The 456,069-nt window shown below is 67.0% G+C and carries 414 protein-coding genes and 2 pseudogenes (2 of these 416 running past the window's edge); 219 read left to right on the top strand and 197 right to left on the bottom strand.

From position 1 onward, the window contains the following. From IB258_RS04135 to IB258_RS04085, 11 genes are all read left to right on the top strand, one after another. Positions 1-427, top strand: the 3' portion of a protein-coding gene (locus tag IB258_RS04135; RefSeq protein ID WP_054454028.1) for a TRAP transporter small permease subunit. The gene continues 194 nt to the left of window position 1, outside the view; only the last 427 of its 621 coding nucleotides appear in the window; the start codon falls outside the window, past its left edge; it ends in the stop codon at positions 425-427. Continuing rightward, positions 424-1,707 carry a TRAP transporter large permease gene (locus tag IB258_RS04130; protein ID WP_119449675.1) on the top strand — a complete coding sequence of 428 codons (1,284 nt, stop codon included), beginning with the start codon at positions 424-426 and terminating at the stop codon, positions 1,705-1,707. The genes IB258_RS04135 and IB258_RS04130 overlap by 4 nt, the downstream gene beginning before the upstream one ends. Before the next feature lie 74 nt (positions 1,708-1,781). Then, complete coding sequence (locus IB258_RS04125; protein WP_054454032.1) at positions 1,782-2,465, top strand: DUF2848 domain-containing protein; 684 nt, start codon at positions 1,782-1,784, stop codon at positions 2,463-2,465. 83 nt (positions 2,466-2,548) lie between these two features. After that, positions 2,549-3,898, top strand: a complete 1,350-nt coding sequence (locus tag IB258_RS04120; RefSeq protein WP_054454034.1) for an amidase — start codon at positions 2,549-2,551, stop codon at positions 3,896-3,898. A 79-nt stretch (positions 3,899-3,977) separates the two neighbouring features. Further along, entirely contained in the window at positions 3,978-4,883 is a 906-nt protein-coding gene (locus tag IB258_RS04115; RefSeq protein ID WP_054454037.1) for a LysR family transcriptional regulator, read from the top strand. Between the two features lie 107 nt (positions 4,884-4,990). Further along, complete coding sequence (locus tag IB258_RS04110) at positions 4,991-5,797, top strand: putative hydro-lyase (RefSeq protein WP_054454824.1); 807 nt, start codon at positions 4,991-4,993, stop codon at positions 5,795-5,797. Between the two features lie 228 nt (positions 5,798-6,025). Beyond that, the gene (locus tag IB258_RS04105; protein WP_054454039.1) at positions 6,026-7,273 is read left to right on the top strand and encodes an ABC transporter substrate-binding protein; all 1,248 of its coding nucleotides are present in this window, start codon (positions 6,026-6,028) and stop codon (positions 7,271-7,273) included. Positions 7,274-7,321: 48 nt separating this feature from the next. Further along, positions 7,322-8,173 carry a branched-chain amino acid ABC transporter permease gene (locus IB258_RS04100; protein WP_054454041.1) on the top strand — a complete coding sequence of 284 codons (852 nt, stop codon included), beginning with the start codon at positions 7,322-7,324 and terminating at the stop codon, positions 8,171-8,173. 1 nt (position 8,174) lies between these two features. Continuing rightward, a complete protein-coding gene (locus IB258_RS04095) occupies positions 8,175-9,164 on the top strand; it encodes a branched-chain amino acid ABC transporter permease (protein ID WP_192352179.1) in 990 nt (329 codons plus the stop codon). Then, the gene (locus IB258_RS04090) at positions 9,145-9,867 is read left to right on the top strand and encodes an ABC transporter ATP-binding protein (protein ID WP_054454046.1); all 723 of its coding nucleotides are present in this window, start codon (positions 9,145-9,147) and stop codon (positions 9,865-9,867) included. Before IB258_RS04095 ends, IB258_RS04090 begins: the two co-directional genes overlap by 20 nt. 4 nt (positions 9,868-9,871) lie before the next feature. After that, positions 9,872-10,579, top strand: a complete 708-nt coding sequence (locus IB258_RS04085) for an ABC transporter ATP-binding protein (RefSeq protein WP_175160565.1) — start codon at positions 9,872-9,874, stop codon at positions 10,577-10,579. 57 nt (positions 10,580-10,636) lie between these two features. Here IB258_RS04085 and IB258_RS04080 read toward each other — a convergent pair whose 3' ends face one another. The 4 genes from IB258_RS04080 to IB258_RS04065 form a co-directional block, all read right to left on the bottom strand. Continuing rightward, positions 10,637-11,707 carry a porin gene (locus tag IB258_RS04080; protein WP_054454050.1) on the bottom strand — a complete coding sequence of 357 codons (1,071 nt, stop codon included), beginning with the start codon at positions 11,705-11,707 and terminating at the stop codon, positions 10,637-10,639. A 334-nt stretch (positions 11,708-12,041) separates the two neighbouring features. Continuing rightward, positions 12,042-13,343, bottom strand: a complete 1,302-nt coding sequence (locus IB258_RS04075; RefSeq protein WP_119451596.1) for a TRAP transporter large permease — start codon at positions 13,341-13,343, stop codon at positions 12,042-12,044. Continuing rightward, positions 13,336-13,836: a TRAP transporter small permease gene (locus IB258_RS04070; RefSeq protein ID WP_042793698.1), complete on the bottom strand. Its 501-nt coding sequence runs from the start codon at positions 13,834-13,836 to the stop codon at positions 13,336-13,338. Before IB258_RS04070 ends, IB258_RS04075 begins: the two co-directional genes overlap by 8 nt. Before the next feature lie 7 nt (positions 13,837-13,843). Further along, positions 13,844-14,818 (bottom strand): TRAP transporter substrate-binding protein, encoded by a 975-nt coding sequence (locus tag IB258_RS04065; protein ID WP_054454053.1) that lies wholly within the window; start codon positions 14,816-14,818, stop codon positions 13,844-13,846. 271 nt (positions 14,819-15,089) lie between these two features. Between IB258_RS04065 and nudC the strand changes: the two genes are divergently transcribed. From nudC to IB258_RS04050, 3 genes are all read left to right on the top strand, one after another. Continuing rightward, positions 15,090-15,860 (top strand): NAD(+) diphosphatase, encoded by a 771-nt coding sequence (gene nudC / locus IB258_RS04060; RefSeq protein WP_192352178.1) that lies wholly within the window; start codon positions 15,090-15,092, stop codon positions 15,858-15,860. 139 nt (positions 15,861-15,999) lie between these two features. Further along, complete coding sequence (locus IB258_RS04055; protein ID WP_175181011.1) at positions 16,000-16,509, top strand: winged helix DNA-binding protein; 510 nt, start codon at positions 16,000-16,002, stop codon at positions 16,507-16,509. Positions 16,510-16,569: 60 nt separating this feature from the next. Further along, positions 16,570-20,193, top strand: a complete 3,624-nt coding sequence (locus IB258_RS04050; protein WP_192352177.1) for a hydantoinase B/oxoprolinase family protein — start codon at positions 16,570-16,572, stop codon at positions 20,191-20,193. Between the two features lie 73 nt (positions 20,194-20,266). Here IB258_RS04050 and IB258_RS04045 read toward each other — a convergent pair whose 3' ends face one another. After that, the gene (locus IB258_RS04045) at positions 20,267-21,301 is read right to left on the bottom strand and encodes a C45 family peptidase (RefSeq protein ID WP_175181009.1); all 1,035 of its coding nucleotides are present in this window, start codon (positions 21,299-21,301) and stop codon (positions 20,267-20,269) included. Between the two features lie 167 nt (positions 21,302-21,468). Here IB258_RS04045 and glnH point away from each other — a divergent pair, with 167 nt between their 5' ends. The 3 genes from glnH to glnQ all read left to right on the top strand — a co-directional run bounded on the left by glnH (position 21,469) and on the right by glnQ (position 23,746). After that, positions 21,469-22,221 (top strand): glutamine ABC transporter substrate-binding protein GlnH, encoded by a 753-nt coding sequence (gene glnH, locus IB258_RS04040; protein WP_054454063.1) that lies wholly within the window; start codon positions 21,469-21,471, stop codon positions 22,219-22,221. A 143-nt stretch (positions 22,222-22,364) separates the two neighbouring features. Further along, a complete protein-coding gene (glnP, locus tag IB258_RS04035; protein WP_054454065.1) occupies positions 22,365-23,021 on the top strand; it encodes a glutamine ABC transporter permease GlnP in 657 nt (218 codons plus the stop codon). Then, entirely contained in the window at positions 23,018-23,746 is a 729-nt protein-coding gene (glnQ, locus tag IB258_RS04030; protein ID WP_054454067.1) for a glutamine ABC transporter ATP-binding protein GlnQ, read from the top strand. The genes glnP and glnQ overlap by 4 nt, the downstream gene beginning before the upstream one ends. Before the next feature lie 47 nt (positions 23,747-23,793). Here glnQ and IB258_RS04025 read toward each other — a convergent pair whose 3' ends face one another. The 5 genes from IB258_RS04025 to IB258_RS04005 all read right to left on the bottom strand — a co-directional run bounded on the left by IB258_RS04025 (position 23,794) and on the right by IB258_RS04005 (position 28,714). Then, the gene (locus tag IB258_RS04025) at positions 23,794-26,091 is read right to left on the bottom strand and encodes a bifunctional (p)ppGpp synthetase/guanosine-3',5'-bis(diphosphate) 3'-pyrophosphohydrolase (RefSeq protein ID WP_054454071.1); all 2,298 of its coding nucleotides are present in this window, start codon (positions 26,089-26,091) and stop codon (positions 23,794-23,796) included. 21 nt (positions 26,092-26,112) lie between these two features. Further along, positions 26,113-26,316: a DNA-directed RNA polymerase subunit omega gene (gene rpoZ / locus IB258_RS04020; protein ID WP_006219679.1), complete on the bottom strand. Its 204-nt coding sequence runs from the start codon at positions 26,314-26,316 to the stop codon at positions 26,113-26,115. A 44-nt stretch (positions 26,317-26,360) separates the two neighbouring features. Then, the gene (gene gmk, locus IB258_RS04015) at positions 26,361-26,993 is read right to left on the bottom strand and encodes a guanylate kinase (RefSeq protein WP_082400970.1); all 633 of its coding nucleotides are present in this window, start codon (positions 26,991-26,993) and stop codon (positions 26,361-26,363) included. Positions 26,994-27,095: 102 nt separating this feature from the next. Next, a complete protein-coding gene (locus tag IB258_RS04010) occupies positions 27,096-28,013 on the bottom strand; it encodes a c-type cytochrome (protein WP_192352176.1) in 918 nt (305 codons plus the stop codon). Further along, on the bottom strand, positions 28,010-28,714 hold the full coding sequence (locus IB258_RS04005) for a c-type cytochrome (protein ID WP_192352175.1): 705 nt from the start codon (positions 28,712-28,714) through the stop codon (positions 28,010-28,012). The genes IB258_RS04010 and IB258_RS04005 overlap by 4 nt, the downstream gene beginning before the upstream one ends. A 332-nt stretch (positions 28,715-29,046) precedes the next feature. On the opposite strand from IB258_RS04005, the gene IB258_RS04000 reads away from it, so the two are divergent. Beyond that, a complete protein-coding gene (locus tag IB258_RS04000; RefSeq protein WP_054454077.1) occupies positions 29,047-29,817 on the top strand; it encodes an SDR family oxidoreductase in 771 nt (256 codons plus the stop codon). 100 nt (positions 29,818-29,917) lie between these two features. Here IB258_RS04000 and IB258_RS03995 read toward each other — a convergent pair whose 3' ends face one another. After that, positions 29,918-30,517 (bottom strand): C40 family peptidase, encoded by a 600-nt coding sequence (locus tag IB258_RS03995; protein WP_054454079.1) that lies wholly within the window; start codon positions 30,515-30,517, stop codon positions 29,918-29,920. 311 nt (positions 30,518-30,828) lie between these two features. Here IB258_RS03995 and IB258_RS03990 point away from each other — a divergent pair, with 311 nt between their 5' ends. Both IB258_RS03990 and IB258_RS03985 read left to right on the top strand, forming a co-directional pair. Then, a complete protein-coding gene (locus IB258_RS03990) occupies positions 30,829-32,328 on the top strand; it encodes an AMP nucleosidase (protein WP_370539806.1) in 1,500 nt (499 codons plus the stop codon). Between the two features lie 134 nt (positions 32,329-32,462). Continuing rightward, positions 32,463-34,022: an amino acid permease gene (locus IB258_RS03985; protein WP_054454080.1), complete on the top strand. Its 1,560-nt coding sequence runs from the start codon at positions 32,463-32,465 to the stop codon at positions 34,020-34,022. A gap of 7 nt (positions 34,023-34,029) precedes the next feature. Here IB258_RS03985 and IB258_RS03980 read toward each other — a convergent pair whose 3' ends face one another. The 3 genes from IB258_RS03980 to IB258_RS03970 all read right to left on the bottom strand — a co-directional run bounded on the left by IB258_RS03980 (position 34,030) and on the right by IB258_RS03970 (position 35,825). After that, the gene (locus IB258_RS03980) at positions 34,030-34,314 is read right to left on the bottom strand and encodes a DNA-binding transcriptional regulator (protein ID WP_082400972.1); all 285 of its coding nucleotides are present in this window, start codon (positions 34,312-34,314) and stop codon (positions 34,030-34,032) included. Next, entirely contained in the window at positions 34,311-34,655 is a 345-nt protein-coding gene (locus IB258_RS03975) for a type II toxin-antitoxin system RelE/ParE family toxin (RefSeq protein WP_119451589.1), read from the bottom strand. Before IB258_RS03975 ends, IB258_RS03980 begins: the two co-directional genes overlap by 4 nt. Positions 34,656-34,892: 237 nt before the next feature. Continuing rightward, positions 34,893-35,825 (bottom strand): YicC/YloC family endoribonuclease, encoded by a 933-nt coding sequence (locus tag IB258_RS03970; protein ID WP_119451588.1) that lies wholly within the window; start codon positions 35,823-35,825, stop codon positions 34,893-34,895. A 181-nt stretch (positions 35,826-36,006) separates the two neighbouring features. Between IB258_RS03970 and rph the strand changes: the two genes are divergently transcribed. Next, positions 36,007-36,741: a ribonuclease PH gene (gene rph, locus IB258_RS03965; RefSeq protein WP_054454085.1), complete on the top strand. Its 735-nt coding sequence runs from the start codon at positions 36,007-36,009 to the stop codon at positions 36,739-36,741. A gap of 58 nt (positions 36,742-36,799) precedes the next feature. Here rph and IB258_RS03960 read toward each other — a convergent pair whose 3' ends face one another. Then, entirely contained in the window at positions 36,800-38,176 is a 1,377-nt protein-coding gene (locus tag IB258_RS03960; RefSeq protein WP_192352174.1) for an MmgE/PrpD family protein, read from the bottom strand. A 16-nt stretch (positions 38,177-38,192) separates the two neighbouring features. Beyond that, the gene (locus IB258_RS03955; RefSeq protein WP_054454089.1) at positions 38,193-39,353 is read right to left on the bottom strand and encodes an acyl-CoA dehydrogenase family protein; all 1,161 of its coding nucleotides are present in this window, start codon (positions 39,351-39,353) and stop codon (positions 38,193-38,195) included. Between the two features lie 170 nt (positions 39,354-39,523). Between IB258_RS03955 and IB258_RS03950 the strand changes: the two are divergent. Next, positions 39,524-40,999, top strand: a pseudogene (locus IB258_RS03950) (methyl-accepting chemotaxis protein); the annotation flags it as partial. A gap of 150 nt (positions 41,000-41,149) precedes the next feature. Here IB258_RS03950 and IB258_RS03945 read toward each other — a convergent pair. After that, positions 41,150-43,003 carry an EAL domain-containing protein gene (locus IB258_RS03945; protein ID WP_225590251.1) on the bottom strand — a complete coding sequence of 618 codons (1,854 nt, stop codon included), beginning with the start codon at positions 43,001-43,003 and terminating at the stop codon, positions 41,150-41,152. A 206-nt stretch (positions 43,004-43,209) separates the two neighbouring features. On the opposite strand from IB258_RS03945, the gene rdgB reads away from it, so the two are divergent. The 5 genes from rdgB (at position 43,210) to ntrC (ending at position 49,429) form a co-directional block, all read left to right on the top strand. Then, complete coding sequence (gene rdgB, locus IB258_RS03940) at positions 43,210-43,833, top strand: RdgB/HAM1 family non-canonical purine NTP pyrophosphatase (protein WP_192352173.1); 624 nt, start codon at positions 43,210-43,212, stop codon at positions 43,831-43,833. Positions 43,834-43,870: 37 nt separating this feature from the next. Further along, positions 43,871-45,091 (top strand): radical SAM family heme chaperone HemW, encoded by a 1,221-nt coding sequence (hemW, locus tag IB258_RS03935; protein ID WP_175213448.1) that lies wholly within the window; start codon positions 43,871-43,873, stop codon positions 45,089-45,091. Positions 45,092-45,275: 184 nt separating this feature from the next. Further along, positions 45,276-46,688: a type I glutamate--ammonia ligase gene (gene glnA, locus IB258_RS03930; protein ID WP_054454097.1), complete on the top strand. Its 1,413-nt coding sequence runs from the start codon at positions 45,276-45,278 to the stop codon at positions 46,686-46,688. Positions 46,689-46,871: 183 nt separating this feature from the next. Continuing rightward, positions 46,872-47,936: a nitrogen regulation protein NR(II) gene (gene glnL / locus IB258_RS03925; protein WP_054454100.1), complete on the top strand. Its 1,065-nt coding sequence runs from the start codon at positions 46,872-46,874 to the stop codon at positions 47,934-47,936. Continuing rightward, on the top strand, positions 47,936-49,429 hold the full coding sequence (gene ntrC, locus IB258_RS03920) for a nitrogen regulation protein NR(I) (protein ID WP_054454102.1): 1,494 nt from the start codon (positions 47,936-47,938) through the stop codon (positions 49,427-49,429). The genes glnL and ntrC overlap by 1 nt, the downstream gene beginning before the upstream one ends. 18 nt (positions 49,430-49,447) lie before the next feature. Here ntrC and IB258_RS03915 read toward each other — a convergent pair whose 3' ends face one another. Continuing rightward, positions 49,448-50,362 carry a LysR family transcriptional regulator gene (locus IB258_RS03915; RefSeq protein WP_054454104.1) on the bottom strand — a complete coding sequence of 305 codons (915 nt, stop codon included), beginning with the start codon at positions 50,360-50,362 and terminating at the stop codon, positions 49,448-49,450. A 173-nt stretch (positions 50,363-50,535) separates the two neighbouring features. Between IB258_RS03915 and IB258_RS03910 the strand changes: the two genes are divergently transcribed. The 3 genes from IB258_RS03910 (at position 50,536) to IB258_RS03900 (ending at position 53,312) form a co-directional block, all read left to right on the top strand. Further along, positions 50,536-51,234, top strand: a complete 699-nt coding sequence (locus tag IB258_RS03910) for a pirin family protein (protein ID WP_054454106.1) — start codon at positions 50,536-50,538, stop codon at positions 51,232-51,234. A 104-nt stretch (positions 51,235-51,338) separates the two neighbouring features. Beyond that, positions 51,339-52,244 (top strand): pirin family protein, encoded by a 906-nt coding sequence (locus IB258_RS03905; protein WP_054454108.1) that lies wholly within the window; start codon positions 51,339-51,341, stop codon positions 52,242-52,244. A gap of 90 nt (positions 52,245-52,334) precedes the next feature. After that, a complete protein-coding gene (locus tag IB258_RS03900; RefSeq protein WP_119451583.1) occupies positions 52,335-53,312 on the top strand; it encodes a tripartite tricarboxylate transporter substrate binding protein in 978 nt (325 codons plus the stop codon). Between the two features lie 15 nt (positions 53,313-53,327). Here the strand turns inward: IB258_RS03900 and IB258_RS03895 are convergent, their stop codons facing one another. From IB258_RS03895 to IB258_RS03885, 3 genes are all read right to left on the bottom strand, one after another. After that, a complete protein-coding gene (locus IB258_RS03895) occupies positions 53,328-54,104 on the bottom strand; it encodes an ABC transporter ATP-binding protein (RefSeq protein ID WP_054454830.1) in 777 nt (258 codons plus the stop codon). Between the two features lie 5 nt (positions 54,105-54,109). After that, positions 54,110-55,780 (bottom strand): iron ABC transporter permease, encoded by a 1,671-nt coding sequence (locus IB258_RS03890; protein ID WP_054454113.1) that lies wholly within the window; start codon positions 55,778-55,780, stop codon positions 54,110-54,112. Between the two features lie 146 nt (positions 55,781-55,926). Beyond that, positions 55,927-56,970: a Fe(3+) ABC transporter substrate-binding protein gene (locus tag IB258_RS03885; RefSeq protein ID WP_054454115.1), complete on the bottom strand. Its 1,044-nt coding sequence runs from the start codon at positions 56,968-56,970 to the stop codon at positions 55,927-55,929. A 337-nt stretch (positions 56,971-57,307) separates the two neighbouring features. Here IB258_RS03885 and IB258_RS03880 point away from each other — a divergent pair, with 337 nt between their 5' ends. From IB258_RS03880 to IB258_RS03855, 6 genes are all read left to right on the top strand, one after another. After that, complete coding sequence (locus tag IB258_RS03880; protein ID WP_054454116.1) at positions 57,308-58,084, top strand: ferredoxin--NADP reductase; 777 nt, start codon at positions 57,308-57,310, stop codon at positions 58,082-58,084. Between the two features lie 186 nt (positions 58,085-58,270). Beyond that, the gene (locus IB258_RS03875) at positions 58,271-58,798 is read left to right on the top strand and encodes a 2,4'-dihydroxyacetophenone dioxygenase family protein (protein ID WP_192352172.1); all 528 of its coding nucleotides are present in this window, start codon (positions 58,271-58,273) and stop codon (positions 58,796-58,798) included. A 49-nt stretch (positions 58,799-58,847) separates the two neighbouring features. Next, positions 58,848-59,819 carry a tripartite tricarboxylate transporter substrate binding protein gene (locus IB258_RS03870; protein ID WP_054454119.1) on the top strand — a complete coding sequence of 324 codons (972 nt, stop codon included), beginning with the start codon at positions 58,848-58,850 and terminating at the stop codon, positions 59,817-59,819. Positions 59,820-59,846: 27 nt separating this feature from the next. Beyond that, complete coding sequence (locus IB258_RS03865) at positions 59,847-60,638, top strand: SDR family oxidoreductase (RefSeq protein ID WP_119451582.1); 792 nt, start codon at positions 59,847-59,849, stop codon at positions 60,636-60,638. A 10-nt stretch (positions 60,639-60,648) separates the two neighbouring features. Further along, complete coding sequence (locus IB258_RS03860; protein WP_054454123.1) at positions 60,649-61,368, top strand: SDR family NAD(P)-dependent oxidoreductase; 720 nt, start codon at positions 60,649-60,651, stop codon at positions 61,366-61,368. 101 nt (positions 61,369-61,469) lie between these two features. Beyond that, the gene (locus IB258_RS03855) at positions 61,470-62,300 is read left to right on the top strand and encodes an IclR family transcriptional regulator (RefSeq protein WP_054454832.1); all 831 of its coding nucleotides are present in this window, start codon (positions 61,470-61,472) and stop codon (positions 62,298-62,300) included. Positions 62,301-62,328: 28 nt separating this feature from the next. Here IB258_RS03855 and IB258_RS03850 read toward each other — a convergent pair whose 3' ends face one another. Genes IB258_RS03850 through IB258_RS03840 form a run of 3 tightly spaced genes read right to left on the bottom strand, consistent with a single transcriptional unit; the run spans position 62,329 to position 65,064 of the window. Then, positions 62,329-63,291, bottom strand: a complete 963-nt coding sequence (locus tag IB258_RS03850) for a tripartite tricarboxylate transporter substrate binding protein (protein ID WP_192352171.1) — start codon at positions 63,289-63,291, stop codon at positions 62,329-62,331. A 34-nt stretch (positions 63,292-63,325) separates the two neighbouring features. Then, complete coding sequence (locus IB258_RS03845; protein ID WP_192352170.1) at positions 63,326-63,709, bottom strand: hypothetical protein; 384 nt, start codon at positions 63,707-63,709, stop codon at positions 63,326-63,328. Next, positions 63,706-65,064, bottom strand: a complete 1,359-nt coding sequence (locus IB258_RS03840) for an acyclic terpene utilization AtuA family protein (protein ID WP_192352169.1) — start codon at positions 65,062-65,064, stop codon at positions 63,706-63,708. The genes IB258_RS03845 and IB258_RS03840 overlap by 4 nt, the downstream gene beginning before the upstream one ends. 99 nt (positions 65,065-65,163) lie before the next feature. Here IB258_RS03840 and IB258_RS03835 point away from each other — a divergent pair, with 99 nt between their 5' ends. Next, entirely contained in the window at positions 65,164-66,078 is a 915-nt protein-coding gene (locus IB258_RS03835; RefSeq protein WP_054454131.1) for a LysR family transcriptional regulator, read from the top strand. Here IB258_RS03835 and IB258_RS03830 read toward each other — a convergent pair. After that, a complete protein-coding gene (locus IB258_RS03830; RefSeq protein WP_255508483.1) occupies positions 66,075-66,524 on the bottom strand; it encodes a Fic family protein in 450 nt (149 codons plus the stop codon). The two genes, IB258_RS03835 and IB258_RS03830, sit on opposite strands and share 4 nt — an antisense overlap. A 149-nt stretch (positions 66,525-66,673) precedes the next feature. After that, positions 66,674-66,841: a YhfG family protein gene (locus IB258_RS03825; protein WP_125471830.1), complete on the bottom strand. Its 168-nt coding sequence runs from the start codon at positions 66,839-66,841 to the stop codon at positions 66,674-66,676. Between the two features lie 205 nt (positions 66,842-67,046). On the opposite strand from IB258_RS03825, the gene IB258_RS03820 reads away from it, so the two are divergent. The 4 genes from IB258_RS03820 to IB258_RS03805 all read left to right on the top strand — a co-directional run bounded on the left by IB258_RS03820 (position 67,047) and on the right by IB258_RS03805 (position 71,246). Further along, positions 67,047-67,433: a Rid family detoxifying hydrolase gene (locus IB258_RS03820; protein WP_013393965.1), complete on the top strand. Its 387-nt coding sequence runs from the start codon at positions 67,047-67,049 to the stop codon at positions 67,431-67,433. Between the two features lie 39 nt (positions 67,434-67,472). Then, positions 67,473-69,563, top strand: coding sequence for an ATP-dependent DNA helicase RecG (gene recG, locus IB258_RS03815; protein WP_175160458.1), 2,091 nt, complete (start codon positions 67,473-67,475; stop codon positions 69,561-69,563). An 80-nt stretch (positions 69,564-69,643) separates the two neighbouring features. Beyond that, positions 69,644-70,594 carry a LysR substrate-binding domain-containing protein gene (locus tag IB258_RS03810; RefSeq protein WP_054454135.1) on the top strand — a complete coding sequence of 317 codons (951 nt, stop codon included), beginning with the start codon at positions 69,644-69,646 and terminating at the stop codon, positions 70,592-70,594. A gap of 151 nt (positions 70,595-70,745) precedes the next feature. Then, a complete protein-coding gene (locus IB258_RS03805) occupies positions 70,746-71,246 on the top strand; it encodes a Dps family protein (protein ID WP_054454138.1) in 501 nt (166 codons plus the stop codon). Between the two features lie 65 nt (positions 71,247-71,311). Here IB258_RS03805 and IB258_RS03800 read toward each other — a convergent pair whose 3' ends face one another. Continuing rightward, entirely contained in the window at positions 71,312-71,917 is a 606-nt protein-coding gene (locus IB258_RS03800) for an alpha/beta hydrolase (RefSeq protein WP_054454834.1), read from the bottom strand. Between the two features lie 316 nt (positions 71,918-72,233). On the opposite strand from IB258_RS03800, the gene IB258_RS03795 reads away from it, so the two are divergent. The 5 genes from IB258_RS03795 to IB258_RS03775 all read left to right on the top strand — a co-directional run bounded on the left by IB258_RS03795 (position 72,234) and on the right by IB258_RS03775 (position 77,747). Beyond that, positions 72,234-73,361, top strand: a complete 1,128-nt coding sequence (locus IB258_RS03795; RefSeq protein WP_054454141.1) for a branched-chain amino acid ABC transporter substrate-binding protein — start codon at positions 72,234-72,236, stop codon at positions 73,359-73,361. Between the two features lie 207 nt (positions 73,362-73,568). Beyond that, a complete protein-coding gene (locus IB258_RS03790; RefSeq protein ID WP_082400978.1) occupies positions 73,569-74,270 on the top strand; it encodes a response regulator in 702 nt (233 codons plus the stop codon). Beyond that, positions 74,263-75,555 (top strand): ATP-binding protein, encoded by a 1,293-nt coding sequence (locus IB258_RS03785; protein ID WP_192352168.1) that lies wholly within the window; start codon positions 74,263-74,265, stop codon positions 75,553-75,555. The genes IB258_RS03790 and IB258_RS03785 overlap by 8 nt, the downstream gene beginning before the upstream one ends. Positions 75,556-75,704: 149 nt before the next feature. Beyond that, entirely contained in the window at positions 75,705-76,799 is a 1,095-nt protein-coding gene (locus IB258_RS03780) for a serine hydrolase (RefSeq protein WP_175160462.1), read from the top strand. A gap of 60 nt (positions 76,800-76,859) precedes the next feature. After that, positions 76,860-77,747 (top strand): MipA/OmpV family protein, encoded by an 888-nt coding sequence (locus IB258_RS03775; RefSeq protein ID WP_192352167.1) that lies wholly within the window; start codon positions 76,860-76,862, stop codon positions 77,745-77,747. A gap of 82 nt (positions 77,748-77,829) precedes the next feature. On the opposite strand, the gene IB258_RS03770 is transcribed toward IB258_RS03775, so the two are convergent. The 4 genes from IB258_RS03770 to ugpB all read right to left on the bottom strand — a co-directional run bounded on the left by IB258_RS03770 (position 77,830) and on the right by ugpB (position 82,235). Further along, on the bottom strand, positions 77,830-78,918 hold the full coding sequence (locus IB258_RS03770; RefSeq protein ID WP_192352166.1) for a sn-glycerol-3-phosphate import ATP-binding protein UgpC: 1,089 nt from the start codon (positions 78,916-78,918) through the stop codon (positions 77,830-77,832). Positions 78,919-78,968: 50 nt separating this feature from the next. Beyond that, positions 78,969-79,820 carry a sn-glycerol-3-phosphate ABC transporter permease UgpE gene (gene ugpE / locus IB258_RS03765; protein ID WP_013393954.1) on the bottom strand — a complete coding sequence of 284 codons (852 nt, stop codon included), beginning with the start codon at positions 79,818-79,820 and terminating at the stop codon, positions 78,969-78,971. Positions 79,821-79,841: 21 nt separating this feature from the next. Continuing rightward, positions 79,842-80,723 carry a sn-glycerol-3-phosphate ABC transporter permease UgpA gene (gene ugpA, locus IB258_RS03760; RefSeq protein WP_054454150.1) on the bottom strand — a complete coding sequence of 294 codons (882 nt, stop codon included), beginning with the start codon at positions 80,721-80,723 and terminating at the stop codon, positions 79,842-79,844. 198 nt (positions 80,724-80,921) lie between these two features. Then, positions 80,922-82,235 (bottom strand): sn-glycerol-3-phosphate ABC transporter substrate-binding protein UgpB, encoded by a 1,314-nt coding sequence (gene ugpB, locus IB258_RS03755; RefSeq protein ID WP_054454152.1) that lies wholly within the window; start codon positions 82,233-82,235, stop codon positions 80,922-80,924. Between the two features lie 193 nt (positions 82,236-82,428). Here ugpB and proC point away from each other — a divergent pair, with 193 nt between their 5' ends. From proC to IB258_RS03720, 7 genes are all read left to right on the top strand, one after another. Then, the gene (gene proC / locus IB258_RS03750) at positions 82,429-83,262 is read left to right on the top strand and encodes a pyrroline-5-carboxylate reductase (RefSeq protein ID WP_054454155.1); all 834 of its coding nucleotides are present in this window, start codon (positions 82,429-82,431) and stop codon (positions 83,260-83,262) included. Then, a complete protein-coding gene (locus IB258_RS03745; protein ID WP_370127624.1) occupies positions 83,259-83,828 on the top strand; it encodes a VUT family protein in 570 nt (189 codons plus the stop codon). The genes proC and IB258_RS03745 overlap by 4 nt, the downstream gene beginning before the upstream one ends. A 431-nt stretch (positions 83,829-84,259) precedes the next feature. After that, on the top strand, positions 84,260-85,375 hold the full coding sequence (locus IB258_RS03740; protein ID WP_054454159.1) for a high-affinity branched-chain amino acid ABC transporter substrate-binding protein: 1,116 nt from the start codon (positions 84,260-84,262) through the stop codon (positions 85,373-85,375). A gap of 189 nt (positions 85,376-85,564) precedes the next feature. Next, entirely contained in the window at positions 85,565-86,491 is a 927-nt protein-coding gene (gene livH, locus IB258_RS03735) for a high-affinity branched-chain amino acid ABC transporter permease LivH (protein WP_054454161.1), read from the top strand. Next, positions 86,491-87,726, top strand: coding sequence for a high-affinity branched-chain amino acid ABC transporter permease LivM (locus IB258_RS03730; RefSeq protein WP_054454162.1), 1,236 nt, complete (start codon positions 86,491-86,493; stop codon positions 87,724-87,726). Before livH ends, IB258_RS03730 begins: the two co-directional genes overlap by 1 nt. Further along, positions 87,723-88,490: a high-affinity branched-chain amino acid ABC transporter ATP-binding protein LivG gene (livG, locus tag IB258_RS03725; protein ID WP_013393946.1), complete on the top strand. Its 768-nt coding sequence runs from the start codon at positions 87,723-87,725 to the stop codon at positions 88,488-88,490. Before IB258_RS03730 ends, livG begins: the two co-directional genes overlap by 4 nt. Continuing rightward, the gene (locus IB258_RS03720) at positions 88,490-89,191 is read left to right on the top strand and encodes an ABC transporter ATP-binding protein (protein ID WP_054454165.1); all 702 of its coding nucleotides are present in this window, start codon (positions 88,490-88,492) and stop codon (positions 89,189-89,191) included. Before livG ends, IB258_RS03720 begins: the two co-directional genes overlap by 1 nt. Positions 89,192-89,278: 87 nt before the next feature. Here the strand turns inward: IB258_RS03720 and IB258_RS03715 are convergent, their stop codons facing one another. Genes IB258_RS03715 through IB258_RS03705 form a run of 3 tightly spaced genes read right to left on the bottom strand, consistent with a single transcriptional unit; the run spans position 89,279 to position 92,458 of the window. Next, positions 89,279-90,013 carry an aspartate/glutamate racemase family protein gene (locus IB258_RS03715; RefSeq protein WP_088140656.1) on the bottom strand — a complete coding sequence of 245 codons (735 nt, stop codon included), beginning with the start codon at positions 90,011-90,013 and terminating at the stop codon, positions 89,279-89,281. Position 90,014: 1 nt separating this feature from the next. Then, positions 90,015-91,481 (bottom strand): amidohydrolase family protein, encoded by a 1,467-nt coding sequence (locus tag IB258_RS03710; protein WP_192352165.1) that lies wholly within the window; start codon positions 91,479-91,481, stop codon positions 90,015-90,017. After that, positions 91,481-92,458 (bottom strand): tripartite tricarboxylate transporter substrate binding protein, encoded by a 978-nt coding sequence (locus IB258_RS03705; RefSeq protein WP_054454171.1) that lies wholly within the window; start codon positions 92,456-92,458, stop codon positions 91,481-91,483. Before IB258_RS03705 ends, IB258_RS03710 begins: the two co-directional genes overlap by 1 nt. A 133-nt stretch (positions 92,459-92,591) precedes the next feature. Between IB258_RS03705 and IB258_RS03700 the strand changes: the two genes are divergently transcribed. Beyond that, positions 92,592-93,557 carry a LysR family transcriptional regulator gene (locus IB258_RS03700; RefSeq protein ID WP_192352164.1) on the top strand — a complete coding sequence of 322 codons (966 nt, stop codon included), beginning with the start codon at positions 92,592-92,594 and terminating at the stop codon, positions 93,555-93,557. Between the two features lie 34 nt (positions 93,558-93,591). Here the strand turns inward: IB258_RS03700 and IB258_RS03695 are convergent, their stop codons facing one another. Continuing rightward, a complete protein-coding gene (locus IB258_RS03695; protein WP_054454174.1) occupies positions 93,592-94,203 on the bottom strand; it encodes a glutathione S-transferase family protein in 612 nt (203 codons plus the stop codon). Positions 94,204-94,283: 80 nt separating this feature from the next. Here IB258_RS03695 and IB258_RS03690 point away from each other — a divergent pair, with 80 nt between their 5' ends. Together IB258_RS03690 and IB258_RS03685 are read left to right on the top strand one after the other, a co-directional pair. After that, complete coding sequence (locus tag IB258_RS03690) at positions 94,284-95,438, top strand: PQQ-dependent sugar dehydrogenase (protein WP_119451567.1); 1,155 nt, start codon at positions 94,284-94,286, stop codon at positions 95,436-95,438. Between the two features lie 5 nt (positions 95,439-95,443). Next, positions 95,444-96,082: a glutathione S-transferase family protein gene (locus IB258_RS03685; protein ID WP_054454840.1), complete on the top strand. Its 639-nt coding sequence runs from the start codon at positions 95,444-95,446 to the stop codon at positions 96,080-96,082. Positions 96,083-96,089: 7 nt separating this feature from the next. Here the strand turns inward: IB258_RS03685 and IB258_RS03680 are convergent, their stop codons facing one another. Together IB258_RS03680 and IB258_RS03675 are read right to left on the bottom strand one after the other, a co-directional pair. Beyond that, the gene (locus IB258_RS03680) at positions 96,090-97,004 is read right to left on the bottom strand and encodes a DMT family transporter (RefSeq protein ID WP_119451566.1); all 915 of its coding nucleotides are present in this window, start codon (positions 97,002-97,004) and stop codon (positions 96,090-96,092) included. Positions 97,005-97,062: 58 nt separating this feature from the next. Then, positions 97,063-97,440: a DUF423 domain-containing protein gene (locus IB258_RS03675; RefSeq protein WP_054454180.1), complete on the bottom strand. Its 378-nt coding sequence runs from the start codon at positions 97,438-97,440 to the stop codon at positions 97,063-97,065. 194 nt (positions 97,441-97,634) lie between these two features. On the opposite strand from IB258_RS03675, the gene IB258_RS03670 reads away from it, so the two are divergent. Both IB258_RS03670 and IB258_RS03665 read left to right on the top strand, forming a co-directional pair. After that, a complete protein-coding gene (locus IB258_RS03670; protein ID WP_054454182.1) occupies positions 97,635-98,102 on the top strand; it encodes an antitoxin Xre/MbcA/ParS toxin-binding domain-containing protein in 468 nt (155 codons plus the stop codon). After that, positions 98,099-98,614 carry an RES family NAD+ phosphorylase gene (locus IB258_RS03665; protein ID WP_054454184.1) on the top strand — a complete coding sequence of 172 codons (516 nt, stop codon included), beginning with the start codon at positions 98,099-98,101 and terminating at the stop codon, positions 98,612-98,614. The genes IB258_RS03670 and IB258_RS03665 overlap by 4 nt, the downstream gene beginning before the upstream one ends. A gap of 1 nt (position 98,615) precedes the next feature. Here IB258_RS03665 and IB258_RS03660 read toward each other — a convergent pair whose 3' ends face one another. Next, positions 98,616-99,674, bottom strand: a complete 1,059-nt coding sequence (locus IB258_RS03660; RefSeq protein WP_054454185.1) for an alcohol dehydrogenase — start codon at positions 99,672-99,674, stop codon at positions 98,616-98,618. 61 nt (positions 99,675-99,735) lie between these two features. Next, positions 99,736-100,944, bottom strand: coding sequence for an ABC transporter substrate-binding protein (locus IB258_RS03655; protein WP_175160468.1), 1,209 nt, complete (start codon positions 100,942-100,944; stop codon positions 99,736-99,738). A 231-nt stretch (positions 100,945-101,175) separates the two neighbouring features. Between IB258_RS03655 and IB258_RS03650 the strand changes: the two genes are divergently transcribed. Next, complete coding sequence (locus IB258_RS03650) at positions 101,176-101,916, top strand: IclR family transcriptional regulator (protein WP_054454190.1); 741 nt, start codon at positions 101,176-101,178, stop codon at positions 101,914-101,916. Positions 101,917-101,932: 16 nt separating this feature from the next. On the opposite strand, the gene rocF is transcribed toward IB258_RS03650, so the two are convergent. Continuing rightward, positions 101,933-102,895, bottom strand: coding sequence for an arginase (gene rocF, locus IB258_RS03645; protein WP_054454192.1), 963 nt, complete (start codon positions 102,893-102,895; stop codon positions 101,933-101,935). Beyond that, on the bottom strand, positions 102,895-104,130 hold the full coding sequence (gene rocD / locus IB258_RS03640; RefSeq protein WP_175213438.1) for an ornithine--oxo-acid transaminase: 1,236 nt from the start codon (positions 104,128-104,130) through the stop codon (positions 102,895-102,897). The genes rocF and rocD overlap by 1 nt, the downstream gene beginning before the upstream one ends. Before the next feature lie 159 nt (positions 104,131-104,289). On the opposite strand from rocD, the gene IB258_RS03635 reads away from it, so the two are divergent. Together IB258_RS03635 and IB258_RS30285 are read left to right on the top strand one after the other, a co-directional pair. Next, positions 104,290-105,111 carry a MetQ/NlpA family ABC transporter substrate-binding protein gene (locus tag IB258_RS03635; RefSeq protein ID WP_192352163.1) on the top strand — a complete coding sequence of 274 codons (822 nt, stop codon included), beginning with the start codon at positions 104,290-104,292 and terminating at the stop codon, positions 105,109-105,111. A gap of 148 nt (positions 105,112-105,259) precedes the next feature. Continuing rightward, positions 105,260-106,663, top strand: coding sequence for a sensor domain-containing diguanylate cyclase (locus tag IB258_RS30285; protein WP_225590250.1), 1,404 nt, complete (start codon positions 105,260-105,262; stop codon positions 106,661-106,663). Between the two features lie 29 nt (positions 106,664-106,692). On the opposite strand, the gene IB258_RS03625 is transcribed toward IB258_RS30285, so the two are convergent. Continuing rightward, entirely contained in the window at positions 106,693-107,889 is a 1,197-nt protein-coding gene (locus IB258_RS03625) for an MFS transporter (RefSeq protein WP_192352162.1), read from the bottom strand. A 91-nt stretch (positions 107,890-107,980) separates the two neighbouring features. Here IB258_RS03625 and IB258_RS03620 point away from each other — a divergent pair, with 91 nt between their 5' ends. Beyond that, on the top strand, positions 107,981-108,436 hold the full coding sequence (locus tag IB258_RS03620) for an Lrp/AsnC family transcriptional regulator (protein WP_054454198.1): 456 nt from the start codon (positions 107,981-107,983) through the stop codon (positions 108,434-108,436). Between the two features lie 10 nt (positions 108,437-108,446). Here IB258_RS03620 and IB258_RS03615 read toward each other — a convergent pair whose 3' ends face one another. The 4 genes from IB258_RS03615 to IB258_RS03600 all read right to left on the bottom strand — a co-directional run bounded on the left by IB258_RS03615 (position 108,447) and on the right by IB258_RS03600 (position 114,449). Continuing rightward, positions 108,447-109,607 carry a metallophosphoesterase gene (locus IB258_RS03615; RefSeq protein ID WP_192352161.1) on the bottom strand — a complete coding sequence of 387 codons (1,161 nt, stop codon included), beginning with the start codon at positions 109,605-109,607 and terminating at the stop codon, positions 108,447-108,449. 60 nt (positions 109,608-109,667) lie between these two features. Continuing rightward, positions 109,668-110,894 carry an alpha-hydroxy acid oxidase gene (locus IB258_RS03610; protein ID WP_192327947.1) on the bottom strand — a complete coding sequence of 409 codons (1,227 nt, stop codon included), beginning with the start codon at positions 110,892-110,894 and terminating at the stop codon, positions 109,668-109,670. Positions 110,895-110,997: 103 nt separating this feature from the next. Continuing rightward, positions 110,998-111,861: an archaetidylserine decarboxylase gene (gene asd, locus IB258_RS03605; RefSeq protein WP_054454205.1), complete on the bottom strand. Its 864-nt coding sequence runs from the start codon at positions 111,859-111,861 to the stop codon at positions 110,998-111,000. 233 nt (positions 111,862-112,094) lie between these two features. After that, positions 112,095-114,449, bottom strand: a complete 2,355-nt coding sequence (locus IB258_RS03600) for a cytochrome P450/oxidoreductase (RefSeq protein ID WP_175160490.1) — start codon at positions 114,447-114,449, stop codon at positions 112,095-112,097. Between the two features lie 112 nt (positions 114,450-114,561). On the opposite strand from IB258_RS03600, the gene IB258_RS03595 reads away from it, so the two are divergent. Then, positions 114,562-115,413, top strand: a complete 852-nt coding sequence (locus IB258_RS03595; RefSeq protein ID WP_192352160.1) for an IclR family transcriptional regulator — start codon at positions 114,562-114,564, stop codon at positions 115,411-115,413. Here IB258_RS03595 and IB258_RS03590 read toward each other — a convergent pair. Beyond that, positions 115,386-116,336 carry a LysR substrate-binding domain-containing protein gene (locus IB258_RS03590; protein ID WP_192352159.1) on the bottom strand — a complete coding sequence of 317 codons (951 nt, stop codon included), beginning with the start codon at positions 116,334-116,336 and terminating at the stop codon, positions 115,386-115,388. The two genes, IB258_RS03595 and IB258_RS03590, sit on opposite strands and share 28 nt — an antisense overlap. Positions 116,337-116,479: 143 nt before the next feature. Here IB258_RS03590 and IB258_RS03585 point away from each other — a divergent pair, with 143 nt between their 5' ends. Both IB258_RS03585 and IB258_RS03580 read left to right on the top strand, forming a co-directional pair. Continuing rightward, a complete protein-coding gene (locus IB258_RS03585; RefSeq protein ID WP_192352158.1) occupies positions 116,480-117,442 on the top strand; it encodes a tripartite tricarboxylate transporter substrate binding protein in 963 nt (320 codons plus the stop codon). Continuing rightward, positions 117,439-119,031, top strand: coding sequence for a sulfatase (locus tag IB258_RS03580; protein ID WP_175213431.1), 1,593 nt, complete (start codon positions 117,439-117,441; stop codon positions 119,029-119,031). The genes IB258_RS03585 and IB258_RS03580 overlap by 4 nt, the downstream gene beginning before the upstream one ends. A gap of 31 nt (positions 119,032-119,062) precedes the next feature. On the opposite strand, the gene IB258_RS03575 is transcribed toward IB258_RS03580, so the two are convergent. The 6 genes from IB258_RS03575 to IB258_RS03550 form a co-directional block, all read right to left on the bottom strand. After that, positions 119,063-120,694 (bottom strand): ATP-binding cassette domain-containing protein, encoded by a 1,632-nt coding sequence (locus IB258_RS03575; protein ID WP_119451554.1) that lies wholly within the window; start codon positions 120,692-120,694, stop codon positions 119,063-119,065. Between the two features lie 162 nt (positions 120,695-120,856). Beyond that, positions 120,857-121,852: a serine hydrolase gene (locus IB258_RS03570; protein WP_082400980.1), complete on the bottom strand. Its 996-nt coding sequence runs from the start codon at positions 121,850-121,852 to the stop codon at positions 120,857-120,859. Between the two features lie 91 nt (positions 121,853-121,943). Beyond that, positions 121,944-122,816, bottom strand: coding sequence for a CoA ester lyase (locus IB258_RS03565; RefSeq protein WP_175160505.1), 873 nt, complete (start codon positions 122,814-122,816; stop codon positions 121,944-121,946). Positions 122,817-122,825: 9 nt separating this feature from the next. Further along, entirely contained in the window at positions 122,826-123,545 is a 720-nt protein-coding gene (locus IB258_RS03560; RefSeq protein ID WP_054454219.1) for a response regulator transcription factor, read from the bottom strand. Between the two features lie 320 nt (positions 123,546-123,865). Beyond that, the gene (locus IB258_RS03555) at positions 123,866-124,336 is read right to left on the bottom strand and encodes a hypothetical protein (RefSeq protein ID WP_054454221.1); all 471 of its coding nucleotides are present in this window, start codon (positions 124,334-124,336) and stop codon (positions 123,866-123,868) included. A gap of 69 nt (positions 124,337-124,405) precedes the next feature. Then, positions 124,406-125,005 carry a GNAT family N-acetyltransferase gene (locus IB258_RS03550; RefSeq protein WP_054454224.1) on the bottom strand — a complete coding sequence of 200 codons (600 nt, stop codon included), beginning with the start codon at positions 125,003-125,005 and terminating at the stop codon, positions 124,406-124,408. Positions 125,006-125,113: 108 nt separating this feature from the next. Here IB258_RS03550 and IB258_RS03545 point away from each other — a divergent pair, with 108 nt between their 5' ends. Then, positions 125,114-126,346, top strand: a complete 1,233-nt coding sequence (locus IB258_RS03545; protein ID WP_192352157.1) for an FAD-binding oxidoreductase — start codon at positions 125,114-125,116, stop codon at positions 126,344-126,346. A gap of 36 nt (positions 126,347-126,382) precedes the next feature. Here IB258_RS03545 and IB258_RS03540 read toward each other — a convergent pair whose 3' ends face one another. Beyond that, positions 126,383-127,516, bottom strand: coding sequence for a 3-deoxy-7-phosphoheptulonate synthase (locus tag IB258_RS03540; protein WP_054454226.1), 1,134 nt, complete (start codon positions 127,514-127,516; stop codon positions 126,383-126,385). Between the two features lie 241 nt (positions 127,517-127,757). Here IB258_RS03540 and IB258_RS03535 point away from each other — a divergent pair, with 241 nt between their 5' ends. Further along, positions 127,758-128,984 (top strand): EAL domain-containing protein, encoded by a 1,227-nt coding sequence (locus tag IB258_RS03535; RefSeq protein ID WP_119451551.1) that lies wholly within the window; start codon positions 127,758-127,760, stop codon positions 128,982-128,984. Positions 128,985-129,173: 189 nt separating this feature from the next. Continuing rightward, positions 129,174-130,484, top strand: coding sequence for a ferric reductase-like transmembrane domain-containing protein (locus IB258_RS03530; protein WP_175160516.1), 1,311 nt, complete (start codon positions 129,174-129,176; stop codon positions 130,482-130,484). Positions 130,485-130,489: 5 nt separating this feature from the next. On the opposite strand, the gene IB258_RS03525 is transcribed toward IB258_RS03530, so the two are convergent. Both IB258_RS03525 and IB258_RS03520 read right to left on the bottom strand, forming a co-directional pair. Beyond that, positions 130,490-132,145: a mucoidy inhibitor MuiA family protein gene (locus IB258_RS03525; RefSeq protein ID WP_254593298.1), complete on the bottom strand. Its 1,656-nt coding sequence runs from the start codon at positions 132,143-132,145 to the stop codon at positions 130,490-130,492. 145 nt (positions 132,146-132,290) lie between these two features. Then, positions 132,291-133,181, bottom strand: coding sequence for a LysR family transcriptional regulator (locus IB258_RS03520; protein WP_054454233.1), 891 nt, complete (start codon positions 133,179-133,181; stop codon positions 132,291-132,293). A 104-nt stretch (positions 133,182-133,285) separates the two neighbouring features. Here IB258_RS03520 and IB258_RS03515 point away from each other — a divergent pair, with 104 nt between their 5' ends. The 3 genes from IB258_RS03515 to IB258_RS03505 all read left to right on the top strand — a co-directional run bounded on the left by IB258_RS03515 (position 133,286) and on the right by IB258_RS03505 (position 138,493). Next, on the top strand, positions 133,286-134,593 hold the full coding sequence (locus IB258_RS03515; RefSeq protein ID WP_054454235.1) for an MFS transporter: 1,308 nt from the start codon (positions 133,286-133,288) through the stop codon (positions 134,591-134,593). An 82-nt stretch (positions 134,594-134,675) separates the two neighbouring features. Continuing rightward, positions 134,676-135,386: a DUF2325 domain-containing protein gene (locus IB258_RS03510; protein ID WP_192352156.1), complete on the top strand. Its 711-nt coding sequence runs from the start codon at positions 134,676-134,678 to the stop codon at positions 135,384-135,386. A gap of 98 nt (positions 135,387-135,484) precedes the next feature. Then, positions 135,485-138,493: a GAF domain-containing protein gene (locus tag IB258_RS03505; protein WP_192352155.1), complete on the top strand. Its 3,009-nt coding sequence runs from the start codon at positions 135,485-135,487 to the stop codon at positions 138,491-138,493. A gap of 27 nt (positions 138,494-138,520) precedes the next feature. Here the strand turns inward: IB258_RS03505 and IB258_RS03500 are convergent, their stop codons facing one another. Together IB258_RS03500 and IB258_RS03495 are read right to left on the bottom strand one after the other, a co-directional pair. Further along, positions 138,521-139,957 (bottom strand): RNA polymerase factor sigma-54, encoded by a 1,437-nt coding sequence (locus IB258_RS03500; RefSeq protein WP_054454241.1) that lies wholly within the window; start codon positions 139,955-139,957, stop codon positions 138,521-138,523. Positions 139,958-140,144: 187 nt separating this feature from the next. Beyond that, positions 140,145-141,068, bottom strand: coding sequence for a sigma-54-dependent Fis family transcriptional regulator (locus IB258_RS03495; RefSeq protein ID WP_192352241.1), 924 nt, complete (start codon positions 141,066-141,068; stop codon positions 140,145-140,147). 276 nt (positions 141,069-141,344) lie between these two features. On the opposite strand from IB258_RS03495, the gene IB258_RS03490 reads away from it, so the two are divergent. After that, on the top strand, positions 141,345-142,721 hold the full coding sequence (locus tag IB258_RS03490) for a sigma-54 dependent transcriptional regulator (protein WP_192352154.1): 1,377 nt from the start codon (positions 141,345-141,347) through the stop codon (positions 142,719-142,721). A 2-nt stretch (positions 142,722-142,723) separates the two neighbouring features. Here IB258_RS03490 and IB258_RS03485 read toward each other — a convergent pair whose 3' ends face one another. Further along, on the bottom strand, positions 142,724-143,107 hold the full coding sequence (locus tag IB258_RS03485) for a hypothetical protein (RefSeq protein WP_054454246.1): 384 nt from the start codon (positions 143,105-143,107) through the stop codon (positions 142,724-142,726). Between the two features lie 166 nt (positions 143,108-143,273). Between IB258_RS03485 and IB258_RS03480 the strand changes: the two genes are divergently transcribed. After that, a complete protein-coding gene (locus IB258_RS03480) occupies positions 143,274-143,507 on the top strand; it encodes a hypothetical protein (RefSeq protein WP_054454248.1) in 234 nt (77 codons plus the stop codon). Positions 143,508-143,522: 15 nt separating this feature from the next. Here IB258_RS03480 and IB258_RS03475 read toward each other — a convergent pair whose 3' ends face one another. Beyond that, positions 143,523-143,846 (bottom strand): DUF378 domain-containing protein, encoded by a 324-nt coding sequence (locus tag IB258_RS03475; protein WP_054454250.1) that lies wholly within the window; start codon positions 143,844-143,846, stop codon positions 143,523-143,525. A gap of 160 nt (positions 143,847-144,006) precedes the next feature. Between IB258_RS03475 and IB258_RS03470 the strand changes: the two genes are divergently transcribed. After that, a complete protein-coding gene (locus IB258_RS03470) occupies positions 144,007-144,597 on the top strand; it encodes a hypothetical protein (RefSeq protein ID WP_125472095.1) in 591 nt (196 codons plus the stop codon). Positions 144,598-144,615: 18 nt separating this feature from the next. Next, on the top strand, positions 144,616-145,236 hold the full coding sequence (locus tag IB258_RS03465) for a DUF4142 domain-containing protein (protein ID WP_192352153.1): 621 nt from the start codon (positions 144,616-144,618) through the stop codon (positions 145,234-145,236). A gap of 15 nt (positions 145,237-145,251) precedes the next feature. On the opposite strand, the gene IB258_RS03460 is transcribed toward IB258_RS03465, so the two are convergent. From IB258_RS03460 to IB258_RS03450, 3 genes are all read right to left on the bottom strand, one after another. Continuing rightward, on the bottom strand, positions 145,252-146,139 hold the full coding sequence (locus IB258_RS03460) for an SDR family oxidoreductase (RefSeq protein WP_054454255.1): 888 nt from the start codon (positions 146,137-146,139) through the stop codon (positions 145,252-145,254). 84 nt (positions 146,140-146,223) lie between these two features. Beyond that, complete coding sequence (locus tag IB258_RS03455; protein WP_054454257.1) at positions 146,224-146,565, bottom strand: YqjD family protein; 342 nt, start codon at positions 146,563-146,565, stop codon at positions 146,224-146,226. Between the two features lie 77 nt (positions 146,566-146,642). Continuing rightward, the gene (locus IB258_RS03450) at positions 146,643-146,972 is read right to left on the bottom strand and encodes a four-helix bundle copper-binding protein (RefSeq protein WP_125472091.1); all 330 of its coding nucleotides are present in this window, start codon (positions 146,970-146,972) and stop codon (positions 146,643-146,645) included. Positions 146,973-147,133: 161 nt separating this feature from the next. Between IB258_RS03450 and IB258_RS03445 the strand changes: the two genes are divergently transcribed. Beyond that, positions 147,134-147,385 (top strand): hypothetical protein, encoded by a 252-nt coding sequence (locus IB258_RS03445; protein WP_082401045.1) that lies wholly within the window; start codon positions 147,134-147,136, stop codon positions 147,383-147,385. On the opposite strand, the gene IB258_RS03440 is transcribed toward IB258_RS03445, so the two are convergent. Beyond that, positions 147,371-148,441, bottom strand: a complete 1,071-nt coding sequence (locus tag IB258_RS03440) for a DNA topoisomerase IB (RefSeq protein ID WP_175213421.1) — start codon at positions 148,439-148,441, stop codon at positions 147,371-147,373. The two genes, IB258_RS03445 and IB258_RS03440, sit on opposite strands and share 15 nt — an antisense overlap. Before the next feature lie 121 nt (positions 148,442-148,562). Between IB258_RS03440 and IB258_RS03435 the strand changes: the two genes are divergently transcribed. The 3 genes from IB258_RS03435 to IB258_RS03425 all read left to right on the top strand — a co-directional run bounded on the left by IB258_RS03435 (position 148,563) and on the right by IB258_RS03425 (position 150,037). Then, entirely contained in the window at positions 148,563-148,730 is a 168-nt protein-coding gene (locus tag IB258_RS03435) for a hypothetical protein (protein ID WP_013393888.1), read from the top strand. A 49-nt stretch (positions 148,731-148,779) separates the two neighbouring features. After that, positions 148,780-148,932, top strand: a complete 153-nt coding sequence (locus IB258_RS03430) for a DUF3309 family protein (RefSeq protein ID WP_082400986.1) — start codon at positions 148,780-148,782, stop codon at positions 148,930-148,932. A gap of 163 nt (positions 148,933-149,095) precedes the next feature. After that, positions 149,096-150,037: a 2-hydroxyacid dehydrogenase gene (locus IB258_RS03425; RefSeq protein WP_175213420.1), complete on the top strand. Its 942-nt coding sequence runs from the start codon at positions 149,096-149,098 to the stop codon at positions 150,035-150,037. 10 nt (positions 150,038-150,047) lie between these two features. On the opposite strand, the gene IB258_RS03420 is transcribed toward IB258_RS03425, so the two are convergent. Both IB258_RS03420 and IB258_RS03415 read right to left on the bottom strand, forming a co-directional pair. After that, a complete protein-coding gene (locus IB258_RS03420; protein WP_054454849.1) occupies positions 150,048-150,881 on the bottom strand; it encodes a universal stress protein in 834 nt (277 codons plus the stop codon). Positions 150,882-150,994: 113 nt separating this feature from the next. Then, a complete protein-coding gene (locus tag IB258_RS03415; RefSeq protein ID WP_175160530.1) occupies positions 150,995-153,121 on the bottom strand; it encodes an FUSC family protein in 2,127 nt (708 codons plus the stop codon). A 307-nt stretch (positions 153,122-153,428) separates the two neighbouring features. Here IB258_RS03415 and IB258_RS03410 point away from each other — a divergent pair, with 307 nt between their 5' ends. Next, complete coding sequence (locus IB258_RS03410; protein ID WP_054454265.1) at positions 153,429-154,343, top strand: EAL domain-containing protein; 915 nt, start codon at positions 153,429-153,431, stop codon at positions 154,341-154,343. 163 nt (positions 154,344-154,506) lie between these two features. After that, positions 154,507-154,683 carry a hypothetical protein gene (locus tag IB258_RS03405; RefSeq protein ID WP_166738370.1) on the top strand — a complete coding sequence of 59 codons (177 nt, stop codon included), beginning with the start codon at positions 154,507-154,509 and terminating at the stop codon, positions 154,681-154,683. A gap of 117 nt (positions 154,684-154,800) precedes the next feature. Here IB258_RS03405 and treY read toward each other — a convergent pair whose 3' ends face one another. The 8 genes from treY to glgA form a co-directional block, all read right to left on the bottom strand. Then, positions 154,801-157,473, bottom strand: a complete 2,673-nt coding sequence (treY, locus tag IB258_RS03400) for a malto-oligosyltrehalose synthase (protein ID WP_192352240.1) — start codon at positions 157,471-157,473, stop codon at positions 154,801-154,803. Positions 157,474-157,475: 2 nt separating this feature from the next. Further along, on the bottom strand, positions 157,476-159,563 hold the full coding sequence (gene malQ, locus IB258_RS03395; RefSeq protein ID WP_192352152.1) for a 4-alpha-glucanotransferase: 2,088 nt from the start codon (positions 159,561-159,563) through the stop codon (positions 157,476-157,478). Further along, positions 159,560-161,338, bottom strand: coding sequence for a malto-oligosyltrehalose trehalohydrolase (gene treZ / locus IB258_RS03390; protein ID WP_054454269.1), 1,779 nt, complete (start codon positions 161,336-161,338; stop codon positions 159,560-159,562). The genes malQ and treZ overlap by 4 nt, the downstream gene beginning before the upstream one ends. Further along, a complete protein-coding gene (gene glgX, locus IB258_RS03385; protein WP_192352151.1) occupies positions 161,335-163,443 on the bottom strand; it encodes a glycogen debranching protein GlgX in 2,109 nt (702 codons plus the stop codon). Before glgX ends, treZ begins: the two co-directional genes overlap by 4 nt. Before the next feature lie 6 nt (positions 163,444-163,449). Continuing rightward, on the bottom strand, positions 163,450-165,648 hold the full coding sequence (glgB, locus tag IB258_RS03380; RefSeq protein ID WP_192352150.1) for a 1,4-alpha-glucan branching protein GlgB: 2,199 nt from the start codon (positions 165,646-165,648) through the stop codon (positions 163,450-163,452). After that, on the bottom strand, positions 165,645-168,998 hold the full coding sequence (gene treS / locus IB258_RS03375; RefSeq protein WP_175160540.1) for a maltose alpha-D-glucosyltransferase: 3,354 nt from the start codon (positions 168,996-168,998) through the stop codon (positions 165,645-165,647). Before treS ends, glgB begins: the two co-directional genes overlap by 4 nt. Before the next feature lie 18 nt (positions 168,999-169,016). Further along, complete coding sequence (locus IB258_RS03370) at positions 169,017-172,049, bottom strand: alpha-1,4-glucan--maltose-1-phosphate maltosyltransferase (protein WP_225590279.1); 3,033 nt, start codon at positions 172,047-172,049, stop codon at positions 169,017-169,019. Positions 172,050-172,223: 174 nt separating this feature from the next. Beyond that, positions 172,224-173,780, bottom strand: a complete 1,557-nt coding sequence (gene glgA, locus IB258_RS03365; RefSeq protein WP_192352148.1) for a glycogen synthase GlgA — start codon at positions 173,778-173,780, stop codon at positions 172,224-172,226. A gap of 161 nt (positions 173,781-173,941) precedes the next feature. On the opposite strand from glgA, the gene IB258_RS03360 reads away from it, so the two are divergent. From IB258_RS03360 to IB258_RS03345, 4 genes are all read left to right on the top strand, one after another. Further along, positions 173,942-175,714 (top strand): thiamine pyrophosphate-requiring protein, encoded by a 1,773-nt coding sequence (locus tag IB258_RS03360; protein ID WP_192352147.1) that lies wholly within the window; start codon positions 173,942-173,944, stop codon positions 175,712-175,714. 44 nt (positions 175,715-175,758) lie between these two features. Then, on the top strand, positions 175,759-175,959 hold the full coding sequence (locus IB258_RS03355; protein WP_192352249.1) for a hypothetical protein: 201 nt from the start codon (positions 175,759-175,761) through the stop codon (positions 175,957-175,959). A gap of 46 nt (positions 175,960-176,005) precedes the next feature. Beyond that, the gene (locus tag IB258_RS03350; RefSeq protein ID WP_054454286.1) at positions 176,006-176,344 is read left to right on the top strand and encodes a YqjD family protein; all 339 of its coding nucleotides are present in this window, start codon (positions 176,006-176,008) and stop codon (positions 176,342-176,344) included. Between the two features lie 82 nt (positions 176,345-176,426). After that, complete coding sequence (locus IB258_RS03345; RefSeq protein ID WP_125472080.1) at positions 176,427-177,536, top strand: DUF748 domain-containing protein; 1,110 nt, start codon at positions 176,427-176,429, stop codon at positions 177,534-177,536. Here the strand turns inward: IB258_RS03345 and IB258_RS03340 are convergent. Genes IB258_RS03340 through IB258_RS03330 form a run of 3 tightly spaced genes read right to left on the bottom strand, consistent with a single transcriptional unit; the run spans position 177,526 to position 180,511 of the window. After that, positions 177,526-178,557, bottom strand: coding sequence for a lysylphosphatidylglycerol synthase domain-containing protein (locus tag IB258_RS03340; RefSeq protein WP_054454290.1), 1,032 nt, complete (start codon positions 178,555-178,557; stop codon positions 177,526-177,528). The two genes, IB258_RS03345 and IB258_RS03340, sit on opposite strands and share 11 nt — an antisense overlap. Next, the gene (gene clsB, locus IB258_RS03335; RefSeq protein WP_119449204.1) at positions 178,554-179,747 is read right to left on the bottom strand and encodes a cardiolipin synthase ClsB; all 1,194 of its coding nucleotides are present in this window, start codon (positions 179,745-179,747) and stop codon (positions 178,554-178,556) included. Before clsB ends, IB258_RS03340 begins: the two co-directional genes overlap by 4 nt. Next, positions 179,744-180,511 (bottom strand): endonuclease/exonuclease/phosphatase family protein, encoded by a 768-nt coding sequence (locus IB258_RS03330; protein ID WP_054454294.1) that lies wholly within the window; start codon positions 180,509-180,511, stop codon positions 179,744-179,746. The genes clsB and IB258_RS03330 overlap by 4 nt, the downstream gene beginning before the upstream one ends. Positions 180,512-180,696: 185 nt before the next feature. Here IB258_RS03330 and IB258_RS03325 point away from each other — a divergent pair, with 185 nt between their 5' ends. Continuing rightward, complete coding sequence (locus tag IB258_RS03325) at positions 180,697-182,334, top strand: ABC transporter ATP-binding protein (protein WP_192352146.1); 1,638 nt, start codon at positions 180,697-180,699, stop codon at positions 182,332-182,334. 11 nt (positions 182,335-182,345) lie between these two features. Here IB258_RS03325 and IB258_RS03320 read toward each other — a convergent pair whose 3' ends face one another. Both IB258_RS03320 and IB258_RS03315 read right to left on the bottom strand, forming a co-directional pair. Then, complete coding sequence (locus tag IB258_RS03320) at positions 182,346-183,059, bottom strand: MgtC/SapB family protein (RefSeq protein ID WP_119449206.1); 714 nt, start codon at positions 183,057-183,059, stop codon at positions 182,346-182,348. A gap of 180 nt (positions 183,060-183,239) precedes the next feature. After that, positions 183,240-183,602 (bottom strand): hypothetical protein, encoded by a 363-nt coding sequence (locus IB258_RS03315; RefSeq protein ID WP_054454299.1) that lies wholly within the window; start codon positions 183,600-183,602, stop codon positions 183,240-183,242. 737 nt (positions 183,603-184,339) lie between these two features. Here IB258_RS03315 and IB258_RS03310 point away from each other — a divergent pair. From IB258_RS03310 to IB258_RS03250, 13 genes are all read left to right on the top strand, one after another. Beyond that, a complete protein-coding gene (locus IB258_RS03310) occupies positions 184,340-185,917 on the top strand; it encodes a TerC family protein (RefSeq protein ID WP_192352145.1) in 1,578 nt (525 codons plus the stop codon). Between the two features lie 256 nt (positions 185,918-186,173). After that, on the top strand, positions 186,174-187,001 hold the full coding sequence (locus IB258_RS03305) for a hypothetical protein (RefSeq protein WP_225590249.1): 828 nt from the start codon (positions 186,174-186,176) through the stop codon (positions 186,999-187,001). Positions 187,002-187,038: 37 nt separating this feature from the next. Beyond that, positions 187,039-188,004, top strand: a complete 966-nt coding sequence (locus IB258_RS03300) for a transporter (RefSeq protein ID WP_119449209.1) — start codon at positions 187,039-187,041, stop codon at positions 188,002-188,004. 80 nt (positions 188,005-188,084) lie between these two features. Beyond that, positions 188,085-189,248 carry a formylglycine-generating enzyme family protein gene (locus tag IB258_RS03295; protein ID WP_054454307.1) on the top strand — a complete coding sequence of 388 codons (1,164 nt, stop codon included), beginning with the start codon at positions 188,085-188,087 and terminating at the stop codon, positions 189,246-189,248. A gap of 28 nt (positions 189,249-189,276) precedes the next feature. Continuing rightward, complete coding sequence (locus IB258_RS03290) at positions 189,277-190,248, top strand: MoxR family ATPase (RefSeq protein ID WP_054454308.1); 972 nt, start codon at positions 189,277-189,279, stop codon at positions 190,246-190,248. A gap of 7 nt (positions 190,249-190,255) precedes the next feature. After that, positions 190,256-191,215, top strand: a complete 960-nt coding sequence (locus tag IB258_RS03285; protein ID WP_192352144.1) for a DUF58 domain-containing protein — start codon at positions 190,256-190,258, stop codon at positions 191,213-191,215. Continuing rightward, a complete protein-coding gene (locus IB258_RS03280) occupies positions 191,212-191,712 on the top strand; it encodes a DUF4381 domain-containing protein (protein WP_192352143.1) in 501 nt (166 codons plus the stop codon). Before IB258_RS03285 ends, IB258_RS03280 begins: the two co-directional genes overlap by 4 nt. Further along, positions 191,699-192,721: a VWA domain-containing protein gene (locus tag IB258_RS03275; RefSeq protein ID WP_192352142.1), complete on the top strand. Its 1,023-nt coding sequence runs from the start codon at positions 191,699-191,701 to the stop codon at positions 192,719-192,721. Before IB258_RS03280 ends, IB258_RS03275 begins: the two co-directional genes overlap by 14 nt. Then, entirely contained in the window at positions 192,706-194,301 is a 1,596-nt protein-coding gene (locus IB258_RS03270; RefSeq protein WP_192352141.1) for a VWA domain-containing protein, read from the top strand. Before IB258_RS03275 ends, IB258_RS03270 begins: the two co-directional genes overlap by 16 nt. Further along, entirely contained in the window at positions 194,298-195,719 is a 1,422-nt protein-coding gene (locus tag IB258_RS03265) for a BatD family protein (RefSeq protein WP_192352140.1), read from the top strand. The genes IB258_RS03270 and IB258_RS03265 overlap by 4 nt, the downstream gene beginning before the upstream one ends. Beyond that, positions 195,716-196,714 (top strand): HAD family phosphatase, encoded by a 999-nt coding sequence (locus IB258_RS03260; RefSeq protein ID WP_054454320.1) that lies wholly within the window; start codon positions 195,716-195,718, stop codon positions 196,712-196,714. Before IB258_RS03265 ends, IB258_RS03260 begins: the two co-directional genes overlap by 4 nt. Before the next feature lie 46 nt (positions 196,715-196,760). Continuing rightward, positions 196,761-198,398 (top strand): arylsulfatase, encoded by a 1,638-nt coding sequence (locus IB258_RS03255; protein WP_192352139.1) that lies wholly within the window; start codon positions 196,761-196,763, stop codon positions 198,396-198,398. Positions 198,399-198,473: 75 nt separating this feature from the next. Then, a complete protein-coding gene (locus IB258_RS03250; RefSeq protein WP_192352238.1) occupies positions 198,474-201,029 on the top strand; it encodes a fused MFS/spermidine synthase in 2,556 nt (851 codons plus the stop codon). A 2-nt stretch (positions 201,030-201,031) separates the two neighbouring features. Here IB258_RS03250 and IB258_RS03245 read toward each other — a convergent pair whose 3' ends face one another. The 3 genes from IB258_RS03245 to IB258_RS03235 all read right to left on the bottom strand — a co-directional run bounded on the left by IB258_RS03245 (position 201,032) and on the right by IB258_RS03235 (position 202,767). Further along, a complete protein-coding gene (locus tag IB258_RS03245) occupies positions 201,032-201,466 on the bottom strand; it encodes a hypothetical protein (RefSeq protein ID WP_119449217.1) in 435 nt (144 codons plus the stop codon). Between the two features lie 219 nt (positions 201,467-201,685). After that, a complete protein-coding gene (locus tag IB258_RS03240; RefSeq protein ID WP_175213399.1) occupies positions 201,686-202,324 on the bottom strand; it encodes an FMN-dependent NADH-azoreductase in 639 nt (212 codons plus the stop codon). Beyond that, a complete protein-coding gene (locus tag IB258_RS03235) occupies positions 202,321-202,767 on the bottom strand; it encodes a GNAT family N-acetyltransferase (RefSeq protein WP_054454331.1) in 447 nt (148 codons plus the stop codon). The genes IB258_RS03240 and IB258_RS03235 overlap by 4 nt, the downstream gene beginning before the upstream one ends. Before the next feature lie 93 nt (positions 202,768-202,860). On the opposite strand from IB258_RS03235, the gene IB258_RS03230 reads away from it, so the two are divergent. After that, positions 202,861-204,291 carry a PLP-dependent aminotransferase family protein gene (locus IB258_RS03230; protein ID WP_192352138.1) on the top strand — a complete coding sequence of 477 codons (1,431 nt, stop codon included), beginning with the start codon at positions 202,861-202,863 and terminating at the stop codon, positions 204,289-204,291. Here the strand turns inward: IB258_RS03230 and IB258_RS03225 are convergent. Together IB258_RS03225 and IB258_RS03220 are read right to left on the bottom strand one after the other, a co-directional pair. Then, positions 204,288-204,767: a carboxymuconolactone decarboxylase family protein gene (locus tag IB258_RS03225; protein ID WP_192352137.1), complete on the bottom strand. Its 480-nt coding sequence runs from the start codon at positions 204,765-204,767 to the stop codon at positions 204,288-204,290. The genes IB258_RS03230 and IB258_RS03225 overlap by 4 nt on opposite strands. A 109-nt stretch (positions 204,768-204,876) precedes the next feature. Further along, complete coding sequence (locus IB258_RS03220) at positions 204,877-206,172, bottom strand: ATP-binding protein (protein WP_119449221.1); 1,296 nt, start codon at positions 206,170-206,172, stop codon at positions 204,877-204,879. A 196-nt stretch (positions 206,173-206,368) separates the two neighbouring features. On the opposite strand from IB258_RS03220, the gene chrA reads away from it, so the two are divergent. Then, positions 206,369-207,649 (top strand): chromate efflux transporter, encoded by a 1,281-nt coding sequence (gene chrA, locus IB258_RS03215; RefSeq protein ID WP_370539805.1) that lies wholly within the window; start codon positions 206,369-206,371, stop codon positions 207,647-207,649. 35 nt (positions 207,650-207,684) lie between these two features. On the opposite strand, the gene IB258_RS03210 is transcribed toward chrA, so the two are convergent. Both IB258_RS03210 and IB258_RS03205 read right to left on the bottom strand, forming a co-directional pair. Beyond that, positions 207,685-208,479, bottom strand: coding sequence for an enoyl-CoA hydratase (locus IB258_RS03210; protein WP_192352136.1), 795 nt, complete (start codon positions 208,477-208,479; stop codon positions 207,685-207,687). A gap of 53 nt (positions 208,480-208,532) precedes the next feature. Then, a complete protein-coding gene (locus IB258_RS03205; RefSeq protein ID WP_054454857.1) occupies positions 208,533-209,732 on the bottom strand; it encodes a multidrug effflux MFS transporter in 1,200 nt (399 codons plus the stop codon). Between the two features lie 73 nt (positions 209,733-209,805). Here IB258_RS03205 and IB258_RS03200 point away from each other — a divergent pair, with 73 nt between their 5' ends. Then, a complete protein-coding gene (locus IB258_RS03200; protein ID WP_054454343.1) occupies positions 209,806-210,126 on the top strand; it encodes a SelT/SelW/SelH family protein in 321 nt (106 codons plus the stop codon). Positions 210,127-210,181: 55 nt separating this feature from the next. Here IB258_RS03200 and IB258_RS03195 read toward each other — a convergent pair whose 3' ends face one another. The 3 genes from IB258_RS03195 to IB258_RS03185 all read right to left on the bottom strand — a co-directional run bounded on the left by IB258_RS03195 (position 210,182) and on the right by IB258_RS03185 (position 212,945). After that, positions 210,182-211,708, bottom strand: coding sequence for a tripartite tricarboxylate transporter permease (locus tag IB258_RS03195; RefSeq protein WP_054454346.1), 1,527 nt, complete (start codon positions 211,706-211,708; stop codon positions 210,182-210,184). A gap of 3 nt (positions 211,709-211,711) precedes the next feature. Next, complete coding sequence (locus IB258_RS03190) at positions 211,712-212,182, bottom strand: tripartite tricarboxylate transporter TctB family protein (protein WP_192352135.1); 471 nt, start codon at positions 212,180-212,182, stop codon at positions 211,712-211,714. Positions 212,183-212,432: 250 nt separating this feature from the next. Continuing rightward, complete coding sequence (locus tag IB258_RS03185; RefSeq protein ID WP_054454352.1) at positions 212,433-212,945, bottom strand: GFA family protein; 513 nt, start codon at positions 212,943-212,945, stop codon at positions 212,433-212,435. Positions 212,946-213,349: 404 nt separating this feature from the next. Here IB258_RS03185 and IB258_RS03180 point away from each other — a divergent pair, with 404 nt between their 5' ends. After that, positions 213,350-213,487: a hypothetical protein gene (locus tag IB258_RS03180; protein WP_192352134.1), complete on the top strand. Its 138-nt coding sequence runs from the start codon at positions 213,350-213,352 to the stop codon at positions 213,485-213,487. 47 nt (positions 213,488-213,534) lie between these two features. On the opposite strand, the gene IB258_RS03175 is transcribed toward IB258_RS03180, so the two are convergent. Both IB258_RS03175 and IB258_RS03170 read right to left on the bottom strand, forming a co-directional pair. Then, positions 213,535-215,085 carry a sensor domain-containing diguanylate cyclase gene (locus tag IB258_RS03175; RefSeq protein WP_192352133.1) on the bottom strand — a complete coding sequence of 517 codons (1,551 nt, stop codon included), beginning with the start codon at positions 215,083-215,085 and terminating at the stop codon, positions 213,535-213,537. Positions 215,086-215,132: 47 nt separating this feature from the next. Continuing rightward, positions 215,133-216,215, bottom strand: a complete 1,083-nt coding sequence (locus IB258_RS03170) for a site-specific integrase (RefSeq protein WP_192352132.1) — start codon at positions 216,213-216,215, stop codon at positions 215,133-215,135. A 146-nt stretch (positions 216,216-216,361) separates the two neighbouring features. Between IB258_RS03170 and IB258_RS03165 the strand changes: the two genes are divergently transcribed. The 8 genes from IB258_RS03165 (at position 216,362) to IB258_RS03130 (ending at position 224,222) form a co-directional block, all read left to right on the top strand. Continuing rightward, positions 216,362-217,396, top strand: coding sequence for a DNA-binding protein (locus IB258_RS03165; protein ID WP_192352131.1), 1,035 nt, complete (start codon positions 216,362-216,364; stop codon positions 217,394-217,396). Between the two features lie 160 nt (positions 217,397-217,556). After that, the gene (locus tag IB258_RS03160) at positions 217,557-219,005 is read left to right on the top strand and encodes a transporter substrate-binding domain-containing protein (RefSeq protein ID WP_192352130.1); all 1,449 of its coding nucleotides are present in this window, start codon (positions 217,557-217,559) and stop codon (positions 219,003-219,005) included. 156 nt (positions 219,006-219,161) lie between these two features. Continuing rightward, the gene (gene ydiK / locus IB258_RS03155; RefSeq protein WP_054454367.1) at positions 219,162-220,292 is read left to right on the top strand and encodes an AI-2E family transporter YdiK; all 1,131 of its coding nucleotides are present in this window, start codon (positions 219,162-219,164) and stop codon (positions 220,290-220,292) included. 121 nt (positions 220,293-220,413) lie between these two features. Then, a complete protein-coding gene (locus tag IB258_RS03150) occupies positions 220,414-220,563 on the top strand; it encodes a hypothetical protein (RefSeq protein ID WP_192352129.1) in 150 nt (49 codons plus the stop codon). After that, positions 220,560-221,285 (top strand): RNA pseudouridine synthase, encoded by a 726-nt coding sequence (locus IB258_RS03145; protein WP_054454369.1) that lies wholly within the window; start codon positions 220,560-220,562, stop codon positions 221,283-221,285. Before IB258_RS03150 ends, IB258_RS03145 begins: the two co-directional genes overlap by 4 nt. 212 nt (positions 221,286-221,497) lie before the next feature. Further along, positions 221,498-222,439 carry an LD-carboxypeptidase gene (locus IB258_RS03140; RefSeq protein ID WP_192352237.1) on the top strand — a complete coding sequence of 314 codons (942 nt, stop codon included), beginning with the start codon at positions 221,498-221,500 and terminating at the stop codon, positions 222,437-222,439. A gap of 120 nt (positions 222,440-222,559) precedes the next feature. Next, positions 222,560-222,904, top strand: coding sequence for a helix-turn-helix transcriptional regulator (locus tag IB258_RS03135; protein ID WP_175180953.1), 345 nt, complete (start codon positions 222,560-222,562; stop codon positions 222,902-222,904). A gap of 13 nt (positions 222,905-222,917) precedes the next feature. Continuing rightward, positions 222,918-224,222 (top strand): type II toxin-antitoxin system HipA family toxin, encoded by a 1,305-nt coding sequence (locus IB258_RS03130; RefSeq protein ID WP_370539804.1) that lies wholly within the window; start codon positions 222,918-222,920, stop codon positions 224,220-224,222. An 18-nt stretch (positions 224,223-224,240) separates the two neighbouring features. On the opposite strand, the gene IB258_RS03125 is transcribed toward IB258_RS03130, so the two are convergent. Then, positions 224,241-225,104 carry a cyclopropane-fatty-acyl-phospholipid synthase family protein gene (locus IB258_RS03125; RefSeq protein ID WP_225588732.1) on the bottom strand — a complete coding sequence of 288 codons (864 nt, stop codon included), beginning with the start codon at positions 225,102-225,104 and terminating at the stop codon, positions 224,241-224,243. A gap of 60 nt (positions 225,105-225,164) precedes the next feature. After that, positions 225,165-226,463, bottom strand: a complete 1,299-nt coding sequence (locus IB258_RS03120; protein WP_054454863.1) for an APC family permease — start codon at positions 226,461-226,463, stop codon at positions 225,165-225,167. A 450-nt stretch (positions 226,464-226,913) separates the two neighbouring features. On the opposite strand from IB258_RS03120, the gene IB258_RS03115 reads away from it, so the two are divergent. Then, positions 226,914-227,300 carry a DUF6152 family protein gene (locus IB258_RS03115; RefSeq protein WP_054454374.1) on the top strand — a complete coding sequence of 129 codons (387 nt, stop codon included), beginning with the start codon at positions 226,914-226,916 and terminating at the stop codon, positions 227,298-227,300. An 11-nt stretch (positions 227,301-227,311) separates the two neighbouring features. After that, positions 227,312-227,800, top strand: coding sequence for a DUF6644 family protein (locus IB258_RS03110; protein ID WP_054454377.1), 489 nt, complete (start codon positions 227,312-227,314; stop codon positions 227,798-227,800). Positions 227,801-227,843: 43 nt separating this feature from the next. Here the strand turns inward: IB258_RS03110 and IB258_RS03105 are convergent, their stop codons facing one another. Both IB258_RS03105 and IB258_RS03100 read right to left on the bottom strand, forming a co-directional pair. Continuing rightward, the gene (locus tag IB258_RS03105; RefSeq protein ID WP_054454380.1) at positions 227,844-228,434 is read right to left on the bottom strand and encodes a YceI family protein; all 591 of its coding nucleotides are present in this window, start codon (positions 228,432-228,434) and stop codon (positions 227,844-227,846) included. Positions 228,435-228,660: 226 nt separating this feature from the next. Next, positions 228,661-229,287 carry a glutathione S-transferase family protein gene (locus tag IB258_RS03100; RefSeq protein ID WP_054454865.1) on the bottom strand — a complete coding sequence of 209 codons (627 nt, stop codon included), beginning with the start codon at positions 229,285-229,287 and terminating at the stop codon, positions 228,661-228,663. Positions 229,288-229,515: 228 nt separating this feature from the next. Here IB258_RS03100 and IB258_RS03095 point away from each other — a divergent pair, with 228 nt between their 5' ends. Together IB258_RS03095 and IB258_RS03090 are read left to right on the top strand one after the other, a co-directional pair. Continuing rightward, positions 229,516-229,920, top strand: coding sequence for a DUF2946 family protein (locus IB258_RS03095; protein ID WP_054454382.1), 405 nt, complete (start codon positions 229,516-229,518; stop codon positions 229,918-229,920). A 243-nt stretch (positions 229,921-230,163) separates the two neighbouring features. Continuing rightward, positions 230,164-232,227 carry a TonB-dependent copper receptor gene (locus tag IB258_RS03090; RefSeq protein ID WP_192352128.1) on the top strand — a complete coding sequence of 688 codons (2,064 nt, stop codon included), beginning with the start codon at positions 230,164-230,166 and terminating at the stop codon, positions 232,225-232,227. 29 nt (positions 232,228-232,256) lie between these two features. On the opposite strand, the gene IB258_RS03085 is transcribed toward IB258_RS03090, so the two are convergent. The 6 genes from IB258_RS03085 to IB258_RS03060 are packed head-to-tail and all read right to left on the bottom strand — an operon-like array spanning position 232,257 to position 238,063. Then, a complete protein-coding gene (locus IB258_RS03085) occupies positions 232,257-233,624 on the bottom strand; it encodes an MmgE/PrpD family protein (protein ID WP_192352127.1) in 1,368 nt (455 codons plus the stop codon). Next, positions 233,621-234,523 (bottom strand): polysaccharide deacetylase family protein, encoded by a 903-nt coding sequence (locus tag IB258_RS03080; RefSeq protein ID WP_192352126.1) that lies wholly within the window; start codon positions 234,521-234,523, stop codon positions 233,621-233,623. The genes IB258_RS03085 and IB258_RS03080 overlap by 4 nt, the downstream gene beginning before the upstream one ends. Positions 234,524-234,551: 28 nt before the next feature. Beyond that, on the bottom strand, positions 234,552-235,337 hold the full coding sequence (locus tag IB258_RS03075; RefSeq protein WP_192352125.1) for an enoyl-CoA hydratase: 786 nt from the start codon (positions 235,335-235,337) through the stop codon (positions 234,552-234,554). Beyond that, a complete protein-coding gene (locus IB258_RS03070; RefSeq protein WP_054454392.1) occupies positions 235,334-236,530 on the bottom strand; it encodes a CaiB/BaiF CoA-transferase family protein in 1,197 nt (398 codons plus the stop codon). The genes IB258_RS03075 and IB258_RS03070 overlap by 4 nt, the downstream gene beginning before the upstream one ends. Before the next feature lie 14 nt (positions 236,531-236,544). Beyond that, positions 236,545-237,900, bottom strand: a complete 1,356-nt coding sequence (locus IB258_RS03065) for an amidase (protein ID WP_192352124.1) — start codon at positions 237,898-237,900, stop codon at positions 236,545-236,547. Further along, positions 237,893-238,063 (bottom strand): hypothetical protein, encoded by a 171-nt coding sequence (locus tag IB258_RS03060; RefSeq protein ID WP_156337376.1) that lies wholly within the window; start codon positions 238,061-238,063, stop codon positions 237,893-237,895. The genes IB258_RS03065 and IB258_RS03060 overlap by 8 nt, the downstream gene beginning before the upstream one ends. Before the next feature lie 119 nt (positions 238,064-238,182). Here IB258_RS03060 and IB258_RS03055 point away from each other — a divergent pair, with 119 nt between their 5' ends. The 9 genes from IB258_RS03055 to IB258_RS03015 all read left to right on the top strand — a co-directional run bounded on the left by IB258_RS03055 (position 238,183) and on the right by IB258_RS03015 (position 254,147). Further along, the gene (locus IB258_RS03055) at positions 238,183-238,842 is read left to right on the top strand and encodes a GntR family transcriptional regulator (protein WP_054454398.1); all 660 of its coding nucleotides are present in this window, start codon (positions 238,183-238,185) and stop codon (positions 238,840-238,842) included. Positions 238,843-239,017: 175 nt separating this feature from the next. Further along, on the top strand, positions 239,018-240,340 hold the full coding sequence (locus IB258_RS03050) for an MFS transporter (RefSeq protein ID WP_192327873.1): 1,323 nt from the start codon (positions 239,018-239,020) through the stop codon (positions 240,338-240,340). A gap of 286 nt (positions 240,341-240,626) precedes the next feature. After that, positions 240,627-241,703 (top strand): BamA/TamA family outer membrane protein, encoded by a 1,077-nt coding sequence (locus tag IB258_RS03045; RefSeq protein ID WP_054454867.1) that lies wholly within the window; start codon positions 240,627-240,629, stop codon positions 241,701-241,703. After that, on the top strand, positions 241,700-241,987 hold the full coding sequence (locus IB258_RS03040; RefSeq protein ID WP_225588731.1) for a hypothetical protein: 288 nt from the start codon (positions 241,700-241,702) through the stop codon (positions 241,985-241,987). Before IB258_RS03045 ends, IB258_RS03040 begins: the two co-directional genes overlap by 4 nt. A gap of 239 nt (positions 241,988-242,226) precedes the next feature. After that, positions 242,227-248,955 (top strand): autotransporter outer membrane beta-barrel domain-containing protein, encoded by a 6,729-nt coding sequence (locus IB258_RS03035; protein WP_192352123.1) that lies wholly within the window; start codon positions 242,227-242,229, stop codon positions 248,953-248,955. A 133-nt stretch (positions 248,956-249,088) separates the two neighbouring features. Beyond that, positions 249,089-249,589 carry a sigma-70 family RNA polymerase sigma factor gene (locus tag IB258_RS03030; RefSeq protein WP_054454404.1) on the top strand — a complete coding sequence of 167 codons (501 nt, stop codon included), beginning with the start codon at positions 249,089-249,091 and terminating at the stop codon, positions 249,587-249,589. 3 nt (positions 249,590-249,592) lie between these two features. After that, positions 249,593-250,558 (top strand): FecR domain-containing protein, encoded by a 966-nt coding sequence (locus IB258_RS03025; protein ID WP_192352122.1) that lies wholly within the window; start codon positions 249,593-249,595, stop codon positions 250,556-250,558. A 146-nt stretch (positions 250,559-250,704) separates the two neighbouring features. After that, positions 250,705-253,035 (top strand): TonB-dependent receptor, encoded by a 2,331-nt coding sequence (locus tag IB258_RS03020; protein WP_225590248.1) that lies wholly within the window; start codon positions 250,705-250,707, stop codon positions 253,033-253,035. Continuing rightward, a complete protein-coding gene (locus tag IB258_RS03015) occupies positions 253,035-254,147 on the top strand; it encodes a PepSY domain-containing protein (protein ID WP_192352120.1) in 1,113 nt (370 codons plus the stop codon). Before IB258_RS03020 ends, IB258_RS03015 begins: the two co-directional genes overlap by 1 nt. A 6-nt stretch (positions 254,148-254,153) precedes the next feature. Here the strand turns inward: IB258_RS03015 and arsH are convergent, their stop codons facing one another. From arsH to IB258_RS02985, 6 genes are all read right to left on the bottom strand, one after another. Then, on the bottom strand, positions 254,154-254,876 hold the full coding sequence (gene arsH, locus IB258_RS03010) for an arsenical resistance protein ArsH (RefSeq protein ID WP_175164046.1): 723 nt from the start codon (positions 254,874-254,876) through the stop codon (positions 254,154-254,156). 83 nt (positions 254,877-254,959) lie between these two features. Continuing rightward, positions 254,960-256,141, bottom strand: a complete 1,182-nt coding sequence (locus IB258_RS03005) for an MFS transporter (protein ID WP_192352119.1) — start codon at positions 256,139-256,141, stop codon at positions 254,960-254,962. Positions 256,142-256,144: 3 nt separating this feature from the next. Continuing rightward, positions 256,145-256,501 (bottom strand): helix-turn-helix transcriptional regulator, encoded by a 357-nt coding sequence (locus IB258_RS03000; protein ID WP_192352118.1) that lies wholly within the window; start codon positions 256,499-256,501, stop codon positions 256,145-256,147. A gap of 71 nt (positions 256,502-256,572) precedes the next feature. Then, a complete protein-coding gene (locus IB258_RS02995; RefSeq protein WP_192352117.1) occupies positions 256,573-257,241 on the bottom strand; it encodes an imm11 family protein in 669 nt (222 codons plus the stop codon). Between the two features lie 12 nt (positions 257,242-257,253). Continuing rightward, positions 257,254-258,585, bottom strand: a complete 1,332-nt coding sequence (locus IB258_RS02990; RefSeq protein WP_054454419.1) for an ATP-binding protein — start codon at positions 258,583-258,585, stop codon at positions 257,254-257,256. After that, positions 258,582-259,250 carry a response regulator gene (locus IB258_RS02985; protein ID WP_054454421.1) on the bottom strand — a complete coding sequence of 223 codons (669 nt, stop codon included), beginning with the start codon at positions 259,248-259,250 and terminating at the stop codon, positions 258,582-258,584. Before IB258_RS02985 ends, IB258_RS02990 begins: the two co-directional genes overlap by 4 nt. Before the next feature lie 208 nt (positions 259,251-259,458). Between IB258_RS02985 and dsbD the strand changes: the two genes are divergently transcribed. The 3 genes from dsbD to dsbG are packed head-to-tail and all read left to right on the top strand — an operon-like array spanning position 259,459 to position 262,907. Then, a complete protein-coding gene (dsbD, locus tag IB258_RS02980) occupies positions 259,459-261,291 on the top strand; it encodes a protein-disulfide reductase DsbD (RefSeq protein ID WP_192352116.1) in 1,833 nt (610 codons plus the stop codon). Next, positions 261,288-262,124, top strand: coding sequence for a TlpA disulfide reductase family protein (locus tag IB258_RS02975; RefSeq protein WP_192352115.1), 837 nt, complete (start codon positions 261,288-261,290; stop codon positions 262,122-262,124). The genes dsbD and IB258_RS02975 overlap by 4 nt, the downstream gene beginning before the upstream one ends. Before the next feature lie 9 nt (positions 262,125-262,133). Then, positions 262,134-262,907 carry a thiol:disulfide interchange protein DsbG gene (gene dsbG / locus IB258_RS02970; protein WP_125471299.1) on the top strand — a complete coding sequence of 258 codons (774 nt, stop codon included), beginning with the start codon at positions 262,134-262,136 and terminating at the stop codon, positions 262,905-262,907. A gap of 62 nt (positions 262,908-262,969) precedes the next feature. Here the strand turns inward: dsbG and IB258_RS02965 are convergent, their stop codons facing one another. The 7 genes from IB258_RS02965 to IB258_RS02935 all read right to left on the bottom strand — a co-directional run bounded on the left by IB258_RS02965 (position 262,970) and on the right by IB258_RS02935 (position 269,615). Then, positions 262,970-264,061 carry a DMT family transporter gene (locus IB258_RS02965; RefSeq protein ID WP_192352114.1) on the bottom strand — a complete coding sequence of 364 codons (1,092 nt, stop codon included), beginning with the start codon at positions 264,059-264,061 and terminating at the stop codon, positions 262,970-262,972. Positions 264,062-264,204: 143 nt separating this feature from the next. Beyond that, positions 264,205-264,897, bottom strand: coding sequence for a hypothetical protein (locus IB258_RS02960; RefSeq protein WP_192352113.1), 693 nt, complete (start codon positions 264,895-264,897; stop codon positions 264,205-264,207). 122 nt (positions 264,898-265,019) lie between these two features. Continuing rightward, the gene (locus IB258_RS02955; RefSeq protein WP_192352112.1) at positions 265,020-265,775 is read right to left on the bottom strand and encodes a hypothetical protein; all 756 of its coding nucleotides are present in this window, start codon (positions 265,773-265,775) and stop codon (positions 265,020-265,022) included. A gap of 217 nt (positions 265,776-265,992) precedes the next feature. Beyond that, complete coding sequence (locus tag IB258_RS02950) at positions 265,993-266,337, bottom strand: cytochrome c (RefSeq protein WP_192352111.1); 345 nt, start codon at positions 266,335-266,337, stop codon at positions 265,993-265,995. Further along, complete coding sequence (locus tag IB258_RS02945; protein WP_192352110.1) at positions 266,334-267,581, bottom strand: sulfite oxidase; 1,248 nt, start codon at positions 267,579-267,581, stop codon at positions 266,334-266,336. The genes IB258_RS02950 and IB258_RS02945 overlap by 4 nt, the downstream gene beginning before the upstream one ends. Before the next feature lie 212 nt (positions 267,582-267,793). Beyond that, entirely contained in the window at positions 267,794-268,426 is a 633-nt protein-coding gene (locus tag IB258_RS02940; protein WP_175162756.1) for a class I SAM-dependent methyltransferase, read from the bottom strand. Between the two features lie 184 nt (positions 268,427-268,610). Then, on the bottom strand, positions 268,611-269,615 hold the full coding sequence (locus IB258_RS02935) for a TRAP transporter substrate-binding protein (protein ID WP_192352109.1): 1,005 nt from the start codon (positions 269,613-269,615) through the stop codon (positions 268,611-268,613). Positions 269,616-269,656: 41 nt separating this feature from the next. Between IB258_RS02935 and IB258_RS02930 the strand changes: the two genes are divergently transcribed. Beyond that, the gene (locus IB258_RS02930) at positions 269,657-270,670 is read left to right on the top strand and encodes a LacI family DNA-binding transcriptional regulator (RefSeq protein ID WP_192352108.1); all 1,014 of its coding nucleotides are present in this window, start codon (positions 269,657-269,659) and stop codon (positions 270,668-270,670) included. Positions 270,671-270,732: 62 nt separating this feature from the next. Here IB258_RS02930 and IB258_RS02925 read toward each other — a convergent pair whose 3' ends face one another. The 8 genes from IB258_RS02925 to IB258_RS02890 all read right to left on the bottom strand — a co-directional run bounded on the left by IB258_RS02925 (position 270,733) and on the right by IB258_RS02890 (position 280,800). After that, positions 270,733-271,707, bottom strand: coding sequence for a tripartite tricarboxylate transporter substrate binding protein (locus tag IB258_RS02925; RefSeq protein ID WP_119451478.1), 975 nt, complete (start codon positions 271,705-271,707; stop codon positions 270,733-270,735). A 148-nt stretch (positions 271,708-271,855) separates the two neighbouring features. Next, on the bottom strand, positions 271,856-272,641 hold the full coding sequence (locus IB258_RS02920; protein ID WP_119451479.1) for a TetR/AcrR family transcriptional regulator: 786 nt from the start codon (positions 272,639-272,641) through the stop codon (positions 271,856-271,858). An 86-nt stretch (positions 272,642-272,727) separates the two neighbouring features. Beyond that, the gene (locus tag IB258_RS02915) at positions 272,728-273,177 is read right to left on the bottom strand and encodes a thioesterase family protein (protein ID WP_119451480.1); all 450 of its coding nucleotides are present in this window, start codon (positions 273,175-273,177) and stop codon (positions 272,728-272,730) included. Further along, positions 273,174-274,331: an FAD-dependent monooxygenase gene (locus IB258_RS02910; RefSeq protein ID WP_119451481.1), complete on the bottom strand. Its 1,158-nt coding sequence runs from the start codon at positions 274,329-274,331 to the stop codon at positions 273,174-273,176. The genes IB258_RS02915 and IB258_RS02910 overlap by 4 nt, the downstream gene beginning before the upstream one ends. Continuing rightward, complete coding sequence (locus IB258_RS02905) at positions 274,328-275,182, bottom strand: VOC family protein (protein WP_119451482.1); 855 nt, start codon at positions 275,180-275,182, stop codon at positions 274,328-274,330. The genes IB258_RS02910 and IB258_RS02905 overlap by 4 nt, the downstream gene beginning before the upstream one ends. Next, on the bottom strand, positions 275,179-276,882 hold the full coding sequence (locus IB258_RS02900; RefSeq protein WP_192352107.1) for an AMP-binding protein: 1,704 nt from the start codon (positions 276,880-276,882) through the stop codon (positions 275,179-275,181). Before IB258_RS02900 ends, IB258_RS02905 begins: the two co-directional genes overlap by 4 nt. Positions 276,883-276,930: 48 nt before the next feature. Next, positions 276,931-278,115, bottom strand: a complete 1,185-nt coding sequence (locus IB258_RS02895) for an alpha/beta hydrolase (RefSeq protein ID WP_119451542.1) — start codon at positions 278,113-278,115, stop codon at positions 276,931-276,933. Between the two features lie 222 nt (positions 278,116-278,337). After that, positions 278,338-280,800, bottom strand: coding sequence for a penicillin acylase family protein (locus IB258_RS02890; RefSeq protein WP_192352106.1), 2,463 nt, complete (start codon positions 280,798-280,800; stop codon positions 278,338-278,340). Positions 280,801-281,120: 320 nt separating this feature from the next. On the opposite strand from IB258_RS02890, the gene IB258_RS02885 reads away from it, so the two are divergent. Both IB258_RS02885 and IB258_RS02880 read left to right on the top strand, forming a co-directional pair. Further along, positions 281,121-281,528, top strand: a complete 408-nt coding sequence (locus IB258_RS02885) for a hypothetical protein (RefSeq protein WP_082401051.1) — start codon at positions 281,121-281,123, stop codon at positions 281,526-281,528. 9 nt (positions 281,529-281,537) lie between these two features. Further along, complete coding sequence (locus IB258_RS02880) at positions 281,538-281,759, top strand: YMGG-like glycine zipper-containing protein (RefSeq protein WP_013393765.1); 222 nt, start codon at positions 281,538-281,540, stop codon at positions 281,757-281,759. 51 nt (positions 281,760-281,810) lie between these two features. Here the strand turns inward: IB258_RS02880 and IB258_RS02875 are convergent, their stop codons facing one another. From IB258_RS02875 to IB258_RS02860, 4 genes are read right to left on the bottom strand one after another with little or no spacing between them, the layout of a single operon-like run. After that, on the bottom strand, positions 281,811-282,641 hold the full coding sequence (locus tag IB258_RS02875; protein ID WP_225588727.1) for an SDR family NAD(P)-dependent oxidoreductase: 831 nt from the start codon (positions 282,639-282,641) through the stop codon (positions 281,811-281,813). After that, complete coding sequence (locus IB258_RS02870; protein ID WP_225588726.1) at positions 282,638-283,378, bottom strand: SDR family NAD(P)-dependent oxidoreductase; 741 nt, start codon at positions 283,376-283,378, stop codon at positions 282,638-282,640. Before IB258_RS02870 ends, IB258_RS02875 begins: the two co-directional genes overlap by 4 nt. Positions 283,379-283,400: 22 nt before the next feature. Further along, on the bottom strand, positions 283,401-284,732 hold the full coding sequence (locus IB258_RS02865) for an MFS transporter (RefSeq protein WP_054454873.1): 1,332 nt from the start codon (positions 284,730-284,732) through the stop codon (positions 283,401-283,403). Between the two features lie 22 nt (positions 284,733-284,754). Beyond that, positions 284,755-285,687, bottom strand: a complete 933-nt coding sequence (locus tag IB258_RS02860) for an alpha/beta hydrolase (protein WP_370539811.1) — start codon at positions 285,685-285,687, stop codon at positions 284,755-284,757. Between the two features lie 173 nt (positions 285,688-285,860). Here IB258_RS02860 and IB258_RS02855 point away from each other — a divergent pair, with 173 nt between their 5' ends. After that, a complete protein-coding gene (locus IB258_RS02855) occupies positions 285,861-286,763 on the top strand; it encodes a LysR family transcriptional regulator (RefSeq protein ID WP_054454448.1) in 903 nt (300 codons plus the stop codon). A 42-nt stretch (positions 286,764-286,805) separates the two neighbouring features. On the opposite strand, the gene IB258_RS02850 is transcribed toward IB258_RS02855, so the two are convergent. Beyond that, positions 286,806-287,483 (bottom strand): hydrolase, encoded by a 678-nt coding sequence (locus IB258_RS02850; RefSeq protein WP_054454449.1) that lies wholly within the window; start codon positions 287,481-287,483, stop codon positions 286,806-286,808. 143 nt (positions 287,484-287,626) lie between these two features. On the opposite strand from IB258_RS02850, the gene IB258_RS02845 reads away from it, so the two are divergent. The 3 genes from IB258_RS02845 (at position 287,627) to IB258_RS02835 (ending at position 291,772) form a co-directional block, all read left to right on the top strand. Next, the gene (locus IB258_RS02845; RefSeq protein WP_054454875.1) at positions 287,627-288,532 is read left to right on the top strand and encodes a LysR family transcriptional regulator; all 906 of its coding nucleotides are present in this window, start codon (positions 287,627-287,629) and stop codon (positions 288,530-288,532) included. 133 nt (positions 288,533-288,665) lie between these two features. Continuing rightward, positions 288,666-290,057, top strand: coding sequence for an alginate export family protein (locus IB258_RS02840; protein WP_192352105.1), 1,392 nt, complete (start codon positions 288,666-288,668; stop codon positions 290,055-290,057). Positions 290,058-290,083: 26 nt separating this feature from the next. Beyond that, entirely contained in the window at positions 290,084-291,772 is a 1,689-nt protein-coding gene (locus tag IB258_RS02835) for an amidohydrolase (RefSeq protein ID WP_192352104.1), read from the top strand. Between the two features lie 43 nt (positions 291,773-291,815). Here IB258_RS02835 and IB258_RS02830 read toward each other — a convergent pair whose 3' ends face one another. The 6 genes from IB258_RS02830 to IB258_RS02805 all read right to left on the bottom strand — a co-directional run bounded on the left by IB258_RS02830 (position 291,816) and on the right by IB258_RS02805 (position 297,610). Further along, positions 291,816-292,838, bottom strand: coding sequence for a porin (locus tag IB258_RS02830; RefSeq protein ID WP_175180928.1), 1,023 nt, complete (start codon positions 292,836-292,838; stop codon positions 291,816-291,818). Positions 292,839-292,859: 21 nt separating this feature from the next. Beyond that, positions 292,860-293,846, bottom strand: a complete 987-nt coding sequence (locus IB258_RS02825) for a tripartite tricarboxylate transporter substrate binding protein (RefSeq protein WP_192352103.1) — start codon at positions 293,844-293,846, stop codon at positions 292,860-292,862. An 89-nt stretch (positions 293,847-293,935) separates the two neighbouring features. After that, positions 293,936-294,925 carry a zinc-binding alcohol dehydrogenase family protein gene (locus IB258_RS02820; RefSeq protein WP_192352102.1) on the bottom strand — a complete coding sequence of 330 codons (990 nt, stop codon included), beginning with the start codon at positions 294,923-294,925 and terminating at the stop codon, positions 293,936-293,938. A gap of 91 nt (positions 294,926-295,016) precedes the next feature. Beyond that, the gene (locus IB258_RS02815) at positions 295,017-295,931 is read right to left on the bottom strand and encodes a dioxygenase (RefSeq protein WP_119451492.1); all 915 of its coding nucleotides are present in this window, start codon (positions 295,929-295,931) and stop codon (positions 295,017-295,019) included. Between the two features lie 47 nt (positions 295,932-295,978). Further along, on the bottom strand, positions 295,979-297,007 hold the full coding sequence (locus tag IB258_RS02810; protein ID WP_175180926.1) for a tripartite tricarboxylate transporter substrate-binding protein: 1,029 nt from the start codon (positions 297,005-297,007) through the stop codon (positions 295,979-295,981). Between the two features lie 72 nt (positions 297,008-297,079). Next, positions 297,080-297,610: a cupin gene (locus tag IB258_RS02805; RefSeq protein ID WP_054454462.1), complete on the bottom strand. Its 531-nt coding sequence runs from the start codon at positions 297,608-297,610 to the stop codon at positions 297,080-297,082. 160 nt (positions 297,611-297,770) lie between these two features. Between IB258_RS02805 and IB258_RS02800 the strand changes: the two genes are divergently transcribed. Both IB258_RS02800 and IB258_RS02795 read left to right on the top strand, forming a co-directional pair. Further along, positions 297,771-298,697: a LysR family transcriptional regulator gene (locus IB258_RS02800; protein WP_054454464.1), complete on the top strand. Its 927-nt coding sequence runs from the start codon at positions 297,771-297,773 to the stop codon at positions 298,695-298,697. A 188-nt stretch (positions 298,698-298,885) separates the two neighbouring features. Next, positions 298,886-300,358, top strand: coding sequence for a hypothetical protein (locus tag IB258_RS02795; RefSeq protein WP_192352101.1), 1,473 nt, complete (start codon positions 298,886-298,888; stop codon positions 300,356-300,358). A gap of 42 nt (positions 300,359-300,400) precedes the next feature. On the opposite strand, the gene IB258_RS02790 is transcribed toward IB258_RS02795, so the two are convergent. Beyond that, entirely contained in the window at positions 300,401-301,639 is a 1,239-nt protein-coding gene (locus IB258_RS02790; RefSeq protein ID WP_175162780.1) for an EAL domain-containing protein, read from the bottom strand. 194 nt (positions 301,640-301,833) lie between these two features. On the opposite strand from IB258_RS02790, the gene IB258_RS02785 reads away from it, so the two are divergent. Beyond that, positions 301,834-304,875, top strand: coding sequence for a hybrid sensor histidine kinase/response regulator (locus IB258_RS02785; RefSeq protein WP_225590246.1), 3,042 nt, complete (start codon positions 301,834-301,836; stop codon positions 304,873-304,875). Positions 304,876-305,009: 134 nt separating this feature from the next. Continuing rightward, positions 305,010-305,708, top strand: a complete 699-nt coding sequence (locus IB258_RS02780; RefSeq protein ID WP_175162782.1) for a response regulator transcription factor — start codon at positions 305,010-305,012, stop codon at positions 305,706-305,708. 20 nt (positions 305,709-305,728) lie between these two features. Here the strand turns inward: IB258_RS02780 and IB258_RS02775 are convergent, their stop codons facing one another. Together IB258_RS02775 and IB258_RS02770 are read right to left on the bottom strand one after the other, a co-directional pair. Then, positions 305,729-306,439, bottom strand: a complete 711-nt coding sequence (locus IB258_RS02775; RefSeq protein WP_175162784.1) for a response regulator transcription factor — start codon at positions 306,437-306,439, stop codon at positions 305,729-305,731. A 117-nt stretch (positions 306,440-306,556) separates the two neighbouring features. Further along, the gene (locus tag IB258_RS02770; protein ID WP_192352100.1) at positions 306,557-306,913 is read right to left on the bottom strand and encodes a hypothetical protein; all 357 of its coding nucleotides are present in this window, start codon (positions 306,911-306,913) and stop codon (positions 306,557-306,559) included. Positions 306,914-307,438: 525 nt separating this feature from the next. Here IB258_RS02770 and IB258_RS02765 point away from each other — a divergent pair. The 18 genes from IB258_RS02765 (at position 307,439) to IB258_RS02680 (ending at position 329,229) form a co-directional block, all read left to right on the top strand. After that, positions 307,439-310,465, top strand: a complete 3,027-nt coding sequence (locus IB258_RS02765) for a sensor histidine kinase (protein WP_192352099.1) — start codon at positions 307,439-307,441, stop codon at positions 310,463-310,465. A 120-nt stretch (positions 310,466-310,585) separates the two neighbouring features. Then, entirely contained in the window at positions 310,586-311,605 is a 1,020-nt protein-coding gene (locus IB258_RS02760) for a histone deacetylase family protein (RefSeq protein WP_119451495.1), read from the top strand. 261 nt (positions 311,606-311,866) lie between these two features. Further along, positions 311,867-312,601: a FadR/GntR family transcriptional regulator gene (locus IB258_RS02755; RefSeq protein WP_054454472.1), complete on the top strand. Its 735-nt coding sequence runs from the start codon at positions 311,867-311,869 to the stop codon at positions 312,599-312,601. Positions 312,602-312,779: 178 nt separating this feature from the next. Next, positions 312,780-314,285, top strand: coding sequence for an ABC transporter substrate-binding protein (locus tag IB258_RS02750; RefSeq protein ID WP_192352098.1), 1,506 nt, complete (start codon positions 312,780-312,782; stop codon positions 314,283-314,285). Between the two features lie 85 nt (positions 314,286-314,370). Continuing rightward, on the top strand, positions 314,371-315,288 hold the full coding sequence (locus IB258_RS02745) for an ABC transporter permease (RefSeq protein WP_175213352.1): 918 nt from the start codon (positions 314,371-314,373) through the stop codon (positions 315,286-315,288). Further along, complete coding sequence (locus IB258_RS02740; RefSeq protein ID WP_054454479.1) at positions 315,285-316,154, top strand: ABC transporter permease; 870 nt, start codon at positions 315,285-315,287, stop codon at positions 316,152-316,154. Before IB258_RS02745 ends, IB258_RS02740 begins: the two co-directional genes overlap by 4 nt. Before the next feature lie 4 nt (positions 316,155-316,158). After that, positions 316,159-317,157, top strand: coding sequence for an ABC transporter ATP-binding protein (locus tag IB258_RS02735; RefSeq protein WP_175180920.1), 999 nt, complete (start codon positions 316,159-316,161; stop codon positions 317,155-317,157). Further along, entirely contained in the window at positions 317,154-317,966 is an 813-nt protein-coding gene (locus tag IB258_RS02730) for an ATP-binding cassette domain-containing protein (protein WP_054454483.1), read from the top strand. Before IB258_RS02735 ends, IB258_RS02730 begins: the two co-directional genes overlap by 4 nt. Next, positions 317,963-319,099 (top strand): YncE family protein, encoded by a 1,137-nt coding sequence (locus tag IB258_RS02725; protein ID WP_192352097.1) that lies wholly within the window; start codon positions 317,963-317,965, stop codon positions 319,097-319,099. The genes IB258_RS02730 and IB258_RS02725 overlap by 4 nt, the downstream gene beginning before the upstream one ends. Positions 319,100-319,133: 34 nt before the next feature. Next, positions 319,134-320,129 carry a DctP family TRAP transporter solute-binding subunit gene (locus IB258_RS02720; protein ID WP_054454487.1) on the top strand — a complete coding sequence of 332 codons (996 nt, stop codon included), beginning with the start codon at positions 319,134-319,136 and terminating at the stop codon, positions 320,127-320,129. After that, a complete protein-coding gene (locus IB258_RS02715) occupies positions 320,129-320,608 on the top strand; it encodes a TRAP transporter small permease (protein WP_054454489.1) in 480 nt (159 codons plus the stop codon). The genes IB258_RS02720 and IB258_RS02715 overlap by 1 nt, the downstream gene beginning before the upstream one ends. Positions 320,609-320,612: 4 nt before the next feature. After that, entirely contained in the window at positions 320,613-321,896 is a 1,284-nt protein-coding gene (locus IB258_RS02710; protein ID WP_088157399.1) for a TRAP transporter large permease, read from the top strand. Further along, positions 321,893-322,822: a CoA ester lyase gene (locus tag IB258_RS02705; RefSeq protein ID WP_054454493.1), complete on the top strand. Its 930-nt coding sequence runs from the start codon at positions 321,893-321,895 to the stop codon at positions 322,820-322,822. Before IB258_RS02710 ends, IB258_RS02705 begins: the two co-directional genes overlap by 4 nt. Further along, a complete protein-coding gene (locus IB258_RS02700; RefSeq protein WP_192352096.1) occupies positions 322,819-324,531 on the top strand; it encodes a thiamine pyrophosphate-binding protein in 1,713 nt (570 codons plus the stop codon). The genes IB258_RS02705 and IB258_RS02700 overlap by 4 nt, the downstream gene beginning before the upstream one ends. A gap of 17 nt (positions 324,532-324,548) precedes the next feature. Further along, on the top strand, positions 324,549-325,796 hold the full coding sequence (locus IB258_RS02695) for a Zn-dependent hydrolase (RefSeq protein WP_192352095.1): 1,248 nt from the start codon (positions 324,549-324,551) through the stop codon (positions 325,794-325,796). After that, complete coding sequence (locus IB258_RS02690; RefSeq protein WP_192352094.1) at positions 325,793-327,289, top strand: aldehyde dehydrogenase; 1,497 nt, start codon at positions 325,793-325,795, stop codon at positions 327,287-327,289. The genes IB258_RS02695 and IB258_RS02690 overlap by 4 nt, the downstream gene beginning before the upstream one ends. 187 nt (positions 327,290-327,476) lie before the next feature. After that, positions 327,477-328,469 (top strand): tripartite tricarboxylate transporter substrate binding protein, encoded by a 993-nt coding sequence (locus tag IB258_RS02685; RefSeq protein ID WP_119451503.1) that lies wholly within the window; start codon positions 327,477-327,479, stop codon positions 328,467-328,469. 16 nt (positions 328,470-328,485) lie between these two features. Further along, entirely contained in the window at positions 328,486-329,229 is a 744-nt protein-coding gene (locus IB258_RS02680; protein ID WP_054454502.1) for a class II aldolase/adducin family protein, read from the top strand. Here the strand turns inward: IB258_RS02680 and IB258_RS02675 are convergent. Continuing rightward, positions 329,217-330,923 carry a thiamine pyrophosphate-dependent enzyme gene (locus IB258_RS02675; protein ID WP_192352093.1) on the bottom strand — a complete coding sequence of 569 codons (1,707 nt, stop codon included), beginning with the start codon at positions 330,921-330,923 and terminating at the stop codon, positions 329,217-329,219. The genes IB258_RS02680 and IB258_RS02675 overlap by 13 nt on opposite strands. Before the next feature lie 161 nt (positions 330,924-331,084). Here IB258_RS02675 and IB258_RS02670 point away from each other — a divergent pair, with 161 nt between their 5' ends. Next, on the top strand, positions 331,085-332,044 hold the full coding sequence (locus IB258_RS02670) for a LysR family transcriptional regulator (protein WP_192352092.1): 960 nt from the start codon (positions 331,085-331,087) through the stop codon (positions 332,042-332,044). A gap of 27 nt (positions 332,045-332,071) precedes the next feature. Here IB258_RS02670 and IB258_RS02665 read toward each other — a convergent pair whose 3' ends face one another. Beyond that, complete coding sequence (locus IB258_RS02665) at positions 332,072-332,428, bottom strand: hypothetical protein (protein ID WP_082401004.1); 357 nt, start codon at positions 332,426-332,428, stop codon at positions 332,072-332,074. Positions 332,429-332,572: 144 nt separating this feature from the next. After that, positions 332,573-333,550 (bottom strand): tripartite tricarboxylate transporter substrate binding protein, encoded by a 978-nt coding sequence (locus IB258_RS02660; protein ID WP_192327755.1) that lies wholly within the window; start codon positions 333,548-333,550, stop codon positions 332,573-332,575. Positions 333,551-333,853: 303 nt separating this feature from the next. On the opposite strand from IB258_RS02660, the gene kdgD reads away from it, so the two are divergent. Together kdgD and IB258_RS02650 are read left to right on the top strand one after the other, a co-directional pair. Next, on the top strand, positions 333,854-334,768 hold the full coding sequence (gene kdgD / locus IB258_RS02655) for a 5-dehydro-4-deoxyglucarate dehydratase (RefSeq protein WP_054454508.1): 915 nt from the start codon (positions 333,854-333,856) through the stop codon (positions 334,766-334,768). Positions 334,769-334,827: 59 nt separating this feature from the next. Continuing rightward, a complete protein-coding gene (locus IB258_RS02650; RefSeq protein WP_192352091.1) occupies positions 334,828-335,763 on the top strand; it encodes a hypothetical protein in 936 nt (311 codons plus the stop codon). Positions 335,764-335,773: 10 nt separating this feature from the next. On the opposite strand, the gene ilvA is transcribed toward IB258_RS02650, so the two are convergent. Next, entirely contained in the window at positions 335,774-337,360 is a 1,587-nt protein-coding gene (gene ilvA / locus IB258_RS02645; protein WP_119451545.1) for a threonine ammonia-lyase, biosynthetic, read from the bottom strand. Positions 337,361-337,876: 516 nt separating this feature from the next. On the opposite strand from ilvA, the gene IB258_RS02640 reads away from it, so the two are divergent. Beyond that, entirely contained in the window at positions 337,877-340,105 is a 2,229-nt protein-coding gene (locus tag IB258_RS02640; protein ID WP_192352090.1) for an NADP-dependent isocitrate dehydrogenase, read from the top strand. 74 nt (positions 340,106-340,179) lie between these two features. On the opposite strand, the gene IB258_RS02635 is transcribed toward IB258_RS02640, so the two are convergent. The 4 genes from IB258_RS02635 to IB258_RS30570 all read right to left on the bottom strand — a co-directional run bounded on the left by IB258_RS02635 (position 340,180) and on the right by IB258_RS30570 (position 343,858). Further along, positions 340,180-341,790, bottom strand: a complete 1,611-nt coding sequence (locus IB258_RS02635) for a glycosyltransferase family 39 protein (protein ID WP_192352089.1) — start codon at positions 341,788-341,790, stop codon at positions 340,180-340,182. Positions 341,791-341,979: 189 nt separating this feature from the next. Continuing rightward, positions 341,980-342,777 (bottom strand): iron export ABC transporter permease subunit FetB, encoded by a 798-nt coding sequence (gene fetB, locus IB258_RS02630; RefSeq protein ID WP_192352088.1) that lies wholly within the window; start codon positions 342,775-342,777, stop codon positions 341,980-341,982. Beyond that, entirely contained in the window at positions 342,768-343,394 is a 627-nt protein-coding gene (locus tag IB258_RS02625; RefSeq protein ID WP_054454517.1) for an ATP-binding cassette domain-containing protein, read from the bottom strand. The genes fetB and IB258_RS02625 overlap by 10 nt, the downstream gene beginning before the upstream one ends. 11 nt (positions 343,395-343,405) lie before the next feature. Continuing rightward, on the bottom strand, positions 343,406-343,858 hold the full coding sequence (locus IB258_RS30570) for a LysR substrate-binding domain-containing protein (protein WP_370539810.1): 453 nt from the start codon (positions 343,856-343,858) through the stop codon (positions 343,406-343,408). Positions 343,859-344,086: 228 nt separating this feature from the next. On the opposite strand from IB258_RS30570, the gene IB258_RS02615 reads away from it, so the two are divergent. From IB258_RS02615 to IB258_RS02555, 13 genes are all read left to right on the top strand, one after another. After that, positions 344,087-345,454 (top strand): lysine N(6)-hydroxylase/L-ornithine N(5)-oxygenase family protein, encoded by a 1,368-nt coding sequence (locus IB258_RS02615; protein WP_192352086.1) that lies wholly within the window; start codon positions 344,087-344,089, stop codon positions 345,452-345,454. A gap of 17 nt (positions 345,455-345,471) precedes the next feature. Further along, positions 345,472-346,077 (top strand): GNAT family N-acetyltransferase, encoded by a 606-nt coding sequence (locus tag IB258_RS02610; RefSeq protein ID WP_054454520.1) that lies wholly within the window; start codon positions 345,472-345,474, stop codon positions 346,075-346,077. Then, positions 346,074-347,930 carry an IucA/IucC family siderophore biosynthesis protein gene (locus IB258_RS02605; RefSeq protein ID WP_192352085.1) on the top strand — a complete coding sequence of 619 codons (1,857 nt, stop codon included), beginning with the start codon at positions 346,074-346,076 and terminating at the stop codon, positions 347,928-347,930. Before IB258_RS02610 ends, IB258_RS02605 begins: the two co-directional genes overlap by 4 nt. Beyond that, positions 347,888-348,673: a siderophore ferric iron reductase gene (locus IB258_RS02600; protein ID WP_054454523.1), complete on the top strand. Its 786-nt coding sequence runs from the start codon at positions 347,888-347,890 to the stop codon at positions 348,671-348,673. Before IB258_RS02605 ends, IB258_RS02600 begins: the two co-directional genes overlap by 43 nt. Before the next feature lie 37 nt (positions 348,674-348,710). Beyond that, positions 348,711-349,877, top strand: a complete 1,167-nt coding sequence (locus tag IB258_RS02595; RefSeq protein ID WP_054454525.1) for an aromatic ring-hydroxylating dioxygenase subunit alpha — start codon at positions 348,711-348,713, stop codon at positions 349,875-349,877. A 103-nt stretch (positions 349,878-349,980) separates the two neighbouring features. Continuing rightward, positions 349,981-350,952 (top strand): helix-turn-helix transcriptional regulator, encoded by a 972-nt coding sequence (locus IB258_RS02590; RefSeq protein ID WP_054454527.1) that lies wholly within the window; start codon positions 349,981-349,983, stop codon positions 350,950-350,952. 177 nt (positions 350,953-351,129) lie between these two features. After that, positions 351,130-352,320: a multidrug effflux MFS transporter gene (locus tag IB258_RS02585; RefSeq protein WP_175181068.1), complete on the top strand. Its 1,191-nt coding sequence runs from the start codon at positions 351,130-351,132 to the stop codon at positions 352,318-352,320. Positions 352,321-352,424: 104 nt separating this feature from the next. After that, positions 352,425-354,641, top strand: coding sequence for a TonB-dependent siderophore receptor (locus IB258_RS02580; protein ID WP_192352084.1), 2,217 nt, complete (start codon positions 352,425-352,427; stop codon positions 354,639-354,641). 20 nt (positions 354,642-354,661) lie between these two features. Next, positions 354,662-355,732 (top strand): ABC transporter substrate-binding protein, encoded by a 1,071-nt coding sequence (locus tag IB258_RS02575; RefSeq protein ID WP_192352083.1) that lies wholly within the window; start codon positions 354,662-354,664, stop codon positions 355,730-355,732. Beyond that, complete coding sequence (locus IB258_RS02570) at positions 355,725-356,714, top strand: iron ABC transporter permease (RefSeq protein ID WP_054454533.1); 990 nt, start codon at positions 355,725-355,727, stop codon at positions 356,712-356,714. The genes IB258_RS02575 and IB258_RS02570 overlap by 8 nt, the downstream gene beginning before the upstream one ends. Continuing rightward, positions 356,711-357,745: an iron chelate uptake ABC transporter family permease subunit gene (locus IB258_RS02565; protein WP_175180903.1), complete on the top strand. Its 1,035-nt coding sequence runs from the start codon at positions 356,711-356,713 to the stop codon at positions 357,743-357,745. The genes IB258_RS02570 and IB258_RS02565 overlap by 4 nt, the downstream gene beginning before the upstream one ends. A gap of 8 nt (positions 357,746-357,753) precedes the next feature. Then, positions 357,754-358,539, top strand: coding sequence for an ABC transporter ATP-binding protein (locus IB258_RS02560; RefSeq protein WP_225590245.1), 786 nt, complete (start codon positions 357,754-357,756; stop codon positions 358,537-358,539). A 16-nt stretch (positions 358,540-358,555) separates the two neighbouring features. Further along, the gene (locus tag IB258_RS02555) at positions 358,556-358,966 is read left to right on the top strand and encodes a hypothetical protein (RefSeq protein WP_156337383.1); all 411 of its coding nucleotides are present in this window, start codon (positions 358,556-358,558) and stop codon (positions 358,964-358,966) included. A 62-nt stretch (positions 358,967-359,028) separates the two neighbouring features. Here the strand turns inward: IB258_RS02555 and IB258_RS02550 are convergent, their stop codons facing one another. The 4 genes from IB258_RS02550 to IB258_RS02535 form a co-directional block, all read right to left on the bottom strand. Beyond that, complete coding sequence (locus tag IB258_RS02550) at positions 359,029-359,781, bottom strand: amino acid ABC transporter ATP-binding protein (protein WP_175181067.1); 753 nt, start codon at positions 359,779-359,781, stop codon at positions 359,029-359,031. Between the two features lie 22 nt (positions 359,782-359,803). Then, the gene (locus tag IB258_RS02545; protein ID WP_054454544.1) at positions 359,804-360,457 is read right to left on the bottom strand and encodes an amino acid ABC transporter permease; all 654 of its coding nucleotides are present in this window, start codon (positions 360,455-360,457) and stop codon (positions 359,804-359,806) included. 143 nt (positions 360,458-360,600) lie between these two features. Beyond that, entirely contained in the window at positions 360,601-361,392 is a 792-nt protein-coding gene (locus IB258_RS02540) for an amino acid ABC transporter substrate-binding protein (RefSeq protein WP_054454547.1), read from the bottom strand. 116 nt (positions 361,393-361,508) lie between these two features. Further along, positions 361,509-362,381 (bottom strand): LysR family transcriptional regulator, encoded by an 873-nt coding sequence (locus IB258_RS02535; protein ID WP_192352082.1) that lies wholly within the window; start codon positions 362,379-362,381, stop codon positions 361,509-361,511. A 185-nt stretch (positions 362,382-362,566) separates the two neighbouring features. Between IB258_RS02535 and IB258_RS02530 the strand changes: the two genes are divergently transcribed. The 7 genes from IB258_RS02530 to argE are packed head-to-tail and all read left to right on the top strand — an operon-like array spanning position 362,567 to position 368,109. Beyond that, positions 362,567-363,418, top strand: a complete 852-nt coding sequence (locus IB258_RS02530; RefSeq protein ID WP_192352081.1) for a transporter substrate-binding domain-containing protein — start codon at positions 362,567-362,569, stop codon at positions 363,416-363,418. A gap of 11 nt (positions 363,419-363,429) precedes the next feature. Further along, positions 363,430-364,110, top strand: a complete 681-nt coding sequence (locus IB258_RS02525) for an amino acid ABC transporter permease (RefSeq protein ID WP_054454554.1) — start codon at positions 363,430-363,432, stop codon at positions 364,108-364,110. Then, complete coding sequence (locus IB258_RS02520; RefSeq protein ID WP_088140317.1) at positions 364,100-364,762, top strand: amino acid ABC transporter permease; 663 nt, start codon at positions 364,100-364,102, stop codon at positions 364,760-364,762. The genes IB258_RS02525 and IB258_RS02520 overlap by 11 nt, the downstream gene beginning before the upstream one ends. 27 nt (positions 364,763-364,789) lie before the next feature. Next, entirely contained in the window at positions 364,790-365,749 is a 960-nt protein-coding gene (locus IB258_RS02515; RefSeq protein ID WP_054454560.1) for an agmatinase, read from the top strand. Positions 365,750-365,763: 14 nt separating this feature from the next. Next, the gene (locus IB258_RS02510; RefSeq protein ID WP_054454887.1) at positions 365,764-366,489 is read left to right on the top strand and encodes an amino acid ABC transporter ATP-binding protein; all 726 of its coding nucleotides are present in this window, start codon (positions 365,764-365,766) and stop codon (positions 366,487-366,489) included. A 45-nt stretch (positions 366,490-366,534) separates the two neighbouring features. Then, positions 366,535-366,945: a RidA family protein gene (locus IB258_RS02505; protein ID WP_119451512.1), complete on the top strand. Its 411-nt coding sequence runs from the start codon at positions 366,535-366,537 to the stop codon at positions 366,943-366,945. Between the two features lie 12 nt (positions 366,946-366,957). Then, positions 366,958-368,109, top strand: a complete 1,152-nt coding sequence (argE, locus tag IB258_RS02500) for an acetylornithine deacetylase (RefSeq protein ID WP_192352080.1) — start codon at positions 366,958-366,960, stop codon at positions 368,107-368,109. Between the two features lie 60 nt (positions 368,110-368,169). Here the strand turns inward: argE and IB258_RS02495 are convergent, their stop codons facing one another. The 9 genes from IB258_RS02495 to IB258_RS02455 form a co-directional block, all read right to left on the bottom strand. Continuing rightward, a complete protein-coding gene (locus IB258_RS02495; RefSeq protein ID WP_225590244.1) occupies positions 368,170-369,132 on the bottom strand; it encodes a tripartite tricarboxylate transporter substrate binding protein in 963 nt (320 codons plus the stop codon). Positions 369,133-369,266: 134 nt separating this feature from the next. Beyond that, positions 369,267-370,862, bottom strand: coding sequence for a sulfatase-like hydrolase/transferase (locus IB258_RS02490; RefSeq protein ID WP_192327730.1), 1,596 nt, complete (start codon positions 370,860-370,862; stop codon positions 369,267-369,269). Then, positions 370,859-372,544: a bifunctional 3-(3-hydroxy-phenyl)propionate/3-hydroxycinnamic acid hydroxylase gene (locus tag IB258_RS02485; protein ID WP_192352079.1), complete on the bottom strand. Its 1,686-nt coding sequence runs from the start codon at positions 372,542-372,544 to the stop codon at positions 370,859-370,861. Before IB258_RS02485 ends, IB258_RS02490 begins: the two co-directional genes overlap by 4 nt. Before the next feature lie 54 nt (positions 372,545-372,598). Further along, positions 372,599-373,441 (bottom strand): alpha/beta fold hydrolase, encoded by an 843-nt coding sequence (locus tag IB258_RS02480; RefSeq protein ID WP_054454573.1) that lies wholly within the window; start codon positions 373,439-373,441, stop codon positions 372,599-372,601. A 12-nt stretch (positions 373,442-373,453) separates the two neighbouring features. Further along, complete coding sequence (locus IB258_RS02475; protein WP_192352078.1) at positions 373,454-374,056, bottom strand: amino acid synthesis family protein; 603 nt, start codon at positions 374,054-374,056, stop codon at positions 373,454-373,456. Between the two features lie 49 nt (positions 374,057-374,105). Continuing rightward, a complete protein-coding gene (locus IB258_RS02470) occupies positions 374,106-374,591 on the bottom strand; it encodes a VOC family protein (protein ID WP_054454578.1) in 486 nt (161 codons plus the stop codon). A 19-nt stretch (positions 374,592-374,610) separates the two neighbouring features. Then, positions 374,611-375,654, bottom strand: coding sequence for a glycosyl hydrolase (locus tag IB258_RS02465; protein ID WP_054454580.1), 1,044 nt, complete (start codon positions 375,652-375,654; stop codon positions 374,611-374,613). A gap of 30 nt (positions 375,655-375,684) precedes the next feature. Continuing rightward, entirely contained in the window at positions 375,685-376,479 is a 795-nt protein-coding gene (locus IB258_RS02460; protein ID WP_054454582.1) for an SDR family NAD(P)-dependent oxidoreductase, read from the bottom strand. A gap of 31 nt (positions 376,480-376,510) precedes the next feature. Next, positions 376,511-378,055, bottom strand: a complete 1,545-nt coding sequence (locus tag IB258_RS02455; protein ID WP_192352077.1) for an acetolactate synthase large subunit — start codon at positions 378,053-378,055, stop codon at positions 376,511-376,513. A 219-nt stretch (positions 378,056-378,274) separates the two neighbouring features. Here IB258_RS02455 and IB258_RS02450 point away from each other — a divergent pair, with 219 nt between their 5' ends. Both IB258_RS02450 and IB258_RS02445 read left to right on the top strand, forming a co-directional pair. After that, positions 378,275-379,039, top strand: a complete 765-nt coding sequence (locus IB258_RS02450; protein ID WP_054454586.1) for an IclR family transcriptional regulator — start codon at positions 378,275-378,277, stop codon at positions 379,037-379,039. A 29-nt stretch (positions 379,040-379,068) separates the two neighbouring features. Then, the gene (locus IB258_RS02445) at positions 379,069-379,899 is read left to right on the top strand and encodes a prolipoprotein diacylglyceryl transferase family protein (protein ID WP_192352076.1); all 831 of its coding nucleotides are present in this window, start codon (positions 379,069-379,071) and stop codon (positions 379,897-379,899) included. Between the two features lie 12 nt (positions 379,900-379,911). On the opposite strand, the gene IB258_RS02440 is transcribed toward IB258_RS02445, so the two are convergent. The 4 genes and pseudogenes from IB258_RS02440 to IB258_RS02425 all read right to left on the bottom strand — a co-directional run. Further along, the gene (locus IB258_RS02440) at positions 379,912-380,235 is read right to left on the bottom strand and encodes a hypothetical protein (RefSeq protein WP_192352075.1); all 324 of its coding nucleotides are present in this window, start codon (positions 380,233-380,235) and stop codon (positions 379,912-379,914) included. Then, positions 380,232-381,380: a thiolase family protein gene (locus IB258_RS02435; protein WP_192352074.1), complete on the bottom strand. Its 1,149-nt coding sequence runs from the start codon at positions 381,378-381,380 to the stop codon at positions 380,232-380,234. Before IB258_RS02435 ends, IB258_RS02440 begins: the two co-directional genes overlap by 4 nt. Continuing rightward, the gene (locus IB258_RS02430) at positions 381,377-382,690 is read right to left on the bottom strand and encodes an MFS transporter (RefSeq protein ID WP_192352073.1); all 1,314 of its coding nucleotides are present in this window, start codon (positions 382,688-382,690) and stop codon (positions 381,377-381,379) included. Before IB258_RS02430 ends, IB258_RS02435 begins: the two co-directional genes overlap by 4 nt. A 36-nt stretch (positions 382,691-382,726) precedes the next feature. Then, positions 382,727-384,307 (bottom strand): annotated as a pseudogene (locus IB258_RS02425) (ATP-dependent acyl-CoA ligase); the annotation flags it as partial. A 122-nt stretch (positions 384,308-384,429) separates the two neighbouring features. Between IB258_RS02425 and IB258_RS02420 the strand changes: the two are divergent. Next, entirely contained in the window at positions 384,430-385,335 is a 906-nt protein-coding gene (locus IB258_RS02420) for a LysR family transcriptional regulator (RefSeq protein ID WP_254593287.1), read from the top strand. 39 nt (positions 385,336-385,374) lie between these two features. Here the strand turns inward: IB258_RS02420 and argC are convergent, their stop codons facing one another. After that, on the bottom strand, positions 385,375-386,307 hold the full coding sequence (gene argC / locus IB258_RS02415; protein WP_192327711.1) for an N-acetyl-gamma-glutamyl-phosphate reductase: 933 nt from the start codon (positions 386,305-386,307) through the stop codon (positions 385,375-385,377). A gap of 132 nt (positions 386,308-386,439) precedes the next feature. Between argC and IB258_RS02410 the strand changes: the two genes are divergently transcribed. Next, positions 386,440-387,333: a LysR family transcriptional regulator gene (locus IB258_RS02410; protein WP_119451524.1), complete on the top strand. Its 894-nt coding sequence runs from the start codon at positions 386,440-386,442 to the stop codon at positions 387,331-387,333. Here the strand turns inward: IB258_RS02410 and IB258_RS02405 are convergent. Next, positions 387,319-389,106 carry a chloride channel protein gene (locus IB258_RS02405; RefSeq protein WP_192352071.1) on the bottom strand — a complete coding sequence of 596 codons (1,788 nt, stop codon included), beginning with the start codon at positions 389,104-389,106 and terminating at the stop codon, positions 387,319-387,321. The genes IB258_RS02410 and IB258_RS02405 overlap by 15 nt on opposite strands. 80 nt (positions 389,107-389,186) lie before the next feature. Here IB258_RS02405 and IB258_RS02400 point away from each other — a divergent pair, with 80 nt between their 5' ends. The 6 genes from IB258_RS02400 (at position 389,187) to IB258_RS02375 (ending at position 395,090) form a co-directional block, all read left to right on the top strand. Further along, entirely contained in the window at positions 389,187-389,639 is a 453-nt protein-coding gene (locus tag IB258_RS02400) for a MarR family winged helix-turn-helix transcriptional regulator (RefSeq protein WP_054454602.1), read from the top strand. 92 nt (positions 389,640-389,731) lie between these two features. Then, on the top strand, positions 389,732-390,892 hold the full coding sequence (locus IB258_RS02395; protein WP_370539803.1) for an HPP family protein: 1,161 nt from the start codon (positions 389,732-389,734) through the stop codon (positions 390,890-390,892). 63 nt (positions 390,893-390,955) lie between these two features. Then, the gene (locus IB258_RS02390) at positions 390,956-392,395 is read left to right on the top strand and encodes an ATP-binding protein (protein ID WP_192352070.1); all 1,440 of its coding nucleotides are present in this window, start codon (positions 390,956-390,958) and stop codon (positions 392,393-392,395) included. Positions 392,396-392,412: 17 nt separating this feature from the next. Further along, positions 392,413-393,021 carry a response regulator transcription factor gene (locus tag IB258_RS02385; RefSeq protein WP_119451527.1) on the top strand — a complete coding sequence of 203 codons (609 nt, stop codon included), beginning with the start codon at positions 392,413-392,415 and terminating at the stop codon, positions 393,019-393,021. A gap of 141 nt (positions 393,022-393,162) precedes the next feature. Then, on the top strand, positions 393,163-393,648 hold the full coding sequence (locus IB258_RS02380; RefSeq protein ID WP_054454605.1) for a heme-binding protein: 486 nt from the start codon (positions 393,163-393,165) through the stop codon (positions 393,646-393,648). 68 nt (positions 393,649-393,716) lie between these two features. After that, positions 393,717-395,090, top strand: coding sequence for a 3-deoxy-D-arabino-heptulosonate 7-phosphate synthase (locus tag IB258_RS02375; protein ID WP_192352069.1), 1,374 nt, complete (start codon positions 393,717-393,719; stop codon positions 395,088-395,090). A 25-nt stretch (positions 395,091-395,115) separates the two neighbouring features. Here IB258_RS02375 and IB258_RS02370 read toward each other — a convergent pair whose 3' ends face one another. The 8 genes from IB258_RS02370 to IB258_RS02335 all read right to left on the bottom strand — a co-directional run bounded on the left by IB258_RS02370 (position 395,116) and on the right by IB258_RS02335 (position 403,366). Beyond that, positions 395,116-397,320, bottom strand: a complete 2,205-nt coding sequence (locus tag IB258_RS02370) for a rhodanese-like domain-containing protein (RefSeq protein ID WP_192352068.1) — start codon at positions 397,318-397,320, stop codon at positions 395,116-395,118. 118 nt (positions 397,321-397,438) lie between these two features. Next, positions 397,439-398,368 carry a CysB family HTH-type transcriptional regulator gene (locus IB258_RS02365; protein WP_054454609.1) on the bottom strand — a complete coding sequence of 310 codons (930 nt, stop codon included), beginning with the start codon at positions 398,366-398,368 and terminating at the stop codon, positions 397,439-397,441. Between the two features lie 8 nt (positions 398,369-398,376). Then, on the bottom strand, positions 398,377-398,727 hold the full coding sequence (locus tag IB258_RS02360; protein WP_192352067.1) for a VOC family protein: 351 nt from the start codon (positions 398,725-398,727) through the stop codon (positions 398,377-398,379). A gap of 122 nt (positions 398,728-398,849) precedes the next feature. After that, on the bottom strand, positions 398,850-400,064 hold the full coding sequence (gene metC, locus IB258_RS02355) for a cystathionine beta-lyase (protein WP_175160724.1): 1,215 nt from the start codon (positions 400,062-400,064) through the stop codon (positions 398,850-398,852). A 62-nt stretch (positions 400,065-400,126) separates the two neighbouring features. Continuing rightward, positions 400,127-400,993, bottom strand: a complete 867-nt coding sequence (locus IB258_RS02350) for an amino acid ABC transporter ATP-binding protein (protein ID WP_175213314.1) — start codon at positions 400,991-400,993, stop codon at positions 400,127-400,129. Next, on the bottom strand, positions 400,980-401,789 hold the full coding sequence (locus tag IB258_RS02345; RefSeq protein WP_175160722.1) for an amino acid ABC transporter permease: 810 nt from the start codon (positions 401,787-401,789) through the stop codon (positions 400,980-400,982). Before IB258_RS02345 ends, IB258_RS02350 begins: the two co-directional genes overlap by 14 nt. After that, the gene (locus IB258_RS02340; protein ID WP_192352066.1) at positions 401,779-402,516 is read right to left on the bottom strand and encodes an amino acid ABC transporter permease; all 738 of its coding nucleotides are present in this window, start codon (positions 402,514-402,516) and stop codon (positions 401,779-401,781) included. The genes IB258_RS02345 and IB258_RS02340 overlap by 11 nt, the downstream gene beginning before the upstream one ends. A 13-nt stretch (positions 402,517-402,529) precedes the next feature. After that, the gene (locus IB258_RS02335) at positions 402,530-403,366 is read right to left on the bottom strand and encodes a transporter substrate-binding domain-containing protein (protein WP_175160718.1); all 837 of its coding nucleotides are present in this window, start codon (positions 403,364-403,366) and stop codon (positions 402,530-402,532) included. Between the two features lie 210 nt (positions 403,367-403,576). On the opposite strand from IB258_RS02335, the gene IB258_RS02330 reads away from it, so the two are divergent. The 11 genes from IB258_RS02330 to IB258_RS02280 all read left to right on the top strand — a co-directional run bounded on the left by IB258_RS02330 (position 403,577) and on the right by IB258_RS02280 (position 415,259). Beyond that, positions 403,577-404,446 (top strand): VOC family protein, encoded by an 870-nt coding sequence (locus IB258_RS02330; RefSeq protein ID WP_119451532.1) that lies wholly within the window; start codon positions 403,577-403,579, stop codon positions 404,444-404,446. Further along, the gene (locus tag IB258_RS02325; RefSeq protein WP_192352065.1) at positions 404,446-405,555 is read left to right on the top strand and encodes a DUF2817 domain-containing protein; all 1,110 of its coding nucleotides are present in this window, start codon (positions 404,446-404,448) and stop codon (positions 405,553-405,555) included. Before IB258_RS02330 ends, IB258_RS02325 begins: the two co-directional genes overlap by 1 nt. 30 nt (positions 405,556-405,585) lie before the next feature. Beyond that, on the top strand, positions 405,586-406,599 hold the full coding sequence (locus tag IB258_RS02320; RefSeq protein ID WP_192352064.1) for a zinc-binding dehydrogenase: 1,014 nt from the start codon (positions 405,586-405,588) through the stop codon (positions 406,597-406,599). Then, positions 406,596-407,045 (top strand): PaaI family thioesterase, encoded by a 450-nt coding sequence (locus IB258_RS02315; RefSeq protein ID WP_054454625.1) that lies wholly within the window; start codon positions 406,596-406,598, stop codon positions 407,043-407,045. Before IB258_RS02320 ends, IB258_RS02315 begins: the two co-directional genes overlap by 4 nt. 28 nt (positions 407,046-407,073) lie before the next feature. After that, complete coding sequence (locus IB258_RS02310; protein WP_175213310.1) at positions 407,074-408,717, top strand: ABC transporter substrate-binding protein; 1,644 nt, start codon at positions 407,074-407,076, stop codon at positions 408,715-408,717. A gap of 9 nt (positions 408,718-408,726) precedes the next feature. Beyond that, positions 408,727-409,698 carry an ABC transporter permease gene (locus IB258_RS02305; protein ID WP_192352063.1) on the top strand — a complete coding sequence of 324 codons (972 nt, stop codon included), beginning with the start codon at positions 408,727-408,729 and terminating at the stop codon, positions 409,696-409,698. 1 nt (position 409,699) lies between these two features. Next, entirely contained in the window at positions 409,700-410,587 is an 888-nt protein-coding gene (locus tag IB258_RS02300) for an ABC transporter permease (protein WP_192352062.1), read from the top strand. Between the two features lie 24 nt (positions 410,588-410,611). Next, positions 410,612-412,156: a class I adenylate-forming enzyme family protein gene (locus tag IB258_RS02295; RefSeq protein WP_175180882.1), complete on the top strand. Its 1,545-nt coding sequence runs from the start codon at positions 410,612-410,614 to the stop codon at positions 412,154-412,156. Next, positions 412,153-412,932, top strand: a complete 780-nt coding sequence (locus IB258_RS02290; protein WP_175160704.1) for an SDR family oxidoreductase — start codon at positions 412,153-412,155, stop codon at positions 412,930-412,932. The genes IB258_RS02295 and IB258_RS02290 overlap by 4 nt, the downstream gene beginning before the upstream one ends. A gap of 605 nt (positions 412,933-413,537) precedes the next feature. Then, a complete protein-coding gene (locus tag IB258_RS02285) occupies positions 413,538-413,792 on the top strand; it encodes a hypothetical protein (protein ID WP_175213306.1) in 255 nt (84 codons plus the stop codon). A 180-nt stretch (positions 413,793-413,972) separates the two neighbouring features. Then, entirely contained in the window at positions 413,973-415,259 is a 1,287-nt protein-coding gene (locus IB258_RS02280; protein ID WP_192352061.1) for a hypothetical protein, read from the top strand. A 44-nt stretch (positions 415,260-415,303) separates the two neighbouring features. On the opposite strand, the gene IB258_RS02275 is transcribed toward IB258_RS02280, so the two are convergent. Next, the gene (locus IB258_RS02275) at positions 415,304-415,822 is read right to left on the bottom strand and encodes an O-acetyl-ADP-ribose deacetylase (RefSeq protein WP_054454641.1); all 519 of its coding nucleotides are present in this window, start codon (positions 415,820-415,822) and stop codon (positions 415,304-415,306) included. Between the two features lie 179 nt (positions 415,823-416,001). Between IB258_RS02275 and IB258_RS02270 the strand changes: the two genes are divergently transcribed. Beyond that, positions 416,002-416,928, top strand: a complete 927-nt coding sequence (locus IB258_RS02270; protein WP_192352060.1) for an alpha/beta hydrolase — start codon at positions 416,002-416,004, stop codon at positions 416,926-416,928. A 30-nt stretch (positions 416,929-416,958) separates the two neighbouring features. On the opposite strand, the gene IB258_RS02265 is transcribed toward IB258_RS02270, so the two are convergent. After that, the gene (locus IB258_RS02265) at positions 416,959-417,369 is read right to left on the bottom strand and encodes a VOC family protein (protein WP_192352059.1); all 411 of its coding nucleotides are present in this window, start codon (positions 417,367-417,369) and stop codon (positions 416,959-416,961) included. A 110-nt stretch (positions 417,370-417,479) separates the two neighbouring features. Then, positions 417,480-418,373, bottom strand: a complete 894-nt coding sequence (locus IB258_RS02260) for a LysR family transcriptional regulator (RefSeq protein ID WP_054454645.1) — start codon at positions 418,371-418,373, stop codon at positions 417,480-417,482. Positions 418,374-418,482: 109 nt separating this feature from the next. On the opposite strand from IB258_RS02260, the gene IB258_RS02255 reads away from it, so the two are divergent. Next, the gene (locus IB258_RS02255; RefSeq protein ID WP_192352058.1) at positions 418,483-419,379 is read left to right on the top strand and encodes an NmrA/HSCARG family protein; all 897 of its coding nucleotides are present in this window, start codon (positions 418,483-418,485) and stop codon (positions 419,377-419,379) included. A gap of 1 nt (position 419,380) precedes the next feature. After that, positions 419,381-419,641 carry a DUF2798 domain-containing protein gene (locus IB258_RS02250; RefSeq protein ID WP_192327666.1) on the top strand — a complete coding sequence of 87 codons (261 nt, stop codon included), beginning with the start codon at positions 419,381-419,383 and terminating at the stop codon, positions 419,639-419,641. Between the two features lie 39 nt (positions 419,642-419,680). Here IB258_RS02250 and IB258_RS02245 read toward each other — a convergent pair whose 3' ends face one another. From IB258_RS02245 to IB258_RS02210, 8 genes are all read right to left on the bottom strand, one after another. Next, positions 419,681-420,310, bottom strand: a complete 630-nt coding sequence (locus IB258_RS02245) for a TetR/AcrR family transcriptional regulator (protein WP_175160693.1) — start codon at positions 420,308-420,310, stop codon at positions 419,681-419,683. Beyond that, positions 420,307-420,624, bottom strand: a complete 318-nt coding sequence (locus IB258_RS02240) for a multidrug efflux SMR transporter (RefSeq protein ID WP_054454653.1) — start codon at positions 420,622-420,624, stop codon at positions 420,307-420,309. The genes IB258_RS02245 and IB258_RS02240 overlap by 4 nt, the downstream gene beginning before the upstream one ends. 34 nt (positions 420,625-420,658) lie before the next feature. Next, positions 420,659-421,396: an SDR family oxidoreductase gene (locus tag IB258_RS02235; RefSeq protein WP_192352057.1), complete on the bottom strand. Its 738-nt coding sequence runs from the start codon at positions 421,394-421,396 to the stop codon at positions 420,659-420,661. Positions 421,397-421,462: 66 nt separating this feature from the next. After that, positions 421,463-422,668: a 3-sulfinopropanoyl-CoA desulfinase gene (acdA, locus tag IB258_RS02230; RefSeq protein ID WP_192352056.1), complete on the bottom strand. Its 1,206-nt coding sequence runs from the start codon at positions 422,666-422,668 to the stop codon at positions 421,463-421,465. 53 nt (positions 422,669-422,721) lie between these two features. After that, entirely contained in the window at positions 422,722-423,681 is a 960-nt protein-coding gene (locus tag IB258_RS02225; protein WP_125470389.1) for a tripartite tricarboxylate transporter substrate binding protein, read from the bottom strand. 57 nt (positions 423,682-423,738) lie between these two features. Next, positions 423,739-424,926, bottom strand: a complete 1,188-nt coding sequence (locus tag IB258_RS02220; RefSeq protein WP_192352055.1) for a CaiB/BaiF CoA-transferase family protein — start codon at positions 424,924-424,926, stop codon at positions 423,739-423,741. A gap of 120 nt (positions 424,927-425,046) precedes the next feature. Continuing rightward, complete coding sequence (locus tag IB258_RS02215; RefSeq protein ID WP_192352232.1) at positions 425,047-425,958, bottom strand: LysR family transcriptional regulator; 912 nt, start codon at positions 425,956-425,958, stop codon at positions 425,047-425,049. Positions 425,959-425,977: 19 nt separating this feature from the next. Next, complete coding sequence (locus tag IB258_RS02210; protein WP_059379704.1) at positions 425,978-426,859, bottom strand: LysR family transcriptional regulator; 882 nt, start codon at positions 426,857-426,859, stop codon at positions 425,978-425,980. 194 nt (positions 426,860-427,053) lie between these two features. Here IB258_RS02210 and IB258_RS02205 point away from each other — a divergent pair, with 194 nt between their 5' ends. The 6 genes from IB258_RS02205 (at position 427,054) to IB258_RS02180 (ending at position 430,611) form a co-directional block, all read left to right on the top strand. Continuing rightward, positions 427,054-428,040 (top strand): tripartite tricarboxylate transporter substrate binding protein, encoded by a 987-nt coding sequence (locus IB258_RS02205; RefSeq protein WP_192352054.1) that lies wholly within the window; start codon positions 427,054-427,056, stop codon positions 428,038-428,040. A gap of 96 nt (positions 428,041-428,136) precedes the next feature. Further along, positions 428,137-428,520: a PAAR domain-containing protein gene (locus IB258_RS02200; protein ID WP_054454672.1), complete on the top strand. Its 384-nt coding sequence runs from the start codon at positions 428,137-428,139 to the stop codon at positions 428,518-428,520. Then, positions 428,492-429,031, top strand: coding sequence for a DUF4123 domain-containing protein (locus IB258_RS02195; RefSeq protein WP_192327648.1), 540 nt, complete (start codon positions 428,492-428,494; stop codon positions 429,029-429,031). Before IB258_RS02200 ends, IB258_RS02195 begins: the two co-directional genes overlap by 29 nt. Then, positions 429,021-429,251, top strand: a complete 231-nt coding sequence (locus IB258_RS02190; RefSeq protein ID WP_192352053.1) for a hypothetical protein — start codon at positions 429,021-429,023, stop codon at positions 429,249-429,251. Before IB258_RS02195 ends, IB258_RS02190 begins: the two co-directional genes overlap by 11 nt. Before the next feature lie 6 nt (positions 429,252-429,257). Further along, positions 429,258-429,884, top strand: a complete 627-nt coding sequence (locus IB258_RS02185) for a restriction endonuclease fold toxin 5 domain-containing protein (protein WP_166738269.1) — start codon at positions 429,258-429,260, stop codon at positions 429,882-429,884. Positions 429,885-429,894: 10 nt separating this feature from the next. Continuing rightward, on the top strand, positions 429,895-430,611 hold the full coding sequence (locus IB258_RS02180) for an immunity 52 family protein (RefSeq protein WP_054454904.1): 717 nt from the start codon (positions 429,895-429,897) through the stop codon (positions 430,609-430,611). On the opposite strand, the gene IB258_RS02175 is transcribed toward IB258_RS02180, so the two are convergent. Continuing rightward, positions 430,608-431,555: a LysR family transcriptional regulator gene (locus IB258_RS02175; protein WP_166738268.1), complete on the bottom strand. Its 948-nt coding sequence runs from the start codon at positions 431,553-431,555 to the stop codon at positions 430,608-430,610. The genes IB258_RS02180 and IB258_RS02175 overlap by 4 nt on opposite strands. A 107-nt stretch (positions 431,556-431,662) precedes the next feature. Between IB258_RS02175 and IB258_RS02170 the strand changes: the two genes are divergently transcribed. The 3 genes from IB258_RS02170 to IB258_RS02160 are packed head-to-tail and all read left to right on the top strand — an operon-like array spanning position 431,663 to position 434,853. After that, positions 431,663-432,820 carry an ABC transporter substrate-binding protein gene (locus IB258_RS02170; RefSeq protein WP_225590243.1) on the top strand — a complete coding sequence of 386 codons (1,158 nt, stop codon included), beginning with the start codon at positions 431,663-431,665 and terminating at the stop codon, positions 432,818-432,820. A 16-nt stretch (positions 432,821-432,836) separates the two neighbouring features. Further along, positions 432,837-433,901 (top strand): aromatic ring-hydroxylating dioxygenase subunit alpha, encoded by a 1,065-nt coding sequence (locus tag IB258_RS02165; RefSeq protein ID WP_119451170.1) that lies wholly within the window; start codon positions 432,837-432,839, stop codon positions 433,899-433,901. A gap of 1 nt (position 433,902) precedes the next feature. Next, positions 433,903-434,853, top strand: a complete 951-nt coding sequence (locus IB258_RS02160) for a PDR/VanB family oxidoreductase (protein WP_175180867.1) — start codon at positions 433,903-433,905, stop codon at positions 434,851-434,853. Here the strand turns inward: IB258_RS02160 and IB258_RS02155 are convergent. Beyond that, positions 434,850-435,578, bottom strand: a complete 729-nt coding sequence (locus IB258_RS02155; RefSeq protein ID WP_225590242.1) for a GntR family transcriptional regulator — start codon at positions 435,576-435,578, stop codon at positions 434,850-434,852. The two genes, IB258_RS02160 and IB258_RS02155, sit on opposite strands and share 4 nt — an antisense overlap. A gap of 279 nt (positions 435,579-435,857) precedes the next feature. On the opposite strand from IB258_RS02155, the gene IB258_RS02150 reads away from it, so the two are divergent. Together IB258_RS02150 and IB258_RS02145 are read left to right on the top strand one after the other, a co-directional pair. Further along, on the top strand, positions 435,858-436,760 hold the full coding sequence (locus tag IB258_RS02150; RefSeq protein ID WP_054454681.1) for a dihydrodipicolinate synthase family protein: 903 nt from the start codon (positions 435,858-435,860) through the stop codon (positions 436,758-436,760). A 16-nt stretch (positions 436,761-436,776) separates the two neighbouring features. After that, entirely contained in the window at positions 436,777-437,742 is a 966-nt protein-coding gene (locus IB258_RS02145) for a tripartite tricarboxylate transporter substrate binding protein (protein ID WP_054454686.1), read from the top strand. Between the two features lie 64 nt (positions 437,743-437,806). Here the strand turns inward: IB258_RS02145 and IB258_RS02140 are convergent, their stop codons facing one another. Genes IB258_RS02140 through araD form a run of 3 tightly spaced genes read right to left on the bottom strand, consistent with a single transcriptional unit; the run spans position 437,807 to position 441,351 of the window. Next, entirely contained in the window at positions 437,807-438,796 is a 990-nt protein-coding gene (locus tag IB258_RS02140) for a tripartite tricarboxylate transporter substrate binding protein (protein WP_192352052.1), read from the bottom strand. A gap of 58 nt (positions 438,797-438,854) precedes the next feature. Then, complete coding sequence (locus IB258_RS02135) at positions 438,855-439,565, bottom strand: ribonuclease activity regulator RraA (RefSeq protein WP_192352231.1); 711 nt, start codon at positions 439,563-439,565, stop codon at positions 438,855-438,857. Between the two features lie 55 nt (positions 439,566-439,620). Beyond that, complete coding sequence (araD, locus tag IB258_RS02130; protein WP_175160679.1) at positions 439,621-441,351, bottom strand: L-arabinonate dehydratase; 1,731 nt, start codon at positions 441,349-441,351, stop codon at positions 439,621-439,623. A gap of 123 nt (positions 441,352-441,474) precedes the next feature. On the opposite strand from araD, the gene IB258_RS02125 reads away from it, so the two are divergent. Next, a complete protein-coding gene (locus IB258_RS02125; RefSeq protein WP_054454703.1) occupies positions 441,475-442,164 on the top strand; it encodes a GntR family transcriptional regulator in 690 nt (229 codons plus the stop codon). 119 nt (positions 442,165-442,283) lie between these two features. Then, on the top strand, positions 442,284-442,748 hold the full coding sequence (locus tag IB258_RS02120; protein ID WP_054454705.1) for a surface-adhesin E family protein: 465 nt from the start codon (positions 442,284-442,286) through the stop codon (positions 442,746-442,748). 29 nt (positions 442,749-442,777) lie between these two features. On the opposite strand, the gene IB258_RS02115 is transcribed toward IB258_RS02120, so the two are convergent. From IB258_RS02115 to IB258_RS02100, 4 genes are all read right to left on the bottom strand, one after another. Continuing rightward, the gene (locus tag IB258_RS02115; protein ID WP_192352051.1) at positions 442,778-443,890 is read right to left on the bottom strand and encodes an acyl-CoA dehydrogenase family protein; all 1,113 of its coding nucleotides are present in this window, start codon (positions 443,888-443,890) and stop codon (positions 442,778-442,780) included. Between the two features lie 123 nt (positions 443,891-444,013). Next, positions 444,014-444,841, bottom strand: a complete 828-nt coding sequence (locus IB258_RS02110; protein ID WP_225590241.1) for an alpha/beta fold hydrolase — start codon at positions 444,839-444,841, stop codon at positions 444,014-444,016. Between the two features lie 3 nt (positions 444,842-444,844). Then, complete coding sequence (locus IB258_RS02105; protein ID WP_119451164.1) at positions 444,845-446,140, bottom strand: O-acetylhomoserine aminocarboxypropyltransferase/cysteine synthase family protein; 1,296 nt, start codon at positions 446,138-446,140, stop codon at positions 444,845-444,847. A 37-nt stretch (positions 446,141-446,177) separates the two neighbouring features. Next, positions 446,178-447,317, bottom strand: a complete 1,140-nt coding sequence (locus tag IB258_RS02100) for an aminotransferase class V-fold PLP-dependent enzyme (protein WP_175180863.1) — start codon at positions 447,315-447,317, stop codon at positions 446,178-446,180. Positions 447,318-447,485: 168 nt separating this feature from the next. Between IB258_RS02100 and IB258_RS02095 the strand changes: the two genes are divergently transcribed. Together IB258_RS02095 and IB258_RS02090 are read left to right on the top strand one after the other, a co-directional pair. After that, a complete protein-coding gene (locus IB258_RS02095; RefSeq protein WP_119451162.1) occupies positions 447,486-448,508 on the top strand; it encodes an amino acid ABC transporter substrate-binding protein in 1,023 nt (340 codons plus the stop codon). A gap of 25 nt (positions 448,509-448,533) precedes the next feature. After that, a complete protein-coding gene (locus tag IB258_RS02090; RefSeq protein ID WP_192352050.1) occupies positions 448,534-450,696 on the top strand; it encodes an ABC transporter permease subunit in 2,163 nt (720 codons plus the stop codon). 35 nt (positions 450,697-450,731) lie between these two features. On the opposite strand, the gene IB258_RS02085 is transcribed toward IB258_RS02090, so the two are convergent. The 6 genes from IB258_RS02085 to IB258_RS02060 form a co-directional block, all read right to left on the bottom strand. Next, positions 450,732-451,448 carry an SDR family oxidoreductase gene (locus IB258_RS02085; protein ID WP_192352049.1) on the bottom strand — a complete coding sequence of 239 codons (717 nt, stop codon included), beginning with the start codon at positions 451,446-451,448 and terminating at the stop codon, positions 450,732-450,734. Between the two features lie 122 nt (positions 451,449-451,570). Further along, complete coding sequence (locus IB258_RS02080) at positions 451,571-451,993, bottom strand: SCP2 domain-containing protein (RefSeq protein ID WP_054454721.1); 423 nt, start codon at positions 451,991-451,993, stop codon at positions 451,571-451,573. Continuing rightward, positions 451,990-452,883 (bottom strand): U32 family peptidase, encoded by an 894-nt coding sequence (locus IB258_RS02075; protein WP_054454913.1) that lies wholly within the window; start codon positions 452,881-452,883, stop codon positions 451,990-451,992. The genes IB258_RS02080 and IB258_RS02075 overlap by 4 nt, the downstream gene beginning before the upstream one ends. Beyond that, complete coding sequence (locus IB258_RS02070) at positions 452,880-453,896, bottom strand: peptidase U32 family protein (RefSeq protein ID WP_192352048.1); 1,017 nt, start codon at positions 453,894-453,896, stop codon at positions 452,880-452,882. The genes IB258_RS02075 and IB258_RS02070 overlap by 4 nt, the downstream gene beginning before the upstream one ends. A 78-nt stretch (positions 453,897-453,974) precedes the next feature. Continuing rightward, complete coding sequence (locus IB258_RS02065; protein ID WP_054454724.1) at positions 453,975-454,646, bottom strand: response regulator transcription factor; 672 nt, start codon at positions 454,644-454,646, stop codon at positions 453,975-453,977. 11 nt (positions 454,647-454,657) lie between these two features. After that, on the bottom strand, positions 454,658-456,069 hold the 3' portion of the coding sequence (locus tag IB258_RS02060; RefSeq protein WP_054454726.1) for a type IV pili methyl-accepting chemotaxis transducer N-terminal domain-containing protein. It continues 526 nt past the right edge of the window; the window shows 1,412 of its 1,938 coding nt (coding positions 527-1,938); the start codon falls outside the window, past its right edge; the stop codon is at positions 454,658-454,660.

The following is a 456,069-nucleotide window of genomic DNA, read 5'->3' as shown; positions in this document are numbered from 1 at the left end:
CATCAGCACGTCCTGGGCGCTGGCGTTCGCCACGTTGCAGCGCGCCAATGTGCGCGTGGACGTGGTCTACCAGTACATGCCGGTGCGCGTTGCGGCCGTGCTGGACTGGATTTCCATGGTGGCCCTGGCGGTCTTCATGGTGTACCTGACTTACTACGCGTCGGAGGTGGTGCAGACCTCCTGGGCGCAGAAATCCGCGGCCAATACGCCGCTGGCCACGCCGTTGTGGATTCCGCAGGGCCTGTGGCTGCTCGGCCTGGGCTGGATGTGCATCACCGTCGCGCTGATGCTGGCGCGCGCTTCCGCCGCGCTGGTCACGGGCGACATCGAACTGGTCAGGAGCATTTGCGGCGTGCGTTCGGCGCAGGAAGAAGCCGACGAGGAAGCCGCCGCCGGCGAGCGCATGGTGAAGGGAGAGGCCGCATGATTTCCACCGCATTGATACTGCTTCTGGTGCTGATCGGCCTGTCCATTCCGGTGGGCGCGGCGCTGGGCGTGCTGGGCCTGATCCTGGACCCGCTGTTCTCCATGCTGCCGCTTACGCGCGCCATCGGCGAAGTTTCCTGGAGCACCAACAACGAATTCCTGCTGGTGGCGATCCCGCTGTTCATCATGCTGGGCGAGGTGCTGCTGCGTGCGGGCTTCGCCGAACGCATGTATGGCGCGATGAGCCTGTGGCTGTCGTGGCTGCCGGGCGGACTGATGCACGCCAACATCGGCGCGTCGACGCTGTTCTCGGCCACCTCGGGCTCCAGCGTGGCGACTGCCGCGACGGTCGGCACCGTGGCGATCCCGCAGATCCGCAAGTACGGCTACAACGAGCCGCTGTTCCTGGGCAGCCTGGCCGCCGGCGGCACGCTGGGCATCCTGATCCCGCCTTCGATCAACCTGGTCATCTATGGCGTGCTGACGAACTCCTCGGTGCCCAAGCTCTACCTGGCCGGCATCATCCCGGGTTTTGCGATGGCCGCGCTGTTCATGCTGACGGTGGTCATCGCCTGCGTCGCCAAGCCGTCCTGGGGCGGCAAGAAGATCCAGGCGAGCTGGGGCCAGCGCTTTGCCAGCCTGGTGCATCTGGCGCCGCCCATGGGGATCTTCTTCCTGGTGGTGGGTTCCATCTACGCCGGCCTGGCCACGCCGACCGAGGCGGCCGCGCTGGGCGTGCTGGGCGCGTTCATCCTGGCGGCCTGGTTCCGCCGTCTGTCGTGGTCGATGCTGCGCGAGGTCATGGAAGGCACCATGCGCTCCACGGCCATGATCATGCTGATCGTGGTGGCGGCCAGCTTCCTGAACTTCGTCATGTCCGCGACCGGGCTGACCGATGCGCTGACCAAGTCGATCACGGGCCTGGGCCTGTCGCCCGGCTGGATGCTGCTGATCGTGGTGATTTTCTACCTGGTGCTGGGCTGCTTCATGGAAACGCTGTCCATGATGATCACGACCATCCCCATCGTGGCGCCCATCATGATCGGCCTGGGTTTCGACCCCATCTGGCTGGGCATCGTCATCATCATCCTGGTCGAAGCCGCCTTGATCACGCCGCCCGTGGGCCTGAACCTGTTCGTGGTGCAGAGCCTGCGCAAGAGCGGTTCCATGAGCGCGGTCATCATGGGCAGCCTGCCGTTCGTGGCCGCCATGTTCGTGATGCTGGCGTTGCTGGCCTTCTGGCCGGACGTGGCGCTATGGCTGCCGCGCGTGTTCGGCTGACCTTCATTCCCTAGACATTCCGGGGCGCGGCGAGCCGCCGCGTCCTTCACCCCCTTATTCTCAGCAGGACAGATATGAAAGCCGTATTCCAGATCGAAGACTCGCAACCCCGCCAGGTGGAAGTGGAGTTCAACACCCTGATCGTCGCCGGCTGGGCCGGACGCGACATGGCCGCGATCGAGCACCACATCGAAGAACTCGCCGCTATCGGCGTGCCGCGCCCCAGCAGCGTGCCGCTGTACTACCGCATCGCCGACAACCAGCTGACCCAGAAGGAAACCGTGCAGGCGCTGGGCGAAGATTCGTCGGGAGAAGTCGAGACCTTCGTGTTCTCCGTGGACGGCGAAATGTACGTCAGCATCGCGTCCGACCATACCGACCGCAAGCTGGAAACCTACAGCGTGGCGATGTCCAAGCAGGTCTGCGTCAAGCCCGTGGCCACGAGCGCCTGGCGTCTGGCCGACGTGGCGGACTACTGGGACGAGCTCATCATCCGTTCCTACATCGTCGAGAACGGCGTGGAAGTGCTGTACCAGGAAGGCCCGCTGGCGTCGCTGCGCACGCCGCAGGACCTGATCGCAGGCTATACCGGCGGCGCCACGGTGCTGCCGGCCGGCGCGGGCATGACCTGCGGCACGGTGGGCGCGATCGGCGGCATCCGCGCCGCGGCCGACTTCACCATGGAGTTGCACGATCCGCGGCGCCAGCGCAGCCTGCGCCACCGCTATCATGTCGAGACGCTCCCCGTGGTGGCCTGATTCAGGCCCCAGGCGCTGATCGCGAGGCGCGCCCGCTGGCGCGCCCGTTTGCACTCAAGCCGCAAGACGGCACTAGGATGACTATGGTTCCGACTTTGAATGATCTGACCCAGGCCCTGCAAGAGGGCCGCAGCACCTCCGTGGAACTGACGCAGGCGGCGCTGGCCCGCGCGCAGGACGAAGCGGGCGAGGGCGCCCGCGCGTTCACCCGCCTGTACGCCGAATCGGCATTGGCGCAGGCGCAAGCCTCCGACACGCTGCGCGCCGCCGGCATCGTCCGCTCCGCGATCGAGGGCCTGCCCATCAGCATCAAGGATCTCTTCGACGTCGAAGGCGAAACGACGATGGCGGGCTCGGTGGCCCGCGAGGGCGAACCGGCGGCCGACGCCGACGCCGAAGTCGTGCGCCGCCTGATCGCCGCAGGCGCGGTCATCATCGGCCGCACCAACATGACCGAATTTGCCTATTCGGGCCTGGGCATCAATCCCCATTACGGCACGCCCCTGAACCCCTACGACCGCGCCACCGGCCGCATCCCGGGCGGCTCGTCCTCGGGCGCCGCGGTGTCGGTTGCCGACGGCATGTCGGCCGCGGCCATCGGCTCGGACACCGGCGGTTCCGTGCGCATTCCAGCCGCGCTGTGCGGCCTGACGGGCTTCAAGCCCAGCGCCTGGCGCGTGTCCATGGAAGGCGTGCTGCCGCTGTCGGCCAACCTGGACTCCATCGGCCCGATCGCCGCCAGCGTGCGTTGCTGCGCCGAGCTGGACGCGATCCTGTCCGGGGACGGCGGCCCGGTGCCGGAAGCGGCCGTGCTGCACGGCCTGCGCCTGGCCATCCCGACCACGCTGGCGCTGGACGCCATGGACAAGCATGTCGCCGACAGCTTTGCAGTCGCCGTCAGCCGCCTGAAGGCCGCCGGCGCCCTGGTCGAAGAGATTGCGATTCCGGAATTCGCCGAACTGGCCGCCATCAACGCCAAGGGCGGCTTCACCGCCGCCGAGGCCTGGGCCTGGCACCGCGACTTGATCGCCCGCGCCGGCAAGCGCTATGACCCGCGCGTGGTGTCGCGCATCATGCGTGGCAAGGACATGAGCGCGGCCGACTACCTGGACCTGCTGGATGCGCGGGAAGCCTGGGTCGCGGCAGTGGACCGGCGCATCGCCGGCTACGACGCCCTGATCATGCCGACCACGCCCATCGTGGCGCCGGCGGTGGCCGACCTGCAGGCCTCGGACGAGGCCTACTACGCCGCCAATGGCCTGATCCTGCGCAATCCGACGCTGATCAATTTCCTGGATGGCTGCGCGCTGTCGCTGCCTTGCCATGCCGCAGGCACGGCGCCGGTGGGCCTGATGATCGCGGGCAGCAACGGCGCCGACCGCCGCATCCTGAGCATCGGCCTGGCGGTGGAAGCGATCTACGCCGGCCAGTGACGCGCAGCGGGGGCGGGCGGCAGCCGCCGGGCCCGCCCCGGGCGCTAAGATGGCGGCTGCATAGCCGGATGCCGCCGCCATGATCGATCTGCGCAATATCGAAACGTTCTTCTGGGTCGCCACCCTGGGCGGTTTCCGGGCGGCCGCCGAAAAGCTGAACGCCACCCAGCCCGCCATTTCCCAGCGCATCGCGTCGCTGGAATCCGATCTGGGCGTGCGCCTGTTCGACCGCGATGCGCGCGGTATCAAGCTGACGGGCAAGGGACGCGAACTGCTGTCGCACGCCGAGCGCATGTTGCAGATGCGGCGCGACATGCAGGAGGCCGCGCGCGCCAAGAGCATCATGAGCGGCATGTTGCGGCTGGGGGTATCGGAAACCATCGTCCATACCTGGCTGCCGACCCTGATGGAGTATCTGCACGACGTCTATCCGGCGCTGATGGTCGAGATCCAGGTGGATACGACCACCGTGCTGAAGACGCAGCTCGCCTCGCGCCAGATCGACTTGGCGTTCCTGCTCGGGCCGATGGAAGAGCCGCGCATCGAAAACCTGTATCTCTGCAACTACCCGCTGAGCTGGGTGGCCAGTCCCAAGCTCAAGGTGGGGCGCCAGCCCATCCCCTTGAAGCGGCTGGCCGAATGGCCCGTCATCACGTATCCGTCCACCACCGACCCGCACCGCGCCGTGCGCCAGTTGTTGCAGCAGGCCGGCGTGGAGGCGCCGCGCATGTACGGCAGTTCGGCGCTCAGCGTCATCGTGCGGATGGCGCAGGACGGCATCGGCACCGCGGTCATCGCGCCCGTCATCCTGCACAAGGAGCTGGCGCAAGGCGAATTGCGCATCCTGGACGTGAAGGCGCCGGCCTTGCCGCCGCTGCACTACACCGCCTGCTGGATGCAGGGGCCGGACAGCCAGATTCCGCGCGCGGTGGCCGAAGCAGCGCAGCAGATTGCGCGCGAAGAGGCGCTGCGCCATCCGGCATAACCCTGATAAGTAATTTTGATCGGGGTCTATCGCAACTTGTGATTGGACGCTGCTGCGCGGTTCCTGTGCAATGTCCCCATACTTGAATCGTCATTGAAGGGATGGACATGCATACGAACCCTGCCGCGCGCACTAGCGTGGAATTGGCCCGCCAGGCGCGCCTGGATGCGCGCAGCGGCAAGCTCACCGGCCCCACCGCCAACCTGGCGCCCGGCCATGTACAGGCCAACCTGGCGATCCTGCCGCGCGCGCTGGCGGCGGATTTCCTGCATTTCTGTCAACGCAATCCCAAGCCCTGTCCCTTGCTCGCCATGTCCGAACCGGGCGATCCCGCTGTGCCGGAACTGGGCCAGGACATCGACATCCGTAGCGACATCCCGCGTTATCGCGTCTGGCAGAACGGCGAGCTGGTGGCCGAGCCCACCGACGTGCGCGACCTGTGGCGCGACGATCTGGTGTCGTTCCTGATCGGCTGCTCGTTCTCCTTCGAGGAAGCGATGCTGGACAACGGCCTGCCCGTGCGCCACATCGAGCAGGGCTGCAACGTGCCCATGTACCGCACCAGCATCCCGACCCATGCCGCGGGCGTGTTCGGCGGCCCCTTGGTCGTATCCATGCGTCCCCTGAAGGCCGCGGACGCCATCCGCGCCATCCAGGTCACTTCGCGTTTTCCCTCGGTCCACGGCGCGCCGGTGCATATCGGCGACCCCGCGTTGATCGGGATTGCCGACGTCAACCGCCCGGACTATGGTGATCCGGTGGAGATACGCGAAGGCGAGATGCCTGTGTTCTGGGCCTGCGGCGTGACGCCGCAGTCGGTGGTCGCAGCCGTGCGGCCGGAGTTCTGCATTACCCACGCGCCGGGCCACATGCTGGTCACGGACCTCATCAATAGCCGGATGGCGGTGTTCTGACCGCCTGCGATCCGCTTTCTCAGCAGCGCGTAAGCGGGTAGCGGTTAGAAGTCGTACTCGCGCTGCAATACCAGTTGTGCCACCAAAACGATCCATTAAAGGACAAGGGGAAATGGCGACAACCGCTTTGAATCTGGGGCCTTCCAGCTTGCCGGACGGTCTCCTGCCGCCGCGAACGCGGCCATGCATTGCTTTCATACCCAGCCGGTCCAATCCAGGAGTCCAGTTATGAAGATGAAGCTCATCGCGGGTGTCGCCGCGAGCCTGGCGCTGATGTGCGCCGTTCCCGCGCAGGCGCAACAGGCCGTGCGCATCGGCGCGATCTATCCGCTATCGGGCGCCTTGGCGTCAACGGGGTCTGAAATCAAGGCGGCCGTCGAACTGGCGGTCGAAATCATCAACAATCCGCATCCCGAACTGGAAGGCATACCGTTGGCCGCGGGCAGCGGGCTGCCGGCGCTGGGAGGCGCCAAGATCGAAGTGGTGTTCGGCGATTCCCAGGGCAAGCCCGAAGTGGGCCTGGCTGATGCCCAACGCCTGATAGACCAGGAAAAGGTCGTGGCCCTGACCGGCGCCTACCAGTCCGCCGTGACCAAGACCGCCAGCCGCATCGCCGAGCAGCGCGGCATTCCCTATGTAAACGGCGAATCCAGCAGCCCGGACCTGACCGAGCGCGGCTACAAGTGGTTCTTCCGCACCTCGCCCAATGACGATACCTTCGTCGAGAACATGATGCAGTTCCTGGACGGCGTGAAGGCCGTGCCGACCGCCAAGATCGCCGTGGTGTACGAGAACACCGACTTCGGCGTGAACACCTACAAGGCGGTCGAAAAGTTCGCCAAGCAGTACAAGCGCCAACTGGTCGCCAACATCGCCTATAGCGCGGGCTCGGCCTCGGTGACGGCGGAAGTGCAGAAACTCGCCGCCGCCAAGCCGGATGTGGCGATCTTCGCCAGCTATACCTCGGACGCCATGCTGTTCGTGCGCACCATGCGCGAAAGCAAGTACGCGCCGCCGGTGCTGCTGGCCAACGACGCGGGCTTCATCGATTCGCGCTTCGTGCAGGAAGTGGGGCCGCAGGTCCAGGGCGTGCTGACGCGCGACGTCTGGGGCAATGACGTGGCCGCATCCAAGGCCGGGCTGAAGAAGATCAACGACATGTACAAGGCCAAGACGGGCAAGGATCTGAACGGCAACAACGCGCGTTCGATGCAAGGGGTGCTGGTGCTGGCCGACGCGATCAACCGGGCCGGCTCGACGGACCCCGAGGCGATCCGCAAGGCGCTGGCCGCCACCGATCTGGGCGAGGCGCAGGTCGCGATGCCCTGGGCCGGCGTGCAGTTCGACGCCAAGGGCCAGAACACCAAGGGTTCGGGCCTGATCCTGGAGCTCAAGGGCGCCGCCTACCAGACCGTATGGCCGGAAAAATACCGTACGGACAAGAACCTGCCCACGCTGCCGTTCACCTGGAAGTAAACATAGTCTGACGCGGCGGGCCGCGGGGCCCGCCGCGAGGAGCACTCCATGTTCGAAGCTCTCTCGGCAGGCCTGTTCAACGGCCTGATCTATGCCGCGGTGGCGGTGGGGCTGGCGCTGATATGGGGCATCACCGACGTCATCAACTTCGCCCATGGCGAGTTCCTGATGCTGGGCATGTATGCCGCCTATTGGCTCTACACGCTGGGCCACATCGATCCCACGCTGTCGGCGCCGCTGGTGGCGGTCCTGCTCGCCTTCGTCGGCTTCCTGACCTATGCGCTCATCATCCGCCGCCTGCAAAAGGGGCCGGCGATGGCGGTCATCCTGGCCACCTTCGGTCTCGGGCTGGTGCTGCGCCAGATCGCCTTCATCGCCTTCAGTCCCGACTACCGCAGCCTGCCGGACACGCTGGTGTCGGGCAGCGTCACGGTTGCCGGCATCTCGCTGGGCAGGCCCCAGGTGGTCACGGGCCTGATCGCGCTGGTAGTGGTGGTGGCGTTGTTCATCCTGGTGTACCGCACGCGCTGGGGCCATGCCTTGCAGGCCGTGGCGGAAGACCGCCAGGTGGCGGCGCTGGTGGGCATTTCGCCGGACCGGGTCAACGCCCAGGTCTGGATGCTGGGCAGCGCGGCGGTGGGGCTGGCTGGCGCCTTGCTGACCACCTTCTTCTATGTGTTTCCTTCGGTGGGCACCGTGTTCGGCCTGCTGGCTTTCGTGGCCGTGTGCATGGGCGGCTTCGGCTCGCTGCCGGGCGCCTTCATCGCGGGCATCCTGATCGGGATCATCGAAGCCATGACGGGTTACTTCGTCGCGCCGGCCTTGAAGACGGTGAGCGTCTTCATCCTGTTCATCCTGGTTCTCTGGTATCGGCCGCGCGGCCTGTTCGGGCGGTGGTGAGATGAACAAGACAGACAACATCGATACCCCGTCCGCCGGCGTGCCCAAATGGCCGGTCCTGGCCGCGGCCGTGGCCGCCATCCTGATGGCCCTGGTGCCGCTGGTGGTAAAGGACGCCTTCACCCTGCAGGTGCTGCTGCTGGCAATCATGTTCGGCGCGCTGGGCGCGTGCTGGAACCTCGTGGGCGGCTTCCTTGGGCGGATCTCCTTCGGGCACAGTGTGTTCGTGGGGGTAGGGGGCTACACCACCTTGCTGCTCCTGCACCATCTGAAGCTCACGCCGCTCTTGGGCATCCCGCTGGGCGGGGTGATCAGCGCCGCGCTGGCCTGGCTGGTGGGCGGACCTACGCTGCGGCTGTCCGGCCACTACTTCGCCATGGCCACCATCGCGCTGCTGCAGATCGGCCTGCTGCTGATGATCAACTGGGAATGGGCGGGCGGCGCGGTCGGCCTGGAGGCGCCCATCGGCGACGCCGCCTGGATGCTGCTGTTCCGCAGCAAGGTGCCGTACTACTGGATCGCGGTGGGCCTGGCCTTCCTGACCTTCTGCGCCACGTTCTTCCTGGTGCATTCCAAGACCGGCTTCTATTGGCGCGCCATCAACGGCGACGAGGCGGCCTCGCGCAGCCTGGGCGTGCCTGCGGACCGCTACAAGATGCTGGCTTTCGTGATGTCGGCGGGCATGACGGGCGTATGGGGCGGCTTCTTCGCCATGTACGTGGGCTTCATCGATCCGGAATCCATGTTCAACCTGACGATGTCGGTGCAGGTCGTACTGGTGACCATCCTGGGCGGGGTCGGCACGTTGATCGGCCCGTGGCTGGGCGCGGCGGTGCTGCTGCCGCTATCCGAGGGCACGCGCGTGCTGTGGGGCAGTTCGGGCATGGGCCTGGACCTGCTGGTTTTCGGCCTGGCTATTTTGTTGGTCACCATGTTCCTGCCGGGCGGGCTGGTCACACTGAGGAGGCGCCGTGGCTCTGCTGGACGTTAAGAACCTGACCAAGCAATTCGGCGGTCTGGTCGCGAACAAGGACATCTCGTTGTCGGTCGAGGCGGGCGAGATCGTCGCCATCATCGGCCCGAACGGGGCGGGCAAGAGCACCTTGTTCAACGGCCTGGTGGGACATCACGAGCCCACCTCAGGCTCGGTGACCTTCGACGGCCAGTCGATGATAGGCCGGCGGCCCGAACAGGTGGCCGCCATGGGCCTGGTGCGCACTTATCAGATCCCGCGCAGCTTCGGACAGATGACGGTGTTGGAAAACGCCATGGTCGGCGCGCTGTTGCGCCATCCGCGCCTGCAGGACGCGCGCCGCGAATCGGCCCGTGTGCTGGAACTGGTGGGCCTGGCCGAGCGCGCCGACGTGAGGGCGTCCGAACTCAATGTGGCGGGACAGAAGCGGGTCGAACTGGCCCGGGCGCTGGCCACCGAGCCGCGCATGCTGCTGCTGGACGAAGTGGCGGGCGGCCTGAATCCGGCCGAGGCCATCGCCCTGTCCGAGATCCTGCGGGGCATCCACGCGTCGGGCGTTACGCTCATCATCGTGGAGCATGTGCTGGAGGTGGTCATGCGGCTGGCGCAGAGGGTGCTGGTGCTGAACTTTGGCCAGATGATCGCCGAGGGCGCGCCGCAGGAAATCGTGCGCGACCCGGCTGTGATCGAAGCCTATCTGGGGAGAAAGCACCGTGCCTGATGCGATGCTGAAAGTGGAAGACCTGAGCGTGGCCTACGGCGGCGTGCAGGCGGTGCGCGGCTTGTCGCTGGAGGTCAGGCCGGGCGAAATCGCTGCGCTGCTGGGCGCCAACGGCGCGGGCAAATCCAGCACCCTGATGGCGATCGTCGGGTCGGTCAGGCCCAAGGGCGGCCGGGTAATTTTCGAAGGCCGGGACATCACTGGCACCCCGCCGGACAGGCTGGTGACCCAGGGCATTTCCATGATCCCCGAAGGCGCCCGCGTCTTCGCGCGCCAACCCGTGGAACAGAACCTGCGCCTGGGCGCCTATACGGTGCGCGATGAGCGCGTGTACGGGGAACGCCTGGAGCGGGTCTATGCCTTGTTCCCGCGCCTGAAGGAGCGTCGCACGCAACTGGCCGGAACCATGTCGGGCGGCGAGCGGCAGATGCTGGCTATTGGCCGCGCGTTGATGAGCGGGCCGCGCCTGCTCCTGATCGACGAGCCCAGCCTGGGCCTGTCGCCCCTGCTGGTGGAACAGGTATTCGACGCGTTGGCCGCCTTGAACCGCGACGACGGCCTGTCGGTCTTGCTGGTGGAGCAGAACATGGCCCAGGCGCTGGAAGTCGCGGCGCGCGCCTACGTGATGCAGAGCGGCAGGGTGGCGCTGTCGGGCGAAGCGGCGGAACTGGCAGCCTCGGACGAGGTGCGCAAGGCGTATCTGGGGATGTGAGGATGGGGGCGTGACGAAACCGCGCCGGACGCACATGGCATCCGGCGCGGACTGCCATCAGAAGATGTGGCGGAAGCCCACTGCGGCGCCGAGCTGGCTGGTCTTGCCGGCGATTTCGCCGCTGGCGGCATCGTTGACCTTGTTCCAGTCGACGGTGCCGTAGATCTGCGAGCGCTTGGACAGCGAGTACTCGGCCACGGCGACCAGCGCGTAGCGCTTGCCCTTGTCGCCATCTTCGACCACGTTCTTGCTCTGGTCGTAGTAGGCGGCGCCGGTGATGGCCCAGCGCGGCGTGGCCTGCCAGGTGACGCCGGCGAAGTAGCCGTTGTCCTTGCGATTCAGGCCGGGCGCCTGTTCGCCGCCCATGACGGCGTTGACCCAGCCGGTTTCGTCGCGGCCGTTGTAGTAGCCGGCGAAGACCTTGGCGGCTTCGAACTGGTAGGAGGCGTTCAGGTTCCAGACGCGCTGGCGCAGATCGGAATCCGTGCCGTCGTAGGTCTGCTGATAGGCAGCGCCCAGGCCCAGCTTGCCGACCGTGTAGCGCAGGCTGGCGCCGTACTGCTGGCCGGCCTTGTGGTCGTTGTAGTCGTCGCCGTTGGCCCAGGACAGCACGAAAGCCAGGTCTCCGATGGTGTTGGAGTACTTGGTCATGTTGTTGGTGCGCACGCGCGACATGGCGGCGGGCAGCCAGGCGTTCTGGTCGTAATTGCCCACGGTCAGCGGGTCGAAGTAGTCAGCCAGCAGGTCGAACATCGGGGTGTTCTGCAAACCCAGGGTCAGCGCGCCGATGTTGCCGCCGTCCAGGCCGATGTAGGCCAGGCGGCTGAACGTCTTGGACGGATCCGAGCCGCGGCCGTTCTGCATGTTGAAGCCGTTTTCCAGGCGGAAGAAGGCGCGGTTGCCGTCGCCCAGGTCTTCGGAGCCGCGCAGGCCCCAACGGCTGTTGGAGATGGCGCCGTTCTCCATCGACACGCGGCTGCCGTCTTGGCCGACGCTGCCGGCGCTGGTGCTCAGGTAGCGGATGCTGACGTCGGCGATGCCGTACAGGGTGACGCTGGTTTCGGCTTGGGCCGCGCCGGCGGCCAGGCCCAGGCTTGCAAGGGCGAGGGATAGGGTAATGCGTTTCATGCTGGGGGCTCCTCCTGGGTAGCGCTATTTTTTAGTGGCGCCGGGCTTTTGGCCTGGCTGTTTACGCCTGGCGGATCGTCAGGCGCTGGGCCGTCGCACCGACGCTTACGGTAAGCGCGGGTCCGGGCGAAGGCCGCATATGCACATATACGCTGTAATGTTGCAACGTAGCAGCGCCTGGGAATTCTAGAAAAACTGGGGCACGAACAACACCTGTTGTTTTTTGGAGTTTTCCCTGGTTTACAGGACGGCAAAACAGGGGGAGCGGGTAGGGCGCCAGCCCTGGCGAAAAAAAACCCCGTTTTAGAAACGGGGTTTTCAGTGTGACGTCGTCCTACAGCGTCATGTGCAGCGGCAGCCATGTCGCTATGCCAGGCACGGCATAGAGCAGCAGCACGGCCAGGATCATCAGGAAGAACATAGGCAGCGAGGCGCGCGCGATGTAGGGCAGCTCTTTGCCGCTCATGCCGGAAAGCACGAACAGGTTGAACCCGACCGGCGGCGTGATCTGTGCCATTTCTACAACGAACACGATGAAGATGCCGAACCAGATCAGGTCGATGCCGGCGGCCTGCACCGTGGGCAGCAGCACGCCCATGGTCAGCACGACGATGGAGATGCCGTCCAGGAAGCAGCCCAGGACGATGAAGAACACCATCAAGGCCATGATCAGCCCGAACTGCGACAGGCCCAGGCCTCCGATCCATTCGGCCAGCGCGCGCGGCAGGCCGATATAGCCCATGGCCAGCGTCAGGAACTGCGCGCCCGCCAGGATCAGCGCAATCATGCAGTACAGCCGGGTGGCGCCCAGCAGCGACTGCATGAAGGTGGAGCGGTTCAGCGATCCCTGCAGCGCCGAGAGGATCAGCGCGCCCACCACGCCGACGGCCGCCGCTTCCGTGGCGGTGGCGATGCCGGTATAGATGGAGCCCAGCACTGCGCCGATCAGGAGCATCACGGGGATCAGATGGCGCGAGCGCGACAGCTTCTCCAGCAACGTCAGGCCGGGGTCGGCCGCGGGAACCTGGCCGGGATTGCGGATCGCCCACCAGGCGATGTAGCCCATGAACAGCAAGGCCAGCAAGATACCCGGCACGATGCCCGCGATGAACAGCTTGGCGATGGACACGTCCGCCGCCACGCCGTACACGATCATGATGATGGAAGGCGGGATCAGCAGGCCCAGCGTGCCGGCGCCCGACAGCGTGCCCAGGATCTTGTCCTCGGGGTAGCCGCGGCGCGTCAGTTCCGGGATGGTCATCTTGCCGACCGTGGCGCAGGTCGCCGCGGACGAGCCCGAGACCGCCGCGAAGATGGCGCAGCCGATCACGTTGGTGTGCAGCAGCCGCCCGGGCAGGCGGTTGAGCCAGGGGGCGAGCCCTTTGAACAGATCTTCGGACAGCCGCGTGCGGAACAGGATTTCGCCCATCCACAGGAAAAGCGGCAGGGCGGTCAGCGTCCAGCTGGAGGACGCGCCCCAGATGGTAACGGCCATGGCATCGCCCGCGGGCCGGCTGGAAAAGATCTCCATGCCGATCCAGGCGGTGCCCGCCAGGGTCAGGCCGACCCAGACTCCGCAGCCCAGCAGCGCGAAGATCGAGACGACCAATAGGGTTATGACGAGTAGTTCATTCATGGGTTTGCTGCGAAGTGGCGGCGGCCAGGCCGCGTGAGCGTCGGATCAGCTCGTCGATCAGGGCGACCAGGAACAGCACCGTGCCCACGGCCATGCTGAGCTGGGGGATCCAGAGCGGCGTGGCGTCGTTGGACGTGGAGATGTCGTTGAACTGCCAGGAGTCGTAGGTCAGCTTGATGCTGAAGAACGCGAAGGCGGACGCCAGCAGGCAGCCGACCGCCAGGGCGAAGATATCCAGCTTGCGACCCGCGGCGGGCTTGAGCGAATTGAGCAGCAGCGTCACGCGGATGTGTTCGCCGTGCTTGAACGTACTGGCAAGGGCGAGAAACCCGGCGGCGGCCATGAAATACCCGGCATAGGCGTCCGTGCCGGGTATGTTCATGCTGAGCTGGCGCGCGATGATCGCGGCCAGCACCGACACCAGGACGCCGATCGTGCACAGGCCGGCCAGCAGGCCGGCCGCGCCGTAAAGACCATCTAGAAAGCGGCGCATGGAAATATCACTGCTTCTTGTAGGCGTCGATCATGGCCTGGCCGTCGGCGCCAGCCTTCTTCAGCCAGTCGTCCAGCATGCGCTTGCCGATCACGGACAGGCCTTCCTTCAGCTCAACCGTGGGCTGGATGGTTTCCATGCCGTTCTTGGCCAGTTCCGCCTGATACCACTTGTTCTTTTCCTGCGACAGCTTCCAGCCGCGTTCCTCGGCTTGCGCGCCAGCCTTCTTCAAGGCGGCTTGGGCCGCGGGGTCGAGCGCGTCGAACGCCTTCTTGTTGACGATGATGGCGTTCTTCGGCAGCCAGGCCTGGGTGTCGTAGAACTTCTTGATGTACTCGTAGGTCTTGGTGTCGTAGCCGGTCGACGCCGAGGACATGTAAGAATCGATCACCCCGGTGGCCATGGCCTGGGCCAATTCAGCCTGCTGCACCGTGACAGGCTGCGCGCCGACCAGTTCGGCGATCTTGGCCGTCACCGGGCTGTAGGCGCGCCACTTCAGGCCTTTCATGTCGCTGATCTGCTTGATGTCCTTGTTGGCGAAGATGCCCTGGGGCGGCCAGGCCACCGCGTACAGCAGCGTCATGCCGTGCGCGTTCAGCTTCTTTTCGAGGAAGGGCTTCTGCGCCTGGTAGAGCTTGAACGACGCGTCATAGCCGGTGGCCAGGAAGGGCAGGCCGTCCAGTTCGTAGATCGGGTCTTCGTTCGCAAAGTTGGTCAGCAGGATCTCGCCGATCTGCGCCTGGTTGCCTTGCACGGCGCGCTTGATCTCGGGCGCCTTGTACAGCGAGGCGTTGTTGTGCAGCGTGATCTTCAGCTTGCCCTCGGACAGCGTGTCTACGTCCTTGACGAAGGTGGTCAGGTTCTCGACGTGGAAGTTGCTGGCCGGGTAGGCCGTGGGCAGATCCCATTTGGTTTGGGCCTGTGCGCCTGCGCTGAACGCCAGGACGATGCTGCCGGCGAGCAGGGAGATTTTCTTGTGCATGGGTGGGTCCTTCTTTGCGAATGGTGAAGCCGGGTTGTGCCCGATAGGCATTGCGAAAAAGAGAGCGCCGCGGCGATGACGCGCAGCTGAAAAGCCGTGCCATTCTATGTTGCTATGCGGCGGCGGGGCGCGCGAAATCGCGTCTTTACGGGTTATTCCTAACAGGCGTGCGCACTGCCGATCATTGAGGGTTCAATCTTTGCGCAAACGCATTGCGGCAGCCGTTTTTCTTCTAACATTGCGCTATCGAAAGCGTGATGCCGAGGCATGTGTGAACTTCGTTTTTCGTCGTGATGAGTTGTTGGTGGAAGAGACTTCGGCCGTCCTGCCGGACACTGCATTGTGTGTACGGATAGGCGTGGCGGCCACGGCCCTGCAGCCGATCTGGACGCTGCCCGGTTCGCCGTACCGCACCGTGCACGTGGATCCGGGCGTGGAGCCGCCGCAAGGCTATGCGTTCAGGAAGCTGCGTTCGCTCTTTGGCGTACTGGATGACGAGCGCATGGCGCTGGCCGGACGCGCCTACCAGATCGCCGAATGGGCGCGCACGCACCGGTTCTGCGGCGTCTGCGGTACGCTGGCGGAGCGGGTGCCCACCGAATTCTGTCTGCGTTGCCCGTCCTGCGGCTTTTCGGCCTATCCGCGCATTTCGCCCGCCATGATGGTGCTGATCCGCAAGGGCGACAGCATCCTGCTGGCACGCCATACCACCACCGCGACCTCGCGCTATACCGCGCTGGCCGGCTTCGTCGAACCCGGCGAAAGCATCGAGCAGACCATCCACCGCGAGGTCCACGAGGAAGTCGGCCTGAAGGTCGGCAACCTGCAGTATTTCGGCAGCCAGTCCTGGCCGTTCCCGCATTCGCTCATGGTCGCGTTCACAGCGGACTACGTGTCCGGCGACATACGCGTGCAGGAAGACGAGATCGCCGATGCGCGCTGGTTCGGTCCCGGCGACCCCATGCCCGATATCGCGCCGCGGATTTCCATCGCGGGGTGGTTGATCCGGGCGAACCTGCCCATGGGCTGGTCGGCGCCTTAAGACGGCCTGTTTCGGCTGTAGTCCTGTAGGGGTATTCCCTTGAAAGAGGGGATTTCCGGCGTCTTGTTCGTATTTTTTATTGATGAAATATAGATAAATTATTAGTATTTCGTTCAGATAAACTCGGCTTGCGTCTTCCATGCCCCCCACTTTGATTGCATCGTCGGCCCATTTGGCCGGCGGCAGCGCGCCCGACCTTTCCGAAGTGGAATTCGGTCTGATGATCGCCAGCCACGCCTTCGACCGCTGGACCGTGCGCTGCATGGCGGCGGCCGGGCTGCCCGACCTGACGCCCACCGACGTGATGGTCTTTCATCATGTCTATCACCGCGAGCGCCCCAAGAAGCTGGCCGACATCTGCTTCACGCTGAATGTCGAGGACACGCACATCGTCAGCTACGCGCTGAAGAAACTCGACCGCCTGGGCGTGGTCAAGGGCGAACGCAGCAGCAAGGAAGTGTTCTACAGCGTGACCCCGGAAGGCGCGGCCATACTCAAGCGCTATGCCGAGGTCCGCGAGCAATGCCTGACCGCCGGCCTGGACGCGCCGGGCGGGGGCGGGCTGGACTTCAGCCGCCAGCTGGCGCATACGCTGCGCGCGTTGTCCGGCCTGTACGACCAGGCGGCCCGCGCGGCGACCTCTCTCTGATTCCGTTTACCCGTGCGCGGCCGCAGGCGCCGCGGCGACCCTTTGTTTGCAAGGACAGCTATGAAGTGGCAATTCTGGATTGACCGTGGGGGTACCTTTACCGACATCGTGGCGCGTCGCCCCGACGGCACGACCACCACGGCCAAGATGCTCTCGGAAAACCCCGAGCAGTACCGCGACGCAGCCGTGGCCGGCATCCGCAAGTTGCTGGGTATCGCGCCCGGCCAGCCCGTGCCCGCCGACCAGGTCGAGTGCGTGAAGATGGGCACCACGGTGGCCACCAACGCCTTGCTGGAACGCAAGGGCGAGCGCACCTTGCTGGTCACGACGAAGGGGTTCCGCGACGGTCTGCGCATTGCCTACCAGAACCGTCCGCGCCTGTTCGACCGAAATGTCGTCCTGCCCGAGATGCTCTACGAGTCCGTGGTGGAAGCGGATGAGCGCGTGGCGGCCGACGGCGAGGTGATCCGCGAACTGGATCAGGAAGCGCTGCGCACAGCCATGCAGGCCGCCTACGACAGCGGCATCCGCGCCGTGGCCATCGTCTTCATGCACGCCTGGCATGCGCCCGAGCACGAACGCATCGCGGCCCGCATCGCGCGTGAAGTGGGCTTCCCGCAGGTGTCGGCCTCGCACGAGGTCAGCCCGCTGATCAAGTTCGTGTCGCGCGGCGACACCACGGTGGTGGACGCGTATCTGTCGCCCATCCTGAAGCGCTATGTGGACCAGGTGGCCGGCGAACTGCCGGGCATCCGCCTCATGTTCATGCAATCGAGCGGCGGCCTGACGGACGCGCATCGCTTCCGCGGCAAGGACGCCATTCTGTCGGGTCCTGCCGGCGGCATCGTCGGCATGGTGCGCACCAGCGAGATCGCGGGCTTTCCCAAGGTCATCGGCTTCGACATGGGCGGCACTTCCACCGACGTGTCGCATTACGCCGGCGAATTCGAACGCGAATTCGAGACCCAGGTGGCCGGCGTGCGCATGCGCGCACCCATGATGAGCATCCACACCGTGGCGGCGGGCGGCGGCTCGATCCTGCATTTCGACGGCGCGCGTCTGCGCGTGGGTCCGGATTCAGCCGGCGCCAACCCGGGGCCCGCCTGCTACCGCCGCGGCGGCCCGCTGGCGGTGACGGACTGCAACGTCCTCCTGGGCAAGATCCAGCCCGACTTTTTCCCCAAGGTCTTCGGCCCCGAGGCCAATGAACCTCTGGACCGCGATGCGGTCGTGGCGCGCTTTACGGCCATGTCCGACGAAGTGCGCGCCGCCACTGGCCGCGAAATGAGTCCCGAACAGCTGGCCGAAGGCTTCCTGGAAATCGCCGTGGGCAACATGGCCGAGGCCATCAAGCGCATCTCGGTCCAGCGCGGCCACGACGTGACCGAGTACGCGCTGACGGTGTTCGGCGGCGCGGGCGGCCAGCATGCCTGCCTGGTCGCCGACGCGCTGGGCATGACCACGGTGTTTGCGCACCCGCTGGGCGGCGTGCTGTCGGCCTACGGCATGGGCCTGGCCGACCAGACCGACATGCGCCAGAAGACGGTCGAGAAGGTTCTCGATGCCGAACTGATGCTGGCATTGAAGGTCGAATTCGACGAGCTGGCCGGCCAGGCGGTCGGCGAACTGCGCCGCCAGCACGTGGCGGAAAGCGACATCAGCGTGCAGCGCCGCCTGCATCTGAAGTACCGCGGCACGGACACCTCGCTGGAAGTGGCGTACACGGACCTGGAACAGGCGCGCAAGGAATTCGAAGCGGCCTACCGCTTGCGCTATTCCTTCCTGATGCCCAACCGCGAACTGGTGGTGGAAACCATCTCGGTCGAAGCCACGGGCGGCGGCGAGCGCGTCGGCGACGCGTCCGCGGCGCGCGTGCGCGACGGCGCGCTGGCTCCCAGCCGCGTCGTCAGCATGTACAGCGGCGGCGCCTGGCGCGACACGCCCTTGTACGTGCGCGAGGACATGGCGGGCGGCGACGTGGTGGCGGGACCCGCCATCATTTCCGAACCCAACCAGACCACGGTGGTCGAGGCCGGCTGGCAGGCGGAACTCACGGCGCAGGACCACTTCGTGATCCGCCGCGTGGAAGCGCGTCCGGAGCGCCGCGCCATCGGCACGCAGGCCGATCCGGTCATGCTGGAGGTCTTCAACAACCTCTTCATGTCGATCGCAGAGCAGATGGGCTACCGCCTGCAGAACACGGCGTACTCGGTCAACATCAAGGAACGCCTGGACTTCTCTTGCGCGATCTTCGATGCGCAGGCCCGCCTGATCGCCAATGCCCCGCACATGCCGGTGCATCTGGGGTCCATGGGCGAGTCCGTGCGCACGGTCATGAACGCCAACGCCGGCAACATGCAGCCTGGCGACGCCTACGTGGTGAACGATCCGTACCACGGCGGCACGCACTTGCCCGACGTCACGGTCATCACCCCGGTGTTCGACCGCGATGGGCGGGAGATCCTGTTCTACGTCGGTTCGCGCGGCCACCATGCCGACATCGGCGGTACCACGCCGGGCTCCATGCCGCCGGATTCCAAGACGGTGGAAGACGAGGGCGTGCTCTTCACCAACTTCCAGCTGGTGAAGAACGGTGAGTTCCGCGAAGCCGCGGCGCGCGGCATCCTGGGCTCGGGCCGCTGGCCGGCGCGCAATCCGGACCAGAACATCGCCGACATGCACGCGCAGATCGCCGCCAATGAAAAGGGCGTGCAGGAGCTGCTGCGCATGTGCGACCACTTCGGCCTGGACGTGGTCCGGGCCTACATGGGGCACGTGCAGGACAACGCCGAGGAAGCGGTGCGCCGCGTGATCTCGGTGCTGAAGGACGGCAGCTACGAGTACCCGCTGGACAACGGCGCGGTGATCCGCGTGGCCGTTAAGGTGGACACCGAGGCGCGCAGCGCCGTGGTGGACTTCACGGGCACGTCCAACCAGCTGGACAACAACTTCAACGCTCCGGGCGCCATCGCCGTTGCGGCGGTGCTGTACGTGTTCCGCACCTTGGTCAATGACGATATTCCGCTGAACGACGGCTGCCTCGTGCCGCTGTCCATCATCCTGCCGGAAGGCTCGATGCTGCGTCCGAATCCGCCGGCCTCGGTGGTGGCGGGCAACGTGGAAACGTCCATGTGCATCGTCAACGCGTTGTATGGCGCGCTGGGCGTGCTGGCCGCAAGCCAGGGCACGATGAACAACTTCACGTTCGGCAACGCGCGTCATCAGTACTACGAGACCATCTCGGGCGGCACGGGCGCGGGTCCTGTGCGCATCGACGCGGCGGGGCCTCGCGATGAAGGTTTCGCCGGGACCTCGCTGGTGCAGGCGCACATGACCAACTCGCGGCTGACGGACCCCGAAGTGCTGGAGTTCCGTTTCCCGGTGCGTCTGGAATCCTACGAAATCCGCAAGGGCTCGGGCGGCGCCGGCCGCTACCCGGGCGGTGACGGCGGTGTGCGCCGCATCCGTTTCCTGGAGGACATGACCGCCGCCATCCTGTCGAACAACCGCCTGTATGCGCCGTTCGGCCTGGCGGGAGGGCAACCCGGCGCCATGGGACGCAACTCGGTCGAACGCGCCGACGGTTCGGTCCAGGAACTGGGTCCGCAAGACAGCGCACAGCTGCGTCCGGGCGATATCTTCGTCGTCGAAACCCCGGGAGGCGGCGGGTACGGGGCGGTGTAATCCGTCTGCACCGAAAGACAACGGCCGCGTCAGTGATGACGCGGCCGTTGTGTTGATGGGTCAGGCGGCAATCTCACTCCGTATCTGACATCACATCCAGCACGATCTCCGCTCTCGCCTTCCGGTCATACACCCGCAAGGTCACTTCGCTTTCCCCAATTTCAAAGACCGCCGTCGCCAGCGTGTTCTCGTCATCGGGATCATCCGGCGAGGTCCGCAGGATAGGCAGTTCGCCTTCGGTGTCGTGCAGCGCGGCGAGCAGATCCGCGCTGGCGGTCGCGCTGGACCAGCCGTCCACGATGCCCTCGATGCGGTTCTGTCGCGCCCGCGACGAGTCGGTGACGATCTGCGCGATGCCGCCCATGTCGGCATGCACCATGTGATTGGCATGGCCGTAGCGCGTGCCGATCTCCAGGATGGAAACCTCGCCCGGCGCCACTTCCGCGCTGAGCAGGCGGGCGTCGCCGGCCGCGCCCAGGGTGTGGTGAAAGCCGCCGGAGTGCGGTAGGTGCCGCAACAGGCCGAGCGCCTCGTCCAGCGTCGTGCAATCCAGCACCGCGCGCGCCATCAGCATGCGCGGCACGCCGGGATGCCGCTGCCGGATGCGCAGGTTGTTGATGGTCTGCACCAGTCCGGCGCGGTTGGCGCCGAAGGTATGGCCGGGCAGCGAGCCCGGATAGTAGAAGCTGAGGTAGCCGGGCGCGTCTTCCAGCGCCACGTCGACCAGATGGCAGCGCCCGCGCAGATAGGGATCGCCGTCCTCGTTGTGTGCGATCCAGCGCGTGCCGTCGGCCGCTTTCAGCGCGACGGACGTGCAGCCGTCGGTGGTGCTGTGCAGCAGGTCGCCGCGGCAGTTCCACAGCAGCACGTCCTCGATCGGCATGTGCAGGCCCTCGGCCATGCCTTCCAGTTCTTCCCAGATTGCTGGCAGCGCAGCTTGCGCCTGTTGCGCCAGCTCGTCGAGGAAGGCGTGGCCGCGCCATGGCCGCAGCGCGTCCCAGGTGCGGCTTTGGTCCAGGTAGGTCGCCATCAGGGGCCGCGCCAGCTTGCCCAGCGCGAGGCCCGTCTGACGCCGGTTTCCGGCAATGCGTACATGTTTGTAGGCCATGGGAATCCTCCGGGTGTCATGCGGATTGTAAATTTTCCGGCCGCTGCCGGGTGGGGACGTATGCGTTAAGATCGGCGGTAAGCCGTGCCGGAGACCCCGGCGCAGCCCAGGAATCATGCCCCTACAACAACCCCGGGGTGCCGACTGGTCCCCAAGAGGAGAGTTTCATGATCAAACGCAAAGTCGCCGCCGCACTGGTCGGCCTGTCCGTGGCCATGTTCGGTGCCGTCTCAGGCGCGCATGCCCAAGGCAAGGAATTGGTGGTGGCCACCGATACCGCTTTCGTGCCGTTCGAGTTCAAGCAGGGTAATACCTACGTGGGCTTCGACGTGGATCTGTGGGCGGCCATCGCCAAGGAACTCAACCTCAAGTACAAGCTGCAGCCCATGGACTTCGCGGGCATCATCCCGGGCCTGCAAACCAAGAACATCGACGCGGCGCTGGCCGGCATCACGATCCGCGACGACCGCAAGAAGGTCATCGACTTCTCCGATCCCTACTACGAAAGCGGCCTGGCGATCCTGGTCGGCGAAAAGAACACGGACATCAAGGACGCCAAGTCCCTGGCCGGCAAGACCGTCGCGGTCAAGACCGGCACCGCCACCGTGGACTTCCTGAAGGCGCAGGTGCCGGATGCGAAGCTCAAGCTGTTCCCGAACATCGACAACGCCTATCTGGAACTGGCTACCGGCCGCGTCGACGCCGCGGTGCACGACACGCCCAATGTCCAGTACTACGCCAACACCGCCGGCAAGGGCCGCGTGAAGGTGGTCGGCTCGGTCAAGAGCGGCGACTTCTACGGCATCGCCTTCCCCAAGGGCAGCGATCTGGTGCCGCAGGTGAACAAGGCGCTGGCCACGCTGAAGGCCAACGGCCAGTACGACGCCATCTATACCAAGTGGTTCGGCAAGAAGCCCTGAGCATCCGGGTCCGCATTGCATTCCGGGACCGCCCGGCATCGGCCTGCGCCGGCTGATGCCGGCAGCTACGCCGCAGTCGGGCGTATGGTCCCGCGCCGCTCCCGCCGCGCTACGGCGCGGCGCCGCGCCATAGGGGGAATATCGTGGAGTTTGACTGGACTGTAATCAGGGACGCGCTACCCAATCTGCTCGAGGGTACGCTGATGACCATCAAGATCACGTTCTGGGGCTTGTTCGGCGGTTTTTTGCTGGGCGCGCTGTCCGGCGTGACAAGGGCTTACGGACATCCCATCCTGTCGGCCATCGCGCAGGTCTACGTCGCGGTCATCCGCGGCACGCCGATCGTGGTGCAGGTGATGTTCATCTATTTCGCCTTGCCCCTGCTGGCGAACATCCGGGTGGACGCGGAGTGGGCGGCCATCGTCACGCTCATCATCAATTCCGGGGCCTACATTTCCGAGATCGTGCGCGGCGCGCTGTTGTCCGTGCACAAGGGCCTGAAGGAAGCCGGCCAAGCCATGGGGCTGCCGTTCCACAAGATCCTCTTCCACATCATCGGGCCGGTGGCGTTCCGCCGCATGATTCCGCCGCTGGGCAACCAGTGCATCATCAGCCTGAAGGATTCTTCGCTCTTCATCGTGATCGGCGTGGCCGAACTGACCCGGCAGGGCCAGGAAATCATGGCCAGCAACTTTCGCGCCGTCGAGATCTGGTCGGCGGTGGCGATCGTCTACCTGATCCTGACCGGCCTGATGGCGTTGGGCCTGCATCTGATTGAAAGAAGGATGCGCATACTATGAGCATGGTTGAATTCCACAACGTCACCAAGACTTTCGGCGAGTCCGTGGTGCTCAACGGGATCTCGCTGAACATCGACGCGGGCGAGGTCGTGGTGGTGGTTGGGCCCTCGGGTTCGGGCAAGTCCACCTTCCTGCGTTGCATCAACGTGCTTGAAACCATCAACGATGGCGATTTGCTGGTCGATGGACTGAGCGTGAACGGCGGGGCCGCGCAAGTGCGCGAAATCCGGCGCGAGGCGGGCATGGTGTTTCAGCAGTTCAATCTGTTCCCGCAGATGACGGCGCTGGAAAACGTCATGTTCGGCCCGATCCATACCCGTGGGCAAAGCCGCGCCGAGGCGCGTGAGCTGGCCGAAAGCCTGCTGGCCAAGGTCGGCCTGGCCGAGCGCATGGACCACTATCCGTCCGAGCTTTCAGGCGGCCAGCAGCAGCGCGTGGCGATTGCGCGGGCGCTGGCCATCAAGCCCAAGCTGATGCTGTTCGACGAGCCCACGTCGGCGCTGGATCCGGAGCTGCGCCACGAGGTGCTCAAAGTCATGCGCGACCTGGCCGAGGAGGGCATGACCATGGTCGTGGTCACGCATGAGATGGAGTTCGCGCGCAAGGTGGGCAGCCGCCTGATCTTCATCGACGCGGGCAAGATCGCGCATGACGGGCCGCCTGGCGAATTGCTGAGCAATCCGCCCAGTCAGCGGCTCAAGGATTTTCTGCAGCACGTGACCTGAGCAGAGCAGTGCAGGGCTGGCGATTCAGCCCTGCACTGAAGAACTGCTCAACCCTTCACGCGCACGATCTTCTGCACTTGCGGCACGTGCCGGATGGCGCGGATCACCTGCGCCAGGTGCTTGCGGCTGTCGACCTGGATCGTCAGATGGAGCGACACCGTGGCGACCGCGTCGTCGTGCATGGTGACGTGCACGATGTTGGCGTCGGCCGCCGTGACTTCCGCCGCCAGCCGGCCCAGCACGCCGCGTTCGTTGCGCGTGACGATGTCCAGGCGCGTGGCCAGGTGCTTGGCGGTGTTGTTGGGGTCCCAGGCGACGTTGATCCAGCGTTCTGGTTCGCGCAGGCGCTGGCGCATGGCCACCGGGCAATCGGCGGTGTGCACCACCAGTCCGTGTCCCATGCGCATGCCGGCGATGATGGGGTCGCCCGGCAGCGGGCCGCAGCAAGGCGCCAATTGCACCGCCTGGCCCTCATTGCCCTGGATCAGGATGGGGGCGCTGCGCGCCGAGGTCAGCTCGTCCACGGCAGCGGCCGTGGTTGCGACCAACTGGTGTTCGGGCGCGAAGCGGCGCGCCACCACGGCGGCCAGGCGCTTGCCCAGGCCGATGTCGGCCAGGATTTCCTCGCGCGAGCTGGCGCCGGTGCTGCGCGCCAGCTTCTGCCAGGCCGGGTCGTCGGTGGCGGGCAGGGGCATGTGCAGCTCTTGCAGCGCCTGGCCCAGCAGGCGTTCGCCGAAGGCCACCGATTCTTCGTACTTGACTGTGCGCAGGTAGTGGCGGATTTCAGAGCGCGCGCGGCCGGTGCGCACGTAGTTCAGCCATTGCGCGTTCGGACGGGAGGCGGGGGATGTGACGATTTCCACCGTGTCGCCGCTGTTGAGTTCGGTGCGCAACGGCACGAACTCGCCGTTGACCTTGGCGGCCACCGCCTGGTTGCCGATGTCGGTGTGGATCGCGTAGGCGAAGTCCACCGGCGTCGCGCCGCGGGGCAGCGAAATGATCTTGCCGCGCGGCGTGAACACGTAGACCGCGTCGGGGAACAGATCGACCTTGACGTGCTCCAGGAATTCGCCGGAATCGCCGGTCTGGCTCTGGATGTCCAGCAGCGATTGCAGCCACTGGTGGGTGCGCTTCTGCAGGTCGTTGAGGGTCAGGTCCGCGCCCTTGTAGAGCCAGTGCGAGGCCACGCCTTCTTCCGCAACGTGATGCATGTCGCGGGTGCGGAACTGGAACTCTACCGGTGTGCCGTAGGGGCCGACGAGCGTCGTGTGCAGGGACTGGTAGCCGTTCACCTTGGGGATGGCGATGTAGTCCTTGAACTTGCCGGGCACGGGCCGGTAGAGCTGATGCAGCGTGCCCAGCGCCAGGTAGCACTCGGGCAGGGTGTGCACGATGACCCGGAAACCGTAGATGTCCAGGACGTCGGAGAACGACTTCTTCTGGTCGACCATCTTGCGGTAGATGCCGTAGAGCGTCTTCTCGCGGCCGGTGACCTCGGCTTCGATGCCGGCGGCGGGCAGCGAAGCCCGCACCGAATCGGCGATCTTGGTGATGACCTCGCGGCGGTTGCCGCGCGCGGCCAGCACGGCCTTGTACAGCACCTGATAGCGGTTCGGGTACATGGCCGCAAAGCACAGGTCCTGCAGTTCGCGGAACAGCAGGTTCAGGCCCAGGCGATGCGCGATAGGCGCGTAGATGTCCAGTGTTTCGCGCGCGATGCGGCGGCGCTTTTCCGGATTGACCGCGTCCAGCGTGCGCATATTGTGCAGGCGGTCGGCCAGCTTGATGAGGATGACGCGCACGTCGCGCGCCATCGCCAGCAGCATCTTGCGGAAGCTCTCGGCCTGTTGTTCGGCCTTGGTGGCGAAGTCCAGGCGGTCCAGCTTGGACAGGCCGTCGACCAGTTCTGCGACTTCAGGGCCGAATTTCTCGGCCAGCTCATGCTTGGCGATGCCCTGGTCTTCCATCACGTCGTGCAGCAGGGCGGCGGACAACGCGTTGACGTCGAGCTTCCAGCCTGCGCAGATTTCGGTGACGGCGATGGGGTGAGAGATGTAGGGCGAACCGCTGGCGCGGAACTGGCCCAGATGCGCCTGGTCCGCGAAGCGATAGGCTTCGCGCACGCGCTCTACGTCTTTCTTGTCGAGATAGCTGCCGATGATTTCGGTCAGCGGCGCCAGCGAAGCGACCGGCGAGGCGGTCGCGTCCGCCGCTTCTTGCGCGGCGACGGACGGTGGCGTGGGGGGAGTCTTGTCTTTCTTGCCGGTGCGGCGCCCGAGACGGGAGCCGGCACGCAGTGCGGCAAGCAGACCTGATGAAGCGTACTTCAGCCCGGGAAAAGCCATGCTTGCCGCCCCCGGAGATTATCAGGTGGGTACTTTACGCAGCATTTCCACGCCGGTGAGGCCGCCCGCGATTTCGCGCAGGGCAGTGACCGTGGGCTTGTCTTTGCTGTCCAGGCGCGGGGCATGGCCTTGCGCCAACTCGCGGGCGCGGTAGGTCGCGGCCAGCGTGAGCTTGAAACGATTGGGGATTTGATTCAGACAGTCTTCGACGGTAATGCGAGCCATTAGGACACCTGGTGCTGATGGAGGATAGGGAGAATGCGTTCGGCTCAGTGCTCGGCCGGGATGCCCAGCTGCGAGAACAACTGGCTGTGGCGGGCGGCCTGAGACGAAAAGCGCAGCCGTGCGGCGCTGACTATTTGAGTCAATTCCGACAAGGCCACGCTAAATTCTTGATTAATAATAACATATTCGCATTCAGGCGCGTGGGCGATTTCGCCGCCCGCGGCCATCAGGCGGCGCGCGATCACCTGGGGCGCGTCCTGGCCGCGCGCCTTGAGCCGGCTTTCGAGTTCATCGATGGACGGCGGCAGCACGAACACGCCGATCGCGCCGGGGAAGCGCTGCTTCACCTGGCGCGCGCCTTGCCAGTCGATCTCCAGCAGCACGTCGCGGCCGGCGCGCGTGGCTTCGTCGATGCGGTCTCGCGGCGTGCCGTAAAAGTTGCCATGCACTTCCGCCCATTCCAGCAGGTTGTTGCCCTCGCGCAGAAGCTTGAATTCGTCCGTGGACACGAAGCGGTATTCGCGGCCGTCTTCCTCGCCGGGGCGGGGCGCGCGGGTGGTGCAGGAAATGGAGAGCAGGATGGAGGGGTCTTGCTGGAGCAAGGCCTTGACCAGGCTGGACTTGCCGGCGCCGCTGGGCGCGACGACCATGAAGACGTTTCCGGGATTGGCGGACATGAATGTGGCAGGCGTGTGATGCTAAGACACGAAGAATAACAAATCACGCGGCCGGGCAGGGGGGAACCCGCAAGCCGGCCGCGTGATCTGCGCCTGCCGGACTCAGCCGCCAGCCTTGGCGGCGGCCTGGGTCAGCTTGCCGCCGGCTGGCGGCGAGTCGCTGCCCAGCAAATGGCCGTTGACCTCGATACCGTAAAGCGAGTCGTCGGAGTCGTGGTACTTGGCCCGGGTCGCGGCGACAGACTCTGTATAGCGCGGATCCTGCGGACGTTCGTGCGCATTCATGAAGTAGGCGACGTCCCAGGCTTCCTGGTCGCTCAGCATGCCGGCCTGTCCGAGCGGCATGTTGGCCTTGATGAAGCCGGCGGCATTGCCGATCTGGTGCATGCCCGCGCCCCAGTTGAAGGAGTCCGCGCCCCACAGGGCGGGGAACACCCAGTGCTTGCCGTTCTTTTGGCCTTGGCCCTCGGCCCCGTGGCAGACCGCGCAGTATTGCGCATAGACCTCGCTGCCGCGCAGGTAGTCGGCCTTCTTGGCTGGCGCGGGCAGCTTGCGGTAGCCCTGGCCCTCCAGCACCACGCCGGTGGGCGCCTTGCTGGCCAGCCAGAACATATAGGTCTGCAGCGCGGTCAGGGTGGGATCGTCCGCGGCGGGCGCCTTGCCATTCATGCTGAAGCGGAAACACCCTTGCAGGCGTTCGGCCAGGGTGTTGACGTGGCCGTTCTTGGCGCGATAGGCGGGGTAGAGCACGTAGGCAGCCCACATAGGCGCGGAGTCCGGCCGACGGCCGGCGTCCAGGTGGCAGCTGACGCAGTTCAGGTTGTTGCCGACAAACTTGGCGGCGTTCTGCGGGGTGTGCAGGAAGATCTGTTCGCCTTCGCGCACGGCTTTGCCGAAATCGTTGTCGGGGATGGACGCGGCCGACGGCGGCGTGAAGGACGGGCGGGGTTCGGCCGCAAACGTGGCGGCGGACGCGAACAGACAGGCGGCGAACAGCAGGCGCAGGCTGGTGGCGGTCATTGCTGGGCTCCCGCGGCGGTGTTGGCTTGCGCGGCAAGCTGGTCGGCGGCCTTGGGCAGGCCTGCATAGTAGGCGGAGACGGCGTCGATCTCGGCGCTGGACAGGCGCGTGGCCACGGCCGGCATCAGGCCCAGCGGACCCGGAGGGCGCTGGCCTTGCTGCCAGGCGCGCAGTTGGCCCGCGATGTAGGCAGCGGGCTGGCCCGCCAAGGCGGGGAAATTCGCGCCGACGCCGATGCCGCCCGGCCCGTGGCACTGGTTGCAGGCGGGCACGTTCTTGTCCCAGGCGCCGCGGGTGGCCAGCCAGGCGCCGGTGTCGGCCGGCTTGGCAGGATGCATGGCGGTGGCGGCCAGTTTGTCGATGTCCAGCGCGGAAGGCAGCGAGGCGTAGTACTGCGCCACAGCCTTGCGCTGCGCCGGGTCCAGCGCCTTGGCGGTGGCGGCCATGACCGGGCTGACGCGCGAGCCATTGGCCATGGCTTCGAGCTGTTCGTCCAGGTACGCACTGCCCATGCCGGCCAGTTGCGGAAAGCCGGCGGCGGGATTGCCCTCGCCACGGGCGCCGTGGCAGGTGATACAGGCGGGCGCGCCGTTGGCGCCCTGGGTGCTGATCTGCTTGCCGTCGGGCGCGCTTTGCGCACCGACCGAGGCGGCGTACAACGCGCTCAGGACCAGTGCGGCGGGTAGGGACCGTGGGGTCATAGAACCTGCTCCGTGGGTGTTATTGGATTTTTGGTAATAAGCTAATTTCCAGGAATTATATAAAGACTTGTGACGGATCAACACGGGATTGTCGACCCTGTGGCATGCGTTGCGCAGATTTTTCTGCGCGGAATAGCTGAGCGGGCGCGGATCCGTCGGTCGCGATCGGTGCAGGAAAAACGGGTCTTCCGGCGCATTCGGCAGCTTGTCCATGCCGGGTAATTTTTGCTTGCGTGTGACGAGTTCGAATGTGTCACGGCTGGAACCTTCGCTTGCAGCATGCCCAGAATGATTGGGGTAGCATTCCGCCGATCGATAACAAGGAGAATCCGATGCAAGCGAACGAGATCGAACACCCGCGCGTGGCGCTGGTCACCGGCGCCGGTACCGGCATAGGCCGCGCGGTGGCGCTGGAATTCCTGGCGCAAGGCTATCGGGTCGTGTTGGCCGGCCGTCGCCGCGAACCGCTGGAAGCCACCCGCACCGCGGCGGGCGAGGACGGCGTGAGGGCGCTGGTGGTGCCCACGGATGTATCCGACGAGCAGGCCGTGCGCGAACTATTCGATGCGGCGCAGCGCGAATATGGCCGGCTGGACGTGCTGTTCAACAATGCCGGCCGCGGCGCGCCCGCGATGCCGATCGAGGAGTTGCCCGTATCGCTGTGGCGCGAGGTGGTGGACACCAACCTGACCGGCATGTTCCTGTGCGCGCAAGCCGCCATTCGCGTGATGAAGGCGCAGAATCCGCGTGGCGGGCGCATCATCAACAACGGTTCGATCTCGGCGCATGCGCCGCGTCCGTTCTCCATCGCCTACACCGCCACCAAGCACGCGGTGACCGGGCTGACCAAGTCCATTTCGCTGGATTGCCGGCCCTACAACATCGCTTGCGGCCAGATCGACATCGGCAATGCCGCCACCGACATGACCGAACGCATGGCCGCAGGCATCCTGCAGGCGGACGGCAGCACCAAGGTGGAGCCGCGCATGGACGTGGCTCACGTGGCGCAGGCGGTGGCCGCCATGGCGCGCCTGCCGCTGGAGGCCAACGTGCAGTTCATGACCATCATGGCGACCAACATGCCCTTCGTGGGCCGGGGCTGAAACGCGGCAAGCCTGCGGCGGCGCGTCCTTGCTGGACTGGCCGCGGCAGGCTGTGGTGCCTCCCCCAGGGGCGTCGGCAGCGACGCCCCGATTTTTTCCGTCAGCGGGCGGAAGCCTGGGCCAGCATCTGGCCCGGTTGCATATCCAGATAGCGCCGGGCGCCGACGTAGCGCTTGGTCCAGTACGAATTCTTCATTTCGTCCACACGCACCTTGGTGCCGCGGCGCGGAGCGTGGACAAACTTGTTCTGGCCGATGTAGATGCCGACGTGCGAGGTCACGCCGCGGCCGCGCGTGGCGAAGAACACCAGGTCGCCGGGGCGCAGATCCTGCTTGTTGGCGACGGATTCGCCAGCGGTGCGTTGAGCGCGCGCCGTGCGAGGCAGCTCCAGGCCGGCGATTTCACGGAAGACGTGCAGGACCAGTCCGCTGCAATCGAAACCGTCGGCATCGTCGCCGCCCCAGCTATAGGGGGTGCCGATGGCATCCAGGCCGGCTTGCACGACACGGTCGCGCAGGGTGGGGACGGTGGGTTCCTGGGCCAGGCGCAGGCCGGTAAGCGAGGGGCGGGCCTGCTCGGAGCGGACGGACGCCTGAGCGGCGTCGGGAATCCAGGAAAGGGTCAGGGCGATGATGGGCGCTGACAGGAATACGGGAATGCGTAGTTGGGCAATTCGGGCTTTTCGCGTGGGCGGCGTCATTACGTCACTTCAAGAATCGGAGTGGGCGGCATGGCTTTGCCTGGACAGGCAAGCCGGCGGAAAGGGGGGCAACACCGGGACGTAAAACCCCGGACTGCCATGTGATTGTAATGGAATAATGTTTCATTACATTTGTAGTGCAATGCAGCATTCTTGTCGGTGGAAGTTACGGCGCGCGCAGCTTCCCGGGCCGTCGAATATGACACTTCATCTGGCGCGGGCTCGGGCATAATCGTCGCAATCGGCCCTGCGGCCCGGCAAGCCGGCAGCGGCCGCGGTTACAGATAAGATGAGAAGCGGAGTAAAGCTCGATGATGAACGCAGTGCACCCTTTGTCTTCCATGAGCCGGCCAGAAGCCTTGCCCTTCGAGCCGTTCCAGGATGCGGTGGCGGCAGTGGAGCGCCTGATCGAAATCTATGCGCGCAATACCGCATTCCTGCGCGCCGCCTTCCGTGAAGTGCTGAAAGGCTCGACCAACGGCCGCGAGCGCGCCCGAGCCTACTACCCGGCCATCCGCATCGTGGTGGAAACCTACGATCCGATCGATACCCGGCTGTCCTACGGCCATGTCGCCGAACCGGGCATTTACCAGACCACCATCACCCAGCCCGCGCTGTTTCGCGACTACCTGATAGAGCAGGTCAGCCAACTGCTGCAGAACCACCGCGTGGCGGTCGAAGTCGGCGAGTCCGATTCGCCCATTCCGCTGCATTTCGCCTTCCCCGAGGGCGCCTACGTCGAGGGCGAGCACCTGGAGGCACTCAAGCGGCCCCTGCGCGACCTGTTCGACGTGCCCGACCTGGCGGTGACGGACGATGCCATCGTCAACGGTTCCTGGCGCGGCAAGGAGGGCGAGCCCAAGCCGCTGGCGCCTTTTACGGCCCAGCGCGTGGACTATTCGCTGCACCGCTTGCAGCACTACACCTCGACCGCGCCCGCGCATTTCCAGAATTTCGTGCTGTTCACCAACTACCAGTTCTACGTGGACGAGTTCTGCTCCCGCGCCCGCGCGCTCATGGCCAGCGGCAACGAAGACTACGAAATGCTGGTGGAGCCGGGCAACCGCATCACGCGCCGGGGCGAAAGCGGCCCGGGCGACGAGGACCAGGCGGTCCGCCTGCCGCAGATGCCGGCCTACCACCTGGTGCGCGGCGACCATTCGGGCATCACGCTGGTGAACATCGGCGTGGGACCGTCCAACGCCAAGACCATTACCGACCACATCGCCGTACTGCGCCCGCACGCCTGGCTGATGCTGGGCCACTGCGCGGGCCTGCGCGATTCGCAGCGCCTGGGCGACTACGTCTTGGCTCATGGCTATGTGCGCGAGGACCACGTGCTGGACGCCGACCTGCCGACCTGGGTGCCGGTGCCCGCGCTGGCCGAGGTGCAGGTGGCGCTGGAGCAGGCGGTCGAAGAAGTGGCCGGGCTGTCGGGCTGGGATCTGAAGCGCATCATGCGCACGGGCACGGTCGCCACCATCGACAATCGCAATTGGGAACTGCGTGATCATCTGGAACTGGTGGAGCGTTTTGCGCAGTCCCGCGCGATTGCGCTGGACATGGAATCCGCCACCATCGCGGCCAACGGCTTCCGCTTCCGCGTGCCGTACGGCACCTTGCTGTGCGTGTCGGACAAGCCTTTGCATGGCGAACTGAAGCTGCCCGGCATGGCCAGCGCCTTCTACCGCCGCCAGGTGAATCAACATCTGGAAATCGGCATCCGCGCCCTGGAGCGGCTGCGCGACATGCCGCCGGAACGCCTGCATTCGCGCAAGCTGCGCACCTTCATGGAAACGGCGTTTCAATAGGTTCGTCGATCCGTCCCCGAGGCCGTCCGATTTCACCGGATGGGGCCTCTTGCGCTATTCTCGCCGGTTGCTTGGAAATTCCCAGGCACCTGGCGTTGCGCACAGGTGCCTTCATGACCTGAAGGAAATGCATTTTGGCACCATCGGAACACGATGAACGTCGCTCAGGCGGCACGCGCGAGGCGAAGGCGAACCCGCCTTCCGAACTGCGCCGCACGCTGTCCGCGCGCCACCTGACCATGATTGCGGTGGGCGGGTCCATCGGCACCGGCCTGTTCGTGGCTTCCGGCGCGACCATCGCCAAGGCCGGCCCCGGCGGGGCGCTGCTGGGCTACGTGCTGATCGGCATCATGGTCTATTTCCTGATGACCAGCCTGGGCGAACTGGCCGCCGCGATGCCGGTTTCCGGTTCATTTTCCACTTACGGCGCGCGCTATGTCGAGGACGGCTTCGGCTTCGCCCTGGGCTGGAACTATTGGTACAACTGGGCGGTGACCGTGGCGGTGGACCTGGTGGCGGCGCAACTGGTCATGGCCTACTGGTTTCCCGACGTGCCGGGTTTCTATTGGAGCGCCTTGTTCCTGGCGATCACCTTCGGCCTGAACGCCATGTCGGCGCGCGGCTTCGGCGAGGCAGAGTTCTGGTTCGCGCTGATCAAGGTGATCGCGGTGCTGGCGTTCGTGGCCATGGGCGTGATGATGCTGCTGGGCATCATCCGGGGCGGAGAAACGGGCGGCCTGGCCAACTGGACCGTGGGCGATGCGCCGTTCTCAGGCGGCTTCGCGGCGCTGATCGGCGTGGCCATGGTGGTGGGCTTTTCGTTCCAGGGTACCGAGCTCATCGGCATCGCCGCCGGCGAATCCAAGGACCCGGCGCGCAACCTGCCGCGCGCGGTGCGCCAGGTCTTCTGGCGCATCCTGCTGTTCTACGTGGCGGCCATCCTGGTCATCGGCCTCTTGATTCCCTATACCGACCCGCACCTGTTGCGCAACGAGGTCGAGGACATCAGCGTCAGTCCCTTCGCGCTGATCTTCGAACGGGCCGGCCTCCTGGGGGCGGCTTCGGTCATGAACGCGGTGGTGCTGACGTCGGTATTGTCGGCGGGCAATTCCGGCATGTACGCGGCTACACGCATGCTTTACAGCCTGGCCCGCGAAGGCAAGGCGCCGCGCATCTTCGGCCGCATCTCGCGCAGCGGCGTGCCGCTGTGGGCGCTGCTGGCGACGACGGTCGTGGCGGCGCTGTGTTTTTTCACCTTCATTTTCAGCCCCAACGCCGTCTACATCTGGCTGCTGAACACCTCCGGGATGACGGGCTTCATCGCCTGGCTGGGCATCGCCATCAGCCACTACCGGTTCCGCCGCGGCTACGTGAAGCAGGGCCATAACCTGGCCGATCTGCCGTATGTGTCGCCGTTCTTCCCGTTCGGGCCGATCTTCGCTTTCGTGCTCTGCCTGATCATCACCCTGGGGCAGAACTACCAGGCGTTCCTGCAGGACAAGATCGATTGGGGCGGCGTGGTCGCGACCTACATCGGGATTCCGCTGTTCCTGCTGATCTGGGCCGGCTACCGGCTGGCGCGCGGCTCGCGCTTCGTGAACTACCGGGACATGCATTTCCCGGATGCGCGGGCGCGTAGTGCTTATCTGGATTCAGCGCTGCGGGGCGAGCCTGCGGCGGGCGAGGCGAGGTGAGGGCTGGTCAAGCCAACGCTTCGATGACGGCCTCAGGGTTCCGTTCGATGACGTTAAGTAGTACCAGGGCAGGGCCGCGCGGTGAGCGATCACCGCGTTCCCAATGTCGCAGCGTGGCAGTCGAAAAGCCGAATCGGGCTGCGAATTGTTCCTGGGTCATTCCGACTTTGGCGCGTACGGCTTTGACGTCAACCTCGCGGGGGCGATGCAGGCGAACGCCGCGTGTATCTCCCTGCGCGTGGGCAATCGCTTCTTGCAAGCCTTGCTTGATGCCGTCGAATGCAGTGCTCATGATCTTGTTTGTCCTTTCCAGATATTCACCAGCAAAGTCACCATGCCGGCTAGCTCGTTGCGTTGGGCCTTAGTCAGATTGGCTTTATCGTTTTTCGCAAAAAGCGTCAGCAAATATAGCGGCATAAGATCATCGTGGTAGTAATAGATGATGCGCGCGCCGCCGCTCTTGCCTTGCCCGCTACGACGCCAGCGCAATTTGCGGACTCCACCGGTGCCCTCCATGATGTCTCCCGCCTTCGGATGCCCGGCCAGGTAGTCAACCAGGTCTTGACGCTCGTTTGGCAGCAATAGTCTGTCGGCAAGACGAATGTAATAGGGCAGTTCCGCAATGCCATGCATGGTTTGTCGCAAAGTTAATTCTAATCCATTGGATTAGTTCGGCAAGGTCAGACTTCCGGCATCGAGGCCAGGACGCAAGCACGTATATCAACAGCTACAGGCCAATGCGGGGCGGGCGAGCCCTTAAAACCAGACGAAAAGCAGCCCTTACGTACTGGATCATCCATCCAGCAGGTAAGGGCTGCTTTTTTTTACCCAGGATCCGGCGCCCATTCAGAGGCGCCATCGCGTATCCCGCTATTCGATGTTCTGCGCCTGTTCCCGCATCTGCTCGATCAGCAGCTTCAGGTCCATGGCGGCGCGGGTGACTTCCATGCTGCCGGCCTTGGAGCCCAAAGTGTTGGCTTCGCGGTTCATTTCCTGGAACAGGAAGTCCAGGCGCTTGCCCGCGCTGCCGGCGTTCTTTTTGCCGGAGGCGGGTTTGCCGCCGCCGTCGCCCAGCAGGTGGCGCAGTTCTTCCAGGTGCGAGCGCAGGCGGGAGAGTTCTTCGGCCACATCGATGCGCAGGGCGAACAGGTTGGCTTCCTGGGACAGGCGTTCGGACAGTTCCGCGCCGGAAATGTGGGTGAAGCCGCCGGGGAAGGCGGATTCCACGCTTTCGCGCAGCTTGGAAGCCAGCTTGTCGCGGTGGTCCGCCAGCAGTTGGGGCAGGTGCGCCTGCACCAGCTCGACGATGCGCGCGACGCCGTCGGCGCATTCGCGCATCATGCCGGCCAGGCGTTCGCCTTCGCGCGCGCGGCCTTCCTGCAGCTGGGTCAGGGCCTGCTGGGCGGCCTGCATGCAGGCGGCGCCCCAGACTTGCGGGTCGAGCGCGTCGTTGGCGCGCTGGCCCGGCCAGTTGAACAGTTCCACCAGGCGCGGGGCGGCGATGTCGGGGAGGATGCGGCGCGCGGCCTGCAGCTGTTCGGCCAGGCTTTCGAGCCAGGCCGGTTCCAGCTTGGACAGGTCGGTGCTGGCGTTGCGCGTGTAGGAGACGCGGATTTCGACCTTGCCGCGCGCCAGATTGGCGGTCAGCAATTCGCGCAGCGGCGTTTCCACGTGGCGCAATTCGTCGGGCAGGCGGAAGTAGAGGTCAAGGAAGCGGCTGTTGACGCTGCGGAATTCGAGCGCAAGCGTGCCTTGCTCGAGATCAGCGCGGGCGTTGCCGAAGGCGGTCATGCTGCGAATCATGATGTGCGTGTCCTGGTAATGCTTTTTATTGGGAACCGGCGGGTGTGCGCGCCAGCCGGTTTTTCGGCGCGGACCCTTTCATTTGTACCGGTTATATCGCGGCAGGATACTCCAAGCGGCGTTTTCCTGCGGCGCCACCCCGTACAATGCGGCGGATCTAAGCCACGTCTGGAGTTTGCCTGTGACCACTACCCCCGCCATCGCCCGTCCTTCGGGCCGCGCCGTCGACGAACTGCGGCCGTTCAGCCTGGAGCGCGGGTTCACGCGCTACGCCGAAGGTTCGGTGCTGGTGAAGGCCGGCAACACCCATGTGCTGTGCACGGCCAGCGTACTTGAGAAGGTACCGCCTTTTCTGAAGGGCAAGGGGGAAGGCTGGGTAACGGCTGAATACGGCATGTTGCCGCGCGCCACCCATACGCGCGGCGACCGCGAGGCCGCGCGCGGCAAGCAGAGCGGCCGCACCCAGGAAATCCAGCGCCTGATCGGCCGCAGCCTGCGGGCCGTGTTCGACATGAAGGCGCTGGGCGAACGCACGCTGCACCTGGACTGCGACGTGCTGCAGGCCGACGGTGGCACGCGCTGCGCCAGCATTACCGGCGCCTGGGTGGCCGCGGCCGACGCCGTCGCGTTGCTGATGCAGCGCGGCGACCTCGCCGCGAACCCGATCCGCGATGCGGTGGCAGCGGTGTCGGTCGGCTTGGTACAAGGTCGCGCGGTGCTGGACCTGGATTACGAGGAAGACTCGGCCTGCGACGCCGACGTAAACGTGATCATGACCGGCAGCGGCGCATTCGTGGAAGTGCAGGGCACGGGCGAGGGCGCCACCTTCACCCGCGCGGAACTGGACACGATGCTGGTGTTGGCCGAAAGCGGCATCGCCGGCCTGGTGCGGGCGCAGCGCGCGGCGCTGGCCTGATCGGCGCCAAAAGAAACGGGTTGGACGCGCACCCCGCGGCCAACCCGTAGATTCGGCTTTACTTCGACGCCAGCAGCATTCCCATTTTTTCCGCCTTTTCCAGATTCCAGATCGCGGCGATCAGCCCGCGCAGCTCTTGCTCGGTAGCGGCGTCCGCGTAGCGGCCCAGGCTTAGCGTCTTGTCCTCGATTTCCGCCCGGCTCAGGGTATTACCCGGATCGCCCTTGGGTTCATCCACGCGGCCATGCAGCTTGCGGCCGTCGCGGGTGTAGACCGTGACCTTGCCGATCCAGCGCTGAGGGTAGGCGCCGTCGACCTCCGGGTCGAGTTCCATTTCGACCTTGCCGCGGAACGTGGCGACGCCCGGATCGTCCAGGCCGGCATCGAATTCCGCCAGGCCTGCGCGGCCCTGGCGGGCGATCAGGGCCAGGACAGTGCCCATCGAGAACTTGGACTGGTGCACGGTCTGCGGATTGACTACCGGCCCCAGCACGTCGATGGCGCCCTGGTGCACGTGGGCCACGACGCGCTCGATGTCGGCTTCGGTCAGCTTGTTGTCGCGCAGCGCTTGCTGTAGCGCGTCGGCAGCGGGGTGGGTGTGGCGGCAGGAAGCGTGGAACTTGAACGAGGTCTCGGCCAGCGCCCAGCGTTCGCCCAAGCGGTCGCACAGGCGGCTCGGGTCGGCGTCGGTGGACATGCCGGCCGCCATGCCCTGCGGACCTTCCAGGATGTGGCGCGCGCCGGTGAAACCTTCGCGCGCGAGATAGGCGGCGGTGATGCCGTCGGCCGCGGCCTTGGCGGTGTGCAGTTGCTTGGAGTCGGCGGCGTCGCGCAGGAACTCCCAGAGGCCCGCAGCCTGCGTGCCGGCCGAGCCCAGCGCGTGCAGCATTTCCTCGGGGGACAGGTTCAGCAGCCGGCCGGTGGTGACGGCGGCGGCCAGCGTGCCTGCGGTGCCGGTGGTGTGGAAAATCTTGTAGTGCGAACGGCCCAGGAATTCGCCGACGCGGATTCCCACTTCGTAGCCCGCAACAGAGGCGACCAGCAGGTCTCGGCCCGAGCGGCCCAGCGCTTGCGCCACGGCCAGCGCAGGCGGGAACACCACGGCGGCGGGGTGGAACACGGAACCGTTGTGCACGTCGTCCTGCTCGACCACGTGGGCGGCCGCCGCGTTGACCATGGCGGCGAACAGCGGCGTGGTGCGGCGGCGGGTGATCAGGACTTCGCTGGAGCCGTCGGCCGGACCCATGGCGGCGGCGTAGCGGTCGATGGCCTGCACCGCGCGCGCCGAAGCGCCCGCCAGAATGGACGCCAGGCAGTCCAGCAACAGGTCCTCGGCGCGGCGCAGCACCGGCGCCGGGATGTCTTCATAGCGCAGGTTGGCGGCGAAGGCCGCGAGTTCGGCGCTCAGGTGCGGGATATCTTTGGCAGCGGTCATTGATGTCGGGGTCCGGTCAGAAGGAGCGGGGCAGGCCCAGGATGTGTTCGGCCACGTAGGACAGGATCAGGTTGGTCGAGATCGGCGCGACCTGATACAGGCGGGTTTCGCGGAACTTGCGCTCCACATCGTATTCCGTGGCGAAGCCGAAGCCGCCGTGGAATTGCAGGCAGGCATTGGCGGCTTCCCAGGACGCGTCGGCAGCCAGCAGCTTGGCCATGTTGGCTTGTGCGCCGCAGGGCTCGTGGGCGTCGAACAGGCGGCAGGCCTCGTAGCGCATCAGGCTGGCCGCTTCGACGTTGATGTGGGCGCGGGCGATGGGGAATTGCACGCCCTGGTTCTGGCCGATGGGGCGGCCGAACACCATGCGCTCCTTGGCGTAGGCAGTGACCTTGTCCACGAACCAGTAGCCGTCGCCAATGCATTCGGCGGCGATCAGGGTGCGTTCGGCGTTCAGGCCGTCCAGGATGTACTTGAAGCCCTTTCCTTCCTCGCCGATCAGGTTCTCCTCGGGGATTTCGAGGTTGTCGAAGAACAGCTCGTTGGTCTCGTGGTTGACCATGTTGGGGATCGGGCGGATCGACATGCCGTGCTTGACGGCATGATGCAGGTCCACCAGGAAGATGGACATGCCTTCGGATTTGCGCGTGACCTGGTCCAGCGGCGTGGTGCGCGCCAGCAGGATCATCAGGTCGGAGTGCTGCACGCGCGAGATCCAGACCTTCTGGCCGTTGATGACGTAGCGGTCGCCGCGCTTGACCGCGGTGGTCTTGATCTTGGTCGTGTCGGTGCCGGTGGTGGGTTCGGTGACGCCCATGGACTGCAGGCGCAGTTCGCCGGCGGCGATGCGCGGCAGGTACTCGCGCTTCTGGGCTTCGGAGCCGTGGCGCAGCAGCGTGCCCATGTTGTACATCTGGCCGTGGCAGGCGCCGGAATTGCCGCCGCTGCGGTTGATTTCTTCCATGATGACAGACGCTTCGGTCAGGCCCAGGCCGGAGCCGCCGTATTCCTGCGGGATCAGCGCGGCCAGCCAGCCGGCTTCGGTCAGCGCGCGGACGAAGGCTTCGGGATAGCCGCGTTCTTCATCGACCTTGCGGAAGTATTCGGAGGGGAACTGGGCGCAGAGATCGCGCACGGCTTCGCGGATGTCCTGATAGGCGTGGGAGGCGTTGGTCATGATGCTGTTTTCTGTATGAGTAATGGATCGGTACACCGTGGAATGTGCCGCATGCCGCCGCCCCTGCCAATTCACAATTGCTTAATACGGGGTTCGGTTTCATGACGGGAGTTTGTCATCCCGGCGCCGGGGTTGTGTCAAGAAATTGCCAAACTGGGTGTCCATAATCCATGCGAACGCCGCCGTTGGCGGCAGGTTTTGTATGGACTGATATGCGGAAAAACATCAGGGTCACGACGGCGTTGTCGGCCATTCTTGCGTTGTTCGTGGTGCTGTTCGCGCTGGCGGCGGCGGGGGCAATCACGGTGCTGCGGGAAAACCGGGCGGACATCGAAGCGCTGGGCCGGGGCAGCATCGAACGGGCTGGCGACCTGGCGGACATGACCAGCCGGCTGTTCCAGGCGCGCGCGGCGCTGACGGATGCCAAGACGGCGATGGAAGGCGGGCTGGAAGAGGCGCGCAACGAGTCGCTGGCGCACGCCGAGGCGCTGCTCAAGCAGGCCGGGGACAGCCTGGGACGCTTGCGCGCCAATCCCGACATCAGCGCCGAGGGCGCGCCGTTGTTCGATGGCGTATTGGCGGCCTACGCAGCCTTCGCGGACAAGACGCTGGCACCCATGCATGCGGCGATCAAGGGCTGGAACGGGATCGAGGTGAACCGCCTGGTGGACAAGGCGCTGCCGGCCAGCGGCGCTGCCTACGTCAAGCAGGCCGACGCCTACCAGACCTACGCCCGCGATCAGGGGCAGGCGGCCGTGGCCAGCGCCAGCCTCACGCTGCAGCGGGTGATCGCGGTGGCGGCCGGGGTGCTGGCGCTGGTGCTGCTGTTGGCTGTGCTGATCCGCCTGGCGTTCCGCCGCAGTATCCTGCGGCCGCTGAATGAAGCAGGGGCGCATTTCGACCGCATCGCCGACGGCGACCTCACGGGTGCGATCGCCATGCGTGGCGACAACGAGATCGGTGTCCTGTACAGCGCCATGCGGCGCATGCAGAAAGGGCTGTCGGCGGCAGTGGCCTCGGTGCGCCATGGCGTCGAGGAAATCCATACCGGTTCCGGCGAGATCGCCGCGGGCGGGGCGGACATGTCGGACCGTACCGCGCGTCAGGCGGGCTCGCTGCAGGAAGCGTCGGCCAACATGATGCAGCTGGCGCAAACGGTGCAGCTGACCGCCGGCAACGCCGACCTGGCCAGCCGCCAGGCGCTGGGCGCGACCCAGCTGGCGCAGCGCGGCGGCGCGGCGGTGGAGGAAGTGGTGCAGAGCATGCAGGGCATCGCCGAAAGCGCCCGCCGCATCGGCGAGATCGTGGGCGTGGTCGACAGCATCGCGTTCCAGACCAACATCCTGGCGCTCAATGCCGCGGTGGAAGCGGCGCGCGCGGGAGAGCAGGGAAAGGGCTTTGCCGTGGTGGCGGGCGAGGTGCGCTCGCTCGCCCAGCGCAGCGCGCAGGCCGCCAAGGAAATCAAGGGCCTGATCGAGGACTCCGCGGCGCGCGTGCAGGCGGGCGTGCGTCAGGTCAGCGTGGCCGGCGACACCATGCGCGACATGGTGCAATCGGTGGACCGGGTCACGCAGATCGTGGCCGAGATTTCCAGCGCGACGGCCGAGCAGGCGGCGGGCATCGCCTCGGTGAACCATGCGGTGGCGGACATCGAACGCTCGACGCAGGAGAATGCCGCCATGGTGGAGCAGACCGCGGCCGCTGCCGCCGCGCTGGAAGCCCAGGCGCAGGGTCTGCGCCGGGCCGTGGCGGTGTTCCAGATCGCCCAGCCGGCCGATGGCGCGGCCGGGCAGGGTTCAGCTATCCAGCTGCGGCAGGACGCCGCCGGTGTAGCGCTCGGCCACCAGCGACAGGTTCCCGTGCTTGACCTTGTGCTTGACGTGAGCGGCGGCCGACGCGATGTCCTCAGGGCGGATGCGCTCGCATAGCGATGGCGTGACGGTGAGGGCGCCCACGCCCAGCGTCACGAAGGGAAAGAAGCGCGGCACGCCGTAGCGGTCCTCGGCCTCGATCCCGCCGTTGCGGCGGCCCTCGTCGTCATACAGGTCCATGGCGCGGTCGTTGAATTCCGCGATGATGCGCTGGGCGCGCGCCATCCAGTCGGGGCTGCGCAACAGCACCACGAAGTCATCGCCGCCCACATGGCCGACGAAGTCGCGCTGCGGATCGCAGTGGCGCTTGATGACTTCGGCGGTCAACATGATCATGTCGTCGCCGCGCCAATAGCCATAGACGTCGTTGAAGGGCTTGAAGTTGTTCAGGTCGCCATAGCAGATGGTGAAGTCGTCGGCGTCTTCGAGCAGCGTGGCGATGTGGCGGCTGATGGGGATGTTGCCAGGCAGCGAGGTCAGCGGATTGGCGTAGCGCGCCGCCTCGATGCGCATCTCGGTGACCGAGCGCACCAAGGTTTCGCCGGTGGCCAGGCCGTCGTAGCGGCCTTCGCGCGTGATGATCAAGCCGTCCATCAGATAGCGCTGGTCTTCCGAGATCAGCACGTGGCTCAACTGGTCGATGGATACGTTCAGGTCCACCAGCACCGGTTCGGCATTCATGAAGGTGGAGCAGGCGTCCCGCCCGAACAGCTCGCGCGTGTAGCGCTGGGCGTAATGTTCCGAGAAATCGCGCCGGTTGATGATGCCGACCGGCCGGTTGTCGTCGTCGATCACCGCCACCGCGTGCATTTCCTTGTGTTCGATGAACAGCCGGTGCACGTCGTCATTGGTGTGTCCGGTCAGCCGTACCGCCGGCGCTTCGACGCGCAGGCTGGCCGCCGTGCCGCCGACGCCGCGGGCGGGCGTTGCGGCCGGCGCGCGTTGGCGCAGCGAATCGCGCAGCGGCGGCGCCAGCTCGGTCAGCAGCATTTCCTCCGGCCGGCCCAGCAGCCAGCCTTGCGCGTAGCGGATGTCCAGCTCGCGCACCACAGCCAGGTCCTCGGCGGTCTCGATGCCTTCGGCAACGATGGTGGTGCCCAGGTGCTGCGCCACTTTCAGGATGGCGCGCACCATGTTCTGCTTGCGCTCGTCCTGGCCGATGCCGTCGAAGAAATAGCGGTCGATCTTGACCAGGTCCGGCTGCATCTCGGCCCAGAGCTGCAGATTGGAGTTGCCCACGCCGTAGTCGTCCAGCGCAACACGCATGCCATGCGCCCGCAGGCAGGCAAATGCGCTGGACAGCTCCGCCATGTGCTCGGACAGCGGATCCTGCTCGGTGAGTTCGACGATGATGCTGGAAGGCGCGAGCGAGCAATTCTTAAGCAGGCGCTCGGGCATTTCCTCGCCCCACAGGGTCCAGTAGTGCAGCAGCGCCGAACCGGACAGGTTCAGGAACAGCATGCCGGAGGCGTCGTGCTGGTGAAAGCCCTGCGCGCCGGCGCGGAAGCTCGCCAGCTCCAGCTGCGGATGCAGGCCCTGGCGGCGGGCCTCGGCGAACAAGGCGTCGGGAAAGTGCAGGGCGGTGTCGACGGGGCCGCGGATCAGGCTTTCATGGCCGTAGATGCGGCTGTGCGAAAGATCGACCACGGGCTGGAAGCGTGGGCGCAGCAGCCGTTCCCGCAGGATGCCGGCCAGGCTCACGTGCGCTGACGCGCTGTCCAGGGGGGATGAGGGCGCGCGGGCCGCTACCGGCCGGGGCAAAGCGTGAATGGGGTCCATCGCCGGTGCGTTCAGATACTATCAGTGACAAGTTTGATCATGTTGACAACAAAATATGTCCGCGTTGTTTCGTCGATGGCAGGCGCGCCATATTCAATTAGGGTCAGTATCACTGTCAACCCTGGAGCGAGGTATATCCTTTCGCCTCGCGGGGGCATGCCGCCCGCAGGCGGCGGATAGGGCCCGCGCCCTATACAATTTGCCCCATGACTGCTCCCAAGATTCCCGATTCCCTGCGCCGCGTGGTGCTCGCCTCCAACAATGCCGGCAAGCTGCGCGAGTTTTCCGCGCTGTTCGCGCCCCTGGGCATCGAGCTTGTGCCCCAGGGCGAACTGGGCGTGCCCGAGGCCGAAGAGCCGCACGTGACGTTCGTCGAGAACGCGCTGGCCAAGGCTCGCCATGCCAGCCGCCTGACGGGACTGCCGGCCCTGGCCGACGATTCCGGCCTGTGCGTCGCGGCGCTGGATGGCGCGCCTGGCGTGTATTCGGCGCGCTATGCCAAGATGCTGGGCGGCGAAAAATCCGATCAGGCCAACAACGAACTGCTGGTGCGCAATCTGGCCGGCGTGGCCGACCGCAGCGCCTGGTACGTGGCGGTGCTGGTGCTGGTGCGTTCCGAGAACGATCCGCGGCCGCTGATAGGCGAAGGCCTGTGGCATGGCGAGATCATCGATCAGCCCGAAGGCGCCAACGGCTTTGGCTACGATCCGCATTTCTACCTGCCCGACCAGGCCCTGACCGCCGCCGCCCTGGAGCCCGAGGAAAAGAACCGGCTGAGCCATCGCGCCCGCGCCCTGCGCGAACTGTTGAGCAAGCTGAGCCAGGCTTGACTAGGGCGCCGCGTGGCGCCCGGTTCAGGAATTACGCATGTCCATCATCATTCCCATCCGCAACGACATGGGCGCGCAACCGTCGCGCCTGAAGCTGCCGGCCGGCGCCACGCTGACCAGCCTGCCGCCGCTGTCCGTCTATGTGCACGTGCCGTGGTGCGTGCGAAAATGTCCCTATTGCGACTTCAATTCCCACGCGGCGCCGGGCGAAATCCCGGAACGCGCCTATCTGGATGCCCTGCGCAGCGATCTGGAGCAGGCGCTGCCTTCGATCTGGGGGCGGCAGGTGGTATCCGTCTTCATCGGCGGAGGCACGCCCAGCCTGCTGTCGTCCGAAGGACTGGACGAACTGCTGGCGATGCTGCGCGCCTGTCTGAACCTGTGGCCCGACGCCGAAATCACCATGGAAGCCAATCCCGGCACGGCCGAGGCCGGGCGTTTCCGCGACTATGCCGCCAGCGGCGTAACGCGGTTTTCGCTGGGGATCCAGAGTTTCGACGATGCGCAGCTGAAGAAGCTGGGCCGCATCCATGACAGCGCGCAGGCGAGGGCGGCGATCGAGATGGCGCAGCGTGCGGTCTCGCGCGTCAACCTGGACATGATGTTCGCCTTGCCCGGCCAGACCCTGGAGGCCTGTGCGGCCGATCTGCGGCAGGCCGTGGCTTTTGGCACCGAGCACCTGTCGCTCTATCACCTGACGATGGAGCCCAATACCGTCTTCGCCAAGTTCCCCCCGCAGGACCTGCCCGACGACGACACCAGCGCCGCCATGCAGGACGCGGTGGAGGCCGAGCTGGCGGCGGCCGGCCTTGCCCGCTATGAGGTTTCCGCCTACGCGAAGCCCGGCGCGCGCTGCCGCCACAATCTGAATTACTGGGAATTTGGCGATTACCTGGGCCTGGGCCCGGGGGCGCACGGCAAGCTGTCCTTCCATGACCGCATCGTGCGCGAAGCGCGGCTGCGCGGGCCCGACTCGTGGATGCAGGCCGCCATGGCCCGCGACGGCAGCCACATCGCCGAAAGCCGCCAGGTCGGGCCGGACGAACTGCCGTTCGAGTTCATGCTGAACGCCCTGCGCCTGAAGGAGGGCGTAGCCGCCACCGCGTTCAACGAGCGTACCGGCCTGTCGCTGGCCGCCATTGCGCACCAATTGGAGGCGGCCTCCAAGCGCGGGCTGTTGGACGCCGATCCGACCCGGCTGCGCGCGACTCCATTGGGCTGGAGATTCCTCAACGACCTGCAGGAAATGTTCCTGTAGCGTTCATGCACCATAGTGGGGCAATCATGCCCCACTATTTGCACCATGATGGTGCTACATTTTCCCATGATCGAGCCGATTTCCCCGGGGAATCCCGGAGAGGAAACCTGGCACGCTTATTGCTTCCCTCTTTTATGCCAGTCGACGGGCAAAGCCCTCGACCTTTTTATCTAATGGAGATGACATGGCAAGCCCGAAAGATGTCCTGAAACAGATCGCCGACAACGAAGTCAAATTCGTGGATTTCCGCTTTACCGATACGATTGGCCGTGAGCACCACATTTCGGTGCCGATCAGCCAGATCGACGAAGACAAGCTGGAAAGCGGGCAGGCCTTCGACGGTTCGTCGATCCCGGGCTGGAAGGGCATCGAAGCCTCCGACATGCTGCTCATCCCCGACCTGTCCACCGCCAACCTGGATCCGTTCCGCGAAGAGCCGACCATGATCCTGTCGTGCGACGTGGTCGAACCTTCCGACCTGAAGGGCTACGACCGCGACCCGCGCTCGCTGGCCAAGCGCGCCGAAGCCTACCTCAAGTCCTCCGGCCTGGGCGACACCGCCTACTTTGGTCCGGAACCCGAATTCTTCGTCTTCGACGGCGTGACCTGGAACAGCGACATGTCCGGCACGTTCGTCAAGATCAAGTCCGAAGAAGCCCCCTGGTCCTCGGGCCTGGAATTCGAAGGCGGCAACACCGGCCACCGTCCCACCGTCAAGGGCGGCTACTTCCCCGTGCCCCCGGTCGACTCGTTCCAGGACATGCGTTCGGAAATGTGCCTGCTGATGGAACAGATGGGCGTGCCGGTCGAAGTGCACCACCATGAAGTGGCCGGCGCCGGCCAGCTCGAAATCGGCACCAAGTTCAGCACGCTGGTGCAGCGCGCCGACTGGACGCAGATCGTCAAGTACGTGATCCACAACGTGGCCCACGCCTACGGCAAGACCGCCACGTTCATGCCCAAGCCCATCGTCGGCGACAACGGCTCCGGCATGCACGTCCACCAGTCCATCTGGAAGGACGGCCAGAACCTGTTCGCGGGCAACGGCTACGCCGGCCTGTCGGAATTCGCGCTGTACTACATCGGCGGCATCATCAAGCACGCCCGCGCGCTGAACGCCATCACCAACCCCGGTACCAACTCGTACAAGCGCCTGGTTCCGCACTACGAAGCGCCCGTGAAGCTGGCTTACTCGGCCCGCAACCGTTCGGCCTCGATCCGTATTCCGTACGTCGGCAACCCGAAGGGCCGCCGCGTCGAAGCGCGCTTCCCGGACCCCCTGGCCAACCCGTACCTGGCTTTCTCGGCGCTGATGATGGCCGGCCTGGACGGCGTGCAGAACAAGATTCACCCCGGCGATCCCGCCGACAAGAACCTGTACGACCTGCCGCCGGAAGAAGACGCCAAGATCCCGACGGTCTGCGCCTCGCTGGAACAGGCTCTGGAAGCGCTGGACAACGACCGCGAGTTCCTGACCCGCGGCGGCGTGTTCAGCAACGACATGCTCACGGCCTACATCGACCTGAAGATGGCCGATGTGAACCGTCTGCGCATGACGCCGCACCCGGTCGAGTTCGACATGTACTACAGCCTCTAATGTCCTGAGGCAGTAGCTGGAGGTGGCGCGATGATGCAGGCAGAAACCAGGGCCCGCAGCACGCGCACCGCCAGATCGCGGTTCGACGTGCTGTCTGCCAGGCCTTACGCCTGGTGGACAGGGCGCCGGCTTCCGGCGCGGCCGTCGCGTTCCGCCGTCCCCTCACATTCGGGTATGTAGAAAATGAATGTAGAAGCTCTCGATTTGCTAGCCACGTCCGTTTTCCTGGTCAACGAGCGCGGTCATATCGAATACGCCAATGCGGCCGCTGAAGATCTGTTCGGCCGCTCGCGCAAGCAACTGGGCGGGCAATCCGCCGCCACGCTGTTCGACAGTCCGGAAAACATCCAATCCTCCATCGACCGCGCAGCCGCAGGGCGCTATGCCGACGTCAGGCAACTGGCCTCGTTGCGCCGCGCCGCGGAATCCGTGGAAGTCTCCGTGACGACGGTCGGACTGACGGGCCAGCGCTGGCCCGTGCTGATAGAAACCCGCGAGATCGAGCAGCGCGTGCTGGCCGACCGCAACCACCGCCTGGTTGACGAGATCGAAGCCCACCGCGAACTGCTGCGCAATCTGGCGCATGAAGTCAAGAATCCCCTGGGCGGCCTGCGCGGCGCCGCGCAATTGCTCGAAGCCGAACTGCCCAGCGCGGCACTGGCCGAGTACACCCAAGTCATCATTTCCGAAGCCGACCGCCTGCAGGCGCTGGTGGACCGCCTGAGTGGCCCGCAACGTGTGCCGCTGAACGCGCGGCCGGTGAACATCCATGAGATCTGCGAACGCGTCTGCGCGCTGATCCAGGCCGAATTCCGCAATGACGTCACGCTGCTGCGCGACTACGACGCCTCGGTGCCGGACCTGAAGGGCGACGCCGCCCGTCTGATGCAGGCCGTCCTGAATGTGGCGCGCAACGCCGCGCAGGAACTGGTGGCGCGGCCCCAGGGACCGCAGACCGAACCCGGCGTGGTCACGCTGCGCACGCGCGTCGCGCGGCAGGTGATGCTGGCCCACCGCCAGCATCGTCTGGCGCTGGTGCTGTCCATTACTGACAACGGTCCCGGCGTGCCGGATCAGATCCGCGACCGCATCTTCCATCCGCTGGTCACGGCGCGGGCGGGAGGCACCGGCCTGGGCTTGAGCCTGGCGCAGGACTTCGTGCAGCAGCACGGCGGCATCATCGAATTTGAATCCCGGCCCGGCCGCACCGAATTCCGCCTGGTCCTACCGATGGAGCCTGCACACTGATGAAACCCGTATGGATCGTCGATGATGACCAGGCCATCCGCTGGGTCCTGGAAAAAGCCCTGGCGCGCGCCGGTGTGCCCACCCGCAGTTTTTCGCAATCGGCCGACGTGCTGGAAGCGCTGTCGCACGAAGCGCCCGCCGCGCTGGTGTCCGACATCCGCATGCCAGGCGGCAACGGCCTGGAGCTGCTGCGCCAGTTGAAGGAACGCAACCCCGGCCTGCCGGTCATCGTCATGACCGCGTTCGCCGACCTGGACAGCACCGTTTCCGCCTTTCAGGGCGGGGCGTTCGACTACCTGGCCAAGCCGTTCGATGTGAACGAGGCGGTGGCGCTGATCCAGCGCGCCATGCAGGAATCCGCCGAGCCTGAAAGCCCCGAAGGGCAGGGCGAATCGGCGCAGAACAACGAGCGGTGGATGATGACGCAGTCCTCGTCCACCGCCATGCAGGAAGTGTTCCGCGCGATCGGCCGGCTGGCGCAGTCCAAGGTCACCGTGCTGATCACCGGCGAATCCGGCACCGGCAAGGAGCTGGTGGCGCGCGCCTTGCACGGCCATGGCGTGCGCGCCGGCGGACCCTTCGTGGCGCTGAACGCGGCGGCCATTCCGCGCGATCTGCTGGAGGCCGAGCTGTTCGGCCACGAACGTGGCGCGTTCACGGGCGCCAACAACCTGCGTCGCGGCCGCTTCGAGGAAGCGCATGGCGGCACGCTGTTCCTGGACGAAATCGGCGACATGCCGATCGAGTTGCAGACGCGCCTGTTGCGCGTGCTGGCAGAAGGCAGCTTCTACCGCGTCGGCGGCGCGCAGCCGGTGCGCGTCGACGTACGCATCGTCGCCGCCACCCATCAACCGCTGGAACAGCGCGTGGAACAGGGCCTGTTCCGCGAGGACTTGTTCCACCGCCTGAACGTGATCCGTCTGCGCCTGCCGCCGTTGCGCGAACGGGTGGAGGACATTCCGGCGCTGGCCGGCCACTTCCTGACCGCCAGCGCCCGTGCGCTGGGAGTGCCGGTCAAGCGCCTGACGCCGGAAGCGCTTGCCGTGCTGTCCAAGTTCGATTTTCCGGGCAACGTGCGCCAGCTGGAGAACTTCTGCCATTGGCTGACCGTGATGGCGCCCGGCCAGACGGTCGAGCCGGCGGACCTGCCGCCGGAAATCCGCGCCATGGAGCACCAGCCGCAGCCGAGTCCCGCGCCGTTGCGTCCGGCCGTGTCCATGGCCGGCGTGGGCACCGTGGTTCCGACCTCGGCGCCCATGGAAGCGGGCTCTCCACGCAACTGGCAGGACTCCCTGCTGCGCGACGCGCAGTACCGGCTGGAACGTGGCGAACCGGCGGTCATGGCCACGCTCACGCGCCAGTTCGAGAAGATCCTGCTGCAAAGCGCGCTGGATGCCAGCCGCGGCCGCCGGGTCGAGGCCGCCAGCCGCCTGGGCATCGGCCGCAACACCATCACGCGCAAGCTGCGCGAGTTGGGCATCGAGGACGAATAAGGCGCGCGGCCGCGCGCCTTATCCCATCCCCAACAGGCTCTCGCAGAGGCGCGGCGATTTCAGCTTCTGCAGCCACCATTTCAGGGCTTCGCCCGGCGGCTCCGAGCGCCAGGCGTATGTCAGGTGTTCCGTCAGGGACATGCCTTCGTCCGTTTCGCACACCACCAGCAAGCCTTGCGCCAGATACGGCGCGGCCAGGGTCAGCGGCAAGTAGCCGCAGCCCAGGCCGCGCACCTGGGCGTCTATCTTGGCCTGCATGGTAGGCATGACCAGGGTGGGCTGTTCGGCCAGGATGCCGCGCGTCTGCGGCGCCAGGTTACGCGACGTGTCCGCCACCACCACCGCGCAATAACGCGTGATGTCGGCGCGGCTCAAGGGCTGCGGCAGCGAAGCAAGCGGATGGTGCGAGGCCACGCAGAAGCCGAATTGGGATTGGCCCATGGCTTGCGAGCGATAGGGGCCGGTCGGCTCGCCCGCCGCGCCCGCGCCGATGACCAGGTCGGCCCGTCCTGAGGTCAGGGCGTCCCAGTTGCCGCTCAATACCTCGCTGGAAAAGCGCAGCGTGGTGGCGCTACCCAGCGCCTGGAACTCCTCGATCAGGTCGTACAGCGGCCGCCACGGCAGCACCGCGCTGACCGCGATGCGCAACTCCACCTCCCAGCCCGTGGCAATGCGCTTGACGCGGCAGGCCAGGTCGTCCAGCGATTGCAAGACGTGGCGGCCTTCCTTCAGCAGCGTTTCGCCCGCTGGCGTCAGCAGCGCGCGGTGTCCGGATCGGTCGAACAACAGCACGTCCAAGCCGTCTTCCAGCTTGCGGATGGAGTAGGTGACGGCCGAAGGCACCTTGCCCAGTTCGCGGGCGGCCTTGGCAAAGCTGCCGTGGCGGGCGATGGCGTCCACCAGGATCAGAAGTTCGGGGGTGATGGCTTGCATGGTCGGGGGCTTGGCACCAATGTTCAAAAAATTTGAATGGTTTCGTCAAAATATAGCGCCAAACAGGCCAGGCTGCACGCGCACAATATCACTCATGCCGGTGGTGCAGCGGGTTCTCGGGAAATGAGGTCCAGGCTGCACAACCATTCACATTATTGAAACAGGAGTCCGCAATGCTTACCACTCGCCGCGCTGCTGAACGGGGTCACGCCAACCACGGATGGCTGGACTCGTTCCACACGTTTTCCTTCGCCAATTACTACGACCCGGCCCACATGGGCTTTGGCGCCCTGCGCGTGATCAATGACGACCGCATCGCGGCCGGCCGCGGCTTCGGCACGCATGGCCATCGCGACATGGAAATCATCACCTACGTGCTGGACGGCGCGATCGCCCACAAGGACAGCATGGGCAGCGGCTCGACCATCCAGCCCGGCAACGTGCAGCGCATGAGCGCCGGCCGCGGGGTCATGCACTCGGAGTTCAACCCGCTGGCGGACCGCGAAACGCACATGCTGCAGATCTGGATCGAGCCCGACGTCACTGGCATTGCGCCCGAGTACGAAGAGCGCAGCTTCAGCGACGAGCAGAAGCGCGGCCGGCTGCAAGCGCTGGTGTCGCCGGATGGCGCTGACGGTTCGATGAAGATCCATCAGGATGCGCGCCTGTATGGCGGGCTGTTCGACGGCGACGAGTCCGCCGCGCTGGAACTGGCCGCCGGCCGCCGCGCCTGGGTGCACGTGGCCCGCGGCAGCCTGACAGTCAACGGCGTTGAGCTGTCGGCTGGCGACGCGCTCGCCATCACCGGCGAGCCTCGCGTCGAGCTGTCGGGCGGCAAGCAGGCCGAAGTCCTGGTGTTCGACCTGGCGTGATGCGTCAAGGCGGGCGGGCTGGATCAGTCCGCCCGCCGCTGTTTTTTCCATGCAGGCGGCAGGCCTTAAGATGGTCCTAGTCCCCACAACCCGGAGAGTCCGATATGTCCACCTTGTCCGAAGCCGGCGAAAGCCAGATTGAAGCCGTCGTCGTGCCGCGCACCAGCGACCTGGGCGGCTTTTCCGTGCGCCGCGCCATCCCGTCCGCACAGCGCCGCACTGTCGGGCCGTTCGTGTTCCTGGACCACATGGGTCCGGTCGAGTTTGCCGCCGGTACGGGCATAGACGTGCGCCCGCATCCGCATATCGGCCTGTCCACGGTGACCTATCTGTACGAAGGCTCCATGGTGCATCGCGATGGCGCGGGCCACACCCAGACCATTTTGCCGGGCGAGGTCAACTGGATGACGGCGGGCCGCGGCATCGTGCATTCGGAACGCTCCTCGCCCGAAAGCCGCCAGGCCGCGCAGCGTCTCTGTGGCCTGCAGATCTGGGTGGGGCTGCCCAAGGAACACGAGGAAACCGATCCGGGCTTCACCCACTACGGCCTGGACGCGCAACCGGTCATCGAAGGCGAGGGCGTGCGCGCCCAGGTGGTGGCGGGTTCGTTGTTCGGCAAGACGTCCTCGGTGAAGACGCTGTCGCCGCTGTTCTATGGCGATCTGCAATTGCAGGCGGGCGCGACCACGGTGCTGCCGGCCGAGCATGAAGAGCGCGCCGCCTATCTGGCGCAGGGCACGGTCGAGATCGACGGGCAGGAGTTCGAAAGCGGCCGCCTGGTCGTGTTTGCGCCGGGCCGCCCCGTGCAGATCCGCGCCAAGACTGCGGCGCGCTTTGCGGTGATCGGCGGAGAGCCGCTGGACGGGCCGCGCTTCGTGTGGTGGAACTTCGTCTCCAGCAGCAAGGACCGCATCGAACAGGCCAAGCAGGATTGGCAGCGCAGCCGCTTCGACCAGATCGTGCCGGGCGACGAGACCGAGTACATCCCGCTGCCCGAGCCGCGCGCCTGAGTCAGCGCTCGAACCGGCCGCACGCAATCGCCACGCGGCCGGCGGTATGATGCGCCTCCGACCCTCACAACAAAACGGGATGGAGACATCATGCATCGCTACACATTCAACGCGCTGCGCGGCCTGGCCGCGCTGGCGCTGATCCAGGGCGCTTCGGCGGCGCTCGCTGCCGGCTATCCGGCCAAGCCCATCACCTTCATCGTGCCTTACACCGCAGGCGGCACCACCGACCTGGTGGCGCGCACCGCGGGCCAGAAGGTCGCGGAAAAATTGGGCCAGCCCGTCATAGTCGAAAACCGTCCCGGCGCGGGCGGCAATATCGGCATGGACGCCGTGGCCAAGGCCGCGCCCGACGGCTACACCATCGGCTTCGGCGCTATCTCCACCAACGCGCTGAATCCTTTCGTCTACCCCTCCATGCCTTTCGATCCCACCAAGGATTTCACGGGCGTCAGCATGCTGGGCGCTTCCACCGTGGTGCTGGAAGTCGGTCCTGCGCTGAAGGTCGACAGCGTCAAGGACCTGGTCGCTTATGCCAAGCAGCATCCGGGCACCTCGTTCGGCACGCCGGGCACTGGCACGTCCATGCATCTGGCTGGCGTGATGTTCGACCAGCTGACCGGCGCCGGCATGCAGCACATTCCTTACAAGGGCAGCGCGCAGGGGCTGAACGACCTGCTGGGAGGGCACTTGCCGGTGATGTTCGACAATCTGCCGGCGTCGCTGCCGCACATCAAGGCGGGCAAAGTGCATGCGCTGGCCGTGACGGGCAGCAAGCGGGCGCCCGCCTTGCCGGACGTGCCGACGCTGGCCGAGCTGGGCTATGAAGCAGCCGTGGTCGATCCGTGGTTCGCGGTCTATGGGCCTGCGAAGATGTCGCCTGAAGCGACCAAGGCGCTGAGCGAAGCCTTCCAATGGGCGCTGGCCTTGCCGGAAGTGAAAGGCAAGCTGGAGCAGGCCGGTTTCATGCCCTACGGCTCCACGCCGCAGGAAGTGGAACGCCTGACCCAGAGCCAGCACGAGGCCTTCAAGGCCTTGTCGCAGAAAGTGAAGCTGTCGGCCGACTGAGCGGCCGGGACGACTTCAGCGGCCGCGCGCGTAGGCTTGCTCGCGCCGCTCTTCCAGCGCTTCGCGGCGGATGAAGTCGCGCACGAAGTCGCTGGCGGGATGATGGTGCAGGTTGTAGGGCGTGTCCCACTGCGCGATGCTGCCCTTGGACATGACGCCGATGCGGTCGGCGATGGCGAAGGCTTCGGCCTGGTTGTGCGTGACCAGGATGGCCGTGTGGCCGGTGGTCTTGAGGATGTCGCGCACTTCAAAGGCCAGGCGTTCGCGCGTGTCCACGTCCAGGTTCGAGAACGGCTCGTCCAGCAGCAGCAGGTCGGGCGAGGGCGCCAGCGCGCGAGCCAGCGCCACGCGCTGCTGCTGGCCGCCGGAGATCTCGTGCGGATAGCTGTTGGCGGCATGCGCCAGGCCCACCAGTTCCAGCATCTCTTCGACGCGGCGCGCGCGTTCCGGGCGCGCCATCTTGCGCAGGCCGAAGGCCACGTTCAGCGCCACCGTCAGGTGCGGGAACAGCGCGTAGTCCTGGAACATCATGCCCACCCGGCGATGTTCGGGCGCCACCTGCACGGTGGGCGAGGAAATGACGGCGCCATCCAGCAGGATGCGTCCGGCCCGCACTGGCTCAAAACCGGCGATGGCCCGGAGCACCGTGGTCTTGCCGCAGCCGGATTCGCCCAGCAGGCAACCGATATGGCCCACGGGCAGGCCCAGCGTCAGGTCCTGCACCACGGGCTTGAGTCCCGCCGGGGTCTCGTAGGCGAGGGAAAGGTGATCGAGTTCTAACAGATCGGGCACGATGATCAATGTCCCATTTTCAGATTGGTGCGCGCCAGCAGGATGACGGGGAACAGGCCGGCCAGCACGATGGCCAGCGCGGCGACGGCGCCTTCTTCATAGGTGCCGCGGGCCGCTTCGGCGTATAGCCAGGTTGCCAGCGTGTCGAAATTCATGGGCCGCAGCAGCAGTGTCGCGGGCAGTTCCTTCATGGCGTCCACGAACACCAGCAGGGCGCTGGCGGCCAGCGCCGGGCGCAAGAGCGGCAGGTGTACGCGGCGCAGGGTGCCGGCCGAGCTTTCGCCCAGCAGGCGCGAGGCTTGCTCCAGCGACGGCGGAATGCGGGCCAGGCCGGCTTCCAGTGCGCCAGTGGAAATCGCCAGGAAACGGATCGCATAGGCGCAGACCAGCGCGCCCATCGAGCCCATCAGGAACAGGCCCGTGCCGCCGAAGACCTTGGCGACCGCGGTATCTATCCAGACGAAGGGCGTCAGCAGGCCGATGGCCAGCACCGTGCCGGGCACGGCATAGCCCAGGCTGGCGATGCGCGCGCAGGCGCGGCCCGGGTTGAAGCCCGAGCTTTCGCGCAGCGTGCGTCCGGCCCAGGCCACGATCAGCCCGCAAAGCAGGGTGACGATGGTGGCGCTGAAGGCGACGATCAGGGTGTTGCTCAAGCCGTTCAACAGCTGGTGGGAAACGCCGCCAACCAGATGCAGGCGCTTGTAGGTCTCCACGACCAGATAGAGCGCCGGCGCGACAAATCCGATCAGTACCGGTATCCAGCCCAGCGCCGCGGCAACGGCCGCCGCCGGACCGCGCAGGCGGCGCGGCTGCATCGGGCGCATGCGCTGCGTGTTGGCGTAGCGCTGGCGCTTGCGGCCATGGCGTTCCAGCAGGATCAGCCCGATCACGATGGCCAGCATGGTCAGCGCGATCTGCGCCGCGCCCGCCAGGTCCGAACGCGTGACCCAGGTGGTGTAGACCGACACGGTCAGCGTCTGCACGCCCAGGAATTCGGAGGCGCCGATATCGTTCAGCGTTTCCAGCAACGCCAGGCTCACGCCCACCACGATGGCGGGCCGGGCCAGGGGCAGGGCGACCCGGAAGAACACGGCGATGCGGCCGGCGCCCAGCGTGCGGGCCGCTTCCAGGAGACTTGCCGCCTGCGTCATGAACATGACGCGGGTGCTCAGGTACACATAGGGATAGAGCACAAAGCCCAGCACGAAGATGGCGCCGTAGATCGAGCGCAGATCCGGCAGGCGGAACTGGCGCGGACTGTCATAGCCCAGCAGCGCGCGGATCGCCGACTGTATCGGACCGATGGGATGCAGCAGGTCCAGATAGGCGAAGGCGATGATGTAGGTCGGCACCGCCAGCGGCAGCAGCAGCGCCCAGGTCAGCACGCGGCGCGTAGGGAAGTCGTAAGCGGTCACCAGCCATGCCGCGCCGGTACCCAGCAGCGTCACCAGCACGCCCACGCCGGCCAGCAGCATGGCGGTATTGGCCAGCGCCTGGGGCAATACGTAATTGGCCAGATGCTGCCAATGCGAGAGTTCGCCGCCCAGCGCCCACCAGCCCAGCGTCAGGACGGGCGCCAATACGGCCAGCGCGATCAGGGCGGCGCCGGCCAGCCAGCCGGCCCCGCGTTCAGTCCAGCGCAGACGCAGCGGCCGGGGCAAAGAATCTGTGTGCATGCTTCAAAGTCGATTGCATCAATGGCAAGGCCTGCTCCCCCGAAAAGAAGGGAGCAGGCCCTACGCGTGAGCTTATGCGCAGCCCGCGCGTTTGTCACTGCCGCATGGTTTCGCCAAGCCGGCGGGCGTGGCGGTCCACAGGCCTATCAGTTGTCGAAACCGACTTTGTCCACCAGTTCGCTGGCTTGCTTGCGATGCTTGGCGATCTCGGTCAGCGGCAGCGGGTCCACCTTCAGTTCGCCAAAGCTGGCGATCACGGGGTCCAGCTTCACGCCCTTGCGGACGGGGTATTCATAGTTGGCCTGGGCGTACAGGGCCTGGGCGGGCTCGGACACCAGGAAGTCCAGCAGCTTGACCGCGTTGGCCTTGTTCGGCGCATGGGCGGCAACGGCGGCGCCGCTGACGTTCACGTGCGTGCCGCCGCTCTTGGCGTTGGCGAAGGTCGGGCGGATCACCTTGATGGCGTCGCCCCACTTGCGGGCGTCGGTGCCGGGTTCGGCGTTCTTCATGTGGCCGACGTAATAAGCATTGGCCAGGCCGATGTCGCAGATGCCGCCCAGGATGTCGCGGGCCACGTCGCGGTCGCCGCCGGCTGCCTTGCGGGCCAGGTTGGCCTTGACGCCGCGCAGCCATTTTTCGGTGGCTTCGGCGCCGTCATGCGCGATCATGGAGGCGACCAGCGCGGTGTTGTAGGGGTGTTGGCCCGAACGGATGCAGACCTTGCCCTTCCACTTCGGATCGGCCAGGTCTTCGTAGCGGAAGGCTTCCAGCTTCAGGTCCTTTTCCACGTACAGCACGCGGTCGCGCAGCGACAGGGCGTACCACTTGCCGTCGGCGCCGCGCAGGTTGGCGGGAATGACGGATTCCAGCGTTTGCGACTTGATCGACTGGGTCACGCCGCCGTCGACCAGATCCAGCAGGTTGCCGATGTCCACGGTCATCAGCACGTCGGCGGGCGACTTGGCGCCTTCGGCCTTGACGCGCTCCAGCAGGCCGTCCTTGACGAAGACCGTATTGACCTTGATGCCGCTTTCCTTGGTGAAGGCGTCCAGCAGCGGCTGGATCAGCTTGGGTTCCCGGGTGGTGTAGAGGCTGACTTCCTCGGCGGCGTTGGCCGACACGGTGAAGGCGGCGGCGCCGGCCAGCGCCAGGGCGCGCAGCAGCGAATTCAATTGGGGACGCTTGGTCATGACGAGGTGCTCCGGCTAGGGCTGCAGAGGAATTCCCGAGGCTTCAGGCCTTTCCGCTGCTCAAAACAGTCTGCTAACGAAAATGATTATCAAATGAGAACGCGACGATAACAGGAAGCAAAGCGGCGTTCAACTAGTCGTAAGTCAGGCAGGCTTCAGGCTTGATCCCCATCAATACGGCATAAGGGTATTACGGAATAATGAGAGCAGTTATCATCAAGACCCTGTAGAATAGGGTCAACCCTAATGCCGGCCGCGTCTTTTGTGCGGCACGGAATGACCCAGCGGCACAAGCCGGGCTCATGGCCCGGGGCGGTCGCCCCTAATTTGATACGACATGGCTGCTTTCAACACTGAGCGCGTACTAAGCGTGCACCACTGGAACGACACCCTGTTTTCCTTTACCACGACGCGTGACTCGGCCTTGCGGTTCCACAATGGCCACTTCGTGATGATCGGACTGGAAGTTGAAGGCAAGCCTCTGTTGCGAGCCTACAGCATCGCCAGCGCCAACTATGAAGAGAACCTCGAGTTCCTCAGCATCAAGGTGCAGAACGGCCCGCTCACGTCGCGCCTGCAGCATCTGAAAGAAGGCGACACCATCCTGGTCAGCCGCAAGCCCGTGGGCACGCTGGTCGTGGACGACCTGAAGCCGGGCAAGCACCTGTTCCTGTTCGGCACGGGCACGGGCCTGGCGCCGTTCATGAGCATCATCAAGGATCCGGACGTCTACGAACGCTTCGACAAGGTCATCCTGGTGCATGGCGTGCGTTGGGTCAGCGAACTGGCCTACGCCGACTTCATCGAAAAGGAACTGCCGAACAACGAATTCTTCGGCGACGTCGTGCGCGACAAACTCGTGTACTACCCGACGGTCACGCGCGAACCGTTCCGCAACCAAGGCCGCATCACCGAGCTGATGGAAAACGGCAAGCTGTGCGCCGACATCGGCATTCCGCAGATCAATCCGGAAACCGACCGCGCCATGATCTGCGGCAGCCCGCATATGCTGGCCGATATCAGCGCCATGCTGGACAAGCGCGGCTTCACGGTGTCGCCGGGCGTGGGCCAGCCGGGCGACTACGTGGTCGAGCGGGCATTCGTGGACAAATAAGTCCCGGCGCCGGCGCCAAGCCAAAAACCCATCGCAGCGATGCGATGGGTTTTTTGTTTTTTGGCGCGCCGCGGCCTGATGCTGCGGCGCCCCTAAGGGTTAGCCCGCTGTAGCCGCGGGCAGGGCAGTTCTTATAATTCGTCCATAAAGTAAACATATTGTCCATAATATGGAAGGATTAAAGAAATGCCATTGGACCAGAGTGACACCGAGCCCCTGACCCCATACCAGTACCCGAATCCGCCCGAGGCCCTGCCAGAAATCGTGATTCCGCACGCGATCCCGACCGACGAGAGGCTGTGGGTACCGCAGGCCGAGAACGTCTGGTTCCGCCCGCTCTGTCTGAATGCCAGCCAGGGCTACTGGATGAACCTGCTGCGCGTGCGCAAGTCAGGCGTGCTCAGCCGCCATCGCCATCCGCAGGCCGTGCATGGCTTCGTCCTGAAGGGCCGCTGGCGCTATCTGGAACACGACTGGGAGGCGACTGAAGGCAGCTACGTGTTCGAGCCGCCAGGGGAGACGCACACGCTCTACGTGCCGCCCGACGTCGAGGAAATGATCACGTACTTCCAGGTCAACGGCGTCATGTACTACACCGACCCCTGGGGCAAGGGCATGGGTTACGAAGACGTGTTCACCAAGATCGACATGTGCCGCAAGCACTTCGCGGACGTCGGCCTGGGCGAAGACTACGTAAAGCAGTTCATACGCTGAAATTCCGCATTCCCACCCGCAGCACATAAACATAATCCGGAGACACACCATGAAACGTCGTGCGTTCAATCGCTGCATTCTTTCCGCGCTGCTGGGCAGCGCCGCGCTGGCCGCGGGGCCAGTGGCGCTGGCGCAGAATTTCCCCAACCGGGCCATCGAGATCGTGGTGCCGTTTGCCGCGGGAGGCGGCACGGACGCCATGGCGCGGGCCATGGGCGACGCCTCGCGCACCCATCTGACGCAGCCCATCGTGGTGCTGAACAAGCCGGGCGCGGCGGGCGGGATCGGCCTGACGGAAGTGGCCAACGCCAAGCCCGACGGCTACAAGCTGGCGCTGGTGACGGCCGACATGGTGATCATTCCCCACCTGGGCCTGACCAAGACCACCTACGAGAAGTTCACGCCCATCATCCAGCTCAATGCCGATCCTTCGGCCATCACGGTGGCCGCCGATTCGCCGTACAACACCATCGAAGCGTTCCTGGAGGCGGCCCGCGCCAAGCCTGAGAGCATGCAGGTGGGGAACGCGGGCATCGGCTCGATCTGGCATCTGGCAGCCGCCGCGCTGGAGGACAAGACGGGCGCCAAGTTCAACCACATCCCCTTCAATGGCGGCAATCCGGCAGTGCTGGCCTTGCTGGGCGGACACATCGATGCGGTGGCGGTGAGCCCGGCAGAGGTCATGCAGTACGTCAAGGCCGGCAAGCTCAAGCCGCTGGCGGTCATGGCCGACGCGCGCGTGCCCGGTTTCGAGAACGTGCCCACGCTGAAGGAGCGCAACATCGATCTGTCGATCGGCACCTGGCGCGGCATCGCCGCGCCCAAGGGCACGCCGCAGCCGGTACTGGACGTGCTGGGCGCCGCGTTCCGGCAGGCAGCCGCCGAAAACAGCCTGAAGCGCTTCATGGCGGAGCAGAACCTGGGCTATGCGGTCGCGGATCAACAGACGTTCACGGCGCTGATGGAGCGCGACAATACGACGTTCAAGGCGCTGATCGAAAAGTTCGGCATGCGCCAATAGACTGCAGGCAACGACAAGGAGCAGGACATGGATCTGGGCATTACCGGCAGGACCGCGCTGGTGGGCGGCGCAAGCAAAGGCCTGGGCTACGGCTGCGCGCTGGCCCTGGTGCGCGAAGGCGTCAACGTGGTGATCGTGGCGCGCGGGGCAGAGGCTCTCGAGACCGCGCGGCAGCAACTGCTGCAGGCGCGGACGGACGACAAGTCTTTCGTCAAGGCCGTGGCGGCCGACATTACGACCGCGCAGGGCCGCGAGGCCGTGTTCGCCGCGCATCGCGACTACGACATCGTGGTCACGAACGCGGGCGGGCCGCCGCCCGGGGATTTCCGCGATTGGGGCAGGGAACAGTGGTTGAATGCAGTCGACGCCAACATGCTCACGCCGATCGAGTTGATCAAGGCCACGGTGGACGGCATGGCTGAACGCGGCTTCGGGCGCATCGTCAACATCACGTCCAGCGCGGTCAAGGCGCCGATCGACATCCTTGGCCTTTCCAACGGCGCGCGCAGCGGCCTGACCGGTTTCGTGGCGGGCGTGGCGCGCAGCGACATCGCGGCGCGCGGCGTCACGATCAACAACCTGCTGCCCGGCGCGTTCGCCACGGACCGGCTGAGCTCGGCGCTGGCGGCTTCCGCGGCCAAGACCGGCCAGGACGCGCAAGCCGTGCGCGCCCAACGCCAGGCGGCGATACCGGCAGGACGCTTCGGCAACGCCGAGGAGTTCGGCGCCATCTGCGCTTTCCTGTGCAGCGTCCATGCGGGCTACGTCACCGGCCAGAACGTGCTGGCTGACGGCGGCGCCTATCCCGGCACTTTCTGAGCGGACGGCAATGACGTATCAAGCGGATCTGTTTGCAGGCAAGACGGCGCTGGTGACTGGCGCCACGCAAGGCATCGGGGCGGCGGTTGCCAACCGGCTGGCGTCGCTGGGCGCGCGGACCATAGCAGCCGGGTTGCAATCCGACGCCGGCGAACTGGCGCCGGGTATCGAGGTGCGCCTGGGCGACGTCAGCGACGCGGGCGACGTCGAACGCCTGCTGCAAGGGTTGGACGAACTGGACATCGTGGTCAACTGCGCCGGCATCATCCGCCGCGGCGCGGAGCATGATCCCGCCGTGTTCGAGCAGGTGCTGGCGATCAACCTGACCGGCACCATGCGCGTATGCGGCGCCGCGCGCGAGAAGCTTGCGCGGCGCGGCGGCTGCATCGTGAACACCGCGTCCATGCTCAGTTTCTTCGGCGGGGCGCTGGTGCCGGCGTATGCGGCGAGCAAGGGCGGGGTGGCGCAGCTGACGAAGTCGCTGGCGCTGGCCTACGCAGCGGACGGCATCCGCGTCAACGCCGTCGCGCCGGGCTGGATCGCCACGCCGCTGACCCGCGCCTTGCAGGACGACCCCGAGCGCTCGGGGCCTATTCTGCAGCGTACCCCGCTGGGGCGCTGGGGCAAGCCGGAAGACGTGGCCGAGGGCGTGACGTTTCTTTGCACGCCGGCGGCCTCGTTCATGACGGGCGTGATCCTGCCCGTGGACGGCGGCTACCTCGTGGCTTGAGCGTTGGCCGCCACCGTGTACGCGCGCAGGCGTTTGCAGGGATAATGGCGGGGCCGCGCCGCAGGGGCGGCCTCGTTACCGTCAACGCCACGTTTTCCGCCATGCCAGAACTGCCGCAAGTCGCCAACCCTCCCGCCGCACAGGTGGCGGGCACAGCCGCCTTCTCGAAGTTCATGCATGTGCTGCAAGTCGTGGCCGATACGCCGGAATCCATGACGGTGGCCGAACTCAGCAAGCGCAGCGGCTATCCGCGGCCGACCGTATACCGTACGGTGGCCGCGCTGGTGGCCGAACGCCTGCTGGCCGAACATCCGGTCACCGGCAAGCTGAGCCTGGGGCCGCGCCTGATCCAGCTGGCCAGCCGCAGCTGGGGCCGTTCGGAAATGCGGCTGGCCGCCGTCGAGAACCTGAAGCAGTTGCGTGACGTCACCGGCGAGACCGTGCACCTGGCCGTGCCCAACGGTCAGCACATGGTCTACATCGAGAAGCTGGAAAGCCCCAGCGTGGTGCAGATGAATTCGCGCATCGGCACCAACGTCTCCATGTATTCGACGGCGGTGGGCAAGGCGTATCTGGCGATGTTGGACGAGGCGGCTCTGCAGGCCGCGCTGGACATGCTGCCGCAGCCGTTCGCCTGCCATACGCCCAATACCGTCAAGGATACGGCCGCGCTGCGGCGGCAGCTCGAACAGGTGCGCCAGCGCGGCTGGGCCGTGGATGATGAAGAGAACGAGGCCGGCATTTATTGCTTCGGCGCGCCGATTTTCGGGCAGAACGGCGTGCCGGTGGCGGCCATCAGCGTGAGCACGCTGCGATTCCGCCAGAAACCAGATCCGGAAGCGGCCTATGTGGCGCCGCTGCTGGAGGCATGCCGTGCGATCAGCCAGCGCATTGCCGGCACGCCGATGCTGGCGAGCAGCGATCTGCTCTGACGGGCGGCGCGCCACCGCCCGGGGCGGTCTACTCGGGCTGGATGCCGGCCTTCTTGATGATCTCGCCCCACTTCTTCGACTCGGCTTGCTGGAACTGCGCCAGTTCTGCCGGCGTGGAGCTTGCCGCGTCCGTGCCCGTTTGCGCATAGAACTGCTTGGCAGGCGTGCTTGAAGTGGCCTTGACCAGCAATTCGTTCAAGCGCTTGACCACATCAGGCGGCGTGCCGGCGGGCGCATACGCGGCAAACCAGTAGCCCATTTCATAGCCTGGCACGCCAGCCTCGGCGATGGTGGGTACGTCCGGCGCCAGCGGCGAGCGTGCCTGGCCGGTCACGCCCAACGCGCGCAGCTTGCCCGACTTGACTTGCGGCAGGCCGGTGGCGGTGTCGGTGATCATCATGTCGATCTGGCCGCCCAGCAGGTCCGTGACCGCCAGCGGATTGCTCTTATATGGCACGTGCAGCAGTTGCACGCCCGCCATCTGTTGCAGCAGTTCGCCGGCGATGCGGCTGCTGGAGCTGCCGCTGCCGAAGCTCAGCTTGCCGGGCGCTTGCTTGGCCTGGGCCAGGAAGTCGCCAACCGTCTTGGCCGGCGAATTGGGATTGACCACCATGATCTGGCCGCCTTTGCCCAGCAGGGTCAGCGGCGCGTAGTCCTTGACCGGATCGTATGTCAGCGTCTTGTAGAGGTGCTCGTTGGCGGCATGCGTGGTGTTTGTGGTGATCAGCACGGTGTAGCCGTCGGGGGCCGCGCGGGCGCCGGCCGCGGCGCCTATCATCGCGCTGGCGCCGGGCTTGTTTTCGATCACCACGGCCTGGCCGGTCTGTTCGGTGACGCCCTGGCCGATGGCGCGGCCGATCTGGTCGGTGGCGCTGCCGGCGGCGAACGGCACGATGAAGGTGATGGGCTTGGCGGGGAACTGGGCCATGGCGCTCAAGGGCAGGGCGGCGGCCAGCAGCAAGGCCAGCCGGCCTTTGGAAGCAATGCGCATGTGTGTCTCCTGTGGATTTTTATAGGAATCGAAATCAGGCGTCCGCGGGACGGTCGCCGGGTATGTCGGGCAGACGGCTGGCCAGCGCAGGGCTGACTTCGACCGTCATGTCCAGCAATCTGAAAGAGAGGCTCTTGCCGTGCGTGTCCAGGTTGAGGGCATCGTTGACGCCGCCGTCCAGCACGCCTTCAAGCACAAAGTTCATCGCATGCAGCGTGGGCAGCGCGTAGCGGGTGACGCGTCTGGGGCGGCGGTACGCGAACCAGTCGGCGACGCGGGCCTCGGTGACCTGTGCATCCAGCACGTCGTAGCATTCCGGATCCCAGGCGATCAGGCTCAGGTTGGAGATGTCGCCCTTGTCGCCGGAACGGCTGTGCGCCAGGCGGTACAGGGGGACCGAGATCAGCGGCGGATTCATTGCGGGGCTTCCTCCAGGAAGGTCCAGCCGCTGGGCACGGCGTCGCGCGGCAGGGTGCAGGACAGCATGTTCAGGCGCGGGCGCAACGCGGTGCGCACGCCGCCGCCGCCGGCCGGGCCGCAGGTATACAGGGCAGTCACTTCGCGCAGCACGCTTTCGGCAAGCTTGCGGTCCATGTGTTCGGCCGCGACGCGCAGGCGCACGTCGCGCGCATGGCCGTCGGGCAGGGCGGACAGCATGTTGCCGGCGTCATCGCCCAGGATGCTGATGGCGCCGATGAGGTCGGCGCGCAGGCGCAGAGCCGGGTCCAGGCGCTTGCGCACGATATCGGCGGCCAGACGGGCGCGTGCTTCGGCCTGCACCCCGGCATAGGAGATCTCGGCTTCGGCCAGCCAGCCGCCGCGGTAGCAGACGTTGACCTTGAGTTCGGCGGGACGCGCGTGGCCGGTGATGCCGCGCACCGCCACCCGATCGCCGCCCAGTTCGGCCACCTCGGCGCGGCTCAGGTCGGCGACGACGTCCGGCGTCAGGTAGCGCGCGGGATCGTGCACTTCGTACAGCAGCTGTTCCTTGACGGTGCGCGCATCGACCATGCCGCCGGTGCCGTCGGCCTTGCCGATCACGAATTCGCCATCCGCATCGATCTCGGCGATGGGAAAGCCGGCGGCGTGCACGTCTGGCACATCCTTCAAGCTGGGCACGCAGAAGTAGCCGCCGGTGACTTGCAGGCCGCACTCCAGCATATGGCCGGCCATGGTGGCACGGCCCAGGCGCTGCCAATCGTCCATGGCCCAGCCGAAATGGGCCAGCGCCGGACCCAGCGTGAGCGATGGGTCCGACACGCGGCCCGCGACCACGATCTGCGCGCCGGCCCGCAGCGCCTCTGCGATCTCGGCGGCGCCGAGGTAGGCGGTGGCGCTGACCACGTCCCGCCCATCCAGCGCGCCGCCAAGGCGCTGGCGCAGCAGTTCGCGTTGCGCATCGCTGGAGAGCGCGTCGCCCTGTACCACTGCGATGCGCGGCGCGGGCAGGCCTTGCTGCTGGGCCAGCGCGGCAATGCGCCGGGCTGCGGCGGCAGGGTTGGCCGCGCCGAAGTTGCCGACGATGCGGATCCCGTGGCGCAGACAGTCGGCCAGCACCGGGCCGACCAGTTCGTCCAGCAAGGGCTCGTAGCCGCGCTCCGGGTCTTCGTTGCGGGCCAACTGGGCCAACGCCAGCGTGCGCTCGGCCAGCGTTTCGTAAATCAGCACGCCGCCGCCGCGGGCGATCAGCGTGCGCACCACGGCGGCGGCGCCGTCGCTGCGGTCGCCGGAGAACCCGGAGGCGCAGCCTATGTGGAGGGGGGCTAGGGACATACGGAGTCAGGGCAGGGGTCTAGGTGTCTGAGGCCCACTATAGGCACGCTCGGCTCATCAGTAAAATAGAAAGATCGGATCAATTCATAAAGAAAAACCATGAATCTGTCTGCCCGGCAATTGCGCGCGTTCGTGGCCCTGGCCGACGAAAAACACTTCACCCGGGCGGCCCAACGCTGCCACCTGACGCAGCCGGCCTTCAGCGCCCTGATCCGCCAACTGGAGGACAGCGCGGGCATGCGCCTGTTCGACCGCAACACGCGCCATGTGGAGCTGACGGTCGAGGGGCAAGTGCTGGACGCGACGGCGCGCAGGCTGCTGGCCGACATGGACCTGGTCATGGAGGATCTGCGCGACCACGCCGCCAGGCGTCGCGGACGGGTGGCGCTCGCGGCTTTGCCCTCGCTTGCCGCGGGCTGGCTGCCGGGGCTGCTGGCGCGCTTTCGCGAGTCCTATCCAGGCATCACGGTGGACCTGCGCGATGCCTTGCTGGATCCCTGCCTGGACCTGGTGCAGGCAGGGCAGGTGGATTTCGCGGTGGCCTCGCGACGGCCGGACATGAACGACCTGGACAGCGAGTTCCTGCATGCGGACCGTTATTTTCTGGTCTGTCGCGCCGATCATCCGCTGGCAGGGGCGGGCCGCGCCCGGCTGCGCGACATCCTGCGCTATCCCATGATCCAGCTTGCGCGCGGCAGCAGCGTGCGCAAGCATCTGGACGCGGCCTTGGGGGCCGACGCACCGGCGCCGGTGTTCGAGGTCGAGCACCTGGCCACGGCAACGGGGTTGGTGCGCGCGGGGCTGGGCATCTCGGTGGTGCCGGCGATGACGCTGTTCCATTTCGGCGGCGCCGACCTGCGCATCGTGCCGCTGGCCGGCAAGGCCCTGACCCGTCCGCTCTACCTGGTGCGGCGCAAGGGCCGCACGCTATCGGTCGCAGCGCAGGCGTTGTATGACCTGCTGCGGGAGCATCGGGGGGATATCGATAGCCCGGGATTGCCTGGTTTGGATTAGCCGGCTATCGGCTGGCCGACGCAGCGTTGGAACACCGCCTCCAGCGGCGCGTAGTCGCAGATCACGGCGGCGACGTTGGCGTCGACCCATTCCCGTTGCACCACTGACCACCAACTGATCTCGTAGCCGGCATTGATGATGAGGTGTTCGAACAGGAGACGTTGAGCGCGCCCGTTGCCTTCACGGAAGGGGTGGATCATGTTCAAGTCGCCGTAGGCGACGGCTGCCTCGGCGATCAGCGCGGAGCGCGGCAGCTCCTTGAACCAGTTGGCCCGCGCCAGGGCCGCGAAAATCTTGTCGGCCTCGGGTTCGATCCTGCTTGTATTGCAGAAGCGCGTGCCGCCTTTTGAGATATCGATGGTGCGCAACTCGCCCGCCCGGTCGTAGAGATCCTGAAAGAGCGTGCGATGGAGTCGCTTCAGGTACGCAAGGTCGTAGGGAGGCAGGAAAAGATCGATCTGGCTGGCGGCGATCTCGGAAAGCTCTTGCTCAGCCTGCGCGAGCAGCGAATCGTCCCAGATGTTCAGTCAGTTGCGCAGCGTGAGACTGCCTGGGTAGCAGTACGGATCCTGTCCGGCGCCGTACTTGTCCAATGTCAGGCAGGCTTGCGATAGGCGCGCAACACGGCTTCGCGGGAGGGCAGTTCGCGCTGCGCGTGGGCGGGCGTGGCTGGGTAACCTTCGAGGCGCAGGCTAGCTGCGTAGTTGGAGCGGCGCACCTTTGCCCAATAATCCAACTTGGCTTGGAGGCTGGTGTTTTTCAAGGGAAACGCCTCATTTGAGAAGCTGCGGAGGTATAAGCGTGATTACACCGAAGCGCACATAGGACTTGGCCGGCTCAGCATTGCGGGAAGCCCTTATATTCCGTCGTGCGCCCATCCTACGGCATTCAGCCACTTTCGCAAATGTCTATTGCTGGATAAACTTCGATAGTTGTAGTTTCTATCCGACTTTCGAAGGATTCCGCCCATGAGCAAGCAAATCATCCATACCGACACCGCGCCCGCCGCGGTAGGCCCTTACTCGCAAGCGGTTGCCGTAAGCGGCACCAAGACTGTCTACCTCTCGGGCCAGATCGGCCTGGAGCCGGGCACTGGCGACCTGGTCTCCGAGAACTTCGATGCGCAGGTGCGTCAGGCTTTCGCCAACATGCAGGAAGTCATCAAGGCTGCCGGCGGCACGTTGGACAATGTGGTCAAGCTGACACTGTTCCTGACCGACCTGGGCAAGTTCACGGCCGCCAACGCCATCATGGCCGAGATCATTCCCCAGCCGTTCCCGGCGCGCTCGACCATCGGCGTGGCCAGCCTGCCCAAGGGCGCGCAGTTCGAAGTCGAAGCCATCCTGGTCCTGTAAGGCCCGTCCGGACTTTTCGATCCAGGGGTTCGTTTCTTCATGCCGGCCGCAGCCGCGGCTTCCAAGCGATCCGGCGCCGACAACAAAGGCGCCGGCCGTGCAATGACGGATACGGAGCGCAAGCTCCGTAACCTGGGTCTGGTGCTGCCCGAGGACTTCGTGCTGCACCTGCCGCTGCGCTACGAGGACGAAACCCGCATCATGCCGATCAGCGCCCTGCGGCCCGGTTTTGCCGGGCAGGTCGAGGGCGAGATCACCAAATCCGAGGTCCTCTACCGGCCCCGGCGCCAGCTGACCGCCACGCTGGCGGACGACAGCGGCGAACTGCAATTGCGCTGGCTGAACTTCTACCCCAGCCAGCAGAAGCAAGTCACCGTGGGCAAGCGCCTGCGTGCGCGCGGCGAGGTCCGCGGCGGCCTGTTCGGGCGCGAGATGGTGCATCCGCGCATGACCAATGCCGATGCGCCGCTGCCCACGGCGCTCACGCCGGTCTATCCCAGTACCGAAGGGCTGCCGCAACTGACGTTGCGCCGCGCCATTGCGCAGGCGCTGGACCGCGCCGACCTGTCCGACACCTTGCCCGACGAGGCGCGGGCGCGCTATGACCTGCCGCCGTTCGAGCCAGCCATCCGCGCGCTGCATACGCCTGCGCAGGGCGAGTCCGAGCAGGCCTTGCTGGACCGCGTGCATCCCGCCTGGCGGCGCATCAAGTTCGATGAACTGCTCGCGCAGCAATTGTCGCTGGCGGCCGCGCGGGCCGCGCGCCGGATAAAGGAAGCCGAGTCGCTGCCCGTGCGCAACGAGGCCGGCGGCCTGGTCGCCAGGCTGTACGAAACCTTGCCGTTCAAACTGACTGGCGCGCAGGAGCGCGTGGTTCAGGAAATCTCCGCCGATCTGGCCAAGCCGTATCCCATGCACCGCTTGTTGCAGGGCGATGTGGGCAGCGGCAAGACGGTCGTGGCGGCCATCGCCGCCGCCCAGGCCATCGCCAGCGGCGCGCAGGTGGCGCTGATGGCGCCCACCGAAATTCTGGCCGAGCAACACTTCCGCAAACTGGTGTCGTGGCTGCAGCCATTGGGCGTGAATGTGGCCTGGCTGAGCGGCAGCCTGTCCGCCAAGGCGCGCCGTGAAGCGGCGGCCGCCGCCGCTGACGGCAGCGTGCAGTTGGTCGTGGGCACGCAGGCGCTGATCCAGGATCACGTCGAATTCCACCGCCTGGGCTTGTCCATCGTGGACGAGCAGCACCGCTTCGGCGTCGGACAGCGCCTGGCGCTGACGCGCAAGGGCGAAACCGTGCGCGGGCGCAACGTGCCGCACCAGCTCAACATGAGCGCGACGCCGATCCCGCGCACGCTGGCCATGACCTTCTTCGCCGATCTGGACGTGTCCGTCATCGACGAGCTGCCGCCGGGGCGCAGTCCCGTGCTGACCAAGCTGGTGTCGGACGCAAGGCGCGAGGAAGTCATCGCCCACATTGCCCAGGCCGCGCGCGGCGGGCAGCAGGCCTACTGGGTCTGTCCGCTGGTCGAGGAAAGCGAGGCCCTGGAACTCCAGACCGCCGTGGACACCTACGAAGGCATGCGGGTCGACCTGCCGGACCTGCGCATCGGGCTGGTGCACGGCCGGCTGCCGCAAGCCGAAAAGGCCGCCGTGATGCAGGCCTTCCGCGATGGCGAAGTCGACCTGCTGGTCGCCACCACTGTGATCGAAGTGGGCGTGGACGTGCCGAACGCCTCGCTCATGGTGATCGAACACGCCGAGCGTTTCGGGCTGGCGCAACTGCATCAGCTGCGCGGCCGGGTAGGGCGCGGCACCGCCGAATCGGTCTGCGTGCTGCTCTATCAGACGCCGCTGTCGCAAGTGGCGCGCGAACGCCTGCGGGCCATGTTCGAGACCTCGGACGGTTTTGAAATCGCCCGCCGTGACCTGGAACAGCGCGGTCCGGGAGAGTTCCTGGGTACGCGCCAGTCCGGCATGGCGCTGCTGCGCTTCGCCGACCTGGAAACGGACGCGGCCATTGCCGAAGACGCGCGCGATGCCGCGGTCTGGCTGCGCGCCGAACATCCGGCCGCGGTCGAGGCGCACCTGGCGCGCTGGATGCGCGGGCGCGAGGATTTCCTGCGCACCTGACCATGCAGCCAGCCGCCAACCTTAATCTAGCAAGCGCCAGCCGCAAGGCTGGGGCATAACCCCCGGGGGCGTAGTCCACCATGACTCTCACCGAACTCAAGTACATCGTCGCCGTTGCGCGCGAACGGCATTTCGGCCGGGCGGCCGAGGCCTGTTTCGTCAGCCAGCCCACGCTCTCGGTAGCGATACGCAAGCTCGAGGACGAATTGGGCGTGACGCTGTTCGAGCGTGGCGGCGCCGAGGTCGGCGTCACCCCCATCGGCCAGCGCATCGTGGCGCAGGCGCAGAAGGTGCTGGAAGAAAGCGCCAGCATCAAGGAGATCGCGCGCCAGGGGCACGACCCGTTGGCCGGCCCCTTGCGCGTCGGCGTCATCCACACCATAGGTCCGTACCTGTTGCCGCGGCTGGTGCCGGAGCAGATCCGCCGCACCCCGCAGATGCCGCTGCTGCTGCAGGAGAATTTCACGGTGCGCCTGGTCGAGCTGCTGCGCCAGGGCGAGATCGATTGCGCCATCATGGCTTTGCCGCTGCCGGAGGCCGGCCTGGTCATGCAACCCTTGTACGACGAGCCCTTTGTGGTGGCCGTGCCCAATGACCACGAGCTCGCCCGGCGCCAGGCGATCGACGCGCAGGACCTGAAGCAGCAGACCATGCTGCTGCTGGGCAGCGGCCACTGCTTCCGCGATCAGGTGCTCGAAGTCTGTCCCGAGCTGTCGCGCTTTTCGGCGGCCAGCGACGGCATCCAGCGCACCTTCGAAGGCTCCTCGCTCGAGACCATCCGCCACATGGTCGCGGCCGGCATCGGCGTGACCGTGCTGCCCGTGACCGCGGTGCCGGAGCAGCCGCCTTCCAACAGCCTGCTGCGCTATCTGCCATTTGACGGCCACGTGCCGGAGCGCCGCGTGGTGTTGGCCTGGCGCCGCAGTTTCCCGCGGCTGGCCGCCATCGAGGCGCTGGCGCAAGCGGTCTATGCCTGCGAGCTGCCCGGCGTGAAGATGCTGACCGACGAGGTCGCGGCAGTGCAGGATTGATTCCCGGGCCGCTTTCAGGCGGCTTCGCGCGCGCGGTTTGCGCCGCGTCAAAAGGTCGCAGGACTGATTGATAAAAGCGGCGGATATTGCGGCATTTCGCCGTATTTGCAGTGTTATCCTTGTTTCGCACATTCATCCCTAGGAGCTAGCAATGGCCAAGTCCCCCAAGAAGACCTCCAGCGTTCCGCGCATCAACATCGGTATCTCGGACAAGGACCGCGCCGCAGTCGCCGGCGAACTGTCCAAGCTGCTGGCCGACTCGTACACGCTGTACCTGATGACGCACAATTTCCACTGGAACGTCACGGGGCCGATGTTCAACACGCTGCACCTGATGTTCATGACCCAGTACACGGAAGAGTGGAACGCGCTGGACAGCATCGCCGAGCGCATCCGCGCGCTGGGCCACTACGCGCCGGGCACCTACCGCGAATTCAGCAAGCTGTCCTCCATCGCCGAGCCGGACTCGGTGCCGGAAGCCCTGGAAATGGTGCGTCTGCTGGTGACCGCCAACGAATCCGTCGCCAAGACGGCGCGCGCCGCTTTCGAGAAGGCCGATGCCGCCAACGACCAGCCCACGGCCGACCTGCTGACGCAGCGCCTGGACGTGCACGAAAAGAATGCCTGGATGCTGCGCAGCCTGCTGCAGTGATAGCGGCCGACGCCACATGAAAAACGGAGCCTCGCGGCTCCGTTTTTTTCAGCATCGGAAATGAGTCAGGCCTGATGCGACAGCGGCCGTGCCGGTATGGGCGCGATCCGCTCGGGCGGCGGCGTCACCCGCCACACCGCGCGCCGGCGCAGCGCGCCCAGGAGCTTCAGGCCCTGCGGCCAGTCGTCCAGGCCGCTCTCGGCGTTGATGTGGCCAGCGCCCGGCACGACCACCAGCCGGCTGCCCCAATCGCGCGCAAACGCGCGGGCGCGTTCCAGCTGGCAATAGGGATCGTCGTCGCTCGCCACCACCACGCTTTGGAAGGGCAGGGAATGCCGTGGCACAGGTCCGAAGCTTCTCAAACAGGCGGGAGCGTTTTCGCGTTCCACATCGGCAGGCGCCACCAGCAGCGCGCCCGCGACCTTGGCGCGCAGCGGCACCGGCAGGGCGGCGCTGATCAGGCAACCCAGGCTGTGCGCGATCAGGAGCACGGGGCTGCGGGCCTCGTTCACCTCGGTCGCCAGCGCCGCGATCCATTCGCCGGGAGCCGGATGTTCCCAGTCGCGTTGCTCGACGCGGCGCGCATGCGGCAGCAGGGCCATCCAGCGCGATTGCCAGTGTTGCGGTCCGGAGTTTTTCCATCCGGGGACGATGATCGGTTGGAGTCTCATGGCGGCCATGATGCCGCGCGGCCTTAGTAACGCAAACGAATAAATCGTCTTTTGCATATACGCCAGCGGGCATAAGGGCGCACCCCGAACAATGCCGCAGCGCAATAATCGGACGGGTATCAAAGTGGTCGAAAACTGGCCTGAGAAGGGCAATTTTTCAGTGTATGCTTGCCGTGCAATCGCAATGCAACCGGGCGTGACCAGGGCCGAAACCCCTGCAAAGGGCAGTCCAGCAGGCATGCTTGGCCTGGAGATGATCCGGCGTCCGACCCGGTGCAAAAAACTAACGATTACAAATCATTAGAGGAGTCCACACATGAAGCCAGTATTTCGTCTGACCCCGGTCATTGCAGCGCTGGGCGTCGCAGCCGGTCTGGCGTTTGCCTCGGGAGCGCAAGCGCAAACCATCAAGATCGGCGTCGTCGGCCCCACCACCGGCGCGGTCACGCAGTATGGCGATATGGTCCGTGAAGGGGTCGATACCGCAGTCGAGCGCATCAACGCCGCCGGCGGCATCAACGGCAAGAAGCTGGAAACCGTCGTGATCGACGACGGCTGCGAACCCAAGCAAGGCCCGGTCGCCGCCAACCGCGTGGTCAACAGCAAGATCGGTTTCGTCGTGGGCCACGTCTGCTCGGGCGCCACCATCGCCGCCGCCGACGTCTACAACAATGAAGGCGTGGTCATGGTCACGCCGTCCGCCACGTCGCCGGCCCTGACCGACGGCAAGAACTACGAGTTCATCTTCCGCACCATCGGCCGCGACGACCAGCAAGGTCCTGCCGCCGCCAAGTTCATCCTGGACAAGATCAAGCCCAAGAAGGTCGCCGTGCTGCATGACAAGCAGTCCTACGGCCAGGGCATCGCCACCGCGGTCAAGAACGACCTGGAGAAGGGCGGCGTGGCCGTCGCCGTGTTCGAAGGCATCAACGCCGGCGACAGCGACTACTCGGCCGTCATCACCAAGCTGAAGAGCCAGGGCGTGGACTTCGTCTATTACGGCGGCTACCACCCTGAAATGGGCCTGCTGCTGCGCCAGGCGGCCGAACAGGGCGTGAAGGCCAAGTGGATGGGCCCGGAAGGCACGGGCAACCCCGACATCAACGCCATCGCCGGCGACGCCGTCGAAGGCATGCTGTTGACGCTGCCGGCCGACTTCACCCAGAACGCCGCCAACGCCGACATCGTCAAGGCCTTCGAAGCCAAGAAGCGCAACGCCAGCGGCGCCTTCCAGATGACCGCCTACACGGCCACCCAGGTCATCGCGGACGGCATCAAGGGCGCTGGCAGCGACGACCCGACCAAGGTCGCCAAGTACCTGCACGCCAATTCCTTCGATACGCCGATCGGCAAGGTGTCCTGGAACAAGCAGGGTGACCTGACGAACTTCCAGTTCGACGTGTTCACCTGGCACAAGGACGGTTCCAAGACCGTCTACAAGTAAGTCCAGGCGCGGGCCGCCGGCCCGCGAGACCGGCGGACCCCCTGGCGGTTCCGCAGGAAACCGGGCCGGAAGCGACAGTCTTCCGGCCCGGTTTTTTTGTTCTTCCGACGGCCCGGGAACCGGCTCGGCGCGTTCCGGTCGAACGCGCGCCCGCCGCATTTGCGTAGAATGCGGCGCCATCGACCTCACTTTTTCTGTCTGGACACCATGACCAAGGCCTTGTTAGTCGAAGACGATCCGAAACTATCGCGCCTGATCGCGCAGTTCCTGGAGCAGCACGGTTTCCATGTTGCCCAGGCCTACCGCGGCGATCACGCGGTGGAGGCATTCCGCAGGCATGACCCGGCCATTACCATTCTGGACCTGATGCTGCCCGGCCGTGACGGCCTGCAGGTCTGCCGTGATCTGCGCGCGTTTTCATCAGCCCCCATCCTCATGCTGACGGCCCGCGAGGACGACCTGGACCAGATCCTGGGCCTGGAGTCGGGCGCGGACGACTACGTCATCAAGCCCGTGGAGCCGCGCGTGCTGCTGGCGCGGGTACGGGCGCTGCTGCGCCGGCACAGCCAGCTGGACGAGCCGCCGGAGCGCCTGGAGTTCGGTCCGCTGGTCATAGACCGGCGTACGCGCGCCGTGGTGCATGCCGGTTCCGAAGTGGACCTGACCACAATGGAGTTCGAGATGCTCTGGGCGCTGGCCAGCCAGGCCGGCCAGGTGCTGACCCGCGACGACTTGCTCAATGCGGTGCGCGGCATCGAATTCAACGGACTGGACCGCAGCGTCGACGTCTGCGTCAGCAAGCTGCGGCGCAAGCTGGATGACGACCCGCGCGATCCGGCGCGCATCAAGACCGTGTGGGGCAAGGGCTATCTGTTCTCGCCCAAGGCGCACGAGGGCGGTGATGCTTAAGTTTGTCCTGCGGCTGTTCGTGGTGCTGGCGGTGGGCTTCGTCATTTCCAACGAAGTCGTGGACCGATCCGCCAACTACTTCTTCGAACCCGTCAGCGACGCCTACGCGCGCGAAGCGGTGCGGGGCCAGATCCACAGCCTGGTGCAGGAACTGAGCCGCGTGCCGCCATCCGAGCGCGAGGCGCACGTGCGCGACGCGCTGGCGCCGTACTACGGCCTGGCGCTCAAGGTGGTCGACGCCGAAAGCTACGGCGCCACCGAGGACGAGCGCGCCATGGTGGAGTCCGGCAGTTTCTTCGTGCGCGACAAGCAGCAGACCTTTGTGGCGGCGATTCCCGGTCCGGGCAGGCAATGGCTGGAGGTCAAGCTGCCGCCCGAGCCGGACATCGGCCCCTGGCTGATGGCCGCGGTGTATTCCGCCCTGGGCTTGTTGCTGTGCGCCTTCATGCTGGTGTGGGCGTTGCCCATCTGGCGCGACCTGGAGGCCCTGAAGACCGCCGCCCTGCGCATGGGCCAGGGCGACCTGCAAGCCCGGGCGCGCCTGTCGCGCCATTCCAGCATCCGCAACCTGGGCGACACCTTCAACCAGATGTCAGACCGCATCAGCGCGCTGGTGGGCAACCAGCGCGACCTGACCAATGCCGTGTCGCACGAGCTGCGCACGCCGATCGCGCGCCTGTCGTTCGAACTGGACATGATGGACCGCGAGGACGACCCGGCCGCGCGCAAGCGCCTGGTCGAGGAAATGAAGAGCGACGTGGCCGAACTGGACGCCATGGCCTCGGAATTGCTGATGTACGCGCGCCTGGAACACAAGGGCGACGGCGTGGCGCTGCAGCCGCAGGACGCGCGCGGCTGGCTGGATTCGGTGGTGCAGCATGCCGGCTTCGAGGCCGGCGTGTCGGGCGTGCGCTGCGAAGTGGCACTGTGCCAGGTGCCCGTGGTGCACTTGCACCAGCGCTACATGACGCGCGCCTTGCTCAACCTGCTGCAGAACGCCATCCGGCATGCCGGCCGGCAGGTCCAGGTCAGCTTGATCAGTCCGGGCGCGCGCGAGTACGTGCTGATCGTGGACGACGACGGCCCCGGCATCCCGCCTGCCGACCGCGAGCGGATCTTCGAACCTTTCATCCGCCTGGACGAAAGCCGCGACCGCGGGACGGGCGGGGTGGGGTTGGGCCTGGCCATCGTGAGCCGGGTGGCTCGCTGGCACAACGGGACCGTGCAGGCAAGCGACAGCCCCTTGGGCGGCGCGCGTTTCGTGGTTGCCTGGAAGACCGCCTGAAGCCTGGCGGGGTGCGGCGCGGCACAACGTAAACAAACTTCACAATCCGCCGCCGCAATCTTCACAAACTCCATACAAAGCGGGAAAGATCGCGGGCAGGCGCCTGGATAGCATGACGGCAGTTCTCTTCAGAGGTCTTGCCGCAAGCCATGTTTTCCCTCAGCCGCCTGGTTGCCGTAGGTATGTTGCTGGTCGCCGCGGGCGGTTGCCAGGGCGTTCCTCCCGACGCGCCGCCGCCGATCGCCCAGGGCGACTACAAGGCGGTGGTGGGTTACCTGGCCCAGCGCATCCCCTATGACATGGACGCTTCCGACGTGCCGGGCCTGTCGATCGCAATCGTCGACGACCAGCGCGTGGTGTGGAGCACGGGCTTCGGCTACGCGGACCCGCTGCGCCACCGCAGCGCCACCAGCGACACGCTGTACCGCGTAGGGACCATCACCAAAATCGTCACGGCCGCGGGCGTGCTGCGCGCCGCCGACGACGGGCGTCTGGCGCTGGACCAGCCGGCCTCGCAGGCGCTGCCCGATTGGGACATCCAGCCGCGCCGCGGCGCCATGCAATGGCTGGGCACGCATCCCTTCACCGCCCGCAATCTGCTGGCCGTGCACCCAGGATCGTTGGAAGACACCATGGGACGCGCGCGCGCTGACATGGCCTACGCCCTGCTGGGGGACATGGTTGCGCATGTGGCGAGCGAACCGTTCGACACCTACGTGCGCCGCACCATCCTGCAGCCGCTGAACATGCCGCGCGCCGGGTTCCATCCCGATCCGCGCATGCTCGAACTGCGCGCCTCGGGCTACCGTCGCGGCGCGCCCTGGACCGAAGCGCCTCAGCCCAACGAAGCGGCCGACGGCCTTTGGCTCAGCACTTCGGAGATGGCGCGCTTCTCCAGCATGCTTTTTGCCGACGGTCTTTACCAAGGCCGACGCGTGCTGAATGCCGACTCGGCCCGCGCCGTGCTCGACATGGAAACGGTGGAAGGCGGGTTGGCGCTGGAATGCCGCCTGGCCTTGTCCTGGCTCGCTGCGCCCTGTGGCGACGATATCGCCGGCACGCCATTGCGCCTGCATAGCGGCGCCACTGAAGCCTTCCATTCGCGTCTGGTGCTGGCGCCGCGCGACAAGCTGGCGGTGCTGGTCATGAGCAATTCCGACACCAGCGAGTCCTTGGTGGCCTCGGTGTCGACGATGGCGATGGCGCTGATGCGCCAGGCCAAGCAGGGCGCAATCACCCAATAGATGGGGCCGTTCCCGGCTCCACGGTTTTACCCCCCTCAACCTCGTTTCTTGGAAGCTGTTATGAAGCGAAAAATCCGTTCCACCCTGCTTACGCGCGGCGCCGGCGCTGCTTGCCTGCTGGCTTTAGTCCCGGGACTGTCCCTGGCCGATGACGCTGCGAACAGTTCCGTCTACGGCCAGCGCGGGGCCAGCTCGCGCGGGTTGACGGTGGCGACGGGGGAGGGGCCGGCCGACGAATGGCTGTTCTACGGCACGCTGGGCGCGGGCTACGCGCCGCGCTACAGCGGCAGCGACGAGTATTCCGCCGTGCCGATCATCGGCCTGGGCGTGCGCAGCCCCGGTGGCTTCTTCCTCAGCACCGACCACGGCCTGGGCTGGGAAACCCAGGCGCTGGACAGCACGTTCCGCTTTTATCTTGCGCCCAGCGCTTCGCGCAAGGACCACAAGAAGGGGTTCGAGGGCTCGGACAAGCTGCGCGGCATGGGCGACATCGAAAGCCGCGCGCAGATCGGTATGGACGCTGAAACGACGATAGGCCCAGTGACCCTGTCGGCAACGGTGGCGCATGCATTCAAGAAGGGCGACAACCGCGACGTAGGCAGCGCTTACACCATGTTCAACCTGGGAGCCAGCACCACCGTGTACGAGGGTAGCGCCGGGGCGATTTCGCTGGCGCTGTCCGGCACTTTCGGCGACGGCAATTACATGCGCACCTGGTATGGCGTCAGCGGCAACCAGTCGGCAAAGTCCGGCTATCGCAAGTACACGCCCAAGGGCGGTCTGGAAAGCGTGGGCCTGGGCGCGACCTGGGCCGTGCCGCTCTCCAAGTCCTGGTCGTGGACCACGTCGGCGGAAGCGCGGCGCCTGTACGGCGACGCGGCGGACAGTCCCATCGTGCGGGATCGCGCGCAGTACACCATCGGCACCATGATGACGTACACGTATTGATCGGGGGGAAGCCCGTTCCCGGCCGGGAGCGGGTGAGACGGAAGCGGGCGGGCGCAGCCGCCGCTTCCGTCCAGCGATGGCTTTACAGGCCTTGCACGCGGCGGCCGCTGTCGGCCTCGAACCAGTGCAGCGGATGGCGGCCGTCCGGGCCCAGGCTGACGCGGTCGCCGACCTTGGCCGACGACTCGGACAGCTGGCGCGTGGTGCAACGCACGACCAGCATGTTCTTGCCGCAGCGGCTGTGGACCAGCTGTTCGGAACCCAGCGTTTCGACCATTTCGACTTCGGCCGGCACGCCCTGGGTGTTCAGCAGCATGTGCTCGGGACGCATGCCCATGATGATCTTGCGGCCGCGCACTTGCGAGGGCACCTGCAGCGGCGAGATGTCCAGCGCGATGCCGTCCAGCGTCTGCACCGTGCCGTCGCCCGCGACGTTGACTTCCATCAGGTTCATCGGCGGCGAACCGATGAAGCCGGCGACGAAGGTCGAGGCGGGCTTTTCGAACACTTCCATCGGCGTGCCGATCTGCTCGGGCACGCCCTGGTACATGACGATCATGCGGTGGGCCAGCGTCATGGCCTCGACCTGGTCGTGGGTCACGTACAGGCTGGTGGTGCCCAGGCGGCGATGCAGCTTCATGATTTCCAGGCGCATCGCCACGCGCAGCTTGGCGTCCAGGTTCGACAGCGGTTCGTCGAACAGGAACACCTTGGGTTCGCGCACGATGGCGCGGCCCATGGCCACGCGCTGGCGCTGGCCGCCGGACAGGGCGCGCGGGCGGCGGTCCAGCAGGTGACCGAGTTCCAGGATCTGCGCGGCCGCGTCCACGCGCTTCTTGATCTCGTCCTTGGAGAACTTGCGGATCTTCAAGCCGTAGGCCATGTTCTCGAACACGGTCATGTGCGGGTAGAGCGCGTAGTTCTGGAACACCATCGCGATGTCGCGCTCGGCCGGTTCCAGGTTGTTTACGATCTTGTCGTCGATGACGATTTCGCCGCCGGTGACGGTTTCCAGGCCGGCGACCATGCGCATCAGCGTGGATTTGCCGCAGCCCGAGGGGCCGACGATGACGATGAATTCACCGTCCTTGACGTCCATGTCGATGCCATGGATGACCGGCACATTGCCGGCATAGGTTTTCTTGACGTTGCGAAAGCTGAGAGTAGCCATGAGTTATTCGTGTTCGGAGTCGTGTTCGGGTGGGCGAGGGCGGGTGACCGTCACTTTTCAGTGTCGACCAGACCCTTGACGAACCATTTCTGCATCAGGATGACGACCAGCGCCGGCGGGATCATCGCAAGCATGGCGGTGGCCATGGTGATGTTCCATTCGGTCACGCTGTCGCCGCCGCTGATCATCCGCTTGATGCCGATGACGACGGGGTACATGTCTTCCTGCGTGGTCACGAGCAGCGGCCACAGGTATTGGTTCCAGCCGTAGATGAACTGGATCACGAACAGCGCGGCGATGCTGGTCTTGGACAAGGGCAGCAGCACGTCGCGGAAGAAGCGCACCGGACCCGCGCCGTCGATGCGCGCGGCCTCGATCAGCTCGTCCGGCACCGTCAGGAAGAACTGGCGGAACAGGAAGGTGGCGGTTGCCGAGGCGATCAGCGGCAAGGTCAACCCGGCGTAGCTGTTGAGCAGGCCGAGGTCGGCCACCACCTTGTAGGTGGGCGCGATACGGACTTCGACCGGCAACATCAGGGTGACGAAGATCATCCAGAAGAAGAACATGCGGCCGGGGAAGCGGAAATACACCACCGCGAAAGCCGACAGCAGCGAGATGGCGATCTTGCCGATGGAAATCGCCAGCGCCATGATCAGGCTGACGTACATCATGCGGCCCACGGGCGCGCCCGACGAACCGCCGGAAGAGCCGCCGAACAGCGCCTGCATGTAGTTGTCGACGAAATGCTTGCCGGGGATGAGGGACATCGGCGCGGACGCCACTTCCTGCGCGGTCTGGGTGGACGCGACGAAAGTGACGTAGAGCGGAAATGCCACCATCGCCACGCCGCAGAGCAGAATGACGTGGGCCAGAATATCCAGCCAGGGACGGCGTTCAACCATTGTTTATAGCCTCGGACAAAATCAATACTGCACTTTGCGGTCGACGTAGCGGAACTGCACGACCGTCAAGGCAATCACAATGAACATCAGCACCACCGACTGCGCCGCGGACGAACCGAGGTCCAGGCCGCGGAAGCCGTCGCTGTACACCTTGTAGACCAGGATGGAGGTCGACGTGCCCGGACCGCCCTGCGTGGTCGTGTCCACCACGGCAAAGGTGTCGAAGAAGGCGTAGATGATGTTGACCACCAGCAGGAAGAACGTGGTGGGCGAGAGCAACGGGAACACGATGCTCCAGAAGCGGCGCGACGGGCTTGCGCCGTCGATCGCGGCGGCTTCGATGAGCGAGCGCGGAATCGATTGCAGGCCGGCCAGGAAGAACAGGAAGTTGTACGACACCTGCTTCCACACGGCGGCGATCAGCACCAGGGTCATGGCCTGGTTGCCGTCCAGGCGCGGGTTCCAGTCGACGCCGGCATGGCGCAGGGCCACGGCCAGGATGCCGACGGAAGGCGAAAACAGGAACAGCCACAGCACGCCGACCACGGCGGGCGCCACGGCGTAGGGCCAGATCAGCAGCGTCTTGTAGAGGCCGGCGCCGCGGATGACGCGATCTGCCATGACGGCCAGCAGCAAGGACACGCCCAACCCGACCACTGCCACGAGGATCGAGAATACGGCGGTGACGCGGAAGGAATCCAGGTAGGCCTGTTGCGAAAACAGGTCCATGAAGTTGTCCAGTCCGACGAACTCGGAGGACAGTCCGAATGCATCTTCCAGCCTCAGCGATTGCCACATGGCCTGGCCGGCCGGCAGGAAGAAGAAGACCACGGTAATGATGATCTGCGGCAGGAGCAGCAGATAGGGCAAGGTCTTGTGCCCGAATACAACGCGTTTTTCCATAGGGGGAACCCAAGGTACAGAAAAGCGGCGGTTGGAGTAACCGCCGCCTGAAACCGCCTTCGTAAAATACGAGAGGCTTAAAGCCCTAAAAACCGCAGGGCCTTAAGCCTTGTACTGCCTGGCGCAAAACAGCCCAAGTCCTTGTCACGGCATGGAAAATACCGATTGACAGGACCGGGCCGGTATCGCGGAAGGGCGTTACTTTACACTCTTCTCGAACTTTTCCAGAAGCTCGTTGCCGCGCTTGACGATGTTGTCGGCGCCGTCCTTGGCGCTGACCTTGCCCGAAACGACGCGTTCGATTTCGGCGTCTTCGATTTCACGGATCTGCGGCAGGAAGCCCAGGCGCAGGCCGCGCGATTGCGCGGTGGTTTCGACGTTCAGCTGCTTGACGCCGACTTCGGTGCCCGGGTTCTTGTCGTAGAAGCCGTCCTTCTTGGTCAGCTCGTAGGCAGCCTTGGTGACGGGCACGTAGCCGGTCTGCTGGTGCCAGCGGGCGGCGATTTCCGGGCTGGCCAGGAACTTGAAGAACGCGGTCACGCCCTTGTAGGTTTCCGGCTTCTTGTTGGCGAAGACCCACAGCGAAGCGCCGCCGATGATGGTGTTCTGCGGCGCGCCTTGCACGTCGGCGTAGTAGGGCAGGGTCGAGGTGCCGAATTCGAACTTGGCGTTCTTGGCGATGTTGGCGCGCAGGCCGGACGAACCGGTGATCATGGCGCACTTGCCGCTGATGAACAGCGAGTTCGGCTCGTCGCCGCGGCCGCCGTACATGAAGATGCCTTCCTTGCCCAGCTTGGCCAGGTTTTCCAGGTGGCGCACGTGCAGCGGGGTGTTGATGGCGATGCGGGCGTCCAGGCCGCCGAAACCGTTGTCCTTGGTGGCGTACGGCACGTTATGCCAGGCCGAGAACGTTTCCAGCTGGACCCACGACGGCCAGGAGGTGGTGTAGCCGCATTCCTGACCTGCGGCCTTCAGCTTCTGGCCGGCGGCGGCCAGCTCTTCCCAGGTCTTGGGCGGCTTGTCGGCGTCCAGGCCGGCCTTCTTGAAGGCGTCCTTGTTGTAGTAGAACACCACGGTCGAGCTGTTGAAGGGCATCGACACCAGCTTGCCGTCGGCCGACGAGTAGTAGCCGGCCACGGCGCCGATGAATTCCTTCGGATCGATCGGGTTGCCGACTTCTTCCGACATCTGCTGCACCGGCTTGATGGCGCCCTTGGCGTACATCATGGTGGCGGTGCCGACTTCGAACACCTGGAGGATGTCCGGGGCGTTGCCGGCGCGGAACGCGGCGATGCCGGCGTTCATGGATTCACCGTAGTTGCCCTTGTAGACTGCCTTGACTTGGTAGTCGGGGTTCTTTTTGTTGAATTCGTCGACCAGGCCGTTCACGCGATCGCCCAGCGCGCCTTCCATCGAGTGCCAGAATTGGATCTCGGTGGCGGCATGCGCGGAGGCGCCTGCAAAAGCCGTCATGATGGCGGCAAAGGTTAAGGCAATACGGTGGGATCGCATAGAGAGGTTCCTCCAGTTGGGCGTGACGCGACCGGGTTGTCCGGGCGCAGAAAACACGACACCTTATGAATTGTTTGTGACAAAACCGTGACTTTCACATCACTCCAAACGCCTGTCAAATTGCGCGTTTTAGGCGCGAACGAACATTTTTCTTTTTTTTCCCAACGAGAACTCCCGTTTACAATCGGCTCCTATGAAAAACGAACTTTCGATTGCGTTCATCGGCGGCGGCAATATGGCCGCTGCCCTGGCCTCGGGCCTGGCCGGCAAAGTATGCGCCGCCGGCAACATACATGTCATTGACATAAACCAGGATTCGCATGCCGCCTGGCAGGCCCGCGGCATGACCACCGCGACGGCTCCGGGCGAGGCCCTGGCGCGGTGCCGCGTCTGGGTGTTCGCTGTCAAGCCACAGAACATGAAGGACGTTGTGGCTTCCACGCGTCAATGGTTGCGCGAAGACACTTTGGTGGTAAGCGTGGCGGCCGGTATCCGCGCCGATACGCTGGCGGCCTGGCTCGGTACGCCCGAGGCGCCGTTCAAGCGCCTGGTGCGCTGCATGCCGAACACGCCGGCCCTGGTGGGCGCCGGCATTACCGGCCTGGCGGCGCTGGACGGGGTGGACGCTGCCGACCGCGACCTGGCGGCGCGATTGCTGTCCAGCGTGGGTGAAGTGGTGTGGGTCGCCGATGACGCCGCGCTTGATGGCGTGACGGCCTTGTCGGGCAGCGGCCCGGCTTATGTATTCCTGTTCCTGGAAGCGCTGGTGGCGGGCGGCCAGAAGGTCGGCCTGACGGCAGAACAGGCCAAGCAACTGGCATTGGGCACGCTGGCCGGGGCGACGCGCCTTGCCGCCGAGTCCTCTGAACCGCTGGCCACCCTGCGTGAACGTGTCACCTCCAAGGGCGGCACCACGGCGGCGGCGCTCAATGCGTTCGGCGCGGCCGGGTTTGCCGCCATCGTCGAAGACGCCATGGCGGCCGCCGCCCGACGCTCGCGCGAGCTGGCGGAGGAGTTCGGCAAATGACGGCCACGGACGGGGGCACAGGCTCCCGGCGCTTTGCGCTCATGAGCCGGCCGCAGTTCGCCATTGCCGTGTTGTGCATGCTGGTGGTGGTGGTCGGCTCGAACATCCTGGTGCAGGTGCCGCTGAACGACTGGCTGACCTGGGGCGGGTTGTCCTATCCGGTCGCCTTCCTGGTCACAGACGTGCTGAACCGCCGGTTCGGCCCGGCGGCCGCGCGCAGGGTGGTCTGGTTCGGCTTTGCCGCCGCCCTGGTGGTGTCGGTATGGGTGGCCTCGCCGCGCATCGCGCTGGCTTCGGGTCTGGCCTATATCTGCGCGCAACTGGTGGACATCCAGGTGTTCGACCGATTGCGCGACCAGCGCTGGTGGCGCGCGCCCCTGGTGTCGGGCGTGCTCGGCGCCATCCTGGATACGGCCGTGTTCTTCAGCGTTGCATTCGCGGCCACCGGCGCGCCCTGGATGACATGGATGATGGGCGACCTGGCGATCAAGCTCGCGGTCAATATCAGCATGCTGGCGCCGTTCCGCGCGCTGATGTGGAATCTGGCCAAGCCGGCCAATGCCTGACCAGGCGGCGGGGCGCCTGCGGTTTTCGGGCCGCCCCGCGCTTGAATTCAGTGAATAACTACGCACGTTAATTATTATTCGTAAGTCCTGCGTAAGCACTGTATTTAAATGCGTCTTTAAACGGCGTATTAATCGCCCGCGATATATATCTCGATGCACAATTTCGCGTGGCGCGCCAGATGATAAATACGATTTTCTTGCGGATTCTCCAACGATTTCAGAGGTTTGCCCCGGCTATCCGTCACGATTAAAGGCGCGCGCCTAAATATTGGGGATTACACGCAGTGACAGTATGACGGCTTGCTTTCAGAATACCGGCCACACCGTGTTTTTGCCCAAGAAGCCGGCGACGGGCGACGAGGATTAACGGATTACCCAACCGATAAACCGCGTCGGACAGAGCCGCTCAAAACCTCGCTGGAGAACTCCGCATGAAGTTTCTGAATCGCCTTACCCCGGTAGCCATGGCGCTTGGGGCACTTGCCTTGGCTGGCGCCGCGCACGCCGCCGACACGATCAAGATCGGCATTCCCCAGCCCATGACCGGCCCCAATACGCAATACGGCGACCAGATCCAGGCCGGCGCATTGACCGCGATCGAGACCATCAACGCCAAGGGCGGCGTCAAGGGCAAGAAGCTCGAACCCATCCTCATCGACGACGGCTGCGAACCCAAGCAGGCCGTGCCGGCCGCCAACCGCGTGGTCAATTCCGGCGCCAAGTTCGCCGTGGCCCATGCGTGCTCGGGCGTGACCGTGGCCGCCGTGAAGGTCTACGAGGAAGAGGGCATCGTCGGCATCACCCCGGGCGCGACCTCGCCGCTGGTCACCGACACGATCAAGCCGCATTTCTTCTTCCGCACCATCGGCCGCGACGACCAGCAAGGCCCGTACGCCGCCAACTACATCGCCAAGACCCTGAAGCCCAAGAAGGTCGCCGTGCTGCATGACAAGCAGACCTACGGTTCGGGCGTGGCCACCCAGGTCCGCGATTCGCTGGGCAAGGAAGGCGTGAACGTCGCCATGTTCGAAGGCATCAACGTCGGCGACAGCGACTACTCGGCCATCATCACCAAGCTCAAGTCGGCTGGCGTGGATCTGGTCTATTTCGGCGGCTACCACCCCGAACTGGGTCTGTTGCTGCGCCAGTCGCGTGAACAGGGCCTGAAGGTCCAGTTCATGGGTCCGGAAGGCACCGCCAACCAGGATCTGGTGGCGATCGCCGGCCCGGCCATCGACGGCCTGCTGGTCACGCTGCCGGCCGACTTCACCAAGCTGCCCGGCAACGAGAGCATCGTGAAGGCCTTCAAGGACGCCAAGCGCGATCCGGACGGCGCCTTCCAGATGCCGGCGTACGCCGCCGTGCAGATCCTGGCCGACAGCATCAACGCGGTGGGCGAAGACCCCGCCAAGGTGGCTGACTACATGCACAAGACCAAGTTCTCCACCGGCATCGGCCCGGTCGAGTACGACGCCAAGGGCGACCTGAAGAACTTCGAGTTCGCCGTCTACAAATGGGATAAGGACGGCAAGAAGACCCAGCTGTAAACTCGCGATCCCGCCGGCGTCGCCGGCGTGTAGGGCCTGTCGTCCTCGTTCTGCCGTAATCCGCGTAGCGAAGCGCCAAAAGCGCTGTGCGGCCGGCGGGCGCAGATGCCAGGCCCTTATAAAATACGCCCAGGTTTCCGGCTCCGGGTCTCTCCACCGGGGCCGGAACCATTTGGAGCAAGAGAAATAATGTCTGACCTCATACCCCAACTTACCCAGCAATTCTTCAACGGATTGTCTCTGGGCGCGATCTATGCGTTGATTGCCATCGGCTACACAATGGTCTACGGCATCATCGGTATGATCAACTTCGCTCACGGCGAAATCTACATGATCGGCGCCTATGTCGGCCTGGTCACCCTGACGGCCATCGGCACCAATAGCGGCTTGCCGATACCGTTCATCATCGCGGCCATGCTGGTCGTGGCCATCGTGGTCACGGGCATCTACGGTTTCAGCGTCGAGCGCGTCGCCTACCGGCCCGTGCGCGGCAGCCCCCGTCTGGTGGCGCTGATCTCGGCCATCGGCATGTCGATCTTCCTGCAGAACTGGGTGGCCCTGGGCCAGGGCGCGCGCGACATGGCCGTGCCATCGCTGGTGTCCGGCGCCGTGCAGTTCCACATGGGCTCCGACTTCGACGTCACCGTGCCGTATTCGCGCATCATGATCATCGTGGTCACTGTGGTGCTGATGATCGGGCTGACGCTGTTCATCAAGTATTCCCGCATGGGTCGCGCCTCGCGCGCCTGCTCGCAGGACATGCACATGGCGAACCTGCTGGGCATCGACACCAACCGCGTGATCTCGTTCACCTTCGTGATGGGCGCGATCCTGGCAGCGGTGGGCGGCGTGCTGATCGCCATCACCATCGGCAAGCTCAACCCCTTCATCGGCTTTCTTGCCGGCATCAAGGCCTTTACCGCGGCGGTGCTGGGCGGCATCGGCAGCATCCCCGGCGCCATGCTGGGCGGCGTGCTGCTCGGGCTGGCCGAGACCTTCGCGGCTGCCTACATCTCCTCACAGTACAAGGACATCGTGGCGTTCTCGCTGCTGATCCTGATCCTGCTGTTCCGTCCCACCGGGCTGTTGGGCAAACCTGAGGTGGAAAAAGTCTGATGTCGAACAACAATCTGAAAAACGCCACGATGGCGGCTGTGCTGACGGCTGTCATCGTCACCCCCGTCTTCGGCCTGCAGCTGATCCGGCAGGGCGCCCGCACCACGATGGAATCGAACTGGTCGCTGGTGGCGATTGCCGCCGCCATCGTGTTCGTGTTCCAGTTGCTGCGCCCCTGGATCGCCAAGCCGTTCCAGAAGCTGAAGACGGGCCTGCCGACCTTGCCGGCCGCGCCGGCCAAGAGCCACAAGCCGCTCGCCATTCTGCTGTTGGCCATCGCGGTCATCTGGCCGTTCTTCGCCGGGCGCAGCTCGGTGGACATCGCCACGCTGGTGCTGATCTACGTGATGCTGGGCCTGGGCCTGAACATCGTGGTGGGTTTTGCCGGCCTGCTGGACCTGGGCTTCGTGGGCTTTTACGCCGTCGGCGCCTATACCTACGCCTTGCTGTACCACTGGGGCGGCTGGAGCTTCTGGGAAGCGCTGCCGTTCTCGGGCGCCATGGCCGCGCTGTTCGGTTTCATCCTGGGCTTTCCGGTATTGCGGTTGCGCGGCGACTACCTCGCCATCGTGACGCTGGGCTTTGGTGAAATGATCCGCCTCTTGCTGATCAACCTGAACACGCTGACCGGCGGTCCGGACGGCATCTCGGGCATTCCCAAGCCGACGGTGTTCGGCCTGGAAATGACGCGTCGCGCCAGCACCGAAGGCGGCACCACTTTCCATGAATTCATGGGCTGGAATTTCCAGAACCAGGACATGGTGGTGTACCTGTACCTCATGGCGCTGCTGCTGGCGCTGGTGACGCTGTTCGTCTCCACCCGGCTGATCCGCATGCCGGTTGGACGCGCATGGGAAGCGCTGCGCGAGGACGAGATCGCCTGCCGTTCGCTGGGGCTGAATCCCACGCGGATCAAGCTGTCGGCGTTCACGCTGGGCGCCATGTTCGCCGGTTTTGGCGGCGCGTTCTTCGCGGCGCGCCAGGGCATGGTGAATCCGGAGTCCTTCACCTTCATCGAATCGGCGCTGATCCTGGCCATCGTGGTGCTGGGCGGCATGGGCTCGCAGGTGGGCGTGATCCTGGCGGCCGTGCTGCTGACGGTGCTGCCGGAAGTGGCGCGCGAATTCGCCGAATACCGGATGCTGATGTTCGGCCTGGTGATGGTATTGATGATGATGTGGCGTCCGCAGGGGTTGTTGCCCATGAAGCGTCCCCATGTGGAGTTGGCTAAATGAGCGAGGCATTGCTGAAAGTATCCGGGCTCACCATGCGGTTCGGCGGCCTGTTGGCCGTGGACAGCGTGGCGTTCGAAGTCAAATCCGACGAGGTGTTCGCCATCATCGGCCCCAACGGGGCAGGCAAGACCACGGTGTTCAACTGCGTGGGCGGCTTCTATGCGCCGACGGCGGGCGACATCACCATGGACGGCAAGGCCATCACCGGTCTGCCCAGCCACAAGGTGGCGCGCCATGGGCTGGTGCGCACGTTCCAGAACGTGCGCCTGTTCAAGCAGCTGACCGTGCTGGAGAACCTGCTGGTGGCGCAGCACACCCAGGTGGAGTCGCGGCTTTTGCCGGGCCTGCTCAAGCTCAAGTCCTATCGCCAGTCCGAGACCGACGCGCTGGCGCGCGCCGCGCAATGGCTGGATTTCATGGGCTTGCGCGAGTTCGCCAACCGCGAGGCGGGCAACCTGGCCTACGGCCACCAGCGCCGCCTGGAGATCGCGCGCTGCATGATCACCAAGCCGCGTCTGCTGATGCTGGACGAACCGGCGGCGGGCCTGAACCCTCAGGAAAAGCGCGATCTGCAGTCGCTGATCGACCAGTTGCGGCGCGAATTCGGCGTCGCGGTGCTGCTGATCGAGCACGACATGAGCCTGATCATGGGCATTTCCGACCGCATCCTGGTCATGGAGCACGGCAAGCCCATCACTACCGGCACCCCCGAGCAGGTGCGCAACGACGAGCGCGTCATCAAGGCGTACCTGGGGGAAGAGTAATGCTTAAGCTGGATAACATTCATACCTACTACGGCGCCATCCAGGCGTTGAACGGGGTGTCGGTGGAGGTCAACAAGGGCGAGATCGTCACGCTGATCGGCGCCAACGGCGCGGGCAAGACGACGCTGCTGATGACCGTCTGCGGCAACCCGCGGGCACGCGAAGGCACGATCACGTTCGAGGGCGAGGACATCACCCACAAGGACACGCACCACATCATGCGCAATGGCATCGCCATTTCGCCGGAAGGGCGGCGGGTCTTCAAGGACCTGACCGTTGCCGAGAACCTGATGATGGGCGGCTTCTTCGCCAAGCGCGATGAGATCCAGGCGGGCATCGACCACGTGTACGGGCTGTTTCCGCGCTTGAAAGAACGCGCCAGCCAACGCGCTGGCCTGATGTCGGGCGGCGAGCAGCAGATGCTGGCCATCGGCCGCGCGCTGATGACGCGTCCGCGCCTGTTGCTGCTGGACGAACCGACGCTGGGCCTGGCCCCGCTGGTGATCGCCCAGATTTTCGACATCATCCGCGAGATCCGCGAACAGGGCGTGACGGTGTTCCTGGTCGAACAGAACGCCAACAAGGCGCTGGGCGTGGCCGACCGCGGCTATGTGCTGGAAAACGGGCGCGTGGTGTTGCAGGACACCGGCGCCAACCTGCTGGTCAACGACCAGGTGCGCAAGGCGTATCTGGGCGGTTGATTGCTGTTCCCCGCGAAGGGAAATTGGGGCGCATTGGAAAATGCGCCTTTTTTTTCGCCTGTTTGGCGCGGGGAAGGGGCCGCGGGCTCAGGCCGCCAGCAGCTGTTCGGCCTGGTAATGCGCGATCGCGGCTCGCGCCAGCGCGTCGATGGAGTCGGTCAGCGTCACGCCCAGGCTTGGGCGCAGCGCGTGCGGCACTGCGAGGGGCAGTTCGGTGCAGCCCAGCACCACGGCGTCCGCGCCGCGCGCCTTGAGGCGGGCGATGCATTCGGCGGCTGGCGCGTAGGCGTCTTCCAGGCGATTGGCCTTGACCGCGCGGATCGAGCCCATGCAATAGCGTTCGACTTCGTCGTCGTCGGGCACGATGCACTCATAGCCTTGCGCTTCCAGATGCTGCTGATAGAGGCCCAGCTTGAGCGTGGCGGCGGTGCCCATCAGGCCGATGCGGCCGGCGGGCAGGCCCAGGCGGCGCAGGTCGTCGATGACGGCCTGGATGATGTGCAGCACGGGCAGGTCGGTGGACGCAGCGATCTGGTCGTACCAGAGGTGGGCCGTGTTGCACGGGATGGCGATGAGCTGCGCGCCGGCGTTCTGCAGAAAGCGCACGCCTTCCTGCATGTAGGGCAGAGGATTTTCGCCGCCCGCCATGTAGGCGCTGGACCGGTCGGGAATGCGGGGGTCGTTGCGCAGCAGCGTAGGGATGTGCTGCTGGTCGATCGCGGCGGGCGTCAATGCCGCCAGGCGCAGGGCAAAGGCGGCGCCCGCCATGGGGCCCATGCCGCCCAATACACCCAGGTAACAACCCTGGGAATAGCTGTTCACGTTATTTACTCCGAGCTAATGCCGTCCCGGGCGTCAAGACCTGGCCCGGGCGTTCGGCGCTGGTCCGTTCCCCGTCCCAGACCTGCCTGCCGTTGACCCAAACCGCTTGGATGCCCTGGCTTGCCTGAATGGGAGCTGAAAAAGTGGCCACATCTGTCACGGTGGCGGGATCGAACAGCACCAGATCAGCATGATACCCCTCCCGCAACAGGCCGCGCTCGGCGATGCCGTATTGGTCCGCGGCGAGGCCGGTCATTTTGTGGATGGCGGTTTCCAGCGTCAGCAGGCGCTGTTCACGCACCATGGCGCGCAGCACGTTGGTGAAGGTGCCCCATTGGCGGGGGTGCGGATGCGGATCGAAGGGCAGGCCGTCCGAGCCCACCATGGTCAGTGGATGCGAGAAGATGCGGCCGACATCGGCCGGATCCATCAGGAAATAGATGGCGCCGGCGGGCGCGAGCCGTGCGATGGCCGCTTCGTCGTCCAGGCCCAGTTCGGCCATGACTTCGCTGAAGTCGCGGCCGGTGGCTTCGGGGTAGCCCTTGGACCAGGTGATCATGGTGCGGCTGGCCAGGCGCGCGCGGTCCAGCCGCAACATGGTGGAGGTGGCGGGGTAGGGATGGCAATCCAGGCACACCGCCTGGGTGGCGGCGGCGCGGTTGATCAGGTCCAGGGTTTCGCGGCTGCGGCCGTGGTTGCGCTCGCCGGCCAGCTTGTGGTGCGAGAACACCACGCGGCAGTCGAGTTCGCGGCCGATCAGCAGCGCTTCTTCCATGGCCGCAACGATCTGGTCGGCCTCGTCGCGCAGATGCGTGGCGTAGACGCCGGGACGGCCGCGCAACGGCGCGCAGACCTCGATGATCTCGTCGGTGGGCGCCGCGCTGGCCGGCGGATAGAAGGTGCCGGTGGAAACGCCGAAGGCGCCCGCGTCCAGTGCCTCTTGCAGCAGCGCGCGCATGGCGGCGCGTTCGTCCGCGTCGGCGGCGCGCGAGGTGTCGTCCATGACCGCCACGCGCAGCGTGGTGTGGCCGACCAGCGGCGCCACGTTGACGGCGGCGGGCGTGGCGCGCAGTGCGTCCATCCAGGCGCGGAAGGTGCTGAAACGGAACAGTTCGGCCGGACCCAGCAGGTCCAGCGGCTGCGGGATGGCAGTGCCATCCAACGGGGCCAGGCTGATGCCGCAATTGCCGGTGACCACGGTGGTGATGCCCTGCGAGACCTTGGGCAGCATGTCCGGGTGCGCCAGCAGGTAGCCGTCGTCGTGGGTATGGGAGTCGATGAAGCCGGGCGCCAGTGTCAGGCCGCTGGCGTCGATGACGGGCACGCCGGCCGGGCGGGCGAATTCGCCCACCGCGGCGATGCGGCCGTCATGCACGGCCAGGTCGCCCTGGCGGGCAGGGCCGCCGGTGCCGTCGACGAGCGTGGCGCCCGCCACGATGAAGTCTGCTTGCAGCATGCGCGCGCTCATCAGTCGAGTTTCTCGATGCCGGCGCCGTCGATGATCTGTTGCCATTTGGCGGTTTCGCGGTCGATCAGCTGCTTGAAGTCGGCGGGCGAGCCGCTGGCCGGTTCGGCGCCCAGCGTGGCCAGGCCGGTGCGGACTTCAGGCGCCTGCAGCGCCTTCTGGATGGCGGCGTTCAGCGTGGCGACCACTTCCGGCGGAGTGCCCTTGGGCGCGACCACGCCGCCCCAGGCCACGGTTTCGTAGCCCTTCAGGCCGGCTTCGTCCAGCGTGGGCACGTCGGGCATCAGCGCCAGGCGTTTCAGGCTGCTTACGCCGATGGCGCGGACCTTGCCGCTCTTGACCAGCGGGGTCGCTTCCGAGGTGTTGACGAACAGGTAGTCCAGGCGGCCGCCCAGCAGGTCCTGGATGGCGGCGGGACCGCCGTTGTAGGGAATGAACATGACGTTGATCTTGGCCATGCTCTTGAAGAGTTCGCCGCCCATGTGGCCGGTCGTGCCCACGCCCGAGGCGCCATAGGACAGGCGGCCGGGTTCCTTGCGGGCGCGGTCGATCAGGTCCTGCACGCTCTTGACGGGGGAGTCGGCCGGTACGATCAGCGCGTTGTACAGGTCGAACAGATGGGCTACGGGCGTCAGGTCCGCGTCCACGTCGTAGGGCAGGCGCTTGAACAACGAACGGTTCACGGCCAGCGTGTTGATGTTGCCGTAGCCGACCGTGTAGCCGTCGGGCGCGGCGCGCTTGACCAGGGCGATGCCGATGTTGCCGGCGGCGCCGGGGCGGTTCTCGACCACCACCGTGGCGCCGGTGTCGCGCGCCAGCTGGGTCGTGATCAGGCGCGACAGCACGTCGGGCGAACCGCCGGCGGCCGAGGGCACCACGAAGGTGATGGGCTTGTCGGGATACGCGCCGGCGGTGGCGGCGGCCGACATGGCGGCGCCGAGCGCCAACGCGGAAAGGCCGCGGAAGAGTTTGCTACGCATGGTGGATTCCCCTCGGTTTTGTGGTGTTGAGGCGGGCAGGTTACACCCCGCGTCTCTGCGCGCCCTCATCGAAAAATGTCGAAAACCTATAATCGGGCGTTATCGGTTTGGCGCTGATTTGCCAGGGGAAAAAATGGATGAGCATGCCTATGCGGACGAGGTCGGACCCACTGCCGGACGGCCTTTGAACCTGCGCCAGATCGAGGTGTTCCGCGCCATCATGATGGCCGGATCGATCAGCGGCGCGGGCCGCATGCTGCACGTATCGCAACCCGCGGTCAGCCGCGTGCTGGCGCTGACCGAGAGCCGGTTGGGCTACAAGCTGTTCGAGCGCGTGAAGAGCCGGCTCTCGCCGACGGCCGAGGCGCGGCGGCTGTACGCGGAAGTGGAGCAGGTCTATGGCGGCATCCAGCGCGTGAACGACCTGGCTGCCAGCCTGGGCCAGTCGGGCGCGGGCATGCTGAAGATCGTCGCCAGCGCCAGTTTCGGGCAGCGCCTCATTCCGATGGCGCTGGATCGCTTCCGCGGCCGCAATGCGGACGCGCGCGTCGATTACCGCAGCGTGACCTTCGATGAGCTGGCTGCGTATTTTCTATCGGGCCAGGCGGACATAGGCGTCTCCATGCAGCCGCCCGATCATCCCAATCTGCGGTCCGTGCGCCTGGCGCGGGTGCCCATCGTCTGCGCGCTGCCTGCCGGGCATCCGCTGGCGGCGCGCGAGGTGGTGCGGCCGGAGGATTTCTCCACCGCGGCCTGGATCGGCTATCCGCGCGATACGCCGCTGGCGCGCGCGCTCAAGCCCTTCTTCGGCGAAGGGCCCGCTTGCGCGGCGGCGGTGGAAGTGCATTCGCCCGTGACCGCCTGTTCTTTCGTGCAGCAGGGATTGGGGCCGGCGCTGGTCGATGCCTGGTGCGTGACGCCGGACCAGGCCGCGCACATGGTCTTGCGCCCGATATCGCCGGCGGCCAGCGTGGATATCTGGGCCACGCATTCGAATCTGAGCGCGCCGCCCTTGCTGGCGCGGCGCTTTCTGGCGGCGGTGAAGAAAACGCTGGAAGAGGGGGAGCCGTGCGAACTGGCGCCCGGCGCTTCCAGCTGAGGGCTTGCGCCGGAGGGGCAAGCCCGGCCGGACCTTACAGGCCTTCGGCCTTGAGCGCGGCCTGCACGCCCTTGTCGGCTTCCATGCGCTTGAAGAACGCGGCCAGATTGTCCAGGCCCGACAGGTTCACTTCCTTGGCGTGCGCCCAGCGCAGCACCACGTACAGGTAGGCGTCGGCGATGGAGGGCTTGTCGCCCGTCAGGTAGGACTTGCCGGCGAGCTGTGCGTTCAGCTGCGCGAAGAGCTTGGTCAGCAGCGCGGAAGCCGAGCCGGCCAGCTCCTTCTGTGCGCCTTCGTCGCCGACGAAACGCGACGCACCGAAGATCATCGAGAAAGTCTTGTGGATGTCCGAGTTGATGAAGCCGAGCCAGCGGCGCACTTCGGCGCGCGAGCGCGGCGAACCGTCGCCCAGCAACTGCAGTTCAGGCGCGTGTTCAGCCAGGTACTCGAGGATCGCCGCGTTCTGCGTGACGGTCCAGCCGTCGTGCGCCAGGGCGGGCACGGCGCCCAGCGGGTTGACCTTCAGGAACTCCGGGCCCTTGAGTTCGTCGCGGCTCAGCTTGTGCGTTTCGTAGGGTTTGCCGATCCATTCCAGAACGATATGGGAAGCGAGCGAGCACGCGCCGGGCATGTAGTACAGTTTCATCAGATGGGGTCTCCTGAGAGCAAGGACGGGGATCTCCGTTCCTGGCCGATATGGTACGCCACCCGTTGCCGGAGATGCCCATGCCGTCACGTCCCGCCGCGATCACGCGCGCGCTGTTCCTGTCGTTCTCTTTGTGGCTGGCGCTGCCCGCGTCCGCGCAGCCGGGGCCCGAACCCGCATCGGTCCCGGCCCGCGTCACGGCCGTGGTGGGCGGACTCAATCATCCCTGGGCAATGGCCTTTCTGCCCGAGGGCGGCGTGCTCATTACCGAGCGTCCCGGCAACCTCAGGCTGCTGCGCATCCCGGGCGGCTTGTCCAAGCCGCTGGCCGGCGTGCCCAAGGTCGCGGCGCAGGGCCAGGGCGGCCTGCTGGACGTGGCGCTCTCGCCCGACTTCGCGCAGGACCGGTATGTCTATCTGTCCTATGCCGAGGCAGATGGTTCGAAGAGCGGCACCGCCGTGGGCCGCGGCAAGCTGTCCGCCGATGGTTCGGCGCTGGAGGATTTCCGCGTGCTGTTCCGGCAGCAACCGAAGCTGTCGTCGGGCCTGCACTACGGATCGCGCCTGGTGTTCGACGGCAAGGGCTATCTGTACATCTCGCTGGGCGAGAACAACCAGCGGCCCACCGCGCAGGATCTGGACAAGCTGCAGGGCAAGGTGGTGCGGCTGAAGGCCGACGGGTCGGTGCCGACCGACAATCCCTTCGTGGGCCAGGCCGGCGCGCGGCCCGAGATCTGGTCCTACGGGCATCGCAATCCCCAGGGCATGGCGCTCAACCCCTGGAGCGGCCAGCTCTGGGAAAACGAGCACGGACCGCGCGGCGGCGACGAAATCAACCTGGTCGAGCGCGGCAAGAACTACGGCTGGCCGCTGGCCACCCACGGCATCAACTACTCGGGCCAGCCCATCCCCGAAGCCAAGGCAGCGGAGCTGCCCGGCATGGAGCCGCCGCTCTACTGGTGGCCGAAGTCGCCGGCCATCAGCGGCATGGCTTTCTACAACGCGGACCGGTTCCCCGCCTGGCGCAATTCCGTGTTCATCGGCGCACTGGCCAACCAGAATCTCATCCGCCTGACCTTGGACGGCGACCGCGTGGTGGCGCAGGAGTGGCTGCTGACGGACCGCAAGCAGCGGATACGCGACGTGCGGCAAGGGCCGGACGGTTATGTGTACGTGTTGACGGACGCCTCGCCAGGCGAGTTGCTGCGCCTGGCGCCGGCCGAACAGGGAGAGTGAATGCCATGAAACCGTATGAGCTGATCGGGTCCGCCGGCTGCGGGTCCGCCATCGTCGAGATGGCGCTGGTACTGGCCAACGTGCCGCACACCTTGACGGACCTGCCGTACCTCAAGCCCGGCGCTGAGCGCGACAGGCTGCTGCAACTGAACCCGTTGGGGCAGGTGCCTACCCTGGTCCTGCCGGACGGCGAGATCATGACCGAGAGCGCGGCCATGATCCTGCATCTGAATGATGTGGCGCCCCAGGCCGGCCTGGCGCCCGCGCCCGACAAGCCTGAGCGGGCCCGGTTTCTGAATCTGCTGATCCGGCTGGTGGCGGCTATCTATCCCACGTTCACCTATGGCGACGACCCGCCGCAATGGACCACCGCAGGCCCCGCGGCCGAGCTGCTGAGGCAGCGCGTGCATACGCGGCGGACGGATATCTGGCAGGAGCTGGAACGCCAGGCTGGCGCTCCGCACATGCTGGGCCGGCGCTTTTCTGCGCTGGATCTGTACGTCACGGTGATGACGCATTGGCGTCCCGGGCCGGCGTGGTTCGCGTCCGAGTGCCCGGCGCTGACCGCTGTGGCGCGCGAGGCGGCGCAGGAGCCCAATGTGGCGCGCGTGCTGCAACGGCATTTTCCGCCGCCTACGGAGTAGCCGGGCGTCAAGCCTTGGTTGGTTTGCGGGTCCTGGACTTGGCCCGTGCTTCACGCAGGGCGATGTAGACGCCGCTGCCGGCGATGAAGAGCGCGCCCAGATAGGCATAGGCGTCCGGGGTCTCATGCCAGAAGACCCAGCCCAGGATGGTGGCCCAGATCAGCCCGGTATAGTCGAAGGGCGCAACCACCGAGGCGGGACCGATGCGGAATCCCTGGGTGATCAACGCCAGGCCCAGGGTGCTGAACAGGGCGACGGCGCCGAAGTACGGCAGATCCTCCATCGCGGGCTGCTCCCAGACCAAAGGCAGGGCGACCGCGCTACAGACCAGCTGGCCCAGCACGATGTAGAGCGTGGTCGTCAGCATGCCTTCGTTGCGGTTGATGCCGCGCGCCGTGATCATCATCACCCCATAAAGCAAGGCGGTGACCAGCGGAAGCAGGGTGGCCGCCTGGAACGTTGCGGCCCCGGGCCGCACCACGATCAGCACGCCGGCGAACCCGGCCAGCACGGCCAGCCAGCGCTTGCCGTCCACGCGTTCTTTCAGGACCAGCACCGATAGCGCCGTCACGAACAGCGGCGCGGCGAAGGCGATGGCGGTGGCTTCGGCCAGCGGCAGCGTGCGCAGGCCCAGATAAAAGCAATAGGCCGACACGACGTTGATGGCGCCGCGCGTCAGGTGCAGGCCAGGGTGCGCGGTGCGCAATACTCGCCGTCCGCCCAGCCACAGCGCCAGCGTGGCGACGAAAGGCAGGGCGATGAGCGCCCGCAGGAACAGGATCTGCAGCGGGTTGTAGTTGGCGCCAAGCCATTTGGCGTTGGCGTCGCTCAAGGTCAGGAAGAAAATGCCGCCCACCACGCAGGCGATGCCTGCTGCGGCGGATTGGGCCTGGGCGGCGGGAAGTACGGAAGAGGTGGACATCTACAGCCTGGGAGGGCGGCGGTTCGGGCCGCCCGAAAGGAAAGGAAGGGGGGAGGATTCAGCCTTGGGCGCGATAGGCCGCCAGGGCGACCATGCCCCAAGACGCCAGGAAGGCGACGCCGCCGAAGGGGGTAACGGCGCCCAGCCAATGCGTGCCCGTCAGGGACAGCACATACAGGCTGCCGCTGAACAGCACGATGCCGACGAACATCACGACGCCGGCCGCGGAAAGCAGGGACGAACCGTAGCGGGCGCCCAGCAGCGCGACGACGAACAGGCCCAGCGCGTGGATCAGGTGGTACAGCACGCCGGTCTGCCAGACGGACAGCAGTTCCGGCGTCAGCATGCGCTTGAGGCCGTGGGCGCCAAAGGCCCCCGCGCCCACCGCCACCATGAGATTCAACGCCGCAAGTATCGTCAGCTGCCGGTCCGTCATCGCCAGTCCTTATAAGTGTCTGATCAATCGTGTTACAGCCGCCTATGATATGCCCAAATCCCGCGCCTATCCGGAGGCATGGCATTGTTGGGGACGGATCTTGTGATGGTCTTTCCAAATGGGATATCATGAATTCAATTTGGAATTTCTGGTGCGTCCGCAGTCGTGGCGCCCAGACTTGCAGGAGTCAGGCCATGAGCGTAGCCGCCCTCGAAAAAAGTCCCGCCAAGCGTCCGTCCCGCCATGCGGCGGCGCGCGCCAAGCAGTTGTTCCGCAGCCTGGTCGACAGCCCCCTGGTCGACATGGCGCGCGACGTGCGCCGCGGCCTGCCTGCGCAGATGGTCGACGACGCGGCCGACTACCTGCAAGTGCCCAAGTCGGAAATCATGGCCATCACCGAGGTCAAGGCGGCCTCGCTGTCGCGCTGGAGCCGCGAAGGCCTGATGCTGCCGCTGGGCGAATCCGACCGCCTGGCCCGCGTCGCGCGGGTGGCGCGGGTGGCGCGCCAGGTTCTGGGCAGCGACGAAGAAGCCGTCGCCTGGCTGAACACGCCAGTGCCCGCCCTGGGCAACGTCAAGCCGCTGTCGCTGCTGACCTCCGACGCCAGCAGCCGCATTGTCGAGGACACGCTGGCGCGCGCCGCGGCGGGCGTCTACGCATGACGGACGACAGCGTTTCGATCTGGCGCATCGGGACTACCGCAGGCAAATACCGCGCCGACGACCTGAGCGGGGCGGGCGCCGCGGCCGTGGGCGGGCGCTACAACAGCCCGGGCACGGCGGTGGTCTATGCCTCGGCCAGCGTGGCGCTGGCGGCGCTGGAAACGGTGGTGCATTTTGCGGCCCGCGCGTCCGAACAGGCCAACCGCTATCTGATCGAACTGGCGGTGCCGCGCGCCGTACACGAAGCCCGCCAGGCGCTGAGCCTGACGCAGTTGCACGAGGACTACCCGTTCTGGGATGCCGTGCCCTTCGCGGAAGCGTCGCAGGCGGTGGGCGACAACTGGGTGCAGTCCGGCGTGTCGGCGCTGCTTGAACTGCCCAGCGCCATCGTGCCTTACCGGGGCGTGCCGGACTGCAATTTCCTGATCAATCCGGCGCACCCCGACGCCGAGCACATCGTAGTGGTGCGGCGCGAACGCTTCATCTACGATCCGCGCCTGCGCCCCGTCTAGTTCAGTCCGTCAGTACCGCGCGGCCCACGACCTTGCCGGCCCGCAGCGATGCCAGCACGCTGTCGGCCTCGGCCAACGCATGGCGGTGCACGGGCATGGGCGGCACCTTGCCGGCCCGCACCAGCTCCATCAGTTCCTGCAGTTCGGTCAGGTTGCCGACGTAGCTGCCGATGATGGACAGGGCTTTCATGGGAATCAGCGCGATGGGCCACGACGATGCGCCGCCGAACAGGCCCACGATGATCAGCTTGCCGCCCTTGGTCAGGAAGTCAAAGGCGAGCGAGGTAGTCGCGGGCGCGCCGACCAGGTCGATGGCGGCCTGCGCGGGTTTGCCGCCGGCCGCCTTGATGATCTGCTGCGCGGCGTCCGGCGCGGCGCCGTCGATGGCGGCGAGCGCGCCGGCTTCCAGCGCGGCCTGGCGCTTGGCGGGGTCGATGTCGACGACGATGGCGCCGGCGCCGCCCAGGGCCTTGATCAGCGTCAGGCTCATGAGGCCCAGGCCGCCCGCGCCGAAGATGACAACGGGGTGCGAACGGTAGATGTCCGGGCCAATTTTCTTCAGCGCGGAGTAGGTGGTGAGCCCCGAGCAGGCATAGGGCGCGATCTGCGCGGGATCGAGGTCGCCGATGTCGATCAGGTAGCGCGGGTGCGGCACCAGGATGTGGTCGGCGTAACCGCCAGCGCGGTGCACGCCCAGGCAGGCGGGCGCGGAGCAATGGTTTTCCATGCCGGCCAGGCAAGGCGGGCAGTTGCCGCAGCCGATCCAGGGGTACACCAGGTAGTTGCGGTCGGCCGACAGTCCCTGGGCATCGGGACCGGCGGAGACGACGGCGCCCACGGTTTCATGGCCCATGGTGAGCGGTAGCGAGACGCCACGGTCCTTCAACGACAGCGTGCGGCCCTGGCCCAGGTCGTAGCCGCCTTCCCACAAGTGGATATCGCTGTGGCAAACGCCAGCCGCGCGCACCTTCAGCAGCACCTGCGACCCTTGCGGCGTGGGCGTGGGCTGGTTCATTTCCTGCAAGGGCTCGCGGAAGTTCACGACGCAATAGCACTTCATGGGATGTCTCCTCCTGGGTGGTTTTACGGCCGGCCCGCGAGGCGGGCGCGGCGTGGCAAGGCTATTTCTTCACGGTCGGGCATTCACTGTCCGCCAGGGACACGAAGACCTTTTCGCCCGGCACCGTGGACAGGATGCGGTAGAAGTCGCCGGGGTACTTGGATTCGGCGGGCTTCTTCACTTCGACCAGATACAGATCCATGATGACGCGGCCGTCTTCGGGGCGCACCCGGGCATTCTTGATCAGTTTGGTGGTGATGGGCAACTCGCGCATCTTCTGGTTGACTGTCGCGCCGTCGAAGGTGCCGGCGGCCTGGGCGGCTTGCAGGTAATGGGTGGTGGCGACGTAGCTCAGGGCCTGCACGATGGAAGGCGCGCGCGTCACGCCCATCTTTTTCTGCCAGCGCTGGGTCCAGGCCCGGGTGTCTTCGTCCGCGTCCCAATAGAAACCGGTGGGGAAGGTCAGCCCTTGGGCCACGGGCAGGCCCATCGCCTGCACGTCGTTGATGAAGGTCAGGAAGGTCAGCATGCGCTGCTTGCCCCCGGTCAACCCGAACTCCTGGGCCTGCTTGATCAGGTTGACCAGGTCGCCGCCGGCGCTGGCCAGGCCCACCACGTCGGCCTTGGACGATTGCGCCTGCACCAGGAACGAAGCGAAATCCAGCGCGCCCAGGGGATGGCGCGTGCTGCCCAGCACCTTGCCGCCGGCCTTGTCCACGAAGCGCGAGGCGTTGGCTTCCAGCGATTTGCCGAAGACATAATCGGTGGTGATGAAGTACCAGGACTTGCCGCCGCTTTCGACCACGCTCTTGACCACGGCATTGGCCAGGGCATAGGTGTCGGGCGCCCATTGCGTGCTGAGATTGCTGCACTGCTTGCCGCTGAAGTCGCCGGCGAAGCCGCCGCTGATGAGGGCGGTTCCGCCTTTTTCGCGCGCCACGCCCTGGGCGGCCAGGCCCGCGGAGCTGGCGCCGCCGTCCACCACGGCCACCAGGCCTTGCGTGTCGAACCAGCGGCGGACCAGGGCCGAGGCCACGTCCGCCTTGTTCTGGTTGTCCGCGCCTATGACTTCGACGGTCTTGCCGGCGACCTTGCCGCCGAAGTCCTCGACCGCCATGCGCACGGCCATCTCGGAGCCCAGCCCGCCCAGGTCGGAATAGATGCCGGAGCGGTCGTTGGATACGCCCAGGCGAACCACGTCGGTTTGGGCTTGGGCCGCGCAGGCGGCCAGCGAGGCGGCCAGCGCCGCCAACAGGGGTTTGATACGCATCTGCTTGCCTCCCGGCCCGATGAGGGCCGAATTATTGGTGTCTCGTTGGGATGCTGTGTATCTGCTTGCGGGGCGCCAGTTCTCCATCTGGCCGAAAATTATTTCACATTGGTGAAAGAAAATTCTTGTGCAAGAATTTAGGTTCGCACATATGAAAAGTCAACATGGTGGATTTCCCAAGTCGAAGCGCGCTTGCGCCGGCTGGAGGAATGCCGCGCGAGGGGTAGACGCATGGAAGTGAAGCTCGTCGCAAGAACGCTGGAACTGATCGAACTGTTCGCCCAGGAGCGGCGGCCGATGCCGCTGACCGAACTGGCGCAAGGCCTGGGCGCGCCCATGTCCAGCTGCCTGGCGCTGGTGCGTACGCTGGTGGCGCGGGGCTATCTGTACGAGGTCCGGCGGCGCGCCGGTTACTACCCCACGCCCAAGCTGCACGCCTTGTGCGGGCTGATCCAATCGGGCGACCCCTGGATGGAACGGGTGCGTCCGCAGCTTGCCGCGCTGCGCGATGCGGCCAATGAAACGGTGATGCTGGGCAAGATCCAGGACGGCGCGGTGCTATTTCTGGACATGGCGGAATCCACGCACCCGGTGCACTACGCGACCCGACCCGGGGTGCGGCGGCCTTTGCATACCAGCGCCGTGGCCAAGGCGATTCTTGCGCGGCTGGGGTCGGCCGAGCGCGAGAGCATCCTGGAGGATGTCGGGTACGAACGCTATACGGATCGCACGCTGCTCACGCGCCAGGCGCTGCTGGATGAAATCGAGCGGACGGCGGCCAGGGGCTGGGCCGAGAACGCCGGCGAAAGCGTGGCGGACCTGACCGGGCTGGCGGTGGCGCTGGATCTGGGCGGCGAATGGTACGCGCTGTGCATGGCGGGACCCACGTCGCGCGTTGCCGAGAGGCGCGCAGAGAACCTGCGCTTGTTGAGCGAGACGGCGGAAGCGATCCGTCTCGGCCGGGAAGCTTAGGGGCCGCGCAAGCGGCTCAGGAACCGCGGCGCATCAGGGTCGACTTGCCGAACAGGCTTTCAATGAGGTCCACCGCCAGTTCCGCGGTCTTGTTGCGCACATCGAAGGCCGGGTTCAGTTCCACCACGTCCAGCGAGCGCATGAGGCCGGTATCGGCGATCATTTCCATGCATAGCTGGGCCTCGCGGTAGGTGGGGCCGCCGGGGACGGTGGTGCCCACGCCGGGCGCGATCTCCGGGTCCAGGAAGTCCACGTCGAAGCTCACGTGCAGGTGCGTGTCGGCGTCCAGCCCGGCCAAGGCCGCTTCCATGGTGGCGCGCATGCCCATTTCGTCGAGGTAGCGCATGTCGAAGACTTCCAGGCCGGCCTCATGCACCAGGCGTTTTTCGCCCTGGTCCACGCTACGGATGCCGATCTGCCGCACCCAGCCCGGCTCGATGTCGGGAGTCTGGCCGGACAGGCCCGTGATCTGCGCCGGGCCGTAACCGCACAGGCAGGCCACCGGCATGCCGTGGATGTTGCCCGTGGGGGTGAGCGCGTTGGTATTGAAGTCGGCATGGGCGTCCAGCCACAGCACGCGCAGCTTCTTGCCCGCTGCGCGGCAGTGGCGCGCGACCGCGCTGATCGAGCCTATGCCCAGGCAGTGGTCGCCGCCCAGCAGGATGGGCAAGCGGCCCTGGCTCAATTCCTCGTAGACGGCATCGTGCACCGCACGGTTCCATGCCGCGACTTCGTCCAGGTGGCGGTAGCCGTCCGTAGGCGGCAGCCAGGGATTGGCGGGGCCGTAGAGGTTGCCGCGGTCGGTCACCTGGAAGCCCTGGGCCTCGATGACCGGGCCCAGGTCCGCCACGCGCAGGGCTTCTGGCCCCATGGACGCGCCGCGCGCGCCGGCGCCGATGTCGGTGGGCGCGCCGATCAGGGTGATGTGGTGGGGCAGGTTGGCGGTGTTCTGCAAGTCGCGGACTCCGGTAGGGTGCATCAAGTGGCGGATAGTACCGCGCTCAATTGATCGCAGGCCCAGTCGATCTGCTCGCGCGTCACGATCAGGGGCGGCGACAGGCGCAGCGTGTGGCCGTGCGTGTCCTTGACCAGCATCCCGCGTGCCTGCAGGCGTTCGCACCACAGGCGCGCGCCGCCGGCATCGGCCTCCAGCTCCACGGCCAGCATCAGGCCGCGACCGCGCACTTCGCGCACGGGGCCGGGCAGGGTGCGCAGGCGGTCCAGGAAGTAGGCGCCCATGGCGGCCGCGTTTTCGATCATGCCTTCCTCGGTCAGCACGCGCAGCGCGGCGCGCGCGATGGCGCAGGCCAACGGGTTGCCGCCGAAGGTGCTGCCGTGCTGGCCGGGCTGGAACACGCCCAGCACGTCGGCGTTGGACAGCACCGCCGACACGGGGTAGAAGCCGCCCGACAGCGCCTTGCCGATCAGGGTGACGTCGGCTTCGATGCCTTCGTGCTCTTCGGCCAGCAGCTTGCCGGTGCGGCCCAGGCCGGTCTGGATCTCGTCCAGGATCAGCGTGATGCCGCGTTCGGTGCAGCGCTGGCGGACCCGAGCGAAATAGCCCGCAGGCGGCAGGACCACGCCGGCTTCGCCCTGTATCGGTTCCACCAGGAATGCCACGGTGTTGGGCGTGATGGCGGCGTCGAAGGCGTCGTAATCGCCGAAGGGAACGATCTTGAACCCCGGCGCGAACGGCCCATAGTGGCCGTAGGCGTCGGGATCGGTAGAGAAGCCCACGATGCCCAGCGTGCGGCCATGGAAGTTGTTGGCGCAGACGATGATCTCGGCCTGGTTTTCCGGCACGCCGCGCACTTCGTAGCCCCATTTGCGCACGGCCTTGATGGCGGTTTCCACGGCTTCCGCGCCGCTGTTCATGGGCAGGATCTTGTGCGCTCCGGTCAGGCGCGCCAGGTCTTCATAGAACGGCGCCATCTGGTCGTGGCGGAAGGCGCGCGAGGTCAGCGTGAGCTTCTGCGCCTGCTCGGCCATCGCGGCCAGGATGGCGGGATGGCAGTGCCCCTGGTTGACGGCGGAATAGGCCGACAGGCAATCCAGGTACTTGCGGCCGTCCACGTCGTAAAGCCAGACGCCGCTGCCGCGCGCGATGACCACATCCAGTGGGTGGTAGTTGTGCGCGCCGAGCTGGTCTTCGACGCGGTCGCGGTGGCTGGCGGCGGAAGGTGCGCCGGGCTGATTGTTCAATACCGCGCTCATGAGCGTCTCCCGAGGAGGTATTGCAGCCATCTTAGCGCCGCAATCCGGTCCGCGGCATTGCCATTGCGTGACAAAGGCCATTGCCGGGCGACGCCGCGGGCTGCTGCACAATAGAGGCTGCGCGGGGCGATGCCCTGTTTTCCTACCTGGATGGTTCTCATGTTGTTGCACAAACTGCTACTGAAATTCACCCGCTGCGCGGCCGCGGCCGGGTTGGCGCTGGCCTGCGCCTCCGCCGCCATGGCGCAGGACAAGCCGCTGCGCATCGGCGTGATCCCCAGCGTGGCCAATGCCGCCACCGAGATCGCCATCGCCCAGGCCAGGAAAGAGGGCCTGGAGGTCAAGCTGGTGGAGTTCAACGATTGGGTGCTGCCCAACATCGCGGTCGCCGATGGCTCGGTGGACGCGAACTTCTTCCAGCATGAACCCTTCCTGGAACTCTTCAACCAGCGCCGCGGCGCGGACTTGAAGCCCATCGCCTACGGCTATTCCACCACCATCGGCCTGTTTTCCAAAAAGCTGAAGAAGGGCGACGCCGTGCCTGACGGCGCGACCATCGCGGTGCCGAACGACCCGGTCAACACGGGCCGGGCGCTGTTGCTGCTGGAATCCATCGGCCTGATCAAACTCAAGCCCGGCGTGGCGCACCAGGCCGCGCTGGAAGACGTGGTGTCCAATCCCAGGAAACTGAAGTTCGTGCAGATCGAAGGCTCGCAGTCGGCGCGCACGTTCGACGACGTGACCGCGTCCGTCACGTACACCACCTTCGCCAAGCAGGCCGGCTTGAACGAGAAGGACGGCCTGGCCTTTGACAACACCGATCCGGCCAATGTGCGGCGCTATGCCATCCGCTGGGTGGCCACGCCGGCCGGCGCGCAGGACCCGCGCCTGTTGAAGTTCATCTCGATCTACCAGAACTCGGCCGAAGTGAAGGCCAAGCTGCGCAGCTTTTATGGCGATCTGATCGACTTTCCCTGGTAACGGGGCGCGGGGGCCTGGGCATTGACGATTCTTGGCAGTTCGGCTCAGGGATAGCTCGTATACTGGCCCCAATTTTCCTCCCGCCCGGAGATGAGGCGCCGTCTTGGCTGCGCCGCAGGGCGCGCCCTCTACTCTCGAGCCCCACGCCATGCGTATTCCATCGCCCGACGATGCCGCCCATGCCCAGGTCCTGCCCGTCGATGACGGCCGCATCCTGGCCGCGGCCAGCGCGATTCTGGCGGCGGGGCCGCAGGCCGGCTTTTTCGAAACGCTGGTCAGCCGCGCGGCCGCGGACATGGGCGTGGACTACGCCTGGGTGCGGCTGCAGGACGCCAGCGGCGGGACGGACCTGATCGCCAGCGCCAGTTGCGGCGCTGGCCTGGCGGCTGGTCCCGCGGGCGCGGGTGACGCCTTGCACGCACGGCTGGCGGATCAGACCTCGCATGTCTGCCTGCATGACACGCCGCAAGACAATCCCTGGCTGGCCGAAGCCCGCGTGCGGGCCTGGGTGGCGCGTACGCTTTTCGACGCGAACGGGGTCGCCTGCGGTCACATCGCTTTCCTCTTCAGGCGCGAACTGGCCGATGCGTCAGCCTACGTCAGCGCGCAAGCGATACTCGCCAGCTTCGCGCAGCACGCTGTGCTGGACGCCGCCGCCCGCGAGCGCGAGCTGGCGCGGCTCAACGAAGTCATCGCGCAGTTCGGGGCGCTGTTCCGGTCGGCGCCGGTGCTGATCAACGCCTTCGACCAGGACGGCCGCTGCACCTTGTGGAACGACGCCTGTGCGCGGCGCTTCGGCTGGTCCGAAGCCGAGATCAAGCTGAGCCTGAACCCTTTTGCGCTGTTCTACCCCGATCCGGCCGTACGGGATCGTGCGATGGACAGCGTCGTCGCGCGGCCCGACCGCTCGTTCCGCGAATGGCAGCCGCGCACGCGCGACGGCGAGCAATTGTCGGTGCTTTGGTCCAACGTCAAGCTGCCCGACGGCAAGGTTGTGAACCTGGGCATGGACGTCACCGAAAGCCGGCGTGCGGAAGCCGCCCTGGAGCGCATGGCCCGGGTGGATAGCCTGACCGACTGCTGGAATCGCGCCGAAATCCTCAAGCGGATGGAAGAGCGCCTGGCCGACGTCCGCCGTGGCGCGGGCGGTCCGACCACCGCGCTGATGCTGGACCTGGACTACTTCAAGCAGGTCAACGACCGCTATGGACATCTGGGGGGCGACATCGCTTTGCGGCATTTCTGCGATCAACTGCGCGCCTGTCTGCGCGAGGGCGATTCCGTGGGTCGGCTGGGCGGCGAGGAGTTCCTGGTGCTGCTGGCGGACGCCGATGCGGCGGTGGCGCGCGCGATCTGCGAGCGCCTGCGCACCAGCCTGCGGCAGCATCCGGCGGATATCGATGGGGCGGTGGTGACGCTGTCGGTCAGCGGCGGCATTGCGGGCTTTCTGCCCGGCGATGCCACCGCCTCGGACGTGCTGCGCCGTGCGGATTTCGCGCTTTATCAAGCCAAGCGGTCGGGCAGGGATTGCGCGGTGGAGTATCGGAACTGATCGACGTTGCTGCCGCCAGCCTATGGCATTCAGGCAGCCGCCCGGCCGCGCGCCGAGCGCCGGCCATTGAGCCGCCAATGCAGGCCCACCGCCGCGGCAGCCAGGGCGCAGGCCGCGGCCAGGCCCAGCGCTTCGAATCCCGCGTGGGTGTAGATGGTGCCGGCGATCGCGGTACCGACGCTTGCGCCCAGGTAGGTGGTGCAGGTGTTCAGCCCCAGCACCGCGCCGCGCTCTTCGGGCCGGGCGCGCGACAGCAGCAGCACCAGCAGGTTTAGGCTCAGCTGCGAGGCCGCGCCCCATAGCGTGGCGATGGCCAGCACCGCGCTCAATGCATGCGCGGCCGGCAGCAGCCCCAGATACACCAGCGCGATCACGCCCAGCGCCAACGGCAGGGCGCGGCGCGGCCCCAGCCGCTCGATCAGCGGCGCGCCAGCCACCCCCGCCAGCAGGAACCCCGCTCCGTAGGCGAAAGCGATGAAGCCCACCTGTCCTGCAGACAGCGCGAGCAGGCCGCGCACGTGGTCCGCCAGGAAGGCGTAGACGCCATAGAAGGCCGACGAGAACGCCAGGCAGCCCAACAGCAGGGCGGGCACGTCGCGGTAGGACAGCGGCGCCAGCAGGCGCGACAGGCGCAGCGGCGCGGGATTCCCGGCGCGGCGTTCCGGCAGCTTGCGTAGCCCGAGCACGGCAATGGCGGCGCAGAGCGCCAGCGTGGCGTAGGTGGCGCGCCAGCCCACCGCGTCGGAGATGAGCGCGGACAGCGGTACGCCCGCCACCAGCGACACCGACCAGCCCGCGATGACGCGTCCCAGGGTGCGCGCCTCCTGGCCAGGCGGTGCGATCAGCGCGGCAGATCCATAGGCGGCGGGCAGGATGACGCCCGCCGCGGCGCCCGCCAAGGCTTGCGCCAGCGTCAGCACAAGCCAGTGCGGCGCGCAGGCGGACAGGATCAACGCGGCGATCAGGACCGCCATCGCGCCCAGCAGCGAGCGGCGTACGCCGATGCGGTCGATGCGCGCGGCCAGGAAGAAAGCGCTGGCGGCCGTGGCCGCGCCATAGGCGGAAATGGCGGTGCTGATGGTCAGCGGCGAGGTGGAAAAGGAGCGCGCCACGTCGCTCAGGATGGGACTGAGCGCCAGGCCGTTGGAGCCTACGACGCTGACGGCGAACATCAGGGCGGGGACGGAAGAGGCGGGGCGGGCGCTGCGGGTGCTACGGTTCTGCATCGCGAAATTTTATTGGAATAAAATAAGGGTTAACGCTTATATTTCCTTATTCCGTAAAAGTTCGAATGCCGTTCGGCAGAACCTGATTCCAATGCCTGATCTTGATGACCGCGACCGAAAGCTGTTAACGCTGCTGGCCGACGATGCCTCCCCCAGCTACGCCGAATTGGGCAAAATGCTGAACCTCTCCGCCCCGGCCGTGCATGAACGGGTCAAGCGCCTCAAGCGCGATGGTCTGATCAAGGGCATTGCCGCCAAGCTGGACGGCGCGCGCATCGGCCGGCCGCTGCTGGCCTTCGTGCACGTGGACACCAACAACTGGACCATTACGCAGCAGGTGCTGGGGCTGGCCGAGCTGACCGAGGTGGAAGAGATCCACACCATCACCGGCAAGAGCGCCATGCTGCTGAAAGTGCGCGTGCGTGATACGCAGGCGCTGGAGGCGCTGCTGGCCCGCATCCATCAGATCGACGGCATCACCAACACCACCAGCGACATCGCCCTGACCAGCTATCTGGAACGCGGGCCCTTGCCGGACAACGGCTGAGCCGCGCCGTTCAGGCCGCGCGCAGCCGCAGGCGCGTGATCTCGGAGGGTGCGCCCAGGCGCTTGGGCGGTCCCCAGTAGCCCGTGCCGCGGCTGATGTAGATCCACATCTTGCCCAGGCGATGCAGGCCGGCCGTATAGGGCTGCTGGAAGCGCACGAAGAAACCCCATGGGAAGAACTGTCCGCCATGCGTATGGCCGGACAGTTGCAGGGTATAGCCGAGTGGCTCGGCCGCCGCCGCGCTGCGCGGCTGGTGCGCCAGCAGTATCCGGGGCATGGCGTCGGCGGGCGCGCCCGCCAGCGCCGCTTTTGGATTGCTGCGATGCTGCGGATCGAACGAGCCGGCGCTGTAGTCGGTGATGCCCGCCACCACCACGGGCAGGCCGGCGGGGTGGATGACCACGTGCTCGTTCATCAGCACGCGCAGCCCCATGCGGCGGAACTCGGCGATCCAGGGCGTGGCGCCCGAATAGTATTCATGGTTGCCGGTCACCAGATAGACCCCATGGGGCGCGCGCAGCTGGCCCAGCGGGCTGGCCTGTGCGGAAAGCTGCTCGACGCTGCCGTCGACCACGTCGCCGGTGATCGCAATCATGTCCGGCAGCTGTTCATTGACGGCGTCGACGATGGCCTGCACGTAGCGCTTCTTGATGGTCGGGCCAACGTGGATGTCGCTGATCTGCACGATGGTGAAGCCGTCCAGGTCGGGCGCGAGGCCGGCGATGGGCACGTCCACATCGACCACGCGCGCCCGCCTGCGGGCGTTGTACAGGCCGACCAATGTTCCGGCGAGGGCCAATATGGGCACAGCCCAGGCGCTGACCCGGCGCAACGTGATCCAGGGCAGATCGGCGCCGATGAGCAGATCCGCCAGCCACGCGGCCAGCAGCAGGGCGTCGCGCAGCACCGTCAGCACGAACAGCGACGAAAACAGGCCCATGGCGAACAGCCCGACCCAGGCGATGCGGTCGCCCCAGGGCGGGTGCACGGACGAACGCCCCAGCATCCCCAGCGGGATCAGGATGCAGGACAGCAGCAAGGCAAGAATGGCGGCGGCGGAACCCGCTCCGCCCAATTGGGCGTCGGGGATCAGGCGGGCGCCCACGTAGACGTGAGCCAGGGCGCCCAGGGTCAGGAAGCGCAGGAAGAATGAGGATTGGCGTAGGGACACGGCGGCTCTGGGGCGCGCCAGGCCGGGAGCAGCGGCGCGCGGGGCAAGGGAACCGCCATTCTATGCCGGGTGCGGATACTCCCGCACGAGCAAATCCGGTCCCATCTCCTGTACATGGTTGATGCCCAGCATCGCCATGTTGCGGTCGACCTCGGCGCGCAGCAGGCCGATGGCGTGCGATACGCCGGCCTCGCCGCCGACTGCGGCCGCATAGTTGAAGGGCCGGCCGACGAAGACGAAGCTCGCGCCCAGCGCCAGGGCTTTGAGCACGTCGCTGCCGCGGCGCACGCCGCTGTCCATCATCACGGTCATGTTGCCGGCGGCCTCGGCGACGGCGGGCAGGGCGCGCAGCGGCGAGACCGCGCCGTCCAATTGCCGGCCCCCATGGTTGGACACGATGATGCCGTCGGCGCCGTGCTGGCGCGCCAGCGCCGCGTCCTGCGGATGCAGGATGCCCTTGATGATCAGCGTGCCTGGCCATTGGCGGCGGATGCGCGCCACATGTTCCCAGCTGAGGTGATCGCGCGCGCTGAAGTCGCGCAGCACCGACGACGACACGATCGGCGCGCCGCGCGTGGCAAAGGAGTTCTCGAAATGCGGCATGCCATGGGCCAACAGCGTGCGCATGAACGTGCCGGCCAGCCAGCGCGGCCGCGTCAAGCCATCCCAGGCCAGGCGCAGGCTGGGCTTGAGCGGGGTGGAGAAGCCGGTGCGCACGTTGTTCTCGCGGTTGGCCGACACGGGAATGTCCACCGTCAGCACCAGGGTTTCGTAGCCGGCGCGGCGGGCGCGTTCGACCAGTGCGTCGATGCGCTGCGGATCGCCAGGCAGATAGGCCTGGAACCAGGTGCCGGGCGCTGCGCGGATGACGTCTTCCAGCGGGATCAGCGAGGTGCCGCTGAGGATGGCGGGTATGCCTTGCTCACGCGCGGCGCGGGCCAGCACGATGTCGCCGCGGTAGGCCGACAGCGCGCTGATGCCCATCGGAGCAATGCCGAAGGGCGAGGCATAGCGGCGGCCGAAGAGTTCGGTTTGCTGCGTGCGGCGCGACACGTCCACCAGCACGCGCGGCGAAAACGCGTACTGCGCAAAGGCGCTGCGGTTGCCGCGCAGGGACTGGTTGTCTTCGGCCGCGCCTGCGACGTAGCCGAAGATCGGCCGCGGCAGGCGGCGTTTCGCCGCCGCCTCGAAGTCGTCCAGCGACAGCATGCGCGCCAGCGCGCGCGGCAAGGGGCGGTCGGCCGAGGCGGCGCGGGGACTGGCGGAGGACGAGAGCAGGGATGTCATGGCGGGCCGGCAAAAGCCCGTAATCTAGCAACGCCGATTCATCGCATAAAGCGAATAAAACCAGACATCCAATTTCGAATAAATCGAATATTTGCGGAGAAAACTACGCAGGCAGCGCCATCAGTTCGCCCATGCGCACCGGACCCAGCACGGCAGGCGTGTCGGCCCAGCGGATCTGGTTGGGACCGAACAGCACGATGGCGGTGGAGCCCAGCTTGAAGCGGCCCATTTCCGCGCCCTTGGCCAGGTGGATCGGGGCGCGCGCCGCGTCGTCGTAGCGGGTGGCTTTCACGCGGCGCTTGTGCGGCGTGACCAGGCCGGCCCACACCGTCTCGATGGACGCGACGATCATGGCGCCCACCAGCACCAGGGCCATCGGTCCGTGCTCGGTGTCGAAGATGCAGACCACGCGTTCGTTCCGCGCGAACAGGCGCGGCACGTTGCGGGCGGTCAGCGGGTTGACCGAGAACAGGCGGCCGGGTACGTGGATCATTTCGCGCAGGGTACCGGCGACCGGCATGTGCACGCGGTGGTAATCCTTGGGCGACAGATAGACGGTGGCGAATTCGCCGCCCTGGAACGGGGCCGCGCGTTCGGCGTCGCCGCCCAGCAGGTCGGCCAGGCCGTAGCTATGGCCCTTGGCCTGGAAGATGCGGCCATGTTCGATAGCGCCCATCTGGCTGATGGCGCCGTCGGCCGGACACACCACCGAGCCCGGCTCGTCGTCCAGGGGCCGCGCGTCTTCTTTCAATGCCCGCGTGAAGAAGTCGTTGAAGCAGTCATAGGCCAGCGGGTCTTCCTGCAGCGCCTCGCGCATGTCCACGCCATAGCGGCGGACGAAGCGCGAAATCATCCAGTTCTTGACCGCGGGTTCCCGGCAGTCGGATGCGTACCCGAAGAGCCGCGACACCAGGTGGTGAGGGGCAAGATACTGGCTGGCGAGGAATAGTTGGTCTTTGATCGGCATCTAGGAGCGCTGAGAAATTACCCCGCGGCCGGCCGCGGCACGGGCCGGCCCGCAAGGGGCCCGCCTTCAGGCCCGGGACTGGCCGCGTCAAAAAACGTCGTCCCGCGTTGCAGCGGGACGATGTGGTGATGAGCAGAGGGGTGAATTCTACCGCTTTCAGGCGCACTTCAGGCATATGAATGCGCGCATGCGCCGCCGGGCGCAAGGGCGCGACATTGCAGGCACGCCAGCCGCTACAGCTCCAGCACGATGCGCTTGCCCTGGGCGCGGGAGCAGCAAGCCATCATGCGGGTGCCGGCCTCGCGTTCGGCGCGGGTCAGCACCACGTCGCGGTGATCGACCGCGCCGCCCAGCACGCGCACCTCGCAGGAGCCGCAGAGACCTTCCTCGCAATCGCTCTGCACGTCGATGTTGGCGCTGCGCAGCGCGCTCAGCAGCGTCTGGTCGGCAGGCACTTGCACGACGATGCCGGAGTCCTTCAGCTCGGCCTCGAAGGCGTGTTCCTTGGACGGGTCCAGCGTGGCGAGCGTGGAATGGAAGTGCTCCACGCGCAGGCTGTCCTCGGGCCAGGCGGCGCAGGCGGCTTGCAGGGCATCCAGCATGCGCTCGGGGCCGCAGGCGTAGATCTGGACGCCGGCCTCGGGACGGGACAGCAGGGCGGCGAAGTCGTTGCGGCTGCCTTCCTCGCTGACATGCAGATGCAGGCGCGCGCCATGCAGCTGCAGCAGTTCGTCCAGCATGGCCATGCAGGCGCGCGAGCGTCCGCTGTAGTGCAGTTCGTAATCCAGGCCCAGCTCGCGCGCGCGGCGCGCCATGGCGCTGATGGGCGTGATGCCGATGCCGCCGGCGATGAGGATCAGACGTTTGGCGCTTTCGTCCATGCGGAAATGGTTGCGCGGGCCGCGTGCGCGCACGATGCTGCCCGCGCGCAGGTGCTGGTGGATCCAGGCGGAACCGCCGCGGCCTGCCGTTTCCTTGAGCACGGCGATCTCCAATGCATTCGCGGCGGCCGGATCGCCGCAGAGCGAGTACTGGCGCGACAGGCCAGTGTCGCCGCATTCGACGTCGATGTGCGAGCCGGGCGTCCAGCGCGGCAGCGGCTTGCCGTCAGGCGATTCGAGCCTGATGCGCGCAATGCCGTCGGCCGCGGCCGTGACCTGCGTCACCACCAGCTTGCGGCTGATCGCGTGGGTCGAGGGCTCGCCGATGCGCACCGGCTGCACCTGATCCAGCAGGGCGGCGTCGCGGCGCTCGGGGTTGTCGGCCGGGTTCCATTCCACCCACAGATGCTCGGGGCCGCGGAACGAGGTGTTCGGCACGTAGGTGAACTGCTGTTCGGCCAGGCGCATATGCGGCAGGCGGCGGGTCAGCTCTTCCAGGAAGATCTGCATTTCCATGCGCGCCAGGTTCTTGCCCATGCACTGGTGCGCGCCATAGCCGAAGGTCAGCTGGTCGCTGGCGTTGTCGCGGCGGATGTCGAAGAAGTCGGCGTCGGCGAAATGGCGTTCGTCGTGGTTGGCCGACGAGGACACGATCAGCAGCTTGGCGCCCGCGGGAATCGCCACGCCGGCGATCTCGGTGTCGCGCGTGGCCAGGCGGCGCCAGGCCGCGACCGAGCCGTTGTGGCGCAGGCATTCCTCGACCGCGTTGGGCAGCAGGCCGGGGTCCTCGCACAGTTCGCGCCAGGCGTCGGGATGCTGCAGCAGCAGCTTGATGGCGTTGGCCGAGGCGTTGGCGGTGGTCTCATGCGCCGCGACGATGCCGGCCATCATCATCGAATGCAGGTACGAGTCGGTGACGACTTCGGGATGGTCCTTCTGCTTGCGGATGCCGTACTGCATCCAGCCCGGGGCATCGGGATCCTGGCGCATCTTGTCCAGAATCTTGCCCGCCAGTTGCCAGAAATTACCTACCGCATGCGCCACCGCCACCTGTTCTTCCGGCTTGGGCCGGCCCCAGGTATTGACGGTGTGGGCGATGGAGTACTGGCGCAGCAGATCCATGTCCTCCTCGGGCACGCCCAGGAAGTGCAGGGCGACGGTCAAGGGCACTTCCCACAGCATCTGGTCGACCAGGTCGGCGCGGCCGTCGTTGATGAAACGGTCCACATACTCGCGCGTCAGGCGCCGCACCATGGGTTCGTGGTGCTTGAGTTCGTCCGGCGTGAACGGATCCATCAGCACGCGGCGGCGCGGCATGTGGGCCGGTTCGTCCTCGTTGACCAGGGTGCGGTTCATCGCGTAGCCGTAGCTGGCCAGCACTGCGTTGGCCTCGGGGCCGGTCGGCGTGATCTTTTCCAGCGCGATGGAGGGGCTGTAGGTGTGGTTGTCGCGGAACACGGCCTTGATGTCGTCGTAGCGCGTGACCACCCAATAGCCCAGCTTGGGGCTGTAGAACACGGGTTCCTGTTCGCGCGCCCAGCGCACGTACTCGGGCGGGTCCTGCTGGTAGCCGTCGCCGAACGGATCGAATTCCGCGGCGCGCGGGCTGACCGGACAGCCTTGGGCACGCGCCAGCGCGGCATGGTCGATGGGACAGCCGCCAGTACTGGCGGGCGCGGGGGTTGCAGGGGTGGTTGGGTGGCCCATGTCGTCGCTCCGGATTACAATTGCGTAAATCATATACGCATTGCGTAATTATTCAATTGGGGTAATCTCCGGGCTGCATCCGCAGCCGCCTGGCAGCTCCCAACCCGCGTCCATGACCCAGACTCCCGCACCTTCGTCCGTCCCCGCCCAGACTACCGACGCGCCCCGGCCGCGCGAACGGCGCCAGCGCGTGCAGGCCGCTGAAACCGGCATGGCGGTGCTGAAGGGGTTGGGCCGGCTGGGCGGCCGTGCCAGCCTCACGCTGCTGGCCGCGCAGGTGGACGAAAGCCCCGCCAAAGTGCACCGCTACCTGGTCAGCCTGATGGAAGAGGGCCTGGTGGCGCAGGATGCCGCCACTCAACAGTACTACCTGGGACTGGAAGCGATGCTGCTGGGCCTGGCCGCGCTGCGCCAGGCCGATCCCATCCGCCTGGCCGAGCCCAGCCTGGTGCGCCTGCGCGAAGGCCTGGAAGTGACCTGCTTCATCGCGGTCATGGGCAACAAGGGGCCGACCATCGTGCGCTTCGAAGAACCGGGCCTGCCGGTGACGGTCAACGTGCGCATGGGCTCGGTGCTGTCCATGCTGTGGTCCGCCACCGGGCGGGTGTTCCTGGCCTTGCAGGACGATGCGCGGGTGCGGGCACTGGCCGAGGCCGAACTGGCTCGTGCGCCCGCCGACATGCGGGCGTTGCTGGACGCCCCCGACCCCATCGGCCGCCTGCGCCGCCAGGTGCTGGCCGAGGGCTGCGCCACGGTGCGCGACACCAATCTAAAGGGCATCAGCGCGGTGTCGGCGCCGCTCCTGGACCACAACGGCCGCCCCTGCGCCGCGCTGACTGCGCTGGGCGCGACGGGCGGATTCGACGCCTCGGCGGACGGCCCGATCGCGCAGGCGGTACGGCGCGAGGCCGAAGCCGCCAGCGTGCTGCTGGGATATCAGGCGCCTGGGGTCGGCGCGGTCTGAATCGCGCCTGCCGACAAGCCGCGCAGCCACGCCATCGCCGCCTGTACCACGGGCATGCCGGCCGTGTTGCGGTTGACCACGGCGCCGATGGCGCCGAAGTTGGCGTCCAGCCGCAGCGGCAGCACGATCACGCTGCCTTGGCGTTCGCAGTAGCGCGCAATCGCCTGGGGCAAGGCAGCCAGGCGATCGTCCTGGGCCAGCAGGGCCAGGGTGGCCAGCAGCGAATTGGACTGGATACTGGAAACTGGTGCGTGCGCGCCGGCATGCACGAAAGCCTCGTCCAGACGCTCGCGCATCATGGTGGCTTCCAGCGGCAGCACCCAGGGCCAGCGCGCCAGTTCGGCGGCCGCGAGCGCCTCGCTTGCCGCCAGCGGATGGCCGGGGCGCGCCACCACCAGGATAGGTTCTTCGTGCAGGCGGATCACCTCGCAGTCCGCGGGCAGCAGGCGGCTGCCCAGGCGGCCCAGCACGATGTCCAGCTCGTCGCGCGCCAGCTTGTCCATGAGTTCGCCGAGCGCGCCTTCCACCAGTTTCACTTCCAGCCGCGGCGCCAGGCCCAGCAGATGGGCGATCAGTTGCGGCGCCAGATGGGGCGCGGCCGAGGGCAGGGTGCCCAGGCGCAGCAGGCTGGCGCCGCGTTCTTCGGCGGCCCGCAGTTCGGCCGCCACGCGCTGGGCTGCGCCCAGGCTGTGCCGGGCGTGGCGGATCATAACCATTCCGGCATTTGTCGGCAGGGTGCCCCGGGTCCCGCGCTCGAATAGCGCGTAGCCCACCTGTTCCTCCAGCTGCGCCAGCGCCTTGGAGGCGGCGGGCTGGGACATATGCAGGCGTTCGGCCGCGCGGCCCAGGTGGCGTTCGTCGTCCAGTGCGACCAGCAGTTCGGCATGACGCCGCTTGAGGTGGGTGCCGGCGCGGTCAGGCATGGGCGATACATATTCAAATGGTTATGAATCGTTCAGTTTATTTCATTTCACGCCGACACCGGGCGCTAGGCATACTTGCCGCTCTACGAAAGACAGGCGTTGCCCAGGCTGGGCCGGGAAGGACGCCGGGATGGAGACGATTCATGAAGAAGTTCTGGATGGCCCTGGCCGCGAGCTGGGCCTGTGGCATTGCGAGTGCGGCGGCGGCTGCGGATACCTACCCGGCGCGGCCGGTGCAGATCGTGGTGCCGTTCTCGCCCGGCGGTGCGGTGGACGTGCTGGCGCGCCAACTGGCGCAGCGCCTGGAGCCGCGCGGCTACACGCTGGTAGTGGAGAACAAGCCGGGCGCGGGCGGCAACATCGCCGCGTCCATGGTGGCGCGCGCCGCGCCCGACGGCTATACGCTGCTGATGGGCACCACCAACACGCACGGCATTAACAGCGCGCTGTATTCCAGCCTGCCGTACGACCCGGTGCGCGATTTCGCGCCGGTCGGCCTGGTGGCGGACAACGTGGTGGTGCTGCTGGCCAATGCCGAGTTTCCAGCGTCGACGCTGGCGGATGCCGTCAAACTGATCAAGGCCAATCCCGGCAAGTACACCTATGGCTCGCCCGGCCTGGGCACGGTGCACCAGCTGGCAATGGAGCAGTTGAAGCACGCCGCCGGCCTGGACGTGGTGCACGCGCCTTATAAGGGCGCCGCGCCAGCGATGGCCGATCTGGTCGCGGGCCACGTGCCGCTGATGATAGGCGGCATCGCGCCGGCCATTCCGTTCCTCGCATCCGGCAAGGTCAAGGTGCTGGGCGTGGCCAATACTGAAAAGTATGCAGCGCTGCCCGATGTGCCGCTGTTCTCGGACGTGGCCGCCGGAGTCGCCGTGCGGTCGTGGATCGGCCTGTTCGCGCCCGCCGGCACGCCGCCCGCAGTGGTGAAGAAACTGAACGCGGACCTGGAGGCGGTACTGACCGACAGCGCATTCGCGCAGGCCTTGCAGCCGCTGGGCATGGTGCCGATCTACATGACGCCCGATGCCTTCGGCGACATGGTCAAGCGCGACATGCCGGCCTGGCGTTCCGCCGTGGAGATGTCGGGAGCGAAGCAATGACGTCCGCTGCGAAGCCCGTCAACTTCCTGCTGTTCATTACCGACCAGCACCGCGCCGACCATTTGGGGTCCTACGGCAACCGCGTGGTCCACACGCCCAACCTGGACCGTCTGGCCGAGTCGGGGTGGCGCGCCGACAACATGCACGTGGCCACGCCCATCTGCATGCCGAACCGCGCCAGTTTGATGACCGGCCGCTATCCGTCCGCGCATGGCGCGCGCCACAACGGCATCGCGCTGTCGCTCCGCAGCCGCACCTTCGTCGAGGCCATGCGCGAAGCCGGCTACGGCACGTCGCTGGTCGGCAAGGTGCACCTGCAGAACATGACGGACATACCTCCATCGTGGCCGGTGCGCGCCGAAGACAGATTGCCGCGCGAGGCGGTCGAGCCCGACCCCGGCCGCTACGACCAGGAGCAGCGCAAGCTGTGGCTCGAACGCCCCGACCACGATCTGAGCTATCCGTACTACGGCTTCGAGCAGGTGGACCTGGTCGACGATCATAGCGACGACGTGCACGGTCACTACCGACATTGGCTGCGGCGCGAGCATCCCGAGGTCGAGGCGCTGATCGGCCCGGCTCACGCCATTCCCGCGCCGGAATACGAGCTGACGCGCATCCGCCAGGCCTGGCGCACGCGCGTGCCGGAAGAACTCTATCCCACTGCCTACATCGCCGACCGCGGCATCGAGGCGTTGCGCGGCTATGCGGCTTCCGGGCAGCCATTCTTCCTGCAATGCTCGTTTCCGGATCCGCACCATCCTTTCACGCCGCCGGGGCGGTTCTGGGACCTGCACAAGCCAGAGGACATGGAGCTGCCCGCGTCGTTCCACGGCCAGGGTACGCCGCCGCCGCACGTGGCCTGGCTGCGCGCGCAGCGCGACGCGGGCACGGCCGTCAAGCACACGCCCGCGATCTTTTCCTGCAACGAGCGCGAGGCTCGCGAAGCGCTGGCGCTGAACTATGGGTCGATCGCCAACATCGACAACCAGATCGGCCGCGTGCTGGCCGAACTCGACGCGCTGGGGCTGGCCGACAATACGGTGGTGATCTTCACCAGCGACCATGGGGATTACCTGGGCGACCATCAGTTGATGCTGAAGGGGCCCATCCATTACCGCGGCCTGACCCGCGTGCCGTTCATCTGGCGCGACCCCGCCGCGGCGCGAACGGCGGGCGCGGCCAGCGACGCCTTGCTCAGCACCATCGACGTCGCGCCCACGGTGCTGGCGCGCGCTGGCGTGCAGCCCTATAACGGCATCCAGGGGCGCGACATGGCAGGCCTCATCGGAGGAAGCGAGGCTGCCGTGCGCGACGCGCTGATGATCGAGGAAGAAGGGCAGCGCGTGATACTGGGCTTCAACAGCCGCATCCGCTGCCGCACGCTGCTGGCTGACGGATTTCGCGTCACGGTCTACGACGGCGCGCGCTGGGGCGAGCTCTATGACCTGAATCAGGACCCGCACGAGCTGCGCAACCTGTGGGAAGACCCCGCGCATGCCGCCGACCGCGCGCGGCTGCTGGAACGGCTGGCCTACGGCATGCTGGAACACATCGACACCAGCCCCTATCCCAGCGCGCTGGCGTGAGGTGGCGCGGGCAGGCCGCCCGCGCCCGGCTTCAAGCGGCCTTGGCAGCCAGCTTGGTCTTGTAGAGCCAGTCCTTGTAGTCGTCCAGGTCGCCGTCAAACGGGCTGACTTCGCCGTCGGCCACGATGATGAATTCATCGGTGGTGGCGCGCAGCAGATGGCGGTCGTGCGACACCAGCATCAGCGTGCCTTCGAACTGCGCCAGCGCGGTGGTCAGCGCTTCGCGGGTTTCCAGGTCCAGGTGGTTGGTGGGCTCGTCCAGCAGCAGCAGATTGGGACGCTGCCACACGATCAGGGCCAGCGCCAGCCGCGCCTTTTCGCCGCCGGAGAACGGCGCGATGGAGCTGGTGGCCATGTTGCCGTTGAAGTTGAAGCTGCCCAGGAAGTTGCGCAGCTCCTGCTCGCGCACGGTCGGCGCGATCTTCGTCATGTGCCATAGCGGCGATTCGTCATGGCGCAGCATCTCCACCTGGTGCTGGGCGAAGTAGCCGATGGACAGCCCCTTGTTGAACTGCGCTTCGCCGGCCAGCGTTGCAAGTTCGCCCGCGATGGTCTTGATGAAGGTGGACTTGCCCGCGCCGTTGATGCCCAACAGGCCGATGCGCTGTCCCGCCTGCAGTGAAAAATTGATGCCCGACACGATGATCTTGTCGGACTCGACTTCCGTTTCCTCGTCCGCGACGCGATACCCGGCGCTGACCGCGTCCATGGTCAGGAGCGGGTTGGGCGCGCGCAAGGGCTCGCGGAATTCGAACGAGAACTCGGCGGCCGCGCGCAGCGGCGCCACTTCCTCCATGCGGGCCAGCGCCTTGATACGGCTCTGCGCCTGGCGCGCCTTGCTGGCCTGGGCCTTGAAGCGGTCGATGAAGGATTGCAGGTGCGAGCGTTGGCGCATCTGCTTTTCCAGCATGCCTTGCGCCAGCTCCAGCTGCGCGGCGCGCTGGCGCTCGAAGGACGAATAGTTGCCCGAATAGCGCTTGAGCTTGCGCTCGTCGATATGGACGATGACGTTGACCACGCCGTCCAGGAAGTCGCGGTCATGCGAGATGACGATGAGCGTGCCCGGATAGCGCTTGAGCCAGTCTTCCAGCCAGATGATGGCGTCCAGATCCAGGTGGTTGGTGGGCTCGTCCAGCAGCAGCAGGTCGGACGGGCACATCAGCGCCTGCGCCAGGTTCAGGCGCATGCGCCAGCCGCCGGAAAAGCTCGTCAACGGCAGGTGCATCTGCGCCTGCGTGAAGCCCAGGCCAGTCAGCAGCTGTTCGGCGCGCGAATGCACGGTGTACGCGTCGGCATCGGCCAGCGCGGCGTAGATGTCGGCCATGCGCAGGCCGTTCTCCGTGCTTTCCGGTTCGGCTTCCAGCTGCGCCAGTTCCGCCTCCAGCTTGCGCAGCGTCACGTCGCCGTCGATGGCGTATTCGATGGCCGGGCGGTCGAGCGCGGGTGTTTCCTGCGCCACATAGGCCATGCGCCAGCTGGCCGGATAGTCCAGGTCGCCCTGGTCCGCGTGCAGCGTGCCGCGCAAGAGACCGAACAGGCTGGACTTGCCGGCGCCGTTGGCGCCGATCAGGCCGATCTTGTCGCCGGGGTTGAGCAGCAGGTCGACCTTGTCGAGCAAGGGCTTGACGCCGCGCATGAGTGAAACTTGTTGGAAGCGGATCATGGATGGTGCAACAGGGGACGCGGCAGGATTCCCGCCGGCCAGGCGCAATGAAAAATAATCGGGGAAGTAGGGCGCTCAGGCGGCGCGGCGGGCGGACGGAACGGGCGTTCGTTCCGCGTCAAAGGCCGGTATTGTACCGGGCTTGGCGCGCGATGCCGTCAATCAGCGTGAGGCGTACCGGCTGTCGAGCACCCGGCGCAGGCGAACCGCGTCGCCGAAGCGCGAGCCGTTGATGCCCTGCGCGTTGAGCAGCACCATGGCCAGGTTGCGCTTGCCGACCTTGACCGCCATCACCAGGCAATCGCCGGCTTCGCGGGTGGTGCCGGTCTTGGACACGAGGATGTCCCATTGCGGGCGGCCCACCAGGATGTTGGTGTTGCGGAAGGTCTGGCCGGCGGCCTGGTAGCTGGTCTCGCCGGTGTATTGCCGCAAGAGCGGCTGCGCGGAAATCGCCTGCAGCAACTTGACCAGATCCTTGGCCGAAGACTGGTTTTCGTTGGACAGGCCGCTGGGTTCGGCGAAGCTGGAGTCGGTCATGCCCAGCGCGCGGGCTTCGGCGTTCATTGCCGCGACGAAGGCGGCGGTGCCGCCGGTATAGGTGCGGCCCAGGGCCTGCGCGGCGCTGTTCTCGGACGGGACCAGCGCCAGGCGCAGCAGATCGGCGCGGCTCAGCTTGGTGCCGGCGGTCAGGCGCGAAGGCAGCTCGCTGGTGGAGCGGGTGTCGCTGGCGTCGATGGTGATGAGTTCGTCCATGGGCAGGCCGGCCTTGACCAGCGTCAGCGCCGCCATGAGCTTGGTGATGGAGGCGATGGGCCGCACGGCGTCCTCGTTGCGCGCGAACAGGACTTCGGAGGTGTCCATGTCCTGCACCAGGATCGTGCTGGATTTGAGCTTGCCGATTTCCTTGGCCGGGTCGCGCGTGACCAGCGAGGCGTTGACGGCCGCGTCCGGGTCCAGCGGGTCGGGCTGCGCGCCCCAGCGCTGCACTGCTATGCGCTTGCCATAGCCATGCAGGCACATCGGCAGGGAAGGCTGGGAATTGCAGGGATGGAAATTGGCGGCCTGGGCCCGCGCCGGCGCCGGCAAGCCCGCCGCCGTGGCGGCCCACAACGCCGCCACGCAGAATGAGATCGACATTTGGCGCAAGATCAACGTCACGACCGCTCCCCGATACGCCGATCACGCGCCTGGCCCGGCGTTACCGACAATATGCATTTGAAAGCCGATATTACTGCTGTCGCCGCTGTTGTCACCAGGCTTGTGCGATGGCCTCGGCCAGCGCCAGCACGCGTTCCGCTTCGCGCGCATGCAGGTTTTCCACCAGCGCGCCGTCGACCACGGCCACGCCCAGGCCGGCGGCCTGCGCGGCGCGCCAGGCGTCCAGGCGCTTGCGCGCGGCGGCAAGTTCTTCCGCCGAGGGCGCGAAGGCGGCGTTGGCTGCCGCTATCTGCCTGGGATGGATGAGCGTCTTGCCATCGAAGCCCTGGTCGCGTCCCTGTTTGCAGGCGGCCTCCAGGCCCGTGTCGTCGTGCAGGTCCAGGTGCACGCCGTCCAGCGCCGCCAGGCCGTGGGCCCGCGCCGCCATCACCGCCATCGAGCGCGCCAGCAAGGTTTCTTCGCGTGACGGCGTGTGGCGCGCATGCAGATCCTTTACCAGGTCCGAGGTGCCCACGACGATGGCCGCCAGCCGCGCGTGGCCGGAAGCGATGGCGTCCAGACGCAGAAATCCCAAAGGCGTTTCGGCCATGGCCCACAAGGGCAGGCTGGCTGGCGCGCCCGCCGCGTCCAGCGCCCGCGCGAGCGCGTCGAGCTCGGCGGCGGACTGCACCTTGGGCAGCAGCACGGCGTCCGCGCCCGCCTGGGCGATGGCCCTGACGTCGTCCAGGCCCCAGGCCGTGTCCAGCGCATTGATACGTACCACGCATTCGCGGCGCCCATAGCCGCCGGCGCGCAAGGCCGCGGCGACTTGCTCGCGGGCTTGTGCCTTGGCGTCCGGCGCGACGGCATCCTCCAGGTCGAGGATCAGGACGTCGGCGTCCAGGCTGCGCGCCTTGTCCAGTGCGCGCGGGTTGGCGCCAGGCATATAGAGTACGGAACGGCGAGGGCGGATAGGTAGCGTCATGAGGCGGTTTCAGTTCTTGGTATTGCCGACGATCTGCACAGGCGTGGTGCACACATAGCCCACGCCGTACACCGTGCGTATGCCCATGTCGCCGCCGGCCTGCGCGCGCAGCTTGCGGCGCAGGCGGTGCATGTGGGCGTCCAGCCTGTGCGTGTCGTAGGCCTCCACGCTGGCGCCCAGCGCCTCGATCAGGCGTGCGCGCGACAGGGGTAGCGGCGCGGCCTGGATCAGCGCGCCGATCAGCCGGCTTTCGGTATCGGTGATGTCCACGCAGACCTGCTTGGGCGATACCAGCATGCGCCGCGACGGATCGAAACGCCAGGCATCCGATTCCGCGGCGTCGGCTTCGCCCGCCGGCACCACCCGCAGTCGGCGCGACAGCGACACAAGCGTGGCGCCAAGCTCGGCCAGATTGACGGGCTTGGTCAGGTAGTGGTCCGCGCCCAGACTCAGGCCCGAGACCTTGTCTTCGCTCAAGAGGCGGCCGGTGAGCATGATGATGCCCATCGACGGGAAGGAGGTCCGCAGGTGCGAGACGCGGGTCAGCGCATCGCCGTCGGGCAGCATGGCGTCCAGCACCAGGATGCCTGGCGTCACGGTGAGCAGCAGTTGGTCCAGCTCCGCGAGGGAACCGGCGGTGAGGATGCTGCGGCCCAGGCCCAGATCCTCGATGTATTCAGCGATGGTGTCGCGCCAGTCTCCGTGGTCGTCGACGATGATGATGGTCACGGCGAATCCGGCGTCAGCGGTTGCGCGCAGGGACCTTCGAATGCAAACACGCTATCCGCTCCTTGTATGTGGGTCTTCTTGTATAGGGGGAGTCCGCGAGCGCGATATTTTTCGTATCGCGCGCTTGCGGAGAATATCATCATCGCCCCTGCGGCGCCGCGTCAAGAATCAAGGATGGCAGCCGCGCGCCGCCCATTCTTTTAGTGGTCAAAAAATGAGCAGCCCGTTGCGCATCGGTCGAACGGCCATCAGCCGTGGGTTCGAGGCTTTTTTATCCACAGAAATTGTGGATAAGGCCGGCCCTGTGGATACTGTGCTTTTTATGTAGGCAGGTGTTCGACGGCAACGCCCGGCGGTACCTTGCGCATGCGGTCGCGCTCGATGCGGGGCGGGGCGAAGCGGGTCTTGCGGGCAGCGGCGTTCTGCAGCAGCACGGACAGCACCGCGCCCTTGTCCTGTATCCACTGGTTTTTGCCACGCAGCAATTTCATCGCGTTCTCGGCCGTGCCGAGGCGATAGGTCATCGAGTTGATCTGGACCGAGGTCTTGCCATTGAAAAGGGACGCGTCCTGTTCGGTGATTGCCGCGGCGTCCAGATTGCTGCTGTCGTGATCGATGCGATAGACGAACTTCAGGCTGCTGTGCGGATCCTGCACCACCACGAGTTTGTCGGACCCCGATATGTCGGAGAGCATGCCGAGCACCAGCGACTCGACCAGCTGGTTGCCGCGCTGTTCCTCGGTGTAGATGTATATCGTGTGGCGCGCGGGCGCGGCGTAGGTCTGTTGCATAACTGGCTTCAATAGTGCGGGGCAGGCCTCGCGGCCCGGACAAGCTGCGAAATGAGCGGGAGGCGCGCGCTAACCGGCGCGGCGCATGCGCATCAGCAAGCGCGCTTTGACGGCCGGCCAGTCCTCGTCGAGGATCGCGAAGTAGACCATGTCGCGCGCGCGCCCCGATTGCGCGATCAGGTGCTTGCGGAACACGCCTTCCTCCACGCCGCCGATCCGCAGGATGGCCTGGCGCGATTGCATATTGCTCAGTTCAGTCTTGAATACAACCCGCATGATACCAATTGTTTCAAAGGCGTGCTGCAACAACAAGAACTTGGCCTCGGTATTGGCGCCGGAACGCTGGCTTGCTGGCGTGAGCCATGTGCCGCCGATCTCCAGGCGTTTGTGCGCCAGCGCGATGTCCATGTAGCGGGTCGCGCCGATGATCTGATCGTTGTCCTGCCGCACGATGACGAATGGCAGGCAGTTGCCGTCGCGTTGGCCAGCCAGCGCACGGTCGACATAGCGCTGCATATCGTCCAGCGTCTGCACGGGCTCGGGTTGCAGACGCCACAGTTCGGGGTGCAGGCCCACCTGCGCAAGCGGCGCGGCATGGCTGGCGGTCAGCGGTTCCAGGCGTACGACCTCGCCGGCGAGCGTGACGGGTTGCAGGCGGGGGCTGGTCATGACGTATTCCTCGATTGGAGCGTGGGCGCGAAGGGCAGGGCGTGCAGCCGGGGATTCTACGCGCGCGCGCCCTTGCCGAACACCGCACGCAAGCGCAGAATGCGCCGCATGAAAACAGACGCCTTGGTCCTGGGTGCGGGCATCGTCGGGGTGAGCACCGCCCTGCATCTGGCGGCGCGCGGCCGTACAGTGGTGCTGCTGGACCGGCGCGGCCCTGGCGAGGAAACCAGCTACGGCAACGCGGGCCTGATCGAACGGGCCAGCGTGATTCCCTATGCCTTCCCGCGCGACTGGCGCAGCCTGTGGCGCTATGCCAGGAACAACACGCCTGACGTGAGCTATCACCCGCGCTTTTTGCCGCGCATCGCGCCATGGCTGCTGCGCTACTGGTGGCATTCGGCGCCGTCGCGGCTGGCGCGCGCGGCCGAGGCCATGCTGCCGTTGATCGAGCGCTGCGTCGCCGAACATGACGCGCTCAAGGACGAGGCCGGCATCTCCCACCTGTTCCGGCGCAGCGGCTGGATCGACGGCATGCGCAGCGAGGCCGGCCTGGCCCGGGCCGTGGCCGAGGCCCAAGCGCTCGCGCCTTACGGGCTGAACCACCGCGTGCTGGACCGCAAGGCGCTGGCGGCGCTGGAACCTTCGCTGTCGCGCATGGCGGGCGCGGTGCACTGGCTGGATCCGGTCAATGTGTCGGACCCGGGCGCGGTGACGCGCGGCTACGCGGCCTTGTTCGAGCGGCGCGGCGGCGTGCTGGCGCGCGGCGACGCGCGCAGCCTCAAGCCGTCAGGCAAGGGTTGGCAGGTGCAGGGAGAACAAGGGCCGATCGAGGCCCGCGACGTGGTGGTGGCGCTGGGCCCGTGGTCGCCGGACGTCCTGCGCCCGCTGGGCTATCGCATCCCCATGGCGGTCAAGCGCGGCTATCACCAGCATTACGCGTTGGAAGAGGGGGCGACCTTGTCGCACCCGGTGGCGGACATCGAAAGCGGTTTCGTCGTGACGCCCATGACCCTGGGCGTGCGCCTGACCACGGGCGCGGAATTCGCGGCGCGCGATGCGCCGCCTTCACCGATCCAGATCGAGCGCACGCGGACGCTGGCGCGGCAACTGCTGCCGCTGGGCGAGGCCGTGGAGCGCGAACCGTGGATGGGTTGCCGGCCTTGCATGCCGGACATGCGGCCGGTCATCGGACCGGCGCCGCGCCATCCCGGCTTGTGGCTGGCGTTCGGCCATGCGCATCATGGCTTCACGCTGGGTCCGGTGACGGGCAAGCTGCTGGCAAGCATGATCACCGGCCAGGCGCCGGACATGGATCCGGCGCCTTACCGCGTCGGCCGCTGAGGCCGTACGCGGCAAGAGACCCGAGAGCCGCGGTTCTCAGGCCGGTTTTGCGGCCTTTTCGCGGCGCTGGCGCACGGCCAGGGCCAGCGTTTCCAGCACCGGCGCGGTCTGCGACCAGCCCAGGCAGGCGTCCGTGATGGACACGCCGCGGCGCAGCGGCAGGCCGGGCTTCAGGTCCTGGCGGCCTTCTTCGAGATGGCTTTCGATCATCACGCCGGTGATGCGGCCGTCGCCCTGGGCGATCTGGGCGGCGATATCGTTGGCCACGTCGACCTGGCGCAGATGCGACTTGTTGGAGTTGGCGTGCGAGCAGTCGATCATGACCTGTTCGCGCTGGCCGGCGGCGCGCAGGGCGGCGCAGCAGGCGTCGACGCTGGCCGCGTCGTAGTTCGGGCCTTGCTTGCCGCCGCGCAGGATGACGTGGGTGTCCTGGTTGCCGCGGGTCTCGAAGATGGCGGCCATGCCCATCTTGGTCATGCCCATGAAAGCGTGCTTGGCGCTGGCCGCGACCATGGCGTCGGCGGCGATCTGCACGCCGCCGTCGGTGCCGTTCTTGAAGCCCAGCGGACAGCTCAGGCCGGAACTCAGCTGTCGGTGGCTGGGGCTTTCGGTGGTGCGCGCGCCAATGGCGCCCCAGGCGATCAGGTCGGCAATGTATTGCGGGCTGAGCAGGTCCAGGAATTCGGTGGCGATCGGCAGGCCCAGGCCGCTGATGTCCAGCAGCAGTTCGCGCGCGCGGCGCAGGCCTTCATTGATGCGGAAGCTGCCGTCCAGGCGCGGGTCGTTGATATAGCCCTTCCAGCCCACGGTGGTGCGCGGCTTCTCGAAGTACACGCGCATGACGATGAGCAAGTCTTTCTGGTGCTGTTCGGCGGCGGTGCGCAGCAGGCGCGCGTATTCCATGGCCTGGCCATGGTCGTGGATGGAACAGGGGCCCACCACCAGCACCAGGCGGTCGTCGCGGCCGTGCAGCACGTCGGCGATCTGGACGCGGCTTTGCTCGACCAGCGTCTGGATCTCGGCCGACACCGGCAGTTCATCCTGCAGCAGGGCGGGCGAGATCAAGGGGCGCACCGCGCTGATGCGGGTGTCGTCGGTGCGCGTGTTGTCCTGGGTGGAGTCGGCCGCGCCGACCTCGCGGTCGTGCAGGGGGTCGTCAATGCGGGTCAAGGGTAGCTCCGTGCCGTAGATGCGGAAAGAAAGACATCTATTATGGCACCGGCCGCGCCGTGGGGCGACGGAAGGCTGCCTCCGTCTGGCTGATGCCGCGAATACTACGACTATCGGCGATGGGGCTGCATTAACCCGTTAGCGATAACGACAGGGCGCGCGCAGATGCCTTAGCATGGTGTACACAGTTTTCCAGCGGCCGCCTGCGGGGGCCCGCCCTATATGAGTAGGACGGTAGACCATGCCTAAAACGGAACCCGGCGGGACCCGACGGATACTTCTCGTCGAAGACCATCCGGTTGAACGCGCCTATCTGCAGAACGTGTTGCTGGCGCTGGGTTTCCGCCGGGTCGCCGGCCTGGGCAGCAGCATAGAAGCGGTCAGCGCGCTGGCGCGCCAGTTCTACGACGTGGTCATCAGCGATATCGTCACGGGCGAGGGCGACGGCACGCGGCTGCCGAACGAACTGCGGCGCCTGGTGGACGCCGGGCGGCTCAAGAGCATGCCGCCCATCATCTGGATCAGCAGCCTCAGCGATGAACTGTTGCAGTCGCATGTGCGGCTGGCCTTGCAGGCCGGCTGTCCGTCCGCGCAGGCGCTGTCCAAGCCGGTGTCCCGCACGGCCATGCAGCAGGCCATCAAGACGGCGCTGCGCAGCATCGATGAGGACGATGCCGCCTCGCCCCGGCCGCGCTCGCTTCGGCGCGACGTCATCGAGGCGGCGCTGGGCCATGCGCTGATCACGGGGCAGGGCATGAGCGTGGTGCTGCAGCCGCAGATGAGCTTGTCGACAGGGCGCGTGCTGGCCGCCGAGGCGCTGTCGCGCTGGGACCACCCCGAACTGGGCGCGATTCCGGCGGCGGACTTCGTGCCTGCGGCGCATCGGCTGGGACTGGACCGGACCTTGTTCTGCCGGGTGACCGACACGGTGCTGGAGCTGCAGCAGCGCATGCATGCCGAGGACATCGCCGTGCCCATCGCGATCAACGCCTCGGCCTCCACATTGTGTTCGCGCGACCTGCCGGGCCTGCTGGAGCAGCGCGTGGCGCAGGCCGGCCTGCCGGCCCGGCTGATCAAGGTCGAGCTGACCGAGGACGAGCCGGTGACCGATTGGCTGGCCTTGTCTTCGGCGCTGAACCTGCTGCGCGTGCGCGGCTTTGAATTGGCGATGGATGACTTCGGCGCGGGCATCGCTTCCATGCGCCTGTTCTCGGCCATGCCCTTCACCGAACTGAAGATAGACCGCGACTTCATCGTCCATATGCATCGCGAGCCCGCGTCGCGCGCGGTGGTCGCCGCCGCCATCGAGATGGGCCGCGTGCTGGGCCGGCGCGTGATCGCCGAAGGGGTGGAGCACGAGCGCGACGTGGAGCTGCTGCGCGAACTGGGCTGCGACGTGGCGCAAGGCTACGGCATTTCCGTGCCGCTGGAACCCGACGCCTTCTTCGAATTCTGCCGCAGCCATTGAGTCATCCGCGCGGCGCAATGGGGTATCCTGGCGCAGGCCGGGCTCCTGCGGGCCCTCCCGATTGTCGGCGGACTTGACCCCGATCAAGACTGCGCCCGCGCATGGAAAATTGCCCCCACGGGCGGATTTACCATGGCTTCATGCGGGCTGCGCACGGTGGCGCGGTCCCCAAGATGGAGCGATGAACCGATGCGACGCATACTGGCCGCTGTTCTGCTGATTTCCCTGCTGGCCTGGGCCGGCGCCTATTGGGCGCAACCGCCGGCCGAACTCAACGTCTGGACCGCGCGCGATCAGCTCATCCTGCTGACGGGCCTGGGCGCCTACGCGGTCATGGCCCTGATCATGCTGCTGGCGGTGCGCCCCATGTGGCTGGAAACGCGGATGGGCGGGCTGGACAAGATGTACCGGCTGCACAAATGGAGCGGCATCCTGGCTGCCGCGCTGGCGGCGGCGCATTACCTGATCAAGCTGGGCAAGCCGCTGCTGCTGGCGTTGTTCGACCCCGTGCCCAAGACGCCGCGCGCGGCCGCTTTGCTGGACGTGTTCCGCGGATCCGCCAAGGACATCGGCGAATGGGCCGTGTGGATCCTGGCCGCGATGGTGTTGCTCACCTTGTGGCGGCGCTTTCCGTATCACATCTGGCGCCAGGTCCACCGCATCGCCGCGGTGATCTTCCTGGTGGTCGCCTTCCATGGCGTGGTCCTGACGCCGGCCGCCTGGTGGTGGCAGCCCGCCGGCTGGCTGGTGGCGCTGTGCACGGCGGTGGGGACGGTTTGCGCCGTCATGGCGCTGACCGGCAATATCGGACGCGGGCGCCGCTACAGGGGGCAGGTGCTGGCCATCGACCATCTTTCGGACGACATCCTGGCGCTGACCTGTAGGGTGGAGGGCAACTGGCACCATCGCGCCGGGCAGTTCGCTTTCCTGACCGCGGACCGGCGCGAGGGCGCGCATCCCTTTACGGTGTCCGGCGCGGACGACGGCACCGGCCGGGTGCAGTTCTCGATCAAGGCGCTGGGCGATTACACGCGGCGTCTGCAGCGCAGCCTGCAAGTGGGGCAGGACGTCATCATCGAAGGCCCTTACGGCTGCTTCGACTTCCAGCGCGACGATGGGCGGCCGCAGATCTGGGTGGCCGCGGGCATCGGCGTCACGCCGTTCATTTCATGGATGGAATCCTTGCAGACGGACCCGGATACCGCACCGGTCGCGACCCTGTACTACTGCGCCCGCAACGCCGACGACGCGCCGTTCGCGGATCACCTGAAAGCGCTATGCGCGCGCGTGCCGAACGTGACCCTGCATGTGCGCTACAGCGATACCCAGCGGCCGCTGACGGCCGCCGAGCTGGCCGCGGACCACAAGCCGGGCGCGGCATGGCCCAGCGTGTGGTTCTGCGGCCCGGCGGGATTCGCCGATGCCTTGAAGGACGGGCTGCACCGGCGCGGCATGCCGGTGAGCGAGCTGTTTCACCAAGAGGCGTTCCAGATGCGCTGAGCGCGTCAGATGCCGGACACCTCGATGTCGCCCGGATAGTCGACCGAGAACTTCAGCACCGTCTCGCGCGACTTGCCGGGCTCCATTTCCCAGTCCCATACCAGCTTGCCGTCTTCCTCGCGCTTGATCTCGCGGTCTGCCGGCGACAACAGCTTGACCACGATCTTCTCGTTGCGCGAGATGGGCAGGCGGTCCTTGAACGACACTTGCTCCTTGGTGGCCTTGTTGTTCTTGACCGTGATCTTGTACTCGTAGGTCACGCGCTTGCCGCTGCCCGAAAAGCCGGTGCTTTCGGTATAGCGGTTGACCAGCTGGCGCTTGATCGAGATGCCTTCGTCGGCGCCCAGCGCCAATTCGAGCTTCTCGCCGGGCATCACCGCCTTCATGGAGCTGGCCGCGACGAAGGCGTCGTCCAGGAAGGTGTTCAGCGAACCGGCCAGGAAGGGGAATTCCGTGTTGTTGCTGGCGTGCGCGGTCAGGAACATGGCTTCGCGCAGCGCCGGCGTGGACTGGTATTGCAGCGTGGCGGGCAGCTTGGCCGTGGCGATGGCCACGCGCTGCGAGGAATTGTCGGACGGCAGGGTGGCCGGACTCTTGATCTGGAACGATGCGCTGGTCGCTTCGGCCTGCACCTGGGCGGTCGCCTGCTCCAGCGGCTCGGGAATCATCTCGGCGACCGGCGCGCCGGCGTCCTCGAAGGACTGGACGCGCTGGCGCGACATCTTGGCTTCGGCTTCTTGCCTGGCTGCCGCGACCGGCGCGGGGCTGGGGCGCGGGCGGGGCGGAGGCGGCGGGGCGGCCACGTCGACGATCCACGGCTGCAGCGCGGGCGCGCCGCCGCCCAGCGAGGGCCTTGCGGTGGACAGCGTGAGCTTGACGTTGTTCCAGTCTTCACCGGTGTCCTGGCGGATGACGCCGAAATAACCCAGGTCCACGCTGCGATCGGCCGGGCGCAGGCGCGCATCGTATGCGGGCGTCCAGCGGGCCCCGGCCACGGCGTAGGAAACGTTCAGGTCCAGCTTGCCCGCGCGGGCCAGGTTGACGCGCAGGGTGACGGTCTTGGTGCGGCGGTTGAGCGAGCTTTGCAGCTGATCCAGCTGGTTCTGCAAGGCGGTCAGCTCGCGCTCCAGCACCTCTTTCTGTTCGGCCACCCGGCGCAGTCCGGCCAGCGACTTGGCCAGGGAGTCCGCGCTCAGCGATTGGATCGCCTTCAGTTCGTCCAGCGTCAGGCGCGCGCCGTCCTTCGACGGTTCGGTGGCGCCCCGCTGCATCATCAGCACCAGCTCGCGCTGGTTGTCCAGCACCGCGGCCTCGTCGTCCAGCAGCGCCTGCTGGCCTTGCAGCTTGCGTACCTGTTCCTCCAGCAGCTTGACGCGCTCGTTGGCGGTGTCTGCCTGATAGGCGTCGCGCACCTTCACGTCCAGCAATGTCGCCTGGCCGGTGCTCTTGGCCGAGACTTGCAGCGAATTTTCCTGCAGGCTGGCCGGCAGCTTCTCCAGCACCAGCTCGTGTTCGCCGGCGGCCAGCTCGCTGCTGGCGGCGCGCGTCACGACGGCGCGGTCCTGGTAGACGGTCACGGAACCGATGGAGGAAGGCAGTCCGGCGGCTGCGGCCAGGCCGGGGATCGTCGCGATGGCCAAGGCCAGAAGGGTACGTCGCACTATTTCACCTTTGTACAGGTTGGAATCGCGCGACGCCGTGTCCTTGGACAGGGACGGACCGCCGCGCGCGCCAAATTTACATTGCGGCCCGGACGCTGATCTTACAGAAAATGACAAACGCGACAGGGCGATACCGTAGCGCGGCCTAGGGGTGGGCCAGCGCGCGCAGCATGTCCACGGCGTTGCCCGCCGCGGTCGAGCGGTCGTGGCGGCGGTAGGCCATGTCCAGCAGGGCGTGCGGCGCGTCGCCCTTGATGGGCCGGTACTCGATGCCTTGCGCGCCCATGTGCCGCATCGCCGCAGGCACGACCGAAATGCCCACGCCGGCAGCCACCAGACTCACGATGGAGGCCATCTGCGGCGCTTCCTGGATGACCCGCGGCACGAAGCCGGCGCGCTGGCACGCCGACATGATGGCGTCGTACAGGCCCGCGCCGATGGGGCGCGGATACAGCACGAAGTCCTCGTCCGCCAACGCGGCGATGGGCACGCTGCGCTTGCGGCTCAGCGCATGGTCTGGCGGCAGGGCCACCAGCATGGGTTCGTCCAGCACGCGCTCGGACTCGAACTCCGGGTCCAGCACATAGGGAGGCCGCACGAAGGCCACGTCGACGTCGCCGGCGCGCAGGCCGCGCAGCAGCGTGACCGTATTGCTCTCGGTGAGCGTGACGCGCACGTCGGGATACCGGTCCCGGTACGCCCGGATGGCGCGGGGCAGGTAGGGGTGGAACACCGCGGACGCCGTGAATCCCACGGTGATTGCTCCGCGTTCCCCGCGGCCCAGCCGGCGGGCCGTGTCGATGGCGCGGTCGGCGCTGGCGAGGATGGCGCGGGCGTCTTCCAGGAACTGGGCGCCGGCCTCGGTCAGCGCGATGCCTCGCGGCAGGCGCAGGAACAGCGGGGTGCCGATCTCGCGTTCCAGCTGCTGGATCTGCTGGCTCAACGGCGGCTGGCCTATGCCCAGCCTGGCGGCGGCGCGCGTGAAGTGCAGCTCTTCGGCGACGGCGGTGAAATACCGCAGGTGGCGCAATTCCATCGTTATTAAATATGGTCGGGATGACTTTCATATATTGGACATATGCAGGGGAAAAGTCTACCTTGGTGGCGTGGGCTGCATGCCCGCTGTTCTCGAGAATCCCGATGTCTGCCCCATTAGCCAGTCCCTCATCCCCAACCGCCGCGTCCGCGCCGGCGGAGCCTGTCTCTGCTTCCACCGATCATCTCGCCCGCGGCACGCCCGGTTTGCGGCGCGCCCAGTGGGCCTTGTTCGCGGCCGGTTTCTCCACTTTTTCCCTGCTGTATTGCGTGCAGCCGCTGATGCCGCTGTTCACCCATGCGTTCGGCGTGTCACCCGCGCAGAGCAGCCTGGTGCTGTCCCTGTGCACCGCTTTCCTGGCCGTCGCCATCTTCTTCGTGGGCTTGTTTTCACAAGCCGTGCCGCGCAAACGCGCCATGGCGCTGTCGCTGTTCGCGTCCGCCGTGCTCGGCACCATCGCCGCCGCCGCGCCCGACTGGCACAGCCTGCTGGCGCTGCGCGCGCTGCAAGGGCTGGCCATGGGCGGCGTGCCGGCGCTGGCCATGGCCTACCTGGCCGAAGAGGTCGAGCCAGGAACGCTGGGTTTCGCCATGGGCCTGTACATCGGCGGCAGCGCGTTCGGCGGCTTGTCCGGCCGCGTCATCACCGGCCTGGTGTCGGATCATTTCGGCTGGCGCGCCGCGCTGGGCACGCTGGGCCTCCTGGGTATCGTGGCGGCGGTGCTGTTCGTCTGGCTGCTGCCTGCGTCGCGCAGGTTCGCGCCCCAGCGAGGCCGGGGCTGGGCTGGCGTGTGGGGCGATGTGCGCGCAGGCGCAGCCTCGCACCTGAAAAATGGCCCCCTGTGCGGGCTGTTCGCGCTGGGCGGCCTGCTGATGGGCGCGTTCGTCACGGTGTACAACTACGTGGGCTTTCGCCTGCTGCTGCCGCCGTTTTCGCTGAGCCAGACCTTCATTGGCTTCATCTTCGTGGTCTATCTGGTCGGCATCTTCGCCTCGACCTGGTTCGGCCGCCTGGCCGACCGCCATGGACGCGGCGCGATGCTGTCGGCCGCCACCGGCTTGGCGCTGGCGGGGTTGCTGCTGACGCTGTCCAACTGGCTGCCTCTGCTGATCGCCGGGATCGTGGTGTTCACCTTCGGCTTTTTCGCGGCCCACGCCGTCGCCAGCGGCTGGGTCGGACAGATGGCGCGCGGCTACAAGGCGCTGGCGGCGTCGCTATATCTGCTGGTGTACTACGTGGGATCGAGCGTGCTCGGATCGCTGGGCGGACACTTCTGGACCACGGGCCAGTGGCCCGGCGTGGCCGCGATGGCCGGCGGGCTGCTCGCGTTGGCGCTGGCGATCAGCGCCGGCCTGTACAAGCGCACGGGCCGCGTGCCGGCATCCGCCGCGGTGGGGCGGGGCATATCCTAGGATAGCCTAAAAGCTAGTAATTCTCATTTATAATTTGCGGCACGCTCGGTGAGCGCCATCCCATCCAGTTCCGAGGGCCGCGATGAATCCTACCTCTCCCGACAGCCAGAACCTGCAACGCGAACATGCCGCGCTGCTCGCCGCCTACGGGCAGGCGCAAGCGCATTGCAGCCGGCTCCTGGCAGCGCAGGCCGCGCGCATCCTGTATCTGGAGAGCGAGGCCATGTGCCTGCGCGCAGCCGTCATCGTGCGCGACACGGCGCTGGCTTGGGCGCGTGAAGACCGCAAGACGCTGGAGACTTCCATTCCAGGCCTGCCCAAGCGCGTGGCGCTGGCGCGCAGCGTCGCCCAGCTGATGGAGCGCGTGCAGACGCTCATGCGTGAACGCCTGGCCTGGCAAGGGCGGACCGGCGCTGCCGCACGTGAACTCGAAACACTCGCGGAACCTCCTGCCTGGCGTCCCGCGCCGTCAGCCGTGGTGCTGCGCGAGAAGGCGGTGCTGTGCGTGGGCGAGGACGCGGTGGCCCTGGCGCTGACGCGCAAGGCGGTCGAACTGGCCGGCGGGCGCTATCTCGGCCATGATGGCGGCGCGGATGCCGATGACGACACGCTGGAAGCCAGCCTGGTGGCCGCGGACCTGGTGATCTGCCAGACCGGTTGCGTAAGCCACGGCGCCTACTGGCGCGTGAAGGACCATTGCACCCGCACCGGTAAACAATGCGTGCTGGTCGACAAGCCCGAAGCCTTGCAGGCGCTGCGGCTGGAGCGTGCACCGCTGAAGACGGACGCTTGATTCGTCCGTCTCCCGCGCGCTAACCGTAGCGTCGCGTTACCTAGCGTTTCGGCTGCGCGGCCATTGCCGCAATACAGTCTAGGGGCAAGGGGGCCGACATGCTGACCAAGCGGGACCGAGTGGCGCTACCCTGGACGGACACGCTTGCCCGCCTGGAAGACGAGCGCATCATGTTGCAGCGCATAGCCGCCGGCATGCCGCTGGCCGAGGTGCTGGAGCACGTGCTGCATGCCATCGAGGCGCAGTCCAGCGTGGAACTGCGCACTTCCATCGCGCTGGTGGATGAAAGCGGCGGCTTTCTGGTGCATGGCGCCGCGCCCAGCCTGCCGGCCGCCTACAACAGCGCGGTGCACAAGGCCGTTATCGGCCCGGACAGCGCGTCCTGGGGCGAGGCCGCATACACCGGCAGCCCGGTCTACGTCGAAGATATCGCCTTGAACCCCGGTTGGGCGCGCTGGCGCGACCTGGCCTTGTCCCACGGCCTGCGGGCCTGCTGGTCCACCCCGATCAAGGCGCCTGACGGCCGTCTGCTGGGCGTCTTCTCCAATTACTACGGCGTGGTGCGTTCGCCCTCCGCCCACGATATCGACGCGATCGCGCTGGTCACGCGTAGCGCCGCCCTGGCAATAGAACGCCATCTGACGGAGTTGGCGCTGCGCCAGAGCGGCGAACGCTGGCGCGCCATGTTTGCCGGCATGCAGGAAGCGTTTTTTCTCAGTGAGGCATTGCGCGACGACGCCGGCCGCATCGTCGATTTCCGCTTCCTGGAGGTGAACCCCGCCTTCGAGCGCCAGACAGGCATGAAGGAAGGCGATACCCTGGGCCATACACTGCGCGAGATGATTCCCGGCGTGCCCGGCCAGATCATGGATACGTTCGCCCAGGTCATCGAGACCGGCGAGCCGGCCCAGTTCGAGTTCATGGTGCCCGCGCCCACGGAGGCCTGGTACGAGGCCCGCGCGCGCAAGGACGGAACCGACAGGATGATGGCGTTGTTCCTGGACGTGACGGCGCGCAAGAGGGCCGAGGCCGAGCTGTGGGAAGGGCAGCACCGCAAGAATTACCTCGGCGCGCTGGGCGACCGCATGCGCGAGCTGCATCGCCAGGAGGACATAGAGCAGGCCGCGTGCGAAGGGCTGTGCCTGCATCTGGCGCTTGGCCAGATGGCGGTGCTGGATACGCAGGGCGAAGACCAGGCTCCCGCCATATCTTCGGTCTGGCCCCCGGGGTCCACGCTGCTTGGCCAGCCGCCGCACACGCTCGATGCCTTGGGCGATGACTATCACGCGGCCTTGCGGCTGGGGCGCACCACATACCTGGCGCCGCTGCTGGGAGAAGCCGGCGGCGAGATCCGACCGTGGGCCATCGTCGTGCCGCTGCGGCGCTGGGGCCGGCATACCGGCGCGATGTTGGCGTGTCCCGCATCGGGCAGCAGGCTCAAGAACAGCGATATCGCCTTCCTCGAGGAAGTGGCCGAGCGCATGTGCGGCGCGGTCGAGCGTTCACAGTATTCGCGCATGCTGGAACAGCGCGTGGAAGACGCGATCGCGGAGCGCGACCGGATCTGGCGCCTTTCGCCGGAACTGCTTGCGGTGGTCGACCGCCAAGGGCGCTTCGTCAGCGTCAACCCTGCGGTGCGGCCCATTCTAGGCTGGACCCCTGAGCAGTTCATGTCGTTGGCGCTGGCCGACCTGATCCATCCGGACGATCTGGCGGCGACGCTGGCGGCCTGGGGCTGGTCTTCGGGCGACGCGGGTCCGCGTCCCGGCGCAAGGCATCTGGAAAACCGCCTGCTCAAGCGCGAGGGCGGCTATTGCTGGATTACATGGAGCATGTCCTGGACCCAGGACAGCCTGTACATGACGGGGCGGGACGACACCGACCTGAAGCAGCAGGCCGAGGCCTTGCGCGACACCGAGAACGCGCTGCGGCAGTCTCAGAAGATGGAAGCGGTGGGACGCCTGACCGGCGGCATCGCCCACGATTTCAACAATATGCTGCAGGGGATCTCGGGCGCGCTCTACCTGGTGCAACGCAAGATCACGGCCGGCGCGCCGGAACAGGCGCTGCGTTTCGTGGACGTCGCCATGGATTCGGCGAACCGGGCGGCGCACCTGACCCAGCGGCTACTGACTTTTTCGCGCCGCCAGCCCATTGACCCCAAGCCGTTCTGCGTGGCCTCCGCGCTGCAGTCCATGGTGGCGCTGTTCCACCGCTACACCGGCGAACGCGTGGCCCTGCGGCTGGACCTGCCGCAGGAATTGTGGGCGGTCTGCTGCGACAAGAACCAGTTCGAGAATGCCATGCTGAACCTGGTGATCAACGCCTGCGACGCCATGCCGAACGGCGGCGCGCTGACGGTTGCCGCGCGTAATGTGGAGCCGCACGATCCGCTCCTGTCGCTCTGCGCCGGAGAGCATGCGGGACGCTACGTGGAAGTATCGGTGACGGACGTGGGTTGCGGCATGCCGCCAGACGTGCTGGCGCACGCCTTCGACCCGTTCTTCACCACCAAGCCCTTGGGCCAGGGCACCGGGCTGGGCTTGTCCATGATTTACGGCTTCGCCAGGCAGGCTGGCGGCGCGGCCAGCCTGGAGAGCACGGTGGACGTGGGCACCACGGTCAGGCTATTCCTGCCGCGCTACGACGGCGCGCCCGAAAGCGTGCAGGATGGCGAACGCCCGGCGGCCGCTACGCCCGGCGCAGCGCGCAAGGAAGTCGTGCTGGTGGTGGAAGACGATGCGAACGTGCGGGAAATGGTGCGCGAATGCCTGGCCGAACTCGGCCTGGAGGTGCTGACGGCGGTGGACGGCGAGGCCGGCCTGGACCTGCTGCAATCCGCGCGCGGCATCGACCTGCTGGTAACCGATGTGGGGCTGCCGGGGCTCAATGGCCGGCAACTGGCCGACGCCGCCCGCGTGGCGCGTCCCGGCCTGCGCGTGCTGCTGATGACGGGATATGCCGAAAGCGCGGCGCGCGGCCAGGGCTTTCTTGAACAGGGGCTGGAGCTGATCGTCAAACCCTTCCAGCTGGACAAGCTGACCGAGCGCGTGCAGGGCATGCTGGACAGCGCGCCCGGCAGGCCGGGGCAGGAGTCCCGCCACTAGTCCGCGCAAGCCCTGGCCGGCGCCGGCCTAGTGACGGCGGCGCAGTTCCGCGGGAGGCATGCGCAATTGCCCGCGGTACTTGGATACCGTGCGCCGCGCCAGCAGTATGCCGCTGGCCGCCAGTTGCTGGGTCAAGGCCACGTCCGAGAGCGGCATGGCCGGATCCTCGGCCTCGACCATCTCCTTGATCAGGGCCCGCACCGCCGTGGCGGAGCAGGACCCGCCGGTGTCGGTGGCCAGTTCGCGCGAAAAGAAGTGGCGGAACTCGAACACCCCGCGCGGCGTCACCATGTACTTGCCGACGGTGGCGCGCGACACCGTGGATTCGTGCATGTCCAGGTCATCCGCGACCTCGCGCAGCATCAGCGGCCGCAAGGCCACGTCGCCATATTCGAAGAAGGTCTGCTGGCGCTTGACGATGGCTTCGGCCACGCGCTGGATCGTGATGTAGCGCTGTTCGACGTTGCGCACCAGCCAGCGGGCTTCCTGCAGCTCCTGGGCCATGGGGCTGCGGTCGTCCAGGCGAGCGCGCCGGAACAATTCGGCATAGGTCTGGTGCAGCCGCGCCTGGGGCATGGCGTTGCGGTTGGGCAGCACGCGCCAGCGCGATTGCCATTTGTCGACGAATACGTCGGGTACGACGTAGACAGGCGCTTCGGCGCTATAGCGGCCGCCGGGCTTCGGGTCCAGGCTGCGGATCAGCGCGCAGGCCTCGCGCAAGGCGTCCTCGGAGCAGCCCAGCTGCTGGCGCAAGCCGACGCAGTCGTTGCGGGCCAGCCGCTCGAGTTGCTCGTGCACGATGCGCAGGGCGAGCGTCCGCAACTCGTCGCTGATGCCGGTTGCCGCCGCCAGCTGCAGCGTCAGGCACTCGGCCAGATCGCGCGCGGCCAGGCCCGGTGCATCCAATTGCTGGACCAGGCGCAGCGCAGTCATCCATTCGCATTCATCCGGAACGGGCTCGGCGCCGCGCGGCGCGTCTTCCCACAGATTGGACAGCGGCGTGCGCAGATAGCCGTCGTCATCCAGCGCGTCGATGATGTACTCGGCAAGCAGGCGGTCGCGCGCCTGCAATTGATAGTTGCCCAGTTCCTGGGACAAGCGCTGGCTCATCGATATGGGTGCGCTGACCCACAATCCCTGGTCCCGGTCCGGGCCGTCGCCCTGCGCGCGCGTGGGGTAGTCGCCGGAATAGGCGGGAGCATCAGGCGGGGGCAGATCATCCTGGGGCGCAGGCTCCAGCGGCGCGGGCTGGGGCGGGTCAGCAGGAGGAAAGCCCTCCGCGGCGGCCGGCAGGTCGTCCTCCAGCTCGTCGGGATCCTCCAGGAATGGATTGCTGGCCAAGGCCTGTTCCACTGCCGTGGTGAATTCCAGCGCGGTCATCTGCAGCAGCTTGACGGATTGCTGCAGGCGAGGCGCCAGCGCCATCTGCTGGCGCAGGCGCAGTTCTTGCGTGGGGTAGACCAATCGAGCCTCCTGGGGACTGGCTGCCGGCGGCAGTCCATCCTTGTACTGAAGCAAAGACCATGCCAGGCGTCTCGGCGGGCGAGGCGGGTTGATTGCGCGCGCGGCGCTGCCCCAGTATTACAAGCCAGTGGTAAGAAATGCCTCTCGCGCCTCTCGCGCGCGGTGGCCGCAAGATCGGCCCTGGCGCTCAAGCCCCGGCGTCGTCCTGCCCGTTCTGGTCGTAGTCTTCGAGGCGGTTATAGAGCGTCTTCAGGCTCAGGCCCAGCATCTCCGCGGCGATGCGCTTGTCGCCCGCATGGTGCGCCAGCGTCGCAAGAATGAATGCGCGCTGCGCCTCGCCCAACGACATGCCGATGGGCAGGGTCAGCGCTCCGTTACGCAGCATCGGCCGCTGCGCCTCGCGCGACCGGGGCAATAGCTCGGTTTCGAGTTCACCGTCTGCCAGAATGAACGCCCGCTGCACCGCGTTGCGCAGTTCACGGACATTGCCCGGCCAATCATGCAGGGAGATCGCTTCCAGCATGCGGGGGGAGAACGACTTCCGCGTGCCGTTTGCAGCATTCAAGGTGTCGAGGAACCAGTGCGCCAGCACCAGGGCGTCTTCGCCCCGCTCACGCAGCGGCGGCACGCGTAACGGAATCACCAGGAGCCGGTGCAGGAAGTCCTGGCGCAGGCGGCCTTCAGCGACCGAGGCGAAGGGATCGCGGTTGCTGGCGCAGATGATGCGGACATTGGCGCGCAACAAGTCCGAGCCGCCTACGCGCTGATACGTACCGGCCTCGAGCACGCGCAGGAAATTCACCTGAAGGTCGGGCGGCATTTCGGTGACTTCATCCAGGAACAGCGTGCCGCCGCTGGCGTATTCGAAGTAGCCGGCGTTCTGGGCGACCGCGCCGGTAAAGCTGCCTTTTTCATGCCCGAACAATTCGGCATGCGCCAGGCTGCCGCTGATGGCGCCGCAATTGACTGCCACGAAAGGCTGTTCGCGGCGTTCGCTGGCGTCATGGATGGCGCGCGCGACGATTTCCTTGCCGGTCCCGCTTTCTCCCACGATGAAGACGCTGGCATCGGTGGCTGCGGCCAATTGGAGTTGCGCGCCGAGTTTCTGCATCACGGGGGACAGGGCTGATGGGTCCAGCAGCGCGTCGGACTTCGCGGACGCCGCTGCACGCGGGGCAGTAGTAGTGCTGCGATTGGGCATGCTGATTCCTGAGGGCCCGCGCGGGCCGTGAGTCTGTTTCCATGCTAGAGAATCGACGCAGTACGGTATGCGACGATTTGCAAGCATTCGAAAATGTTGATGGAAAGTGTCGAACATTTGCCACCGGGCCGGCGGTTATCGCTATGCTGAATCACTGACCCTCAACATCCGCGACACGGAGCAAGCATGCCTCATCTGTTGATCGTTGATGACGACCCGGCGATACGCGAAACCCTGGCCGAAATCGGGCGCGAAAGCGGCTTTTCAGTAGCCCTGGCCGCCAGCGTCAAGGATGCGCTGATCCAGCTGGAGCGGCACGCGCCCGATCTGGTGCTGACCGACATCCGCTTGCCTGAAGGCAGCGGGATGGAAATTTTCAAGAGCGACGCCGCCGCCAGCGCAGAGGTGGTGGTAATGACCGGCCACGGCACCGTCGATAACGCCGTGCAGGCCCTGCGCCTCGGGGCCACCGATTACCTGGTCAAGCCGATCTGCATGGAACGCCTGAACGGAATCTTCGCGCGCGTGAATGCGAATTCGAGCGGCGATCTGCGGGGGGCTCCGTTCGAAGAACCGGGGCGCTACGGAAAGATGTACGGCGCGTCGGCCTGCATGCAGGAACTCTACCGTCAGATCGGCCGCGTGGCCACCACCAATGTGACGACCTTGCTGATCGGCGAAAGCGGCACCGGCAAGGAACTGGCCGCGCGTGCCATCCATGAACTCAGCGCGCGCCGCCAGCGTCCCCTGATCGCGGTGAATTGCGGCGCGATCTCGCCCAACCTGATCGAAAGCGAAATGTTCGGGCACGAGCGCGGCAGCTTCACCGGCGCGGACCGCCAGCACAAGGGCTATTTCGAGCGCGCTGACGGCGGTACCCTGTTCCTGGACGAAGTCACCGAAATGCCGCTGGACCTGCAAGTCAAGCTCTTGCGGGTCCTGGAGACCGGGCAGTTCATGCGCGTGGGCACCAATCGGGAGATCGCCTGCGATATCCGGATCGTCGCCGCGACCAACCGCGATCCCGAGCAGGCGGTGAAGGATGGCAAGCTGCGCGAGGACCTCTATTACCGGCTGAGCGTCTTCCCCATCAAGCTGCCGGCGCTGCGTGAACGCGGCGACGACATCCTGTTCCTTGCGAATCGCTTCCTGCAAGGCTTGAACCAGGAATCCGGCAAGAACAAGGAATTCTCGCCGCGCGCGCTGGCCGCGCTGCAGCAATACGCATGGCCGGGCAATGTGCGGGAGCTCAAGAACTACGTGCGCCGCGCCTTCATCATGGCGGATGGCGATACGCTGGAAGTGGATATGCTGACGCCCCGGGTGTCGCCGGCGGGCGAGGGCGCGGGCGGCCAGGTCAGCGTACCCGTGGGAGAAACCTTGGCGGAAGCGGACCGGCGCCTGATCCTGGCGACGCTGGAGCGTTGCAACGGCGTGAAAAAGCAGGCCGCGGCAGTGCTCGGCATCAGCCCCAAGACGTTGTACAACCGGCTTGAGGAATACGCCGCTGCGGACGCGGAAGGCGCCGCAGCGGCGCCTGGCCGGAAACAGGACCGGTCCTGACCTCATTTGCCGTACCGCGTTTTCAGGTCCGCCATGCAGGCGTCCTTGGCATTGCCGGACATGGCGTCGCATTTTTCCTTGCCGACCTTGTAGTCGGCATCGTTGCGCACCTTGGCCGCGTCATGCGAGGCCTCGGCCTTTTCCTTGCCTGCCTTGGCGTCGGCCCGGGCCTTGTCGCGCGTGGCTTCGGCCTGCTGCTGGCAGACGTCCTTCTGGTTGCCTTTCATGCCGTCGCAACGTTTCTTGTCCAGCTTGTACTGGTCATCGATCTGCGCGTTGCTGCGCACGGCGCCGCCGCTGGTCTGCGCGGTTTGGGCTTGCGCCTGAAAAGCCAGGGCGGAAAGGCTCAGGGCGACGGCGGGGAGAACGACTCGGGACAGATTCATGGCTGACTCCTAGGATGGGGACCCGGCATCGCCCGGGCCTGGCCGCATGTGCAAGCAAGCGGCGTTCCCGGGCCGGCCGGGCACGCCGCTTGCTCCGGCACCTTGCCGCAGGCGGTGCCCATGCGCACACTGCAAGCATCCATTGAACGAGCCCGGGGATACGAACATGCAAACCAAGCGCGCAGACCATGAAAAGGCGGACACCGAGCAAGGCAAGGCCAATGCGCCGCGCACGCAAACTGAGGCGGCGCATCGCAGCGGCCAGTTCGGAACCGACAAGCCGGGCTTCGGCAAGCCGGCCGCGGCGCCCAAACGCGAGTCGGACAAGAAGCCCAACGACAAGGGCGCGGAGTACGAGGAAGGCGGCCAGTATCCGGGCAAACGGCCCGGCTCAAAATAGCCGCTGGCGGCGGGTTCAATCCGCCGCTTGTTCCGTCTTTTCGGCGGGGATTGCGTCCGCCTCTTGCTCGCCCAGCCGGAACAGCAGCACCACGCTGTATAGCGCGGCCAGTCCGATCAGGCCGTAGACGCTGCGCGTCGCGGCGGCCGACGGCAGCACCTTCGCGAAGACATCCAGGCCTACCGCCGCGATCAGGCCGCAGTTCAGGCCGCCCGCAACCACCGCGATCAAGGCGGACCAGTCAAGCAAGGAAAGGCCGCGGGCCTCGGGAGGGACCGGGGGAGGAGCAGAATCCTCTTCCAATTCTGAAAGATCTTCTTGGTTGCCGGGCATGTCCATGTGGAAGTCCTTTGCGCAGAATGCGGGTAGGCGGGACTGCGGGCGGACTGCCTCTGAACCTGCCGGTCCAGGCCGCTCGCCAGCGCTACAGCAATTCCCATGCCTGGAACGGGCACGGCAGTTGCTGACCACAAGGGAATGATTCCCGATGGAGAGCACAATGTCCCTGATCGTTGCCGCCCGATTCGACACTTTCGACCACGCCGCCGAGGCGGCGCGCAAGCTGTGCGCCGAAGGATTCACCGAAGACGATATCCATACCTTCTACATCAACACGGCGGGCGAACACGCGCGCTTTCCGATAGGCGGCGACCGCGTGGCCGATCCCGATGCCCGGGGCGGCCATTTCGGCGCGGTGGCGGGCGCCTCCGCGCTGGGCCTGGTGTTTGCGCTGCTGGGCGGGCTGATCGCCGCCCGGGTGGGGGCTTCGGTCTTGATCGTCATTGCCGCTGCGGGCGTAGGCGCCTATCTGGGCGCGCTGGCCGGGGCGCTATGGGTGATCGGGCGCGGACGCCGCAGGCATCCGGCGGCCACCGTCGCCCGTGACGCGCATCCTGCCGTACGCCAGGCGGGCGTGATGCTGGCGCTGCACGTGTCGCCGGACCGCGATGCGCTGGCAAGAACCGTGCTGACGCAGGCCGGCGGCACGGACGTCGAGCGCGCGCAAGGCCGCTGGTTGAATGGCAAATGGGAAGACTTCGACCCCTTGACGCCGCCGCGGCATGTGGACGCGTCGACGATGGCGAACTAGGCCGAGGGAGACACGGAGATGAAAAAGACCTTATGGCTCTGCGGTGTCGTCGCGCTATGCCTGCTGGCCGCGCCCGGTGTGCTGGGCGGCGTGCAGGCGCAGGAACTGGCGGAGCCGGAAGCGCGCTTCCTGCAGGCGGCGGCCGGCTCCGGCATGTTCGAGGTAGAGGCGGCGGAGCTGGCGAAGAAGCGAGCAGGGGACCGCGACGTGAAGGCATACGCCGCACGGATGCAGGAGCAGCATGGCGCCATGAACGCCGAATTGAAGACCCTGGCCGGGCGCAAGCAGGTGAAGCTGCCAGCTGAACCGTCCGAACCCGACCGGGGCACCCTGCAACAGCTGGGCAACAGGACCGGCCCGGACTTCGACGCGCTCTACATCGAAAAGGCAGCCGTGGACGCGCACGTCACCGCAAACCGCCTGTTCGAGACGGCGGCACGCGAGTCCAAGGATCCGCAGGTGCGCGATTTCGCGGTGCGTGCGATGCCCATGGTGGCCGAACATCTGGCAATGGGCCGCAAGCTGCAAAGCACGCCGCCCGCCGACCCGGACAAGATCCAGCCGGCGACGAAGGGCGAAGCGCCGGCCGTGTCGCCAGCGTCGCGCGAGGCGCCGGCCTCGATCGCGCCGGCCAAGTAGCGGGACGCGCGGGCCTCAGTCGCCGGCGCTGCCGGTAATGGGCAGCACGATGCCGGTGATGTAGCTGGCGCACACGGGCGAGGCCAGGAAGACGTAGGCCGGAGAGATTTCCTCGGGCTGCGCCGGACGCCCCAAGTCCGTGTGCTTGCCGAATTCCTTGATCTTCTCCGGACTTTGGTCCGCAGGATTCAGCGGCGTCCATACGGGTCCCGGCGCCACTGCGTTCACACGCACGCCCTTGCCCGCGAGATTGGCGGCCAGCGAACGTGTGAAAGCATGGATCGCGCCCTTGGTGGTGGAGTAGTCCAACAGTTTGGCGCTGCCGCGCAGGCCCGTGACCGACCCGGTATTGATAATGGAAGCGCCAGCGTGCAGATGCGGCAGCGCCGCGCGCGCCATCTGGAAGTAGGCGGTGATGTTGGTGCGCAGCGTCTTGTCCCATTTCTCGTCGCTGATCTCGGGCAGCGTGTCGGTGTGCTGCTGATAGGCAGCGTTGTTCACCAGCACATCGAGCTTGCCGTATTCCCGGATCGTCTGTTCCACCGCCTGTTCGCAGAACGCGGGTTCCTGTACGTCGCCTGCGATCAGCAGGCAACGGCGGCCTTCGCTTTCCACGGCGCGCCGGGTGTCTTCGGCATCCTCTTGCTCGTTGAGATAGACGACCGCCACGTCGGCGCCTTCGCGCGCATACAGCAGGCAGACCGCGCGGCCTATGCCGGAATCGCCGCCTGTCACCAGCGCAACCATGCCCTCGAGCTTGCCGCTGCCCTTGTACTGGGGCGCCTGATACTGTGGCTTGAGAACCATGTCGGCTTCCTGCCCCGGCTTTTCCAGGTGCTGGGCCGGCATGGGCGGTGTGGGATGCGGGCGGGCGCCGGTGTCGGCTTGATCGGGCTTGCTCATGAGGGTCTCCTGGTGGGCAGGCGCGACAGGCGCCTCGCCCATTGCCGAGCAAATGCCATGCCCGGCCCGCCGCGCGCGCCGGAGCTACTGCCGTCCCACCACCACGCCGAAAAGGAAAGCCGCGCCGGCCACCAGGCCGATGGCCTGCCATGGCCGGGCGTGGATGTACTCCTCGGTGCAGTCTATGGTCTCCCGCATCAGGTCGCCGGCATGGTCTGAAGCGTCGCGCAGGCTGCGCCGCGTGGCGTGCAGCTGTTCGGACAGGCGCGCCTTGAGCGCCTCCAGATCGGTCGCCGAGGCGTCGCTGAGCGTGGCTTCCAGATCGTCGATCCAGGCCTCCGGGTGCCGTGCACGCCTGTGCGCGCCGCGGTTGTCCGGGCCGTTTTCCGGAAAGTCGGAGGGCAGGGGGGTGTTGGTAGAGGCCATCGGTAGCTCCTGGCTGTCGGGCGGGAAATACGCCTGCGCGGACCGGCCCGGGCGGCCGCGCTGCGGATCCGAAGGCTTCAGGCCTCCAGCATGTCGCGGCAGGCCAGGGTGCAGCTCAGGCAAGCGCCTGCGCAGACCTGGCAATGCTCTGCCTCGTGCGATGAACATTCGCGCGCGCAGGCATCGCAGATCAGCGCGCACAGCGTGCAAAGCGCATTGGCGAACTCGCCGTCGCGCGCCAGCATGGCCGCGCACAGCCGGCAAACCGCGGCGCAATCGGTGCAGAGTGCAATGCATCGCTGCATGTGGGACGGATTTTCCCGCAGGCACGCGGATGCGCAAATATCGCAGGCGACGGCGCATTCATAGCAGGCTTGCACACATTGCTCGAAATTTTGGTCTCGCATTGCATCTCCTTGTGTGTGCCGGGTACGCGCGGCAACCGGCGTGCCCGGCGACCGGGCCACATCCGCTTGCAATTTGATGCCGCACGGCGATGACCCGGGCGGCCTGGAGCCGTAGCATGGAAGTTCGAATCCCCGTCGGGGAGTCACTGCAGGAGCCACGCATGAAGCCAGCATCCGTACCCGGATCCGCGAAACCGGCGCAAGCCGGCAAGCGGGCGGAAGACAACGCTAAGATACTGCCGCCGCGCTCTCCCGTCGATGTTCCGCGCAGACCGGATAAACCAGACGCCTCTACCCCGAACGAGGCCGCGCGCGACAAGCGCATCGTGGCCGATACGCGCACCGAGTCGAACTGGGCGGACGGTTCCGCGCCGCAACCTCGGGCCAAGAACGCGCGCTCATCGATCCTTTGACGCCTGCCTGGCGTTCGCTGCCGCAGCGGCCTCTCCGCCCAGGAAGGCAAGCAGGCGCCGTTCGTCCGCATTCAGTCCGCGGGGACCCCGTGGCGCTGCCGAGCGCGCGGGCAGCGTGCCGTCCAGATAGGCGGACAGAATAGCCGGATGCACATAGCAGGCGCGGCACACGGCTGGCGTATTGGCCAGCCGCCGCGAGACCTGCTTGATCACTTCCACCACCGTCTTCTGCGCCTGGCTGGCGCTCTCGCTGGGGCATGCCTGCAGCGCGGCATAGGCCATGACGGAGCCTGCCCAGGTCCGGTAGTGCTTCGCCGTGAAATCGCCGGCGCCGGCTACACGCAGATAGGCGTTGACCGCGCCCGAATCGACCGGATGGCTGCCGCCGTCCTCGTCGAGATACTGGAACAGTTGCTGGCCGGGTATGTCCAGGCAGCGCTTGATGATGCGCGCCACGCGCCGGTCCGCAGCGCTGACGTCATGGGTCACGCCGCTCTTGCCCTGGAAGCGGAAACGGAACTTGTCGCCCGTCACGCTGGCGTGCCGCCGCTTGAGCGTGGTCAGGCCATAGGACTTGTTGGTTCTGGCGTACTCGCGAGCGCCGATGCGCACCAGCGTCGTCTCCAGCAAACGTACCAGTACGGCTATCACCTTGTTCTGGGACAACCCGGCGGTACGCAGATCGCGCTCGACCTGCCGCCGTATGCGCGGCAGCGTCTGGCCGAAGGCTGCAAGGCTCTGGTACTTGCTCGCGTCGCGCACCGCGGTCCAGTCCGGGTGATAACGGTATTGTTTGCGTCCCCGGGCATCGCGCCCGGTGGCTTGCAGATGCCCGAGCGGGGAAGGGCAGATCCACACATCTTCGTAAGCCGGCGGTATCGCCAGGGCGTCGATCCGCTCGATTTCGCGCGCGCTGCGTATGCGCCTGCCTTGCGCGTCCAGGTAGTGGAAGGCGCTGCCGTTGACGCGGATCCGGGTATAGCCTGCCAGGCTGTCGTCGTAGTAGACCAGCGCTGCGCCGCCGCGGGCGGGCGCCGTTCGGGGACTTGGGTTCATGTCGTCTGCGGCTAACAGGGGCGGGGGCGCTGTCCTCAGCATGCGGCGTGCCCGCCACCCCTTGTGCGTAGCCAGGCACGCGGCTTGCTGATGCAGGAATGGACTTTCTCCGGAGACAGCCATGCACATCGCGTACTCGTACTACCTGCACGTTCCGCCCAAGCCAGATCCGATACCGCCAGGTTCGCCGCCCGGCGACCTGCCTGTGGATCCGGATACCGATGAACCGGACGTGGACCTGCCGCCCTTGTCGCCGCCCGGCAAGGAAATCACGCCGCCCAGCCCCTGACGCGGGCTTGTGGTTTTTCCCTGATCCCAACAAGAACTGAGGAGTCGCCATGTCGACCATCCTGCTGATTATTCTCATCCTGCTCCTGATCGGCGCCGTGCCCGCCTGGCCCCACAGCCGCGGCTGGGGCTATTACCCCAGCGGCATACTGGGCATATTGCTGATTGTGCTGATCGTGATGCTGTTGACCGGCCGGCTCTAGCAGGTCCCATGCGGTCATGGACGCGCGGGCCGTGTCGGACGGCTCGCGCGCCACCGGTCCGCCAGGCGGCCGTCTGGCGGACCGGCGGGTGGCGCGGGTTTGCGCCCAGGCGTAAGATCGCCGGGTTTTTGTGCAGCCCTCCGCCATCCGCGGCATTCCCGACATGACCATCCCCTTGCTTGTCTTGATAGAAAGCGTGCAGGACTACCTGCCCGAAATCGAAGCGCGCGGCTTTCGCGCGATTTTTGCGCCCACCGCCGAAGCGCGCGCGCAGGCGATCCGCGACCACGGGCCCGAGATCCGCATCGTGCTCACGCGCGGCGCCACCGGCCTGTACGCGCAGGAAATGGCGGCAATGCCCAAGCTGGAAATTGCCTGCTCGCTGGGGGTGGGGTACGAAAACATCGACCTGGCCGCCGCGGCGGAACGCGGGATCGTCGTGACCCACGGTCCGGGTGCGAACGCGGTGTCGGTGGCGGACCACGCCATGGCGCTGCTGCTGGGCGCGGCGCGGCGCCTGCCGCAAGCCGATGCGTCGGTGCGCCAGGGCCATTGGGGCGGCTTCATGGGACCGCAGGTCACCGGCAAGCGGCTGGGCATCCTGGGCCTGGGCACCATCGGACTGGAAATCGCGCGGCGCGGCGCCAACGGCTTCGGCATGAGCGTGGGGTATTACAGCCGCAGCGTCCGCCCGGAATCGGGCTATGCCTACTTCGACAGCCCGCGCGCGCTGGCCGCGGCATCGGATTTCCTGGTGGTGGCGACGCCGGGCGGAGCGGACACGCGCCACCTGGTGGACGCGCAGGTACTGGAAGCGCTGGGGCCGGAAGGCTATCTGGTGAACATTGCGCGCGGCAGCGTGGTCGACACGCAGGCGCTGATCGCGGCGCTGGCCGAACGCCGCATTGCGGGCGCTGGCCTGGACGTGGTGGATGGCGAACCCGACGTGCCCAATGCCCTCATTGAGCTCGACAACGTGGTGTTGACCCCGCATAGCGCGGGGCGCTCGCCGGAAGCGGTGCATGCCACCGTGGCGCTGTTCCTGGACAACGCCACGGCGCACTTCGGCGGCAAGCCGGTGCTGACCCCGGTGCGCCGAGGCTAGCAGGCCAAGGCTAGTGCGAGAACATGACCGGCACGGTCATGCTCTTCAGGATGGATGCCGTCGCCCCGCCCAGCGCCCACTGGCGCAGCTTGCTGTGGCCGTAGGCGCCCATGACGATCAGGTCCGCGCTGTGGTCGGCGGCGGCATTCAGGATGGTGCTGCCCACGCCTACGCCCTTGATGTCGCGGCGCACGTGCTCCGGCGCCGGCATGCCCTGCGCCACGCAGTAGGTGGCCAGGTCTTCGAACGGCGCTTCATGCTTGGGGCTGGCGGCGCCTTCGTTCATGCTCAGCACGGTCATGTGCGAAGCCAGGCGCAATATCGGCGCGGCATCGGCCAACGCGCGGGCGGCCTCGCGGCTGCCGTCCCAGCAGCACAGCACGCGGTCGCCGATCACCGGAAACTCACCGCTGGACGGAATCGCCAGCACCGGCCGGCCCGCCGTCAGCAGGGTCTGCTCGACGAACTCGATCTCGTGGGCGGCTTCGACGTCCTCGCGGTTTTCCTGGCTGACCACGATCAGGTCGGTGGTGCGGCCCAGCAGCGCCACGGTCTCGCTGGGCGAGGATGTGCCCGCGCGCATGAAGGCGGGCACGTCGGCTTCGGCCGCGGCTTCCAGAAACGCGGTTTCCACCGCGTCGCGGCTTTGCGCCTGCAATTCCTTGATGATGCCCAGCGAACGCGACATGAGCACGGACTCGCCGTAGTAATACTGCGGCGGCGCGGCGTTGGCGTAGATGCCGACCAGCTCGGCCTTGTGGCGCTTGGCCAGGGCCAGGGCAGCTTCAATGCGGCGTTTGCAGTCGAATCCGTGGTCCAGGTGGACGGAAATGCGGCGGTACATGAAGGCCTCCTTGTTTAAGCGTGCCATGTGCATATGGTTACGCTTTCCGGCCTTTTCGCCCTTGATGCGCGTCAAGCCCGCGGCAGTTCGCCGGTGTGCGCGCAAACCGCAGGCTATGGCGCGGCGGGAGCCCGTTCCACGCGTTCGCGCAATTGGCGCAATTGGCGCGCCTGTTGCGCGATGCGGTCCAGCGGACCGGCCAGTTCCGGATAGCCCGCGGCCACCGCTGGCGGCACGGCCAACTGGCGGTCGTTGGCGCCTGGCGCGGGTTGCTGCGGATGCAGCGCATGCGCCAGCGCCGGACCGTACTCGGAGAGCGCCTGGGCGGCAGGCGTTCCGGCTGGCAGGGCCGGCTGCATCTCCAGCACAGTGCCCGCCGCCGTCACGCGCCGCATGGCGTTGAGCAGGTTTTCGGCGGTACCGACATTGCGGTCGCGATGCACCGGATTCTGCTGCAGCCGTTGCAAGGACGCCTGCGCATTGTCGGCGGAAAGGCAGGCCATGCGGCGCAACGCCACCAGGTCCTGTCCGTCGCCGGCATCGCCGCTCTTGGCCCGCAACAGGGCGCGCGCATAGGCGGCGTGGCGCTCCAGCGCCAGGCTGAGGGCCCCGGCCAATTGCCGCGGCTCCTTTTCGGGCCAGACCAGAAAGCCGACCAGCAGCGCCAGGACGCCGCCCAGCACGCTATTGAACGCGCGCAGGGCCGCGAGCATCGGCTCCTGGATCTCAGGCTGCTGGATGTGGGTGACCAGCACGAATTGCGAAGTCAGGAAGAACGTGAACAGCGCGTAATGAATCGTGCGCGCGGCGAACGTGCCCAGCGCGATGGGCAGCACCGCCAGGGCCACGGACAAGGGGGTGCTCAGGAACAGGCCCAGCAGCGAGGCGCCGATGGCGCCAGCCACGCTGCCGGCCACGCGTTCCAGCGTGCGCTGCCAGGTGGTCGCGAAGTAAGGTTGCAGGATGAAGACCAGCGTCAGCGACATCCAGTAGCCATGGTTGACGGCGAAGGTCTTGGACAGCGCCACCGCGATGGTGGCGCCCACGCCCACCCGCAGCGCGTGGCGGAACGCGTCGGATTCGAAGCTCAGGTTCTGCCGCAACGCGCGCCACGCGTCTTGCGCAGGGTTGGCTGCGCGGCGATCGCGCGTGGGCGCCGCCGGGGTCTGTCCCTGGTCGAACAGGGACTGGGTGACGGCCTGCGCCGTGTGCAGCAGGCGGTCCAGCACCGGCGCCATGGTGGCCAGTTCGGGCGCGTGGGCCAGGGCGCTGCCGCGCAGTTCATGCAGGCCGGCGCTGTAATGGGCCAGGCGTTCGCGCAGGCACTGCGCCTGCTTGGCGTCGTTGACGTCGGAGGTGCTGGCGATGGCATTGCACAGGCTGGCGTAGCGGTGCAGCGCGTGCGACAGATGGGCGCCGGCGCCGCGTCCGAGCCAGCGCGGCGCATTCGATTCCATCAGGTCGGCTGCGGCCACCAGCGCAATGAAGCTGTCCTCGGCATTGTCCAGCAGGTACAGCAGTTGATGCGCGCGGGCGCGGCGCGATGGGCGCGCGTCCTGCACTTCGCGGATGCGCGTGCGGGCGGCTTCGAGCGCGGCGCGCTGGGCGCTGCGCTGCGGCCGCGTGACGGCGCTCCAGGCCTGGGGGCTGGCCGCGGGCGTCAATCCGGAATACATGCGGGCCAGCGCGTCGGCGAAATCCGCCAGGCCGCGGTAGCAGTGCGCCACCGCGTGAGTGGCGTCCTTCCAGGGACGTCGACGCCATACCAGCGCCGTCATCAGGATGGCCCAGGCCGCGCCGGCCAGGAAAAACAAGGTGTAGGACAGGCTTTCCGTCCAGGTCGGGGCGGGTAGTTCCGCTGCCACCACGAAGCCTGCGGACAGCAGGGTGCCGACGATTGCCGCGGCCGGCCCCAACACGCGCAACAGGCCGCCGAATGTGCAGCACACGAAGGTCAGGGGCAGCAGCAGCCACAGATGAGCCGCGCTGACGCTGGCCAGAAAGCAGAACAGCGCGCCTATCAGCCCCAGCGCGAGCATTGCCCCCGCGCGCTGGCGCAGGGGACCCCCCGGATCGCCGAAGCAGGCCCAGAAAGCCGCGATGGCGCTCCAGCCCAAACGCGGCTCGTGCGCCAGCACGGCCAGGATGACAGGCGCGGCGCTGATGGCCGCGGCTTGGAGGGCGTCCAGCCACAGAACGTTGCGCAGGGAGGCGCGCCAACGGGAATAAAGATTCTTCACGCTAGGAATACAGCAGCGGCGGTGGGCCCGGCAGGGCGAAAGACGCAAACCCTACCATGTCGACAAGGCATTTCGGCGGGGGTGAAGGCCAGGGCCGGAAAGCCGGTTTCATTCATGAATCCGAGCAGCTTAATACGTATGGATACATATATGTGACTTTGCCGCCGCAGCGGCGCAAAATTGCCTGGAAGAAAGTCTGGAAATCGCATACAAAAAGCGCTGTAGCTGGGAATACTCAGTCCAATGTGCCTCTTTCTGCGCCCGGACAGCGCAGGTTTTGACCCAGGGGCGCGCAAGGAGTATCGACATGATGTCGAATCACGAGGCTTCCACAGACTCGGTGGCGAGCGACGACGAGATCGCCGCCATGATCACCGGCAAGGATGGCCTGCGCATGCTGTTGCAGCCGCAGGTGGATTTGCTGACAGGCCGGATCGTGTCGGCCGAAGCGCTGGCTCGCTGGCGGCATCGCCGCCTGGGCATCATCATGCCTTCCGACTTCATCCCCGCCGTCAACCGCCTGGGCCTGGACAAGGTGCTGTTCGAGCGCGTCTGCCTGCGTGTCATAGACATGCTGTTGACGATGCGGCGCGCCGGCATCGCCATTCCGGTGGCCATCAATGCGCCTGCCTCCACCTTGTCGGACGAGGCCGCGGTCGATTTCCTGCTGGACCGCATCTACGCGGCGGAGCTGCCCGCGTCGCTGGTGCGCGTGGAACTGACGGAAGACCAGCCCATCCGCGAACTCGACGTGCTGCGCGCCACGCTGCTCAAGCTCGAGAATGCCGGCTGCGAGGTCAGCCTGGACGATTTCGGCACCGGCCATGCTTCGTTGAAGCTGCTATCGGCGTTGCCGCTGTCCGAGGTCAAGATCGACCAATATTTCGTGACGCGCATGCGCCGCAGCGCAGTCGCCTTCGAAGTGTTGCGCACCGCCGCGGAACTGGCGAACCGGCTGGGCCGCCGGGTGGTGGCCGAGGGCGTCGAAAACGTGGCGGACATTCCTGCCCTGCGCGCGGCCGGCTGCCGCTACGGCCAGGGCTTCGCGCTGGGCCGCCCCATGCCGCTGGACGAATTGACGGTGCGCCTGCGCACGCAACGCGACCAGGGCGAACCGCTGGCCGCGCCTGCCGCCTACGCGTCGTCCTGGCTCGATGCCTACGACGCGTCCGCCCAGGAGCCGCAGTCAACGCGCGGCAAGCGCCACGCCACCACGCAATAAGGCTGGTCGCGCAGCGTATTTTTTACCAAGCAGGCCGGACTTTACCCGCAGTCCTTGCGTCCCCGTGTCCGCGGGCTGCGGGGGCTGACTGCGGCGCGATTTGGGCACGCGGGTTGCTGTATGGAAGATGGCGGAGCTTTTTCCGTCTTCCAGGAGACTTGCAATGCCCAATCAGAACCAGCCCGACCAGCAAAAGCAGCAACAGAAGCAACAGGCCCAGGAAAACCCCAGGGACCGCAATCAGCCCGGGCAGCAGCCCGGCCAATCCGGCCAGCATGCCGATAAGGATCGGCAGCAACCTGGCCAGAATCAGGGCCAGCAAGGCAAGATGCCGCGCTGACTCGTAGACCGCGTGTTCCGGGCCCTCTAGTCGGGCGGGTATCGCGGTAAGAACGGCCTTGTCCCGCTGTGGGCGGACAAGGCCGTTTGTGCTTCATCATGGCTTCGGATTTCGGCATCAAGCCGCCGCTGGCAGCCACAGCGCAACCGGCAGTTCATGCAACAGTTCCGACAAGGGCAGCGCGCCACCGGAGCCGGATCTCGCCTTTTCGCCGCCCATTGCATCGCGCCAAGACAGACCCTTGATGGCATCGGGCAGGCACAGCGCGGTGTCGGCCCAGAATTCCCGCGCCGCCCGCGGCTCGCCGCGAGCGTAGCCAGACAGACGCAGCGCGCACAGCCGCGGCGCGACGATCAGGGCGTGCTCGTCTTCATGACGCCGCAGCCAGGCTACGACGTGCTGTGCATGCGTCCCGGTTACAGCCAGGGGGACGCACTCGCCCTGGCCGAACAATGCCCGGTGACGCTGCCGCGCCGCCAGCAGGCGCTGGGTCAGGGCCTGCTTCACCGCGCCGCTGCGCCAATCCGTTGCGCTGGCTCGCACGGCGGCGCTGGCGCGCGTGCGGGCCAGCATGGCGATCCGCGGCGGGTAGTCCACCGCGCGCCGGTTGTCGGGGTCGACCAGGCTGTAGTCCCAGAGCTCCGTGCCTTGGTAGAGATCCGGCACGCCGGGCAGCGTGTTGCGCAACAGCGTCTGGGCCAGGCTGTTGATCATGCCGGCAGGGGCCAGTTCCAGGGCGTATGCGGCGATTTCGGCCAGCAGGCGGCGCCCGGGCGCCGCGTCCCGCAGAAATTCCAGCGCGCCAAGCCCGGCGGCTTCGTAAGCGGGGTCAGGATCCGTCCAACTGGTATGCAGCTTGGCTTCGCGCAACGCCTTGAGCTGCCATTGCGCCACGCGCTCGATCCATGCGGCCACGCTTTCTGGCCGCTGTTCGATGATGTCGGCATCCCAGTCGGCGGGCCACGCCCCGATCAGCGTCTGCACGAGCAGGTAGCGGTCCGCCAAGGTAAGCAGCCCGGCGTCCGGCAGGGCGTGGGTCCAGCGATACGCGGTCTTGCGCCAGGCTTGCGGCATTTCCGAAACCACCGCCAGCCGCGCGCGCGCGTCCTCGCCGCGCTTGTGGTCATGCGTGGCCGTCGCCAACATGGCGTGCGGAAAGTCGCGCGCCCGCGCCTCGACCAGGGCATGAAATGCCCCGGGCGACAGCGCAAATCGCTGCGGCGATGCGCCGACTTCATTGCGCGACAGCAGCGGGCCGTAGCGGTAGAACAGCGTATCTTCCAGCGCCTTGGCTGCCAAAGGCGGCGTCAGCTGCTGGAACCGCCGCAGGGCCTGGGCAGCGTTTGGCTCAGATTGCGGGAGCGGCGCGGTTGCCGGATCGGCGGGGCCGCCGCCCAGCCACCGGTCCATCTGCGCCAACAAGGCAGCGTCCGCTGTGCCGGGCAACGCGTGCAGCAGGGCGGCGGCGCGTTGCGCTGCCGCCTCGCAGTGATGGCGGTCCGCATCGCTGCGGCCGCCGTCCTCCGCGTAGGTCCGGTACACCGGAAAGGCCGCCAGCCACGCGGACAACACGCGGTCCATGGCCGGCGCGGACCAGTCGCGGGTCCGGCGGTCCTGCCGCGCCAAACGTTCCAGGCAGCGGACCAGCGCCAGGCGTTCCGCGGGAAAGTGCCGCTGCAGCATGCGGGTGCGCGCCGCTTCCAGCTGCCGCGGCGGCGTGCGCAGATCGCCCGTGAGCATCTGCCAGAACGCCCGCAGCGGCGCCTCGGCCCGCGGGTCGTGCAGCAATGCGCCGACCTGATCCATGAAGTCATAGCCGGTGGTGCCATGCAGCTGCCAGCGCGCATCGGGCGCTTCGTCCGGCGCCAGGATCTTCTCCGCCACCAGGTAGGCTTGCGATTGGGCGCAAGAAGGTGGACGGCGGGCTCCGGCTTCGGCCAGGCGTCGATTCAGCCTGCGCAGATAGGCGCCCGGCGCGGCCAGCCCGTCGATGTGGTCGATGCGCAGTCCGTCGAGCAAGCCTTCCGCATACAGGCGCAGCGGCAGCGCATGCACGGCATTGAAAACGGCTTCGTCCTCGACCCGTACGCCCACGAGCTCGCTGATCTCGAAGAAGCGCCGCCAGTTGATCTGATCGGCAGCGCAACGCCACCAGGCCAGCCGGTAATGCTGGCTCTCCAGCAGCCGGTGCAGGCGCTCGCGGCCGGCTGCGCGCGCCGGGTCGCAGCGGCGCAGCAGGGCCTGCGGATCCTGCCCGCGCGCAAGCGACTCCGGGGCCAGGGGATAACGCTGCCCGGAGACCTCCAGTTCGATGCGTCCGGCATCGGCGTCATAGCGCAGCGCCATTGCGCCTTGAGCCAGCGACACACCGTAGGAGTCGGGCAGGATGGGCAGCAGGACCTTGCCGCGCAGGGCGGGATCAGGCGCGTCCCAGTCGATGTCGAAGCAGCGCGCATGCGCGCTTGCGGCGCCGTGTTCGAGCACATCGCGCCACCAGGCATTGGCGGGGTGGGCCGCCATGTGATTGGGCACGATGTCCGCGATGAGACCCAGCCCGCGCCGACGGGCCGCCCGGGCCAGATCCCTCAGCGCGGATTCCCCGCCCAGCTCCGGATTGACCGCGCCATGGTCGATGACGTCATAGCCATGCGTGGACCCGGGGCGGGCGCAGGTGATGGGCGACAGGTAGAGGTGGCTGACCCCCAGGTCCGCGTAGTAGTCCACGCAGGCTCGGGCGTCCTCAAATGTGTAGCCGGCATGCAATTGCAGGCGGGCCGTGGCGCGCGGCATGGTCATGGCCGGCCCCGTCCGGTGCGCAGGGCTTGCAGCCGGGCCTGCACGGCAGGGTCGGCGAAGCACGTCGCGCTGCTTGCGGCCAGGCGTTGACGCCAGTTGGGATGCTGGTCCACGGTGCCGGGCAGGTTGGGCTGTTCCAGTTCGCCCGCCAGGTCTTCCATGGGCACCAACAGCAGGGGACAAGGGCTGGAAGACACGAAGCGCAGCATGTCCTCCAGGGGCGCGCGCGCGGGCTCGGCGGCGCAGCCCAGGGCTTGCGCGAGCAAGCTGCGGTCCATGCGGCGGTTGCGCCGCAGCGTGGCTTCATCGTCGCCGCCGCCCAGCAAGTCCAGTTCGGCGCGCAGGTCGATGTCGCGCTCGGCCCACCAGCCGCGCAAGGTCGGCAGGTCGTGGGTCGAGGTCATGGCCACGGCCTGGCCGGGCCAGTCGCCGGCTGCAAGAAAGGGCGCCGGCGTGGACGGCGCAGATGGCGGCGCGTCAGGTTCCTGCCGCATGAACCACAGCACATTCATGCCCAGGATGCCGTGATCCGCCAGCTCGCGGTTGAAACCTTCAGGCACCGTGCCCAGGTTTTCGCCGATGGCAAGCGCGCGATGGCGCCAGGCTTCCAGCGCCGTGAGCGCCAGCAGTTCGCGCAGTGGATAGCGCAGATAGGCGCCCGCATCGGCCGTCAGTCCATCGGGCACCAGCCACAGCCGCGCCATGCCCAGGATGTGATCGATGCGCAGGCCGCCGGCGTGAGCCAGCGCGGCGCGCAACATGTCGATGTAGGCCGCGTAGCCCTGGGCATGCATTGCGCGCGGCGAGAACGCGGCCAGGTTCCAGTTCTGTCCTTGCGGATTGTGGATGTCGGGCGGCGCGCCTATGGACAGGCCGGGCATCAGGTCGGTCTGGCGGCTCCAGGCGTGGCTGCCGTCCGGGCTGTCGCCCACGGCCAGGTCGGCGATCAGCCCCACGCGCATGCCGGCGCGTCGCGCCGCCCTCTGCGCGTGGTCCAGGCTTTCGGCGGCCAGCCATTGGGCGTAGCGATGGAAGTCGACCTCGACCGGATGCTGCCGCGCATATCGTTCGACTTCCGGCGAGTCCGGATCGCGCAGGCCGGCGGCCCATTGCGTCCAGGGCTGGTGGTCTGCGCCATGCGCTGCCTGGGCGGCATGCAGGGCTTCGAACACGGCGTGGTCGCGCAGCGCCTTGCCGCGCCGGGCGCAGTACGCCTCGTAGCGCAGGCGGGCATCCGCCGGTCCGCTTGTGCGGAACTGGCGGTGCAGCGCGCGCAGCAGGCGCTGCCGCCATATCCCGGCCGATGGCCAATCTATCAATTCCGTTGGGCGCGGCTGGGCGGCCAATTCGGCCAGCGCCCGGCGCAAGACATCGTCACCGACGATGGCGGCGGGATCTGCGTACAGGGTGTTCAGGAACAGGCGGCTGGATGGGGCGTAAGGACTGCAACGCTGCGGTTGCGCGGCGAACATGGCGTGCACCGGGCTGATGGCGAGCGCGTCCGCGCCCTGGGCCGCGGCGGCGACAGCCAGTTCGCGCACGGCGCCAAAGTCGCCGTAGCCGCCGTCGCCAGGTTGGTCGGCATCGCGCCTGAGACTGTAGACCTGCGCGCATAGTCCCCAGGCGCGCGGCCGCACGCCGTCGGTCAGATCATCAAGGCCAGGCGCTTGGCGGGGCGCCACCGCAAGCACGGTCTGGCCGCATGCCAGGTGCAGCGTGTGGTATCCGGGCTCCTGCGGTGCGATCAGGCTGCCGTCGTCCGCGACCTCGCCGTCGCTGGTCTGGCCTGACTCGCACACGATGCGGTAGCGGCCGCGCGCGCAAGCGGGCAGAAACGCGGCCATGCCGCTGCGCGCGACCAGCAGGGGCGGCAGCCGGGCCCCAAGCTCCACGCCCAGGCGATGGTCGCTGCCGCGGATGTCATGGGCGTTGCCCGCCGGCAAGCCCATGCCCTCCAGCAGCAGCCGTAAAGTATCCGGCGACACTTGCTGCGGACGCTGGCGCGCGTCGGTCCAGTGTTCGGCGATGCCGGCTTTGGCGGCCAGCGCGGACAAGGCCGGATCGCCGGCGGACGTTGCGGTCATGCCGGTTCCTCCAGCAGCCACACGGTGCTGTCGCCGCACACCTCGCCGTGGACCAGGGCGTCGCGGGCGCCGGCCACGGATTCAAAGAGCAGCGTGGCATAGGCCTCGGCGCCCGCCTGCAAGGCCTCGGGCAGCGCCACGCGATCGGGGCCGAAGTTCGCATAGACCGTCAGGCGCGCGCCGCCTGCCAGTTCCCAGCGCGCGAACACGCCGCGTTCGCCGATCGCGGCCGCACCCAGGCTGACCGCGCCGGCCAGCCGGGGCGCGATCAGGCGGGCGCGCAGATGCAGCAGGACCGCGTAGTCCCGCATCCAGGCATGCGCGTCGGCGGCGCTGGCCCGTGGTTTGCTGGCCACGTAGGTTGCGGGATCGTTCGGGTCGGACAACGCGCCCGCGCCCTGGAATTCGGGAAAGCGCGAGAACTCGCGCCGCCGGCCGTCGCGCACCGCTTGCGCCAAAGCCGGGTCGGCATGGCTGGTGAAGTAGTGGAACGGCGTGCGCGCGCCGCGTTCCTCGCCCATGAAGATCAGCGGGATCTGCGGCGCCAGCAGCTGCAACGCGACCGCGGCGCGCAGCCGGGCGGGACTGTCCACCAGGCTGGCCAGGCGTTCGCCGCCCGCACGGTTGCCGGTCTGGTCATGGTTCTGCAGGAACAGCACGAAGGCGCTTGGCGGCAGTTCCGCGCTGGGTTCGCCCCGCGGTTGTCCGCCGCGGTAGGGCGAACGCTGCCCCTGGTACAGCCAGCCTTCGGCCAGGCAGCGCGCCAGCGCCTGGGCCGGCTGAGCGCTGTAATCGGCGTAGTAGCCGTGGCTCTCGCCGGTCAGAAGGCAATGCAAGGCATGATGCGCGTCGTCATTCCATTGCGCATCGAAGTCACCTTGCAGCAGGCTGGCGCGGTTGTCGTCGTTCTCCAGCACCAGATGCACATGGCGTTCGGCAGGAATATGCTGCCGCAGGTACTGGGCCAATTCATGCAGCCATTCATGGCCCGCAATCGCGTGCACGGCGTCCAGACGCAGCCCGTCGAAGCGGTACTCGGTCAGCCAGTACAGCGCGTTGTCCTTGAAGAACTGGCTGACCGCCGGCTGGCGGAAGTCGATGGCGTCGCCCCAAGGCGTGGCGACGTCTTTCCTGAAGAACGGCGCGGCATAGCGCGGCAGGTAATTGCCGTCGGGGCCGAAATGGTTGTAGACCACGTCCAGCATCACGCCCATTTCCAGCCCATGGGCCTCGTCGATCAGGCGCTTGAGCTCATCGGGCGTGCCGTAGGCCGTGTCGGGCGCGTAGGGCAGCACGCCGTCATAGCCCCAGTTGCGTGGCCCGGGGAAGTCGGCAATGGGCATCAGCTCCAGCAAGGTCACGCCCAGCGCCGCCAGCTCCGGCAGCCGCGCCAGCAGGCCCGCATAGCCGCCCTCCAGGCCGGCATGGGTTTCGTACAGCACGGCGTCTTCCCAAGGCCGTCCGCGCCAGGTGCCGTAGCGCCAGGGGTAGGAGTCCGGCGCGACCACGACGCTGTCGTCGTGCACGTCTCCGTGCTGCAGGCGCGAGGCTGGATCGGGCGCGACCGTGTCCGCGTCCAGGCGGTAGTGATAGCGGGCGCCGATGGGGCAGTCCACGTCTGCCTGCACGTAGCCGTCCGGGCCGGGGCTCAGGGCGATGGGAGGATGGCCTTCGACCTCGAGGGCGAAGCCCGCCGGCGCGGTCGGCGCCCACAGGCGAAAGCGCGTGACGCCGCTCTCCAGCGGGATTGCGCCTGAAGCATAGTCATGTGTCATGGCGGATCTCCCGGCACGTAGGTCGCCGCCAGCAGCGCCACGCTGCGCGCCGCCACCGTGACGGCGGCATCCGCCAGTGGCGCGGCAGGCGCCTGCGTGGCGGAATCCAGCTCGCGAATCCACGCCAGCGCGGGCGACGGCATCTGGAAAACCGTGTCCTCCGCGCCGGGATTCAATAGCAGCAGCGTCACATCGACGCTGCCGTCTTCGCGGCAGGCGGCGCGGCGCAGGACCATGGCATTGGCCTCCGACTCCCAGGCCGCCGCGTCCAGTTCAGCGCCCGCCGGATCGAACCAGGAGATGGCTTGTACGCCAGGCGCGAGCTCCTGCCCCGCATCGCCGTAGCGCGCGGCGCGCGTGCTGGGGTGGGCGCGGCGCAGTGCGATCAGGCGCGCCGCGTAGCGGGATAGCTCACGGCCGTCATCGGACTGCGCCTGCGTCCAGTCCAGCCACGACAGGGCGTTGTCCTGGCAATAGGCATTGTTATTGCCTTCCTGGCTATTGCCGAATTCGTCTCCGGCCAGCAGCATCGGCGTGCCATCCGCCAGGAACACGCAGGCGAGCTGGGCCCGTTGCACCCGTTTCCGGGTGTCCAGGATGGCGGCGTCCTCGGTCGGGCCTTCGGCGCCCCAGTTGTGGCTGTAGTTCTCGCCGTGGCCGTCGTTGCCGCCTTCGCCGTTGGCCTCGTTGTGGCTGGCGTCGTAGCTGACGATGTCGGCCAGCGTGAAACCGTCGTGCGAGGCCACGTAGTTGACGCTGCTCCAGGGCCGACGGTGGCGGCGGTCGAACAGGTCGCGCGATCCGCACAAGCGCGCCGCCATCTCGCCGCGCATGGCGGGATCCCCGCGCCAATAGCGGCGGGTCGCGTCGCGGAATTTGTCGTTCCACTCGGCGAAGCCCGGTGGATGGTTGCCCAGCTGGTAGCCATCCGGCCCCACGTCCCAGGGTTCGGAAATCAGTTTCAGGCGGGCAAGGGCAGGGTCCTGCAGCACGGCGTCGAAAAAGCCCGAACCCGGGTCATAGCCGGTGCCTTCGCGTCCCAGGGTCACGCCCAGGTCGAAGCGGAAGCCGTCGACGCCATAGGATTGCGCCCAATAGCGCAGCGAATCCGTGACCATTTGCAGGACGCGCGGATGTGACAGATTGACCGTGTTGCCGCAGCCGGTGTCGTTGATGTAATAGCGTTCGTCGCCCGGCACCAGGCGGTAGTAGCTGGCGTTGTCCAGTCCGCGCCAGGACAGCGTGGGTCCCAATTCGCTGCCCTCGCAAGTGTGGTTGTAGACCACGTCCAGAATCACTTCGATGCCGGCGGCATGCAGCCGGCGTATGGCCTGGCGCATTTCGTTCGGATTGTGCTGCAGGTAGGAGGGCTCCGGCGCAAAGTACGACAACGTGCTGTAGCCCCAGTAGTTGCGCAGGCCGCGTTCGGTCAGGAAGCGGTCCTGCAGGAACGCATGCACCGGCAGCAACTCCACGGCGGTGACGCCCAGCCGCTGCAGGTGTTCGATGAAACGCGGGTCGGCCAGCGCGGAGCAGGTGCCGCGCAGGGGCTGGCGCAGGTCTTCGCGCAGCATGGAGGCGCCGCGCACGTGCACCTCGTAGATCACCGTATCGTTCCACGCCGTGGCCGGCGGCCGGCTGTTGCCCCAGGTGAAAGGCGCTTCTTCGGCCACGATGGCCTTGGGCATGGCGGGCGCGCTGTCGCGCCGGTCGATGCTGAGGTCGGCGCGCGCATGCTTCATGCGATAGCCGAACAGCGCGTCGCTCCAATGCAGCGGTCCGGTCAACTGCCGCGCGTAGGGATCGAGCAACAGCTTATGGGGATTGAAACGGTGCCCATTGCGCGGATCGTGCGGGCCGTGGGCGCGATAGCCGTACACCAGTCCGGGATGCGCGTCCGGCAGGTAGCCGTGCCAGATCTCGTCGGTGCATTCGGGCAGGTCGAAGCGGCGCAGTTCCTTGCGGCCCTTGGGATCGAACAGGCACAGCTCGATGCGCGTGGCGTTGGCCGAGAACACGGCGAAGTTCACGCCCAGGCCATCGCTGACCGCGCCCAGCGGATGGGGCTGGCCCCCGGCGATGCGCGTGAATTGGGAGGGATCCATATGGGTTCAGCCTTCGTAGAGCAGGAAGAGGGTGGACAGCGGCGGCAAAGTCAGGGACAAGGCCTGGGGCTGGCCATGGGACGCGCTGACGCCGGTGCTGGCGCCGCCCTGGTTGCCCTGGCCGGATCCGCCATAGTGCGTGGCGTCGGTATTCAGCTTTTCCGCCCAGCGGCCAGCCTGCGGCACGCCGATGCGGTAGTCGTGCCGCGCCACCGGCGTGAAATTGGCGACCGCGAGCACGTGATGGACGCCGTCGCTGCGGATGAATGCGACCACGCTGTTGTCGCGGTCGTCCAGGATCGTCCAGGCGAAGCCCGCCGGGTCGGCGTCCAGCGCATGCAGCGCCGGCACCCCGCGGTACAGGCCATTCAAGTCTGCAACCAGCCGCTGTATGCCCAGATGGCCGGGACGGTCCAGCAGGTCCCAATCCAGAGGTACGTCGTGGTTCCATTCCCTGGGCTGGGCCATTTCCCCGCCCATGAAGAGCAGCTTCTTGCCCGGATGAGCCCACATGAAGCCGAGGTAGGCGCGCAGGTTGGCGAGCCTGGCGGCCGCGTCGCCCGGCATCTTGGCCAGCAGCGATCCTTTGCCGTGCACCACTTCGTCGTGCGATAGAGGCAGGATGAAGCGCTCGCTGTACGCATACACCATGCTGAAGGTGATGTCGTGGTGGTGATGCTTGCGGTGCACGGGGTCCTCGGACAGGTAGCGCAAGGTGTCGTGCATCCAGCCCATGTTCCATTTGTAGTGAAAGCCCAGCCCGCCGTCGGCGATCGGCGCGGTGACGCCGGGCCAGGCCGTCGATTCCTCGGCGACCATGATGGCGTCCGGCACTTCGTGGCGCACGGTGCCGTTGAGCGCCTGCAGGAACTGCACCGCCTCCAGGTTTTCCCGGCCGCCGTAGCGGTTGGGGATCCATTGGCCGGGCTGGCGGCTGTAGTCGCGATAGAGCATGGACGCGACCGCGTCCACCCTCAGGCCGTCGACATGGAAGCGCTGCAGCCAATGCAGCGCGCTGGCGATCATGAAGGCCTGCACCTCCGTGCGGCCCAGGTTGTAGACCATGGTGTGCCAGTCCGGGTGATAGCCTTCGCGCGGATCCTCGTACTCGTAGAGCGCCGTGCCGTCAAAGCGGGCCAGGCCGTGCGCATCGTCCGGGAAGTGCGCAGGCACCCAGTCCAGGATGACGCCGATGCCTGCGTGGTGGCAGCGGTCGACGAAACGGGCGAATGCGGCGGGCGGACCATAGCGGGCCGCGGGCGCGAACATGCCCAGCGGCTGATAACCCCAGGACCCGCCGAAAGGATGCTCCATGACGGGCAGCAGCTCCACATGGCTGAACCCCATGGCGCGGGCATAGGCCGGCAGCTTGTCGGCCAGCCGGTCCCAGATGCAGGCGTGCGATTCCGGTTCGTCAGGCAGCCAGGACCCGGCGTGCACTTCGTAGATGGACAGCGGCGCGTCCGTGGACTGGCGCGTGCGCCGCTGCGCCATCCAGGCCTGGTCTTGCCACGGATAGTCGGCGCCGTCTTCCACCACCGAGGCGGTGGCAGGCGGCGCTTCGCTGCGTCGCGCCAGCGGATCGGCCTTGAGCCGTAGGTTGCCGGCGCGGTCGGTGATTGCGAACTTGTAGCGTTCGCCGGCCTGCACGTCCGGGATGAAGATCTCCCAGACGCCGGCGCGGTGCCGCAGCCGCATGCCGTGCCGGCGGCTGTCCCAGGCGTTGAAATCGCCCACCACCGCCACGCGTTGCGCGTTCGGCGCCCATACCGCGCAGCGCAGGCCGGCCACGCCGTCGACTTCCATCAGGCGCGCGCCCAGGGCCGTTCCCACGCTGCGCCATGCGCCTTGCGCCAGCTCCTCCAGCGTGCCGTCTTCCAGCAGGGTGCCGAAGGCATAGGGGTCGGCGGTGATCTGTTCGGCGTCGGGCCATTGGATCGCCAGACGGTACGAGGCGCCGTCGCCGGGGCGGGCGTAAGGAACGCGTCCAAGAAACAGTCCCTGGCCCTGTTCGCGCAAGGGGATGCGCGCGCCGTCGCCGTCCAGCGCCGCCACGGCCCGCGCGCCCGGGGCATACACCCGCACTTCGCCGTCGTGCGGCCCCAGGAAGGCATAGGGGTCGCTGTGCAGGCCGCTGGCCAAGGCGGCCAGTTCGACGGGCGCTATGGGGCTGATGCTGCCGCCTGCGGGCATGTCCTGGCTCATGATCGTGCATCCTCTTCGTCCACGGCGGCCGACAGCAGCAGGCTGCGCGCCAGTTCCGCCAGGGCGCACAGCGGTATCGAAATCCAGTCTGGGCGATGCGCGGCTTCATAGCTCACTTCATAGGCGGCCTTCTCCAGTTGGGCCAGGGCCAGCAGCGCGTCTTCATCCGCGGGCGGGATAAGCGCCGAGGCGCGCGCATCGCGGTAGCCTTGCAGGAAGGCCTGGCTGGCGGTCTGGCGAAAGCGCGCCAACAGCAGGTCGCGCAGTTCTGCTGGCGCGACAGGCGCGCCCGGCGTTTCGCCCGCGCCGGCATTGGCGTCGGTCGGCGCGCCGCCGATGATGTCGGTGCGGGCGATCGAGGCGGCGGCATAGTCGAACGAACGCAGCATGCCCGCCACATCCTTGTAGGGCGAGGCGAGGGCGCGGCGCGCGTCCACGCTGCTGACCGGTTCGCCTTCGAAGTCGATCAGATAGGCGTCCGCCTGCGCCACCAGCACCTGCCCAAGATGGAAGTCGCCGTGCACGCGCAGGCAAAGGACGCCGGTCTCGGCCTGCGCCATCGCCGCCACGCGCGCCGCCAGCCGGGCGCGGTGCTCGAAATACCATTCGGCGCAGGCGCGCGAAGGGGCTTCCAGTTCACCGAGCTGCGCGCGCAAGTCCTTTTCCGCGCGTTCGAGCAGGTCCTGGACGCGGCGCGTGCGCGCATCGGCGTCCGCCTGGCTGGCGGCGCGCGGCTGGAACGCGGGGTCGTCGGTGGCCTGCGAAAGCAGGTTGTGCATCTGCGCCAGACGTTCGCCCATGGTGGCGGCCATTGCGGCGTAGCCCTGCAGGTCCTGGGCGAATTCGTCCGGGCTCTGGTTCACCAGCAGCGCGTTGTCCAGCGTGCGCTTGAGCAGATCCAGCGTCCAGTTCCAGGCGTCGCCTTCGTTGGCGACGTAGCGGTGCGCCACCGCCAGCGTATGGACCACGCCGTCGGCATCCTCACGTTGGACCTCGCCCAGCAGCGCCGGCATGTTGGCGTAGCCGGCGCGCGTCAGATAGCGGGTCATTTCCAACTCGGGCGATCCGCCGGGCTGGACGGCGCGGATCAGCTTCAGTATCAGCTTGCCATCGACGACGACCGAGCTGTTGGATTGCTCGCCCGTCAGCCACTGCAGTTCGCCGTCCCCGGCGACCTCCAGGGCGGCCAGGCCAGCTTCGGGCAGGAAGCGGATCACGCCCGGCTTGTCGCCAGGCTTGCCGCCGCTGCGGCCGTCGAGCTCGCGGCCCTCTTGCATGGCCTGGACGATGCCGCGCACGAAGCCGGGCTGCAGAAAGGCGTCCGCCAGAATGCCGACCTCGGCCCCGCGCCGCACCCGCGCGATCGCATAATGCACCGCTGCCGTCTCGTCCCACACCAGCACGAAGGGCGCTTGCGCGCGCAGGCCCGTGACGCCGTCCTCGGGCTCGACCTCGGCCCAGTAATACTCGCCATCGGCCGCCGTGAACGGCGTGGCGTACGCCAGGCGCGCGCGGGCGGGCGGCTGTTTGGCCGGATACCAGCGCTGGCGTGCCAGGTACTGGGGCAGGACCTCGCGCTCCAGCGTAGCGCGGGAGACGTCGGTCAGCGCGGCGCCGCCGTGGGCGCGCAGCACCAGCGTGGTGAGTTCCGGCATCTGCGCGGGAGCGCTGGCATGCCAGTCTGGCGGCGCGGCTTCGTTGCTCAGGTCCAGCCAGTAAAACGCGTAGGGCGGCAGGGTCAGCAGATACGGCAGTTCACCCACGGCCGGGAAGGGCGTACCGCCCAGCATTTCGACTGGCACGCGGCCATTGAATTCCTGCAGCTGCAGTTCCACGGGCTGGGCGGCGTTGGACAGGTTGGCCACGCACAGGATGGTGGTGTCCTGCCATTGGCGCAGATAAGCCAGGATCTTCCGGTTGCCTGCGAAGATGAAGCGCAGCGTGCCGCGCCCGAATGCATGGCTTTGCCGGCGCTGCGCCAACAGGCGTCGGGTCCAGTTCAGGAGGGAATGCGGATCGCGCTGCTGCGCCTCCACGTTCACCGCTTCATAGCCGTACAAGGGGCCCATGAGCACCGGCAGCGGCAGCTGTTCGGGGTCGGCGCGCGAAAAGCCGCCATTGCGGTCGGGCGACCACTGCATCGGCGTGCGCACGCCGTCGCGGTCGCCCAGGTGCACGTTGTCGCCCATGCCGAGCTCGTCGCCGTAGTACAGGACGGGCGTGCCCGGCATGGACAGGAGCAGGCTGTTCATCAGCTCGACCCTGCGCCGGTCGCGCTCCAGCAGCGGCGCCAGACGGCGCCGGATGCCCAGGTTGATGCGGGCGCGCGGGTCCGCCGCGTACACGTTCCAGAGATAGTCGCGTTCGCGGCTGGTGACCATTTCCAGCGTCAGTTCATCATGGTTGCGCAGGAAGATCGCCCATTGGCAGGACGCGGGAATGTCCGGCGTCTGGCGCATGATGTCGATAATCGGGAAACGGTCCTCCTGCGCGATCGCCATGTACATGCGCGGCATCAGCGGGAAATGGAAGGACATATGGCATTCGTCGCCCGCGCCGAAGTATTCCTGCGCATCCTCCGGCCACTGGTTGGCCTCGGCCAGCAGCAAGCGGTTGGGATACTCGGCGTCGATCACGGCCCGGATGCGCTTGAGCACCTCGTGCGTCTCGGGCAGGTTTTCGTTGTTGGTGCCTTCGCGCTCGACCAGGTACGGCACCGCGTCCAGGCGCAGGCCGTCCACGCCCATGTCCAGCCAATAGCGCATCACGGCCAGCACTTCCTTGAGCACCTGCGGATTGTCGTAGTTCAGGTCGGGCTGGTGCGAATAGAAGCGGTGCCAGAAGTAGGCGCCGGCCTCGGGGTCCCAGGTCCAATTGGATTTCTCGGTATCGCAGAAGATGACGCGCGTGCCGGCGTAGGCCTTGTCGTTGTCCGACCAGACGTAGAAGTTGCGCGCGGCCGATCCGGGTTTGGCCGCGCGCGCGCGGCGGAACCAGGGATGCTGGTCCGAGGTATGGTTGACCACCAGCTCGGTGATGACGCGCAGGCCGCGGGCGTGGGCCGCGCGGATCAGCTTCCTCACGTCGGCCACGGTGCCGTAGTCCGCGTGCACCCCGCGGTAGTCGGCGATGTCATAGCCGTCGTCGCGGCGCGGCGAGGGATAGAAGGGCAGCAGCCAGATCGTGTTGACCCCCAGGCTGGAGATGTAATCCAGCTTGGAGATCAGGCCTGGCAGATCGCCCACGCCGTCGCCATTCGAGTCGAAGAATGACTTGACGTGCAGCTGATAGACGACCGCATCCTTGTACCAAAGGCCATCGTCCTGGAGAGGTTGGGTTTCACTGATCATGGCAATGGGCGTGCGGGGTCATCCATGCAGCGACAAGCGCCACACGCGATAGGGTTGATCGGGATGCAGGGTCAGTTCGCGGATCTGCCCCTGCCATGGCTCGCTGCGCTCGGCCAGCAGGTCCTCGGCGATCAGCCGGCCCGTGTCGGCCTCGCCGAACAGCCAGAAGGGCGCCTCGATGCGCGCCGCCTGCTGCTGGAAAGGATCCAGGCTGATGGCCGCGAGGATGAAATTGCCGCGGCCAGGCGTGGACTTGCAGAACGCCAGCACGCGGTCGTTGCCGCTATGCACCAAGGTCAGGCCCCGATGGCTCTGCAGCGCCGGGTTGGTCCGCCGGATCTGGTTCAGGCGGGTGATCTCCGCGCGGATGTTGCCCGGCGCAAACCAGTCGCGCTGGCGCAATTCGTACTTTTCGGAGTCCAGGTATTCCTCCTTGCCCGGCAAGGCCGCCGACTCGCACAGCTCGAAGCCGCTGTACATGCCCCACAGGCCGGATCCCAGCGCCGCCAGCGCGGCGCGTATCAGAAAGCCCGGGCGGCCCGAGGACTGCAGGAAGTAGGGATTGATGTCCGGCGTGTTGACGAAGAAGTGCGGGCGGAAGAAATCGGCGGCGGGCGGCGTGGAGACTTCCTCCAGGTAGGATTCCAGTTCCGCCTTGTCATTGCGCCAGGTGAAGTAGGTGTAGGACTGGGTAAAGCCGATCTTCGCCAGCCGGTACATCATCTTGGGCCGGGTGAAAGCTTCCGACAGGAAAATCACGTCGGGATGCTGGGCATGGACCTCGGCGATCAGCCACTGCCAGAATGGCAGCGGCTTGGTATGCGGGTTGTCGACCCTGAAGGTGCGCACGCCATGCTGCACCCAGAACAGCACCACGTCGCGCAGCGCGCGCCACAGGGTCAGCTTGCGCGCGCGGCGCGCGGCGGCGCCGTAGAAGGCGACATTGACGATGTCCTGGTACTTCTTCGGCGGATTTTCCGCATAGCGCAGCGAACCATCCGGACGCCAGGAGAACCAGTCCGTGTGCCGCGCCAGCCACGGGTGGTCCGGCGAGCACTGGATTGCGAAGTCCAGCGCCACTTCCATGCCGTGGGCGCGGGCGGCATCGACCAGCCGAAGGAACCCGTCCAGTCCGCCCAGCAGCGGTTCAACCGCGTCGTGCCCGCCGTCGGCCGAACCGATGGCATAGGGACTGCCCACGTCGCCGGGCTCGGCGCGCAGGCTGTTGTTGCGCCCCTTGCGGTTGCGTTGCCCGATGGGGTGTATGGGCGGGAGATACAGCACGTCGAATCCCATCTCGCGCACATCTGGCAGCCGTGCGATCACATCGTCGAAGGTGCCGTGCTGGCCGGGCAGCATGGATTGCGAGCGCGGAAACAGCTCATACCAGCTGGCGTGGCAGGCCTGGCTGCGATCCACCCAGACCGGATAGGGCGCGGGGCTGACGTATTCGAAAGGGCGGTCGTCCAGTTCGCGCATGGTGCCGGCCAGGTCTTCGTCCAGCAGTGCATCGATCTGTTGCGGTGTGGGCGCAGCCAACTCGCCTTCGGTGGCCTTGGCGAACTTTTGCAGGGTCTCGCGCAACCTCATGGCGCCGGGGTGCGACGCGTTGCGGGCGCGCGCCAGCGCTGCGCGCAGCATCAGCAGGCCTTCCTCCACTTCCAGGCGCAGGTCCACGCCGGCCTGGTGTTTCACCTCCAGGTCATGGCGGAAAGTCTGCCAGGCGTCGAGCCAGGCGTGCACCACGAACTCGTGCGGCCCGATGCGGCGCGGACGGAACGAGGCTTCCCAGCGGTCGTTCAAGCCGCGCGTGAAGGGCGCGGCGCGCCACGAACTTTCATCCGCCGCCCGCCAGCGCAGTTCTGCGGCCAGCAGTTCATGGCCGTCCATGTAGATGTCGGCGCTGACGGGAATCCGCTCATGCGGGATGCTCTTGATGGGGAAGGCGCCACTATCCACGGTCGGACTGACCTGCTCGACCACGATGCGCTGGCTGATGGCGCCATCCATGCGGCGCGCCACGTGGCGCGAGGCTTCGCGCACCGGATGCGTGGGTTCGAGCAGATACATGGCGCAACCCGCGGGCGCAATGGCATTGCCTTGCAGCGCCAGGCCGTCCGGCACGCCTTCGGACAGGAAATCGGCCGGTGGCAGCAGCGGCGCCAACGCGTCCCAATCCACGCTTGCCTCCTCCGTATCCGAAGGATTGAGCGCCAGTACGGCCGTGCCGGCCGCGCAGTCGCGCAGCAGCAGGGTGCAGTGGCCGTCGCGCCCGCCGGCCAGACGCAGCGGGCCGCGCAATCCGGCTTGTTCAAACCAGCGATTGGCCTCGGCTACGTCGGGCAACCGGGCATCGTCCTCGTCGTCGAACATGAGGACATCCGCGGATAGCGCCGCGGCCCAGGCGCCGCGCTTGTCCGGGGCCACACGCGGCGGCGAAGCGATGACGGGTGCGATGGCGCGCAGCCTGCCATCTTCCTCCGCCAGCCAGCCGGACTTGTAGTCCCACCAGGGCAAGGACGAGCACAGGCCGTCCAGACCCGCGCCGCGCAGGGCCGCCAGCGACTCGGGCGTCAGTCCCTGCGCCCAGGCAAAAAATTGCGCGGTGCGATCCGGGCCGCCCACTGCCGCTGCCAATGCCGCCCAATCCTGGGCCGGCAGGCATTGCGGCGCGTGAAAGACGTAGCCTGCGGCGCCGCGTTCGGTCCAGCGCTTCAGCCGCGTGCTCCAGGCCTGCACAAAGCCGGGCGGTGGCGGCCCCGGGCGCAAGTGCAGTGCCTCGCGCACGTCGATGCTCATGCGCGGATCGCGCGCGGGGTTTTCGGCGGGCGGTTGGTACCAGCCGGGGCCCGCCGTGTCGGCTACGGCGCCAATGGCGCAGCGGTCCATGACGATATCGAGGTACAGGGCCAGGCCATGTTCGGCAAGCTGCCCGGCTGCGTGCGCGATCCAGTCGGCCATGGCCACGCGCTTGCCTGCCAAAAGCGCGCTGTCGGCATCCAGCGGGGCGGGCGAAGCGCCTTCCGGCCCCGACAGCCAGGGCGCCGGCATCAGCAAGGCATTGAATCCGCGTTGCCGCAGGCGTGAATAAAGGGCCGGCCCCAGCTCGCCGCCACGGGCGCGGACGTCCCCGGTTGCGCCGCCACGGGCGTGGTAGAGGCGCAGGGGAGCGTGGGGATGGATAGGCGGGGCTGTGGGCACCTGCGGTTCCTCCTGTGGGCGAGCCTAGACTGCGGGCGCGGGCAACGGTCCGCCAGAACGCTGGCCAGCGCGCAGGGCGGCCACCTCGGCCACGGTTGGCACGCGAGGCCTCCTGCCGGTATCGGCCAGCGCGCGATAGAGCTCGGCGTAGGGCGCCACGGCGGCGCGCCAGCTGAAATCCGCGCTCATGGCGTTGCGCTGCATGGTGCGCCAGAGCATGGCGTCCTCGCGCAAGCTCAGGGCGCGGGCGATGGCCGCGGCCATGGCCGCAGGGTCGTCGCCGTCGAACAGCAAGCCGTTGGACCCGGCCATTGCCGAGAGCGGCGCGCGCGGCCCGGGATCGTCGATCGTGTCGGCCATGCCGCCCACCCGCGAGCCTATCGGGATGGAGCCGTAGCGCATCGCGTACAGAGGCGTCAGGCCGAACGGCTCGAAGCGGCTGCCGTGCAGCAGCATGTCGGAGCCCGCGTGCAGCCGGTGCGCCACTGCCTCGTCATAGCCGATGCGGGTGGCGCAGCGCCCGGGAAAGCGCGCGCACAGCAGTTTCAGGGCCTCTTCCAGGCGACGGTCGCCCTGGCCAAGAATCGCGACCTGCAGGCGCGGGTGGCGTTCCAGCGCCTGCGGCAAGGCCTGCGCGGCGACGTCCGCCATCTTCTGTTCCGTCAGCCGGCTGCCCATCGCCAGGAGCACGGCTTCGGCGTCCTCATGCAACTCGAACTCGCGCTGCAGGGCCGCCTTGCAGCGAGCCTTGCGGCCCAGGTCGCGCGCCGAGAACCGCAATGAGCCCAGATGCGGATCGCGCACCGGATTCCACACCATGTTGTCGATGCCGTTGGGGATGGCCACCAGATCGGCGGCGCGCCGCCGCAGCAGTCCCTCCAGCCCGCAGCCGAAGGCGGGCGTCAGGATTTCCCGGGCGTAGGTATGGCTGACGGTGGTGACGCGGTCGGCGTAGCGGATACCGGTCTTGAGAAAATTCAAGCGGCCCCAGGCGCCGGCGGCTTCGTCGTTGCGGTAGCGTTCAGGGATGCCCAGGGCGGCGGCGCATTCCATCGGGAACTGTCCCTGGAACGCCAGGTTGTGGATGGTCATGATGCTTTTGACGTCGCCCGGGCCATATTCCCGCAGCAACAGCGGCACGAGTCCGGCGTGCCAGTCGTGCGCATGCAGCAGTTGCGGCCGCGCGATGCCGGGCAGGCCGCCCGCCACGCGCACCGCCGCATGGGCCAGCGCCGCGTAGCGCAGCGCATTGTCGGCGTGCTCGCGGTTGTCTTCGTCCAGATAGATGCCAGGCCGGTCATAAAGCGCGTCGTTTTCCAGCAGCAGGAAGTCCAACCCCGACTGCGGGCAATGCCCCGCCAGGAGCTGCGCTTCGCCGCCCGGCAGGTTGTGCAGCGGCGCCACTACCCGCAAGCGCTCCAGCCGCTGGCGCACGCCGCGGTAGGCCGGAAGCAGCACCGTCACGGGCACGCCGGCTTCGCACAGCCCGCGCGCCATGCCCGTTATGGCGTCCCCCAGGCCGCCCGTCTTCGCCAGGGGAAACGCTTCACCCGCCACTACCAGGGTTCGAATCTTTGTCATGCCAACTCCCTTTTAGGCGGATCGTCGAGCGCGTCCGCCGCAGGGATTTCATCCGCAAGCGCCGTGCCCGCGCCGGCACCGTCGCAGGCGTTAGAACGCCGGGAACGGCAATTGCTGATTCAGGCGTTCTGTCGGAATGCAGGCAAACGCGGGAGCATCGAATGAAGACTGTGGCGGACTTTGTGCTGGAACGGCTGTCGCAATGGGGGGTCAGGAGGATCTACGGCTACCCAGGGGACGGCATCAATGGCCTGATTGGCGCATTCGGCCGCACGCAGGAGCCGTTGGAGTTCGTCCAGGCCCGCCACGAAGAAGCCGCCGCGTTCATGGCCTGCGCCCACGCCAAGTTCACCGGCCAGGCCGGGGTCTGCCTGGCGACCTCCGGTCCAGGCGCCATTCATTTATTGAACGGCCTGTACGACGCCAAGCTGGACCATCAGCCTGTCGTGGCCCTGGTCGGCCAGCAAGCCCGCAGCGCCCTGGGCGGCGACTACCAGCAGGAGGTCGACCTGATCAGCCTGTTCAAGGACGTGGCGCACGATTACGTGCAGATGGCCGCGACCGCCGAACAGGCGCGCCACATGATCGACCGCGCCATGCGCATCGCCCTGGAGCGGCGCAGCGTGACCTGCGTCATTTTTCCAAACGATGTGCAGGATTTGCCGGCGGTGGAAAAGCCCGCCCGCGAACATGGCACCGTGCCGACGGGCATAGGCTTGACCTCGCATGCCGGCGTACCCGGCGAGGCTGCGTTGCGCAATGCCGCCGACATCCTCAACCGCGGCGAACGGGTCGCCATGCTGGTCGGGGCGGGCGCGCTGCAGGCTGGCGCGGAAGTGCGCCAGACCGCTGAACTGCTGGGCGCTGGCGTGGCCAAGGCACTGCTGGGCAAGGCGGCGGTGCCCGACAGCCTGCCGTACGTCACGGGCTGCATCGGATTGCTGGGCACGCAGCCCAGCTGGGACATGATGAACGAGTGCGACACCTTGCTGATGGTGGGCACGTCGTTCCCGTATTCGGAATTCCTGCCGCCGCCGGGACAGGCGAGGGCGGTGCAGATCGATCTGGACGGCCGCAAGCTCAGCCTGCGCTATCCCGTGGAACTTGGCCTGGTCGGCGACAGCCGGCTGACCCTGCAGGCGCTGATTCCCTTATTGCAGCCCAAGACCGCGCGCCGCTGGCGCGAACGCATCGAGGCCAAGGTCGCGCGCTGGCACGAAACCGTGGAGGCCCGCGCAATGGTGCAGGCCAAGCCGCTGAATCCGCAACGACCCTTCCTGGAACTGTCGAAACGGCTGCCGCCGCGCAGCATTCTGACCTGCGACTCGGGCTCGGCGGCGAACTGGTACGCGCGCGACATCGCGCTGCGCGAAGGGATGATGGGCTCGGTATCGGGCGGCCTGGCCACCATGGGCTGCGGCGTGCCTTATGCGCTTGCCGCCAAGCTGGCGCATCCGGATCGGCCCGTCATTGCGCTGGTCGGAGATGGCGCCATGCAGATGCTGGGCATGAACGAGCTGATCACCATCGCCCACCGCTGGAAGGACTGGGCCAACCCGACCTTGATCGTCATGGTCCTGAACAACGGCGACCTGAATCTGGTCACCTGGGAGCAGCGCGTCATGGGCGGCGACCCCAGGTTCGCGGATTCGCAATGGCTGCCCCAGCTTTCCTATGCGGAGTACGGCCGCCTGTTAGGCCTGGAGGGCATACGGGTGGACAGCCCGGACGCCGTGGGAGACGCCTGGGATCAAGCCCTGGCGGCAACCCGTCCGGTCGTGCTGGAAATGGTGACCGACCCCGAGGTGCCGCCCTTGCCGCCGCACATCCCGGCCAGGCAGGTGGCCGCGTACTTCCAGGCGCTGCGCAAGGAAGAGGGCGGCGCGGCGGGCGCGGCCTTGCGCGCGACCATCAAGCAATGGTGGGCCGGTTGAGGCCGCGGCCGCATCGATCGCATTCCGTCGTTCAGGAGCATGCCATGACCAAGTCCAAACCTTCCGGGCCCGCCCGGCCCGCGGACCCCAAGCAACCGGGTCCGCAGCAGCATCCCGCCGAACAGTCCAACCCCGACCCTGGCGGGCATGAGACCGACCGGCACGGCCGTTGGCCGCCCGACAGCCTGCCCAACCCCATGCCGGGACTGGATCCCCAGCAGACGCCGGGAATCGACAGGCTTTGACGGACCGCGGCCTTCCGCGGCACAGTTTTTTTCACGAGGAGCACGTATGAACAAGCACCATGGATTGCGGGACATGTTTCAACCGGCCGACAACGCCACGCGCACGATGCGCGAGCTGATCTCCGGCACCGAGGCGCTCTTGCGCAGCACGGCTAGCTACGGCGGATCCGAGATCGAATCGGCGCGCGACAGCCTCAAGCACCAACTGGAGGCTGCCCGCGAACACGCCAAGGGCTGGGAACGGGCGGCCTGGGACCGCGCCAGGCATGCCTCCCATGCCGCCGACGAGTACGTCCACGAAAACGCCTGGAAGAGCCTGGCGGGCGCGGCGCTGATCGGCGTGCTGGCGGGCGTGTGCCTCATGTCCGACCATAAACGCCGCTGAGCGCCTAATCCTTTTTGCCCATTGATGGGGCGGGGCGTTTCCAGGACCATGCTCGGATTGCGCCGCAACACCGGAATCCACGATGAACCTCGACCCAGCCGCGCCACGCCGCAGATCGCTATGGGGGAAAGCCTTCGCGGTCGTAACCCTGATCGCGGCCGTGGCCGTCGTGCTGGCGTTCGCCGCCCTGCGCATCGCCGAGCAGCGCATCGCCAACATGCTGGGGCCGCGCGGCGAGGTGGGACAGGTGGACATCGGCTACCGGCAGGTGATCCTGAAGGACGTGACGATATCGGGCGGCACGGGGCAGGCCGGCGCCCGCGCGCGGCACGTGATCCTGGAGCCGGAGTGGTCTGCCTTTCTGCGGCACGAGACCGTCTTCAAGACCGTCATCATCGAAGGCTTCGACTTCACCGTGGTGCGCAGGGCGAATGGCGACATGGACATCGCGCCCGCCTTGCAGTCTTCCTTGCGGGCCGGCGCAGGCAATGACGGCCAATCCCGGCGCAATACTCCGATCCGCATCGCGCAACTGATCCTGCGCGACGGCCGGCTGGATTTCGAGGACGCGGCGGTCTCCCGGCCCGCGCATCGGATCCCGTTTTCTGGCGTCCAGGCGAGCCTGCGTCCGCTGACCCTCCCCGGCGACGGCGCGCGCAGCGAGATGGAATTCTCCGGCAATGTCGAAGGCAACCGCAACGGCGCGGCCACGGTACGGGCGCAAGGTTGGCTGGTGCTGGGCAGCACGGATGCCGACATCAAGGTGGCGGTGCGCAACATGGACATCCAGCATGCCGCGCCGTACCTTGCGGACAACGGCGCCACGTCCTTGGCTGCGGGCGCCATGGACCTGGACATGCGTACCGCCATCGCCAAGCGGCAACTGCAGGCCACGGGTACCGTGGCCCTGCGCGGCTTGCGCTTTGGCGGCAACGGCGACCTGTTTTCCTTGCCGCGCAAGGCGGTGCTGGCGGCGCTGAAGGACCAAAGCGGCACGCTGCGCTTCGACTTTGCCCTGGCGGGCGACCTGGACAATCCCAAGTTTTCCGTCACGCGCGGCTTTGCCGCCCAGGTGGCTCAGGGCTTCAGCCATGCGATCGGGGTGGGCGCCGAGGGCGCGGCCGAAGGCGTCACCGGCGCGGTGAAGGAATTGGGCAATGCCTTGTCGGACCTGCTCACGCCTAAACCTTGAACGACTGGCCCGTGTTGTTGCCGCGGCCGCCGTCCGCGGCGGGCTGAGCGTGGCCCCCCGCGTGCGCGCGCCGGCGCCTGAGCTTCACCTCCATCACGCCAAAGGCTGCCAGCGCCAGGAACAAAGGCGCGAACGCATATAGCGCGCGGTAGGCCAATACCGCGCCCAGCACCTCGGGGGCCGGGATTCCTGGCGCGAGCGTGGCCACGAAGATGGCTTCTGTCGTGCCCAGCCCGCCCGGCACGCGGATGATCAAGGCCGCGAAGCTGGCGCACAGCAGGATGCCGAGCACCGCGGGATAACTGGCCTTGCCCTGCAGCAGCAGGTGGATGATGGCGCCCATGATCACCCACGACAATGCCGCAACCGCGCTCTGCGCCGCCGCCATGCCGGCGCGGGGCAACACGGCGTGCTGTCCCATCAAGGTCCAGGACCGCCGCGTGGCCCGCGCACATACCGCCACGTAGCCGGCCGCCAGCAACAACAGCGCCGCACCCAGCACGCGTAGCAGATTCGAACCGATGGCCCAGCCCTGCGGCACGGGCACGGCGCCCGCGACGAACAGCGCGCCAGCAACCCACGCGTAACCTACCCAGTTGGAGACCGCGGAAAACAGGGCCACCCGGGTCGCCACCGACTTGCGGCAGCCCAGCCGGGCGTACAGCCTGAGGCGCGCGCCCAGGCCTCCGAGCAGGACGCCCAGGCTCAGGTTCAGGGCGTAGCTCATCATGGCCACCCCCAGGGCCTTGGCCCAGGGCAGGGTATGGCGGGTGTAGCGCTTGCCCAGCAGGTCCAGGGCGCCATACGCCAGGTAGCCCGCCACGACCAGCGCGGCGGCGATGGCTATCGTCCCCGGCGGTATCCTGCGCATGGCGACCCAGACCTGGGCCCAGTCGATCGAACGGCCAAAGTAGTACAGCAGCGCCGCCACCAACGCCAATACGATCACAGGCAAGGCACGCTTGACTCGCGGCCAGCGGTGGCGCCAGGCGCGCGTCAGCGTGGAGCGGAACACTCTCATGCCGACTCCTCTTGCGCCGCGATGGGCAGCGACTTCAGGCGGGGCTTGTGCGCGGGCAGGCTGCCGGCCCAGGCGGGAAAGCGCCGCAGGAAATGGAATACCACCACGCCGATCCACAGCCGCCGCAAGCGCCGCCTGGATCCCTCGGGCAGCTCGATGCGCCGGCAATCCTGTTCGATGAGCCGGTCCAGGCTGCGGCGCAGCGCGGCGTTCAAACCGGCGTCGCGCGCCACCACGTTGGCCTCCAGGTTCAGCGCCAGGCTGAGCGGGTCCAGGTTGCTGGATCCGATGGTGCTCCAGTCGCGGTCCACGCAGGCCACCTTGCCGTGCAGCGGACGCTTGCAGTACTCATAGATCTCGACGCCTGCATCGATCAGATAGTCATACAGCATGGACGCCGCCAGCCGCGCGACCAGCACGTCGGGTTCGCCTTGCAGCAGCAACCGTACGCGCACGCCGCGGCGAGCGGCGTTGGCCAGATCGTGCAGCAACTGATAACCAGGGAAAAAGTAGGCGTTGGCGATCAGCACGTCTTCGCGCGCGGCGCGCACGCCTGCACGGTAATAACGTTCGATGTCCGTCTGGTGCTCGATGTTGTCGCGCACCACCAGACGGCCGCCGCCGTCGCCCTCCGGCATGGGATCCAGACGCGCCGGCCGCCGCCGCTTGCGGGTCCACGCATCCACCGCGAGCGCCTCGCGCGCGTAGTCCGCGATGTCCGCGGCCAGCGGTCCCTCCACCAGCACCGCATAGTCCTGCTTGGCTTGCGGCCCGTAGTCCGGCAGGTGGTCAGCGGAAAAATTGATGCCGCCGACAAAGGCCATCTGGCGATCCACCGCCACGATCTTGCGGTGCATGCGCCTGAACACATTGGTGCGCACGCCGAGAAAGCGCGGGCGGGGATCGAATACGTGGACGCGGATGCCGCTTTCGGTCATGGCGCCGACGAAGGCGCCGTCCAGCTCGTCCGAGCCATAGCCGTCCACCGTCAGGTCCACGCTGACGCCGCGGCGGGCCGCGGCGATCAGGGCGCGCTGGAATTCCTGCCCCACGGCGTCGTCGAACAGGATGAAGGTTTCCACCAGCACTTCGCCGCGCGCCGCGGCGATCGCATCGAGCACGGCCGGAAAGTAGCCCGTGCCATTCTCCAGCAGGGTATAGCGGTTGTTCTCGCGCCAGCGCAGGTTCATAGCGAGATCTCCGCGCAGATCGGCACATGGTCGGACAGGCGCGACCAGACCCGCGAGGCCAGCGGCACTGGTTGCCAATCCCGGACGTTGCGCACGTAGATGCGGTCCAGCCGCAACAGGGGCCAGCGCGCCGGAAACGTGCGGGCGGGGCGGCCCAGGCGCGACGTGAAGACCTCGCGTGTGCCGCAATCCCGCATCAGCGCGTCGGCGCGCAGGCGCCAGTCGTTGAAGTCGCCCGCGATCAGCAGCGGTTCGCCAGCGGGCACGCCTTGCGCCACCAGCTCGCACAGGCGACGCAGCTGCTTGCCCCGGTGGCCTTCCAGCAGGCCCAGGTGCACGCATATGGCATGGACGGGCATGTCCAGCGAGGGCACCCGCAGCACACAGTGCAATAGTCCGCGGCCTTCGTGTCCATGCACCGTCACGTCATGGTTCTCGTGCTGTTCAATGGGATACCTCGACAGCAGCGCATTGCCATGATGTCCCGCCGGGTAGACCGCGTTGCGGCCGTAGGCAAAATCCGTCCACAGCGAGTCAGCCAGGAATTCGTACTGGGACAAGGCGGGCCAGCCCTGGTGCCTTTCCGCGTGCCCCTGGTGTTCTCCCAGCACTTCCTGCAGGAAAACGATGTCGGGGCTCGCCATCCTCAGCGCCTCGCGCAGTTCGTGCAGCATGAAGCGGCGGTTGAAGCTGGTGAAGCCCTTGTGCGTGTTCACGGTCAACACGGTCAGCGTGGTGGCATCGATGTAGCGGGAGGAGGGCATGGATGCTCCGGATGGGTCGATCCGCACAGCGGAGCAATCCGCGTTCCCAAAACGTAAAGAGGCGTAACCGCCGGGGTGGCGCAAGGCTTGTTGCGTCACAAACCGAATGAGCAAATGCGAAATGCGCAGTTCTCATCCGTGCAGGCCAGGCCTACGATCCGAAGCTTCTTCCTGGTGGACGACCCATGACTGAACTGCTGCGCATCCAGAACCTGACCGTGGACCTGCCGCCCGGCGCCGACCGGCCGCATGCGCTGCAGGACTTGTCGCTGAACATCAGCGCGGGCGAAATCGTCTGTGTGGTGGGTGAAAGCGGCTCCGGCAAATCGCTGACGGCCGGCGCGGTCCTGGGGCTGCTGCCCCAGGACGTGCGCGCCAGCGCCGGCCAGGTGCTGTGGGAAGGGCAGGATCTGCTGCGGCTGGCGCCCGAGGCCTTGCGCCGGCTGCGCGGCCAGCGCATCGGCATGATCTTCCAGGAACCGATGACGGCGCTCAATCCGCTGCGGACCATCGGCGACCAGATCGCGGAAGTGTTCCGTACCCATACCCGCCTGGGACGCGCCGAGATCCGGCGCCGCACGCTGGACCTGCTGGAGTCCGTGCGGCTGCCGGACCCGCAACGGGCGCTGGGCGCGTATCCGCATGAATTGTCAGGCGGCCAGCGCCAACGCGCCATGATCGCCATGGCGCTGGCCCTGGAACCCGCCTTGCTGATCGCCGATGAACCGACCACCGCGCTGGACGTCACCACGCAGGCGCAGATCCTGCATCTGATCCACGACCTGCAGCGCCGCAAGGGCACGGCCGTGCTGTTCATTACGCACGACTTCGGCGTGGTCGCCGAGATTGCCGACCGCGTCGCGGTGATGCAGCGCGGCGTGCTGGTGGAAAGCGGCGCGGCGCGGCAGGTGCTGGAGCATCCGCGGCATCCCTACACGCGCGCCTTGATCGCAGCGGTGCCGCCGCTGGCGCCGGCCGCGGTCCGGCCGGAACTGCGGGGCGATGCGCCCATCATCCTGAGCGCGCAAGCCGTCTCCAAGACCTACCGCAAGCGCGGCTGGTTCGGCCGCCCGGGGCGCGAAACGCGGGCGCTGGACGACGTGACGCTGGCACTGAAGGAGGGCGGCACGCTGGGCATCGTGGGCGAAAGCGGGTCGGGCAAATCCACGCTGGCGCGCGCCTTGCTGGGCCTGGCGCCGCCGGACGCAGGCCGCATCACGCTGGCCGGCGCGCCCCTGGCGCTCCATGGCGGCGCAGCACGGCGCGAGCATGCGCGGCGGGTGCAGATGGTGTTCCAGGATCCCTATGGTTCATTGAATCCGCGCCAGCGCGTCGGCGAAATCGTGGCGCGCGGCCCGATTGTGCACGGCACGCCCAGGCGGGAAGCGCTGGCGCGCGCACAGGAGCTGTTTGAACTAGTGGGCTTGTCGCCGGACGCCGTGCGGCGCTATCCGCATGAGTTCTCGGGCGGGCAGCGTCAGCGCATCGGACTGGCGCGCGCGCTGGCCATGCGGCCGCGCGTGCTGATTGCGGACGAGCCCGTATCGGCGCTGGACGTGTCGGTGCAGGCGCAGGTGCTGGCGCTGCTGGCGCGGCTGCGCGAGCAATTGGGCCTGTCCGTCCTCTTCATCACGCACGATCTGCGCGTGGCCGCGCAGGTCTGCGACGATATCGCGGTGATGCAGAATGGACGGGTGGTGGAAGCGGGGGCCTGCGCCCAGGTCTTCGGCCAGCCCGCGCATCCCTACACGCAGGCGCTGCTTGCCGCCGTGCCGGGTCGGCGCTGGGATCCAGCCTCGGCGGCGTTGCGTCAGGCGGCCTGAGCCGCTCAACGCTATACCGTGCGGGCGGCCCAGAAGGCGGTGCGCACGGCGGGCGAGGCCGCGATGCTGGCGGTCACGCGGTCCAGGTCCAGCTCGTCGACCGAGGCTTCGCTCAATGCCGCTTCGATTTCGACTTCGTTCTCGCCGAACTGGTCTATCTTCAGTTCGGACAGGGGCAGCTGTTCGGTTTCGAGCACGTCCTCCAGCACTGTCATGGCCGCCTGCCGCTGTTCCACGTTCGCAATTACATGTATCACGGTCGTGACTTCCGTGGTCTGCGAGTCGACCGGCTGGCGGTTGACGTAGCTGACGACCGGGCGCAGCAAGGTGTTCGCCGCCAGCACGAAGGCGGTAGCGGCGACCGCTTCCAGGATCAACGATGCCCCCGCGCAGGCGCCGATGGCGGCGGAGCCCCACAGCGTGGCGGCGGTGTTCAGGCCGCGGATGCTGCCGCCTTCGCGCATGATGGCGCCGGCGCCCAGGAACCCCACGCCCGAGACCACGTAGGAAATGACGCGCGAGCCGCCATCGGCGCCGCCCACGCGAAACGCCAGGTCCACGAAGATGGCGGCGCCCACCGCCACCAGCACATTGGTGCGCAGGCCGGCCGTGCGCTGGCGGAACTGGCGCTCAAAGCCCACCACGGAGCCCAGCACGAACGCGGTCAACAGGCTGACCAGGGTATTGGCCAGCGTGATGAATTGGATGTTTTCGAAGTTCTTCATTTTCTTCTCTCTTCTTCTACAGCATGTTATGGATGGCCGCGGACGGGCTCAGGGCAGGCGCCAGACCGACGCCAGGACCAGCAGCAGTCCGGTCAGCCAGATCAGCGCCAGCAGAACGACGCGCGCAATCATCAGGGTTTTGTACGGATCTTTCATGACAGCCTCCCGGCCGCGTTGGCGTCAGGCGGGCAGCACGGCGATGGCCGCGCCGGACTCGCATTCCCAGTGCACCCGGCGCACGTCCGGGCTCTGGCCCAGCCGCAAGGCGACCGCGCCCAGCAGGTTGCGCAGATGCGGCGGGCATTGCAGCGTGACGACGGTGGACGCCAACTGACCCGATTCGGCGCGCGAGATCCGCACCGCCTGCACGCGCAGGTCCAGGTCGCGCAGTTCGTAATAGAGCTGCTTGCGCAGCGCGTTGAGCGTGTCGCCCAGGCTCACGATGGTGAATTGGTAAGTGGAAGAGGCCGTCTTGGGCGCTGCCGCCATGGGCGCGGCCGCGCCGGTCCGGTCCGGGAAGGGCAGGAATTGCTTGATACGCATGATCGTCTCCTTAGCGGGGAGTACGGTGGAAGGTCCACATGCATGCGCCGCGTGGCCGATGCGCAGGCGCGCGCAACAAGGCGCAACGCATCGCGTCGGCAAGCAGTAGGGGAGAGGGCTGGCGGTCCCGCGTCGGGGACCGAAGAGCCGGGTCCTGGCTTTCAGGCAGGACCGGCGCGGACTATTTCCGCGGATCCTGCGTCAAGCGGCGCTTGCAGTCGTGTTCCGACTACATCCGTCGTTGTCCACATTGATCTCTGGTGAGTTGAAGGTGCCCGCAGTATATCGTCGACCTAGGGTAAACACCAGTAAAAATGCCGCAAAGAAGCGAGTCCGCAGCATGGCATTGCCTGGGGATCCTCGGATGCGGGAGAGACCGGATTCATGTAGTATTCAGTTTCCCGTAAGAAAGAGAGCAAGGCGGGCGCTCTATCCGTTTGCTGCCCCGGCAGCCTGAGCCGTCCGCCATCTATGACTGAAGACCCACCCTCTAGCAGGGCGCCGCAAGCAAGCCGGCGCCCGGTGCCCCATCTTCCCGCCACGGCCCGGGCGCGCAGCCCGCAAGCCGATTCCATGTTCGCCGCCGCGGCCACGCCGCGCCTGGGCGGCCGCGCTCCGCCGGCCGTCCCTGGGGCCGTTCGCGCCCGCACTGAGTCTCGTGTCCGCATCCGCGGCGCATTCCCCTTGATCCTGTCCGGCGCCGCGCGGCGCACGGTCCCGATTTGCATGGAATCTCGATGATTTTCGATTGGATGTCCGACCCCACCGCCTGGCTGGGCCTGGCGACCCTGGTCGTGCTTGAAATTGTGCTGGGTATCGACAACCTGGTGTTCATCGCCATCCTGGCCGACAAGCTGCCGCCCGAACAGCGCAACCGCGCGCGGCTGATCGGCCTGACGCTGGCGATGGTGATGCGCCTGGGCCTGTTGGCGAGCATCGCATGGGTGGTCACGCTGACCGAACCCATGTTCACGCTGCTGGGCGCTGAGATCTCCGGACGCGACCTGATCCTGATACTGGGCGGCCTGTTCCTGCTCTTCAAGGGCACCATGGAGCTGCATGAACGCGTGGAAGGCAGCGCCAGCCACGAGCAAGGCCAGAAGCCGCAGCATGCCGTGTTCTGGCAGGTGATCCTGCAGATCGTGGTGCTGGATGCGGTGTTCTCGCTGGACTCGGTGATTACCGCCGTGGGCATGGTGCAGGACCTCAGCATCATGATGATCGCGGTGATCGTGGCCATGGCCGTGATGATGCTGGCCAGCCGCCCGCTGATGGCTTTCGTGGGCCGCCACCCGACCGTGGTGATCCTGTGCCTGGGCCTCTTGCTGATGATCGGCTTCAGCCTGGTGGCCGAAGGCCTGGGCTTCCACGTGCCCAAGGGCTATCTGTATGCCGCGATCGGCTTCTCGATCCTGATCGAGCTGTGCAATCAGCTGGCGCGCCGCAATCGCGTCAAAGGCACGCACGCCCTGGGCCGCCGCCAACGCACCGCGCAGGCTGTGTTGCGCCTGCTGCGCGCCGGCCGCGCCGGGCAGTCCGCCGGCCAGGCCGACGAAGTGGCCGCGCTGGTCGACGGCGCGGACGGCGAACCCGCCTTCGCGCCCGAGGAAAGCACCATGATCGAGCGCGTGCTGTCGATCGGCGGGCGGGACGTGCGTTCCATTATGGTGGCGCGCGGCGACATGGTCTGGCTGGACGTGGCCGATACGCCGGAGATCATCGTGCGCAAGTTCGGCAGCGGCCACTCGCGCCTGCCGCTGTGCGCCGGCGATCCGTCCAATGTGCTGGGCGTGCTGCACTTCAAGGACCTGCTGCCGCTGCTGCAGAACCCTGGCCCGATCGACCTGGTCGAGTTGGCGCGTGAACCGCGCTATGTGATGGAAACCATGCCGGTGCTCAAGGTGCTGGACGAGCTGCGCGGTTCGCGCGAGCACATGCTGATCGTGGTCGACGAGCACGGCGTGTGCGAGGGCCTGATCACGCCCATGGACGTGCTGACCGCCGTTGCGGGCGACCTGCCCGAGCATCAGGAAGACCAGCCCGAAGCCTTGCAGCTGGCGGACGGAACCTGGCTGCTGGAAGGCCGCCTGGCGGTCGCGGAAGCCGCGCGCCTGCTGGACGCGCCGGACCTGGCCGAGGAGTATCCGGACGCGACGCTGGCGGGCTGCCTGTTGCGCGCCGGCGGGCGGATCCCTGACACCGGGGACGCGATCGAGTGGCGCGATTGGCGCTTCGAGGTCACCCGGCGCGACGGCCTGCGCATCGACCAGGTGCGCGCCAGCCTGATGCGCGCGGAGGCGCCGCAAGCCGGCTGACATCGCCGGGCCGGCGCCTGCACCACGATGGGGATGCCTGAGGGCATCCCCATTTTTTTGTCTGCATATCGCGCACTAACCTTTCTTCGCCCTGAAAGCAATAGGACGCCTCCTATGGCCAGTATTGGTGAAAGTAAAACTCTGTGCGAAGATTGCGACAGATTTCACGACTTTGGATCTCGGCACGGCTTGCCGAAATCAGCATTTCCGTACGGCGCGTCTTTGCATTTTGTTATCTCTTTCCGGGGTACATCGCATGGGCAGTACGCAGTCTGCATTCAAGGAAATCGGTGGAAGAGGAATCGCGGCGTGGCTGATGGTGGCTGCGCCGCTATGCTTTGCGCAGCTTGCGCAGGCCCAGTCGCAGTCGGCGGATGACGCCAACAAAAGCAACAACCCGCTGAACCTGGCGGCGTCGTTGAATTTCCAGAATTACTACACGCCGAAGTTGTTCGGCAGCAACGCCCATACCAACGATTTCCTGATCCGGCCGACCATCCCTGTCGCACCCGGCGAGCTTGTCGGCGTGCCGCAGATATTCCGCATCACGGCGCCCGTCAGTACGCGCCCCGAGGCCGACGGCAGCTACAAGAAGGGCCTGGGCGACATCAATGTGTTCGACATCTTCTTGTTGCAGCAGGGCGCGGTGGACCTGGGCGTAGGGCCGATGCTGACCATGCCCAGCGCAACCGGCAGCGAGCTGGGGGCGGGCAAATGGTCCGCCGGGCTGGCCGGCGTGGCGGTGCACGCCAGCAAGGAAGGGCTGCTGGGCGCGCTGGTGCAGTGGCAGCATTCCTTCGCCGGCCAGGCCGCGCGCGACACGGTCCACACCGCCACCTTCCAGCCGTTCCTGATACGCAACCTGCCGCAAGGCTGGTACTTGAGGTCCACCGCAACCTGGACCTTCGACCTGCAGAAGAACGACTACTACATTCCCGTGGGGCTGGGCGCGGGCAAGGCCTGGCGCGTCGGCAAGAACATCTTCAACGTGTTCGCGGAACCGCAATGGACGGTTGCGCACAAGGGGGAGGGCGTGCCTCAGTTCACCCTGTTCGCCGGCTTGAACATCACCTTCGGGAATTGATCCCGTCAGCATTTTTCTGGTCTTTCGGAGTGTAGGGATGCGGAGCGCGATTGCGGCAGTTGCAGGGTTGTTGGCGGTTCTGGCCGGATTGGTCCTGCCGTCTGCCGCCTGGGCCACTGAAGGGGCGCTGGGCCGCCAGATCACCGGCACCAACGTGCAGCCCAACGCCGGCATCGTGTCTCCCGAGCCTATCTGGGCCGTCAACCTGTCGCAGATCTACCTGGACGGCACCGTGGGCGGCAGCCGCGAAGTGCCGGTAGGAGGCCGTACCTCGCTGGGCCTGGACGCGAAAGTCGCGTTCACCCTGGCCACGGTCCTCAAGACCTGGGACACCGGGCCGGGGCGCTGGAACTTCGCGTCCAGCTTCACCTTGCCCTACGTCTGGACCAAGGTGAATTCCACCGTGACGGGACCAGGCGGGCGCAGCATAGACCAAAGCGATACCGCCTCGAACCTGTTCGACCTGTACTTCTCGCCCATCATCGCGGGCTATCACTTTTCCGAAACCTCGCACATGGCGCTCAGCCTGAACATCTGGGCGCCCACCGGCAAGTACAACGCCGACGACATGGCCAACCCCAGCCTGAACAACTGGACCTTCATTCCTCAGGTGGCCTACACCAAGATATTTCCGGAATCCGGTTTTCAACTGGACACCGTGGCCGGCGTCCAGTTCTACACCCGCAACAACGCCACGGACTATCGCAACGCGCCGCTGTTCAGCATGGACGTGATGGGCCGCAAGATCTTCAGCAACGGGGTGAGTGCGGGCCTGATCCTGGGCACCATCCAGCAACTGGGCAGCGATTCGGGACCGACGGCCGACCGGCTCAACGGCTTCAAGGGGCGCGACTGGGCGCTGGGCCCGATCCTGACCTATGACACGAAGCTGGCGGACAAGCGCTCCTTGTCCCTCAGCCTGCGCTGGGTACCCACGATCAGCAGCACGAAGCGTCTGGACAGCAACGATACGGTCATGGCGACCGCGACGCTGGTGTTCTGAACGTCAGCACGATTTCAAGGGGCTGCCAGCCCCGGGCGCGGCACCGCCACGCCTGAACCATCAGCTTTCGGGTGATTGAAATGGCAAAGCAGACAACAGGAAAGACACGCTACGCCAGCGCATTGCTGCTGGCCGGCGTGGTGCTGGGCGCGGGCGCCAGCACCGCCTATGTGGTCATGGGCAAGGACGGGCCGCCCGAAGCGGTGAAGGTGGTGCTGGGCGACGGCAAGAGCGGCCCGGCGGGCATGGCCTGGGTACCCGGGCGCGAGTTCCTGATGGGCAGCAGCCACAAACTGGCCCAGCCCAATGAAATGCCGGCGCACAAGGTATCCGTCAGCGGCTTCTGGATGGACGTGAACGACGTGACCAACGCGCAGTTCCGCCGCTTCGTCGAGGCCACCGGCTACGTCACGACGGCCGAGCAGAAGCCGCGGTGGGAAGACTTGAAGGTGCAGTTGCCGCCTGGCACGCCGCGCCCGGACGACAGCCTGCTGGTGCCCGGCGCCATGGTGTTCGTCGGCACCGAGAGCGAGGTCTCGCTGCGCGACTATTCGCGCTGGTGGCGCTATGTGCCCGGCGCGAACTGGCGCCATCCGCAAGGACCGGGCAGCTCCATCGCCGGCAAGGACGACCACCCGGTGGTGCAGGTGTCGTACCAGGACGCCATGGCCTATGCCAAATGGGCGGGCAAGCGCCTGCCGACGGAATCCGAATGGGAAATGGCCGCGCGCGGCGGGCTGGAGCAGGCCACCTATGCCTGGGGCGAGGAGCTGCTGCCGCAGGGCAAGGCCATGGCCAATATCTGGGACACGCAGCAACAGCAGCCGTTTCCGGTGGTGAAGGATGAAAAGGTACAGGTCGGCACCATGCCGGTGGGCAGCTTCTCGCCCAATGGCTATGGGCTGTACGACATGGCCGGCAACGTCTGGCAATGGACCGCCGACTGGTACCGCGCCGACGCCTTCAAGATCCAGGCGCAGTACCGCCAGCCGCCCGCGGATCCGGCGGGGCCGGCCGACAGCTACGACCCCGACGACGGCATCGTGCCGCCGGCCGCGCCCAAGCGCGTGACGCGCGGCGGCTCGTTCCTGTGCAGCGACACCTATTGCATCAGCTACCGCACCAGCGCCCGGCGCGGCACGGATCCGATGAACGGCATGTCGCACCTGGGATTCCGCACCGTCATGACGCCCGCGCAATGGAAACTGGCCCAGACCGCCAGGAACGGCATCGCCAGCCGCTAGCCGGCATCACGCAGGAGAGGAAATGCCGATGAGCAAGCGCGACAGCATTCTGGAACTGGAGCGCGCCATGGCGCGCGCGGTGCTGGGGCAGGCCGCCGTCATCCGCGAGGTGCTGCTGGGCCTGTTGGCCGACGGCCACCTGCTGCTGGAAAGCCTGCCGGGGCTGGCCAAGACGCGCACCGTCAAGACGCTGGCGCAGCATCTGGCCGCGGCAATGAGCCGCATCCAGTTCACGCCCGACCTGCTGCCTTCGGACATCACGGGCGCAGAGGTGCTGCAGCAGGACGCGCAGGGCGCCAGCCGCATCCAGTTCCAGCAGGGGCCGCTGTTCGGCAACCTGATCCTGGCCGACGAGATCAACCGCGCGCCCGCCAAGGTGCAGGCCGCGCTGCTGGAAGCCATGGAGGAACGCCAGATCACCGTGGCTGGCACGACCCACCGCATGCCGCAGCTGTTCATGGTGCTGGCCACCCAGAACCCGATAGAGCAGGAGGGCACCTATCCCTTGCCCGAAGCGCAGATGGACCGCTTCATCATGAAGATCGTGCTGGACTACCCCGACCCCGCCAGCGAAAGGCAGATGCTGGCCATGCTGCGCGGCGAGTCGCGCCAGGACGCGGAACCCGCCGGCGCGCCGCTGAGCCAGGAGGACCTGTTCGCCTGCCGCGCCGAGGTCGACCGGGTGCACGTGTCCGAAGCGCTGGACCAGTACCTGGTGGACCTGGTCAACGCCACCCGCCACCCGGGCGGGCATGACGCCGACCTGGCGCGCTGGATCCAGGTCGGCGCCAGCCCGCGCGGCGCGATCGCGTTGGACAAGGTGGCGCGCGCCCACGCCTGGCTGGCGGGGCAGGACTATGTCTCGCCCGATGATGTGCGCAGCGTGGCCCGGCCGGTGCTGCGGCATCGCCTGCACCTGTCGTATGACGCGGTCGCCGACGGCGTCTCGGCGGACCAGGTGATAGACAAGCTGCTGGACACGGTCGCCGTGCCGGTCTGAGCCCGCCATGCCTTCCGCCGCTCCTTCCCCGGAAGTCCAGGTCCACATCAAGGACCTGATGGCGCTGGAACCTGCCGCGCGCGGCCTGGGGTTCTTCAGCCGCCAGCCGGTGCGCAGCATTCTGGCCGGCCAGCATGGCTCGCGCCTGCGCGGGCGCGGCCTGGACTTCGAGGAGCTGCGCCGCTATCTGCCCGGAGACGATCTGCGCCAGCTGGACTGGCGCGCCTCGCAGCGGTTGGGCAAGCCCTATGTGCGCACCTACAGCGAGGAGCGCGACCGTCCGGCGCTGGTGGTGGTGGATCAGCGCATGGGCATGTATTTCGGTTCGGTGCGCAGCTTCAAGTCTGTCGTGGCCGCGCGCATCGCGGCGCTGTCGGCCTGGATGGCCTATCTGGCGGGGGACCGCGTGGGCGGCCTGGTGTTCAGCGATGCGGGCGTCGACAACGTGCGTCCGCTGCGCAGCCGCGAACGCATCCAGGCCCTGTTCGCCGCCATTGCGCGGCGCAGCCAGTCCATGGGCGCGGACCAACCCGATGTGGACGCGTCCGGACGGCTGAACGAAGCGCTGCAAGGGGCGCTGGCGCACGCGCCGCACGATTGCCTGGTCTGCCTGATCAGCGATTTTGCCGGCGCCGATGACGCTACCTTGCGCCTCTTGCGCACGCTGGCCGCGCATAACGATGTGGTCGCAACGCTGGTGTATGACCCGCTGGCGTTGCGCATTCCCCTGAGCGGCCGGCTGGTGGTGACGCAGGGCGAGCTGCAGGTGGAGGTCGCCGCGGATCGCAAGCAGGTGCGCGAGCCGCTGTCGGACTTCTTTTCAGGACGCCTGCACGACGTGGCCGAGCTGCTGCGCCGCAGCCGCGTGCCGCTCTTGTCCATCGATACGGCGGACGACACCGTGGCGCAGTTGCGCCGCGAGCTCGGCCGCCAGGCCGGTCTTGCTCAAGCCAGGGGCCGGGCATGAACGCCGACGCCGCTCCGTCCATCGAACAGCTGCGTCAGCTGCCGCTGCCCGAGCCGGTCAGCTACTGGCCGCAGACCTGGGGCTGGCTGGTCGTGCTGGCCGTGGCGCTGGCGCTGGCCACATGGGCCGCGTGGCGGATGGCGCGCCGCCACCGACGCAATGGCTACCGCCGCGCAGGACTGCGCATGCTGGAAGCGCTGCGGCGCGAAACACAGGCGGATCCCCTGGCCGCACGCGCCTTGCCGGATCTGCTCAAGCGCGTCGGCCTGTCGTCGGTGGCGGCAGCGGACCGCGACCGGGTCGGCGCGCTGCAAGGCGCGGAGTGGGTCGCCTTCATGGATGCCGGCGTGGCCGTGTTTCCGCCCGACGCGGCCGTGCTGCTGCGCGCGCTGGCGTATGCGCCGCCCGAGACCTTGCGGGCCATCGACCCCGCGCGCGTGCGGACCTTGTTCGCCGCCAGCCGGCAATGGATGGAGCGTCACCATGTGGCGGCTTGAATATCCCTGGCTGCTGGCGCTGCTGCCGCTGGGCTGGCTGGCGTACCGCTATCTGCCGCCGTATGTGCAGCGGCGCAGCGCCGTACGCATTCCATTCTTCGAATCGGTGGCGCGCAGCACCGGCCAGACGCCGCAGCGCCCCGGCGTGCGCGGCGACCGCTGGCAACTGGCCTTGAACGCGCTGGTGTGGCTGCTGCTGGTCCTGGCGCTGGCGCGGCCCGAACGGGTCGAGCCGCCGCTGGAGCATCGCCAGCCGGTGCGCGACCTGCTGCTGGCCATCGATATCTCGCAATCCATGGAGACCGAGGACTTCGTGGCGCCGGACGGCCGCCGCGAGGACCGCTTGAGCGGCGTCAAGGCCGTGGTGGCCGATTTCATCGACCGCCGCAAGGACGACCGGCTTGGACTGATCGTGTTCGGCACCGCCGCCTATCCCCAGGCGCCGCTGACCCAGGACCATGCCACGCTCAAGCTGCTGCTCGGCCAGGTAAGCACGCGCATGGCCGGGCCCAATACCGCCATCGGCGATGCCATCGGCGTGGCGATCAAGCAGTTCGAGCATGCCGGCGAACACGACCAGGTCCTGATCCTGCTGACGGACGGCAACGATACCGGCAGCGCCGTGCCGCCGGACCGCGCCGCGGCCATGGCGGCCGCGCGCCATATCGTCGTGCATACCGTGGGCATAGGCGATCCGCAGGCGCAGGGCGAGGAGAAGGTCGATTTCGACGCCTTGCGCGCGATCGCAGCCAAGACCGGGGGCCGTTTTTTCCAGGCGCAAGACCAGACGTCGCTACGGCAGGTCTACGCCGAACTGGATCGCATCACGCCGCACGAAGTGCGCGAATTGCGCCACCAGCCGAAGCAGGATTTCTTCTGGGTGCCGCTGGGCCTGGCGCTGTTGCTGCTGGCTGGCTGGCACTTGGCCGCGGCGCTGCGCGGCCGGCGGCGCGACGCCCGGCCGCAAGGGGATGCGCGCGTGGAGGAGGGCGGATGGAAATCGACCTGAGCGCCTTCCATTTCCTGCGCCCCTGGTGGCTGCTGGCGGTCGCGGCCGCGGCCTTTGTGCTTTGGCGGCGGCGCGACGAGGACGGCCGGCTCGGCTGGCGCAGCAACATCGCGCCGGCGCTGCTGCCATACCTGACGGTGCGCACGCAGGGCAGCCGCGGGCCGCGGCCCGCGCAACTGCTGGCCGCCTTGCTGGCGCTGGGCGGCATCGCCGCTGCCGGGCCGACGTGGCAGCAGGACCGCCCAGCCTTCCTGGACAATCTGGCGCCCCTGATCGCGGCGGTCGACCTGTCGCCCTCGATGGATGCGGCGGATCTTCCGCCCAGCCGGTTGGAAGCCGCCAAACGCAAGCTGCGCGATCTGCTGAAACGGCGCGCAGGCGCCAAGACGGGCCTGATCGCCTATGCCGGCTCGGCGCATCTGGTGTTGCCGCCGACCGACGACCCTGCCTTGCCCGACATGTTCGTGCAGGCCCTGTCCACCGGGCTCATCGCCGCGCCCGGCAAGGATGCAGCGGGCGCGATCTCGCTGGCCGCGAGCCTGCTGCAATCGGGCGAGGCGGGCGGCACCCTGCTGCTGGTGACGGACGGTGCGGACACCGGCCAGCTGGCCGAAGTCGAGCGCCTGGCGCGGGCCAATTCCTTCCAGATCCTGGTGTGGGCGGCAGGCACGCGCGATGGCGGCGTGGTGCGCGACGCCCGCGGCCAGCCGCGCCTCGACGCGCAGGGCCGGCCCTTGCTGGGCAGTTTCGACGAGGATGCGCTGAAACAGCTGGCGCAAGCCGCCCGCGCGCCGCTGGGCAGCCTGACCCTGAACGACGACGACCTGGACTGGGTGACGCTGCATGCCGAACGGCACTTCCAGGAGGTGCAGGACGCGGACAAGCCGCTGCACTGGAAGGACGCCGGCTATTGGCTGTGCTGGCCGCTGGCGCTGCTGGCATTGCTGGCGCTGCGGCGCGGCTGGAACATCAACTGGACGGCCTGCCTGCTGCTCGCCGCCACGGCTACGCTGCATACCCCGCGCGCGGAAGCAGGCGCGCTGGCCGACGCCTTTTTCACGCCCGACCAGCAGGGCCGCTGGGCCTATGAACACAAGCGCTATGCCGAGGCTGCCGCCTTGTATGCCGATCCTTACTGGAAGGGTCGCGCCGCCTATGACGCCGGCGACTATCAGGCGGCGCTGGCCGCATTCGCCAAACTGGACACGCCCGAGGGCGACTTCTATCTGGGCAATACCCAGGTCCGTCTGCGCAGCTACGACGCCGCGCTGGCGGCGTACGACCAGGCGCTGCGCCTGCGGCCGGATTTTCCCGAGGCGCGCGAAAACCGCGAACTGGTCGCCAGATTGATCGCCGCCGCCGAAAGCGAGCAACAGGACGACGACTCGGAGAAACCGGACGAGACCCGCGTGGACAGCAACAAGGGCGCGGGCAAGATGATCCGCACGCAGGCGCCGCAAGCCGCGTCCGACGAGGTCTGGCTGCGCAACCTGAGCCTGTCGCCGGCCGGCTTCCTGAAGCAGAAATTCGCGATCGAAGACGCACGCAAGGCCGCGCCGGCGCAGGGGAGGCAGCCATGATGCACCGCCATGCCGCGCTGCTGCGTTGCCTGGGCCTGCTGCTGTTGCTGCAACTGGGCCTGTGCGTCGGCGTGGCGCGAGCCCAGCAGGCGGATGGCGGGCCGCAGCTGCACGCCGAGGCGCGCATGGCGGCATCGGACGACCTGATGGCTGGCGCCACCGCCATCCTGCAGGTGGACGTGTTGACGTCGACCTGGTTCACCCAGCCCCCGCAGATGCCGGCCCTGGACATCCCTGGCGCGCTGGTGTCGGGGCCGTCAGGGCAGGCCACCATCATCCGCGCCACCATCGGCGGCGTGGCCTACAGCGGATTGCGCTACGCCTATCTGGTCAGTCCCGAGGCGGCGGGCGACCTGCGCGTGCCGGCCATCCGGGTCAGCGCGCAGGTGGGACAGGCGACTGCGCCCCTGGTTGCGCAGACGCGCCCGTTCGAGGCGCGCGCCGCCGGACCGCCAGGCGGGGCAGCCGGTCATGTCCTGGCGGCAAACTCGGTCCAGGCGACCCAGCAGATCCGCTATTCGGCCGAGCCTCCCGCCGTCGGCGACCACGTCAGCCGCGTCATCACCGTGCAGGCCCAGGGCGCCCAGGCCATGCTGATCCCGCCGCCTGCCGCGGCCGCCGTGCAGGGCCTCAAGCTGTACCCGTCCGAACCCGAATTGACGCAGATGTCCGACAGCCGCGGCGGTTTCCTCGGCGGACAGCGCATCGACCGCCTGGACTATGTGATCGAAAGCGGCGGCGCCCATGAACTGCCGGCGGTGGAAATCCGCTGGTGGAACGTCGCGGCCAACAAGGAAGAGCGCGTCACGCTGCCCGCGCAACGCTTCGAAGCGCGGGCGGGCGCCGCCTACCAGGCGCCATTCTCGGTCGAACAGGACCTGCGCGACATGGGCCGGCAAGTGCAGGTGCGCGTTCCGGGAGGATGGCTGGCGCTGGCCGCGGGCGCGGCGCTGGCGGCGTTGGCCTGGTGGCTGGGTGCGCCCTGGTTGCGGCGGACATTGGCCCGCCTGCGGGCCGGACTGCGGGCGCGGCGCGAACAATGGCATGCCTCCGAACCCTATGCGGCAATGACCTTGCGACGCTTGTTGGCGCAGCCCCAGCCGCGCATGGACGCGCTATACGCATGGCTGCGCCGAGCTTGCGGCGCAGCCACGATCGCGCAGGGGACGGCCGGCCTGGACCCGGCGCTACGCCAATCCGCCGACGATGCGCTGCGAGCCTGCTATGGCCGGGAGCCGGACGCGGCGCGCGGCTGGCGCGGATTGCGCGGGATGTTCCCGCGTTGGCGCCGAGCCTTGCGCGCACCGGTACGAGAGGGCGGCGCGCAAGACCTGCCTACGCTGAATCCCCGTCCGGCCGCAACATCGCGCGGACTTGCGGGCATGCCGCCCGCCGAAATTCCAGGAGATCTCCCATGACGACGCCTTTGCTTGCCCGCCGCTGGTTCGCGCTGCTGCTCCTGTTGTTCCTGGCCGGGCTGGCGCGCGCGCAGACGCCGCTGCCTTCCTGGAATGAGGGGCCTTCGCGCCAGGCCATTCTTGGATTCGTGCAAGCCGTCACGACGGAGGGCAGCCCGGACTATGTGGCGCCGGCCGACCGCATCGCGGTGTTCGACAACGACGGCACGCTATGGAGCGAGCAACCTCTGTACTTCCAGCTGATCTTCGCGCTGGACCAGGTCAAGGCCATGGCGCCGCAGCATCCCGAATGGTCGACCGAGCAACCCTACAAGGCCGCGATCGAAGGCGACCGCCAGGCGCTTGCCGCCTCGGGCACCGAAGGACTGCTGAAGATCGTGGGCGCCACCCATACCAACATGACGACGCAGGCCTTCGGCGCGGAGGTCCGGCAATGGATCAAGACCGCGCGCCATCCGCGCTTCAAGCAGCCTTACACCAGCATGATCTATGCGCCGATGCTGGAGTTGCTGGACTATCTGCGCGGCAACGGCTTCAAGACTTACATCGTGTCGGGCGGCGAAGTGGAATTCATGCGGGCCTGGGCGCAGGACGTCTACGGCATTCCGCCCGAACAGGTGATAGGCACCACGTTCGTCACCGAGTTCCAGATGCAGGACGGCAAGCCCGTGCTGATGCGCACGCCCAAGCTCGACTTCAACGACGACGGCCCGGGCAAGCCCGTGGCCATCAACAAGTTCATCGGCCGCCAGCCCATATTCGCCTTCGGCAATTCGGACGGCGACCTGCAGATGCTGCAGTGGACGGCGGCCGGCAGCGGCAAGCGCTTCGCGGGCCTGGTGCATCACACCGACGCCCGGCGCGAATGGGCCTATGACCGGGATTCCAAGATCGGCAGGCTGGACCGCGCGCTGGATGAAGCGCAGCAAAAGGGTTGGGTAATCGTAGACATGGCAAAGGAGTGGAGAAGGGTATACGCATTTGAAACACAGTGATTCGTTTACGTGACTGGGAACCGCCCGCGAGGGTCAGGAGAAAGCGATGAACGCAAGAAAACTGTTGAGCGCGGCGCTCTTCGCCGCAACAGGCCTCATGGCACTGGCAAGCGCGCAGGCGCAGACCCAGGCGCCTGCGGCCAATCAGGGCCAGGCGGCGGCATCGGGCAAGAAGCCGAACATCCTGGTGATCTTCGGCGACGACATCGGGCAGGCGAATATCAGCGCCTACACGCATGGCGTGGTCGGATACACCACGCCGAACATCGACCGGATCGCCAAGGAGGGCATCCTGTTCACGGACTACTACGCCGAGAACAGCTGCACGGCGGGCCGCTCGTCCTTCATCACGGGGCAGTCGCCGCTGCGCACGGGCTTGTCCAAAGTCGGCATGCCCGGTGCAACCGTGGGGCTGCAAAAGGGCGACATCACCCTCGCCGAGGCCTTGAAGGCGCAGGGCTACACCACGGCCCAATTCGGCAAGAATCACCTGGGCGACCGGGACGAGTACCTGCCCACCCGCCACGGCTTCGACGAGTTCTTCGGCAATCTCTACCACCTGAATGCCGAAGAGGAACCCGAACGCCCGTACTGGCCCAAGGATCCCAACGATCCCTACGTCAAGAACTTTTCGCCGCGCGGCGTGATCAAGGCCACGGCCGATGGCAAGGTGCAGGACACCGGCGCCCTGACCACCAAGCGCATGGAGACCATCGACGACGAAACCGTGGGCGCGGCGATCGACTACATCGACAAGCACGGCAAGGACGACAAGCCGTTCTTCGTGTGGATGAACACCACGCGCATGCATATCTATACGCACATCCGGCCGGAGCACAAGGGCAAGAGCGGCATGCCCGGCAATGACTACGCCGATGGCATGTGGGAGCATGACCAGGACGTGGGCAAGCTCTTGAAGAAGCTGGACGACATGGGCATCGCCGACAACACCATCGTCGTCTACACCACCGACAACGGGCCCAACGCCTTCACCTGGCCGGATGCCGCCACCACGCCATTCCGCAGCGAAAAGGACTCCAACTGGGAAGGCGCGTTCCGCGTGCCGGCCATGGTGCGCTGGCCGGGCAAGATCCCTGCCGGGGAAATCAAGCGCGGCATCGTGTCCGGCATGGACTGGTTCCCGACGCTGATGGCGGCCACGGGTGACACCACCATCAAGGAACGGCTGCTGGATGGCTGGGCGCCGCAAGCTGGCGGCACCAAGTTCAAGGTGCACCTGGACGGCTACGACCAGTTGGGCTACCTGACCGGCAAGCAGGACAAGAGCGCCCGCGACGAGTTCTTCTACTTCAACGACGACGGCGTGCTGGTCGGAGCGCGGTTTGGCGACTGGAAGGCAGTGTTCTGCGAGCAGCGGGCTCCCGGCAATCTCAACATCTGGCAGGACCCGTTCGTCTGCCTGCGCTTGCCGAAGATCTTCAACCTGCGCATGGACCCGTACGAGCGCGCCGACATCACGTCGGACCAGTACAACGATTGGCTGGCCAAGAATGCCTATCTGACCGCCATCGCCACGATGAAGGCCACCGCGTTCCTGGACACGTTCCTCAAGTATCCGCCGAGCCAGCGTCCCGCTACGTTCAGCGTGGATCAGGTGCAGGAGAAGGTCAACAAGGCCATGGAAGAACACTTCCAGCAGCTTGACAAGCAGAAGGCGAAGTAACTGCGCCCGGCGCAAGCCGGGACAGTACCGGGCGGCGCCTGTCGCGCCGCCCGGCAACGCAGCAGGAGCAGCATGATGGGCATGGGGGCAAGCGAGGCAGCGATGCAGGGACATGATGTGGACGACAAGGCGGCGCAAGGGCGCGCCCTGACGGCGGTCCGGCCGGCCGCGTTGCTGTTCCTGTCCGGAACGGCGGCCCTGGTGTTCCAGGTGCTGTGGATCAAGCAGTTGTCGCTGGTGGTGGGCGTGGAGGTCAGCGCCATCGCCGGCGCTGTCAGCGCATTCTTCCTGGGCCTGGCGCTGGGCGGCTGGCTGTTGGGCCGCAAGGCGGACCAGTTGCGGCGCCCGGTACGCTTCTACGCCATGCTGGAAGCGGGCGTGGCGCTGTCCTGCATCGCGGTGACGTGGCTGCTGGCGCGCAGCGCCGCCGCCTTTGTCGCGGTCGAGGTCCATAGCAGCCTGGCGGCCTGGCTGGCGGTAGGGCTGCTGCTGGCCGTCCCCGCATTCTTGATGGGCGGCACCTTGCCGGTGCTGCTGCGCGCCGTGAGCCGGCAGCAGGGCGCGGACGTGAGCCGCTCTGGCGGGGCGATGTATGCCGCGAATACCTGCGGCGCGATCCTGGGCGCATTGCTGCCCGCGTTCTTCCTGATTCCGCGCTTCGGCGTGCAAGGTGCGGCGCTGGCCGCGGCCTCGCTCAACGTGCTGGCGGCGCTGGGCGCCTGGATGCTGGACCGCAGGGCAGGCGACAGCGCGGCGCCCGCCGACAATCCGCAGGCCGCTGCGGCGCCCTTGTCGGGTGAGGCGCGCCTGGCCGTGGCGCTGTACGCGGTGGCTGGCGCGGTGGCGCTGGGCTACGAAGTGATCTGGTCGCAGATGATCGTGCCCTTCATGAGCACACGCGCCTTCGCCTTCGCCATCGTGCTGGCCACCTATCTGGCCGGGCTGGCCATCGGCGCGGCGCTCTATGCGCGCTGGGCCCATCGCGTGCGCAATCCCTGGCCGGTGTTCGGCTTCCTGATCGCTGGCGCAGGCCTGATCGCGGTGCTAGAGGTGGCCTTGCTGGGCAAATGGCTGATCGTGGCCCAGACGCAGGCGGAAGCGGCGGTCTACCAATGGACGGGCAGCGGCTTTGCCGGCATGTGCGCGCGCTTCGCGGTGGCGGCGGCCAGCCTGGTGTTGGCGCCCACGCTGCTGCTGGGCGCGGCGTTTCCCGCCGTGCTGCGTATCGCGGTGGGCGACCGGCAGGTGGGGCGGGAAGCCGGGGCCGTGCTCGCCTGCAACACGCTGGGCGGCATCGCGGGCACCTTGTTGACGGGATTCCTGCTGTTGCCCGCCCTGGGGCTGGTACGCACGCTGAGCGTGCTGGCGGCCATCGCCGCGGCGGTGGGCGCCGTTGCCGCCTGGCGCGGGCGTGCGGACGGCCGCGCCGCCACCGGGTGGGCCACCGGCATCGCGGGCCTCGCCACGCTGGCGCTGATCGCCACGCTGCCGGCAGACCAGTTTGCGCGGCTACTGCCTGGGGCGAGCGGCGCGGGCCTGGTGTTCTACGAGGAAAGCCATGGCGGCACCGTGGCCGTGGTCGAACGCGCCGGCAACGGCAACCGCTTCCACCGCCTCTACATCCAGGGCGTATCGAATTCGGGCGACGCCATGCCTTCGCTGCGCTACATGCGGCTGCAGGCGCTGCTGCCCTTGATCGTGCATGCGGGCGAACCCAAGTCCGCGCTGGTCGTGGGCTATGGCACCGGCATCACGGCGGGCGCCTTGTCGCAATACCGCGGGCTGGAAAAGCGGGCGGTCGCCGAGCTGCTGCCAGCCGTGCTGCGCGCCGCGCCGCACTTCCAGGGTACGTTCCAGGCCGCCACCGATCCTGGCCTGGACAAGCGGCTGCGCGACGGACGCCGCGAGCTGCAGGCCAGCGCCGAACGCTGGGACCTGATCACGCTGGAGCCGCCGCCGCCTTCCGCCGCGGGCGTGGTGAATCTGTATTCCCGCGACTTCTACCAACTGGCCGCAAGCCGGCTGGCGCCGCAAGGCATCGTGGCGCAATGGCTGCCGCTGCCCACGCAGAACGAAGACGACACCCGCGCGCTCATCGCCAGCTTCATCGAGGTGTTTCCGCATGCCCAGCTCTGGACCAGCGAACTGCATGAAATGCTGCTGCTAGGTTCCATGCAGCCGCTGACGCTGGACGCGGCCCGCATCCAGGCGCGCTACGGCCAGCCCGATACCGCTGCCGCGTTGCAGGCTGTGGGCGTGCCATCCGCCGCCGCCTTGTTGTCCACCTGGGTCACGGACCGGGAAGGCCTGGCGCGCTTTGCCGGCGATACCCCGGCCGTGACCGACGACCGCCCGGGCATCGAGTACACGACCTGGGTCCGCCCGCGCGAAGTGGCGCGCGTCCTGCCCGCGCTGCTGGCCCTGCGCAGCGAACCGCCGCTGACCGGCGCGTCCGACGCGCTGCGCGCCGACATGGAACTGGAGCGGGCGCGGCTCGACACGTTCTACCGAGCGTCGCTGGCGGCCTATGTGGGGGATCGTGAAACCTGGGGCAGGGAAATGAACAAGCTGGCGCGCGATGATGGCGACAACGCCTACTACCGCTGGTTCATGCCCAGCGCCAGGCAGTAGGGCTAACTACATATGCGCCGCCATGGCGCGACCCCGTGGGGCGAGCAATAGCCCGCGCAGGGCGTCGCCATCGACATGCCGCTCTGGCAGCGCAGGTCCGGCGCCCGTTCGCCATAGGGCACCATGCCCTGGCAATCGCATGAGGCAAGGCCGGCGCCGGACGGCAGTTTCTTGGGCAGCTCCGGCACAGCGGCGCGTTCGGCCTTGGCCTTGGGCGCGGGCGGCGGCGCTTCGTCGTTCGCATCGGCGCGCTCGATCACGCCCCGGACCTTGGCCGTCGGCATGCTGCAGGCTTTGGCAATGGCGTTGACCGTGCGGCCGTCGTTGGCCATCGCCACGATCTTCTTGTCGCTGCAGGCCGCCTCGGCGCGCGGCGCGGCGAGGACCCACAGCGCAAGCGCGGCCGCCAGGAAAATACCAGGACTGGTCAGTGTCATTGCACGCCTCCTGCACCCATGCCCGAATGAGGAAGTACGGCGTAGTCTGGTCAGGCGAGAGGGTTCTGGCCAAGAGCGTAGTGCCGGCTATTTGGGGGTGTCAACGCAGCCCGATTGCCTAATACTTCTTGCGTAAGCGGGCTCGGCGCCGGCGCTATTCCTAAGAATGAGGCGGCTTGGTGCGCGCGCCATGATGCGCGGGCACCAGCCCCGGCGCGATCAAGCTGCCGCGAACTCCGGATGCAGACCCGCCGCGAACGGATGCGCGACGATCTCCGATTGCGCCTGCGCGCGGGCCGCCTGCAACGCCTCCGCGCCCCGCGCCGTGCCCTGCACCGAAAAGAACGTCACGTTCTTCAGGCCCATCGTGCCCAGCACGTGCCTAAGATAAGGCGTGAGAAAGTCCGGCTGGCTTTGCCCGTCGCAGCCGAAGTCGCCGCCGGACGAGATCGCCACGTATACCGGACGGTCCTCCAGGCTGCCTTCCTTGCCGCGCGCCGTGATCTGGAAGGTGCTGCGCACCCGCACCACGTGGTCGATCCAGGTTTTCAACGATGCCGGCACGGTGAAGTTGTGCATCGGAGTCGCGATGACGACGTGGGTCGCGGCCTGCAGGGACTGGATCAGTTCGGTTGAGCGGCCCAGCGCGCCCCGATTCTCGCGTCCGTCCGTGGGATCCTGGCGCGCGCTCAGCGTGGCGGCGTAGTCGGAGTCGACCAGGGACAGGGCGGTCGCGTCGACGTCGACCACGGCCGCGTCGGGCGCGGCGGCGGTGAGTTGGTCGACGATGGCTTGCGACAGGCGATAGCTTTCGGAGGCGCGGCCACGCGGGCTGCAGATGATGCGCAGGATATTCATGAGGCGGAGGTTTCCAGGGATTTGCTGAATCGGATGGCGCTGGTCAACAGACCGGCGCGGAAATAGAAGCGTTGGGCCAGGGCGTTGCCCAGGCCGGTGTCGAGCACCAGGCGGGCGCAGCCGTGGCCGCGCGCGGCGGCGTCCAGGGCTTGCAGGAGCCGGGCGCCCCAGCGTTCGCCGCGGCGGCCGTCCGCCACCACCAGGTCGTCCACGTACAGAAAGCGGCCGTAGATCAGGTTTTCCTGCACGCGGTAGCCGGCCAGCGCGACGGCTTGGCCGTGGTCCATGGCGGCCAGCAGCCGGTAGCCGTCGGCGCGCATGCGGCTCACGCGTTCGACGAAATCGGCTTCGTTTTTCAGATGGGGCCTGAGTTCCCGCATGAGCGGCAGGCAGGCCCTCAGGTCCTGCGGGCTTTCGAGGTGTTGCATAGTGGCGTCGGTCATGGATGCACTGGCGGTGTCAGGGTTCAAGTGCAGTCATCTTAGGAGCCGCATGCCATAATTAGAAGGGCCATAAATTGAATTCTGGACTATGCCATGATCAGCCCGCAGCCCCAGGACCCGCCCGTGCCGCCGGACGGCGCCGAGCCTCTGTACCGCCAGGTCTACGAGCGCTTTCGCGGCGCCATCGCGCAGGGCACGCTCAAGCCAGGCGACCGCATTCCATCGGCGCGGGCGCTGGCCAAGGAGATGGGCGTGGCGCGCGGCACGGTGGAGGTCGCGTATTCACTGCTGGCATCGGAAGGCTATATCCAGGCGCGCGGCCAGGCCGGTACGGTGGTGGCGCCCGACCTGCAGCCCCAGCACGCGCCACCGCCCGCCGTGGCCATTCCTGCCGAGACGCCCGGCGACGGCCCGGGCTGGCGCGAACCCTCGGGCCTGCGGCCGTTCCAGATGGGCTTGCCGGCGCTGGATGAATTTCCCCGCAAGCTCTGGGCCCGCCTGGGCGCGCGGCAACTGCGCGGCCTGCAGGCCGGGGACCTGGCCTATCCGCCCAGCGGCGGCCTGCCAGCCCTGCGCAGCGCGACCGCCGCCTATCTGCAGGTGGCGCGCGGCATCCATTGCCAGCCCTCGCAGGTGTTCATCACCGCCGGCTACAACAGCACGATGGCGCTGATCCTGCAGACGCTGTTCGAAGCCGGCGACCAGGTCTGGATGGAAGATCCAGGCTATCCGCCAACCCGCGCGCTGCTGGAGCAGGCGCGCTTGAAGCCCGTGCCCGTGCCGGTGGACCAGGACGGCATCATGGTCGGCGCCGGCATCGAGCGGGCGGGGCGGGCGCGCGGCGCGGTGGTGACGCCTGCCCATCAAAGCCCCTTGAGCATGTCCTTGTCATTGCCGCGCCGGCAGGCCTTGCTGGACTGGGCCGAACGCTGCGGGACCTGGATCGTGGAAGACGATTACGACGGCGAATACCGCTACGTCGGCCGTCCGCTGCCGGCCTTGAAGAGCCTGGATACGCAGGGGCGGGTGCTGTACGCGGGCACCTTCAGCAAGGTGTTGTTCCCCGGCCTGCGGCTGGCCTATCTGGTGGTGCCCGAGGCGCAGGCTGGACGCTTCGCGCAGTCCGCGCGCTTGCAGGCGGGCGCTGCGCCTGGCCTGACCCAGGCCATATTGAGCGCTTTCATGGCCGAAGGCCATTTCGGCCGCCACATCCAGCGCATGCGCAAGCTGTACGCGGAACGGCGCGCCGCGACCGTGGCGGGCCTGAATGATGCGCTGGGGCAGCGCCTGCGGATCGAGCCGCAGCCCGGCGGCATGCATCTGGTGGCGCGCCTGGAAGACGGCCAGAGCGACGTGGGGTTGGCCGGGCGGATGGAAGAGCAGGGCATGTATGCGGGCGTATTGTCGCGCTGGCACGCCGCCCCGCAGGGGCAATCGGCGCTGCTGCTCAGCTTCACCAATATCGCCACGCAGGCGCAGGCCCGTGAACTGGGTCTGCGCATACTGCAGCTGATGCAGTCCTAGTTCAGCCCGGCCTTGTCCAGGCCGTAGGCCGCGTCGGCCGAACCCGGCACGGTGCGCAATGCCACGTTCAGCCGGTTCCAGCCGTTGATCCCGACCACCAGCAGGGTCAGGTCGGAAATTTCCTTTTCGGACAGCTGCGCGCGCACGTCCTCATAGACCGCATCCGATACGCCCTGCGGCGACAGGGTGGTGACCGCCTCGGTCCAGGCCAGCGCGGCGCGCTCGCGCGGCGAGAACAGTGTGGACTCGCGCCAGATGGCGATGTGATGCAGGCGCAGTTCGCGCTCGCCGGCGATGCGGGCCTGCTTGACGTGCATGTCCAGGCAAAAGCCGCAGCCGTTGATTTGCGACGCGCGGATATCCACCAGTTCGCCGACCTCCTGCACGATGGGGGTCTTCTTCAGCGACATGCTGAATTCCAGGTACTTCCTGGACTGTTCCTCGGATACCTGGAAATAATTCAAACGCTGGGTCATGTTCCTACCTTTTCGATGCGTGTTGCCGAGCGGAATCTCGTGTCCACAGGATGCCGCGGCTTGGACCAGGAAGGTAGTGCCATAAATGGAGTTTTCGCCTGGGCCATGCTCAGGCCGGCCAGCGCAACACGAAGCGTGCGCCGCCCAGGGGGCTGTCGTGGATTTCGATACCGCCGCCGTGGCTGGCGGCCACTCGCCAGACGATGGCCAGGCCCAGGCCGGCGCCGCCGGTGCCGCGGTCGCGGCTTTCATCCAGGCGGATGAAGGGTTCGAACACGCGTGTCCGGTCGGCGGGCGCGATGCCGCCGCCGTCGTCGTCCACGATCAGCTCGAAGCCGCCCGACGGGCACTGGGTGAGCTTGACCTCCACGTGGCGGCTGGCGTAGCGCACCGCGTTCTGCACCAGGTTCAGCAAGGCCCGGCTCATGTAGCGCGGATGCAGCCGCACGCGCGGCGGGTAGTCGCGATGCACATGGCACTGGATCGCACGCGCCTCGGCCTGGTGCGCCACCTGCGCCAGCGCTTCGCCCAGCCAGTCGCAGGTGTCCACGGTTTCCAGCCGGACGGTGTCGTCGGTGGGGCGTTCCAGCCGCGCATAGACCAGCAATTCGGCCACCAGCGTTTCCAGTTCGCAGATGTCGGCCTGCATGTCGCGCAGTATCTGGTGCCGCTTGGGCAGGTGCTGGTCCTGGCCCAGCATGGCGACCTCGAAGGACAGTCGCGCCAGCGGCGTGCGCAATTCGTGGGAGACCGCGTTGGTCAGGCTGCGCTGGTTTTCGACCAGCGCCGAAATGCGTTCGGCCATCTGGTTGAAGCTTTCGCCCACGTGCCGCATGCCGGCCAGGCGCGACAGCCGCACCCGCGCGCCCAGGTCTCCCTGGCCCATGCGCAGCGTGGCGTTGCGCAGCCGGTCCAGGTCGCGCCACAGGGGCAGGGCCCACAGCAGCAGCAGGATGATGCCCACGATCAGGCTCAACGCAGTCCAGACGCCAACGGTGACCCATCGCTCCAGCACCGGCGCGCGCGGCAGGCGGACTTCCAGCCACTGCCGGGGCTGGCCCGCCAAGGGCGCGAGATAGACGTTGTAATCGTCGCGCATGATGATGCCCAGCGTGGCCAATTGCCGCTGTTCCTCTGTGCTGGGCGTGACGTCGGCATCGGCCAGCAGACCCAGGCCCAGGCCGTAAAGCGGCTGGATGTCGTCGCGCAGGCGCTCGGCGCGAGCGGCCGGCGCAATGCTGTCGAGTTCCGTGCGCAGCACATGCATCTGTCCCCGGACAGCCTGGTACGACAGATCCGCGCTGACCGAATCCAGCAGATACATCAAGCTGCGTTCCACCAGCTGCGACCCCGCGACATAACCGATGGCGGCGACGACGAAGATGCGGATCGCGAACTTGAACATGGGGGATACGGCCGGATGAGGACTCGCGATGCTAGGCGCATGCCGCCGGGCAGTCCGCCGATATTTGTAGGGTATTTGTAAAGTTGTTTGTAGCGGCCAAGCGGGCGAGGTAAACCCGCCATATGGCCCGGCCCGTTCAGGCGGTTGAATCCGCCGCGGCGCCCGGCTATAAGCATGGGGCGGGGGCAGGACCCTCATGCCCCGCCTGCCGATGAAGCCTAATCCCATGCCGCCGCTGCCTCCCCACCAAGACGAACACGTCGCCAGCAAGCCCGCCACTGCCACGCGCGAGCAGCCCGGTCGGGGGTCCTGTCTGGAAGTCTTCCTGGTATTCCTGCGCCTCGGGCTGACGTCCTTCGGCGGGCCGGTGGCGCACCTGGCGTATTTCCGCACGGAATTCGTGGAGCGCAGGCGCTGGCTGGACGACTATGCGTATTCCGACCTGGTGGCGCTGTGCCAGTTCCTGCCGGGGCCGGCCAGCAGCCAGGTCGGCATGGCGATAGGCCTGAAACGCGCCGGATGGGCCGGCATGCTGGCGGCCTGGGTGGCGTTCACGCTGCCCACGGCCGTGGCGCTGATCCTCTTCGCGCTGGGGCTGGCGCAGTTCGGCTGGCTGTCCGCGTCGGGCGCCATCCATGGACTGAAGATCGCGGCGGTGGCCATCATTGCGCAAGCGGTCTGGGGCATGGGCCGCTCGCTCTGTCCTGACCGCGAACGGGCGGGACTGGCGGTGGCGGCGGCGCTCATCACCATCCTCATGCCGACGACCCTGGGGCAATTGAGCGCGATCCTGCTGGGCGCCATCGCCGGCCTGGCCGCGCTGCAGGTGCCGCCGCGACCTGCGCTGGCGGTGCCGCCGTTGAATGTGTCGCGCCGCGCGGGATACATGGCCCTGGCGCTGTTCGTGCTGCTGCTGGCGGTCTTGCCGGCCTGGGCGGCGATCAGCGGCATGCCGCTGGCGCAGCAGCTCTCAGGCTTCTACCGCGCGGGCGCGCTGGTGTTCGGCGGCGGCCACGTGGTGCTGCCCTTGCTGGAATCCGCCTCGGTGGCGGGAGGCATGGTTTCCAACGCCGATTTCCTGGCAGGCTATGGCGCGGCGCAGGCCATGCCGGGGCCGCTGTTCGCCTTTGCCGCCTTCCTGGGCGCGATGTCGTCGGGCCCCTTGTCGGGCTGGGCCGGCGGACTGGTGTTGCTGGCGGCGATCTTCCTGCCGGGCGCCTTGCTGGTGGCGGCGGCGCTGCCGTTCTGGGAAAGCCTGCGGCGGCGGCCCGGCGTGCGCAACCTGATCGCGGGCGTGAACGCGAGCGTCGTGGGCATCCTGCTGTCGGCCCTGTACGACCCGGTCTGGACCAGCGCCATCCGCGATCGGGTGGATTTCGGCCTGGCCTTGCTGCTGTTCGGCCTGCTGGTCTATGCGCGCTGGTCGCCCGTCTGGGTGGTGCTGCTGGCCGCGGCCGGCGGCTGGGCCTTGGCCTAGCGGAGCCGCGGGCGGCGCGGCCCCGCGGCGTCGAATCAGGACTGCCAGCGCGGCGGACGTTTTTGCAGGAAGGCGTCTATGCCTTCGCAGGCGTCGGCTTCCATCATGTTGCGCGCCATCACGTCGCCCGCATAGTCGTAGGCATCCGCCAGCGCCATCTGCCGCTGCTTGTAGAACATGCGCTTGCCGTAGCGGATGGCCGTGGGGCTCTTGGCCAGGATGTCATCCACCAGTACGCGCACGCGCTGGTCCAGTTGCGCCTCGGGCACAGCGTCGTTGATGAGGCCCCAATCCCTGGCCTGGCCGGCATCGATGAAGCGCGCCGTCACCAGCATTTCGAAGGCGCGCTTGGCCGATACGTTACGACTGAGGGCGACGGCGGGCGTGGAGCAGAACAGGCCGACGTTGATGCCCGACACCGCGAACTTCGCCGTGTCGGCCGCCACGGCCAGGTCGCAGCTGGCCACCAGTTGGCAGCCCGCCGCGGTGGCGATGCCGTGCACCTTGGCGATCACCGGCACCGGCAATGCCTGCAAACCTTGCATCACGGCGCTGCATTTCCTGAAAAGGTCGCGGTAATAATCCAGCGAGGGCTGGCTGCGCATTTCGCGCAGGTCGTGGCCGGCGCAGAACGCCCGGCCGCTGGATTCAAGCACCACGCAGCGCACGCCGGCATCGCGCGACAAAGCGTCGATCTCCGCCTGCAGCGCGGCCAGCATGCCTTCGGACAGCGCGTTGAACTGGCCCGGGCGGTTCAGGCGCAGCGTCACCACGCCGCCTTCGGCGTGGCGCGCCAGGATCGGCTCTTGCGCCGCTTGTTCGTTATTCATGTCGTCTCCAGGGTGGGCTATCCCTGGATAGTAGAGGGTTACGCGGCTCGGCGTCAGCCCGCAGCCAGGCGCCGCGCCATGCCCGGCGACAGGCACAGCAGCGGCCCGACGATGACCGCGCCGATCAGCGCCATCGCCGCTTGGGGCGCCATGCCGCTGTCCAGCAAAAGGGTGGCGATGACGGCCGATCCGCTCATCTGGAACAAGCCATACACCGCGGCCGCGGTGCCGGCGCGCTCGGCGAAGGGCTCCAGCGCCAGGCTCAGCCCGGATCCCAGCGCGAGCGAAAAGCCCACGGTCAACACCGCCACCGGCAACATGAAGATCCAGGCCGACAAGGGCAGCCACAGCCAAGCGGCCAGGTGCATGGCGGCGGCCGCGAGCAGGGCGGCCATGCCCACGCGCACCATGGTGTGGCGGCCATAGCGCGCGATGAAGGCGGGAGCCAGGAAGAAGGCGCCGATGTTGATCGCCGCGTTGCCGCCGAACCAGGCGGAGAAGCCCAGTTCGGAATAGCCCAGCTGCTGCACCAGCACCACGGGCGCGGCGGATACGAACACCAGGATCATCGCCATGCCGGCCATGCCGAACGCCGCGAAGTACAGAAAGCGTCCGCTGGCCGCGATCGGCGCATAGCGGCGCAGGCTGTAGAGCGGGCCTTGCTGTCTGGGAGGCGCGGCGCGCGTTTCCTCGAAGCGGATCGCCAGAAAACCTGCCAGCGTCAGGGCGAACAGCACCATGAAGACGAAGGTGCTGCGCCAGCCCGCATGCACGGCCAGCGCGCCGCCCACCATGGGCGCCAGCGCGGGCACGGTGCACAAGGCGCCGTTCAAATAGCTGTAGACGCGCGCGCCCACCGCGGGACTGAAGCAGTCGCGCACCGCGGCAAAGGCCACCAGCGAGGCCGAGCACGCGCCCAGCCCCTGGATCACGCGCGCGGCATAGAACACGTCCAGCGACGTGGCCGCGGCGCCCAGCGCCGAGCCCAGCAGATACGCCAGCGCGCCGCCCAGCGCAACTGGCCGCCGGCCATAGCGGTCGGCCAGCGGGCCGATCAGGATCTGGCCCACGCCGACGGCGAAGATGAAGAGGGTGATGCTGGCTTGCAGCGCGGTGACGGGCTGGCCGTAATCCTGCGCCATGACGGGCAGGGAGGGCAGATAGATGTCGATGCCCATGGGCGTGAGCGTGACCAGCCCCATCAGGAGGCCGATCAGCCAGCGTTGGCCGCGGGGTGATAATGCAGACTTCATGGCAGGCTCGGGGTCCATCGCAGACCCGGGAAAACCCGATATTATCCATGAACCGGCGTAGAATCTTCCAGCTATGAACACACCCGCCCTGCGCCCCCGCATCGTCATCCATTACTGCACGCAGTGCCAGTGGCTGCTGCGCGCCGGCTGGATGGCCCAGGAACTCTTGTCCACCTTTTCCATCGATCTGGGCGAGGTCGTGCTGCAGCCCGGCACCGGCGGGATCTTCCAGGTCACCTACAACGGCGACCTGATCTGGGACCGCAAGAGCGATGGCGGCTTCCCCTCGGCCAAGGAACTGAAGCAGCGCGTGCGCGATCGTCTGGATCCCGGGCGCACGCTGGGCCATATCGACGGCCACACCGCCGGCCCGCTGGCCGCGCCCGACGCCTGAAGCGCATACGGACCGGCCCCGCAGGAGCCGGCCCGTCGCCACGCAGCGGCAGTCGTCAGGCGGAAGACTCCGCTTGCGCCAGGCCCACACGCTGCTTGCGTTGGCGCATGGCCGACACCACCAGCAGCGCAATCAACCCCACGCACGCCACCACGAAGCCCAGGCTGATGGGCCGCGAGACGAAGATCGTCAGGTCGCCGCGCGACAGCAGCAGGGCGCGGCGGAAGTTCTCTTCCACCATGGGGCCAAGCACGAAGCCCAGCAACAGCGGCGCGGGTTCGAAGCGCATGCGGATCAGCGCGTAGCCCGCCGCGCCGAACAAGGTCACCATGGCCACGTCGAACAGATTGTTGTTGGTGCTGTAGACACCCACGCAAACAAAGAACAGCGCCGCCGGGAACAGGTAGCGGAACGGCACCGTCAGCAGCCGCACCCACATGCCGATCAGCGGCAGGTTCAACAGCAGCAACAGCACGTTGCCGACCCAGAAGCTGGCGATCAGCCCCCAGAACATGTCGGCGTGCTCCACCATCATCTGCGGTCCCGGCTGGATGCCGTGGATGATCAGCGCGCCCAGCATCAGCGCCATCACCGGATCGCCAGGGATGCCCAGGCTCATGGTGGGAATGAAGCTGGTCTGGGTCGAGGCGCTGGTGGCCGCTTCCGGTCCGGCGATGCCCTCGATGGCGCCGCGGCCGAAGCGGCGCGGCTCGCGCGCCACCTTCTTTTCCGTCGCATACGAAATGAACGAGGCGATGGTAGGGCCGGTGCCGGGCAGGATGCCGAAGGCCGCGCCGATTGCCGTGCCGCGCACCAGCGCGCCGCGCGACTGCTTGATGTCGCCGGCTTCGGGGCGCATCGACTTCATGCTGATCTTGGCGGTGGTCACCTTGGCGTCGCCGCCGATGCGGTTGATGTTCTTCAGGAAGTCCGCCACGCCGAAGAGACCCATGGCCAGCGCCACGATCTGCAGGCCGTCGGACAGTTCCAGGATGCCGAAGTGAAAACGCATCGTGCCGGTGTTGACGTCGGTGCCCACCACGCCCAGCAGCAGGCCCACCACCACCATCGCCACGCCCTTGATCGCCGACCCCTTGGCCAAGGTGGCGCCGGCCAGCAGGCCCAGCATCATCATGGAGAAGTACTCGGCGGGGCCGAACTTGAAGGCCACGTCAACCAGCATGGGCGAGAACAGAATCATCGCCAGGATGCCGACCGACGCGCCGCAGAACGACGAGAACATCAGCATGAACAGCGCCGAGCCAGCCTTGCCGTTGCGCGCCAGCGGATTGCCGTCCAGGCAGGCCACCGCGTGTGATGCGGTGCCAGGCAGGTTCAGCATGATGGAGGTAATGCCGCCGCCGTACTGCGAACCGTAGTAGATGCCTGACAGCATCACCAGCGCCGCCGTGGGCGTCATGGTGTAGGTCAGCGGCAGCAGGATGGAGATCGCGGCCAGCACGCCCATGCCCGGCAGCACGCCGATAAGGTTGCCCATGAACACGCCGAACACGGCCCACATGAGGTTGTCCAGCGCGAAGGCGACGGAGAACCCGTGCATCAGGTTGTTGAAGATTTCCATCGATCAGCCCCAGCGGAACAGCGGAAACTGCAGTTGCAGCGCCCAGGAGAAAACGGCCACGCCCAGCACGGTCACACCGGCGGCCAGCAGCGCCGCGCTGCGCGGCGTGTGCTGGCGGTCGCCCATCGCGGAAATGAAGACCAGCGCGAAGGTCGCGGGCACCAGGCCGCCGTATTTGCCCACCAGGATGAAGGCCATGAGTCCGCCGATGATGCAGCCCCAGCCGCGCCAGTCGGGCGGAGGCTCGTCCTCGGCGTCGTCATCGGCTGCCGCGGGCGCCGCGGCCATGCGCGCGATCATCAGGCCCAACAGCACCAGCAGCACGCCCAGGATCGCCGGGAACATCCCTGGCCCCATGCGCGCCAGGCTGCCGATGTTGTAGGTGGATGCCTGCGCGATGGCGCCCAGGCCCAGCACGATCATCGTGCCGGCGGCCCAGACTTCGCGCCGCGCGGCGCTGCGTTTGGATTGCATCTGTAGTCCTCCCGTTGTTGTGCTTTTGCCTGACTACGTTCTGAACAAAAGCTGACTTTTGAATGAACGCGGAAGTCTAGGAATTCAAACTTCCGTTCACCTTTCAGGGACACGGGATATGCGCCAAACAGGCTTTTCTTCCGCAAAAACGGGGGAAATCCCTAAGCGCGCGAGGATTGCGGGCAGGGTCGATGCGCGGCGCTCAGACGGGTGTTGCGGCGTTGCGCCGCGCGTTGTTGCGGCGGGGTATTCAGCCCTTGGGCGTCCAGGGCTTGCGCGGGCTGCCGGCCAGCGCGGCGTCAAGGCGCTGCCTGGCGGCCTGGGGCCAGCAGGCGTCCATGTCGTAGAACGCTTCGGCCGCCGGCACGTCGTCCGGTATGCCCACCCACGGGTGCTTGGAGCGCACGAAGCAATGCGCGCCTGGCGGGAAGTCGGCGGCGCGGTCCAGCGTGCCCGCATAGATCAGCGCCACCGTTTCGCCGAACCCCGGGTGATGGCTCCACAACAGGCCCAGGCAGGCCGCGCAGCGCACGACCACGACCGTCTCGCCATCATTGGCGTTCTTGTCTGCGGGATGGCGGCGCAGCTCGCCCCGCAACTGGTGCACGCGGTCGGATTCGATCACCGCGTTCATCGCAAAGGCGGTGCCGGCGTGCCGTTGGCACACGGTGCAATGGCAGCAATGCACGAACATGGGCGGGCTGGCGAGGCGGTAGCGGACCGCGCCGCAATCGCAGCCGCCCTCGATGGGAGCGTGGGTCACGATCAGTCTCCGGACAATGGGCGCATCCAGTGTATGGAGGCCCGTCCGGCAGCGGGAGTGGCGATCGCGTCATGTTGCGGGGGCATTTGCGTCATTGGCCATTGCCGGCGTCGACGCGTCAGGGGCAGGGCGCCGGCCTTTGTGGTCCACGCCAGAATCGCTTGCTATTTCAGGCAATTTAATGCTAAAATTCAGCATCTTTCGGCAAAATCACAACAAAACCAAGTGCCAGAAGATTTGTAAGTCGCTGGCGGCCGCGGCCGCCATTTTCGTTTGCGTTGCCTGCGCGCATGCCCCCCGCGCTCCGATGGCATCCATTGGAAACAGCATCCATGGCACGCACGAATCTCATGCATTGCGCTTTGCGCGGGGGAAAGCCATGCGTCCTGAACAGGAGAACGTTCATGTCTCATCAACTCGTTGGCAAGAAGTGGCAATTCGAGATTCCTCCCCTGGACTGGAAGGCGCCCGAGACCAATAAGGAAGCGGACATCAAGACCGTTGCCGCGGACGCCGATGCCACCGACGACCAGGACGCCTGACCTGGCGTTGCCGCAACCCTGAAATAGCCGCCGGGCGGGCAGGGGCGTCAGCCCGCGTGCGTCACCACGCGGTTGCGCCCCTGCTGCTTGGCCGCGTACAGCGCGGCATCGGCAGCTCGAAAGACCTCATCCACGTCCGCGCTGCCCGCCGGCCAGTGCGCCACGCCGGCCGATACCGTGATATCCGGTAAGCCGCTCGCACGGCGCATCTCAGTGGTCTTGCGCAGGCGCTCAGCCATGCCCGTCGCTTCCCTGGGGCCGGCGCCGGGCAGCAGGATCAGGAATTCCTCGCCGCCATTGCGGCAGAGTATGTCGGTCGGGCGCGAACAATCACGCATCAACTGCGCCATTCCCTGTATCGCCTCATCGCCCACCGTGTGGCCGTAGGTGTCGTTGACCTGCTTGAAATGGTCAATGTCCAGCGCGATCACGGCAAAGGGCGTATCCGCCGCCTGCAGCGCATCCACCGCCTGGCGCGTGCCGCGGCGGTTACGCAGCCCGGTCAGCGGATCGGTGATGCTGGCCTGATTGAGCTTGCCGATCTTGTCCTGCAGGCTGGAATAGCTGCGGATCACCGCGCGCTTGAGGCGCTGGGCCTCGAAATACCAGGCCTTCACCGAGCGCACCCGCTGCATGGCCACCGCCATGTCATGGTGCTCGACATTGGTGGCCAGTTGCGACAGCGGCTGCGAAATCTTGCGCGCACACCACCAGATCGCCAACAGGAACAGCAGGGCGAAGGGCGCCGCGTAGCGGATCAGCGCCCAGATGAGATCGTGCAAGGGTTCCAGCGTGGCCAACGCCGGGCGCTGCGCGATTACTCCCCAGCCGCTGCGCGAGACGTGGGCATAGCCGGCCAGCATGTCCACCCCGCGCGTGTTGATCAGGCGCTGCGCGCCATCCTCCCCGCGCATCACCGCCGCCACGGCGGGATTGCTGGTGACGTCCTCGCCGACGCGGTCGTTCTCGGCGTGATAGATCAGCCGCCCCTCGTTATCCACCACGTACAGATAAGACCCGTCCTGATAGGGATGCTTGCCCAGCAGGTTGTGCAGCGCGCCTTCGTTGCGCAGGTAGATCGTACCCGACACGTAGCCCAGGTAGATGCCGCCCTCGGAATGAATGGGATACGAGACGTTGATCAGCAGGTTGCCGGCAACGGACACATAGGGCTTGCTGATCAGGGGCTTGCGCGTCTGCAGCGCCATGCGGCTGGCGGCGTTGTCGACCCGCGTTCCCTGGAAGCTGCGGATGGCCTGGCTGGCCGCCACCATGACGCCGTCGGCGCGGATGATGGCGACCGTGTTGAAGCTGTCCGTCTGCTCCCGCAGGCGCGCGACTTCCGCGTTCAAGACTTCCGGCGCATCGAAGCGCCAGGCGACATGGCGGGCGCTGTACTCCAGTTGCTGCAGGGCCGAGTCCAGGAAGGTGCCCGCGCTCTCCGCCAGCTTGGCGGCGTACACCCGGTTGGATTCCAGCGTATTGGCGATGAGCTGTTCACGCTGCACCCGGTAACTGGCGTACAGGGCGTTGGCGGTGGCGGCGAGGGCGCTGCATACGGTAAGCGCAAGCACCAGCCCGCGTAGGTTGATTCGCATGAAGATCGTGTCGGGCAGGATTCGGGTTGCGGCGAGTGCGCGGGATTTTACCCGCGCGGGGCGTCCGGCTCGTCCAGCAGCCGGGCCGCGGGCGATTCGGCCGCCGCCCCGGCGCGGAAGTAGCCCATGACGGTGGCCACGCTGGCATGTCCGGTCATGGCCATGGTGTCGCCCAGCGGCACGTTGCGCCGTCCCGCCTCGGTCACGAATCCCGAGCGCAGGCTGTGCGCCGAAAACTCGCCTTCCAGGCCGGCCAGCTTGCAGCGTTCCTGCACGATGTCCCGTACCGCGGCCGCGGCCAGCGGCTCGCCCAGCACGTCGCCGCGCCGCACGCGCCGGAACAGCGGACCTTGCGTGATGCCGCTGGCGCGCAGCCAGGCGTCAAGCGCCTGGGCAGCCACGCCGACGATGGGCTTCTGGTCATTGGCGCGGACGGCGCCCGCCTGGTTGGTCTTGGAATACGCCAGCGCGTACAGAAACCCCTCGGCCGTGCGCCGCGTGTTTTCCATCGTGGCATGAACGACTTCGGAGCGCCTGCGCCCGCCGCTGGCCCAGGCGAACAGCAGCAGGGCGCGGTCACGCATGCCACGCAGGGAATCGTCACAGGTGGCCAGCATGGCCTCCAGCGGTTCGCGCGTGAGCGCCACCTTCTTGGCCGGAGCCACGCCGCGCCGGGCATAGGCGCGCCGCGTCCTGGCAAGCAGCTCGCGCACCGCGGCCGCGCGGCAGGGGTTGGGGTGGCCTTGAAGTTCGTGCGCCTTGGACAGCACGGAAATGCGCTGCAGCAGCGTGTTGAGGCTGGGCGCGCCCAGCCTGCCTTTGGCTTTGAGCCGGACCAGTTCCTGATCCAACGCCAGCGGCAATTCCCATTTCAGGCCTTGCTCGGTGGAGCGCTGAGCATGGTCGACCACGAACTGGATCACGGCGGCTTCCGGCATGGGCAGGGCAAAGGGGCGCGCATAGCGCAGCTCGAACCAGGCGCTCCAGTAGCGGATGGCGGCGCGGTAGCTGGCGACCGTATTGGCCGAACTGCCTTCGCGCAACAGCGCGCTGGCGGCGGCATCGGCCTGGGCGTCCAGGGTGAGCGGGTCCAGAACGGGCAGCGGTGCCTGCGTTTTCAGCTGTGTCATGGTTGAAGAGGGTGGGAAATCGCATTTCATACATATTATTATGTATGCTGTATGATATCTAACATAAATATTGAATTACTCTCGATAAGGTTCCATTATCGTGGGTAATTATCCCGCAAATGCCGAATTCGGCACGGAGCAAGCGCATGGCCACCGGAATTACCGAAACTGACGTCTGGACCGCCGCCGACGCCTTGCTGCTGGAGGGCGCGCGGCCCACCATCGAACGGGTGCGACAGAAGATCGGCCGGGGCTCGCCGAATACCGTCAGCCCCTATCTGGAAACCTGGTTCCGGGCCTTGGGCGCGCGCATCAAGGACCCGGGCGCGTTTGCAGCGCCGGCTGCCGTCCCGGATCCCGTGGCGCAGGCCGCCTCGCACTTCTGGGAAGCCGCCTTGTCCGAGGCCCGCGCCCAACAGGAACAGGCCTATCGCGGGCGCTGGGAAGAACTGGCGCGGGAAGGGGAGCAATTGGCCTCGGACGCCGAACAGCTGCAGCAACGCGAAGCCCAGCTAGCGCACCGCGAACAGGATCTGCAGGAAGCCCTCAGGGTGGCGACCTCCCAATTGGCGGCCGCCGAAGACCGGCTGCAGTCGGCCGAACAGCAACTGCGCCAACGCGACGAACTGCTCAGGCGCAACCAGCTGCAGCTGGAAGACGCCCGCAGCGCCACGCAGGCGGCGCTGGCGGAGAACGAGAAGATCCGCGCCCAGCATGCGCAAGCGCTCGATACGCTGGAAACCCGTCATACCGCCCACGAACGCCGCTGGCTCAATGAGCTGGACAGCGAACGCGGCACGGTCAAGCGCTTGCAGGCACGGCTGGACGACGCGCAGGCAGCCAGCCAACAGCAGGCGGCGCAGGCGCGCAAGGGGCTGGAACAGGAACAGCATCAGCGCCGCCAGGCGGAACAAGAGGCGCAAGCCCTGCGCACCGAAGTCCAGGCTATGCAAGTGCGCCAGCAAGCCGATCAGGCCGCGGCCGATACGGCCTTGACGGCGGCGCGCGATCGCGAAAGGACGCTGGAATCCCGGCTGGCGGCTGCCGAGCAACGCTCATCCGACTGCCTCGCGCAGTTGAAAGGGAAGGACGAACAACTGGGCGAGCTGACCCGGCATCTGATGGCGCAGGCCCAGCGGCAGGACGCCGGTCATGCGCCGCCGAAACCCGCGCAGCCCTAGAGGCCCGTTGGATGCCGTCCGCATTGCACGCCGCAGCGGAAAGAATCCGTTGCATGAACCCCGGCCGCCCGATATTGTTGTAGCCACGGCCCGGCGCGCAACGCGCCTTGCCGCGCGGCATACCTGACTTGCCGCAGTAACCGGGCCGGCCGGAGGAACTATGTCATTTCGCGTGATTGCCTCGATGCTTTGCGCGCTGTTGCTGTGGTTGCCTCCATCGCCTGGATACGCCCAGACGGCGAAGGCCAAAGGCGACCCGCTGGCGCTGGCCTACAACATGAAGCCCTGGACCGGGGACTTCGACGGCATGGTCAAGCGCCGGCAAGTCCGGGTGCTGGTGCCCTACAACAAGACCCTGTACTTCCTGGACAAAGGCGGCACGCAGCGCGGCATCATCGCGGACATGATGACCGAGTTCGAGAACGACCTGAACCGGCAGCTCAAGACCAAGAACATCCGCGTGTACGTGGTGTTCCTGCCGACCTCGCGCGAACGCCTGATTCCCGATCTGCTGGCGGGCAAGGGCGACATCATCGCCGCCAATCTGACGGTCACTGAAGAACGCCAGAAGCTGGTGGACTTTTCCACCCCGCTGGCGTCGGGCGTGCGGGAGCTGGTCGTGGCCGCGCCAGGCGCGCCCGAACTCAAGTCGCTGGACGACCTTTCCGGGCAGGAGCTCTTCATCAGCCCCGTCAGCAGCTACTACGGCAGCGTCAAGAAGCTGAACGCGGATCTGGCGGCCAGGGGCCTGAAGCCCGCCATCATCCGTGACGCGCCGGGCACTTTCGAGACCGACGACATCCTGGAGATGGCCAGCGCGGACCTGGTCAAGTACACGGTCGCCGACCGCTACCTGGCGAATTTCTGGAAACAGATCTTCCCGCAGATCCGGGTCTACGAAAATCTGGAGGTCGACAGCGGCAGCGATATTGCCTTCGCCTTCCGCAAGAACTCGCCCAAGCTCGCGGCGGCGCTCAACCCCTTCATGGAGAAGAACCGCGTCGGCACCTCTTTCGGCAACCAGCAGCTGACCAAGTACCTGAAATCCGTGAAGTGGGTAAAGGCCGCCACCGATCCGGAGGAAATCGAAAAATTCCACCGCCTCGCTGACTTCTTCCGCAAGTACGGCGACCAATACAACATAGACTGGCTGCTGATGATGGCGCAGGGCTACCAGGAGTCCCGGCTGGACCAGGGCGCCAAAAGCTCGGTCGGGGCGATAGGCGTCATGCAGATCATGCCGGCCACCGGCAAGGAACTGAAAGTAGGTGACATCCGGCGCGAGGAATACAACATCCATGGCGGCGTCAAATACATCCGTTTCATGATCGACCAGTACTACGCGAAAGAGCCCATGACGGACCTGGACAAGGGGCTGTTCGCCTTCGCGGCCTACAACGCCGGCCCCGGCCGGATCAACCAATTGCGCAAGGACGCCGCCGCCCGCGGACTGGACCCGAACGTCTGGTTCGACAATGTGGAACGGGTGGCAGCCGAGCGCATCGGGCGTGAAACGGTGCAGTACGTGAGCAACATCTACAAGTACTACATCGCCTACACGTTGATCCGCGCGCAGGGCGCGGGCGACGGCGCGGGCGCCCCGCGTTAGCCGCAGGCGGCGCCGCTTGCGGGCGGCCGGTATATATACGCGCCGGATTTTCGGATAAATTCGCCAAAGACGCATTCAGGTGTACCAACCGGGCATATGCCCAACCGGCATCGATGCGCCACAAACCAGGGCTGCCGGCCCTGTCAGGAGCAGCGGTTGAATCCTCTTCCACGCCAGACGGTCGATCTCGCCCGCATCATCCTCGTCATCGTGATCCTGGCCGGCCTGATGGCAGGCAGCCTCTACATCCTGCGCCCGTTCCTGCCCGGCCTGGTCTGGGCAACCACGATCGTCGTGGCGACCTGGCCGGTCATGCTGGCGATCCAGCGCTATTGCGGCGGGCGGCGCTGGATGGGCACCCTGACGATGCTGGTCATCCTGCTGTTCGTCATCGTGCTGCCGCTTTACGAGGTGATCTCGACGCTGGCCTTGCACAGCAGCTCGATCATGGCGGCGGTCAAGAGCCTGCCCGACTACGCGCTGCTGGCGCCGCCCGCCTGGGTCCACGGCATTCCGCTGGTCGGCCCCAAGATTGCGCAGGAATGGCAGACCCTGTCGGACGCCGGCGCCGGCGGCCTGCTGGCCAAACTGGAACCGTACCTGACCAGCGCCGCGGCCTGGCTGCTCGGGCATGCCGCCATCGTCGGCGCCTTCATGATGCACATGCTGATCACGGTGGTCGTGGCCGGCATCCTCTACACCAAGGGCGAAGTGGCGGTCGATTTCGTGCGGCGCTTCTTCAACCGGCTGGCGGGCCAGCGCGGCCTGGCGGCCGTCAAGCTTGCCGGGCAGGCGATACGCGCCGTGGCCCTGGGCATCGTCGTGACCGCAGTCGTGCAGTCCGGGCTGGGCGGGATCGGCTTGTGGATCGCGGGCGTGCCGGCTGCCGGCATCCTTACCGCGCTGATGGTGATGCTGTGCCTGGCGCAACTGGGGCCTTTCCTGCCCATGCTGGCCGGCGTGGTCTGGCTGTTCCAGAACGACATGAAGCTGGCGGCCGCGGTGCTGCTGGTCTGGTCGGTGCTGGTGGCGATGCTGGACAACCTGCTGCGGCCGCTGCTCATCAAGCGCGGGGTCAACCTGTCCTTGCTGCTGATCCTGGTGGGCGTGCTGGGCGGCTTGTTTGCCTTCGGCATCGTGGGCCTGTTCATCGGCCCGGTGATCCTGGCGGTGACCCATACGCTGCTCAAGGCCTGGATCGACGAAGTGCCGCCGCCCGCCGCGCTGGACGCGGAAACGCAACCGGCGGCAACGCCCGCGGGACACGCCGAATTCCCGCCGGTCTGAACGCCGCCCGCATCGGCTGCCAGCCAGGCCGCGGCCGGCAGCCTGCCGGGGAAGGGCGTAACATCTGCCTCACGTCGCGGGCGCAAGGCCCGCTTTTCTGGCAACACCCCGGCAATACCTCATGACGATGCACCCACTGGCGCCGCTGCAAGGCGGCTATTCTTTCCGGTCCGAACTGCGGTCCGAATCACGGTCCGAACTGCGGCTCGATTCATGGCCGGACTCCACGCCCGGCCCCGCGGCTTCCCAGCACAAGGCGGTGGTGCGATGAGCGAAAGCGTACGCCTGGCCAAGCGCTTGGCCACCGAACTGTCCTGCTCGCGCGGCGACGCAGAACGCTACATAGAAGGCGGCTGGGTCGCCGTGGATGGCAAGCAGGTCGAGGAGCCGGGCTATCGGGTGGCGCCCGGCCAGTCCGTGGGCCTGCTGCCAGGCGCGCGCCTGGAAGACGCGCGTCCCGTGACCATCCTGCTGCACAAGCCCGCCGGCCTCTACGCCAATGACGAGCCCGGCTCTGCGCGCGACCTGATCCTGCCCGAAAACCTGATGCCCGGCGACCGTTCCGGGCAGCGCTACCTGAAGCGCATGCTTAATGGCCTGAAGCTGGTCACGCCGCTGGAACGCGCAGCCAGCGGCCTGGTCGTCTACACGCAGGAATACCCGATCGCGCGCAAGCTGGTGGAAGAAGGGCGCTACGTGGAGCAGGAGTACGTGGCCCAGGTGTCCGGCCAGCTCAGCGCCGCCGACCTGGCGCGCCTGCAGCGCGGCATGGCTTATGACGGCCGCGCCGCCACGCCCATGAAGGTCAGCTGGCAGAACGAAACCCATCTGCGCTTCGCCCTGAAGACGCCTGCGCCCGGCTTCATTGAATACGTGTGCGACGCGGCGGGATTGCGCCTGCAGGCCCTGCGCCGCATCCGCATCGGCCGCCTGCCGATGGCGGGCCTGGCCCTCGGCCAGTGGCGCTACCGCCTGGATTACGAACGTTTCTGACGGCAGCAGGGATGACCATGGAACAAGCGCCGCAAGGCCAGCGACCGCAGCGAAATACCGGACGCAGGAGTTTTCTGATCAACACCGGGGCCCTGTGCCTGTCCGCGGCCTTGGCCGGCTGCGCGGCGCCCAAGCCGCCGCCGCGCCGCGCGCCGCAATCGGCCAAGCCCGGTTCCGCGGCGCCCCCGGTTGCCAGCGGCGCAGCAACGCCAGTGCCCGCGCTCAAGCCCGGTGCGCGCGTCGCCATCGTGGCGCCCGCGTCCGCCGCGCTGGATGCCGCGGATGACGCAGCCGAATGGTTGCTGGCGCGTGGCTACGTGCCGCAGGTCATGCCGGCCTCGCGTTCGCGGCTGGACGCCCCCTATGACTATCTGGCGGGTTCGGACGCCGACCGCTTGGCCGACCTGCATGCGGCCTTCGCCGCGCCGGATATCGGCGCCGTCTGGTGCCTGCAGGGCGGCTTCGGTTCGTGGCGCCTACTGGATCAGCTGGACTTCGATCTGCTGCGCCGCCACCCCAAGCCGTTCATCGGCTACAGCGACATCACGGCGCTGCACCTGGCCATGCAGCGCCGCGCCGGCTTCGTCACGTTCCACGGGCCGATGCTGGCGCAGGACCTGCTGGCCGGCAAGCGTGAACCCACCGAATCGCATTTGCTGTCCATGGTCAGCGGCCAGGTGGGGCAGGGGGCGTGGATCACGCCGCCGCCCTATGCCACCGCCACGGAACTGATACCGGGCACGGCGACCGGGCGGCTGATCGGGGGCAATCTGGCGCTGATCGGCGCACTGATCGGGTCCGATAGCGAAATCGACACCAGCGGCGGAATTCTTTTCATCGAGGACGTCAACGAAGCCTTGCCCCGCATCGACCGCTTGTTGAGCCAACTGGCCGCCGCTGGCAAGTTCGACGACCTCAAAGGCGTGCTGGTTGGCAACTTCACCCGCATCCTCGGCGTGCCGGGCGACGATGCCCAGGCGCAGGGGCTGCTGTATCCGCTGGTACTCGACCAGTTCCGCTCGCGCGGCATTCCGGTGCTGGCCGGATGGCCCAGCGGCCATGGCGATCCGAACCTGACCTTGCCGCTGGGCGCACAGGTCACGCTGGACACGGCGCGTGGCGGATTGCGGCTGGAGCAGGCGGTTGTAGTTTGACCTGTGTTGCTCATTTAATGAGTCATAAACTATACTAATGCCACATTAATAGAGCATACTTAATTCCTAATATGCCTCATTAATAGTGCAAACCAACAAACAAAGCACTATTATTGACTCATGAAAAAGAAGATCGAACCCAGCTTCGATGCCGCCAGTGCGCTTGCGCGCCTTGGCGCCAACATCCGCACCGCCCGGCTGCGCCGCGCCGAAACCGAATCCACGCTGGCCGCCCGCATGGGCGTGTCGCGCGCCACCATCACGCGCCTGGAACGCGGCGACGGCGGCGTGTCCCTGGCGCTGGCCATTGAAGCCTTGCTGCAGTACGGCTATGCGGACCAGGTCTACGCCCTGGGCGATCCCGACCTGGACGGCGTAGGCAAACGCCTGGACGCGGTGCGCCGGCCCAGCCGGGGCAGCGGCAAGACGCCCAACACGCACCGCGCCGATCCTACCCAGCTGTAGCGCCACGCAAATCGTGAAAGCAAGAAAGCACAAATCGGTGGAAAGCGAGCTGTATGTCTACGTCGACATCCGCGGCGAGGCCGTGCTCGCCGGCCTGCTGACGCTGGACGATTCGGATGAAAGCCGCTTCTACGCCGAGTTCACCTATGTGCAGTCCTATGTGAACGATCAGCGCGCCTTTGCGCTGGATCCGCTGAACCTGCCGCTGGTGGACGCGCGCACCACCTTCCGCACCGAAAGCCGCTACGAAACGCTGGGCGCGGTCTTTGACGCCGCCCCCGACGCATGGGGCCGCAACGTCATGCGCGTGGACAACGCCGGCGCCCGCGTGACCGAGGACGAAGTCCTGCTCAAGGGACGCGGGATGGGCGTGGGGGCGTTGTTCTTCAGCGCCCGCCAGCTTACGCCGAACATGCGCAAGACCTATCGCCTGCCGGAACTCAGCCAGGTGGAATCGCTTGCGGACCTGCTCACCGATATCGATCAGGGCGTCAAGCCCAAGGGCCTGTACCGCGACATCCTGGGCAGCTCCTGGGACATCGGCGGCGCGCGTCCCAAGACCATCGTGCGCGACGAGCGCGGCGAAATGTGGATCGCCAAGTTTCCGCGCAAGGGGGATTCCTACGACCGCCAGCGCGTCGAATACGCCAATCTGCAGATGGCGCGCGCCATCGGCCTGACGGTGCCCGAGATCCGCCTGGCTGAAACGCATCTGGGCGCAGTGCTGCTGACGCACCGCTTCGACCGCGAGTTGCTGCCGGCCGGGCAGGGCGCGACTCCCATCGTCGCGCGCCGCCATTTCCTCAGCGGCGCCTCCCTGATCAGCCCCTCGGCGCAGATCGGCAAACGCGAACTCGACGAGGCGCGCGGCAAGGCCACGTATTCCTACGCGCGGCTGGCGGACGTCACGCGCCGGATTTCGTCCAACCCGGTGCGGGACTTGAAGGAACTGTACGCGCGCATGATCCTGAACGTCGCCGTCCACAACACCGACGACCACTTGAAGAACGTCGGCTTCCTGAAGGACGAGGGCGCGCAGACCTACCGGCTGTCGCCCCTGTTCGACGTGGTCACGCAGGAAGGCTCCGCCAGGCACTACCTGCACATCGGCGCAGCCGGCCGGGAAAGCTCATTCCAGAACTGCCTGAGCGAATACCGGCGCTTCGGCCTGCGGTCTGAAGCCGTCGCTCGCGGCATCCTTGAGCACGTGCGCGAGGTGGTGGAGCAACGCCAGCGCTACTACGCCATGGCCGGGATGACGGCGCAGGAAATCGGGCATGTGGAAGCATCCTTGACGGCCTGGCGCCACGCGGCATAACCCGTCCGCGTCGCGGCCCTACACCCGCTTGGCCGACCAGTTCCCCCGGCCGGCGGCGCTGCCGCTCATCTGCTTGCCATTCACCGTCCCGGTGTAGCGCACGCCGTTGGCGACAAAGGAGATCTCGGCGCCATTCAGCCGCGCCTCCGAAATCGGCGCGCCGCCCAGCTTGCCCGACAGGCGCTGGTAGCGCTGCTCCAGCTGCAGGGGCTGGCCGTCCACCTCCCAGTTGCCCGCCACCTTGGCGGGCACGATCCACAAGAGCGCCGTGCAGTAGGTGTTGCAGTCCTGCCGGATGGTTTCCTCGGCGTCCGGCTCCCAATCGCCCATGCGGAAGGAGTTCGACACGATGCGGGTGCCGGGCGCCAATTCCAGCAGCTTGGGCCGCAGTTTTTCGTTGATGGTAGACAGCAGGAACATGGTGATCACGTCCGCCTGCGACAGATCGGTGGCGAACAGGTCCGCCGTCACGAAGGTGGCGCGGTCGGCAACGCCGGCGCGCTGCGCGTTGCGGCGCGACAGTTCGACCAGGTCCGGGTTGTACTCGATGCCCTGGGCCGTCAGGCCGCGCTGGGCCGCGGTGATGACGGTGCGCCCGTCGCCCGAGCCCAGGTCCATCAATTTGTCCTTGGGCGTGACCTTGGCCATGTCCAGCATGGTATCGACCAGGGCCTGCGGCGTAGGCACCCAGATGACGTCCTTGCCGTCCTGGCCCACGTCCGGCACGTACTCTTTCTGTTCCGAGGGCTGCGCGGCGGCGGCCAGCGACGGCAGCGGGACGCATGCCAGGGCCAGCGCGGCCGCCGACGCGAGCACGGCGCCGCGCAGGGGCGGCATGGCGCTACGGGCGACGGATCTGAAGGACTGAATCGCGATGTGCATGATGTGGACTCCTTGCAGGTAAGGCATGCGGACGGGATCGCCGCCCCGGGGAAACCTTGGTCAGGCCCGCGGCGGCGCGGGCCCCAGCAGGCGCAGCAGCGGCAGGCCCGCCGCCAGCACCGCCAGCCCGATCAGCGCGCCGGCGCCGGCGTACATGGCGCTGGAAACCACCAGGCCGGCGCAGGTCAGCGCCAGCAGCAGCGGGGGCAAGGGATAGAGCGGCACGCGGAACGGGCGCGGCCGATCCGGATCGATGCGCCGCAGGCGCCACACCGAGGCCGCAACCAGCAGCATGAAGATCCAGAACACCGGTGCGGTATAGGCCACCAGGGTCTGCACGCTGTTCTGGCTGAAGGCGCCCAGCGCGATCAGCGCAAGCGTGATCGCGCCCTGGACCAGCAGTGCGGATGCGGGCGTCTCGCCTTGCGCGTTCCACGCCGCCAGCGCGCGCAGCCGCGGCACGTCGCGGCCCAGGGCGCAATACACCCGCGCGCCGGTGATGATGGTGCCGTTGATGGTGCTGAGCGCCGTGGCGCAGATCGTCAGGCTGAGCAGGGCTGCAGCGTAGGGGCCGGCCGCCAGCTGCATCACGTCCGCCCCCAGCGCCGGCGTATCGCGCAGCCCCTGCAGGCCGAAGATCTCCAGCAGCGCCAGGTTGGTCAGCACGTACGCGCCCGTCACCAGCAGCGTGCCGATCAGCAGCACCCGGCTCATGTTGCGGCCCGGGTCGCGCAGCTCGCCGCTGAGATAGGCGGCTTCGTTCCAGCCGCCATAAGTCAGCAGCACGAACACCATGCCCATGCCCAGCAGGCCCGCGGTATTGCCGGTCAAAGGCCCCGGTTCGGCAGCGCTGCGCAGCGGGCTGTCTCCCGCGGCGGCCAGGCTGGCGATCAGCACCGCCGCCAAGGCCGCCACCGTCAGCGCAGTGAACACCCATTGCAACCGCTTGGAATAGCGCGTGCCCGCCACGTTCAAGGCGGTCAGCGCCACCACCGATATCGCCGCGTGCAGGGCGGGGCCGTACGGACCAAGGGGCGCGAGCCGTTGCGCGTAATCGCCATAGATATAGGCGACCACGGCGATGGCGCCCGTCTGGATGACAGAGCAACGCGCCCAGGCGAACATCAGTCCCACCTGCCGGCCCCAGGCCCGTGTCAGGTACAGGTATTCGCCGCCCGCGCCGGGATAGGCCGAGCCCAGCTCGCCGTAGCAAAGCGCGCCGACCAGCATCACCAGGCCGCCCGCGCACCACAAGGCGATGTACATCGCCTCGGAACTCGCGTGCTGCGCCACCAGCGGCGGAAAGCCGAATATGCCGATTCCGATCACCACGCCCACCAGCACCATGGTGGCATCCATCACCGACAAGCCGGCCGGCGCGCGCGGCTGGAGCAACAGGGCCGGATTCGCGGGCGAACGCAGGGTGGGCTGTGTCATCGGATGCTCTCGGTTGGGCGCGGCGGGCGCGTGCAGACGGCGCCATTTGGGGACGGTGCCTGACAATCACCTGAACAATTTGCGACCGCATTCCGTGCGGGAAAGTTTCTCCGGGTTTTCCCGTGAGAATCGATGATTTCTCTAATTCAGCATAGATTCAGCATAATCTAAGTTCTTAGAATAATTGACTAACTAATTGATTAATATGATTTTAATGTCATATTTAATGTCCTTTATTTAAAGTAATTTCTCATCAATGAATCAAGCTCGATATGCAACGCCTCCCGCGCTATGCTGATTGCGGCGGACGCGCGCCACACGAGCGGCCGCCGCAAAGGAAGGGGAGCCAAACCGCAATTCAGGAGCAGCGACATGAAGCTATCCATACGCGTGGCCACGGCAGCGCTGGCGCTTTCCGGACTGATGGGCCTGGCGCCCGCCGCGATGGCCCACCACGGCTGGTCGTGGGCCGAATCCGAACAGATGACGTTGCAAGGCACGGTCCAGCAAGTGCAGATCGCGCCCCCGCATCCCTGGCTGGACGTACGCGCCGACGACGGCGTCTGGCGCGTGGAGCTGGGCAATCCCACCCAGACCAAGGACGCCGGATTCGTCGAAGGTTCGGCCAAACCGGGCGATGCCATCGTCGCCGTCGGCAACCGCGACCGCGAGTCGGACGCCAAGCGCATGAAAGCCGTCCAGATCAAGGTAGGCGGCAAGACCTACGACATCTATCCCAGCCGCATCAAGAAGCCCTGACCGGCCGGGCCATGCCTGAGCTGCTGCGTCTTGCGCTGGAACAGCTTCAGACCCTGCCGCCGTCGATCTGGCTGCGGCGGTGGAGCACGCTGTATCTGCTGGTGAACGCCGCCCATATCGGCGCCATCGGCCTGCTCATAGGCTCCATCGTTCCGCTGGACCTGCGCCTCCTGGGGTGGCTCAAGCCCGGACCGCTGGCTGTGCTGGCGCCGGTGTTGGCGCGGACTGCGGCAGCGGGCCTGGCGCTGGCGGCGTTGACGGGCGCCATGCTTTTCAGCGTCCAGCCGCTGGAGTACCTGGCGAATCCCGCGTTCGGGATCAAGATGGGCCTGCTGGCCGCGGGTGCGATCAATGCCGTGCTTGCACGGCGCAGCCTGGCCTGGCAGACGGTGCGGGATCAGGGCAGTGCGACGGGCGCCATGCGCGTGCGCGCAGGCGCTTCGCTGTTTTTATGGCTGGCTTGCCTGGTGGCGGGGCGCTGGATCGGGTTCCTGTCTTAGGAGCCAGGGCCTTGCGCGTGCGGCGATCGCAGCGCCCGGAAAATCAACGTGCGGCGTCAGCCACGGCCTCGACCGTGATGCGCAGTTGCACTTCGTCGCTCACGCCGGGCGCAAACGCGTCCACGCCGAAATCGCTGCGCTTGACCACCGTCATGGCGTCAAAGCCGATGGCCGGACGCTGCGCCATGGGATGGATGCCTTGCTTGTTCTGGCGCGCCTGCAGCACCACCGGTTTTTCGATGTTCTTGATGCGCAGGACGCCACTGATGCTGAGATTGCCGTTGCCGTGGTCGGTGACCGAGGTGCTCTTGAACTGGATGTCCGGGTACTTGGCCGCCTGGAAGAACTCGGCGCCTTGCAGCATTTCGTCCAGCTTGGGTACGTGCGACGTCAGGCGCGCCACCGGCACGCGCAGGTCGACGGCCGACTTTGCGGGCTGCGCGGCGTCGTAGCGGATCACGCCCGTCACGGCCCCGGCATGCGCGGTGGGCTTGGAGAAACCCAGGTGGTCCCAGGTCACCACGACTTCCGTGTGTTCCGGGTCGATCTGGTAATCCACGGGCGCGGCGTGCGCCGGCAGGCTGCCCAAGGCCAGCAGCGAGGCGGCCAGAAATGCTGCGTAGGTGTGCTTCATTCGATTCTCGGTATGTTCGGCGTCCGGAGGAGCCGGGACGCGCATTCCGTCAGCCCGTCAGCTTAAAACGCGCTGACAGCAACGGCACGGAAGAAGGATAGGAAAGGATGCAATACCGCGCTAGTCCGCCGGAACTGACTGCAGCGTTCCAGTTTTGATGCCAATCAAACCGATACGATCGGCGGCATTGCTGGCCGGGCGCCGCGCGCCGGCCAGCCCGCCGCCGTCAGGAAGCCTGCGCTTCGGCCAGTGCGCGCTGCACGGCAGGTCTTGCCGCAACCCGGGCCAGATAGGCCGCAAGCTTGGGGAACTGCGCGAGGTCGACGCCGTCGCCCTCCAACCAGCTGCCGATGGTGTAGAGATAACCGTCGACCACGCTGTAGCGCTCGCCCGCCGCCCAGGGACCGGCGATCTGCGATTCCAGGTAGGCGGCGCAGGCGGTCATGGTCTGCGGTACCTTGGCCTGCATGGCGGCATGCGCGGCCGGATCGTCGGCCCAGCGCGCGCCGCGGCGCTTGTGCGCGTGCGCCACGTGTGCGGTGGACGCCAGATAGCTGGCCAGCTCCTGCATGCGCGCGAAGGCGAAAGGATCGTCGACCGGCGCCAGCTGCGCGGCCGGAAAGCTTTGCGCCACGAAGGCGAGCAGGGCGGGCGTCTCGGTCAGCACGCCGTGCTCGGTCGCCAGCGCCGGCACGCGGCCCTTGGGGTTGACGCGCAGGTACTCGGGGCTCTGTTGCTGCGCAGCGCCCATGTCCAGCTTGACCAGGTCGAAGTCGGCGCCTGCTTCATGAAGCGCGATATGCGTCGCCAGCGCACAGGTGCCAGGGGCTGTGTAAAAAGTCCAACGGGACATCCGCATCCTCTACTTTCTATGGTTGAAAAGCCAAGTCGCCACTACGGGCTGCCGGCTACAGGGTAGCCCGATCACCTGCCTGCGCCAAGCTTGGCGGCGACGCGCACGAAGCGGCGGCATTGTCTGATCTACATCAGACGGCAATCCGAATTGGCTGCGCGTTGCCATTCGTGCGCGGGATCTGCTCTGCCTTGCGTGATAGCATCTGCGCCGATAAGGAACCGCCGAATGCATGCATCTGCCTATGCCCGTAGACGTTGGGTCGCGCTGGTCGCGATGGCCCTGTTCGTCTTCCAGGCGCTGATCGCGTCTTCGGCGCTGGCGGCCTCGGGCATCGGAACGGGCAAGCCCGGTGTCACCACCATCGTCTGCACGGCCAGCGGCCCACGCGTGGTGACGCTGGATGCCGATGGGCAAAAGCAGGGCGCGCAGCAGCACAGCGGCGCCTTGCCGCACTGCTGCAGCGCAGGCTGCGCCATGCTGAGCGACGCGCTGCCGCCCGAAATCGTGCTGCTGGCCTGGCTCCTGCCAGCCGCAGCTCCCGCGGTCCATCCCCCCGCCGCCGAACCCCACGTTGCAAGCGCCTTGACCCGGCTGCCGCAACGGTCGCGCGCGCCGCCGCCATCCGCCTGACCCTCTCCCCAGACTTCCACGACACGCCATCCGCGCAGCCCGCCAACCCGCGGGCCTGAGCGGTTGCGCCAGCGTCGTCCGCACGCAGCGGGCCAAGGTCCTTTTGCGCCGCGCGGGGAGGGCCCCCACTTCGTCACGCCCATGCGCAGACAGCGCGCTCCTGCCACGCCTTTCTTGAAGGCAGGCGGCCGCGCCGCCCGTCCGCGCCTGCCACCGCAGGTTCCCGATCGACAGACACCAGACATGACCACAAACCAAGAATTCCTGCGCGCGAGTTGCCTGGCCGCCGCAGTGGCCGCCTCATCTCCCGCCTGGCCCCAAGCCGCCGACACGCCCGACGTCTACACCACCGATCCCGTGGTCATCACGGGCGTGGAACCCAGCGCGCCCTTGACCTTCACCACGGATCCCAAAATCCCGCGCCAGCCGCTGCCGGCCAGCGACGGGACCGACTATCTGAAGACGATTCCCGGCTTCTCGGCCATCCGCAATGGCGGCACCAACGGCGATCCCGTGCTGCGCGGCATGTTCGGCTCGCGCCTGAATCTGCTGACCAATGGCACCTCCATGCCGGGCGCGTGCCCTGCGCGCATGGACGCGCCCAGTTCCTATATCTCGCCCGAGAACTTCGACCAGCTCACGGTCATCAAGGGACCGCAGACCGTGCTGTGGGGACCCGGCGCGTCGGCCGGGACGGTCAAGTTCGACCGCGACACGCCCCGTTTCACCGGAGCCGGCGTGCGATTCGACGGCAGCCTGACGGGCGGCTCGTTCGGTCGCAACGACCAGGCCGCCGACCTGACCGTGGGCAACGACAAGGTCTACACGCGCATCACCGCCAACCATTCCCACTCCCAGGACTACAAGGACGGCGACGGCAACACCGTGCCTTCGCGCTGGGACAAGTGGAACGCCGACCTGACCCTGGGTTTCACGCCCGACGCCGACACGCTGTACGAACTGACCGCGGGCACGGGCGATGGCGAAGCGCGCTATGCCGGCCGCGGCATGGACGGCTCCCAGTTCAAGCGCGAGAGCTTCGGCCTGCGCTTCGAGAAGCGCAACCTGGGACCCGTGCTGAGCAAGGTCGAGGCGCAGCTGTACTACAACTACGCCGACCACGTGATGGATAACTACACGCTGCGCGCGCCGGACCCCATGAGCGCCATGCCCATGGCCATGGCGGCCGACGTGGACCGCGCGACCTGGGGCGGCCGCTACGCCGGCACCTGGGAACTGACGCCGGATATCAGTCTGGTCACCGGCCTGGATTTCCAGCAGAGCCGCCATCGCTCCCGCAGCGGCACCGATACCGTGCCGTACAGCAGCCAGAGCTGGGTCAAGGACGCCGACTTTTCCAACACCGGACTGTTCGGCGAACTGACCTGGCGCGTCGCGCCGGACAGCCGCGTCATCGGCGGCGCACGGGTCGACTGGGCTTCGGCCAAGGACTTCCGCCAGGACACGGGCTCGATGATGATGCCCATGCCCAATCCCACAGCGGATGAGCGCCGCAAGGACACGCTGCCCAGCGGCTTCCTGCGCTATGAGCAGGATCTGGCCTCGCTGCCGGCCACGGTCTATGTGGGCCTGGGCCACGTCGAGCGCTTCCCCGATTACTGGGAGCTGTTCTCTCCGGACCAGGGGCCTGCCGGGTCCGTCAACGCCTTCCAGGGCGTGAAGCCCGAGAAAACCACCCAGCTGGATTTCGGCGCCCAGTACAAAACCGAAGCGCTGGACGCCTGGTTCTCAGGCTACGCCGGTTACGTCAATGACTTCATCCTGTTCAGCTACACCTCGGGCGGCATGATGGGTCTGGCGTCGCAGGCCAGCAATGTCGACGCACGCATTGCAGGCGGCGAACTCGGCGTCTCATACAAGCCCGCGTCCGCGTGGAAACTGGGCGCGACGCTCGCGTATGCCTGGGGCGAGAACCGCAGCGACGGCAGGGCGCTGCCGCAAATGCCGCCGCTGGAGGCCAGGCTCAGTGCCGCCTACGATGACGGCACCTGGTCGGCCGGGGCGCTGTGGCGCATCGTGGCCGCGCAAAAACGCTACGCCTTGAATGAGGGCAACGTAGTCGGCAAGGACTTCGGCCCGAGCGCGGGCTTCGGCGTTTTCTCCGTCAACGGCGGCTATGCGGTCAACAAGCAGGTCCGCCTGTCGCTGGGCGTGGACAATCTGTTCAACAAGACCTACAGCGAACACTTGAACCTGGCGGGGAATGCGGGTTTCGGCTATGCCGCCAACACCGCAGTCAATGAGCCGGGCCGCACGGTCTGGGCGCGCGTGAGCTTCAAGTACTGACGCGCCCAGTCCGGAACACTCGATCAGGACTAACGCCCGGTTGTCAGCAGACGGATGATGCCGCGCAGGTCCTGTTCGGCCTCCAGTCCGCGCAGCCGTCGCGCCAGCTCCCGTGTCTGGCCGGCGGGCAGCGGCGGCTGCGCGGACGCGCAGCAGGCTTCGAACTTGGCGTCCTGTTCCGCCACGCCCAAGGGGCGTTCCGGACTGCCGGGAAAGGCCGGCATGTCGACCGCGAATTCGCGGCCGTCCTTCAGCCGCAATTCCACGCGCTGGGGGCTCATGGCGTTGGGGTCCGGATTGCCGTCATCCAGCACCTGGACACGGGCGGCCAGTTCGAAAGTCCTGGCCTCGGCCAGCGCGTCGGGATCGAAGTCGGGTATGCCGACCCGGCCGCGCAGCAGGGCAGTAGCGATGGCATAGCCCATGCAGAGCCGGGCCGTGGCGGAATCCATGCCCGGATGGGCCGGCCGTCCCACCAGGCGCACGATCAGCGACGACGCGCGGACCGTGATCCGGTCCACGTCCCCGGGCTGCAACGAATGGGCCCTCATGAGGTCCAGCACGGCGCCGATGCCGCTATGGGTGGCCCGGCCGGTCGGGTAGGGCTTGTGGCTCATGCGGGTGATCTGGAACACCCGGCCCACGTCCGCGCGAACCGCGTCCCAGTCGGCCTGGCCGGCGTCATACAGCGCGAAGTAGCCATAAGGGCCTTCCAGGATGTCGCGCGGACCGGGAAAGCCCGCGCGCGCCAGCTCGAAGGCCGTAACCGCCGCCCTGGCGTTCAGGCCGACCTGCAGGCCGACCGCGGGCGAGCCTTCGATATGCGCCTGCATGGTGCCGGAGAGATGGCTGTACGCCAGCCCCAGCGCATCGCGCGTGGCGCTCTCATCCAACCCGCCAAGCTTGCACAGCGTGGCCGTGGCGCCCAGGCCGCCGCACATGGCCGGCCGGAAAAAACGCATGGGCGCGCGCTGGGCCAGCGCGACATAGATGGCGAAGTCCAATCCGGCGGCGACCGCGGTGATCAATCGGGGACCATCGACGCCGCCTTCGCGTTCGGCATAGCCCAGCGCCGCCGGCACGATGCAGGCAAACGCGTGCACCACGGCCCGGTCGTGGATCGCGTCGAACTCCTGGTTGAACACTTGATATGCGTTCAGCATGACCGCGCTGGCCAGCGGCAGCCGCTCGCCGCTGCCCCAGACGGTCGCTTCCGCGCCTTGGCCCAGGGCCTGGGCCGCCTGGCGCAACGAGGGCATGCGGGGATGGCGCGAGCCGGATAGCCCGACGCCAACCGCATCCAGGATGAAGGTCTTGGCCGCTTCCACCGCCGCTGCGGGCAGGTGCTCGTATTGGGTGCGCAGCAAATGCGCGACCAGGGTATCGATGGCGTTCATGCGGCGGCTCCGTCGGGCTGGACGGGAACCTGGGCGGCGTACCAGTCATACATCGCGGCGCCGGTGACGAAAGTGGTCATCGGGTGCTTTTGCAGCAGGTCCAGCATGGTGAGCAGGTCGGCGTAGCGGTGCGGCACGCCCATCAGATGGGGATGCAGTCCCAGCGTGAGGACGCGCGGACGGCCCGCGGTCCGGGCCTCGTCGGCATACAGGTCCAGCGTCCGCTCCAGGCGCCGGCTGAATTCCCCGGTGGCATGCTTTTCCACGGCGTGGATGACCGAGTCGTTCAGTTCCAACGCGTACGGCAAGGCCAGCAAGGGCCTGCCGGCGGTCCGCATCCAGTTGGGCAGATCGTCCAGGCACCAGTCGAACAGGTAGTCGATGCCGGCCTGGGCGAGGAGATCCGGCGTGTCCAGCGTTTCGCGCAGGCCCGGCGAGAGCCAGCCGCGCGGCCGGCGGCCGCTGAAGCGCTCGATCCGGTCCAGCGCCGCGGCGATGGTGCGGGCCTGGCCGTCGCCGTCCTCTTGCGACACAGCGCGCTGGTGGATGCCGTGGCCGATGAATTCCCAGCCGGCCTCCAGCAGCGCCTGGGCCGCCTCGGGGTAGGCATCGATGACGGAGGCGTTCAGGCTGGCCGAGGCAGGCAGGCCGCGGCCGCGGATGGCGTCGATGATGCGCGGCAGCCCGCAGCGCAGGCCATATTCGGCCCAGCTGTAGTTGGGCACGTCCGGCACCGTCTCGCGCCCGTGCGGCGCGGTCAGCAGGGTGCGGGGCATGGGCTGATCGAACGGCCAGTGCTCCACATTGACGACCAGGTGCACCAGGATGGCCCGGCCGTCCAGCGCCGCCAGGGGCGGGCGCTGGCTGGAAAGCATGAAAGGAATGCGTGGATTGTTCATGGCATCTTGCTCATGGTTCAAAGACGGCTCAGCGGCCAAGGAAGACCGGGTCGCGTTTTTCGGCGAATGCCCGCCGGCCTTCGGCGTAGTCCTCGCTGGCGAAGCACCGGGCCACCAGGGCGTCGATCGCATCGAGCTGCGCGGGCGCGGGCGGATTCATGGTCGCCAGTATGGCTGCCTTTGCCGCGCGCAGGGAGAGGGGCGCATTGGCGGCGATGGCGCGCACCCGGGCCTGCGACTGGCGGACGAAATCGTCGTCGGCGTACCGTTCGTGGACCAGGCCGCGGCGTTCGGCCTGCTCGGCGTCAAGGATGCGGGCGGTATAGAACAGGTCGAAGGCGGACGCCGCGCCCACCACGCCCGCCAGCCTGCGCATGTCGGCATAGGAGTAGCCCAGCCCCAATCTTGCGGCCGGCATGCGGAAGCGGGCGCTGGCGCTGGCATAGCGCAGGTCGCAGGCCAGCGCCAAGCCGATGCCGCCGCCCATGCAGGCGCCTTGTATCAGCGCAACGGTAGGCGCGGCGAAGTCCGCCAGCAATTGCTGCGCATCCGCCACCGCCTGGTTGTACCGGGCGACCGCGGCCGCGCCGTCGCGGGCCTGGTCGAACTCGCTGATGTCGGCCCCGGACACGAAGGCCCGGGTACCCGCGCCGGTCAGCGCCAGCACCCGGACCTCGGCGCCGTCGAGTTCACGCAGCGCTGCAGCCAACTGCAGCCACATGTCCAGCGTCATTGCGTTGCGCCGTTCGGGATGGCAGACCGTCAGGGTTGCAATGCCGTCCTGGAAATCCACCTGGATCTGGCCGCCGCTCATACCACGCCCTCTTCATACAGGCGCTCGATGTCGTCCGCGGCATAGCCCATCTCCGCGAGCATTTCGCGGGTGTGCTCGCCCCAGCCTGGCGCGGGCCGTCTGATCTGGGCGGGCGTGCGCGTCAAGGCCACGGGCTGCGAGATCAGCCGGTACTGGTGTCCGGCATCGTCGGCAACCGGCTGCGCCACGCCCAGGTGGCGCACCTGTTCGTCCTCGAACACCTGCGGAATGCTGTAGACCGGGCCTGCAGGCACCCCGGCGCGGTTCAGCAGGCCAACCCAGTGCGCGACGCTCTGTTGGCTAAAGCGCTGCGCCAGGGATTCATTGAGCGCACCGCGGTTCGCCACGCGCAACTTCTCGGTCGCGTAGCGCGGGTCTTCCAGCCATTGCGGCGCATCCAGGCACTCGCACAGGCGGCGCCAGTTGCCTTCGCCGGACGCGCCCAGGTTGAACGCGCCGTCGCTGGCCTCGAACAGCCCCATCGGGCTGCTGGTCGGATGGTCATTGCCTGCCTGCACCGGCGTGTCGCCGTCGTTCAGATAGCGCGCAGCCTGGAAGTCCATCAGCGCGATCTGCGTGTGCAGCAGGGAACTGTGGACCCATTGGCCCACGCCGGAGTGTTCGCGCTCCAGCAGGGCCAGCAGGACGCCGACCGCGGCATAGATGCCGGTGCCGCAATCTGCGACCGCGAGTCCCGCGCGCAGCGGACCGCCGCCGGCAAAGCCCGTGACCGACATGAGCCCGCCCATGCCCTGGATGATCTGGTCAAAACCCGGTCGGTCCGCATAGGGACCGTCCTGGCCAAAGCCGGAGATGCTGGCCAGGATGATGCGGGGATTGATGGCGCGCAGGGCGTCGTAGTCCACCCCAAGGCGCGCCTTGACGTCGGGCCGCCAGTTTTCCACCACCACGTCGGCAGTGGCCACCAACTGCTTGAAGACGGCCAGGCCTTCGGGCTTCTTCAGGTTCAGCGTCATCGACCGCTTGTTGCGGTTCAGGTTCTGGAAGTCGCCGCCAGTACGGTCCGCGGCGAACATGGCTTCATTGGGATCGATCCCGGCCGGCGGTTCGATGCGGATCACGTCCGCGCCGAAGTCGGCCAGGATGCGCACGCAGGTCGGGCCTGCGCGCACGCGCGAGAGGTCCAGCACGCGAAAGCGCGCCAGGGTGGGGGAGGCATTGATTCTGGCCATGATGAGTCCGTGGATTAGCGTTGCAGAATGGCGGAAAAGGGCAGGGCGTACTGATGCGCGAAGGCCAGCAGCAGGGCTTCGCTGCCGGGCGCGCCGACCGCTTGCACGCAGACAGGGCGGCCTTGCGCATCGATGCCGACGGGCAGGACCAGCGCCGGCAGCCCCAGGTAGTTGAGGTAGGCGTGATGGCGGTGCAGCGCGCCGAGGGCGCGGGGATCGAAATCGGGGCTGCTGGTGGTGACCGCGGCGCGGTCCGGCACGCCTTGCGGCAGGCAGGGCGTCAGTAATAGATCGGCGTCGGCCAGACAGGTGGCAAGGAAGGCCGCGCGCAGTGGCGCGATCTGCGACAAGGCATGGCGATACCAGACCGCCGGCATGGCCCAGCCCGGCAGCGCGATGGCCTGGGTGGCCGGCGCCAGCGAGGCCAAATCACGGCGCACGCTGCCCGCGAGCGTGGCGGCGGCTTCGGCATGAAGCACGATCTGCGCCAGACGGTTCAAGCGGTCCAGGTCGGGCGCGGGGCGCAAGCCGATGCGTTGCGGATCGGGCAGGCCGCGTTCGAATCGCGCCATCGTCTCGGCCACGTCGGCGCGCGCTCCGGCAGTCGCCAGCGTCGAGGCCAGCCTCCAACGCCGCGGCCTGGATAGTTCCCGTTCGATCAGCGCCATGTCCGCGGGCAACGCGGACGCGGTTGGCGGCGTTGGCAGCAACGCGGCGTAGACGCAGGCCGCATCCAGCGCGCTGCGGCCCATCACGCCCACCGTGTCCAAGGTAGGCGCCAAGGCCGCCACGCCGTCCGCCGGGATCGCCCCCGGAGTCGGCTTGAGTCCCACCAGGCCGCAGGTCGCGGCCGGCATGCGCACAGAGCCGGCCGTATCGGTGCCCAGCGTCGCGGGGACCAGGCCTGCCGCCACCGCGACCGCACAACCGCTGGACGATCCGCCCACCGCGGCGGCGGCGTCCAGCGGATTGGCCAGCGGCGCGCCGTGGGGGTTCTCGGCCGTCGCACCGCAGGCATGCTCGGCCATCGCCAGCGCGCCCAGATTCAGCGCGCCGTGTTCCTGCAAGCGGCGCAGCGCCGTGGCCATCGGCCCTGGGGCTTCGTCGCGCAACGGCCGCCCGCGCCCCGGGGCGTGCATGCCGGTCTGGAAGGCATCCTTGTGCGCCAAGGCCACGCCTTCAAGCAGGCCGCCAGGACGCACGGTCAGCCCAGAGGGTTGATAGGTGCGCGTGGCGCAGAGCAGGTCGGCCGCCCGGCGCTGGAACGCCGCAGCCTGGGTCGAGACCAATGCCACGCGTGCGCCGGGCGCGGCCTGGGCGTAGTTTCGACGCATGTCGGCCACGGAAAGATGCAGCAGAGAATCAGGCATCGTCGTCCCCGCAGCCGTCGATCTCGGCCTGCACGGCGGCAAGGCGCAAAAGCGTGCGTGCGACCGCCGCTTGCGTCTCCACTGGTACCGCCAGGCCATGCGTCTTGCAGGCCAGGGCGACCCAGGCCTGCCATTCCTGCTTGGGCGAGTCTTCCATGCTCATTACCTCCTGCCGCGTTTTGCTCGTTAAAATAAAAGTCTAGTCTCATAAATATATTTATAGAAGTCAAGAAAATACTATGCCTAGCGTGAATTTTCTTACCCCCTACACCGGAGTCCGCCATGAAAGCCGCTGAGCGCATCCGCCTGTCAGTCGAAGAGTCCATCCGCGATGGCAGCCTGCTGCCGGGAGATCCGGTCGATGAACAGATGCTGATGCAGACCTACGACGTCTCCCGCACGCCGGTGCGCGAGGCGCTGCTGCAGTTGCAGGCGCAAGGGCTGGTGGCCAGCCTGCCGCGTGGCGGCATGGTGGTGGCGAAGATGGACGTGGCCCAGTTGCTGGCGATGTGGGAGCTGTTGGCGGAGCTGGAAGGCATAGGCGCGCGCCTGGCCTGCGAACGCATGACGCCCGCCGAACGCGACGAGCTGGCAGCCATCCATGAACGCGCCGCGGCCGTGGTGCGGCGCGAGGACACCGACGCCTGGCAGGAACACAACCGGCGCTTCCACGATGCCCTGTACCTGGGCGCCCGCAATCCCTATCTGCGCCAGGAGATCCTGCGCATGCGGTCGCGCACCGGCGCCTACCGGCTGCACGCCTTTTCCGCTTTCGGCCGCCTGGCCTCGTCATGGGAACAGCATGGCCAACTGCTCGAAGCCATCCAGGCGCAGGACCCGGCGCGCGCGGCCGCGGTCATGACGCAGCACATGAGCCCCGGGCAGGGCGCCACCAGCTTCGCGTCCTTCATCGCCGCGCTGCCCAAGAACCTGTTGGCCTGAAGACGCGGCGGCGGACCTCGCCCCGCGGCGGCCACCGCGGGTTAATCCTGATTATTGTATTTTTTCATAATGGCAAAATATATTTATAGCAGACAAAAACATCTGCTCGCGTAACCTTGCCCCGGTATCGGCGGGCTAGGGCGCTCCCCTGATCCGCTCCACCGAGGAACCCGCTATGGATGCTGTTTCACCGCAACCCCTGTCCGCGCCGGCACACGACGCCGCGCCGGCCGCCGATCCTGGCCAGATGCACCGCAAGGTCGCCTGGCGCCTCATTCCCTTCCTGATCTTCCTGTTCCTGCTGGCGTGGATCGACCGCGTCAACGTGGGCTTCGCCAAGCTGCAGATGCTGCAGGACCTGCGCTTCAGCGAAGCGGTGTACGGCCTGGGGGCGGGCATCTTCTTCATCGGCTACTTCATCTTCGAAGTGCCCAGCAACCTGCTGCTGCAACGCATCGGCGCGCGCAAGACGCTGGCCCGCATCACGATCCTGTGGGGCCTGACCTCGATGGCGATGGCGTTCGTGACCACGCCCACCTCCTTCTATGTCCTGCGCTTTCTGCTGGGCGCCTTCGAAGCGGGCTTCTTCCCCGGCGTCATGCTTTATTTGACGTACTGGATACCGGCAGGCAGGCGAGGGCGCATCAATGGCTGGTTCATGACGTCGTTCGGCATCGCCGGCATCGTCGGCGGGCCGATAGCCGGACTCATCATGAGCGGCATGGACGGGGTGGCGCCGCTGCGCAACTGGCAATGGCTGTTCGTGCTGGAAGGCATTCCTTCGGTGATCGCCGGACTGGTGGTGCTGGCCTATCTGCCGGACCGCCCCCAGCAGGCGCGCTGGCTCAGCGCGGCGGAAAAGGCCGCGCTGACGGCCGAGCTGGACAGTGAACGCCTGGACCCCGGCAAACACGCCAGCTTCGCCCAGGCCCTGCGCCTGCCTGCCTTGTGGCTGTGCACCGCGGCGTACTTCTGCATCGTCGGCGGCAATGCGACGCTGGCGTTCTGGATGCCTTCCATCGTGCGCGAGCTGGGCGTGCAAGGCGCGCTGAACATAGGCCTGTTGTCGGCCATCCCGTTCATCCTGGGCACGGCCGCGATGGTGATCAACGGCGCCCATTCCGACTCCACCCGCGAACGCCGCTTGCATTGCGCCGGCGCCACCCTGGTCGGCGCGGTCGGCCTGTCCTTGACCGGCGCCTACATCGGCAGCCCCGTGCTGGCGATGGGCGCCTTGAGCATCGCCGCCATCGGCGTGCTGGGGGCGTTCCCCGTCTTCTGGGCCATCCCGGCGGCATTCCTGACCGGCACCGCCGCGGCGGGCGGCATCGCCTTCATCAATTCGGTCGGCAACCTGGCCGGCTTCGCCACGCCGTTCATGATGGGCTGGCTCAAGGAATGGACGGGCGGCGTGGCCGCCGGCCTGTACGTCGTGGCCGGCATGCAGCTAGTCGCCACGGCGGTCGTCGCGCTGACGATGCGCAGGCTCGCGGTCTAGGCAGCGGTGGCGGAAGTAGTGCGCAAGATCCGGCGCCGTGTCATCATCGGCGGTGCACGACTGAACGCGCGGCTCCAGTCTCATTCTTGCGAGCCGCCCGACATCGCCGGACTGCGGCACTACAACGGGGAAGGACTCCGTGCGCCAGGAATGCAGACACGCCCGAGACAGCGCCTCCAGCGGGGCCTTGCCCGCCAAGGGCGGCGCGGCACCCCGGGGCCATCCGGTCACCTGGCCGCGACTGGCCAGGCAGATCCTGATCCTGCTGTGCACGGGCCCGGCTTTCATGGGCGCGGCGTTGGCGCAAGCGGACGCCGACGTGGACGCGGACGGCGGCGGCCTGGACATGGGCGACTTCCTGTTGCGCCAGAACGGCGCGCTACCGGTACCCGTGATCATCACCGAGCCCGCCGTGGGCTATGGCGGCGGCGTGATGCTGCTGTACTTCTCCGAACCGGCGGGTGAGGCCGCCTCCCAGGGCCAGCCGGAAGGCAAAAGCAAGGCGCCGCCCAATGTCACCGGCATTGGCGCCATGGCCACCGAAAACGGCACGCGCGGCGGCGCGCTGTTCCATTTCCGCAGCTGGGACGCCGACCGCTACCGCTACCTGGGCGCGCTGGCCCAGGGACGCGCAAACCTGGAGTACTACGGCGCCTCCAGCCACGGACGCAGCTACGAGGTGAAGGGCACCTTCCTGATGCAGCAGGTCCTGGCCCGGGTGGGCGACACGCCCTGGTACGTCGGTCCGCGCTATACCTATTTCCGCTCGAACACCCGGTTCACCGGCAGCCAGGCTGGCGAACTGTCCAAGGCCGAATTGGCGGGCCGCATCGGCAAGGCCGGCGTGGTGGTGGACTATGACACGCGCGACAATATGTTCTATCCCAACAGGGGCAGCTATGCCGAGTTGGAGGCCCAGTTTTCGCGCAGCTGGCTGGGCAGCGACCAGGCCTTCGAAAGCTACCGCACGCGCGGCTACACCTGGCTGCCGCTGGCCCCGCGCTGGACCCTGGGCCTGCGGGGCGACGGCCAGTTCACGCGCGGCACGGTGCCGTTCTACGCCCAGCCTTACGTCGACCTGCGCGGCGTGGCGCGGGGCCGCTACCAGGACCGCGACGCGCTGACCTTCGAAACAGAATTGCGCTGGGACGCCACCCCGCGCTGGTCCATACTGGGGTTCAGCGGCGTGGGCAAGGCCTACGGAAACTGGAAATCCTTTGCCGATTCCACCAATGTCGTCAGCATCGGCACAGGCTTCCGGTATCTGATAGCCGCCAAGCTGGGATTGGCGGTGGGGATAGACATCGCCCACAGCAAGGACCAGAACGCCTTTTACATCCAGGTTGGGAGTGCATGGCGATGAAGACAGATGACGATAGTTCCATGTTGCAGGCCGGCACGTCCCAGCTCGGCAACCTGCTGCAATTCCTGGCCTGGATCGCCGAACGGCCGCGCACCTATGCGCAGACCATGGACGCCTGGCGCAGTTCGTGTCCGCGCCTGTCCGCCTGGGAAGACGCGACCGCCAATGGGCTGGTGGACGTTCCCCGCCGCGCGGATGTCGAACCGGTGGTTGTCCTAACACCCAAAGGGCAGATGCTGCTGGCATCTTCGGACGGCGCCAGGCGGACGCCAGCGCGCCCCTGACACGGCCGGCCGAAGGCTCTACGCCGCATTCAATCTTTACTTACATTTGTGGCCGCGCATGCGGTAACAGTGTGGTTTTCTTTGCGGATTTCGTCGAAAAAAAGCACTGATTCGTCGAAAAAAAGTTGCGCGAGGTGCGCTGCCTGCGGATTCTAGTGGCGAAACTTTGCCAGTTACTACTGAGCGCGCGCCCGCCGACCCGGGTAAACCGCGCTCGGGTCACAAGAATCCGCTCATCCATGAAGCCCTCATCACGCCCGGCGCACAGCCCCAGTCTGCCTTTTCCCCTGCTGCGGCAGAACACGTTGCGGCTGGCCATCGCGTCCGCGCTGGGCGCCTGCGCCTGGAGCGTAGCGGGCGGCGCACAGGCCGGCTATGCATGCGCAGGCGGCCCCACCCTGAACGTGCCGTCCGGCAACTACCCAAGCGCCCAGGCCATCTGCGAGGGCGACAGCGGCGTAGACCATGACAACGAAAAGAACGGCCAGAACGGACCGGACGTGTCGGTCACGTCCTCGGGCAACTACAACGCCGACGAGAACCAGACCCGGCTGAACCCGGTGGGCGTGGTCACGGCCATATCGCGCGGCGGCGACGGCGTGGACGAAGGCACGGCAGGAGACGGCGGCCACATTACCGTATCCAGCACGGGCGACATCGCGCTCAACGGCACGGCGCTCAGCAATTTCAACAGCCTGATCATGGCAGTCTCGTCCGGCGGCATCGGCGACCCCGCCAACGACAACAACGACTCGAACGGCGGACACGGCGGACTGGGCCAGAACGTGACCGTAACCAATTCCGGCAACCTGACGATGTCCGGTTCCCTGCCCACGCCGCGCCAAGGCCTGTACGGCATCAACGCGCGGGCCCTGGGCGGGGCCGGCGGCGACCAGAACGATCCGACGCTGGAATACGGCGACCAGGTGGGCGGCAATGGCGGCAACGCCAGCACGGTCACGGTCAGCAACACCGGCGCCATCAACCTGGGCAGCAGCGCCACGCGGCTGCGCACCTATGCCAACGGAGCTGCCATCTACGCGAATTCCGTGGGCGGCATGGGCGGCTACAACAACGGCAATGCCGGCACCGGCGGCACTGTGCAAGTGACGCACCAGGGCCAGGCCAACAGCTACTGGCAGGTCTTCGACAGCGCCACGGTCTTTGGCATCTACGCGCAAAGCATAGGCGGCGACGGCACCGCGTCGACCGACAACAGCGATAACGGCGGCAATGGCGGCGGCAACTCCGACACCTGGACCCAGAAGGTGACGGTGGACGTGAACGGCTCGGTGCTGCTGGACGTGGCCGGTTCGGCGGCCGGCGCGACCGTGCAGGGCGCCGGCGTCGCCGCCCGCGCCATCGGCGGCAAGGGCGGCAAAGGCCCGGACAAGGACCATTCCGGCGGCAATGGCGGCGCGGGTGGCGCCGTGGCGATCAATCTCTATCAGGGCGGCAGCGTCGCGACCCGCGGCGACAACCTGCCCGGCCTGGCGGCGCAAAGCCTGGGCGGGCAGGGCGGCGACGGCACCGACAGCACCAAGCTGGCCGGGCAGGGCGGGGGCGGCGGGTTTGGCGGCAACGCCAGCGCCGTCAACATTTCCACCGCCAGCGGCAGCGCCATCAGCACGACGGGCAATTTTTCCACCGGCATCGTGGCGCAGTCGGTCGGCGGCGGCGGCGGCACGGGCAGCGACTTCGTGTCGGTGTTGGGCGGCCAGGGCGGCAACGGCGGCAATGGCGGCAACGCTGGCGCGGTCAATGTCACGACCGCCGGCACGGTCACGACCGGCGGTGACCATGCCTACGGCGTGCTGGCCCAGTCCATTGCCGGCAGCGGCGGGGCGGGCGGCGCGGACACGGCCGAACTGGTTTCCTTGGGCGGGGACGGCGCGGGCGGCGGGGCGGCCGGCCAGGTCACCCTGAGCAACAGCGGGTCCATCGCCACCTCGGGCTACAACTCGCACGGCATGATAGGCCAATCCATTGGCGGCGGCGGCGGGGCCTCGGGCAGCGCCACTGGCCTGCTCAGCGTAGGCGGCAGCTCGGCCGGGGCCACCGGCTCGTCGGGCAGCACGGTTGTGATCGGCAATACCGGCTCCATCACGACGGCCGGCAACGCCGCCATCGGCATGGTGGCCCAGTCCATCGGCGGCGGCGGCGGCAGCGGCGGCGACAGCATCGGCGTGCTGGGCGTGGGCGGCGGCGGCGCCGGGGGCGGTGCGGGCGGCAACGTCATCATCCAGGACCTGGGCTCGATCCAGACCGCGGGCCAATTCGGCGCGGGCGTGCTAGCCCAGTCCGTGGGCGGCGGCGGCGGCAACGGCGGCGATACCTTCACCGCATCGGTGGGCGTATCGGTGGCGATCGGCGGCAGCGCCAGCGGCGGCGGCAACGGCGGCACGGTCTGCATGAGCAACCAGGGCGGCTGCGACGGCACATTGACGTACTCGACCGCGAACCTCACCACCCACGGCAACTACGCACCCGGCATCATCGCGCAAAGCATCGGCGGCGGCGGCGGCACGGGCGGCAGCGTCAAGAACGCCAGCGTGGCATCCTTCGCGGCGCTGCAATTGGGCGGTAGCGGCGGCGCCGGCGGCAATGCCGCCGAGGTCAAGGTGGGCTACAGCAACCTCAACATCAGCACCGGCGGCGCCCACTCGGCCGGCATCCTGGCCCAATCCATAGGCGGAGGCGGCGGCAACGGCGGCGACGCCAGCTATTACGACGTCACGGTGGGCTTCAATGCCGCGGTGGTGTTGGGCGGCAGCGGCGGCTCGGGCGGCACCGGCTATTCCTCCATCGTGAACCTGAGCGGCTCCCACGTCGCCACCGGCATGGATTACGCCAGCCCGAACATCGATCCCTCGACTTACGCGCCCAACGATTCCTTCGGCATCCTGGCGCAGACCATAGGCGGAGGCGGCGGTAATGGCGGCAGCTCCAGCGCCAGCGACCTGGTGGTGGCGGTACCCACCGGCGAGGGCGCGTCCCTGGCGTTCAATTTCGAAGCCGCGGTGGGCGGCAGCGGCGGGGCGGGCGGCAGCGCCTGCCCGCCGGGGGATGGCGCGTGCGTCACCCAGGTCAACCTCAGCAACGGTTCCACGGTCGCCACCTTGGGCGACGGCTCCCACGCCGTGATGGCGCAGTCCATCGGCGGCGGGGGCGGCAATGGCGGCGATTCGTCCGTGCTGTCCACCGTGCTCGGCGATGCGACCACGATCTCGCTGTCGGCTGGCATGACGCTGGGCGGTTCCGGCTCGGCAGGCGGCAACGGCGGCGCGGTGGCCGTGAGCCTAGGCGATGCCAACGGCGCCTATGTCGGCATGCCGCCGTCGTTGCTGACCCCGCCTGGCGTGCGCGTCCCCCCGGCATCCACCATCGTGACCTATGGCGACTACGCCAATGGCGTGCTGGCGCAATCCATAGGCGGAGGCGGCGGCAACGGCGGGGTCGGCAGCAGCAACGCCTACACCCACGGCGGGCCCACCAACGTCAAGCTGACCCTGGCCCTGGGCGGTACCGGCGGCTCGGGCGGCACCGGCGGCAATGTGGACGTGACGCTGAATCCCAACTTCGCCATCCGCACGCTGGGCTCGGGTTCGCGCGGCATCGTGGCGCAGTCCATCGGCGGCGGCGGCGGGGCCTCGCAGGGCGGCACGCTGAATGTGGCTGGCAGCGCCGAAGAGCGTCCGTCAGCCCGTCTGCAGGTGGGCCTGGGCGCGACCGGCGGTTCCGGCGCCACTGGCGGCAGCATCAATGCGACATTGCAAGGCGCCATCCGCACCGAAGGCGGCGACGCCGATGGCGTGCTGCTGCAATCGATCGGCGGCGGCGGCGGGCTGGGCGGATCGCTGGGCGCCGACGCCTCGTCCTATCCCATCCTGGACCGCATCGGCAATCACAGCGACAACAAGGAACGGCTCGACGACGAAAACAGCACTTACCAATTCGGCGTGGACGTGGGCGGCACCGGCGGCACGGGCGGCCATGGCGGCAACGTCACCGTGAACTACGCGGGCAAGATCGCCACCGCCGGCGACTGGGCCGACGGCCTGGTGGCCCAATCCATAGGCGGGGGCGGCGGCGTGGGCGGATCGTCCAGCGCCTCGGGCAGCAAGATCAAGGCCAACGCGATCATCGGCGTGGGCGGCAGCGGCGGCGCCGGCGGCAATGGCGGCGTCCTGAGCTTCTTCTTCGACGACGACCATGGCAACAGCATCGCCACCAACGGCTACAACGCCTACGGCGTGCTGCTGCAATCGATCGGCGGAGGCGGCGGGCAGGGCGGCGATGGCTCGGACCAGGCCCAAGGCACCATCACCGTCGGCGCCTCGTTTGGCGGCACAGGCGGCGTGGCCGGCAATGGCGGCAACATCCTGACCTCTGGCGGCGGAAGCTGGCTGAATGTCCAGACCGCGGGCGACGACTCCCCGGCGCTGGCGATGCAATCTATCGGCGGAGGCGGCGGCACGGCCGGCGCGGGCAACAGCAGCTCCAAGCTGCAGCAGGACAGCCATTCCATGAGCGTCGCAGTGGGCGGCAACGGCGGCTTGTCCGGCTCGGGCGGCGCCATCGACGTCGCCACCGGCATCGCCGGCACCACGCAAGGCGCGCGCGCCTATGGCGTGCTGGCCCAATCGATCGGCGGCGGCGGCGGGCTGGGCGGCGCGGGCGACGCCAGCAACCTGTCTGGCGTGTCGCTGGGCGGGCGCGGCGGCGCGGCCGGCGACGGCGGCGCCGTGACCCTGACCTTGAATGCCGGCAGCCACATCAGCACCAGCGGCGCGGGCTCCCATGGCCTGATCGCCCAGTCCATCGGCGGCGGCGGAGGCATCGCGGGCGACACCAGCAAGGGCTTGCAGCTGGACTCGGGCGGCTGGACCCCAGGCAGCGGCCAGACGGGTGGCAACGGCAACGGCGGCGCGGTTAACCTCAATGTCGCCAGCAACATCACGACCCAGGGGGCCTACGCCTTCGGCGTGATCGCCCAATCCATCGGCGGCGGGGGCGGGCTGGGCGGCAATGCCGCCGGCGGCTTCGCCGGCAGCACGGCAGGCGCGGGCAGCACGGGATCCGGCGGGAACGTCACGCTGACGCAGAGCGGCAGCATCGCCGCCACCGGCGCCGGCGCCACCGGCATCTTTGCGCAAAGCGCCGGTCCGCAAGGTTCGGGCCAGGTCGCGGTCACCGTCGACGGTTCGGTCAGCGGCGGCACCGGCGCGGGCGCATATGGCGTCTGGATCGTGGGCGACAAGCAGAACACGCTGACCGTGGGCTCGGCGGGCATGATCATCGCCGGCGCAGGCGGCAGCGCCGTACGCTACGACGGCGCCGCCCTGCAGCAGGCCAAGACCGTGAGCTTCCTGGCCAGCGCCCCCGGCGCCAGCCTGTCCGTCAACAATGCGGGGACCGTGCTGGGCAACATCGAATGCGGCGGCGGCGCGGGCGGCATCGCCTGCAACGTCTGGAACGCCGCCAGCGGCACCCTGAGCGACGCCACGCTTTATCAGGCCAACATCGACAACGCGGGGCTGGTCGCCATAGGCAGGTCCGGCGCCTTCGACACGCTCACGGTTACGGGGAATTTCAACCTGCAGGCCGGCGGCCTGCTGCAGGCGGACGTGGACTTCGCCAACCTCAAATCGCCAAGCATGGTGGTGCAGGGCGATACCCGCCTGAACGGCCAGGTCAATGTCCAGCCCATCACCTTGCTGCCCGATCACGAAGTCACCGTGGCGACGCTGCAAGGCGATGTGCAAGGCAGCCCCGTTGCCAAGGACAGCCCGGTGATCGACTACGACGCCAGGCTGGACGGCAAGAACGTGCGCGTGCGCGCAGCGCAGGCCGACTTCGCCGCGCCGTCCATGCAATTGGCCGCCAATCAGCGCTCGGTTGCGAATCATCTGCAGGGCGCCTGGAACCTGGGTGGCAACGCCGCCATGGCGTCCTTGTTCGCGGCGCTGGACATGGCCTCCCGCGAAAGCGCCGACACCTATTCGAACCGGCTGTCCGACCTGTCGGCCGGCGTCACCGTGGCGCCTGCCGCGCAGATGCAGGCCAGCATGGCGCGCTTTACCGGCGCCATGATGTCGTGCCCGGCATTCCAGGGCGGCGACGCGCTGACCGGCGAGCAGGATTGCCTGTGGGGCCAGGTGTCCGGCATCAATACCAACCAGGACGGCGACGGCGGGGTCTCCGGATTTTCGTTCGATGGCGTCACCTACCAGTTCGGCGGCCAGCGCCAGGTCAGTCCGGGCTGGTTCCTGGGCGGGTCCGTTGCCTACCAAAACAGCCATCTGAGCGGCGACGACGGACGGGTCAGCGGCAAGGGCGACAGCGGTTATGCCGGCGTGGTGGTCAAGCGCGAAACCGGACCCTGGACCCTGTCCGCGGCCCTGGGCGGCGGCTACGGCCAGTACGACATCAACCGCAGCATCCGCATCCCCGGCATGCAAAGCACGGCCGACTCGGACCTGGACGTCTACGGCGCGGCCTTGCGCCTGCGTATCGCGCGCACCTACGCCGGGGAACACGTTTACCTGAAACCCTATGTGGACGTGGACGCGTCCTACACCCACATGCCCGGCTACAGCGAATCCCGCGACGCCCTGCATCTGGACGTGGAAAGCAGCAACGAATTCGTCATGGCCCTGTCGCCGACGCTGGAACTGGGCGGCAAGGTGGCGCTGAAGAACGGCGCAACCATGCGCCCCTACATGTATGGCGGCGTGTCGTTCCTGTCCAAGGACGAGTACACGGTCAAGTCGCGCTTGCAGGGCGCGCCGGCAGGCTCGGGCGCCTTCGAGACCTCGGTGCCCATGGACGACGTCATCGGCCGCATCGGCGCGGGCCTGCAGGTATCCAACGCGGGCGGCCTGGACTTCCGGTTGCAGTACGACGGGGATTTTTCGTCCCACATACAAAGCCATCGCGGCACGTTGAAGGTGATGGTGCCGTTCTGAACGCCCCGCAGGGCTCCGCGCGATTCGATACTGCGAACGGTTCTTGGTATCATTTAGCCCCGCTGGCCGCCGGGCTGAATCCGGCCAGGCCGCCATTCCGTGTCATCGCGCTGCCTATCGGGGGCGTTCGAGCATGTCCAAGCCCCTACAGCCGCTCCAGCTACTCTGCGAAAACCACTACGACTGGCTCTGCCAATGGTGGCGGCATCGCCTCGGCCATGGCGATGAGGCCGCGGACTTCGCGCACGACACCTTTCTGCGCGTGCTGCGCCATCCCGAGGAAGTCCGCACGCTGCGCCAGCCCAGGGCCTATCTGACCACCATCGCGCGGGGGCTGCTCAACGATCACTGGCGCCGCCGCTCGCTGGAACGCGCCTGGCTCGAGGCCTTGGCCGCGCTGCCACCCGAATTGGAAGCCTCGCCCGAGATGCTGCTGGGCGTGCAGCAAGCGCTGCAACAGTTGGACCGCATGCTCGGCAATCTGGCGCCGCAGGCGCGCGAGGTGTTCGTCCTGTCGCAACTGGAAGGGCTCACCTACGTCGAAATCGCCGCCCGCACCGGCTTGAGCGACCGCACGGTGAAGCGCTACATGGCCCAGGGCTTCGAAATCTGCCTGACCATGCTGGATTCCTGACCCATGGCCGCCGCCGAATCCAAACCGCTAGACGCCTCCGTCATACGGGAAGCCGCCCGCTGGCTCGTGCGCCTGCATTCCGGCGAGGCCGGACCGGCGGATCACGCCGCCTTCGAACGCTGGCGTCACGGTCATCCTGAACGCGAGCTTGCCTGGCAACGCGCCCAGCGCCTGATGCAGCAGTTCGACACGGTGCCGGCCTCCGTGGGCGTGCCGCTCTTGACGCGCCCGTCGCAGGTCAGCCGGCGCGCCGTGCTGCGTACGCTGGCGGTCCTGGGGGTTGCCGCGCCCGCCGCCTTGCTGACCTACCGCCTGTATGCGGAGCCGGCAGGCGCCTATCGCACGGCGGTGGGCGAAAACCAGGACCTGCGGCTGGCCGACGGCAGCCAGGTCCATCTGAATACCGATACGGCCATGGAGGTGGGCTACTCCGACGAAATGCGCCTGCTGCACCTGCGCGGCGGCGAAATCTATGTGCGCACGGCCGCCGACCCAGCGGGCAGGGCGCGGCCCTTCATCGTGGAGACTCCCCAGGGCCGCTTGCGCGCCTTGGGCACCCGGTTTGTCGTCCGGCAACTGGACGATGGCGACGTCCAGACCGAGCTGACCGTGCTGGAACATCGCGTCGCCGTCACCCTCGGGAATGGCAGTCCGGAGCGGATCTTCAATGCCGGCGAGTCGGTGCGCTTCACCGCCAATGCCTTTCTGCCGAACGCACAGGCCAGGTCAGACGCGCCCGGATGGACGCGCGGCGTCCTCGAAGCCGACAACATGCGCCTGGACGCCTTGCTGGCCGAGGTCTCGCGCTACCGGCGCGGCGTATTGCGCTGCGACCCGGCGGTGGGCGGCCTGCGGGTATCTGGCGTATTCCGCCTGCAAGACACCGACGCGCTGCTTGCCGTCGTGGCCAAGACCCTGGATCTGCGCGTCGTCACGCGTACCGCCTACTGGGTCACCCTGACGCGCTGAAAGCCGCCTGGTTTCACTTGCTTACAACTTTGCCGCTACGCCCTTGTCCCTTTTCGCCGCGCTCATCCGGCATACCGCGCATTGATGACCTGTAGGGATGTGACCAAGTGGCAGTCGTAGACAAAACCCAACCCCGCGTCCTGCGCTTGGCCGGATTGACACTGAGCCTGGCCGCCGCCTTCGCCGCCTCGCCGCCCGCCGCGGCCCAAAGCTCGGCCCCGGCCGCGACGCACGACTATCGCATTCCGGCAGGTCCCCTGGACCAGGCGCTTTCCGCCTTCGCCAAGGCGGGCGGCATCACCGTTTCCTTCCGGCCCGAGGACACGCGCGGACTGAGGACGCAGGGCCTGGACGGCAGCTATGGCGTGGAATCGGGGCTGGCCAGGCTGCTGGCCGGCACCGGCCTCGCCGCGGAGGAGCAGGGCGGCCAGGGATACGTGGTGCGCGCGCCAGCCCCTGCGGCCAAGGCCGTGCCTGCCGGCAACGCCAACACGCTGGAATCGATCCAGGTCAGCGGCGACTGGCTGGGCACCGGCCTGGAAAACAGCGTGCAGACCTTTGGCGGCGCCCGCACGCTGGTCAAGCGCGACGAGATCCAGAACAGTGGCGCCACCAGCGTGGCCGACGTGCTGCGGCGCGTACCCGGTGTGCAGATCAGCGGCAGCACCAGCGCCAGCGGCAGCTCGGTCGGCCTGCACGTCGGCATCCGCGGCCTGAACCCGCGCAATTCATTTCGCACCACCATGCTGCTGGACGGCATCCCCATGGCCATGGCCCCTTATGGCCAGCCGAACCTGGTGATGTCGCCGACCAGCCTGGGCAACATCGAAGCCATCGACGTGGTGCGGGGCGGCGGGGCGGTGCGCTATGGCCCGCAGAACGTGGGCGGCGTAATCAACTTCAAGACCCGCTCGATTCCGACTGGCAGCGGACTCACCGCCGAGGCCTCCGCCCGCTACAACATCTTCAGCCAGGGCGGCACCAATACCCAGTACACCGGCTTCCTGGGCACGCAGTTCGAAAACGGGCTGGGCGTGGCGCTGATGTACTCCGGCATGGACGGCGAACAATGGCGCGATGCCAGCCATGACCGCTACAACGACGTGGCGCTGAAATGGCGCTTCGAGCTGACCCCGACGTCGGAAATCTACGGCAAGTTCGCCCATTACGACGTCAAATCGATGACGCCGGGCGGCCTGACGGTGGCGCAGTACCGCGACGATCCATTCCAGAACACCCATCCCACCGATTACTGGAAAGGGCAGCGCGATCAGGTCGACATCGGATACCTCAATTCGATCTCGGACACCCAGGAATTCGAGGCCCGGGTCTATCACTACGACAGCTCGCGCCAGAGTTCGCTCATCAATACCGCGACGGGCCGCAACGATTATCAGCCGCGCAACAACCAGGTACTGGGCATAGAGCCGCGTTACACGCAGCGCCTGGAATGGGGGCCGACCACGCACGACGTGACCATCGGCTACCGCTACATCCACGAAACCGGCCAGGACCGGCGCTATTCGGAATCCCTGGCCACGGGCCAACGCATCGGCGCCGCACAGGTCTTCGACAACAAGACCGAAGCGCACTCCATCTATCTGGACGACCGCATCGCCTACGGCAAATGGCGCGTCACGCCCGGCGTGCGCTATGAACACATCCGCACCAACCGCCAGCCCAGCGGCACCGCCAACGACACGCCGTTCGACCTGCGCAACAGCCGCGGCCTGCCTTCGCTGAACATCGCCTATCTGGTCGACGATGCGTTGACGCTCTATACCAACTACAACACGTCGTTCGGCGCGGTGCAGTACACACAGCTGAACTCGATGTCGGCCTCCAATCCGCTCAGCCCGGAAGTCGCCAAGACCCTGGAAGCCGGCCTGCGCTACTCGGGCGAACAGACCCACACCGAGTTCACGGTCTTCAACCTGAAGTTCGACAACCAGATCCTGTCGATACCCGGCACCAACCCGGCCGTCTTCCGCAACCTGGGCGCCACTACCCACAACGGCGTCGAATTCGCCATCGACTACGACTTCGACAGGTCCGGGCCGCTCGCCGGCCTGAACCTCTACGCCAACTACACCTACGTGCGCGCCATCCAGAAATCCGGCGAATTCGAAGGCAAGGATGTGCCGTTCTATTCGCGCCAGACCGGTACGCTGGGCGGGCGCTACACCCGCAGCAACTGGACCTTCAACCTGTACACCACGGCGCAGAGCGGCCAGTACTCGGACACGGCCAACACTGAAGAAGAGAACGCCGCCGCCACCAACGGCCGCGTGCCCGGCTTCAGCGTCTGGAACACCCAGCTCAGCTACAAGCTGCCGCAATGGAAGGGCAGCGAACTGGCCGTGGGCGTGAACAACCTGTTCGACCGCCGCTACTACACCCGCAACGTCGACACCAACGGCGGCCGCATGGTCGGCGCGCCGCGCATGGTCTACGTGCAGGCGCGCCTGGCCTACTGATGCCCCGGCGTATCTGGCTGCTCTGCCACCGCTGGGTGGCGCTGGGCCTGGGCGGGATCCTGATCCTGTCCGGCCTGACCGGCGCCTTCCTCGTGGCCGCGCGGCCGCTGGACAAGCTGCTGCATCCGGAGCTCTTCCGGGCCGGCAACGCAGGCGGCGGCCAGCCCGCATCGTTCGAATCCATGCGCCGCAACCTGGCCGCCGAGTTCGGCCCGCAAGCCTCCTACACCTTCCGCCCGCCGCGCGAATCCGGCGAAACCATGCAGGTCAGGGTGAGGGCGCCCGACGCCTGGGACGGCACGGTCTATCTCGATCCAGCCAGCGGCCGGGAGCAGGGCAGAAGGGGAGAAGACGAGGGACTTGTCGCCATCGTCTACAAGCTGCACAGCGCCCTGATGCTGGATCGCACCGGCAAGGCCGTGCTGGCCTGGACCGCGCTGGCCTATCTGGTCCTGACGGTGTCAGGCCTGATCGCATGGTGGCCGCGCAAATGGCCGCCGTCCTTGCGCATGGTGTTCAACAAGGGCGCGCTGCGCGCCTTGTTCGACGTGCACCGCAACGGCGGCGCCATCCTCGCGCTGCTGCTGGCGGCGTGCATGGCCAGCGGCGCCTATCTGGCATGGCGTCCGATAGGCGGCTGGATCACGCTGGCCAGCGGCCAGCCCCCGGTCGTGGCGCCCAAGCTGCCGGCGCGGCCAGCGGGCGCCATCCCGCCGCGCTCCCTGGACGAATTGGCCGCAACCGCACAAGCGGCATTTCCGGACGGCGCGATCGGCTACCTGCTGTACACGCCGCGCATCGACCGCCCCTTGGCCATACGCATGCGCGTGCCCGACGATCCGCATCCCAATGGCAGATCCACCGTCTGGCTCGACCCGCGCGACGGCACAGTGCTGGCGGCGCAGCGCTGGAATCAGCTGGATCCGGGCGCCCGGATCAACTCGGTGCTTTATCCGCTGCACACGGGAGAGTTGGGCGGGGTGGCCGGCGAAGCCATCGTGGCCTTGCTCGGCCTGGGCCTGGGCGTGCTGGGCATCAGCGGCATCTGGCTGTGGTGGCGCAGGCGCGCATGGAAAGCCCAGTTGAAAATCCAGGCCCGCGCGCCGCGATGAGTCCATCTAGATGGACGCCTGCTTCATCCGGCGCGACAGATCGGCGGCCGCCTCCTTGCGCTCGCTATAGCGATCCACCAAATAGGGCGAGGCATCCCGCGTAAGCAGGGTGAACTTCATCAGTTCCTCGACGACGTCGACCACGCGATCGTAGTAGGGCGATGGCTTCATGCGTCCCGCCTCGTCGAATTCCTGATAGGCCTTGGCCACCGACGATTGATTGGGAATGGTCAACATGCGCATCCAGCGCCCCAGCACCCGCATCTGGTTCACGGCGTTGAAGGACTGCGATCCGCCCGACACCTGCATCACCGCCAGCGTCTTGCCCTGGGTCGGGCGCACCGCGCCCACCGACAGCGGAATCCAGTCGATCTGCGTCTTCATCAATCCCGTCATTGCGCCGTGACGCTCGGGCGAACTCCAGACCATGCCTTCGGCCCATTGGACCAACTCATGCAGCTCGCGCACCTTGGGATGGTCATCGCTGGCGTCATCGACCAGCGGCAGTCCCGAAGGATTGAACAGCCGGGTCTCGCCCCCCAGCGCCTGCAACAAGCGCGCGGCTTCCTCGGCCACCAGGCGGCTATAGGAGCGTTCGCGCAACGAACCGTACAGCAGCAGGAACCGCGGCGCGTGCGCGGCCCGCACGGCAGGAAACAGCCCGGCCTCGCCGGGTCGATGGAACAACGACGAATCAATGTTGGGCAAATCGGCCAGGGTTTCAGACACGGACCACCTCCGCGCCGATGCGGGTCTCAATGGTTTTCTGGATCAACTTCATGCAACACCTCTATACATACGACACTCAGATTTCAATCGGCCGACGCCCGCGCACGCAGCAGCAATAGCGCGGCAAAGGGGCCAAGCCCTATGCCCCCGGACAGCCACAGCGCGTTGACCCCCCAGCGGTCCAGCGCCACCCCGAAAAGAAATGGCGCTAGCGCCTGCGCCACCCGCGCCGGCATCATCAGCCAGCCCTGGCGCGCGCCATAGCCCTGGGGGCCGAACAGCACCAGCGGCAAGGTCCCCTTGGCAATGGTCAGGATGCCGTTGCCCGCCCCATGCAGGACGGCGAACACCGGCGCCATTACCGGACCGCCGCCCAGCAGCAAGGCAACGCCCGCCGGATGCGCCAGCGCAGCCAGGCGCGCGGACAACAAGGGATGAACCCGCCGCAAGAAACCGAATTCCAGCAGGCGGCCCGCCACCTGCGCCGGACCGATGAGCGCACCCACGGCCACGGCGGCTGCGAGCGTGGCGCCCGTGGCTTCCAGCATGCGCGGCAAATGCGTGGCCATCGCGGTGCTGATGAACCAGGTCGCCGCAAACACGAAGGCGAGGAGGGCAGTGGCATACCTCTTCTGCCGCGGCTGGGGGGCTGAGGAGGGGACATCCTGCGCATTGTCCGCAGGCTCTTGCGTTCGTCCCGCGCCCGGCGCTTTCGGAAACCATGCGTTCAACGGCAGGCCGACCAGCAGGTGCAATCCTGCCCACCCCAGGCACGCGCCGCGCCAACCGAATTGGGTTTCCATCCAGGCCGAAAGCGGCCATCCCACCGTGCTCGCAAAACCGGCAATCAGCGTGATCCCCGTAATGGCGCCGCGGGCGTGATGGCCATACAGCCGCACCAGGCTGGAGAAGGCTGCCTCGTAGAGTCCGGCCCCCATCGCCACGCCGATAACCAGCCAGGCGGCGACCATCGTCCAGAGGCCCTGGGCGGCGCCCAGCAAGCCCAGCCCCAGCGCAAACAGCAGGCTCGTGCCGGCCAATACGACGCGCCCGCCATGGCGGTCGATCGCTAGTCCCGCCCAGGGACCGACCACGGCCGAAGCCACCATCGCAGCGGAAAACGCAGCATACACCGCCGGCGCCGACACCCCCAGGTCGCGGGCCATCGGATCCGCCAGCATCGCCGGCAGGTAATAGGAGGACGCCCAGGCGAGCGTCTGAGCCGTGCCCAGGGAGCCAACGACGCGTACGGGAGCGTCGAGCATGTATCAATGCCGCTGGAGGAGGCGGGATGGCGGGCTGCATGCCGCGCTGGCGCCGGTCTCGGCTCCCTCACCAGCCCCGCCCGCGCAGCAATGCTCGGTAAGGTATCCGAGCAAGCCATTCATCTGGGAGAAATCCGCGCGGTAGATCAGATTCCGGCCTTGCTGCTCGACGCTGACCAGGGCTGCGTGCGCAAGCTCCTTCAAGTGGAAAGACAACGCGTTGCGGGCAACGCCAAGCCCCTCCGCCATGACACTAGGTGTAAGGCCGTCGGGCCCCGCGACGACAAGCGCACGAAACACGCGCAGGCGTTGGGCATGGGCCAGGGCATTCAGGGCAGTAACGGCTTGATCTTCATTCATTGATCAATGATACAACAATTATTGAACTATTTATGCATGCAGGCCCGCCGCGGGCCTAAGTAAACGTGCCTCTAGATATCGGCTACATCGCGCAGCCGTACGCCGGAGAAGTTGGCCGCACTCAATGCATCAAACATCGCGCGGTCGCAGATGGGAGGCGCTCCCATGCGATCCTGGCGGAAGATATGGGCATCTCCCACCACATCCTGTTTGAACACCAGGCTGGCTCCGCCGACGAGGCTATAAAGTTTCTCGTCCTCGCCGGTCTGATAGTTGCGGTCGAACTTGATCCTCACGCGGGAAGAGGCTTCATCCAGGGCGTCGAGTCTGCGCAGCACATTGCCTAGGTAATACTGAGGGGCGGGGCTGCCGTCAGCCAGGCTGAAGTCGCACGCCACAAATGCAAACGCCTCGGCGTCCAACTGCTCAAACAGTTGCTTCAATGGCTCCGACACAATCCATATGCCAGCAAGCACCTCCAGATCGCGTGGCATTCCGCCTTTCTCCGGTACATGAATCAGGTGGGGACGCTCCGGATACTGATCTGGCATTCCATTAGGACGCGAGACGACATTCATCCCCGGATCGATCAGCTTCTCTTCGTTGGCGATTTCGATGCCGGGAATCCTGCCGTTTCCCAAGAAGCTGGCGTCGATCAGGAAAAATTCGCCCTTATGAGATGCGGCTTCGGCTGAAACTTCAATGGCGGTCGGTTCGGTCACGGTCGCTCCAAAGTTCATAACACGCTCCAATTACGGACAGCACGGAAACACAAGTTCCGCGACCAAACCGCCACCCTCCCGGGGCTTGAGATGCAATGCTCCCCCGAACCGCTTGGCAATGGCATGCACGATCGAGATGCCAAGACCCGCGCCGTCGTTGCGGCTTCGGCCTTGGTCCCCGCGCCAGAAGCGTTGGCCAATCTTGGCTGCTTGATCCGCACTGAGCCCCGGCCCCCGGTCCGCCACGACGATGCGGCATTGTCGGGTTGGAGAATCGAAGCGGGCAACGACTTCGACAGGCATGTCATAGGGGGAGTAGCGAATCGCATTGTCCACCAGGTTGCGGATGGCAGCCTCCAGCATTTCGCGTGGAATGGCGCAGCAAGCATCAGCGCCGTCGACGGATACCGCCAGGCGCAGCCGCGCTTCGACAGTTGTCGCATCGATGACGCTGGCGATGACCTCCTGGATGGACGTACACCCGTTTTCCGAATTGGGCGATGCTTCGGCACGCGCCAGAATCATCATCTGGTCGAGCGTACCCCGCAGGCGCTTCACGCCTTCCTCGGCACTGCAGAGTGACGATTCGGCTTCTTCCCCTTCGGTCAGCCTGGCCACTTGCAGGTGGGTATCGATCACGGTCAGCGGTGTCCGCAACTCGTGTGCCGCGGCGTCGGTAAACGCCCGCTGGCTGGAGAGTGCCAGGGATAAGCGTCCCAACAATCCGTTCATGGCATCCAGCACAGGACGAAGCTCGGTGGGCGGCTTTGCGACAGCGATAGGGGTGGTATCGTCCGTTTGCTTGGCCCGCAACTGCATGCGCAGGGCTTGCAGCGGCGCAAGGCCTTGCCCGATACCGATCCACAGGGCAGCCAGCCCGCCAAGAAGCGCGATCAGGAAGGGCACGCCAGCCGCAAACAGCAGCTCATTGATCAGCGTGTTCCTTTGCTCGACGCGATCCGCTGTCGTTATTTGATAACTGTCATCGCGAAGCACATAAATCCGCCACTCGTGTCCGGCGACCATGCGCGTGCTGTAACCGGCGGGCAGGCTGTCGAAATCCGAGGCCGGACTGCCGCTGGTGCGCGCCAGGACCTCGCCGCGCAGCGCGCGAATCTCGCAAGCGATTCCTTCGCTGCCGTTGACGCGGATGGCTTGCGTGAAATCCGTAGTCTTGGCGTTGGGATCTATGACAGACCCGGCAAGCAAGCCCGAGACCATGCGAGCCGACATGGCCAGGCGACCATCAAGCGTGCGGGCAAGGTCGGCGCGCACGCCCAGCATCATCCAGGCCGCCGCCGCCGCCCACAAGACCATGAGAGAAAGTCCTGCAATCAGGACTGCACGAAGACGCAAACTCATGCGTCGAGCCTCCAACCCAGCCGGAATCCCAATCCACGCGACGTTTCAATCACGTCAGCGCCAAGCTTGCGGCGCAGGTTGTGGATATGAACGTTGAGCGCGTTGCTGCTCACTTCCTCGCCCAGCCCGTACAGGCGTTCATTGAGTAGATCAGGAGGGATCCACCGCGCATTGGCCGCGGCCAGATGCGCCAGCAGATCCACCTCGCGACGCGATAGCGAAATGGCTTGGCCTCCCAACCAAGCCAGGCCGCTTTCGGGCTCCAGACGCAAAGGTCCCGCCACAATGATCTGGGCTGCGCGCCCCTGTGTGCGCCTGACCAGCGCATGCAATCGCGCTGCCAGTTCGCGCAAGTCAAACGGTTTGGTCATGTAGTCGTCGGCGCCTTGTTGCAGGCCCGCGATCCTGTGGTCGATGGCATCCCGGGCGGACAGTATCAGCACGGGCAAACACGGTTCAATGCTACGCACGGCAGAGAGCAATTCCATTCCGTCACGGTCCGGAAGTCCCAGGTCGAGCACCAAGGCATTGAAGGAGTTTTCCGTTTGGGCAGCTTCAGCGTCAACGGCAGTGCAAACGTGATGCACCGTGATGCCATGCGCGCGCAAGCCAGCCACGATTCCTTTGCCGATCAGTTCATCGTCTTCTACCAGCAATACCCGCATTTGAATCCCGATTCGTTGCAACCCAGGGCCCATATGTTAGGCCAGAACTTTTCAGCCAAGAATGGCCGGCGCCTTGATTTCCGTTCGTTCCACGCCTGCTTTCCCTTCTTTAGTTTCGGTTAATCGATCTCCTCCATCATGGCTGGATAAGCTCCCCTGCGCCTCAACATGAGGGCGGTTGGGGAAGGCCGACTATTGCCCCGGAGGAATGAGGTTGTTTGTATATCGACGAGTACTGGCCGTTGTGTTTCTGTTTTTTTTCGCCATCGGCAGTGCATGGGGGAGTGCAGGCCTGTTTTCCTGGCAGGAGGAGGCTGAGTTTCTGGATCCTGTCGATGTATTCAAACTGGCGCAGGTTCAGCAGCAGGGGACGGAACTGGCGGCGCAAGGACACATTGCCGAGAACTACTATGTCTATCGCCACTCATTGAAGCTGGTTTCGGGGAAGGGCGAGGAAGTCCGCCTGGATCTTCCCCCTGGTACGCCCAAGAATGACGAGTTCTTTGGCGATACGGAAATCTATCTTGGAGATGCGCTGCGACTGCGTTTTCCCGCCTCCGTCACAGGTCCGTTGACACTGCATTGGCAAGGCTGTGCGGAAGGGGGCATCTGCTACCCTCCGCAGACCATGGCATTGAACTTGCCCGCGACGGCGGCGGGGGCAGGTAGCGCTGCCGAGCCTCCTGCCACCACCAGTCAGCCGGAGGCGGGCGCCGGCGGCGCAGCCAACGTCGCCGAGGACCAGGCTGCTGCCCAACGCCTGGCGACGCTGGGGCCGATCGCAGGCACATTGCTGTTCTTCGGCTTCGGCCTGCTCCTGGCTTTCACGCCTTGCACCTTGCCGATGATCCCCATCATCTCCAGCATGGTCGTGGGCGCTCAGGCCAGTCCGCGGCGCGCTTTCGTCACGTCCCTGTCCTATGTGCTGGCAATGGCCGCCACCTATGCCGCCGTGGGCGTGGCAGCCGGCTTGGCAGGCGCGAATCTCCAGGCGACCCTGCAATCCCCCTGGCTGCTGGGAGCGTTCGCAGCCTTGTTCCTGATTCTCGCCAGTTCCTTGTTCGGAATGTTCGAACTGCGCCTGCCGTCCGCCTTGTTGAACCGGGTCGGATCCGCCAACCAGGGGCGCGCGGGCGGAAACGTGGTCGGCGCTGCGGCGCTGGGCTTCTTGTCGGCATTGCTGGTCGGGCCATGCATGACCGCGCCCTTGGCGGGAGCGCTGCTCTACATCAGCCAGACCGGCAGCGCGCTGTATGGCGGCTTGGCATTGTTTGCCCTGGGCCTGGGCATGGGCCTGCCGCTGCTGGTGATCGCCATATTCGGCGCCCGCGTACTGCCCAAGCCGGGCGCGTGGATGGATCGCGTGCGCATCGCGTTCGGCTACGTGATGGTCGGGATGGCAGTGATGATGCTCGACCGCTTCCTGCCAGCCACCTTGAGCCTGGCGCTCTGGGGGGCCTGGATACTGTCCATCGCCATCGGCCTGCAGGCCTGGGCGCAAGCGGTCGCGCAAAAGCTGCGTCTGATGTGGGCCTTGCGCACACTGGGAGCCATCGCAGGCCTGTGGTCCATTCTCATGCTGGTGGGCGCCGCGTCGGGCGGTGATTCACTGTCACAGCCGCTGGCGCACCTGCGCGCCGCCTCGTCGGCCGCCGTGCCAGCCATCGCCAACAAGCCAGCCTACGTCGAGGCCAAGTCGGTCGAGGACGTGGACAGGCGTCTGGCGGACGCGGCCGCGCGCGGCCAATGGACCTTGATCGACTTCTACGCCGACTGGTGCATCAGTTGCCACGTGATCGAACGCAATGTGTTCGGCGACCCCGCTGTGGCGCAGCGGCTGGCGCGCATGCAGGTGCTGCGGCCGGACGTGACACGCAACGACGCAACGGATCAGGCCCTGCTCAAGCGTTGGGGCGTCATGGGGCCGCCCACGCTCATCCTGGTGGGACCCGACGGCACGGAGCGCCGAGACCTCCGCGTGGTGGGGGAGGTCAGCGCCGCTGATTTCCTGGGGCGACTGAACAAGGCGGGAACGCCATGATAGGCATCGGTCCCTTCTCCATTCAAAGCATGGGCGTCTTCGCGGCTGTACTGTTTTCCTGGCTGGTGACGCGCGCGCTGGCCAAACGCCTGCCGGACGCTTCTCATCGGCTTGCCGGCGCCGTGCTGCTCGACGGCGTGTTTTGGGGCATTGTCGCGGCGCGCCTGGGATACATCGCCTTCTGGTGGGAAGACTACTTCGCAGCTCCCATGGCGCTGATCGCAATCGGCGATGGCGGATACTACTGGTGGGTTGGGGTGCCGGCCACGCTGGCCTTCGTCTGGTGGCGGACCCGTACCATGCCGGCGCCGCGCCGTCCCATATACGCGGGCATATTGGTCGGGGTCGTGGCCTGGTTCGCAGGCGGCGCGCTGCTGCCGCTGCTGCTCGAGCCGCCGCGTCTGCCGGACTTGCAGTTGCAAACGCTGGATGGGAGCCCCATCGCGCTGAGGTCATACGAGGGCAAACCGCTAGTCGTCAACCTCTGGGCGAGCTGGTGCCCGCCTTGCCGCCGTGAGATGCCCGCCCTGGAACAGGCGCAGTCCGAGTTCCCGGGCGTCAGCATCGTCCTGGTCAATCAGGGGGAGGGCGCGCAACAGGCGCATGACTTCATCCAGAGCGAAGGCCTGGCATTGCGCAACGTCTTGCTCGACCCTGCGTCCGCGTCCATGCGGGCGGTGAATTCACGCGGCCTGCCCACGACCTTGTTCTATGACGCGCAGGGACGCCTGGTGGACACGCATCTGGGCGAGATCACCATGGCAGCCCTCAAGGACAAGATGTCGCGGCGTTTCGATATGCCCCGAGACGGCATCCAAGATTTACCCAAGTAAGGAATGACCATGTTTGCATTGCGTATGCGTATTTCATCCATCGCAGCCATCCCGCTCGTGCTGGCAGCCGGCTACAGCCAGGCCCAGACCGGAGCCCGACCGCCGGCCATCCAGGCACTGGAAGCGCAAGGCCTCACCATCGTGGGAGAGTTCGATGTGGAAGGCGGCCTGCGCGCTTTCGCCGGCACGGCAGAAGACCGCCCCATCGCCGTCTACCTCACCAGCGATGGCAACGCCATCGTGGGCACGCGCCTGGACGCCAATGGCAAGCCCATCGACCGAATGAAACTGCGGGACCTGGTTGAAAAGCCGCTGGGCGAAAAGACGTGGAGTCAATTGGAATCCGCGACCTGGGTACAGGACGGCAAACCCGACGCGCCCCGCATTATCTACACTTTCTCCGATGCAAACTGTCCCTACTGCCACCAGTTCTGGGAAGCAGCGCGCCCCTGGGTGGACGCCGGAAAGGTGCAGCTTCGCCATCTGCTCGTGGGCGTGATCCGGGCAGACAGTCCGGCAAAGGCCGCGGCTATCCTTGGCGCTCCCGACCCAACGGCCGCACTGATCGAAAACGAACACAAGTTTGATCAGGGCGGCATCAAGCCTGCCGACAGCATTCCCGACGCTGTACTCCAGACCCTCGAAGACAACCACATGCTGATGCTGTCGAGCGGGTTCCGAGGCACGCCCGGCATCGTGGTGCGGGAGAGCGACGGCTCGGTCAAGAAATTCAGAGGCATGCCCCAGGGTGCGCAATTGGCCGAGGTGTTGGGGCCGCGTTGAATCCAAGACGGGATCCGCCTTGGACGCCCAGACACGCAGGCGAGGAGGGCGGTGGCGAAAACCTATGCCTTCCGCGCTCGGATTCCATGCCCTGGCCCATGACGATGCCGGTGATGAATATCCGGATAGTGGGGATGCGTGTGCGTCAGCGCTTCATGACGGTGCGGATGCGTATGCGGCTCCGCGCCATCCCAGGCAAAGGGATGCGCGTGCTGGTGGTGCTCGTCGTGCACGTGACGGTGGCTATGTTCCATGGCTTCGTGGGTATGTTCGTGCGCATGCCGTTCGCGCAGGTGCAACCACACGCCCAGCGCCATCAGGGCGGCCGCCGGCCAGAATAGAAGGCCCGGATTCTCGGGCCACAAGATGAAGGAAATGATCACCCCGACTAGCGGCGCCACTGAAAAATAGGCCCCAGTCCTGGCGGTTCCCAGCGTTCTTAGCGCCAGGACGAATAGCGTCAGGCTCAGGCCGTACCCCAGAAATCCCACGACAAGACTGGCCCCCACCATGGTGACGGGCGGAAGTTCGGCGCCACCAAGCAGCGCCAGGATCGTACTGACCGCTCCGGCAGACAAGCCTTTCAGACCGGCGATCAGCATGGCGTCATTGGTGGCGACCCGACGCGTCAGGTTGTTGTCTATGGCCCAGCAGAGACAGGCCCCAACAATGAGCAGCGCCCCGGGTGACGGCGCCATGCCGCCCGGCTCCCAAGACAGCAGTGCGCCGCCGAGCACGATCGCGACCATGCCGAGCACGATCTGGCGGTCGGCGTTTTCCTTGAACACGCACCACGCGATGATGGCCGTGAGCACCCCTTCGATATTCAGCAAGAGCGAGGCCGAGGCGCCGCTCGTCTGGGTCAGCCCGAGCATCAGCAGCGCCGGGCCGAGCACGCCGCCTGTCGCAATCGCACCCGCCAGCCAGGGCAGGTCTGCGCGCGGAATCCGCAAGCCAGGCGCATCCCCCGGGCTGTGGCCGCGGCCGATGTGACGTAGCGCCAGCAGGATGCCGAGACCCAGCCCGCTGCCCAGATAGAGAAGTCCAGCCACCAGCAACGGTGCGACGCCTTCGACCAAGGTTTTGGCGAATGGCGTGCTCGCGCCGAACAGGAGCGCCGCGGCCAGCGCGGGGGATGCTGAGCGGATCGACATGTGGACGTGTAGACGGCGGGAATGGCTTGGAGGACAAGCGTACGCCCATTTACTTGCGATTGAACGTGGAAGGCCAATCTCGCTAGATCCATTACTTTACATAATACACATTATGCGTATTAAGCCCGTAGCGCAACTGAACCTTACTTCTGCACAATGGATTCCGATGCCAGGCGGCCGGTTTCGATGCACGAAACAAGGTTGGCCCTTACCAACGTGTCCACAGCGGCGTCTTCACGCTGACTCGCTATTTTCGCGAGCGCACCGCGAGCACTATCGAAGGCCTGCGCCAGATCACTTGCGCTGGGCCATTTGGGCTGCAACGCCGACAAGCTCGACTGGACATTGCCCAAGATGCGATTACTGGCATTTTTCAGCTCTGGGACCAGTCGGCTGGAACCCAGAACCGGACTTGCCGCAGCCACGACACAAGTCAATTGAGCCGCTGCCGCCGAAAAAATGGCGTCCTGCGCCGTCAGGGAATACTGCGCCATTAACAATGCGGAGCCCGTCGCGATGCCCGCTCCCACTGCGGTCGTAGCAACATTGCCGATAATCGCGCCTACGGCTCCCGTCACAGCGCCGCCAATCGCGCCCGTACGCAGCTCAAGCCCCCCGGTCCGCGCCCTTTCCGAACGGTAGCGGTAGTATTCGGTCTGAACTTGCAGCTTCGCAACGACGTCGTCAACGGTGGTTTCGGACGACAGGTCGAATGCCTTTTGCGCATTGGTTTTTTCTCCTGTGTTCGTCTTGCTGGGATCGCTCCAGACGTCCAGAACCGGATAGGCATTTGGCGGTGTCCAGGCGCATCCGGATATACCACCCGCGAAGCTCACCAACGCCAATCTGACGGCTGTTCGGACGATGCAACGAGATGTTGGGTATGACACGCGCCCTCCTCTGTCGAACTCGATGGTCGCGACACCGCCGAGACAACTGAATCACTGATACGCCTTTTTCATTTTCCGAGTTGACCGATGCCTTGTTCGATGACACTGGTACGCACTCGGACGCCCTGCTCCTGCAATGCCAGATTCCGAAGCACAATTGTCAGATTGGGCAGAGGCATACCGGCGGCATCGAACAATTTTAAGTCCGCATTGATATCGAGGTTCAAGTCGCGCACCAACACGCTCGCGATTTCAGGCGGGCAATTGCAGCCCGCAGCGCAATCGGCCGTCCCGGGCGCCGCTTTCTTTGGCGCTTCGCACCACGGGCCCGCGAAGGTCGCAGCCGGCTTTGCCCGTCCATCCTTGCAGGTCCTGCCATGCCCGTTGACGACAGCTTTTGAGCCCAGCGTGTCGCACCATGGCGAATGCGCTGCGGCAATATCCACGGCAGACACCAGGCCCCGCCGGTACTTGGACCGAAGGTCCATCGCAATCGCGCGGGCCGACCAGGCCGGCGAATCGAAGATCGCATGCCCGTCCACGTCGCGGTTGCCGTCGTTGCCCTGCGCGTCGGTCGTTCCCCGCCAATAGCTGGCCCCATGTTTCTGGCACCAGTAGTTATTCATTTTGATGCAGCGCTTCGCAACCGCGGCGCACTCGACCGCGTTGCCATTGGCATCTGTCAGCGCTTTCCTGGCTTCTTCGCACCAATTCGAGGCCTCGGCCTGGGGGGGGGGCATCGACTGTGCGCCCACGGAAAAGGACAACACTGCCGCCATCGTGGCAGGCGCAACGAGCAGTGACCAGGATACGAGTTGTCGCATGGCAGGCACCTGAAGAGACGGCATACCCGGCAGCCAGACTTCAGCACCGTTGCGCTTCAGAGAGCGCGGAAAGCTACTGGGAGCATGGATCGTGGGAGCGTTGCTCTCGAATTTTTACCACGCGTGGATTCGTTCAAACACCACCACAACATCCTCCAAATTGAGTATGACGCAGCCCGGTTTTTTCCGGAGGAACGTCACCGCAACTGGAGTCCGCTCAGGGCTGCCCCCCAGTCGCCTTGGCCACATATGCCGCCAATACCTCGATTTCCTGATCCGACAGGCTGGTATAGGCCGGCATTTGGCCGATGCCATTGCGGATGGCCGTCGCCACGCGCGCCGCATCGGGCTTGAGCTCATCGAGCTTGGGACCGATGGCGCCGCTGGACTGCGCGTCGTTCAGGGTATGGCAGATCGCGCAGGCTGGCGTTGCGCCAACGAACAAGGCGCGGCCAGCCTCCATGTCGGGTTCGGCTGCCGACACGCCGGCATGGAGGCTGGCGATCAGCAATCCGGCGCCTAATGCGCGCTTCCTGGGTAACGCCAGTGCAGCTTCCCTCATGCCTTGGCCACCACCGTCACGGCGTGATCGCGCCAACTGCTATTGATGTAGCCGCCGGAATTCTGCGGACGCTCTTCTTCCTGCACGCGGCCCTCGGTATCCGTGGCCCGGCTGACCAGCACGTGTTCGCCCGCCGCCAATTCCACCGGCAACGCGAACTGGCGCCAGGCATAGCGCCCGAGGTCCGGGCCGACCAGCTCCGCCTTCTGCCAGTTCTTGCCGCCGTCTATCGAGACCTCGACCTGCTTGATGCCGTTGGTGCCGCCAAACGCCACGCCCTGCACCACCACGCGCCCGGCCTTCAGGGTGGACGCAGCCGGATTGGGCGTATTGATCCACGACTTCACGCCCATGGCCCAGACAGAGGGCTGGCTCGGATTCCCTTTCTGCCCAGGTGGCGCCAGGCGATAGCCGGTCTGCTGGATCGCGGCCGGGCTTTCCTTTTCAGTGAAGGCCAGCCGCTTGATGTATTTGACGCTGTTCACGCCTGTGTAGCCCGGCACGATCAGGCGCAAGGGGCCGCCATGAGCCAGCGGGATCGGTTCGCCGTTGAGCTCCCAAGCCAGGAGCGCATCCCGCATCGCTTCCTTGGGCACCGAACGCTCGACCATGACCATGTTCGGATCCAGGCCGTCAGGCAGTTTTTCGCCGCCGGTGCCGGTCATGTACACGGCGGCCGCCTCCAGTCCGCCGCAATACTCGACCAGGACGCTGACCGGCAAGCCGCTCCAGATCACGCAACCGGCCGCGCCGACCTGCCAGGGCGTGCCGCTGGGTTTGTTGGGGAAATAGCCGCGGCCATTGCCCGAGCACTGCAAGACCATCGCCAGCGTCTGCAGGCCCATGCTCTTCAGCTGCCCCACGCTCAGCGACATGGGTTTTGCCACGCCGGCAATTTCAAGGACCCATGCGTCGCGGTCGGCCACGATGGACTCGTCGGGCGGCGGCAGGTTGTTGCGCACGTAGAGTTGACGCAGCGGCGTGACCACCCCGCTGCCGAATGCCTCGCGCCGCGTTTCTATGGTGTTGGCGCTGTGCACGATCATCGCATCGGGCTGCTTCCAGGCCGCGTAGGCCGGCAGCGGCTTGGCGGCGGATGCCGGGGCCGGTGGCGCGGCCGCGGCTGGCGCGGCTTTCTGTTCCGCGGCCAAGGCCGCGCGTCCCAGGCCCGCTGCGGCCAGCGCGCTGGCGCCGCCAGCCAACAGGCGCCGCCGCGCCGCGCTCTCGATCAGGGATGAACGCATTGCAGTCTCCTCGTTGGGTTCCGGAATCGTTGGTGTTCCAGAACCCTGCCGGCCTGCTACGACGTGGCTGTCTACCCCGCACGCACGTGTCCCAGGCCGCCAATAGTTATGACTGCGATGTTGGTTGAGCGATCTTTTCGTGTCAATTAGTTATTTGCAATACCCTGCCCTAGCCCATTTGGATAGGACGAGCCCATGCCAGCCAGCGCGGCCTAGGCCCGCCGGGCCAGGCTGTACACCGACGCCGGCGGCAGGTTCAGCGGCACGAACCCGACCTTGCTGGCCTGCAAGCCGCAAGCCTCCAGCACACTGGCGGATATCGGACAACGCACGCCATAGGTGAATAGCGCCATCGAGCCCTCTGCCGGCAGCGCGTCGAACACGGCGGCCAGCAGTTGCTGGTGATGCGCATGGCTCATGTTGCGCAACGGCAGGCCGCAGATGGCGGCGCCGATGCCATCCATCTCGGGATGGCGCTTGCGGCAGAGTTCCTGCGCCGGCACCTGCAGGACCGCCGCTTGCGGAAACTGCGCCCGCAAGCTGGAACTCATGGCCTGGTCCTGCTCGACCAGCACCAAACTGGACGGATCTACTCCGCGGCGCAGCATTTCGCGCGTGAACACGCCCGTGCCGCAGCCCAGTTCCAGGACTTTGCCCGCGCCGGGCGGTATGCAGGCGGTGATGGCCGCTGCCAGTGCCGGGCCGGACGGCGCCACAGCGCCTATGGCCGCGGGATTGGACAGCAGCGCCCGGACGAACTGCGTACGCTCCTGCAGCCAGCCCAACGGCGAGCGGCTCGCGGACTGGCGCGGGATAACGGTCTTGTAGGATTGCGTGGAATGCATGGGGGCCTCAGTCTCCTGGATCGGGAATGCCGTGCGACCCCAAAACCTTAACTGCGCAAGGCCCGCCGCACCCGCAACCGTCGGTAAGCACCCTTGTCAATTCGGACATCGACGGAGTGCCTGCCCCATCCGCGCCCGCACGCGGACGGACAGCTTAAGTTGCATGACTCTCCCCTGCGCGGCGCTACTGAGCCTTACCGCCGGCCGGAACTTCAGCCAGATCGTGTTTGGCCGCCGCCAGCACCGCCGGATCCAGCTTCTCGGAATACTTGCGTACGACCGGCAGCGTCTTCTGTCTGATCAATGCCAATTCGGAGGCTGGAATCTCGTTGATCACCATGCCGTCCTGTTTCAGCTGGTCCAGCACTTTGGCAGCCTCCTCGCGGACCAGCCGCCGCTGGAACGTGGCAACCTCGCGCGCCGCGCCGCGTACGATGCCGCGGTCGGCTTCGGAAAGCCCATCCCACCATTTCTTGCTGGCCATGACCACGCTCGGGTTGTAGACATGGTTGGTCAGGGACAGATACTTTTGCACCTCGTTGATCTTGGCGCTCTGAATGATTCCCACCGGGTTCTCCTGCGCGTCGATGGCGCGGGTTTCCAGCGCCGTGTAGACCTCGGTGAACGGCATCGGAACCGCATTGGCTCCCAGCGCCTTGAAACTTTCGAGGAACACCGGACTTTGCATGGTACGTATCTTCAGGCCCGCCAGGTCTTCGGCCCTGACGATGGGACGCTTGGAATTGGTGACTTCGCGAAAGCCGGTTTCCCAGTACGCCAGGCCGACCAATCCCGCACCTTCGAGCTTCTGGAACAACAGCGCGCCGGTGCGGCCGTCGAGCAGCGCATCGGCCTCCTGGTAGTTCGTGATCGTGAAAGGCAGATCGAAGACGGCGAAATCGCGCACCACGCCCACCAGGTTCGATGGCGGGCCGAGCATCATCTGCTGCACGCCCGCCTGCAGCGCCTGCTGCATCTGCGGATCGGATCCAAGCCGGTTGCTGCTGTAGGTCGCAATGGTCAGCCGCCCGGCGCTGCGCTCTTTCACCAGGTCGGCGAATTTCCGGGCGCCTACGGCCAAGGGGTGGTCATCGGCAATGCCCAACCCGAACTTCAGCTCGGCGGCATGCGTAACCGCGGGCAACAGCCCTGCCAGCGCCAGGCACACGGAAGCAATTCTGGTTTTCATGGTTTTTCTCCAGGGTAGATCCTCAAGGTACCCGCACCCCCATGACCACATTGAAAGACGTAGCCCGCGTCGCGGGCGTGTCCCGCGCCACCGTATCGCTCGTCTGCCGCAACAGCCCCCTGGTCGCCGCGAAAACGCGCGCGCGCGTCGAACAGGCCATGGCCGAAGTCGGCTACGTCTACAACCGCAGTGCCGCCAACCTGCGCTCTTCGCGCACCGACACCATCGGCCTGGTCATCCCCGAAATCGCCAATCCGGTCTACGCGGAGATACTTCAGGGAATCGAGGAGTGCATGGCGCCGCTGGGCAAGCAGGTCGTCATGGCCAGCACCAGCGAATCGCTGGAGGTGCAGGACCGCATCCTGCAACGGATGCTCGAAATGCGCGTCGATGGACTGATCATCAGCGCGGCAACCGGCTCCGCCCCCTCGACCTTCGATGCCTGCATCCGCGCCGGCGTACCTGTGGTGCAGGTATTGCGCTCGGTCGATTCCGCGCGCCTGGATTACGCGGGTACGGACAACCGCGCCGGCGCGGGCCGCGCAACGCGGCACCTGCTATCGCTGGGGCATACCCGCCTGGCCTTCCTGGGCAGTTCCGTGGCCACGTCCGTAAGCCATGACCGCTATCTCGGCTATTGCGACGCGTTGCAGGCAAAGGGGCTGTCCGTGGATCAGGAACTGGTGGCCAGTTGCCTGCCCAAGATCGGCGATGCGGCAGCCGCGGCGCATCGCCTGCTCTCTTCCGCGAATCCGCCCACCGCGCTGGTTTGCTTCAATGACATCGTTGCTTTCGGCGTGACGATGGCCCTGTACGAACGCGGTCAGGAGCCCGGCAGGGATGTCAGCGTGATCGGCTTCGACAACATCGAATGGGCGGAAAACTGGCGCCCCGCGCTCAGCACGATGTCCATCAGCGCACTCGAAATCGGCCGGCATGCCGGCGAACTTCTCAGCCGGCGCCTGCAGGACAAAGAGGAAGCGCCGCAACGCATGATCAGCGAGGCCACGCTGATCGAACGGCGCTCCACGGGCGGCCTGGCCGGGCCGCGATAGCGCGCAGGCTCACCGTATAAGGGCAGCAGAGCACGCGTCTAGCGCCCTCAAGGCGTCTGCCTCTACTCCGCTTTGACCTGCGCGGTGGCGATGACGCCGCCCCATTTCCCCTTTTCGTCATGCACGAACGCGCTGGCCTGGGTTCGGCTTAGCGGCATGACGAAGGTTCCCAGGTCCGCCAGACGGCTCTGCACCTCCGATTCCTGCAGGGCTTTGTTGATGGCCGCGTTCAGGGTGTCCAGAACCAGCGCCGGCGTCCCCTTCGGCGCAAAGACCGCGAACCAGCCCAAGGTCACCATGCCGGGCAAGGTGTCCTTGACCAAGGGAATGCCTTCGAAGCCCGGCAGCGTCCGATCCGCGCTCATCGCAACCGGCACCAGCTTGCCCGCGCGCACCAGAGGCACAAGCGGCGCGACGCCGTCTATGTAGACAGGTATGTCGCCCTTGATCAGGGCTTGCAAAGCTTGCGAGGTGCCGCTGAAGCTGACCTGCCGGAACTCGCGGCCGCCAAGTTGGCCGATCAGGTAGACCGACAGGTTGGGTATCGAACCGCGGGTCGGACTGCCTATCACCAGGTCCGAAGCCTCTCCCCCTTTGGCGGCCGCGATCAGGTCGGCGACCGAACGGTAAGGCGTGCCGGGAGTCGTGACCAGCATCATGGGCGTATAGGCCAGCGTGGCAACCACTTCGGTATCGCGTTCGATGTCGAACTTGGCGGCTTGGTACAGGAACGGCGTGGTGACGGCCGCGGCTGCGTGGAACATGGCCAGTGTGTAGCCGTCCGGGTCGGCGCGGGTCAGCGCGTTCATGCCGATGATGCCATTCCCCCCGGGGCGGTTCTCGACGATGACCTGGTGCCCCCATTGGCGGCCCAGCCTGTCGGCGATCAGGCGCGTGATGATGTCCGGCGCGCTGCCCGCGGCCGTGGGTGCAATGATCCTGACCGGCTTGTCGGGGTACTGCTGCGCGCCTGCAGCGCTGTAAGTCGCGCAACCCAGAACAATAGCCAACCCCGTCAGCCAGCGTGCTGCTTTCATGATGTCTCCTTATGGGCGCGTGCCGGAAAAGGTCCACGGCCGCTTATTAATTGCCACTATATCAATTAAATATAAATTTAATTGATATAGTGTTAAATAAGGGTTTACACCACGCGCTCGCGCACTTGCGCGCCGGAATCGGGGAGGACTATCGGGTGGCCGTCTTGCGTTTGGGCTTGGCCTGCACGCCAGGCTCCCGGGCCCATTGCGCGATGCCGTCGAGCAGGATCCGCAGGCCGGCTTCAAATGCCAATTCGGTACTTAGTCCTGAGAACGCCTCTGCGACGTAGCGGGCTCCGGGATAGCGGTCCGCCGGCATGGCATCCAGCCGTCCGCGGATGAAATCGCGATGGTAGACAGGCAACTGCTTGGACGCTTCGGCACGGCTGCTTGCGACCAGGAATTGCGCCAGCAGGTGGTAGGCCAGGGCCACCTGCTCAGCCGAAAAGCCACCTTGCATGAAGGCCGTGGTCACGTGGTTGAAGAACACCGCGCCAAAATCGGTTTCACCTGAATCCACGTCCTGGAACAGGCGGAAGCGGTTATGGGAGGCGACATAGGTGCTGACGCCGGGATTCTCCACCGCAAAGGCCAGGCTGACTCGCGCGATGGTTTCGATGTCGGCGCGCCAGTCGCCGGTCAGCGCCGGCATCCGTGCCAGCCGCTCCCGGTAGTAGTTGTTGAGCACGCCCGATATCAATTTGTCGCGCCCGCCCAAGTAGTAATGGATCAGGCCGGGCGCGACGCCGAAGTCGCGCGCCAGTTGCACCATGGAGATCTGATCCAGCGAGGTTTCGCGTGCCAGCGCGATCGCGCGTTCGATGATGGCAGCCCGGCTGAGCGTGGCTTCACCGTTGATCGGCGACTCGACCCGGGGTGGACGGCCACGCTTGCGCGGTGCGGCATCGGTGGCGGGCTTTTTTGCGGTGGGCATATCGGCACACTCTGGGAAATCCGGATGACCGGGGCATCCTAAGGTTTTATTGCCTCCCTGGCAAATATCCCGCCCGTCCCGCCTCTTCAGCCATCATGCGTCGTGGCGCCGTGCCGCAACAGCACCTCACGCAAGGAGGCGGGAATGGGCGTGCCCACCCTTGCGTCCTGCCGTACGCAGATGGGGGAAAACACCGCCGCAAATACCGGGCTTCCGTCAGGCCGGGTGGCGTGCGCCCGGATATCGAATGAACGCGTGCGCAGCGCTCCTAGACTACATGCGATATGGACTACGTCTCCCGGCCAGAGCGTACCGGTAAAGTCTAAGGACATGCCCCGGCACGGCGTGCCGACCTCATGCGCCTCGCCCAAGCGCTTCCCTTCCCCGAGATGCTCTGTATACAGCCCCACCGCGCCCAACAGGTAGTCGGTAAAGCGCCCGGTATAGACCACCCCCGCCGGATCGCAATCCCCCCATCGCACCTCGCGCCGGACCACGAAGGGGTCGAGGCTCAGGACCATCTCGGTGGCTTTCATGGTTGTCCCTCGCACTCGGCAGGCATCAGCCCGGCCGCTTCGAATTCCCGCACCAGGGCCGGATATTGCTCACGCAGCCGGCCGACGTCGACGCGCCCGGTGCGCGTCATGAAACGCAGCACGAACTCCCGCGGTCCATACTGATCCATCCAGTCCCGCATGCGCTCGTACCAGTTGAAGGAAGCTTCCGACGCGCCTATCAGCTTTTGCTTTTGCGGCTGGCGCGTGGCGCAATATGAAGCCAGCGCACCAGGAATATCGCCGGGCGAACCATTCAATGCATCGGCCAGCGCGATGGCGTCCTCCATGGCGATACGCGTGCCCGACCCGATGGAAAAATGTGCGCTGCTGAGCGCGTCGCCTATCAGCACCCGGTTGCCCACGCACCAGTTGCGCGCGCGTATGACCGGGAACTGGCGCCAACTGGAATGGTTCGAGACCAATGCGTGTCCGTCCAGTTCGGGCGCGAATACCTGTTCGAACAGCTGCTGCCGCGCCTCGGCACTCATCGCCTCCATGCCCAGGTCCTGCCAACTGCGGTGATCGCATTCCGCGACGAAGGTGCTCATGGATGCCGAATAGGGGTAGTAGTGCGCCACAAAGTAACCAGCGCCGTGCTTGCGGAACACCAGGCTTGGGGATGGGAAGGCCTTTGCGACGCCATACCAGGCGAAATGGTTTGTGAGGCTGTACCGGTGCACGTCGAACCCGCACTCGTCACTGTCACGCACCCGGGAATTGATCCCGTCCGCGCCAACCACCACATCGGCATCGAGCGCCTGGAAATCATCGATCCGTTCCTGGTAGCGCACATCCACGCCCAACCGCCTGGCGTGTACGCCCAGGATGCGCAGCAGCTCGATGCGCGCAATGGCGCCGCCGCTGCCGGGGCGCTGCACCGTGACCGGCGTCTCGTTCGACACGATGACCTGCCGGTCGCTGAAGCGCATGGCGCCGGCGAGCGCGTCGAATACCCCGGGGGAGGCATCCCGCAATCGATCCAGCCCCTTGTCGGCCATGACTACGCCGAAGCCGAAGGTGGCATCGGCCGGGTTCTGTTCATACACGGTGACGGCCGCGGCCGGTTGGCGCTGTTTCAACAGGATGGCAAGAAACAGGCCCGCCGGCCCGCCTCCGATGATGGCGGCTTTCATGCGAGCTCCAGAGGTGCAATGGACAGGACGTCCATGTCGAACTGTTCGATACGGCCGCTCAACCCGCCGGTCAAGGCGCCATACCAGACGGCCGGTTTAAAGCCCAGTTCCTTGCGCTCGAACCGCAGCCCAGGATTGCCCAAGATGCACAGATAGCCGTTTCCGGCGGGCTGCGTGGAATAGCCCGCGCTGCCGCGGGCGGCATCCAGCAAACCCTTGAATTCGGGCACGTCCAGTACATAGATGGCCGCCTTGTCCTGCGCCTGCCTGCCCAGCGCGGCGCCCTTGGCCCGCCACACCGGCTCGATGGAGTCAAAGCCGCCCTCCTCCAATGCCATCGCGGCTTCGAGCGTATTCTGGGCGTCCTGCGCGTCTTCCGCGCTGAAGGGCCGCACCTGCCAGGTGATTTCGATGGGATAGCCGTTGGGATCGTTGAAGTAGATGGATTCGATCACCTCGTGGCGGATCTGGTAACGCAAGGGAATCCCGACCGCCTCCACGCGAGCGCGCCATCGCAGCAGCTCGGCCTCGCTTTCGACCCGCCAGGCGGTGTGGGTAGCGCGGTCCTGGTAATGATCCGTGGGCGTCAGGCGCTCGGGACGCTGCGTGCCGATGTAGTAGAAGAAGGCGATGGTGCTGCCATTGCCGCTGTCGAAAAAGAAGTGCAGGAAATCAGGATGGTTCTGCGGGCCCCATCCCTTGGCGGAAATGGCATGCACCAGCGGCAAGCCCAGCAGGTCGCGATAGAAGCGCACGGTTTGCGCGAGCTTCCAGGTCGGCCTGGCCGTGTGGTGCACTCCGTGCAGCCGCACCTTGGGGATGGAAGAAAGTTCAGGCAAGGACGGGCTCATTTGGCGTGTTCTCCATTCGTTTGCTGGCCGCGTTCGGCCTCGAGCGTGGCGGCGATCTGGCCGCGCAACGCTTTTTTGCTCAGCTTTCCAGATGCGGAAAGGGGAAATTCTTCCACGACTTCCAGGCGTTCAGGCCACTTGAACTTCGCCAGCCCGACCTCTTGCAGATAGCCGCAGACCATGGGTAGCGTGAGCGCCGCGCCAGGGAGGCGAGCTATCACGAAGGCACAGACGCGTTCCCCGTAGACCGGATCCGGCATGGCCACCACGGCCGAGGCCAGGATGGCCGGATGCCCGTTAAGCACGTTCTCGACCTCCTCGGCGTTGATCTTTTCGCCGCCGCGGTCCACCACGTCCTTGATCCGCCCGCAGAAGTAGTAGTAGCGCCGGCCGTCGTGCACTTCGCAGCGCATCAGGTCGCCCGAGCGGTAGAAGCCGTCGGCCGTGAAACGACCGACGTCCTCCGCCTCCGACTTGTAGTAACCGCGTATGGTGTAAGGCCCCCTGAACAGCGCTTCGCCGGTTTCACCTACAGGCACTTCGGTGTCGGTGCCGGGCGTCACGATCCGGACCTCGTCGTGGCCCGAAACCGGCCGGCCGACCGAATTTTCGAGCACGTTCGCGCTGTCGCCCTCCTTGGCGAACATGATGACGCCCTCGGTCATGCCGAAGATATGGAATGCGGGCGATCCGGTGGTTCTGGCCAGGCCCGCGGCGTTGCGAGGCGTAATGAAACGGCGGCGCGCCTTTACGCTGGCGTCCGCGCGGTCCAGCTCGGGCAGGATGCGGGTCAGGATCGGGCCCGCCACGCCGAACCAGGTGGGCCGGTAAGTCCGCACCAAGCCCTGCAAGGTGGCTTCGTCCAGGCTGCGGCATACGGTGACCTGAGCGCCGCTCAACAGGAATGGACCGAAGAAGCAGCCCATGTTCAGGTTGTGCATGTAGGGCGTGGGAAAGAACAGCACGTCGTCGCTGGTGTAGCGGTTCCAGGCTGCCACCGCCCGCATGTTGTAGAGATACTCGGAATGAAAGCGCGGGATGATCTTGGGCACCCCGGTCGTACCGCCCGACAGCTGGAACACCGCCACCTGGAACGGATGCGCCTGCACTTGCGCAAGGCGCGCGCGGGCGGCTGCCAGCGGCGTGGCCGCGATCAGGCCGTCTATCGTGACGGCACATCCGCGAGCGGACCCGCGCGCCTGTACGACATGCGCCAACGTCGGCACATGCCGCTGCATCTCTTCTGCGAATGCCACGTCGTCGAACTTCGGATCGTCGCCCTGGACAAGGTGCAGCCGTGCTTGCGCCAGGTTTCCCAGATATTCGATCTCCAGTTTGCGGAAGGCCTGCAAGGAGCAGATGGGGATGATCCCCGCCTTCAGGCAGGCGCAGAACGCCACCAGCAGTTCATGGCTATTGCCGCACTGGAAGATTGCGCGGTCCAGCGGCCGCAGGCCCAGATCCAGCAGCGCCGCGCCCAGCCTGTCGCTGCGCTGGTCCAGCTCACGGTAGGTGTAGTGACCGTCCGGCCCTACCAGCGCCAGCCTGTCGGCGTGAACGGCAAAGGCATCGCGCAGGCCGCCCGCCAGGGTTTCCCCAGTAAGCACGCCCTGGCGCACATACTCGCGCACCCTGTCTTCATCCGGGTAACGCACGCCCAGCAGGCGCTCGGCCGGCAAGATCCTTTCCAGACTCGTCATTGATCGTTCCTCTTGCGCCCGTGGCGGGCGTGTCTACGGATTGCCCGGTCAGAAATGCGCGCGCAACCACGCTTCCAGATGCTGGGCCGCTACCGTCCTGCCGGCGGGCTCGTCCTTGGCCAGCGCCATGCCATGGTGGTTGCCGCGCACCCGCACATGGGTCTTGGCCTGTGTACCGATCTGGCCGTGGATGGCGACGATGTCGGCCGGGAACGTGCATTGGTCTCCGGTGTACTCGATCAGCAGCGTCGGCTGCCGCACGGCCGGCAGGGTCTGCTCCAGCGCGGCATTGGACGAGAGTCCCGACCAGGTCGACAGCCAGGACTCCGGCGTTACTATCCGGGCAAAGCCCACGCTGCCCCAGTTGGACACGAAGGGATCCTTGCCCCAAAGCGAGCCGGTCTTGCGGTCCGAAGGATCCAGCGTGATATCCCAGGCCCTGGGGTCCGCATCCGTGCGCCAGACGTGAAAGATCGGCGCGAATGCGGCCTGCTGCCGGTCCAGCGGCTGCAGCGAACCCGCCTTGACCTTGCCGCGGGCATCCTGCTTGGCGGCGAGCAAGGCGCGCGCTTGCTGGTCGATGCGCCGCACACGCTCGACCTGCGCGGCACGATACTTATCGAGAAACGCCTGGTCGTACCGCGCCTGCCCCGTCCGCGCGTCATAGCCGTTCTCGGCGCTGAACGGATCCAGCGCCGGATCGGTACGCATCGGATCGGCTTCGTCAACGACCGAGGGATCCAGACCAGACATGAGCAGCCTGCCTTGCCCCGGATGCGGCGACAGCAACACCAGTCCGTCCACCACCGGCATGGCGAGTTCGTTCAGCTTGGTGGGGCGGCCGGCAGGCGTTTTGCCGATACGGGAATCCGGCGCCAAAAGGGACTGCTGGTTGTACAGCGCATACAACCCGGCGCCGCCCGAATTGCCCAGGAGGACGATGCGTTCGTAGCCAAGATCCCGCAAGTGCTGCATGCCCGCCGCCACATCGAACAAGGCGATCTCATGCTCCAGCCTGAGGTCGTTGCCGATCGAGCGCGGCCCCTGCACCCAGCAGGCGCAGCCCGCATCGAGCACCGTCGGCACCATATAGTGCGTAACGGACATCTCGCGCGGATGCATCAGGGATACGACCGTACGCTCCTTGCCTGTCGCCGTGAACAGGAAGCCCAGGGTCCGCTGGCCGTCGGCCGTGCCCAAGGCGTAAGGCACAACCTTATAGGGCCGCTGCATCAACTCGGCATCCCAGGATGCCCCCCGCATGCCTGCCGTCACTGCGGCCATCTCTTTCTCAGCCACGAGCCTCTCCAATTAATTAACACCCAGGCAATTAATTTATGAGATATTTATCTGGGTGTCAATTAATTCTCGATAAGGCCAGCGCGGCGCATAAAAAAGCGCCGGCAGACGCCAATTATTGGCGCTTGCCGGCGTGGTCTTTCCTGGCCCTCTCCGTCAGCGCTGTACCGGACGCAGATTCAAGGTACCCGCCTTCTCGCTATCCACCTTGGCGCGGCTGAACGCCATGGGGAAATACTCGCCCGTTGCCCAGTCCTTGAGCAGGTTCTGGTAATACGGGCTGCGCGGGTCGGCGGATTGTCCCGGCACGTTCTGCATGCGCGAGTTGTCCCAGTCAGCCACGTCGATCACCTGGCGGTATGACGCGCCGCTGGTCTGGCGGAAGTCGCTGGCGCGGAAGGTGGCGCGGTGCACGGTGTCGTTGTCGCCGCTGACCGGATAGCGCGGCGTGCCGTAGGCATTGGCGGTGGCCTCGGGCAACAGGCTGGCCAGGCTGTGCTCGAACTGGATGTGGTGCAGCTTGCCCCACTGCCATTGCGAGGAATCCGGTCCCAGCTTGGCGCGCAGCTTCTGCAAGCCGTCGTTCAGCGCCTGCAGCAGCAGCGCGTCACGGCCCTGCTGCGGCTGCGCACCGAAAGCGCTGTCCGGCGTGGCCAGCTTTTCCAGCGTTTTGGCGGTGGACAGATTGCCGAAGGCGGCCCGGCCGTTGGCAGGCACGTAGAGTTCAGTCACGCGCTTGACGACCTCGGGCAGCCAGAACTCGTACACCGTGGCCGCGCGCGATTCCGTTCCCACTCGGGCGTCCCAGTCCTTCAGCATGCTCAAGGCCTGCGACGTCGCGGGATCGGCCGAATTCAGCGACTTCGCGTAGCCCGTCAGCGTGCGCGCCGGAATGGACAGGTTGTCGTACTGCAGCGCCTGCGAACTCTGGACCGTCTGCCCCTTGCTGTCGGCCAGCACCTCGCGTATGCGCTGCACGCGGTAGGGTTCGGCCCAGGTGCGGGCGGACATGTCCTTGTAGCGGTAGTCGGCCGGCAGGTTGTATTCGTTGGCGGTGGCGACATAGCCCTCGGGAGGGTTGTAGGCGCGGGGCAGCGCGCTGCCCGGCAGGACGCCGCGCCATTCGAACTCGCCATTGCCGGGCACGGGGAGCATGCCGGACCAATCCGCGCGCGGGCGTATCGGCGCGATGCTGCCGCCGAACCAGCCGATGTTGCCGTCCACGTCGGCATACACCATGTTCTCGCTGGGCGTGTAGTGCTTTTCCATGCCGGCGACGAACTCGTTCCAGTTCTGCGCCTGGTTCAGCCGCAGGCTGGCCAGATAGGCCGCGGTTCCGGGAAATTCCAGATAGGCCGCGCGCAAGGCGTAGGCCTTGCGCTTGACCGGATCCACGTAGATCACCGGGCCGTGGCGGGTGAACTTCAGCTGGCGCGTTGCCGCTGCCTGTCCGCGCACGGGGATCGACTCATCCACCTGGCGCATCTTTTCCCAGCGGCCGTTGTAGCGGTATTCGTCCGGCCTGGCTGGATTGGTGTCGTAGACGTACAGGTCTTCCTCGTCGCCAAAGGCGAAGATCGTCAGCCCGAAAGCGATGCGGTCGTTGTGGCCCATGGACACGCCGGGCAGCGCCGGCTCGCCCGCGCCGATCACGTTCCAGCCCGGCGCGTTCAGGTGCACCATGTAGCGCAGCGACGGCATGGTGATGGACCGGTGCGGATCGCCCGCGAGGATGGGCTTGCCGCTGGCCGTATGCTGGCCGGCTATGGTCCAGTTGTTGCTCTCGTAGCGGGTCGCCATGGGGTCGAACGCCGGATCCAGCGACGCCAGCAGATTCGCGGACAATTCCTGCGCAAGTTTTTCGCGCTCGGCGGCCGCGAGCGGGCTGCGCGGGAAGTCGGCGGCGACGAATTTCTGGCCGTTGCGCGCCAGGTTGTAGTCGCCCAGGACCTTGCTGTCGACGTCGCGCACGTCCAGTCCGGCAGGCACCTGCAGCGCCAAGGGCGGCTCGAAGGTGCTGAGTCCCTGCACGGCGTTCAGGCCCAGCGCCGCGACGCGTTGCGCCATCCGCACCTCTTCGTTGAGATTGCGGGTCAGGCCATAGATGCGGATGAGCGAGGTCTCGGGGCTCCAGTAGCCGGGCTCGGTGCCGGTCAGCTTGAATTCCGGCGGCATTTGCTCGGGATTCGCCTTGACCCAATCGATGTAGGCATTGATGCCCGCCGCGAAGGACGTGAGGATCGCCTTGCCCTGCGGGTGGTAGCTGGCGAATTCGGCCTGCATGTCGCCGCGGTACAGGAACAGGCGCGCCGCGCGGTCCTGCTCGACAAAGCGCGGACCGAATTGTTCGGCCATCTTGCCCTCGCCCTGGCGGCGCCAGAGGTCCAGTTGCCAGAGGCGGTCGCGCGCCGCGTTGAAGCCTTGGGCGAAGAACAGGTCATCCTGGTTCTGCGCGTAGATGTGGGACACGCCGTGGCGGTCGCGCACGATCTCCACTGGCTGGGACAGCCCCTTCATATCGACGGTTTCTTTCTTGCCTCCGGGCGACGCGCAGCCTGCCAGCACTGCAATCAGCCCGCTCGCCAGGAATGCCGCGGCCCTGCGATTGAACGTACGCATTGACTCCTCCTCGGGTTTATTTGTCTTCTATGTGCCTGCCGGCATCGAGGGGGCCATGCCGCCCGACGCGACAGCTAGCCATATGTACAGCGAAATTCCAAAGGCGGCGAACGCTGTTTCATTTGAACAGGCTTGCCAGAATCGGTAACGTCTGCGCCAGGTCCGTGTTGAAGCCCGATGGCAGAGCGGCACGCCTCTTGCGCAAGCATGCTTTCAAGCCTAAATTGATCTGGTCGCCTGGCGCTTGGCCATTGCAAGCGAACTGCGCGCATGGCGTTCTGGTTGTTTTTCTGTCTTTTGTTCCACCAAGGAGCGATATGATGAAAGTGAAACACCTGTTAGGCCCGGCAGCCCTTGCGCTGTCACTGCTGGTCGCCGCGCCGGTGGTAGCGGCGCCTACCGACCCGGCGCCCATCATCACCGGCAAGCAATGGTCGGAGTCCGACGCGAATCTGAAGAAGGCCTACCTGCTGGGCATGGCGAACCTCATCCAGGTGGAGCAGGCCTATCAGCAGCGCCGCGCGCCGGCGGACAACCAGACGCTGATCCCGCGTTTCGCCAAGGGTTTGCAGAGCCATACGCTCGATTCGGTGCGCGAACGGCTGGATAGCTGGTACGCCGCCAATCCGACCCGGATGGACCGCCCCGTGGTCGAAACGCTCTGGTTCGAAATCGTCGCGCCCGCGGCGCCGGCCACGCCGGCCGCTCCCGCCAAGCGCGCCCGCTAGGAGTCAACCATGAAAGTCATCCGATCGATCGCCATAGGCCTCATGATGGGGTCGCTGGTAGCCTGCACCAACATGAGTTCCAAGCAGCAAGGCACCCTGTCGGGCGCGGCCATCGGCGCCGCTGCCGGCGCGGGCATTGCCGCCATCGCGGGCGGCAGCGGCTGGACTGGGGCCGCCATCGGCGCCGCCGCCGGCGGCATTGCCGGCAATATCTACGGCGACAAGCACTAAGCCTCTGCCCTTGCGCAATGGCCAGTCCCGGGCCGCGGCCCGGGACTGCGGCTACAGATTGCCGGTGGACTTGCCGATCCGCCAGTACACGCCTCCTCCCGTCATGCCGCCGTCGACCGGCAGGTCCGCGCCGGTGATGAACGAAGCCTCGGGCCCCAACAGGAACATTACCGCCGCCGCGATCTCGTCGGCATCCGCGCCGCGCGACAGCGGCGTGGCGTCGCGGTTGCCTTCATAGAACAGGCGCGCCCGGCCGGCGTCATGCACGGCATTGGGCTGCATGATCATCGGCGTTTCCACCAGGCCGGGGCATACGGTGTTGACGCGTATGCCCCGCCCCGCCAGTTCCAGCGATGCCGCCCGCGTCAGGCCGCGCAGGGCCCACTTGCTGGCGGTGTAGGCTGCGCTGAAGTAGCCGGTAAGCCCCGCCGTCGAAGACGTATTGACGATGGCCGCGCCCTGCGGCATCAGTGCGGCCAGGTTGCGGATGGCGAGGAACGGCCCATCCAGATTGATGTCCAGCAGGCGCCGCCATTCCGCGTGCGTGGTCTCGGTCACGGTCTTGCGCAGGGTCACGCCGGCGTTGTTGACCAGGCCGTAGAGCGGCACGCCCGCAGCCGAAATCTCATCGGCCAACGCCAGCCAATCGGATTCGCGGGCCACGTCCGCGACCCGGATGCGCAGCCGTTCGGCATCCTCGCCCGCCGCCGCGCGCAATTCCGCCCAGGTCGCATCGCTTTCGGGCAAGACGTCCAGCGCGTAGACGGTTGCGCCGGCCTGCAACAGGCGCAGCGCCTCGGCCGCGCCCTGCCCTCTGGCCGCGCCCGTCACGACGGCCGCCTTGCCGTTCCACCACGATGCCACGTCCTTGTCGTCGCTCATGTCTTGGACACTCCGCCGTCGACCATCAGCACGTGACCAGTGACATAGCCGGATGCCTGCGAAGCCAGATACAGCGCCGCGTCGGCGATCTCGGACGGCTGGCCCACGCGGCGCGCCGGCAGGCGCTCCACGTATTCGGCAAAGGTGGCGGCGTCGGCGTGCATCCAGCTGCTCATCGGCGTTTCGATGAAGCCGGGCGCAATGGCGTTGACGCGCAGCCCCTTGGGACTCCACTCCAGCGCCAGGCATTGGGTCAGATGGGCCACGCCGGCCTTGGCAGCCGCATAGTCGGCGCAGTTCGGGCGCGGCTTGACGCCGGCATAGCTGGACAGGTTGATGATGGCGCCGCTGCCTTGCGCGATCATGTGGCGCGCAGCCGCCTGCGCGCCGAAGAACGTGCCTTTCAGGTTGATGTCCATGGTGCGTTGCCATGCGGCTTCGTCCAGGTCCAGGGCGGGCATGCGGGCCATGAAGCCGGCGTTGTTGACCCACACGTCCAGCGCGCCGTACTGGGCAGCCACCGCGTCGGCCAGTGCGCGTACCGCCTGCGCTTGCGTGACGTCCAGTTGGCGGCAATCCGCGTCCACGCCGGACAGCGCCTCAAGGTCCAGGTCGGTGGCGACCACGGTCGCGCCCTGCTGGCGGAACGCCGCCGCCATGGCGCGTCCAATACCGCCCCCGGCCCCCGTGACAACCGCGATTTTCCCTGCCAGATCCGGATAGTTCATTTTGCTCATGTGATGATGAAAAAATTGGAGTTCAGTTGAATGCCGCGCGCTTGGCGGCCTTGTTGACTGCGGTGTTGCCGGCTTCCTCGCCCGGCAGGCGGATGTCGTTCAGGTCCATGCCCGCCGTCTCCTTGATGAGGAAGGCGCCGGCAAACGCCATCAGCCCCAGCGCCCCCACGTAGGCCGTGTAGACCCAATCCAGCCCTTGGGCGCCCAGCCAGGCATTGATGTAGGGCGCGGTGCCGCCAAAGATCGCGACCGACAGCGAAGAGATGAAGCCCACGCCCATGGCGCGCGCGCCGGTCGGCACCTGTTCGGCCACCACGGCGGGGAAGATCGCCGCCAGCAGCGCCCAGACCAGGAGGCCTATCAGCTGCCCCACGAACAGCGTCCAGGGCTGGTCGGTCACGATGTGCGATACCGGGAACACCGCCAGCGCCACGCCCAGGCCGAAGGCCATCACCATCGGCTTGCGGCCGTAGCGGTCCGCCAGCCAGCCGCAGACCGGCAGCCACAACAGGCACACCAACTGCGCGATCAGGCTGGCCGTGTAGGCGCCCGCCGGATCCATGCCCTTGGTCGCGATGGCCGTGGCCGGCGCGAAGGTGACCCAGGTGTAATACGTGGCGTTGGACGCCGCGGCGATCATCACGATGTTGCGGGCGATCTTCAAGGCCTGCCGCGCCGACACCTTCTGCGTGCCGCCCTGCTCCGCGCTGTGTTCGAAGACCTCGCTTTCGCTTGCGCTGCGGCGCAGGAACAGCGCGTAGACACCCAGCAGCGCCCCCACGCCAAAACCCACGCGCCAGCCCCAGGCTTCCATCGCGGGCTTGCCCAGCCAGGACGTCAGCAACGCCGCCAGCGCGGTCGCGGCCATGACGCCGATGGTCACGCTGACGAACACCGAACTCGACCACAGCCCGCGCCGCGCGGGCGGCGCGATTTCGGCAACATAGGTATAGGCCACGCCGGACTCGCCGCCATGCGCCAATCCCTGCATCAGGCGGCAAATGAAGAGCAATACCGAAGCCAGCACCCCGGCCTGCTCATAGGTGGGCAGCAGCGCGATTGCCAGGCTGGTCAGGGCCAGCAGGCACATGGTCAGAACCAGCGTGAACTTGCGGCCGTAGCGGTCGCCGATGCGGCCAAACAGCCAGCCGCCGATCGGCCGCGCCAGGAATCCGCCCGCGAACACGGCCAGCGTGGCCAGCAGCGCCGAACCGCGGTCGGACGGGTCGAACAGGTTCATGGCCAGATAGGCCGAGAACGTGCCGTACAAGGTCCAGTCGAACCATTCCAGGGCATTGCCCACGGCCGCCGCGCGCAGCGAAGCGTGGCGGCGTTGGCGGTCCTGTGTCTCCATCATTATTGTCGTCGTCATTTTTTTATCCGTGCTGGTCTTGGCCGAGGTGCCGCGCGAACCAATTGGCCGCGGCGCTGCTGGTGCGTTCGAAATGTTCCGTGTAGACCGAGTAATGGCCGCCGGGCAGCAGCAGCAACTCCTTGGGCTGATGCGCCGCGTTGAAAGCGTCCTGCTGCAGATCGGCAGGCGTCAGGCCGTCGCCGGTGGCGACGATCATAAGGAGCGGCGTAGGCGCGATGCGGCGCACGTACATGCCGGGCTCATAGGCGCGGGCCAATTCCAGCGACCGCAACGTGACCTCATTGACCCAGCTTGGGCAGCGGCGCGCTTCGCCCGTCATATAGTTGTAGGAGTCCGGGCCCGGATAGGCGACTGGCGCGTCGGGATCGGCATCGACCATGCGCAGCATCGCAGGCGGCTGGCCCGCGTCGCGTGCCTCGCGGTCGGCTTCGAACGCGGCCTGCAGCGCCTGCGCCTTGTCGTAGCGCACGCGCCGTTGGGCCGCGGAGAAACCGCTGGTGGTCGGAACCTGGCTGACCACGCACTTGACGCGGCGGTCGATGGCGGCCACCGTCAGCGCGTGGCCGCCGCTGTAGCTGCTGCCCCAGATGCCGATGCGCTCGCGGTCGACTTCCGGACGTTGGCGCAGATAGGAAATTGCCGAACGGAAATCCTGGATCTGCCGCTGCGGATCGATCTCCTGGCGCGGCATGCCCTCGCTGCGGCCGAGATTGCGGAAGTCGAAGGTCAGCGCGGCCAGGCCCCGGGCCACCACAGCGGCCGCGTACTCTTCCAGGTCGCCGCCGGCGACCATGGACCAGCCGTGCGCGAGCGCGACCGCGCCGACCGGGCCGCTGGCCTGCTCGGGCCGGTAGAAGGTACCGCGCACCAGATCCCCTTCGACCAGGAATTCAATCGGTTCTGCCGATCCTTTTGGACCTGATCGTTCTGGCATAGATGAACTCATGCCTGTCTCCTTATCGCTCATCAATGAGCTAAGCTTGTGTGAACAGGTCGAATTCTGCCCATCGGGCCTGGCGCGAACAAGCGCTATTATTCAAGCCATCAATCGTTAATCCCGATTGATATAAGAGCGACTACTACGCGCACGGAAGGTGCCCCGGAGCCATGGATCTACGCCAATTCGATTGTTTTCTGGCCGTTGCGGACAAGCTGCATTTCGGCCGCGCGGCGGAAGCGCTGCACATGAGCCAGTCATCCGTATCGGAAGCGGTCAAGGCGTTGGAAAAGACGCTGGGCGCCCCCTTGTTCGAGCGCAGCAGCCGCCGCGTCGCGCTTACGCCGTTGGGCGAAACCCTGAAGCTGGGCGCGGGACCGGCTGTGGTCATGCTGAAAGCCGCGCTGGACGACTGCAAGCGCCAGGCCGCGGGCAAGCCGCGCCATCTGCGCATCGGCTTCCTGGGCGGCGGTTTCTACGAGCTATACCGCCCGCTGGTCTCGGAATTCAAGGCCGCGCATCCCAACGTGGAGCTGGAGTTCGTGGAACTGACCTACGTCACCCACTACGCGGCGGTGGCCGACGGCTCGGTCGACATTGCGTTCTGCCGTTTGCCGCTGGGCGCGGACGGCCTGTGCCATGGGCCCATCGTGTTGCGGGACCAGCGCATGCTGTGCGTCCCGCTTGATCACCCGTTTGCCGCGGCGACCCTGCTGGACCCCGAGCTGCTGGCCGAGGAACGGCTGGTGCGCATGGTGCCGGGATCGGTCAACCAGGAATGGCAGGACTACCACTTTCCGCGCCACACGCCCAAGGGCAAGCCCATCGGCGACGGCCCGGTGGTGCGCACGATCCGCGAGGGCATCGCGGCCGTGAACACGCGCGAAGGCCTGCTGATGCTGACCAAGCGCGCCGCCAGTTATTACGCGACGCCCGAGATCGCATTCGTCGAGATCGACCTGCCCGCCATGCCTTCTGCCCTGGTCAGGCGGGTGGACGACCACCGGCCCATTCTCCAGGAACTGGAAGCCTTGCTGCTGCGCATCGCCGAGCGGCATGGCGTGGCGGCTTGATCCGGGCCGCGAGGCCCGGGCCTCCGCTTATATCGAAGCGGATCAGCGCTGCGAATCCAGGACTTCGTTGTTCTTCACCACTTCCTGCGCCTTGGAGTAGCTTTCGATCAACAGCTGGTAGGCCGGGAACACCTTGGTGTAGACCTCGGCCCACTGCATGGCGTCTTCGCGGTTCCAGGTCTTCTGCAGTTCCGAGGCCACGGCGGCAGTGTCCATCGGCACCACGCCGGCCTGCACCACGCGCGCCAGCGTGATTTCCTGGGCCATCTTGGTGTACGTGCCAGAGGCGTCGATCACCGCGAACACCTTGTAGCCGTCGGCGACGGCGCTGATGGCCGGGAACGCCATGCACACGCTGGTGATGGTGCCGGCGATGATGAGCGTCTTGCGCCCGGTGGCCTTCACGGCGGCAACGAATTCGGGGTTGTCCCAGGCGTTGATCTCGCCCTTGCGCGCAATGTATTGCGCATGCGGGGCGTTGGCGTGGATCTCGGGAATCAGCGGACCATTCGGGCCTTGCGGCACGGAAGCCGTGGTGATGACGGGCATCTTGGCCAGCGTGGCCATCGACGCCAAGGCGCCAGCGCGGGCACGCAGCTCCGGCATGGGCATGTCGCCCACGGTCTGGAACAGGCCGCTCTGATGATCGATCAGCAGCATGACGGCGTCGTCGGCGTCGATAACAGGACGTTGGCCGTTGAAGTTGGCGGGTGCGGACATGGTGTACTCCTAATTTGGAAGGTCGACGGCTTGTGGCCGAATCAGAAGCCTTATGGCTGCACAAATATTAAAAATAGAACAAAATTGTCGGAAGACCGATTTTTTGCTTTCAGCGTTCTATTTTTTGAACCAAAGGGATGCCCATGCAGGATCTCAACGACCTTTTCTATTTCGTGCAGACCGTCGAGCACCAGGGCTTTGCCCCCGCGGGACGTGCGCTGGGCATGCCCAAGTCCCGCCTCAGCCGCAGGCTGGCCCTGCTGGAAGAGCGCCTCGGCGTGCGCCTCATCCAGCGCTCGACCCGGCATTTCATGGTCACGGACATAGGCCAGACCTACTACGAGCGCTGCAAGGCCATGCTGGCCGAAGCGGAAGCCGCGCAGGAAGTGATCGACGCGGCCCAGGTCGAGCCGCGCGGCGTGGTCAAGCTGACCTGCCCGATCGCCCTGCTGCATACCCATGTGGGCGGCATGCTCGCCGACTTCATGATCAAGTACCCGCGCGTGGTCATACAGTTGGAGGCCACCAACCGCCGGGTCGACGTGCTGGGTGAAGCCGTGGACGTGGCGATCCGCGTGCGCCCGCCTCCGCTGGAAGACAGCGAACTGGTCATGCGCGTGCTGTCGGACCGCGGCCAGAGCCTGGTCGCCAGCCCGGGCCTGACGGCCCAATGCGGCCAGCCCGCAACCCCGGACGACCTGGGCGCCTGGCCCAGCCTGGCGCTGGGCTCGCCCAACCAGGCCTATCGCCTGGAGCTGTACAAGCAGGACGGCCAGCAGGCCACCGTCTCGCTTGCCCCCAGGATGATCACCACCGACATGATCGCCTTGCGCAACGCGGCGGTGGCCGGCGTGGGCGTCGTGCAACTGCCCACCATGATGGTGCGCGAACAGCTGCAGGCGGGACAGCTGGTCCGGCTGCTGCCTGACTGGGCCCCGCGCCGCGAGTTGATACACGCGGTGTTCCCGTCGCGGCGCGGCCTGCTGTCGTCGGTCAGGGCCTTGGTGGATTATCTGGCGGAGCGCTTCGGGAAGTTGCAGGAAGACTAGCCCAGCGTTCCGTTTTCAGGACAGCCAGGGCTAAAAATGGCGACTACCGACGCCATTGTCCTTAATCTATCTTGCCGCCTGGTCACTTCTACCGCTGTCGACGCTTGCACGCGTCGGCTGCAGCCCAGGCAACTTGAACTTCCACAGACTCGCAATCCTCCCGCTGGCCGCGCTGGCAATCGGCGCCGCGCAGGCCGCCGGGTCCGCGCTGCCGCCCATCGATCCCTGGCGTTATACCGAGGACTACAGCTACCTGGACGACCCGGCCAAGCGCACGGGCGCCTGGGGCGAAGCCGGCAAGTGGATCCGGCTGGGCGATTCCTCCGCGCTGACCCTGGGCGCCGAGCTGCGCGCCCGCTATGAGCGCTACCGCAACAACGAATTCGGCGACGCGGCCGTACCCGACGAGGGTTACCATCTGTACCGTTTCCTGCCCTATGCCGACCTGCGGCTGGGCCGGCAGGTGCGCGCCTTCGGCCAGTTGAACCTGACCCATGCCGAACGCGACACCGGCTCCATCGGACCGCCCGACGACACCGGCAGCGACGTGCTGCAGGCTTTCGTCGACGTCTCCCTTGCCGGCGCTGCGGGCACCTGGACCGCGCGCGCGGGCCGCCAGGTCATGGCCTATGGCAGCGAACGGCTGATCTCGGCGCGCTACGGTCCCAACGTGCTGCGCTCGTTCGACGGCGGCGCGCTCAGTTGGCAGAGCCAGGAACTGCGCGTGGACGGTTTCCTGGTGCGCCCGGTGCGCAACGATCCGGACGATTTCAGCGACCGCGCCGACTCCCAGCGCCGGCTCGGCGGCCTCTACGGCACCTGGTCCGCGCCCGGCGGCCTGGGCGACACCGGCCTGGATGCCTACCTGCTGTCGCTGTCCAGCGACTCGGCCACCTACAACCAGGGCAGCGGCCCCGAAACCCGCAACGCGCTGGGCGCGCGCTACTTCGGCCAGCACGCCTCCTGGCGCTGGGACCTGGAAGCGGTCTACCAATACGGCAGCTTCGCCGGCGCGCCGGCGCGCGCCTGGTCGCTCGCCAGCGACGTGAGCTACACCTTCCGCGGCACGCCATTGCAGCCGCGCGTAGGCCTGAAGGCCAACATCATCAGCGGCGACCGCAATCCGGACGATCCCAAGCTCCAGACCTTTGCCGTCTTCTTCCCCAAGGGCAAGTACTTCGGCGAAGCGGGCCTGATCGGCCCTTCCAACCTGATCAACTTGCATCCCTCGCTCACGCTGGACCTGGGCTCCGGCTGGACGTTGGGAACCGCGGCGGTCTTCTATTGGCGTCAAAGCCTGCAGGACGGCGTGTACGGCGTGGCCGGCAAACTGCTGCGCCCGGCCGGCGCCAGCCGCGCCCGCTACATCGGCACGCAGGCCGACGTGGTGCTGGGCTGGGAAGTGTCGCGCCACCTGAGTTTCGAAGCCGCCTACTCGGTGTTCCGGCCCGGAAGCTTCATCCGCGACACCGGCCGCGCCGAAACCGTCCATTTTTTTGGCCTGGAAGCGCTATGGCGCTACTGAACCCCCTCGATGACCGGAGACGACACATGAAAAGAACCACGGCGCTTGTCCTCGCATTGGCAGCCGCGCTGCCCTGCGCCGCCCACAGCCGCGACGCCGACCTGGTGCTGCGCAATGGCCAGATCATCACCATGGACCCCGCGGCGCCGCGCGCAACAGCCCTGGCGATCCAGGGCGAACGCATCGTGGCGGTGGGCGGGGACGGCGATGTCGAGCAACACGTCGGACCGGCCACGCGCCAGTTGGACCTGCAGGGCCGCACGGTGATACCCGGCCTCATCGACACGCATATCCACGCCATCCGCGGCGGCCAGACCTATGCGTTCGAAACCTACTGGTACGACGCGCCCAGCCTGGCAGACGCGCTGGGTCGGTTAACCCGCGACGCCGCGCAACGCCCGCGCGACCATTGGGTCGCGGTGGTCGGATCCTGGCATCCGCGGCAATTTCGCGAGCGCCGCGCGCCCACCCGCGCCGACCTGGACCAGGCGGTCCCCGGGCATCCCGCCTATGTCCAATACCTGTACGACTACGCCCTGCTCAACAGCCGCGGCATCGAAGCCCTGGGCCTGGACGGCCCGCAGCCGCCGGAACTGCACGGCATCACGGTCGAGCGCGACGCGCAGGGCCGCGCCACCGGCAGGCTGCTGGGCGGCATCGGCCCGTTCAACGCGCTGTTCGCCCGCCTGAGCCATACCGCCGACCGCCCCGCCGGGCTGCAAGCCTTTCTGCGCGCCATGAACGCGCGCGGGCTGACGGGCTTCATCGATCCGTCGGCCGGCGGCGCTGAAGCCTACGAGCCGCTTTACGCGCTGCGCGACCGCGGCGAACTCACCGTGCGCGCGGGCTACCGGATCTCGGCCATGCGCGCGGGCGGCGAGGCGCAATGGTTCCGCGACATCATGGCCTTCCGCCCGCCGCGCCATGATGACGGCAAACTCGCGTTCCTGGGGTTGGGTGAAAACCTGGTGTCCGCCATGAACGACGGCGTGCGCATGGGCCCGGGATTCAACCCGCCCGCCGAAGCGCGCCAGGAACTCGCCCGCATCGCCCGCTACGCGGCCGAACGCCGCATCCCGCTGGAGATCCACGCCTACACCGACGACGCCGCCAGCGCCATCCTCGATGTGTTCGAGGAAGTCGGCCGCGACCACGACCTGCGTCCGCTGCGCTGGTCCATCGCCCACCTGAACACCGGCTCGCGCCGCACGCTCGAACGTATGGCGCGCCTGGGGCTGGCCTATACGGTGCAGATGGGTCCGTACTTCGAGGGCGAGGCGATACGCGAGGCCAATCCCAAGGGAGCGGAGCAGGATTCGCCGCCGGTGCGCACGGCGCTGAACCTGGGTCTGCCGGTCGCGGGCGGCACCGATTCGACCCGCATCGGCGTGGCTGGCGTCTGGCAGGCCGTGGAGTACCACGTGCAGGGACGCGCCATCGGCGCCACCGTGCTGCGCGAGCCCGGCGCCTTGCTCACGCGGGAGGAAGCGCTGGCGCTCTACACGCGCCAGGCAGCCTGGCTGGCATTCGACGAAGACGACCGCGGGCAACTGAACGCCGGCAAGCTGGCCGACCTGGCGGTGCTGGACCAGCCCTACCTGACGATGCCGGCGGACCAGATCCACGCCATCAATTCGGTGCTCACGCTGCTGGGCGGCAAGCCGGTGCATGATGCCGGGGTGTTGCCGGCGGCGCCTGCCAAGGCGGTCCAATAAAAAATTGCGGCCCCGCACTGGGCGGGGCCGCAGCGCATCACGCTCAGAACGAGTGGCTGATCCCGACCTGGAAGCCCTTCGAGTTCGCGCCCGGCACGCCTTCCGGCGCGACGTCCCCGGTCACGAAGGCGGCATTGCCCTCGTTCTTGATGAAGGACGCCGCCGTGTACAGCACCGTGCGCTTGCTGAGCGCGTAGGTGTAGCCCAGCGCAAACTGCTGGGCGTCGTCGCCTTCGTACTGTCCGCTCTGGGTGGAACGGGAGTACGACAGCTTCACGTGGCCGCCACCCACAGGCACCGACGCGCCCGCCAGGGCCACGTGCTGCTTGTCCGACCCGATCTTCTGCTGCAGGTAGTTGGCAAACAGCTTCACCACGCGGAAGTCATAGCTGGCGCCCAGGGTCGCGGTTTCGTAGTGCTCGCCGCTGCCCATCGACGTCCTGCCGTATGCGGCGGCGACATTGAGCGGACCGGACTGATAGCCCAGCCGCCCGCCGGCATAGTCGGCGCCGCGCAGGTCTTCTTCGCGCGCATAGTTCAGGTGTCCGTATATCCCGCCGAGTTTCTTCGGCAGGAAGTACGCCACCATGTTGCTGGCGCGCGAGAGCGTGGTGGCGCCCTCCATCCCCAAGGGCCAGCCCTTGATGATGTTGCTGCTGCCGCCCACGCCCACGGTGCCGAAGGGCGAGAACGAGGACACGTTCCAGAACGCCGCGGTGTAGTCCCGCCCCAGCCGCAGTTCGCCGTAGCGCTCGTTGCTCAAGCTGATGGTCGAACGCCGTGTCCAGTTCAGGCCTTGCGGCCCGCCACTATTCGGCAGGATGGGCGCCTCCAGCCAGAACCCCACCGAGTTGCCGTTGCCCAGATTCTCGGTGCCGCGCATGCCGATGCGGCTGGGCAGCATGTAGCCGCCCTGGTCCATGCCGATCTTGGACGTGCTGCCCGCGGTGGCGCTGGTCACGTTCAGGTCGATGTGGCCGAACAGGGTCAGCGACGACGATTGCGCAAGCGCCGGTCCCGCCAGCGCACAGGCTCCCAACAGCCCGATTCTTCTGATTATTGACATATTCCCCCCAGTTCCCCCGACTCAATTGCCGACGCGTATGCCGGCGCCGCGGATCAGGCTGCCGGTGCTTTCCATTTCCCGGCCGATCAGCTCGGCGAATTGCTGCTGCGGCATGGGCGCGGGCTCGGCCCCCAGGTTGTCGAAGCGCTCGCGCGTGGCGTCCGAGCGCAGCGCCTGTTCGGTGCCGGCATGCAGCTTGGCCAGGACCGCCGGCGGCGTCGCGGCCGGCACGAACATGGCCACCCAGAACAGCTGGTCCACGTCGCGGTAGCCAGCCTCTGCTGTCGTAGGCACGTCCGGCAACGCGGGCGAACGGTGGTCGGCGCTGATCGCCAGCGCGGTCAGCTTGCCAGCCTTGACCATGGGCAGCGCCAACGGCAATGGCAGGAAGAACCAGTCGACCCGGCCGGCGATCACGTCGTTGACCGCCTCCGGCGTGCCGCGGTACGGCACGTGGATAGCCTGGATGCCTGTCGCGGCCCTGAACTTTTCGCCCGCGATGTGCGCGCCGCTGCCGCTGCCGGACGAGCCGTAGGTATATTGGTCGGGTTCGGCGCGGGCGCGCTCCACCAGGTCCTTCAGCGACTTGAAGTTGCGCGCGTTCGACGCCACGATCACGTTCGGCATCGAGGCCAGCATGGTCACGGGCGTGAAGTCCTTGAGGGTGTCGTATTTGAGGTTGGCGTAGAGCGACTGGTTGGCCACGTGGGCAGCGGAGTGCACCAGCACCGTGTAGCCATCGGCCGCGGCGCCCGCCACCATGGTGGCGCCCAGCACGCCGCCTGCGCCCGGCCGGTTCTCCACCACCACCGGCTGGCCGAGTTTCTTCTCCAGCTGTTCCGCCACCGTCCTGCCGATGACATCGGTGGTCGACCCCGCCGTGAACGGCACTACCATCCTGATGGGGCGTGCCGGATAGTCCGGCTGGGCCTGCAGCGTGGCGCTAAGCCCCACGACGCCGGCCAGGGCCGTCGCGTATTGAAGAAAATGTCTGCGGTGCAGTGTCATGGTTTGTCTCCTTTTATGCTTCTGCTGCGCGAAAAAAAGCCGATCGCCCATGACGGACAGGCAATCGGCCGGATAAAGCGGGTCGCGGATCAGGGGGCGAGGACGGGCCGGTCCTGCGCGCCTTCCAGCACCTTGATGTAGGCCTCGCGGGCTTGCGCCAGCGGCACCACGGCGGCCGGACTGACCGGAAAGGACTGCAGGCTGCCGTCCTCGAAGCCGGGCAGCAGCTCGCGGAACACCGCGGCGCAGCGGGCCGAGTCCAGCTTCAGGCTGTCCACGCCGATCAGTTGGAGGTCGCGGCGGTAGAAGGCCTGGATGTCGAAGGGCACGTTGCGGTCAGGGGTGGAAATGACGATCTGCCGCCCGCCCACCTTCAACGATTCCAGCGCCGCGGCGAAGTACGGCGAGCCCACCGTGTTGTAGGCAATGTCTGCGCCCGTCTGGCTGGTCAGCTCCATGACACGCTGGGCGATCCCGTCGCGGCTGCCATCGATGACCGACACGCCTGAAACCGCATGGCCGACGTAGCCTTCGCCGCCGCGCTCCACCCCGACCACCCGGGCGCCGGCGCGGCTGGCCAGCTGGATGGCGGCCTGCCCGACCTTGCCGTTCGAGCCGAACACCACCACCGTCTGGCCCGGGCCAGACAGGCCGGCGCGGCGCAGCCCTTCATAGGCGGTGACAAACGGCACGCCCGCCATGGCGGCGCTGGCCGCGGCGATGTGGGCAGGCCTGCGCACCAAGGCGGCCACGGGCAGCACCAGGTAGCGCGCGTGGGTCCCGTCGCGCGTAATGCCCAGGTCGCCGCCCGTGCCCCACACCTCCTGCCCCATCCATTCCGCGGGGCCGGCTATCACCTTGCCCGCGTAGTCGCGTCCGGGCGTGCGCGGCCAGATCGCGTAAGGCATCATGCCCATCGCCGCCTTGACGTCGCTGGGATTGATCCCGGCCGCGCTGACTTCGACCACGGCATGGCCTTCCGGCGCCTGCGGCACGGAGATGTCGACCAGGGCCGGCCGCAGCTCGGCGACGGTGGAAACGCGTTCGATCACGCGCAGGGCTTGGGTTTTCTTGCTCATGTCTGTCTCTGGTTCTGGTTGTTGCGGGCAAAGGCTGCCCAAGGCGCGGCAGGCCGCGCCGGGATTGAGGTCGAAAGCGGGGAAAGCCGGATCAGGAAAGCGGCGGCTTGGGCATGCGCGTTTCGCCCGGCTCGAGCTTGAGCTCCACGTCCAGGCGGTAGGTGCCGTCGCCCGTCGCTTCGAACTTCCGCAGCAGCGACCCCACCGCGCCGAATGCCGCATCGCTATACGCGTAGGCGTCGTTGGCGTCGAAGATCTGGGTGGTCAACACTTTGTGGCCGGGCGCCGAGGCGATGAAGTGCAGGTGCGCGGGCCGCATGTGGTTGCGCTGCTGCAGCGCCAGCAGGTCGCCGCAGGGGCCGTCGATGGGCACGCCGTAGCCGGCGGGCTTGACGCTGTCGAACCAGAAGCGGCCGTCCGCGTCAGTCATAAACACGGCCCGCAGGTTCATGTCTTCCTGCTCGGGATCCTGGTTTTCGTACAGGCCGCTGGGCGCGGCCTGCCAGGTTTCCAGGCGCGCGCCGGCCAGCGGCTGGCCATCCAGCGTGCAGATGCGCCCCGTCACCAGCAGCCGATCGCCAGTCGTATCCTCGGTGGCGATCTTGGAACCGTTTTCGAGTACGGGCTGGTTGGCGCGCCAGAACGGCCCGATCAGCGCGGGCTCCGTGCCGCCGGCCTCCAGCACGCCCTCGGCGTCCATCAACAGGACCAGCGTGGCCACGCCCAGGATGTCGGCCAGCAGGATGCCTTCGTGCCGCAGCGGATTGGTGGCCTGGCCCACTCGCACCATGAAGTCCAGGCCCTGGTGCAGTTCCTCGTAGCTCAGTTTCACGTCCGCCGCAAACGCGTGCAGGTGGCGGATCAGGGAATCAAGAACCTCGCGGGTGCGCGGATCCGTGGCCTGGTTGGCCGCAAGAACGGCTTGCAGCAATGCTTGCGGCGTGGCGGGTATGGCGCGCTGTTCGCCGGCGGCGCGCGTGTCCGCGCAGGAATTGGCATGACTCATAAACATTCAACCCTGTAGTCTGACTAATGAAATTTGCGTGCCGCGCTTCAGTCGGCGCTTATTCCCGCCTGGGCCGCCACGGCAGCCCATTGCGGGACCTCCTGCGCCACCCTGGCCTTCAGCGCCGCTGAAGAACTGGCGATGACGCGAAATCCGAGCCCGTCGAGCTGCCTGCGCACCGGCTCCTTGCCCAGCGCTTCGGCCACCGCCTTGTTGATGCGTTCGACCGTGGCGGCCGGCGTGCCCGCCGGGGCGAACAGCGCCTGCATGGTTTCCGAGCGGAAATCGGCGAAGCCGGCTTGCGCGATCGTCGGCACGCCGGAAAGCGCCGGCCAGCGCTCTTCCCCGCCCACGGCCAAGGCCCTGAGCCGGCCGTCGGCGAGAAACGCCTGCGCCGCAGGCAGCGCGGCAAAGGCGCAGTCGACCTGGCCTCCCAGCGCCGCCAGCACTGCGGGCGCCGCGCCCGAGTACGGGACGTGCAAAGCCTTGACACCCGCGCGCCGCCACAGCAGTTCGGCTGCCAGATGCACGCTGTTGCCGTTGCCCGGCGTGGCGTACGTGAGCGTGCCGGGATCCCGGGCGGCAGCGTCCAGCAGATCCTTGAGCGTGGCCAGGCGGCTTTCGGCGCGGACCACGATGACGTCCGGGGAGCTCACCGCCAGGCTCACCGGCGCGAAGTCGCGCACCGGATCGTAGGCGGGCCGTTCTGCGGCGATGGCAGGATTCGTGACGAACGAGGACGACACCAGCAGCAGCGTGCCGCCGTCCGCCTGCGCCCGGGCGACCGAGGCCACGCCGATATTGCCGCCTGCGCCTGGGCGGTTCTCCACGATCACGCTCTGCCCCAGATAGGCCGGCAGCTGCGCGGCCAGCAGGCGCGCGACGATGTCCGTGGAGCCTCCGGGGGCGAACGGCACCACCAGGCGCATTGGCGTGCGCGAACTCCTGCCGAAGAACGGAACGAGCTGCTTGGCCTGGCCCATCGCAGGCGCCGCGCAAAGCGCGCCCGTACAGGCGACGGCCCGCAACACGCGTCTTCTTGCAATCAGCCGGGATACGCCATAGTCATCGCTCATCCCATGTCTCCTCTATTGTTCTCTTTGCTATCGATGGCGCCGCACCTGGCCGGCGCAGGCCATCGTCCGGCATCAGCTTTCCGCTTTCTCTTTCAGGAAGCCGTCGGTGCCGTAGACCAGGCCCGTGTTCTCGGCGGCGCGCACCACGTCGGGATGCCAGGCGATGCGCCCGCATTCCTCGTCGGTGCCGCCGACGACGGAATAGACGACCAGGGCATGCGGGTTGGGATTGCGGAATCCGCGCATCACGCCGATGGGGCAGGAAATCACGTCCCACTGGTTCAGCATCACCGAGTGCTCGCCCTTCTCGCCCCAGATCACTTCCATCTGGCCGTTCAGAGGGCAGAAGACTTCCTCGGTCTTGTGCGCATGCAGGCTGGCGCCCTGCCCCACGGGAATTTCGATGAAGGTCACGCCAAAGCGGTGGTTGCCGGGGATGGCTGGCTCCACGCCTTTGTTCTCCAGCACGCCGCGGTTCATGATCTTGTAGATGTTCTTCTTCATGCCGGGCAGGCGGCTTTCGATGAAGGTCTCCCGGTAGGGCTCGACCTTGCCCCAGCGCGCGATGCGGGTGGCTTCCATTTCCTGAGCATTGATATCCATGTCATTCCTTTTTCTGATGAGCTTTAAAGAGAGGTGCTGCGGCTTTTCTCGCGGCTGATGCAAGTTAAAGCTCACCCCGACGCAGCGTCCACTACCATTTTCTTACCGCTCCCATATAATTTTGTTATGACTCAATCCGCCACATAGGGCTGCTACGGAAATGGATCTGCGGCAACTTCGCTACTTTGTCGTTCTGGCCAACCAGGGGCATTTCGGCCGCGCCGCAAGCGTCCTGCATGTGGCGCAGCCCGCGCTTACGCGCCAGATCCAGCTGCTGGAAGAAGAGCTCGGCGTCCAGCTCTTCGTGCGCCATTCGCGCGGCGCGTCGCCCACCGAAGAAGCCGCCTTCCTGCTGGAACGCGCTTCCTTCCTGCTGCGCTACGCCGAACAGCTCAAGCAGGACATGTCCGCCCTGCAACGCCATCCCAGCGGCCCCGTCGTCATCGGTCTTTCTCCCGGACTCGCAATGACGCTGGCCGTGCCCCTGACTCGCGCCGTGCAGGAACAGCTCCCCGAAGTCCGGCTGCGCTTCGTTCAAGCCTTCTCTCCCACGCTGCACGAAATGCTGCTCAAGGGCCAGGTGGACCTGGCCATGCTCAACGGTCCGGTTCCCGTCGCCAACCTGCTCACCTATCCCTTCCTGACCGAAGGCATGTGCCTCATCGGACCGCCCTCGCATCGCAAGGCCCGGCCCGCGCGGATCGGCGTGCGCGACCTGGCCGAGCTGCCGCTGGTGATGACCGGCCTGGCCAAGTCCGGCGTGCGGCTCGAGCTCGAGGCCCAGGCGGCGCACGCCGGGGTGCATCTGAATCCGGTGGTGGAAGTCGAAACCATGGAAGTCGCCAAGCGCCTCATAAAGGAAAAGGTCGGCGTGACCGTGCACTTCGCCGCAACCGTGCTGGAAGACATCGAGGCAGGCCGCCTGTCCGCCCAGCCCATCGACGGCCTCAGCCTGCGCCGCATCCTGGCCCACCCTTCGGATCGGCCGGCCTCGCGCGCCACCAAGGCGGCGGTCGAGATCCTGCGCCAGGTAGCGCGCGAGCTGGTGGCGACGAAGCGCTGGCCCCACGCCACGCTGGACTTCTGAACCCGCCCCCGCAGGTTGCGGCATTTTTATCATCGTCCCGCGTTCCAGACGCGGGACGCAGCGTACGGTTGCCGCGCCTTCCAAAAGACCCCGCGATCGGGCAGGCATGAACCGCCGCGGCGCGGCTCTCGGCATACACTGCTACGCGCCAAGCCTGTCCCGGACCCCGCCATGCACACGCTCAATCCATGATGTACCTACTGTGGTCGCTACCCGCCCTGGCCGTCATCGGCGCCATCGCCAGCGGACGCCTGAACACCACGGCCGCCGCCTTGCTGGGCCTGCTGGCCGCCGTGCCCATCGCCCTGTATGCGGCGCCCGCCTCCTTCACCACCGGCCAGCTCGGGGTGGCGCTGGAACGCGGCCTCTGGATAGGCGGGATCATCACGCCGTACATCCTGGGCGGGCTGCTGTTCTGGAACATGGCGGCACAAGGACGCGCGCCGCACGCGGCGGCGGACGGCGCAAACACCGCACTGGCCCATCCGCTGGCGCGCCGCCGGCTGCTGTTCTTTGCCTGTTTCCTGGTCGGCCCTTTCGCCGAAGCGGCCACCGGCTTCGGCGTGGGCATGCTGGGAACGGTGCTGCTGATCCGGCCTTTGAATTTGAAGCCGCGCGAAACCATGGTGTTCGCGCTGCTGAGCCAGACCCTGATCCCTTGGGGCGCCATGGGCAGCGGCACGCTGCTGGCGTCGGCCTATGCGCGCGTCCCGGCCACGGAGCTGGCGCTGTACGGCATGGCGCCGGTCGCCTTGCTGACGGTATTGTGGATGCTGCTGTACTGGCGCACCGCCAGGCGCGCAGGCTTGCGCGCTGAACCCGCGGAGCATGTGCGCGAAGCCGTCTGGATGATCGCGAGCCTGGCCGCCCTGAGCGCCGCGACAGCGCTATTGGGACCGGAAACCGCGCTGCTGTCGGCCTACGGCCCGCTCATCGTGCTGCGCTTCCTGCTGGATCGCCGGCCCGACCAGCCCCGGATGATGGCGGCGGCGCGCAAGGCGCTGCCCTATATCCTGATGATTGCTTGGCTGGTGGCCACGCGCTTGCTGCCAGGCTTGAACTGCGGCCTGGCCGGACTGGCTGCGTTCAAGCCGTTCCCGGACCTGCCCGGCTGGATGCCGCTGCTGCATGCCGGCAGTTGGCTGATCGTGGGCGCCGTGCTCATGGCCGCCATTGGCCGCCAGCGCGACCTGCTCGCGACGCAGGCGCGCGCGGCCTGGACCACGGGACGGCACGCGGTGTACTCCGTGTTCCTGTTCGCCATGATGGCCGAAGTCCTGGCCGGCGCCGGCATCTCGCAAGCGTATGCCGACGGCCTGTTCGCCAGCCTGAAGGACTGGACCATATTGATCACGCCGCTGCTGGCCGGCGTATTCGGCATCCTGGCCAACAGCGGCAACGCGCCCAACAGCCTCTTCATGCCTGCGCAACTGTCGCTGGCCTTGAATGCGGGCCTGAGCGTGCCGGCTGCGGCCGCGCTGCTGCATGTGTCGGGCACGTCGATGGGAATTTTTTCACCGGTGCGGATGTCGATCGCGGCTGGCCTGGCGCATGGCCGCGGCGAAGAGCGCGGCGTGTATGTGCAGTTGCTGCCCTACGCGCTGGCGGCGTTCGGACTGCTGCTGTGCCTGGCGGTGCTGGTGGTGCTGGCGGGGGCCTGATCGCTATCTGCGACCAGCCTGCGATACGGTACACGGCCCGCTTCAGGCGTTCGCGTACATCCGCAGGATCCCATGCCCGATGACTCCCTGGCTGAGCGCGTACTGGCTGAATGCCCCTAGCGGCATCGGCCTGCCATGGAAGTACCCTTGCGTGACCTGCGCGCCCAAGGCGCGCACCATGTCGTAGTCCTCCTGGCTCTCGATGCCTTCGGCCACCACCGTCATGTCCAGCGACCGCGCCATCTCGACGGTGCAGGCCAGGACATCCTGGGCATGGCGATGGCGGCGCGCCCGGGCGATCATGTCGCGATCGATCTTCAATTCGTCGAAAGGCGCGCACAGCAACCGGTCGAGCGAGGAGTCGCCGGTGCCGAAGTCGTCGATCGCGCAGCTGAAGCCGCGCAAGCGCAGTTGCGTGATGGCGCCCGCCAGCGCCCCGTTGGAGCGCGCGCCACCGTCCTCGGTGATCTCGATGACGATGCGGCTCGGATCCACGCCGGCGAATTCGGCCCGGTCGGCCACGTCCTGGGCCCAGCAGATGGAACTTGCGACGGCCGCGGGCACGTTGATGCTGATGACGCAATCGGGCCGGCCGCCCAGTTCGCGCTGCGCCTCGAAGGCGCGCGCCAACATGTAGTCGGTCAGCGATCCCAGCAAGCCCGCCGCCTCGAAAGCCGGCAGGAAAGCGGCCGGAGGAATCATCGCGCCGTCATCCGCGACCCAGCGCGCCAGCATTTCAGCGCCGCGCAGTTCGCCCGTCGACACGCAATGCTGTGGCTGGAAGTACGCAGCAATCTCGCGCTGCGCCAGGGCGCGGCGCAGACGTTCGGTGTCCAGGCCGGCCAGCGCGACGCCGCTGCTCTGCGCCGCGGCGCGCAACGTCGCCTCGCCATCGGCCAGCGCGGTCCGGGCCAGGGATTCGATCATCGAAATCAGGCAGGCCGCCTCCAGCGGCTTGCCCAGCGCGGCGATGATGGGCAGGCCGCGATTCCGGGCGTAGGTCGCCGCCGCCTGCAGGATCCGGGTCGGATGGCTGCTGGCGATCGCGATGCCGCCGCAACCGCCGGCATCGGCCAGCGCATCGATCATCTGCAGCCCGGTGCGGTCCGCCATGTCCAGATCGACAATGACCAGATCCCATTGCTGCTGCTGGATCGCCGCCACGGCCGACGCGCCGTCGTGCGCCGTCGCCACTTCAGGCACGCCGATCTTGCCCAGCATCCGCGCCAGCGCGGCACGTTGGAATTCGTCTTGGTCGACAACTAGGGCGGATTTGAGCATGATGGTCCCGGGGAACGAAGCGCCCATGGCGCGGCGCCGAGGCGCCTGCGGGCGGAAGGCCAGGCAGCGAACTGCCGACGAATTCATTGTTCCACCCGCCGCCGGGAACGGAAATCAGCCGAGTCCTATATTGCCGGTTCCGGCCTGTTTGGCTCTATCATGGCGTCACCCATTCCGGCGGAGCCAAACCCAGCATGGCCGCGCAGATCCAAGACGCCCCTGAGCCCGAGACCGCCGGCCGGCCGTCGCGCAGCGCCATCAGCATCCTGAACCGCTATCAACGGGCGCTGCTATATGTGGGCGGCGCCGTCACAACCTTGGTCCTGCTGACAGTCGCTGGCGTCATGCTGTTCGCGCAAGCCAAGGATTACGTCGCGGAACGCTATGCCGGCTTCGTGGTGCGCAAAGCGCTGTTGCAGACGGCGCTGGGCGTGCGCGAGGGCGCATTCCGCATCGGTCTTTCGCACGAGGAGTACGCCTGGCCCGCACGCGTGTCGTCCGCGGCCCCCGACCTGGTGCAGACTTTCGCGCGCCTGCAAGGGCGCATGGAATTCCAGCGCAACCGCAACTTTCCTCCGGTGGTGGCCCTGGCCGACATCGAACCCGGCCGGCCCGCCGCCGCCTACCTGCCCTATCTGCATCTGACCGACGAGATCAGCTATTCCGCTGCGGCCTACGCCAAGGCGCTTTCGGTCAGCGGCTTCTTCTACAGCCCCGACCGCGGCTTCCTCGGCGTGGGTCCCATGTCCGACACCGTGGATCCGCTGGCGCTGGTGGGCGCGAAAGACGTCGCGGAACTGATCCGGACGATCGCCCCCGACCTGGGCGACCTGGAATCGCCCGAGATCCAGCAGCGCCTGATGGCGGCAGGCGGACCGCGCTGGCTGCCGCCCGCCGTCGATCCCTTGACGCGCAAGCTGTCCCTGCGGCTGTACCAGGCCGCAAGCAGCCAGGGCCGCATATTCGCCATCTTTGTTGCCATCTATCCTGCCGATACGCTGAACGCCTATCTGACGACAACGCGCTACGAAGAGGCAGCCCTGATCGTCGACCAGGACGGGCGCCAGCTCCTGCCTGTGGCCATGGAAGAGCAAGACGCGAAGATCGCTGCCAGGATGCTGGACGCAACGCGATCGGATCCGGTCGCGCCGTCGGAGGTGCGTTACCGCGACGGCCTGTTCATCCTCGGCGACCAGGTTTCCGAATCCGGCTGGCGCCTGACCTACGCCTTTTCCTGGCGCACCATAGTCGCCGACCTATGGCCCAGGCTGGCCGGCTACGCGCTCGCGACGCTGCTGATGGTGACGTTCGTCTGGGCGGTACTGCTGCTGCTCGACCGCAAGGTCTTCAAGCCCGGCTATGCCCGCTCGCAGCGCATATTCGAAAGCGAGAACCTGAACCGCACCATGGTCGCCACCGCGCCCTCGGGCCTTGCGCTGCTGTCGCTGAACACGGGCGAAGTGCTGTTGCAGAACGAGGTCATGCAGGACTATGCCGCCAGCGCAGCGCCCGGCAGCCCGCCCTTGCATGCGCGTCTGCTCGCCCTGTATGGCGGCGCTTCGGACGCCGCCGGCTGGCACGCCGAGCTGGAACTGGCCCATCCGCGCATCGGCGGCAGCCACAGCGATCTGCTGGTGAACGCGGTGCGGACCAAGTACCAGGGCGTGGACGTGCTGCTGTGCAACTTCACCGACATCACGGCCCGCAAGCAACTTGAACAGAAACTGGACGAAGCCCGCGTCGCCGCCGACACGGCGAATCAGGCCAAATCCGCCTTCCTGGCCACCATGAGCCACGAAATCCGCACGCCGCTGAACGCCATCCTGGGCAATCTCGAACTGCTCGAGCGCTCTGGCCTGCAGCCTGCCCAGAGCGAGCGCCTGCGGGCGGTGACGTCCTCCTCGGCCACGCTGCTGGAGATCATCAACGACATTCTGGATTTCTCCAAGGTCGAATCCGGCCAGATGAGCGTCGAGTCGATTCCTTTCGACCTCGCGGAAGCCGCCCGGCAAGTCGTCGCCGTTTTCACGCCGGCCGCTCAAGCCAAGGGCCTGGAGCTGGATTGCAGCATAGACGACGGCTTGGCGCCCCGCTATCTGGGCGACCCCACGCGCATCCGCCAGATCATGTTCAACCTGGTCGGCAACGCCATCAAATTCACATCCCACGGCGATGTGCTTCTTGAGGTCTACCGCCAGGACGACGATGCGCCCGACACCCCTATCGTGATCGGCGTCAGCGACACGGGCATCGGCATGACCCCGGCGCAGCAAGCCGTGCTGTTCCGGCCGTTCACCCAGGCGGATTCCTCCATCGCCCGGCGCTACGGCGGCACGGGGCTGGGCCTGGCGCTATGCGGCCGGCTGGCCACGCTCATGCACGGCAGCATAGCCGTCACCAGCAAGCCGCAGGAAGGCAGCACCTTCCTCGTCACGCTCCCCTTGCCCCCCGCACCCGCCGAGGCCCCGGATGCTGCAGTTCCGGCGAGCACGGCGCCGCTGGAACCGGAGCAGCCGCTTGCCGCCCGCATCCTGGTGATCGATGACAACCCCGCCAACCGCGAGCTCATGAAAATACAGCTGGAGACCCTGGGCTATCAGGCGGACCTGGCGGCGGATGGCAGCGCGGCCTTGGCGCGCTTCATGGAACAGGCCTATGGCCTGGTCATCACCGACGTGAACATGCCCGGCATGGACGGCTATGCCTTGGCCCGCTGCCTGCGCGCGCAAGGCGCGCAAGTGCCCATCATCGCCTACACCGCCCACGTCGGCGCGCAGGAGCACCAGCAATGCCGCGACGCCGGCATCGACACGGTGCTGGTCAAACCCCTGCTGCTGGACAAGCTGGATGCCGCCATCCGGCGCCTGCTGCGCGGCGCCCCGGCGCCTGCCCCGCGCCCGCGCGCCCGGGACGAGATCGCACAAGGCCCGCTGCCTGCGCGAGTCCATGAGGCACTGACGCGGTCGCTGCATCAGTCGCTCGCAGCCATCCGCAAGGAACTCGCGGCGATCCGGACCGGCAATGCGCCCGCCGAGCCCGAGGCGGGAGCGCATCTGCACTCGCTGCGCGGGGCCTACGCCATGATTCACGAAACGGCGCTGGCAGACCGGTGCGCACAGATGGAAGACCTGGCGCGCAACCGGCGCACCGATGCCTTGGCTGAGGCCTTGGACGTGTTCGAACCCATGGCGCTGGCAGCCCTCGCAGGGCGCCACCCCCGCGACGCCGAAAAATAGGCTTAGTCCTATCCGAACCGGGCCTGCAATCGGACTCGGCTGCTTATCCGCCAGACCACGCGCCTCTACAGTCTGTCCTGCGCCGCCTCGCCGCGCCTGGCCGCCTCGCCAGCCTGGTCCCACCCTGTTCCATCATGAAGCCTCTGAATCTACGCGTCGTGGTCGCCGACGACCATCCCGCCGTGCGCGCCGGCGTGCAACACACGCTCGCATCCAGCAGCACCGTATCCGTGATCGGCGCGGCCCGCGACTCCACCGAGCTGATGGAGATGCTGAGCCGGCATCCGTGCGAGGTGCTGATCTCCGACTATTCCATGCCGGGCGGCCATTTCGGCGACGGCATCACCCTGTTCGGCCTGATCCGCCAGCGCTACCCCGGCCTGAAGATCGTCGTGCTGACCATGCTGGAAAGCCCCGGCATCGTGCATTCGCTATTGAACCTGGGCATTCCCGCCGTCCTCAGCAAGTCCGATTCGTTGAATCATCTGTTGCCCGCGATACATGGCGCCCATGCCAACGGCCGCTATCTTTCGCCGCGGATCGCCGATCTGGCCAATGCGCTGGACCGCGGCGACTATGGGATCCACATGCTGACCCGGCGCGAGCTGGAAGTGGTGCGCCTGTTCGTGTCCGGCCTGACAATCAACGAAATCGCCGAGCGCCTGCACCGCAGCAAGAAGACCATCAGTACGCAGAAAGGCACCGCCATGCTAAAGCTGGGGTTGGAGCGCGACATTGAACTGCTGCGCTACGGCATCGAATCGGGACTGGTCAGCGCCAATCCGTCGGGAAGCCCGGCAGGCGCAATGGACCAAGCGCCTGCATCGTCATAAGCCGGGGCAAGCGACCGGCCTCAACCCTGCGCGCCTTCCGCCGGCTCCTGCACTGGGGACGCGGAGTCCACGGCCAGCGTGGCTGTCAGGCCGTTCTCCATCGCATACCGGAACAGGTCGACCTCACGTTCGATGCCGAGCTTTTCCATGGCCTTGGCCTTCTGGGTGCTGATGGTCTTCTTGCTGCGATGCAGGCGCTCGGCGATTTCGTTGATCGTCAGGCCCGAGGCATACAGCCGCACGACCTCGGATTCGCGCTGGCTCAACACGCTTTCCGGATTGCGTCCACGCCGGTTCCAGTCTATGCCCTGGATTACCTTGTTGGCGCTGGGCGAATAGTACTTGCCGCCGGTATGCGCGGCGTGGATGGCGGGTATCAGGTGCGCCAGCGCGTCAGACTTGCTGACGATGCCGCCTATGCCCAGCGTGACCAGCGTGTGCAGGACCGCCGCGTTGTCCAGCATGGTCAGGACCACCAGCTTCAGTTGCGGATAGCGCCGTTGCAACAAGCCGAACAGCGATGCTCCATCGCCGAAATCGCCCGCGGGCATGGAGTAGTCGGATACCACCACGTCGCAGGGCGTACGGTCCAGCAATGCGACCAGCTCGGTGGAGTTGGCGGCCGCGCCCACCAGCGCAATCGTGGGCACTTCGGCCAGCGCGTGCTGTACGCCCGCGACCATGCCGGGATGGTCATCCGCCAGCATCACCTTGATCTTGAATTCGTCCATGTCCGACCCTCTGGTCCGGCGCGCTGCCGGGGCGCTGCATTGTATTCGCCCTAATGGCGTCAGCGAATATTGAAAGGCGGAGCCCGCCCGACCACGGCGGGCTCCGCCAGCCGCCGGCTAGTCGTAGGCCAGCATGACGACCGCCTTGGCGGGCCCGGCCGGCGGATGCGTCCGGCTTGCGGTCAAGGCCAGCGCGCCGCCGCCCGCGGGCAAATGGCAGGTCGTGGCCTGCTGCTTGCCCATGCCTGCGCAAGCCAGGGCATATGACGATGCGTCCAGATTGACGAGGCTGACGGTCGCGCTGCTGCGCTCGACGCGCGCGCCCTGGAACTGCATGGCGGCGCCTGCCGCCGTCGGCGCCAGCGTGCGCGTATATGAAGCTGCGGAAATGCCGCCGGTAAACGAGACCGTCCCTCCGGCGGCATGCGCCGCCAAGGGCATCACGCCCGCCGCCAACACGCTTGCCATGACCATACGAACAGAAATCCTCGCAGGATGCCTCATGTCAACTCCTCAACAAATGCGGCAAGGGCGCCGCATATTCTTCATTCATGACCGGATAACGACTGCCAGGTCTCGGAATTGAGAGCGCGGAGCCGCCGCCCCGGACGTGGCACAACAGTCTCTTGCGCGGCGGCAAGTCTGGAAGCGCGAAGCGTGGCCTGCAGGCCGCCTCGAAGCCGGCCTTGACGCCGGGCAAACAGGCGGTGCGGGCTTGAGCGGAACAGGCGGTTCGCTGCGGTGCGATGGAGTTGCGTTGCGAGCTCCGAGCCTGAGCCGGCGTAGCCGTCCGCGCCCTGCCCGCAGTCCTGTCCAGGGGCGAATTCATCAGCCGTGTCCTAGTTCGTAAGCCATTGATATAGGACGAATCCGAATACTGGAAAACAAATGCAAATATAGCCCTGAAAATGGATAGCAAGCGGGAATTTCATGGGATTCTTCGCTTCTGCATCGCGCGCGCCACACATCCGCGCGCGCAGTCCCAACCGATACACCGATATGCCGAATACCACCGCCACGGCCAGCCTTGGCGATCCTCAAAACCTGCTCAGCGCTGGTGCGCGACATGCCAGGGAACTCAGCCTCCTCGCCCGCTATCACTCCGTGATGCTGTTCGGAGGCGGCATCGTGCTGTCCGTCCTGATCGTGGTCGCGGCGTGCCTGGTGCTTTATCACTCCGCGCATGCCGCCATCTCCAGGCTGCACACGGAACTCGTCGCGCACCAGTCCCAGGTGGCGCTGGACCTCGAAGGCAAGCAGACGGCCATGCGGCGCGGCGTCATCCATGCGGAGCTGCTCTGGCAGGCGCGCCCCGCGCCCACGCCCGAAACCGAGGCGGCTTTCCGCGCTGGCGGCGGCCACGCGCGGCTGCAGGTCGGCGCGGGCCTGCCATCCATTCTGGCGGCCGGCAGCGTCACGGCCGCCGCGCCCCCGGCCAGCTACGCCCGCTACCTGGGCATGACGGAACTGCAGGCGTTCACCGCGACGGCCAGCGAGCGCGAAAGAAAGCTGCCGCTGACGGCTTACGGCTACAGTCCGGACCTGAGTTTCCTGGCCCTGATGCCCGCGCCCTCCACGCCCTATGCGCAGTTGCTCGAGCACCTGGGCGCGGCGGACACCGCCGGTCTCATCGGCCAACTGTCCTATGACCTCGGCATGCTGTCCGATCCCGCCGTGGCCAAACAATGGGAGACCAGCCGGCGCATCCTCTGGCAGCCGCCCGCAATCAATCCGCTGACGGGCCAAAACGTGATCAAGCTGGTCGAACCCGCGTTCGACGGGCCCCAGCCGTTCATGATCTTCGTCAGCGACTACCCCGTCAGCGCACTGGCAGCCCGCCTGGATGACATCCCCGCGGGCACCGCCGTGGCGCTGGTCGACGGCAATGGCGGCATCCTGCTCGAGTCCGACCGCGCGCAATCCGCCGCAGGCCTGGACACGCCCAGCCGGATCGCGCTGGCGTCGCATCCGTGGAAGCAGGCGGCGCAAGAACCCCTGACGCGCTATCAGGACGGCGTGTTCAGCGTCGGCGCGCGGTTGCTCGATACCGGTTGGACCCTGGTGTATGCCTATTCCTGGCGCACCGTCGCGGCTGCGCTTCTGCCCAGCCTCACGCTATACCTGACCGTAACCGTGCTGCTGCTCGGGACGCTCTGGGCGCTCTTGCTGTGGTTCAGCCGCAAGGCCCTGGCCCCCGTGTACCGCCGTTCGCAGCATGTGTTTGAAAGCGAGCACATGAACCGCTCCATCATCGCATCGGCGCAGTTCGGCGTGGGACTGGTGTCCTGCGCAAGCGGCGAGGCGCTGCTGCAAAACGCGATGATGCAGCGTTACGCTGCCCGCGCCGCGCCAGGCGTGTCGCTGCATGCCTTGCTGCGTGACTGCCACGCCCGCGGCGACCGCGAGGCCTGGCTGCAGCGCGACCGCGAACTTACCCTGACGCTGGACGATGGCCGCGAATGCGAACTGCTGGTCAACATCGTCAAGACCCGCTATCACGGCGATGACGTGCTGCTGTGCAGCTTCTCGGACGCCACGGCCCGCAAGGACATCGAAAAGAAGCGCGAGGACGCGCGCATCGCCGCGATCGATGCAGCGCGGGCAAAGTCCGTCTTCCTGGCCAGCATGAGCCACGAGATCCGGACTCCCCTGAGCCTGGTCCTGGGCCACCTGGAACTGCTGGACCGGGATCCGGCCGCCGCCGGCCAGGGCGGGCGTCTGCGCACCGTCCGCAACGCTTCGCGCGCACTGGTCGATCTCATCAACGACATTCTGGACGTGTCGCGCATGGAGTCGGGGCAGATGACGGTCGAGCGCATACCGTTCGACCTGCCGCAGCTTGTCGCCCAGGTCGTCGCGATGTTCAAGCCCGCCGCGCTCGCCAAGGGAGTGCAACTGTCCGCCACTGTCGGCAGCGAGGTGGCCCAGATCTATGCCGGCGACCCGACACGGATACGCCAGGTTCTGGTCAATCTGGTCGGCAATGCCCTCAAGTTCACCGACGCGGGCGCAGTGGAAATCACGGTCGAGCCTGCGCGCGACCCTGCGCTGGCGGATTCCATGCTCATGCGCGTGCGCGACACAGGCATCGGGATGACGCCCGAACAGGCGGATCGCGTGTTCACGCTGTACGCGCAGACCGACAGCTCGATAAACCGCCGCTACGGCGGCTCCGGACTGGGCCTGCCGATCAGCAAGAAGCTGGTGGAAATGATGGACGGCACGATCGCCGTCGCCTGCCCCGCCGACGGGGGCGCCACATTCACGGTGACGCTGCCCTTGCATCCCTGCGCGCAAACGCTGAACGCTGCGCCGTCCGCGGACGACCCCGCAACGCCTGCGCCCGACGCCCTGCCTCGGGACATCCGCGTGCTGGTGGTCGACGACCATCCGGCCAATCGCGAACTGATCCTGGACCAGCTGGCCGCCCTGGGCGTCGCGGCAGACGCGGCGGAAGGAGCGGCGGCGGCGATGCGCTGCGTGAAGATGCGCCGCTACGACATGGTGCTGACGGACATCTCCATGCCCGAGATCAACGGTTATGCGCTGGCGCAGTTCCTGCGCGAACGCGGCCCCAGGCTGCCGGTCGTCGCGGTCACGGCGCACGTGGAGCCGGACGAACTGCACAACAGTCAGGCGAACTTCGACGCGGTGCTGCTCAAGCCCATGTCGCTGCGTACGCTACGGCGCGTCATAAGCGAGCACATTCCGCGGGCGCGGCTGAACGAAGAACCCGCGGGGCTTGCCGAACCGGCGGCGTTGCCGCCGGATCCCGCCGTCCTGGCGGCGCTGGACTCCAGCCTGGGCTTCTCGCTGGCGGCCATCCGCGACGCGCTGGCGCGAGCGGACTTTCAAGGCGTGCGCGAACAATGCCATTCGATCCGCGGCGCGTTCGCCATGATAGGAAAGACCGCCGTGGCCGACCTCTGCATGCAGATGGGGCAGTATGCGGCAGCCCAGGACCGCGGCAAGCTCCATGAGCGCCTGGTAATTCTGGAGACCGCCGCACGCGCCGCCTTGCGCTGAATCCTGGGTGTTGCCAATTGTCCTTCGCAGCGCGGCCACGTATAACGTCGTCTTGGCCGCCTGCCCGGGACGACAGACCCGGCCGGCGTCGCGTCAACCCGCAACCAGGTGTCACCCCGCATGAAGGCATACTTCCACGACGACCAGAAACTGCACCATCCGCAGACCTATTTCTCGCGCGGCAAGATGCGCACGCCCCAGGAAGTGCCATCGCGCCTGGACGCGTTGGCCGAGGCCGCGCGCAAACTGGGCTTTGACGTGCAGGCGCCGCCCGACCAGGGCGCGGGCGCGATCTCGGCGGTCCACACGCTGGACTACCTGCGTTTCCTGCAAGGGGCGCACTCCGCCTGGAAGCAATTGCCCGACGATTGGGGCGACGAGGTCGTCTCCAACGTCTTCGTGCGCCAACCCAACGCCTTGCGCGGCGTGCTGGCCCAGGCCGCGCGTTACCTGGCCGACGGCAGCTGCCCGGTCGGCCAGCACACCTGGCACTCTGCCTACTGGTCGGCGCAATGCGCCATCGCCGGCGCCGATGCGCTGTTGGCGGGCGAGCGCCACGCCTACGCCATCTGCCGTCCGCCCGGACATCACGCGCGGCGCGACGCGGCCGGCGGCTTCTGCTACCTGAACAACGCCGCGATCGCCGCGCAGCGCCTGACCTCGCGCTTTCCGCGCGTGGCGATCCTGGACACCGACATGCACCACGGCCAGGGCATCCAGGAGATCTTCTACGAACGCAGCGACGTCCTGTACGTGTCCATCCACGGCGATCCCGAGAACTTCTATCCCGTCGTCGCGGGCTACGAGGACGAGCGCGGCGCCGGCCCGGGCTACGGCTACAACATCAACCTGCCCATGCCCCATGGCTCGCCGGAATCGGTGTTCTTCGACAAGCTGGGAGAGGCGCGCCGCGCCATCGAACTGTTCCAACCCGACGCCCTGGTGCTGTCGCTGGGCTTCGACATCTTCGAGAAGGACCCGCAGGCCATGGTCGCCGTCAGCGAAAACGGCTTCGAACGCCTGGGCCGGGAAGTCGGCGGCCTGGCGCTGCCCACCCTGATCGTGCAAGAGGGCGGCTATTACATCGAAGGCCTGGAATCGAACGCCTCGCGCTTCTTCGGCGGACTGGCTTCGGGCTGACCCCGCGCGCCGCCGGCGTCCCGCCGCGGACGCCGGCCGCAAGTCCGCTGCCGTGGCGCAAAAGCCGCGCTAGTGGTTTTCCCTAGAAATGGAAAAGCCCGGTTCACAAGCCGGGGCGCCTCCGGTACATTTCGTCCAGTGGCCTGACCACTGGGCCACTAGATATCCAGGCACCCTCGGTGATCGCCCGGGGGGCATGCAAGACAAAGCCCGGGCAGACCCATTACCCTCTACATCCCGACCATTCATCCAAACGCAACAATGACCTCTCTCCAGGCCGTCGCCTCCACCCGCCTCTACCGCATGATTGCCGACCAGATCGCCGCGCGCATCAAGGCGGGCGACTTCCCCGCGGGCGGGCGGCTGCCGGCAGAGCGCGAACTGGCTGAACAGTTGCAGGTCAGCCGCGCCTCGGTGCGCGAGGCGCTGATCGCGCTGGAAATCGAAGGCTATGTGGAAGTGCGCGTAGGCACGGGCGTGTTCGTGAACCCGGCGCGCGAAGACGGCCAGTACCTGTCGCCGCAGCAGGCACCGGTTGCCGCCAACGGCGTCGAAGCCACCGACATCGGCCCCTTCGACCTGCTGGAAACCCGTTTGCTGCTGGAACCCGAGTGCGCGGCCCTGGCGGCGCAGAAGGCATCGCCCGCCCAGATCGCGGCGATCCGCGCCGCGCACGAAGGCATGTCCCTGACCGAATCGCCCAGCGTGCACGACCGCGCCTTCCACAGCGCGATCGGCGCGGCCTGCGGCAACGCCGCCCTGGCGGCGGCAATTTCCCATATCTGGCACCTCAGCACGCTGAGTCCCGTATTCAACCGTCTTGAAGAGCACTTCGTGACCACCAAGGTGTGGAGCGAAGCCCAGCAGGAACACGAACGCATCCTCGCGGCCATTTCCGACCGCGATCCCATCCGCGCGCGCCACGCCATGCACGACCACCTGGTCGGCATCCTGGCCCGCCTGCGGGAAGACTTCGGCAGCGCTGGGATCCGATGATTTGATGAACGCCTGAACCCCGGCCTGAACGCCAGGCCCCTCCCCTTACCGACAGAACAAGCACCGCCGGCGCAGAACGCGCCGCCTGCGGCAAGGGGAGCGGCTTGCCCGCCGATACGCAAACAGCAGTTCCGCAGTACCCGTAAGTCCCATACCTAAAACACATCAAGGTGAAAACATGCAGCTGACCCGTACCGTGAAGCTTTTGAGCGCGGCGCTATTGGCGCTTGGCGCCCATGCCGCCCAGGCCAACAAGGCTGACAACTCCCTCAACATCGCGTTCGACGCGGCGCCCGCCACGCTGGACGCCTACAAGGAATCGGACCGTCCCGGCCTGGCGCTGGCGCGCATGGTGTTCTCGGGACTGCTGCAGAAGAACCAGGACACGGGCGAATTCGGTCCGGCCATCGCCACCGGCTACAAGTTCGTGGACGACACCACGATCGAACTGCCCATCCGCAGGGACGTAAAGTTCCATGACGGCTCGTTGCTCACCATCGACGACGTGCTGTACACCCTGAACCTGGTGTCATCCGAAGGCTACAAGGCGCGCTTCCAGAACCAGGTGGCCTGGATCGCCAAGGCCGAAAAGGCTTCCGACGATACCGTCCGCATCAAGATGAAGACGCCGTACCCGCTGGCGCTGGAAATGCTGTCGGAAAACCTGCCGATCTATCCGCGCAAGTACTACGAGGCCAACCAGTCCGACATGGGCGCCAAGCCCATCGGCACCGGCCCCTACCGCCTGGTGGAAAGCCAGCCCGGCAGCCGCTACGTGTACGAGCGCTTCGAGGACTACTTCGGCCCCAAGCCCGCCGTGCAGAAGCTGGTGGTGCGCGTGCTGCCGGACGCCAATACCCAATACGCCGAGATGTTGTCCGGCGGCCTGGACTGGATCTGGCGCGTACCGCCGGACGTGGCCAAGCGCATGGAAAAGCAGCCGGCCGTCACGGTCAAGAGCAGCAGCATCATGCGCATCAGCTACATCTCGCTGAACCCGCGCGCTGACGACGGCAAGTCGCCGCTGGCCAAGCAGGAAGTGCGCCAGGCCATCAACTACGCCATCGACCGCGAAGCCATCCGCAAGGCCCTGGTAGGCGGCGCCTCCAAGGTGATCAACGCGGCCTGCAACCCGGCGCAGTTCGGCTGCGCCGCCGACGTGCAGTCCTACAAGTTCGACCCCGCCCGCGCCAAGCAGCTGCTGGCCCAGGCCGGCTACCCCAACGGCGTGACGCTGGACCTGGTGATCTCTGCCCCGCCGCGCGCCATCCTGGACGCCGCCGCCGCGCAGATGGCGCAGGCCGGCATCAAGCTGAACCTGGTCGAACAGCAGTACGGCACCGCCATGACCAACTGGCGCGAAGGCAAGATCGCCATGCTGTCGTCCAACTGGGGCTCCTACGGCATCGCCGACGCGGCGCTGTCGACCAGCAACTTCTTCCGCGGCGGTCCGGACGACCAGGCGCGCAACCCGGAAGTCATCAAGTACCTGGAAACCGCCGACACCTCCGTGGACCGCGAGCTGCGCGCCAAGAACTACGCCGCCGCCCAGAAGATCGTGGCCGAACAGGCCTACTGGGTGCCGCTGTGGAACCACTCGCTCAACGCGGTGCAGTCCAAGGACCTGAACTTCTCGGTCGACGGCGACGAGTTCCCGCGTTTCTACAAGGCCCGCTGGAACTGACCGGCGCCGCCGGCGCGGCCCCGTTCCCACGCCCGGCCGGGCGGGAGCGGCGGCCTCTCCGGCGCATTCCGTCATAGGTAGCCCCATGATTGCATTCCTGTTCCGCCGCCTGATTGTGTCCGCGCTGCTGGTGGTGTTCGTCTCGCTGATCAGCTTCTCGCTGGTGTTCGCTTCCGGCAACCCGGCGGCGCGCCTGGCCGGTGAAGGCAGCGCCGCCGACGCGGCCCGCCTGGCGCAGCTGCACGGCTTCAACGACCCCATCCTGGTGCAGTACGGCCGCTGGCTGGCCGGCGTCGCCCGCGGCGACTTCGGCGACAGCCTGTACTTCAGCCGCCCGGTGGCCGAACTGCTGACCCAGCATTTCCCCGCCACCGCCAAGCTGGGCCTGGCCGCCATGCTGTTCGCGCTGCTGCTGGCGATACCGCTGGGCGTGATCGCCGGACTGCGCCGCGGCTCGCTGATCGACCGCGCCACCATGCTGCTGTCGGCCTGCGCCCAAGCCATGCCGCCGTTCTGCCTGGCCTTCCTGCTCATCATCCTTTTCAGCGTGCGCAACCAATGGCTGCCGGCCTCGGGTTTCGACAGCTGGAAGCACTACGTGATGCCGGTGACCGCGCTGGGCCTGTTCGCCATGCCGGCAATGCTGCGCCTGATGAAGTCCGAGATGGAAACCGTGCTGGCCACCGACTACATCCGGACTGCGCGGGCCATGGGCCTGGGCGGCCCGAGCGTGGTGCTCAAGTATGCGTTGCGCAACGCCCTGCGGCCGCTGGTGTCGCTGGCCGCGGCCCAGATGGGCACGCTGCTGGCCGGTTCCGTCGTCATCGAGACCGTGTTCGCCATCAACGGCGCGGGCCTCCTGGCCTGGACCTCGATCCTGCGCGGCGACTTTCCCACGATGCAGGCGCTGATCCTGATCTTCGCCCTGATCTACATCGTCCTGACCCTGGTCGCCGACCTGATCAACGGTTGGCTCGACCCCCGCGTGCGAGTTTCCTCATGAGCAGCGTCATCGCCTCCTCCTTTCCCGTCCGCTCGCGCGGCGCACGCGCGGCCCGCCTGGGCCGCAACCTGGGCCTGGCCGTGCTGGCGCTGCTGGTGCTGGCCGGCCTGCTGGGCCCCTACCTCGTCCCGCACGACCCGTACACGCAGGACCTGCTGGCGCGGCTGCAAGAGCCCGTCTGGGGCGAAGACGGCAGCTGGAACCATATCCTCGGCACCGACCAGCTGGGCCGCGACGTGCTGGCGCGCGCGCTGTACGGCGTGCGCGTGTCGGCGCTGATCGGCCTGTCGGTCGCGCTGATGGGCGGGCTGATCGGCACCACGCTGGGCGTGGCCGCCGGCTACTTCGGCGGCGCGGTGGATCGCGCCGTGTCCTTCCTGATCACCGCGCGCCTGGCGCTGCCCATCATCCTGGTGGCGCTGGCGGTGGTGTCGGTGGTGGGCGCCTCGCTCACCGTGGTGGTGCTGGTGCTGGGCCTGTTGCTGTGGGAACGCTATGCGCTGGTGGCCCGCACCATGGCGGCCGGCCTGCGCAACGCCGAGTTCGTCACGGCCTCGCGCCTGCAGGGCTGCACCCATCTGCAGATCATCTGGCGCGACATCCTGCCCAACCTGGTGGGCAACCTGCTCATCATCGGCACCGTGGACGCCGCCATGGCGATCACGCTGGAAGCGTCGCTGTCGTTCCTGGGCCTGGGCGTGCCGGCGCCGATGCCGTCGCTGGGCCTGATGATCGCCGAAGGCAAGGAGAACATGCTGTTCCAGCCCTCGCTGGTGGTGATCCCCAGCGTGGTGCTGTTCGTGCTGGTGTTGTGCGTGAACCGCGCGGGCGAATCGCTGCGTGCCGTGCAAATGAAGAAGGGCTGACCCCATGACCGATACCAGCCATCCCCTGCTGCGGGTCCAGGATCTGCACATCGACATCCAGACGCCCACCCACGTCAAGCACGTGGTGCGCGCGGTGGACTTCAGCCTGGAGCGCGGCAAGACACTGTGCATCGTGGGCGAATCGGGTTGCGGCAAATCGTTGACCGCGCTGGCGCTGCTGGACCTGCTGCCGGCGGCCGCGCGCCGCCGCGTGGCGAAGCTGGAGTTCGCCGGCCAGGACTTGGCGGCGCTCACGCCGGCCGAACTGGCGCAGCTGCGCGGCGCGCGCATCGCCATGATCTTCCAGGATCCGATGACCTCGCTGAACCCGGTGTTCCCCATCGGCACCCAGCTGGTCGACGTGCTGCGCCGGCACAAGCGTGTCAGCCGGCGCGCGGCCGAGGAGCGCGCCGAATACCTGCTGCGCCGCGTCGGCATCGCCAATCCCCGCGACCGCATGCGGCAGTACCCCTTTGAACTTTCGGGCGGACTGCGCCAGCGCGTCATGATCGCAATGGCGCTCATGTGCGGTCCCGAGCTGCTGATCGCCGACGAGCCCACCACCGCGCTGGACGTCACCGTGCAGGCCGAGCTGCTGGACCTGCTGCGCGACATCCAGGCCGAGTTCGGTCTGGGCATGGTGTTCATCTCCCATGACATGGGCCTGGTGGCGCGCATCGCCGACCATGTCATCGTCATGTACGCGGGCGACATCGTCGAAGGCGGCAGCGTGCGCGAAGTGCTGGAGCAACCCAGCCATCCCTATACCGCGATGCTGCTGAACTGCATCCCCCAGCCCGGACGCACCGCGCCGCGCGCCGACCTGCCCACCATCGCCGGCGCCGTCCCCTCGCTGGACACCGCCATCCGCGGCTGCGCCTTCCGCGAGCGCTGCCCGGCGGCCGAAGCCCGCTGTGCCCAGCCCTTCCCCGCGCGCGTGCAGGGCGGACACCGCTGCCTGTGCATCAAACCCGGCGCCTTGCGCCTAGGAGCCACGGCATGAGCAGCCCGACCGCCACTTCCGCCAGCATCAGCCTGAACGCGCTGTGCTTCCAGTATGGCCGCGCCGGCCTGTTCTCGCGCCGGCCCGCGCCGCGCATCCTGCATGACATCGACTTGCACGTGCCCGCCGGCCAGACCATCGGCCTGGTGGGCGAATCCGGCAGCGGCAAGTCCACCATCGCCAAGCTGATGCTGGGCCTGTTGGCGCCGACCCAGGGCCAGGCGCTGCTGGACGGCAAGCCGCTGGCCGCGATGCCGGCCCGCGCCCGCGCCCGCCGCATCCAGATGGTGTTTCAGGATCCGTATTCCTCGCTCAACCCGCGCCGCACCATCAGCGAGATACTGACCGCGCCGCTGCGCACGCATGGCATCGGCAATGCGGCCTCCCAGGCCGCGTCGGTGCGCCGCATGATGGACGCCGTGGGCCTGGTGCCGGCCTTCGCCGCGCGCTATCCGCGCGAGCTGTCCGGCGGCCAGCGCCAGCGCGTGGCCATCGCGCGCGCCCTGATGCTGGAGCCGCAGTTGCTGATCTGCGACGAACCCACTTCGGCGCTGGACGTATCGGTGCAGGCGCAGATCCTGAACCTTTTGATGGAGCTGCAGCGCGAACGCGGCCTGGGCTATCTGTTCATCAGCCACAACCTGGCCGTGGTGCAGCACATTGCCGACGAGATCGTGGTGCTGCAAGGCGGCCGCGTGGTCGAACGCGGTCCTGCCAGCCAGGTTTACTTCGAGCCGGTCCACCCGTACACGCGGCAGCTCATCGGCGCCACCCTGGCGGTACCGCAGGCGCAGGAGCTCGCGGCATGACCACACCCGCCACCCGCCACCTGCTGCTGGTCGGCAACGACCAGAAAGTCACCTGGGACGACGGCCAGATCCGTTTCCTGGCCCCGGGCAATGACAGCCTGTGCGTCTACGACGCCGGCGCGAATCCCGCCGCGCCGGAATTGGTCGCCACCTTGTCCCTGCCCAACTCCCTGTTCGGCCCGCCGGTCAACCTGGCCGTCACGCCCGACCAGCGCCTGGGCCTGATCGCGGATTCGATGGATTGGCCCGCGCGCGCCGACGGCGCCGGCTGGCAGCCCAAGCCGGGCCGCGGCCTGTACGTGATCGACCTGCAAGCCAGCCCGCCCGCCATTGTGCAGCGGCTGGAGGTCGGGTTGCAGCCCTCCGGCCTGTCCATCAACCGCGCCGGCACGCTGGCGCTGGTGGCCAACAAGGCCGGCCGCTCGGTGTCGGTGCTGCGCATCGCGGGCAAGCGCGCCGAGGTCTGCGGCGAAGTGGACGTAGGCACCCCTGTGGTGGCCGTTTCATTTTCCGCGGACGGCCGCCGCGCCTTCGTGGTCAAGACCGACAGCCATCGCCTGGGCGTGCTGCGCATCGACGAGAGCGGCGCGGCCCCCATCGTGACCCACGATCCGGCCGAGGACCTGACCACCGGCCTGGTGCCGTTCAACCTGGTGGTGTCGCCCGACGGCGCGCTGGCGCTGGTGGTGGACATGGGCAGCCCGACCGCGTCGGACGGCCACGCGGATTCGGTCAGCGTGGTGGACCTGCGCGCCGATCCGCCGCGCGTGATCGACCGCGTCATGGTCGAGGACGGCCCCGAAGGCATCGCCATCAGTCCCGACGGCCGCCATGCCGCGGTCGCCATCGTGCAAGGTTCCAACAACCCGTCCAGCGTCTGGTTCCACCACCCGCGCGGACAGATCGTATTGCTGCGCATCGACGGGCAGTCCGTGACCCGCGCCGGCGCCATCGAAGTCGGCGCGCTGCCCGAGGGCCTGGCCTTCAGCCCCGACAGCCGCTACCTCTATGTCGGCAATTTCCTCGATGCCGAAATGCAGGTTCTGGCCGTGGGCGACCACGGCCTGAGCGACACCGGCACCCGCATCGCCCTGCCCGGACGGCCCGCTTCGATGCGCGCCCAATCCTACTGACCCTACCCATCCCCCCTGCTCCCGGAGTTCCGCCATGACCACCGCTCCTCAAAAGAAACCGGCCCTGCTGGCCGCCGCCCTGCTCGCCCTCGCCGGCCTCGCGCCGTTGTCGGCCCACGCCCTGGATATCAAGCTCGGCCACGTGCTGGCGCCCAGCCACAGCTGGAACAAGGCCGCCGAAGGCTTTGCCGCCGAGGTCAAGGAAAAGACCGCCGGCCGCGTCAATTTCGTGCTGTTCCCCAGCGGCCAGCTGGGCAATGAAAAGACCATGCTCGAAGGCCTGCAGATCGGCAGCCAGGGCGCGGCCATCATCGGCTCGGGCTCGCTGCAGCCCATCGAACCCAAGTTCGGCGTGGTCGAGCTGCCCTATACCTGGTCGACCTCGCAACAGGCCTACAAGGCCTTCGACGGCGAACTGGGCGAGGCGCTGGCCAAGCTGGCCGACAAGAAGAACCTGACCATCATCTCGTGGTGGGAAAACGGCTTTCGCCACGTCACCAACAACCGCGGCGCGGTGGCCAAACCCGCCGACCTGGCCGGCCTGAAGACCCGCGTCACGCCCGACAAGATGCGCCTGGACACCTTTACCGCGCTGGGCGCCAACCCCGCGCCGCTGGCCTTCGGCGAACTGTATTCGGCCCTGCAGCAGAAGGTGTTCGACGCCCAGGAGAACCCGCTGTCCATCATCTACACCTCTTCCTTCTTCGAGGTGCAGAAGTACCTGTCGCTGACCGGCCACGTCTGGGGTCCGGCCAACCTGATCATCTCCAAGCCGGTGTGGAACCGCCTCTCGGCCGAGGACAAGAAGATCGTGCAGGCCGCCGCCGACAAGTGGCGCGACGCCCAGCGCCAGATGATCACCGACGGCGACCAGCAATACATCGCCCAGCTGAAGGACAAGGGCATGCAGGTCAACGAAGTCGACAAGGCCGCCTTCGCCGCCGCGGTGGAGCCGGTGTGGAAAACCTACTCGGTCACCTACGGCCCCGAGCTGATGGCGCTGGTGCAGAAGTACCGCGAGGCCAAGTAATGCTCAACCGACTGTCCGCGATCCTGTCGGGCATCAGCAAGGCCTTCGCCGCCCTGGCGGTGGCCTTGCTGGCGATCCTGATCTCCTACGTGGTGTTCGCCCGCTTCGTCACCCACACCACGCCGCACTGGGCCGAGGAACTGCCGCGGCTGGTGCTGGTGTGGTCGGCCTTCATCGGCGGCGTCGTCTGCAGCCATGAGCGTTCGCACCTGATGGCCGGGCTGCTGCCGTTCGTGGTGCGCAATCCCCGGATCCTCAACGCCTTTGAACGCATCAACCAGGCGCTCATCATCGTCGGCCTGGCGGCGCTGGGTTATGCCGGCTGGCAGCTGGCCGAGCTGACCATGGACCAGACCCTGCCCGCGCTGGACGTGTCCGCCGGCACCGTCTACCTGGCGCTGCCTTTCGCCTGCGCCATCACCATCGTGGTGCACCTGGCGCAGCTGTTCTCTTCCGCTCCCGCCGCTGCAAAGGATTAACAAGATGTCTACGGGTGCTCTCTTCCTGATGGGCGTGTTCACGATCACGGTGCTGATCGACATGCCCATCGCTTTCGGCCTGGTGCTGTCCTGCCTGGCCTATCTGGCGGTCTTCGACTCCGCGCCCATGATGGTGGCGGCGCAACAGTATGTGGTGGGGCTGGACAGCTTCACGCTGCTGGCGATTCCGCTGTTCATCCTGGCCGCGCAGCTGATGAACGGCGCCGGCCTGACCCAGCGCATCGTGCGCCTGTGCGCCGCCATCGTCGGCGACATCAAGGGTGGCCTGGCGGTGGTGGCCGTGCTGGCCTGCCTGATGTTCGGCGCGCTGTCCGGTTCCGGCGTGGCCGACGTGGTCGCCATCGGCAGCCTGCTGCTGCCCGCCATGGCCCGCAGCGGCTACGACAAGGGCTTTTCCTGCGCCCTGGTCGGCAGCGCCGGCGCGACGTCCACCATCATTCCGCCCAGCATCGTGCTGATCGTCTACGGCACCATCACCGACACCTCGGTGGGCAAGCTGTTCGTGGCCGGGATCATTCCGGGCATCCTGCTTGGGCTGTCGCTGATCGGCGTGGCGATCTGGCAATCGCGCAAGCACAACTGGGCCGGCGGCCAGCCGTTCAGCTGGCCGGAACTGCGCGCCGCCGCCGTCGACGCCCTGCCCGCGCTGATGGTGCCGGTGCTGATCATCGGCGGCATCCGCTTCGGCATCTTCACGGCCACCGAGGCGGCCTCCAGCGCCATCATCTACGCCTTGCTGATCGGCTTCTTCTGGTATCGCACGCTGAGCCTGAAGTCGCTGTGGGACAACCTCAAGTCCACCGGCGAAAGCAGCGCATCCATCCTGCTGATCATCGGCGCGTCGGGCCTGTTCGCCTGGGTGCTGGTGGCCGAGCAGGTGCCGCAGGCGCTGTCCACGCTGCTGGTCGAATGGACCGACAGCAAGACCGCCGTGCTGCTGGTGCTGACCGTGGTGCTGCTGCTCCTGGGCACTTTCATGGAAGCGATCCCGGTCATCATCATCGTGGCCCCGGTCGTGATGCCGGTGCTGGCGCACTACAACATCGATCCGGTGCACTTCGGCATCCTGCTGTCGATCAACATGGCCATTGGCGCCAACACGCCGCCCGTCGGGGTCGACCTGATGGCCGCGTGCAAGATCGGCGGCATCAACATGATGCAGACCCTGCGTCCTCTGTCCTGGATGATGCTGGCCATGACCGCGGTCATGCTGCTGCTGACTTTCGTACCTGAACTGGTGCTGTTCCTGCCGAGGCACGTGCAATGACCCCTATTACCCCCTCCCGCCGTCCCCCCTTCCTGCGCCGCAGCTGGATGTTCGTGCCCGGATTCGACCCCAACGCCCAGGCCGACGGCCTGGCCAGCGGCGCCGATGCGCTGGTCGCGGACCTGGAAGAGTTCACCGCCCCGGCGGACCGGCCAGCCGCGCGCCCCATCATCGCCGAACTGTTCGGCCGCTGCCGCGCCCTGGGCGTGGTGGCCGCGGTGCGCATCAACAAGCTCGAAGACGACGGCCTGGCGGACCTGCGCGGCGTGATGCCGGGCGCGCCGGACGCGGTGTTCCTGCCCCACGCCGAAAGCGCGGCGCAGATCGCCGCGCTGGACCAGGCGATCACCGCGCTGGAAGCCGAACTGGGCCTGCCCGCCGGCAGCACCGAGATCGTGCCCACGCTGGAGTCCGCGCTGGGCGTGCACCGCGCCTATGACATCCTGACCGCCAGCCCGCGCGTGTCCGCCTGCCTGCTGGCCGCCGAGGACCTGACCGCCAGCCTGGGCGCCGAACGCGGCAAGGACGGCATCGAACTGCATCACCTGCGCGCCCGCTTCCTGCTGGATTGCACGGCGGCCGGCTGCCTGCCCATCGACTGCCCCTTCAACTACCGCGACATGCCGGCGCTGGAAGCCGATGTGCGCTGGGCCCGCCGCATGGGCCTGAAGTCCAAGTGCGCCACCGTGGCCGACCAGGTCAAGCTGATCCACGCGGTGTTCACGCCCGCCCCGGACGAAGTCATGGCGGCCCATGATTGCGTCGCCCGCTATGAAGCCCAGCGCGCCGGCCGCCACGACGCCGAGCGCATCGATCCGCCTGTCTACAACACCGCGCGCCGTCTGTTGGCGCGCCATCACCAATTCGAACGATGGGCCGCCGAGCGCCGCGCGCAGGCCGTCCCGCAACAAGGAGACTCCGCATGACGTCAGCAGCAATTCCCGAACGCAATGGCGGTCAGATCCTGATGCAGCAGCTGCGCATCCATGGCGCGCGCCGCGTGTTCATGATCCCCGGCGAAAGCTATCTGCCCTGCATCGACGCGCTGAACGACCACACCGATGCCATCGAGGCCATCGTCTGCCGCCAGGAAAGCGGCGCGGCCTACATGGCCGAAGCCTATGGCAAGCTGACCGGCGAACCCGGCATCTGCTTCGTCACGCGGGGCCCGGGCGCCACCAACGCCAGCATCGGCGTGCATACCGCCTTCCAGGACTCGACCCCGATGATCCTGTTCGTGGGCCAGGTGGGCAACGACTTCATGGAGCGCGAAGCCTTCCAGGAAATCGACTACCGCCGCATGTTCGGCCAGATGGCCAAATGGGTGGCGCAGATCGACCGCACCGACCGCATCCCCGAGTACATCTCGCGCGCCTTCGCAATTGCCACCAGCGGCCGTCCCGGCCCCGTGGTGCTGGCGCTGCCCGAGGACACGCTGTGGGGCCGCGCCCGCGTGGCCGACCTGCCGCGCTACCCGCGCGTGCACAGCCACCCCGGCACCGCCGACCTGGCCCGCATGACCCAATTGCTGGACGCTGCCGAACGTCCCTTCCTGCTGCTGGGCGGCAATGGCTGGCACCAGACCGCCATCGACCAGATCGCCGGCTTCGCCGAACGCTTCGAGCTGCCGGTAGGCACGGCCTGGCGCCGCCTGGAGTGCTTCGACCAGCGCCACCCCAACGCCGCCGGCCACGTCGGCTGGGCCATGACGCCCGAGCTGCGCCAGCGCCTGCACGACGCCGACCTGGTGCTGGCCGTGGGCACGCGCATGGGCGAGGCCACGACCGAAGGGTATACCGTCATCGAAAGCCCGCTGCCGCGCCAGCAACTGATCCACGTGTATCCGGACGCCGCCGAACTGGGCCGCGTGTTCTCGCCGACCCAGGCCATCGTGGCGGACGTGGCCAGCTTCGCCGCCAGCGTGGCGGGCCTGGTCCCCGGCCACAAGACGGCGCGCGGCGAGGCGGTGCGCGCCGCGCACCAGGAACTGGTTGACAGCCTTGCGCCGCTGCCATCGCCCGGGCCGATGAGCCTGGACCAGGCCGCCGCCTACGTCGACGCGCACGTGCCGGCCGACGCCTGCATCACCGTGGGCGCGGGCAACTATGCGCTGTACCCCCACCGCTACCGCCGCTATGCCGGCCCCGGCACCAGCCTCACGCCCACCGTGGGCTCCATGGGCTACGGCCTGCCGGCTGCGATCTCGGCGAAGCTGGAAGACCGCAAGCGCACGGTGGTCTGCTATGCCGGCGACGGCTGCTTCCAGATGAACATGCAGGAACTCGGCGTGGCGCTGCAATACCGCCTGGGCGTGGTGGTGCTGGTGTTCAACAACGGCATCTGGGGCACCATCCGCGCGCACCAGGAACGCGAGTTCCCGGCGCGCACCATCGCCCTGTCCTTCGAGAACCCGGATTTCACGCAGATCATCCGCGGCTACGGCGGCTACGGCGAAGCCGTGGAAGACACCGCCAGCTTCGGTCCCGCATTCGAACGCGCGCTGGCCTTTGCCGAACGCGAAAACATGCCGGCCCTTCTGGAAATCCGTTACGACGCCAATGGCATTTCGCCGGGCGAAACCCTGATGGGCATCCGCGAAGCCGCACTGGCCCGCAATGCCGCCGCCAGCCACTGACACAGAGGAACTCCAACATGACGACGATATCGATCAACGGACAGCGGCTGTGGCAGTCGCTGATGGACCTGGCGCAGATCGGCGCCACGGCCAAGGGCGGCAACTGCCGCCTGGCACTGACCGCGCTGGACGGCCAGGGCCGCGACCTGGTCACCGGCTGGATGCGCGATGCCGGCATGACGCTGCGCGTGGACCAGGTGGGCAACATCTTCGCCCGCCGCGCTGGCCGCAACAATGACCTGCCGCCGGTCATGACCGGCAGCCATATCGACACCCAGCCCACCGGCGGCAAGTTCGACGGCTGCTATGGCGTGCTGGCGGGCCTGGAGGTCATGCGCAGCCTGAACGACCACGGCGTGGTCACGGAGGCGCCGCTGGAAGTCGCCATCTGGACCAACGAGGAAGGCTCGCGCTTCGTGCCCGTGATGATGGGTTCGGGCGTATTCGCCGGCAAATTCCCGCTGGAAGTGGCGCTGACCGCGACCGACCGCGACGGCAAGTCGGTGGCCGACGAGCTGGCAGCCATCGGCTATGCCGGCACGGACCCCGTGGGCGGCCGCCCGGTGGGCGCCTATTTCGAGGCCCACATCGAACAAGGCCCGATCCTGGAGCATGAAGAAAAAGTGGTTGGCGTGGTGACCGGGTCGCTCGGCCTGCGCTGGTACGACGTGACCGTGACCGGCATGGAAATGCATGCCGGCCCCACCCCCATGCCGATCCGGCGCGACGCGCTGTACGCCTCCAGCTTCCTGCTGCAGGCGGTGGTCGACATTGCCAACGATAACCAGCCGCATGGCCGCGGCACCGTGGGTGAAATCCACGCGCACCCCGGTTCGCGCAACGTCATCCCGGGCCAGGTGCGTTTCACGGTGGACCTGCGCCACGAGGACGAGGCCACGCTCACCCGCATGGACCAGCGCTGGCACGAAATCTGCGCCGAAATCGCCCAGCGCCACAACGTGGAAGTGGACGTGAAGCACGTGCAGTACTTCCCGCCCACCCCGTTCGACCCGGACCTGGTCGGCAAGGTGCGCGACGGCGCCGCGCGCCGCGGCCTGGCCGCCATGGACATCGTCACCGGCGCGGGCCACGACGCGGTCTACATGGCCGCCGTCACCCCTACCGCCATGATCTTCGTGCCGTGCAAGGACGGCGTCAGCCACAACGAGATCGAGGACGCCAAGCCCGCTGACCTGGGAGCGGGCTGCAACGTGCTGCTCGACGCCATGGTGGCGCGCGCCAACGCCCAGGAGGTCCGCTCATGACCCAGGACGCCGCCTACTGGCGCGCCCGCGCCGCCGCGCTCGCCTTCAATGGCCAGGCCTACATCGACGGCGCCTATTGCGACGCGGCCGATGGCGCCACCTTCCCCGCCACCAGCCCGATAGACGGGCGCAAGCTGGCCGACGTGGCGTCTTGCGGCGCGGCCGACGTGGACCGCGCCGTGCAGGCCGCCCGCCGCGCCTTCGAAGCCGGCGTCTGGAGCGCCTTGGCGCCGCGCCAGCGCAAGCAGCATCTGCTGCGCCTGGCCGCGCTGATCGACGAGCACCGCGAGGAACTCGCGCTGCTGGAAACGCTGGACATGGGCAAGCCCATCCGCGACGCGCTGGCCTTCGACGTACCCGAGACGGCGCGCTGCTACGCCTGGTACGCCGAGGCGATCGACAAGATCTACGACGAGATCGCCCCCACCGGCCCGGACGCGCTGGCCACCATCACGCGCGAAGCGCTGGGCGTGGTCGCGGCGGTGGTGCCGTGGAACTACCCGCTGATGATGGCCGCCTGGAAAGTCGCGCCAGCCTTGGCCGCCGGCAACAGCGTCATCCTCAAACCGGCCGAACAGGCCTCGCTGTCTGCCATCCGGCTGGCGGCGCTGGCCGGGGAAGCAGGCATCCCCGCCGGCGTCTTCAGCGTGGTGCCCGGCCTGGGCGCGCAGGCTGGCCAGGCGCTGGGCCTGCATCCCGATGTGGACTGCATCGCCTTCACCGGGTCGACCGCCACCGGCAAGCGCTTCATGGAGTATTCGGGACAATCGAACCTGAAGCGCGTGTGGCTGGAGTGCGGCGGCAAGTCGCCGCACATCGTGTTCGAGGACTGCCCCGACCTGGACCGCGCCGCTCAGGCTGCGGCCCTGGCCATCTTCTCCAACCAGGGCGAAGTCTGCATCGCGGGCTCGCGCCTGTATGTGCAGGACGGCATCTACGACGCCTTCATGTCCAAGGTCGCGGACTACGCCGCCCCCCTGCAACCGGGCGATCCGCTGGATCCCGCCACCGCCATGGGCGCCATGGTCGACGAACGCCAGATGCGCGGCGTGCTGGCCCGCATCGAAGCGGGCTCGGCCGAAGGCGCGCAGTTGCGCATGGGTGGGCGCCAGGCCCTGGGCGCCACCGGGGGCTACTACATCGAACCGACGATTTTCGATTGCGCCAGCCAGGACAGCAGCCTGGTGCGCGAGGAGATCTTCGGCCCGGTGCTGGCCGCGCAGCGCTTCGCCACCGAGGACGACGCGGTGCGGCTGGCCAACGATTCGATCTACGGCCTGGGCGCTGGGCTCTGGACTGCCAACCTGTCGCGCGCGCACCATCTCTCGCGCCGCCTGCGCGCGGGCCTGGTGTGGGTCAACTGCTACGCCGACGGCGACATCACCGTGCCATTCGGCGGGGTCAAACAGTCGGGCTTCGGCCGCGACAAGTCGCTGCACGCGCTGGACAAGTACAGCGACCTGAAGACGACCTGGATCAGCCTGACGGCTTGATCCCCTGGGCGGACGCCCGCGCGGCGTCCGCCATCCTTGCCATTTCGCGTTATCTGCTTGGCCGCCAGCGCCATTGAAGGCGGTGGGCCCTTGTGCGACCTTGAACGGCGACGGGCTGCCCACCGCGGTTCCGTTGCGGGCAGGCGCAGGCGCTCTCCCGCCATCAGAACAATGACTGGAGACTACGATGCGCAATGCGACAAGGCGAGCCGCGCTGGCCGCCATGCTGGCCGCCACAGCCTGGGCCGCAGCCGGGCCGGCTTGGGCGCAAGCCCCCTATCCCTCCAAGCCCGTCACGATCCTGGTCGGATTCCCGCCCGGCACGGCCACCGACACCGTCGCCCGCATGGTCGGCGACCGCCTGGCGCAGCGTCTGGGCCAGCAGTTCATCGTCGAGAACAAGCCTGGCGCGGGCGGCTCCATCGCCGCCGGCCTGGGCGCGCGCGCCAAGCCCGACGGCTATACGCTCATGATCGGCGCGTCCGCGCCGCAAGCCATCAACCCGCATGTCTATCCCAACCTGAACTACGACGCGCGCAAGGATTTCGCGCCCATCGGCCTGCTGACCTGGCTGCCCTACCTGTTCGTCGTCAGCCCCGACAATCCGGCCAACAACCTGCAGGACTTCCTCGCTGCCGTGAAGGCCAAACCGAACCAGTACACCTACGCCACCACCGGCGTCGGCACCACCAGCCATCTGGTGACCTCGGTGCTGCTGGCCAAGGCCGGCGCCAGCATGATCCACGTGCCCTACAAAGGCAGCAGCCAGGCGCAGACCGATATCGTGGGCGGGCGGACCTACGCCACCTTCGACACCATGGTGTCCTCGCTGGCCCTGGTTAAAGCCGGACGCCTGAAGGCGATCGCCGTCAGCACCCCTGAGCGGGTCGCGAGCCTGCCGGAGGTGCCCACCGTCGCCGAACAGGGCTACCCCGGTTTCGACATGGGCGCCTGGCTGGGCCTGATCGCGCCCGCCGGCATCCCGCCCGAGATCCAGCAGAAGCTGGCCGTCGAGGTCAACGCCGTGCTGGCAGACCCCGCCGTGCGCGACAAGCTGGCGGACCTGGGCGCCCAGGTCCGCACCACCGCCACGCCCGCCGAGTTCGGCGCGCTGATGAAATCCGAATACGAATCGTGGGGCAAGGTGGTCCGCGATTTCAACGTCAAGGCCAGCGACTGAACCGGAGACCCGAACCATGCAAAAAGCCATGAGCCCCGCGGAACGCGACACCCGCATTCAACTGGCCGCCTGCTACCGGCTGGTGTCCCACTTTGGCATGAGCGATCTCATCTACAACCACATCACCGCGCGCATACCCGGGCCCGAGGGCCATCTGCTGATCAATCCCTACGGCATGATGTACGACGAAATCACCGCTTCCAGCCTGATCAGGATAGACCTGGACGGGAACGTGCTGGACAATCCCGGCGAGTACGGCATCAACGCTGCGGGCTACGTGATCCACAGCGCCGTGCACGGCGCGCGCCACGACGTGCAATGCGTCATCCATACCCACACGCGGGCCGGCATGGCGGTATCGGCGCTGCAATGCGGCCTGCTGCCGCTGACCCAGACCGCCATGCGCTTCGCCAAGATTCCCTACCACGACTATGAGAGCGTGGCCATCGACCTGGACGAGCGCGCGCGCCTGGTGGCGGACCTGGGCCAGTCCGAGGCGATGATCCTGCGCAACCACGGCCTGCTAGCCGCCGGCCCGAGCATCGCGCAGGCATTCAACACACTGTATTGGCTGGAGATGGCCTGCAAGGCGCAGGTCGACGCCCTGGCCGCCAACCGCGAACTATGCGTGCCGCCGCCAGAGGTCGTCGAGAAGACCTGGCACCTGTATCAGCCGACAACGCGCCGCCCCTTCGGCGAACTGGAATGGCCGGCCATGGTGCGTCTGATGGACAGGAAGGATCCTGGCTACCGCGATTGAGTCCCTGCCTGGTCTCGCCCCAGAAGGTCGATGCCGGCCGCGCTGTCCGCGCCGTCCGGCAGGATCGCGGCGAGGCTGGTCTTGACCTCCACGAAGTACGGCGCGGCCGAGGCCAGCCCGCGGGCGATGGCCGCGGCCACCTGGTCCGGATGGGTGACATACTCGGTCTGCATGCCGAAGGCGCGCGCCATCATCGCGAAATCGGGACTTGCCAGATTGGTGCCCGCGTAGCGCCCGGGATAGGTGCGCGCCTGATGCAGGCGGATGGAGCCATAGCAATTGTTGTTGGAGACGATGAAGAACACCGGCAGTCCGCGCTCGGCCGCGGCCATCATCTCGTTGCCCGTCATCATGAAGCCGCCGTCGCCAACCAGGCACACCACCTTGCCATGCGGATTGCGCAGCTGCGAGGCAATCGCCGCCGGCGTGCCGTAGCCCATGGCGCCCGATTGCGAGGCCATCAGCCGTTGCGGGTAGACGAAGGGAAAGTGGCGATACACCGGCGCCGCGAAGGTGCCCGCGTCCAGGCAAACCATGAGGTCCGGCGGCGCCTGTTCGGCCAGCGCTCGCACCACCGACACGAAGGGCACGCCATCGTCGGCCTTTGGATCGGGCCAGGCGGCGGAGCGCTCGCGGATCGCGCGCAAGGATTCCGCCCAGTCCTCGCGCCCGCCACGGTCCGCCGCCGGCAGCGCGGCCAGCGCCTGCGCCGTAGCCACCGGATCCGCGATGATGCCCACGTCCGCCGCAAAGTGCTGGTTCACGAAATGCGCGTCGGCATGGCAATGCACCAGCGTCTGCGACGGCCTGGGATAGGCCGGAAACGTGTAGCCCTGGGTGGTGATGTCGCCCAGGCGCGTGCCCAGAGCCAGGATCAGATCGCTGGAATCGAACGCCTCCACCTGCGCGGGCTGCGTCGCCAGGTCCAGGTCGCCGGCGTACAGCGGATGCGTGTTGGGGAACAAGTCATGCTGGCGGAACGATACTGCCACCGGTATGCCGTGCCGCTCCGCCAGCTGCCGCAGCGCTTCGCGGCCGCCCGGCGCGTTGAAGGCGCCCCCGGCAATGATCAGCGGCTTGCGGGCGGCGTCCAGCAAGGCTTGCAGTCGCGCCAGCGCGGCGGGCGCCGGCTGCGCGGGACTGGCCGGCTCGGCCACCCAGTCCGGTTGCGGCACGCAGGCCTGCTGGACGTCTTCCGGCACCACCAGCACCACTGGCCCTGGCGTACCCGAAGTGGCCACGCGCAAAGCCTTGAAAGCGGCCCAGGCCACGTCCTCGGGCGCCGCCACCTCATGCACCCATTTGGCGATCGAACCGAACATCTTCTGGTAATCGATCTCCTGGAAGGCCTCCTTGCGCAGGTCCTTGCGCGGCACTTGCCCGATCAGCAGGATCAGCGGCACGCCGTCCTGCTGCGCGGCATGCACGCCGATGGCTGCATTCGCCGCGCCCGGTCCCCTGGACACCATGACCACGCCCGGGCGGCCCGTCAACCGGCCATCGGCGCACGCCATGAATGCCGCGCCCCCTTCGTGCCTGCAGGTCACCACGTCGATGCCGGCGAAATCGTGCAAGGCGTCGAGCACGCCCAGATAGCTTTCGCCAGGGACCAGGAAGACCCGGTCGATGCCGTTGCGGGCGAAGACCCCGAGCAAGGCGTGGGAAGACGTGTTCAGTTCGGCAGCAGGTGTCATGGAGGGCAGGAAACCAAGGGCAAGCGCGCAGGCGCGGGTCTGATACGCAGGAATTCTAGGGTGGCTGGCGGCAGGCCATGTAGGCATACTGTGCCTATCAGATATACAAAAAACGCACACAAGGAGGAGCCGCCCGCAAGCGCTGGCGGCGAGACATCGCGATGGACCTGCGCAAGATCGAAAACCTGATCCACGTGGCCGACTCGGGCAGCTTCTCCAAGGCCGCCTCGGTGCTGGGCATCGCGCAATCGGCGCTGGGCCGCCAGGTCAGAAAGCTGGAAGACGAATGCGGCTGCGCCCTGCTCTACCGCAACGGCCGCGGCGTGTCCTTGACCCCGGAAGGCGAGAAACTGCTGGATAGCCTGCGCCCCTTGCTGGCGCAAATGGCGCGGGTGGTGACCGAATTCCATGACGAGCAGAAATCGCCCTCCGGCCAGGTCACGCTGGGCCTGACGCCCACGCTGTCCCACATGGTCGGCATGCCGCTGGTGGCGGCAGTCTGGAAGCGCCATCCGCGCATCCAGCTCAACGTCATCACCGGCTACAGCGGCTATGTGCACGAATGGCTGGCCAACGCCCGCGTCGACATCGCGGTGCTGCACGATGCGCGGCGTTCCCAGCACGTGGTGGTCGATCCCCTGGCCGAGCTGGACTTGGCGCTGGTATCGCCCGCACAGAACCTGTCCCCCGCCGCGCGGGCCTTGCCCTCCATCGACTTCGCTCAGCTGGGCGATCTGCCCCTGGCGCTGCCCACGCGCAGCCATGGTCTGCGCCGCACGCTGGAACAGGCGGCAGCGCAGGCCGATGCGCCCCTGAATGTCGTGTTCGAAATGGACGCGCTGGAACTGATGAAGGAAATCGTCCTGAACGGACTGGCCCACACGGTGCTGGCCCTGCCTGCGGTGGTAGGCGAATTGAACAGCGGCCAGCTCGTCGCCCGCAGGATCGTCAATCCCGCCCTGTCCACCCGCCTGATGCTGGCTACCGCAGCGAACCGGCCGCTGACGCAGGCGGTGAAGATAGTGCAGGACATCCTGCGTGAATTGCTGCGGGACATGGTTGAGGCGGAGCCTTATCGGTCGTACATGCGGATGGCGGATGCGCGGTCGGCACCGCCATGAGGTTTTGCCGCCTTCCATCCCCCCGCATCACCTCGGCACCGGCAACGGCGGCGCAGGCGTCAGCGGCCCCGTCGGCACGCCGCGCTGCGCCGGCATCGGCGGCAGGCGGGATGGCGCGGGGCTCATCCAGCCAGGTTGCCGGCTCGGTCCGCTGGAGGGCGGCGCGGGCGGGCCAGGCGGCCTGCCGGCGGTGGCGCAACCGGTGCCCAGGCAGGGTTCCTGGGTAGCGCCCGGATTGACCAGCCGGGGACATGACGCGCCGACGCAGGCATCGGGTATGACGCGGGCCGAAGGCGGGGGTTGGGGAACCGCGGGTCCGGCGCCTTGCGCGACGGCTGGCCCGCAGGCCGCCGCCAGCAGCGCGGCGGCGCAAAGAATTTTCATGGCTGCAGCCCCTCTGCCCCTGGTCTGCGGCCGCGCGCGAAGTTGCCTGCGCAGCCCGGGCCCGCGTCGCGCCGGGGCCTGGACGGACGCGGGATGATTCCAGTGTGCTCCCGCGCCTGAATGCCTGTCCAGGCAGCCCCGCCGTCAATCCAGCCGGATATCCGCGCTTTTCACCACCGACGCCCAGCGCGCGCGTTCGCTGTTGAAGAACTGCGCCAGTTCGGCGGGATTGCGGGTGACGATTTCAGCGCCCTGTTCGTTCAACTGCGCCTTCACGTCCGGCTGGTTGACGATCTGCGCCATCAGTTCCGACAAGCGGATGGCGACGGGATCGGTCGTGGTCACGGGCGCCATCACCCCTTGCCAGGTGCCGGACTCGAAGCCCGCCACGCCCTGTTCGGAAATGGTGGGGATGTCAGGCACCAGTTGCATGCGTTCGCGCTTGGAGATCGCGATCGGCCGCAGCTTGCCGGCCTTGATGTGGGGCAACGTGGCCAGCAACCCATTCATGATGACCTGGGTCTGCCCGCCTATGGTGTCCGTCACCGCCTGCGAACCGCCCTTGTAGGGCACATACTCCCATTGCGCGCCCGTCGCCTGCTGCACGGCGACCGCGGCCAGATGCGGCGCGCTGCCGATCGCCGTGACCGCGAAGTTCAGGCGCTGCTTCTTCGACAGGGCCACCAGTTCGGTCACCGTCTTGGCCGGCACGTCGGGATGCACGGCCAGCACGTGCGGCGAATAGGCCAGCATGCCGACCGCGCGCAAGTCCTTGGACGGATCGAAAGACAGCTTGGTGTACACGGACGGGCTGATCGCCAGCGCCCCCACGTCGCACAAGAGCACGGTATGGCCCTCTTGCGCCGCCTGCACCACCAGGCCGGCGCCCAGGTTGCCATTGGCTCCAGGCTTGTTCTCGACCACCACGGTCTGCTTCAGGGCGTCGGCCAGGCGCGGCGCCAGGATGCGCGCGATGATGTCCGACGAGCCGCCGGGCGGGTAAGGCACGATGATGCGGACCGCGCGCGTCGGCCAGTCGCCCGGCTGCGCCCATGCCGGCAACCACGGCGACAGGCATAGCGCCGCAGCGCCGCCCAGGAATTGTCTCTTGCTCGGGTTCATGCAGTCTCCTCTGGAATTATCTTGCGCGCGGACGCCGTCCCCGGCGCACTGCCGCAGCCTTTTGGGAACGGCCGCCGCGCGCACCTGCGCCAGCTTCGTCCGGCTAGACCATAGTCATCGTACAACTATGAAATTATTATTGGAAAGCAAAATATATCCCTATCGGGTATGCACCTATCCCGGCGCCTACGGCAATGAATTTGCCTTGAATGGCGATATTTCATGTTGTACGATGACTTACCACTTAACCAGGCTGCCGGCAGACTTTGCCGTTCGATGGCGCCCCATACGGATCAACGCAACATGACCACCCCGCAGGAACTCAAGCACATCGTTTCGGAAGGCTTGCTGTCTTTCCCCGTCACCGATTTCGACCAGAACGGCGACTTCAACGCCAGGAACTATGCGCAGCGCCTGGAATGGCTGGCGCCCTACGGCGCGACCGCCCTGTTCGCCGCCGGCGGCACGGGCGAGTTCTTTTCGCTGGCGCCAGAGGAATACGCCGACGTCATCCGCACCGCGGTGCAGACCTGCGCGGGCAAGGTTCCCATCCTGGCCGGCGCGGGCGGTCCGACCCGCACTGCCATCGCCTACGCGCAAGAAGCCGAGCGCCTGGGCGCCAAGGGCATACTGCTACTGCCCCACTACCTGACCGAGGCTTCGCAACAGGGCATCGCGGCGCACGTCGAGCAGGTCTGCAAATCCGTGAACATCGGCGTCATCGTCTACAACCGCGCACAGTCGCGCCTTTCGGCCGACAGCCTGGCGCAACTGGCCGAACGCTGCCCCAACCTGGTGGGTTTCAAGGACGGCGTGGGCGATATCGAAGCCATGGTGCGCATCCGCCGCAAGCTGGGCGACCGCTTTTCCTACCTGGGCGGCCTGCCCACGGCCGAGGTCTATGCCGCCGCCTACCGCGCGCTGGGCGTGCCGGTCTATTCGTCGGCCGTGTTCAATTTCGTGCCGCGTATGGCCATGGACTTCTACCGCGCGATCGCCGCGGGCGACCATGACACCACCAACCGCCTGCTGGACGATTTTTTCCTGCCGTACCTCGACATCCGCAACCGCGTGCCGGGATATGCCGTCAGCATCGTCAAGGCCGGCGCCAAATTGGTCGGTCACGATGCGGGTCCCGTACGCGCGCCTCTGACGGACTTGCGGACTGAAGAACTGGAGATGCTGGACGCCTTGATCCGCAAGCTCGGCCCGCAGTAAGGGACGCTCCCTGGCGGTGGTATATATAGACCCGTCCAGCCACACCAGGGAGTCCGACCATGGCGCGTCGACGCAGCCTCGCGTTTCTGCTCAGCATGCTTGCCGCGCCCGCGGGCGCAGACGTGGTCTACGACAACCATGGACTGGTGGTCGAAGCCGCCACCGGCAGCCGCAGCGACTGGAACACCGGCCAGCGGCAGACCACCCGCGCCACCACCATCACCTACCGGGGCCAGCCGCTTTGCGGCAAGGACGTCGGCGCCCTGCTCTATCCCGATGGCCAGCGCATCGAGGCCCGCGCCTTCTTCTGCGCGTCCACCGCCAAGGCCTTGGAAACGGACGCCGTGCTGGCCTACTTCACCAGTTCCAGCGCCAATACCGTGCTGGCGCAACTGCGCGTGGCCAACGGCGCGCTGCGGGTCGAGCGCCTGGCCTTGTCCGCCAAGCCCGAGCGCGACCGCATCTCCACGACCCGCTTCGAAGACGCGCGCCTGCCCGGCTGGACACGCGTCCAGACTTCCTGGAACGAAACCGTGATGATCCGCCACGCGCCGCTTGCCGCCCTGAACCTGGGCCCGGGCAAGCTGCTGGACGTGGCCGACGGCGTGGCCTACCTGGCCGTGCCGCCAGGCAGGGACGTGATCGAGATCGAGCCCACCAAGCGGGTCAAGGATGCCGATGGCTATCTGCAGATCGTGCCGGCCATCACCAAGTTCGTGGACACTCCGGTGGCGTTCCGCGCGGTGCGCATGAGCGACGGGCGCGAACTGGCCCGCCTGGATTTCAAGGACCCTTGCCTGCGCCTGCCCGCGATCCAGTTCGACCGGCCGGACGCGCTATCCAAGACGTCGGCCGCGCCCGACGTGGCCTTCGACGACGTGCCGGCCTGGCGCGCCGCCACCCTGCAGCTGACGCAGGCGGCGCAGGGGCGCACCGCGCTGCGCCTGCAGCCGGGCGTGGCCCTGCCGCGCAAGCCTGGCTGCGCGCCGGGTTGATCTCGCCCGCTCAGATCAGGAACTGGCGATAGGCCTCGTTGGCGGTTTCTTCGGTATGGGCGTAGCCCAACTGCCGCAGGAATGCGTCCAGCGCGGCGCTGTCCGCCAAGGGAGCCTGGATGCCGACCAGCGCCGAGCTGAACTCCGTGCCCTGGTTGCGGTAGTGGAACAGGCTGATGTTCCAGTTGGGCGCCATCTCGGACAGGAACTTCATCAGGGCGCCGGGACGCTCAGGAAACTCGAAGCGGAACAGGCGCTCGCCGGCTGCCAGCGGCGAGCGGCCGCCCACCATGTAGCGGATGTGCTGCTTGGACACTTCGTTGTTGCTCAGGTCGCCGACGGAGAAACCCTGCTCCTGCAGCGCCGTCATGATTTCCGCGGCGTCGCCGCGCCGCGAGATCTGCATGCTGACGAAGATGTGAGCGGTACGCGCATCGGCGATGCGGTAGTTGAATTCCGTCACGCTGCGCTGGCCGATCACGCTGCAGAAGCGGCGGAAGCTGCCGCGCTCTTCCGGCACCGTCACGGCAAAGACCGCCTCGCGGGCTTCGCCGACCTCGGCGCGGTCCGCCACGAAGCGCAGGCGGTCGAAGTTCATGTTCGCACCCGAGGTCACCGCCACCATGGGCAGGCCTTGCACGCCTTCGCGTTCCACGTACTTCTTCAGCCCGGCCACCGCCAGCGCGCCGGCCGGCTCCAACACGCTGCGCGTGTCCAGGAATACGTCCTTGATCGCCGCGCAGACCGCGTCCGTATCCACCAGGATGATCTCGTCCAGGTGTTCACGGCACAGGCGGAAGGTCTCCTCGCCCACCAGCTTGACCGCCGTGCCGTCCGAGAACAGGCCCACCTCGGGCAGGTTGACCCGTTCGCCCACCTGCATGGACAGCGACATGGCGCAGGAATCCTCGGTCTGCACGCCGATGACCTTGACGCCCGGATCCACCGCCTTGATGTAGGTCGCCACGCCCGCGGCCAGCCCGCCGCCGCCGATCGGCACGAAGACAGCATGCAAGGGGCCCGCGTGCTGGCGCAGGATCTCCATGCCCACCGTGCCCTGGCCGGCGATCACATAGGGATCGTCAAAGGCCGGGATGAAGGTCAGGTCCTGCGCGCTGGCCAGCTTCTGGGCGTGGCCGTAGGCATCGCTATACGAATCGCCCGCCTGCACCACCGTCACCGTGGGGCCGCCATGCGCCTTGACCGCATCCACCTTCACCTGCGGCGTGGTCTGCGGCACCACGATGATGGCGCGCACACCCATCCTGGCCGCCGAGATCGCCACGCCCTGCGCATGGTTGCCGGCGGACGCCGTGATCACGCCGCGATCCAGCGCGGCCTGCGGCGTATTGCGCATCTTGTTGTAGGCGCCGCGCACCTTGAAGGAGAAGACCGGCTGATTGTCCTCGCGTTTGAAGTAGACCGGATTGCCCAGCCGGGCCGACAGGCCGCGGGCGCGGTCCAGCTCGGTTTCGCGGGCGATGTCGTAAATGCGGGCGGTCAGGATCTGCCTCAGGTATTCCATCGGCGTGGCCCGGCCGTCCTGGAATGCGGTCGGCGTGGCGGTTTGCTGGCTGGCTTGCGGGGTGTGGTGCATCTGGCTCTCTGCTTCGGTGTGCTTGCCCGGCAGAGGCGGCCACAAAAAACCCGCCTCGTGGGGCGGGTGGCTGTGACTGTTGCGGTCGCGCGCTAACCCACCATTCCAGGAATGATGGTAATAATCAGCGAAATGCGGACGGCGCGGAAATTCATGGGGACGTAGCTTCCTCCTTGTGCGGCGCTTTGTCAAACGGGCAATCGGCCATGGCGCGCCTGATTTAATATGTCCCCGTTTAATTTGGCGCCATTATGGCCACATCCCGGCCGAATCCGTGGGTTTTTGCTGCGCAGCAGGCGTAGCGCGGTATTACAATGGAAGGTTCGTGGCAGTCGCACTTCCCCAAATCAAAAAAGGGCAGGCGCCAGCCATGTTGGGTATACGCCTTCCGACCAGGTCCTGGACGCGTCCGCGTGCTTGCCCATACGAACCCACTCTCCGACAACATCTACCGGCTTCTGGCCGCATAGCATGTTCGGGTTTGCGCCTAGCGCCTGCCGAACAGATTCAAGGATCATGTCTCTTACTCCGAAGATTATCTATACCCTCACCGATGAAGCTCCGGCGCTTGCAACCCGTTCGCTGCTGCCCATCGTCCAGGCTTTCGCAAAGCCCGCAGGCATCACGGTCGAGACCCGCGACATCTCGCTGGCCGGCCGCATCATCTCGGTCTTCCCCGACTACCTCGAAGACAGCCAGAAACTGGGCGATGCCCTGTCGGAACTCGGCGCCCTCGCCGTGCAGCCCGAAGCCAACATCATCAAGCTGCCCAACATCAGCGCGTCCATGCCGCAGTTGAAGGCCGCCATCAAGGAACTCCAGGACCAGGGCTACAAGCTGCCCGACTACCCGGACGCCCCCGCCAACGACACCGAGCGCGACGTCAAGGCCCGCTACGACAAGGTCAAGGGCAGCGCCGTGAACCCGGTCCTGCGCGAAGGCAACTCCGACCGCCGCGCCCCGCTGTCCGTCAAGAACTACGCCCGCAAGCACCCGCACAAGATGGGCGCCTGGTCGGCTGACTCCAAGTCGCACGTCGCCCACATGAGCGAAGGCGACTTCTACGGCACCGAAAAGTCGGCGCTGATTTCGGAAGCCGGCGACGTCAAGATCGAACTGACCGCCGCCGACGGCGCGAAGACCGTCCTGAAGGAAAAGACCCCGGTCAAGGCCGGCGAGATTATCGACGCCGCCGTGCTGTCCACGGCCAAGCTGAAGTCCTTCCTGCAAGCCCAGATCGACGATGCCCGCGCCACCAGCGTACTGTTCTCGGTGCACCTGAAAGCCACGATGATGAAGGTCTCCGACCCGGTCATCTTCGGCCACGTCGTGTCCGTGTTCTACAAGGACGTGCTGGCCAAGCACGCCGACGCGCTCAAGCAAGCGGGCTTCGATCCCAACAACGGCATCGGCGACCTGTACGCCAAGATCCAGTCCCTGCCCGCTGACAAGCAGGCCGAGATCACCGCTGACATCGACGCCGGCTACAAGACCCTGCCGCAGCTGGCCATGGTGAACTCCGACCGCGGCATCACCAACCTGCACGTGCCCAGCGACGTCATCGTCGACGCGTCCATGCCCGCCATGATCCGCGACTCGGGCAAGATGTGGAACGCCGAAGGCAACCTGCAGGACGCCAAGGCCGTGATCCCCGACCGCAGCTACGCCGGCGTCTACCAGGCCGTCATCGAAGACTGCAAGCGCAATGGCGCCTACAACCCGGTCACGATGGGCAGCGTGCCCAACGTCGGCCTGATGGCCCAGGCCGCCGAGGAATACGGCTCGCACAACAAGACCTTCGTCATCCCGGCTGCCGGCACCGTGCGCGTCACCGACGCTTCGGGCAAGGTGCTGCTGGAACAGGCCGTCGAAGCCGGCGACCTCTGGCGCATGTGCCAGACCAAGGACGCCGCCGTGCAGGACTGGGTCAAGCTGGCCGTCACGCGCGCCCGCGCCACCAAGACGCCCGCCGTGTTCTGGCTGGACGAAAACCGCGCCCACGACGCGCAGATCATCGCCAAGGTCAAGCACTACCTGAAGGACCACGACACCAGCGGCCTGGATCTGCGCATCCTGAGCCCGGTGGAAGCCACCAAGTTCTCGGTCAAGCGCATCCGCGAAGGCCTGGACACCATCTCGGTGACCGGCAACGTGCTGCGCGACTACCTGACCGACCTGTTCCCCATCATGGAACTGGGCACCAGCGCCAAGATGCTGTCGATCGTGCCGCTGGTCGCCGGCGGCGGCCTGTTTGAAACGGGCGCGGGCGGTTCCGCCCCCAAGCACGTGCAACAGTTCCTGGAAGAAGGCTTCCTGCGCTGGGATTCGCTGGGCGAGTTCATGGCCCTGGCAGAATCGCTGGACCACCTGGGCCGCAGCTACGGCAACGCCCGCGCACAGGTCCTGGCCAAGACCCTGGACCTGGCGACCGCCAAGTTCCTGGACGAGAACAAGTCGCCCGAGCGCAAGGTCGGCGGCCTGGACAACCGCGGCAGCCACTACTACCTGGCCATGTACTGGGCCCAGGCCGTGGCCGCGCAGACTGACGACCGCGAACTGGCTGCCCTGTTCGCGGCGCCGGCCCGCGCGCTGGCCGACGGCGAGGACAAGATCCTGGCCGAACTGAAGGCTGCCCAGGGCAAGCCCGTCGACATCGGCGGCTACTACCAGCCCAACGAAGCCCTCGCCAGCCAGGCCATGCGCCCCAGCGCCACGCTGAACCAGGCCCTGGCCTCGATCGGCTAAGCGCCTGCCGCGCATAGCGGCAAGTAAAAGGCCGGCAGCCCTCGGGCAGCCGGCCTTTTTTCATGCGCTCGGGTTCAGGGCCTGGGCTGCGGCATTGGGGTCGGATTGGCGGACGGCAGACCGGCGCACGCACGCTGGCGGAACGCCGCGTCCACGTCGATGCGCCAAATACTCCGCTTCTCGCTTGCAAGCCGCGCGGCCACGCCGTTGAGTACGGGATATCGTCCGCCGTCCTCCTTCTGGCCCCAGATCCAGAAACGCGCCCCGTCGGCGGCCTCGCACATGCGCAGACGCAAGTCCTGGTCGTCGATCAGCACGCGCTTGCCCGTGGCCGGATCGAATTGCGCCGCGTCGTACAGCTCCTTGCGCCAGTTGTCCCGCTTGGGGATATCGGGGTTCCGCCAGTCGTCGACGATCCAGGCGGGCTCGCGGGCCCGGGTATAGAAACCCAGGTCGAAGGGCAACGCATGCAGCGCGACCTGTATGTCTTGCGGCTGCATTTCGCCGCGCAGTTCCCGCGCCTGCGGCCCCGCGCTGCCGCGCGGATTCGATGCCCCGACGATGACCGCGGCCAGGCAGATCACGGCCGACACCCCGGCGGCGATCCAGACGCCCCTGCGCTTGTCCGCCGCCCAGGCAGGCGCGATACGCTCGCTGACCAGGAACGCCAGCGGCGGAAACACCGGCAGCACATACCCGATCAGCTTGGAATGCGGGATGGAAAAGAACACGATCACGACCGCCATCCAGATCGCCGCCAGGCGGCGCAGGCCCTGCGGATCGGTCTCGCGCCAGTAAGACGGCCTGAAGACCGACGCGCCCCAAATCGACCACGGCAGCGCCAACCCCGCCACGATGGGCAGGTAGAACCAGAACGGCTGCGCGTTGTTGAAGCCTCCCTGCGAAAAACGCTCGAACTGCTGGTAGACGAAGAAGTACTGGTAGAAGCCGGGATAACGCAGCTCCATCAGCCAGAACCAGGGCACCGCCACTGCCGCGAACGCCAGCAAGGCTGGCACCCACAGCAAGGCGCGCACGCCGGGCCAGTCGCGGCGCAGCAGCAGCCAGGCCAGCACGATCGCGCCGGGCAGCGCCACTCCGATCAGTCCCTTGGCCAGCACCGCCAGCGCAGCCAGCACGCCCGTGGCCACCGACATCGCGCGGAACGGGCGCCCCGCGGCGCGGCGCAAGACGGTGTCGGCGGCTGCCAGCACGCACAGCGTGATCATGCTGGCCACCAGCATGTCCATATTGGCGAACTGGGCGGCGCCGAAGAACAGCGGCATCATGCCCAGGATCACCACGGCCCAACGCGCTTGCGCGGCATTGCGGTAGCGCGCCACGAAGGCATAGAGCCCGGCGCCCGCGCTCCAGGCGCCCAGCAGCGAAGGCAGCCGCGCACTGAATTCGTGCACGCCGAACAGCACATAGCTGATCTGGGCCAGCCAGTAATACAGCGGCGGCTTGTGGAAGTACGGCATGCCGTCAAGCAGCGGCACCATGGGCGAGCCGCTGCGCAGCATCTCCCAGGCCACTCCGGCGTAACGGCCTTCGTCGGGCAAGGTCAGCCAGCGAGCCCAGGCCAGCGCCCCCAGCCAGAGAGCCAGGCACGCCAGCACCAGCCAGCCTGGAAAGGCAGCGCGGCGCGCCGCAGGCGCCATCGATGCGGTCATGGAAACGCTCATGCCCGGCGCTCCGGCAAGGCGCGCTCAGAGAGGCGGCGCTGAGCGGAAGCAAGCTGCTGCGGGGGCGCCGCGGAATGGGAAGCAAAAGGCATGGGGATCCGGGAAAGGTTCAGGAAAATGCAAGATTTCGCGCAGTATCGCCAAGCGCGCGTCAAGCTTTCATGAAATTTCCGGAAAAGCCGCCGCTTCCTAGGACGGATGCAGCCGGTCCAGCCTGAGCCGCCCGCGCTCGTCGGTCAGGCGGCGCATGGCGCCGTAGGCTGCGGCGATCGCCGCCATGCCGCTGGCGCCGCACAGCAGGAACATCAGCAGGATCTGGTACTTGGCGGCCTCGATCGGATCCATGCCGGCGATGATCTGCCCGGTCATGATGCCCGGCAGCGTGATGATGCCGGCGGCCGACATCTGGTTGATGCTGGGCACGATGCCGCGCCGCACGGATTCGCGCAGCAAGTACGAAAATGCCTCGTGCACGGTCGCGCCCAGCGCCAGCCTCGCCTCGATCGCCAGCTTTTCCCGGCGAGCGCCGGACAGCACCCCGTCCAGCGCCAGGCTGGCGGCGTTGAGCACGCTGCCCAACACGATGCCGATCAGCGCGATGGTGTAGCGCGGGTCGTACCAGGGGTCCGGACGCAGCGCCGTGTTCAGGATGAACAGCACCGTGATGACCGTGGTCCCCGCCACCGCCATCGCGCCGACCCAGCCGTTTCCGCGTTGCGTCAGCCTGGCCTTCGGGCGCGCGGCGACCTCTCTGGCCGCCAGCGCCATCATCACCGCCACCACCAGCGCCGTCAGCCAGGGGGCGGCGTGCGCGAACACGATGCGCAGAATGTGGCCGACCAGCAGCAGCTGCACCACGGTGCGTAGCGCGGCCCACAGTACCTGTCGCTGCAGGTTCAGGCGCAAGGCGAAGGAAATGCCGGCGCTGAGCAGCACCAGCAGCGAGGCAATGGCCAGGTCCGAGGCCTGCAGTTTGATCACGTCCATAGCGGCTCCAACCTGCCTTGTTCCATGCGCCAGGAACGCCGCGCAAGCCGTTCGGCCTGGGCTGGACTATGGGTCACCATCAGGATCCCCGCCCCGCCCTCCAGGTAGCGCCGCAGCTCCGCTTCGACCTGATCCGTGGCCGCCTGGTCCAGCGCCGCGGTCGGCTCGTCCAGCAGCAGCACGCGCGGCGCCAGCGCCAATGCGCGCACCAGGCCCAGGCGCTGGCGTTCGCCCGTGGACAGTTCATGCACCAAGGCGTCCAGCTTGTCCGCGGACAGCCCCAGGCGTTGCATGATGGCCAAGGCCCGGGCGCGGTCCGTGAAATGCCGCGCGACCAGGTCGTCCCACCAGCCGGCCTCGGCCTGGCAGTACATGACCTGCCGGCGCCATTCGTAGCCCCGCATGCCCGAGCGCGGCCGGCCATCCAGCAAGGCCTCGCCATGACCGGGATCCAGGTCAGCCGCCTGGCGCAGCAACAGGGATTTGCCTGAGCCCGAAGGACCCATGATGGCTGCGCACTCGCCCGCGGCGAGATCCAGGCTGACGGGAGAGAGGCGTTCGCTGTAGATGCCGCGCAGCGTGAACAGCGGCCCTGGTTCAGACGTAATGGTCGGCATGGGTATCGATCTTAGACCGTAAATGCGCGAGGCTGGTCCAAGGCAATGGCCAGCCGGCCCGATTCGATGTCCTCGCGCGCATGTGTGTCTTGCATCAGCGCGATGCCCTGCCCCGCGGCAGCAGCAGCAGCAGCAGCAGCAGCAGCAGCAGCAGCAGCAGCAGCAGATCGTCCTCGTAGCTCAGGCCGCGCTGCGCTTCCTTCCCGGCGTCCACGCCGTGCGCCTGCAGCCACAAGGGCCAGTCCGCGCGGTCGGAATCCTGCAGCAGCGGGTACTTCAGGCAGTGTTCGGGCCGCTCGATGGGGGCCTTGCGCCAGCATGGCGGGGCTGGCCACGGGCAGGAGCAGCAGCACCGGCGGCATCAGCCGGAAGGCCGACAGCCCCGGGTAAAGCCCCAGGCCATGCCGCAACGCCACGTCGATGCGGTCGCGCTTGAAATTGACCAATTTTGACGATGCCGCCACGCGAACCTCGCTGTCCGGATGCAAATAGCTGCGCTTATCTGAAAAATCCAAATCCGATGAGGCTCCCTATGCGATACGCCACGCTGCATATGGGTGCCGCCTGCAACACACAGGCAAGACACCGCAATAAATCGGCATTTGCTAGAGTGATCATATTGAAAATGATAATCATCCCCAGAAGAGAATCATGTTCACGCAATGCCGGCTCCGGCAAAAGGCAGATCCCATATGAACCGTGAAATCCATGACTTCGCCGCCATCGGTCTTGGCCCGTTCAACCTCAGTCTCGCCTGCCTGGCCGCGCCCTTGTCCGGCGTGCGCGCGGTTTTCCTGGACAAGAAGCCAGGCTTCGATTGGCACCCCGGAATGCTGATCGAGGACTCCACCTTGCAGAACCCCTTTCTGGCGGACCTCGTGAGCCTGGCGGACCCGCGTAGCGAATACAGCTATCTGAATTACTGCAAGCAGACCGGGCGCATCTATTCCTATTACATGCGCGAAAACCACTACCTGAACCGGGCCGAGTACAACCGCTACTGCAAATGGGTCGCGGCCCGCCTGCCGAACCTGCGCTTCAATCACGACGTGCAGAGCGTGCTGCACGATCCAGACAGCCGCGCCTACCTGGTGACCGGCCAGCATGCCGTCAGTGGCGAACGCTTCATGGTCCGCTGCCGCAAGCTGGTGTTGGGACTGGGCACGCAACCCCAGCTGCCTGAATGCTGCGATCCGCGCACCGCGCCCTACATCCACAGCGCGGACTACTTGCGCCACAAGCCCCAGCTGCAGCGCAGGCAGGGCATCACCATCGTCGGCAGCGGACAGAGCGCGGCCGAAGTGTTCCACGACCTGCTGCGCGACAGCGCCAAGCACGCCTACAGCCTGACCTGGATCACCCGCTCGCCCCGCTTCTTCCAGATGGAGAACACCAAGCTCACGCTGGAGCTGATCTCTCCCGACTACACCGACTATTTCCACGACCTGCCCGAAGCCCGGCGGCGCGAGATGCTGCGCCAGCAAAGCAGCCTGTACAAGGGCATCAACGCCTCGCTGATCAATCAGATATACGACCTCCTGGACGAGAAGATCCGCGCAGGCGACCGCCGCTACACGCTGCTCACCAGCGCGGAACTGCGCGCCAGCCGGCATGAGCGCGCCACGGGCCGCTACCATCTGGACTTCATGCACGTTGACACCGGCCAACCGTTCAAGCACGTGACGGACGGCCTGGTGCTGGCCACCGGTTACGCCCCGCGCATCCCCGCCTGCGTCAACCCCATCAGCGACCGGATCGCCTGGGATGAAAACGGCGGCTACCGCATCGCCCACAACTACGCCGTGGACCGCGCCGGCACGGAGATCTTCGTGCAGAACACCGGGCTGCTCAGCCATGGCGTCACGAATCCCGACCTGGGATTCTGCTGCTACCGCAATTCGCAGATACTGCGCGACCTGACCGGCGTGGAGCACTACGCCATCGAGCCTCGCACCGCACTGCAGGACTTCCGCCCGCCGGCGAACGGCGTACTGGCGCACCGCCTCGGCATACCGGAGCCGATGCCCATGATGGACGGCCATCGGGCCGCCACCATCTGATCTTGCGGGGAGCCAGCATGCTCACGATGACAGCCACCTTTCTGGGCGAGGTCGTGCGCCAGTCGCGCGACCATTACGACGAGGGCCGGGGACTCGCCTTGCGCCCCCTGGTTCCGGATGCGGACGCCGCGCTGCTGCGGCAATGGTTTTCCATGGACTACGCGCGCTTCTGGTCCATGCAGCGGCACAGCGAGGACCAGGTGCGCGACTTCTATGACGCCCTATGCGGCAGCGGACACGCCAGCGCCTGGCTCGGCAGCCATGAGGGACAGCCAGCCTTTCTGGTGGAGTGCTACGACCCCGCCCGCGACGAAGTCGGCGAACACTACGCGGTGCGGCCAGGCGACCTCGGCATGCATCTTTTCATCGGCCCGCCGCGCTTGCGGATTCCCGGCTTCAGCCGGCAGGTGTTCGCCTTCGTGATGCGCTTCATGTTCGACCGGCTGGATGCCGCGCGCATCGTGGTCGAGCCCGACGCGAACAACGCCAAGATCCACGCGCTCAATCTGGCCATGGGATTCACCTATGCAGGCCAGGCCCGATTCCGCGACAAGACCGCCAGTCTGGCGTTCTGCACACGTACACAGTTCGAACAGGTCCAATACCAGGAGTCGACCCCATGAATCCGCATGCCACCACTCATCCCGCGCAGGTCGCCAGCCATCTGGAGCCGGAAGTCTGGGCCAAGGTCAACCGCCTGCTCGTGCGCAAGGCCATCTCCGAGTACACCCATGAAGGCCTGCTGCAACCCGAACGCCTGGGCCCGGCGGACACGCCGGGGTTCGACCGCTATCGCCTGGCGCTCGCGGACGGCCGCGTCGAGTACCGCTACGACGCGCAACTGATGGCCATGCGCCACTGGCGCATCCGCGCGGAATCGATCGCCAGGACCACGGCCGGCGCGCCCGCGCCCCTGGACGCCCTGCAGTTCGTGATCGAGATCCGCGACAAGCTGCGCATTCCGGAAGACCGGCTGCCGATCTATCTGGACGAAATCGCCAGCACGCTGCACGGCGCCGCCTACAAGCACACGCGCGCTTGCCTGCCCGCCCCCGAACTCGCGCTGGCCGACTATCAGACCATCGAAACCTCGATGATCGAAGGACACCCCAGCTTCGTCGCCAACAACGGCCGCCTGGGTTTCGACGCCGAGGACTACCACGCCTATGCGCCGGAGGCCGCTGCCCCGATCCGCGTGATGTGGCTGGCGGTGCACAAGGACAACGCGCATTTCGCCTGCCTGTCCACCATGGACTACGCCAGCCTGTTGCGCGGCGAACTCGGCGAGGACACCGTGGCGCGCCACGCCGCCACGCTGCAAGGCCAGGGACTGGACCCCGCCGACTACTACTTGATGCCGGCGCACCCCTGGCAGTGGTTCAACAAGCTGTCGCTGGCGTTCGCACCCTATGTGGCCGAACGCAAGATCGTATGCCTGGGTTACGGCGAAGACGACTACCTGGCACAGCAGTCGATACGCACCTTCTTCAACATCAGCCAGCCGGGCAAGCATTATGTGAAGACCTCGCTGTCGATCCTGAACATGGGTTTCATGCGCGGGTTGTCGCCCTATTACATGTCGGGCACGCCCGCCATCAACGAATACATCCACGGCCTGATCGAGTCCGACCCCTGGCTGCGCGCCAATGGCTTCACCATCCTGCGCGAGGCCGCCAGCCTGGGATTCCGCAACTACTACTATGAAGCTGCGATTTCCGTCGACACGCCCTACAAGAAGATGTTCTCGGCGCTATGGCGCGAGAATCCGCAGGCGCTGATCGGTCCCGGCGAACGGCTGATGACCATGGCCGCGCTTCTGCACGTGGATCCGCAGGGCCTAGCCCTGCTGCCCGCGCTGATCCGGGCCTCGGGGCTGAGCGCCGCCGCGTGGCTGGAACGCTATGTGGATGCCTACCTGACGCCGCTGGTGCATTGCTTCTACACCCATGACCTGGTGTTCATGCCGCATGGCGAGAACGTGATCCTGGTGATCCGGGACCATGTGCCGGTGCGCGCCTTCATGAAGGACATCGCCGAGGAATCCTCCATCCTCGACCCGCAGGCCGACCTGCCCGAGAACGCGCGGCGGCTGGCGGCGGACGTGCCCGAGGAATACAAGCTCCTGACGATCTTCGTCGACGTGTTCGAGGGCTACTTCCGCCATCTGTCCCAGATCCTGGCCGACACCGGCCTCATGCAGGAGGACGATTTCTGGGAGCTGGTCGCGGGCCGTATCGCCGCCTACCAGCAGGCACATCCGCAGCGGCTCGAAAAATACCGCCGCTACGACCTGTACGCGCCGGACATGATCCACTCGTGCCTGAACCGCCTGCAGCTCGCCAACAACCTGCAGATGGTCAATCTGGCCGATCCCATCGGCAGCTTCCAGATGGCGCCCAGGCTGCCCAACCCCGTGGCGCCTTACCGGCCGCAATGGCTGGACCGGACTGCCGACGCCGCGCAGGCCCTTGCGTGACCCGCGAACTGGACGATCTGCTCGCGCTGGCGGGCCGCCTCGCGCCTGGCCTTGACGGGCGCGTGGGCCCGCCAGCCGCGCCCGGCATCCGTCCGGGCGCGAGCAACGCCGACGCCATCGCGCGGTTGCGCGACTGGTGGCGCGAACGCCATCCAGAAGCCGGCCAGCACTACCTGGCGCTGCGCTGCTGGGGCCTGTTGATCTGGCAGCCCGTGTACCTCTGCGTAATCGCCGCGCATCGCAGCGCCATCGTCCCGGACCTGACCCGGCTCAGCCAGCCGGTCGCCAACGGCTTCATCGCCGGCTACACCATGGAACGCCATGAACCCCTGCGCGGCGGCCTGGAGGCGCGGCTGGACGCGGCCGCCACGCAGCTGCGCGAGATCGGCGCCCTGTTCCAGCGCGAGCTGGGCGCGGCGCTGCGCCTCAATCCGCGGGCCACCGCCTGCATGCAGGCCGACTGCGTCCTGTCCGCCCTGTTGGCGGCTCGAACGGGCGTGAGCGCCGCCGACAATGCCTGGGCCACCGCAGCCGCGGCCGATTGGCTTGCGCGCCTGGGCATCGCGGGCAGCAGCGGCTACCTGAACTATCAGCGGCGGTCGCTACCGGCCATCGCCGTGGACCGGCAGGTCTGCTGTCACCACTTCCGCAGAAGCGACGGCGACTACTGCAGCACCTGCCCCAAACTGGATATTGCCGAACGCATCGCCCGGATCGACGCCGAGAGCGTCGAGCCCGCCTGACGGGCGGCCGCCTTGCGCAAGGCACAAGGAGTCGGACATGACGGACATAGGCCGCCTTGCACACGTCGAGCAGGCGCTCAGCCCGCTGCACGTGCGGGCATATTTCGACGAAGACCTGTACGCCCGGGAACAGGAGGTGATATTCAAGCGCTCGCCGCTGTATGTCGGGCACGAAAAAGCCGTGCCCGAATCCGGCGACTGGCGCAGGCTGCCGCACGAGGAAGGCGGGCGCGTCCTCGTGCGCGGCGCCGACGGCGTGGAACTGATATCCAACGTATGCCGCCACCGCCAGTCGCTGATCCTGGGCGGCGAGACAGGCGCCGTCGCCGGGCCGGGCAAGCCGGCGGGCAATCTGTCGGCCACGGGCGGCAACATCGTCTGCCCGCTGCATCGCTGGACCTATGACAATCGCGGCCAGATCCTGGGCGCGCCGCAATTCCCCAGCACGCCCTGCCTGAACCTGCCGCGGTTTCCCCTGAAGCGCTGCCACGGCCTGCTATTCGAGGGGCCGGGCGACCCGCTAGCGGACCTGGGCGACCTGTTCGCCCGGCCCGAGTTCGACTTCTCGGACTATGTGCTGGACCACGTCGAAGTGCACCAATGCAACTACAACTGGAAGACCTTCATCGAGGTCTATCTGGAGGACTACCACGTCGGGCCGTTCCACCCCGGGCTGGGGCGCTTCGTCACCTGCGAGGATCTGAGCTGGGAGTTCGGCAAGCGCCGCAGCCTGCAGCGCGTGGGAGTGCACGACGCCCTGGAGAAGCCCGGTTCCGACGTATACCGCGACTGGCACGGCACCCTGATGCGCTACCGCGACGGCGCGCCTCCGGATTTCGGCGCGATCTGGGTGACCTACTTTCCCACCCACATGATCGAGCTCTACCCGCACGTGCTGGTGCTGTCCACGCTCTACCCCAAAAGCCCGCAGGAGACGGTCAACATCGCCGAGTTCTACTATCCCGAGGAAATCGCCCTGTTCGAACGCGAATTCGTCGAAGCGCAACGCGCGGCCTACATGGAAACGGCGGTCGAGGACGACGAAATCGGCGAGCGCATGGATGCCGGCAGACGCGCGCTGCTGCGGCGCGGCGTCAGCGAGAGCGGCCCGTACCAGTCTCCCATGGAGGACGGCATGCTGCACTTCCACGAGTGGTATCGCAACATCATGGGCGAGCATTTGGGCGATTGCGCCGCGCCCTGAGCGCCGCTGCCAGACCGTTGAATCAATGCGAATATATGCTATTCTCATTTAGACCCCGCCGCTTCCCCTGGCCGACGTCCGGGGGGCTCAACCCGCCGTGCGAGTGACGCCATTGAATCCCTCCTTCCCCGCAGTCCGATTCACCGTCGCCGACTTCAACCGCCTGGGCGGCCATAACGGTTTCCGCTACCAGTTGCCCGGATTCCAGGCCGCTAGCGCCGACCCGGACACCGTCTGCATCGCCGAAGGCCGCGTCGAGGAACATGCCATCCGCCCCGGCCTGACGCTGGTCATGTCCGACGTGCTGGTTCATCACCACTACGAATCGACCTCGGTCATGACGCCGCGCTTTTCGGCCATCGTCATGCTCCAGGGCCAGGCTCAGGCGCGCGTCGGCCACCACGACGACCTGCCGCTGGTCGCCCAAAGCGGTATCAGCGCCGCCTACGGCGATACGGTCGCCATGACCGGCATCCACCGTGCCGGCCAACGGCTGCGCAGCGTCAACCTGTCGCTGTCCGAGCCGGACGCCGCGGACGACGACCCGATCAGCGATCGGATCCGCAAAGTCCTGCGCACGCCCGCCTTCCGGCTGCGCCGCTGGCAGGTGCAGGCGCATCTGATGCAGTCCATCGAACATCTGCTGGAATGCCGTTGGGACGACCCGCTGTGCGCCATGCTGCGCGAAGGCGTCGGCGCGCAGCTTCTGGCCCATGCGTTGGCTGCGCTGGACCAGCAGGAGCCCGAACCCGGCACGCTGTCGCAGCGCGACCGCCAGTTGCTTGAGCGCGTGCGGGAACGGCTGCACAGCGCGCCTGGCGAAGAGCACACCCTGGATGATCTGGCGAAACTGGCCTGCATGAGCCCCAGCACCCTGCGCGCCAAGTTCCGCGCCGCCTATCAATGCTCCGTGTTCAGCTGGCTGCGCGAGCGCCGGCTGGAGGTCGCCCGCGAGCAATTGGCTCGCGGCTGCAGCGTGCAGCAGGCCGCGCACTGCGTGGGCTATCGGCATGCCACCAATTTCGCCACGGCGTTCCGCGAGCGCTATGGCGTCGCGCCCAGCGAACTGAACTGAACGGGGCTGCCGTGAGCGCCCCGGCCCGCGGCTTTCGGCAGCATCCATTGTTCTTGCGGCATTGCCCATTCATCCGACCGCGGCTGGCGGGCGACCATGAGGCCACGCTTCCCGCCCCGGGAAGCTCCTGCCCCGGACGCTCCCGTGCCCAGCCCCGACAAACCGACTTCCTTTCCCATGATGGTGCTGATGCTGGGCCTGCTGGCCTGCGTGGCGCCCGCCACCATCGACGCCTATCTGCCCGCCTTCGCCGCGCTGGAGCGGGAGTTCGGCGTGCCGCAAGAAACCGTGCAGCTGACCCTGGGCGTCTACATGTTCTGCTACGCGGCGATGCTGCTGCTGCATGGAACGCTGTCGGATTCGCTGGGCCGGCGCCGCGTCATCCTGGCGACGCTGGTTTTCTACATCTGCGGCAGCGCGCTGGCCGCCGCCGCGCCGAGCTTCGGCTGGCTGTTGGCCGCGCGGGCGTTGCAAGGCCTGTCCGCAGGCGCCGGCATCGTGGTGGGCCAGGCCATCGTGCGCGACTGCTACGAAGGGCCGGCGGCGCAACGCGTCATGTCCTATCTCATCCTGGTGTTCAACCTGTCGCCGGCGTTGGCGCCCATCATCGGCGGCCAGTTGGCGGCGCAGCTGGGCTGGCGCGCCGTCTTTGTGATGCTTGCCGCCCTGGCCGCGACGGCCTGGGCGCTATGCGCCTGGCGGCTGCCCGAAACCCTGCCCGCCAGCCGGCGCCGGCCGCTGTCCGGGCGTGCACTGGCTGGCGGCTACGGCGCGCTGCTTGCGGACCGGCGATACGTCGCGCTCGCCGCCGCCTTCAGCCTGATCTTCGCGGCCCAGGGCTTGCTCATCGGCGCCGCACCAGACTTCATTGCCAACGTCCTGGGCCTGCCCGTAACGGATTTCGCATATCTGTTCGTGCCGCTCGTGATCGGCGCCATGGCGGGCGCGCTGTTCGCGGCGCGCAAGGCCGGACGCTGGACGGATCAACGCATCACCTGGCTGGCGTACCTGCTGATGGGCGGCAGTTGCCTGGCAAGCGTCATGTATGCCGCTGGCGCCGGGCGACCCGCCCTGCCCTGGGCGGTCATCCTGCCCGCCATCTATACCTGCGGCCTGGCCATGTGCGTCCCGGCCATGACCCTGCACATCCTGGCCCGTGCGCCAGGGCTGTCCGGCACCGCCGCTTCGGTGCTCGGCTTCGCCCAGATGCTGGCCTTTTCGGTCGCCAGCGGCTGGGGCGTGCCCATGGTCTATGGCAAGCCCCTCGGCCTGGCGCTTGCGATGCTGGCCTGCGTCGCCGCAAGCGCGGCAGGCTGGGCCTGGCTGCAACGGCAGTCCGCGCCTTTGGCGAACGCCGGATCGGGCTGATGCGGCGGCGTTCGGCATACGCATCGCATCTTCCGGCATACGTTCAAGTCTCCAGCAAAAACAATAATTCTCATTACCAAATTTTTCAGCCGGAGCTTGTGTTCATGTCCCCCGCACTGTCCCCGCCGCGCGCGCTCACGCGCCGGGCGAATCTGCTTACCCTGGCCGTCCGCGCGGCCTTGCTGTGCTCAGCCTTGCCCTACCACGCCGCCAACGCGCAATCCAGCGCCTCATCCGGCGCCGACCAGCCGGCCGAACTCCCGGCCGTCACGGTTCGGGGCGCCAGCATACCCGGCACCACCGAAGGAACCCATGCCTACAACACCGAGGCCATGAGCACCGCAACCGGCCTGACGCTGTCGCCGCGGGAGACCCCGCAATCGGTCAGCGTGGTGACCCGCCAGCAGATCGAGGACCAGGGACTGCAGGACACCGGCTCCATCCTGGCCAGCGCGCCAGGCATCTCCGTCACGCGCAGCGACAGCAATCGCCTGTCGTTCTCGGCGCGCGGCTTCGCGATAGACAACTTCCAGTTCGACGGCCTGAACGCCCCGATCCTGAGCCAATGGAACTATGGCTCCACCGACATGGACGCCGCCATCTACGACCGCGTGGAAATCGTGCGCGGCGCCACCGGCCTGATGACCGGCTCGGGCAATCCGTCCGCCGCGGTGAACTTCATCCGCAAGAAGCCGCTGCGCGAGTTCGCGCTGTCCGGCAGCGCCAGCGCCGGCAGCTGGGACTACGTGCGCGGCGACGCCGACCTGTCGGTGCCGCTGACGGAGAACGGACGCGTCCGCTCGCGCTTCGTCGCCGCCTACAGCCAGGGCGACAGCTACGTCACGTTCCTGGATTCGCGCAAGCGCACGCTGTACGGCGTCATCAGCGCCGACCTCACGCCCGACACGCTGCTCACCGTCGGCCTGGAGTATCAGCGCAACCAGAGCAACGGCTTCGGCAGCGGTTTCCCGCTGTTCTATTCGGACGGCTCGCGCACCGACTTCAACCGGTCCGTGGCCAACAATACGCGCTGGGCGCGCATCGATACCGAATCGACCACCACCTTCGTGGACCTGAGCCACCGCTTCGCCAATGACTGGAAGGCGCGCGCCGCCTATAGCCACAATGAGGGCGAGTACCGCATGAAGCAGCTTTACCGCGGCGGCTATCCGGACCGGACCAGCGGCACGGGCATGAGCAGCAGCTTCAACAACTACGATGGCGACCGCTCGCGCGACGATATCAACCTGACGCTGTCGGGCCCGTTCCAGCTGTTCGGCCGCAAGCACGAACTGGCCCTGGGCTGGATGAGCGTGAACGACCACAGCGACATCGGCCAGTACCTCATGGTCGGCGCCAAGCCCGCCATCGGCAGCTTCTTCGACTGGCGCCAGGACCATATCGCCGAACCGGCCTGGTCCAGCCGCAAGACGCCAGCGGACGACATGCGGGTCAAGCAGACCGGAACCTACGCCGTGGGCCGGTTTTCGCTGGCCGATCCGCTGCACCTGATCGTGGGCGGACGCTGGAGCAATTGGGAGACGAACCAGACCTACTTCGGCAGCAAGCGGCAATACAAGATCAACGACCAGTTCACGCCCTACGCCGGCCTGATCTACGACATCAACAAGACCTACACGGCCTACGCCAGCTACACCGAGATCTTCCAGCCGCAGAACGCACGCTCGCCCAGCGGTTCCATCCTGCCGCCGATCGACGGCAAGAGCTACGAGATCGGCCTGAAGGCTTCCTACCTGGACGGCCTGCTCGACGCGGCCGTATCGCTGTACCAGACTCGCCAGAACAACCTGGCCCAGGCCATTCCCGGCGAGTCGGTCATAGGCATGCCCGGCACGCAGGCCTACCGCGCCGTATCCGGCGCCAAAGTCGAGGGCTTCGAACTCGAAACCACCGGGCAGATCATGCCCAACTGGAACATCGCGGCCAGCTACACGCACTTCACCGCCAAGGCCGCCGACGGCAAGCCCATCAACACCAGCCATCCGCGTAGCCTGTTCAAGCTCTACACCACCTATCGCCTGCCCGGCGACCTGAACCGGCTGACGGTCGGCGGCGGCGTGGACTGGCAAAGCCGCATGTACCAGTCCGCCGCCAGCCCGCGCGGCAACGTGGAAGTGGAACAAGGCAGCTACATGCTGGCGAACCTGATGGCGCGCTACGAGTTCAGCAAACAGGTCTCGGCCACTCTCAACGTCAACAACCTGTTCGACAAGAAGTATTACGACCAGATCGGCTTCTTCAGCCAGGGCTGGTGGGGCGCGCCCCGCAACGTGATGCTGACGCTCAGGGCCCAATATTGATCGGAGAAACTGCCGGCACGATGCGTCTTAGTCTTCCTCGTTTCAAGCATGCAATTCTGCGGGCCGGGGCAGCCTGCCTGGCCGCGCTCGCCCTGGCGGCCTGCGACCGCGCGGCCGACGCGCCGGCCGCGCCAACGCCGCCGGTCGCCCAGGCCGATGGTTTTCCGGTCACGATAGACGGCGCCCTGGGACGGGCCGTCATCGCGGCGCCGCCCAAGCGCGTGGTCACGCTGGGCCTGGGCGCCGACGATCTGGCGCTGTCGCTGGGTGTGGTGCCGGTGGGCGTGGGCCGCGCCGACTGGGGCGGCGACGCCGACCACTACTGGCCCTGGGTGCGCGCCGCGATCGAGGCCCGCGGCGCACCGCTGCCGCAGGCCATCGCCATGTTTCCGGAGCTGGACGTCGAAGCCATCGTCGCGCTGCGGCCGGACGTCGTGCTGGCGCCTTTTTCCGGGGTCAGCGCCGAAGCGTATGCACAGCTGTCGCGGCTGGTGCCGGTGGTGGCCTATCCGGAGCAGCCATTCCTGACTCCGGTGGATACCCAGATCGACCTGATCGCCGCCGCGCTGGGCCGGCGCGAACAGGCTGCGGTGCTCAAGGCGCAGATCCGCGGCACACTGGCGCAGGCCGCACAAGACCACCCCGTGCTGGCCGGCAAGACCTTCGCCTATGTGCGGGCCGACCTGGGTTCGGGCAATTTCGCGGCCTATGTGGCGGGGGATCCGCGCGTGGACACGATTGCCGCCATGGGCCTGAAACTGGCGCCGTCCATGCAGGGCCTGCACGCCAGCGCCGGCCATTTCGCCCACTACCTGGGTTTCGAGCATGCCGATGCGCTGGGCGACGTCGACGTGCTCGTGTCCTGGTTCTATACCCCCCAGGAACGCGATCGGACCGCGGCGCTGCCGCTGTACGCCTCCATCCCCGCCGTGAGGCGCGGCGCCTACGTGGCGCTGAGCGACCCGGCGCTGATCATGGCCTCGTCCTCGGGCACGCCGCTGGCCGTGGCCTGGATGCTGGGCAGGCTGGCGCCGGCCTTGGCCGCGGCAGCCGAGCGGGCCGAAGCCGGACCCGGCGCCCAGCATGAATAAGCCGTCCCGTGCCGCCGGCCTGGGCGCGGCCTGTCTGCTGCTCGCCGCCGCCATCCTGGGCAGCCTCTGGCTCGGTTCACGCAACCTGTCGCCCGGCTCGGTCTGGCAAGCCCTGTTCCGGCCCGATGACAGTTACGCCGCCCTGGTGGTCGCCTCGCGCGTGCCGCGCACCTTGCTGGCCGTGCTGACCGGGGCGGCGCTGGCCGTGGCCGGCGCGCTGATCCAGGCCCTGACCCGCAATCCGCTGGCAGAGCCCGGGCTGTTGGGCGTCAACGCCGGCGCCGCCGCCTCCATCGTGACTGCCGCCCTCGCGCTCGGCGGCCTGCCGGCGCATCCGTTCTGGGCGGCCCTGCCCGGCGCACTGGCCGCGGCAGTGGCCGTATACCTGATCGGCGCGGGCGGCCGGGGCCTGCAGCCGGTGCGTTTGATCCTGGCCGGCGCGGCGGTCAACGCGGTGCTGTTCGCCTACGTGCAGGCCGTGGCCCTGCTGCGCGAGGACATTTTCGACGCCTATCGATTCTGGGCCGTGGGCTCGCTGGCGGGACGCTCCATGGCCGAAGCGGCCCGCGCCGCCCCCTACATCGGCGCCGGCCTGCTGCTGGCGCTGGCGCTGGCCCGGCCCCTGAACGTCCTGGCGCTGGGGCAGGCGCTTGCCCGGGCGCTCGGCGTGCGTGCCGGGTGGTACCGCGCGCTGGGCCTGCTCGGCGTGGCCGTCCTGGCCGCCGCCGCCACCGCTGCCGCGGGTCCCATCGCCTTCGTCGGCCTGGCCGTTCCGCATATCGCCCGCCGTATCGGCGGTCCCGACCTGCGCTGGCAACTCGTCTACTGCCTGCTGCTGGGCCCCATCCTGATGCTCGCGGCCGACGTCCTGGCGCGCCTGCTGCGCGCGCCGGCAGAGTTGCTGACCGGCGTGGTGGCCGCGTTCCTCGGCGCGCCGTTCCTGCTGGCGGCCTTGCACCGCCAGCCCGGGAGCCGCCCATGAGCGGCCAGCGGCGCACGTTGCGCGTGGGCACCTGGCTGTCGCTGCCCTACTCGCCACGCGCGCTAGCCTACGCCTTGTTGCTGACGGCGCTGGCCGTTGCGTCGATTGCCGGCGCCCTGTTGGCGGGAGAGCAAGGACCCGCCTGGTCCCGGATGGGGCGCATCCTGGCGGGCGGCGGCACGGCGGTCGAGCACTGGCTGGTCTATACCGTCAGGCTTCCCCGCGCCGTGGCCGCGCTTGGCGCCGGCGCCGCGCTGGCCCTGTCGGGCGCACTGTTCCAAAGCATTACCCGCAACCCGCTGGGCAGCCCCGACATCATCGGCCTCACCGCGGGCGCCTCCGCAGGCGCGGTGGCGGTGACGATGGTCTGGCCGGGGGCGATGCCGCTAGCCTGGGGCGCCGCGGGCGGCGCGCTGCTGGCGACGGCGGGCGTCTGGTTCGGATCCGGCGCCGGGTTCTCCGCGCCCCATCGCATGGTGGTCGCCGGCATTGCGGTGGCCGCCATCGCCTTCGCCTTCGTGCAATACGGCCTTTCCAACCTGCGCCGCGAACAGGCGCATCTGGCCGCAACCTGGCTCAACGGCAATCTGGCCGGCAAAACCTGGAACGATGTCGCTCTGATCGGCGCCGCCTGCGCGGTGTTGCTGCCCTTGGCGCTCGGCCTGGGCGCGCGCCTTCGGCTGCTGGAAATGGGCGACGATGTGGCGCACGCCTTGGGCATCGCACCCGGACCCAGCCGGCTGGCGGCGACGCTGCTGGCCGTGCTGGCCACCGCCGCGGCCGTCAGCGTGGCCGGTCCCATCGCCTTCATCGCGCTGGCGGCCCCGCAGATCGCGCGCCGCTGCGTCCCGGCTAGCGGCCCGCAACCGCTGTTGGCCGCATTGACCGGCGCCGTGCTGTTGGCGGGTGCCGATCTGCTGTCGCGTTCCGCTGGGGCCAACGGCTTGCCGGTAGGCGTTCTTACCGCCGGGATCGGCGGCCTCTATCTCGCATTTCTGCTGCTGCTCGAATGGCACAAGGTCTCGACGTGACTTCCGCAATGCCCACGCCCGTCCTCCAGCTCCGGGACGTCAGCCTGTCCTACGGCGCCCGCCGCGTGCTGGACGGCTTGACGCTGGACATTGCGCCGGCCTCGTTCACCGTGATCCTGGGCCCCAACGGCTGCGGCAAATCCACGCTCTTGCGCGTGTTGGGCGGCGCCCTGCGTCCCAGCCATGGCCATGCCCTGCTCGACGGCGCCGACCTCGCCAGCTTGCGCCGAAAAGCGGTGGCGCGCCGCTTGGCCTACTTGCCGCAGAACCCGGTTGCGCCCGAGATGGTCACCGTGCGCGACCTGGTCGCCCGCGGCCGCTATCCGCATCAGTCCCTGTTGCGGCAATGGTCGACGGCGGACGCCAGCGCCGTCGACGCCGCCCTGGCGGCGACCGATCTGGACGGCCTTGCGGCAGAGCCTGTGCACACGCTTTCCGGCGGCCAGCGCCAACGCGTCTGGCTGGCGTTGGTGCTAGCCCAGGAACCCGACATCATGCTGCTAGACGAACCCACCACGTTCCTCGACATCCGCCATCAGCTGGACCTGCTGGAGCTGTGCGGCCGGCTGCACCGCACCGGGCGCACCTTGGTGGTGGTGCTGCACGACCTCAACCTGGCCTTGCGCTACGCCGAAAGGATCGTGATGATGCGCGATGGGCGCATCGCGGCGCACGGCGATGCCGCTTCGGTCGTGACCGAGGACATGATGCGCCTAGTCTACGATCTGGATTGCCGCGTCATGCCAGACCCCGAGACTGGCAGCCCCATGGTCGTACCCCGGCGCGCGCGCTAGCTTTTCAGGAGTGTCAATGGAAGTTTCCTTGAGTGGAAAAATGGGCGGCCCCGAGGCCGGCGTGGCCTGGCTCGCGGGAATCGTCCTGCTGCGGCCCAGGCTGAAGTCCGCGCTGGCCGACCTGGAGGTCGCCGGCCTGCGGACCATCGACATCGAGTTGTGGATCGGCGGCAGCATCACCGACTACGGACCAGAAGGCTTTTCCTCCACCGCCAGGTACTACGCGAAAAAGGAGTCCTTGTTGCTTGCCATCTCCGTACCCAAGACGGTGGCGGCGGCCTCCCCGCAAGAGCGGCCGGAACATACCGTGGAGGACTGGCTGGCCGACGGCTTCCGTTCCGCCCAGCTCCCGCGCAGCGCCCAGAAGCTGCCCTTTGCGCTCATCGCAGAGACGGTCTGCTCTTCCCTGGGCACCTCCCGGCAATGACAAGCACCGCTGAGAAATGAAAAAGCCCGCCTGAGCGGGCCTTGTCCTGCAACGCAGACGCCTCAGAGCATATGCGCCAGGAACTCGCGGCTGCGCGCCTCTTGCGGGGCGCGGAAGAAATCCGCCGAAGGCGCTTCCTCGATGATGCGGCCTTCGTCCATGAAGATGACCCGGTGCGCGACTTCGCGCGCAAAGCCCATTTCATGAGTGACGACCAGCATGGTCATGCGTTCGTCGGCCAGCTGCTTCATGGTGCGCAGCACTTCGCCGGTCAGTTCCGGGTCCAGCGCCGAGGTGGGCTCGTCGAACAACATGATGTCCGGCTCCATGGCCAGCGCGCGGGCGATCGCCACGCGCTGCTTCTGGCCGCCGGACAGGCGCGTCGGATAGTTGTCGCGCTTGTTCAGCAGGCCGACCTTGCGCAGCAGCTCTTCCGCCTTGGGAACGATCTGGGTGCGGCTCATCCCCTTGACGGTGATGGGCGCCTCGATGATGTTCTGCAGCACGGTCATGTGCGGGAACAGGTTGAACGACTGGAACACCATGCCCATCTTGCGGCAGATACGGCGCACGTCGGCGTCGCTGGCGTACTGGCTGCGTCCGCCCGGCACGGCCCGGGCCATGGCCTCGCCTTCGACCTCGATGCTGCCCTCGTCGATGGTTTCCAGGTGGTTCAGGCAGCGCAGGAAGGTGCTCTTGCCGGAGCCGGACGGTCCGATCACCGCCACCACTTCGCCCTGGCCCAGGGTCAGCGACACCCGGTCCAGCACGCGGTTGGAGCCGAACGACTTGATGATTTCGCGGGCCTCGATCATGACGGGACGCGCGGACGGAGAATTACTGGTCATATTTGGCATAGCGCTTTTCCATGTGCTGGAAGAACCACGTCAGGATCAGCGTCATGATGAGATAGAAGGCGGCGGCAACCAGGAACGGCGTGGTCGTGAAGTCGCGCTGCACGATGCCGCGCGCGGTGCGCAGGATGTCGTTGAGCGCCAGTACGTAGATGAGCGAGGTGTCCTTGACCAGCGTGATGGTCTCGTTGCTCATGGGCGGCAGCACCCGCTGCACCATCTGCGGCAGCACGATGCGGCGCAGGGTCTGCAGATAAGTCATGCCCAGGACCTTGCTGCCCTCGTACTGGCCGCGGTCCACCGACTGGATGCCGGCGCGGAAGATCTCGGCGAAATAGGCCGCGTAGTTCAGCGCGAAGGCCACCACGGCGGCGGGAAAGTCCGGCAGACGGATGCCGATCACAGGCACGAACGGCAGCGCGAAGTAGATGAACAGCATCTGCAGCATCAGCGGCGTGCCGCGCATGAGCCAGATGTAGCCGTTGACCAGGCTGCTGGCCAGCCGCCATTTGGAAATCCGCACCAGCGCCAGCACCAGGCCCAGCGGGACGGCCAGCGCCAGCGTGATGAAAAACAGCGTCAAGGTGACTTTCGCGCCTTGCGCCAGTGGCCCCAATAGGGAGAGTACGTAGTCCATGCTTGGGTTCACGCCGTCAGCGTCCGCGGACGCCAGGGCAAGATCGTTTCATGAGTAAGCCCGCCTGGCGCATGGCGCCGCGGCGGGCTGCGAAATACAGGCCGGGACGCCCGGGCCCAATGGCCGCGGACGCCGCCCGCCCCTTACTTGATGATGTTGGCGCCGAACCACTGGGTGGCGATGCGGCCGGCGGTGCCGTCCTGCTTCATCGAATCCAGGGTCTTGTCCAGCTTGCCCAGCAGCTCGGTGTCGTCCTTGCGCACGCCGACGCCGTAGTCTTCGGTGCCGAAGTTCTCGTCCAGGACGCGGTACTCGCCGGCGCGCTTGCTGATCAGGTAGCGGCCCACCACTTCGTCCACCACGATGGCGTCCAGGCGGCCGGCGGCCAGGTCCATCAGCGCGGTGACGTTGTCGCCGAACTTCTTGACTTCCTTGATCTGGGCGGCGACTGGGTCCTTGGCGATGGCGTCGGTGGCGCTGCTGCCGTCCTGGGCGCCCACGACCTTGCCCGCCAGGTCAGCCTTGAGCTTCACGGGCGAGGCGTTGCCGACGATGATGATCTGGTGGTTGGCCATGTAGGGCGCGGTGAAGCTGATGTTCTTCTTGCGCTCTTCGGTGATGGTCAGGCCGTTCCACAGCACGTCGACGCGCTTGCCGTTGAGTTCGGCTTCCTTGGCGCTCCAGTCGATGGGCTTGAACTCCACTTCCAGGCCCAGGCGCTTGCTGGCTTCCTTGGCCATGTCGATGTCAAAACCGACGATCTGGTTGTTCGAATCGCGGAAACCCATCGGCGGGAAGTTGTCATCCAGGCCAACCACGACCTTCTTGGCGGCGGCAGGCGCCTGCGCGCTGGCGGCGGGCGCATTGTCGCTGGGACCGCAAGCGGTCAGCAGCGCGGTTGCGGAAGCGAGGAGTACAGCTGTCAGTTTTTTCATCGTTATGGATGCGCCGGGCGCAAGAATGAAGAATGCCGGAATGGCCAGTCAAAAAGCCGCGAGCCGGTATTTTAGCCTCCCCCGCGACCGCGGGCGCGGACCCGGGCTGGCGTGCGCTATTGCGCCGGGTGGAAACGCTCCAGTAGGCGCAGGAACAGCTCCACGGCGCGCGAGCCCGGGCGCGACACCTCGGTGATCGCGCAGAGGGTGTTTTCGTAGGTGGGTCCGCCCGGCAGGCGGGTCAGGGCGTGGCGGCGCGAGACCGAATCTGCGTAGTGGGCGGGTAGCAGGCCCACGCAGTGACCGGACGACACCAGCATGGCGATGGCCTCCAGCCCGGTGGCCTCCGGCCCGCGGGCAAAGCCGTAAATGCCCAGCGCGTCGTGCACGAATGGGTGCGAACGGTAGACCAGCGGCAGGTCGCGGGCCTGGCGCACGCTGCCGCGCGCCACGAAGATCTGGTGGCGCTCGATGAACAGCCGCTGATAGTTGAAGCCGCTTTCCCGCCGGTACATGCCGCGGATGGCGACCTGCACCCGCCGCTCGCGCAGCGCCTGGTCCAGCTCGTTGAAGGTCATGACGGTGAGTTCGACCTTGACGTCGGGCGCCTCGACGCGCATGGCCGCCAGGGCTTCCGGGATATGGCAGTCGGCGTCGGTGATGACGTGCTCGACCATGCCGATGGACAGGGTGCCCGACAGCACGCCGCGCACCGCGTCGATTTCGGGACGGATCCGCTCCAGCGATTTCAGGGCATCGCGGGCCAGCTCCAGGGCGACCTTGCCAGCTTGCGTGAGTTCAAAGCCCGAGGGGCCGCGGTCGCACAGCCGCACGCCCAGGGTTTCCTCGACCTCGCGCACGTGCCGGCTGATGGACGCCTTGGACATATGCAGCTGTTTTTCCGCCGCCGCGAAGCCGTTGGCCTGGGCCACGGCGCAGAAGATCCGCAGGGAACGCAGGTCGCGTTCGGTGAACTCGGGACGGGACAAGGCGGCGGCTCTGAAAAGGTATCGGTTTTCGAAACCATACCACTAAAAAAATCATTTTTCACAACCCAACCCGGCAGATACAGTGGGTCCAGCACTGGCGTCCAGGGGCGCAGACCCCGGCACATTCCGCAAGGGATATCCGCCGGCCCAGTGCCGGAACCATGACGACATACAAGGGAAAAATCATGCAGAACCTGTCCAGAAGGCGTTTTGTCGCGACTACGCTCGCAGCCGGGGCCGCGCTGGCCCTGCCCTCGCTGTCCTACGCCGAGGGCGGATCGCTGGCCGACATCAAGAAGCGCGGCAAGCTGACCGTGGGCACAGAAGCCGCCTACGAACCGTTCGAATTCGTCGAGAACGGCAAGGTCGTGGGCTATGGGCACGACGTGCTCCAGCTGATGGCGGCCAAGCTCGGCGTGCAGCTGGAACAGATGAACCTGCCGTTCCAGGGTCTGTTGCCGGGCCTGATGTCGCGCAAGTTCGATTTTGTCGCGACCAGCGTGGGCATCACCCCCGAACGCGCCCGCCGCTTCGCCTTCACCCAGCCCGTGGGCGTGGTGCGTTCGGTGCTGATGGTGCGGGTGGACGATGCGTCCATCAAGCAGGACATGGATATCGCCGGCAAGATCATCGGGACCCAGATGGGCTCGTCTTCCCAGCCGGTGGCCGAAGAATTCGAAAAGCGGCTGAAGGAAAAGAACGGCAAGGGCTATGCCGACACCAAGCTGTTCCAGGCCTACCCGGACGTCTCCAACGCCTTGGTCAACAAGACCGTGGACGTGGCGCTGATGCCCTCGAACATCGCGGCCGTGCAGATGCGCAAGCAGCCGGGAGCGTTCCGCATCGCCGGCGAGATCGGCCAGGCCAAGCTGCTGGCATGGGTCGCCAACCCCAAGGACCTGGAGATCCGCCAGTTCATCAACGACACCTTCGACGAACTACGCGCCAGCAACCAACTGCTGGAGCTGCAGAAGAAGTGGTTCGGCGCCCCCATGGACACGCCGCGCGCCAACTACCTGCCTGACGGCGCGATCTAGGCGGACCTCCCATGCTGGATTGGTTGAATCAGAACGGCGCCCTGGCGCCGTTCCTGCACGGCGTCGTCTCGGGCACGGCGATCACCCTGGCGGCATCGGTGGCGGCGTTCGCCATCGGCATCTGCCTGGGGGTCGCGCTGCTGCTGGCGCGCCTGTCCCCCTACGCGCCCTTGCGCGGGCTGGTCATGTTCTGGGTCAGCGCCATACGCGGCACGCCCGCGCTCATCCATATGCTGATCGCCTACTACGTGGTGCCGCCCCTGCTGGGCATCTCCGTGTCGCCGCTGGCGGCCGGGATCGGCGCGCTGGCCTGTAACACCAGCGCCTACATCGTCGAGATCCTGCGCGGGGCGCTGGGCACGCTGTCGCCCGGCCAGGTGGCGGCCGCGCGCGCGCTGGGCATGCGCAGCCGGCAGATCTGGCGCCACGTGCTGCTGCCGCAGGTGTTCTACCGCGCCATCCCGCCCCTGACCAGCGAACTCACCATACTGCTGAAGGCCTCGTCGCTGATGTCCATCATCGCCGTTCCGGAGCTGGCCACCGTGGCGCGCAACGCCACGCTGCAAAGCGACCTGCCGCTGCAGGTGTTCACCGTGACGGCCGCGGTGTACTTCATCATTCTTTTCTGCCTGTCGGCCGCCTCGCGCCTGTGCGAGCGCCGCGTGTCCAGGATGCTGCCCAATGCCCATTGATCTCTCCATCGTCGGGCAGTCCGTCCCGGTCCTGCTCAAGGGCCTGCGGATCACCGCCCTGGTCAGTCTCATCGGGATTCCGCTGGGCATCCTGATCGGCACGATCGCGGCCTATGCCGCGCAGTCGCGCAGCCTGCTGCGGCCAGTGGCCCTGGCCTACGTCGAACTGGTGCGCAACATCCCGTACCTGATCCTCGTGTACCTGTCGTTCTTCGGCCTGCCCAAGCTGGGGGTGCCGGCCTCGGCGATGTCGGTCGCCATCGGCTGCACCGCCTTCTACACCGGCGGCTACTTCTGCGAGGTGCTGCGCGCCGCGTTGAAGAGCGTGCCGCGCGGCCAGACCAGCGCCGCCCTGTCGCTGGGCATGACCTACTGGCAGACGCAGCGCCACATCGTCGTGCCCCAGCTGTTCGGCTTTCTCATCCCGCCCACCACCAGCCTGGTCATCATGATGTTCAAGGACTCGGCGATCTTCTCGGTGATGAGCCTGCCGGAAATGACTTACCAGAGCAATCTGCTCACGGCCAACACCTTCGCCTACCTGGAAGTGCTGGGCACCACCGCCCTCATCTACTGGGTGTGCAGCGTGCTGATGGCCGGCACGGGCCGCCGCCTGGAAACCCTGGTCCGCCGCAAGACGCGCCAGGCCTGATCCTCCCACCATCAAGGAAACGAGAACATGAGCACCTATACGGTCCCTCCCCGCACCGGCCACCCCACCCTGCTGTACTCCACGCTGGCGCTGGACCTGGAAAACCTGCAGGCCGATGTCGCCGTGCTGGGCATGCCCTACGGCTCGCCCTATTCGGCCGCGGACTTCAGCAACGACCAGACCAATGCGCCCACGGCGATCCGCCAGGCGACCGACCGCGTGGTGCGCCGCCCAGGGCACTACGATTTCGACATCGACGGGCCGCTGCTGCAAGGCCGCGACGACATCCGCTTCGTGGATTGCGGCGACATCATCCCCGACCTGTCCAAGCCCCGCGGCGAACACTATGAACGCGCCGAGGCCGCGGTGCGGCGCATCGCCGCCGCGGGCGCCGTGCCCATCGTGCTGGGCGGCGACCACGGCATCACCACGCCCGTCCTGCGCGGCCTGGACCAGCAGGGTCCGATCACGCTGGTGCACATCGACGCCCACCTGGACTGGCGCGACGACGTCAACGGCGTGCGCGACGGGTTGTCCAGCCCTATCCGGCGCGCCTCCGAAATGGCGCACGTGGACCGCATCATCCAGATCGGCCTGCGCGCCCAGGGCAGCGGCCGCCCCGAAGAGCTGGAAGCGGCGCGCGCCTATGGCGCCGAACTGGTCACCGCCTACGAACTGCATGACATCGGCATGGACGCGGTGCTCGAGCGCATTCCGGACGGCGGCAATTACTACCTGACCATCGACGCCGACGGCATGGATCCCGCCACCATGCCGGCGGTCGCCGGCCCGGCCCCGGGCGGCGTCACCTTCGTCCAGGCCCGCAAGCTGATCCACGGCCTGGTGCGCAAGGGCCGCGTGGTGGGCATGGACATCGTCGAAATCCAGCCCGAAAAGGACCTGAACCAGATTTCCTGCATCACGGCAGGCCGGCTGATCCTCAATCTCATCGGCGCGTCCATCCGCGCAGGGCATTACGACAAATGAACGCGCCCGCCCCCATCATCGAAATCCGCGGCGTGGACAAGTTCTACGGCAGCCACCAGGTGCTCAAGCAATGCTCGACGCGCGTGAACCGGGGCGAGATCGTGGTGGTCTGCGGGCCGTCCGGCTCCGGCAAATCCACCCTCATCAAGACCGTCAACGCGCTCGAACCGATCCAGGCAGGCGACATCCTGATCGACGGCGCCTCGGTGACGGGCGCCACCGACCTGCCCAAGCTGCGCACCAAGGTCGGCATGGTGTTCCAGCACTTCGAGCTGTTTCCGCACCTGGACATCATGCGCAACCTGACCCTGGCGCAGCAGATCGTGCTGGGGCGGGATATCGGCTCGGCCCGCGCCAAGGCCGGCGCGCTGCTGGAACGCGTGGGCCTGTCCGCCCATGCCGGCAAGCATCCGGGCCAGCTGTCCGGCGGCCAGCAGCAGCGCGTAGCCATCGCCCGCGCGCTCTCGATGGATCCGATGGCCATGCTGTTTGACGAACCGACCTCCGCGCTGGACCCCGAGATGGTCAATGAAGTGCTGGACGTGATGGTGGAGCTGGCCGAGGAAGGCATGACCATGATGGTCGTCACCCATGAGATGGGCTTTGCGCGCCGCGTGGCCAATCGCGTGGTCTTCATGGAAGACGGCGCCATCATCGAGGACTGCCCCACGGACAGCTTCTTCCGCGACGCGGCCAGCCCCCAGGCGCGCCGTTTTCTTTCCAAGATCCTTCCCCACTGACGGCCGGATAGCCGCCAGATCCATCCGACCGCATCAGGACTCAATATGGCCCACACCCGCATCCGCAAATTCAATACTCGCCAAACCTATCCCGAACAACGCCTGGACAACGACCTGTGCCAAGCCGTGATCGCCGGCAACACCGTGTTCCTGCGCGGCCAGATCGGCCAGGACCTGGACACCCGGGAATCGGTGGGCGTCGGCGACGTCGCCGCCCAGGCCGAAAAAGCCATGGCCAACGTCGCCATGCTGCTGCAGGAATGCGGCAGCGAACTCTCGCACATATGCAAGCTCACCGTCTATCTGGTCGACGTGCGCTACCGCGAAGAGGTCTACAACGTGGTTGGCCGCTGGCTCAAGGGCGTGTTCCCCGTCTCCACCGGTATCGTGGTCTCGGCCCTGGCCCGGCCCGAATGGCTGGTGGAAATCGACGTGACCGCGGTCATTCCGGGCTGAGGCGGCAACGCCATGCCTACCGCTTCCGAGGCGCTGCTGGCGCGCCTGATCGCCTTCGACACGGTGACCCTCACGCCCAACCTGGCGCTGATCGAGGCCGTGCGCGAGCTGCTGGCGGCGCACCGCATTGCCTGCACGCTGGTGCGCAGCGACGACGGCACCCGCGCCAACCTGCACGCGTCCGTCGGCCCCGCCGCTGTTCCGGGCGTGCTGCTGTCGGGACATACCGACGTGGTGCCCGCCGCCGGACAGGCCTGGACCGTGCCGCCCTTCGCGCTGACCGAGCGCGACGGGCTGTTGTATGGCCGCGGCGCAGCGGACATGAAGGGCTTCGTGGCCTGTGCCGTCAACGCGATGCTGCTGGCCAGCAAGCGTCCATTGCGGCGGCCGCTGCAACTGGCGCTGTCCTACGACGAGGAGATCGGCTGCGTCGGCGTGCGCCGGCTGCTGGACGTCATGGAAATGGCGCCCACCCGGCCCGCGCTGTGCATCGTGGGCGAACCGACCTCCATGCAGATCGCCACCGGCCATAAGGGCAAGATGGCCTTGCGCGCCGTCTGCCAGGGACTCGAAGGCCATTCCGCGCTGGCGCCGCGGGCGCTGAACGCCATCCATCTGGCGTGCGACATGGTCGGCGCCATGCGCGCCCTGCAGGACGAGCTGCAAGCCCATGGCGCGCGCGACCCGGCCTATGAGGTGCCCTATGCAACCGTCCACGCGGGCTGCATCCACGGCGGACGCGCCTTGAACATCGTGCCCAACGAATGCGCGGTCGACTTCGAGATCCGGCATCTGGCCCAGGACGATCCCGACGCGCTGCTTGCGCCCTTGCGCCAGGCGGCCGAGGACATCCGCGATCAGGCGCGCCTGCGTGCGCCCGCCGCGGATATCCGGATAGAGCAGATCAACGCCTATCCGGGGCTGGACACGCATCCGGCCAGCGAGGCCGTGCGTTTCGTGGAATCCCTGCTGCCCGCCGGGACCGGCAAGACCAAGGTGGCTTTCGGCACCGAGGGCGGGCTGTTCACCCGGCACCTGGACGTCCCCGTGGTGGTGTGCGGTCCGGGATCCATCACGCAAGCCCACAAGCCCGACGAATTCATCTCGCGCGCGCAACTCGCCGAGTGCGATGCATTCCTGGAACGGCTGTTGGCGGCGCTATAGCGCCGGCCCCGGCGTTTCCACGTCCCCGGACGCCACCCGCGGCGGCGCCGGGACGCGTGCTCAATCCGGCTTGATGCCCGCGGACTTGATCAGGGTTTCATAGCGGCCGGCCTCTTCCTTCATGGCAGCCAGCGTGGCCTGGGGCGTGGAGCCGCGCACCAGCAGGCCACGCGCTTCGTAGGTCTGGCGAAACGCCGGATCCGCCGTGACCGCCGTCACCGCCTGGTTGATCCGCGCCACCAGCTCGTCCGGCGTCTTGCCGGGAGCGAACAGGGTAAAGACCGTGGACGGGATGCTGCCGGCCTTGCCGCCCGCCTCCTGCAGCGTCGGCACGTCGGGCATCATCGCCGCCCGCTGCGAAGCGCCGGCGACCAGCACGCGGATCTTGCCGGCCTTGTACTGTTCCGACACCGCCAGGCCGCCAGCCATGACGCTGTCCACGTCGCCAGCCATGGTCGCGGTCATGGCCGGCGCCACGCCCTTGAACGGCACATAGGTGAACTGCACGCCTTCGGCGCTGGCCAGCATGGCCATGCCCAGATGGTTCACGTGGCCCTGGCCGCCGGTGCCGACGTTGATGCGTTGCGGATTGGCCCGGGCGTAGTCGATGAATTCCTTGTAGGTCTTGGCCGGAAAGGCATTGCTGACCGCCACGTACAGCTGCACCTGGCCCAGGTCGGTGACCGGCTTGAAATCCTCCTGCCACCGGTACGGCACCTTGGCGTACAGGAAGGGATTGGTCTCGAGCGCCAGGCGGTCGACCATCAGCAAGGTATTGCCGTCACCCGCCGCCTTGGCGACGTAATCGCTGCCGATGATGGCGTTGGCGCCGGGGCGGTTTTCCACCACCACGGTCTTGCCGCTCTCTTTGAAGAGGCGGTTGCCCAGGTCGCGCGCCAGCACGTCGGGTTCGGTGCCGGGCGGATACGGCACCACGATCTTCACGGTGTCCGACGGCCAGGACTGGGCCGCGGCCTGGCCGGCCGGCACTAGCGCCAGCGCGGCCCACAGGACGGGTTGCAAACAACAACGGTACGGCGATCCCATGGTACTTCCCCTTGTATATGTCGTTTCCCGGAATAGTCCGGCGACTGAGTTGCCGCTCCGGGCCAGGACGGACCCGGGCGGCTGGAAATCCAGATCAGGACCGGTCCGCTTCACCAGCGGCCGATCAGAATGCCCATCATCCGTTCGTGCGCATGCGTGCGCTCGCGTACTTCCTCGTCGGTCTCGGTGGCGCGGCGCTTGAGGCCTTCATGCCAGTCCAGCAGCGCCGAACGCATCCGTGCCGCCACCGGCGCCATGCCCGGATCGGCGCCCAGGTCATGCAGCTCGCCCGGGTCGTCGCGCAGGTCGAACAATTGCGCGGGATAGCCCTGCCAATGCAGGTACTTGTAGCGCTCGTCGCGCACCATCAGGCCGGTGCACTCGCGCTCGCCGCGTCCCAGGAACAGGCGCGCCTCGCGGTAGGCGTAGTCCAGGCTGCCCACCACGTACTCGCGCGCGGACGGCGCAGACTCCGACACGCCGCGGATCCCCGGCAGCAGCGAGCGGCCCTCGATGCGGTGTTCTTGCCCCGGCAGCGCCAGCGCCTCCAGCACCGTGGGGACGACGTCTATGCATTCGACGAATGCGTCGCTGCGGCTGCCGCGGGTCGCGTCGGCGGCCGGCGCCGGGTCATAGACCAGGCAAGGCACGCGCATCGCGCTGTCGTAGAAGTATTCCTTTTCGCCCAGCCAGTGGTCGCCCAGGTGGTCGCCGTGGTCCGAGGTGAAGAGGATCAGCGTGTCCTTGAGCCGGCCGCTGCGCTCCAGGAAGTCCAGCACCCGACCGATCTGGTCGTCGATCTGCTTGACCAGCCCCATGTAGACCGGCCGTACGCTGCGCCAGACTTCGTCGCGGGCGAAGGACTGCGACTCTTCCAGCCGCTGGTAGGCGCCATGCACAGGATGGGGGCGTTCCCGCTCCGCCTGCGAGCGCACGGGCGCCGCGCAGTCTTCCGCGCCGTACATGGCGTGGTATGGCGCCGGCGCCTTGTACGGCCAGTGCGGCTTGATGTAGGAAAGATGCAGCGCCCAGGGCTTGTCGCCCTGCCCCTGCATGAAGTCCAGTGCGCGGTCCGTGAGATAGGCCGTCTCGGAATCCGCCGCGTCCACGCGGGCGGGCAGCGGCGCGTTGCGCATCAGCCAGCCGCTGGCGATGCTGCCGTCGGCCGCCTGGCTGCCCACCACGTAGTCTTCCCAGGGGCGTTCGCTGTCGTAGCCGCGTTCGCGCAGGTAGCGGCGGTATGGGCTGTCCTTGGCCAGTTCGAAATGGCCGTCGTAACGCTCGATCGGCACGAAGCCGCCTTGCAGGAAACGTTGCTCGTCCTCGGCCGCATAGCCTTTGCCCCGCAATCCGGCGCGGTCGGGCACGAAGTGCGTCTTGCCCAGCAGGTGCAGCGGCAGTCCGGCCTGGGCCAGGTATTCGCCCAGGCACCATTCGTCCACCGGATGCGGCACCCGGTTCCAGGTGACGCGGTGCGACAGCGGATAGCGGCCGGTGTAGTAGGACGCGCGCGACGGGCCGCAGACCGCGGACGTCACGTAGGCGCGGTCGTACTGAACGCCCATGCTTGCCAGCCGGTCGATGTGGGGCGTGCGCAAGGCGCCGGCTCCGCCATAACAGGAAAGGTGATCCGCGCGCAGTTGGTCGCACATGATGAACAGCACGTTGCGGACCGGGTTGCCCGCGGGCTGGACCGGTGCGTTCATGGCTGCGCTCCGTTCAGGATCGCCCCGGGCGCGTGAGACGGCTTGCCTGCCGGCTGCGCGGCCATCTGGGTTGCCCCGGGTACGAAGCGGGCGGCGAAGCGACCCAGGGCGTCGGCCGCGTCCGCGCTGCGGCCCAGCGCCGCGACGTAGCGGTCCGGCCGCACCAGCACCCAGTCCGCGCGGGTGCGCTGGAACCAGAAATGCAGCGCGTTCTCCGTGTCCTGCAACACGGGCAAGGCGCCGGCTTGCAGTTCGTCGGGATCGCAGCCGCTGCGCGCGCGCTGCGCCGCCACGTAGCGGCAGCCCAGCTTGTCCAGCTGCGCCCGCAGGGCCGGCGGCAGCCCTGCGCGCGGATCGCGGCGCCAGCCTATCAGCGCGAAGCCCGCGCCCAGCGCTTCGTCCAGGCGTAGCGTGGCGCCGTTCTCGCCTTCCACCAGCGGCTGGATGAACATGCGGCCGATGCACTCGCGCTGCGTCTTGTCGGCGCTGTCGCCCACCACGCCGCGGCTATAGCGCGGCATGGGTTTGAACTTCATTTGCAGCACATAGTCGCGGATCTTCGGAATATTCCGGATCGACAGGAAGAACGTGTCGCGCAGCGCCGCCAGTACCGGGTTGGTCTGCGACAGCATGGCGCCGAACATGTCGGCCAGCGAAATCATGGCGCGGGCATGGCTGTGGCGTTCGTCGTGGTAGCTCTGCAAGGCGGCCGGGTCCAGGCGGCCCTGCACGATCCAGGCCACCTTCCAGGCCAGGTTGAAAGCGTCGCGCAGACCGGCGTTCAGGCCCTGGCCGATCCAGGGCGGGGTCAGGTGCGCGGCGTCGCCCGCCAGACAGACGCGGCCCGAGACGAAAGTACGCGCCACGCGGGAATTGTGGGTATAGACGCGGGCGCGGATGACGTTCAACCTGGCCGGGTCGGCCACGTGATGGCGCAGCAGTTCCTGCACCTTTTCCGGCTGCAGCATCTGCTCGCCGTCCTCGCCCGGAAACAGCATGAACTCCCAGCGCCGCAGGCCGTAAGGCAGGCGCAGGCAGACATAGGGGCGGCGCGGCTCGCAATGCAGCGCGGTATAAGGGGCGTCCAGCGGGTCCTGGTCGCATTCGATGACCACCCATTTGCGCGGATGCGTATTGCCGTCGAAGGGCAATTGCAGAAGGCGTTCGCGCACTGTGCTGCGCCCGCCGTCGGCGGCCAGCAGGTATTGCGTGCGGATCTCGCGCTCGGCGCCCTCGGCATCGCGCACCCGCACCGTGACGCCGCGCTCGTCCTGCGCCAGCGACAGCAGCTCGCTGCCCAGTTCCAGCGTCACATGGGGAAAGCGCCGCAGACCGGCGCGCAGGGTGCGTTCGCCCAGCGGCTGCGAAAACAGATTGCGGCGATACCAGCCGAACTCGCGCGTGGCCGGCAGGATCTCGGCAAAGCAGCGCTTGGTCCGCGTGTACATGCGCATGGGCACGTTCTGGATCATGTCGCGCAGCATTTCATCGGCCAGGCCCGCGCTCTGAAAGGTACGCATGGCTTCGTCGTCCAGGCCCACCGCGCGCGGATAGTCCAGCACGTCCTGGTTGCGTTCCAGCACCAGCGTTTCCACGCCATAACTGCCCAGCAGATTGGCCAGCGTCACGCCGACCGGCCCGGCGCCCACCACCAGCACCGGCACTTCTACGATATGCGCCATCTCGGCTCTCCCTTGGATTCTTGTCTTTTGCCTGACGGGTTGCGCTCAGACACCTCAGGCGCGCCGCAGGAACCCGCCGACGGCCTGCTCGAAGGCGGCCGGCTGATCGTCATGGATGTAATGGCCGGCGCCTTCTATCTCGACCCATTCCACGTTCGGATTGCGCGCCGCCATGTCGCGGGCGGTCTGGGCCTGCAGGTAGTCCGAACGCCCGCCGCGCACGACCAGGGTCGGACAGCCCAGCGCCTGGACCTGCGGCCACAGGTCCACCACGCGCGCCGGATCGGGGTCCAGCCGGGTCGCGGCGATGCCCGCATGGTCGTGGCGCCAGGTCCAGCCGCCTGCTCCGTCTTCCTTCAACATGTGGCGCAGCCGTTCCTCGCGGGCGGCTTCGGTCACGCTGGGCCGCAGCGCGCGCAGGTACTCGCGGGCCGCGGCGATGTCGGGAAAGAACTCGGGCGTTTCGCGCAATTCGCGCTGGATGCGCGCCGCGCCCGCGCTGCCTTCGAAAGCGGCGGGTCCGGCATCCTCGACGATCAGGCGCCGCACGCGCTGCGGATGGCGGGCGGCAAAGACGATGGCGGCGATGCCGCCCATCGAATGGCCGAGCAGATCGAAGCGGTCCAGGCCCAGCGCGTCGGCCACGCCCGCCAGGTCATCCACGTAGGCGTCGGTGTAGTAGTTGCGCTGCGGATCCCAACTGCTGGCGCCGCGGCCGCGCTGGTCATAGGCCAGGACGCGGAAATCCGGCTGCAACGCCTGCGCGATGCCGGCGAAGGTCTCGGCATAGCCGCGGATGCCGTGCAGCATGAATAGCGGACGCCCCGCCTGGGGGCCCCACTCGGTCAGGTGCAAAGTCATGCCGTTGACGGCGATAGCGGTGTCGCGGCGTTGCATATCGGCTTCCTTTCAGCAGAGTCCGTCTTTGCCCTGGATTTCGCTGGCGGGGATGCCGCCCAGCCGCGCATGCAGGCGCCCGCGCGTGGCAAACGCGAAGGCGATCAGCACTTCGTCGCGGTTGGGCGCGTCGCCGAACAGCGCGGTCACGCTGTCGTAGTGCGAACGGACATAGAGCGCGTCCTTGTGGGCAAGCGGAATGTCGATGACGGTGCCGGGACCGCCGCGCTTGCCGGTGGAAGGCACCCAGGCCTTGCCGCCGCCGAGCGCCGCGCGCACGGGTTCGGCGAAGATGGTGGTCAACAACGCGTTGCCGTGCTCGTACTCGCCGTCCGTGCCCACCACGCAGGCCTTGCCGTAGCTTTCCAGCGGCTGGCCGCCGGCCGCGGCGATGATGCGCCGGCCGAACTCCTCGCCCAGCATGCCCGAGGGTTCGACATAGCCCGACAGGTCGCGTTCGAAGCGCCCGGCATAGGGGTTGTTCAGCGCGGCCGCGATGACGATCTTGCGCAACGGCTCGCCGTCGGCCGGTTCGCCGGTTTCAGTAGTGAGGGTGTCGTCGATCTGCAAATACCACTTGCGGATGCGGTAGGGACCGAAGTTGGTGCTGCTCATGGATGCTCCAGAAAATGTGGGATCAGGAAGGAGTGCGCCGTGCGGGCGGTCAAAGCGGGTCCAGCGTCATGGGGACGCTGGGCGCGTTGTGGTCGTGCAGGACCTGCTTGCCCTCTTCGTCGCCGTGCACGGTTTCGCAGAAGAACTCGAAGCGGTGGCCGTCGGGGTCGGTGAAGTACAGCCCGTAGCCGACTTTGTGATCGGTGATTTTCACGACGTCCACGCCCTTGGCCAGCAACATGCCGTAGAGGCGGCGCAGCTCGTCCACGTCGCCCTCGATCTCCAGCCCGTAGTGCTGCATGTTGACGGGGCCGCGGGCGGGCTCGCCTTCGGCCGCGCGGATCAGGGCGATGTCGTGGTGCTTGCGCCCAAAGGACAGGAACACCCATTGCTCGCCGCGCGCGGTCTCCTGCATGCCGAGCACGGATTCGTACCAGGGCGCCGACGCGAACGGGTCGCGCACGAACAGGGCCAGGTGGGTGCGCGCGATGCGCGGCCGGCGGTCTGCCGGCGCAAGCGTGGTGTTGGTGGACATGGCGGTCTCGGGCGGGTTGTCAGTTGATGGACTGGGGGTGCGCGGTCACGGGCGCGGCGTACGGCGTCCAGGCCACGGCGGTGATTTCGCTGAAATCGCGCCATTCCTTGAACCAGCTGCGGCCGCCGTCGGTGGAGCGGAACAGATGGCCGTACTTGGTGCCGGCGAACGCCAGCCGCGGGTCGGCTGCGTGCACGCCGAAGGCCCAGAAGGTGGAATTTGGCGGCGTGTGCAGCAGCGCCGGCTGCCAGTTGCGGCCGCGGTCGGACGAACGGTAGATCCTGCTGCGCGTGCCTGGCGTGCCGTCGCCGATGGCCAGCAGCAGCGTGTCGGGATCGTCCGGCAGCGCCTGCACCGTGCGGGTGTAGTACATGCCGTCAAAGCGCGACTTGGAAGCCACGCCATTCCAGCGCCGGGCGTCGTCCTCGCTGAGATAGACGGAGTTCACCGTCAGCACCATGGCGGTCTTGGGCGCGGCGGCCGTGGCCGGCAGGACAGCTACGCAATGGATGTCGGGGTTGGCGATGGCATCGGCATTGCCTTCATCGTCCTCGCGCGACCAGGTATCGCCGCCGTCGCGGCTGCGCCACAAGCCCCCTTCTTCGACGCCGAACCAGACCTCGCGGCCGTCGTCCGGATCCACGCATACCGACAGGATGCGCGGGCGGTTCACGCCGCGGCAGAACTCCGGCAGTTCGGGCGACAGGCGCTGCCAGCTGGCGCCGCCGTCCACCGAACGGAACATCGCTGCGCGCGACGGCGCGCCGGTGCCCGCGTACATGCGCCGCGGATCCGTGGGATCGATGGCCATGGCCCAGACGGTCATGCCGTTCATGGGGCTGTCCACCCGCGTGAAATGCGCGCCGCCGTCGGTGCTGACACACATGCCGGCGTCGGCCCCGGCAAAGACGCGGCGCGGGTCGGCCGGGTCCACGGCCAGGCTGCGCACCGTGCCGTCGAACTCGATGGCTTCCTTCAGCCCCAGGCGGTGCCAGGTGGCGCCATCGTCCACGCTGCGCAGTATTCCTTGGCCGGCGGTGCCGACCAGTATCGTGCCTTGCATATCCAGACTCCCCGAATGAGGTTCAGCGGTTCAAAGAAAGATGCCGCGCGTGATGCCGCCATCCACCCCCAGCGATTCGCCGGTGATGGCCCCTGCCCGCGGCGATGCCAGGAACAGCACCGCGTCGGCGATCTCCGCCGGCTGCAGCACCCGGCGTATGGGCGTGGCCTTGGCATAGTTGGCCTCGACCTGGGCGGGGGTCAGCCCCTGCTTGGCGGCTTCCTTTTCGTACAGTTCATGGATGTGGGGCGTCTCGACCACGCCAGGATGGATCACGTTGACCGTGATGCCATGCGGACCCAGCTGGTCCGACAGGGTCTTGGTCATGTGGCAGATGGCCACGTTGCGCATGCCCGAAAGCTGCTTGCTGCCGCGCCCGGTCAGGCCGCCGATGTTGACGATGCGGCCAAAGCCGCCCTGGCGCATGTGCGGCGCCGCAGCCTTGGCGCAGCGCATGTAGCCCACCACCTTGATGTTGATGTCTTCCAGCAGGCCTTCGGGATCGGCCTCGTCGATCTCGCTGCGCACCAGGCCGCCGGGATGGGCCGCGCCATTGACCAGGATGTCGATGCGGCCAAAGTGTTCGGCCACGCGCTGCATCATCGCGTTGACCTGGGCGGTGTCCGACACGTCGGCCGCCACGCCCAGCACTTCCACGCCCGTGGCCCGGGTGATTTCAGCCGCCACTTCGTCCAGCTGCGCCTGGCGGCGCGCCACGATGGCCACACGCACGCCCTCGGCGGCCAGCGCTTCGGTCACCGCGCGCCCGATGCCCAGGCTGCCGCCCGTGACCACCGCGACTTTCCCCTTGAGTTGCAAGTCCATGCTTTGATGCTCCTTATATATATGGCGGCGCCTACAGCGCCATCTCGATCAGGACCGGGCCCGGCTGGCGCAGCGCCGATTCCAGCTGCGTGGCCAATTCTTCCGAGGTCGCGGCGCGGCTGGCCTGCACCCCGTAGCTGGAGGCCAGCCCCACCCAGTCGATGCGCGGGCGGTCCAGCGCGGTCAGTTCGGCCGCGCGTTCGCCCAGCACGGCGTTGCCGCGGCGCAGCTCGTTGCGCAGGATGGCGTACTGGTGGTTGGCGGCGATCAGCACCGTGACCGGCAGGTTTTCATGCGCCAGCGACCACAATGCCTGGATCGTGTATTGGGTGCTGCCGTCGGACAGCACGGCCACCACTCGGCGCTGCGGGCAGGCGATGGCGGCGCCCATGGCGACCGGCAAGCCCTGGCCGATGGCGCCGCCGGTATTGGTCAGCACCGTGTGCGGCGCGGCGCCGGCGGACGCGGCATACAGCGGATAGCCGCAGGTGCCGCCTTCGACCGAAACGATGGCGTCTTCGGGCAAGGCCCGCGCCACCACTGCGGCAATGGATTGCGGCGTCAAGGCGCCTGGTGCAGGCTCGGGCAGCGGCGCGGCGGCGGATTCGAAGGCCGGCGCGCCCGCCAATTCGGCCAGCGCTTCCAGGCGCGAGGCCGCGTCCTGGCCGGGAGCGGCCAGTTCCAGCAGGCGTTCCGCCGGCACCAACCGGCTGGGGTGACCGGCATAGCCGAAGTAGGTCACGGGCGGCAGCGCCCCCACCAGCACCACCAGGTCGGCAGCGTCCAGGGCAGCGCGAGCGGGTTCCGGGAAATACGGCAGGCGGTCGAAGTCCGGCAAGTCCCGGCCGCGTTCCGATCTGGCGGGAAAGGTCTCGGCGTAAGCCTTGCCGCCCAGGGCGGCGCACAGGCGCGCGGCCGCAATCTGCGCGCGGCGTCCCAGGCCGCTGGCGGGACCGCCCCCGCCCAGCAGGAACAGCGGCTTTTGCGCGCGGCTCAGGCGCTGCCATGCGGCGGCGGCGTCGAAGGTCGACGGCTGCGCAGCGGCCTCGGCGGCAGCATCCGCGGAATCCGGCGTCACGCTTTCCGCCTGGAAGTCGGCGGGAAAGATCAGCGTCGCGCCCTGGCCGCCATCGGCCAGGCTGGCCTGCACGGCGGCGCGGGCGGCGCCAGCGGCGTCCTGGGCGGACGCGATGCGCTCCACCCAGCCGGAGACTGGGCGCGCCAGCGACTCGATGTCCGAAGTCAGGGGCGCGTCGCATTCCAGGTGCCAGCTGGCGTGGTCGCCGATGATGTTGACGATGGGGGTGCGGGCGCGCCGCGCATTGTGCAGATTGGCGATGCCATTGGCGAAGCCCGGCCCCAGATGCAGCAGGGTCGCGGCCGGCTTTCCAGCCAGCCGGCCATAACCGTCGGCCGCGCCGGTGCAGACGTTCTCCTGCAGGCCGACCACGCAGCGCATGCCGCGCACCTCCTCCATCGCACGCACCAGGTCCAGCTCGGTCGTGCCGGGATTGGCGAAACAGACTTCCACGCCCTGCTTGCGCAGAGCCTCCAGCAAGGCACTAGCTCCGGTCATGATTACCGCCTCCTTTTTTCGCTACTTTATCGTAATTTGATAAATGTGCAATTTTTTTTGGCGGATTGATGCTGGATAATTTATTAGAATTATCTATTTGATAGTTCTGCGCGGATCTCCTATACGCGCGTGCACGCTGCGCGCGCGGCAGGACGATTTGCCAATACGCGCCCCTTGGTGCACCCTCGCAGCACGTCAGCCTTACAACACCTCACGCACATGAACAGTCTTCGCCGCATGCTCGATGTCCTGGACCTCTTTCAGCCCGACCGGCCGGTCCTGGACGTCGATGCCATCTGCCAGCTGCGCGGCTACGCGCCCGCCACCGCCTACCGCTACGTGCGCGAACTGTGCGCCTGCGGCCTGCTGGTGCGCCTGCCAGCCGGCTACGCGCTGGGTCCGCGCATCATCGCGCTGGATCTGCAGATGCGGGAGTACGACCCCATGCTGACGGTCAGCCGCGACCTGATCGAGGAACTATCCAGCCAGACCGGCCTGGACGTGCTGCTCAGCGCGCGCTACGACGACAAGGTCATCAACGTGCACCAGCAGGCCGGGCGCAATACCCAGGCCCTGAACTTCGGCCGCGGCCGGCACATGCCGCTTTTGCGCAGCGCGACCGCCCGCGTGATCCTGGCCAATCTGGGGCCGCGCCAGTTGCGCCGCGTCTACGACGAACACGCCGATGCCCCCGACATGCAGCGGCTGGGCCAGGACTGGAAGTCCTTTTCCCGGGCCATGCTGCAAGTGCGCAAGGCCGGCTATTGCATCTCGTCGGGGGAACTGGATTCCGGCAAGACCGGCATCGCCGCGCCGATCTTCGATGAAGAGAACCATGTGCTGGGCAGCATCACGCTCATCGGCATGCAGGACGCCTTCGCGGCCTTCCGCGAGGACTACCTCGCCGGCCTGACCTGCCGCGCCGCCACCGAAATCACCCGTCGCATCGCGCAGGCGCCGGCCAAGCTGCAGCAGGCAGCCTGATCCCCGCCGCGCCAGTTCCAGATTCACGCATGACGCCCGCCATCCGTATCGGTCCCCTCGTCTTTCCCTCGGACCTGCTGGTTCTCATCGTTGCCGCCGCTATCGGACTGCTGGCCGCCAGGCTGCTGACCCGCGGGCAGGAGTCCCGGCCCGACACCAGTACGGTGTTGTGGCGCGCGCTCATCATCGGCCTGGTCGTCGCCCGGCTCGGCTTTGTCTGGCAGTTCCAGGCCCACTTCATCGAGAATCCGCTCCGGATCCTGGACGTGCGCGATGGCGGCTGGGCCGGTATGGCCGGGCTTGCCGCGGCATGGCTCTACACGCTGTACGCGGCCTTGCGCCGCCAGGCGTCGCGGCCCGCGCTGCTGGGCGCGCTGGCGCTGGCCAGCGCGGTCTGGATAGGCGGCGGGCGGTGGCTGGCGCGCGCGCCGCAGGCCCTACCCGAACTGTCCGCGCTCGCCTTGCGTCAGCTGGACGGCACGCCCGCGGCGCTCGCGGCCTACCAGGGCAAACCTACCGTCATCAATCTATGGGCAAGCTGGTGCCCGCCTTGCCGCCGCGAAATGCCCGCATTCACCGCGGCGCAAGCGGCGCATCCCGATGTGAATTTCGTCTTCCTGAACCAGGCCGAAGCGCCGCCGGACGTGACGGCGTTCCTGGCGCAGCACGCGCCGTCGCTGCGCAACGTGCTGCTCGATCCCTCAGGCGCGGCCTCGCGCCAGATGAGCAACCGCGGCCTGCCCGCCACGCTGTTCCTGGACGCCCAGGGACGGCTGGTGGACCTGCGCGTGGGCGAGTTGTCCGCGGCTTCGCTGGCCCAGCGCCTGGAGGCGATCCAGGCGCCGGCCAGCGGCGATTGACGCGTTGGCGCTTCAGATCTGCGGTTCGGCCGCGACGCGGGCCCAAGGCAAAGGCCGCCCGTCCGTATCGCGTTCGAATAGCCACAGGCGCTGGCCCGCATGGGCGGGCGGTTCTTCCAGCCGCACGACCAGGACCGGTCCCGCGGGCAGCGCCCGGACCGTGGCGATGACTGCGGCAGGCGCACCGTTCCGCGACGGCAATTCGGTCCAGGCCTGCAACTCGGCCTGTTCCACCGCCGCCGCGCGCGCCTGTCCATGGCCGCAAGCCGGGCACCACAGCCGCATGGGATAGACCAGATGGCCGCAGCTGCAACATTGGCTGACGTCGACGCTCATGCTTCCTCCCGCGCCAGCACGGCCGCATTGGCGCACATCCCGTAACGCAGCTGCACCATGCCGTAGCCGGTAGCCACGCCGTGACGCGCGCCGCGCACCTGCCGTTCCCCTGCCTGCCCCAGCAATTGGCGCGCCACTTCGACCAGGCCATGCATGCCGCCGGCGGTGCCCGCCTGCCCGGCGGACAGTTGGCCGCCTGCGGTGTTGACCGGCAAGTCCCGGGTGGCCAGGCGGCGTGCGATGAAGCCAGGCAGGTCATCGATGCTGGCGAAGCCCAGATCGCACAGCTGCGCCAGCGCCATGGCGGGATAGTCGTCGTACACGCTGAGCACATCCATGTCTTCCGGTCCCAGGCCAGCGCGCTGCCAGAGCGCTGGCGCGAACGCCGCGATGCCGGTCTGCAATCCGTCGCCTTCCTGCTGGTCATCGTTGTAGCGCGCATCGCTGGCCAGCAGCCGCACGCTGATTCCCGCCGGACGCGCGCTCAGCACCAGCGCGCATGCCCCGCTGACCACCGGCACGCAATCCAGGCGTCCCAGCGGCGGCGCGACCATGGGCGCGGCCAGGTATTGCGCCAGGCTCAATGGATCGCGATACGCGGCGTTGGGGTTGCCTGCTGCCCATAGCCGCTGCGCGACGCATAGCGCGCCATAGTCCTCGCGGGCAAGACCGGCGCGCGCCATCTGCCTTTGCGTGAGCATGGCGAACAGGGGATTCGGCCCCTCGCAGCCCAGGGGACTGAGATAGTCCTGCGCGCTGCGGTTGTAGCCGCGTACCAGCCCTGCGAAATCGGCGCCCGTGAAATGGTCTCCCGCGACCAGCACGATCGTCTCGGCCTGCCCGGCCTGCAACGCGAGCCAGGCCTGGCGCAACAGGTTGATGGCGCTGGCGCCGCCCATTTCGTCCTGCATGCACCAGTTCAGCCGCAGTCCCAGGCGCCACGCCAGATCGATCGCGCGGTCTGGGCGCAGCGTGAATGAAGCCAGGCCCAGGCCGTCCACATCGCCGGGCTTCAACCCTGCGCCGCGCAGCGCCTGCGCGATCGCCTCGGCCATCAGGCCGGCCGTGCTGGTTCCCGGGCCGGGATGGCGCAGCGAAGGCGTTTCGCCCACGCCGACGATGCCCGGGCCGCGCGCCGCGCTCACGCCGACTCCTGCCGTGGGGGTTCGCGCGTCAGCAGCAAGGTGATCACGGTGACCGCGGCCATGCCCACCAGGAACCACGCCACCGGGGTCGCCGATTCATATTTGCGCAGCAGCGCCATGGCGATCAGCGGCGACAGACCGCCGGCGAATACAGAAGCCAGTTCATGCCCCAGCGCCAATCCGGTGTAGCGGACCTCTGCGGGAAACAGTTCGGCGAAATACGCCGGCTGGGTGCCGATCATCGCGGCATGGCAGACCGTGTTGCCCAGGAAGAAGGCCAGGAATATCCACACCGGCTCCTTGGTCTGCACCAGCCAGAAGAACGGGAATGCCACCAGCACCAGGCCGGCCGAACCAATCAGGTACACCGTCCGCCGGCCGATGCGATCGGACAGGTGGCCGAACCAGACCAGCGTGCCGAGCTCGATGAACATCGACACCAGCACGCCGCCCAGCATGACGTCGTTGGGTATGCCAAGGAATTTGCCGTAGGCCAGCGCAAACGCCAGGAAGATGTACGACCCGCCGTTCTCGGCCACGCGCAATCCCATCGCGGTAAAGACCTGGCGCGGATAGCGGCGGAACACTTCGACTGCCGGCATGCCGCGCTTGGCGGTCTTGGCGGCCTGCACGAATTCATCGCTTTCGGGGATGTGCTTGCGGATGTAGAGGCCCACGCCGAAGATCAGCACGTTCAAGAGGAACGGCAGGCGCCAGCCCCAGCTCATGAAGGCTTCCTGCGGCAGCTGCTGCGCCAGCATGAAGACGCCCGACGACAGCACGAAGCCGCCCGCCACTCCCAATTGGCTGAAGGACGAGAAGTAGCCGCGGCGCTTGCCCCCGACCGCCTCGCTGATCAGCAGCACGCCCCCGCCCCACTCGCCGCCCGCGGCCGCGCCTTGCAGGATGCGCAACACCACCATGGCAACCGGCGCCCAGAAGCCGACCTGATCATAGGTAGGCAACAGCCCGATCAGGAAGGTGGCGGCGCCCATCAAGCCCAGGGTCCATTCCAGCGCCAGCTTGCGGCCGTAGCGGTCGCCGATATGGCCGAAGATCACGCCGCCCAGCGGCCGCGCCAGGAAGCCGACCGCAAAGCCGGCAAACGCCCCCATGGTGCCCAGCAGCGGGTCGGTGCCCTTGGGAAAGAACAGTTCGCCGAACACCAGCGCCGCCGCCGTGCCGTAGATGAAGAAGTCATACCATTCCATCGCGTTGCCCGCGACGGACGCCATCACCACGCGCCGCGTGCGTTTTCTGCGCGCATCGTCGCCGGCGGCCGCGGCCGCCCCCTTGTATGCCATCGTCATTGCCGCCCCTAGTCTGTTTGAATGGATTGATGACGCTCAGCGCGCCACGCGATAGCCGGCGGCGTCGCGGTCCCAGGCGTCGCCGGTAATGCCCTCGTCCCGCAAGCGGAACTTGCGGATCTTGCCGTTCTCGGTGCGCGGCAAATCGTCCAGTACGCGCAGATAGCGCGGTACGGCGAAATACGGCATACGGGGCTGGCAGAAGTCCAACAGCGTCTCGGGCGCGATAGCCTGCCCGGTCTTGTAGACCAGCGCCGCCATGACCTCGTCTTCCGCCAGATCGGAACGCACCGCGTAGACCGCCACGGCGGCAACCGCCGGATGCGCCAGCAGCACCTGCTCCACCTCGTACGAGGAAATGTTCTCGCCGCGTCGGCGGATGGCGTCCTTCGTACGGTCCAGGAAGCAGAAATAGCCGTCCGCATCGCGCACCACCCGGTCGCCCGTGTGGAACCAGAGATTGCGCCAGGCTTCCACCGTCTTGTCGTCCATGCCGAAATAGCCGGTGGCGATGGCGTATGGGATGTGCGAGCGCAACAGCAATTCGCCCGGCGTGCCGTCTGGCACCGCCGCGTCGTGCTCGTCAGCCGCCATCGCATCGAATTCGGGCGCGACGCGCCCCATCGTGCCCGGCCGCTGCTCGTCCAGCGTGCCGCCCAGCGCGAAGTTGGTTTCCGTCGAGCCGTAGCCTTCCAGCAGCGCGATGCCCGTGCGTTCGGCGAATGCCGCATGGAAGCGTTCGGGCACCCCGGGCGCCAGCGCAATCCGCGCGCGCTGACGCCGTTCGGCTGCGGCAGGCGGCTGCGCCAGCAGCATGGGCACCATGGCGCCCAGCAGATAGGTCACCGTGGCGCCCGTGGCCTCCAGCCGGTCGAAATATCGACTGGCCGAGAAGCGCTCGTCGCAGATGATGGTCGCGCCCGTGACCAGCGCCTGGAAGCAGGCGTTCAGGGCATTGGTATGGAACAGCGGCAGGCTCGTGTAGAGCACGTCGCTCTCGGCGATTTCCAGGTTGCGCGCGGCGATCCTGCCCCACCAGTAGAACTGCGCGTGCGGACAGCACACGCCTTTGGACAGGCCTGACGTGCCCGAGGTGTACAGGATGGCCAGCGTATCTCCCGGCCCGAGGTCGGCTGCCGGCGGCAGCGGCGTGTCCGGTGCGGGAGGAGGCGGGTACGCTTGCACCGGCAGCGCGTCGGCGTAGCCGTCCAGCAGCCAGATGCGCTTCAAGGCCAGGGGCTGCATGTCCAGTGCAGCCAGCGCGGGACAGCACGCGGCGTCGGCCACCAGCAAGCGGCAACCGCTGTTGGCGAGGATGTGCTGCAACTGCATGCCGCGCGACGCCGTGTTGATGGGCACAACCACCGCCCCCAGCCAGCCGCAGCCCAGCACGATGGACAGGAATTCATGCCGGTTGCCGGCCATCAGCCCGACCCGGTCGCCCCGGGCGACGCCGGCCGAAGCCAGGCGCGCGGCCCAGTCCGCTGCATGCCCGGGAGCATCGCCGTAGCGCAGTGCGCCGCCTGGCGCCTGCACCCATGTGCGCTCGCCCCATCGGGCGCCCTGCTCCAGCAACAACGACGGCAGTGTCAACGCATGCATGGCGGTGCTTCCCCTGTGTTGCGGCCATCGGCAAGCGTTGCCCCAGCCTTATGAAATTAGTCTAGGAATCAACTATTTATATGTCAAATTTATGGATATTATTTATCTTATAAATCAAGCTGATATGAGAGGCATGCGTGGACTTCGATCTGAACCTCATGCGGGTTTTCCTGACCGTGCTGCAGGAACGCAGCGTCACGCGCGCGGCGCAGCGCCTGAACCTGACGCAGCCCGCCGTGAGCTACGCGCTGGCGCGCTTGCGCGAAAAATTCGACGACCCCCTGTTCGCGCGCACGGCGTCCGGCATGCAGCCCACGCCGGTCGCGTTTGCCCTGGCCGACCCCATAGAGCGCGGCATGAACAGCTTTGCGGAAGCGGTCAACCTGCGGCAGCGCTTCGAGCCCGCAAGCAGCACCCGGCGCTTTCGCCTGTCCATGTCCGATATCGGTGAAATGGTGTTCCTGCCGTCATTGATGGAACGCGTGCACGCCCTGGCGCCGCGTCTGCAGGTGGAAGTATTGGAGATCCCGCTGGAACGGCTGCCGCAGGCGCTGAAAGACGGCGAGGTCGATCTCGCCATCGGCAACCTGGCCGGGCTGGGCAGCGAGACCTGCCACGCGGAACTGTTCAGCGAACGCTACACCTGCATGGGCAGGCGCGGCCATCCGGTGTTGTCGGCGGGCCTCACCCGTAGCCAATACAAGCGCCTGGACCACATCCTGGTGGCCTCGCGAGCCAGCGCCCACCGCTTGCTGGACGATGTGCTGAGCGAGGCCGGCCTGCCGCGCAGGCCATATCTGACCTTGCCGCATTTCTCGGCGGCCGCCGAGATCGTGCGGCGCACCGATCTCACCATGACCCTGCCGCTGCGGGCCGCGATCTGGTTCAACCACGACGACGCGTTCCAGATACGCCCGCTGCCCATCGCGCTGCCGCCGCTGTCCGTGACGGTGCATTGGCACGCGCGCTTCGAAAGCGATCCGGGCACCGTCTGGCTGCGCCGCCTGGTGGTGGAGACGCTGGCGGACCGGGCTACGGCCTGAGCCAGCGCGGGCCGTTGCGGCAGCCCAGGGCCATGGTGGTTATTTCAGCGCGGCCAGCATCAGGTCCAGGTTCTGCACCGCCGCGCCCGACGCGCCCTTGCCCAGGTTGTCGAAGACCGCCGTCAGCAACACCTGGCCGTGCTGCGCATTGCCGTACACGGCCAGGCGCAGGTCGTTGGTGCCATTGAGCGCCTGCGGATCCAGGTGCGTATGGGCGGCCGCGTCCTGCGGGGCCACGACCTGCACGTGGCGCGCGCCCTCGTAATGCTGCTGCAGGCAGGCGTGCAGGCGTTCCATGTCGACGCCCGCCGGCAGCAGGCGCAACTGCAGCGGCACGGTCAGGACGATGCCCTGGCGATACGCGCCGTAGGCCGGCACGAACACCGGCCGCTGCGTCAGGCCCGCATGCCGCTCGATCTCGGGCGTGTGCTTGTGCGCCAGGCCCAGGCCGTAGAGCTGGAACGCCGGTCCCGGCGCGCCGTCCGCGGCTTCGTAGGTGTCCACCGCCGCGCGCCCGCCGCCCGAATAGCCTGATACCGCGTGCACCACCACCGGATAGTCGGCCGGCACCAGCCCGGCCCGCACCAGCGGACCCAGCAACGCGACCGCGCCCGTGGGATAACAACCCGGGTTGCTGACCCGCAGCGCCTGGGCGATCAGTCCGGCCTGCTCCGCGTTCATTTCCGGAAAGCCATAGACCCAGCCCGGCGTCGTGCGGTGGGCGGAACTGGCGTCTATCACCCGTACCGCGGGATTGACGATGGACGCGGCAGCCTGACGCGCCGGTTCGTCCGGCAGGCAGAGAATGGCGATGTCGCAGCCGTTGATCGCCTGCGCGCGGCGTTGCGGGTCCTTGCGTTCCGCCTCGGGCAGCGTCAGCAGCCGCAGGTCCGTGCGCCCATGCAGGCGTTCATGGATCTGCAGGCCGGTGGTGCCCTGGTCGCCGTCGATGAAAACTAGAGGTTGGGTCATGGCGCTTGCGTCCTGGATCAAAGGCGCGCCGGAAGGGGTTCCGGGCGCAGGACTCCATCATCGGCTGGACTGGCAGATAACAAAAGTCGAATATCATGACTATCCAATTCAGCTTTCCTGAACGACACCGCCATGCGTGAAATCAGCCTGGACCGCCTGCGCACCCTGGTTGCCATTGCCGACCTGGGCTCGTTCGCCGACGCGGCGCGCGCGCTGCATCTGGCCCCGCCCACCGTCAGCCTGCATGTGGCCGACCTGGAGGAACGCATTGGCGCGCCGCTGCTCACGCGCAAGCGCGGCCAGGTCCGCCCCACCGCCATCGGCGAAACCCTGCTGGAACGCGCGCGCCGCCTGCTGGCCGATGCCGACCAGGCGCTGGACGACGTGCAGCGGCAGGTGCAGGGCTTGTCCGGGCGCGTGCGGCTGGGCGCCTCCACCGGCGCCATCGCCCATTTGTTGCCGCAGGCCCTGGAAACGCTGGGGCGCAACCATCCCGGCATCGACGTGCAGGTGGCCGTGCTGACTTCGCAGGAAACCTTGCTGCGCCTGGCCGACGGTTCGCTGGACGTGGGCCTGGTGGCCCTGCCCCAGCCGCCGCTGGAAGGCCTGGTGCTGCGCCCCTGGCGGCGCGACCCGGTCATGGCCTTCCTTCCCGCCAGCTGGAAAGCGCCCGCGCGCCTGACGCCGGCCTGGCTGGCCGAACGGCCGCTGATCTTGAACGACGCCAGCACAAGACTGTCGCGTCTGACGGGCGAATGGTTCGCCGCCGCCGGCCTGAACCCGCGCGCCCGCATCCAGCTGAATTACAACGACGCCATCAAGAGCCTGGTGGCCGCGGGCTACGGCGCCACGCTGCTGCCGCACGAGGCCACCGCGCCGCAGCCGGATCCGCGCATCGAGATGCGCGCGCTGCGGCCGGCCCTTTGGCGTCCGCTGGGCATCGCGCACCGCGCCGGGCAGGTGGAGCAAGCCACCCGGCACGTGCTGGACGTGCTGTGGGAGTTGCGCGCCTCACCCGCCCGCTGAAGGCGTGCGGCGGAAATACGCCGTGCGCTGGCTTTCCTCGCGCAGCCGCCGCGCGCGCGAGCGGAACAGGTCCTTGCGCCCCACGATGCCCACCAGCCGGCCGTTGGCCCGGTCCAGGATGGGTATGCGGCCGGCGCCGGTCAGCGCCATGCGGTCGGCGATCTGGCTGGCCAGTTCCTCGGGATGGCCGTACACCAGGTCGCGGCCTTGCAAAGCTTCGCCCAGCGTGCGCCCGGTCTGCTCGTCGTCGATGGCCCAGGCCAGGGTATCGGCGCGCGTGACTTCGCCCACCACCGCGCCTGCGGCATCCAGCACCGGATAGCTGGTGTGCACCGGCTGCGCCGTCGTGAAGTGGGCGATGGCCTGCGCCACTGTCCAATCGGCCGGCAGCGTCTGAACCGGCGTGGTCATCACCTGGCTGACCCGCAGCAAGTCGAAGGGATCCACGCGGTACTCGCGGCTGATGTGATGGCCACGCCGCGCGATCTTCTCGGTCAGGATGGAACGCTTGAGCAGCAGCACCGTCATCCCATACGCGAACACGCAGGCCGCCAGCACCGGCAGCAGCGCGCCCATGTCGCCGGTCAGCTCCACCGCGAACAGGGTCGCGGTCAGAGGCGCGCGCATGGTGCCGCCCATCATCGCGGCCATGCCCAGCAGCGCCCAGAAACCCGGATCGGCCTGCGGCAGCAACGGCGTGGCCAATGCGCCCAACGCGCCGCCGAATATCAACAACGGCGCCAGCACCCCGCCCGAGGTCCCCGACCCCAGCGCGACGGACCAGATGATGACCTTGACCGCCAAAAGCAGCAGCACGGCCTGGAACGCCAGGTCGCCCGCCAACAGATGGCGGATGTTGTCGTAGCCGACGCCCAGCGCCGCCGGCTCGATCAAGCCGCCCAGGCCGATCACCAGGCCGCCGAAGGCCGGCCACCACATCCAGTGCAGCGGCAGTTTCTCGAACAGGTCCTCGGCCGCATAGACCATGGAGGTCAGCACGCCCGATCCCAGCCCGGCCAGCACGCCCACGGCGGCGCAGGCCAGCAGATGCGCGGGCGTGAACCCCAGCGAACCCGAATACGCGAATATCGGTCCGCCATCCAGCACGAAGGCGCGCGTGGCCGCCGCCACCAGCGCCGCCATCGCCACCGGCAGGAAGCTGCGCGGCTTCCATTCGAACAGCAGCAGCTCAACCGCCAACAGCACCGCCGCCAAGGGCGTGGCAAAGATGGCCGTCATGCCCGCGGCCGCGCCGGCCACCAGCAGGGTCTTGCGTTCGCCGTCGTCCAGGTGGATGGTCTGCGCCAGCAGCGAGCCGATGGCGCCGCCCGTCATGATGATCGGGCCTTCGGCCCCGAACGGGCCGCCCGTGCCGATGGAGATGGCGGAAGACACGGGCTTCAACACCGCCACCTTGGGCTGGATGCGACTCTTGCCGATCAGGATGGCTTCCATCGCCTCCGGAATCCCGTGGCCGCGGATCTTTTCCGAACCGTAGCGCGCCATGAAGCCGATGATGAGGCAGCCCACCACCGGAATGGCGACTGAAGCCAGGCCCAGGTGGCCTGTCGTGATGGGCTGGTCCTTGAAGGAGAACTGCTGGTGGTACGCCAGATTGGTGCACAGCGCGATCAGCCGCAGCAGGGCCCAGGCCGCGGCTACGCTGGCCAGGCCGACCGGGATGGCCAGGCCCATGAGCAGGACCACGCGTTTGTCCGTGGTGAAGTCGCCCAGGCGCAGCGCGGCCCGGGCGGAGGAAGAAGTGGGAGGCATGTTCGAAGACGGGAAGAATTGCGCAGGGATTTGCGAAATGTCATATATATCGTATCACGACATATATTAGAATCGCCCAGGTGAAACCGCCCTCGCCCCCACCCCAGCTGACCGCCACGGACTACGAGCTCCTGGCCGACTTCCGCTATGCGCTGCGCCGCTTTGCCGCCTTCAGCGAAAACGCCGCCGCCGGACTGGACCTGATGCCGCAGCAGCACCAGGCCCTGCTCGCCATCAAGGGCACGCGCAAGAACGTCCCTGGCCGCCGCGGCCTGTACGTGGGCGAAATCGCCGAACGCCTCCTGATCCGGCCCCACACCGCCGCCGAACTGGTGGGCCGGCTGGCGCGCCTGGATCTGGTCAGCCGCGAGGCGGACCCCGAGGACGGCCGCCGCGTAGAGGTCGTGCTGACCGCGAAGGCCGAGCGCATGCTCGAAGACCTCTCGGCCTCGCACCTGGAAGAACTACGCGCCATGCGCCCGCTGCTGACGCGCCTGCTGACCCGCATCGGCGACGACTCCGGCAACGCCTGATCCACGCCCTGCTGCATAAGCTTATGCAGCGCAGCTTTGCCTCGCGTGATAAATTGTCGCCCCGCGACATATCGATGCGCGAGGAGATCGTTTTGGGTGTAGCAATCAAGCGCTGGCTGGGCTCGTTCGCGCCAGCGCCGGTGGGCGTCAACGGACGCGAGAAGCTCTACGGCGTGCTGGGCGCGCTGCTTGGCCTGTTCTGCACGGAATGGGTGGGCCGCCACGCGCTGGGCGACGCCAGCCCCTGGTTCATCGCCCCCATGGGCGCGTCCGCCGTGCTGCTGTTCGCCGCCCCAGCCAGTCCGCTCGCCCAACCCTGGTCCATCATGGCCGGCAATCTGGTATCGGCCCTGATCGGCGTCTTCTGCGCCCAGTTCATCCCTGTGCCCGGCGTGGCTGCCGCCGTGGCGGTGGCGCTGGCCATTGGCGCCATGTTCTCTTTGCGCTGCCTGCATCCGCCCAGCGGCGCAGTGGCGCTGACCGCCGTGCTGGGCGGCCCCGCGGTCGCCAGCCTGGGCTACGGCTTTGCGCTCTGGCCCGTGGCGCTGAACTCCGCCATCCTGCTGTGCATCGCCGTGGTCTTCAATGGCGCGCTCAAGCGCAATTATCCGCGCCGCCACGCCGACCCGGCCGCCGGCCACAACACCCGCGACCTCGCACCCAGCGCTCGCCTGGGCTTCAGCCTGGCCGACCTGGACGACGCGCTCACGCAGCGCGGCGAGCTGCTGGACATCAGCAAGGAAGACCTGGAAGAAATCGTCCTGGCCGCGGAAATGCGCGCCAGCGTGCGCCGCTTCGGCGACGTGCATTGCGCCGACATCATGTCGCGCGACGTAGTCACGGTACAGGCCCAGGACCCGCTGGACTACACCGTGCGCCTGTTCGACAAGCATCGCCTGCAGGCATTGCCGGTGCTGGATTCGGCCGGCCGCTACGCCGGCATGGTCAGCCAGGGCGACGTGCTGGCGCGCCGGACCCGGCTGGCTGCCGTCGCCGTCGATGCGGATGCCGCGCCCGACCTGCTGGTGGCCGATTGCATGCGCAGCGAAGTGCCCTTCGCCACCCCGGGCCTGCCCGTCATCGAACTGGCCCGCCCCATGTCGGACAGCCTGCATTGCGTGCCGGTGCTGGACGAAGCGCGCAACCTGGTCGGACTGGTGACGCAATCTGACCTGGTGGCGGCGCTGTACCAGATCGCGCTCGCGGCCAGCTCGCAGTCGCCGGACCCGGACGCCCAGCGACTGGCGGCCTGAACGCCAACCCTCCGTAGCCCTACGGATTCCTGCCCGCGTTGGCCGCAAGGCATAATTTCAGGCGTGAATCCCCTATCGCGCGCTCGCGCCTTCTTCTGCTGGCTGGTCCTGTTCACCTTCGGCGCCCTCTGGATCGGGCGGCAGGACTATGTGGACCAGTACGAACGCTTCACCCAGAGCACCAGCGTGGCGCAGCGCATGCTGAGCCAAAAAACGGTGCAGCATGAAGCCGTGCTGGCGACGCTGGCCGCCCTTTCCCATCCCCCCGCTCCGGAACGCCTCTACCCCAGCCTGCGGCCGGCCATGCCCCAACTGCTGGGGCTGGGCTACCTGCCCGGCGGCGCCTGGAGCGGCAGCGTGGCGGAACCTCCGGGCCTTGCCGCCGCCGTCGACCGCGCGCGCGGCCTGGGCCGGCCGGTGACGCTGCCAGTGGACAGCGCCCGCTACTGGCTGGTGGCGCCCTCGGGCTGGAGCCTGCTGCTGGACGCCAGCCAGCTGATACCCGCGGCCGACTTTCCTCCCGGCCTTGCCAACCTCACCCTGACGGTGGACCAGACCCCGCTGCGGCTGCTGGACAAGCAGCCCGACGCCGGCAGCCTCGGCTGGCCGCTGGCCCTGCAAAAGCCGCTGGGCGCGGCCAGCCAACCCTTCCAGATGCGCAGCACGCGCACGCTGACGCCCGGCGCCTGGCCCTGGGCCACCTGGCTCGCCTGGGGCCTGGCCAGCGCGCTGCTGGTGGCCGGCGCCGCGGCGTGGCAGCGCTCGCGCGCCCAGGCCCGCCGCCACCAGGAACAACTGCGCCTGGGCGCCATGGCGCGCCTGAGCACGCTGGGCGAAATGGCCGCCGGCATCGCCCATGAACTGAACCAGCCGCTGACCGCCATCCTGGCCCAGACCCGCGCCGCCGAGCGGCTGCTGGACGACGAAGAGGAACGCCCCGCCGTGCGCCACGCGCTATTGGCCAGCGCCGAACAGGCCAAGCGCGCGGCCGAAATCATCAGCCGCATGCGCGCCCTGGTGCAGCCCAGCTCGCCCGCCCGGCGCGAGGCGCTGGACCCCGACGCCTTGGTGGCGTCGCTGCGCTTTCTGCGCGAAACGGAACTGGCCCGGCTAGGCATACGGCTGAGCTGGCACAACGCCAGCCCAGGCGTGCGGCCGCTCGGCGACCGCGTGGCCCTGGAGCAGATCCTGCACAATCTGGTGCAGAACGCCGCCGATGCGCTGGCCGACGTTCCCGGACCGCGCCAGATCTTGCTGGAAGGCCGCGCCGATGGCGACGCCTACCTGTTCAGCGTCAGCGACACCGGCCCCGGCATCGCCGCCGACGCGCTGCCGCGCCTGTTCGCTCCCTTCTACACCACGCGGCCACAAGGCATGGGCCTGGGCCTGGCGCTGTGCGACACGCTGGCCGGCTCCATGGACGGCCGCATCGCCGCGCGCAATCTCAGCCCGGCAGGCGCCTGCTTCACGGTCAGCCTGCCGCGCGCCGCCGCCGCCGCATGATGACGCAGGAATCTCCCATGTTCGAACAATCCCCGCTGGTCTATCTGGTCGATGACGACGACGCCGTGCGCGACGGCCTGGCGCTGCTGCTGCGCAGCGTCGGCCTGCGCAGCGAGGGCCATGGCGACCCGCAGGCCTTCCTGGCCCGGTTGCACCCGCAGGCCATCGGCTGCGTGGTCCTGGACATCCGCATGCCCGGCATCAGCGGCCTGGACGTGCTGAGCCGGCTGGCCGAGCAATCGGACCTGCCCGTGGTCATGCTGACCGGCCACGCCAACGTGGACCTGTGCCGCCGCGCGTTCAAGGGTGGCGCCATGGAATTCCTGCAAAAGCCCGTGGACGACGACGTCTTCCTGGACGCCGTGCAGGCCGCCGTGCGCACCCACATCGCCAGCCGCGAAAAACTCGCCGTGACGCAGGCCGCGCAGGAACGGCTGGACAAGCTTTCCGGCCGCGAACGCGATGTGCTGGAACGCGTCGTGCAAGGCCTGAGCAATAAGGAGATCGCGCGCGAATTCGACCTGTCGCCGCGCACGGTGGAGACCTACCGCGCCAACGTCTTCGCCAAGCTGGAAGCGGACAACCTGGCCGGACTGATCCGCGAATACGCAGGGCTGCTGGCCTGAAGGCTGTCGACGCGGCGGGCAGCCTTGCGCAGCCTCCCTCCGTAGCCCTACGGAGGCCCCAGCGTAGCCGACCGAATACCGCCGATCGGCTGTCATCTTTAATCTGTCTGTTCCTGTCACCGACCCACTAAGGACACAGACATGTCGCCCAAATTCATCGCTTTCGCCGCCCTGTTCGCCTGCGCCGGCGCCGCCAACGCCGCCGTGCTCAACGAGAGCAACCTGTCCATGGCCGACGCGCAGAAGCTGGCGACGGCCACCGTCGCCGCCTGCCAGGCCAAGGGCTACAACGTGAGCGCCTCGGTCGTGGACCGCGCCGGCCTGCTCAAGGCCTTCGCCCGCGCCGACAATGCCGGCCCGCACACCATCGAAGCCAGCCGTGCGAAAGCGTTTACAGCCGCGTCCGCCAAGACCCCGACGCTGACGATGCTGGAAAACGTCCAGAAGAATCCCGCCGCAGCCACCCTGACCGACATTCCGGGCTTCCTGGTGCTGGGCGGCGGCGTGCCCGTGAAGGCCGGTTCGGCCGTGATCGGCGCCATCGGCGTGGCGGGCGCACCCGGCGGCAACCTGGACGCGCAATGCGCCGACACCGCCTTGCAGGAAAACGCCGCGCTGTTCAAGTAAGAAGCCGCTGCCGGCCAGGGCGCGGTGCGTTTGCCGCGCCGGCGGCATCGCGGTAGGCTTGGGGCGCCATGCCCCAGCCGCCCTCCCTATCCCTGCTCGACGCCATCCTGCGCCGCACCGCCCGGCGCTATCGCGTGCCGGCCATTTCCCGCATCCCCACGGAAGACGCCCCGCCCGCGACCGCTCTGGCCGTCGCCATCGAACAGGCGCGCCAGTCGGTCGAAGATGGCGCCGCGCCGCCGGCCGCGGTCGAGCGAGCCTTTCTCGACGCCCTGGCGCGCCTGATCCGCGACGCCATGCGCGAGTCCGACGGCGATCCGGCATTCCAGGCCATGCTGCTGCGGCACCGCCTGCCGCTCGTGCGCGAGTATGCCTCCCTGGCCGCGCGCGCAGCCCAGGACCGCCGCGAGATCATTGCCGCCGCCAACGCAGTCGCCCATCCCGCCAAGCTTGAACGCATGCCGGCAGGCCCCGCGCGCGACGCCATGGCCGCCTTGCAGGCTGCGGCGGCATCCGACTCCTGGACGGCGCTGCCCGATGCCGCGCGCCGGCTTCTTGGTTTGTCCGCCGAAGCCCAGCCGGCCTCTGCCGCTCTCGACCGTCTGCTCGCCAGCCCCGCGCTGGATCATCTGCAACGCCTGGACGTCCTGACGGCCGACAGCGACGTGCGCCGCTACCGCGCCTTGTGGGAACAGCAAGGCCCGCGCCCGGGCAGCGCCAGCGCCCTGGCCGAAGGCAACGCCTCGCGGTTGCGCGGCGACGCCGTCGAGGCGCAAGCGCTGCAAGCGCTCCAGGCCCTGGCACGCCGCCTCAACGACGCCGATGGCAGCCCAGCCTACCAGGCCGTGTCGTCCATGCGCGTACCGCCTTCGATGCCCGCCAACGCCGACCGCGCCAAGACCGAATGGGATGCCGCGCTGCTGCGCCAGGCGGAAGGCGATGGCGGGCCGCCGGCCTGGGACCTGTGCCTGCTTCTCGAAGCCAAGGCCTCGGCCGACGCAGCCGCCACCGACTTCCCGCGCCTGTTGCGCGGGCTGCGCCTGCTGGCGCAAGCCGATCCGCGGACCGACTACGCCTTCAGTACGCGCCAGGGCCGGTTCCCCCTGCGCGGCGCGGCGCTGCGGGCGTTGCCGGCCGAAGGCCAGCGGCTCGATACCACCGTGCTCTATGTCTGCGATGGCCCGGCAGACGCGATCCCGCGCCTGCTCAGCGCCGCCAGCCGCATGCAGCTGCTGTCCGCGCCGCCCAGCCTGGAATATGCCGGTCTGCTGGCGCAGGGCCTGGACGCAGCCCCCGATACCTTGGAGCCGGTCTGGCAACAGCTGCTGCAATCGGCGCAATGGACCGGCGTGCTGCAGCAGTACCCGACGCTATGCCAGGCGCGCGAACTGATGGCGCACCCGGATGACCTGATGGCCGCGATCAAAGGCACTGCACGCTGAAGCCGGGGCCCGCTGGCCGCTCCGGTCACTCCCGCGCGATCAACCGAAACTCCTGGCTGCCTTCGCGCTCCAGCTGCGCCACCAGTCCCAGCTCCCAGTCCAGATAGTCGCGGAAGCCCTGATCCCGCGCGGCCAGGTCGTCCAACAGATAAGGGCTGACGCTCTGGTCGTCGTCCCCCGTCAGCACGCCTTGCCCGCCACGGGCCAGTTCAAGGCCCTGTTCCTTCCAGGCGCGGGTGCCTCCCAGCAGGTAGCGCACCGGCCGCTGGCTGCGCCACGCCAGCTCGGCCGCCACGACGCTTGCCAGCACGCCGTCGGCGGAAGTCAGCACGATGGTCCGGTCCCGGTCTTCGGGGAGGAACTCGGCCAGGCGGTCGGGCGCCGAGTATCGGGAGCCCGGCACGTGGCCGCGTTCGTACGCAACCCGTGCATCGACGTCGAACAGCACGGCCTGGCCGCTTTCCAACGCGGCCCGCAAGGCTTGCGGCCGCAAACCGCCGGCGTCAGGCCGGTGGCGCAGCACCCGCCGCGGCTCCGGCCCGCTCTGCAACGCGGCCGATGCCGGCGGTCGGTACAGATAGACCTCCACCGCGCCCAGCTGGGCCAGCCAGGCGCTGGTGGTCAAGGCGCGCACGCCGTCCCAATCCGCCAGCACCACGCGGGCGCGGCGCGTGGCCAGGTACTCGTCCGTGGCCTGCACCAGTTGGCCGCCGGGCGCCCAGCGCCAGCCCTCCAGATGGCCGGTCTCGTACTCCTCGCGGGTGCGCACATCGAACTTGTAAAGCGTGCGCACGTCCTGCTCCGCCTCGAATGCCAGCAAGGCGGCGGTATCGATGTGCGCGACGCCTGCTAGGCGCGCGACGCCGGCCGCCTGTTGGCGGGCCGCAGTCAAGGTCTGGCCGTCCGGCTCAGGCAGCGCCGCATGCCTGCCATGGGCCAGCTCGCGGCCCGACAGCAGCCACTCCATGGTGCCGTTGCGCAACGACGCGACACGGTTGGGTATGCCGGCGTCGATCAACGTTTGCGCGCCGACGATGCTGCGCGTGCGTCCCGCACAGTTCACCACCACAAAGGTAGCCGGGTCCGGCGCCAGCTCGCGGATTCGATAGACCAGTTCCGCCCCAGGCAGACTGTGCGCGAAGGGCAGCGTGAAGTTATGGAATTCCTCCGGCGTGCGGCTGTCGACCACCACGATGTCGTCACCGCGCGCCACGCGCGCATCGAGTTCGTCGACGTCGATCCAGGGTGTGCGCTTCTCATGCTCGATGACTTCGCCGAACGCCTTGCTGGGCACGTTGGTGCCGGAGAACAACTCCCGCCCCTCCCGCTCCCAGGCGTCCGTCCCGCCCGCCAGCACCGAAATATCGCTCCAGCCCAGGCGCGTCAGCTTGGCCGCGGCCTGGTGTGCCAGCGTCTCGTCATCATCCACCAGCACGATGCGCGCATCGCGGCGCGGCGCCAGCTTGTCGATCAGCAGTTCCAGGCGCCACAAGGGCGCTGGCACGGCGTGCAGCAGATGGCGGCGCGCATGACGGCCCGCCTCGCGCACGTCCAGCAAGGCGATCTCGCCCGCGCCGCGCAGTTCGTCCTGCAGCGCCTGCGTGGAAATACGCGCATGATAGATCGCCGCAGGCGGCGAGAATGTGCGGTAGGTGCCGCCCGCCGTGCTTTCGAACACCACACGGCCATGCAGGCGGTCCAGCGCCAGGCCATAGAAATGCAGGTGCGCGCCAGGCTCGTCACCTACCAGTTCGATGGTGTGTACGTCCGCCGGCCCCAGCACGATGGAGCTGCCCGGCTGCACATCCACGCGCTGGACGTGGGTCAGCACATCGCGCAGCGGATCGGCGCTGCGCTCGCGCGCATAGACCTCATTGCGCTCATTGCCCTGCACGCCGGCGATGATGGCCCAGGTGGTGTGGTCGTGCGGCGGCTGGGCCTTGCCCGGCGCGCCCAGCGACAGGTAAAGGGCATGGCCGCCGTCCAGGTCCTCCGCCAGCCGGTAGATGGCGTTCGGCCTGCCCGGGACCAAGGCGAACGCTTCGGCCGGGAACAGTTCGCGGCGGCGGCCCAGCGCTTCCAGCAGCGTTGCCACTTCGGCCAGTTGTTCGCGCGTGACGCTGGCGGCATCGGGCGCCAGCCGCCGTGCATGGGCGATGAACTCGCGCACGGCCCGTGCGCGTTCGTTGTGGATGCTCGCGGTTGCGGACAGCGGTGCAGATGTACTCATGGGATGGCCCTGAATTCCGTGTGGAAGAAAAAGTCAGCCTACGTGCGCGGCGCCGCGGCGGGAACGAAGCGATGCAACTATGGATATGCGCGGGACGACTGTCCCTGCGCCGCTTGCCTCAGCCTTCGCCCTTGAGCTCGCGTTCGACGATCTCGCGCGTCAAAGTCGGCACGAACATCTCGATAAAGTGAAAAGCGTAACCGCGCAGCCATGCGCCGCGCCGTATCGCCAGCCGCGTCAGGTTGATCTCGAACAGGTGGCGGGCGTCGATGGCGCACAGGCGCGTGTCGCGCTCGGCGTCCCAGGCCACCGAGGCCACGATGCCCAAGCCCAGCCCCAGCTCCACATAGGTCTTGATCACATCCGCGTCCATCGCCGTCATGACGATGTCGGGTGTGATGCCGGCTCGCGCGAAGGCCTCGTCGATATGCGCCCGGCCCGTGTAGCCCCGCCCATAGGTGATGAGGGGATGGCGCGACAGCTGCGACAGCGTCACCCCGTCCTGCTGCCGTTCCAGAGGATGGCCGCGAGGCACGATGATGCTGTGGCTCCAACGGTAGCAAGGCAGGTTGACGAGCCCAGGATAATCGGCCACCGCTTCCGTCGCCACGCCGATGTCGGCCTCGCCTTCCAGCAGCATCTCCGACACCTGCTTGGGCGAACCTTGATGCAGATGCAGCACCACTTCGGGATAGCGTTCGCGGAACTCCTTGATGACGGGCGGCAAGGCGTAGCGCGCCTGCGAATGGGTGGCCGCTATGGACAGCACGCCCGTCCGGCTGTCGGCGTACTCCGCGCCGGCATGGCGGATATTATCGGCGCATTGCAGGATCTGCTCGACCAAGGGCAGGATAAGCTCGCCGGGCGGGGTCAGGCCGATCAGCCGCTTGCCCGAGCGCACGAAGATGTCGACGCCCACCTCTTCCTCGAGTTCGCGGATCTGACGGCTGACGCCGGGCTGCGAGGTGTGCAGGCTTTCGGACACGTCGGTCAGGTTGAAGTCCTGGCGTACGGCCTCGCGCACGGAGCGCAATTGCTGGAAGTTCATCGCGCGCCTCAGCCCAGGAATGCCAGCTGATTGCCGGACGGATCTTTCACGTACATCACGCGCGGCTCGGCGTCTGGCAAGGAGCAGACCGGATGGTGTCCAGCCCGGCGCAGGCGCGCCAGGATGACGTCATAGTCGCCGGTCCTGAGCGCGAGGTAATCGGGCTTCACTTCCCTGCTGATTTCGTCCACGGGAGACAGCGACAAGGTCGCTTCGCCCAGCGCGAACAGCAGCCGCTGGCCGCCGGCCCTGGCCATTTCGTCCAGGCCGATGATGTGACCATAGAACTCGCGTACCGCTGCCTGCCGCTGGACAAGAAACGGAAGCTGCACCGAACCGATGGAAAGAATAGTAGACATGCCCTGCCGCCAATCATGGAACAGGGCAAATTCTAGTGGTCGCGGGTACTGACGGACAAAGAGGTAAACGTTGCTTCTACATAGCCGGAAACCCTAAAGAAAACCGCTCATTTGCATATGCCTCAGGCGCTGCGCCGCAGGGCCTGGCGTGTTGCCGCGAATGCGCGCTCCAGGTCGTCCACCAGGTCCAGCGGGCTTTCCAGCCCGATGTGCAGGCGCACCACGGATTGGGTCTGCGGACCATCCCGCCACTGGCTGTGCTCGGCCAGGCGCTCGGGCGCCGCCTCCAGCGCCAGGCTTTCGTAGCCGCCCCAGGATGCGCCGATGGAGAAATAGCGCAAGGCATCGATGAAGCGCGCGCCGGCAGCGGCATCGGAATGGCGGAACGCGAACGACACCAGGCCGCTGGCGCCGCTGAAATCCCGCCGCCACAACGCATGGCCCGGGTCCTGCGCCAACGCTGGGTAATAGACTCTGGCGACGTCCTCGTGCCGCGCCAGATATTCGGCCACGACCAACGCGTTTTCATGATGCCGCGCCAGCCGCACATCCAACGTGCGCAGGCCGCGCAAGGTCAGATAGGCATCGTCCGCGCCCACCGACAGGCCCAGGGCGTCGTAGGTCGCGCCCAGTTGCCTGGCCAGTTCCGGACTATCGACCGTGACCACGCCCATCATCACGTCGGAGTGTCCCGCCAGGTACTTTGTGGCCGCCTGAATCGAAATGTGCGCGCCCAACGCCAGCGGCTGATAATACAGGCCGCCGCTCCAGGTATTGTCCGCCGCCACCAGCACGCCATGCCGCCGCGCCGTCGCGGCCAGCGCAGGCAGGTCCTGCACTTCGTACAGGAGCGAGCTGGGCGACTCCAGGTATAGCAGGCGGGTGTTCGGACGAATCAGCGCTGCGAGGTCGTCGCGTGCTGCGGAAAAATACTCCACCTCGATCCCATAGCGCTGCAACAGCGCGCGGTCCACCTTGCGCACCGGCGAATAGACACTGTCGGCCACCAAGGCGTGCTCGCCCGGCGCCAGGGTCGCCAGTAGCACCAGCACGATGGCTGACAGCCCGGAGGGTGCCAGCAGCGTGCGGTAGCCGCCTTCCAGCGACGTCACAGCCTCTTCCAGCGCCTGATGGGTGTCCAGACCATGGCGTCCATAGGTCGCCACGCGTTCCCCGGCCGCGCGTTGCCGGCCCAGGGCCGCCTGCGCGGCCGTGTCGGCAAAGCGCACGGTGCTGGTGCGTACCACCGGCACGTTCACCGGGCCGCCGCCCTGCTTCAGGTCGGGCGCGCCGGCATGCACCAGCCGGGTCTGGACGCGAGCGTCTGCAAGGCTCATGCGGTCACCTCGCCACAAATGGGAATCAGGGATATGAAAATCATGCGCAACTCCATCAGGGTTCACACCGCCAGGCGCAGCGGATCGAAATGCAGGTAGCTCTGTATGGGATCGGGAGTCCGCTCGCGCACGGGCGCCGCGCCGACCGCCCGTTGCAGAAAGGCGCGCGTGCGCTCGCTGGCAGGCGCCCCGAACAGGCGCGCCGGCGGCCCGGACTCGACGATCCGGCCGGCCTCGGTGAAATACACAATGTCGCTGATCTCTTCGGCAAAGCGCATCTCATGGGTCACCAGCACGCAAGTCAGGCCGTCCTCCACCAGTTCGCGAATCACGGCCAACACTTCGCCGACCATCTCCGGGTCCAGCGCGGAAGTGACTTCATCGAACAGGATCAGCTCGGGCCGCAATGCCAGCGCGCGCGCGATCGCCACGCGTTGCTGCTGGCCGCCGGACAGTTCGCCGGGATAGGCGTCCTGCTTGTGCTCCATCCGCACCTGGGCCAGTAGCTCGCGCGCGCGCTTCTCGGCCTGCGCGCGCGGTACGCCGCCCACCTTGATGGGAGAGATCGTCAGGTTCTCCAGCACGCTCAGGTGCGGGAACAGGTTGTATTGCTGGAACACGAAGCCCACGCGCTTGCGCAGGCCGATCAGCTCGGCTTCCGTCTTCAAGGCGTCCACGCGCACGCCGCCAACCTCGATGCGGCCGCGCTGTGGGCGCAGCAGTCCGGTAATGCAGCGCAGGATGGTGGACTTGCCCGATCCCGACGGTCCGATGATGGACACCGCCTGCCCCTGCCGCACCTCGACGTCCATGCCCTTGAGCACCTCCGTCTGGCCAAAGGCCAGATGCACGTCCTGCAGGCTGACCAGCGGCGGCGTAGCCGCGCCCCTTGAGGCGGCTGTGCGCGCCTCGAATTCAATAATGCTCATGGCGTTTTTCCAGATACCGCGTCCAGCGCGCGATGGGGTAGCAATAGGCGAAGAAAAGCGCCAATAGCGTGAAGTAGACCAATATCGTGAAGTCGGTGCGCGACACCGTATTGCTGGCCACCGTGGCTGCGTCCACCAGATCGTGCACGCCCACCAGCGAGGCCAGCGACGTGCTCATGGTGATGCTGGCGTACAGGTTCATCCACGACGGCAGCATCCGCCGCAGGCACTGCGGCAATACGATCATGCGGAAGATCTGCGCGCGGCGGAACGCCAGCGATTGCGCGGCCTCCCATTGCGCGCTGGGGATGGACTGGATCGCGCCGCGGAAGATCTCGGCCACGTTGGCGCTGGCCGGCAGGCCCAGGCCGATGACCACCTTGATCCAGTCCGGAAACGGCAGATTCCATCCGCCCAGCCTCAGCTCGAAGGGAAATACGTAGGTGGTGAAGTACACCAACACCAGGATGGGCGCATTGCGGAACAACAGCACGTAGGCGCGTGTCAGGCGGCGCATCAGCCGCGACGGCGACAACGACAGCGCACCCACCACCAGCCCGGCCAGCGTACCCAGCGCCATGGCCAGCACGCTGATCTGGACGTTCATCGCCAAACCGCGTAGCAAGGCTGGCGACCAATACCACAGCGTCCGCACGGCGGCGGGCGCCGAGTTGGTGGCCGCCCACGCCAGGTTCAGCGCCGCCAACGCCAGCAATACGACAAGCCAGGGATCGCGCAAGGCCGGCGGCAGCCGTCGCCCCGCGGCCTGTGCGTTCAGGACCAGGTCATTGGCCATAGCCAGGCATCCTCAAACGTTCTTCCAGCCATCTCCCGCCCAGACCGACCAGCCAGGTCAGCAGGCCGAAGTACAGCAGGATGAGCAGCAAGAGTTCCAACACGTTGTCGCGGTACGACCAGATCATGATGGACTCATAGGTCACGTCGCCCACCGCGATGGCCGACGCAATCGCTGTCATCTTCACCAAGTCCACCAGGTTGTTGACCAGTGCCGGCAAGGCAAAGCGCAACGCCAGCGGCAGTTGCACCTGGGTCAGGATCTGGCGCCGTGAGAACGCCAGCGAACGAGCCGCCTCCATGGTTACGGCGGGCACCGCTTCGATACCCGCGCGCAAAGCCTCGGCATGGAACACCCCCTTGTGCAGCGCCACCACGATCACCACCCAGGCGAACGGCGCTATCGGACTGCCGCCGCCCAGCTTTTGCGTGATCAGCATGTTCAGCACCAGGAAGGCGCAATACAGCTGCACCAGCGTGGGCGTGTTGCGCGTGACTTCCACAAAAGCCTGCAATGGCCTTGCCAGCCAGCCGCGGCCGCTGGTCAGGCCCGCCGCGATCAGGACGCCGAACGCCAGGCTCACTGGTATGGTCCACGCGCATAGTTGCAGCGTGACCAGCAGCCCGCGGCCGAACGCGGACAGTTCACTCGCGTCCAACACGAAGCTGTAGTTCAGGCCTAGGGGCTTGAAAAGGCCGACCCAGGCATGCAGTGCCGATTCGAACATGCGCCGGCCCGCCTCAGCTTCCCTGCTTGTACTTGGCGTGCAGTTCCTGCAATAGCGGCTGCGGCGGTGCGATGCCCAGGCGAGTTTCCGTGGCGATCAGCCAGCCCGTGCGATGCCAGTCCTGCACCACCTTGTCGACGGCGGCGATGGTGTCGGCCTCGCCCTTGCGGGTCCAGACCACCGAGTTGGCCGGCAGCACCTCGCTGGCGATGGGCGCGTGGTAGTCCTTCCATTCCGGGTTGCTGCGCAACAACGGCTGGATCAGAGTCGAATCGTGCACGGCCGCGACGCACTGGCCGCCACGCAGCGCCAGGAGCGAATCCGACGAGCTCTTGTAGCCCTTGACCACCGCGCCGTAATCGGCTGACAAGGGCCGCGCGAAGCTGCTGCCCTGGGACACGCACACCGGCTTGCCGCGCAGGTCCTCCCACTTGGCGATGCCGCTGGTCTTCAGGGTGGCAGCCGTTCCGCCCACGCGGAAGAACGGCGTCGGCGCATAGCCCAGGATCTCGGCGCGCTCCGGGTTCAGCTCCATGGACGCGATCAGCAGGTCGACCTTGCCGGAGATCAGGAACTGCGTACGCGTGGCGGTCTGCACCTGCACCAATTCCGCTTTCACGCCCAGGCCCTTGGCCAGCTCGCGCGCCAGCTCCGGGTTCCAGCCCACCAGCTGCTGCGTCGCGGGGTCCAGCGAACCAAACACGCCGCCATTGGCCAGCACGCCTATGGTGATGGTGCCGCGTTCCTTGATCTTTTCCAGCGTGGCGTCGGCCTGCGCCGCGCCGGCGGCCAGGGCCAGCGCCAGGGAGAATGCGATGCGGGCGCCGCCCGGAGTCTTGCGAGTCGTCATGTCGTTGTAGAGGGATGTGCTTTGAACGGACCACCATGCTGCTTGCGGGTTGGCCCAGGAGCAAAGAAGACTTTCAGATATGAATATGCGGATGCCTCCTGTCCCCTGGCGCGAACAGAAAGCAAATATCCACATGCGAATTCAATCGTTCTGGCCCGCCTGCGCTTCGGCCAGACTGCCCGCTTCCGTCAAGCAAATTCAGGAAACGCGATGTCCATACCCTCAGTCACCGGACTGGACCACTACATCATCCGGGTGCATGACCTGCAGGCCGCAACCGCCCAATACCAGAAGCTGGGCTTTGTCCTGGCGCCGCAAGGCCGCCACCATCGCGGCACGCGCAACCAGACCCTGATCCTGGACGCCAATTACCTGGAGCTGCTGGCATTCCCGCCGGAGCTGCGCGAGCAGTCGCGCTTTGCGGGCTTTGACGACGCCTATGAAGGCCCGGTCTCCGTCGCGCTGCAGACCACCGACAGCAGCGCCGTGCACGCCGAGCTTGCCCGCCTGGGCATAGACGCCGAAGCGCCGCAACGCGGCGGCCGTCCGGTGCACCTGCCCGCCGGCAGCGAGGACGCGGCCTGGAACAACACCCAGTTTCCGGCGGGCCTCTTCGCGGTGCCGGACTTCTTCACCTGCGGCCATCTCACGCGCCATCTGGTCTACCGGCCCGAATGGCAGGGCCATGCCAACGGCGCCCGCCGCATCGAGTCGCTGATCGCCGTGCATCCCGAGCCGCGCGCCCTGCGCGCCGCGTATGAACGCGTGCTGGGCCCCATTGCCATCAGCGAGCTTCCTGACCAAGGCCTGCAAGTGCGGCGCGGCAGCCTGCGCATCGACTTCCTCGCGCCCGCCGCCTTCGAGCAGCGTTTCCCCCATGTGCGCGTGCCAGCTGGCCTGCCCGCCAGCAGCCAGGGCGGCTGGTTCGCGGGATCGGTCATCGGCGTGCGCGATATCGGGCAGACGCGCGCGTGGCTCGACGCCAACGAGGTCCCGTACCGTACCAACGCGCAGGGCGAACTGGCGGTGGCGCCCGAGCATGCTGCCGGCGCACTGCAAGTCTTCGTGCAGGAGGCATGATGGGCCAGCCCCTGCCCGACTACTGGACCTGCTTTTCCGCCGACTACGCAACAGCGCGCGAGGCCTTCGTGGCCGCCGCCGCGGCGCGGGGCGCCGCGCTCTCGCGCCACGAACATCCCACGGCGCGCGACCCGCAGGGCCGGCCGTTGACCGTAGACGTGGCGGTGCTGGGCCGCCCCGGCGCCGCCCGCACCCATCTGGCCATCAGCGGCACCCACGGCCTCGAAGGCGCGGCCGGCTCGGCGGTGCAGCTCGCGTGGCTGCAGGCGGACGGCAGCCTGCCCTTGCCGGACGACGTCAACGTGGTGCTGGTACATGCGTTGAATCCCTACGGCTATGCGCACGACACGCGCACCACCGAAAACAATGTCGACCTGAACCGCAATTTCATCGACCACACCCGGGCCGCACCGCCCAACCCGCACTATGCCAGCCTGCATCCGCACCTGATCCCGCAGCACTGGACCGAGGCCGCGCTGGACGCCGGCGCCGAGGCGCTGGACCGCTTCCGCCAGGAGCACGGCGCGGACGCGCTCTTCAACGTCACGGCCAGCGGCCAGTACACGCACCCGGACGGCCTGGTCTATGGCGGCAACGGCCCCGAATGGTCCAACCGCACGCTGCGCCGCATCGTCGACGAGCACCTGGGCGCGAGCGAACGGGTGGCCTTCATCGACTGGCACACCGGCATCGGCGAATACGGCGAGCCCTTCTTCCTGTGCTTCAACCCCGACGGCAGCGCCGAGCAGGCGCAAGCCGCGGCCTGGTGGGGCGCGGATCGCGTACTGGGGCAGCGCCCGCACGGCCTGGCCCGTCCCGACTACCAGGGACTGGTGTTCCGTGGCGTACAGCAAGCGTTGGGCCAGCGGCCGCTGGCCGGCGCAGTCGTCGAATTCGGCACGCGCGGCCTGCAGATGCGGCCGGCCCTGAGGCTGGACCAATGGCTGCGTTTCAAGTCCGCGGCCGCGCCCGACGCCGCGCGCGATGCGCAGTTGCGGGCGGATCTGGTCGATGCCTTCGTACCCGTGTCCAGCGTCTGGCGCCGCAATGTCGTGGCCCACGGCCTGCAGATCACGCACCAGGCCATCGCCGGCCTGGCCGCGTGGTGATTCTTTCCCTACCCATCCATCAAGAGACCCATGAAAGCCATTGTTTTGCGTGAACACGGCGGCACCGACAAGCTGCGCCTGGAAACCGAATTCCCCGATCCCGTTGCCGGTCCCGACGACGTGGTCATCCGCGTCGGGGCCTCATCCCTGAACTACCACGACGTGTTCACTCGCCGCGGCATGCCCGGTATCAAATTGCCCTTTCCCGTCATCATCGGCCTGGACGTGGCCGGCGTAGTGGTGCAGACCGGCGCCAACGTGCGCGACTGGAAGGCGGGCGACCGCGTGCTGGTGGACCCGATAGACCGGGTCGATGGCGGCCTGGTGGGCGAGACGATTCATGGCGGCCTGGCCGAACTGTGCCGCGTACCGGCGCACCAGCTGCTGCGTCTGCCCGACGAGGTCAGCTTCGATCAGGCGGCGGCGCTGCCCGTGGCCTACGGCACCGCCCTGCGCATGATGAACCGCATCGGCCAGGTGCAGTCAGGCGAAAAGGTGCTGATCCTGGGCGCCAGCGGCGGCGTGGGCGTGTGCGCCGTGCAATTGGCCAAGCTGGCTGGCGCCGAAGTCATCGCCTGCGCCGGCAGCCCCGAAAAGGCCGAGACGCTGCGCGCCCTGGGCGCCGACCACATCATTCTGTACACCGAGGAAGACTTCCTCAAGGCGGTCCAGGAGCGCTTCGGCAAGCCGTCGCGCCGCCGCAGCGGCAAGCCGGGCGGCGTGGACGTGGTGGTCAACTTCACGGGCGGCGACACCTGGGTCAAATCGTTGCGCTGCCTGCGCCTGGGCGGCCGCCTGCTGACCTGCGGCGCGACCGCGGGCTTCGATCCCAAGGAAGACCTGCGCTATATCTGGACCTTCGAGCTGCAGATCCGCGGCTCCAACGGCTGGGAACGCGAGGACCTGCACGAGCTGCTGGCGCTGGTGCGCGACGGCCGGCTGCGCGTCCACGTGGACCGCAAGTGGCCTCTGGAACAAGGCGCCCAGGCGCTGGCCTCGCTGGAAGATCGCAAGATCGTCGGCAAAGTGCTGGTGTCGGCATGAGCGCGAACCCGAAGGCGCTGGCTCCGGCTGCCACCCTCGACGCCGCGGCCATCCAGGCCAGGTTCGACGATTCGCCGTTCATCGCCTGGCTCGGCCTGTCGGTGCGCGACGTGAACCATGAACAGGGAGAACTGACCGTGCTGGCCCCCATGCGCCCGGAATTCGAGCGCGGCGCGGCCAGCGGCCAATGGCATGGCGGCCCGCTGGCCGCGGTGATCGACACCGTCGGCGATTTCGCCGTCGGCATGCTGCTGGGCCGCGGCCTGCCGACCATCAACTTCCGCGTCGACTACCTGCGTCCCGCCGTCAACACCGCGCTGACCGCCGTGGCCCGCGTGCGCCGCAACGGCCGCAGCGTGGGCGTGGCCGACGTGGACCTCTACAACGACCAGGGTGCGCTGGTGGCCATCGGCCGCGCCACCTACGCCACGCTCGCCCAGGGCTGAGCGGGCTCTCATCTTCAAGGACACCATCATGACCACCGCGCAGCGCCCCGGACGGCGCGCCTTCCTTACCCGTACCGCCGCGGGCGGCCTGGCCGCCGGCCTGGGCATCGCGCCCCAGGCGTTGCTGGCCGCGACTGCCCAGCCCGGCGCCGACGCCGGCCCCGCCCGCAAAGGCGGCACCCTGGTCGCCAGCTGGGGCGGCCTGGAGCCCCAGGCCCTGTTCGTGCCCGGCGGCGGCGGGTCCAGCCCGTTCCAGACCGCGACCAAGATCCTGGAACGCCTGCTCAAGCTGGATGCCGACCTGAAGTTCCAGCCCGCGCTGGCCCTGTCCGTGACGCCCGCCGCAGACTTCCGCAGCTACACCATCAAGCTGCGCGAAGGCGTCACCTGGCACGACGGCGCGCCGTTCACGTCCGCCGACGTGGTCTACAACGTGCTGCAGCACTGGAAGCCGATTTCCGCCGGCATCGCGCTGAAGTCGCTGACCGGCGCGACCGCGACCGATCCGCTGACCGTGGTGCTGAACTTCGACGCGCCGGTGCCGGAGTTCTTCCTGAAATCCACGCTGGCCGGCCAGTTCCAGCTCTTGATACCCAAACACCTGTACGACGGGCGCGACATCATCACCAACCCGCTGAACAACACGCCGGTCGGCACCGGCCCCTGGAAGTACGGCAAGTGGGTGCGCGGCAGCCACGTCGAATACCTGCGCAACGACAGCTACTGGAATGCCGGCCAGCCCAACCTGGACCGCCTCATCATCCGCTGGTGGGGCGACCCCGCCACGCGCGGCGCCGCGCTGGAGACCGGCGAGCTGGGCCTGGCCTATTCCAACCCGGTGCCTGCCCGCGACATCGACCGCCTGCTCAAGACCGGCAAGGTGGTGGTGGACACGCGCGGCTACCAGAACTCGGCCTGGACCGTGACCGCCGAATTCAACCAGCGCCGCGACATCGTCAACCGCCGCGAGGTGCGCCAGGCAATCCTGCACGCCATCGACCGCCAGTTCATCGTCGACACCATCTACTATGGCCGCGGCAAGCCCGCCATCGCGCCGGTCTTCAGCAGCAACCCGCTGTTCTACACCGAGGACGTGCCGCGCTATCCGTTCGACCCCAAGAAGGCCGCCGCGCTGCTGGACGCCGCGGGCCTGCCGGTGAAGGACGGCAAGCGCTTCACCGTGAATCTGGTCGCCGCCGCCTGGTTCGAGGAGAACGCCAAGCTCGGCCAGTACCTGAAGCAGGCGCTGCAGGACGTGGGCATCGAGGTCAAGCTGGATTCCGTGGACCGCGCCACGGCGCTCAAGCGCATCTATGGCGACTACGACTACGACATCGCCGTCTCCAACTTCACCTCGCCGCTGGAACTGGTGCCCACTGTCACCCAGTTCTACACCACCGACGGCATCGTCAAGGGCGCCGCCTTCCGCAACGCCACCGGCTACTCCAACCCGGAAATGGACGCGCTGGTCGCCAAGCTGACCCAGGAGACCGCCCCGGACGCGCGCCGAACGCTTGCGCACCAGTTCGCCCGCCTGGCCTCGACCGACGTGCCGCACGTGCCGCTGGTGGAGATCCAGTCGTTCACGCTGGCCGGCAAGAACGTGCGCAACTTCACCACCGGCGCCAACGTCCAGGGCGAAACCCTGGCCGACGTCTGGCTGCAGGCCTGAGGCGCACGCATGCCGATCCGACTGATCTTGCGCCGGCTGGCCCAGGCCGTCCCGCTGCTGCTGGGCGTGGTGGTGCTGAACTTCGCGCTCATCCAATCCGTGCCCGGCACCTTCCTGGACGTGATGACGGCCGAGCAGCAGGTCACCGACCCGGCGCTCATCGAGCGCCTGCGCGTGACCTACGGCATGGACCAGCCGCCCGCCGTGCAGTTGCTGAAGTACATAGGCTCCGTGGCGCGCGGCGATCTGGGCTATTCCTACCGCCACAACCTGCCCGTGCTGGACGTGATCCTGGCGCACCTGCCAGCCACGCTGCTGCTGATGGGCGCAAGCCTCGCCATCGCGGTGCTGGTGGGCATGGCGGCCGGCATCGTGTCGGCCGTCAAGGTCAACACCTGGTGGGACAGCGCGGTGTCGGTGTTCGCCGTGCTGTGCTTTGCCGCGCCCAGCTTCTGGCTGGGCATCATGCTGATCGTGCTGTTCTCGGTCAAGCTAGGCTGGTTTCCGGTGGGCGGCATGGTGACCATCGGCCTGTCCGGCGGCGCCTGGCGCCAGGCGCTGGATGTGCTGCACCACCTGGCATTGCCGGCGCTGGCCCTGGGGCTGTTCTATTCCGCCGCCTATGCCCGCGTGATGCGCGCCTCGATGCTGGAAGTCAGCCGCATGGAGTTCGTGCGCACCGCGTACGCCAAGGGCCTGACGCGCAGCGCCGTGGTCCTGCGCCACGTGCTGCGCAATGCCTTCCTGCCCATCGTGACGCTGCTGGGCCTGCAACTGGGCGCGGTGCTGGGCGGCAGCATCGTCGTCGAGGCGGTGTTCAGCTGGCCCGGCATCGGCGCCGTGCTGTTCGACAGCGTCATGAGCCGCAACTATCCCGTCGTCCTGGGCATCCTGGTGCTCAGCTCTTTCGTGGTGATCATCGCCAACATCGCCGTCGACCTGATCTACACGCGGCTGGACCCGCGCATCAAGGCTGCCTGACATGTCCGCATCCCCTACCCTCGCTACTGCCCTGCCTGCGGCATCCCCCCACGGCCGCGCCTCGTTCGCCGCGCGCTTTGCGCGCAACCGGGGCGCCGTCGCGGGCGCCGCGCTGCTCGTCCTGGTCGCCTTCCTGGCGGTGGGCGCAGGCTGGCTATATCCCACAGACCCGCTGCGCATCGTCGCCGCGCCGGAGGTCTGGCCGTTCGAATCCTGGCGTCATCCGCTGGGCACCGACTCCATGGGGCGCGACATCGCCGCCATGATCGCCCACGGCGCGCGCGCCACCCTGCTGATCGGCCTGGTGGCCGCGGCCACCGCCACGCTGATCGGCGTGAGCGTGGGCGCGGCCGCGGCCTGGGCCGGCGGCTGGGTCGACGAGGGCCTGATGCGCGTGGCCGAGCTGTTCCAGATCATTCCCAACGTCGTGTTCGTGCTGACGGTGGTGTCCATTCTGGGGCCGCGCATCGAACACATCACACTGGCCGTAGGGTTGGTGTCCTGGCCGCCCATCGCGCGCCTGACCCGGGCCGAGTTCCTGTCCTTCAAGGAACGCGAGTTCGTGCAGGCCTGCCGCGCGCTGGGTATGAGTCCGTTGCGCATCGTCGCCGCGGAAATCCTGCCCAACGCCCTGCCTCCCGTCATCGTGATGTCCTCGCTGGTCGTGGCCGGCGCCATCCTCTACGAATCGGTGGTGTCCTTCCTGGGCCTGGGCGACCCCAACATCGCCAGCTGGGGCCGGCTGGTCGGCGAAGGCCGCAGCCTGATCCGCTCTTCCTGGTACATCTGCGCCGTGCCGGGCGTGGCCATCATGCTGGCCGTGCTCTCGTTGAACCTGGTCGGCGACGGCCTGAACGACGCGCTCAACCCCAAGCTGCAAAAGCGCTGAGCCGCATTCTTTCCGGAAAATTCCATGACGCATTCCCTGCTCAATCTGGGCCATCTGGCCGACCCGGAACTGTCTTCCGATCTGCCCGCCATCATCGACCTGCGCCAGTCCGACACGCCGCGGCATTACACCCACGCCCAGGTCCGCCTGCTGGCGGGCGGCGTGGCCGCCTGGCTGTCCGCGCGCGGCCTGGCGCCGGGCAGCCGCGTCGCCATCGCCGCGCTGAACCGGGCCGAGTACCTGATCGCCTATTTCGGCATCATGCGGGCGGGCTACGTGGCCGTTCCCGTCAACATCAAGCAGTCGCAAGAGAACATCGACTATGTACTGCGCGACGCCGGCATCGCGCTCGCACTGGTGGATGGCCCGCGCCGCGCCGCCTTCGAAGCCAAGGTGCCGGTGCTGGACTTCGACGACGCCGGTCCGCAAGGCTTTGCCGCGCAGATCGCGCCCACGGACTTCGGCTTCGTCACGCCTCAGGCCGACGACATCGCGCAGATGCTGTACACCTCGGGCTCCACCGGCAAGCCCAAGGGCGTGCCGCTCACGCATCGCGGCCAATTGTGGGCGCTGGCTGCCACCTCCGCCGCCGTCGTCGCCCGCGCCGGCGTGCAGGAACGATACCTGCTGGCCCAGCCGCTATTCCATATGAACGGCCTGTTCATGGCCAAGCGCGCCTTCGCCAGCAACAGCCTGCTGGTGATCCAGCCTTCATTCGATGTCGCCGCCTATGCCGACGCGCTGGAGCGTTACCGCATCTCTGTCCTGACCGCCGTGCCCACCATGTTCGCGCGACTGGTCAAGGACCCGGCGCTGCTGCAAGGACGCGACCTGTCGGCGCTGAGCCGCGTCATGCTGGGCTCGGCCCCCATGACCGTGGCGCTGCTGGAACGCATCCAGCGCGCCCTGCCCGGCGTGCGCGTGACCCACGGCTACGGCACCACCGAGGCCGGCCCCGCCGTGTTTGGCCCGCATCCCGACGGCCTGCCCACGCCCGCGCTGGCGCTGGGCTACCCGCTCGATCCCACCCAGGTGCGGCTCGCTGACGGTCCTGGCCCGGACCAGGGCGTGCTGCTGATGAAGAACCCCGCAGTGCTCGCCGGCTATCACAACCTCCCGGAAAAGAGCGCACAGGTGCTCAAGGACGGCTGGTACTACAGCGGCGACGTGCTGCGGCGCGACGCCGACGGCTTCTATTACTTCGTGGGCCGCGCCGACGACATGTTTGTCTGCTCGGGCGAGAACATCTATCCCGTCGAGGTCGAGAAACTGCTGGAATCGCACCCCGACGTGCGCCAGAGCTGCGTGGTGCCCTTGGCCGACGAGGAACGCGGCCATATCCCCGTCGCCTTCGTCGTGCGCCGCGACGGCAGCCGACTGCATGCCGATGCGCTCAAGCGCCACGCGCTCGAGCACGGCCCCGCCTACCAGCATCCGCGGCGCATCCGCTTCGTGGATGAACTGCCCTGGGCCGGCACCAACAAGATCGACCGCAACGCGCTGCTGCTTGCCGCGCGCGAACTGGAAGCGCAGCATGCGTGGACCCAACCCGAAACGGAAACGGCATGAGCCAGACTGAATTCCCCGACAGCCTCGTGGGCAAAACCGCGCTCGTGACCGGCGCCAGCCGCGGCATCGGCCGCGCCATCGCGCTGGCCCTGGGCCGGCGCGGCGCGCGCGTCGCCGTGCACTACAACAGCGCTGGCGATGCCGCCGACGAGGTCGTGCGCCAGATCCAGGCAGCTGGCGGCCAAGCCTGGGCCTTGCAGGCCGACCTGGCGCTGGCGGACGCCGCCGCAGCATTGGCGCGGGACTTGCGCGCCTCGCTCAAGGAACGCTACGCCGACGACGGCCTGGACATCCTGGTCAACAACGCCGGCGTGGGCCTGCGCGCCCGCCTGCCGGAAGTCACTCCTGACGCGTTCGACCGGGTGCTGCAGGTCAACCTGAAGACCCCCTTCTTCCTGATCCAGCAGACCCTGCCTTTCCTGCGCGACCATGGCCGCATCGTCAACGTGTCCTCCATGGGCACGCGCGCCGCCTATCCGGAAATGAGCGTCTACGCGCCGGCCAAGGCCGGCCTGGAAGCGCTGACCCTGCTGCTGGCGAGCGAATTGGGCGCACGCGGCATTACCGTGAACGCCGTCCTGCCCGGCGCCACGGCCACGGACCTCAATGCCCGCGCACGCGATCCGGAGCAGAGCAAGGTCATTGCCCAGACGATTGCATTGGGGCGCGTGGGGCAGCCTGAGGACATTGCGGACATCGTCGCCTTTCTGGCGTCGCATGAGGGGCGCTGGATCACGGGGCAGCGTATTGATGCGACGGGCGGGCAGCGGCTGTAGGATTGGCTGGCCGCATCATCGTTGATCGGCAGCGCATGTTCCGCTCGAAGCAAGCCCAAGCATTCCCAAGTCAAATACCGACCCAAAAACGGTCGTAGACATGCTCAGGGATATCCCTGAAAATCGCCAATTCTCCGGGAGTCAGAGTAAGGGAATGAGGTGGAAATTCCAGAGCTTGAGCAAATCGACGCCGTATTATCGGGCCGCGTGTGGAACTTGGTCCATCGCTACTGTGGTGGCGCCTGGAGCCGTCTGCCACCGAGTTGGACTGTTTCGTTTTCGGAAATTTCTGCGGAAGCTCGGCGGCGCGGCTTGGGCTGCTTTATCACTACGAAGCCAAACGATGATGGCAATTGGCTAGTGGAAACTGCGTCAGGCTACGCAATCTTGTACCTGGAACGAGGCCTCCGAAGGACGATCCACGGAGAATTCAGCCACCTTGAACAGGCATTTGAAGCCTGGCTGGAACTTGAAATGAGGTTTCATCTACTTCCGATATTCCGATAGGTGCCCGTGGATGTACGACGCCTGTCGAAGTATCGCCGTTATGCGTCGACCCGTTTTTCCCCCAAAGAAACGCCGAGGCGTTATCCCAGCGCCCGGACATGCTGATCAACAATGCAAGCGTAGGCCTGCGCGGCCACCTGCCGGTGGACGCGTTCGATTGGGCACTCCAAGTCAACCTGAAGATCCCCTTTCTTGATCCAGCAAGCCCTGCCCGTCCTGCGCGATCATGGGCGCATTGTCAACGTGTCCTCCATGAGCACCTGCAGCGCATATCCGGAAATACGCGAATACCCGCCGGCCCGGCCACCAAGGTGCCGGCCATGTGGACAATCGCCATACTGAATACCGGCTAGTGCACGTCCCGAGATAGGCGACTGCCTTGCCAGCTTCCAAAGCTCGACGAACTCGAACGTTCAGCGCTAAAGTCAACGTCATCGCCACGACGTTCAGGCCGGCGATCCGCGTCACACTTGCTGTTCCGAAAACCGTTGGCGAGCGGTGCAACGCACCCGAACGAGTACGGAAAAATACGCATGAAGCGCAAAAAGAAGTCGGCGCCAACCGCCGCTGTGGTGCCCGCGAGCCTTCCGGCAGAGCTGCTTAGCCAGCTCCGCGGCATGCAATTCGGCTTGATCATGCTCTCGATCGCGATCTTCGTCGGCGTTGTAAATAGCCAATTCCATAAGCTGAACACCGCGCTGACACAAGCCCTTCAGATCCGGGAGGTCATGAGCCGCTGGCCTGCCCTACGACAGCAGATTTACCTGGACTCGATCATTCCAGTGGCAGGCGACTTTGCATCGCTTAGTGCAATCGGAGTGATGCAGATGAACAATCCTCCCCCAATTGAGCTGTGGTTTCAGGGGTACGCGGAACTGCAGCCCGAGCAGCTGTGGGCATACGCAGCTTGGCAATTTGACGCCGACTTGTCTTTGTCCAACCGCTCGCTTGCAAGCTTCGAGGATCTTTGGGATGCACTACGACGCGGCGTGGTCGTCTCGGGCCCCAACATAAAGTTCCCAAGCAACATCCAGGAAAGGAACTGTAAGGTGCGGGTTCGCCGCTCGTTCTCTGGTGTTGAAGCCGATTCCTACATCCACAGCATGTGCTTCAAGGCACGATCGGAACCACCCGACGATGACTATCCGCCGGCATCGACACGCTTGAGCAAGCCTCATGCACCTTCCGGGGTTGACAAGAATCAGGTAATCGACCTGATCCTGGAACTCGGGCCTACACGTTATGAGCCCAGGCGCGACGTGCAAATCACCATTCCGTTCGAGCTTGTGCAGGCGCCCATCGACCCATACGCACTCCAAAAAATGTATCCGGCATGGCGCAGCGGCACATACGCCGCCGCGTTTCATGAGTTGGCGGAAGTCTCCGACGGCTTTCAGGATTTTGATATTGACGAGGCAATTCAGCGCGTGAAGGCTCTTCACTCCGCAAGCGACCAGGCAGTAGATCTATTTGGCCTCAAGCTGCCCCGTGAGGGTGCGATTTTTGGGGCTATGGTCATTTTGGCTTGCGTGCAAGCGTACTTCCTGATTCTTCTCCATGACTTGCTCAGGCGTATTCAAAAGTCAAACCAAAAACCGGATCACGCAGCATGGTTCGGACTACATCCTTCGGCCAGCATGCTGGCGGCGACTCTGATTTCTGCCGCCGCCCTGCCATTGTCCGCAGCAGCGGCTCTCGCCTGGACACTAGAAAAAGTCAATCCGGCCGCGCTCGCGGCAGCCTTCATCTCGGCCTGCCTGAGCCTCTTCGTTGGACTGGCGCTTTGGCGGCTGCACCGGTTCATTCGAACGCTGAACTAGGTCAGCGGGCCATGTTGCGCCTTGGCGACCGCGCCTTTGCAGAGTCATGCATGTGGCCCATTCAAGATGCGCTCATATTGAATGAGATCTTCCGCTGAGAAACAGCAGAAGATCACCTCCCGTATGGATGAGTCCTCAGCCAGGCTTTCGCGGACGCTTGCGACGGCCACCTCTGTCGCCCGCTCAATAGGATACCCATATATCCCCGTGCTGATGCTGGGGAACGCAATCGACTTGACCGCTCTTTCTTGCGCCAGCTCGATGCATCGGCGATAACAGCTGGCCAGCAGCGCCGGTTCTCCGCCATCCCCGCCCCGCCACACCGGCCCCACCGTATGAATGATGTATTGAGCGGACAGGCGATAGGCCTTGGTCACCTTCGCGTCCCCCGTCTTGCAACCGCCCAGCAATCTGCATTCGTGCACTAGATCCGGGCCCGCCGCGCGATGGATGGCGCCATCGACGCCGCCGCCGCCCAGCAATGAGGAGTTCGCGGCATTCACGATGGCGTCCACCTCGAGCTTCGTGATGTCTGAACGGATTGCGCGCAGGGTTGTGGCCATGATTTTGCTCCTTGAGGTACGAACGCCGTCGCCGCGGCGCATTTGCAGGGCGATCTTCCTGGCAGCAAGTTTGAGGAACTCGTCACGTCTGCTGGCGGCAACGGACCGGGATTATGGTGCCAGTCTACAATTCCGCCCACTTCATGTGCTCAAACTTGCTGGCTGCCGAGCCTTCCCCCATGCAACGACGCCTTCTGAATGCCCTGTTGATTGCCCTCCTCGTCAGCTTCGGCCTACATGGCGGCCCGACGCAAGCCCAGGCCCAATCGACGCCCAAGATGCAATCTGGCGAGGGTCGCCCATACGAAATCGCCGATAGCGAAGTCTGGGACGTGCCCGATCCCGTGTCGGGCCGCGGCTATCAGGTCTACGTCGCCTTGCCGCCGTCCTATGCGAAGCAGCCGCAACGGCGCTACCCCGTGCTTTATGTTACCGATGCCGACTATGCCTTCCCTATCATCCGGCAGTTGGCGCGCCGCCTGAACGTGGAAGGACCGCGGATCGAGGAGTTCATTCTTGTCGGCCTGTCATATGACAAAGGCGAGGATGGCGGAGTCAGCCGCCAGCGCGACTACACGCCTACACCGAACGGCCCAAGCACCGCGCCGGCCAATGCGGTCCATGGTCAGGCGCGGGCCTATCAAGCGTATCTGCGCGATCAGGTAAAGCCTTACATCACCGCCCGCTACCGGACCGACCCGGCCAGAGCCCTCTTTCTCGGCCACTCCTATGGGGCGCTGCTGGGGACGCAGATCCTGTTCACCGAGCCCGGCATGTTCAACGGCTATGTCCTCGGCAGCCCGTCCCTCTGGTACGACAAAAGGCATGCCTTGAAGCTGGAAGCGGGCTATGCCCAGCAGCATCGGGACCTGACGGCGAATGTCTTTCTTTATGTTGGCGCCTACGAAGCCCTGCGCAAAGGCGACCGGCGCTACAACCAGACGGTGGACATGGTCGCCGACAACCGGGCGCTGGAGGCGGCGCTGCAAAGCCGGAAATATCCAGGTTTGAAACTGAAGTCCGTGGTCCTGAATGACGAGGACCATCTCACCGTGGCGCCGCGTGGCTTTATGCAGGCCTTGAGATATCTGCTGCCGGTGCGTTGACCTAATACAGAGATCCAACCTGCGCCAGCCCTAGATCGCAGGCCCCTTCAGTTCGATCTGATTGCCGTCGGGATCAAAGCAATAGATCGAAAGTCCCTCGCCTTCCGCGCCATATCGCATCACGGCCTTGTCCGCCGCAATGCCGAAAGTTCGCAGATGCTCGAGGATGGCCGTTTCATCGAACGGCTCGACGCGAAGACAGAAGTGGTCCAGGTTGTGCCGGTCTTTCCCTGGCGCTGCCCCGCCCGCGGCGCCCAGAGGCCCCTGCACATCGACCAGATCGACCATGGAACCGCCGGCGCTCAGATGGATCATTGCGTACTCATCGTTCTTCTTCTTGATCTCGCAGCCCAGTACTTTCGTATAGAAGTCCACGCTACGCGTCAGGTCCTGAACCCTGAGCACGACATGGTCCAAGTGCTTGATCTGAAATACCGGCATGATGATCCTCCTTGGAGCGAAAGTGCGCATCAGGATACGGGGATTCTTAGTCTACCGTGCCGCGCTTGGGATAGTAGCGGCGCCCTCGCCCGCAGACTCCCGCGGCGCCCCTAGAACCGATCGAGCTTCAGCCCAGCCGCCAGATAATCAATAAAAGCCCGCACTTTGGCAGGCGGAAGCCTGTGCTCCTGCCAAAGCACGTGTATGGGCACAGGCTTGGACTCGAACGCTTCGAGTATGACCTCCACCTGCCCCGCATCCAGCAGGTGCCTGATCTGCCATAGCGGCGAATAGCCGATGCCGAGTCCGGCGCTGACCGCGGAATAGATCGCCGCCATCGTGTTGGTCCGGAACGGACCCCGCACCCCGACGCTGCGCCGCTTGCCGTCTATCTCAAAGGCCCACTGCCCCGAGCGTTGATCGAGAGTCCTGACAATGCAGGCGTGCTGCCGCAGGTCCGAAGGATGCGCGGGACGGCCATACTGTTCGAAATAGGAAGGCGATCCGAATACGACTCTGCGCAAGGCTCCCAATCGTCTTCCCTGCAAGCCGGAATCCGGCAGGTCTGCGATGCGCACGACCAGATCGAGGCCTGCGGCGGACAGGTCGACAAAGGTATCCGTCAATTGCAGATCGACTTCCATCTGCGGGTATGCGCGCATGTACTGCGCGATGATCGGAACCAGGAAGTCCGGCCCGAACAGTACCGGCGCGCCGACACGCAATATGCCCGACGGCGCGGCTCGGCGGTCTGCAACCTCCAGCCGGGCCTCGCCTATTTCCTCCATCGCCGGTTTGACCCGCCGGAAGAACGCCTCGCCCGCTTCGCTGAGAGAGCAATGCCGCGTAGTGCGATGGATCAGTTGCACGCCGACGTCCTCTTCCAGCGCGGCAAGAGAACGGCTGACGGCCTGTAGCGAGCGGCTGAGATGGCGCGCGGCTTTCGTCAGACTTCCCGTTTCAGCGATGTGGATGAACGCTTCCAGGTCTTCGAGGCGGCTCATTATTTATCTCGTATAACGTGATTCACATTCATATTTCACAAGTATTGTTCCACTAATCGGTAGAAAATACACTGCCTTCGTACCCACATGCATACGAAGGAGAAACCCTGTGAACGGCACTCAGCCCACGGTTTTGGTCGTAGGAGCCACCGGCAAATTCGCCGGCCTGGTCGTTCCTGAATTGCAGCGGCGCAAGGTCGCGGTCCGGGCGCTCGTCCGCGACGAAACACGCGCCGCTCAGGCCCGCTCGCTGGGAGCGACCGAGACCGCCATCGGTGACCTCCGCGACGTCAACAGCCTCGCAGCCGCAACGCAAGGTGTGGACGGCGTCTTTCATATCGGCCCCGCGTTCACCGCAGACGAAGCGCCCATGGGCGTTGCCCTGGTCGACGCGGCCAAGCGCAGCGGCGTGAGGAGGTTCGTCTTTTCATCGGTCATCCAGCCAACGAACGTGCGACTGGCCAATCACGCCAGCAAGATCCCGGTGGAGGACGCGCTCTACTCGTCGGGACTGGAATACACAATCCTGCATCCCGCGAACTTCATGCAGAACATCGGTTTGGCCTGGCCGTCGATCCGCGACCATTCCCGCTTCAGCGAGCCCTTTCCCAAAGACACGAGAATCGCCCGCGTGGACTATCGCGATGTGGCCGAGGTTGCCGCGATCGCCCTGACCGAGGACAGGCTGGCCTACGCGACCTTGGAGCTATGCGCCGGCATGTACAGCCGCATGGACATCGTGACGGCCCTGGCCGAGGAGCTGGGATCTCCGGTCACTGCATTGGAGCCCGGTTTCAACGCGTGGGCGCAAGACGCGCGCCTGCCTTATGGCGAACAGCAGTTGCTTCTTCTGTCCAAAGTCTTCGATCACTACCGGGCCTGCGGGCTTGGAGGAAACAGTCTTGTGCTGAAGGCTGCACTCGGACGGGATCCGCGTTCACTGCGCGAGTACGTCAAGGACCTGGTGGCCGAGAAACAAGCGGCGCGCGGCGGCAAGGAGTATTGAGATGGCTGACCATTCATCAAGCCCCACCCTGAAAAAGCTCCCGCGGCACTATGCCCCCGTTCTGATGCCGCTGGTTCTTTCCGTGTTCATGTCGGCCATCGTTTCAGCGGTGGCGACCGCCGCGAGCGTGGGCGTGGGTCCCGACTTTGTCCTCAACTGGCCCAGCGCCTGGGGAGCCTCGTGGATAGTGGCTTTTCCCAGCCTCTTGCTGCTGCTGCCTGTCGTGCGGCGGATCGTCGCCTGGATGGTGGTCTCGCCCTAAGCTGGCCCGCAAGCGCTGCGACGAGCTGCGCCGGCAATGTCAACCGGCCGGCCACGCAAGCATCGCGGCATCAATGATCATGTTGAGCTTTTTCGCGCCCGCGCCATCGCGGGCCTGGATCGACAGGCCTTCAAGCACGGTCGTGTAGAAGGCGGCAAGCTGCCGGACATCGGCGGACGGCGCAAGGTCGCCCTCCGCAATGCCTTGCGCAAGCCGTTCCCTCAGCGTCGATTCTCCTTCCTCCCGATTTGCGGCAAGAAACGCACGCACGCTCTCGTTCTCAGGCGCGCCCAGCAGCGATGACAACACGATCATGCACCCACGCGGGCCCTCGTTGACGGCATAGGCGCGCGCGTTCGATCGCAGCATGGTTTCGACGGCCTCGCGGGCCGTCCGCGCTGCGCTGAGGCTCTGCGCCGTCGCTCGCCCTTCGACGCGGTCGTAAAGTTCGACGGCCTGCCGGAAGATTTCCTCCTTGCAGCCAAAGGTCGCATAGAGGCTGGGCTTGTTGACGCCCGTGGCGCTGACCAGATCCTGGATCGAGGTGCCTTCATAACCTTGCGCCCAGAAGGTACGCATGGCCGCCAGCAAGGCCCGGTCCTTGTCGAACGCCTTCGGACGCCCGATTTTCGGCGCGGTGGCCGGTTTAGCTTGATTGCCAGAATTCACGTTTCAATTATCCGCAGGCCCGCCACGCCTATGCCTATCAAGCCCAGGAACAACAGCTTGGCCGATGACATGTGCTCGCCGAGCACCAATGTGCCGAAAACCGCCACGCCGAAAGCGCCTATGCCCACCCAGATGGCGTAAGCGGTGCCCACCGGCAGATGCTTCAGGGCCAAGGCCAGCAGGACAAGACTCAGCATGGCGACGCTTATGCCGATCAGGCTCGGCCAGAACCGCGTCAATCCGTCGGCCTGCTTCAGTGCCAATGCCCAGACGATTTCAAGCATGCCGGCCAGAACCAGGAAACCCCATGCCATCTGAATCCCCATTTCTGTTGGACTTCCCGCAGCCCTAGGCGGTGAAGCCGCCATCGATGGCGAGCGACGCGCCGGTGATGAATTGGCTCTCGGCCCCCGCAAGATAAGCCACGGCTGCGGCAATTTCCTCGGGTTCGGCGTAGCGTTTGACCGCCATGAGTTCCAACTCGGCGGCTACCGCCGGACCATCGGCAGGATTCATATCGGTGTCAGTCGATCCCGGATCGACGATGTTGACCGTGATGCCGCGGCCGCCGACCTCCCGAGCCAGGCCCTTGGTGAATCCGATGAGCGCCGACTTGCTCATCGCGTAGAGCGTCACGCCCCCATAAGGCACGCGTTGCGCGAAGCAGGAGCCGATGGAAATGATGCGTCCGCCGGTCCCCATATGAGCCAGCGCGGCCTGCGAGGCCACGAATACCGCCTTGGCGTGGATCGCCAGGGTGTCGTCGATTTCCTCGAGCGTGGCGTCCTCGACAGGCCCGAAGGGGAACACGCCGGCGCTATTGACCAGTATGTCCAGCCTGCCCAGTTTCCCTGCGGTCTGCTCCACCGCCGCACGGACGGCGGCCGGATCGCGGCTGTCCGCCCTGATGGCCAGGACCCTGGCGCCGATTGCGCCAAGTTCCTGGGCGTAGTCTTTCGCGGTCTGATCCGACTTGGCATAGGTGAAGGCGACATCGGCGCCCCGTTCCGCGAACCTGCGAACGATAGCGGCGCCGATGCCACGCGTGCCCCCGGTGACCAGCGCAACCTTGCCTTGGAATTCCATCGCCGAGCTCCTTTTATACCGATCGGTTCAAAAGATGCTACGCGCAGCGGAATTCGTCGTCAAGCATCACTTCCCGCGGATATACCCATCCCGCGTCTGCGGCAGCTTCATCCCAAGCACGGCGGAAGCGACCTGGGTGCGCAGGATCTGCGCGGTGCCGCCCGCGATGGTGAACATGCGCGCATCGCGCACATGGCGTTCCATCGGCAGGTCGCGTCCATAGCCGGACGATCCATGCAGCTGCAAGGCGTCGTTGGTCACGCGCTGCGCCGTTTCGGCCGCGTAGATCTTGGCCTGCGCGGCCAGCGACAGGTCCGGAAAGCCAAAGGTCCGCGCCGTGCCGCTGCTTGCGGCCGCATGCAGCATGTGCCGCGCCGCATTCAACTGGATGGCCATGTCGGCAATCATCCACTGCAAGCCCTGGAACTCCGCTATCGGCCGGCCGAACTGCTGGCGCTGCTTGACGTAGTCGACGGCTTCTTCAAAGGCGCCCTGCGCGATGCCCAACGCCACGGTGCCCGCGCCCACGCGCTGGGCGTTGTAGGCTTGCATCAGCCCGGCAAAGCCGCGCTTCAAGCCCTCCGGCGGAACCACCAGCATGGACTTGTGCACCTTGAGATCCCGGAACGCGATGTAGGTCTCGGGTATACCCCGCACGCCCATGGCGTAGGAACGCTTGGCGATCTCCAGGCCATCGTCCTCGGCGTCCGGTTCGCGCACGTGGATGAAGGCGCCTATGCCCAGATCCGCGCCGTCGTCGAACACGCGCGCAAAGATCAGGTGCAGGCGAGACACCCCGCCCCCGGTGATCCAGTATTTCTCGCCGTTGATGAGGTAGTCATCGCCCTGACGGACTGCGCGAGTGCCCATTTCGCTGGCCGCGCTGCCGGCCTGGGGTTCCGAGATGCAGATGGCGGGCTTGTCGCCAGCCAATACACACTCGGCGGCCAGCGCCTTCTGTTCATGGGTGCCGTACTGCATGATGGCGCCGATCGCGCCCATGTTGGCTTCGACGGTGATGCGCCCCATGGTGGCGCAAGCCTTGGCCATTTCCTCCACGACCAGGACTGTATCTAGATAGCTTAGGCCCCGCCCACCGTACTCGCGCGGGATCGTCATGCCCATGAAGCCGTTTTCGCGCAGTTGGCGGACGTTGTCCCAGGGATACTGCTCGGATTGGTCGGTGGCTGCGGCTGTCGGTTTGAATACGGTCTGCGCCAGCTCGCGCGCGCGCTGCTGCAGTGCCAATTGCTCTTGGGAAAGTTCAGTCATGGTTCATCCTTGCTACGTGCAAAACTCCGGCCGGGCCGCCAGGCCCGCCGGCATCAACCCACCTTGATATCCGCGCGCCGCGCCACCTCGGCCCAGCGCTCGACTTCGCTGCGCGTCAGCGCGGCCAGCTCCTGCGGCGTGCCGCCGCCCGCATCCGCGCCCAGTGCGATCCACCGCTGCACGAAAGCCGGGTCGGCGAATGCCGCGTTGACCGCCGCATTGAGCACGCGCACCACGTCTGCGGGCGTGGACGGCGGCGCATAGATGCCGTACCAGCTGGTCGCGTCGTAATTGGCCGCGCCGCTCTCCGCCGCCGTGGGCACATCGGGCAAGCTGGGTGAACGGACCTTCGACGTCACCGCGATGGCGCGCACGCTGCCCGCCCGGATGTGCTGGATGGCCGAAGGCATGGTTTCGAACATCATGTGGACGTTCCCGGCAATGATGTCCACGATCGCCGGCGCGGAACCGCGATATGGCACGTGCATCATCTGGGTGCCCGTGACGTTCTTGAAATATTCGGCCATCAGGTGCTGCATGGTGCCCGCGCCCGGCGTGGCATAGCTGTACTTGTCCGGGTTGGCCTTCAGCAGCGCCACCAGCTCCTGCACATTCTGCGCGGGCAGATCCTTGTTGACGATCAGCGCATGGTTGACGCGCCCCAGAAAGCCCACCGCCGTCATCTCGCGGATGTCGTATCCCAGCTTCGGATACACGGACTGGGCGATCGCGTGATGCACCGCCCCGAACAGGATTGCGTAGCCGTCGGGTCGGGCCTTGGCCACGGCGTCAGCGCCCAGCGTGCCGCCGGCGCCGCCGCGGTTTTCCACGATGACCGACTGGGCCAGGCTGGCGCGCATCGGCTCGGCCAGCTGCCGCGACAGGATGTCCACGGTTCCGCCCGGAGCATAGGGCGCGACCAGCCTGATGCTCTGCGACGGGTACTTGCCCTGCGCGAATGCGCGGCTCAAGGGTGTCAATGCGGCCAGCGCCAACAACTGTCTCCTATCCATGCCTCTCTCCTCTTGTATCCGCCGTCGTCGCAGCGGTGTTGTCTAAGGTGTGTGATGTCAGCCCGCCGTCCAATCGCGCAGGATCTGCTGCGCATGCTCGTTCAGGCGCGGCGGCGGCCTGCGATACGACACCGGCGTGGCGGAAAGCTTGAGCGGGTTCGCCAACAGGTTGAGCTCGCCGCCTTGCGCCCACGCGCAGGGCATGCGCAACTGCGCGCCGCGGGCCTGGACGTGCGGGTCGCTGAACACATCGCGTAAATCGTTGACGGGGCCACAAGGCACGCCCACGGCTTCCAGCTGTTCCAGCCAGGTTTTCCTGGAGCGCAGGGCCAGTGCGTCCTGTACCCGTTGGCAAAGTTCGGCGCGGTGGGCGACGCGGGCCGCATTGGAGGCGTAGCGCTCGTCGTCCGCCAGCCCGGCCAGGCCTGCAACCTCGCAAAAACGCCGGAACTGCGCATCGTTGCCGACGGCAAGAATCATGGGACCGTCCGCCGCGTCGAATACCTGGTAAGGCACGATGTTCGGGTGGCCGTTGCCCAGGCGCGCGGGCAACTCCTGCTGTGCCAGGTAGTTGGTTCCAGCGTTCACCAGCCAGGCGATCTGGCTGTCCAGCAGCGAGATGTCGATGTGCTGCCCCTGACCGGTCAGGTCGCGGTGGCGCAGCGCAGCCAGGATGCCGACGGCGGCATACATGCCGGTCATGACGTCGGCGATGCCCACGCCCACCTTCATGGGCGTGCCCTGCGGCTCGCCGGTAAGGCTCATGATGCCGCCCATGCCCTGGATCAAAAAGTCGTAGCCCGCGCGCTTGGCGTACGGACCCGTCTGCCCGAATCCGGTGATGGAGCAATAGACCAGGCGCGGGTATCTGCTCTTGAGCTGTTCATAATCCAGCCCATGCTTGGCCAGGCCGCCGACCTTATAGTTCTCGACCAGCACGTCGGCATGGTCCAGCAACTGATGCAGCGCGTCCCGGCCGGCCTCGGTGGCGATATTCAGCGCGATCGACCGCTTGTTGCGGTTGGCGCTCAGGTAGTAGGCGCTTTCGGCGGTCGCGCGGCCGTCCTGGTCGTTGATGTAGGGCGGCCCCCATTTCCGGGTGTCATCGCCTTCCTCCGGCTTTTCCACCTTGACCACGTCCGCGCCCAGGTCGCCCAGCAGCTGCGTCGCGCTCGGGCCCGCCAGGATGCGAGAGAGGTCCACGACACGCACGCCGCTGAGCGCGGAAGCTTCCACTGACTGCATACGCCTTCTCCATCAGAGTCGATCGATGCAGTCTAAAATTCGCAATCTTCACCTTCAATTGAGTTTTTTTTCAATATGAAGGGCAGCCTTCGCGCCAAGCAGGACGGCTGACGCGCGGCTTTACTTGACCGGAAACTTCAGCTTGGGCGCGGCTTCCCTGACCATGGCCCAGAAGGCGTGCGCAGCAGGCGACAGCTTGCGTTCATTGAGGCAGGCCAAGCCGATCCTGCGCTTGGAGGCGGGACTGATCTTGCGGTAGACCAGCCCGTCGTAAGCCTGCGGCAGCACCAGCGACGCCAGCACGGAGATGCCCTGCCCGCGCCTGACGAACTCCAGGATGGACATGATCTGCGAGAGGTCGTGCGCGATGTGCGGCTTGGCGCCGGCTCGCTCGAACATGCGCGTAATGACAGGCTGCGAACCGGCGCGCGTCATGATCAGCGGATAGTCGATCAGGTCCTTCACCGCGATGGTCTTGCGCTCGGCCAGCGGGTGGCCAGCCGGAAGCACCACCATCAGCTCATCGGTAACGAGCGGCAGCGTGTCGAAATCCGGCTTGGGCAAGGCCACCACGCCGATCTCGATGCGGCGTTCGACCAGCGCGCGCTCCAATTCCGGGTCCGGCTTCTCGGTAACGAACACGTCGACGCCCGGATAGCGGGCTTTGAACATCTCAAGCAGCTGCGGCAGGATGTTCAAGGAGGAGCTCGCCCCCAGCGAACCCAGATTCAACAGACCCGAGCGCAGGCCCGCGCTGGCGTTCGCCGTCGCGCGCACGATCTGCAGGGACGCGAACACGTCCCTGACATGCGGCAGAATCTGCTGTCCCGCATAGGTGAGGTGCACCCCCGATGCATTGCGGTCGAGCAAGGCCGCTCCCAGCGTGGCCTCCAGCGTGCGCAGGGCGTGGCTGGTGGCCGAGGGCGTCATCCCCAGCCGGGCGCCGGCGCCCGCGATGCTGTCGGCGGAGGCCAGCGCCAGCAGCAGTTCCAATTGCCTGAGGGAGAGGGATTTTGCGGCCTGATCCGGCATGGTCATGTTTCCTCAGATGCTAACCGGCCAGCGCCTGCGCCAGCCCTAATGCCCGCGCCAGGAACGCCGACGTGTCGTCCTTGCGATAGCTGACGATCACCGGCGACACAAAAGTATCGGCGTCTATCGCCACATGCGCCACGTCCTGCCGCTGCAAGCGCTGCACCGACGCCGGTACCACCGTCACGCCCAGCCCCGCCGCCACCAGGCCAATGGCGGTCTGCAGTTCGTTGGCTTCCTGCACCACCTGCGGCGCGTGCCCCGCCGCGCGGAACAGGCCCAGCACATGGTCGGAGAAATTCGGCCTTGGCCGCGCCGGATACAGCACGAAGGGTTCGCGCGCCAGGCGTTCGACGGATACCCGCCGCAGCCGCGCAATGGGATGGCCCAGCGGCACCGCAGCCATCAGCGCTTCGGTCATCAGCACCCGTCGCTCGATGGCGGGATCGTCGAACAGGATGCGGCCGATGCCCAGATCGATGCGGCCGGCCTTGAGCGCCTCCAGCTGCGGCAAGGTGGTCATTTCCGTGAGCCCCACTTCGACCTGCGGGTCCGCGTTGCGCAGCTGCCGGATCAGCTCCGGCACGAAACCGTAAAGAGAGGACGGCACGAAGCCTATGCCGAACCAGCGCCGCTGGGTCTGCCCCAGCCGCCGCGTGCCTTCCAGCACTTCTTCCAGGCGCGCAGTCAGCAGGCGCGATTGTTCCAGCAGGAAGCGGCCCGCTTCCGTCAGGCGCAGCGCGCGCGTGGTGCGCTCGAACAGCTGCACGCCGAGTTCTTCCTCGAACAGACGGATCTGGCGGCTGAGCGGGGGCTGGGCCATGTGCAGCCGCGCGGCCGCGCGGGTGAAGCTGCCTTCCTCTGCCACGGCCTGGAAATAACGCAGTTGCCTCAATTGCATCGCGTGGTCTTATACATACCATAAAGGTATTAATCGGAACCCATATAGTCTTGGACTCGCAGGGAAAACGCAAGCCATACTGAGCTATCGCACGAACCTGATCATGGAAAGTATGAATCGCGGGAACATCTTCCCGTGATCTGCGGACCGCCGGCGCGCAGCGACACAATAATTCCAGCAATACGGAGACCATCATGCGCTTGCGCTCTGCATTCCAACGACTCGCCCGGGCCTGTATGGGCCTGGCGCTGCTGGTGGGCTCGTCCGCCGCCCTGGCGCAAACCTACCCGGATCACCCGGTCAAATGGATCGTGCCCTTCCCGCCCGGCGGCGCGATGGACAGCATCGCGCGCACCCTGGGCGAATCCATGGGCAAGCAGCTCAACACCACCTTCATCGTGGAAAACCGCGCAGGCGCGGGCGGCAACATCGGCGCGGCCAGCGTGGCCCGCGCCAAGCCGGACGGCTACACCATCCTGATCGTCGCCAACGGCATGGCCGTCAACCCGGCGCTGTACACGGATCTGAACTACGACCCGGTCAAGGACTTCGCCCCGATCTCGCTGCTGGCCGTGGTGCCCAACGTGCTGGTCACCAATCCCGCACGCACCGGCGCCACCAGCGTGCAGGACGTGATCGCCAAGGCCAAGGCGCAACCCAACCATTACACATACGCCTCGGCCGGCGTGGGCACGTCCATCCATCTGGCGGGCGAGCTGTTCCTGTCCATGGCCCAGGTGGACATGCTGCACGTGCCCTACAAGGGCAGCGGCCCTGCCGTCGCCGACCTGCTGGGCGGACAGGTGGATTACATGTTCGACAGCATCACCTCCGCCAAGCCGCACATCGAAGCCGGCAAGCTGCGCGCGCTGGCGGTAACGACCAGCAAGCGTTCGGCCGCCCTGCCCGACGTGCCTACCGTGGCCGAAAGCGGCCTGCCCGGCTATGAACTGATGCCCTGGTTCGCGGCTTTCGCCCCCGCCGGCACGCCGCCCGACGTAGTCGCGAAACTGAACGCCGCCATGCGTGCCGCATTGAACGACGCCAAGGTGCGCGCCACGCTGGACTCCATCGGCGCCGAGCCCATTGGCGGCACGCCGGACGAACTGCGCGACCACCTGGCGCGCGAGACCGCGCAGTGGAAGACGCTTGTGAAGGAACGCAATATCAAGATCAATTGAGGCCGGCGCGGCCTTCGTCTTCCCACTTATGATTCTCGTCAACGCCCCCCTTGGTTGAACGATGCTAAGTTCGCCTTCAACCAAGAAGGAGGCGGCATGTCTGAGCGATCGATCATCAGAAAGGGAGATCGGACTTCGCACGGCGGGACCGTAGCCGAGGGCCACCCCACCTCGATGCTTCTTGGACGCGAGATCGCCTTGGTGGGGCATAAAGTCACCTGCCCCAAATGCAAGGGCGCCTTTCCCATCCTGGCGGATCCGGGGCGCAATCATACATTCATGGGCCAGGACACCGCCGTGGAGGGAATGCGCACCGCCTGCGGCGCCGTATTGATAGCGTCACAGATGGTGGCGCGCATCGGTCTGGCACAAGGATTGTCCGATCCCGCTCCAATGAAAACCGCGCAGAGCGACACGCTGTGCCAGGAGTGCCTGGAGGCCGCTGCCCGCAATGCCGCAACCACCGTGGCGCGAGGGTAGCCCGGTGGCGATACAGGCAGAGGAACACTTCGCGGCCCGTCTGCAGCAAACAAATTTTCCCTTGCGGCTTTACGGTCTGGTTGACGCGCTGCTGCACGCACAAGTGTCGGCTACACAGCCCTTATTCCGCTCCTCATCTTGCGTGGCGCTGTTCGACGGCACGCCTGATGAAGCGCTGGCTCATGCCGGCCCATGGCTGCTGGATTGCTCCGCCGATCGAAGCGCGCACATCCCTGCGCTGCAACGCCTGGCGGAAAGCGAGCTTGGATGCACCTGGATCGTCAGCGGCTACGCAATGGACGATCTGGCCGAAGCGCTGCGGGCGCGATTGGACGTGCGCATGCCCAACGGGACAACTGCATTGCTGCGCTATTACGACGCAAGACTTGCGGACGACATTGCAGCGCTGCTGACCGCCGAGCAACGGGCCGCGTTCTTTGCCCCCTTCCAGGACTGGCTTGTGGAGCGCAACGGCAAACTCATCAGGATCCATTCCGTCCATGGTGCTTGAATTCACTCCACAACAGGTTGCAGGTCTATGTGCAATCGACGCCAAGGGCTTTTTGCACGGGGTCGAGCAAGAGGCGCTGGTTCCTGGATTCTATGAACAACCCGGGTTTCTTGCCTGGATCCGTAAGCCCGGACGCCCCGCCGATCAACGATTCCATGACTACATGCAAGTGATGAAATGGCAATCGCGCCAACGGCTTCAACAAGAGCAAAGGGAGTAAGGAAGAATGCCCGGACCTCTGGCAATACCAATCGCGGGATGGGTAGCGGAAGCCATAGCGGCAGCGCTCGCCCGGGCGGCAGCAAGCGCCGCGGCAGGTGCCGTGCTGGGAGGCGTGACCACTTTACCAGGCGATACGCCTCGGGAAGACAGTGAAGCCAAACCCACCGACCGCGCCTTGCCCAGGACCGAAGAACCGTGCAAGAAATGCCCGCCGGACCTGGGGATGAAAGTCAGACGCAGGCATGGGGCAAATTGGAACGCCTACGCATACCAGGCCAGGATTACCGGATTCGACTACGACACGGAGTATTGTTTGTGGAGCGATGAATGGAACTGGCAGGGAGGCGCTCACGGCGGCGGGTTCGACATCGATTTCGACGGCTTTGTGTCGACGGAATGCCTGCTGCAGGAGACCAAAGGAAACTACGACAGTTTCATCGATGAGGACGGCGAGCAAGCAGGTTGGTTTGGCGGCTTCAAGACCATGCGCTTACAAGCCAGCCGCCAGGCAGGCGCGGTTCGCATCAACCCTCCAACAAGATTGAGATGGTATTTTCAAACGCCTAGAACGCAGGCGCTGCTGCGGCAGTTGCTGAATAGCCTGGGTGCAGAATCCGTAGTTGTTCCCTGACGAGAAAGACATGCTTATCACATGCCAATTTGAAGACCCGAAACATCAGTCCGGCGATTTTCCCGAAATGCTTCGTCGACTGCACGCGATCACGAAGCTGCTGGCTGACAAATCCGACGGATTGACGGAGTGGTTCTCGCAGGGTGAGTCAATTGACGAAGCCAGGTTGTATCCTGCATTCGAGGGCGACGAACCCTCGAATGCGTTTCTTGCCGTGTTGAACAACGAATATCGGCTTGACCGGTCATTTACTGCCATCTCTATTTGGAATGGCGCTGAAGAACAGCGCAACAGCGTAGTTCTTGAACTGCAGGGCAACGACAGGGGCAGGCCGTGCACTCTGACCGTCTCTTACCATAAGCGACGCGACGACCGCTTTGGCGGCGCCGCCTCGGTGAAGGACATCGTCGCCGCGATCGCCCAGCTCTTCGTCGCGCAGTACATAGCCGTCTCGCCACGCTATTACGACGAAAAGCAGGTTTTCGACGACAAACCCGGCGTCGGCTGGATGCTTTACCTTCCCCAAGTGATCACTCCCGAGCAAGTCCCGGAAGCCCAGGCTCTGATTCCCGTTCCCGCTGCTGGAAAGAAACAAACCGGCACCATCATCGTCAGCGTCGCGAACGAAGTGTTTTCGCTGGACAACGCCAGCCACGTCGAATTGGCGAACCGCATCGAGATGCGCCTGGTGGACCAGGACCTGCTGCCGCGCTATGCGGATCTCTAGTCGCGCCCACCCTGCTTGAGCCTCGCCCCGTCCCACGGATACCCATCGAACGTATCCTTCACCAGTTCCCGCAGCCAGATGATCGCCGGATCCTGGTGAAAGCGCGGATGCCAATGCTGGCGCAGCGCGAAGGACGGCAGCGGCAGCGGCGGCTCCAGCACCTTGACCACGCCGTAGCCGCCGAACACATTGCCCAACTCCTGCGGCACCGTGGCGATGAGATCCGGGTGCTGGTCCAGCAATAGCGGCACCACCAGGAAGTGCGGCGTGGACAGGAAAATGTTGCGCTTGACGCCCTGCTCCTCCAGTGCGCTGTCATAGGCTTCAGACGAGCGTCCGGCCAAGGTCACCACGATCTGCGGCATGCGCTGGAATTGTTCCAGGGTCAGCTCGTCGCCCACCTCCTGGTTCTTCACGCTCACCAGCGTCACGAAGCGGTGCATGAAGAGCTGCTGCTGAAACAGACCCTGCGGCGCCGCGCGCAGCGATCCCAGCACCAGATCCACCTCGCCGGACGCCAGCAGCGGCTCGACCTGCTGCAGCGGCACCTGGCGCGTGCGCAGGGTGCAATGCGGCGCCAGTTCGCGCAAGCGCTTGATCAGCGGCGGCAGGAACACCAGTTCGCCCATGTCCGTCATGCACAGGGTGAACACGCGCATCGCCGAGGCCGGATCGAACTGCGCTTGCGACAGCACCTGGCCGCGTATGGTCGCCATCAGCGCCAGGATGGTGGGCGCCAGGCTCTCGGACTTGGGCGTGGGCTGCATGCCCTGGCCGGTCTTCACGAACAGCGGATCGTCGAAGAACGCGCGCAAGCGGTTCACGGCGTGGCTCATGGCGCTTTGCGACAGGCCGAGCTGCTCGCCGGCGCGGGTCACGCTGCGCTCGCGCAGCAGGCTGTCGAAGACGGCGAGCAGGTTGAGGTCCAGTTTCTCGTTATGCATAGCGTGCATTTCCAGAATCATGCTCATGACATTGACGCATATTCCGCCGCTATCTATCGTCTTGTCAAACGCCGCACAGACCGGCGTTTCCACAAGGAGACAACATCTTGAAGCCCCTTCTACACCCCGTGCGCGCGGTGCTGGTTTCGTGCGCCCTGCTGTCCTGTAACGCCGCCTCGGCCGATGTCGGCGTCGGCGTCATCCTGTCGCTCACCGGCCCGGCCGCATCGCTGGGCGGCCCGGCCAAGAACGCGATAGACCTGCTGCCGCGCGAGATCGCGGGCGAGGCGGTGCGCTACATCGTGCTGGACGACGCCTCGGACGCCACCGGCGCCGCCCGCGCCTTCCGCAGGCTGGTCGACGAGCATAACGTGGACGTGGTGCTGGGTACGTCCGTCACCCCCGCCACCCTGACCCTGCTGCCTATCGCCCAGGAGAAGAAAGTGCCGCTGATGAGCCTGGCGGCCGGGGCCAAGCTGGTCGAGCCGATGGACGCGCAGCGCCACTGGGTGTTCAAGGTGGTGCAGAACGAAAACCTGATGGTCGCCAGCACCGTCGCGCACATGCAGGCCGCCGGCGTGAAGACGCTGGGCTACATCGGCTTTGCGGACGCCTACGGCGACAGCTGGCTGGCCGAAGTTTCCGCGCAGGCGCAGCGCGCCGGCATCAAGCTGGTTGCCACCGAGCGCTACGTGAAAACGGACACCAGCGTCACGGCGCAGACCCTGAAGCTGCTGGCCGCCAGGCCGGACGCGGTCATCGTGGCGGCGTCCGGCACGCCCGGGGCGCTGCCGCAGAAGTCCCTGCGCGAGCGCGGCTATGCCGGCCGCATCTACCAGACCTACGGCATCGCCAACCGCGAGTTCCTGCGCATCGCCGGCAAGGACGCCGAGGGCGCCTTGTTCGCCGTGGGCCCGGTCGTGGTCGCCAGCCAGCTGGACCAGGCCAACCCGATACGCGCGGTCGCCATGGACCTGACGCAGCGCTACGAAGCCGCCCACGGCAAGGATTCCATGTCGGTGTTCGCGGCCAACGCCTGGGATGCCGGGATCGTGCTGCAACAGGCGCTGAAGACCACCTTGCCCAAGGCCAGGCCGGGCACGCCGGAATTCAGGGCGGGCCTGCGCGACGCGCTGGAAGCCACCCGCGACGCCGTGACTTCGCAAGGCGTGTCCACCATGTCGCCCTCCGACCACGTGGGCTATGACGAACGCGCCGCTGTCATGGTGCAGATCAAGGACGGCGCCTGGCGCTACGTCAAGTAAACCAAGGAGCTCATCCATGTTCATCAAAAACACCTGGTACGTCGCCGCCTGGGACCAGGAAGTCAGCGCCGACGGCCTGTTCTCTCGTACCATCACCGGCGTGCCCGTGCTGATGTACCGCGACGGCGCCGGCCGGCTGGTGGCGCTGGAAGACCGCTGCTGCCATCGCGGCGCGCCCTTGTCGGTGGGACGGCGCGAAGGCGACTGCGTGCGCTGCATGTACCACGGCCTGAAGTTCGATCCCAGCGGCGCCTGTGTCGAGGCCCCGGCGCAGGCGCGCATTCCGCCTCAGGCCCGGGTGCGGACCTTTCCCGTGGTGGAGCGGCACCGCTGGATCTGGATCTGGATGGGCGATCCGGAACGCGCGGATCCGGCCCTCATCCCCGACACCCAATGGCTGGATCATCCCGATTGGCGCAGCCTGGACGGCTATATCCACTATGACGTCAACTATCTGCTGATCGCAGACAACCTGCTGGACTTCTCCCACCTGCCCTTCGTACACCCGACCACGCTGGGCGGCAGCGAGGACTATGCCTCGGTCTCGCCCAAGGTCGACCGGCTGCCCGACGGCGTGCGCATCACGCGCTGGACGCTCAATACCGAAGCGCCGGCCTTTGCCAAGAAGGTCCGCGAATGGCCAGGCCTGGTGGACCGCTGGAACATCTACAACTTCACCCTGCCCGGCATCCTGCTGATGGACTCGGGCATGGCCCCGGCCGGAGACGGCGCACAAGAAGGAAACCGCGCCGGCGCGATCGAATTCCGCGGCTGCCAGGCCCTGACGCCCGAAACCGAAACCTCGACGCACTACTTCTTCGCGCATCCGCACAACTTCTCGATCGAGCGGCCCGAGGTCACTGCCTCCATCCACCAGAGCGTGGTGGATGCCTTCGACGAAGACCGCGACATCATCACCGCGCAGCAGCGCTCGCTGTCCCTGGCGCCCGACTTCAAGATGGTGCCGCTGTCCATCGACGCCGCGCTGTCCCAGTTCCGCTGGGTGGTGGCGCGCCGCATCGAAGAAGAGCAGCAGGCAGCCGGCGCGTCCGGCGTGCGCCCGGCGCAGGCGGTGGCCTGAAATGCGCCGGCTAGTCATCAGCCGCATCGTGCGCGAGGCGCGCGGCGTGCTCGGCCTGACGCTGCGCAGTCCTGACGGCGCCATGCTGCCGGCCTTCGAGGCCGGCGCGCATGTGGATGTGGCGTTGGGCAATGGCCTGGTCAGGCAGTATTCCCTTTGCGGCGACCCGGCGGAACTGGGCGTGTACCGGCTGGGCATCGGCCTGGCGGCCGCGACGCGCGGCGGTTCGCGCTACATCCATGAACAGCTGCGCGAGGGCGACCTGGTGGATATCGGCGAGCCCAGGCAATTGTTCGGGCTGCATGCGCAGGCCGCCGGCCATGTCTTCATCGCGGGCGGCATAGGCATCACGCCCATCCTCAGCATGATCCATGCAAGCGTCAGGCGCGGCGAGCCCTGGCGGCTGCTGTACTGCGTGCGCGACCGCGACGCGGCAGCCTACCTGTCTGAACTGGCCTTGCACGGCGAACGAGTGACGCTGCATGTCGACAGCGAACAAGGCGGCGCGCGCTGCGACCTCGACGCCTATCTGGGCGCGCTGGGGGAACCAGGCTTGCATGTCTATTGCTGCGGCCCCGGGCCGTTGATGGATGCCGTGGCCACGGCCTGCGAACGCGGCGGAATCGCCGCGGCGCGCGTGCATTTCGAGCGCTTTTCCGCCAGCGCGCCTGCTGCGGCCGAGCCCGGTTCAAGCTTTGCCGTGCGGCTCGCGCGCAGCGGCGGCTGCCACGAAGTGCCCGCGGACAAGTCGGTGCTGGATGTGCTGGAAGCGGCCGGCGTCGCCTGGCCGTACTCCTGCCGGGAAGGCCTGTGCCGCAGCTGCGAAGCCGGCGTGCTGTCCGGCAAGGTCGACCACCGCGACTACGTGCTCAGCGACGAGGAACGCGCCGCCAACCGCAGCATGATGGTCTGCGTATCGCGCGGCTGCGGCACGCTGGAGCTGGACGTCTAGGCAGGTTCCTGCAGCGCCGACGCATCCAGCAGATGGTCGACGATGGCGAGTATCTGCTCGGCGGCTTCGCCGATGTGCCGCTCCAGCGCGGCCTCGGCGTCTTCGGCCCGCCCCTGCCGGGCGAGCGCGATCAGTTCGCTGTGCTCGTCGTGGGCTTGCTGGCGGATCGGCGCGTTGACGATCTGGAAGCGGAAATAGCGTTCGGATTTTTCATGCAGCGCGCGCACCATGGCCAGCGCGGCGGGACGTTGCGCCGAGCGGTACAGCAGTTCATGCAGTTGCCAGTTCAGGCGGCCCCATTGCTCAGGCTCGGCCGTGTCCATCTGCGCCACCACCTGGCTCGCCAGATCCAGATCCTGCGTCTGATGCTGCTGCACTGCCAGGCGCAACAGCCACGGCTCCAGCCGCAGGCGGATGTCGAAGAACTCCTGCACCTCGGCGCGCGACAGCATGGAAACGTAGGCGCCGCGATGCGGGATCATGTCGATCAGTCCTTCGGCGCTGAGCTGGCGGATGGCCTCGCGCACGGGCAGGCGGCTCACCCCCAGTTCCTCGGCGAACAGTTCCTGGCGCAGCGCGGAACCGGGGGGAATCGCGCCGGACAGGATGCGGTCGCGCAGTTCGTCGACCACCAGTTCGACGGCGGTCTTGCGCACGAGGCGGCCGGGGCTGGCGGCCTGGGAACGGGACGGATTGGAAGCGGAAAGCGGCGAATTCTGGGACATGAAACCTGCCTGGTTGCACCGTGCGGCGGGGGCGGCACGGCAGGACTGGGCGGAAAACAGGGCCGCCATGCCCAGGAAAACCCCGAGAGACAGCCGCTACCCGCAGCCCTTTTAATGTGAGTATATTGGATCCATGATCCAGTTCAAGCCGGCGCCCCCAAGGGCGACGGACCGAGGCCCGAGCCTCGTTTTTTTAAGCCCCATATTTTTGGATCCAATATCCAATAACCACTATCCAACCGGATTGCACCGGATGGATCACGCATCAGGAGCCGCAGCATGAGCATTCAATGGCAAGGCGTATTTCCCGCCGTCACCACCAAGCTGAAACCCGATTTCTCGCTGGATCTGGAGGCCATCCGCCAGGGACTGGAACGGCTGATCGAGAACGGCGTGGGCGGCGTCGTGATGATGGGCATGGTGGGCGAAAACGCCCAGCTCTCGCCCGAAGAAAAACTGCAGGTGCTGCGCACCGCCGTCGACACCGTGCGCGGCCGTGTGCCGGTGATTTCCGGCGTGGCGGAAACCGGCACCGCCCGCGCCGCGGCCTTCGCGCAGGAAGCCGAGCGCATCGGCGTGAATGGCCTGATGGTGTTCCCCGGCCTGACCTACAAGTCCGACGGCCGCGAGACCGTGGCCTTCTATCGCGAGGTGGCGCGCGCCAGCGCCCTGCCCATCCTGCTCTACAACAATCCGCGCGGCTACGGCGTGGACCTGACCCCGGACCTGGTGGCCGAATTGCTGGAAGAGCCGACCATCGTCGCCATCAAGGAAGAGTCCTACGACACCACCCGCGTGACCGACCTGATCACGCGCTTCGGCGACCGTCTTGCCGTGGTCTGCGGCGTGGATGACCTGATCCTGGAAAGCGCCGCGCTGGGCGTGACGGCCTGGGTGTCGGGTATGGCCAACGCCGTGCCCCGCGCCTCGGTCGACCTGCTGAAACTGGCCGTCGAGGGCGATTTCGTGCGGGCCCGCAAGCTTTACGCCGCGTTGACGCCGCTGTTCCACCTGGACACGGTGGTCAAGCTGGTGCAGCACATCAAGCTGGCCGAGCACCTGATCACCGGCAGCGCCGAAACCGTCAAGCCGCCGCGCCTGGACCTGGCCGGGGCCGAACGCGAACGCACTATCGCCATCACCAAACAGACGCTCGCGGATCTTTCCGCCCTGGGCTACTGATACCGGAGCCGCCACCATGCGCCCATACCGCCTGTCCGCGCTGGCCTTCAGCGCCCTGTCCGCAGTTTCCGTCCTGTCCGCCGCGCACGCCGCGGATTACCCCGCCCGCTCGATGGAACTGGTGGTCGCCTACCAGCCCGGCGGCGGCAGCGACAACACCGCGCGCGCCATCGCCGAGGCGGTGCGCCCGCCCATGCTGGCGCAGCCCACGGTGGTGATCAACAAGCCGGGCGCCAGCGGCTCCATCGGCTGGGCCTACGTGGCCAACGCGCAGCCCGACGGCTACCGGCTGGTGCTGATGACGCCTGAAATGCTGGTGGTGCCCCTGATGGGCATAGGCAAGACCACGGTCGGCGACTTCCAGCCCATCGCCCGCTTCACCGACGATCCCTCGTCGGTCACGGTACGCGCCGATGCGCCCTGGAAGACGGTGGAGGAATTCCTGGCGGACGCCAAGAAGAATCCCGAACGCGTCGCCGTGTCCAACGCCGGAATCGGCACGGTGCCGCACATGGCGGCGGCGGCGCTGGGCGAACAGGCTGGCGTGAAGTTCGTGCACGTGCCCTACCAGGGCTCGGCCCCGGCCATCATGGGTCTCCTGGCGGGCGACGTGCAGGCCACCACGGTTGCCTACGCCGAACTGCAGCAGCACGTGGAAACCGGCAAGCTGCGCACCCTGGCGGTCATGGCGCCCAAGCGCCTGGACAACCTGCCCTCCGTCCCGACCATGAAGGAAAAAGGCGCGGACCTGCAATTCAGCGTCTGGCGCGGCATCGGCCTGCCCAAGGCCACGCCCGCGGACGCGGTTGAAAAATGGCGCGCCGCGGCCCGCCAAGTCGCGCAATCGCAGGACTTCCAGGCGCTGATGCGCAAGCAGAACCTGACGCCCTCCTATGCCGACCAGCCGCAATTCACGGCCGACGTGGCGCGCCAGGAAGAGGCGTTCAAGGCGCTGGTGCCGAAGCTGAACTTGAAGCCCTGATCGTGACATCCTGAGCGGCGGCGGGGACGGCGCCGATATGCCGTCCCCCCTTTGCCCGATCCGCTTACTCGACCGTCGCGCCCGACTTCTTCACCACTTCCGCCCAGCGCGGGATTTCCGTCGCCATCAGGTCGCGCAGCTGTTCGGGCGTGCTGCCGACCACTTCCATGCCCATGGTCTTGCCCAGCTTCTCCTGCACGTCCGGCTCTTTCAGGATCACCGCGATTTCCTGCGACAGCTTGTCGAGAATGGGCTTGGGCGTGCCCTTGGGCGCGTACACCGCCTGCCAGGACGCCATCTGGAAGCCCGGCACGCCGGCCTCCTGCATGGTCGGCACCTCCGGCGCCAAGGCGATGCGGTCCTTGGTGGTCACGGCCAGGAGCTTGAGCTTGCCGGTCTGCAGCAGGGGCAACGCCGCCGTCATCTGGTCGAACATGAAGGTCACCGCGCCCGAGGACACGTCGACCATGGCGGGCGGCGTGCCCTTGTACGGCACGTGCGTGAGCGGCACCCCTATCATGCTGGAGAACAGTTCACCCGCCAGGTGCGTGGAGGTGCCGGCGCCCGAGGACGCGAAGGTGCGCTTGGAAGGATCGCGTTTCAGGAGCGCGATCAGGTCGGCCACGGAATTCACGCCCAGGTTCGGATCCACCAGCAATACGTTGGGCAGGTAGGCGATCAGCGAAACCGGCTCGAAATCCTTGACCGGGTCGTACTTCAGGTTTTTGTACAGGCTGGCGTTGATGGCGTGCGTACTGATGGTGCCGCCGAACAGGGTGTAGCCATCCGGCGGCGCCTTGGCCACATAGGTCGCGCCGATGCCGCCCGCGGCGCCGGGCTTGTTCTCGACGATGACGTTCTGATGCAGGCGGTCGCCCAGCTTCTGGGCCAGCACCCGGCCCACCACGTCGGTCGAGCCGCCCACGGTGAACGGCACCACATAGGAAATCGGCTTCTGCGCGGGCCAGTCGGCGGCCTGCGCGGGCGCCGCCCACGTGCCCAGCATGGCGGCGGCCAGCAGCGCGGCCAGCGCGCCGCGTCGTTGCGTGTTCATGGTTGTCTCCTGCCTCTTGTTTGGCTTATGGGGTTGCCGGCTGAGCCGGCGGCAAGGCTCAGCGGCCCTGTTGCTTGCGCCATGCGGCGAACTTGTCCTTGGTGCCGGGATCCGTGGGCGGATACAACCCCAGGATGGATGCGCCCAGCTGCACCTCGCTGGTCACGAAGTCCTCGAAGGCCGTCATCTCCACGGCTTCGATGGCGATCTCGTCGGCCAGGTGGGCGGGGATCACCACCACGCCCTCGCGGTCGCCCACGACGATGTCGCCCGGCCACACCGCCACGTCGCCGCAGCCGATGGGTGCGTTGATATCCAAGGCCTGGTGCAGGGTCAGGTTGGTGGGCGCCGAAGGCCGCTGGTGATAGGCGGCAAAGCCCAGTTCGGCAATCTCGGGCGAATCGCGAAAGCCGCCGTCCGTCACCACGCCAGCCACGCCGCGCTTCATCAGCCGCGTCACCAGGATGGAACCGGCGGAAGCCGCGCGCGCGTCCTTGCGGCTGTCCATGACCAGCACCGCGCCTTCAGGGCAGGTCTCGACTGCAACGCGCTGCGGATGGGAGCGGTCCTCGAACACCTTGATGGTGTTCAGGTCCTCGCGCGCGGGGATGTAGCGCAGGGTGAACGCCGGGCCGACCATATTGGGCAGCGTGGCGTTCAGTGGACGCACGTCCTGGATGAACTGGTTGCGCAGGCCGCGCTTGAACAAGGCCGTGCACAGGGTGGCGGTGCTGACGCCGGCCAGGCGGGCGCGGGTTTCGGGATTCATTTGGGACACGATGGCTCCGTATTCTGAAGACGGTGGGATGGGCGCGGATGACGCTTTAAAAGATCTCGGGTTCGGGCACGGGCGCGCCGAAAGCGGTTTCCAGGAAATCGAAATCGCAGCCGTCGTTGGCTTGCAGGATGTGCTTCGAGTACATCCAGCCGTAGCCGCGCTCGTAGCGCCGGGGCGGCGGCGTCCAGGCGGCGCGGCGCGCGGCCAGTTCTTCGTCGCTGACGTTCAGGTGGATGCTGCGCGCGGGCACGTCGACGGTGATCAGGTCGCCCGTCTTCACCAGGGCCAGCGGGCCCCCGATATAGCTTTCCGGCGCCACGTGCAGGATGCAGGCGCCGTAGCTGGTGCCGCTCATGCGGGCGTCGGACAGGCGCAGCATGTCGCGCACGCCCTGCTTCACCAGCTTGGTCGGGATGGGCAGCATGCCCCACTCCGGCATGCCGGGACCGCCCTGGGGGCCGGCATTGCGCAGGATCATGATGTGGTCGGCCGTGACGTCCAGGTTCTCGTCGTCCACCGCGGCCTTCATGCTGGGGTAGTCGTCGAACACCAGGGCCGGCCCGGTGTGGCGCAGGTACTGCGGCGCGCAGGCGCTGGGCTTGATGACGCAGCCGTCCGGCGCGATATTGCCGCGCAGCACGGCCAGCGCGCCTTCGTCGTAGATGGCCTGGTCCAGCGGGCGGATCACGTCGTCGTTGTAGACCTCGGCGCCGGCGATGTTCTCGCCCAGGGTCTTGCCGGTGACTGTCATGGCGGACGGATCCAGATGGTCCTGCAGCCGCGACATCAGCGCCGGCAGCCCGCCCGCGTAGAAGAAGTCTTCCATCAGATAGGTGTCACCGCTGGGCCGGATGTTGGCGATCACCGGGACCTTGCGGCTGGCGGCGTCGAAGTCGTCCAGGCCCACGGCGCAGCCGGCGCGGCGCGACATGGCGACCAGGTGCACGATGGCATTGGTGGAGCAGCCCATGGCCATCGCCACGTTGATGGCGTTCTTGAAGGAGGCCAGGCTCAGGATGCGCTGCGGCGTCAGGTCCTCCCAGACCATCTCCACCACGCGCCGGCCGCATTCGGCGGACATGCGCATATGGTTGACGTCCGCCGCCGGGATCGAGGAGGCGCCCGGAAGCGTCATGCCTATGGCTTCGGCGATGGCGGTCATGGTGCTGGCCGTGCCCATGGTCATGCAGGTGCCGTAGCTGCGGGCGATGCCACCCTCGACCTCGGTCCATTGCTCCTGCGTGATCTTGCCGGCGCGGCGCTCGTCCCAGAGCTTCCAGGCATCCGACCCGGACCCGAGGATCTTGCCCTTCCAGTTGCCGCGCAGCATGGGGCCGGCGGGCACGTAGACGCAAGGCAGCCCGGCGCTGACCGCGCCCATGATGAGTCCCGGCGTGGTCTTGTCGCAGCCGCCCATGAGCACCGCGCCGTCGACCGGATGGCTGCGCAGCAGCTCTTCGGTCTCCATGGCCAGGAAGTTGCGGTACAGCATGGTGGTCGGCTTGACGAAGGATTCCGATACCGAAATCGCGGGCAGCTCCACCGGAAACCCGCCCGCCTGGAACACGCCGCGCTTGACGTCCTCGACGCGCTGCTTGAAGTGGCTGTGGCAGGGATTAAGGTCCGACCAGGTGTTGATGATGGCGATGACCGGGCGGCCCGCCCAGTCGTCGGGGCCATAGCCCATCTGCATCATGCGGGAGCGGTGGCCGAAGGAACGCAGGTCGTCCCGGGCCATCCAGGCGGCGCTGCGCAGGCTTTCGTAGGAGCGTTTCATAGGGGTGAGGCGGTCTTTCGTAATGTTGACCGGGTCATTTAAACACTAATACATTAGTGCGTCAGCTAGGTAAAAACCCGCTAAACTCCGTTACTCTTCAGGCCCAACTCCGCACGCGACCCGATGCAAAGCACCAAGCTCAGACTGGACCGTTCGCGCCACGCCGCGCCCCAGGTCTTCGAACATCTACGCGAACAGATCGTGTCCCTGGAACTGGCTCCGGGCACGCCCCTGTCGCGCATCACGCTGGCGGAAACCTACGGCCTGAGCCAGACCCCGATCCGCGACGCGCTGATGCGGCTGGCCGAGGAAGCGCTGGTCGAGATCTATCCGCAGCACACCACGGTGGTCAGCCGCATCGATGTGGACGCCGCCCGCGAGGCGCATTTCCTGCGCCGCTCGCTGGAGCTCGAGATCGTGCAGATGCTGGCGCAGCGCCCGGATCCGCAGCTCTTCCAGCGCCTGCAGGCCAGCATCGACCTGCAGCGCGCCAGCCACGCCAGCAGCCAGTACCAGCGCTTCATCGACGCCGACCAGGCCTTCCACCGCGACATGCACGAAGCCGCCGGCGTGACCCGGCTGTGGGAACTGGCGCAACGCTACAGCGGCCACCTGGACCGCTTGCGCCGCCTGCACCTGCCCGAGGCCGGCAAGGCCGAGCGCATCCTGGACGACCACCAGCGCCTGCTGGACGCCATCGTCGCGCAGAACCCGCAGCGCGCCCAGCAGGTGCTGCGGGAACACCTTTCGGGCACCCTCAGCCAAGTAGCCGAGATCTGCAGGCGCTATCCGGAATATGTGTTGACGGCTTAGGCCCCGCCGCCCCTCGGACGTATTCGCTCCGCGCGCACGCGCCCTGCCCGGTATGATCAGGTACACGCCATGGCCACAAGCCTGGCGCCGGCGCGCCGCGCCACCACCGGAAAACACCAATGACCGCAAGGCACGCATTCCTGATCGCCCTGGCCGTGACCGCCTGGGTCCACCCCGCGCAGGCCGCGCCGCCCGGCGACATGCCGTCCGCCGCAGCAGCCTGGCTGCCGTTGGACCCCCAAGCCATGCCTGGCGTGTTCTACGACAGCGCGTCGATCAAGGTGGTATCGGAGCGCCCGGCCGTGATGGCCGTGAACGTAGCCTGGTTCTACGCCCAACCCAAGATTTCCGCCGCCAACGGGCAACCCTACCGCTCCGTGATCCAGCCGGTCACCATGAACTGCACCGCCGGCACCTATACCGTCAGCCAGGTCGTGCACCATGCGGGCGAGAACGCCACCGGCCCCATCGTCGAGTCCCTGCCTCCGCCCGGCATCCGCAATGCGCCAATCGCGCAAGACCCCGTGCAGCGCAAGCTGCGCGAGATTGTCTGCCCGGTCAATGGCAAAGGCATACGGCGATAAGACCCGGCCGTCGCGGCCCCGCCGCGCCGCTATCCACCCGCTTCGGCCGCCAGCCGCGCCTGGCGCTTGGCCAGCTCCGTCTTCAATTGCGCCAGGCTGGGCGTGACGATGGGCAGGAATGCCGCTTCCCGCCAGCGCCGCGCAAAGCCTGCGCCAGCCGGCCGCAGATAGGCCGCGCCGCCGCTGGCCTGCAGTTCCAGCTGCACCGCCTGCTGGGCAGCTTCGGCCAAGGCGATGCGGAGCTCGAACAGCCGCCAGGGCTGCGAGACGAAGCTCCCGCTGCGCACCCCATCGATCAAACCCGCCGTCAGCGCGTGCAACTGCGTCTCCAGCGCTTGCAGCGGCTGGCCCAGGATGCCGCGCGAGGCCAGGCCCTGCCCTGCCTGTTGCGCGGCGCGCAAAGCGCCCCGCGCCAGGCCAATGGACAGGCCGCATTGCATGCCCGCAAAGGCCGGCCGGGCCTGGGGCAGATACTCCCGCGCATCAGGATGGATGATCCATTCGGGACCCATGCGCACGCCGCGCAGATCCAGCGCCGCGGTGTGGGTCGATTGCAGCGCCAACAAAGGCAGGTCCGGGCTGCGGGCAAGTCCCGCGATGCCATGCGGCAGCGCGACCACCGCCGGCGTTCCATCGGGCGCGGCAACAGCGGCGGCCACCAGGAAGCCCTGGGGCCGCAGATTGGTGACCCAGGGCATCCGGCCGTCCAGCACCCACGCGCCGTCCGCCTCGCGCGCGGCGATCTGCAGCGACTCGATGCCGCTCAGGAACTTCATGGCGTTCGACAGCGCGGTCGCACCGGCCTGCTCACCCTTCAGCAGCGGCGCCAGCCAGGCTTCCGCAAGAGCCTTGTTGGGGCTGCGCAGCAGATACTCGATGAAGACTCGCTGGCTCCAGGCCACGAAGGCCCCGGCAACGGAAAGCTCCGCCAATTGCGCGATCATTTCGATCGCGTCGCCGATATCCGTGTCTGGCAAGCCGCCCTGCCCCACGGGCACGCCATGGCGCAACACGTCGGCGGCAGCCAGTTGCGGCAACACTACCGCCGCATCCATGCTGCCGTCGTCCAGCGCATCGGCATGCTGTCGCAGCCAGGCTTGCAGATCGGCGGGCAGCGCGGCGTGGACGGTCGGACGGGCCATGGAGGTCTCCTGCGGGTCGGCATCGGACGCGCGGGCACTGGCGGCCCGGCGCAATCCCGCATGATGCCCGCAAACTGCGATGCCCGGGCGACCGTATCAGCCGCCCATCCTGGCCGTGCCGGCTCAGGCCAGGCCCAGCAGCAGATCCGCCAGCAAGGCCGGATGCGTGATGTGGGCTTCGTGCGGCGCGGCGATGTCGACCCAGTTCCAGCCCGCTTGGGACTGCACCAGCTTGCGCGATTCATCCAGCACGGCCAGCTCGGGCTGGGTGCAATGGACATAGGTGCGGGCCACGCCATTGCCGATGGGGTGTTTCAGGTTCAGCGGCGTGGTGTAGCTGGCCAGCGGATGGGCGGTCAGGCGGCGCTTGACCCAGTCATGGTCCGCGCTGCCCGGCGTGAATCCCCAGGCCGCCGGCAGCGGATCGGGAATCGGCACGGCCAGTCCATCGGTGGCCTTCGAGGCCGCGGCGATGCGCGCGTCGGCATCCGCCTTCGGATAGACCGAGAATGCATTCTGGCCGCTTTGCAGCACGATGGCGTCGAAGTACACCAGATGCGCCAGCCGCTGCGGAATCCGATCGGCCACGCCCGTGATCGGGATGCCGCCGAAGCTGTGGCCCACCAGGATCACGTCCTTCAGTTCCTGGGTCTCGATGACCTGGACCAGGTCCTCGACAAAGGTGTCGATGGTGATGTTCTTGCTCAGCAGATGGGCGCGGTCGCCCATGCCGGTGTAGCTGGGCGCGTACACGCGGTGACCGGCCGCCAGCAGGCGGTCCGCCACCGGACGCCAGCACCAGCCGCCATGCCATGAGCCGTGGGCCAGGACATAGTTGCGGGCCTTTGCGGCCGGGGCTGCCGGGGCTGCCGCCCCGGCCGCTCCCGCGGCCGCGAGCGCGGGCAAGCCCGCGGCCAGCTTCAACAAGGTTCTGCGGGGAAGCATCGTCATGGCTTACACCTGCGCCAGCGCCTGATCCAGATCCGCCAGCAGGTCGTCGATATGCTCGATGCCGATCGACAGGCGCACGGTTTCCTCGCGCACGCCGGCTTTCTGCAGCTCTTCGGGATTGAGCTGGCGGTGCGTGGTGGATGCGGGGTGCGTGGCCAGCGACTTGGAGTCGCCGATATTGACCAGGCGGGTGAACAGCTGCAGTGCGTCCTGGAAGCGCGCGCCGGCCTCGCGGCCGCCCTTCACGCCGAAGGTGAAGAGCCCGGGCGCCTTGCCGCCCAGGTACTTCTGCGCCAGCGCGTGGTCGGGATGGTCCGGCAGGCCGGCGTAGTTGACCCACTCGACCTTCGGATGTTCGCGCAGGTACTTGGCGATCTTGACGGTGTTCTCGACGATGCGGTCCACGCGCAGCGCCAGGGTCTCGATGCCTTGCAGGATCTGGAACGAGTTGAAGGGCGAGATCGCCGCGCCGGTATTGCGCAGCGGCACCACGCGGGCGCGGCCGATGTAGGCGGCCGGACCGAAGGCTTCGGTGTAGACCACGCCGTGGTAGCTGACGTCCGGCGTATTCAGGCGCTTGAAGCGCTCTTTATGCTCGGCCCACGGGAACTTGCCCGAGTCGATGATGGCGCCGCCCAGGCTGGTGCCGTGGCCGCCCAGGTACTTGGTCAGCGACTGCACCACGATGTCGGCGCCGTGCTCGATGGGACGCAGCAGGTACGGCGACGGCACGGTGTTGTCGACGATCAGCGGCAGGCCGTGGCGGTGCGCCAGGTCGGCCAAGGCGGCGATGTCGGTGATGTTGCCCAGCGGATTGCCCACGGATTCCGCGAAGATGGCCTTGGTGCGGTCGTCGATCTGGGCCTCGAAGGCGGCCAGGTCGGAAGGATTCGCGAAACGCGTGGTGATGCCGTATTGCGGCAACGTGTGCGCGAACAAGTTGTAGGTGCCGCCGTACAGCGTGCTGGACGACACGATGTTGTCGCCCGCCTCGGCAATGGTCAGGATGGCGTAGGTCACCGCGGCCTGGCCCGAGGCCAGCGCCAGCGCGGCGATGCCGCCCTCCAGGGCCGCCACGCGCTGCTCCAGCACGTCGGTGGTCGGGTTCATGATGCGGGTGTAGATATTGCCCGGCACCTTGAGGTCGAACAGGTCGGCGCCGTGCTGCGTGTCGTCGAACGCGTAGGCCACGGTCTGGTAGATGGGCACGGCCACGGCGCGCGTGGTCGGATCGGGGCGGTAGCCGCCATGCACGGCCACGGTTTCAAGCCGCCACTGGGGCTTCTTCGCTTCGGTCATCAGTATCTCCTGAAGTGTTGCTTATCAATGATTCTTCTCAGACGGGAAGCGTCCGCGCTGCGCGCAGTATGCGTTCCACGTCCGCATGATTGTTATAGGCGCCGACGGACAAGCGCACGTAACCATACTCCACTATGCTGGCCACGATCCCGGATTGTGTCAGATGCGCCAGCGCGGCCGCGGGATCCGGCACGCGCAGCGCCGTCGTCGTGCTGCGGAATTCCGGACCGGCCGGTGACGCGACCTGCAGGCCCACTCCGCGCAAGCCGGTGCTCAGCGCTTCCGAAAGCTCCAGCACCCAGGGCTCGATACGTTCGGGCCGCGCGCCTTCGATCAGGTCCAGCGCGCCGGCCCAGCCCGCGATGCCCGGATAGTTCAGGTTGCCCGATTCGAGCCTGCGGGCGTCAGTAGCATCGGCGATGCCCACCTGCCATTGCAGTCCGGATTTATCCAGCGTGTTGACGCCGGAAGGTCCGATATACAGCGGATCCAGGGCTTCGAGCAGCCGGGGCGATACATGCAGCAGGCCCACGCCCAGCGGTCCAAGCATGCCCTTATGCGCGCCGCAAGCAAAGGCATCCACGCCCCATTCATCCACGTTGACGCGCAACAGCCCCGCGCCCTGAATCCCGTCGACGACCAGAAAGATGCCGCGTTCGGCGCAGCGCCTGCCCAGTTCGGCGATATCGGTGCGCAGGCCAGTGCCGTACTGCACCCAGGACACTGCAATCAGCCGCGTGCGCGCATCCACATGCTGCCAAAGGTCATCCACCGTGTAGCGATGCGAATTCGCCTGCGCCACGCGCACCTGGACGCCACGGCGCCGCAGGTTCAACCAGGGCAAGGCATTGGTGGGATGCTCCTGATCGTCCACCACCAGGTTGTCGCCTTCCTGCCAGGCCAGCCCCTGCGCAACGGTGTTCAACCCTTCGGTGGTGTTCTTGGTGAAAGCCAGGCGCTTGGCGTCGCCGCCGATCAGGCGGGCCAGCCGCAAGCGCAACGCATCTGCGTCCCGCAGCCACTGGGGCTTGTCGCTGCGTGCGTGCGTTATGCCTTGGAAAAATGCGCCGACCGCCTCGGCCACCTTGGGCGCCAGCGGGCTGGTGTAGGCAATGTTGGCGTAAGCCTGGTCTTGCGTGATCGGAAACAACTGCCTGAATTCGTCCTGCCAGCTCATGCGCCACCGCTCCGTCATTTCAACTTGGTATGCAGCGATTCTAGGTATATGACGCAGATTTGAGTAAGGCTTAGTTTTTATATCCATATGACCATATAGTCGCTCGCCGAACGTCATAGCACCCATAGAATTCCTGCCTTTCCGGACTGCATCAAACAAAGGAATGGCATGCGTTTGACTCAACAACTGAAGATCGCGGGCGTGGCGGCGATGCTGGCGCTGGCCGGCGCGGCTCATGCGGGCACGGTCGAGACCATCAAGAAACGCGGCGAACTGGTCTGCGGCGTGAGCCAGGGATCTGCCGGCTTGTCCATTGCCGACAAGCAAGGCCGTTGGACCGGCCTGGATGCGGACCTCTGCCGCGCGCTGGCCGCCGCCGTGCTCGGCGATCCGGAGAAGACGCGCTTCGTGCCGTTGAGTTCGCAGCAACGTTTTCCTGCGCTCCAGTCGGGCGAGATCGATGTGCTGAACCGCAACACCACGATTACCTCCAGCCGCGACGCCGGCTTGGGCATCGCGTCCGCCGGCATCGTGTTCTATGACGGCCAGGGCTTTCTGGTGCCGCGCAAGCTGGGTGTCAAGAGCGCGACAGAGCTCGAAGGCGCGCAGGTCTGCGTGCAGCCCGGTACGGTCAACGAGCAGAACCTGGTCGACTACTTCAAGAAGCACAAGCTGAGCTATCGTCCGGTCGTCATCGAGAATCTGGTCGAGCTCGAACAGGCCTTTTACGCAGGACGCTGCGACGTCTACCTGTCGGATGCGTCCACCCTGGCCGCCAGCCGCGCGGCGCGAGCCGGTCAGCCGGACGACTTCGTCATCCTGCCTGAACGCATCAACAAATCGCCGCTAGGTCCCTTCGTGCGGCAAGACGACGCCAACTGGGCTGCCATCGTCCGGTGGACCATCAACGCGCTGGTGGCGGCCGAGGAACTCGGCATCACCGCGCAGAACGCCGACAACCAGGCGCAAAGCAGCGATGCCCAGGTACGCCGGCTGCTGGGCGTGGACCCCGGCATAGGCAAGAGCTTCGGGCTGGACGAAGGCTGGGCCCGCAACGCCATCAAGGCCGTGGGCAACTATGGCGAAGTCTGGAACCGCAATCTGGGCGCCGCGACGCCGCTGAAGCTGGAGCGGGGGCTGAACGCGCAATGGAACCAGGGCGGGCTGCTGTACTCGCCGCCGTTCCAGTGATCCTGGCCCCGACTCTTTCTCGACCATGGCAGCGACCGCTCTCCGTTTTCCCTCCACCGGCCCGTGGCGACGCTGGCTGCCAGCGTTGGCGTGGACGCTCGCGCTGGGCGGCATGGCCGCGGTCCTGCTCTGGCACATCGAATCGGTGCAGACTGCACGCGGCATCCAAGGCGGCTTCGGATTCCTGTTCCAGCCCGCAGGCTTCCGCATTTCCGAAAGCCTGCTCGATATCACGCCGGAGGATCCCTACTGGATGTCGATAGCGGCCGGCCTGGTCAACACCTTGACCGTCGCCGCCGTGGCAATCCCGCTGGCGACGGCGCTGGGCCTGGGACTGGGCTTGTTGCGCATGTCGCGCAACCCGTTGGCCGCGCGTTGCGCCGCCGCCATCATCGCGCCCTTGCGCAATACGCCGGTCCTGCTGCAACTCTTCGTCTGGTACGGGCTGCTGCTGCGCCTGCCCGATCTGCGCCAGGCGTGGTCGCCGTTGCCGCACATGCTGCTGTCCAATCGCGGATTGGCTCTGCCAGCCGTGCACGGTTGGCTGCCCTACGCGGCCGTAACGGTGACCGCGCTGGCGCTGGGCGGCCTGGTCCGACGTCGCTGGGGCAATCCTGCGCTGTATGCCGCGCTGGCCGGCGCGCTGCTCGCGTGGGTCCTGTTGCCGCCCATGCGCATCGATATGCCGGTCAGGCGCGGCCTGGGACTGCAGGGCGGCTGGCAGCCCAGCATAGAATTCGCGGCGCTGACGATAGGCTTGGTGGTGTTCCATGCGGCCTACATCGCCGACATCGCACGCGCGGCCGTGCGCGCCGTGCCGGTTGGACTTGTGGAGGCCGGGCAGGCGCTAGGCTTGAAGCCCCGCAGCGTGCTGCGGCTGGTGATAGCACCCTATGCCGCCCGCGTGGCGCTGCCGCCGTATGCCAACCAGTGCCTGGCGCTGGTGAAGAACAGCACCCTGGCCATTGCCATCGGCTATCAGGAATTGATGGCGGTGATCAACACCGCCATCACGCAGACCGGCCTGGCGCTTGAGGGCATCGCGCTGGCCGTTACGGTCTATCTGGGCCTGGCGCTGGCGCTGGGCGGCGGATTGTCGGCATGGAACGCGCGCAATACCCGCCACGGCCCCGGCGACACGCATGGCGCGCGCCTGGGCGAGCGGCCTTCGTGGAACGCTGCGGGCGAACGCCGCAGTTGGCGTGGCGGGCTGTTATCGACCGCGTTGGCCGCTGTCCTGGGCTTGATCCTATGGCGGCTGCTGGAATGGGCCTTGCTCGACGCGGTGTGGCGCGGCGATCCCGCAGCATGCGCGAACGCGGCGGGCGCATGCTGGGCCGCCGTGGGCGAGAACCTGCCAGTGCTGTTCTTCGGCACCATGGCCCAGGCCGACCGGGCGCCCGCGCTGGCCGCCTGCGCAGCCCTGCTCGCCGGAGTTGCGCTGGCGTTGACTGCTCCGCGTGTCCGTCCCGCGACGCGTGCGGCCCTGCTCGCCGTCCTGCTGGGCGCGGCCATCAGCGCGCTGTCCGGCTGGCCCTGGGGCGGCGCCGCCATCGGTCCGCAACGCTGGGGCGGGTTGCTCGTCACATTGGTTCTGGCCATCTCCGCCCTGCTGGCGGCCGTGCCGCTGGCTTTCGCGCTTGCGTTATTGCGCCGTAGCCACAACCGCGCCGCCTCGCTGGCTGCCGCCGGCCTGATCGAGGCCGTCCGCGGCGTGCCGCTGGTGACACAGCTGTTGTTCGCGTCCTTCGTGCTACCCATGCTGCTGGGCGGCGGCCTGTCCAAGTTCGCCATGGCGCTGGCCGCCCTGACGCTGCACACCGCCTGCCTGCTGGCCGAGGTGCTGCGCGGCGCGCTGCAAGCCATACCGCCCGGCCAGATGATGGCGGCGCGCGCCCTGGGCATGCCTGCGGCCATGGCCTACGGTTCGGTGATCTGGCCGCAGGCCCGCCGCATTGCCGCGCCTGCAGCCCTGGGCGTATTCGTGGGCGCGGTCAAGGACACTTCGCTGGTCAGCATCATCGGCGTGTTCGACGTGCTGGGCGCAGCAAAGGCGGTGGTGGCCGGCACCGATTGGCGGCCCTACCACGTCGAAGTCTACCTGGCCGTGGCCGCCTTGTACTTCGCCGCCAGCCTGGCCCTATCGCGCGTGGCCCGCGCCATGGAAGGCAAGCCCGGCCGCAGTTGAGGCCGGCATGACGCCGTTGGCGCGGTGGACCCGCTTCAGAAGCGCTCGTCCATCAGCGCCGGCATGACGATTTCCCGCACAAATGACGCATCGGACAGATTCAGCAGCGCGCGTGTCATCGTCACCACGTCGTGCACGGGTATCAGGCCGCCCTCTCCCCGCAGGCTGGCCGCGTCGCGCGGCACGTCCAAGCCGTCTTGCGTGTTCAGATAGCCCAATTGCAGGCAGGTCACCGCCAGCCGCCGCGCTCTGAAGCTTTCGCGCAGGGCGTCCGCGATACCCCGCAGCGCGTGCTTGGACGCGCCGAACGTCACCTCGGGACGGCCGCTGCCGGCCAACGCGGAGGTCGAACCAGTGAGAATGACTTGCGGTTTGCGCGCACCGAGGACGCGCGGGATCAAGCGCTGGAGCAACAGGATGGTCGCGGTGACGTTGATGTCCACCATGCGCGCGATCTCCGCGGGCGAGTCCGCCAGGAAGTCGTAGTGTTCGCTGAATGCGTGCTCTTCCCACACGCCCAGGTTGTAGAGGATGGCATCGAGACCGTCCGGGGCCTGCGCCGCGATCTGCTCGACGGCGGCCACTGGCTGCGACAGATCGGCCTCGATCCAGCGCAGTTCGCAGCCGGGCGGGACAGTGATGTCTGGCGGCGCGCGGCGGGCCACGCCCACGATCAGCGTGGCATCCTGGCCCAGTCCTTCCACGAACGCCCTGCCCAGCCCCTTGCTGGCGCCCACCACCATGATCCGCATTGCTGTCTCCATCCGATCACGCCCGGGAAAGCGCCAAGCTCCCCCGCGGCAACGACGCCCGGTATAGCACGATCCCTTGCGGATTCAAGCAATGCCCGCAAGCGACGGCGGGCATTGCGCCGTCAACGCGCCGCGCCCTGCAGCCACGCCGGCCGTGGCGCCGCGTCCAGCCAGTTCTTGACGATCAGCCCCAGCTCCGTATCGCCGGAGATCCGCAGCCGGCGTTGGAAGAACAAGGTATCGGCGTCCGTTTCCGAACGCATCAGGGCCAGCAGATCGGCCAGCTTCGCGCCCAGTTCCAGTTCGGCGGCAGCGCCGTTCCATACCGGGCGAAAAGCGCCTTGTCGCACGGCGAAACTGCTGCGCAGGCCCAGGTCCTCGACCGTGATGCCGAAGCTGCGGCCCTCCAGTTCGGCCGGCGGTGTGAGCCATTTCAGCCGCCGCGCCAGTTCCAGTCCGGCGGTGAAGTGCAGCGAGACAAACGGCGCAGGCAGACGCCGCCCCAGCCTGGCGAGCACGCCCGGTACTTGAATCGCCGCGCTCATGCCACGGCCTCCAGCAGGTCGATGCCCGGCCTGCCATGGAAGTAGCCGTTGCAGCGGGCCATGCCGGCAGGCGGCCGCGCCTCCATCGGCGCCAAGCCGCGCCGCATCGCATCCAGCGCGGCGATCGCTTCCAGCGTGCCGGCCGATTGAGGGCTCACCCGCAGCACCTCCACGCCCAGGGCGGCCAGCGCCGGCGCCTGCGACAGCAGGTCCAGGCAGGCTCCGGACTGCACCTGGATGCCGTTGATCGCCAGGAAATCGCTCGACTCCCGTGTACGCATGTCCAGTCCGTCCGGATGTTCGATGCAGCGAAAGCCGCAGTCGTCCTTCTTCAAACGGAAATGACGCGCCGTGAAACAGCGTGCGGAGAACGCCAGCGCCATGCGGCCCCAGACCATGACTTCCGTCTCCAGACCGGCGGGCTTTTCCGCCATCAGAAGAGCCAGCGTCTTGCTGTCCATTTCCAGCGGTGCGACAAAACGCGCGGCGCCGCGTGCGGCCAGCCATTCCAGGGTGCCGCCGTGATAGGCGTTGACATGGGGCCCCGCCACGAAGGCGCGGCCGTTCAGGTGACGCACCGCGCCCAGCTCGCCGGCTTCGACCATGAAGTCGTCCTGCCCGCAGAGCTTCTTCAGCGCGCTGGCCTCGGCCCCGGTCTCGATCAGCGTGCGGCCCGACAGCACCACCGCCTTGCCCGCGGCGCGCAGGTCGCGCGCCAGCTCCATCCAGTCCTCTGCGCGCAGCTCGTGCCTGCGGCTACAGACGGTTTCGCCCACGTAAATGATGTCGGCGGGGCTGTCGGCCAGCGACGCGTAGAAATCCAGCGTGTGCTGGCGCGGCCAGTAATACTGCAACGGTGCGACCGATATCCGGTACGCGCTAGGTTTCATTTCCATGGACGTTCGAATGCGCCTTGCGTGACTTGGGAACCTTCGGAATGGCGCGCCAGCATGGCGTTCCATTCGGGACGGGGCGAAAAGCGGGAAGCGTCCGCATGCGCGCTGTCCAGCGCGGCGCGCAAGGTCGACACCACCTGGGTGACATAGGCCGGGCTGCGCTGCCGCCCTTCTATCTTGATGGCGGACACGCCCATTTCCGCCAGGCGCGGCAACAGGCCGATGGCGTTCAGGCTGGTGGGTTCCTCCAGCGCGTGGTCGGCCTGGCCGTCGACGTCGAAGCGGCCCTTGCACAAGGTGGGATAGGCAGCGGGTTCGCCCGGCTCGTAACGGTCGATCAGGATGCCGTTCAGGCGCGCGTCCATGCGGCCGTTCTCTTCCGACCAGCGCACCGCATGCGCGGGCGAACAGACGCCCTTGTTATTGGGAGAATCGCCGGTGGCGTAGGACGACAACAGGCAGCGGCCTTCGGCCATGACGCACAGGCTGCCAAAGCCGAACACCTCGACCTCGACGCTGACGTTGGTGCAGATGCGCGCGATCTCCGCCAGCGTCAGCACGCGCGGCAGCACCACGCGGCGGATGCCGAACTGTTCCTTCATCAGTTCGATGGCGTCCGTATGGGTGGCGGAACCCTGCACCGACAGGTGCAGGCGCAAGTCCGGATAGCGGTCACTGGCATAGGCCAACAGCCCCGCATCGGCCATGATGACCGCATCGGCGCCCAGCCCGTAGGCGGCGTCGACGGCGGCGCGCCATTCGGGCGCCCGTCCGGCCTGCACAAAGGTATTGATGGCGAACAGCACCTGTCGTCCGCGGCTGTGGGCCAGTTCCACGCCCGCACGGATATCGCTTTCGGTGAAATTGAGCCCGGCGAAGTTGCGGGCATTGGTGGCGTTCTTGAGCCCGAGGTAGACGGTGTCGGCGCCGGCATCGATGGCGGCATTCAGCGCGGCCAGACTGCCGGCGGGGGCCACGAGCTCCAGGGGAGAGGTTCGAGTTTCCATGCCGGCCAGTCTATGGGGCCGTCACGCCCCTGGCCTTGTCGCAGATCAAACGGCCTATGCCGAACGCCGCATGCCGCCCTATTCTTCCGTGTACAGGCCGTGCTCGACCGCGTACACCGCGACCTGCACCCGGCTGGTGAGATTGAGTTTCTTCAACACGTTCTGCACGTGGATCTTGACCGTGCTTTCGCTGACGTCCAGTTCGCGCGCAATGACCTTGTTGCTGGCGCCGCGCGCCAGCCATTGCACGATCTGGGTCTCGCGCGCGGTGAGGCGATGGCGCTCGGCGCTGCCCCCCGGCTGCGGCGCTTGCGCGGCCAGGCTGGCCTGTCCGCGGAACTGTTCGACCAGCTTGGCGGTCATGCTCTCGGCGATGACCGGCTCGCCGCCCGCCGCGCGGCGGATCGCGGCGGTCAGCGCCTCGGCATCGATGTTCTTGACCAGATAGCCGCGCGCGCCGTCGCGCAACGCCTGCCCCAGTTCGTCTGCCTCTTCCGACACCGTCAGGATGATGACCGCACAAGACGGCAACTCCTGCGTCAGCAGCTGCAGCGTTTCCAGCCCGGACAAGCCGGGCAGGTTGAGGTCCAGCAGTACCACGTCGGGCTTGAGTTCCTTGGCGCGTTTCAGGCCTTCGACGCCGTCGCCGGCCTCGGCCACGACCTCGAAGTCGGGTTGGCGTTGCAGCAGCAGGCGCACGCCCGAGCGGAACAGGGTGTGGTCGTCGACGAGGAGGATACGGATGGGCATGGTGGGAAAGTTCAAGCGGCCTGGCGTTCGCTGCCGGGCAAGGTCAGCGCGACGCGCGTGCCGGCGCCGGGCTGCGATTCAAGTTTTATCACGGCGCGCATGCGCGCGGCGCGTTCGCGCATGATGTGCAGGCCCACATGCGATTCGCCGCGCTCGGCCACCTCCGCGGGGTCATAGCCCTGGCCATCGTCGGCGATGACCAGGCTGAAGTCGCGGTCATTGGAGACGTCGATGCGCACGTGGCTGGCTTCCGAGTGCTTGCGCACGTTGGACAGCGCTTCCTGCAGGATGAAGAGCACCTGCAACTGCTCGTCAGGCGGCAGCGGCGCGCCCTCGCCCCGGCCGAAGCGCAGTTCGGTCTCGATGCCGGTCTGGCGGCGGAAGCGCGCCACCGTGTCTTCGATGCCGGCCTGCAGGTCGCCCTGTGACAGCTTGGTGCGGAAGTTGGTCAGCAGTTCGCGCACATCCTGGTAGCTTTCGTCGACGCCAGTACGCAAGAGCGGCAGGATCTCGTCGATCTCCGCCTGGTCGCCGCGCTTGACGGCAGCGTCCAGCATCTGCAATTGCAGGTTCAGGAAGTTCAGGCCCTGCGCCAGGCTGTCGTGCAGCCCCTGCGCCACCAGCCCGCGTTCGCGCACCACCGCCAGTTGGCGCGCCTGCGCGCTCAGGCGGCGGTTGTCCAGGGCCACGCCCAGATGCTGGCCCAGCGTTTCCAGCAGCTGCGATTCTGCGGGCGACAGGCGGCGTTGCTGGCGGAAATGCAAGGAATACGAGCCCAGCACCTCGTCGCGCGTGACGATGCGGAACACGGCCACGCTGGCAAAGCCGTCGCGCTGGCAGTTCAGTTCCATGGCTGGCGGCGACTCGCGGAAATCCTGGATGACGATGACCCCGGCCTGGCGCGTGGCGACGCCGCAATAGCAGTCGTTAACGCGCATGCAATGCTCGGACTCGACCAGTTCGTCGGACAAGCCCACCGACACCATCAGGTTGAGCTTTTCGTTGTTGGGATCCAGCGCCCGGATGCTGCCGCCCTCGGCGTCGAACTGCAGCATCACGCGCCGCAGGAAGCCGTCGCACAGCGCTTCGATCTCGTTGGGCTGATTCAGGAAGGCAGCCATGTCGTAAAGCGCGCCGATGTCGCGGTTCTGCGCGGCCAGTTGCGCGGTCTTTTCTTCGACGCGCCGCTCCAGGCCGGTGTACAGGTCCTGCAATTCATCGGCCATGCGGTTGTAGCCGCGCGCCAGCACGCCGAACTCGTCCTGGCTTTCCACCGGCAGCCGGGTGCTGAATTCCCTGGCCGCCATGCGCTGCAGGCCGTCGCGCAGGCGCAGCACCGGCGAGATGATCCAGAGATACAGCAGATAGATCATCGCCAGCGTGCCGGCGCTGGCAATGGCCGCCAGCACGCCCTGCGACAGGC

The organism is Achromobacter sp. ACM02 (assembly GCF_014851605.1).
Taxonomy (GTDB): domain Bacteria; phylum Pseudomonadota; class Gammaproteobacteria; order Burkholderiales; family Burkholderiaceae_B; genus Achromobacter; species Achromobacter aegrifaciens.
Note: the sequence above shows the minus strand (reverse complement) of the source record. Positions and strands in the feature narration are given on the sequence as shown.

Bases quoted from the DNA above. Each gene is read 5' to 3' on its own strand.
- IB258_RS04130 (WP_119449675.1), top strand. From the start codon at position 424: ATGATTTCCACCGCATTGATACTGCTTCTGGTGCTGATCGGCCTGTCC.
- IB258_RS04125 (WP_054454032.1), top strand. From the start codon at position 1,782: ATGAAAGCCGTATTCCAGATCGAAGACTCGCAACCCCGCCAGGTGGAA.
- IB258_RS04120 (WP_054454034.1), top strand. From the start codon at position 2,549: ATGGTTCCGACTTTGAATGATCTGACCCAGGCCCTGCAAGAGGGCCGC.
- IB258_RS04115 (WP_054454037.1), top strand. From the start codon at position 3,978: ATGATCGATCTGCGCAATATCGAAACGTTCTTCTGGGTCGCCACCCTG.
- IB258_RS04110 (WP_054454824.1), top strand. From the start codon at position 4,991: ATGCATACGAACCCTGCCGCGCGCACTAGCGTGGAATTGGCCCGCCAG.
- IB258_RS04105 (WP_054454039.1), top strand. From the start codon at position 6,026: ATGAAGATGAAGCTCATCGCGGGTGTCGCCGCGAGCCTGGCGCTGATG.
- IB258_RS04100 (WP_054454041.1), top strand. From the start codon at position 7,322: ATGTTCGAAGCTCTCTCGGCAGGCCTGTTCAACGGCCTGATCTATGCC.
- IB258_RS04095 (WP_192352179.1), top strand. From the start codon at position 8,175: ATGAACAAGACAGACAACATCGATACCCCGTCCGCCGGCGTGCCCAAA.
- IB258_RS04085 (WP_175160565.1), top strand. From the start codon at position 9,872: ATGCTGAAAGTGGAAGACCTGAGCGTGGCCTACGGCGGCGTGCAGGCG.
- IB258_RS04080 (WP_054454050.1), bottom strand. From the start codon at position 11,707: ATGAAACGCATTACCCTATCCCTCGCCCTTGCAAGCCTGGGCCTGGCC.
- IB258_RS04075 (WP_119451596.1), bottom strand. From the start codon at position 13,343: ATGAATGAACTACTCGTCATAACCCTATTGGTCGTCTCGATCTTCGCG.
- IB258_RS04070 (WP_042793698.1), bottom strand. From the start codon at position 13,836: ATGCGCCGCTTTCTAGATGGTCTTTACGGCGCGGCCGGCCTGCTGGCC.
- IB258_RS04065 (WP_054454053.1), bottom strand. From the start codon at position 14,818: ATGCACAAGAAAATCTCCCTGCTCGCCGGCAGCATCGTCCTGGCGTTC.
- IB258_RS04055 (WP_175181011.1), top strand. From the start codon at position 16,000: ATGCCCCCCACTTTGATTGCATCGTCGGCCCATTTGGCCGGCGGCAGC.
- IB258_RS04050 (WP_192352177.1), top strand. From the start codon at position 16,570: ATGAAGTGGCAATTCTGGATTGACCGTGGGGGTACCTTTACCGACATC.
- IB258_RS04045 (WP_175181009.1), bottom strand. From the start codon at position 21,301: ATGGCCTACAAACATGTACGCATTGCCGGAAACCGGCGTCAGACGGGC.
- glnH (WP_054454063.1), top strand. From the start codon at position 21,469: ATGATCAAACGCAAAGTCGCCGCCGCACTGGTCGGCCTGTCCGTGGCC.
- glnQ (WP_054454067.1), top strand. From the start codon at position 23,018: ATGAGCATGGTTGAATTCCACAACGTCACCAAGACTTTCGGCGAGTCC.
- IB258_RS04025 (WP_054454071.1), bottom strand. From the start codon at position 26,091: ATGGCTTTTCCCGGGCTGAAGTACGCTTCATCAGGTCTGCTTGCCGCA.
- rpoZ (WP_006219679.1), bottom strand. From the start codon at position 26,316: ATGGCTCGCATTACCGTCGAAGACTGTCTGAATCAAATCCCCAATCGT.
- gmk (WP_082400970.1), bottom strand. From the start codon at position 26,993: ATGTCCGCCAATCCCGGAAACGTCTTCATGGTCGTCGCGCCCAGCGGC.
- IB258_RS04010 (WP_192352176.1), bottom strand. From the start codon at position 28,013: ATGACCGCCACCAGCCTGCGCCTGCTGTTCGCCGCCTGTCTGTTCGCG.
- IB258_RS04005 (WP_192352175.1), bottom strand. From the start codon at position 28,714: ATGACCCCACGGTCCCTACCCGCCGCACTGGTCCTGAGCGCGTTGTAC.
- IB258_RS04000 (WP_054454077.1), top strand. From the start codon at position 29,047: ATGCAAGCGAACGAGATCGAACACCCGCGCGTGGCGCTGGTCACCGGC.
- IB258_RS03995 (WP_054454079.1), bottom strand. From the start codon at position 30,517: ATGACGCCGCCCACGCGAAAAGCCCGAATTGCCCAACTACGCATTCCC.
- IB258_RS03990 (WP_370539806.1), top strand. From the start codon at position 30,829: ATGATGAACGCAGTGCACCCTTTGTCTTCCATGAGCCGGCCAGAAGCC.
- IB258_RS03980 (WP_082400972.1), bottom strand. From the start codon at position 34,314: ATGAGCACTGCATTCGACGGCATCAAGCAAGGCTTGCAAGAAGCGATT.
- IB258_RS03975 (WP_119451589.1), bottom strand. From the start codon at position 34,655: ATGCATGGCATTGCGGAACTGCCCTATTACATTCGTCTTGCCGACAGA.
- IB258_RS03970 (WP_119451588.1), bottom strand. From the start codon at position 35,825: ATGATTCGCAGCATGACCGCCTTCGGCAACGCCCGCGCTGATCTCGAG.
- IB258_RS03960 (WP_192352174.1), bottom strand. From the start codon at position 38,176: ATGACCGCTGCCAAAGATATCCCGCACCTGAGCGCCGAACTCGCGGCC.
- IB258_RS03955 (WP_054454089.1), bottom strand. From the start codon at position 39,353: ATGACCAACGCCTCCCACGCCTATCAGGACATCCGCGAAGCCGTGCGC.
- IB258_RS03945 (WP_225590251.1), bottom strand. From the start codon at position 43,003: ATGGACCCCATTCACGCTTTGCCCCGGCCGGTAGCGGCCCGCGCGCCC.
- rdgB (WP_192352173.1), top strand. From the start codon at position 43,210: ATGACTGCTCCCAAGATTCCCGATTCCCTGCGCCGCGTGGTGCTCGCC.
- hemW (WP_175213448.1), top strand. From the start codon at position 43,871: ATGTCCATCATCATTCCCATCCGCAACGACATGGGCGCGCAACCGTCG.
- glnA (WP_054454097.1), top strand. From the start codon at position 45,276: ATGGCAAGCCCGAAAGATGTCCTGAAACAGATCGCCGACAACGAAGTC.
- glnL (WP_054454100.1), top strand. From the start codon at position 46,872: ATGAATGTAGAAGCTCTCGATTTGCTAGCCACGTCCGTTTTCCTGGTC.
- ntrC (WP_054454102.1), top strand. From the start codon at position 47,936: ATGAAACCCGTATGGATCGTCGATGATGACCAGGCCATCCGCTGGGTC.
- IB258_RS03915 (WP_054454104.1), bottom strand. From the start codon at position 50,362: ATGCAAGCCATCACCCCCGAACTTCTGATCCTGGTGGACGCCATCGCC.
- IB258_RS03910 (WP_054454106.1), top strand. From the start codon at position 50,536: ATGCTTACCACTCGCCGCGCTGCTGAACGGGGTCACGCCAACCACGGA.
- IB258_RS03905 (WP_054454108.1), top strand. From the start codon at position 51,339: ATGTCCACCTTGTCCGAAGCCGGCGAAAGCCAGATTGAAGCCGTCGTC.
- IB258_RS03900 (WP_119451583.1), top strand. From the start codon at position 52,335: ATGCATCGCTACACATTCAACGCGCTGCGCGGCCTGGCCGCGCTGGCG.
- IB258_RS03890 (WP_054454113.1), bottom strand. From the start codon at position 55,780: ATGCACACAGATTCTTTGCCCCGGCCGCTGCGTCTGCGCTGGACTGAA.
- IB258_RS03885 (WP_054454115.1), bottom strand. From the start codon at position 56,970: ATGACCAAGCGTCCCCAATTGAATTCGCTGCTGCGCGCCCTGGCGCTG.
- IB258_RS03880 (WP_054454116.1), top strand. From the start codon at position 57,308: ATGGCTGCTTTCAACACTGAGCGCGTACTAAGCGTGCACCACTGGAAC.
- IB258_RS03875 (WP_192352172.1), top strand. From the start codon at position 58,271: ATGCCATTGGACCAGAGTGACACCGAGCCCCTGACCCCATACCAGTAC.
- IB258_RS03870 (WP_054454119.1), top strand. From the start codon at position 58,848: ATGAAACGTCGTGCGTTCAATCGCTGCATTCTTTCCGCGCTGCTGGGC.
- IB258_RS03865 (WP_119451582.1), top strand. From the start codon at position 59,847: ATGGATCTGGGCATTACCGGCAGGACCGCGCTGGTGGGCGGCGCAAGC.
- IB258_RS03860 (WP_054454123.1), top strand. From the start codon at position 60,649: ATGACGTATCAAGCGGATCTGTTTGCAGGCAAGACGGCGCTGGTGACT.
- IB258_RS03855 (WP_054454832.1), top strand. From the start codon at position 61,470: ATGCCAGAACTGCCGCAAGTCGCCAACCCTCCCGCCGCACAGGTGGCG.
- IB258_RS03850 (WP_192352171.1), bottom strand. From the start codon at position 63,291: ATGCGCATTGCTTCCAAAGGCCGGCTGGCCTTGCTGCTGGCCGCCGCC.
- IB258_RS03845 (WP_192352170.1), bottom strand. From the start codon at position 63,709: ATGAATCCGCCGCTGATCTCGGTCCCCCTGTACCGCCTGGCGCACAGC.
- IB258_RS03840 (WP_192352169.1), bottom strand. From the start codon at position 65,064: ATGTCCCTAGCCCCCCTCCACATAGGCTGCGCCTCCGGGTTCTCCGGC.
- IB258_RS03835 (WP_054454131.1), top strand. From the start codon at position 65,164: ATGAATCTGTCTGCCCGGCAATTGCGCGCGTTCGTGGCCCTGGCCGAC.
- IB258_RS03820 (WP_013393965.1), top strand. From the start codon at position 67,047: ATGAGCAAGCAAATCATCCATACCGACACCGCGCCCGCCGCGGTAGGC.
- recG (WP_175160458.1), top strand. From the start codon at position 67,473: ATGCCGGCCGCAGCCGCGGCTTCCAAGCGATCCGGCGCCGACAACAAA.
- IB258_RS03810 (WP_054454135.1), top strand. From the start codon at position 69,644: ATGACTCTCACCGAACTCAAGTACATCGTCGCCGTTGCGCGCGAACGG.
- IB258_RS03805 (WP_054454138.1), top strand. From the start codon at position 70,746: ATGGCCAAGTCCCCCAAGAAGACCTCCAGCGTTCCGCGCATCAACATC.
- IB258_RS03800 (WP_054454834.1), bottom strand. From the start codon at position 71,917: ATGAGACTCCAACCGATCATCGTCCCCGGATGGAAAAACTCCGGACCG.
- IB258_RS03795 (WP_054454141.1), top strand. From the start codon at position 72,234: ATGAAGCCAGTATTTCGTCTGACCCCGGTCATTGCAGCGCTGGGCGTC.
- IB258_RS03790 (WP_082400978.1), top strand. From the start codon at position 73,569: ATGACCAAGGCCTTGTTAGTCGAAGACGATCCGAAACTATCGCGCCTG.
- IB258_RS03785 (WP_192352168.1), top strand. From the start codon at position 74,263: ATGCTTAAGTTTGTCCTGCGGCTGTTCGTGGTGCTGGCGGTGGGCTTC.
- IB258_RS03780 (WP_175160462.1), top strand. From the start codon at position 75,705: ATGTTTTCCCTCAGCCGCCTGGTTGCCGTAGGTATGTTGCTGGTCGCC.
- IB258_RS03775 (WP_192352167.1), top strand. From the start codon at position 76,860: ATGAAGCGAAAAATCCGTTCCACCCTGCTTACGCGCGGCGCCGGCGCT.
- IB258_RS03770 (WP_192352166.1), bottom strand. From the start codon at position 78,918: ATGGCTACTCTCAGCTTTCGCAACGTCAAGAAAACCTATGCCGGCAAT.
- ugpE (WP_013393954.1), bottom strand. From the start codon at position 79,820: ATGGTTGAACGCCGTCCCTGGCTGGATATTCTGGCCCACGTCATTCTG.
- ugpA (WP_054454150.1), bottom strand. From the start codon at position 80,723: ATGGAAAAACGCGTTGTATTCGGGCACAAGACCTTGCCCTATCTGCTG.
- ugpB (WP_054454152.1), bottom strand. From the start codon at position 82,235: ATGCGATCCCACCGTATTGCCTTAACCTTTGCCGCCATCATGACGGCT.
- proC (WP_054454155.1), top strand. From the start codon at position 82,429: ATGAAAAACGAACTTTCGATTGCGTTCATCGGCGGCGGCAATATGGCC.
- IB258_RS03745 (WP_370127624.1), top strand. From the start codon at position 83,259: ATGACGGCCACGGACGGGGGCACAGGCTCCCGGCGCTTTGCGCTCATG.
- IB258_RS03740 (WP_054454159.1), top strand. From the start codon at position 84,260: ATGAAGTTTCTGAATCGCCTTACCCCGGTAGCCATGGCGCTTGGGGCA.
- livH (WP_054454161.1), top strand. From the start codon at position 85,565: ATGTCTGACCTCATACCCCAACTTACCCAGCAATTCTTCAACGGATTG.
- IB258_RS03730 (WP_054454162.1), top strand. From the start codon at position 86,491: ATGTCGAACAACAATCTGAAAAACGCCACGATGGCGGCTGTGCTGACG.
- livG (WP_013393946.1), top strand. From the start codon at position 87,723: ATGAGCGAGGCATTGCTGAAAGTATCCGGGCTCACCATGCGGTTCGGC.
- IB258_RS03720 (WP_054454165.1), top strand. From the start codon at position 88,490: ATGCTTAAGCTGGATAACATTCATACCTACTACGGCGCCATCCAGGCG.
- IB258_RS03710 (WP_192352165.1), bottom strand. From the start codon at position 91,481: ATGAGCGCGCGCATGCTGCAAGCAGACTTCATCGTGGCGGGCGCCACG.
- IB258_RS03705 (WP_054454171.1), bottom strand. From the start codon at position 92,458: ATGCGTAGCAAACTCTTCCGCGGCCTTTCCGCGTTGGCGCTCGGCGCC.
- IB258_RS03700 (WP_192352164.1), top strand. From the start codon at position 92,592: ATGGATGAGCATGCCTATGCGGACGAGGTCGGACCCACTGCCGGACGG.
- IB258_RS03695 (WP_054454174.1), bottom strand. From the start codon at position 94,203: ATGAAACTGTACTACATGCCCGGCGCGTGCTCGCTCGCTTCCCATATC.
- IB258_RS03690 (WP_119451567.1), top strand. From the start codon at position 94,284: ATGCCGTCACGTCCCGCCGCGATCACGCGCGCGCTGTTCCTGTCGTTC.
- IB258_RS03685 (WP_054454840.1), top strand. From the start codon at position 95,444: ATGAAACCGTATGAGCTGATCGGGTCCGCCGGCTGCGGGTCCGCCATC.
- IB258_RS03680 (WP_119451566.1), bottom strand. From the start codon at position 97,004: ATGTCCACCTCTTCCGTACTTCCCGCCGCCCAGGCCCAATCCGCCGCA.
- IB258_RS03675 (WP_054454180.1), bottom strand. From the start codon at position 97,440: ATGACGGACCGGCAGCTGACGATACTTGCGGCGTTGAATCTCATGGTG.
- IB258_RS03670 (WP_054454182.1), top strand. From the start codon at position 97,635: ATGAGCGTAGCCGCCCTCGAAAAAAGTCCCGCCAAGCGTCCGTCCCGC.
- IB258_RS03665 (WP_054454184.1), top strand. From the start codon at position 98,099: ATGACGGACGACAGCGTTTCGATCTGGCGCATCGGGACTACCGCAGGC.
- IB258_RS03660 (WP_054454185.1), bottom strand. From the start codon at position 99,674: ATGAAGTGCTATTGCGTCGTGAACTTCCGCGAGCCCTTGCAGGAAATG.
- IB258_RS03655 (WP_175160468.1), bottom strand. From the start codon at position 100,944: ATGCGTATCAAACCCCTGTTGGCGGCGCTGGCCGCCTCGCTGGCCGCC.
- IB258_RS03650 (WP_054454190.1), top strand. From the start codon at position 101,176: ATGGAAGTGAAGCTCGTCGCAAGAACGCTGGAACTGATCGAACTGTTC.
- rocF (WP_054454192.1), bottom strand. From the start codon at position 102,895: ATGCACCCTACCGGAGTCCGCGACTTGCAGAACACCGCCAACCTGCCC.
- rocD (WP_175213438.1), bottom strand. From the start codon at position 104,130: ATGAGCGCGGTATTGAACAATCAGCCCGGCGCACCTTCCGCCGCCAGC.
- IB258_RS03635 (WP_192352163.1), top strand. From the start codon at position 104,290: ATGTTGTTGCACAAACTGCTACTGAAATTCACCCGCTGCGCGGCCGCG.
- IB258_RS30285 (WP_225590250.1), top strand. From the start codon at position 105,260: ATGCGTATTCCATCGCCCGACGATGCCGCCCATGCCCAGGTCCTGCCC.
- IB258_RS03625 (WP_192352162.1), bottom strand. From the start codon at position 107,889: ATGCAGAACCGTAGCACCCGCAGCGCCCGCCCCGCCTCTTCCGTCCCC.
- IB258_RS03620 (WP_054454198.1), top strand. From the start codon at position 107,981: ATGCCTGATCTTGATGACCGCGACCGAAAGCTGTTAACGCTGCTGGCC.
- IB258_RS03610 (WP_192327947.1), bottom strand. From the start codon at position 110,894: ATGACATCCCTGCTCTCGTCCTCCGCCAGTCCCCGCGCCGCCTCGGCC.
- asd (WP_054454205.1), bottom strand. From the start codon at position 111,861: ATGCCGATCAAAGACCAACTATTCCTCGCCAGCCAGTATCTTGCCCCT.
- IB258_RS03600 (WP_175160490.1), bottom strand. From the start codon at position 114,449: ATGGGCCACCCAACCACCCCTGCAACCCCCGCGCCCGCCAGTACTGGC.
- IB258_RS03595 (WP_192352160.1), top strand. From the start codon at position 114,562: ATGACCCAGACTCCCGCACCTTCGTCCGTCCCCGCCCAGACTACCGAC.
- IB258_RS03590 (WP_192352159.1), bottom strand. From the start codon at position 116,336: ATGCCTGACCGCGCCGGCACCCACCTCAAGCGGCGTCATGCCGAACTG.
- IB258_RS03585 (WP_192352158.1), top strand. From the start codon at position 116,480: ATGAAGAAGTTCTGGATGGCCCTGGCCGCGAGCTGGGCCTGTGGCATT.
- IB258_RS03580 (WP_175213431.1), top strand. From the start codon at position 117,439: ATGACGTCCGCTGCGAAGCCCGTCAACTTCCTGCTGTTCATTACCGAC.
- IB258_RS03575 (WP_119451554.1), bottom strand. From the start codon at position 120,694: ATGATCCGCTTCCAACAAGTTTCACTCATGCGCGGCGTCAAGCCCTTG.
- IB258_RS03565 (WP_175160505.1), bottom strand. From the start codon at position 122,816: ATGACGCTACCTATCCGCCCTCGCCGTTCCGTACTCTATATGCCTGGC.
- IB258_RS03555 (WP_054454221.1), bottom strand. From the start codon at position 124,336: ATGCAACAGACCTACGCCGCGCCCGCGCGCCACACGATATACATCTAC.
- IB258_RS03550 (WP_054454224.1), bottom strand. From the start codon at position 125,005: ATGACCAGCCCCCGCCTGCAACCCGTCACGCTCGCCGGCGAGGTCGTA.
- IB258_RS03545 (WP_192352157.1), top strand. From the start codon at position 125,114: ATGAAAACAGACGCCTTGGTCCTGGGTGCGGGCATCGTCGGGGTGAGC.
- IB258_RS03535 (WP_119451551.1), top strand. From the start codon at position 127,758: ATGCCTAAAACGGAACCCGGCGGGACCCGACGGATACTTCTCGTCGAA.
- IB258_RS03530 (WP_175160516.1), top strand. From the start codon at position 129,174: ATGCGACGCATACTGGCCGCTGTTCTGCTGATTTCCCTGCTGGCCTGG.
- IB258_RS03520 (WP_054454233.1), bottom strand. From the start codon at position 133,181: ATGGAATTGCGCCACCTGCGGTATTTCACCGCCGTCGCCGAAGAGCTG.
- IB258_RS03515 (WP_054454235.1), top strand. From the start codon at position 133,286: ATGTCTGCCCCATTAGCCAGTCCCTCATCCCCAACCGCCGCGTCCGCG.
- IB258_RS03510 (WP_192352156.1), top strand. From the start codon at position 134,676: ATGAATCCTACCTCTCCCGACAGCCAGAACCTGCAACGCGAACATGCC.
- IB258_RS03505 (WP_192352155.1), top strand. From the start codon at position 135,485: ATGCTGACCAAGCGGGACCGAGTGGCGCTACCCTGGACGGACACGCTT.
- IB258_RS03495 (WP_192352241.1), bottom strand. From the start codon at position 141,068: ATGCAGAAACTCGGCGCGCAACTCCAATTGGCCGCAGCCACCGATGCC.
- IB258_RS03490 (WP_192352154.1), top strand. From the start codon at position 141,345: ATGCCTCATCTGTTGATCGTTGATGACGACCCGGCGATACGCGAAACC.
- IB258_RS03485 (WP_054454246.1), bottom strand. From the start codon at position 143,107: ATGAATCTGTCCCGAGTCGTTCTCCCCGCCGTCGCCCTGAGCCTTTCC.
- IB258_RS03480 (WP_054454248.1), top strand. From the start codon at position 143,274: ATGCAAACCAAGCGCGCAGACCATGAAAAGGCGGACACCGAGCAAGGC.
- IB258_RS03475 (WP_054454250.1), bottom strand. From the start codon at position 143,846: ATGGACATGCCCGGCAACCAAGAAGATCTTTCAGAATTGGAAGAGGAT.
- IB258_RS03470 (WP_125472095.1), top strand. From the start codon at position 144,007: ATGTCCCTGATCGTTGCCGCCCGATTCGACACTTTCGACCACGCCGCC.
- IB258_RS03465 (WP_192352153.1), top strand. From the start codon at position 144,616: ATGAAAAAGACCTTATGGCTCTGCGGTGTCGTCGCGCTATGCCTGCTG.
- IB258_RS03460 (WP_054454255.1), bottom strand. From the start codon at position 146,139: ATGAGCAAGCCCGATCAAGCCGACACCGGCGCCCGCCCGCATCCCACA.
- IB258_RS03455 (WP_054454257.1), bottom strand. From the start codon at position 146,565: ATGGCCTCTACCAACACCCCCCTGCCCTCCGACTTTCCGGAAAACGGC.
- IB258_RS03450 (WP_125472091.1), bottom strand. From the start codon at position 146,972: ATGCGAGACCAAAATTTCGAGCAATGTGTGCAAGCCTGCTATGAATGC.
- IB258_RS03445 (WP_082401045.1), top strand. From the start codon at position 147,134: ATGAAGCCAGCATCCGTACCCGGATCCGCGAAACCGGCGCAAGCCGGC.
- IB258_RS03440 (WP_175213421.1), bottom strand. From the start codon at position 148,441: ATGAACCCAAGTCCCCGAACGGCGCCCGCCCGCGGCGGCGCAGCGCTG.
- IB258_RS03435 (WP_013393888.1), top strand. From the start codon at position 148,563: ATGCACATCGCGTACTCGTACTACCTGCACGTTCCGCCCAAGCCAGAT.
- IB258_RS03430 (WP_082400986.1), top strand. From the start codon at position 148,780: ATGTCGACCATCCTGCTGATTATTCTCATCCTGCTCCTGATCGGCGCC.
- IB258_RS03425 (WP_175213420.1), top strand. From the start codon at position 149,096: ATGACCATCCCCTTGCTTGTCTTGATAGAAAGCGTGCAGGACTACCTG.
- IB258_RS03420 (WP_054454849.1), bottom strand. From the start codon at position 150,881: ATGTACCGCCGCATTTCCGTCCACCTGGACCACGGATTCGACTGCAAA.
- IB258_RS03410 (WP_054454265.1), top strand. From the start codon at position 153,429: ATGATGTCGAATCACGAGGCTTCCACAGACTCGGTGGCGAGCGACGAC.
- IB258_RS03405 (WP_166738370.1), top strand. From the start codon at position 154,507: ATGCCCAATCAGAACCAGCCCGACCAGCAAAAGCAGCAACAGAAGCAA.
- treY (WP_192352240.1), bottom strand. From the start codon at position 157,473: ATGCCGCGCGCCACGGCCCGCCTGCAATTGCATGCCGGCTACACATTT.
- malQ (WP_192352152.1), bottom strand. From the start codon at position 159,563: ATGACCGCAACGTCCGCCGGCGATCCGGCCTTGTCCGCGCTGGCCGCC.
- treZ (WP_054454269.1), bottom strand. From the start codon at position 161,338: ATGACACATGACTATGCTTCAGGCGCAATCCCGCTGGAGAGCGGCGTC.
- glgX (WP_192352151.1), bottom strand. From the start codon at position 163,443: ATGGATCCCTCCCAATTCACGCGCATCGCCGGGGGCCAGCCCCATCCG.
- glgB (WP_192352150.1), bottom strand. From the start codon at position 165,648: ATGAGCCAGGACATGCCCGCAGGCGGCAGCATCAGCCCCATAGCGCCC.
- treS (WP_175160540.1), bottom strand. From the start codon at position 168,998: ATGATCAGTGAAACCCAACCTCTCCAGGACGATGGCCTTTGGTACAAG.
- IB258_RS03370 (WP_225590279.1), bottom strand. From the start codon at position 172,049: ATGCCGGCGCCCTGGCTGTCGGGGCCGGAAGGCGCTTCGCCCGCCCCG.
- glgA (WP_192352148.1), bottom strand. From the start codon at position 173,780: ATGACAAAGATTCGAACCCTGGTAGTGGCGGGTGAAGCGTTTCCCCTG.
- IB258_RS03360 (WP_192352147.1), top strand. From the start codon at position 173,942: ATGAAGACTGTGGCGGACTTTGTGCTGGAACGGCTGTCGCAATGGGGG.
- IB258_RS03355 (WP_192352249.1), top strand. From the start codon at position 175,759: ATGACCAAGTCCAAACCTTCCGGGCCCGCCCGGCCCGCGGACCCCAAG.
- IB258_RS03350 (WP_054454286.1), top strand. From the start codon at position 176,006: ATGAACAAGCACCATGGATTGCGGGACATGTTTCAACCGGCCGACAAC.
- IB258_RS03345 (WP_125472080.1), top strand. From the start codon at position 176,427: ATGAACCTCGACCCAGCCGCGCCACGCCGCAGATCGCTATGGGGGAAA.
- IB258_RS03340 (WP_054454290.1), bottom strand. From the start codon at position 178,557: ATGAGAGTGTTCCGCTCCACGCTGACGCGCGCCTGGCGCCACCGCTGG.
- clsB (WP_119449204.1), bottom strand. From the start codon at position 179,747: ATGAACCTGCGCTGGCGCGAGAACAACCGCTATACCCTGCTGGAGAAT.
- IB258_RS03330 (WP_054454294.1), bottom strand. From the start codon at position 180,511: ATGCCCTCCTCCCGCTACATCGATGCCACCACGCTGACCGTGTTGACC.
- IB258_RS03325 (WP_192352146.1), top strand. From the start codon at position 180,697: ATGACTGAACTGCTGCGCATCCAGAACCTGACCGTGGACCTGCCGCCC.
- IB258_RS03320 (WP_119449206.1), bottom strand. From the start codon at position 183,059: ATGAAGAACTTCGAAAACATCCAATTCATCACGCTGGCCAATACCCTG.
- IB258_RS03315 (WP_054454299.1), bottom strand. From the start codon at position 183,602: ATGCGTATCAAGCAATTCCTGCCCTTCCCGGACCGGACCGGCGCGGCC.
- IB258_RS03310 (WP_192352145.1), top strand. From the start codon at position 184,340: ATGATTTTCGATTGGATGTCCGACCCCACCGCCTGGCTGGGCCTGGCG.
- IB258_RS03305 (WP_225590249.1), top strand. From the start codon at position 186,174: ATGGGCAGTACGCAGTCTGCATTCAAGGAAATCGGTGGAAGAGGAATC.
- IB258_RS03300 (WP_119449209.1), top strand. From the start codon at position 187,039: ATGCGGAGCGCGATTGCGGCAGTTGCAGGGTTGTTGGCGGTTCTGGCC.
- IB258_RS03295 (WP_054454307.1), top strand. From the start codon at position 188,085: ATGGCAAAGCAGACAACAGGAAAGACACGCTACGCCAGCGCATTGCTG.
- IB258_RS03290 (WP_054454308.1), top strand. From the start codon at position 189,277: ATGAGCAAGCGCGACAGCATTCTGGAACTGGAGCGCGCCATGGCGCGC.
- IB258_RS03285 (WP_192352144.1), top strand. From the start codon at position 190,256: ATGCCTTCCGCCGCTCCTTCCCCGGAAGTCCAGGTCCACATCAAGGAC.
- IB258_RS03280 (WP_192352143.1), top strand. From the start codon at position 191,212: ATGAACGCCGACGCCGCTCCGTCCATCGAACAGCTGCGTCAGCTGCCG.
- IB258_RS03275 (WP_192352142.1), top strand. From the start codon at position 191,699: ATGTGGCGGCTTGAATATCCCTGGCTGCTGGCGCTGCTGCCGCTGGGC.
- IB258_RS03270 (WP_192352141.1), top strand. From the start codon at position 192,706: ATGGAAATCGACCTGAGCGCCTTCCATTTCCTGCGCCCCTGGTGGCTG.
- IB258_RS03265 (WP_192352140.1), top strand. From the start codon at position 194,298: ATGATGCACCGCCATGCCGCGCTGCTGCGTTGCCTGGGCCTGCTGCTG.
- IB258_RS03260 (WP_054454320.1), top strand. From the start codon at position 195,716: ATGACGACGCCTTTGCTTGCCCGCCGCTGGTTCGCGCTGCTGCTCCTG.
- IB258_RS03255 (WP_192352139.1), top strand. From the start codon at position 196,761: ATGAACGCAAGAAAACTGTTGAGCGCGGCGCTCTTCGCCGCAACAGGC.
- IB258_RS03250 (WP_192352238.1), top strand. From the start codon at position 198,474: ATGGGCATGGGGGCAAGCGAGGCAGCGATGCAGGGACATGATGTGGAC.
- IB258_RS03245 (WP_119449217.1), bottom strand. From the start codon at position 201,466: ATGACACTGACCAGTCCTGGTATTTTCCTGGCGGCCGCGCTTGCGCTG.
- IB258_RS03240 (WP_175213399.1), bottom strand. From the start codon at position 202,324: ATGAATATCCTGCGCATCATCTGCAGCCCGCGTGGCCGCGCCTCCGAA.
- IB258_RS03235 (WP_054454331.1), bottom strand. From the start codon at position 202,767: ATGACCGACGCCACTATGCAACACCTCGAAAGCCCGCAGGACCTGAGG.
- IB258_RS03230 (WP_192352138.1), top strand. From the start codon at position 202,861: ATGATCAGCCCGCAGCCCCAGGACCCGCCCGTGCCGCCGGACGGCGCC.
- IB258_RS03225 (WP_192352137.1), bottom strand. From the start codon at position 204,767: ATGACCCAGCGTTTGAATTATTTCCAGGTATCCGAGGAACAGTCCAGG.
- IB258_RS03220 (WP_119449221.1), bottom strand. From the start codon at position 206,172: ATGTTCAAGTTCGCGATCCGCATCTTCGTCGTCGCCGCCATCGGTTAT.
- chrA (WP_370539805.1), top strand. From the start codon at position 206,369: ATGCCCCGCCTGCCGATGAAGCCTAATCCCATGCCGCCGCTGCCTCCC.
- IB258_RS03210 (WP_192352136.1), bottom strand. From the start codon at position 208,479: ATGAATAACGAACAAGCGGCGCAAGAGCCGATCCTGGCGCGCCACGCC.
- IB258_RS03205 (WP_054454857.1), bottom strand. From the start codon at position 209,732: ATGAAGTCTGCATTATCACCCCGCGGCCAACGCTGGCTGATCGGCCTC.
- IB258_RS03200 (WP_054454343.1), top strand. From the start codon at position 209,806: ATGAACACACCCGCCCTGCGCCCCCGCATCGTCATCCATTACTGCACG.
- IB258_RS03195 (WP_054454346.1), bottom strand. From the start codon at position 211,708: ATGGAAATCTTCAACAACCTGATGCACGGGTTCTCCGTCGCCTTCGCG.
- IB258_RS03190 (WP_192352135.1), bottom strand. From the start codon at position 212,182: ATGCAATCCAAACGCAGCGCCGCGCGGCGCGAAGTCTGGGCCGCCGGC.
- IB258_RS03180 (WP_192352134.1), top strand. From the start codon at position 213,350: ATGTCTCATCAACTCGTTGGCAAGAAGTGGCAATTCGAGATTCCTCCC.
- IB258_RS03175 (WP_192352133.1), bottom strand. From the start codon at position 215,085: ATGCGAATCAACCTACGCGGGCTGGTGCTTGCGCTTACCGTATGCAGC.
- IB258_RS03170 (WP_192352132.1), bottom strand. From the start codon at position 216,215: ATGACACAGCTGAAAACGCAGGCACCGCTGCCCGTTCTGGACCCGCTC.
- IB258_RS03165 (WP_192352131.1), top strand. From the start codon at position 216,362: ATGGCCACCGGAATTACCGAAACTGACGTCTGGACCGCCGCCGACGCC.
- IB258_RS03160 (WP_192352130.1), top strand. From the start codon at position 217,557: ATGTCATTTCGCGTGATTGCCTCGATGCTTTGCGCGCTGTTGCTGTGG.
- IB258_RS03150 (WP_192352129.1), top strand. From the start codon at position 220,414: ATGACGATGCACCCACTGGCGCCGCTGCAAGGCGGCTATTCTTTCCGG.
- IB258_RS03145 (WP_054454369.1), top strand. From the start codon at position 220,560: ATGAGCGAAAGCGTACGCCTGGCCAAGCGCTTGGCCACCGAACTGTCC.
- IB258_RS03135 (WP_175180953.1), top strand. From the start codon at position 222,560: ATGAAAAAGAAGATCGAACCCAGCTTCGATGCCGCCAGTGCGCTTGCG.
- IB258_RS03125 (WP_225588732.1), bottom strand. From the start codon at position 225,104: ATGCACATCGCGATTCAGTCCTTCAGATCCGTCGCCCGTAGCGCCATG.
- IB258_RS03120 (WP_054454863.1), bottom strand. From the start codon at position 226,463: ATGGATGCCACCATGGTGCTGGTGGGCGTGGTGATCGGAATCGGCATA.
- IB258_RS03115 (WP_054454374.1), top strand. From the start codon at position 226,914: ATGAAGCTATCCATACGCGTGGCCACGGCAGCGCTGGCGCTTTCCGGA.
- IB258_RS03110 (WP_054454377.1), top strand. From the start codon at position 227,312: ATGCCTGAGCTGCTGCGTCTTGCGCTGGAACAGCTTCAGACCCTGCCG.
- IB258_RS03105 (WP_054454380.1), bottom strand. From the start codon at position 228,434: ATGAAGCACACCTACGCAGCATTTCTGGCCGCCTCGCTGCTGGCCTTG.
- IB258_RS03100 (WP_054454865.1), bottom strand. From the start codon at position 229,287: ATGTCCCGTTGGACTTTTTACACAGCCCCTGGCACCTGTGCGCTGGCG.
- IB258_RS03095 (WP_054454382.1), top strand. From the start codon at position 229,516: ATGCATGCATCTGCCTATGCCCGTAGACGTTGGGTCGCGCTGGTCGCG.
- IB258_RS03090 (WP_192352128.1), top strand. From the start codon at position 230,164: ATGACCACAAACCAAGAATTCCTGCGCGCGAGTTGCCTGGCCGCCGCA.
- IB258_RS03085 (WP_192352127.1), bottom strand. From the start codon at position 233,624: ATGAACGCCATCGATACCCTGGTCGCGCATTTGCTGCGCACCCAATAC.
- IB258_RS03080 (WP_192352126.1), bottom strand. From the start codon at position 234,523: ATGAACAATCCACGCATTCCTTTCATGCTTTCCAGCCAGCGCCCGCCC.
- IB258_RS03075 (WP_192352125.1), bottom strand. From the start codon at position 235,337: ATGAGCGGCGGCCAGATCCAGGTGGATTTCCAGGACGGCATTGCAACC.
- IB258_RS03070 (WP_054454392.1), bottom strand. From the start codon at position 236,530: ATGGCCAGAATCAATGCCTCCCCCACCCTGGCGCGCTTTCGCGTGCTG.
- IB258_RS03065 (WP_192352124.1), bottom strand. From the start codon at position 237,900: ATGCCTGATTCTCTGCTGCATCTTTCCGTGGCCGACATGCGTCGAAAC.
- IB258_RS03060 (WP_156337376.1), bottom strand. From the start codon at position 238,063: ATGAGCATGGAAGACTCGCCCAAGCAGGAATGGCAGGCCTGGGTCGCC.
- IB258_RS03055 (WP_054454398.1), top strand. From the start codon at position 238,183: ATGAAAGCCGCTGAGCGCATCCGCCTGTCAGTCGAAGAGTCCATCCGC.
- IB258_RS03050 (WP_192327873.1), top strand. From the start codon at position 239,018: ATGGATGCTGTTTCACCGCAACCCCTGTCCGCGCCGGCACACGACGCC.
- IB258_RS03045 (WP_054454867.1), top strand. From the start codon at position 240,627: ATGGGCGCGGCGTTGGCGCAAGCGGACGCCGACGTGGACGCGGACGGC.
- IB258_RS03040 (WP_225588731.1), top strand. From the start codon at position 241,700: ATGAAGACAGATGACGATAGTTCCATGTTGCAGGCCGGCACGTCCCAG.
- IB258_RS03035 (WP_192352123.1), top strand. From the start codon at position 242,227: ATGAAGCCCTCATCACGCCCGGCGCACAGCCCCAGTCTGCCTTTTCCC.
- IB258_RS03030 (WP_054454404.1), top strand. From the start codon at position 249,089: ATGTCCAAGCCCCTACAGCCGCTCCAGCTACTCTGCGAAAACCACTAC.
- IB258_RS03025 (WP_192352122.1), top strand. From the start codon at position 249,593: ATGGCCGCCGCCGAATCCAAACCGCTAGACGCCTCCGTCATACGGGAA.
- IB258_RS03015 (WP_192352120.1), top strand. From the start codon at position 253,035: ATGCCCCGGCGTATCTGGCTGCTCTGCCACCGCTGGGTGGCGCTGGGC.
- IB258_RS03005 (WP_192352119.1), bottom strand. From the start codon at position 256,141: ATGCTCGACGCTCCCGTACGCGTCGTTGGCTCCCTGGGCACGGCTCAG.
- IB258_RS03000 (WP_192352118.1), bottom strand. From the start codon at position 256,501: ATGAATGAAGATCAAGCCGTTACTGCCCTGAATGCCCTGGCCCATGCC.
- IB258_RS02995 (WP_192352117.1), bottom strand. From the start codon at position 257,241: ATGAACTTTGGAGCGACCGTGACCGAACCGACCGCCATTGAAGTTTCA.
- IB258_RS02990 (WP_054454419.1), bottom strand. From the start codon at position 258,585: ATGAGTTTGCGTCTTCGTGCAGTCCTGATTGCAGGACTTTCTCTCATG.
- IB258_RS02985 (WP_054454421.1), bottom strand. From the start codon at position 259,250: ATGCGGGTATTGCTGGTAGAAGACGATGAACTGATCGGCAAAGGAATC.
- dsbD (WP_192352116.1), top strand. From the start codon at position 259,459: ATGAGGTTGTTTGTATATCGACGAGTACTGGCCGTTGTGTTTCTGTTT.
- IB258_RS02975 (WP_192352115.1), top strand. From the start codon at position 261,288: ATGATAGGCATCGGTCCCTTCTCCATTCAAAGCATGGGCGTCTTCGCG.
- dsbG (WP_125471299.1), top strand. From the start codon at position 262,134: ATGTTTGCATTGCGTATGCGTATTTCATCCATCGCAGCCATCCCGCTC.
- IB258_RS02965 (WP_192352114.1), bottom strand. From the start codon at position 264,061: ATGTCGATCCGCTCAGCATCCCCCGCGCTGGCCGCGGCGCTCCTGTTC.
- IB258_RS02955 (WP_192352112.1), bottom strand. From the start codon at position 265,775: ATGCGACAACTCGTATCCTGGTCACTGCTCGTTGCGCCTGCCACGATG.
- IB258_RS02950 (WP_192352111.1), bottom strand. From the start codon at position 266,337: ATGAGGGAAGCTGCACTGGCGTTACCCAGGAAGCGCGCATTAGGCGCC.
- IB258_RS02945 (WP_192352110.1), bottom strand. From the start codon at position 267,581: ATGCGTTCATCCCTGATCGAGAGCGCGGCGCGGCGGCGCCTGTTGGCT.
- IB258_RS02940 (WP_175162756.1), bottom strand. From the start codon at position 268,426: ATGCATTCCACGCAATCCTACAAGACCGTTATCCCGCGCCAGTCCGCG.
- IB258_RS02935 (WP_192352109.1), bottom strand. From the start codon at position 269,615: ATGAAAACCAGAATTGCTTCCGTGTGCCTGGCGCTGGCAGGGCTGTTG.
- IB258_RS02930 (WP_192352108.1), top strand. From the start codon at position 269,657: ATGACCACATTGAAAGACGTAGCCCGCGTCGCGGGCGTGTCCCGCGCC.
- IB258_RS02925 (WP_119451478.1), bottom strand. From the start codon at position 271,707: ATGAAAGCAGCACGCTGGCTGACGGGGTTGGCTATTGTTCTGGGTTGC.
- IB258_RS02920 (WP_119451479.1), bottom strand. From the start codon at position 272,641: ATGCCCACCGCAAAAAAGCCCGCCACCGATGCCGCACCGCGCAAGCGT.
- IB258_RS02915 (WP_119451480.1), bottom strand. From the start codon at position 273,177: ATGAAAGCCACCGAGATGGTCCTGAGCCTCGACCCCTTCGTGGTCCGG.
- IB258_RS02910 (WP_119451481.1), bottom strand. From the start codon at position 274,331: ATGAAAGCCGCCATCATCGGAGGCGGGCCGGCGGGCCTGTTTCTTGCC.
- IB258_RS02905 (WP_119451482.1), bottom strand. From the start codon at position 275,182: ATGAGCCCGTCCTTGCCTGAACTTTCTTCCATCCCCAAGGTGCGGCTG.
- IB258_RS02900 (WP_192352107.1), bottom strand. From the start codon at position 276,882: ATGACGAGTCTGGAAAGGATCTTGCCGGCCGAGCGCCTGCTGGGCGTG.
- IB258_RS02895 (WP_119451542.1), bottom strand. From the start codon at position 278,115: ATGCAGCGGCCCTATAAGGTTGTGCCTTACGCCTTGGGCACGGCCGAC.
- IB258_RS02890 (WP_192352106.1), bottom strand. From the start codon at position 280,800: ATGCGTACGTTCAATCGCAGGGCCGCGGCATTCCTGGCGAGCGGGCTG.
- IB258_RS02885 (WP_082401051.1), top strand. From the start codon at position 281,121: ATGAAAGTGAAACACCTGTTAGGCCCGGCAGCCCTTGCGCTGTCACTG.
- IB258_RS02880 (WP_013393765.1), top strand. From the start codon at position 281,538: ATGAAAGTCATCCGATCGATCGCCATAGGCCTCATGATGGGGTCGCTG.
- IB258_RS02875 (WP_225588727.1), bottom strand. From the start codon at position 282,641: ATGAGCGACGACAAGGACGTGGCATCGTGGTGGAACGGCAAGGCGGCC.
- IB258_RS02870 (WP_225588726.1), bottom strand. From the start codon at position 283,378: ATGAGCAAAATGAACTATCCGGATCTGGCAGGGAAAATCGCGGTTGTC.
- IB258_RS02865 (WP_054454873.1), bottom strand. From the start codon at position 284,732: ATGGAGACACAGGACCGCCAACGCCGCCACGCTTCGCTGCGCGCGGCG.
- IB258_RS02860 (WP_370539811.1), bottom strand. From the start codon at position 285,687: ATGCCAGAACGATCAGGTCCAAAAGGATCGGCAGAACCGATTGAATTC.
- IB258_RS02855 (WP_054454448.1), top strand. From the start codon at position 285,861: ATGGATCTACGCCAATTCGATTGTTTTCTGGCCGTTGCGGACAAGCTG.
- IB258_RS02850 (WP_054454449.1), bottom strand. From the start codon at position 287,483: ATGTCCGCACCCGCCAACTTCAACGGCCAACGTCCTGTTATCGACGCC.
- IB258_RS02845 (WP_054454875.1), top strand. From the start codon at position 287,627: ATGCAGGATCTCAACGACCTTTTCTATTTCGTGCAGACCGTCGAGCAC.
- IB258_RS02835 (WP_192352104.1), top strand. From the start codon at position 290,084: ATGAAAAGAACCACGGCGCTTGTCCTCGCATTGGCAGCCGCGCTGCCC.
- IB258_RS02830 (WP_175180928.1), bottom strand. From the start codon at position 292,838: ATGTCAATAATCAGAAGAATCGGGCTGTTGGGAGCCTGTGCGCTGGCG.
- IB258_RS02825 (WP_192352103.1), bottom strand. From the start codon at position 293,846: ATGACACTGCACCGCAGACATTTTCTTCAATACGCGACGGCCCTGGCC.
- IB258_RS02820 (WP_192352102.1), bottom strand. From the start codon at position 294,925: ATGAGCAAGAAAACCCAAGCCCTGCGCGTGATCGAACGCGTTTCCACC.
- IB258_RS02815 (WP_119451492.1), bottom strand. From the start codon at position 295,931: ATGAGTCATGCCAATTCCTGCGCGGACACGCGCGCCGCCGGCGAACAG.
- IB258_RS02810 (WP_175180926.1), bottom strand. From the start codon at position 297,007: ATGAGCGATGACTATGGCGTATCCCGGCTGATTGCAAGAAGACGCGTG.
- IB258_RS02805 (WP_054454462.1), bottom strand. From the start codon at position 297,610: ATGGATATCAATGCTCAGGAAATGGAAGCCACCCGCATCGCGCGCTGG.
- IB258_RS02800 (WP_054454464.1), top strand. From the start codon at position 297,771: ATGGATCTGCGGCAACTTCGCTACTTTGTCGTTCTGGCCAACCAGGGG.
- IB258_RS02795 (WP_192352101.1), top strand. From the start codon at position 298,886: ATGATGTACCTACTGTGGTCGCTACCCGCCCTGGCCGTCATCGGCGCC.
- IB258_RS02790 (WP_175162780.1), bottom strand. From the start codon at position 301,639: ATGCTCAAATCCGCCCTAGTTGTCGACCAAGACGAATTCCAACGTGCC.
- IB258_RS02785 (WP_225590246.1), top strand. From the start codon at position 301,834: ATGGCCGCGCAGATCCAAGACGCCCCTGAGCCCGAGACCGCCGGCCGG.
- IB258_RS02780 (WP_175162782.1), top strand. From the start codon at position 305,010: ATGAAGCCTCTGAATCTACGCGTCGTGGTCGCCGACGACCATCCCGCC.
- IB258_RS02775 (WP_175162784.1), bottom strand. From the start codon at position 306,439: ATGGACGAATTCAAGATCAAGGTGATGCTGGCGGATGACCATCCCGGC.
- IB258_RS02770 (WP_192352100.1), bottom strand. From the start codon at position 306,913: ATGGTCATGGCAAGCGTGTTGGCGGCGGGCGTGATGCCCTTGGCGGCG.
- IB258_RS02765 (WP_192352099.1), top strand. From the start codon at position 307,439: ATGCCGAATACCACCGCCACGGCCAGCCTTGGCGATCCTCAAAACCTG.
- IB258_RS02760 (WP_119451495.1), top strand. From the start codon at position 310,586: ATGAAGGCATACTTCCACGACGACCAGAAACTGCACCATCCGCAGACC.
- IB258_RS02755 (WP_054454472.1), top strand. From the start codon at position 311,867: ATGACCTCTCTCCAGGCCGTCGCCTCCACCCGCCTCTACCGCATGATT.
- IB258_RS02750 (WP_192352098.1), top strand. From the start codon at position 312,780: ATGCAGCTGACCCGTACCGTGAAGCTTTTGAGCGCGGCGCTATTGGCG.
- IB258_RS02745 (WP_175213352.1), top strand. From the start codon at position 314,371: ATGATTGCATTCCTGTTCCGCCGCCTGATTGTGTCCGCGCTGCTGGTG.
- IB258_RS02740 (WP_054454479.1), top strand. From the start codon at position 315,285: ATGAGCAGCGTCATCGCCTCCTCCTTTCCCGTCCGCTCGCGCGGCGCA.
- IB258_RS02735 (WP_175180920.1), top strand. From the start codon at position 316,159: ATGACCGATACCAGCCATCCCCTGCTGCGGGTCCAGGATCTGCACATC.
- IB258_RS02730 (WP_054454483.1), top strand. From the start codon at position 317,154: ATGAGCAGCCCGACCGCCACTTCCGCCAGCATCAGCCTGAACGCGCTG.
- IB258_RS02725 (WP_192352097.1), top strand. From the start codon at position 317,963: ATGACCACACCCGCCACCCGCCACCTGCTGCTGGTCGGCAACGACCAG.
- IB258_RS02720 (WP_054454487.1), top strand. From the start codon at position 319,134: ATGACCACCGCTCCTCAAAAGAAACCGGCCCTGCTGGCCGCCGCCCTG.
- IB258_RS02715 (WP_054454489.1), top strand. From the start codon at position 320,129: ATGCTCAACCGACTGTCCGCGATCCTGTCGGGCATCAGCAAGGCCTTC.
- IB258_RS02710 (WP_088157399.1), top strand. From the start codon at position 320,613: ATGTCTACGGGTGCTCTCTTCCTGATGGGCGTGTTCACGATCACGGTG.
- IB258_RS02705 (WP_054454493.1), top strand. From the start codon at position 321,893: ATGACCCCTATTACCCCCTCCCGCCGTCCCCCCTTCCTGCGCCGCAGC.
- IB258_RS02700 (WP_192352096.1), top strand. From the start codon at position 322,819: ATGACGTCAGCAGCAATTCCCGAACGCAATGGCGGTCAGATCCTGATG.
- IB258_RS02695 (WP_192352095.1), top strand. From the start codon at position 324,549: ATGACGACGATATCGATCAACGGACAGCGGCTGTGGCAGTCGCTGATG.
- IB258_RS02690 (WP_192352094.1), top strand. From the start codon at position 325,793: ATGACCCAGGACGCCGCCTACTGGCGCGCCCGCGCCGCCGCGCTCGCC.
- IB258_RS02685 (WP_119451503.1), top strand. From the start codon at position 327,477: ATGCGCAATGCGACAAGGCGAGCCGCGCTGGCCGCCATGCTGGCCGCC.
- IB258_RS02680 (WP_054454502.1), top strand. From the start codon at position 328,486: ATGCAAAAAGCCATGAGCCCCGCGGAACGCGACACCCGCATTCAACTG.
- IB258_RS02675 (WP_192352093.1), bottom strand. From the start codon at position 330,923: ATGACACCTGCTGCCGAACTGAACACGTCTTCCCACGCCTTGCTCGGG.
- IB258_RS02670 (WP_192352092.1), top strand. From the start codon at position 331,085: ATGGACCTGCGCAAGATCGAAAACCTGATCCACGTGGCCGACTCGGGC.
- IB258_RS02665 (WP_082401004.1), bottom strand. From the start codon at position 332,428: ATGAAAATTCTTTGCGCCGCCGCGCTGCTGGCGGCGGCCTGCGGGCCA.
- IB258_RS02660 (WP_192327755.1), bottom strand. From the start codon at position 333,550: ATGAACCCGAGCAAGAGACAATTCCTGGGCGGCGCTGCGGCGCTATGC.
- kdgD (WP_054454508.1), top strand. From the start codon at position 333,854: ATGACCACCCCGCAGGAACTCAAGCACATCGTTTCGGAAGGCTTGCTG.
- IB258_RS02650 (WP_192352091.1), top strand. From the start codon at position 334,828: ATGGCGCGTCGACGCAGCCTCGCGTTTCTGCTCAGCATGCTTGCCGCG.
- ilvA (WP_119451545.1), bottom strand. From the start codon at position 337,360: ATGCACCACACCCCGCAAGCCAGCCAGCAAACCGCCACGCCGACCGCA.
- IB258_RS02640 (WP_192352090.1), top strand. From the start codon at position 337,877: ATGTCTCTTACTCCGAAGATTATCTATACCCTCACCGATGAAGCTCCG.
- IB258_RS02635 (WP_192352089.1), bottom strand. From the start codon at position 341,790: ATGAGCGTTTCCATGACCGCATCGATGGCGCCTGCGGCGCGCCGCGCT.
- fetB (WP_192352088.1), bottom strand. From the start codon at position 342,777: ATGGACGTGATCAAACTGCAGGCCTCGGACCTGGCCATTGCCTCGCTG.
- IB258_RS02625 (WP_054454517.1), bottom strand. From the start codon at position 343,394: ATGCCGACCATTACGTCTGAACCAGGGCCGCTGTTCACGCTGCGCGGC.
- IB258_RS02615 (WP_192352086.1), top strand. From the start codon at position 344,087: ATGAACCGTGAAATCCATGACTTCGCCGCCATCGGTCTTGGCCCGTTC.
- IB258_RS02610 (WP_054454520.1), top strand. From the start codon at position 345,472: ATGCTCACGATGACAGCCACCTTTCTGGGCGAGGTCGTGCGCCAGTCG.
- IB258_RS02605 (WP_192352085.1), top strand. From the start codon at position 346,074: ATGAATCCGCATGCCACCACTCATCCCGCGCAGGTCGCCAGCCATCTG.
- IB258_RS02600 (WP_054454523.1), top strand. From the start codon at position 347,888: ATGGCTGGACCGGACTGCCGACGCCGCGCAGGCCCTTGCGTGACCCGC.
- IB258_RS02595 (WP_054454525.1), top strand. From the start codon at position 348,711: ATGACGGACATAGGCCGCCTTGCACACGTCGAGCAGGCGCTCAGCCCG.
- IB258_RS02585 (WP_175181068.1), top strand. From the start codon at position 351,130: ATGATGGTGCTGATGCTGGGCCTGCTGGCCTGCGTGGCGCCCGCCACC.
- IB258_RS02580 (WP_192352084.1), top strand. From the start codon at position 352,425: ATGTCCCCCGCACTGTCCCCGCCGCGCGCGCTCACGCGCCGGGCGAAT.
- IB258_RS02575 (WP_192352083.1), top strand. From the start codon at position 354,662: ATGCGTCTTAGTCTTCCTCGTTTCAAGCATGCAATTCTGCGGGCCGGG.
- IB258_RS02570 (WP_054454533.1), top strand. From the start codon at position 355,725: ATGAATAAGCCGTCCCGTGCCGCCGGCCTGGGCGCGGCCTGTCTGCTG.
- IB258_RS02565 (WP_175180903.1), top strand. From the start codon at position 356,711: ATGAGCGGCCAGCGGCGCACGTTGCGCGTGGGCACCTGGCTGTCGCTG.
- IB258_RS02560 (WP_225590245.1), top strand. From the start codon at position 357,754: ATGCCCACGCCCGTCCTCCAGCTCCGGGACGTCAGCCTGTCCTACGGC.
- IB258_RS02555 (WP_156337383.1), top strand. From the start codon at position 358,556: ATGGAAGTTTCCTTGAGTGGAAAAATGGGCGGCCCCGAGGCCGGCGTG.
- IB258_RS02550 (WP_175181067.1), bottom strand. From the start codon at position 359,781: ATGATCGAGGCCCGCGAAATCATCAAGTCGTTCGGCTCCAACCGCGTG.
- IB258_RS02545 (WP_054454544.1), bottom strand. From the start codon at position 360,457: ATGGACTACGTACTCTCCCTATTGGGGCCACTGGCGCAAGGCGCGAAA.
- IB258_RS02540 (WP_054454547.1), bottom strand. From the start codon at position 361,392: ATGAAAAAACTGACAGCTGTACTCCTCGCTTCCGCAACCGCGCTGCTG.
- IB258_RS02530 (WP_192352081.1), top strand. From the start codon at position 362,567: ATGCAGAACCTGTCCAGAAGGCGTTTTGTCGCGACTACGCTCGCAGCC.
- IB258_RS02525 (WP_054454554.1), top strand. From the start codon at position 363,430: ATGCTGGATTGGTTGAATCAGAACGGCGCCCTGGCGCCGTTCCTGCAC.
- IB258_RS02520 (WP_088140317.1), top strand. From the start codon at position 364,100: ATGCCCATTGATCTCTCCATCGTCGGGCAGTCCGTCCCGGTCCTGCTC.
- IB258_RS02515 (WP_054454560.1), top strand. From the start codon at position 364,790: ATGAGCACCTATACGGTCCCTCCCCGCACCGGCCACCCCACCCTGCTG.
- IB258_RS02505 (WP_119451512.1), top strand. From the start codon at position 366,535: ATGGCCCACACCCGCATCCGCAAATTCAATACTCGCCAAACCTATCCC.
- argE (WP_192352080.1), top strand. From the start codon at position 366,958: ATGCCTACCGCTTCCGAGGCGCTGCTGGCGCGCCTGATCGCCTTCGAC.
- IB258_RS02490 (WP_192327730.1), bottom strand. From the start codon at position 370,862: ATGAACGCACCGGTCCAGCCCGCGGGCAACCCGGTCCGCAACGTGCTG.
- IB258_RS02485 (WP_192352079.1), bottom strand. From the start codon at position 372,544: ATGGCGCATATCGTAGAAGTGCCGGTGCTGGTGGTGGGCGCCGGGCCG.
- IB258_RS02480 (WP_054454573.1), bottom strand. From the start codon at position 373,441: ATGCAACGCCGCGACACCGCTATCGCCGTCAACGGCATGACTTTGCAC.
- IB258_RS02475 (WP_192352078.1), bottom strand. From the start codon at position 374,056: ATGAGCAGCACCAACTTCGGTCCCTACCGCATCCGCAAGTGGTATTTG.
- IB258_RS02470 (WP_054454578.1), bottom strand. From the start codon at position 374,591: ATGTCCACCAACACCACGCTTGCGCCGGCAGACCGCCGGCCGCGCATC.
- IB258_RS02465 (WP_054454580.1), bottom strand. From the start codon at position 375,654: ATGCAAGGCACGATACTGGTCGGCACCGCCGGCCAAGGAATACTGCGC.
- IB258_RS02460 (WP_054454582.1), bottom strand. From the start codon at position 376,479: ATGGACTTGCAACTCAAGGGGAAAGTCGCGGTGGTCACGGGCGGCAGC.
- IB258_RS02455 (WP_192352077.1), bottom strand. From the start codon at position 378,055: ATGACCGGAGCTAGTGCCTTGCTGGAGGCTCTGCGCAAGCAGGGCGTG.
- IB258_RS02450 (WP_054454586.1), top strand. From the start codon at position 378,275: ATGAACAGTCTTCGCCGCATGCTCGATGTCCTGGACCTCTTTCAGCCC.
- IB258_RS02445 (WP_192352076.1), top strand. From the start codon at position 379,069: ATGACGCCCGCCATCCGTATCGGTCCCCTCGTCTTTCCCTCGGACCTG.
- IB258_RS02440 (WP_192352075.1), bottom strand. From the start codon at position 380,235: ATGAGCGTCGACGTCAGCCAATGTTGCAGCTGCGGCCATCTGGTCTAT.
- IB258_RS02430 (WP_192352073.1), bottom strand. From the start codon at position 382,690: ATGACGATGGCATACAAGGGGGCGGCCGCGGCCGCCGGCGACGATGCG.
- argC (WP_192327711.1), bottom strand. From the start codon at position 386,307: ATGACCCAACCTCTAGTTTTCATCGACGGCGACCAGGGCACCACCGGC.
- IB258_RS02410 (WP_119451524.1), top strand. From the start codon at position 386,440: ATGCGTGAAATCAGCCTGGACCGCCTGCGCACCCTGGTTGCCATTGCC.
- IB258_RS02405 (WP_192352071.1), bottom strand. From the start codon at position 389,106: ATGCCTCCCACTTCTTCCTCCGCCCGGGCCGCGCTGCGCCTGGGCGAC.
- IB258_RS02385 (WP_119451527.1), top strand. From the start codon at position 392,413: ATGTTCGAACAATCCCCGCTGGTCTATCTGGTCGATGACGACGACGCC.
- IB258_RS02380 (WP_054454605.1), top strand. From the start codon at position 393,163: ATGTCGCCCAAATTCATCGCTTTCGCCGCCCTGTTCGCCTGCGCCGGC.
- IB258_RS02375 (WP_192352069.1), top strand. From the start codon at position 393,717: ATGCCCCAGCCGCCCTCCCTATCCCTGCTCGACGCCATCCTGCGCCGC.
- IB258_RS02370 (WP_192352068.1), bottom strand. From the start codon at position 397,320: ATGAGTACATCTGCACCGCTGTCCGCAACCGCGAGCATCCACAACGAA.
- IB258_RS02365 (WP_054454609.1), bottom strand. From the start codon at position 398,368: ATGAACTTCCAGCAATTGCGCTCCGTGCGCGAGGCCGTACGCCAGGAC.
- IB258_RS02360 (WP_192352067.1), bottom strand. From the start codon at position 398,727: ATGTCTACTATTCTTTCCATCGGTTCGGTGCAGCTTCCGTTTCTTGTC.
- metC (WP_175160724.1), bottom strand. From the start codon at position 400,064: ATGAGCCTTGCAGACGCTCGCGTCCAGACCCGGCTGGTGCATGCCGGC.
- IB258_RS02350 (WP_175213314.1), bottom strand. From the start codon at position 400,993: ATGAGCATTATTGAATTCGAGGCGCGCACAGCCGCCTCAAGGGGCGCG.
- IB258_RS02345 (WP_175160722.1), bottom strand. From the start codon at position 401,789: ATGGCCAATGACCTGGTCCTGAACGCACAGGCCGCGGGGCGACGGCTG.
- IB258_RS02340 (WP_192352066.1), bottom strand. From the start codon at position 402,516: ATGTTCGAATCGGCACTGCATGCCTGGGTCGGCCTTTTCAAGCCCCTA.
- IB258_RS02335 (WP_175160718.1), bottom strand. From the start codon at position 403,366: ATGACGACTCGCAAGACTCCGGGCGGCGCCCGCATCGCATTCTCCCTG.
- IB258_RS02330 (WP_119451532.1), top strand. From the start codon at position 403,577: ATGTCCATACCCTCAGTCACCGGACTGGACCACTACATCATCCGGGTG.
- IB258_RS02325 (WP_192352065.1), top strand. From the start codon at position 404,446: ATGGGCCAGCCCCTGCCCGACTACTGGACCTGCTTTTCCGCCGACTAC.
- IB258_RS02320 (WP_192352064.1), top strand. From the start codon at position 405,586: ATGAAAGCCATTGTTTTGCGTGAACACGGCGGCACCGACAAGCTGCGC.
- IB258_RS02315 (WP_054454625.1), top strand. From the start codon at position 406,596: ATGAGCGCGAACCCGAAGGCGCTGGCTCCGGCTGCCACCCTCGACGCC.
- IB258_RS02310 (WP_175213310.1), top strand. From the start codon at position 407,074: ATGACCACCGCGCAGCGCCCCGGACGGCGCGCCTTCCTTACCCGTACC.
- IB258_RS02305 (WP_192352063.1), top strand. From the start codon at position 408,727: ATGCCGATCCGACTGATCTTGCGCCGGCTGGCCCAGGCCGTCCCGCTG.
- IB258_RS02300 (WP_192352062.1), top strand. From the start codon at position 409,700: ATGTCCGCATCCCCTACCCTCGCTACTGCCCTGCCTGCGGCATCCCCC.
- IB258_RS02295 (WP_175180882.1), top strand. From the start codon at position 410,612: ATGACGCATTCCCTGCTCAATCTGGGCCATCTGGCCGACCCGGAACTG.
- IB258_RS02290 (WP_175160704.1), top strand. From the start codon at position 412,153: ATGAGCCAGACTGAATTCCCCGACAGCCTCGTGGGCAAAACCGCGCTC.
- IB258_RS02285 (WP_175213306.1), top strand. From the start codon at position 413,538: ATGCTGATCAACAATGCAAGCGTAGGCCTGCGCGGCCACCTGCCGGTG.
- IB258_RS02280 (WP_192352061.1), top strand. From the start codon at position 413,973: ATGAAGCGCAAAAAGAAGTCGGCGCCAACCGCCGCTGTGGTGCCCGCG.
- IB258_RS02275 (WP_054454641.1), bottom strand. From the start codon at position 415,822: ATGGCCACAACCCTGCGCGCAATCCGTTCAGACATCACGAAGCTCGAG.
- IB258_RS02270 (WP_192352060.1), top strand. From the start codon at position 416,002: ATGCAACGACGCCTTCTGAATGCCCTGTTGATTGCCCTCCTCGTCAGC.
- IB258_RS02265 (WP_192352059.1), bottom strand. From the start codon at position 417,369: ATGCCGGTATTTCAGATCAAGCACTTGGACCATGTCGTGCTCAGGGTT.
- IB258_RS02260 (WP_054454645.1), bottom strand. From the start codon at position 418,373: ATGAGCCGCCTCGAAGACCTGGAAGCGTTCATCCACATCGCTGAAACG.
- IB258_RS02250 (WP_192327666.1), top strand. From the start codon at position 419,381: ATGGCTGACCATTCATCAAGCCCCACCCTGAAAAAGCTCCCGCGGCAC.
- IB258_RS02240 (WP_054454653.1), bottom strand. From the start codon at position 420,624: ATGGCATGGGGTTTCCTGGTTCTGGCCGGCATGCTTGAAATCGTCTGG.
- IB258_RS02235 (WP_192352057.1), bottom strand. From the start codon at position 421,396: ATGGAATTCCAAGGCAAGGTTGCGCTGGTCACCGGGGGCACGCGTGGC.
- acdA (WP_192352056.1), bottom strand. From the start codon at position 422,668: ATGACTGAACTTTCCCAAGAGCAATTGGCACTGCAGCAGCGCGCGCGC.
- IB258_RS02225 (WP_125470389.1), bottom strand. From the start codon at position 423,681: ATGGATAGGAGACAGTTGTTGGCGCTGGCCGCATTGACACCCTTGAGC.
- IB258_RS02220 (WP_192352055.1), bottom strand. From the start codon at position 424,926: ATGCAGTCAGTGGAAGCTTCCGCGCTCAGCGGCGTGCGTGTCGTGGAC.
- IB258_RS02215 (WP_192352232.1), bottom strand. From the start codon at position 425,958: ATGCCGGATCAGGCCGCAAAATCCCTCTCCCTCAGGCAATTGGAACTG.
- IB258_RS02210 (WP_059379704.1), bottom strand. From the start codon at position 426,859: ATGCAATTGAGGCAACTGCGTTATTTCCAGGCCGTGGCAGAGGAAGGC.
- IB258_RS02205 (WP_192352054.1), top strand. From the start codon at position 427,054: ATGCGCTTGCGCTCTGCATTCCAACGACTCGCCCGGGCCTGTATGGGC.
- IB258_RS02200 (WP_054454672.1), top strand. From the start codon at position 428,137: ATGTCTGAGCGATCGATCATCAGAAAGGGAGATCGGACTTCGCACGGC.
- IB258_RS02195 (WP_192327648.1), top strand. From the start codon at position 428,492: ATGCCGCAACCACCGTGGCGCGAGGGTAGCCCGGTGGCGATACAGGCA.
- IB258_RS02190 (WP_192352053.1), top strand. From the start codon at position 429,021: ATGGTGCTTGAATTCACTCCACAACAGGTTGCAGGTCTATGTGCAATC.
- IB258_RS02185 (WP_166738269.1), top strand. From the start codon at position 429,258: ATGCCCGGACCTCTGGCAATACCAATCGCGGGATGGGTAGCGGAAGCC.
- IB258_RS02180 (WP_054454904.1), top strand. From the start codon at position 429,895: ATGCTTATCACATGCCAATTTGAAGACCCGAAACATCAGTCCGGCGAT.
- IB258_RS02175 (WP_166738268.1), bottom strand. From the start codon at position 431,555: ATGCATAACGAGAAACTGGACCTCAACCTGCTCGCCGTCTTCGACAGC.
- IB258_RS02165 (WP_119451170.1), top strand. From the start codon at position 432,837: ATGTTCATCAAAAACACCTGGTACGTCGCCGCCTGGGACCAGGAAGTC.
- IB258_RS02160 (WP_175180867.1), top strand. From the start codon at position 433,903: ATGCGCCGGCTAGTCATCAGCCGCATCGTGCGCGAGGCGCGCGGCGTG.
- IB258_RS02155 (WP_225590242.1), bottom strand. From the start codon at position 435,578: ATGTCCCAGAATTCGCCGCTTTCCGCTTCCAATCCGTCCCGTTCCCAG.
- IB258_RS02150 (WP_054454681.1), top strand. From the start codon at position 435,858: ATGAGCATTCAATGGCAAGGCGTATTTCCCGCCGTCACCACCAAGCTG.
- IB258_RS02145 (WP_054454686.1), top strand. From the start codon at position 436,777: ATGCGCCCATACCGCCTGTCCGCGCTGGCCTTCAGCGCCCTGTCCGCA.
- IB258_RS02140 (WP_192352052.1), bottom strand. From the start codon at position 438,796: ATGAACACGCAACGACGCGGCGCGCTGGCCGCGCTGCTGGCCGCCGCC.
- IB258_RS02135 (WP_192352231.1), bottom strand. From the start codon at position 439,565: ATGAATCCCGAAACCCGCGCCCGCCTGGCCGGCGTCAGCACCGCCACC.
- araD (WP_175160679.1), bottom strand. From the start codon at position 441,351: ATGAAACGCTCCTACGAAAGCCTGCGCAGCGCCGCCTGGATGGCCCGG.
- IB258_RS02125 (WP_054454703.1), top strand. From the start codon at position 441,475: ATGCAAAGCACCAAGCTCAGACTGGACCGTTCGCGCCACGCCGCGCCC.
- IB258_RS02120 (WP_054454705.1), top strand. From the start codon at position 442,284: ATGACCGCAAGGCACGCATTCCTGATCGCCCTGGCCGTGACCGCCTGG.
- IB258_RS02115 (WP_192352051.1), bottom strand. From the start codon at position 443,890: ATGGCCCGTCCGACCGTCCACGCCGCGCTGCCCGCCGATCTGCAAGCC.
- IB258_RS02110 (WP_225590241.1), bottom strand. From the start codon at position 444,841: ATGACGATGCTTCCCCGCAGAACCTTGTTGAAGCTGGCCGCGGGCTTG.
- IB258_RS02105 (WP_119451164.1), bottom strand. From the start codon at position 446,140: ATGACCGAAGCGAAGAAGCCCCAGTGGCGGCTTGAAACCGTGGCCGTG.
- IB258_RS02100 (WP_175180863.1), bottom strand. From the start codon at position 447,317: ATGAGCTGGCAGGACGAATTCAGGCAGTTGTTTCCGATCACGCAAGAC.
- IB258_RS02095 (WP_119451162.1), top strand. From the start codon at position 447,486: ATGCGTTTGACTCAACAACTGAAGATCGCGGGCGTGGCGGCGATGCTG.
- IB258_RS02090 (WP_192352050.1), top strand. From the start codon at position 448,534: ATGGCAGCGACCGCTCTCCGTTTTCCCTCCACCGGCCCGTGGCGACGC.
- IB258_RS02085 (WP_192352049.1), bottom strand. From the start codon at position 451,448: ATGCGGATCATGGTGGTGGGCGCCAGCAAGGGGCTGGGCAGGGCGTTC.
- IB258_RS02080 (WP_054454721.1), bottom strand. From the start codon at position 451,993: ATGAGCGCGGCGATTCAAGTACCGGGCGTGCTCGCCAGGCTGGGGCGG.
- IB258_RS02075 (WP_054454913.1), bottom strand. From the start codon at position 452,883: ATGAAACCTAGCGCGTACCGGATATCGGTCGCACCGTTGCAGTATTAC.
- IB258_RS02070 (WP_192352048.1), bottom strand. From the start codon at position 453,896: ATGGAAACTCGAACCTCTCCCCTGGAGCTCGTGGCCCCCGCCGGCAGT.
- IB258_RS02065 (WP_054454724.1), bottom strand. From the start codon at position 454,646: ATGCCCATCCGTATCCTCCTCGTCGACGACCACACCCTGTTCCGCTCG.